This is a genomic window from Paraburkholderia sp. BR13444, assembly GCF_040948755.1.
Lineage (GTDB): Bacteria > Pseudomonadota > Gammaproteobacteria > Burkholderiales > Burkholderiaceae > Paraburkholderia > Paraburkholderia youngii.
In genome coordinates this window covers 1-445,844 of the sequence record NZ_JBFPKM010000006.1, presented here as the reverse complement: position 1 = coordinate 445,844, position 445,844 = coordinate 1, and the positions used below count along the sequence as shown (strand labels likewise).

Genomic DNA, 445,844 nt, shown 5'->3' with positions numbered 1-445,844 from the left:
CCTTGCCCGCGTGCAGCGCGTCGATCAGCTGCTCGCGCGACACGCCGAGCGTTTCGGCGGCGCTATACAGATAGAGCCCGTGGCCGGCCTCGTCCTGCACCTTGGCGATCAGGATCGCCTTGCGCTTCAGACTCGGCGCGCGGGTGATCCAGTTGCCCTCGGGCAGCATGCCGACGATCTCCGAGTGCGCGTGCTGCGAGATCTGGCGCACCAGCGTCTTGCGGTACGCGTCGGGCATCCAGTCCTGCGGCTCGATCTTGCCGTCGGCGGCCATGACCGCGTCGAAGCGCGCCTGTTCGGGCGAATTCGCGTCCGCGTCCAGCGGGGCGACGTGGCCGGGAATATCGAGGGATTGGGTGTACATCTGCACCATCCGGAATAAGTGGCAATGTGACGCAGTATAAATTAACCGACCGGTCGGTCAATTGAATTTTACTTTCGGTCGATAAGTGGAATAGGATCGGGGATACCCTCGGGCCATCTTTGTGCACGCGGGCGAGATTGCTCTACCGTCAATCCATCCAGGAGGTAGTGATGTCACGGACTGTCAGGTTTACCGAGGCCGGTGCGCCCGAAGTGCTTCGATTCGTCGAAGAATCGGTCCGCGGCCCAGGCCGCGGTGAAGTTCGGATCAATGTGAAGGCAATTGGTCTCAATCGCGCGGAAGCGATGTGGCGCACCGACCGGTACATCGAACCGGTGCGCTTTCCGGCCGGGCTCGGGTACGAGGCGGCCGGCATCGTCGATGCGGTGGGCGAGGGCGTCGTCGATTTCGCGCCCGGAGACGAGGTCAGTGTGATCCCGTCGTTCTCGATGAATCAGTACTTCACCTACGGCGAAGTCATCATCGTGCCGGACCATGCGGTTGTCAGGCATCCGAAGTCGCTTTCCTTCGCCGAGGCCGCTTCGGTGTGGATGATGTTCGTCACCGCTTATGGCGCGCTGATCGAAGATGCGAGGGTAGGCGCCGGCGACCATGTCGTCGTACCGGCCGCTTCGAGCAGCGTTGGACTGGCGGCGATCCAGCTGGCGAATTACGCGGGCGCGACGTCGATCGCGGTCACGCGCCATGCCGGCAAGAGACAGCAGTTGCTCGACGCGGGTGCCGCCCGCGTGATAGTGACGGACGAGTCGGACCTTTTCGAAGAGATCATGCGGATCACGGACGGGAAGGGGGCTCGCGTCGCATTCGATCCGGTCGGCGGCCCGAACTTCGCGAAACTGATCGAGGCGCTGTCGTTCCAGGGAATCGCGTATCTGTACGGCGCGCTCGACGAGCGTGCTACGACGCTGCCTGTGCTGCAGATGATCGCCAGGATGAATTCCGTGAAGGCGCACAACATCTGGCTAACGAGTGGCGATCCGACGCGCCGGAAGGCAGCGGTGGAGTACGTGCTCAAGGGCCTCGAAAGCGGCGCGCTGAAGCCGGTCATCGATCGCACCTTTGCGTTCGACGAGATCGTCGACGCGCACCGCTACCTCGAAACCAACGGGCAGTTCGGCAAGATCGTGGTAACGGTGTAGCCCAAAGCCTGGCATTGCCCTGAGCAGACTTTCCGTGCGTGTCAGGACACCACATCGGCGAGCGGCCGCCTCGGCGCATGACGGACGCGCGGGCCGCGCCCGACGCGAAGCAGAAGCTGCGGAAATGCGTCCGTGCGCAGCAGCGTCCGGAGCCGCTCGCGCAGCGCGTCCACTTCGATCGGCTGGTTCAGGTACGAAGCGGTCAATCCCGCCGATGCCGCGACCAGCAACATGCGTTCGAGCGCCTGTCCCGCCGCGAGCCATGCCTCGCGGTCGTCGCGCATCGTCGCGATGCCCACCATCAGCGGCGAGCCATCCACGAGGTGCTGGTGCGTGGCCGGCTGGCCCGCGCCAGCATCGAACACCCGGACGGCCAGGCTGACGAGCGGCGCCGCGAAATCGAGCAGCGCGCCGACAGCCGTACCGTAAGCGGGCATGCCATCGTCGCGTCGCCGCGGGTGAATCCAGCTGGCGAGCTCGCGCCTGAAACGCGGGTCAGCGAACTGCGCTCGATCCGCATCGGCGATCAGCTGGGCGAGCGCCTCGCGCGCGGCTTTCTGCTCCACGCAGCAGGCAAGCGCGCCCTCGTCGTCGCAGGCGTCGCTGAGCTTGCGTTGCAGGGCGGCGGGAACGGGGTTGTCGGCGAATGGCGCACGTGTCGTGACGCGCGCCGTCAACGCGTCGAAAAGATCATGCAGGTGCGGGTCGCGAGGCCCGTCGCGCGACACGCGTACGAGCGCCACGATGTCGGGATCCGCTTCCGCAGGAAACAGCGTGATCGCATAAGCGAGACCGAGGCGGGACAGCGCCACGCGAAGATTGAACAAAGCGGCACCGCAGCTCATCAGAAGTTCGCGATCGAAAGGATCGACCACGGGAAGCGCGCGCATGCGGTCGGCGCAGATCTGTACGGTCTCGCCGTCGACGATGAAGCGCCACGGTTGCGTGTTGTGATTCGACGGCGCGAGTACCGCGTAGTGCAGCGCAAAGCGCAATTGCTGTTCCACTGGCGTGGAGGCGGGGAAGTGCGGTTCGCCGATTTCCCAGGCATCATGTTGCGCGGCATCGCTCATCTCGAAGTCTCCTGTCGGATCAGGGCCGCAAGCACGCGGTTCGTGTCGTTATCGTGTCACCGGGCGCCGTGGCAGGGAAGCACTACAAATCGTTCTCGTCGTCGAACAGCTTATGGCGGATCGCATAGCGAACAAGCCCGTTCTCGTTCGGCATCTGCATTTTTTCGAGGATGCGCGTCTTGTGGGTGCTGATCGTTTTCACGCTGACGCAAAGTTCATGGGCGATCCCAGTGATGCTCTGGCCTTCGACGAGGCGCCGGAACACGTCGAATTCGCGGTCGGACAAGCGCTGGTGCGGCAGCGTGTCGGCCGGCTCGTTCAGATTCTGCGCGAAGCGTTCGGCCATCGCGAGGCTCACATAGACGCCCCCCGACGCGACTTTCGTCACCGCGCCGACCAGTTCCGCGCTCGCGCTTTCCTTGGTCAGATAGCCCGATGCACCCGCCTTGAATGCGCGCACCGCGTATTGCTGCTCGGCGTGCATCGTCAGCACCAGAATGCGCAGATCGGGTTTTTCCTCCTTGATCTGCTTGATCAGTTCAATGCCGTTGCGCCCCGGCATCGACAGGTCGAGCACGAGCACGTGGGCCTGAGTCGCGCGGATCAGCGCGATCGTCGTCGCGCTGTCGCACGCTTCGCCGGCTACCTCGAAGCCGTGCGCTTGCTGCAGGATATGGCGCAGCCCGTCGCGCACGAGCGTGTGGTCGTCGGCCAGCAACACCTTGATCATCGGGTGATCTCTTCCGGTTGCATCCATTGGCAGGAAAACCTGAAGCAATCGCGAAGTCGCGCTTTGCGCTGTGTCGATGCGCATGGAATCGCCTGGCATCGACGCGTGTTCGCGCAAATCGATTTTAGTCGGCTTTTCGTGACCTTTGGCTCCAGGGGTTTCGCGATCGGCGGCTCGTTCACGATCCGCGATCCACTGACCGCTTGCCCGGCTAACGAGCGGTATCCGTAACACGCGAGGTAGCCGCGACGGTCTGCATACCCGGCTGCATCAAGTCGATCACCGCTCGCCAGAACGCGGGCGAGTCGAACGCTGCCATCGGTACCGCGGTGTCGAACGACAAGGTCAGCGCCTGTTCCGTCGGCGTCAGTGCGTCGGCGCTCGCGAGTTGACGCGCGAGCGTGGCGGTGTCCGCGTCGGAGAGATCGCGCGGACCACGCCGGCGCGCTTCGATGCGTTGCGCGAGCACGGCTGGGTCGGCACGAAAGTCGAGAATGCGGGCCGGGACGCCAAGCCGTTCGGCGAGCGCGAAAAACGTGCCGCGCTGACTCGATTCGAGAAAGGTCGCGTCGACGATCACGCTGTGGCCGCTTTGCAGCACGCCGTGCGCGAGTCCAAGCAGGTGATCGTAGATCGCGTGACGCGCAGCTTGCGTGTAGTGTTCGGCGCCGAGCGTGATTTGCGCGTTGGACACCGGCCGCATGCGCTTGCGTTCCGCATCGCTCGACACGCGCACCGCGCCGCACAGGTCCGCGAGAGCCCGGCTCGCGACCGATTTTCCCGAACCGGAAAAGCCATGACACAGCAGCAGAACGGGTCGCGGTTTCTCTGTTTGCGCCCGCGCGACCTCGAGGTAGCGCAGGGCCGGTTGCGGGACCGCGACGTTGCGGCTGGCCACGTGCCCCGCTTTCAGACACGCGACCCACGCCCGCACCAGCGCCCGATAGGCGATGTACAAAGGCATCAGAGACAGCGCCGCATAGTCGCCCGACGTTTCCAGCCAACGATTCAACAGGCGATTGGCGAGACGCGGTTCCGCTCGCGCACACAGGTCCATCACGAGAAACGCGACATCCGCCGCGACGTCGATCCAGCGTAGCGCATCGTCGAAGTCGATACAGTCGAACATCGCGATGGCGCCGCGCCAGCGCACCACGTTGTCGAGATGCAGATCGCCGTGGCAGCCGCGCACGAAACCCTCGGCGCGGCGCCGCTCGATCAGCGGCGCGAGTTCGCCGAGCTGTCGCGCGCACCACGCGGCAATGCCGGGCAGCGCGGGATGGCTGCAATTGGCCAGCAGCGGTGCGTTGATCGTTTCGATCTGGGTTCGCACCAGCGTCGCGCTGCCGTAGCGCAACGAGGGCGCGTTGCGGGGTGCGCTCAGGTGATAGTCGGCGAGCCGCTTCGCCGCGCCGTCGATGTCGTGCGGCGTCAGTGCTCCGTGCGCCGCGAGACTCGAAAAGAGCATCGCCTCGTCGAAGCGGCGCATCTTGACCACGTGCTCGACGGCGACGCCGCCGGCGCCGAGCGCCAGCACGCCGGCACGGCGCGCAATCGGTATCACGGCGGCGTAGATACCTCGCGCGAGTGGCCGGTTCAGACGGAGCTGGGCTTCGCAGCAGCGCTGGCGTGTCGAGGCGGAGGTAAAGTCCGCGAAGCCTGGTGCGACGGGTTTGATGATCTTGTACGCGAAGCGCCCGGCGAGATACACGACGGATATATGCGTTTCGATTCTGACGATCCCGCCCGCCGGATGACGGTAGGTGCCCGGCCTGCGCAGCGTCGCGTCGAGTCCGCGCAGGCTGCGACGCGCGGCGCGCAATCGGTTGGCGACATGAAGGATGCCGTGAAGTGTGGCATCGGCTCGGCGCGCGGAAGGCTTGCGGCTCGGCGGCGCACTCATGCCAGGCTCCATGTCGTGACGAGCGGCGTGCCGGGCCGCGCGTGATCGAGAAAAACGAGCGTCTGATTCGACACGGTTGACCTCCACGTAGTGGGACGGCCGGCGCCCGCCTTGCGCGCGAGCCAAAATCGTCTACTCATTCAAGTCATCGGGTATGGTAACCGGCTTGATCTGAATCGACGAGGCGGTCAAGCGGACGATACCGGCGTACGCTTCCATATGAAGTGGAGCGGGGGCACCGTTTGACCCCGGTCGAACCGCGTGCGATCGTGGCAGCGACGCGCGGGCGGAGCAGCGGATGAAACGATTCGATATTTTCAATGGCGATGCGGACGGCATTTGCGCGCTGCATCAGTTGCGGCTCGCCGAGCCTGCCGACACCATCCTGATCACCGGGGCCAAGCGCGAGGTCACGCTGCTGCACCGCGCGAACGCGCAGCCGGGCGACAGCGTGACCGTGCTGGATATTTCGCTCGATGCGAACCGCGATCCACTCCTCGCGTTGCTGGCTCTTGGGGTAAAGATCGACTATTTCGATCATCATTTCTCGGGACCGATACCCGCAAACGCGTTGCTGACGACGCATATCGATACGTCACCAGATACGTGCACGGCGCTGCTCGTGGACCGCCATCTGCAAGGCCGGTACAGGCGCTGGGCGGTGGTCGCGGCCTACGGCGACAACCTGCATCCGGCAGCGCACCGGGCCGCCACCGCGTGCGCGATGAACTCGTCCGACGAGCGCAAGCTGCGTGAACTTGGCGAAGCGATCAACTACAACGCGTACGGGGATAGCGTCGCCGATCTTGCCGTCGATCCCGTCGACATGTATCGCGCAATCCAACCCTATTCGGACCCGCTCGAGTTCATTGCGTCGACCAGCTTGCTGCCCGAACTGCAGGCGCGGCGCACGGAAGACCTCGAACTGGCCTTGGGACTCGTGGAAGTCCGGCGGCTCGCCAATGGAACCCTGCACATTCTTCCCGACGCGGCGTGGGCGCGGCGCGTGCGCGGCGATTTCGCGAATCTGGTTGCGCGGCGCGACCCGGCGCGTGCGCACGCGGTGCTGACAGCCGGCGCCGATGGCCGATACACGGGCAGCGTGCGGGCTCCGCTCGATTGCCCGCGAGGCGCCGACGTACTTTGCAGAAAGTTCGGCGGAAACGGCAGGGTCGCTGCCGCCGGTATCGACGGGCTCGATCGCGCGCGGCTCGACGAATTCGCGGCAGCGTTCAGCATCGCGTTTTGCGGCGAATCTCGGGGGGTGGATGGCCGGTAATCGATTGCTGCATCGTCGCTGCGTCAGCGGGGACGGGCTTGATGCAAGTCAAAGATCGCCGGCCGCTGCGCATCGATCATTGGGCTGTACTGGAACCGGGGGCCGATCATCAGTGGCCGGTTCTTTGTGATAGGCGCACGGCGGAATCGACGCGTTGCAACGACTGGTCGAAACGCCGGGCGAGGGATTCGAAATGGGTGCCGAAGGGAACACGGCGACGCGTCCTTCAGCGCCTGTCCATTGCGTCGCCTCGTGCCTGCCTGCATCGATGTGCGGCAGCGCAGGGCACTCGATACGGAGGTCACTATGCAAGCCTCGGACATCATGACGACCCAGGTCGTGTCGATCGCACCGGACAGCTCGGTCTACGACGCGGCACAGCTGCTCGCCGACCGCAAGATCAGCGGCATGCCCGTTCTCGACGACAAAGGCAGCGTGATTGGCATCGTCAGCGAGGGCGATCTGCTCCGGCGCGTCGAAACCGGCACCGAAACGCCGCGGCGCTCGTGGCTCGCCCAGTTCATCGCGCCTACGCGTCAACTCGCGGTAGAGTATCTGAAGGAGCGTTCGATTCGGGTGCGTGACGTGATGAGCGCCCCCGCCGTCACCGTCGACGAATCCGCGCCGCTGACGGCGGTCGCCGAACTGCTCGGGCGCAAGCACATCAAGCGTCTACCTGTCTTGCGCGACGGCAAGCTCGTCGGCATCGTCAGCAGGGCTAATCTGGTGCGGGCTCTCGCGAGTTGCGCGCCCGCGCAGCTCGATTCGCAACCGTCGGACGAGCAGATTCGCGCTGCAATCATGAAGGAACTCGAAGGACAGCGTTGGGCGCTGGACGCCGACGACCTGATCGTCACGGATGGCGTCGCTCATTGCTGGGGACCGATACGCTCCGAGGAAGAGCGCCAGGCGATCATCGCCGCCGCCGCGCGCGCGCCAGGCGTAAAAGAAGTAAAGGATCATCTGGAATACCCGGTCCCGTTCACGCCGATGTGAACAGGGGTGCTTCTTCGGTCCCGTCACTGGGCTTCGCTGTCTAGCAGCGCATTGAGCTTGTGAAGGCGCATCTCCCAGATCAGGCTCAATACGTGAAAGGAGTCTTCCAGTCCCTGCAGGCACTGTCGCGCGATGGAATGATCGACTCCGCCAACAGCAAGTCGACACACGAGCGCCTGTTGCCGCAGCAGACGTTGATGGGATATGGCAACCCGAGCCCGCGTGGCGGCTTCGTAACGGATCGCCGCGGACAGTTGCGCCGAATCCGTGTCTTTACGCGCAGTCGCGTCCGCGGCGCAGGCGAATGCATGAACCCGGAGTTCGGTAACCTCTCCATTCATGACGACATCCATTGTCTCTATTGCGGATCATGTCGCTGTCTCGAACGCCTGGGCGGCGCTCCCGCCGCCGTCCACCGCGACCGGAATGTTGGAAAACACGTCGGCCTCCGCGTCTCGCGTGTTGTCGGTATTCATGATCGGCCGCCGGTTCGGACCAACTACTGACCTACGTCAATCGAACTGCGCTTAGATTGCGCTGCGTCGAGGAACGCTTGATGCTAACGATAGATGGCATAGTGACCGAGTCAGCGCTCGAGCGTTGCGGGGGAGGAAAAGTGATGGGCAACCGGTTTCGCGACCGCGCCGACGCAGGCAGACAGTTAGCACACGCGCTGCGCGACTATCAGGGGCGCGGCGATCTGGTCGTGCTGGCCCTGCCGCGCGGCGGCGTTCCTGTCGCGTTCGAAGTCGCGCGGGAGTTGCGCGCGAAGCTGGATGTTCTGGTCGTCAGAAAGCTGGGCGCGCCTCAAGACGAGGAACTGGCGATGGGCGCCATCGCTTCCGGGGGCGCCCTCCATCTGGAGAGGTCGGTACTTCGCGAACTGCAGATCAGTGACACCCAATTGACCGATGTGATCGCCCGCGAAAGGGCGGAACTCGCGCGCAGGGAAGTGGCGTACCGTGGGGACAGCCCCCCGGCGGCAGTGCAGGGCAAGACGGTGATCGTGGTCGACGACGGCATCGCGACGGGGGCGTCGATGCATGCGGCGATCGACGCACTCCGTGACAGGCATCCTGCCCGGATCGTGGTGGCGGTCCCGGTGTCGCAATCCGATGCGGCGATGTCATTCGAAGGAATCGCGGACGCGTTCGTCAGCGTGTTGCAGCCGGACTTGCTGATGGGGATCGGCGGGTTCTATGTGAATTTCGACCAGACGAGCGATGAAGAAGTCCGCGCGTGTCTCGCTGCGGCGCGCGGTTGGGAGCCCGAGCAGAGCTCGGACTCGGTCGGGTGACGGCGCAGCGAACGGATACACGGCGGCAGGCCGTGTCGAACGTGAGGCATGTATCGTGAATGCAGGAACCATCTGTACGCGGGACGTCACCATCTGCCGACGGCAAGCGACGATTCTCGAGGCCGCGCAGCTGATGCGCGAACAGCATGTCGGCGACCTCGTGGTGGTTGAGACGATCGGCGGGCACAGCGTGCCTGTCGGGATGCTGACCGATCGCGACATCGTGTTGGCCATCGTGGCCAAACAGGCCAACCCCGAGAAGATTTTCGTGAACGACGTGATGTCGTCGCCGCCAGCGCTCGTCGCCGAGGGGGACGATCTCTGGCTTGCCGCCTCGCGAATGCGTCTGAACGGCGTGCGGCGCCTGCCGGTCGTCGACACCGCAGGCGCGCTCACCGGCATCGTGACGCTCGACGATCTGCTCGAGGCGGTGGCTGGGCTTCTGTCGGAGCTATCGCTGGTGACGGATCGCCAGCCCCACATCGAAGAGAAGAACCGCGCGTGAGGCCGACCCGGTGCATGCATTGACCCGGATCAACATCCGCGCCGCGAGGCGCCGTAGGCTTGTAAGGGAACGCCGGTCAAACAGCGGCCAGCAAGACGACGCGATTGACCGGATGCAATTCGACTGTCTTGATCGAAGGCACCGCAAATCATGGAAGACGCTCTCGAAAGGCGCGCGCTGCTGCTTCATCTGGGGCGCGTGATGCAATTGATCGTTCGGCTCGACGATATGGCGCCGAGCGCGGCAACCATTGGCGAGCTGATCGCGCGATACCCGATTCTCGGTGACGAGCCACTGCTCGCGCAGCTGCGCCCCGATATGCCCGTGGACGCGTTCAGAACCCGTGCGCTTCACGCGTTCTGCCGGTGGCCGCAACGGTTGCTCGACGACCCGCTCGACAGGGACGCGCTGGCCGCATCCGTGCGCGCGTCTCTGTTCAGTGACCATCCGCGAGGCTGGCGTGCCTATGTTGTCGGCTTGCGCCGCGACGTCGCGTGGTTCGATGCGAAGGCGACGAAGCGGCGCTCGTCGCGTCGCGTCGCGGACGTGGCGCCGCCGCTTCCGGACGACGGCCCGCCGGCACTCGACGCGCCGGCCGGCCGAGGCATCGCGACGGACATCGAGCGCGGCTTCGGCGCCGCGGGTCATCCGATCGAAAGCGTGGAAGGGGCGAGACGGCTAGATGACGGCCGCGCCGACGAGCAACGGGTCGCGCAGTGAGACTAGCGCTCAGGCGTCGTTGACTGTCGGGAGATGACGTGTCGATGGCTCATGTTCCGAGCGACACGTACAAGAGCACGATCGGTGCCTTCGAACCATTCGGCGTCGCCGAGCGTAATGGCGCGCCGTAGGTGCAGCGAAAATCCACGAATCTCGACCATTGAAAGCGCACGCCCGCGCCGACACCCGCGAGCAGACCGGGGTTGTTCTCCGCTGGCTGATCGATCGTGGTCCATACGCGGCCGGCATCGAAAAACACAAAAGGTTGCACGACTGCGTTGCTCGCGCCGAGAGCGATCGCAGGCGTGCGCACCTCGGTCTGGATGTTCCAGCCGCGATCGCCGAGCGTCACGTATGGCTCGTAGCCTCGCACACTGGACTCCCCGCCGAGCCCCATCTCCTCACTCGGCAATAACGTGTTCGGCGTCCACTGAAACGTTCCGTTCGTGATCAGTGTGAAGCCCGCCCCAAGCGCGGTGGCGCGCGAAGCAGTCAACTGCATATAGACGTAGCGGGCCGTCGCGCCCTGCCGCGCGGCGTTGAATGCCGCGTCCTGATTGCTGCCATCCCATCCACCCGGACTGGCGACGAGTGTCGCCGCGGCATGCGCCGTGCCCGCGTCGGTCGGTTTGCTGATGCTGTAAGCCAACACGAACTGATGGATGTGTGTATTCGAGTTGAAAACCTGGGAGCCGCCGAATTCCAGATCGTTATTGCTCCGCTTGAAGTCGTATCCGATCTGGACGAGCTGGGTCGTGTCCGTGATGGTCGGCAGTCGCAAGTCATAACGGAAGCTAAGCTGCGCGGAAATGCCCGTTTGCCCATACGTGTCGGGCAGGCGTGGCGTGCTCTGCGCGTAGACGCCGAACAACTCGATCGTGTCGAGCCAGGGCAGCGGCGCCGTGTAGTTCAGCGCGTGCGCGGTGAAGCGGGCGCGGTTCGGCCGGCCTTCGATATCCGGATTGCCGCTGAAAAAATCGTTGCTGGCCGTGAATTGATAGGCGATCTGCTGATCGAGCCCAAACAGGTTGCCGTAGCCGATGCCCGCAAAGAACCGGTCACGGCCGAGGTCCGGCACGCCTTCATTGTCGTAACCCGCGCTGACCCGAAGCGGCAGGCGGTCTTCGGTTTGCAGCACGACGTCGGTCGTGTCCGCTGCTTCACCGGGTGCAAACACAGCATCGACCCGTCGATAAGGATTCGCGTTGAGCACGGCGAGTCCCTTCGAGACCGTCGCTTGCGGGATTGGTGCGCCGGGCTCGAGCGGCATTTCACGTTCGAGAAGGCTGCTCGAAAAGTAGCTGTTGCCGCTGGCATGAACCCGCCCGAGCTTGAACTCGGCAATGGCGATACGCACGACGCCCGAGCTGACGTCCTGTTCCGGCACGTAGACGTCGACGAGCGGCTTTCCCGCTGCCCGATACCGCGCGACCACGGCGCGGCGAATCTCGGCGAGGCGGCCGAAAGTCAGCGGCTTGTCCAGGTCCGTGGCGAAGCTCTGCAGGAACGCGTCGTCGAGTACGGGCAGTCCTTGCGCGACGATGCGTTGTTGCTGCATTGGTGATGCCGTCGCGGGCGCGGCGGCCGGTTCGAAGACGAGCCCGGCAAGCCGCTCGACTGCGATCCGTGCAGAGTCCGCCTGCGTCTCCGGGGAGGAGGGCGGCGGCGCGCTTCGCGGCGCCTGCGGGGCGGGTTGAGGCGCGACATCGCGCCATGCCTGTGCGGCTACGGGTGAGGTCTGCATGAGTCCCGCGATGCACGACGCGGTCATCAGGACGGCAGTGCAGTCGGCGGATCGCGGTTTCATCGATCGCTTTCATGCAAAGCGCTGAGCCTACCGGCAGCAGGCTGCGGCGACCAGACGCGCGCGTCGCGCTGCAAGCGATGCCGTCGCGCATGTAATACGAGCCTGCCGTTGTTCATCGCGATACCTGATGACGGGTGTAGTGCATCGAGTGCGGAGCCGCGCGTCGACATCATTCTAGTCGAACCGTCTCGCGCGAAAATCCAAAAGAAGCTCGAACCCTCTAAACGCCTCCGGTCACTTCCTGCCGTGTCCGGGGTGTGTAGGAAAGATTCAGTCAGGGTATCCACCATGTGTACTGCCGCGAATCTTGTCTTTACTCTTCCAGACTTGTCATACAACTGTTGCAATTTGTCCGGAGGAGACCCGATGTCCAGGCTGTCGTGCGATCTTGATAAAAATGCGCCCGCAACGGGCGACACCTTGCGCATTTCGCGCCGTGGCTTCATTGGGCTGGGAGGCGCGTTGGCGGGCAGCGCGCTCCTGCAGGCGTGCGGCGGCGGCGGCGGCGTTTCCGCTGCCGCGGGGGGAGGCGGCAGTTCGACGCCAGCGGCCGGAAGCACGCCGTCAACGGCCGCGGCCGATCCGATCTGGGGCCCCGACGGCTCGGCGACGAACATCATCAATGCGCTGCAGAAAATCACCCAGAGCGCTTTCCCGGCCGTCGATTTCCCGGTTGAACAGTACGGTGCGCAACCGTGCGCGGTCATCGCGCAGGCCAGCCCTTATACGGGCAGTTCATCGCCGGTGAGTACCGGTGCTGGCGCGACCAACGCACCGGGATCGTTCGATTCACGTCCGGCTTTCCTCGCGGCAATCGCGGCGTGCAGTGCAGCCGGTGGCGGCCGGGTCGTGGTGCCGGCCGGCACGTGGTATTGCGCGGGTCCGATCGTGCTGCAGAGCAACGTCAACTTCCATCTGAGCGCGAACTGCACGATCTACTTCAGCCCGAATCCCGCCGACTACGCGAAAGACGGCCCCGTCAACTGCGGCGCCAACGGCAACCTGTACTACAGCCGCTGGCAGGCAAACGACTGCCTGAACTTCGGCTCGCCCGTGTATGCGCGCAACGCGAACAATATCGCGCTGACCGGCGAAGGTCCGACATCGGTGCTGAACGGTCAGGCGATGACGCCGTTCGCCGGAAGCGGAAACACCAGCACTTGCTGGTGGACCTACAAGGGTACCAGTGGCGCATACGGTTGCGCCGGGTCGTCCACGCCGTCGCAGGCTTATACCAACCCGAACAACGTCGATCTGATGGTGGCCGTCCCCACCATTTCCGCCTCGCTGTACGCGCAGTTGACCAATCCGGCTACGCCCTGGCAGCAGGACCAGAACTACCTGCCAGCGCTCTCCGAAGCGGGCGTGCCAGTCGCGCAGCGAATCTTCGGTCTCGGCCACTATCTGCGGCCGTGCATGGTCGAATTCCTCGGTTGCACGAACGTGCTGATGGAAAACTACCGGACCAACAACACGCCGTTCTGGCAGCATCATCCGACGGACTGCACGAACGTCGTGATCCGCGGCGTGACAGCCGACAGCATCGGACCGAACAACGACGGCTTCGATCCCGACGCCTGCAACACGGTTCTGTGCGACAGCGTCACGTTCAACACGGGCGACGACTGCATCGCGATCAAGTCAGGCAAGGATCTCGACACGGAGTACGGACCGGCGCAGAACCATGTGATCCAGAACTGCATGATGAATAGCGGTCACGGCGGCATTACGCTCGGCAGCGAGATGGGTGGCGGCGTGCAGAACATCTACGCACGCAATCTGACCATGCTCAACCAGTTCTGGGCAACCAATTCGCTGAACATTGCGATCCGTATCAAGACGAACATGAACCGCGGAGGCTACGTCAAGAACTTCTATGTGAACGGCGTCACGCTCCCGCACGGGGTGAGCCTCACCGGCGGCGGCTACGGCAGCAAGATGCTGACAGGCAGTCCGATCAACGGCACGGTGCCCATCGGTGTGGCCACCGCAACCGCCGCTAATCCGTCCGCGTCGCAAGGCGGCCTGATCACGTTCGATTGCGATTACCAGCCTGCTGCCGATGCCATCCGCACCCGCCCCGCGCTCGTTGACAACGTCAACATCACGAACGTCAATGCCGCGAACGTGACGTTGGGCAGCACAACCGGCTCGTGTTTCCAGGCCATCGTTGCACAAGGTCCAGTCGCGTTCGACTACAACGGTCCGGCGCCTGCGCCGAGCGTCCCGGCAATTACCGGAGTGACGATTTCCAACTGTGATTTCGGCACGCCTGCGGCCGCGGGCCCTGCTAGCGCCAGCACGCCGGGACCGATCTACCTCTACAACGTGCACGACATCACGTTGCAGAACGTGATCATCGCTGGGCAGACGCTCAATCAGACGCTGTCGGATCCGCGTTAAAGGCGCCGGGCCAAAGAGCGGCGAGGCGCCGCTCTTTGGCGTCGCAAGGCCGAAGTGAAGTCGTCGCGCGCGGGGCTGTCACGACGAGGCATTTTGCAACTCGTGCAACTCGCCGAGCAGACTCGCCGCGTAGGCCGGAATATTCGCCGCTTGCTGTGGCGCGGCGAAGTAATATCCCTGAACGATCTCGCAGCCGGCCTCGGCAAGAAAAGCCAATTGCTCCGCTCGTTCGACGCCTTCCGCGACGACTTCGAAACGCAGGTTGCGGGCAAGTGCGATGATCGCCCCGATGATCGTCTCATCCGCACGACTGCTGCCTATGCCGCGGATGAACGACATGTCGATCTTCAGACGGTCAGCGTGAAAGCTGCGCAGATAAGCCAGGCTCGAGTAACCGGCGCCAAAGTCGTCGATCGCTATGGAAACACCGATGTCGTGCAGCGCGCGCAGCGTGGGCAGCGCGCCCGGGGCAACCAGGCCTCCTTCGGTAATCTCCAGTTCCAGCCGGTCCGCGGCCAATTGCGACGCGGCAAGAGCACGGCGCACGACGGCGCCGAAATCACTCGACGTAAGCTGGCTCGGCGACACGTTGACCGACATGCGCAGCCCCGGCAGCACTTCTTCCCAGCGCTTTGCCTGTGCACAGGCAGTTTGCAGCACCCATTCTCCGATTGGCGCAATCAAACCAATGTCTTCGGCCAAGGGTATGAACGTCGTCGGGCTGACCGTGCCGAAGTGCGGGTCGTGCCATCGGATCAGCGCCTCGACCCCGCTCAGCCGGTAACTGCGTATGTCCACTTGCGGCTGGTACACCAGCTCGAAGCCGCTCTGCTCGACGGCGTTGCGCAGCTTGTGCGATAGCGCGATGCGCTGAGCCGCTTCATGTGCGAGCGAAGGCGCAAATCGCTCGACGCCGTTGCGCCCGCCTGCCTTGACCCGATACATCGCAAGGTCGGCGTGTTTCAGCAGAGTTTCGCAGTCCGTGCCGTCCTGCGGATAGCAGCTGACCCCAACGCTCATCCGGACCCGCAGTTGCATGTCGTCGATTTGCACCGGCTCGTCCAGCGTTTGCGTCACGCGCGCCAACAGCGCCCAGAGTTCGGCATCGCCGGTTGAACCCGTCAACATCGTCACGAACTCGTCGCCGCCATAACGGGTGACCACGCCATCCGATCCGACCGATGCCGACAGCCGCCGCGCGACTTCCTGCAACAGGCGATCGCCGGCGCCGTGGCCCAGGCTGTCGTTGATGTCCTTGAAATGATCGAGGTCGATGAACAGCAGCGTGAACTCGCGACCCTCGAAGATCGCCGTGTCGACCAGTTCGCGCAGCGTCACGCGGTTGGGCAAGTCCGTCAGCGCATCGCGGCGCGCCTGCCTGACCAGCAGATCGCGCGACTCGATGAGCTCCGTCAGGTCGCTCACCACGCTGATGTGATGCGTAACCTTTTCCGACTCGTCGCTTACTTGTGCAACGTATAGCTGATACCAGAACTCTGTTCCGTTCGCGCGCCGGCTTTTCGTCAGCGTGGTGGCCTCGCGTTTCTCGGCAATCGCCGCACCGATCTGTTGCCACAATCCGGGTGTTTCCGGCCGCGCGGAGTGATCGCCTGAATTCTGCGGGCGCTCATAGCCGGTTATTTTCTCGAATGCCGGGTTCGCGTATTCGACCACGTCGCCGTTCGGATCGGGTCGAGTGATGAGCACGCCGTTGCCAATCGCGTCGAGGGCACGGCTTCGCAGCAATAGCGCGAGCTCGGCGTTCTTTCGCTCCGTGACGTCAACAGCTGTGATGAAGCACGCTCGATGACGGCCATAGGTGAGGAAGTGGTACGACAGTTCGACGTAGACGGGCGTGCCGTCGCTGTGTCGATGCCGGCAGACACCGGCCGAGCCGCTTGTGGTGGCCGCGGCCAGCAGCGCATGCAGATCGCGCAGAAACGACGGCAAGTCGGCTTGCGCATACAGGGCGGCCATCTCGAGCGAACATAGCTGGCGGCGCGTGCGTCCGTATTGCGATGCGGCAGCTCGGTTCGCAGCGAGGATCGATAGCGTCTCGACGTCGAAAATCAACATCGGCAGTGGATGATGATCAAAGTACTGACGGAACCGGCGCTCGCTTTCTGTTGCGATGACGCGCGCGCGTTGCCGCGCGAGACGGGCGCGATAGTGAGCGATCAGCGCATAGCAAAGAAGCAAACACGCCGCCAGCGCCGTGGTTGCAAGCACGGTCCGTTCTATCACCAGATGGCGCGTCGCGCTGTCGGCTGCAGCCCTCAGGGAAGCGGTCTGCGCGTCGCGGAGGGTCACCAACTGGGTGACGATGTTCGCCAGCATGCGGTTCGCTGCGAGCAGCTCAGGGCTGTCGACCGAGGCACGGCCATCCGCGACGTGCGCACGTACCGCGATGTCGGCCAGAAGCCATGCCCAGCCGGCAGTCTCACCGCGCAGACGCCGTACCACCAGTTCGCTTCGCGGGTCGCTTGCGTAACTTTGTTCCAACCGGTCGAAGCAGGTGGCGGCCAACACTACACGCTGCACCGGCCACGCGAAAGATGCGACCCGTGCACTGTCGAGCCCCTGCAGGAAGTCGGCGTTCGCCTGAATGTGCACGGCTTGCAGCGTCTCGATGTCATCGCGCGCACGCAGGGCGTGAATGCGCTCTGCAACGGACCGCTCGTGCCATATCAGCGTGTAACCGATGCCGACCGCAAAAATGACGAGACCGGTCAACACCAGTGCGACGGTGATGATCAGTTGCCGGTCGACGCCATGTCGCCGCCTCCACCGGCCAATGACGCCAGCGATGCCTAAGCTCGGAATATATTGCATCGATTCAGAATCAGCGCGCGTGAGTGCAGAACATTGATACTCGACGGCGGCATGGCGGTGCGTCAGCATCTTTTACCCGTTATTGCGCGCAGTAACCGGGCTATTGTCTCCTCAGTGAAGGTATCGGCAGCAATACGAAGAACTTGAGAATCAATCTGCATCGACCGCAGTCTGGCGGACCGATGGTTCGACGGAGAACGTTCAAAATGCGAGCCGCCGTCGGCTTAATAGTTCGCTCGGAGTTTGCGCGTAGAATCCATTCACGAATCCAATACGCCAGTGTCCGGCCAGCGCTTGTGCCTGGCGTTCGTCGAAGGTCGCACATCGGAGACGCCACAGTGAAAAGCTCTGCCACTAGCTACGGTTCGATTGCCCAATTCCTTCACTGGTGCACGGCAATTCTCGTGCTCGTGACGTTCATTTATGGTCCAGGTGGATCCGAGCAGCGCGTCTATTCTCCGGTCCACGAGTTCGACCGGCGACTTCACGAGACTTTGGGTTTGTGCGTATTTGCGCTCACGCTCATCCGCCTGTCGTGGCGGCTAGTCGACACGCGTCCCGAGACACCGCCAATTTCTCGCTGGATGGTTGTTATGTCAGCAACCGTTCAATGGATGCTGTATCTGCTTCTCCTTGCATTACCGCTGACCGCCATCTCTGGCGCGTGGCTCGAAGGGCATCCGCTGACGCTGATCGGCGCTCGCGATATCCCGCCGTTGCTCGGTACTTCACATGGAGCAGGCTCAGCCATCGCATCGCTGCACACGTGGCTCGGCGACGCCATTATGTGGCTTGCGGGGTTTCACGCGTTCGCGGCTATTTTTCATCATGTCTTTCTTAAAGACGACGTCCTGGTCGGCATGCTTCCGCGCTGGTTTCCGACTGGGCGGGCGCGTACTGGCCGATAAACCCGAATGGCAAGACCGCACGCCTAGTGATTCACAGCGGGACTGGCCGCCGCCTCTGTCTCTGCGGGAAACGCCTCCATGAAGGCAGCAACGGCTCGGATGTCCCGATCCGACATATTGTCGGAGATAGTCTTCATCACTTCGCCACGGGGGCGTAGCCCGGCACTCCGGAACACCAGTAGCTGTTTTTCAACGTAGTCCGCGTACTGCCCGGCGAGGCGAGGAAATCCTCCTGTCCCTTCCCCACGCTGACCGTGACAGGCACTGCACGCCGGTACACCTTTGTCCGGAATGCCCAACAAAAAAATCGTCCTGCCCGAATCGATGAGCCGATGATCGGCTGGCGCTCGCGGTACCGGAGGCGGCTGGCTGGAGAAGTACGCGGCGAGTTGCTCGATTTGCGTTTCACTCAAATGCGTGAAGCCCCACATGAATCTTCTGGCGTTCGGGTCGCTTCGCGCATGAGCCTTGAAGTCCGTTAGCTGATTGACAAGGTATTCCCGTGGCTGACCCGCGAGTTTCGGAAACGTGGGAGATACCGAAACGCCATTCACGCTATGGCAATTCGAACATACCTGCAATGCGATCGTCTTTCCGGCGACGGCGGGATTGTCGATTTGCCTGGACTGCTCCAGGTTGTGGCAGCCGGTTGCGCCGAGCGATAGGGCGACGAGGATCAATCGCGCTCGTGGGAAGCGGCACGTTGAATCCTCAATGGAATTCGCTGGATATTTCATCGATGAGCCTTTGAAGAACGTGAGCCGATACCGTCACCAGTACGCGGCCCATAGGTATAGAAATAGCGTGTCGTTGTCGCTCGCATTGCGTCCATGGCCGTCGTAATTCGACCGGGCGCCGAGGTATTTGGTGAAATGCGTGTATTGAAGACCGACGCGAATGTTCGGAACCGGAATCCAGAAGATCTCGGGCATCCACCCTTGCGTGGCCGGCGACGAGTTCGCGCTGCCGGCGTACGCAACACTATCGGCGGTCCCAGTCACGTTGAAGAACGAAAGACTCACGCCATATTTGGCCTGATAGATGTACGAGGCTTTCAGGCGTAAGGAATTCAGATTCGCTGACTGGCTGTTGCCAAACACGAAGTTATTCGGATCGCTGATGTTTTCATGGATGTAGCGCGCCTGTGCGGTGACGGTGTTCGGCTCGAGGATGTACTGGTACTGCGCATCCACACCGATGTCGCGATAGCGGGTGACACCCTGGGTGAAGATCGGCATCGAGTTCGCGTCGTTCGGATAGACGTTCGCATTGATGCCAAAGGTCCCCACCATGATGTTGTGCGGCCCCCACTCATGAGTCAGGGCCAGACGCCAGTATGGATTTTGACCCTTCAGATAGATCTGCGGATGGTTGGGGTCGCCGGCCTTCTTGCCCTTGCTCATGAACGACCAGATGCCATCGGCGGTGCTATACAGCGACACCTCCGCATAGACCGTCCGGTTCCAGTAGAGGTAGCCGCCCGCACCCACGACCTGCTGCGCGAGTGTGCCTTCGAGGATTGGCAGAAACTGGGGCGAGCCGACCGTGCTGATCGAAGAGGAAATGTACGGATAACTCCATGCCGGAGAACTGTTCCACACATCCTGCACGGTCGGATTGTTGTGCAGGGTGGTGCCGAGAATCAGGTCGCTGGCGTCCCCTATGATCCTGTCCACATAACGGAAATCCATGTTGTCCGATGCCCAGTGGCCGATCCAGTGTCCGTCGCTGTCCTGATGATCGTAGTTCGAGTAGGTGAATTGCGTGAACGCACCGATCCTGTCGGTGATCTTGCCGGCGAGGAAGATGCTGGCTGAATCGAAGATCGGCAGACCGTCTTTGGGCGAGACGATATTGCCGCTGGCATCATGGTTGAGCCTCGTCCTGGTCATGTCGAGCATCGCCATCACGGCAATCGGGACCGTACGTTCGCCGAAGGTATATCCATTGAGCTTGAACATTCGACCGTACGGCGTCAGTTCAGGGAACTGTCCGCCCGCGTGACACGCGACGCAGCTTTGCCCCGTTTGACGGGCGAATATAGGCAGTGCGCGAACGACTGGAGCAACCAGCAGGCAAAGCACGGCGAGCGCCAGCATCCAGGTGCGCCCCGTCAGCCGATGGGCGGCGTCATCGCCTGCAAATGCCTTTGACATGTCCGTCTCCCCGACGGCCAGTTCCGCGTTCGGTCATGCGCAGCGCGCACGAACCCCTGCCCACTGCGGAAACTGGGCGACAGCATCGCACTTCGCGCTCGGCATGACCGGCGTCGCATTTACATCGGCGTAGTGGGGCAAGCTGATGCCGCGTTCGGGTTGATGCTTGCCTGCGCGAAGCGCTTTCTCCAGACTCCAGAACGAGCGCGCACGCCGATTTATTCCCGCGCATGCGCTTGAACGCGCAAGGCGGGAGATCGAAAGGGGCCTTGTTGAGTTGCCGCGGCTTTGGTTATTCGGGGTCGCGCTAGATCTTCATGCGCTGTAGAACGCGGTCGCCGGAGACGAACTGATGAAACATTGCCGCAGCGATATGCAGGCAGATGACACCGAACAGCACCCACGCGAGAACGCCGTGCACATCGCCCATTGCATGCCCGAACGACGAGCCCGGTGCCGACAGTGAGGGTAACGAAACAAGTCCGCCGAGGCGTACCGTCCACGTGCGCGACGAAGCGTTGATCCAGCCGAGCAGCGGCACCAGCACGAGCAGCGCGTACAGCGTCAGGTGGGTGACTTTGGAAGCGACCCGAAACAGCGGCGGCAGATTGTCCGGCGGCGACGGGTGAGTCACGCGCCACAGCACCCGCAACACCATCGCCGCGAGCAGTGCGGTGCCGACGCCAAGGTGCCAGGCGATTTCGCCGTCCGGCACGGTATCGCGGTGCACGTCCGGCATCGTCCAGCCGATCACGAACTGCGCGGCAACCAGCCCGACCACGAGCCAATGGAGCAAACGGGCGACGATGTCATAGCGGTGTTCAGTCGAGACTTGCATAGGGGCGCCTGTGAGTTGGTTTCTGTCGAAACGGAATCGTACACGGCGGCACCTTAAGGTCAGGTTAAGAACCGGTCGCCAAGGCCGCCTGTCTGCGCCGTTCGAATAACTCGAAGATGGCCATTCCCGCGATCATCGCCGCCACGAATACCCACGCTTTGGCCGACCCGAGCCCGAGCGCGACGAGCGCGGGGCCGGGACAGAACCCTGCAATTCCCCAGCCGACGCCGAACGCGCCACTGCCCAGCACCAGCCTTGCGGTGACGTGCGTCGACGCGGGAATTTGCATCGGCAATCCGAGCAGCGACTTGTCGCGGCGTTTCGCGATCGCGAAGCCGATTGCCGCGACGGCCACCGCGCCCATCATCACGAAAGCGAGCGACGGGTTCCAGCCTCCGGCGAGATCGAGGAAGCCCTGCACTTTCGCGGGGTTCGCCATGCCCGACAACAGCAGGCCGAAGCCGAACAGCAGCCCGCATACGAATGAAACAGCTGTTGCCATCTTAGGCTCCGAGAAGATGTCGAATGATATAGACGGTGACGAAGCCGGCCGCCATGAAGGTCGCCGTCGCGACCAGCGAGCGCGTGGCGCCGCGTGAAATGCCGCACACGCCGTGTCCGCTCGTGCAGCCGCTGCCGTAGCGGGTGCCGATGCCGACCAGCAAGCCGGCCGCGATCACGGCGGGCCAAGACGCGTCGACGGTGATCGCGACGGGCGCATCGACCGCACGCGCGATCAGCGCGGCAACGATCAGCCCGGCGACGAAGGCGACGCGCCATGCGCCGTCGCGCTTCGTCCAGCGCAGCAGGCCGCCGACTATCCCGCTGATTCCGGCGATGCGGCCCAGCAAAAGCACCATCGCCGCAGCCGCGACGCCGATCAGCAGGCCTCCGCACAGGGAGGCGATCGGGGTGAAATGGTCGAAATCGATCATCGTTCGCTCTATTTGATTGTTGGGTGGGTTGCGGCAGCGCTTACACCAGCGCCGCTTTGACCAGCAGGCCGAGCGCCACACACACGAGGATGCTCGCAAAGCCGAACTGCACGTGATGGGCGGCGATGTGATGCGACGCGAGCCGTCCGCTGAGCATGCCGGCGGCGGTGGCGCTAGTGAACCACAACGCGACTTCGAGTGGAAGTGTCGCGCCGTGCGTGGCCGTCGCGAGAACGCCGCCACTGCCGACGAGCGCGATCACCATCAGCGAGGTCGCGACGATGCCGTGCATTGACACGTCGGTCAGCTTGCGCATCATCGGCACGATGATGAAGCCGCCGCCGACGCCGAGCATACCCGTCATCAATCCGGTCAGCGAACCGGTGGCCGCGAGTGCGGCTGCGGTCGGCCAGGTCCAGCGAAAGCGGCCAGTCGCCGGGTCGACATGCGCGACGCACATCGACGATTGCGGCTCGCCCGACCCGCGGCGCGCGAGCGTCTGACGCAATAGCCGGAACGCGACGACCAGCATCACCGCGGCGAACAGCGCGAGCAACACGCGTTGCGGCAACGCATGCGCGAGGCGCGCGCCGGCGGCGGTCGCGGGCACACCCGCGGCGGCCATCAGCAGCGCGGCGCGATAGCGGACGAGCCGCTTGCGGAACGCCTCGAGCGCGCCCACCGCTGCGCTGCCGGCCACCGCGACGAGCGCGACCGGCGTGGCTTGCTGTAGCGGCCAGCCCATGCCGAACACGAGCGCGGGCACGGCAAGAATGCCGCCGCCCGCGCCGGTCAGCCCGAGAGTCGCGCCCACCAGTGCGCCGAGAACAAGAGACAGCAGCATCGAAGACCCCGTGAGCAGTGCGTGCGAGCGCTCAGTCCGCCAGTTGCGGATTAGCGAGCCATTCGCGTCCCTTCAGCATGCCGCGCCAGTAGAGCGGCGGCAGGATTCGCTCTTTCAGCAGCCACGCGAGCCGCGATGGCTTTCTGCCGTCGATGAGCCACGCCGGAAACGTCGGCGCGACCTTGCCGCCATACAGAAACTCGGCGAGCACGATCTTCCCGCGCTCGACGGTGAGCGGGCAGGAGCCGTAGCCGTCGTAGGTCGCGAGGCCGCGCGCCGCACCCAGCGCGGCGAGCACGTTGTGCGCGACGACCGGCGCCTGCTTGCGCGCGGCGGCGGCGGTCTTCGCGTTGGACGTGCTGGTTGCATCGCCGAGGCCGAAGATGTTCTCGTGGCGCTTGTGCCGCAACGTGGCCTGATCGACATCGAGCCAGCCGGCCGCATCGGCGAGCGCGCTGTCGCGGATGAAGTCGGGCGCCTTTTGCGGCGGCACGGCGTGCAGCATGTCGAAGCCGGTCTCGAAGCTTTCCTTGCTGCCGTCGGCAAACGTGTGCGTGAATCTCGCCATCTTCGCGTCGCCATCGACCGCACTCAGCGTGGAGCCGAAGTTCAGCGCGATGCCGTAACGCTCGACGTATTGCATCAACGCAGGCACGTAGTCGGCGACGCCGAACAGCGCCGCGCCGGCGTTGCGGAACTCGACGCCGATATGTTGCAGCCGCCCGTTGCGGCGCCAGTGATCGCACGCGAGATACATCGCTTTCTGCGGCGCGCCGGCGCATTTGATCGGCATCGGCGGCTGCGTGAAAATGGCTCGACCCGTTTCGAGCTGCTGCGTCAGCTTCCACGTGTACGGCGCGAGGTCGTAGCGGTAATTGGACGTGACGCCGTTGCGCCCGAGCGTGTCGACGAGGCCGTCGATCGCGTTCCAGTCGAGTTTGAGGCCGGGGCACACCACCAGCTGGCGGTATTCGACGGCGCGCGAGTCGTCGAGAATCACCAGGTTTTGCGCCGGCTCGAAGCGCGTGACGGCGGCGTTGATCCGCTTCAGGTTCGCGGGCAGCACGCTGTCCATCGAACGTGCCGTCGTTTCCGGGTGGAATACGCCGGCGCCTACCATGGTCCAGCCCGGCTGGTAATAGTGCGTGTCGGCGGGATCGATGACCGCGATGTCGAGATCGGCACAGCGCGCGAGCAGGCTCGATGCCGTCGCGATACCTGCCGCGCCGGCGCCGACGATCACCACGTCGTGCCGGTGCGTCGGCCGCATCCGTTGCGAGGCGGCGGCGAGCGTGTCGGCCGCTGGATTCGAAGGGGCCGTGAGTTTCGTGTTCCGCATGTAGGGTCCTCCTGTTTGTAATACGCCGTCGCGCTTACAGCGCATCGACCGGTACCTTGATGTACGACACGCCATCGCTTTCGGGCGGTGGCAGGTGGCCCGCTCGCATGTTGACCTGCACCGAAGGCAGGATCAGCACAGGCATTGCGAGCGTCGCGTCGCGGGCCGTGCGCATCGCGATGAACGACGCTTCGTCGATACCATCGTGGACATGGATGTTCTGTTCGCGCTGCTCGGCCACCGTGGTCTCGAACAGCAGCGGCCGGCCGCCCGGCTGGTAGTCGTGGCACAGATACAGGCGGGTTTGCGGCGCGAGACCGAGGATGCGCTGGATCGAGCGGTACAGCGCCGCCGCATCGCCGCCTGGGAAATCGCAGCGCGCGGTGCCGTAGTCGGGTGTGAAAAGCGTGTCGCCGATGAACGCGGCTTCTTCGCTGCCGTCGCTCGCGACATAGGTTACGCAGGCGGGCGTGTGGCCTGGCGTGTGCATCACGCGCACGGACAGGTCGCCGACGTTGAACGTCTCGTCGTTGTCGAACAGGCGGTCGAACTGCGAGCCGTCGGCGCAAAACTCAGGCCCCGCGTTGAACAGCTTGCCGAACACGGCTTGCACGCGCGTAACCTGCGCGCCGATCGCGATCTGACCGCCGAGCCGTGCTTTCAGATAGGGCGCGGCCGACAGGTGATCGGCGTGCACGTGGGTTTCGAGTATCCATTGCACACGGGCGCCGAGCGACTCCACGCGCGCGGCGAGACGATCCGCGCTTGCGGTGCAGGTGCGTCCCGACTTCGGGTCGTAGTCGAGCACGGTGTCGATCAATGCGCAATTCCTCGTGCCTGCATCCATCAGCAGATAGCTGACGGTCGATGTTGCAGGATCGAAGAAGCCCTCGACGGCGAGCTTGCCGGTTGCCATTTCGGTGGGTTCCTCACGATAGCGGACTAAGCCAGTCCGAGGCGCCCACTACTGCAGGAGTCGTGCCATCGAGCCGCAGCGTCGCGATCCTCGTTTCTAACGCACTGATTTTTAAAGACTTGTCGCGCGAGATATGGCGGATTGACGATGCACCTGCCGGACCGTCGGCATCACCCGTGGCATAAAGTCACTGCCATTTGGCAGTCGTGGCAGAAATGGCAGTTCCGGCGTATAGTGCGGCAGCCAAGGAGTAATCACGATGATCCCGCCCGACATTCCGCCGCTCCCTTCGACCGAGCTTCCGTCGCAATCGTTTGGCGCGCCTGACGGCGTGGCCGCAGTGGTACCCGACGTGAGCACGTTGGTGTCGTATCTGGAGCACGATCCGCAACCGGCGATCGTGCTCGATCCGCACTATCAGATTCTGGCCGCGAACCGCGCGTATCAACGCCAGTTCGGCGTCGAAGGCCAGGCGCACATCGGGCGCCGCTGCTATCAGGTTTCCCATCACTACGACGTGCCGTGCGATCAGGCGGGCGAGCACTGCCCGATGAAACGCGCGACGGAAAATCGCAGTGCGGATCGCGTGCTGCATATCCATCACACGCCGAGAGGCCCGGAGCACGTGGACGTCGAATTGCGGCCGATCTTCGACCGGCAAGCACGCATCGTCGCCTATGTCGAACGTCTCGCCACGGTCAGGAGCGCGTCCGCGCGGCCAAGCTCCGAAGGTCTGGTCGGGCGCGCGCCCGCGTTCAACGAGGCGATTTCCGCTTTGCAGCGCGTCGCGCCTTCGATGCTGCCCGTGCTGCTGCTCGGCGAATCGGGCACCGGCAAGGAGCTGTTCGCGCATGCGCTGCACGAAGCGAGCAGCCGCGGCCAGGGGCCGTTCGTCGTGGTGGATTGCTCGGGCATCACCGAGACGCTGTTCGAAAGCGAGTTGTTCGGCTTCGAGAAAGGCGCGTTCACCGGCGCGACGAGCCGTAAGCAGGGCCTCGTCGAAACCGCGCAGGGCGGCACGCTGTTTCTCGATGAAATTGGCGACGTGCCGCTTTCCATTCAGGTGAAGCTGCTGCGGCTGATCGAAACGGGCACCTTCAGGCGCGTGGGCAGCACTGATATGCTGCGTGCCGACTTCCGGCTCGTCGCGGCCACGCACAAGCCGCTAGAGCGGATGGTCGCGGACGGGCAATTTCGCGCTGACCTCTATTTCCGCATCAGTGCGTTTCCGATTCATTTGCCCGCGGTGCGCGAGCGTGTCGACGACATCGCGCTGCTCGCGGATTCGATCCTGACGCGCATTGCGTCGACGCGAACGGGGGCGTCGCATAAGGCGTCGATTTCGGCCGAGGCGTTGGCGCTGTTGCGTGCCTATGCGTGGCCCGGCAACATCCGCGAATTGCGCAACGTGCTCGAGCGCGCCAATCTGCTCGCCGACGGCGGCGTGATCCGCCCGGAACACTTGCCCGAGGCGGTCCGCGAAAAGGCTTCCGGCGCGGCGAAGGAATCGCTGGTGGTGGGTCTGGGCTTGCCGCGCAAGCTCACCGATGCGGAACTCGCGAGCGCAGCGGCGCAATTCCGCGGGAAGCGCAGTGAGCTTGCCGCGCAGCTGGGTTTGAGCGAGCGCACGCTTTATCGCCGGCTTAAAGCGATCGCGGGTGGTGAGGGTGCCTAACGTTTTAGGCGTCGTGGCGAAAACCCGCGCGCGTGCGCATCCGATTCAGCGTCGCAATAGTTCTGAAACCCGGACCCATTGGCTGCGAGGCGTGCCGGCCAGCCGGGAAAGCAAGGGAGCCTCGGGTACCAGGCACACGACCGGAAAGCAGCGTGCCCCGGTCGAAGTGAGCCAGAGCATGCGGTCGATGCCATCGGCCACACACACATACGGCTGGGTCGTCGTTTGAACAAAGGACGATGCGTTGGTCGATCGAGCAATAGATTGCGGACGCACCCGGCATCGAACTTCAGCCAGCGGTATAGGGGCGATCCTGCCCAGCATGAAAGCTTCGTCGGCGAACGCAAGCTTTCTTCTCAGCGGGGTCGATGGTGCACGAGACGAGCAGACGAGTTCGTTTTCAGTTGTGGTCCAGTTCCGCCATAGCCCCAGCAAAGCATCGCGCCGGACTTCAACGATTGCGCGCTCTTCGTTCTTGTCTTGATCCGAGTCCACGCTCATGATGATGTGACCGCGATCGGTAGCAACCTTAAACAGAGCCGCTTTGCTAGCAACTGCGGATTCAGATGGTCCAATGTAAGTTTGCACGGTGATCCCGATCTGCAGAAAACTAGTCGAGCGGCCCGCGGCCGGCTCAGCGTCCAGCCAAACTGCTCCACTGTTTCAAGAATGCTCCATTCAGTGCCAGGCCCGCTCTGGCATTCGCGGGTCGGAGGCTGCGGGGGCATCGTCATTTGAATACATGCGTCGGCCCGGCGCTAGAAGAATTGCGACGTTTCGCTGGAACAGTACGCTCGCTATTACGTGCGGTACTGACCAGCGTCTACACCGCTAGTCACCCGCCAGATAGAGCGTGCCGGTATCTCGAGATGATGAGATCCATGGCGCAGGCCCGCATCGCCTTGCGAACCCGAAATCTTGCGTTTTCACGGATGCACCATCGAATACGTGGCTGAGGCGATGTCCCAGGCAACGGATTCGAGCGCCCTGTCGTGCGCGCTCACGAAGGCGTCGTACCTCCTACCTCGAACATTTCCAGATACGACAGAGCGTCCGTCCGTAATCGTCTATTCGATCGGCTTCTTGACGAAGAAAAATGGCACGGGCCGCGCGCGCTAGGAAAAGGTCGCAAACGATCTGCCGGATGAACTGGCGGTCGGACCCGCTCATGCGATCAAAGGGGGTGTCTCCTGGCGCTTGTGAGGCAAGGCTTGCCGGCAGATCCGTCGAACTCTTCGAACCTCGCCGCTCGCCTCTCAATGCACGATGCCGAAGAACAGGATTGCACCTTCGGCTGGCGTCAGGCCCGCCTTGAAGTAGCCTTCGAGCCGGTCGGTTGTCGCCTCATCGAGTGTGAAGGGCGGGTGGATGTAGCCCACGGCGAATACATAGTCGTACCAGTCGCTGAGCCACGCGCGCAGTTGGATCACGTCCTGCGGGCCGATGAGTTTTTCGACCTGAGAACGCAACGATATATTGCCCGCCATGATTTCCCCCCTCGATGCACGATGCGTCGATGCTATGGCGATCGGCGAGTGCGTCCAATCGGCACCGGCGGAATGTCGTCTCAGGAAGGGCTGGTTTTAGCCGTCAGGATTTGCTCCATCGGAATCGGCATGGCCTCAGGATTTCCTGATACGCGAATCAGGATGTGTCACCCTCGTTTTCCAGCTTGCACTGAATGCGACACGACTTCTGCTCATAGATGATGAGGTATCGAAATGCAATGTCGAATTGATGGATCATGATGGGCTATCTGTCGGAGCGGGAGAACGTCGTCGAGCAGATCGACTCGATATGTCTACGACTGTTTGACACCTGGTGCGAGGCGCGCAGTGTGAAATCGCTCGCATATTTGATGCACTGCTGGCCGCTGATCGACAGCACGCCCAACGCGCTCAAACGGCTGGGTGAAACGATGCGCGAATTGCGTCGCAATCACGCGGAGCAGATCAGCGAGTATGACTTTCGCGCGCTGTGCGAAGTAGCCGACCTGATCGACGAACTGACCGAGCCTCGCGCAGTCCGGCTGCTGGCCGTGGCGGGCGGGCTGGCGCAATAACGAGCCGCAACGCAGCAAAAACGCAGAAGAGCGGAGCAAAGCGTGCGAGCGGCGGGAGGCGAGCAGCGTGCGGCGGCAGTGAGGCCGCGGCGCGGCTGTTTCATCGGACGTTTCAAAACCGTCGAGCGTGCGATAGACCAGGCTCTGACATCGAGTGCAGAATAGGACAGCCTGCAACTCGTTGAGCGGTCTCTGAAAGGGAACACCGCATCATGAGCCATTTCGCCACCCCGGTCGCGCAGACCGGCACTATTCTGATAGTCGACGATACGCCGGGCAATCTCGGCGTAGTTGTGGACAGTCTCGAAGCGCGAGGCATACGCGTGCTGGTGGCGCTCGACGGTATCGAAGCGTTGGAGCGCGCGGTCTTCTCGCAGCCCGATGTGATCCTGCTCGACGTGAAGATGCCGGGCATCGACGGCTTCGAGACCTGTCGACGCCTCAAGCTCGATGAGCGCACGCGTGATATTCCCGTCCTGTTCATGACCTCGCTGACGGGCAACGAGGACCGCGTCGAAGGTTTTCTTGCAGGTGGCGTCGACTATGTGACCAAGCCGTTGCGCGTCGACGAGATGGTCGCGCGCGTCGGCGTGCATCTCGAGCTGCGGGTGATGCACAAGCGGGTTCTCGCGCAAAACCGGCAACTGCTGGCGGAAGTGGCCATGCGCAAGGAAACGGAGGCTGCGTTATCGCAAGCGCGCGACGATCTCGAGCGGCGTGTCGCGTTGCGTACGGAAGAACTGGCGCGCGCGAACGCGTGCTTGCAGGCAAGCGAGGCCCGCTTTCGCGCGATTGTCGAAACGAGCCCGGTGCCGCTGTGCATCACGTCGATGCCTGACGGGCACATCCTGTACACGAATCAGCCGCTGCGCGAACTCTTCGGCATGGACGAACGCATGTCCGCCAACATCGCGGATTTCTACGCCGACCGCGGGGAGCGCGAGCGTCTGATCGAGCATCTGCGCATGGAGGGCAGCTTGCGCGATAGGGAGATACAGTTCCGGCGTGCGGACGGTACACGGCTCTGGGCGATGGCGACGGCGCGCGTCGCGACTTATGACGATGCTCCCGCGATCTATGTCGGCCTGAACGACATTACGGGTCGCAAGCAGATGGAACAGGAACTCGTCGAATCACGCGAGCAGCAGCGCGAACTGTCCGCGTATATGGAGGCGATCCGCGAGGAAGAGAGAAAGCGCATTGCGATGGAGATTCACGACGAACTGGGCCAATTGCTGACTGCGCTCAAGATGGACGTGTCGTTGCTCAAGATGCGCATAGCGCACGACGCGGAAGCGTCGAAGAAAGCCGATGATATGCGTCAACTGGTCGAAGGCACGATCTCGATGGTGCGCAATGTCGCGAGCCATTTGCGGCCTGCCGCGCTCAACTTCGGAATCGTGTCTGCGCTCGAATGGCTTGTCGAGGAATTCAACCGCCGCCATGCGATTGCGTGTGAATTGCGCATCGAAGGCGGCGACCCCGCGTTGTCCGACGCCCATGCGACGGCCCTGTTTCGCATCGCACAGGCGTCGCTGACGAACGTCGCGCGGCACGCCGACGCCACCCATGTCGAGGTGACGCTTGTTTCGACAGCGGCGAAGCTCCTGCTGCAGGTGCGTGACGACGGCCGAGGCTTCGATCAGCAAGTCGTGAGGCGCGACTATTCATATGGCCTGCTCGGCATGAACGAGCGCGCGCGGCTGATCGGCGGATCGCTTTCAATCGACAGCGCGCCCGGCGCGGGCACCATGGTTTCGATTCACATTCCGCTCGATGCTGTTGGAAGGTAAGGCCCAGCGATTCACGTTCCGCGGCGCAAAGCATCGGATTTATCTTCCTTTCAGATATTGCTCGACGAAATTGAGAATCGACTTGGACCGGTAAGCCTTCGCCAACCTGCTGAGGTGGTCCGCGAAGGGTCGATAGCGCTCGTCGAGCTCGGTCAAGTGTTGCGCGTGTTGCGCAATGGCACGCATATCGCCGAGCCGCGCGAGGTAATGCAGCGCTTGAATTTCCTCCGGCGGGGGCGCCTTCAAGTCGTCGGGAAGAGGCGCGACGGCGGGTACAGCAGATGGTCCCGCTTCAGCGACTTGCGCCTCTGAAGCTGCATCGATCCACTCGACATTCAGGAGCGCCGCGACGACGGACAATAGCTGGCCGAAGTCGATCGGTTTGGCCAGAAAGGCATTTGCGCCGGCCTCCAGACTTTGCGCCGCATCGGTTCTCGACGCGCGTGCGGAGACTGCGACGATCGGGAGGTCCCGGAATTCGGCCATCTGGCGCAAGCGACGCGTGGCTTCGAGGCCGTCCGTCCCGGGCATGACCACGTCCATCAGGACGAGCGCAGGACGCAGGGATTCGATTTTCTCCATTGCTTCAGAACCATTACCCGCCTGCGCCATGTCGAATCCGAGCGGACCGAGCATATCGACAATCACGGCACGGTTCTCCGCCACGTCATCCACAACGAGGATAGTCTTGCGCGGCCCTCTGTAGCCGCTCACGATCCGTTCGGGCGTGGCGACAGCCGCGCAAGGCGCTACCACCTCGACGTCCAGCTCGATCGAAAAGGCGCTGCCTATATCGCGGCGACTTTCGACATGGATCTCGCCTCCCATCAGGCGCACGAGTTGCCGGCTAATGGCTAGCCCGAGGCCCGTACCGCCAAAGCGATGATGGTCCTCGCTGACCTGCTCGAAAGGACTGAAGATTTCCTCCAGACGCCCTTGATCTATGCCGATGCCGGTGTCGCGGACTTCAAAACATAGTCGCGTCGGCGGTGTGAAAGCGACGCGCAGACGCACGCTTCCCTGCTCGGTAAATCTGATCGCGTTCGAGAGCAGGTTGAGCAGCGCCTGGCGTAACCGTATTTCGTCCGCCCGCACACACGCGGGCAGATCCGGCGGCATCTCGCAAACGAAGGCCAGGCCTTTTTCCGTGGCCTTCACCCGTATCGTCTCGGCGATAAAAGAGACGAACTGTTCGAGCGGGACGTCGGACAGATTGAGTTCCATTCTCCCGGCCTCGATTTTGGCGATATCCAGGATGTCGTCGATGAGCGTAAGCAGGTGTTCGCCGCTGCGCTGGATCACCGCAAGTCCGTCGAGCTGGTGCTGATCGAGGGTCGTGTCGCGCTTGAGGATTTGCGCGTACCCAAGAATTCCGTTGAGCGGCGTGCGCAGTTCGTGGCTCATGTGTGCCAGAAACTGACTCTTCGCCTGATTGGCCGCATCGGCACGCTCCTTGGCAACGGCTAGTTCCGCTGTCCGCTCGCGAATCATGTCTTCGAGGTGCTCGCGATAGCGCCGCAACTCCGCTTCGGCATGCCTTTGCTCCGTGATATCACGCGAGATGCCGAGCAGGAACCGGGGCTCGCCGCGCACATCGACGATCGGAATCTTCATCGTGTGCACGAGGCGAAGTCCATGGCGCGTATGAACCGGCTCCTCCGGTATGTCGATCATTTGCCGCGACTCCAGCACCTCGCGATCCTTCAGCGCGAAGAAATTGGCCTCGTCGACGGGAAACAGGTCATGGACGGAGCGGCCGAGGAGCTCCTCGCGCCGGTAGCCGAGAAGTTGCTCCGTCGCCTTGTTCAAGCGCACGAAATGGAAGCTCTCGGCCTCCTTGACGAAGACCATGTCCGGGATGTTTTCGATGATGCTGTTAAGAAAGTTCTCGCTTTCCCGAAGCGCATCTTCGGCGTGCTGACGTTCGGCGATTTCGGCGGCCTGACCCGCGAGCGCCGTACTGAGTTCCGCCGTGCGCTGGGCGACGCGTGCCTCGAGTCCGGCGTTGAGCTCTTTCAGCGCCTGCTCGGCCTGGCGGCGTTGGCGTCGGTCTTCGAGGAACTGCTCGACAGCACGCGCCATATCGGCGATCTCGTCGCCGCCGTGCACGGGGACGCCAGCTTGCGGGTTGCCGGCATCGCCATGTCGCAGAAAATGGCTGACGCGGCGCAGGCGCGCCACCACATGGCGCCCGAGGAATTCGCGGGCGATTAGCCAGGTGAGCAACAGGCTGACAGCGAGTCCGCCTGCCACCCATTTACGAGTGCGATCTGCGCGAGCGGCCAGATCCTGGACCGCTTCACGGTATTCGCTCGTCAAATCATCCGACTGCCGGTGCGCCGCGGCGGCGAGCGCGTCGGCCGCGCCGCGCAGATCCGCGTCGAGGCTGGCCAGCGACACGCCTGCCGGTTGCCCCGACGCCGAGGCCCCCCGGCGGGCGAGCGCGGTCTCGCGCACCTGCGCCTCGATGTTGACGATGTTGCGAAAGCGTTGGCTCGACCGATAAAGTGTCAGCGGGTCGACACCTGGGTCTTCGCTCGTGGTCGCCGAGGCCAGCCGGCTGACCAGGCCGTCGAAGGATGCCAACTGTTCGAGCACCTGCCGATGCGTCTCGCGCACGGCTTCAACCGTATCGTCGCTAGACAGCTGCAAGGCGAGGCGTTCGATCGTCAGCGTGTGCTGCACGAGATCCTGCGCATCCACGAGGCGGGCGAGCCGCTCTTCGGCCAGCTGACGGATCGAGTAGGCCGAAGTGGCCAACGAGTAGATCGACGTGGCGCCGATCACGACCACCAGCGCGGCCAGGCACGAGGCGACGAGCGCAAACTGAGCGTTCAGCGATTGTGGGAATGGCAGTTTCACGGGCGTTGCCAGATCCGACGATAAATGTCGCGATAGCCGTTGTCAGGATCGTAGAGCAGGTGATCGCCGCCGTCAGCGGCGATGTTGTCCGCCGTGACGAGATGCACGGGGCTCACGTAACCCGTTACGCCTTCTCCGGCGAAAAGCCGGTTAAGTTCGTCGACCAGCTGCCAGCCGTGCAGATTCAGGGGTTCGGCGACGGTCCCCGTCTGGAACGTACCCGTGCGGATGCGCAGGAAGGCGGACTCGCTGCCGTCGCCGGCCGACAGCATGATCATTGCGGCGTTTGGTATTCCCGCCTGCGTCAATACCGGCACGGCGTAGTCGAAGTAGATGTCGTTGATCCCCAGCGCACAGGTCCAGCGCGGGCCGTAGCTCGCGAGCAGGGCGCGTGTCGCCTCTGGCACCAGCTTCTCGCTGCGCGAGATCGCCACGTCGCGCACTTCAAGCAGGGTACAGCCACTGCACTTGCGAACGAGAGCAGCCATTGCGTCCGCCTTTTCCTGTGCGATCCGGAAACCGGTATCGGTGAAGATGACGACGCCCGCATGTCCGGCAGATTGCACGATGGCCGCGAGCGCGGTCACCCGTGCAACCTCGAGCGGATCCGTCGAGACATTCATCGCGACGGGCGTGCCGGGCACGGGTCCGGCCCGCGCCGCCACGTGCCAGCCGACGATCGGGATGTTGCTGTCGGCAAACTGCCGCAGTGCGGGGAGCAGCGCATGTGCGTCGCCCCCGGCGAGGATCAGACCGTCGGGGTGGCCTGCCAGCGCATTCGCGAGCATCTTCAGACGGAGCTCGGCCGTACCGCCGGAATCGAAGATCCTGACGCGCCAGCCTATGACCTTGGCCGCCTCCAGCACACCACCGACCACCCCGAGGATGCCGCCGTTGCGCAAATCCTCGGCGACCACGGCGATATGCTTTCCGGATTGCGCGCGCGGGCCAATGCGCGGCCCGCTCCAGGGCGCAGCGGGTCGCGAAGCGGCGTCGACCACTCGCTTCGCCATGGCCAGAAAGTCCGTCGCGGCGACCGGCGCTGAAGTCGAAGGGGCAGGTAATAAATCCTGCGCCGTGGCCGCCGACAGCTCACACGCGCATGCCAATGCCAATGCCAGAAGGAAGCCTCTCATGCTGTCCCTCCACGGGGCTCCGTCGAGATCGATTGGTGTCGCCCGAGCTGCTCGCGGAGCATTTGCTGGTTAGCATATTACAACCGGATTCCCGCGTGGCCTTGCGCCTCGCGCGACGGCTGGCCCGCCTTCAGCAAAAGGGCGCACGCCGGCTCGAGCCATCAAACGTCGTGGCGCGTGGCGGGCTGCGCGACCGCGTCGCGCAGTCCGCGCCTTTGAGAAGGCGTCGACAGGATCGAATCGATATAGGTGTGCGCCCGATTTTCTCCATACCTGAACGCCTCCCGCTCAGTCAGAAAATCGAACTGTTCCGGGAAACTGACCACCTCCTGGTGCGGATTGCCGGGCAACGTCACGGTCCATGACACGCGATAACGGCGATATTTCCCGCCGAGCCAATGCGTCTTCGATAGCGTGACGTTTACCTCGATATTGCAGCCGCGATACGGCGCATATTCCTGAATGGACATCGCTTTTCTCCCGCCACTGAACGGGTCGCGCCGTTCGGCCGCGAAAAGCGCGCAGCCCATGGCTGTCTCCGTTATGCGTTTCCTATTGATGATGCACGTATAGCAACGCGCGTTCCCGGCGAACCGCCGCGGCCGTAATCGCGAGGCGGGCAGCAGCATGCGGAATGCGGAATGCTCGCGGATCGGTACGGCCCGTCACGATGGATCACAAAGACCGAACACGAGAACACGCGCATACCGAAGCGCTGTGGTTAGGAGCAGAGATGAGCGCGCAGTTGAATTGGACAAAGCACGCCGTTTGCCACGGCAATATCGTGATCATTGGACTAGGAAGCATCGCGAGTTCGCTGCTACCGATACTTTTCAGGCACATCGATGTTTGCCCGGAACACGTGACCGTGTTTTGCCCGCCCGGCAACGATACGGCGATCGCTCGCGAATGCGGGCTGAGCGTCGTCGAGCAGGCGCTGTCGGAGAACAACTTCGAGGTGCTGCTCGCTGGCTACGTCAAAAGAGGCGACCTCGTGCTGAATCTGTCAGTGAACGTGTCGAGCGAATCGCTCGTGCGTTTCTGCTGGTCTCGTGGCGCGCTGTATCTCGACACATCCATCGAGCCATGGGAAGGAGAGTCGACCGATCCCGATCGTTCCCCCTCCAGGCGCAGCAACTATGCGCTTCGCGAAGCTTTGCTGGCCTTTCGCCTCGACAAGCGCGACGGTCCGACCGCCATTCTCACGCAAGGCGCGAACCCCGGACTGGTTTCGGCGTTCGTAAAACAGGCGCTGCTCGATATGGCCTCCAACAGCGGCATCGAGGCAACAGCGCTGCGCAGCTACGAGGACTGGGCTGCGCTCGCACACCGGCTGAACATCAAGGCGATTCACATAGCGGAGCGGGACTTCCAGGTCGCCAAATGCCGCAAGGCGCGAAACGAGTTCGTCAATACGTGGTCCGTCGACGCTTTCGTGGAAGAGGGCATGCAGCCGGCGGAACTTGGATGGGGTACGCATGAACGGCATTGGCCTGCGGACGCGCGTCGGCACGGATTCGGCAGTGATGCGGCGATCTACCTGCAACGCCCGGGACTCGCGACCCGCGTACGCAGTTGGACGCCGCTCGCCGGTAGTTATCATGGGTTCCTCATTACGCACGGAGAGTCGATCTCCATCGCCGACCATCTGACACTTCGCAAGGATGGCGAAGTGATCTACCGTCCGACGGTGCACTATGCCTACCGGCCTTGCGACGATGCGTTTCTTTCGATCGACGAGTTCGCCGGACGAGGCTGGCGTCTGCAGGACCATAAGCGGATCATGCGCGATGAGATCGTCGATGGCGCCGACGAACTCGGCGTGCTGTTGATGGGAAACGACAACGGAGTCTACTGGTACGGCTCCCGTCTGACCACGCCGCAAGCCCGTCGACTCGCGCCGCATAACGACGCAACGAGCCTGCAGGTGGTGGCGGGCATCCTGGCCGGCATCGTATGGGTGCTCGGGAATCCGGACGCCGGCGTAGTCGAGCCGGACGACATCGACTATCAAACCGTGATGCGGGTCGCGCGACCCTATCTGGGCGAGATGATTGGCGTCTATGATTCATGGACGCCGCTCGCGCAACGCTCGCTCCTTTACGATTCGCCGTGCGACGACGATCCCTGGCAATTTCTCAACATACGCGTTCCATAGCGGGCAGACCTTCGGAGACCGGCTTATGTCGTCACTGTTGAACAAGGAACAGGGCGTTGTCGAGGACTCGTATTACGAGGCGAGCGTCACCCGTGCGCAGCCTCGTCCTCCATTGCAGGAGAAACTCAACGCGGACGTGTGCGTGATCGGCGGTGGCTATGCCGGGCTTTCGTGCGCGCTGGAGCTAGCCGAGCGTGGCTTCGACGTGGCATTGCTGGAGGCGCAGCGCATCGGCTGGGGGGCGTCGGGGCGTAACGGTGGACACGCGATTGTCGGCTTCGGCGACGAGGGTGAAGATGCAATCGAGCACCAATGTTCCCGCGAGGTCGCGCGAAGGGCGTGGGATGTGTCGCTGGAGGGTATGCGACTGTTGGAAGATCGGCTTGTGCGCTTCGGCATCGATTGCCATTATCGGCGCGGATATCTGACGCTTGCGGTCAGCGATCGGAAGGCGGAACAACTGATGAACTGGGTGCGGCGCACGCGCGACAGGTACGACTACCCGCTCGAATGGCTGGGCCGCACGGCGCTTGACGCTCATATAGCGTCGCAGCGGTTCGCCGCGGGCGTGTACGACGCCGGGTCTGGCCATCTTCATCCGCTTCTCTATTGCCTTGGTCTGGGCGAGGCGGCGCGTCGCGCGGGCGTCCGGATTTTCGAGAATTCCGCTGTGTCGCGGCTCGATCGGGGCGCTCGGCCTGTGGTGAAGACAGCCGAGGGAGAGGTGTCGTGTGACCGTGTGGTAATGGCTGGAAACGTTTATCTGGGAGAGTTCGGCGATCATCCCGCACCGGAGATCGAAGCCCGCATCATGCCCGTGGGCACCTACATGATCGCGACGGAACCGCTTACCAGTGCGCGGGCCGACGCGCTGATGCCGGGCCGCGCCGCGGCGTCCGACAACAATCTGATACTCGATTACTTCCGGCTCAGCGCGGATCACCGTTTACTGTTCGGTGCAGGCGAATCGTATGACGCCACCACCCCGAGCAATCTGATCGACCGCATGCGCAGACGCATGACGGGCGTTTTTCCGCAACTCGCCGACGTGAACATCGAATATGCATGGGGCGGCTATGTCGACATCACGATGAACCGCGCGCCGGATCTCGGTCGTATCGGCGACAACCTCTACTATGTGCAAGGCTTCTCCGGACATGGGCTGGTGTTCGCGGGAATGGCCGGCAAGATTCTGGCGGACGCGATCGGCGGCGATGCGTCCCGCTTCGACGTATTCAGCCGCATCAGGCATCGACGGTTCCCGGGCGGCAAGAGGCTACGCACACAGGCTTTGGTTCTGGGCATGTGGTATTACAAGCTCCGTGAACTCATCTGACCGACGCTGGTGATGGGGCGGTGCCCGCTGATGATGTTCGCGGGCAGCCGCCTCCGCTTATGTCCTCATACGTCCATCGGACCAAGCGGTAAGTCTCCGGTGTCAGGCGCCGACCAGTATGGTCGCCGGTTGTAGTACTTATGCAACTCGGTTCCCCATGCTGGATCCGCCATGGACGGCCAGTGATCCTTGTCGAAGCCTGGGTCGTCCTTGATCCGTTGCGCGGTGATGTCGACACGGAAGCATTTTTCCGCCGTGTCGAGAGTGAGTGCATTCCACGGAATCGCGTGCAGCGTGTCGCCCATGCCGAGGAAACCTCCTTCCGACAGGACGGCGTAGGCGACGCGACCACCCCGGACGTCGAGCATGATGTCGGAAATCTTGCCGACATGTTCGCCGTCGGTGGTGATTACCTTGTTGCCGTCCAGTGTGTCGGCGGACATCACATCCGGCCCCGGTCCTTCTCCTACGCCACCGCCAACTATCCGCGCGCCCGCTTCGCCGGTCGTTCGATGTGGATCAAGCCTCGTCATGATGTCCTCCCTCGTTTCTGCTGGTATCAGCCGGGTCGCAACCGCCATGCCCGCCCGAACGAGCTAGGCGGCAGGTGAGTCGCAGCGGACCGTCGTGGCGTTGGTTCTTTCTACCGTCAGATTGATCGAGCGTTCCGTGGCAGGACGGGTACGGTGGCGCATGCCGGCCGGAACCGTGAGCATTTGGCCTCGCCGCAACTCGACCTGGCCGTCGTCGAAGTCAATGATCAATGTTCCGTCGATGGCGATGAACGTTTCGTCGGAGTCGGGATGGATATGCCAAAAATATGGCGCATTCATCACGCTAATATGGACGTCGTGATCATTGACGGTCGTGAGGACTTCATTTCGGTAGCCGTCGCAAGCGGTATCGATCCTGGTGAGAAATTCAACTGGTTCGATCATCCATCTCTCCCTACTGGATCGGCGGTACGACGCCGAGCTTTTCGGCCAGCATTCTTTCATAGACGCCGAAGTGCAGATCGACCTCTTCCTGCGTAACCACCGTCACGAAGATATTGATCTGGTCCAGCTGCAAGCCCAACACCGTGGCGATCGCCGCTTCCAGCTGCGGCGCGCAAAGCCGATCGTCCGCGAAAGTGGTGCCGACAGAGATTTCGAAAGCCGACTCCTGCCGGAATACCACTTCGACCAGCCGCGCGCGGGCGCTCATATTGTTGTCGATCGCCAATCGGATGACTTCGGCCGCCGAGCGCATCGTCTCGGTTGGAAAACCTTTCGTTGAGCGCAACCGGATTCGGTGCCGCCCAAGGGTGAGCCAGTCATGTTCGAATTCCATGAAGACCTCGCATGGTTCGTCGGAGTGTCGTAAAAATAGTGCTCAGCGAGCCGATTTCAAGAACAAAATTTTGCGTCACCCACCTTGAAATTTTCTCCGTCCATACTATTCTAATTTCCGCTCAGGCAGTCGCGCCGGCCATGCGGCGCGCTGCGTGTTTCGATTTGTTTGCCGCAGCCCGGCAGACGGACTGGAGCGCGTAGGCCGGTTCGTTTCCGTGCTGCATCCAAGGAGGAAACGATCATGAGTGACCTTTACTTCGGGACCGACCTTTTCAGTGAGTTCGACCGTCTGCAACGGCAGATGGCGAGCCTCTTCGGCGGCTTTCCTTCCAGTATCCGTTCAGGCCGCGCTGGCGCCTTCCCGCAGATCAACATCGGTTCGACCGACGACTCGATCGAGATCGTCGCGTTCGCGCCCGGGGTCGATCCGGCCAAGCTCGACGTATCGCTAGACAAGGGGTTGCTGACCATCAGCGGCGAGCGCGCGAGCTCGCAACCGGAAACCCGCGGCGACGATGCGCGCACCTATGCACAGGAGCGATTCGCCGGCGCGTTCCGGCGCGTGGTCGAACTCCCGCAAAACGCGGACCCTGGCAAGGTCAGCGCGCGGTACACCAATGGATGCCTGATGGTGAGCATCGGCAAAAGCGAGGCGTCAAAGCCGCGGGCGATCACCGTTCAGTGAGCGGCTGGCAGAACTACGGAGGACATCATGAACGACACGACTGAACTCGCCAGAAAGGACCAAACAGCGGTGGCCCAGCGCGACGGTGATGCGTCGCAACGCCGGATCACGTTGACGCCGCCGGTAGACATCTTCGAGGACAGCCACGGCATCACGCTATGGGCGGATCTGCCGGGCGTGACCAGGGAGCGGCTGGACGTCAAGGTCCACGATGGCAACTTGTACATCGAAGCAGAAGCGGTGGTGCCGACACCGGCGGAACTGCGTCTGCAGCATGCGGAGATTCGTGAGCCTCACTTCGCGCGGGCGTTCTCGATGAGCGCCGACTTCGACGCGTCGAAAATCGAAGCCAATCTGAAGGACGGCGTATTGAAGCTGACGATACCGCGCCGCGACGAGGCGCGACCGCGCCGCATCGAGGTGCGTACCGACTGAAAGAACCATCCACATCGGCTAGCACCGACGCCAGGATTACCCGGCAGAGGGTGACGATCTGGCTGGCCGGGCCGTTAGCTCAATTGGTAGAGCAGCGGACTTTTAATCCGTTGGTTACTGGTTCGAATCCGGTACGGCCCATACGCGTTCCTGCTATATGGCGCAGACGACAGGCAATTCGCGCCTGCTTCCGAGTGCGAACTTCGTCGCGATGAAATGTCTTGCGCTCCCGGGCATCGTCCATGCTGAGTGATGTTCACGCGCGGCATCACGCGCCGCGTGACATTGCAAGGAGCAAATCATGACGACCCAGCAACAGCAGCCGAAAACGCCGAAACCTGCTGACGCCGACACGGGCAACGAAGGCACGTTCGAAACGGACATTTCCGAATCCGGCGATGACGGCACGAGCGTGCGGCAAGCAGAAGTCAAAGAAGAAGACCTGTCCGAAGTGAAGCCATCGCAGGAAAAGGGCGGCCAATAATGATGCGCACAGCGTCTCGCGTGTAGAACTGTCCGTCGCGCAGGTTTACGGACACTCCGCGCTGCGCGCGCGTTTCCTATACTGCCCTCGTCCTCCGCTTGGACTCCAGGGGACAGCGTTCTCAGACGTGCTTGTGGCGACCATGCCGGTTGAAGGCTGGTCGCACTTTTTACGCGAACGTTGCCGCGCATCACGCGATCTCGGCCTTCACGAACGTCGCCATGAAGGTGCGGGTCGTGCCATCGGGAAACAGCACCGCGACCTGTTCGTCGGTTGAAAACACCACATGGCCCGAGCCGTATTTACGCACGCGGACCGGATCGCCTCGGCCGAAGCGCGCTTTCCTGCTGGCGTGGCGCGGCGGCCGTTTATCGTCGGGGGCGGTTCGTTGCGCTTCTAGCGTCGCCGCCAGCGGGTTCAGGCAGTTGTCGCAAGTGCCGCAGCGCTCGAATCCCTGCGCATCGCCGAAATATTCGAGCATCACCCGCCATCGGCAGCCGCCGGTTTGCGCGTAGTCGATGATCTGTTGAAGTGCGTCGCGATCGCGCATCGCGAGTTGCGCATAGCGTTCGACCGCAGCCTCGATCGCGCTGTCCTCGGCGTTATCGCGGCCATGCTCGGAGCCACGCTCGCGTAGCCGATACCGCTGCAGCCGGCCGCGCGATACGTGCCCCGAGTCGGTCAGCATCTTCAGCGCCACGGCGAGCTTGTTGCGGCCCACGTCCGGCACCTCGTCGAGCAGCTCGCGCGCCGTCACGCCAGGACCGGGCGCTTTCGCGCGCTGCGCGAGCGCGTCGCAGATCCGCCGCAGCAGCGCAGCGTCGGGATAGCGGCCCAGCGCGAGAAACTGCTGCACGCGCCGATCGTTCAGGTCGAACAGCAGCTCGCAGCGCGCGACCTTGCCGTCGCGTCCCGCGCGTCCGCTTTCCTGGTAATACGCATCGATGCTGCCGGGAATCTGGTAATGGACGACGAAGCGGATGTCGGGAATATCGACGCCCATCCCGAACGCGTTGGTTGCGATCATCACGCGCACGTCGCCCGACACGAAACGCTCCTGCGCATCGTGCCGCTCGCGCCCCGGCATCCGGCCGTGATAGCAGGCGGCGGCAACTTCCCAGCTGCGCACCGTCGCCGCGAGTTGTTCGGCTTCGCGCACGGTCGCCGTGTAGACGATGCCCCGGCCGGATTCGCTCGCGAGCAGCGTGCGCAACGCGGCCGTCTTCGCCTCTCTCGCGCGCGTCGATGCACGCTGTCGTCCGCCGCCCACCGACACCTGCGTCACTCGATAGTGAAGGTTGTCGCGATACACGCCGGTGTTCACGATGCGCGGCTCGTGAAGGCCGAGCGAACGCACGATGTCCTCGCGGATGTCCGGCGTCGCCGTCGCGGTCAGCGCGAGGATCGGCGGCTTGCCGAGCGCCTTGACCGCATCGACGATGCGCAGGAACGCCGGCCGAAAATCGTGGCCCCACTGCGATACGCAGTGCGCCTCATCGACGACCACGAGTTTGATGCGCTGGCGCGAGCCCGCCTGCAAGGCGTCGATCAGCTCGGGCCGGGTCAGCTGCTCGGGCGTGACGAACACGATGCCGCGGCGCATGCCGCGCAACGCTTCGTAAGCCTCGCGCAGTTCGGCAGCCGGCACCGCGCTATTGATCCGCCAGGCGTCGATGCCGGCCTCGCACAGCTTGTCGAACTGGTCTTTCATCAGCGCGATCAGCGGCGACACGACGAGCGTCCAACCGTCGAGGTGCAACGCCGGCAACTGGTAGCACAGCGATTTGCCGGCCCCCGTGGGCATCACGGCGAGCGTGTCGCGCTGTTCGAGCACGCTGCGGACGATGTCCCGTTGGCCCGGGCGCAGCCGGCTGATACCGAACACCTCGCGCAGCGTCCTGCGCATCGCGTTCAGACGGGCAGACGTGTCGCGCGTGGTGTCGGTGTCAGTCATGAAGATCGGGTTCGCCGGTTGGGCTGGGGTGCAGCTAGTCCGCCAGCGATGTAGCAACCACCGTACCTCGACGGGGCGACGTGGGCGGGATCGCCCAGGTGTTGAATATCCGCGGCGCCTGGGGCAACAATGCGCAGCCCGTCACCGCCAACGACGTCGCGACGTTGCGCAGCGAATTGCACAAATAGCCGGAAGCCGCGCGCGGATCATTCATTAACCGACGCGCTGATATGCGCGATCAACGGATAGTGATCCGACGCGATTCGCGAAAGCGCCGTGCGATGCACGACGACACGCAACAGCCGTTCGCCCGGATGCACCCAGATGCGGTCCAGCGCGAACAGCGGAAAGCGCGTAGGAAACGTACGCAGCGCAGTCGCGCGATGGAAGTGTGTGACGAGCCGCCTGAGCGTGCGGCCGTAGACGAACCACTCATTCAGATCGCCGAGCAGGATGACGGGCAGCGCGGGCGTGTCGAAGCTCTGCAATACCTGCTCCACTTGCGCGCGCCGTTCGCTGGAGGCAAGGCCCAGATGCGTCGCTACGACGCGCCACAGCTCGCCGTTGCAATCGATATCGGCATCCAGCGCGCCGCGCGGCTCGCGGCTCCTGAAAGACAGGTCTAGCGTGCGCACCGCGCGCACCGGATAGCGCGTCAGCACGGCGTTGCCATAGCGCCGCGCGGGCGTGTCGAAGGTTGGTCCGGAGACGGCGTAGAGGCCCGTCATGCGTTGCAGCACGGCAAGCACATCGGGCGAACTCGCGCCGCCCAATGGCACTTCCTGCAGCGCGAGAATATCCGCATCGATTTCAGCGAGCACATCGCCAATGCGTTCCGGCGCGAACTTGCCGTCGATCCCCACCGCGCCATGCAGGTTGTAAGTCCCGATGCGCAGTTCGCGTTCGCGCGCAAGCGTCATGCGCGGCCGTTCGATGCCAGGGTCGTGCATCAGTGTCATGGGCTGGCCTCGTCCTGACATCGTGATGACGTTTTGCCCGATGTATCGCGAGGCATGCAGCTGTGGTCGCGCAAACGCTGCGCGCGTTCGGCTTCATCGCTGGCGCGCGGCTTGTCCGCATCGCTCGGGGCGCCTTCGTGCGCATCGCTCCCGCCCGATCTGCCGAGAAAACGCTGCAACAGCACCGACAATCCGATCAGCACCGCGCCAATGCCGATCAGCACGGCGAACGAGCCGGCCGTCGGGCGCCGCAACGAAGCGACCAGCTGATGCGCGAATGCAACCGTCAGGAAGATGCCAGGACCCATGCCGAGCATCGTGCCGATGATAAAGTCGCGCATGCGCACGTGTGATGCACCTGCAACGAGATTGACGATGGCGAACGGTGCGACCGGCAGGAGCCGCAACACGACGACCGCGACGATTCCGCGCTTAGCCACACGCTCCGACAGCCGGTTCACACGTGCGCCCGCGAGTTTGCGGACCGCATCGCGCCCGAGCCGGTGGCCTATCCAGAACGACGTCGCGGCGGCCACGGTGGTGCCGATGAACGCATACAAGCCGCCCCACGCCGCGCCGAACACGACTCCCATCGTCGCGATCAGCAAGGTCACGGGCGCGGCGACGACAGCCGCGGCGACATAGGCGAGCACGATCCACAGCGGCGCAAGCGGCAGCGCCTCGATCTGCCGCGTCGCATTCGCGAACGATTTCAGGTTGAGGTAGCTGGCGAGCGGCGACCAGTGCCACGCCGCCGCGAGCCCGACGACGAGCAATGCGAGCACGCCGAGCAACGCATATCGTCCAATCAGCGGCCGCGCCTTCTCGGCGGGCACGAACTGATCGATGAGCTCGTTCGCGGCGATGGGTGTTTCGGGATCGATGAGCGCATCGGGCGGAATGAGTCGATCGAGCTCGGCTGAGACCTGCGGATCGAGATCGACGAGCGTTCGATGCTTCGCGCGATCGCGCTGCAACGCATGAATCGCCGCTGTCACGCTGCCGCGCGCATCGCGCTCGCGCACGAAGTCCGCGACTTCGCAGCCGAGATGCTCGGCGAGCAAGGTATCGCGCATCTTCGCGATCGCACGGCGGATACGTGCATCGGCACCCGCATCGATCGACACATTGCACTCGCTGTCGAGCACCATCGAGCGATTGTTCAGGTTCGCGGAACCGACGATCAGCAATTCGTCGTCGACGATCATCAGCTTGCTGTGCACGTTGACGATGGATTCGCCCAGGCCGGGCACGTCGGGACTCAGCAGGCGATAACGGCCGTACTGGTCCGCATCCTTGAGAATGCCGTGCAGGCGCGCACGCAGCACGCCCATCGTCACTTTCTGCAGCCAGCCGGTCTGATTGCGAGGCACGACGATCGTCAGCTCCGGACCATCCTCCCGCGCGAGCGATTCGCTCAGCGCCGCGCCAATCGATGCCGACGTGAAGTACTGGTTCTCGATATAAATGCTGCGGCGCGCACGCGCGATGGCATCGAGATACTGGGTGCGGATTTGCTGCTTACTTTCGCGGCCCAGGTATGCGGGCTCGGTGAGCGAGATGGCAATGTCGACATTTTCCAAATCGACGCTGCGCGACGGCGGCCACGGGTCCTGCGTCGGCGGCACGGGTTGCGCGTGGATTGCGTGCTTTCTCTTGCACGCGCGTGCCCACCGCTCGCGCGCGAGCATGCCGATTTCGCGTGCGGCCTCGCCATCGAACATCGAATGGACATCGTGAGACGGCTGATACGGCGCGCCGTTTGCATCACGGCGCAGAGGATTATCGGCCTGATGCTGTTGCGTGTCCCAGCGCGACCGCGTGAGATCGAGACCGCCGACGAACGCGAGACAATCATCAATTACGACGATTTTCTGGTGGTGCGAGCCGCCCAGCGGATGCTTGCCGTCCATCTGAAACGCGATGCGCCGGTGCGTGCGCCAACCCATCCTGAACACCGGTAGCCATTCGCGTTCGAACGCGTAGAGCATCGCGAAGTCCCACGCGAGAATGTAGACGCGCAGCAGGCGCTTTTGCGCGGAGACTGCGTGCAGAAAATCGCCGAGCGCTTCAGGAAAGCCATCGTTCGAACCTTCGGGCGTCAGCTTCATGCGGCTGTCGATATCCCAGCCGAGGATGAACACCGTGCGCTCTGCACGCGTGATCGCCTCGCGCAGCACGCGGAAATAATCGGCTCCGTCGATCAGCAGGGTGAAGCGATTCGCATGACGCACGCTCGCGCAGTTGCGTCCCGGCTCGAAGAACGATTCATTCATGGCAAGTTCGCGGTCACATTGCGGGAACGATGCGCAAGATGCGTGCCGCGGCGTCCATCAGCCGCGCTTTCGATGCCTGAAAGTATCGAGTCTCGCCCGGGAAACGGGAGACATCGTGCGGAAGGGGTGTATCGACATGGCAGGTCGAGAACATACCGAGCTTCGCCAGTTCTGCATCCACGCGCAACCGGCCCCCGCGGACAGGCTTGCCCAGCCTGGTAGCGAAAGCAGACGACGAACGCCGCGAACGGCAACGCTTTGTGCTTGAGCTATTTGGTCGCATTGATGCCCGGAGGGCGGTGCCCGGTCTAGCGACCGTGATTCACCAGAATGCACACGGGACTTTTGCGCTTGGCGATCGCGGCGGCATAGTCCTCGGAGAACGCCCGCTGCGCGAAGCAAGGCGCCGAGCTCGCGAGCAGGGCATCGACCTGCGCATATTGTTTGTTGAACACCCATGGCCGGCGTGCGAGCGTGCGGTCGTCGAGCCAGTAGGGACTCCAGTCTCGGGTCGTCTCGATGACCTCGCGCGCGAATTCCGGCCCGTACTCTAGCGCGCCCTCGATAACAACGTCGATATACGACTCGACGAGCGGGAATTTCGCGTCAGGCAGCGGAAGCCCTTCTCCCGGCGCTTTGCCCTGGTCCTTAGGCACGTAGACCCAGACAGTTCCCTGCGTCGGCAGCGGCTGCCACGACACCGCCTCGATAAGCGCCCGCGGCACCTCGACGCGCACGTATCCCTTCTCGCGCTCGTCGAACGCGGACATGTCGTTGCCGGCAACGGGATAGATCACTCCATTGATCGTCATCGGCGTCTCGCCCTCGAACGGACGCCGCAGGCCGAGCGCGGTGAACCCGGAGGATGCGCGGTCGCTCCAGCTGCGCACATAGCCGAACGCCGCCGAGACGCGCACCGGAATCGCCGCAACCGGCTTGCCGGCCGTGGCGGCGCGCGATGGCGTGTTGATGAGCGATCCGTAGCCGAAAATGAACTGCGTCGGCTGATCGGGAAGACGCGTTCCCCAGAAGTCGGTGGTCTGCGCGTGCGCTGCCGAGCCAAGCAGCACGAGTGATACAACGAATCCTCGAATCTTTGCCATCGCCGACATCGTCATGTCTCCGTCCAATGCGTTACCGCAGATGATCGTTTCAGCCAGGGCGGCCCCGGCAAACGCGCGCGCCTCGCCTCAGGGTCGTCCAACCGGATTTCCGAGCCAACTGAAATCGAAACTGGCGGCAGGACCGACGCACGGAGCGATTCTAAGTCGAAAGCGTCCTGTGCGAGCCGGCACGTACAATCCGATAGATCCGGACAGGTGACGCGCAACGGAAGATCTTTCGACAATGACAGGAAAGGACAGACCCGATGCCGAATTCTGAGCGCACGCGGCTGACTGCGCTGATCGACTCTGTCTGGCGCATCGCGTTTCGCCTCGGATTTCCGCTCGCCCGCGCGTGGTGGCACTTGCGGCGGCCTCGCCATGAGGGCGCGCTAGTCGCTATCTACGTCGGCCAGTCGCTGTTGCTGCTGAAGTCATCGTACCGTGCCGAATGGGGGTTCCCGGGCGGCAGCGTCCGGGCCGGTGAGACACCTGCTGCCGCGGCGCTGCGCGAGATGGCCGAGGAGATCGGGCTCGCGTTTCACCCGTTACTCCCGGCAGGCAGCGCAGCCGGCGAGTGGGATGGGCGAAGGGACCGGGTGCATTTCTTCGAAATGCGCGTCGATCACTTACCCGAACTGCGGCTGGATCATCGCGAGATCGTCGCCGTGCATCTGGCGACGCCGCAGGAATTGCCCGGCTTCGCGGTGACAGGCGCGGTCGCTGCGTATCTCCGCAGGGATGTGCGCCGCTAGCCGAGCCGCCCGGCGCGCGGTCGGTGTGACGCCGGACCCCGCGCGATGCGCGTTGCGCGACCATCGTGGGGGCCATGGCCAGTAACGCGTCATCCGATATGCGCGAGCACGATCAGCGTCAGCGTGACGACGATAGCGCCGCCGATTCGCGTGGCGATCTGCGCGAAGGGCATCAGTTGCATCCGGTTCGCCGCGGTCAGGATCGCGACGTCGCCTGTGCCGCCCTGGCCGCTATGGCATGCATTCACGATCGCCGTGTCGATCGGGTAGAGCTTGAGCCGGCGCGCAACCAGAAAGCCGGTGCCCATCAGTGTCGCCACGGTCGCGACGATCGTCACGATGTTGGCCAACGTGAACGCGGCGATCAACTTGTCCCATGGGGTCATGGCGACGCCGATCGCGAACAGCAGCGGATATGTCACCGCGGTCGAAAAGAACTTGTAGACGACGAATGCGCCTTCCTGCAGCTGCGGCGAGACCGCACGCGCCAGCTTGACCAGCACCGCGAGGAACAGCATGGCAACCGGTGCGGGCAGACCGAACAGGTTGCGGCACATCAAGCCAAGCAGGTACAGCGTGATCGCCGTGATGCCAGCCGCCGCGATATGCGTCACGTCGATATGACCGCGAATCTCCTCCTCTTCCGGGTCCATTTCGTCTGTCTCTCCGGGCTGCAGACGCCCCTCGCCGGTGAGATGGGGAAAGCGCTTGCCGAGCATGTCCAGCGCGCCAGCGAGCACGATGGCGGTGAGGCTGCCGAGCATCACCGGCGGCAACACTTGTGCAAACAGCTCGCCCTGCGGCAGATGCATGATTTCCGAATAGCCCACCGACAGCGGAATGGCGCCTTCACCGACACCCCCCGCCATGATCGGCACGACGATATACAGCAGCGTATGACGCACGCCGAGTCCGAATGCCGAGCCGACCGCGATACCGACGATGCATGCGGCCAGCGAACCCAGCGCGAGCGGCACGAAGATCTTGAGAAAGCCCTTGATCAGCACGCGCCGGTCCATGCTGAGAATACTGCCGACGATGATCGACGCGATGAACAGATAAAGGAAATTGCTCTGCTTCGTGAACTCGGTCGTGAGGCCGAGAATTGGCTTGGGCAACAGGTGATAGTAAGTCAGTGCGGAAGGCACGAACGTCGCGCAGATCGCGGCCGCGCCGATATTGCGCAGAAGCGGCAGGCGCTTGCCAAGTTCCGCGCAGGTGAAGCCGAAGAACGCCAGCACGGCGATCGCCATTGAAATCTCACCCGGGATCTTGCCCGTCACCGCGAACCCGGTAATTAGCGCGAGCAGAATGAAATAGACCGGCAGCGGGATGATGCCGATTCTGTATTCCATCAGCTTCCACCAGCCTTCGGGCCAGAATCGAGTGACGTTGTCGGACCGCTGCGCGGCCGCCGCCGGTGAGTGCTTCGGCGTATGTGAGGTGGTGGACAAAATACGACTCCTTGATTTGATGCCGGGAATGTATGCCGGCGTCGCGTTTCGATACGGTCGAAGTGGTATCCGATGAGTGAACGGGAACCGGAATGACAAAAAGCCCCAGGCTGAAAGGCGCCCGCGCGCTTACCCAGGCAATACGCCATGCCGGATCGAACAACGGATCAACTCGGAATTAATTGCAATGCAGAGCTTCTGCATCGTCCGCGTCTTGGGTTTGCTGATGTCTTCGCGGTGAGAAGACTGCCGAAGCTTGCTCCCGGGCGGTCGCGTCATCAACGCTGAGCCACACCTGTCCGTCGCACCGCGCGCAAATGGCCAGCTTTCTCGCATGCGACGCGTCCGGACGAACTACGCTCCCGCGGTATCCGCATGCTGCGCATGCGTAGGTGTAACGTACTCCAGTGAGTGTCTCCATCAGCCTTCTCCTGCCGGTCGCATCAGCCGCTTGACTCTGTAGCAACGGTAGCGGCGGTTGGAACCGGCAACTCATTCATCCGATCCTTTGCCTTGCTTCCAGTTGTCTGCCGCTCAGCTTGCGGATCTCGTCCGGGCTTGTCGTCCAGCGCGCGGCAGATATCGACCATCAGGTCGTTGTCGCTGGCGAAGCGCATCACGAAATCAAATCCGTCCGGACAGATACGTCGCAATTCGTTCGAGATACGTAGGCATTTGATGTCCTGCTCCACGACCGGCATCGCAAGCCGTGTGCTGGCTATAGGGTTGCCTGCGCAGCGTTCGCCTACGAACAGTGCAACGACTCCCGCGAGGCGCTCGGCCCAGTCGCCTGGCCGGAAGAGCTTGCGCTGCGACGTCACGCCGCGGATCAGGTGGTGTTCGATGCCATCGTTAGTCATGTTGCGGCTATCGCGGCATGCGCGTCGTCAGGGAGCAGGTGTAAGCATTGTGATTGCGTGGGCTCGTCCAGCATCGCGTTCCGGCGCTGAAAGCACGATGGGGTCCCCGCAATCGATGACGCAATTCTAGGAGCGCGGAACCTTCTGAACGCTTTCAGCCACTGCACGTTCCGATGGGGGTTTTCCATGAGCAAATCCGCAGGCCATTTCATGGAAATCCCCTAAATGCAGGTCCTGACCGTGAAAGCCGGGAGAAGGGTTGACGCTCCGACAATCCCGCCACCGACGCAATCGAAGTTAAGTTTGTCTCGTCATTGCGGTGGCTTCCAGCCTGTTGTTCAGCCTTGCCTCGCAGCACGCGGCAGCCGCGGAGAGCGGCAGATCACGATCATGGTGGGCAGTATCACGAAGCTCGCCTGGAGTCGGGCAGAACGTATACGAACGAGTTTGTGAGCTCGAAACAGGTCGATGGCGTCCTCGCCTCATCACAAGAGGAATCCGAATGATCGATGCAAGCGTCGTCGTGTATATCAGTGGAGCCACTGTGTTGCATAAATGACACGGGAAAGGAACGTGAAGGGTTTGGATGACTAGCATGGCCAACATTCGCATACCGAACCGGCTGCAGGGACCTTGAGACGCACGCAGCCGTGTGCAGGGAAAACACAATTTCAACGCAGTAGTCTGAGGAGACATCTTGAAGACGAAATATCTTTCGCTGGCCGTCGCGGTCAGCGCACTCGGGGCAAGCGGCGCGCACGCACAGTCGAGCGTGCAGCTTTATGGGCTGATGGATCTGAGCGTGCCGACTTACCAGTCCCACGCGGATGCCAACGGGAATCACGTCATCGGCATGGGCATTGGGGGAGAGCCGTGGTTTAGCGGCAGCCGCTGGGGCCTGAGGGGCGCCGAAGACATTGGCGGCGGTTCGAAGATCATCTTCCGACTGGAGAGCGAATTCGTTGTCGCCAATGGCCAGATGGAAGATCCGGGTCAGATCTTTGACCGCGATGCGTGGGTCGGTATCGAGAACGACACGTTCGGCAAAATTACGGCAGGCTTTCAGAACACCATTGCGCGCGATGCTTCGGCGATCTATGGCGATCCGTATGGCAATGCGCGGCTGACGACGGAAGAGGGCGGCTGGACGAACGCCAACAACTTCAAACAGATGATTTTCTACGCGGCCAGTGCGACCGGCACGCGTTATGAAAACGGCGTCGCGTGGAAGAAGCTGTTCAGCAACGGCATCTTCGCGAGTGCGGGTTACGCGTTCGGCAACCAGACGAGTTTCGGCACCAACGCGAATTATCAGGTTGCGCTGGGCTATAACGGCGGCCCGTTCAATGTGTCGGGCTTCTATAGCCACGTGAACCGCGAGGGCAACACGAACCAGTCGTTCTCGGTCGGCGGCAACTATACGTTCGGTATTCTGCGCGCCAACGCCGGCTACTTCCGTTACCTCGGCAATCAGGGCGCGCTGGGTCAGCGTCAGGATAATGCGTGGACCGTGTCGCTCAAGCTGTCGCCGAAGGGGCCGCTCGATTACCAGCTCGGCTATCAGCAGATGCGGGTGAAGAATGCCGCGTACAACGCCGACGGCAACATTCCGAACGCGAATATCGGCGCCTTCGATCCGACCTCGGGCTTGCACAACGGTTACAAGGAAACCTTGTACTGGTCGGCGTTCTATCACCTGTCCAAGCGCACTGAAGTCTATCTGGCCGGCGACTATATGAGGCTGCATGGCGGCTATACGGTCGGCAGCACGTTCGGCGCGACCAACCAGCTCGAACTGACCACGGGTGTGCGTACCCGATTCTGATCGGGAACACAGCCTCGCAGCGCATCCGTTTCAACGATGTTCTCCAGCGTGCGGTCGCGGACTTTTCCGCGGCCGCTTTTTCGTTTCAGCAGGCGAGGGAGAGGCATGTTCAGCAATACGTCTATCAGAACCGCGCTTACCGTGACCATCGCCGGCTACACAGCCGCGTTGATGTTCGTGATCGCGATATCCGTCGCCGGTTTGAAGACCACGAACGAGGCGCTCGAGAAGATGTACACCGAACAGACCGTTGCGATGCGCCACCTCGCCGCGAGCGGCGAGGCGCTTCTGAACGTGCGCGTCGAGCTCGGCGCCTACGAAACGCTCGTGGCACAGGGAAAGCCCACTGATGCGGTGCTCGCTCGCGTCCATGCCGGGCTTGCGGACAGCGATCGCGAACTGGCGGCCTATTTCGCGCAGCCTGCGTCGGACGACGACGAGAAGGCGCTGACCGACACGCTGCGCGCAAAGCGCGAGCAGTTGCTGAAACAGGTGCTTCTACCTGAAGTCACGGCGCTCGACCAGAACGATTTCATCACCTTCCGGAGCACGGAACGGCAGGCGCCCGATGCGGTGTTCAGCGATTATAAGCATGCCGAATCTGCGCTCGAAAACTTCCAGATGAGGCACGAGGAAGCACGCTTTACCTCGGCCCAACAGCACTTTCGTCTACTGTGCTGGGTGTTCGCCGCAATCGGGCTGGTCGCGCTGGTGCTTGGCCTTTGCACGCGCTTCATGGTGAAAGCAGCGATTCTTCGACCTATCGACGCGGTAATCGAGCACTTCGAACGAATCGCGGCCGGCGACCTCACGGGACAGATCGGCGGCGTGCGCGCCAACGAAATGGGGCGCCTGATGGCCGCGCTGGCCCGCATGCAGCAGAGTCTCGTTGCCGCGGTCAGTCAGGTTCGTTTCGGCACGGCGGCAATCGCACAGGGTGTGCGAGAGATCGCGAGCGGCAATGCCGATCTGTCGGCGCGCACCGAACAGCAGGCGGCGACGCTGGAGGAGACGGCCGCGAGCATGGAGGAATTGACGGCGACGGTCAGGCAGAACGCCGACAACGCGCGCGAGGCCAATACGCTCGCTGAAAACGCGTCGCGAACCGCGGCACGTGGCGGCGAAGTGGTCGATCAGGTGATCGACCTGATCGCCGACATGTCGTCGGGCTCGAACCGGATCGTCGACATTATCGGCGCGATCGAAGGTATCGCCTTTCAGACCAACATACTTGCACTAAATGCCGCCGTGGAAGCCGCGCGAGCCGGCGACGAAGGACGAGGATTCGCCGTGGTGGCGGGTGAAGTGCGTGCGTTGGCGCAGCGCTCGGCGGCCGCCGCGAAAGAGATCAGGGAACTGATCGTCAGTTCGGTGGCGAAGGTCGAGAATGGGTCCGAACTGGCGATACGCGCCGGCGCGACCATGTCGGAGATCGTCGGTGCTGCGCGCAACGTGACCCGTATCGTGAGCGAAATCAGCGTGGCTTCGGAAGAACAGTCACGGGGCATCGAGCAGATCAGCCGCGCGGTCACGCACATGGACAAGGCGACTCAGCAGAATGCCGCGCTCGTCGAACAGGCTGCGGCTGCTGCGGCATCGCTCGAGGAGCAGGCGGCCGCGCTCGACGGCGCGGTCGCGGTGTTCCGGTTGAGCGAGCCGCTCGCGTCTTCCGGAGAGCCAAGCGGGAAGCGGCCGGAGCGGGTTGCCGCACTCTCGCCCGCGTGCGCATGACGATGCGCACGCCATCGCAGCGCAACCTGTGCGGTAATTGAAGATTCAACTGCACTACAGTGACGTGCGTGGAGGTGCAACATGGACACTCGAGCGATGCTGCGCCGCATTGCGACCGGTTTGCTTGCCGGCATGGTTCTCTTTGGCTTAAGTGGTTGCAATGCGTTGAGCGGGCCGCCCGCGCCAGAATGGCCGGGTCCTCACGCACCGTATCCGTTCCCCGGCGATGTCCCGCATCGAACGCAGTGATGACGAGCACTGCCAACCTCGGCGCTTGCCTGTCAATGCCCGAGGCCGGGAAACGCAATCCAGTACTGCGGCAGTGTGTCGATGTGCGACGAGCCCGCTTTCAGCCCACAGCGGCCATGCGTGAATTGCTTCAGAATACAAGCCGACGAAGCAACTCCACGCTTTGTACAACCACATTTCACTGAGGCTACCAATGGTTGATTGGTCTGCTATCGCGATCGTCTTTTCCGTGTATGCGGCGGCTGTCGTCATACCCGGGCCGAACTTCGTCGCAGTCACTCACAAGGCGGTCGCCGGCAGACGCTCCGATGCGCTCGCGCTTGTCGCCGGGATCGTGACGGTGAATCTGTTGTGGGCGACTTGTGCCATCCTTGGTATCGGAATGGTGTTCGCTATTTTCCCGTGGCTCGCTGTCGGCGTTAGGCTTGCTGGCGCGGCCTATCTGATCTGGTTCGGGCTGCGGCTCGTTGTGTCGGCACGTGCAACCCCCTCGGGAGCACGTCACCCAACGAAGGCGCCTCTGTTTCGTGCCGCGTTCCTGCAAGGTATCGCGACAAATATCGCGAACCCGAAGTCCATCGCCTTTTATGCGGCGGTCTTTTCCTCAGCGGTGCCCACCCACGTTTCCATGCCGACGTTCTTCGCGATGCTTGCTACTGTCGGTACATCAGCGACGTGCTGGTACGGAGCAGTCGCGCTCGTTCTATCGCACACGGTGATCGCGACGGCGTATCGTCGCGCGAAAGCATGGATCGACCTCACCTGTGGAGGGCTCATGATTGCGCTGGGAATACGGCAGGCATTGCGTTAACAAAGTGCCCGGCGCAGCCCATCTGAACAGCCGCTTTGCGTGTGGGCGACCGTCCCTGCTATGCGGCTCGCTGCGCTTCGAGCAATTGCGGATAATTGCCCGCGACCTCGCGGAAGATGTCGCTGATTGACTGCCCGCCTGGACCAAGACGGCCGTCGGCTTCCCATGCATCGAACGCGTCGAAGATCTTGTGCTTCAGGAAGTGCCGCCACACGACCGGCACACCGGCCAGGATTTCCGTCAACACCGCGTAGCGCTCGCGCGTCCAGCGCGCTTCATAGGCGGTGCGCGCCGCGCCGTAATCGAAGTGCGCGGCCGGCGTGCGCGGCGCGTTCGCCTGGAGTTCGGTGCGCCGCGCAGCGGTCGCTTCCATATCTACTTCGCCCGCGCGCAGTACGACGCCGTACAGCGCCAGCGCATCCGCTTCGCTCAGATAGCCGCGCGTCACGTCGGTCGCGACCATCCGCGGATCGCGCTCGTACGGGTTGCCATAACCGCCGCCGCCGCAGCCTTCGAGGCGGATCACGTCGCCTGGGTCGCACACGACCAGATCGGTCACGCCAAGGTTCTCTTCCTGCACGGTGCCCGGGTTGCGCGTGAAGCGCGACGTCGATCCCGCCTTGCCGCCGAGCACGCCCCACGACGCGAAGCGTGAGCGGTCGCGATTGCGCGCGGTCACCAGCGTGCCCGGCGAGAACACGCGGAACTCCATCACGGTGCCGAGTCCGCCGCGATAGCGTCCCGCGCCCGCGCTGCCCGGCACCATGCCGTACTTCAGGATGCGGATCGGCACCTCTGCTTCGTTGATCTCGACCGGCGTGTTGCGCAGGAACGCGACGTTGGCGCCTGACGCGTCCGAGCCATCGCCGTTGATCATGCCGCCCGCGCCGCCGCCGACCGGACCGATTGCCGCGATCACGGTGCGTCCGTCGCTATCGACGGTGCGCACGTTCAGAATCGACATGCCGCCGGCCGGGCACGCGGGCAGCCGGTCCGGACAGACCATCGAGAACGCGCCGAACGTGACGTTCTGCGCGACCTTGCAGGTCAGACTGCGCATGCCGACCGCCGCGGGCGGCAGGCAGTTCATGATCGTGCCTTCCGGCAGCACACAGCGCGCGACCTTCAGCATGCCCGCATTGAGCAGCAGATCCGGGTGCAGCGAATACAGCACGTAATTGAGCCCGACGAGCGCGAGCACGTGCCGCTCCTTGCCACCGGTCGGCATGTTCAGCGACGAATTGAGCTGCGGGTCGCTGCCGGTGAAATCGAGCACCAGCGATTCCCCTTGCACTTTCAGATTCAGCGCGACGCGCAGCGGCTTGCCGTTGACCGCATCCTCGTCGGCGTACTCGGCGAAAAAATATTCGCCATCCGGCATGCCGGCGACGATCGCCCGCGCCTGCTCTTCCGAGTAGTCGATCATCGCGTGCATGCCGGCCTTGAAATCGTCGATGCCGAAGCGTTCGATGATTTCCAGCACACGCCGCTCGCCGGTCATCAGCATCGCGATTTGCGCCTTCAGGTCGCCGCGATTCTGCTCGGCGGCGCGGACGTTGATCGCCATATGGTCGAGCAGCGTCTCGTCGAGCACGCCCGCGCGCACGATCCTGGTCGGCGCCCAGCGAATGCCTTCCTGATAGATCTCGGTCAGCGTGCGCGACAGCGACGCGGGCACCGCGCCACCCATGTCGGTGTTGTGGATGTGCCCGCCCACGTAGCAGACGATCTCGCCGTTGTAGAACACCGGCTTCCACATCATCACGTCGGGGGTGTGCGTGGCGACGTAACCGCTGTACGCGTCGTTGGTCATGCCGATGTCGCCCGGCTCGTAGTGATCGATCGCCTCGATCACCGAGCCGAAGTCGAGGCCCGGATACCAGGTCGCGCCGAGCGTTTTAGGCGATGCGAACGTGAGCCCTGCGGGCGTCATGATCGTGCAGGAGAAATCTTCGGTTTCCTTGACGAACGCCGAGTGCGCGGTGCGCATCAGCGTGTGGGCCATGCTTTCCGCGGCCGCGACGCAGTAATTGGCGAAGATCTGTAGAACGGATCGATTGAATGTCATGGTCTAGTCCTTCGGATATCACTGGCGCTTCACTGAGCCGACAGCAGCAGGTTGCCGTATTCGTCGACGACGGCTTCGAAGCCCGGCAGCACGCAGGTCGTCGTGTCGTCCTGCGCGATGATCGCGGGACCGTGAAAGCGATGACCGGCGACCAGCACCGAGCGGTGGTACAGCGGCACCTTGCGCCAGGCGCCGTCCAGATACACGTCGATCAGCGCCTCGACGCGCGGCGCGCCTTCGCCGAGCGCGATCTTCGGCATCTCTGGCTTCGGTGTCGGCAGGCTGATCACGAGGCGCAACGCCACGACCTGCACGGGCGAACTCGCGTCGCTGTGGCCATACAGCCGATGATGCTCGCGGTGGAACGCGGAGCCGATCGTCGCGATGTCGACGTTGCGAATGGCTTGCGGATCGAGCGGTGTGTCGACTTCGAACGACTGGCCGCGGTAGCGCATCTCGGCCGAGACGAGCATTTCCGCGCCTGCATCGGAGCCGGTTTCGTTGATGATCCAATCGCGCGCCTGCGCTTCGAGCGTCGCGAGGTCGCCGGCGAGTTTGTCGAGCGAAGCGGCGTCGAGCGGGTAGTAGGTGGTGCGCACGAAGTCGTTCTTCGTATCGGCGATCAGGCCGCCCAGCGCGCTCAGCACGCCCGGCGTGGTCGGCACGATCAGATGGCGCATGTTCAGCGCGCGCGCAAGGAAGCCGCCGAGCATCGGGCCCGCGCCGCCGAACGGCATCAGCGAGAATGCGCGCGGATCGATGCCGAAGCGCGACACGATACGGCTCACGCCGCCGTACATGCCGGACACCGCGACGTCGATGATCGCGGCCGCCGTTCGATGCACGTCGAGGCCGAGCCGTTGCGCGAGCGGTTCGATCGCGCGGCGGCTCGCTTCAACGTTGACCTGCACCGCGTTATAGCCGAGCGACGCACGGCCCAGCACGCCGATCACCGCGAACGCGTCGGTGATGGTCGGGCGTGTGCCGCCGCGGCCATAGCAGACCGGACCCGGGTTCGAGCCGGCGCTTTCCGGACCGACCTTCAATACGCCGAAATCGTCGACCCATGCGATCGAGCCGCCGCCATCGCCGATCGACGAAACCGACACCGACGGGATATGAATCTGGAAGTCGCCGATGTACTCGCCGGTCGCGTACTGCGGTTTGCCATCGACGATCAGCGCGACGTCGGCCGTCGTGCCGCCGATGTCGAGGCTCATGCAGTCCTTGATCTTGCACATGCCGGCCAGATACGACGCGCCGATCACGCCCGCGGCGGTGCCCGACAGGATCATCTGCACGCAATTGCGCTTGCCGTGCTCGGCGCTCATCACGCCGCCATTCGACTTCGTCACTTTCAGGTCCGCGCCGACGCCGCTTTCGGCAAGTGCGGCCTGCAAGTGTGTCAGGTATTGCGACACGCGCGGCTGCACGTAGCCGCCGATCGTCGCGGTGACCGTGCGTTCGTATTCGCGGATGATCGGCCACACTTCGTGCGAACACGATACGAAAAACCCGGGCGCCGCTTTCTCGATGATCGCTTTGACCTGCTGCTCATGCGCGGGATTGCGATAAGAATGCAGCAGCGAAATCACGACGCCTTCGCAATGCGCCGCCTGCAGCGCTTCGAGCGCGGCGAGCACGCTCGCTTCGTCGATGGGCGCTTCCTCGGTGCCGTCGGGGCGCATGCGGCCATCGACGCCAAATACGCGATCGCGCGTGATGAGCGGTTCGGGGCGCCGCGACATCAGGTTGTACATGTCGGGGATCTTCAGGCGCGCGATATCCAGCACGTCCTCGAAATGGCGCGTCGTGATCAGCGCGAGGCGCAAGCCCTTGCGTTGCACGACCGAGTTCACGCCGACCGTCGTGCCGTGCGTGAAGTACACGACTTCGTGCGGATCGATGCCGAAGCGTGTTTTCAGGCCTTGCATGCCGTCGATCACTTCGCTGCCCGGCGAATCCGGCCGCGAGAACACTTTCAACGTGCGCGTGGTGCGCGTCTCGTCGTCCAGCACGGCGAAGTCCGTAAACGATCCGCCGATATCCACTCCAATTCTCAAGCCCATTGCCGTCCCTTTAGGTAAGCCTCGCAGACCATTCGCGTCTGCGTCGCGTCAACGACTCTGATTCCCACAGCGATTTGGTGAATGAAAAAGCAGCCTTTGCAGCGCAGCGCGGGTCGTCACATCATCTCGGGACTCGCCAGCCGGGTTCCATCGCTAAAGCGCGTCAACCGGTACGGCTGAATATCGATCCCGGTTGCGTCATTGGTCACGATGCGGCTAACCAGCATGCCGGCTCCCGGTCCCAACCCGAAGCCATGACCGCTGAAGCCGGACGCGATCACGAGGCCGGGCGTGCTGTCCACACGCGAGATCACCGGCACCAGATCGGGCGTCGTGTCGATCGCGCCGGCCCAGGCATGCGCGACACGCAATCCCGACAGCTCGGGAAACACCGTCGCGACGTTTTCCAGCGCACGGGTCGGCCACTCGGCATCGGGCACAGGATTCAGAACCCGCGTTAGCTCGAACGGCGAGATGTCGTCGTTACGCCAGTCGGCGCTCCCTTCGGGGCCGCCGAAGAACGGTTGCGCGATCCGGAACTTGAGCTTCTTGTTGAGTTTGCTGCGGAACATCTTGCGAAATTTGACCGCGTGCCGCAGGTTCTGCGGCGCGATTTCCATGCGTCCGTAGCCGGGGACCGCGATCGTATAGCCGCCGTCGAGCCGCCGCCTCATCGCGAAGTTCGGGCCGGAGAAGCACCCGTCTATCACGGCCGGCGCTTCGGCCGTGCGCAGCGCGGTGCCGATCACGTTGACCGCCGGCAGACCGATGCCATGACGCCGGCAGAAGAGGGCACTCCACGCGCCGCCGGCCAGCACGACGCTGCTCGCGCCGATCAGGCCGCGCTCGGTCCATACACCGGAGACATGGCCCGCGCTGATATCGAGTCCCCGAACCGCGCAGGTCTGATGCACGCGCGCGCCGAGCCGTTGCGCGCCTCTTGCAATGGCGGGCGCCGCTTTCGACGGCTCCGCGCGTCCATCGGAATGCGACCACACGCCGCCTGCCCACTTCGCCTGACCATTGGGAACGCGCGCCGCCAGCTCGCGAGCCGACAGCAACTGACTATCGAAGCCGAGCGCACGGGCCTTGCCGAGCCATGTTTCCCATTGCGCGACGTCTGCGGACTGCTCGCTTCCGTACAGGATGCCGGCTCGCCTGAAGCCGATGTCTTCGCCGAGTTCGTCGCTCAACTCGCTCCAGCGCGCGAGGCTTTGCATCGCGAGCGGCAACTCGTGCAGATCGCGGTTCTGCTGACGCACCCAACCCCAGTTGCGTCCCGATTGTTCAGCGCCAATGATGCCCTTCTCGAGCAGCACGACCGATACGCCGCGCCGCGCAAGCTCGTAAGCGGTGCTGACGCCGATAATGCCGCCGCCGATCACCGCGACGTCACAGCGAGCGGGGAATCCGTCGCTATTCGAAACTTCGTCGATTCTTAGCATGTTCGAGCAACCATGATGGATGAGAGCGGCGAATACCGGGTACGTGTGGCTGCAGTCAAAAGATCACGTAGATCTTGCGCAGCGTTTCGTCGATGTTCCAAAGCCCTTCGGTGTTGGCTTCGAAGAACAGCGTGTCGCCGGCGGCGAAGCGGATCGTGTCTTCTCCGTCGGGTGTGAAGGTGCCGCTGCCCTTGATGAAATGCATGACCTCCGCCTGCTTGACCGAGCGCCTGTAGGTGCCGGGCGAGCACTCGAACAGCCCGGTGTCGACCGCGTCATGACCCGGAATCACGTACTGGCGTCCCGCTACGCGTGACGGCTCAGTGCCGGGCAGGCCGGCGGTTCCCCAATCCTCGAGGGCGGTGACTTCCGCCGCTTGCCTGATCTGCTGGACTTTCATGTGGTTTGTTCCTGTTGGCGTGAGCGCATGTCAATACGGCGTTCGATCCGGCCTAGCCGGACCACGGTGACGCCGGCGCGCAACTGGCGCAGCGACGGCATCACGAGCATGCAATCGTCGTACGGCGTCGCGACCGGCTGGCCATCGGACCAGGCGATCACGGTGCCGGCGTGCTCGAACGTTTCGAGCCCGGTGTAGGGCCCCGCGAAGCGGAAGTCCATGCTCTTTGCAACGACCGGTTCGGTCACGCGGACGATGCGCATTTCGTCGGGCAGCGGCCTGATCCAGCCGGACGGCAGATCCGCCGCGTCGACGATGCCCGAGAGCAACAGAAAACGCGCGGTGCTGTCGCGCGCGACCGTCACCGCGCTGGCTTCCCAATGCTGACCGCATTCGATCAGCAGCGCGTTCTTCGCGCTCGCGTCGTCGCCGAAGCCTTCGTAGTCGCGCATCCGGCGGCCTTCGGGGTGGCCTTCGTCCTGGATCACGGTGGCGGGCGCGCCGAGCCGCTCGGCCAGTTCCGCGCCTTTGCGCAGCGGGCCCGCGACAATCAGCGGCGCGCTTTTTTCATGCATCGAATGCAGATCGAGCAGCAGGTCGACCGTGTCGATCACCGGCCGCATCGCGCGCGCACGATCGAGTTCGGACGAGCGCGCTGCAACGTCGTCGAGTTTCGCGGCGGTCCATACGCGATTGAAGTCCTGATCGACGAAGCGGGCCTTGTCGGGCATTGCCGGATCGAAGCGCGCGTAGGCGGCGACGTTCGCGAACGACAGCGTGAGCTTGCCGCAGCGCGGCCGCAGCCCGCCGCGCAACAACGCGTCGACGGTGATCGCGCCGCACACTTCGTTGCCGTGCGTGAGCGCGTTGATCATCACGTGCGGCCCGGGTTGGCCGGAGTCGAACGTGTGCACGTATGCGATGCCGGTATTGCCGTCGGCGTGCGCCGAGATGTCCGGGAATTCGACTTCGATCGGATAGGCTTGCATGTTTACTCCAGTCCTCCCTGACACAGATACTTGATCGACAGATAGTCATCCAGTCCGTACTTCGATCCTTCGCGACCATAGCCGGATTCCTTCACGCCGCCGAACGGCGCCGCCTCCGAGGCGAGCGCGCCTTCGTTGATGCCGACGATACCCGCTTCCAGCGCGCGCGACACGCGCTCGATACGGCGCATGCTCTCGCTATAGAAATACGACGCGAGTCCGAACGGCGTGTCGTTCGCGGCCTGCACCGCTTCCTGCTCGCTGTCGAACGGGAACAGCGGCACGACCGGGCCGAAGGTTTCCTCGCCGCACAACGCCATCGAGGCCGTGGCGTTGCCGAGCACCGTGGGCGCGTAGTAGTGCGGTCCCAGCTCGGTGAGCCGCCGTCCGCCGGTCAGCACGAGCGCGCCATTCGCGAGCGCGTCGTCGACATGACGCGCGATCTTGTCCACGGCCCGTTCGTTGATCATCGGGCCGATCTGCGAAGCGGGATCGCTCGCGGGGCCGACCCGCAGCTCGGCCACCTTCGCGCACAGCAGCGCGGAGAAATGCTCGTAGACGCCGCGTTGCACGTACACGCGGTTCGGGCACACGCAGGTCTGCCCGCCATTGCGGAACTTCGCGGCGAGCAGGCCATTGGCCGCGGCATCGAGGTCGGCGTCGTCGAATACGATGAAGGGCGCATTGCCGCCGAGTTCCAGAGAAAGCTTCTTCAGCGTGCCAGCCGATTCACGCGCGAGGTGCTTGCCGACGGGCGTCGATCCGGTGAACGTGATCTTGCGCACGCGGCTGTCGGCGAGCCATTCGCCGACCGTCTCCGGCGCGCCGGCGCGCGAGGCCGAGATCAGGTTGAGCACGCCGGCTGGCACGCCCGCCTCGTGCGCCAGCATCACCAGCGCGATGGCGGTGAGCGGCGTGTCTTCAGCGGGCTTCGCGACGACCGTGCAGCCTGCCGCAAGCGCCGGCGCGATCTTGCGCGCGATCATCGCGAGCGGAAAATTCCACGGCGTGATCGCGGCGACGATGCCGATCGGTTCCTTGATCGCACTCATGCGTTTGCCACGCTGCTGCTGTGGAATCAGATCGCCGTAGATCCGGGTGGCTTCGTCGGCGAACCACGCGACGTACGACGCGCCATAGCTGACCTCGCCACGCCCTTCGGCGAGCGGCTTGCCTTGTTCGAGAGAAATCAGCGCGCCGAGCGCGTCGCGATTCGCGACGATCAGCGCGTGCCAGCGGTGCAGCACGGCCGCGCGTTCGCTCGCGAGCCTTGCACGCCATGCGGGCAGCGCTTTGGCGGCGGCGTCGGTGGCGGCGCGCGCGTCGCTGGGACCGCTGTCGGCCACCTCGGCGATCAGCTTGCCGGTTGCCGGATCGGTGACCGCGAAGCGGCGGCCGCTCGCGGCCGCGACCCACTCGCCGTTGATGAAGTTGTCCGTGCGGATCAGCGCGCGGGCCTGTTGTTCGAGATTCGTGCTCATATGAGGTCTCCAGTGCGGTTGGCGTGCGACGGCGGAGCGCCCGACACGCGCCGGGCAGTCAGGCCGTCTGCGCTGTCCGTGATCGGTGCCTATCGACGGCTCGCGCTGGCGACGTGCGCCGCGATCGCCGCGCCGACTTCCTTGGTCGATGCGCTGCCGCCCAGGTCGCCCGTGCGCGGGCCGTCCTTCAGCACCTGCGTGATCGCGGCGACGATCGAGTCATGCGCATCGCGCTCGACGCCCGCGCCGTTGCCGAGAAAGTCGAGCATCATCGCGGCCGACCAGATCATCGCGACCGGATTGGCGATGCCCTTGCCGGCGATGTCGGGCGCCGAACCGTGGACCGGCTCGAACAGCGACGGAAAGCGCCGGTCGGGATTCAGGTTGCCTGACGGCGCAATGCCGATCGTTCCGGTGCACGCCGGACCGAGGTCGGAGAGGATGTCGCCGAACAAATTCGACGCGACCACCACGTCGAAACGGTCGGGGTTCAGCACGAAGCGCGCGCACAGAATGTCGATGTGTTGACGGTCCATTTTCACGTCGGGGTAGCGCGCGGCCATTTCATCGGCGCGCGCATCCCACCACGGCATGCTGATCGCGATACCGTTGCTCTTCGTCGCAACCGTGATCTTCTTCGCGCGGCGCCGCGCCAGCTCGAACGCGAACTTCATCACGCGCTCGGTGCCGTGGCGCGTGAAGATCGACTGCTGCATCACGACTTCGCGCTCGGTGCCCTCGAACATCGTGCCGCCCACCGACGAATACTCGCCTTCGGTGTTCTCGCGCACGATCATGAAGTCGATATCGCCGGGCTTGCGGTTGGCGAGCGGGCTGGGCACGCCGTCGAACAGACGAGCGGGGCGCAGGTTCACGTACTGGTCGAATTCGCGGCGGAACTTCAGCAGCGACCCCCACAGCGAAATATGGTCGGGCACCTTGTCGGGCCAGCCGACCGCGCCGAACAGAATCGCATCGCAGTCCTGCAACTGCTGCTTCCAGTCCTCGGGCATCATCTGGCCATATTGCGCGTAGTAGTCGCACGACGCCCATTCGATTTGTCGGTAGTCGATGCCGATGTCGAAGCGCTGGCAGGCGGCGTCCAGCACGCGCAGGCCTTCGGGCATCACTTCGGTGCCGATGCCGTCGCCGGGAATGACGGCAATGCGGTATTTGCGGGTCATACGTGTCTCTCCTTGCGTTGATCACGCGCTGTCTGCCGGCACCGCGCGGATCGTCAATTGGGGGTGCGTTCTCGTGTCGGGCCGTGCATCGGTATCAGTAGCCGCGAGTCCGGTCGATCAGGCCGTTCATGCGCTCACCGGCGCGATGCAGACGCAGGTTTTCCAGCACCGCATCGACAGCCGATTCGGGCCGCGTCGCGCTCGCGATATGCGGCGTGATGCGCACGCGCGGCTGGGTCCACAGCGGATGGTCCGTGGGCAGCGGCTCGGGGTCGGTGACGTCGAGCACCGCGCTATGAATCTGCCCGCTTTGCAGCGCGTCGAGCAGATCGCCGCTGACGAGTTGCGCTCCGCGCCCAACGTGCACCAGCGACGCGCCTCGTGGCAGCCTGTCGAATACCCGGCGGCACAGCAGCCCGCGCGTCGCGTCCGTCAGCGGCAGCAGGCAGATCAGCACGTCGGTGCGGGCCAGCATCGCATCGAGCCCGGCCTCGCCCGCATAGCAGGCGACACCTTCGATGTCGTGCTGCGAGCGGCTCCAGCCCGCGCAGGCAAAGCCGAACAGCCGCAAACGCTCGAGTACCGCGGTGCCGAGCATGCCGAGGCCGAGCACACCGATGCGGCGCGACGCGGCGGCGCAGAGCGGCAACGGCTGCCAGGCGCGCGCCTGCTGTTGCAACGCGTAGTCGAACAGATCGCGGTGAATCGCCAGCACCGCCTCGGTCACATACTCGACCATGCCTTCGACGATGCCCGGTTCGAGCATGCGCACCACCGGCAGATGCGCTGGAATCTGCGACAGGTCCAACTGATCGACGCCCGCGCCGACCGAGAACACGACTTCGAGATTCGGCAGCGTGAGCGCGAGGTCGCCCGGCTGCCACGCGACCAGATAGCGCACGGCCGCGCGATCGCCGAGGTCCGGCCAGACGCGGAACCGGATCTCGGGCGCGAGCTGCGCGAAGCGCTCGGCCCATAGCGCGCCACGCACCGGATCGGCCTTGTAGAGAACGGTCATCGCCGTTTATGCCATCGCCTGATTGATGATGCCGTACGCGCTCCATGTCGGGTCGGGGGCCGCCTCGCGCGCGTCGGCAGAAGCGTTGCGCACCATCTTTTCGACCGAATCGACGCGCGTCAGGCCGAGGCTCGTCAGCCAGTCGTTGATGCCGGCGTCACCCGGCACGTCGATCCGCACGAAATCGCCGGCATGCTGCGCGAGCCAGTACGAGATCAGTGAGCGGGCGCGCAGATCGTCGGCGGAGCGTTGCGCGACGACCGGCCCGATCGAGTAGCCGCGTCCGAACGGGCGGAACAGCGAGAAGCCGAGCACTTCGCCGTCGCGTTCGAGCACCACGGCTTGCGAGAATTCGAGCAGCGACGGGATCGTCGCGCTGCGCTCGAGGCCGCTCGCACGCGACGCGATTTCGATCAGGCGGGGCGTGTCCGCGGGCGTCGCCGCGCGCAGATGCTCGCCGGGCGGCGGCGCGACCGCGCTCACGCTGCCGAGCGTTCCCTGATGCTGGGTCAGTCCGCCGCAGGCGACGAAGCCCAGCTTTTCGTAGAGCGGCTTGCCGGCGACCGTTGCATGCAGGAAGGTCACGCGGTTGCCGAGTTCTTCGAGCACCAGTTCCATCAGCTTGCGGCCGATGCCGCGTCCCTGTTCGTCCGGCGACACGATCACGAGGCCCAGCGTGCCCCGGTCGGCGCCGAATTTCCAGCACAGCGCGGTGCCGATCACGGTGCCGTTGTCTTCGGCGACGAAGCCGCATCCGGCGTCGTACATGAAGCGCCAGTCCTCGGCGCGGTGCGGCCAACGCACCGCAACTGAGAGGCGATGCGCGGCCGCGATGTCATCGGAGGTGAAACGGCGGTAGCCTGGCGATTTCTTCACTATTTTGGACACTGCAAACTCCTGCTGGCGGCGTGGTCAGCCTAGACTTTCGCATTCCCAGCGCCCGCTTCATAGGACGATCTTTTTGTTATTGGGGCGCGCGCGTGGTCGGGCTCGACTCGCGTCGGCCAGTCACGCGCAACGCAACCGCGCAGGTATTTTGTCGTTCACTCCGATGGTGCTATATTCAATATAATGATAGAAATTGCACGACCGTTCGGTGTGGTGAAGGCGGCTGAAGCCTCTTCGCATGCCACGGCGCGTGTCCGGCACAACAACCGCAACGTCATCGACAGGAAACCCATGCAGCGAACACTGATCAGCAGGAAGCGCGAGGCCGACCCGGGTCACGGCGACGTCGGCACTCGTCTGCGCGCGCTGCGCGTCGCGCAGGGGCTGTCGATCAACGAGCTGGCGATGCGCGCGGGCGTATCGGTAGGCACGGTCAGCCAGGTCGAGCGCAACAAGGCGAATCCGTCGGTGCGGATTCTCGAACGCCTGCGCCAGGCGTTGGAGGTTCCGCTCACCGCGCTGCTCGAAGAAGACGACGCGGTCTCGGACCCGGTCACCGGCGATTTCGTGCGCAAGGCGGCCGAGCGGCCGCTGTTCGAAGTCGGCACGAACGGCATGCAGAAAGAATTGTTGTCGCCGCACGGCGATCACGATTTGCAGATGATGATCATCATGCTGCCGGCCGGTTCCGGTTCGGAGGAAGTGCTGGTCGGCATCGGCGAGAAGGCGGGGCTGGTGCTGGAAGGCACTGTCGTGCTGAACGTCGGCGACCGGCGCTCCGAACTGCGCGCGGGCGACAGCTTCCAGTTCAAGAGCACGGTGCCGCACAGTGTGCGCAACGAAAGCAAGAAGACCGCGCGTTTGCTATGGATCATGAATACGCAGCCGCCCGTGATTCATCTTTGATCCGTCCGTAGTTCGAGCCGCGTGCCGTGTGGCGCGCGGCTCTGTCCTTCCTCTGTTTACTCCGATCGTTCCGATGCGTCGCGTCCGGTTCACCTGGACCTCGGCTGACGTCGACGCCTTTCCTTCCCTGTTGTCCTTTTCGGTTTTGCGTTGCACGAACGGGTGGACGTGACGCATGGCCTTGCTCGCCCGCCGCGCTCGCGCCGGCCTGTCGCTCGTGTGCGCCGGTGCCGCAGCGCCTTCTGCGCGGCAGGCAACCTATCGCAGCGCACAACGAACTTTTCACAAAGTTTATTTTTGACCACTAGTATTTCATTTGATGTTCATTAAAATGAACTTCATCCGATGTTCGTTCATTCGGTGGTCGCGATGGCGAACAGCAGTGCCGGGTGGTGCCGGGAATCATCAGTGCGTTGACGCAAGCCGCACCACACACTTGAACCTACTGATCAGGCCAGGCATGTCCACTCCGTCACTCGATTTCGATCCTTCAGCCGTTCCGTTGCCGCAGGGGCATTTCATTGGCGGTGCGTACTATTCGGCGGACGAGGCGCAGATCGCCGTTCACCGGCCCTCGGATGGCGCTCTGCTCGGCCATGTGCCGGATGCGTCGGACGCGACCGTCGATTACGCAGTGAGCAATGCGCTTGCTGCATGGAAGACGAGCGGCTGGGGCACGCGTTCTCCGCGTGAACGCGCGAAGGTGCTGAGCCGCTGGGCCGAGCTGATCGATCGCGATGCGGTGAGCCTCGCCCAACTAGAGACGGTCAGCTCGACGCGCCCGGTGGCGGAAAGCTACGCGTCCGACGTGCCGTTCACCGCCGAAGCGATCCGCTTTTTCGCGGAGCTGGCCGACAAGCTCGGTGGCGATATCGCGGCGACGCGCCGCGACAGTCTCGGCTTCATTGCATCGGAGCCGTACGGCGTGATCGGTGCGATCACGCCTTGGAATTTCCCGCTGTCGATGTGTTCATGGAAGTGCGGCCCCGCGCTCGCGGCGGGCAACGCGGTCGTGATGAAACCGTCGGAAATGACGCCTTATTCGACCCTGCGAATTGCGGAACTCGCGATCGAAGCCGGCGTGCCGCCCGGCATCTTCAACGTAGTGAACGGCCGTGGCGCGACGGCGGGCGCCGCGCTGACGCGTCACCCGGGCATCTCGAAGATGAGCTTCACGGGTTCGACCCGCACGGGCGCCGCGATCATGAGCGACGCCGCGATGCACGGCACCAAGCCCGTCACGCTGGAACTCGGCGGCAAGAGCCCGCAACTGGTGTTCGAGCACGTGCGGGATCTCGAACATACGGCGCGCTGCGTCGCCCGCGGCTTTACGGCCAACGGCGGCCAGGCCTGCGTGGCCGGTACGCGGCTGATCGTGCACGAGCGCATCGCCGAGCCGCTGATCGCCGCGATTGAACGGCAACTGCAGCCGATCAAGCCTGGTCCGCTGTGGGACAGCCGCACCGCTTATTCGCCGATCATCAGCGCTGCCCAGGCGCGGCGCATCGAAGCGCTGGTCGAGCAGAGCCGCGAGGGCGGCGCAGAAGTGATCTTTGGCGGCGGCTTTTTCGAAGGCACCGCAGAAGGCTATTTCCACCGCCCCACACTGATCGCCAATGTGACTGCGGAGACACCCGCCGTGCGCGAGGAGCTGTTCGGCCCGGTGTTGACGGTACAGACATTCAAAGACGAGGAAGAGGGCATCGCGCTCGCCGCGCATCCGATCTACGGTCTCGCGGCGGGTGTCCATAGCAGCGACATCGGCCAGGCGCTGCGGGCGATGCGCCGCATCGCGGCGGGCACGATCTGGATCAACCGCTACGGCCGCAGCGGCGACATGATCATTCCGACCGGCGGCTTCGGCCAATCCGGTATCGGCAAGGATCTCGGCCGCGAGGCAATGGTGGCCAGCATGCGGCACAAGAGTGTGCTGATCGATTTCGAAACGTTGTGAACAATCGCGCTACACCGGCTTTACGCAAGCAGCAACCGCATTGATTCAACCCGCAACTGAACCCCGAGCCTGCGAACAGGTTCGCCACGACGACAGGATGTTGACCATGATCGATTTCGAACCGAAGTACATCACTTTCGACTGCTATGGCACGCTGACCAACTTCCAGATGGGCCAGACCGCGCGGCAGCTTTACGGCGACAAGCTGGACAAGGCGAAGATGGACGAGTTCGTCGAATTCTTCCGTGGCTACCGCCTCGACGAAGTATTGGGCGCATGGAAACCCTACCGCGACGTGGTCGTGAACTCGGTTCGCCGCACCTGCGAACGCACCGGCGTGCCGTTCGACGAAGCGACCGCGCAGAAAATCTACGAAGCCGTGCCGACTTGGGGCCCGCACGCGGACGTGCCCGAAGGGCTGTCGCGACTGGCCAAAAAGTACAAGCTGGTGATCCTTTCGAATGCGTCGAACGACCAGATCCAAAGCAACGTCGACAAGCTCGGTGCGCCGTTCCACAAGGTCTACACCGCGCAGCAGGCGCAGGCGTACAAGCCGCTGCAGAAAGCCTTCGAGTACATGTTCTCGCAACTGGACTGCAATCCCGAAGACGTGCTGCACGTGTCGTCGAGCTTCCGCTATGACCTGATGACCGCGTACGACATGGGCATCAAGCACAAGGCGTTCGTCAACCGTAATCACGAGCCGCTGAATCCGTACTACGGCGTCAACGAAGTGTCGGGGATTCCGCAACTGGCTTCGCTGCTCGGTCTCTGATCCACTGCTTCGGCCCTTTGGTGATATCGCTTCCCGTGCGCCAGTGAGCGGCGCACCCAACCGACAGGAATGCATCACGATGAAGCTCGACTCCTACTGGCTCGACACCGCGCCACGGTTTACCGGAGGCGCCCAGAGTCCACTGCCGCAGCGGGTGGACGTGGCCGTGGTCGGCGGCGGCTTCACCGGACTGTCGGCGGCGTTGGAGCTTGCCAAACGCGGCAAGTCGGTGGTCGTGTTCGAAGCGGGCCGGCTCGCGGCGCAGGCGTCCGGCCGTAACGGCGGCCATTGCAATACGGGCGTAGCGCAGGACTACGCCGCGTTGTCCGCGCGCATCGGCAGCGAGCGCGCGGCGGAGTTCTATCGCGCGTATGCGGGCGCCGTCGACACGGTGAAATCGATCATTGCGGAAGAGAGAATCGACTGCGATTTGCGCCACTCCGGGAAGATCAAGCTCGCGGCGAAGCCGCAGCATTTCGCGTCGCTCGCGAAGTCCTACGAGGTGTTGCGGCGCGAGGTCGATCCCGATGTCGAACTGGTGCCGCCCGAGCAGATCCGCAAGGAGATCGCGTCTGACAGCTTTTTCGGCGGTCTCGTGCAGCGCAACGGCATGCAGATGCACATGGGCAAATTCGGCGTCGGTCTTGGCACGGCGGCGGCACGCCGCGGCGCGCAGATCTACGAGAACGCGCCGGTGACGGACCTGAAGCCGCTCGGCGGCAACGCGTTCGACGTGCAGTGTCCGCTCGGCACGGTCCGCGCCGGGCGCGTGCTGATCGCCACGGGCGCGTCGCAGGTCGGTCCGCTGCAATGGTTCCGGCGCCGCATCGCACCGGTCGGCAGCTTCATCGTCGCGACCGAGCCGCTCGGCAAGGACCGCCTCGATGCGTTGTTGCCGACGCGCCGCTCGTATGTGACGACGCTGAACATCGGCAACTATTTTCGGGCCACGCCCGACGAGCGTTTGCTGTTCGGCGGCCGCGCGCGCTTTGCGATGTCGAACCCGCGTTCGGACGAAAAGAGCGGGCGGATTCTGCGTGACGGGCTCGCCCGCTATTTCCCGCAACTGGCCGATGTGCGCATCGATTACTGCTGGGGCGGCCTCGTCGATATGACGGCCGACCGCCTGCCGCGCGCGGGGCAGCATGAAGGACTGTTTTATTCAATGGGCTACAGCGGCCACGGTGTGCAGATGTCCGTGCACATGGGTCGACTGATGGCCGACGTGATGTTCGGCGCCGCCGCGCGCAATCCGTGGCGAACGCTCGAATGGCCCGCGATTCCAGGACACTTCGGACGCGCGTGGTTTCTGCCGCTGGTCGGCGCGTATTACAGGTTGCAGGATGTACTGCATTGAACGGATCGACTGATCGCGACTGTCAGATGCCAGGGCAGCGCGCAGATTGAAAAACACTATTCCCAAAGGAAATCCCCATGTTGCGTTTCATGTTCCAGCCTGCTTCCGCCGTCCGTTTCAACACCGTGCAGCGCTTTGCCGCTGGCGCGGGCCTCGCGATGACGATGATGTTCGGCGCCGCCCACGCCGCCCACGCGGCCGAAGGGGCGACGCTGACGGCAGGCTCGCCGCCGTCGAGCGCGCCGACTACGTTCATGAACGTGAAGACCCAGAAGATCGAAGGTCTGATGCCGGACGTCGTGAAGGAGATCGGCAAGCGCGAGGGCTTTAGCGTGTCGTACGACGCGGTGCCGTTCTCGGCGCTGATCCAGTCGGTGGTATCGGGCAAGATCGACATCATCGTGGCCGGCATGACGCCGACGCCGAAGCGCGCCGAAGTGGTCGATTTCTCGCAGCCGGTTACGGCGTTCGGCGAAGGCATCATCGTGAAGGAGAGCAACAAGGCCGTCTATCGCTCGGTGCAGGACATGAAGGGCATGACGGTTGGTGCGCCGACCGGCACCGACTATGGCGATCAGTTGAAGAAGCTCGGTATCTTCACCGAAGTGAAGATGTACGACAGCCCAGCCGACATGACGCGTGACGTCGCGCTTGGCCGCATCGTCGCGGGCTTTAACGACTATCCGATCCTGAAGGCCCAGGAGGCGGCGGGCGCGATGGCGGGAACGCGGGTCGAAGATGCCTATGTGCCGATGGAAAAGTTCGACATCGCGATCGCGGTGAAGAAGGGCAACAGCGCGCTGATGGCGAAGATCAACGACGCGCTGACGAAGATGAAGGCCGACGGCACGCTCGACACGATCCTCAAGAAGTGGCACCTCACGAGCTGATTCGCTTCTCGTGACAAGAGGCGGGCCCGCCACGACGCGGGACCCGCCCTGCGAAGTTCGCCCCCCCGGCGGAGCGGCGGACTGAACGAATGCAAACAGCAATGGAAGGCACGACATGCGCTGGCAAGATATAGCCGACTTTGTACCGATTCTGCTGCAAGGCGCGATGATGAGCATCATCATCACGCTGGGTTGTCTGCTGTTGAGCACCGTGCTCGGCCTGACCTGGGCGCTGTTGAAGATGTCGCGCTATCCGCACGTGGTACGCGGTGTGAGCGCGATGATCAACGTCGTGCGCGGTCTGCCGATGATCGTGCTGCTGTTCTACATCTACTTCGTGCTGCCGGATATCCACATCCAGGTGTCGGCGTTGCAGGCCAGCATCATCGGGCTGGGTTTCGGTTACTCGACTTACGTCGCGGAGATCTTCCGAGCGGGTATCGAGGCGGTCGATCCGGGCCAGTACGAAGCCGCGCAGTCGATCGGCATGGGTCGCGTGAAGACGATGGTACGGGTGATCCTGCCGCAGGCGATCAAGGTCGCGCTGCCACCGTACAGCAACACGCTCGTGATGATGCTGAAGGACTCATCGCTTGCATCGACGATCACGGTCGCCGAAATGACTCGCGAAGGCCAGTTGATCGCGTCGTCGACGTTTCAGAATCTGACGGTGTACACACTCGTCGCGCTCGGCTACCTGGCGATGAGCCTGCCGCTGATGAGCATGACCCGCAATCTGGAACGACGATTCGGTCGGCACAGGGCCAGGTAAGTGCGAAGTGAGGATGCGATGATCGAAATCACGAATGTGCACAAGAGTTTTGGCTCCGTACCTGTTCTCAAGGGCATTTCGCTCAACGTGAACCAGGGCGAAGTGGTCTGCCTGATCGGTGCGTCGGGCTCGGGAAAATCAACCCTGCTGCGCTGCATTAACGCGCTGGAGTCCTACGACGAAGGCGAAATCCGCCTGCTCGGCGAGCGCGTCGAGCAGCGCGCGCGCAACATCAACCAGTTGCGCACCCAGGTCGGCATGGTGTTTCAGCGCTTCAATCTGTTTCCGCACCGCACCGCGCTCGAGAACGTGATGGAAGGGCCCGTGCACGTCAAACGCCTTGCGCGTGCGCAAGCGCAACGCGAAGCGTCCGAACTGCTCGACAAGGTCGGGCTCGGCCACAAGCTGCACGCCTATCCTCATCAGCTTTCGGGAGGGCAGCAGCAACGGGTGGCGATTGCCCGTTCGCTCGCGATGAAGCCGAAGGCGATCCTGTTCGACGAGCCGACCTCGGCGCTCGATCCCGAACTGGTCGGCGAAGTACTGGGCGTGATGCGCACCCTTGCGCGCGAAGGCATGACGATGCTGGTCGTCACGCATGAAATGGGCTTTGCGCGTGAGGTGGCAGACAGGGTGTGCTTTCTGCACGCGGGACTCATCATCGAGGAGGGCACCGCGCAGCAGGTGCTGGGTTCGCCGCGCGAGGCGCGTACCCGCGAATTCCTGCGCCACGTGCTGAGCAATCGCAGCGACGCTCACGTGTCGCCGGACGGCATGGCGGGAGCCGCGGCATGAACGGCAGATTCGTACGCTTGGGCGAGACGGCTCGAGCCAAAATCGAGCTGACGATCGACGGTGAGACCGTCGAAGCGCTGGCCGGCGACACGTTGCTCACCGCGATGCTGTGCTCGGTGCGGCATGTGCGGCAGTCCGAATTCGGTGCTGAAAAGCGCGCCGGCTTTTGCCTGATGGGCGCGTGCCAGGATTGCTGGGTATGGACCGCGGACGGCGAGAGGCTGCGCGCCTGCACCACCGTGGTCGAAGCAGGCATGCGCGTCGTCACGACGCAACCGGAGGGCCAATGGGCGAACCTCGCATCGTAATCGTCGGCGCAGGACCCGCAGGGGTGCGCTGCGCGGAAACATTGCTGGCGGCCGGCATCCGCCCGATCGTCGTCGATGAAGGACGGCGCGATGGCGGGCAGATCTACCGGCGCCAGCCCGACGGCTTCACGCGGCCGTACGCGAAGCTGTACGGCACCGAAGCCGCGCGCGCGGGGGACCTGCATCGCAGCTTCGAGCGACTGCGCCCGCAGATCGATTACCGTCCTCAGACGCTCGCGTGGAACGTGGCGCAAGGCAAGCTGCATATCGTGCATGAAGGACACGCGAGCGCGCTAGGCTACGACGCGCTGATCCTGTGCCCCGGCGCGACCGACCGGCTGATGCCGGTCAAAGGCTGGCACTTCGCCGGGACCTACAGCCTCGGCGCCGCGCAGATCGCACTGAAGTCGCAGGCCTGCGCGATTGGCCGCCAGGTCGTATTCATCGGGACCGGCCCACTGCTGTATCTGGTCGCGAACCAGTATGTGCAGGCGGGCGCCAAGGTAGCGGCAGTACTCGACACGTCGACGACCGGTGCGCGGCTGCGTGCGCTGCCCAAATTGCTGGCGCGCGTCGACGTTCTGCGCAAGGGCCGCGCGCTCGTGGCGGCGTTGAAGCGCTCGGGCGTGCGGGTCGAAAACGGCGTCGAGCCGCTCGAAATTCTCGGCACGCCGGACGACGGCGTGCTTGGCGTCCGCTTTCGCGATGCGCGCGGCAAGGTCGCGCAGATCGATTGCGACGCGGTGGGTCTCGGCTATCACCTGCGCCCGGAAACTCAGCTGGCCGACCTCGCGCGCTGCGCGTTCCGTTTCGATGCGCCGACGCGGCAATGGGTGCCGCAAATCGATGAACTCGGCCGCGCGACCGAAAAGGGCGTCTATATCGCCGGTGACGGTGCGCGCGTGCTCGGCGCGGATGGCGCGGAGATCGCCGGACGGCTCGCGGCCTACGCTGCGTTGAGCGATCTCGGGCGTGCGGTGCCGGCCGCGACGCTCGCCACGTTGACGAGCGAACAGCGCAAAATGGAGCGCTTCCGGCTCGGTCTCGCTGAAGCGTTTGCGTGGCCTGCCGGGCAGGCGGCCCGGCTGTCCGACGATACGATCGTTTGCCGGTGCGAAGGCATCACCGCGGGCGAACTGCGCCGCGTGGTGCGCGACGAAGGCGCGCAGGAAGCGAACCGCGCCAAAGCGTTCAGCCGCGTCGGCATGGGGCGCTGCCAGGGACGCTACTGCGGCCATGCGGGCGCCGAGGTGATCGCGGCGGCCGCGCACGTGCCGCTCGAGCAGGTTGGCAGGCTTCGCGGGCAGGCACCCGTGAAGCCGCTGGCCATCGCAACCGTGGAGGATACCGAATGAACCGCGCACAGGCCGATGTGCTGATCGTGGGCGGCGGGTTTATGGGTGCTTCCGCCGCATTTTTTCTGAGGCAACGGGGCCGCTCGGTGATCCTGCTCGAGCGCCAGCTCGTTGGTCAGCAGGCGAGCGGTACCAACTTCGGCAACGTACGCCGGCAAGGGCGCTTTCTGCCGCAACTGCCGCTTGCGAACCGTTCGCGCGAAATCTGGGGGCGTCTGCCCGAACTGATCCAGCACGACGCCGAGTTTTTGATGTCCGGCCATGTGCGCGTCTGTTATCGCGAAGAGCAGGCCGACCAGTTCGAAACCTATGCGAAGGAGGCCGCGCACTACGGTCTCAAGCTCGATCTGCTGCGCGGCGACGCGCTGCGCGCACGGTTTCCGTTTCTCGGTGCCGAGGTGCTGGCGGGCTCGTACTCGCAAATGGACGGGCACGCGAATCCGCGGCTCGCGGCGCCCGCGTTTGCTCGCGCGGCGGCGCGGCTCGGCGCGCAGATCGTCGAAAACTGCGATGTCGTGACAGTGGAAAAAGAGGGCGCCGAGTTTCGCGCGACGAGCGCCGACGGCCGTACCTTCCATGCCCCGGTGCTGCTGATCACCGCGGGTGCGTGGGGTAATCTGCTCTCGGAGCAGTTTGGCGAAGCGGTGCCGATCGCCGTCAACGGCCCGCAAATGGCTGTGACCGAACCCGTGCCGTATGCGATCCAGCCGGTGGTCGGCGTGTCGTCGCCGCAGATCGAGGAGGTCGTGTACTTCCGCCAGGTCGCGCGCGGCAATATCGTGATCGGCGGTTGCGCGCGTGCGCCGGCGTATCTCGACGAACGCCGTGCGAAGGTCCTGCCGCAAAGCACGTTGCTGCAGTTCAGGCAATTGCAGCGCGTCGCGCCGATGCTGCGCAGGCTGAACATCATCCGGGTATGGAGCGGCGTCGAAGGCTATATGCCCGACGACCGGCCGATCATGGGCGCGAGCGGCACGACGAGCGGCCTGTTCTATGCGTTCGGTTTTTGCGGCGCCGGGTTCCAGCTGGGCCCGGGCGTCGGAGATACGATGGCCGAACTGATCGACACGGGCGCGACCAGCACGCCGCTCGAGCCGTTCGACATCCGCCGCTTCGCGGCCAGCCGGGGTGCTTCGCCGGCGGCTCCTGTCACTTCGCGCGTTGCGTGAGCGGAGCGTCGATGCTGAGCCCGAGCCGAACCTCGTCGTCATCATCCGCGCCCGATCTCGCGGGCGCGAACCGTCATGCGCGACGTGTGCCGGATCGAGTGAGCCGCGCCGTCGAGCGCGCGGTCAACTTCATCGATGCATGTTTCGCCGAGCCGATCAGCCTGTCCGAACTGGCCGCCGTCGCGGAGCTGAGCATTTCGAGGTTTGCAGTGCGCTTCAGCGCGGAGATTGGCGTGTCGCCGCAGCAATACGTGAGGCTGGTGCGGGTACGGCATGCGCAACGCCTGCTGCGGCGAGGCATGCCGCCGTCGATCGTGGCGGCCGAGGTGGGCTTCTTCGATCAGAGCCATCTATGCCGGCATTTCAAGCGCGTGCTTGGCAGAACGCCGGGGGAGTGGCTGAGCACCAACGGCTGATTGCGACCTGAAGGCTTACCGGGCCCGCGACCGCTTCATTGATGCCGTTGCGAGAACAGTGTTTCCAGCGGGTATTCGGATTTCACGAATGGCGTCTTGATGATCACGTAGCTGAAATACTTCTCGATGCCGATGTCGCGCTCCAACAGTCCTTCGATCACACTCTGATAGTGATTGACGCTGCGCGTGACGAACTTCAGCAGATAATCGTATCCGCCGCTCGCCAGATGGCATTCGATGATCTCCTCCACGGGGCGGATCGCCGCCTCGAACTTGGCGAAGTCCTCGCGGCGATGGTCGGCAAGTGTGACCTCGGTGAACACGATCTGCACGTCGCCGAGTTTCTGCAGCTGGATGTGTGCGCCGTAGCCGACGATATAGCCGGCCTTTTCGAGCCGTTTCACGCGGATCAGACAGGGGCTCGGCGAGAGCCCCACGGCGTCAGCAAGCTCGACGTTCGTGATGCGGCCTTTTTTCTGCAGTTGCGAAAGAATACGCAGGTCGATCCGGTCCAGCTTCGTGTCGCCGCTTGTCGTCATGTATCGGTCTGCCCGTCGAAGGTTCTGCTTTTCGCTGCATGGCGCAACGCCAGAGTCAAGCGACGCGCAGGCCGATGTTATCACGCGCTCAGGCGGCTGCGCGGCTTGCGCCGCGCAACGCGGCACGCACCTCCGCATGGTCGAGCACTTCGTCGAGCGTGCGCCGCAAACGGCCGAACAGCTGGTCGAATTCCGCCTCGCCGAAGCAAAGCGCGGGCGCGAAACCGAGGATGCTGTCGCCGAATGCGCGGAACACGAGCCGGTTGCGGTAGGCCGCTTCGGCGATTCGGTCCGGCAGTTTCAGCGACGCATCGAAGCGTGCGCGCGAATCCTTGTCGGCGACGAGTTCGAGCGCGCCGAGCAGGCCTCGATGACGCGAGTCGCCGACCAACGGATGATCGAGCAGCGCGTCGAGTCCGGCGGCAAAACGCGGCGCCTGCGCAATACCGTTAGCGAGCAGACCACCCTCCTGATAGAGACGCAGCACTTCGAGGCCGATCGCGGCGCTGACCGGATGCGCGGAGTAGGTCTGGCCGTGACCGACCACCGCGGTATCGCGCGCATCTCCCGCGATGCCCTGGTAGATTTCGTCGGACATCAGCACCGCGCCCATCGGCGCATAGCCCGAGGTCAACCCCTTTGCCACCGTCATCAGATCCGGCTCGACCTGTTCCGCCTCGCATGCGAACAGCGGACCGGTACGACCGAAGCCCGTGATGACTTCGTCGGCGACGAACAGGATGTCGAGACGGCGGCACGCGTCGCGCATCGCCTTCAGCCAGCCGACCGGCGGCACGATCACGCCGCCCGACCCCTGGATCGGCTCGCAGAAGAACGCGGCGACATTCTCCGCGCCGAGTGCGGCCACCTTCGCTTCGAGCGCGGCGACCGACGCGGCGATCAGCGCCTGCGCGTTGTCGCCGTGCGGCTGACGGTATGCATAGGGCGACGGCAGGTGGTGCTGGTGCGGCAGCGGCAGATCGAAGTTGCGGTGAAACGCGGGCAGCGCGGTGAGCCCCGCGCCGACGCTCGACGATCCGTGATAACCGCGTTCGAGCGCGATCATCTGCTTTTTCGCCGGACGCCCCGTCGCGTTGAAGTAATGCGTGATGAAGCGTACCGCTGAGTCGATCGCATCGGAGCCGCCGAGCGTGAAGTAGACGTGCTGCAGCGAAGCGGGGGAGAGCGCAACCAGCTTTTCGGCCAGTTCGATGGCAGGTTCCGACGAGAAGTGGAAGTAGGTGGTCGCGTAGGGGAGCTTCGTCATCTGCCGCGTCGCCGCTTCGACGATGCTCTGCTGGCCGTAGCCGACGTTCACGCACCACAGGCCCGCGAACGCGTCGAGCAGTTCGTTGCCGTCGATGTCGCGCAGATACGCGCCGTGTCCGGATTCGAGTACGGTGGTGCCCCGCGCTTCGTGCGCGCGGTAGTTGATGACCGGGTGAATCAGATGCTTGCGGTCGGCGTCGATGAGCGATGTTCTTGACATGGTGGTATTTCCCGCAGGTTGCGATCAGGTGAGCGTCACCCCTTGATAGTAGCGAGAGCCGCATGCGAGCCGTTCCGCCAAAAAAATGCTCAAAGAGCGCAGGCGCAGCGTTTTCTACCCCACAGACAGCATTTTCTGCCGCGCGTGCTTAATAGCGGCGCGAACGGGAGTTCAGCCCGAGCGTTCGTGGCCGCGTCAGGTCAACGACTGCGCGATCACCGCGTACTGATGCAGCGAGCCGTCGGCGCGCGTCGGCTCGGAACGGGTTTGCGCGGATGCGATCCGCCGCATCCTGACGACCGTCTCCGTGGGTGCGAGGCCGAGGCCGGTTAGCCACGTTCGCAGGCCTTGCCCGTGCGGCACGTCGATGCGCACCAGCGCGCCTTCGTTCAGGGCGAGCCAATGACGGATCAGCGCTTTGGCGTGCACGGCGTCCGGGCTCGCGACGGCGACCACGGGGCCGATCAGGAAACCGCGTCCGAAGCGGCGGAACAACGAGAAGCCGAGGAGTTCGCCGTCGCGATCGAGCGCGATACCGTCGGCCAGATCGAGCAGCGGTGGCAGCACGTGGCTGCGGTCGAGACCGCTCGCGCGCGATGCGAGCTCGACGAGTTGCACGGCGTCGCTCGCGCCGAGCGGGCGCAGCCGCTCGTTGGCGGCCAGCGCGACGAGCGGCGGACGGAACGCCGCGCCCTGCATCTGGTCGAGTGCGCCGCAGGCCTCGAAGCCGAGCGCCTCACACATGGGCTGGGCAGCGTCGGTCGCATAGAGCGTGATGTCGCGCTTGCCGATCTCGTCGAGCGCGCAAGCGAGCAGCGTGCGGCCGATACCCAGGCCGCGATGCTCCGGCGCGACGAGCAGCATCCCGAGCGTCGCCTGATCCGCGCCGAACTTCCAGCACACCACGGTGCCGACCAATGCGCCTGCCGTCTCGGCGACGAAACCGATTCCCGTGTGCGCGGAGAACCCCCAGTCTTCACGGCGGTGCGGCCAGCCGATCGCGGCGGACAGGCGTTGTGCGGCGGGCAGGTCGTTGGCGCTCAGGCGTCGGTAGGTGAAAAGTGCGTGCTTGGTTGAATCGGGCACGGGGTGCTCCGTGATTTGTCGGCCGTGCCGCGACTGTTGCACGTTGCTTGCGCGTTGACTAGTACGAACTTCTCATCGTGGTGCGTGCCGCGCCCGGCGAGGCGCCGCTGCGCCCATGCCGGGCATGCCACGCGAAATGTGTGGTTCGGTCGTGCAGATTGCGTGCGGTGTGCTGAAATGGCCAATTTTGTCGGTGCAATCCGCGGTGCGCTCGCCGCTACGATGATGTGCATGCACCGACGCCTCGCTTCGAAGATCGCACACGGCGCCGGGCTCGCGCGTCAGGGTCAATGCCAGGGGCGGCAAATCATGCTGTTTGGACCACTCAAAACCATGTTTTCGAATGGTCGAATCCAGCGATACGCGATCAAAGCCATTTTTGGCAGTGCTTAAATCGATTCATGCAGTGCCGCCGCGCCGCGACCAGCACGCGGAGCGCCGTCGAACACCAATGCTGGATATCCCGCGTTCAATCACCAGTAAGGAGCAGTTCCCATGTACGACGACGAAATCAAAACGGGCGGTTTCAGCCGCCGCGACATGATGCGTTTGCTGGCTGCCGGCGGCATGCTCGCCACCGGCGCGGGAGGCTTGCTGGCGGGCGCTCGCCCCGCGCTTGCGGCGACTGCGCCGAAGAAAGGCGGCAAGATCCGGGTCGCCTACGACTCATCGTCGACCGCGGATACGCTCGACCCGGCCAAGGGATCGGCAGGCGCCGACTACATCCGCTTCTTCATGTTTTACAGCGGCCTGACGCAACTCGACAGTTCGCTGACGCCGCGGATGAATCTCGCCGAAGCGGTGGACACGAGCGATGCGAAGGTGTGGGTGATCAAGCTGCGCAAGAGCGCGACCTTCCACGATGGCAAGCCGCTTGCGCCCGCCGATGTCGTCTACTCGCTGATGCGTCACAAGAATCCGGCCACTGCTTCGAAGGTGAAGACGCTGGCCGATCAGTTCGTGGAAGCGAAGCAGACCGGCCCCAACGAAGTCACACTGACGCTCGCGTCGCCCAACGCGGACTTGCCGGTGATTCTCGCCACGCCGCAATTCGTGATCATCAAGGACGGCACGACGGACTTCACGACGGCCGTCGGTACCGGCCCGTACAAGGTGAAGACGTTCAAGCCCGGCGTCTCGACAGTCGGCGTGCGCAATGACAACTTCTGGAAGACGGGCGGCGGCCCCTACCTCGACCAGATCGAGCTGATCGGTATCGGCGACGACGCGGCGCGCATCAATGCGCTGCTGTCCGGCGATGTCCACCTGATCAACGCGGTCGATCCGCGCTCGACGCAGCGCATTGCCGCGACGCCGGGCTATGAGGTGCGCGAGACCAAGTCGGGTCTCTATACCGATCTGATCATGCGACGCGACAATCCGCTGACCGGCAACCCCGATTTCGTGCAGGGCATGAAGTATCTGTTCGATCGTGACCAGGTCCGCACGGCGGTGTTCCGCGGCTATGCGGTGGTCGGCAACGATCAGCCGATTCCGCCCAGCCACCGTTACTTCAATGCGTCGCTGCCGCAGCGGCCGCACGATCCGGACAAGGCGAAGTTCTACTTCCAGAAAGCCGGAGCGATCGGGACGGCGTTGCCGCCGATCTATGCGACGACCGACGCGAACGGCTCGATCGAAATGGGCGTGCTGCTGCAGCAGTCCGCCGCGAAGATCGGCGTGAACCTGAACATCAACCGCGTGCCGGCCGACGGTTACTGGTCGAACCACTGGATGAAGCATCCGCTCGGGTTCGGCAGCGTCAATCCCCGCTCGAGCGCCGACGTGCTGTTCACGCAGTTCTTCAAGTCGGACGCGCCGTGGAACGAGTCGGGCTGGAACAACCCGAAGTTCGACCAGCTGCTGGTCGCCGCGCGCTCGGAAACCGACGATGCGAAGCGCAAGCAGATGTACGGCGACATGCAGGTGCTGGTAGCGGAGCAGGGCAGCATCGGCATTCCGACCTTCCTGAGCCTGCTCGATGCGAACGATAAGCGCCTGCAAGGGCTTCAACCCATACCTACCGGCGCGATGATGGGCTTCAGCTTCGCCGAGTACGTGTGGTGGAACGCGTAATACGCGCAAGCGCGCGCACGCGCCGGGCGTCGCCCCCGCGCGTGCCCCAAAGCCTCAACCGAGGAGGTCATGCCTATGAACGGGAATATCGCCCAGTTGATCGGCCGGCGCATCGCCGTCACTGCGCTGACGCTGGTGATCGTCTCGATCATCATCTTCGTGATCACCAATCTGTTGCCCGGCGATGCCGCGCAGGCCGCACTCGGCCAGTCGGCGACGGCCGAAACGGTCGCGGCGCTGCGCCAGCAGTTCGGTCTCGACCAGCCGGCTTACCTGCGGTACTTCCATTGGCTCGTCGGTCTGCTGCACGCGAACTTCGGCGTGTCGCTATCGAATAATCTGCCGGTCTCCGAGCTGATCGAAGGGCGCTTGCCGAAGTCGCTGACCCTCGCGGCGATCACCACCGCGGTGTCGGTGCCGATCGCGGTGTCGGCGGGCATCCTGGCGGCGGTCAAGCGCGACTCGCTGATCGACCGCATCGTGAGCCTCGGTACGCTGTCGCTGGTCGCCACGCCCGAGTTCCTGATCGCGACGCTCGCGGTGCTGGTGCTGGCCGTCAAGCTGCACTGGCTGTCCGCGCTGTCGTACAGCGGCGACATTGAGAGCCTGCACGACTTTCTGCGCGCGTATGCAATGCCGGTCGTAACCCTCTGCGCAGTCGTGATTGCGCAGATGGCCCGCATGACCCGCGCCGCGGTGATCGAGCAGCTCAGTTCGTCGTACGTGGAAATGGCGATGCTGAAGGGCGCGAGCCCCGCGCGCGTGGTACTGCGCCACGCACTGCCGAATGCGATCGGCCCGATTGCCAACGCGATCGCGCTGAGCCTGTCTTATCTGCTTGGCGGCGTGATCGTCGTCGAGACCATCTTCAACTATCCGGGCCTCGCGAGCCTGATGGTCGACGCGGTGAGCAACCGCGACTTCCCGCTCGTGCAGGCCTGCACGCTGCTGTTCTGCCTCGGCTATCTGATGCTCGTGCTGCTAGCCGACCTGTGCGCCATCATCTCGAACCCGAGGCTGCGGACATGACGACTCTTCGACCTTCTTCCGATTCGTCTCACCAACTCGGCGCGCTCGAGCCGGTGCAGCGCAGCAGCATGCTGCCGCAGGGCGCGGAGCCACCACGGTCCTGGCGTGGCGGCGGCGCTCCGGCGCCGCGGCCGGTGCGCCGTCGCAGCGTCGCGCAGCGCATGAATCTGTCGACCGGCGGCTGGATCGGTCTCGCGATGGTGAGTTGCGCGCTGTTCGTCGCGGCGTTCGCGCCGTGGATCGCGCCGCACGCGGTGGGCGCGATCATCACGCCCGACGTCTTCGCTGGCTTCAGCGCGAAGCTGCCGCTCGGCTCCGACTACCTGGGCCGCGACATGCTGACCCGCATCATCTACGGCATGCGGCTGACGGTCGTGCTGGCGCTCGCCGCGGCGCTGCTCGCGGCGCTCACCGGGACGATGCTGGGCTTGCTCGCGGCCGTCGCCGGCCGCCATATCGACGAAACCATGAGCCGGCTGCTCGATGCGGTCACCTCGATTCCGTCGAAGATGTTCGCGCTGATGATCGTCGCCGCGTTCGGCTCGTCGCTGCCGTTGCTGATCGCGACAGCGGCCATCAGCTACATGCCGGGCTCGTACCGGATCGCCCGCTCGCTGGCGGTCAATATCGGCACGCTCGAATATGTGCAGGTCGCCCGGGCGCGCGGAGAAAGCGCGCTTTACATCGCGTGTTTCGAGATGCTGCCGAACATGATCCACCCGATGCTCGCCGACACCGGGCTGCGTTTCACGTTCGTCGTGCTGCTGCTGAGCAGCCTGAGCTTTCTCGGCCTGGGCGTGCAGCCGCCGTATGCCGATCTCGGTTCGCTGGTGCGCGAGAACATCGCCGGTCTCGGTGAAGGCGTGCCCGTGGTGATCCTGCCCGCGATCGCAATCGCGGTGCTGACGGTCGGCGTGAACCTGCTGATCGACGGACTGCCGCATCGTGGGCGCCGCAAGAACATGCCCGATGCCGATGGAGGTCATTGATGAAGGGACACCTGTTCAGACGTGCTCACGCGGACTTTACGGCCGCCTCGCAGACCGCGTCGTCACCGTCGTCCAATCTGGTCGAAGTGCGGGGCCTGCGCGTGGTGGGAAGCCGCCCCGGCGAGCCTGATACGACGATCGTGCACGACATCGACTTCGAGATTGCGCGCGGCGAGGTGCTCGCCTTGATCGGCGAATCGGGCTCGGGCAAGACCACGATCGCGCTGTCGCTGATGGGCCATGCTCGCAGCGGCTGCCGCATCGCGGGCGGCTCGATCCGGGTCGGCGACACCGACGTGCTCGGACTCTCGCCGAAACAGCTCGAGGGATTGCGTGGCCGCAAGGTTGCCTATATCGCGCAAAGCGCGGCGGCCGCGTTCAACCCGGCGCGCTCGATCATGGACCAGGTGATCGAAAGCGCGCTGATTCACGGCACGCTCAGCAAGCGCGCTGCGCAGGCCAAAGCGGTCGAACTGTTCCGCGCGCTCGCGCTGCCGGACCCGCGGACGATCGGCCAGCGTTACCCGCACCAGGTGTCGGGCGGCCAGTTGCAGCGGCTGATGGCGGCGATGGCGCTGATCACCGACCCCGCCCTCGTGATCCTCGACGAGCCGACCACGGCGCTCGACGTCACGACGCAGATCGACGTGCTGCAAGCGTTTCGCGGCGTGATCCGGCAATGCGGAATGACCGCCGTCTATGTGTCGCACGATCTGGCGGTGGTCGCGCAGATGGCCGATCGGATCGTCGTGCTCAGCAACGGTGAGGTTCGCGAAACGGGCCGCACCGAGCAGATTCTGCATGCGCCGGCCCATCCATATACGCAGAGCCTGATTGCCGCGGTGACGCCCGTTGCACCCGCTGCTGCCGCGCTGGACGCGTCGCAACGCAACGCGGCGCCGCTGCTCGAACTGCGCGGGCTGACGGCCGGCTACGGCGGCACCGACGCGCACGGCTGGCCGCACAAGCTCATTCTGCGCGACGTCGACCTCGCAATCGGCCGTGGCCAGACGGTGGGCGTGATCGGCGAGTCGGGTTCGGGCAAGACGACGCTCGCGAAGGTGATCGCGGGGCTCGTGCCGATGGCGCGCGGCAAGCTGCTGCTCGATGGTGAGCCGCTTGCCGCCAACCTGAACCGTCGCAGCCGCGAACAGTTTCGCTGTATCCAGATCGTGTTCCAGAACGCCGACACCGCGCTCAACCCGACGCATACCGTCGAGCGCACGCTGGCGCGCCCGTTGAAGTTCTATCACGGCATGAAGGGCGAGGCCGCGCGGCGCCGCGTCGCCGAACTGCTTGGCCTGGTTCGCCTGCCAGCCGAACTGGCGCAGCGTCGCACCGGGGAGTTGTCGGGCGGGCAAAAACAGCGCGTGAATCTCGCGCGGGCGCTGGCCGCCGAACCCAAGCTGATCCTTTGCGACGAAGTCACCTCCGCGCTCGATACGGTGGTCGGCGCAGCCATTCTCGAACTGCTGCGCGATCTGCAGAAAAAGCTCGGCGTGTCGTATCTGTTCATCACGCACGACATCGCCAAGGTGCGCGCGATCAGCGACGACATCGTCGTGCTGTACGCGGGGCACCGCGTCGAGGCGGGTAACCGCGACGCGTTGTCGGCGCCGCCGTACCACCCGTATTCGCATCTGCTAGTGTCGTCCGCGCCGGAGCTTCGCGCCGGCTGGCTCGAAGAAGCGGGCGAGCGCTGTCATCAGACGCTGCCGCCGATCGGCGAGCCGGCCGATGAGCCGCAGCTATGCACGTTTCTCGCGCGCTGCCCGCTGCGCATCGATGGGGTCTGCAACCGCACGCCGCCGGCCGCGCGCACGCTCGCGAGCGGCGCTCAGGTGCTGTGCCATCGCAGCGAAGCGGAACTGGAGCAATACCAGAACGGACCGCCGGACGGCGCTACTGCGGCTGGTGGGCTCGCGCAGTCTGTCACGCTGCGCGTCTGATGGAAACTCGCGCTGCGCGATGACGGCATCGGCCTTGCCGAATCGGTGTCGTCCGAGCGGCGCGCATGATTTTGTGGCCCGAAGGAATACGACATGACTGGAATCTTCGACTACACCGCCAGCGGCACGACCGTGGTGATGTCGCGTGCGATCAGGCGGGCCGTGGCCTTTATCGACAGCTCGTTCGCGCAGCCGGTCAGTCTTGCGACGCTCGCGGCGACGGCGGGCTTGAGTGTGTCGCGTTTTGCGACGCTGTTCCGCAAAGAAGTTGGAATCTCGCCGCATCGTTATGTGTGTTTGGTGCGGATCCAGCACGCCAAGCGGCTATTGCGCGACGGCGTCCCGCCGTCTGAGGTCGCGACCGAGGTCGGGTTTTTCGATCAGAGTCACCTTGGTCGACATTTCCGGCGCGCGGTCGGCGTGACGCCCGGGCATTTCGTCGCTTCGCCGGAGGCGGTCAGCGCATGCCGATAAAGCGATCGCGCAACGGCAATGCTGTCGATCAATGGAATCGCGGGCGGTCTCGAACTCGCGCAACCTACGACGTCTCAAGGCAGAGCCGACCCAGATAGACCGGTTGAGCATCGGCGTCTCAGGGGCGCGAGAAATCTGCCGGCGTCAGGGCATTGTGATAGCGGAAGGCTCGATGCGCGCTTCAGCAAGGCGCTCTGTAGCGAATGCTAACGTGCAGCGCACTCCTGGTGCCTAGTGCGGCACCAGCAGACGTCCTGTCAGGCTGGGGGATAGCGGGAGTCGTCGATCACATCACAAGCGCGTTCCAACAACCGCCAGAGTGTTCGCAATGCCGTCGCGATCCGGATATGCCGGCGCCCCGTCGCCATTCACCCGGCAACGGACTTTACACGTTGTTACCGTCGCGCAGCGGACGTTTGGGCGGGCTTTCCTTATACTGCCGCGCAACCGCCTTCCTCTTTATGCTCGCCGTGCCCGGCGCGGCAGAAATGCCAACCATACCTTGATGCCCATGCTCTCTACCAAGTTCGCCCTGAACTCTGCGCTTGTCGTTGCAGCAAGTCTTTCGTTGTCGGCGTGCGTTGCCCCGGGCTACGCGCCGTACGGCTCGCAGCAAGGCTACCAGGCCCAGTATGCAGCGCCCGCGTATAGCCAGCCCGTCTACGCGCAACAGGGCACCGTGCAGCAACCCGCCTACGCGCCGCAGCCTGCGCCGCAACAGCCGTATGACACACAAAACGGCGGCCAGTACGGGTCGCAGTACAACTCGCAATACGGCAACCAATACGGCACGCAGTACGGCACGATCTCAAGCATCCGGCCCTTGAGTAGCGCCACGGGTACTTCGGGTATCGCGGGAACCGTCGTCGGCGCGCTGGTTGGCGGCGTTCTTGGTAATCAGATCGGGGGCGGGCACGGTCGCGACGCAGCGACCGTCATCGGCGCGCTCGGTGGAGCCTACGCGGGCAACCAGATCGGCCAGCAGATGGGTCGGCCAGCCGGCTACCAGATCGACGTGCAGCTGAGCGACGGCTCAACGCGCGCGTTCGACGTGCCGACGCCCGGCGACCTGCGTCCGGGCGAGCGGGTGCAGGTCAACGGCAGCCAGCTTTCCCGCTACTGATGACGGGGACTGTCGCTTGGCGTCACGACCGCGGAGCGGCTAGGCGAGAGACCACGCCAACGCGGGCGCTCTGCGCCAGAGCTGGCCATCTCGTCGCGACAAAACCCGCTTTGCTGTTGCGCCAGCTTAGCTGGCGTTGCGGGATTCCCCCGGATTACTGTCCGAGTGGTGCGCCACCAGCTCCAGCAGCGCATCAAGCTGAGGCGAGTGGTTGCCGGCGCGCCATGCCATCAACAGTTCGATCTCGGGCACCGGTCCCACGAGCGGCCTCGTGCAGATCGCTGGATTCGTCAGCGATGCGGTATAGGCGGGCAGCAGTCCGTAACCGAGTCCCATGCCGATCAGGTTCAGGTTGAGCAGGATATTGGTCGCCACCTGAATGACCTTGGGTTGCAGCCCATGTTGTTTGAAGTAGCCGTCCACGACGTCATACACATCGCCCGAATAAAGCGGATGCGTGCTGATGAACGCTTCGCCGTCCAGCTGCGCCGGCTTGATCCGCTTGTATCGCGCGAGCGGATGAGCGACCGGCAGTACGACCAGAATAGGTTCTCGGAGCACGACTTCAGAGAGGATGTCGGGCGAGCGAATCGGCTTGCGCATGAAGGCGACGTCGATTTCGTTGTCGAGCAGCATCTGCTCCTGCTCGGACGTCGGAATGCTGCGCAGATCGACGTTCAGTTCGGGAAAGCGTAGCCGCAGCCGCGGCAGTATGCCCGGGAAAATCCGCACTTCGGCGGCCGGCACGAAGCCGATGGTGACAGTCGAGCTGCTTTTGCGCCCTATGTGACGCGCCCGCGTCACTGCGCGTTCGGCCTGCGCCAGCGTCAGACGCGCTTCGATCAGAAAGACTTTGCCGGCTTCGGTCAACTCCACCTTGCGGCGCGTGCGCTCGAACAGCGGCGTGCCGACCTGCTGTTCGAGATCGCGAATCTGCTGGCTCAGCGAGGGCTGAGCCGTGCGAAGCCGCTCGGCCGCACGTGTGAAGCTCAGCTCCTCCGCCACGGCGATGAAGTAGCGCAAGTGTCGAAGTTCCATGGCGAGGGGGCTCCCAGTTATCGTTCAAATGTCTTAAACCAAACAAACAAAATATTTTACAGCGTGACTGGCGCCGTCGATCATTTGGCCCATCCCCAAAAACCTCCACTGGAGGAGACGCCAAATGTCTCAGAAAGAGATCGACTTCGACGCGCTGGTCGATGCCCGCAATGGCCGCGTTGCATCCTCGATTTACTCGGACCCCGACCTGTACGAGCTTGAACTCGAACGCATCTTCGGCCGCTGCTGGCTGTTCCTCGCGCACGTCAGCCAGATTCCGAAAGCCGGCGATTACTTCAACACCTACATGGGCGAGGACCCGATCATCGTGGTCCGCCAGAAAGACGGCTCCGTCAAGGCATTCCTGAACCAGTGCCGGCATCGCTCGATGCGCGTGAGTTACGCCGATTGCGGCAATACCCGCTCGTTTACGTGCCCATATCACGGCTGGTCCTATGGGACCGACGGCGCGCTCGTCGACGTGCCGCTGGAGCAGCGCGCGTACCCGCATGGCCTGTGCAAGGAGAAGCTCGGCTTGCAGGAAGTGACGCGCGTCGCCGAATACAAGGGCCTCATATTCGGTAACTGGGACGCGAGCGCGCCCGACCTCAAGGCGTACATGGGCGATATCGCGTGGTATCTGGACGGCGTGCTAGACCGCCGTCCCGGCGGCACCGAAATCATCGGCGGCGTACATAAGTGGGTGATCGACTGCAACTGGAAGTTTCCGGCAGAACAGTTCGCGAGCGATCAGTATCACGCGCTGTATTCGCATGCGTCGGCCGTGCAGGTACTGGGCGCGAAGGCAGGCGAGGACGACAAGGCGCTCGGCGCGGGACAGACCGCGCGCCCGGTGTGGGAGACCGCGAAAGATGCGCTGCAATACGGCCAGGCCGGCCACGGCAGCGGCTTTTTCTTCACAGAGAATCCGGACGCGAACGTGTGGGTGGACGGCGTCGTGTCGCAATACTTTCGCGATACGTATTCCGAAGTCGAGGCGCGTCTCGGCAAGGTGCGCGCACTGCGGCTCGCCGGCCACAACAATATGTTCCCGACGATGTCGTGGTTGAACGGCACCGCCACGTTGCGCGTATGGCACCCACGCGGCCCGAACCAGGTCGAGGTGTGGGCCTTCTGCATTGCGGACAAGGATGCCTCCGACGAAGTCAAACAGGCCTTCGAACGCAGCGCGACACGCGCATTCGGACCGGCGGGTTTTCTGGAGCAGGACGACTCGGAGAACTGGGTGGAGATCCAGAAAGTGCTGCGCGGCAAGCGCGCGCGGCAGACGAAGCTCGTCGTCGAAATGGGACTTGGCAACGAGAAGGTCCGCGAGGACGGCATTCCGGGCATGACCAACTACATCTTCTCGGAGACGGCCGCGCGCGGCATGTATCGCCGTTGGGCCGATCTGCTCGCCTGCGATAGCTGGGACGAAGTACTGGAGCGCACGCGCGCCTATGAACAGGAGGTGCTCGAACATGACTGAAACCACGCTGAACCGTCCGGCGACCGTGCCGCTGGCTTTGCATCACGAGATCGAACAGTTTCTCTATCACGAGGCCGAACTGCTCGATGACTGGCGCTTTCGCGACTGGCTCGCGCTGATGTCGCAGGACGTGCATTACTCGATGCGCACGACCGTCAATGCACAGACGCGCGATCGCCGCCGTAGCGTCCAGCCGCCGACCACCTGGATCTTCAACGATAACTATGCCCAGCTGGAACGCCGCATCGCGCGCCTCGAAACGGGCATGGCCTGGGCGGAAGAGCCGCCTTCGCGAACGCGACACCTGGTGAGCAACGTCGTGGTGACGGCCACCCAGGATCCCGGCGAATTCGATGTGCGGCTCAACTACCTGTTGTATCGCTCGCAGAAGGAGCGCGACGAATCGATCTACGCCGGCAAACGCTTGGACCGCGTGCGCCGCGCGGATACGTCCGCGGCCTGGCAGATTTGCCGCCGCGAGATCACGCTCGATCAGGCGACCCTGAACTCTCATAACCTCAGCGTACTTTTCTGAAGCGAATATCATGGCACGCATTCTTGTTTGTGAAGACACCGCCTTATCCGACGGCGAGGCTATCAAGGTGGACGCCCCCGGCGAGGCCGTCGCGGTGTTCCGTTCGAATGGCGAGGTCTATGCGCTCGCCGACCGTTGCAGTCATGGCAATGCTTCGATGTCCGACGGATACGTGGAAGACGACGGCACTGTCGAATGTCCACTGCATGCGGCGCGCTTTTGCCTGAAGACGGGCGCGGCGCTGTGCCAGCCCGCGACCGAACCGCTCAGAACGTTTCCGATCGCTGTGGTCGAGGGGAAGATCTACGTCGACATGCCGGAGGTTGCATGAGCGCGGCGAAGATCGAGGGTAGCGGTTGGCTGCGCGACCAGGTCGCGCTGATTACAGGCGGCGGCTCGGGACTTGGGCTGGCGCTTGTCGAACGGTTTCTGGGTGAAGGTTGCCGGGTTGGCGTGCTGGAGCGGTCGGCGGAAAAAGTGGCCGCGCTTCACGAGCGCTTTGGCGAGCAGGTCGTGGCCGTGCAGGGCGACGTCCGCTCGCACGAGGACAATGCGCGCGCCGTCGCGGCCACGCTGGAGCGGTTCGGCTCACTCGACACGTTCATCGGCAACGCGGCGATCTGGGATCATGCGTCGGGCCTGCTCGATCTGAGCCCCGAACAACTGGACCACGGATTCGACGAACTGTTCGCGATCAACGTGAAGGGTTATCTGCTCGGCGCGAAGGCCTCGGCGCCCGCGTTGATCGCAAGCGAAGGCAGCATGATCTTCACGCTGTCGAATTCGTCGTTCTATCCGGGCGGCGGCGGCCCGCTCTACACCGCCAGCAAGCATGCGGCCGTCGGCCTGATCCGCGAGCTTGCTTACGAACTCGCGCCGAAGGTGCGCGTCAACGGCGTCGGCCCGTGCGGGATGGCGAGCGATTTGCGCGGTCCGACCGCACTCGGCCAGGAGGACAAACGCATCATGGATTCGCGCTCTCCCGAGGCGATCGCCAGCATCCTGCCGCTGCAGTTCTTCCCCGAGCCCGCCGATTTCACCGGCCCTTACGTGATGCTGGCTTCGCGCGCGAACAACCGCGTACTGAGCGGCGTGATGATTAATGCTGATGCCGGTCTCGGCATTCGCGGCATTCGTCACGTCGCGGGTGGTCTTCATCTTTGATTCGCGAGAAGGGATTCATGAATCGTCCCGTTTATGTGATCGTCGGCGCAGGGCAGGCTGGCGCAAATGCAGCCGCCGAACTGCGCCGGCAAGGTTTCGAGGGGCGTGTCTTGCTGGTGGGTGACGAAGCGCATCCGCCTTACGAGCGTCCGCCGCTTTCGAAGGACGTGCTGTTGTGTCCCGAGCAAACACGCTGTGCCGTGCATGCGGATGATTTCTACGCCCAGCACGATATCGAATTGCAGATCGGCGTGGCTGTCAGCGCGCTCGATCGTCAAACGCGCAAGCTGACACTGGCGAACGGCACATCGATCGCATATGACAAGCTGCTGCTCGCGACCGGTGCGCAGGCGCGCCGGTTGCCGCTACTCGATGCTTTAGGCGAGAACGTGCATACGCTGCGCACACTCGACGACGCGCGCAAGCTCGCGAGCGAATTGCGCCCCGGCAGGCGCATTCTGCTGGTCGGCGCGGGCGTGATCGGGCTCGAACTCGCGTCGAGTGCGGCTGATCTCAGCGCGCAAGTCACCGTGATCGAAGCTGCGCCATTGGCCATGGGGAGATGTGCGCCTGTGCTGCTCAGTCAGTTCCTGTGCGATGTTCATCGCCGGCGAGGGGTGACGTTCCACTTTGGCGCGACGCTCGCGAACGCCACGCGCGAAAACGGCGAGATCGTTTTGAACCTTCAGAACGGCACGCGAATTGCCGGCGACGCGGTGATCTACGGTGTCGGCGCGCAACCCGACATTGCACTGGCGCGGTCCGCTGGGCTCGCGATCGATAACGGCATCGTAATCGATGCGGCGTGCCGTACTTCTGACGTGCATATCTACGCGGCGGGCGATGTCGCGAGCCGGCACGACGCGAGCAGCGGGACTTATCGACGCCACGAAACCTGGGACAACGCGCAAAAGCAGGGCATTGCGGCAGCGCGCGCCATGCTCGGCCTCGCGCCCGACGCGCAAACCGCGCCGTGGTTCTGGACCGATCAGTGCGGCCTGAACGTGCAGTTCGTCGGCGACATGTCCGCGCCGGACTGGATCGTGCGCGGGCAACTCAACGAGCCACCTTGCATGTTGTTCGGGCTTGACGAAGCGGGCGCGCTGGTTGGCGCGATCACCGTGAACTTCGGCCGTGAAATGCGCAGCGTGCGGCAGTTGGTGGAGCGTCGCGTGAAGCTGGCGCGCGAGGTACTGCTCGAGCCAGGGCGGACGATGCGCGAGATCGCCAAAGAAGTTGTTTGAAGGGGATCTGTCGAAGTAGGTCTGCTACGCTCAAAGGCTCACCCGGAGGCCTTTTAGTCGGGGAAAAGGCAGCGATCGATGATGATGAAGGTCCGATGGGAATTGCTCGACGAAAAAGCGGCCAACAGGCGCAAGCACGTCGTTTAACTCCGAAGGAAATCCTGACAGGCAGGCCAGCCATTTCCGACGGCATAATCGGCCAGCACCGATGGAAGTCGGATTTACGGTTGCCTACGATGTTTTCGACCGAGCTGCGGAGGCAATGGCGCAACCCCCGAGGGCGAGATATAACTCCGTGGTTGCATCGGCCGTTGGCATGACCATGCCGCGGCAGAGGGACTGGTGCGTCGCACCCGATTCGGAAAAAGGATGTCGATGATGCGATCAATATTTGACGGGACGGAGTGGGAGCCCGCAGCAAAGAAGACGATTGAATGATATGTCCGCATCCATACCACTGAGCGACGCGGACTGGGCCCGTATCGCCAGTCTTTTCCGGTTCGACGAAGCAAGGCGGTATGGAAAGACACCCAGGCATCCGCGCGAAATATTGAACGCGATATTATGGGTCTCGACGCACCAAAAGGCATGGACCTATTTGCCGCCGGACATGCCGCCTGCACGGACCTGCTACATAAAGTGCCTGCAATGGCGACGCGATGGGACCTTGAGACAGGTGGAAGCCCTCCTCGGACTGCGCATCGATTTCCGCTAACGCTTGCCAATTCATATCTTTCTCTGCTTATACTCATAGTCGCCTGAACGGCTCACGCCCAGGTCCCACGCTGCACGCCGACAAGAAACCACGACATCGGTCGACAACACGGCACGCGATCCACGTTTTGGAACCGCAGTTCTTACATATCGGGTGGGACCTCTTATGCGAAATCGTGCTTTTGGTGCTGCAATTTCATCGTTGCTGCTGGCAGGCGCAGCAGCTTTACCGGCCATCGCGCATGCCGACGACGGCTTCGCGCAGGACGACGGCGCATCGCATGGCCGTCCGGTCAAGGTGATGATCATTTCGATGTTCGGTCCGGAAGGCCAGGTGTGGCTCGATCATCTCGGACCGTGGCAGGACACCCCCGTGGCGGGCCTGTCTCCTGACTATCCCGCAGTGCACTGCAATCGCCAGGAGGTGTGCGTGATGACGACGGGCATGGGGCACGCGAATGCCGCCGCGTCGATCATGGCGCTGACGTTCTCGCCGCGTTTCGACTTGCGTCATACGTACTTCATGGTGGCAGGCATCGCGGGTATCGATCCGCTGCAGGGGACCGTCGGTTCCGCTGCGTGGGCCAACTGGCTCGTCGACTTCGGGATTCAATGGGAGATCGACGGACGCGAAATTCCGCCGGGCTGGAACACCGGCTATCTCGGCATCAACACGACGGGCCCGACGCAGAAGCCGCCGCTCGACTATCGCAGCGAAGTGTTCCAGCTCAATCCGGCGCTTTCGAACGCGGCATTCGCGCTGTCGCGCAACGTGACGCTCACCGACGACGCACAGGCGCAGGCTGCCCGCGCCAAATACAACTATGCGCCCGCGAACCGTCCGCCCACAGTGATCCAATGCGACACGCTGGCGGGCGACACCTGGTGGTCGGGCACCGATCTCGGCGAGCGCGCGGCAATGGACGAAAATCCTGACCGACGGCAAGGGCACCTATTGCACGACGCAGCAGGAAGACAACGCCACTTTCGAGGCGTTGACGCGCGCGGCGACCGCGCATCGTGTTGACCTGGACCGTGTAGCGGTGCTGCGCGCCGGCTCGGACTTCGACCGGCCTTACGCGGGCCAGTCGAGCGCGGACAATCTGCTCAACTACGCGTCACAGGGCGGCTTCACGATCGCGATCAACAATCTGTTCCTGACGGGCAATTCGCTCGTGCAGGATATCGTCACGCATTGGGGCGAGTGGCGCGACGGCGTACCGCGGCGGTAGCGGGTTTGCGGCTTGGTGAAGCACAGCGCGTGTCGGTCTGCACAGCGATTCTGTCTGTCGTTGTCGTGGGCGGCCGAGTAGAGAACGGTGGCCACGACAACGCAACGGGCGGTACGCTCGGCGCACCGCCGCCTGCAGTCTTAGTCAGTCATGCAACGTGCAGCGTCGTGTCGATGCGCGTGCCGCGCCTGACGAACAGCGTGACCGGCGTCTTTTCGCAGATGTCGGCAAGGCGGGCGCGTTGTGCCTCTTCAAGCGGTCCGTCGACGGCAATGTCGCGGCGGATGTACTGGGTGCCGTCGAGGTCCGCATTGCGTCGGCCATCCCGGAACTCGCATATCAAGGTGGACAGATGGATTCCGAGCTTTAATCACGTGGCGCTTAATTGCCGCTAATAAAATCAGGTCATCTGAAAACGTCGGGTGTACGTTTGAAGGCGGATTACAAGAATGAGTTAAGCGTCGCGGGAATCGCTCGAACCGCTGTTGCCAGACACTTTCGTATTGAAGATCTCTACACGCCACTGTGTCCGTTCAGATAACAGAGCGAGAAGCGATTGCTGATCCTTTGGCAATTGCGCGCAACGCAGCGTAGTCCAGAATTGAGATCTGATGACGGCCCCGTTTTGCGAGCACGCCGCGTCGCGTAAGTGACGCAAGAACTCGGGAGACTGTCTCGCGGCTCACATTTGCCATTGCTCCAAGCGATGCGTGACTCGGAAGTTCAATTGTCTGCTGCTCACTGCTAGCTGCGCCGATGAGGGTCGAAACAATCCAGGCGGACACCCTCGCGGTAGCGCCCAGAACACCTTGGTCCGTTTGGCGCTTCGCGAGGTCCCGAACCAATTGAGCCAGACATCCGTTCAATGCGCTCGCAACCCCTGGCTCGCGAAAAATCCGACGCGCGTCGGAACGACTGATCAGAGCGACGCTGCTGTCACGGGTGGCGACAATATTGCCAGGCAACGGCATGTCATTGATGGCCGACACAGCGCCGACCATTTCGCCGGCACTGGCCGTACCAATGGGGATCTCATGTCCGTCTTCCGATAATGCACTCACTCGCAGGTGGCCGGCTAACAGCATAACTAAAGGCGAATCAGTATCGCCCTGAAAACATACATAATCATCCGCTTTGAATTCGCTAATGCGCGCCACCTGCCTTGCAAGGCTGAGTACTTGCTCATCAGATGTTTTGAATAGCGTTTGTTCCCTGAGTCTTTCCATCGTTGCCTTGCAGTACCAGTAAATCTCTTGCAGAAAGAGGCATTTTAGGTGCGACTTTTAAGCATTGTTAAATCCTTTTTTCGATTGGACGAAATTAAATGAAAAGTTTCGAGGAAAAACTGGTGCGCAAACGTTGTACTCGAATTCTCAGAAAAAAATGCCGTCGTTTTTGTGCAACAAACTTTGTTTCCACGGGCGCTCCGCTGTCGTCGACGACGATCGCGGAGTCGAGGCTAGCCTGGACGGACGCCTGAGAACATCCAACGCTGCTCGGGCCGGAAGAGATTTGGATAGCTCGGGCGTCGGTCGGCAGTCGTGCGTCCGCCCAGGCCACAAAGGCCGCGGCCTCGCAATAGCTGATGTGCATGACGGGTGCATCGAGATGAGGTTTGAGGCCATTCACTTGCATAGAGCCGGTACGTCATGGCGGGTGCCGCGCTGGTCCAGAGGTATGAGCGACCACGCCGGCCGAGACCCAGAAACTGGCCCGGTGGCCAAATGCGGGATGCGTGTATCCACGGGTGCTCCCGCTGTGAATCCCAGGGGCAGTCGGGCAGGCAGTATGGGTCATGGCCGTCTCCACCGGTATCAGAGCTTCGAGCCGCCATCGACACGTAGCGTGTCACCCGTCACCCAGCGTGCCGCATCGGATGCGAGGAACAGGGCTGCGCCTGCGATGTCGTCGGGTTGCGCCACGCGCTTGAGGGCCTGCATGCCGAGGGTGAAGTCCCGCCCGGCATCGGTTTTGGCGAAGTTCGACATGTCAGTTTCAACAACGCCCGGCGCGATTGCGTTCACGCGGATGCCGCGCTCGCCAAGCGCTGCGGCGAAATGCTTGACCAGTGTGTCGATTGCTCCCTTGCTCGCGGCGTAGGCTGACAGATTGCCAACCGAAGCGCGGGCTGCAAGTGAGGACAGCAGGACCACGCTACTGCCCTCGCCCAGCACGGGCAGCAGTTGCTGGACGAGGAAGTATGGGGCGCGCACATTGACGGCGAACAACCGGTCGAAATCCTCTACTGTCGTTTCCGCGATCGACGAGGCCTTCGAGATGCCGGCATTCGCAACGAGAATGTTAAGACGCTCGCCAATCAGCCCGCGTACCTGACGGGCCAGTTCGTGAGGGCCGTTCGCCGCGCTCAGGTCTGCGGCGACCTTGTCGGCAGAACCACCCGAAGCACGGATCGCCTCGACGACGGAATTCGCAGCCTTCTCGTCGCTGCCGAAGTGCACGAGTACGCGCGCGCCTGCTGCTGCCAGAGCCAGTGCGGTTGCGCGGCCGATGCCGCGGGAAGCGCCCGTGACGAGTGCAGTTTTGCCGTGAAGATTAGTAGACACAATTAATTCTCCTTGGATTATGTCTCGAAAATTCGGATGTAGCGATCAACGACTCAGGAAAGGAACCTGGAAACGTCTTCCACGAAACGCTCGGGGTATTGATAGAGCGAGCCGTGATTGGCGTCCGGATAGATGACCAGTTGGGCATTCGGGATGTGCTGGCGCAGAATCAGCGAATTGACCGTGTAGATGATCACGTCGTTGTCACCATTGACGACCAGAGTTGGCTGGCTGAGTGCAGACAGGTAGGCATACGGGTTGTCTTGCGGCGCGCCCCATTTCGCGAGTGCCGCGAGCTGAGCCGGTGCCACGGCTTCGTTGGCCGCAGGATCGCGGTTCTCCGTGCGAAGGCGGAAGCGTTCGAGGAACGCACGCCCGGCCGTCTGGCTGGTTCCGGTCGGCGAGAAATGGACGCGCAGCCAGAGATGGTCCGGTTCGGCATAGCTCGCGCCGAAGATTTCCTGCGCTTCGGGCGTCAGCGAGGCCATGCCTTCTCCGCTGCGCGGGCCCGTGCCGACGAGGATCAGGCGGCGAACCAGCGTGGGCTCCGCAATGGCGAGCGTCTGTGCAATCAGGCCGCCCATCGAGAATCCCAGTACATCGACCTGTTCGAGACCGAGCGCACGGATGAATGCGGCAGCGTTGGCCGTCATTTCCTCGATCGATTCGGGAACGCTGCCCGAACTACTCGAAATGCCGGCATTGTTGAACAGGATGACCTCACGTCCGGCGGCGAGGCCGTCGGTTACGGCGGGGTCCCAGTGATCCATGGTGCCGGTGAAGTGGATGTTCATCACAAGCGGCACGCCGATGGGATTCCCAAAGCGACGATAGGCGAACCGGATGCCGTTTGCTTCGACGTACTGGGTCGGTGCGGTCTGGTGCGTATGGCGGGTCATGATTGCGATCCTTTCAGAGGTAAGTTCAGCAGATGTTCTTTTCCGGTATGTCTGAAATGCATGTGCTGCTTTTGCAATCCAGTCACCCGCCTGGAAATCTCGTGGGGCGGTGCCTGTTGATGGGTACTGTATGCGCTGGCTGGCAACAGGAAAAAGACTTTGTAGGCAAGCGGCCATGCCTGACGGGTATGGGGCATGCATGGCTGCGCGTTGCTTGCGCGAATCAGGACGGAAAACGTTCGCCGAACATGGGCAGGCCGCTGACGGACTGCGCCGCACTGGCCTCGTCCTGGAGCACGTCCCAGTGTTCGGCCAGCTTGCCGTCCTCGAAGCGGACGATATCGGCGGCAATCCATGCGGTTGGCCTGCCATTCCCGGAAAACCGGCCATGAGCAATCACGTAATCACCTTCTGCCACCACGAGCTGATTCTCGTAACGCAAGGTGTCGGGCAGGGTTCGGATCAGGCCGAACAGTCCTTCACGTCCGGGCGCAATGTGGGCGCTGTGCTGGATATAGGAATCCGACCAGAAGCGCTCGGCGGCAGCGTAGTCGCGCTGGTTGAAGAGCGTATCGAAGGCTTCGAGGAGCAGTGCCTTGTTCTGTGCGGGGGTGGTCGTGGTCATGTTGCTCTCCAATGAGTATCAGAGCACTTCAAATACGCTGTACACGGGGCCGTACGCGAAGCGGTGGCCGAGGCCGACGGCCAGAATGCCGTTAAGCCATTCGTAGCGTCCGGTCGGCGCTTCGAACACTGGGTTGATTCGGAAGTAGTAGCTTGCGGGGTCGACGACTTCCCCATGTTCCAGGCGTTGGATTACGTCGGTCGGACCATGCCGGACGCCGTGGTAGGACATCAGGAGGCTGACGCCGTCGTCGGTGCGCAGCATGAGGCGCACGTCGTGCGTCGTGCCGGTATCACCGCGTACGGTCTGCCAGTCATTACTGCCGTCCAGCACGGTACCGGTGAGCCGGTCGCCCTGGAATGTGCCGGACTCAACGATGCCGACGCGGCGCAAGGCGCCCGGTGTCTGACCGACCGTCACGATTGGCTTGACGCCTAGACGGACCACGAACAGCGGTCGCGTCCGGACTTCCTTCATGACCGCGGGTAGGTCGTCAAATTGGGGCGTATGGCTTGTGGACATGGTGTTTTCCTCTCATCCGACGGATTCAGGCGGTCCTGCCGCCGTTGACGCGCAGGATTTCGCCGGTCATGTAGCTGGACTTGCCCGATCCGACGAAGACGATAGCCTCGGAGATTTCCTCGGGCGTTCCGGCGCGTTTGAATGGGACGCTCGACAGCATGGCGGCCTTGCGCTCGGCGGATCCGGTTAGCCGGGTGAGCATCTCCGTGTCGATGGGGCCGGGCGCGACGGCATTCACGCGCACGCCCGACGCGGCCGCTTCCAGTGCCGCAGACTTTGTGAGGCCTTCGACGGCATGCTTGCTGGCCGTGTAAATGGACATGCCAGCGGCGCCGCGCAAGCCCATCGTCGACGACACGTTGACGATGCTGCCGCACTGCTGGGCCGTCATCACGCGCAGCTCGTGCTTCATCGCGAGCAGGGTGCCGAGCACGTTGGCGTCGAAGACGGCGGCGTAGCGCTCGGGCGTCTGCTCCGTGACCGGGCCCGATTCTCCCTCGACGCCGGCCGCGTTGACGGCGATGTCGAGTTGGCCAAAGCGTGCGACGGTGCCTTTGACTAGCGCTTCGTCCTGCTCTTCATGGCGAACGTCTGCCTCGATGAATTCGGCTTCGATGCTGGTTGAGCGCAGTTCTTGCGCGAGCTTCTCGCCGACTTCAGCCCTGCGGCCGCCAAGCACGACGCGAGCTTTGTCGCGTGCGAAGGCGAAGGCCGTGGCGCGGCCAATACCGGACAGTGCGCCGGTGATCAGTACAACGGGTGCGTTATTCATGCTGCTGCTCCGGCCGGGTAGAGTTCTCTGCAGGAAACGGAAGCCCGCTGGAATAGTTCAGGTGGTCGCGGGCTCGCCAATCCTGCGAGGATGCCCGCCGGTCAGCGCGAGCGTCAGGATCGAAACCACGGCGAGTCCGGCACCGAAGTACATTGCATTGAAGAGACCGAACCCGTCGACGATCCGGCCGCCGACGAACGAACCCAATGCAATCGAGATCTGGAAGTTGGCGACGAACAGTGCCATGCCACCTTCGCGGACTTCGCGGGTTGCCTGCGCCATCCACATCTGCAGTGCGACGGGCATGGCGCCGTACGCGGTTCCCCACGCGGCCAGCGCGACCAGCACCGACGGCCGACTGGTGCTGAGTGCGGGAAGCATGGCGAGCGGCAATGCGATAAACAGGATGCTCGCGATGAGCGTGGTCCTGACGTTCCGTTGCGCTGATGAACCACCGATGAAATTGCCGAGCAGACCGATGAACGTGTAGCCGAGCAGCAGCAACGAGATGACCTTGCCGCCAAATCCCGACACCGTTGCGAGGAACGGAGTGATATACGTATAGGTCGCAAACTGTCCGCACAGGGCCAGCGTCATCGCGATCAGCCCGATGCGTGCCGGTCGCGTACCGAAGATGCCGAGCAGATCGCGTGTGCTTACCCGATGCTCTACGTGTAGCGACGGCAACGAAACCCACTGGGCCAGCAGCGCGGCAACGGACAGCGCGAGCGCTGCGCCAAATGCGGTACGCCAACCAGCCAGGTCCCCGATCAGTGCCCCGGCCGGGCCGCCGATCAGCATGCCAAGCGAGACGCCCGCGAAAATCAGCGATGTGGCCCGACCGACATGCTTCTCCGGCACGAGTCGGGCGCCGAGCCCCACACTGATTGCCCAGAATCCGCCGATTCCGAATCCGAACAGCGCACGAGCCGCGACGAGAATCGTGAAGTTCCGCGCCAGCATGGCCGTCAGATTCGAGATTACGAGCAGCAGGCCCAAGCCGAGTAGCGCGCGCCGACGGTCGAAACGTCCGACCGCTACCGTAAGAAACGGCGCGGCGATGGCGGCCAGCAGCCCGGGCGCCGTGACCATGATGCCGGCGGTTCCTTCGCTGACGCCCAGTCCCTGGCTGATGTATCGCAGTAGCCCGACGGGAAGGAATTCTGTGGTGCAGAACACGGTCGCGCTGAGTGCGACCGAAACAACCGCGAGCCAGTTTCGCGTGCGCTGGGGCTGTATTGAGGTAGTTTGCGACATTGATATATCCCGGTGCGTGAATCGAGTTGGATTGCCGAAATGGCGGCGTCGCGGTCGACTCGCTCAGAGCTTCGAGCCGCCGTCCACATTGAGCGTCGCGCCGGTTGTCCATCTGGCCTGGTCGGAGGCGAGAAAGGTGATCGCAGCGGCGATATCATCGGGTTCGGCGAGCCGTTTGATGGCCTGAAGGCTGAGTGTCATGTCGCGGCCTTCGTCGGTGCGGGTGAAGCTCGACATGTCGGTTTGCACCACGCCGGGTGCGACTGCGTTCACACGGATGCCGCGCGGTCCGAGGTCATCCGCGAATTGGCGCACAAGGGTGTCCACGGCGCCTTTCGTGGCCGAGTAGGCCGATAGTTCGCCGACGGCCGCATGGGCCGCGAGCGACGAAAGCAGCGTGACGCTGCTGCCCTTGCACATGATCGGCAGCAATTGCTGAACGAGAAAATACGGAGCGCGGACGTTGACTGCGAACAGTTCGTCGAAATCTTCGACGCTTGTTTCCTCGAGCGTGGCTGCCTTCGCGATGCCAGCGTTGGAAACGAGGATGTCGAGCCGTTCACCGACGATTGCCCGGACATGGCGCGCGAGCCTGCGCGGCCCGTCGGATTCGGCCAGATCTGCCTGGATGGCATGGGCACGGCTGCCCGCCGCAGTGATTTCGGCGACGACGGCCTTGGCCTCACGCGCAGCGCTGCCATAGTGCACGATGATCTGAGCGCCTGCCTGCGCGAGCGCAAGCGCAGTGGCGCGCCCGATGCCACGGGAAGCGCCGGTGACGAGCGCGGTCTTTCCTGTCAGGGTGTTCATGATCGTCCTTCCAGCAGATGACTGACGTTGAGGCGAGGGAGGGTTTCGTCCGGCTGATGTGATCGAACGATAGTCGCCACTTGTCCGCGCGAAAAAGACTTTGTAAGCTGATCCCCATACCTGTCAGGCATGACTAAAAGGAACGCGTGTATGGAACTGCGTCATCTTCGTTATTTCGTCGCCGTGGCCGAAGAGGGCAGCCTGACCGTCGCGGCGGAACGTCGGCTGTACACGTCCCAGCCGTCTCTGAGCCGGCAGATCAGAGACCTTGAATACGAAGTAGGTGCGCAACTGTTCGTGCGCAGCGCGCGTGGCATCGAACTGACCGACGCCGGCAAGGCATTTCTGGACCATGCTCGACTCGCCCTTGCGCAAGTCGATGCGGCGTGCGAGGCGGCGCGGCGGGCGGCGCGACCGTCCAAGCCGACGTTTGCTGTTGGCTTCCTGAGCGGGCAGGAAGTGACTTGGCTCGGGGAAGCGACTCGCGTGCTCGCGAGCGATCTGCAGAGCATCGAAATGACGGTATCGAGCGAGCACTCCCCTGAACTCGCAGAGGGATTGTCGACGGGACGGCTGGACGTCGCCTTCATGCGTGCCGAAGCCAACCAACCCGACCTCGAGTACGTGACGGTCGCACGCGAGCCTTTCGTCGTGCTGATGCCAAGCGACCATCGCCTTACGGCCTTCGATGAGATCGACGTGCACGAACTGGCGGGTGAATTATTCATAGGCGGCTCAGACGTAGCCGGTCCCATGCGCGGCGCGATCGAAAACTATCTGTCGACAAACGACGTCGCCATCGAGCCCGCGCATCGCGTGCACAACCTGACGATGGCGATGTCGCTGATCGCCTCGACGAGAGGCGTTGCATTGCTGCCCTCTTATGCCGAGAAATTGCTGCCCTGGTCGGTGACAAGCCGACCGCTCAAGGGCGAACCGCCACGTATCGAGCTTGTGGTCGGCTATAACCGGAACAACCGCTCAGCGATCCTGTCGACGTTTCTGTCGCGCATCGACCAGATCAAGCAGTAAGTTGCACAACGGCAGGTTGCACGCCAAAAGCTGTGGCCTGCGCGGGATAGCTGGTCACAAGTAGACCAGGCTTTATGTCAGACTAAACCGCTCGAGTGGCTGTCGGTGGAAGGCGTTCAGATAGACGTGCGGCAGATGAAGCAGTCTGCGGATGCGGGTGACATTCGCGCGGCAGGCCCGACGCTTACCGGCCGCGAGGCGAATCACAGAAGCCGGCCACGGAGATACTGAGCGCACGACATCGGTCGCGGCAGGCTACCTTGCGGGCCGTCATGCCTTCGACGACGGACGTGCGTTGACTTTGTCGTACCACGCTTGTAGTGCGTCGAAACCCGCGGGAATGCTCAGCCTCATGCCGCCCGCCGCGAAGTCGATCGCAACCAGCGTAGTAATGTCAGCCACCGAGAATGCGTCGCCCGCGACGAATGGCACTGTCTTGAGGCGGTCATTGAAATCGGCAAAGAAGTGCGCGACGCGCTGCTTGCTGCGCTCGACGATTTCGGGGATCTGCTCGTACGCATGCGGGCCCGACAGCGCCCGACCTTTCAGCCCGGCAACGGCGTTTCTGACGCCCTCCATCACTGCTGAGAATCCGTCCAGCTCGGCACGTCGTTCCCACATCGTGACGAGCGCCTTCGTAGTTGGCGTCGTGCCCAGCAATGCCGGCCTGTCGGGGTAAGCCTCCTCGATGTAACGCCAGATTGCCGGGACTTCGCCAATCGCTGTGCCGTCTCGCAGCACGAGCGTGGGGACCTGGCGGCGAGGGTTGATCGCAACGTAGGCATCGGAGAATTGCTCTTTGGCGCTGAGGTCCAGCGCTTTGGTAGGAAATTCGATGCCCTTCTCGGCAAGAAAGATGCGAACCCGGCGAGAGTTCGGGGAAGCCTTCGATTCGAAAAAGGTGAGATCGGTGTTCATTGATGGTTCCATCCAGAAGTGTCGCTTATGTAGGGCTTCGCCGGTTCAGCAGGAAGCCCAAATCCGCGTTGAAAGCTCAACCCGCTGTCTTGCCGCCATCGACGGTGAGGATCTGCCCTGTGACAAACGCAGCACCGTCATTCGCCAGGTAGAGCACCGCCGCGGCGATGTCGTCAGGCCGACCGATTCGTGCGAGCGGAACCGTTGCCGCGAGCGAGGCCTTGTTCTCCGGCGTGCCGGTGAAACGGTCCAACATGCCTGTGTCAGTGGGGCCAGGAGCAACGGCGTTGACGCGAACTCGCGCCGAAGCGGCCTCGAGCGCAGCCGATTTCGTGATCCCTTCTACAGCATGCTTGCTGCCCGCATACACCGAAGCGAAGGCCGCACCCTCATGACCATAAGTCGAGGAGATGTTGATGATGCTGCCCGCTTGCTGTGCGGTCATCACGCGCAGTTCGTGCTTGAGACTCAGCAACGTGCCGAGCACGTTGGTGTCGAAGGTATCAGCGTAGCTCTCGGCAGTCTGATCGACCACAGGTCCCGGTTTGCCTTCCGTGCCAGCATTGTTGACTGCAACGTCGAGCCGGCCGAAGCGAGCAACGGTTTCGTCGACGAGGTGACGGACGTCTTCGTCGCGGCGTACGTCAGCCTGCACGAAGAAAGCTTGTGCGCCTGCTTCGCGCAATTCGGCTTCAAGCGCCGAACCTTCCGCGGCGCGGCGGCCCGACACGACGAGGCGTGCGCCCACGCGGGCGAATGCAAAAGCGGTTGCGCGGCCGATGCCCGTGAGGGCGCCGGTGATCAGGACGACGGGTTGGTTCATTTTGCGGCTCCAGTTAGGTAAGTTCATGTCAAACGCAACGTAGAGAGAGCTTCGATTCCAGGGAAGCACGCAATATCTATTGCTCAATATGCAGCTCCCGTCACTGGACGCGAGTTACGCGGCGGCGACGGTGACGCCGTCCGGCTCGTGTGAAATGCTCTAACTCGTGCATGCAGAGTAGCGTTTCAGCTCGCAACGGAAAAAGACTTTCCAGGCTCACCCGCATGCCTGCGAAGCATGGCTCCGGAGCCGGGGATAGTGGGAAAGCATGACTACCGATCTACGCTTAGCGCGTTGCGGTCCCGAAGCAGCGAACCTCTCGATGGAGATGCAGTGGAGGCCGCCGAAGGCGACACGCTGCTGGTCGCGCTCCTGACGGCGCGAGACGCGTTACGCGATTCCGAGTTTGGCGACGGCCGGCGCGCAGGCTTCTGCCTGATGGGCGCTTGCCAGGACTGCTGGGTCTGGATTGCCCAAGGCGAGCGCGTGATGATCGGCATGCCGGGCATTCACGGTGATCGATGAAGGGCGCCGCGATGGTGGCCAGATCTATCGGCGCCAGCCCGAAGGCTTCTTGCGCTCGGGATGGCGGAGCGGGCGAAGATGTGGACGCCTACCTTAAATTCGAGAGCCTGCCGGGGAGCGGCTCTGCAATCAAGTTGCGTGTTCTGGAAACTGATGGTCATGCAGACGATTTGATCATCCCTGCGCTGAGATGATCGGACGCGCCGGTTCCTCGCGCACCCTTCCGCTTCGCGGCCGACTTATGCGAACCCGCACCCCGCGTGCGACGTCAATCGACGCTGACGGTCCACCCGGACGGCTAGTGAAAATCTTCCCTCGCGAGCAGCGGTACGACCCTGGCGAAAAGTGCGTGCGGGGCATTACCGCGAATCCGGCACGGATATTACGCTCTCGACGATGCCGGCGAAGGTCTGGACAGCGGGACGGATGGCTTCGATATCGAGCGCACCGAATCCCAGCAGAAAGCCGTCACGAAATCCCGGATCTCCTTGATTGAACGTGTGCAGCCTGCGAAGGTAAATTCCCTGTTCAAGCGATCGCGATACAGTCGTATCGAAGTCAAGCAGATCCCGGATCCTGATTGTCATATGCAGACCCGCCGCGTTCCGTGATGTTTCAAGTGCATCGCCAAAGCACTGGTCCAGACATCGGAGCAATTCCGATTGTCTTGCCCCGTAGATATCGCGCATCCGCCGGATGTGCTTCGAGAAATGCCCGTCCGCAATAAAGTCCGCCATTGCTGCCTGCAAGGAAAGGTGCCCTGGTCTGTACAAGCGCAACGAAGCGGCTGCGAAGGAATCGACCAGGTCGGGCGGAACAACTATGTAGCTGAGCCTCATGCCGGGATACATGACCTTGCTTAACGTTCCCATCAGAATGACACGGCCGTTTTCATCGACGCCCTGAAGAGACGGAAGCGGACGCTGGTCATATCGGAACTCACTGTCATAGTCGTCTTCCAGAACGAATGCATCCCACTGCTCAGCTGCCGCACGCAGACCGGCACGCCGTTCGTCCGACAACGTCACCCCCATCGGAAACTGATGCGATGGGGTCGTCACTATGAGGCGAGCCCGGCGCGAACAGCGTTCGAGCTTCATACCGTTATTGTCGACAGCAATAGCCTCCACTTCCAGCCCGTTGGCGCGCAACAGGATTGGCGTTGCCCAGTGGCAAGGGTTTTCAACGTAGGCCAGTTCGCCCACGTCGGCCAGAATGCGTGAGCAAAGGTCAATCGACTGATTGCTCCCCATCGTCACGATGATTTGTTCCGGGGAGGCCCGAACCGCGCGCGATACGCGCAAATATTCCGACAGCGCGCGACGCAACGGCAGATATCCGCCCGGATTGGAGTAGCCCATGAGTTCCGCATGCTGCTCGCCGAGATAGCGATTCTGGATACGCCTCCATATCTGATACGGAAAACAATCCGTGTCGCAAACCCCCGGAACGAACGGCCCCTTGCGTTCCTGGATGCCCGCAGGAGCGCTTATCAGTCGCTGCCCGCGCTCGGACAGGGTTCGTGCGGTCGATTCCCTAGGCGCTGACTTCATTGATTGCGGCAGCTTGTCGGAGACACGCGTACCACTCGTGGAATCGGTATGGAGATAGCCGTCGGCCGACAGCCTGTCATAAGCCGTTACAACGGTTATCCGGGAGACTTTTAGTGCAGCCGCGAGCGTTCGGGAAGACGGCAAACGTGTGGAAGCCTTCAGAGTGCCGTCCGATACTGCGTCCCGGATCCCGTTCGCAATCTGGATCTGTAGTGGTACGGACCCATCCCGGCGGAGGTGGCCGATCAGGAGGTCAGCAAGCAACGAGTCAGCCATTGGACCTATCCAGCTTTTTGAATTGGACTCATAGGTTCGCAGTGGGTACGCGTACTGTCAAGGCTCGTCATCGATCAGGGCCTTTTCAGTTATTGGGGATCCTATGCATGTATCTCTACGTGAGCGTATTCGTCAGTTACATCGCGTGATAGGCCTGAGCATCGGTCTGTTCGTCGTCATGGTGGCGATTACCGGCGCGGGCATGCTGTTTCGGGAGCCACTCGAACCCGTCATCTACCACGGTCTGCTCAAGGTCGAATCGTGCAAAGAGCGCCTGCCGCTCGATACGTTGATTGCCAATGCCAGCGCTTCCAATCCAGCCGCAGGCCGGCCAAAGCAGGTGCGCATATACGCCGACGCGGATTCCAGCACACGTGTTCTCCTCAGCGACGACCGGTGGTACTACGTCAATCCATGCACTGGCGAAGTGCTTGGAAGCGAGCATCGTTACGGCGGCCTGTTCGGTACGATGGCCAGCCTGCACAGTTTTCAGTTTCTGAAGAATGGAAGCGTCGTCGCTGGAACGCTTGCGCTGACATTCGCGATTGTGCTGGTCGGTGGCGGCCTGGCTGTGTGGATTCCCGAGGCGTTGCGCAAACGCAGGCGAGTCGTCACGATCAAGCCCAACCTCACCGGTCGCGCGCGCTGGCTCAGTCTGCACAAAACCCTTGGCGCGTATGTCAGCCTCATCGTACTTGCGTGCGCACTCACCGGCGCGCTGCAATCGTTTCAATTCTTGAGAGATGCGCTCTACACACTGACGGCATCGAAGCCCCCCGCACCTTCCCCAAGATCGGTCGTGCAGGTCGCGACGCAACACCTGCCAGTCGAGGCCCTCTGGCAACGCGCACGGGCACTGGTGCCGCAACCAGAATATGCCCGCATTCGCTACCCTGGCAAGCCGGGCGATGCTTTCAACTTCGATCTTGTCGCACGCGACGCGCCGCATATAAATGCGTTCTCCTACGTTAGTGTCGATTCGAACACAGGCAAAGTGTTGCGCTTTACTTCATATGCGGAGAACAGCCTGGGTCATCGAATTTACCTGACGGCGCTTGCGCTGCATTACGGTTGGCTGAGCGGCGGAGTTCTGCAAGTGCTGCAACTGATTGGCGTGCTCTCTGTACCGGTATTGGCTTACGCCGGCATCGGCAGTTATCTGCGCGGCAGACGGCTTCGGCCGGTTCCCGTGTCGCCCCGGACGACTCTCGCGTTGAAAGTAGCCAGAAAAACGGCGGAAACGGAGAACATCCAATCTTTTGAACTTGTCGACCCTGCCGGAAAAGCGCTGCCGCCGTTTGCGGCCGGCTCCCACCTCGATGTTCACGTACCCGGCGGAAAGATTCGACAATACTCGCTGTGCAATCCTCCTGGGGAAAGACATCGCTATCTGATTGCCGTCATGCGGGCGGAACCAACGCGCGGTGGGTCGAGGGCCATGCATGAGCAGGTCAAGGAAGGCGACCTGATCGAAGTCAGCGCTCCGAAAAATCACTTCCCGCTCGTGGAGTCCGCGAAGCATTCCCTGCTCATCGCGGGTGGTATCGGTATTACGCCGATTCTTTGCATGGCGGAACACCTGGCTGGTATCGGAGCCGATTTCGAAATGCATTACTTCGCGCGCTCGCCGGCGCGCGCGGCCTTTGTCGAGCGTATCAAGCGCTCGACATTCGCCGACCACGCTTTCTTCCACTTCACGGAAGAAGAGAAACAGCAACGGCTGGATCTGGCCGTGCTTCTCCAGACGCACGATGCCGGAATGCACTTGTACGTATGCGGCGGCGAGGCATTCATGAATGCCGTCATCGACACCGCATTGCAGAAAGGCTGGCGCAAAGACCGCGTGCACAGGGAATATTTCAGCGTTGAGAAGAGGGAATCCGACAGCAATGTCGAATTCGACGTCACGATCGCAAGCACAGGCAGGACTATTCGTATCCCGGCAGACAAGACGGTACTGACTGCTTTGGCCGATTACGGAATCCATATTACGGCGTCCTGCGAGCAGGGCGTCTGCGGCACCTGTGTGACGCGCGTGCTGGAAGGCGAACCGCAGCATCGCGACGTGTTTCTCTCCGACGACGAGAAGAATAGAAACGATCGATTCACTCCCTGCTGTTCGCGTGCCAATAGCCGGACGCTGGTACTCGATCTGTAGATGGAAAGAGCGGAACTGTTTCAACCACTGGAAGGAGACACAAATGGGGATCACCGGAAAACTCGCTGTCGTGGCAAGCCTGATTGCAGGCATGGGCATCGCCAGCCTGGCGCACTCGCATGGCATCTATTTCGCGCAGCGCTCGAACCAATTGGCGCTGATCTACGGCGAGGGCAGCGACGACCTGGATGTCATCAAGCGCCAGCACAAGGTGAAGAGCGTCACTGCCTACGACGAACAGGGCAAGGAGGTCGCCACGCATCTCACGCCCAACGGACCGCTGCTCGTGGTGGATACCGACACGCAGCCGGCAATCGTTGCCGGGATGATGGACTACGGCCTGTGGAGCAAGACCGCGAACGGCGAGTGGCAAAACAAGGGCAAGGACGAGGTGCCCGGCGCCACGTTCAGCGAGCACACGTTCAAGTACGCGGTGCATCTGCGCCGGCCCCTGAATGGGGCGATGCCCGTACTGCCCGGGCAGAAGCTGCAGATCGTACCGGTTGGCAAACAGATGCCGGATCAGTTGGGCCAGCCGCTCACGGTGCGGGTGCTCTACGACGGCAAGCCCGCGCCCGGCGCCGAGGTGCAACCCGATTTCGTCAATGACCCTGATTCCAAACCAATGAAGACCGATGCAGATGGCACTGTGACGATCAAGGTGCGCAACCAGGGCCTGAACGTGGTCGTAGCAACACTCGATACGCCGCCGTCGGAACCAGCGAAGGCGAACCAGGACGAGCATAAGGCCACACTGTCGTTCGTGCTGCCGCACCTGCCCGAGTGATCAACGGTTTTCTGCTGGAGATCCTCCCCAATGAAACGAATTTCCGGCCTGCTGCACTTGCTGCAGCCGCCTTTGGCGTGAAGCTTGTCGCGGACGACAAGGCGATCGCTCTCGCGACGATTGAAGACGAGTCGACGAACAGCGCGCGCTTTGTCATCAAGTAAGGAAGGCGTCCCTCGACGCCGGCAACTCTGATTGCCGGCGTTTTCGTCGTTCCCCGATGCGCTGCGCCGCAACCGGCTACATCCATCTCGACGCAACGAATCGGGAGAAGTTTTATCCACCACATCGCATTCGCCGGGTAGTCGGGTGACGACGCTTGACGAGTGTCGTTCGATTTATTTCATTTTCTTATTCAACCACAAGACCTTCTTATGAAAAAGTCTTTGATTGCCGCGGCGCTCGTAGCTTCGTTCACATGTACGGCACACGCTCAGAATAGCGTGACTCTCTACGGTATGCTCGACGTCGGCATGAACTATGTGAACAATGTTGGTGGCCACAAGCAGTATTCGATGGTTGCCGGAAATCTGAGTGGCAACCGTTGGGGATTGCGAGGCGCTGAGGATCTCGGCGGCGGACTTCAAACACTTTTCGTGCTAGAAAACGGCTTCAGTGTCGCGAACGGGAAGCTCGGCCAAGGGGGCGACGAGTTCGGGCGTCAAGCCTATCTCGGCTTTTCATCATCGAACATAGGTACCGTTACGTTCGGGCGTCAATATGATTTGATCAACGACTTGACCTACATGTTCGTGGCGGCACAGATGTGGGGTGGATTCGCCAGCGCCCATCCTGGTGATTTAGATAACACAGATGGTAGCAACCACGTCAACAACGCGATCAAGTTTCGCAGTGCGTCGTACGCTGGATTGTCGTTCGCGGGCCTCTACAGCTTTGGCGGTGTCGCTGGGAAATTCAACCAGAACCAGATCTGGTCGGTCGGGGCGAACTACAAGTTGGGACCACTCACGCTTGGCACCGCCTTCGTTGACGCGCGAGATCCTAACTTTTCTTATTTTGGCAATACCGCGGCCTCAAGCACGACGGGGTCCAACATGTCTGGAAGCCGCGTGTATTCGGGCTATGCGTCCGCGAAAAGCCAGCAGATTTTCGTCGCAGGCGCTTCTTATGTCGTAGGTGCCGCTACGTTCGGCGTTGTCTACAGCAATACGCAGTTCAAGGATATCGGGTCGCTAGCGGGTCTCCCGGCGACCGGCGCAGGCGGCGATGCCAAATTCCACGACGTTGAAGTCAATCTCGGCTATCAACTCACGCCAGCCCTCCACCTCGGCGTCGCCTATAACTACCTGAAAGGATATGGCGTGAACGGTGCAACTTACAATCAAGGCACGATCGGGGCTAACTACTTGCTATCCAAGCGGACTGACCTTTACACAGTCGCGGTTTACCAGCATGCGTCGGGCACCGATTCGACCGGTGGGAAGGCGGTCGCAAACCTCAACGGCCTAACCGCCTCCACAACTCAGAGCCAGGTACAAGTAGTTGTTGGCATCCGGCATCGCTTCTAGCAGAGCTTGAAGTAGGTTTCGGATTGACGAGATGGGCTGGCATCCAATGCAAAGTGAACTGACGACTATTAAAGCCCTTCAGAGTGGTTCGTTGTTTTTTTGAAAGGAGAACATTCCGGCGCATCTTCGTGTTGGATCAATCGCAGCAAAGGGCCGATGGCCTGATTTAGCAGAGGCTGACGGTGGCGTACCCAAATCTGCATCGGCTCCGGCCGGCAGCCAATGCGCGCTTTAGGTGCGAGCGCTGTCCTGCCGAAAGAGACACGTCGGCAACGGAAATCAATTGCCTGCGTCAGTGACGCATGCAGCAGGCGCAGATATAGCGGCACACCATTGGCGGCTGTTTCGCGATCGAAGCCGATGTGCCAGACGACCGCGGTCTCAGCATCCTTGAGCGTAACAACGAAGCCGTAAATTTGGCTTCCCTTGACTGCGACGTGGAACGCGATGGATGCAGCGGCAGCTAGCGCTAACGCCGACCAGTATTCCTGTTCCAACATAAACGGGCGCAATTTGGCATTAGTGTGGGTCTGCAGATAGAGATCCTGCAAACGTGCAGAAAACGGCGTCACCTGTTCAAGACGCTCGATCCGGAATCCAGCCGCCTCGAATGGCTTGTAGATCTGGGACTTGACGGCATTGCGATACTTGGAAGCGAGACTCGCAAGATAGTCATCGTGGGTATGGATACCTTCAGGTAGCGTCAGCACCATGTTCGGCTCGGTTTCGACGGCGGAATAGCTGAGTTCCCCGAGGCAGGCACTGGGCATCTTGTCGGCCTCCAGAATGTCCTTGACCAAAATCACGTTGGTCTGGCCATCCAGCTTTTCGCTTCGGCGGGTCCGATACAGTGCCTCCGCCACGGCGGGCCACAGTTCCGCAGGGGTGCTGCCGGGCGCGAAACAAACGCCGTGCTGCCCGTAGCTGAGCAGGTTGCCACAGATAAGCACGCGCTCTTTAAATGGAACCTTCAGTTTGTGGTTGCGTTGTTCGCCTAGGTGGTCGAGGCTCACCTGGACGATTTGCATGCAGACAGTGGCGCGCGGTCCGTCGTCATCCGAGATCAAGGCGTAGCGCGGCTCTAGATTGGCTGGACCTGCCGCTTCAATCATTTGCAGGTATTCCGGCGAAAAATAAAAGCTCTGCCCAGCAGTTACCGAGCGCCAATCCTCCACATTGAGCTGGCGGAGGCGATGAGCAATGGCGATTTGAAACCCGCTCGCGCGACGCAGTTTCTTGCGTAGTTGCAGGCGGGTGTTCAGTCGTGGTGGAAGTAGTTTCATCGCAAACGGGCCGAGGACCAGCGGCAAACTCAAAACGACTGCACATCCTGCTTTCTTATCTTAGGCGAAGCCTCGTCGACATTGTTGCCGCCGGTGTTAGTGGCTGGAGAACAGGACGTCCGCAATGATGCCAGTCGCGATAGCCGCGAGCACGTAATCCCCGTTCACCCCGACCCAGTGATAGCCGTGCGGCGGCGGTCGGAGGCCGTGGCCGCGCCAGTCGTCGACGACGTAGTTGTGATTGCGGTATTCGGACGGAAGTCGATCGCCCTGACGCCAGTCGGCGTGCGGCATCGGGCCGCCCGGCCGCCCGCGATAGGCCTCCTGCGGCATGGGGCCATGACCGTGAACGGGCGGCGGACGCATGTCATGTTGTGTGGGACCGTGCGCCGACCAGTCACTGTGATGCTGATTGTCGTGAGGCTGGGCGAAAGCGGGGATCGACGCACCGAGTAGGGCTGCAATCATGAGTTGCGCGAGCAATTTTGATTTCATGGCTGCCTCGAGAGGAGAATTGATCGATATGAAACAGTGGCGTTTGACGGCGATGATGTTTCCCTAGCCGTTCAGCGGAGATGGTCAGTGCGCAGGCTCTCTGCGCACTTCCATGGAAAGACGGTCGGACGAAGAGCGGTCCGGCAGTCAGCCGGTTAGTGACCGAAGTAGACGGAACCCGGGCCGGTGCGGGCTGCTTCGCTCGTGTAGGCATGGCCGCCCGCTGCGGACGCACCGCTTATGACGCCACCCACTCCGGACGTGTCCCCGTGTTGCGCAGCAACCTTGGCTTCAGCAGCCTGGATGTCCGCTGGATATTCGCGCGGGTTCGCACGGGCTGGGTTGTAGCCCGCTGCTTCTATTTCGACCAGTTGCTCACGGACTTCAGCGCGGGTTAGTGGATGGTTTGCTGCCGCGTTCGCTGCGGCGAAAACCGTAATCGGAGCAGCCAAGGCGATGGCAGCGACAAAGGCGGCGAGTTTAACGAGGGGCTTCATGGTTACTACCTCCTTGGTTGTTGGTTGGACGTTACAAGCTTCTGCTTGTTTTCAACCGTCAAGAGAAGTGTAAGGAAATAGTAAACAAGGGTAAACACCTACTTCGCAAGAGACTATTGCATTCAATGCAATAAACATAGGCTATTTCGGCACCATGGCAGATATATAGTGCAAATTAGATGGCAATCCACATGCGGGCAGGGACGAGGAGGGGATGTCGTCGCTCGCGCTGTACTAGCCAGCAGACATGACGAGACGATCCTCTCAACCGCGGCCTATAGCATTCATCGAGGCTTCGTCGGCAAGGTCAACGGATGGTGGGCGATCGGATCTTTGACCCCTGGTTGGCGATACTCGAAGGCGGCGACTGACGCCGATGGGATAGCACTGTTCTCGTAGGCGTCAGCAAGTGTCGTCGCGACACGCGATCGGCCAATTGACGGCAACCGGCCAGCAAGCAGCCCGCTGACAGCGAGCCTGCTGTGCCTCGCTCTGGCGGCCTTCATGCAGTGACGATTCTTTCCTATGATTTAAACAACGAGGAGGCCGACGGAACCGCCATCGCCGCGTCATTGGGTCGAGGGTCGCGTTCGTGCGCCGCGCCATCGAATCACCACTGGCCGTTCGTGCGTCATTCGATAGTTGGCAAGCTACCCAGGCGTTCAGGATGGTAACGCTGGGACTACCGAATAGCATACGGAGCATGGCGATGAAGCGATCTGGATCACCCCAGCCGGTTACGATGTTCGAAGCACTGATTCCGATCGCTGGCCTCGTCTTTCTCGTCGGTCTGTCCTTTTACCTGTTCGGCGATGGCGGGGCGGACGGGCCGAACCAGGTGGCGCTCGTCGTGGCGACCATGCTTGCCGTATTTGTCGGCTGGCGTCGTGGTCACTCGCTCACGTCGCTGGGCGAGGCCGCGAATGCAAGCGTCAGTTCCGGTATCGGCGCGATTCTGATCCTGCTGGCGGTCGGCGCGCTGATCGGCACGTGGGCGCTCTGCGGCACGATCGTCGCCATGGTCTATTACGGGTTGAAACTGCTGAGCCCGGACTTTTTTTACGTCACGGCGGCTGGAATCTGCGCGTTGATTTCATTTGCGATCGGGACATCGTGGACCGTCGCGGGAACCATCGGAATCGGCCTGATGGGTATTGCGCATAGCATGGGTCTGAGCCCAGCCATTACCGCCGGTGCAGTGATTTCCGGCGCTTATTTTGGCGACAAGTCTTCGCCGCTCTCGGACACTGCGAATCTTGCGGCCGCTGCCGCGGGTGTCGATCTGTATCAACATGTACGCGAGACACTGCTGACATCGCTCGTCGCGATTGTCATCACGCTGGCCGTGTTTTATCTTCTTGGCCGCCCGGGCGACTTCGATGCGAGCGCCGAGGTTGCTGCAATGCGAAGCGCATTCTATATATCGCCAGTGTTGTTCTTGCCGCTCATTGTTGTCGTCATACTGACGCTGTTCCGGCTTCCACCATTTACCACCATATTTCTTGGCGCACTGGCGGGCGGCGTGGTTGCCGTTTTCGTCGAGCCACAGCGAGTCCTCGAATTTGCCGCTGCGCGAGAGGGCGTGCCGATTCCCATTGCGATGCTCAAGGGCGTGTGGCTCGCGCTTGGGAGCGGCTACACGTCGACCACTGGAAATCCGGAGCTTGATACGCTCCTGACCCGCGGCGGTATGGACAGCATGTTGAATACGATCTGGCTGATCATCACGGCGCTGGCATTCGGAGGGGTGGTAGAAAAGTGCGGTGCGATAGAGCGCCTCATTACCCCGGTAGTCGGCTGGGCCAGGAGCGGTGGGACGCTGGTCGGTTGCCTGGTCCTGGCGACCATCGCAACGAACATCGTTACGGCAGACCAGTTCATCGCGGCCGTGCTGCCGGCCCGGATGTTCAGGAGTGCATTCGCGGCACGCGGCTACGCGCCCGTCGTGCTATCGCGTTCCGTTGGCGATTCGGCTACGACCACGGGCGCGCTGATTCCCTGGAATAGTTGCGGGGCGTTTATGGCAGTGACCCTTGGGGTGCCGGTGCTCAGCTACGCACCGTTTGCTGTATTTTGCGTGGTGAGTCCGTTGCTGACGGTGGCAATCGCCTATGCGGGTATTCGCATGCCGCGCATCCCCGCTGCGCAAATCGAGGCCGCAACGGCAGGCGGGTCCACGACTCCAGTCCATGGGGACACCAAGCAAAACTAATGGTTCTGTTCACTCGAATCGTGAGCGAACAGAGACCGATGCTCCATCCACACCAAACGGGGCAGTTTGTCTGTACTTTTTGCTCAGCTTTTGTGTGCAGCGCAAAATTTTGTGTCGGTCGGTTCAGCGGAAAGCCGGTTGTATACGTTCTGACTCGCTTCGCGGATGACGGCAGCGAAGATCTGTTCGCGCACTTCCCCGAAGTGCAAACGGCGGGTTTCAGGTCGCTCCGGGAGAATCAGAAGCACGATGCAAAGCAAATCACTTTTACTTGTTTTTCGAGCCGTTCGAAGCGCCTTAGTATCCATGACTCTTACAATAAAACAGGTCGACTATGAGCATGCGAAACAGGTGGTACGGATACGCTTTCGGGGTGTTGATCAGCTCGACGACGATGTGCGCCGGCATGCTTGCCGCGCAGGCCGAGCCCAACCATGGTGGCACGCTGACATGGCTCGTCACCCCGGAGCCGGCGTCGATCGTCCCCTTGACGACCACTGCCGGCGGCAACGCGGAGATCGGTCCCAAGGTGGTTGAGGGGCTGCTGACCTACGATAAGAATCTGAATCCGCAACCGCTGCTGGCGACCGCATGGTCGGTCAATAAGGACGGGCTCGAGTACCGCTTCACGCTGCGCCGGGGCGTGAAGTGGCACGACGGTAAGCCCTTCACGTCCGCCGACGTCGCGTTCTCGATTCTCACGCTCAAGCAGGTGCATCCGCGGGGCCGAAGCACGTTCGCGAACGTGACCGACGTAAAGACCCCGGACCCCTACACCGCGGTGATTGAATTGTCGAAGCCGGCGCCGTTCCTGCTGACCGCGCTAGCGGGCACCGAATCGCCGATCATCCCGAAACATCTGTACGAAGGCACGGACATCGTTTCGAGCCCATACAACAGCGCACCGGTCGGCACGGGCCCGTTCATCTACAAGTCGTTCGTGCATGGCAGTTATATTCTTCTCGAGCGCAATCCGAACTACTGGGATAAGCCGAAGCCGTACATCGACAAGATCCTCGTGCGCTTCCTGCCCGATGCTGCTGCCCGCGCGGCGGCGCTCGAATCCGGTGCGGCCAATCTCGGCGACCAGGCGATTCCACTGTCGGATGTGAAACGCTTCACGACGCTGCCGAACTTCACCGTGGATACGACCAACTGGCCGTACGTCAGCAACCACCAGCAGCTGATCTTCAATCTGGACACGCCGGTCCTCAAGGACAGGGCGGTACGCAAGGCGATTTCGCAGGCGGTCGACGTCAATGCATTGAACCGGGTCGTCTGGTATGGCTATGGCGAGGTGTCCGCCGCGGCAATTGGCGCGGCGAATACGAAGTACCACGACGCCGATATTCACTACTTCCCCTACGATGTGGCCCAGGCCAATGCGGCGCTCGACGCCGCCGGACTGAAACGTGGTGCTGACGGCAAGCGCTTCAAGCTGCGACTGCTCTTCAACCCGTTCCAGGACCCGCGTGCCGCCGATTTCGTGCGGCAATCCCTCGCGCGAATCGGCATTGACGGCGAGGTCGAAAGCTACGATTTCGCGACCTACGTGAAGAAGGCCTACACCGATCGTGCCTTCGACATCACGCTCGAAGCACTGTCGAATGCATTCGACCCGACGGTTGGCGTGCAGCGGGTGTTCTGGTCGAAGAACTTCAAGGTCGGGCTGCCGTTCTCGAATGCCGCGCATTACTCCAGTCCGGAAGTCGATCGTCTTCTGGAAGCAGCATCGGTGGAAACGGACGATGCAAAGCGCCGGCAGCTATTCATACAGTTTCAGCAACTCGTTCATGACGACATCCCATCGATCGAGTTCGGCGCGAATCCCAACATCACGATCGTTGCGAAGAATGTGAAGGAGTACGCGCCGACGGGTGAGGGGATTCGCGGCAGCTTCGCCGATCTGTATATTCAGCCGTAAAGCGGACCTTCATCCTCACGTCACCCGTCGACGCTCGGGTGACATCTCTTTGGCAGCCGTCCGCGATGCGACAAGCGGGCGTGACGGCTTTGCGCCGCGCATGGAGGTCGCCGCATGGTCATTGCAGACAGGCGAATAACGTAAGCGCAAATCAGTTGTTATCCGCACCGATACGCGTCCCTATACTGGCAAGCTGTCCTGTCGATGAAGTCCGACGCCCGGCGCAAGCATGCCGGTCTGCCTGTCCAGTACGAGGAACGACGAATGGCTGAATCCGATCAACATAACACCGCTGCGCACGAGCGCCTAAGAACCGCGCTGGCGTCACTACCTGCGCTCGCGCACGCGCTTGCGCAAGACGCCGCGTCACGGGAAGCGCGCCGCGAATTGCCGTTCGACGGTTTCGCATTGTTCCGCCGCTCCGGGCTCGCACGCCTGCGCCTGCCGCTCGAATGGGGCGGACTCGGCGGTTCGCTTGAAGACGAGTTCGAAGTTATCGCGACGCTTGCGGCCGCGGACAGCAATCTCGCGCACGCACTGCGCATCCACTTCGATCAGGTCGAAGCGTTGCTGTTGTCGCCACGCACGCCGTTCAACGAGATCCAGATTCAGCGCATCGCCGATGGCGCGATTTTCGGCGGCGCTTCCACTGAACTGGGCACCGCGCGCCCCGGCGAAATCACGACTCAGCTGCGCCGCGACGGTGTGCACTACCGCCTAAGCGGCCGCAAGTACTACGCGACCGGCACGGCGTTCTCCGACTTCGCGCGCCTGAACCTGCAGGACGAGAACGGCGACCCGGTGCTCGCGATCGTGCCGGTGAAGCGCGAAGGCTTGCGTGTCCTCGACGATTGGGACGGCATGGGGCAACGCATGACGGCAAGCGGCAGCCTCGAATTCGACAACCTGCTGGTTCGCGACGACGAAGTGACGCCGCGCGTGCAGACGACGCTTGTTGGGCGTCACGGCGGCGCGCTGCGGCAACTGCATCTGGTTGCGGTGGCGGCAGGCATCGTGCGCAACGTCGTCGCGGATGCGAAGCACTATGTATTGCGGCATGGCCGTCCCGCGTTGCACAGCCCCGCGCCTTCCGCGCGCGAGGATGCCTTCATCCAGCAGGTGATCGGCGATCTGGGTGCGCATAGCCATACGATCGATGCGCTAGTTCGTGATAACGCACGCGTGCTCGACCGCTCGGCGCGGGCGATCCGCGAGGGCACCGCCGATGCGCCGGCGCTGGTGCTGGATGGCGCGCTCGCGACTGCACGCACTCAGCTGGTCGTCAGCAAGCTCGCGCTTTACGCGGCGGAGCGCATGTTCGAGGCGGGCGGTGCGTCGGCGACGTCGCGCGCGCACAACTTCGACCGGCACTGGCGCAATCTGCGCACGATCTTCAACCACAACCCGCTGTTGCATAAGGCTCGCGTGATCGGCGATTACGAGCTGAACGGCGTGACGACGCATCTGACGGAAGGACGCGTGTTCTAACCAACGCCGAGTGGGGCATATCAATCCGCGATTCTCCTGGCGGCGAGATAGCGCCGCCAGCCTGCCAACCAGTCCGGTAGCACATTTTTGAGGAAACCTGCGCAATGAGCCGAGACCTTCTGATCCTGCTGGAAGCGGGATTCACCGACCCGCATCATCCCGGCGAACGCTTTATCTGTCCGCATGGCGCGCCGATCGAAGGGCTGCTTGCGAGCGACCCCGCGCGGGTCGGACGGCTCGACGTGCTGCGCGTGCCGTTCGAGCGGCCTCGCAAGGCCGTGATCGAAGTGCTCGATGAAGCGCATCAGGGGCTGCCCGCGCTCGTGTTCGGCGACGATCAGCCCGCGCCCGCCGATGCGGATTCGCTCGGGGAGCGACGCTTCGTCACCGATCCGCGCCGCATTCTCGACCTGCTCGCCGAGCGGCACGGTTTTCCGAAAGTCCACTGATCCAACGCGAGGACATCGCCGATGAGTCGTCTTCCGGCACGCGCCGCGCGGCGCCGCCTGCATCTGAACGTCAACATTCTGCACTCAGGTTTCGTGCCCTCGGCATGGCGGCTTGACGAGGCCGAGCCACGCGCGTTCGTCGATGTGGATCACTACGTTCGCGTCGCGCGGATCGCCGAGGCGGGCAAGCTCGACGCGGTATTCCTCGCCGACAATGCAGCGATCGTCGACCAGATCGACTTCCGCCCGATCACCGCGCTTGAACCGACGGTACTGCTCGCCAGCATCGCGGCGGCGACGACGCACATCGGAGTGATCGGCACTGCGTCGACCAGCTACAACGAGCCGTACAACATCGCCCGGCGCTTTGCGACACTCGATCACGTCAGCAACGGCCGCGCCGGCTGGAACGTCGTGACCACCGCCGACCTGCCATCGGCGCGCAATTTCGGCCGCGACGCGGTACCGAACCACGCGCAACGCTACGAGCGGGCCGCCGAATTCACCGAAGTGGTCAAGGCGCTATGGGATAGCTGGGAGGACGACGCGTTCGTCGGCGACAAAGCCGGCGGTCGTTTCGTCGACGTTGCAAAAGTGCATGCGATCGCGCATCGCGGCCGCTACTTCGACGTACAAGGGCCGCTGAACCTCCCGCGCTCCCCGCAAGGGCATCCTGTGGTGGTGCAGGCGGGGGCGTCGGCAGATGGCCGGGAGCTCGCAGCCCGTCAGGCAGAAGCGGTCTTTTCCGCGTCGCAATCATTCGAGGAATCGGCGGCTTACCGGCGGGATCTGAACGAGCGGGCAGCCGCCTATGGCCGCCCGCCCGTCAAGGTGCTCGCCGGTCTGACGACGATCATCGGCGCGACTCACAGCGAAGCACTGCGCCGGCGCGATGAACTCGTCGAGCAGATTCCGTGGCGCTACAGCCTGAACCGCCTCGCGGGTACGCTGGGCATCGACGTAGAGCGTCTGACGCTCGACGCGCCGTTGCCCGACGATCTCGCGCTGCCCGGCGGCGGCAACGGAAACCACACGTTCTTTCACGCGACGCTCGCCGAGGCGCGCCGTCATGGCCACACCGTACGAGAGCTGATCCGTGCGCTGGCGGGCGGCACCGGTCACCGGGTGATCGTCGGCACGCCAGAGCAGATCGCGGACGACATCGAGCGCTGGTTCGACGGCGGCGCGGCCGATGGCTTCAACCTGATGCCCGATGCGCTGCCCGGCGGATTACGAGATTTCGTCGATGGCGTCGTGCCTATCCTGCAGCAGCGCGGCATCTTTCGTAGCGAATACGAGGGCACGACGCTGCGCGAGCATCTCGGACTGGACCGTCCACCGAACCCGCAACGCTGGCGCGACAGCGCATAGGTTGCGCCACCTTACCGCCAGATCAACGACTCGCACAGATCATGAGCCAACGCAAAGGACATCTGCGCCTCGGCGCGTTTCTCTATCCGACCGGACATCACATCGCCGCGTGGCGTCATCCTGACGCGCGCGCGGATGCCGGCCGCGACCTTCGCCACTACGTGCAGCTTGCCCAGGCAGCGGAAGCCGCGAAGTTCGATCTGATTTTTCTCGCCGACGGCTCGGGCACGCGCGGCGACAATGTCGATTTCCTGAGTCGCACCGCGCATAGCTATGTGGCCCAGTTCGAGCCGATCACGCTGCTCTCGGCACTGGCCGGGTTGACCGAACGTATCGGCCTCGTCGGCACCGCTTCGACGACCTTCAACGAGCCGTATCACATCGCGCGCAAGTTTGCGTCGCTCGATCACATCAGCGCGGGGCGCGCAGGATGGAATCTGGTCACGTCGTCGAGCGCGCACGAGGCGAAGAACTTCGGCTTCGACGAACATCTCGCGCATGCGCGGCGCTACGAGCGAGCCGTCGAATTCGCGGAAGTGGTGGACGGACTGTGGGACAGTTGGGACGACGACGCGTTCGTACGCGACAAGGCAGCGGGACGCTACTTCGATCCCGCGAAACGCCATGTGCTCGATCATCGCGGCGAGTTCTTCAACGTGCGCGGACCGCTGAACGTCGAACGCTCGCCGCAGGGTCGGCCCGTCGTCGTGCAGGCCGGGTCGTCGGAAGCGGGCAAGGCGCTCGCAGCGCGCACCGCGGAAGTCATATTTACCGCGCAACAGACGCTCGAAGACGCGGTCGCGTTCTACGCGGACGTCAAGGGCCGTCTCGCGCAATACGGTCGCGAGCCCGACGACCTGAAGATCATGCCGGGCGTGATGCCAATCGTCGGCGAGACCGAGCGCGAGGCGCGCGAAAAGTTCGATGCGCTGCAGGCACTGATCGACCCCGTGGTTGGTCTTGCGCTGGTGTCCACGCTGAGCGGCGGCTTCGATCTGTCGGGCTATCCGCTCGACGGGCCGATCCCCGAACTACCCGAAACCAACGCGAGCAAGAGCCGCCAGTCGCTGACCCTCGAACTGGCGCGGCGCGAGAATCTGACGATCCGCGAGCTTTATCTGCGCGTGGCTGGGGCACGCGGGCACTGGCAACTGGTCGGCACGCCGCAGCAGATAGCTGATGCGCTCGAGGAGCGTTTCGTCAACTACGGCGCCGACGGCTACAACGTGATGCCGGCGTTGCTTCCCAACAGTCTCGACGACTTCATCCGGCTCGTGCTGCCGGAATTGCGGCGCAGAGGCCTGTTTCGCCACGAATACGAAGGCCGCACGTTGCGCGAGCATCTCGGCTTGCGACCGCCGGTGTCGCGCTACCAGCGTGAAGCCGTGACGGATTGAAGGGGCGGGGCGCGTGCGAAGCGATTGCGGCCTGCCCCCTCAAAGCAACGCGCCACGCATCGATGGCCGCGCTGCGCGGCGCGTTGCGCCGACGCCTCGCGGCGCCAGCAGGCTTAAACAGTTCGACTAGAAGTCGAAGCCGGGACCGCCCGCACCCGGCCCCGCTGGCGATACAGCCGTTGCCGCATCCTTCGGCGCTTCATGGACGGTGGCGTCGGTCGTCAACAACAGGCTCGCCACGGAGGCTGCGTTCTGCAAGGCCGTACGCGTGACTTTCGTCGGATCGACCACGCCGGTTTCGACGAGGTCGCCGTATTCGCCCGTGGCCGCGTTGTAGCCATAATTGCCGCTGCCTTCGGCCACCCTGGCGACGATCACGCTCGGTTCCTCGCCCGCATTGGCGACGATCTGACGCAACGGTTCTTCGAGCGCGCGACGCACGATGTTGATGCCGGCGTTCTGATCCGCGTTCGCGCCCTGAAGTGCGGCGATCGCCTGCTTCACACGAATCAGCGCGACACCGCCGCCCGGCACGATGCCTTCTTCGACAGCGGCGCGTGTCGCGTGCAACGCATCATCGACGCGGTCTTTCTTCTCCTTCACCTCGATTTCCGTCGCGCCGCCCACCTTGATGACGGCGACGCCGCCCGCGAGCTTTGCTACGCGTTCCTGCAGCTTTTCACGGTCGTAATCCGAGGTTGCTTCCGCGATCTGCGCGCGAATCTGCTTGACGCGAGCCTCGATGCTGGCCTTCTCTCCGGCGCCGTCGATAACCGTGGTGTTTTCTTTGTCGACCTCGATGCGCGCGGCCTCGCCGAGTTCGGCGAGCGTCGCTTTCTCGAGCGTCAAACCGGTTTCCTCAGCGATGACCTGGCCACCGGTGAGGATCGCGATGTCTTCGAGCAGCGCCTTGCGCCGATCGCCGAAGCCTGGCGCCTTCACCGCGACCGTCTTCAGAATGCCGCGAATATTGTTCACGACGAGCGTCGCGAGTGCTTCGCCTTCGACGTCTTCCGCGATGATCAGAAGCGGCCGGCCGGACTTTGCGACCTGTTCCAGTATCGGCAGAAGATCGCGAATGTTCGCGATCTTCTTGTCGTGCAGAAGCACGAATGGTTGTTCGAGTGCGGCGAGCTGCCGGTCCTGGTTGTTGATGAAGTAGGGCGACAGATACCCTCGGTCGAACTGCAGGCCTTCCACAACGTCGAGTTCGTCCGCGAGCGACTTGCCGTCTTCGACGGTGATCACGCCTTCCTTGCCGACCCGGTCGATCGCTTCGGCGATGCGCTGGCCGATCGATTCTTCACCGTTCGCCGAGATCGTCGCAACCTGGGCGATCTCCTTGCTGGTGGTCGTGGGCTTGCTGATCTTCTTCAGTTCGTCGACGGCCGCGGCGACGGCCTTGTCGATGCCGCGCTTCAGATCGAGAGGATTGAGGCCCGCTGCGACGTACTTCTGGCCTTCGCGCACGATCGCCTGTGCGAGCACGGTCGCGGTGGTCGTGCCGTCGCCCGCGGCGTCGCTGGTCTTGGACGCGACTTCCTTGACGAGCTGCGCGCCGATGTTTTGCACCTTGTCGGCCAGCTCGATTTCCTTCGCGACGGACACACCGTCCTTCGTCACGACCGGGCTGCCGAAACTGCGTTCGAGCACGACGTTGCGGCCCTTCGGCCCGAGCGTCACTTTCACCGCATTGGCGAGCAGGTTGACGCCTTCAACCAGTTTGGAACGCGCGTTGTCGCTGAAAGCGACTTCTTTGGCTGCCATGTTTGTTTTCCCCTCAAATTTGAACGACTGCGACGATATCTTCCTCGCGCAGCACCAGCAGTTCGTCGCCGTCGACCTTTACCGCCTGGCCCGCGTATTTGCCAAACAGCACGCGATCGCCGACCTGCAGGTCCGGTTCGACACGCTTGCCATCGTCACCGCGGCGGCCGGGACCGACAGCGAGGATCTCGCCCTGGTCGGGCTTTTCCGCGGCGCTGTCGGGGATCACGATGCCAGACGCGGTGCGGGTCTCCTGACCGAGACGCTTGACGATCACTCGATCATATAAAGGACGTAGGCTCATCTGTTATTTCCTTCCTGATAGGTAGCTGTTGACAATGCGCTCCACGGCGCCAGATTCAGGACGGTAAGTCGGCGCCAGCGCAAATCCAACCAATGTTTGCGCATATGAAAAGCACTCGAGGAAGGAAATCGATTCGTCCGTGCGCTGCGCGTCAGGCATAAAGCGCCTGCATACGGCGGACTTTGAACGTCGCTGCTGTCGGTCTGCAAATTGAAATCGAGTTGCCGCCAGGCAGCGTCAGCGCGGCCGCATTACACTGGCGCGACCCTGTTCTCGATTGAGGTCGATTCATGTCACGTCAGCTTCGACTCGGCGCCTTCATGCGCCCCACGACGATCCACACCGGTGCATGGCGCTACCCTGGCGCCTATCCTGATGCCAACTTCAATTTTGGGCATCTGAAGCGTTTTGCGCAGACGCTCGAGCGCGGCCGCTTCGATGCGTTTTTCATGGCCGACCACCTCGCGGTGCTCAACATGCCGCTCGACGCCCTCAGGCACAGCCACACGGTCACCTCGTTCGAGCCGCTCACGCTGCAGCCCGCGCTCGCGGCGGTCACCGAGCGGCTGGGTCTCGTCGCGACCGCGTCCACGACCTTCGACGCGCCGTATCACGTCGCAAGGCGGTTCGCCTCGCTCGACCATATCAGCGGTGGCCGCGCTGGATGGAATCTCGTGACGACATCGAATCCAGACGCGGCGCTCAATTTCGGCCTCGACGAGCACGTCGAACACGACGAGCGCTACCGGCGCGCCCGCGAGTTTTTCGACGTGGTCACAGGTCTGTGGGATAGCTGGGCCGACGACGCTTTTATCCGCGATACGGCGAGCGGAACATTCTTCGACCCGCAAAAGCTGCACGTGCTGAACTACAAAAGCGCGAACTTCTCGGTGCGCGGTCCGTTGAATATTGCCCGGCCGATTCAGGGCTGGCCCGTGATCGTGCAGGCGGGCTCATCGGAGGCGGGACGGCAGATTGCCGCGGAAACGGCCGAAGTCGTGTTCACCGCGCAAACCACGCTGGCCGATGGGAAGCGTTTCTACGCCGACGTAAAAAGCCGCATGGAGAAACTCGGCCGCTCGCGCGATCACATGAAGATTTTGCCGGCGGCTTTCGTCGTGGTGGGCGATACGCTCGAAGAGGCGCGCGAAACGCGTGAGCGGCTCGATACATTCGTCCACTACGAGAGCGGCATCGCTTCGTTGTCGATCGCGTTGGGGCATGATGTATCTGGTCTCGATCCGGACGGCCCGTTGCCGGAAATTCCTGAGACCAACGCAAGCCGTACCGCGCGGCAACGAGTCGTGGAATGGGCGCAGCGCGATGGATTGACAATCCGTCAGCTCGCGCAGCGCATCGGCGGATACTCCGGGCTGGAGATGATCGGCACCGCCCGGATGATTGCAGATCAGATGGAGCAGTGGTTGCTGGAAGAGGGCTCGGACGGGTTCAACGTGATGTTCTCACATCTTCCGGCCGGCCTCGACGACTTCGTCGGCAAAGTCATTCCCGAGTTGCAGAAGCGGGGGCTCTTCCGGCGCGAGTACGAAGGCAAGACGCTGCGCGAGAATCTTGGACTGCCACGACCTGAGAACCGGTTCTTTTCCGCATAAGGCGAATCGCGCGCGGCCGCATCGGCAGGCGGCCCGCGCGAATGTGCCTGCCGCTACCTGGCCGCCAGTGCGGGCTTGCTGCCAAGCAGCGCCCACTGCCCATTCTCGACGACGAGATTGACGCTTTTCACACCGATCACGCGTCGAGTCGCTGGATCGAACGTCGCCTTGCCGAAGACGACGCTCGGCACGTCATGCAGCTTCGGCAGCGCATCGCGCACGCCACGTCGATCGAGTCCGCCCGTGCGCAACGCATACGCGGCAATGATCGTGGCGTCGTAGGCGAACGCGTTGAACGCGTCGGGCTCGTGATGATATTTCGCTTCGAAGTCGCGAACGAAGCGCTGGACTTCGGGGCTCCGGTCGCCGGGGAAAAAGCTCGTGTTGGTGGTCACGCCGTTTACGGCGTCGCCGCCGAGTTCCATGAATTTCGGCGAGTACACCGAACTCGCTGCGACGATCGGCAGCGTGATGCCGCCCGTGCGGGCCTGACGCACGATCTGCGCGCCGTCCGAGTAGTACGAAATCAGCACGAGCGCGTCGGGCTTGGTATCGCGCACACGCAGCAGCGTTGCGCGAAAGTCCTTGTCGGTGGGCTGATAACCTTCGGTCGCGATCACCTGCGCCCCCCGCGCGGCGGCTGCCTTTACGAACACGTCCTTGCTCGCACGGCCCCAGTCGGTGTTCTGGAACAGCACGGCGACTCGCCTGAAGCCCTGCTTGACGGCCAGATCCGCGAGCAGCGGTTGCGCATCCGCCTGGCTGACCGACGGACTCCAGATGAAGTCGCCGCCTTTCGTGAAGTCCGGGTGCGAGTTGGTAAAGCCCAACTGGACGAGGCCCGCGCGTTGATAGATCGGCGAGGCCGCCATCGAAGCGGGGCTCGAAAAGTCGCCGAGTTCGATCAGGATGCGCTTGTCGTCGACGAACTTCTGCGCGATCGCGACCGCCTGGCGCGGATCGCTCTGGCTGTCTTCGAACACGTACTGCAGCGGATGGCCGTTAATGCCGCCGGCGCGGTTGATTTCATCGAGCGCGAGGTCGAAGCCGGCTTTCCACTGTGCCCCGTATTGCGCGTTCGGACCCGTCAGCGGTCCGCTGACACCGAAGAAAACCGGCTCGCCGCTGGCAGGCGCCGCAGAAGAAACGGCGGAAAGAGAGAAGGCAATTACCGCGCCGGCGAGCGTGAAAAGTCGCCGGTGCAGCGCGGAGAAACGCGAGGCGTACATGATGGATTCTCTCGGAGTGAGTGGGACTGCAAGTCTCTAACGCATCGCATCGTGCGGCAACGAAGCGATTGTCATATCCATTCGCTGGGCACCGCACTACTGCGAAGTCGATGCGGCGGCGCCCCCGGTCAGGCCGGAAACACCGGTTCGCCCAGCGTCAGCATCAAACGGTTGGCCCAGGCAAAGATCGCAATCGCGTGGCTAAGATCCAGAATCTGTGCATCGTCGAGCCCCGCGCGGTGAAGCGCATCGAGCGATTCCGGCGCGAGCGCCTGCGGCTGCAACGTGAGATCGATCGCGTATCGAACGATCGCGCGCTCCCGTTCGGTCGTACCCGCCGTTTCAGGAGCGGCGAAGATCTGCTGGATGACGTCCTCGCGCTTCGCGAGTTGCTGGAAACGCTGCGCATGCACCGACGCGCAATACACGCATCCGTTGACACGCGAGACCACCGTGCTCGCGAGCTCGCGCTCCGCTCGCGACAATCCGCCCGGCGCATACATGATGCTATTGAACGCGCCTGATCGTTGCCGCAGGATTTCCGCTTCGTGGACCAGCAACAGGTAGTAATCGGAAGTCTTCGCTTGCGGGTGGCTCGCTTCGAGTACCGCAGTCTGCTCGGGCGATGCCTGTTCGAGCGCGACCGTATCGAGCCATGCGGACCAGCCGAGGGTTTGCGTCGTAAAGCCGTGATCCGAACTCATGCTCGTGCCTCCAATGCGCGCAACGCGGCGACGACCCGCACCTGGTACGTGACGAACGCGACGAGCTGCGATAGCGCGACGATGGCGCGCGTCGTGAGGCCGGCAGCCTGCAGTGTTCCGAGCGCCGGCTTGCCGGTCGCGGCGGGACGCAGCGTCAAGGCTTGCGTGTGACGCAGGATCGCGGCGAGCCGCTGGTCCGTCGTCGCCATCGACGCGACAGGAACCGCGCGCTGCGCGGCGATCGCCTCGAGAAGCGACCTCGTGGTTTCAGTTTGCGCGTCAGCCGCGCTCGCCAGTGTCAGCAGACGCTCGCGATACGCGAGCGCCGTCTGCTCCGCATTTGACAACAGCGCCGCATACCACGCCGCAAAGAGACGTTCGCGAAGCGTCAGATCGGCGACATCGGTCGAGAACAGCGCGTCGTGGCTGCCTTGCGTATAACGCGTCGCGTCGCCGCGAAACGCGCGCAGAGCCGCGGTCGCGCCGTCGGGCGCCAATCCCGCGAGTTGCGCGACGAAGTCATCGGCCACGGGAGCCGATCGGGAATCAGCGGATGAAGACATCAGATGTGGGTCCATTAGAGGGCAGCGTTGTCGGCGGGCATCGTGCCGGCGGTGGCATCGGCGTCGTCCCATTCGTCTCCTGCGAGTTCGGCGGTGTCGAAGGCTTGCAGCGCCGCGTAGTGCGTATCGCGGTCGGCGTCGAACAGCATTGCGGCGATCGCGCGCGCGAGCCGCTGCGCGCCGTCGCTGATCGCGGGGATGTCGCCGGCGACCTTGCCGTGCGTCAGACTGGCTGCGTGATTGAAGCAGTGAATGCGCGCGAGCGCCGGGCAGGCCCCGGGAACGCGTTCCTGGAAGGCGAAGTTGCGGTCGAGGTCCGGCGAGCTGGCGAGTTCTTCGTTCGGCAATTCCGCCGCCGGTGTAAAGCGGTCGCGCCAGCGGCGCACGTGCGGCGCGATGGACGCAAATTCGTCGCGCGTGTCGATTTCCGAGTGAAAGCCGGTCGCGAAGATCAGGTAGTCGAGGGTGTATTGCCCTCGGGGCGTGCCGACGAAGATCGTGTCGCCTTCGTGGCGCAAACCCGTCAGCGGACTCGCCAGGTGCAGGTGAGCCTGCGCGTGAGCGGCGACCCGCAGCACGCTGTCGCGCGGCGGTGGGGCCTGCGTTTGCGCCGAATAGTGCAGGAAGCGCCACTTCCAGGCGTCGGGCAGATTCGTGAACCCGTGAACGAGGCCGGGGCTACCGATGCCGGTCAGTTTGTTGATACGGGGCAGCGCGGCACGCCGCACGAATAGATCGACTCGCCCGGCCCCCGCTTCAAGAGCGCTCGCGGCGTTGTCGAACGCGGATGCGCTCGCGCCGACCACACCGACACGTTTGCCGCGCAGCGCGGCAAAGTCGATCGGGTCCGATGAGTGCGCGCGCAAGTGCCGCGGAATGTCGCGGGCCACGTCGGGAACGTAGGGGCCGCCAAGTCCTTCACGGCCGGTCGCGAGCACGACATGACGAGCAAGCACGGTTTCGCGCCGCGCATCTTTGCGGTCGTTGACCGCTCCGCGCAACAGCACAAGCTCTATCAGACCGTCGCCGCGCGTCTGCAGTTTCTCAACGCGCGTGTCATTGGAGACCGGCAGATCGAGCACGCGCCGATACCAGCGCAGGTAGTCCATCCATTGCACGCGTGGAATCTTATAGAGCGCGCGCCATTGTTCGCGGCCGAACTGGGCCTCGTACCACGCGCGAAACGTCAACGCGGGCAGGCGCAGTGCGGGCCCCGTCAGTTGCTTGGGCGAGCGTAGCGTCTGCATCCGCGCGTAGGTGATCCAAGGTCCTTCCTGACCGGCCGGCGCCTGATCGAAGAGCCGCTGATTGTCGATGCCGAGCAGGCGCAATTCGGCGCTCGCGGTCAGCCCGGCCATGCCGGCGCCGATGATGGCGACATCGAGCACATGTTGGCCGGCGGATGTCCGCGCGGGCACCCACGAAGGCGCGGGAAGCTCCAGCCAGGCAAGATCCTCGCGAAGCCGCGCTTCGAGCGCGGTCAGTCCGGCAGCGGCGTGGAAAGGAGTCGTGGCGCTCATGCAGTGGTCCCGATGTCGCGGAGAGTGAAAGTGGGCGATTGGGCGGCGGTTTCCGCTCCATCCGCCTGGTCGTGGGCAACCAGCGCGCCATGCCGTGACGCCGCGTGACGCATGGCCCCGGGCAGCAGCCCGTGCGATACCTCCGCGAGCGTATCGATCATTGCGTTGACGGCGTCGCTGCGGGGACGGCCGGAAAGCGTGACGACGCCATACAGAAACGGAATGGGCACATCGAGCGCTTTGACCTCGACGTCTGCGACGCGCATGCCGAACGCGGTCACCGGATCGACGATGGCGACGCCGAGCTGCTGTTGCGCGGCCATCATCGCATTGAGCGACGCATTCGTTTCGAGTGCAATGTGAAGCGCGACGCCGGCCTCGTCGAATGCGCGATCAATGCGACTGCGCAGACGATAACGGTTGGCCAGCGTGGCGACCGGCTTGCCCGCGAGCCGCGCGAGTCGCAGCACGGCATCGCGCGCGAGCGGATCGTTTCGGTGCAGCACCGCGACGCAGGGCGCCTCGATAATGTAGTGCACGTCAAGCGCCGCATGATCCAGCGGCAATGTCGCGATGCCGATGTCGGCGGAACGTGACAGCAACGCCTCGACGACCTGCTCGGCGGACGCACTGCGCAATTGCGTGTCGACGCGTGCGCTTGCCTGCGCGAGCTTCGAGATTGCGCGTGGCACCAATGTCGCGGCGAGCGCGGGTGTCGCAACGACGCGCAATGGCATGGCCTCGTCGCGGCCGATCGCCCGCGCGCTGGCCTCGATAGCGGCCAAGCCGATCAGCGAGCGCTCGACTTCGCCATAAAGACGGAACGCGCGGCTCGTCGGCGTGACGCGAGGTCCTTTACGGTCGAACAACGCGTAGCCGATCTCCTGTTCGAGATCCTGGATCGTTCTCGTGATGCCGGGTTGCGAGCGGCCAAGCATACGAGCGGCCCCGGTCATGCTGCCCGTCGACATGACCGCCGAGAACGCTTCGAGTTGATGCAACTCCATGCAATGCCTCATCCATGTGATGGGTGCATTTTAGGAGCGCTTGAATGCGCAGTTCTTATAATAAATTCCGCTATGTAATTGACGAAAACGACGGATCGCCGATGCCTATGTGTTCCGTCGCGGTTGGTTCACTACGAACATAGATCGTGGAAATGCGCTTGAAACAAGGCGTTTTCGTGATCCGATGCTGTGCCGAGTGCGCTTCTAAAGTGCTTCGGCATTCGTCGTCAAAAGCTTTGCGGATGCAACGGAATAAGCTTCGTCGCGTATCTTCGTTGGCCCGCGTCCGCGCGACATGGTTACATGGCCTCATTCAATTCGAAGGCGTGAGACCTGTATGTCGATTCTGTGGAACAACAAGCGTGGTGCGACCCGCACACTGCTTCACCTGGCCGGCGCGCTGGCGCTTGCAACCTGCGGCGTGATGCCCCTGGCGCACGCGGCCGATCCTTACTGGGTCGGCGTGACCGGACCGCTGAGCGGCCAGGATGCGCAGTACGGCGAGCAATGGAAGCGCGGCTTCGATCTCGCGCTCGATCAGATCAACGGCAACGGCGGGATCAACGGCCATCCGCTCAGCTATGAGTTCGAGGACAGCCGCAGCGATCCGCGTCAGGCCGTAGCCATCGCACAGAAGTTCGCCGACGACAAGCGCATCCTGCTGGAACTGGGGGATCTGTCGAGCGGTGCGTCGATGGCCGCGTCGCCGGTGTATCAGCGCGCGGGTCTCGTGCAGTTCGGTTTCACGAATTCCCATCCCGACTTCACGAAGGGCGGCGACTATATGTGGAGTACTGCGATCAGCCAGGCCGAGGAACAGCCGCTGCTCGCGCACTATGTGACCAAAGGACTCGGCTTCAGGAAAATCGCCGTGCTCTATCTGAACACGGACTGGGGCCGCACCAGCAAGGACATCTTCGCGAAGGCCGCGACCGCGGACGGCGCGCAGGTCGTCGCGGCGGAAGCGTATCAACCGAACGAAAAGGATTTTCGCGCGACGCTCACGCGCGTGCGAAGCGAACAGCCGGATTCGATCGTGCTGATCTCCTACTATTCCGACGGTGCCCAGATCGTTCGCCAGGCGCGAGCGGGCGGTGTGAGCACGCCAATCGCGGCGGTCGGCTCGGTGTATTCACCGAAGTTTCTCGATCTTGGCGGCCCTGCGGTGAACGGCGTCTACACCGAATCGAACTTCTTCCCCGGCGATCCGCGTCCTGAAGTACAAAGCTTCGTGCAGCGCTACCGCGCCAGATACGGTGCCGATCCGGACACCTTCGCCGCGCGCGCATACGACGCGATGATTCTTTCGGGCGAAGTGATTCGCCGCTACGGTGCCGATCGCGCGGCCGTGCACGACGGCTTTGCGAAGATCAGCGAAGTACCGAGCGTGATCTTCGGCAAGTTCAGGTTCGATCCGCAGACCCGCCGCGTGGCTGGCGCGAAGAATCTCGAGCTCGTCGTGAAGGACGGCAAATTCGCTCTGTGGGATGGGGCGAGCGCCGTGCATACGCCATGACCGCCTGGTTCGACTACACGATCAACGGCCTGATCGTCGGCAATATCTATGCGCTGCTCGCGGTCGGCCTCGCGCTGATCTTTGGCGTATCGCATCTGATCAATTTCGCGCACGGCTCCGTGTATATGGTGGGCGGCTTCATCGGCTGGCTGTGTCTGACGCGGCTCGGCTTGCCGCTGCCCGTGGCGCTGCTCGCGACGGTCGCGGGCTGCGCGCTGCTCGGCATCCTGATCGAGCGGCTCGGCCTGAGGCCGCTGCAAGGCGCGGCCCGTATTGCGCCGCTGCTCGCCACCATCGGTATCAGCTTCGTACTCGACCAGCTCGCGCAGATCGTGTTCGGGCCCGATCCACGTCCTGTGCCGAGTTCGCTGCCCGACTGGACGCTGTCGCTCGGCGGGGCCGCCATCGGCTCGCTCGATCTGCTGATTGCAGCAATCGGCATCGGCGCGGCGGGCGTGCTGTACATGTTCCTGCGCTTCACGCGGCTCGGCTGGGCGGTACGCGCGACCGCGCAGGATCGCGATGCCGCGCAGCAGATGGGTGTCAATGTGAATGCCGTGAATCAGGCCGTGTTTGCGATCGCCTGCGGGCTCGGCGGCCTGAGCGGCTTGCTCGTCGGCATGTACTACAACAGCATCGATCCGGCGATGGGCTTTCAGGCGACGTTGAAAGGCGTCGTCGCCTTGCTGATCGGCGGCTTGGGGAACGTGCCCGGCGCGATCGCCGGCAGCTTGCTGCTCGGTCTGGTCGAGAGTTACGGGGTCGCGTTGTTCGGCACCAGCTATCGCGACCTCTTCGCGTTCGTGCTGCTGCTGGTGTTTCTCGTGTGGCGGCCAAATGGTCTCTTCAGCGCGAGCCGCCGGTTGCCGCCCGAGCCGCTGACCGGCACGTTTCTGTCGAACCGCCGCGCGCTGCACGTTCCGCTTCGCACGATCGTGGCACTAGTGGCGCTCGCATTCGTGCTGCCGCTCGTCGTGCCGTCGTCGTACGTGCTGCAGACGCTGACCAACGGCTGGATCTATGGGCTGTTGGCGCTCAGTCTGACGCTCGTCGCGGGCACGGTCGGGCAGATTTCATTAGGGCATGCGGCGCTGCTGCTGATCGGCGCTTATGCGTCGGCGCTGCTGTCCGTCAATCTGGGCTGGTCGCCGGCTTTGACGATTCCGCTCGCCGGCGTCATCACCGCGGCGATTGGCACGGTGCTGATTTACCCGTCGTTCAGGCTACGCGGCCACTATGTGTCGATTGCGACGCTTGGCATCGGTGAAATCATCGGTCTCGTGGTGCTCAACTGGGACAGCCTCACGCGCGGTCCGGTCGGCATCACCGGCATTGCCCCGCTGTCGCTGTTCGGGTGGCAGTTGACGGGCGTGCGCGCCGTCTACTGGTTCACACTCGCGGTGCTCGTGCTGCTCGCACTGCTGCAGGCGCGGCTCCTGAACTCGCACCTGGGCCGCACGTGGCGCGCGATCCGCGAGGACGACGTGGCGGCGCGCGCGTATGGCATCCGCCCCAATCGCTACAAGGCGATCGCGTTCGCCTGCGGCGGTCTCGCGGCTGGCATCGGCGGCGGGATCGCCGCGCATCTGTACAGCTATATCAACTATCAGACCTTCGACTCGCAAGTGTCGATCCTTGCGCTGACGATGGTCATTCTCGGCGGTCTCGGCAGCGTGATCGGCGCGGTGGCTGGTGCGGTGGCGCTGATCAGCTTGCCCGAACTGTTCCGTTTTGCCGCCGACTACCGGATGCTGATTTACGGCGTGATCTTGCTGCTGCTTGTGCGCTTCCGGCCGCAAGGGCTGTTCGGTTCGGTATGACGGAGGCGACCATGACATCTTCTTTGCCACGCGGCACGGATATCCTGTTCGACGTGCGGCGCGTCACACGCCGTTTCGGCGGTCTCGTGGCTGTCGACGAGGTGAGCCTGTCGGTTGCGCGCGGCGAATGCGTGAGCGTGATCGGTCCGAACGGCGCCGGAAAATCCACGCTGTTCAATCTGCTGACCGGCATCGACGCGCCGGACGCCGGCGAGGTGAGATTCGCCGGCGAAGACGTGACCGGCATGGCGCCCGAGCAGCTTGCCGCGCGCGGCGTCGCCCGCACGTTCCAGCATGGACGGGTATTCGGCAATCTGAGTGTGCTCGATAACGTGCTGATCGGCGCGCATGCGAGGCTTGCGATGACGCGCTGTGGCTGGCCGGTCGTGGGAGCATTCGCGGAAGCGTTGCGCGCGCTGGTCGGGCCTGCATCGGTACGTCGCGAAAGCGCCGCGCTGCGCGAAGAAGTGACGGCGCTGTTGGCGCGCTTCGGTACGCGCCTGTCGCCGCGTCTCGATCAGCCGGCGCATAGCCTGTCGTATGCGAACCGCCGGCGTGTCGAGATTGCGCGCGCGCTGGCGTTGCGGCCGCGCATCCTTCTGCTCGACGAACCGACCGCTGGCATGAACGAGTCCGAAACCGCCGAAATGCTCGAACTGATACTCGAACTCAAGCGCGACGGGCTCACCATCCTGCTTATCGAACACAAGCTGGACCTGGTGATGCAGCTTTCCGATCGCGTGCTGGTGCTCGAAGACGGCCGCAAGATCGCTTCCGGGCTGCCGGCCGAGGTGCGCGACGACCCCGCCGTGATCGAGGCCTACCTTGGACACCGTCAGGTCGGCGCGGCTGCCGGTCGTAACGAAACGGCGGCTGCGTGAAAACATCAAATCTGCATCTGGTTGCGCCGAACCCATTCGTCTCCACACAAGCCGCCATGACCGAGCCGTTGCTGAAACTCGAACAGATCGACACGTTCTACGGACAGATCCAGGTGCACTTCGGCGTGAATCTCACCATCGGGCGCGGCGAGATCGTCAGCCTGCTGGGCGGCAATGCGAGCGGCAAATCGACGGCGATGAAGGTGATTCTTGGACTGCACAAACCGCGAGCCGGCACCATCAGCTTCGACGGTAAGCCGTTGAACGGTCTGCCGACTTCGCAGATCGTGCGGCGAGGGATCGCTTCGGTGCCGGAGGCCCGGCGGCTTTTCGGCGACATGACCGTGCGCGAAAACTTGCTGATGGGCGCGTTCACGCGCAACGACCGCGCGGGCATCGGCGAGGACTACGAACGCATGCTCGAACTTTTTCCGCGCGTGAAAGAGCGGCTGACCCAACGGGCCGGCACGCTTTCAGGCGGTGAGCAGCAGATGCTGGCGATGGCGCGCGCGTTGATGAGCCGTCCCGCGCTAGTCTGCATGGACGAGCCGACGATGGGCCTGTCGCCGCTATACGTCGACAAGGTGCTCGAACTGATCCAGACCATCAACCAGCAGGGCATCACCTTCTTCATGGTCGAGCAGAACGCGAGCCTCGCGCTGCAGATCGCGCATCGCGGCTACGTGCTGCAGACGGGGCGCGTGGTGTTGTCCGGCACCGCGAGCGAATTGCTCGGCGACCAGCGTATCCGCGACGCTTATCTCGGCGGATCGCTGGCGGCGCAGACGGCGTCGTGAGCGGCGCCGGGTCGCCTGGTGTTTCGCTCGCGCGCGACGCTATCGATCGCGTCGGATCGACGGGTTTGCTACCAGTTCGATGATGGCGCCATGGGCGAGCGTACGCTCGAGGCGCCGCGCGGCGCCATCGACGTACGTCTCCAGGGCGACCGCGAAAACCCCTTCGCCGCGCGAGGCGAGGTGGTGCCGAAGGTCAGCGGCAAGACCTTCGGCTGGCGGACGGGTTTCGCGGGCCGGGCTTGCAAGCGTGAGCGTCGTCGCGCCAAGCGACAGGATCCCCAATGCGACGTCGTAACCGGGCAGCGGCGCGCGCTGCACGTCGGGTTCTCCGAGCAGCGCGCGATATCGTGCGAGGCTCGCATCCAGGTCGTGCACCGCGAGCGTAATGTTCGCGACGCCGTGCGCCCCGTTCGCATGATGGCGAACGTCGCCTTCGGCCACGCGCAGGTGGCGCGGCGTCACGTCGCCGCACAGGAACGGCAGATCCGCGCTCGACGGCTTGCCGATCTGCCATTCGAGGCGCTCGCCATCGGGACGCTGACGTCCGCCGGCAAGGGGGCCGTCGTAAGAGAGACCTCGTTCACGTGCCGCGGCGATGGCGCTGGCAACCGATTGCGGCAGCAGCGCGTAGTCGACGAAACCATCTCCTATGCGACGGCTAGCGTCCCACCAGCGATGCTCGGGTGCGTCGCGCAGAAAGGCGATGAGTTCGATGTAGCTGCCATCGGCGAAACCGATCAGCGCGTTATGTGTGGCGCCGTCGGCGTGCGTGCCGCCGCGTTGCACGGTGAAGCCAAGCGTAGTGAAATCGGCGATGGTCTGCTCGAGATCCTGCACGCGGATCACGATGTGGTCGATTGAAAGAGACATGACGAGAGGGCTCCGCAGTGGGGTCGTCAGCGAGTATGCGAAGCCTGCCGCCGAAACGCCAGTAATGGATTGTCGATTGCATAGCGCGGCAGCTGGATTAGGCTCCGTCCCGCAAGGTGCGATCGGACAGCTCGATGAGGAATCCGTCTTTCTTCGGCGGCGTGCTTTGCATATGTCGAACGATTGGTTCTTTTACCGCGACTGCGGCTTTATCGTAAGCGCTGCACGAGCGGCAAGCCGCTCGGTACTTTGACGCGGCCAACATGACTCGGCCGAAACACCAGGATGCGAATTAAATGGCACGGCTGAATCGACGCGACTTTCTGATTTCCTCGGGCGCTGCTCTCGCGGCCGCCGGCATGCCGGCACGCGTGTTCGCACAAGGCAGTGCAGCATCGGTGCCGAAGCGGGGCGGCACGCTGAATATGCTGATCAATCCGGAACCGCCGGTGCTGGTGTCGATCTTTCAGACCACCGGGCCCGCTCTGGTCGCGAGCTCCAAGGTGCTCGAAGGCTTGCTCGCATACGACTTCGATCTGCGTCCACGGCCGCAATTGGCAACCGCGTGGGCAGTCAGTCCTGACGGGCTGAAGTACAGCTTCACACTGCGCGAGAACGTCAAATGGCATGACGGGCAGCCATTCACGTCGACGGACGTGGCGTTCTCGATCGAATTGTTGAAGACGGTGCATCCGCGCGGACGCAGCACTTTCGCCAATGTCACGCGCGTATCGACGCCGGACGCCCGGACCGCGGTAATCGAATTGTCGAAGCCGGCGCCCTATCTGTTGAAGGCACTCTCGGCCGGTGAATCCCCAATCGTTCCAAAGCATCTTTATGCGTCGGGCGATCCGCTGTCCAATCCGCACAATAACGCGCCAATCGGCACCGGGCCGTTTCGCTTCAAGTCGTGGGCGCGCGGTGCCAACATCGTTTATGAACGCAATCCGGACTACTGGGATGCCGGCAAACCCTACATCGACAGTCTCGTACTGAAGGTGATTCCCGACGCTGCCGCGCGATCCGCCGCGTTCGAGACGGGCGCGCTCGATCTGGGCGGCGAAAATCCTGTACCGCTCACCGATTTGCCGCGCCTCACTCAATTACCGCAGCTGGTTGTCGAAACGCGCGGCTATCGGTTCCTCGAACCGCTGTCCGAGATCGACTTCAATCTGCAACATCCGATCCTTAGCGACCTGCGGGTGCGCCAGGCGATCGCGCATGCGATCAATCCGCAAGTGGTGCTGCGCACGGTCGCGTATGGCTACGCCGACTTGTCGCCGACACCGATCACGCCGGGCTCGCCCTATCACGACGGCAAACTCGCACCGTACCCGTTCGATACCGCCGCCGCCGAAAAACTGCTCGACGCGGCCGGTTATCCGCGCAAGTCGGGCGGCGTGCGCTTTGGTCTCACGCATGATTTCCTGCCGTACGGCGACATGTACCGCCGCCAGGCGGAGTACGTGAAATCGGCACTCTCTCGCGTGGGGATCGACGTGACGGTGCGCTCTCAGGACCTACCCGCGTTTCTGAAGCGCGTGTATGCCGACCGCCAGTTCGATTTCACCAGCATCGGCGTGAATACGCTATTCGATCCGAGCGTCGGCGTGCAGCGTCTCTACTGGTCGCAGAACATTCGGCCGGGCGTGCCGTTCTCGAACGCGCCGCACTACAGCAATGCCGAGGTCGATCAGCTGCTCGAGAGCGCCGCGATCGAAACCGACGAAAGCAAGCGCGTCGCGCTTTATCAACAATTCCAGCAGATCGTCTATCGCGACCTGCCGATTCTCAACCTCGTCGCACCTCGCATGGTCACGCTCGCGAACCGGCGCGTTCACAACCACACCGTGTCCGCGCAAGGCCTCGAAGGCAATCTGGCGGACGTCTATCTGAGCGCGTGACAGGAGCGACACGATGAGCAGGAGTTTGCGTTTTGCCGCGATCGCGCGGCGTACCGCGTGGCAGGCGCTTCCGACGGTGATCGGTATCGTGATCCTGAACTTTTTCCTGCTGAAGCTGATGCCGGGCGACGCCGCGGATGTGCTGGCCGGCGAAGCCGGCTCGGCGACGGTGGAAACGATGCAGGTATTGCGCGCGAAGTTCGGCCTCGATCAACCGGTGCTGCACCAGTTGTGGTCGTACCTCGCTCATCTGTCGCACTTCAGCCTCGGCTATTCGCCGCGCTACGACATGCCGGTGATGCAACTGATCCTCTCGCGCCTGCCCAATACGCTGCTGCTGATGGGCGTCGCGCTATCGGTCGCGATCGTCGTCGGCGTAGTGCTCGGCGCGGTGATGGCGCATTGGGCTGGCAGGTGGCCGGACCGCGTGCTGTCCGTCGTGGCTATGCTGTTCTACTCGACACCCGGCTTCTGGATCGGTCTGCTCGCGATCGTGCTGTTCTCGGTGCATCTGGGCTGGTTGCCGAGCGGCGGTAATATCACGCTCGGCGCGCAGCTTCACGGCGCCGCCTACGTGATCGATGCACTGAAGCACGTGCTGCTGCCTGCCGCGACGCTGGCGACGTTCTTCATCGCGATCTACGCACGGCTTACGCGCGCGGCGATGCTCGAAGTGCAGCGCCAGGACTTCGTGCGTACCGCGCAGTCTAAGGGCTTGCATCCGTGGCGTGTGACGGTGCGGCATGTGCTGCGCAACGCGCTGATGCCGCTCACGACGATGGTCGGCATTCACTTTGGCACCTTGCTGGGTGGCGCCGCGGTGACCGAAACGGTGTTCAGTTGGCCAGGACTGGGCCGCCTCGCGCTCGATGCGGTGATGGCGCGTGATTTCAGCGTGCTGCTCGGCGTGCTGCTGCTGTCGTCGATGCTCGTGATCCTGGCGAATGTGCTGGTCGATCTTTTGCAGGCGTGGCTCGATCCGCGCGTCGCGTGATCGCACGCCTCGGCGATTTCTCCCCAGAGGCACACATGGCTTCCGACTCTTCCAATCTGGTTTCCACGCCGCCCGAACCCCGTGCTTCCACATGGCGGCGTCAGCTTGGCGGCGCGCTCTTCGGTTTCCGGCGCGACGGCGCGGCGACTGCCACGAACCACGCTCCGCACGGTGCGGCAGGGCTCGGCGTGTGGCGCGCGCTGCTGCGCAATCGCTCGGCGCTCGGGGGTTTCGCGCTGCTCGCGGCGTTCATCGCGCTTGCACTGGGCGCGGGACATCTGTTTCCGGGCGATCCGCTCGACATGGTGGCGGCGCCGTTCGTATGGCCGGGCACCGATCCGCAATACTGGCTCGGCACGGATTCGCTCGGACGCGACGTGGCCGCCGGCATTGCGCACGGCGCGCGCGTATCGCTGCTGATCGGCGCAAGCGCGGCCAGCATCGGGCTCGTGATCGGCACGCTGGTTGGTGCGACGGGAGGCTTCTTCGGCGGGGTGATCGACGATGTGCTGGTGCGCATCACCGAACTCTTTCAAACCATACCGTCTTTTCTGCTGGTGATCGTGATCGTTGCTATTGGGCATCCCAGCGTGACGGTCATCGCGCTGGCAATCGGCATTGCGTCATGGCCCACCGTTGCGCGGATCGTGCGGGCGGAATTTCGCAGCCTGCGCCGTTCGGATTTCGTGCTTGCTGCGCGAAGCCAGGGCTTCAGCAACGCACGCATCATTTTCGGCGAGATTCTGCCGAACGCGTTGCCACCGGTGATCGTGACCGCGTCCGTGATGGTGGCGAGTGCGATCCTGATCGAGTCGTCGCTGTCGTTTCTCGGCATGGGAGACCCGAACGTGGTGAGCTGGGGCGGCATGATCGGCGCGGGCCGTGACTCGTTGCGTACCGCCTGGTATCTGACGGCCGTGCCCGGTGCCGCCATAGTGCTTGTGGTGCTCGCGCTGAACCTGCTCGGCGACGGTCTGAACGACGCGCTCAATCCGCGCCTGCGGGAACGAGCTTGAAGAGCCCGCGGCTCACGCGGCTCACAATGTAATCGAGGACGCTCTGTGGCAAACCTGCTTGAAGTACGCGATCTGCGCGTCAGTTTCGGCACGCACGAAGCGGTGCGCGGCCTGAGTTTCGACATCGCGCACGGGGAGACGCTGGCGCTCGTCGGCGAATCCGGTTGCGGCAAATCGGCAACGGCGCTGTCGCTGATGCGCCTCGTGCCCGCGCCGGGACGCGTGACGGGGAGCTTGCGCTTCGATGGCCACGAACTGCTCGACCTGTCTCCCCGCGAAATCCGCCAGGTCCGCGGTCAGCAGATTTCGATGATTTTCCAGGAGCCGATGACGTCGCTCAATCCGGTGCTGTCGATTGGCGCGCAGATCGTCGAGACTTTGCGTCAGCATGAGGATCTGTCGAAAGCGGCCGCGTTAAAGCGCGCCGTCGAACTGCTCGAACTCGTGCAGATCCCCGAGCCGCAACGCCGGGTGTTCGATTATCCCCACGAGTTGTCCGGCGGGCAGCGGCAGCGGGTGATGATCGCGATGGCGGTGGCCTGCCGCCCGCGTCTGCTGATCGCGGATGAGCCGACCACGGCGCTCGACGTCACGATTCAGGCGCACATTCTCGAGCTGCTCGACGGTTTGCGTCGTGAGCTGTCGATGTCCTTGCTGCTGATTACCCACGACCTCGGCGTCGTCGCGAAGCATGCGGATCGCGTGGCCGTGATGCTGGCGGGGGAGAAGGTCGAAGAAGCGCCGGTCGCCCGGCTCTTCACGCAGCCGCAGCATCCTTACACGCGGGGTCTGCTGGGCGCGTCGCTGAATCTCGCGGACGATCTGCACTATCGCGGCTGGAAGCTGCCGGAAATCCGTCATGGCATCGCCGAAGACGGCGAGCCTTCCTTTACGGTGCTGCCGCGCTCGCCGCGCGCCGGGCTCCATGTGGCGGGTGTCCAGGCGGACGCGCACGGCAATGCGTCATCGGAAGGCAACGCAGTGAGCGCCACGCCGTTGCTCGAATTGCAGGACCTGCGCGTCGACTATCCGCAGCGGCGCGGCCAACCCGCATTGCACGCGGTCGATGACGTGTCGCTGACGATCGCGCGCGGCGAGACGGTCGGACTGGTGGGCGAATCCGGCTGCGGGAAATCGACGCTGTCTAAAGCGATCCTGCGGCTCGTGCCGGCTGCCGCGGGCGCGATCCGCTTGCGAGGCACCGATCTCGCGCCGCTCGGCGAACGCGAATTGCGGCCGTTGAGGCGCCATGTGCAAATGGTGTTTCAGGACCCGTATTCGTCGATCAATCCGCGCCGCACCGTGGCCGAGATTCTCGACACCGTGCTCGTGGTGAATCGGATCGGTAACGCCCGGCAGCGCCGCACACGCATCGCCGCGATGCTGGACCGCGTCGGCTTGCCCAGCTCGGCGCTCGGCCGCTATCCGCACGAATTCTCCGGCGGGCAGCGGCAGCGCATCGGCATTGCGCGGGCACTGGTCCTCGAACCGGATCTGCTGATCTGCGATGAACCGGTTTCCGCACTCGACGTGTCGATTCAGGCGCAGATTCTCAATCTGCTGGTCGATCTGAAGCGCGACCTCGGGCTCGCGTATCTGTTCATTTCGCATGACCTGTCCGTGGTGCGCTACATCGCCGACCGGGTGCATGTGATGCAGGCGGGCCGGATCGTCGAAAGCGGAGACCACCGCGATATCTGGCGTGCGCCGCAGCACCCCTACACCCGTACGCTGCTCGACGCGATTCCGGGCAAGACCTTCGACGACGCGCAGGCGGCTTGACTCGCGCGCAGCGTGTGTCGGAACGCAGGGCTATCGCAGGTGAAGCGGCGTCTGGTCCGGTTGAGCCTCGCCATGACGCACGAGGCGCCCAAAGAATGGATGGCCTGGATCGTTGAAACCCGGCGTGGACGGATGTCCGCTCGTCACGAGCGAATCGACGAACGCTTCGTCTTCAGCGTTCAGGCGGTACGCGAGCGCGGGCAGATAGTCCTGCCACTGCGCTTCGGTGCGAGGTCCGGCGATCGTGGAACTGATGTAACGGCTATTGAGCACCCACGCGAGCGCAAATTGACCGGCAGAAAGACCGCGGGCCTGCGCATGCTCACGCACGCGCCGCGCCAGTTCGAGAGATTCGGGACGCCACTCGGTCTGCTGCAAGCGCCGGTCGCTACGCCCCGCGCGGGTGTCGGCGCCGGGCGTGGTGCCCGGTTCGTATTTTCCCGTCAGCACCCCACGCGCGAGCGGGCTGTATGAAATGACGCCGAGCCCGTAACGATGTGCCGCCGTCAATTGTTCGGCTTCGGCCTGGCGGTTCGCGATGTTGTAGAGAGGCTGGCTTGCGACAGGCGCGTCGAGTCCGAGCGCCTGGGCGGTATGGCTGAACTCGGCGATCTTCCACGCGCGATGATTGGACAGTCCGTAGTAGCGCAGCTTGCCAGCGCGGATTAGCTCGTCGAGCGCGCGCACGGTTTCTTCGACCGGCGTCTGATGATCTTCGCGATGGATGTACAGCAGGTCGATGTAGTCGGTGCCGAGCCGCTGTAGGCTCGCATTGACGGCGCGCGCGATATGTTTGCGCGACGCACCTCGCGCATTGACGTCGCGCTCATCGAGCGGATTGGCGAATTTGGTCGCCAGCACCAAGCGCTCGCGTTGCGCGGAAATCGCGCGGCCGACCACGCGTTCCGATTCGCCTTTGACGTAGACGTCGGCGGTGTCGATCGAATTGACACCCTGTTCCAGCGCCTGTTCGATGATACGTGCAGCGGTGGCCTCGTCGGTGGGGCCGCCGAACATCATCGTGCCCAGAGTCAGTGTCGAGACCTTGATACCGCTGCGACCGAGTTGTCTGTATTCCATGAGAGTCGAATTCCGTGAGAGTTTGAGTCAAATGCGTTTTAGCGTTGCAGCCAGACGTCGGCGAAACTCGCCGACACGCCGTCCGGGCCCGTCGTATGGTTGTGGACAGCGCGCGAGTACACGGTCAGGTATTGCGGCGACACCAGGTTGATGTCCGGAAGATCGTGTTCGAGAATGCGCTGAATCTGCGAGAAGAGCTGCTTGCGTCTGCCTTCATCGGTTTCCTCGGCGACCTGCGCGAACAGCAGGTCGATCTCTGGGTTGCTATAGTGCGAACCGTTCGTGAACGGCACGCCGCGCCGGAAGTTGTTGCTCGTATAGAGCCGCGCTACGCCGACCACCGGATCGAACAGGTTGCTCATGCCGTTGATCGAAAAGTCGAAGTCGCGGTCGGTATAGATACGTTTCAGATACGCGGGCAAATCCTGGCTGCGCACGGTGACCGCAATGCCGACCCGCGCCAGCGCAGATTTCACATAAGCGGCGGTGCGCGTGGGCAGATCGCCGATCGGCAGCGGGTCGACGGTCAGCGCGAAACGCGTACCGTCCGCCTTGCGCGGATAGCCGGCTTCGTCGAGCAGCGCGTTGGCGCGCTCTACGTTGAACGGATAGGGCGTAGGTGCCGGGTCGTAGTAGGGGCTCGTCGGAATGATCGGACTGGCGAGCGGCGTCGCATAGCCGTAGAAGATTACCTTGCGGATCACGTCGCGATCGAGCGCCGACGCAATCGCCTGACGCACTGCAAGGTTCTTTAGTACCGGGTTGTCGAGATTGAACTCGATGCGCGTCACACCAGCCTGGAATTCATAGCCGTGCGGGTCGAGCGCGAGCTTCGGATTGCTTTTGAGCCGCTCGATGTCGGAAAGCGGCACGGGCGTGTCGCCGCTCAGATCGACGGAGCCGTCTTCGAACGCGACCGTGCGCGCGGCCGGATCGGTAATAACCTTGACGACGATCTTGTCGAGCAGGGGCTTGCCCTTGTTCCAGTAGTCGTCGTTGCGTGCATATTCGACGTAGCTGCCGCGCACCCATTTGACGAAGCGGAAGGGGCCGGTGCCGATCGGCGCGTTATTGGCCGGGTTGGTCAGCGGGTCGGTGCCTTCGTAAATGTGTTTAGGCACGATTGGCGTTTCCGACGACGAGAACGCCTTGATCAGATACGGCGCGGACTTCGACAGGGTGATGACGACTGTGTAAGGGTCCGGCGTTGTCACAGCGGTGACGTTCGCGAAGGTGGTTTTGGCGCGCGGGTGGACTTGCCTGAGCGTCTGGATCGAATAAGCGACATCGGCGGACGTGAAGGGCTGACCGTCATGCCATTTCACGTCGTGACGCAAATGAAAAACGTATTTGCGGCTGTCGTCGCTGACTTCCCACGACGTAGCGAGCGAAGCTTTCGGTTGCAACCTGAAGTCGTATTCGAGCAGACCTTCGACGACTTTTGGGCTGACCTTCAGCACATTGGTCGCAGTAGTCGCGAGATCGACGAGAGCGGTGGGCTCCGGCGTGACGACGAAATTGAGTGTGCCGCCGCGCGTTTGGGCGTGAGCGTGAGAAACAGAGAGAGCGACGACGAGCGCGGCCGCGAATCCGAGCGCGCCATTGACAAGGCGCGCGCCGCGCCGGCGCGGCGCCGCCTGCGATGTGACGTATGCCATCGTATGGTTGTGCGAGAAGAGAGAAGGGAAGAAAGCCGCAACGGGCTCAGACCGTGGCGCGCATAGTCGCGTCACGGCGCGCGAGTGCGGCACGCAGCGGCGCGGGGTCGACCCATGCGTCGAAATCGAAGTCCGTCGGAATGAACCCCCACTTGAACAGGAACTGCTTGAAGTCGGCGAGCGCCGCCAACGCTTGCGGATCGAGTCCGATGCACAGTTGTCGATGTAGCCCGCCCGGATAGGCTCGCTCGACCCAATGTTCCGCGCTGCGCGTTTCGCGCGCCACGTAGTGCGCGATGTCGCCGGCATGGCATTGCGCCCAGTCGCCGGTGTCGAGCGTGCGGGCCAGCACCCGCTCGACCAGATCGGGGCGCTCGCGCAGCAGTTGTGCGTCGACGGTCAACGGCCGCGGCGTACCATTGTTCGCGTGCAACAGCCGATTCGGCTGGGCGCTGATATCGATCAGGATCTTCGCGTTCAGCAGGTTTGCGATATCGAGCCCGGTCGCGCCTTTGACGAACACGACGTCGGCCTCGCCGCGCAGCAGTGCTTCGGCTTCGCGGGCGAATTCGTGAGAGCGCTGCGCGTCCAGCCAGTCGGCGAGCGGGGCGTCGGCAGCAGGTTTGGCGTCTTCGAGGCCGCGCGGCGTATGCGGGAGGTCGACCAGATCGACGTTTTCGAGTTGCACGCCAAGCGCGCCGAGCAATGACGTGAAGCCACGCAAGGCAGTCGCGCGATGGAAATCGACCACGCTTGCGCGTGTATTGAGCGGAAAGCCGAAGCGGCGTCCTGCCAGCGCTTGCGCGCTGGCATCGAGTTGCCGGTCGAGCGTGATCAGCGCCTGGAATTCATCCACCCAGCTTAGGCCGATCAGTCGTGTATCGCTGCCTTGCGAACGCGCCCATAGCGCGGGAATGTTGCCACCCTGGCGAAACGACCATGGCTGCGTGTGCGTGAAATGCGAGCGGCGAATGTTGACGTCGTCGGCGTCCTGGAGCGCTTTCACGTCGATGCCGTCGGTCGCGAATTCCTGTTCAAGCCAGCCTTTCTGTACGGTAATACCGAACGGAGTGGGGGCAGGGCAGCGGGTGTACCAGAGTCGGCTCATTCAATCACCTTTGAATTCGGAGATGGCGGGGCGGTCAGAGGCGCAGGCCCGCTTCACGTAGCAGCGGGAGCACGCGCGCGCCAAAGAATTCGAGGTCCGGCTGGAAGTCGAAGAAGCTCAACTGCACGCCGTCGATACCCGCGCGATGCAGGCGCACGATGTATTCGGCAATCTGCTGCGTCGAGCCGACGATCGAGATGTTGCCGCCGACTGCCCGGGCGGCCGCCTGGTTTCGCTGCTCGGCGTTGCCCCGCCATGCGTGGGCGTCACTTTCGAAGCGATGGAAGCTCCCTTCGTCGCCGTGCGCGACGATTGCGTCGCGATAGGCGAGCGCTTCGGCTTCGGTCTGGCGGCAAATCACCATCGGGTTAATCAGAGTGCGGACTTTGCGTCCGTACTTCGCGGCCGTTGCCTTCACGCGTGCCGTGTGGGCCGGCAACGTCGCCAGCGCGGCTTCGATTTCAGAGCCAGCGGGGCTGGTGATGAACACGACGTCCGAGTAACGCGCGGCGAAGTCGATCCCTGCATCCGATCCCGTCGCATTCACGAGCAGCGGGCGCCCGTATTGCGGCTTTGGCGTGACGAACGCCTTGTCGAGCTTCCACGTCGACAGCTCGGGCACGAAGCTGAAGTTCTCCGGTTGTGACCATAGCTGTTGCACCGCGTCGAGAAATTCGCCCGCCAGTTCATAGCGGCGGTCATGTTCGATGCGCTGCCAACCGAACATTTCGTGCTCGACCGCGCGATGGCCGGTCACGACATTGATGCCCCAGCGCCCCTTTGAAATGTGATCGAGGGTCGCGGAGAACTTCGCGAAATGCAACGGATGCCACGGGCCATAAAGCACGTGGCTGGTCGCGACGAGAATGATGCGTTCGGTGCGCGCGGTCATCGCCGCGAGCGACATGAACGAGTCGAGGGCCTGACCGTTGAACACGCCACCATAGCCGCCCTTCGGCAGCCACTGGGACAGCGCGAACACCAGATCGAAGCCGAGGCTCTCGGCCTTTTGCACGAGCGCCAGGTTGTAGTCGAAGTTCCAGTCGGTGGTGCGAGGCAAGGTCGAGGCGCTCCAGCCACCCGCCTGGATCGGCAGGAATAGCCCGAGCAGCAACGGCTGCTCGAGCGCGCGGGCAACCGGACTATCGGCGAATTCGACGGGCGAGCGCACCTGTACGAAGGGGGTGGCGTCGCGCGTGGTGTCCGGCGATTGCGCTGACGCTTGCGGCTGAGCGGCGAAAATGGATTGGGTCACAGGTATTGTCCGTGCCGTTTGACGTAAAAGGCGCTTGTTCTTTTCAAGCGCTCGGCCATCTTGCGTGATGGTTGGCGCCAGGCGTCCCTATCAAACCTCAGTGCAGACCGATGGGACTCGCGTCAACGCAGTAGATCACGCGATGTTGGCAACGCAAAACAACGAATTCTTCTTTTCATTTGAGGCTTGCCGCGGCGTGGGCTTCAGGTCTGACCGGTGGGCGAAGGGCGCACACCGTTCAGATAGAAGTTGCCGACCGCCGCGTATTTCCAGCGCACCGGATGATGCACGGTGTGAACCCGCGCGTTGCGCCAGTGCCGGTCGAGATTGAACGACGGATGCGTCGAGCGGGTGCCCGCAAGTTCGAACAGCTTGCTGCCCGCTTCGATCGCGATTTCGGTCGTCAATGCCTTGGCTTGCGCGACGGCGATCGACGCGGCCGCAATCGAGTTCGGGCCGGTATCGGCGAGACAGCGATCGATCTCGCGACCGGCGCGGTCCATCATCGCTTCGGCCGCGTGCAGACGCGTGGTCAATTCGCCAAGCTCGTGGATCACATACGGATCGGCGCCGAGTGGCGGGATGGCGCTCGGCGACGAAGCCGCGTCGCGTTCGCGAATAAAGGCGATCGTCGCATCGATCGCGGCGCGCGCAATGCCCGCGTCGATGCCGACATGGCTGATCTGCGTGACTGCGTTTTGCGGCCAGAGCGTGTAGCTTTGATGGATCGGTAACACGTTGAGCGGGGGCACCCAGACGTCCTCGAAAATCACGGTTCCGCTTGCGGTGGTTTTCTGGCCGAAGCTCTGCCAGTCGTCGATGATCTTCATGCCCGGGTGACCGGCCGGCACCACGGCCACAGTGCGGCGCCCTTCCTGGTCCTGGCCGATGGTCGACACATAGTCGGCGAAAAGCGCTCCGGTCGAATAAAGTTTGGTGCCGGATAAACGGAAGCCGCCGCGCTCCGGTGTGATGGTCATCGCGGAGCCGCTGGGCAGCCGTCCGCCCACGTCGACGTTCGCATTGCCAAAGCGCGCGCCGCCGAGAATCTCGCCGAGAAAGAACGACCGTTGTTGCGCGTTGCCGGTTTTCCAGATCCAGAACACCGCGCTATTATGGTTCTGCTGGATTTGCGCGATCGACGGATCGGCTTCAGCGAGGATGGCGAATACACGAGCCACGGTTGCGTAGGAGACTTGTGCTCCGCCGTATTCGCGTGGCACAGTCCTGCACCGGAGCAGGCGTCGAGTTCCGCGAAAGGCAGGATGCGTTCGCTATCGCGGCGCGCCGCATCGAGCGCGAAACGCTCGGCGAGCGATTGCGCGGTGCGCAGCGCTTCATCGTCGGACTTGAGAATGTGCGCCGGTGAATACACGCGTGGGGTCACTCGGGCGGTCTCTTCGAACGCGATGTCTGAAGCGTGAGCGGTCATCAACGACTCCTGGGCAGTCCATTCCGGACCGGGACTAAGGTTGAACGAGGGATTCTTTTCAACATGCAATTGCTTTCACATACGAAGTTCGTCATTGAGCAGCAGTTTCCCGCGGCTGCGTTGAGCCAAAAAAAGTACCGGCAAATAGACCCAATGGACAACGAACAATAATTTCTATCCTTATATGCGCGTTGAGCGGGACCCAGCGCAACTGACACATAGGTTTAAGCAAAGCAGAATCGCTTCGTTCGTGGATCCACGGTAGCCGGCTATGCTGTGCGCCGAATCCTCACTCGCAGTTTCGACGACCGACCGAACCATTCATTCATGACGACGCTAAACGAGTACCTTCAGCAGAAACGCATTGCATGGCTCGCCAAACGCGAAGCGGCGCGCAACGACCCGAATCTCAAGGCTAACCAGCTGAAAGCCAATGTGCGAGCCTTGGGACGCAGCGGCGTACGCGAAATCCGTATCCGCGACTTTCAGGTCATCAGCGACAGTCCCACCGATTTCGCCGGCTACAACCTCGGACCAGCATCGCCTGAATTACAGCTCGGGGTGCTGGGGAGTTGCCTGACGCATATCACGCTGATCCAGGCTGCCGAGCGGCAATTGCGGATAGATTCAATCGATGTGGAGGTGACCGGTGACCAGCATCCGCTCGCACAGCAACCGGGCTTCGAGCATGTACCGATCTTTCCGCACAACATCCGCTATACGCTCGATATCGTGTCGCCGGAACCACCCGATGCGATTCGCGCGCTGCATGAAGCGGTAGAGGCGGTTTGCCCGATCTACAACCTGCTGAAGAATCCGCAGACGATCGTCGGTGAATTGCGGCACGTTAGCGCGGCGTAACAACCGTTCGGTGTGGCGTAACGTGAAAACGTGGCGGTCGCAGCGATGCGACGAGGGGCGCATTTTCATTGCATCTGCGCGAATAACCTAAGTCGGTAGTTGTCGGCGCGCAGGCTGTCCCTATACTGACTCGCCGACACATGCGTGCATCGTGCGCAAAGTTCATGCTAACGATGGCGAATGAACGACATCCATACATTGCACGCCGCCACATCGCCGATCAACCCCCAAACACGTCGCGCGGCAAGCGCCGCGACCAAGGAGAGCAACGATGAGTGCAGCCCCCGTTACCGACGAAGCCGAACTGCGGATCAGTCCGCTGTCCGCGCATATCGGCGCGGAAATCAGCGGAGTCGATCTGACCCGGCCGCTCGACCAGAAGCAGATTCAAGCGATCCGCGCTGCGTTGCTGAAGTGGCGTGTCGTGTTCTTTCGCGAGCAGTTTCTGAGCCACGAGCAGCACGTCGCTTTTTCCGCGCAGTTCGGCGAGCTGACGGTCGGGCATCCGGTGTTCGGCCACGTCGAAGGCCACCCGCAGATCTACTCAATTTCGAAATTCCGCAGGGCGACGCGCTTCGAAGGGCTGCCGCTGCTGCGGCCGTGGACCGGCTGGCATACCGATGTGACCGCGGCCGTCAATCCGCCGTTCGCGTCGATCCTGCGCGGCGTCACGATTCCACCATACGGCGGCGACACGCAATGGACCAACCTCGTGATCGCCTATGAAAAGCTGTCCGAGCCACTGCGCAAGTTCGTCGACGGTCTGCGCGGCGTGCATCGCTTTGCGCCGCCGCAAGGCGCGAAAGGCACCGAAGCGTTTGCGGCGGCGGTCGAGCAGCATACGCTCGTCAGCGAGCATCCGCTTGTGCGCGTGCATCCGGAGACCGGCGAGCGCGCGCTCTACGTGAGCCCCGGATTTCTGAAGCAGATCGTCGGCGTCACGCCGCGCGAAAGCCAGGTGCTGCTCGAACTGCTGTGGGAACACGTGACGCGGCCGGAATTCACGGTCCGCTTCAGATGGGAAGCGGGCTCCGTGGCGTTCTGGGACAACCGCACGACCGCGCATCTCGCGCCGACCGACATTTTCGATCTCGACTTTGATCGCCAGTTGTATCGCACGACGCTCGTCGGCGATGTGCCGGTCGGACCGGACGGGCGCGCGTCGGTATCGCTCGAAGGTTCGCCCGTCGGGGCGGCCGCCGCGATTGCGCTGAACTGAACGGGGGCCGCCCTTTTTGGGCGGTCTGGTTCGATTTCCCTGCGCTGTCAGAACGCGAAGCGGCCTTCCGCAACGAACGTCGCCTGCGGATTGCGCGGACTCGGTGTTTCACGCGATTGCAAAGCCTCGGGCAACGAAGCCTTGTCGCCGGCGCGGCCAATAGCAACGGCCGCTTCGATCGCATAGTCGTCGGGGATCGCGAGCTCCGAACGGATATGCTCGCGCTCGATGCCGGCAAGGCCGTGCGCCTTCCACCCTGACAGGCTCGCCTGCAGCGCGAAATAGCCCCACGCGGTGCCGGTATCGAACGAATGCGACGCGAGCGGCACTTCCGCCGCTGCGCCCGGCGGCGTGAACGTGCGTTTCGACAGCACGATCAGGATCGCCGCAGCATGCTGTGCCCAGCCCCGGTTGAACTCGTTCAGAAAGCCCAGAAAGCGCGTCCAGTGCTCGGTGCCGCGACGCGCATAGACGAAACGCCACGGTTGCGAGTTATACGAAGAGGGTGCCCAGCGGGCCGCTTCGAGAAAGGTCAGCAATGTCGATTCGGGAATCGTGTCCTGCGTGAACGCGCGCGGCGACCAGCGCTCGAGAAATTGTCTGTCGATCGGATGCTCGGCGGTACGGAAGTTCGAAGTGGTCATGTCTGTGCCATTGAGAAGAGAACGGGGTGGGACGCTTTTGAGCGTACGCGTGCCAGAATCAGGACGTTAAGTCGAGGCGAACGCAAATCCAACCAATGTTTATGCATATGAAAAGCACTCGACGGGAGAATGCGTTTCATCGGCACCGCCGGGCCGACATTGCATTCGCAGCGCAATGGATTGCACAAATGCTTGTTTGCGCAAGCGCGCGCCGCTGACCAAATTGAATAAATGCCATCAGCAGGAGGGCGCATGATGTCAATGAACCTTGCATCGTTCTATCGGCGGGCCGTGTTCCACCCTTTCGAAACCGTGCTGCAGCGGGTCCACCGCGACCGTCGTCACGCGGGTGACGCGCACGACGATCCCGAGCGCCTCGAGCGGATTGCGACCTACGCGCGCGCGGGCTATTTCAACATGGGCTACACGCTCGAATCGTTTCACGTGATCGGCGAAATCCCGCCGGATTGACGGCCGCATCTGACCGCGGCACGCGGACTGAACTCGAACTATCACTACAACGGCATTCAGCAGTGGCGCATCGAAGCGGATGGGAGCGTGAAAAATGCATGAGCCTGTCCTGTTCGTTGCGCCGGGATTCAGATTGTTGCGCGGCCTGCTGGCGGTGGTCGTTGCTGGCAGTCTGCTCGCTGGCTGCTCCTCTTCGTTCGACGCAACGCGCGACGCCCAGTCCACGGCCGCGCAAGCGCGCTGGCACTTATCCGTCGACGCGATCGGCAAGCCCATCACCGAAACCTATCTGAGTGCCTGGAAGATCGACGTCGCGCCGGACGGCCCCGGCCTGCCCAATGGCAGCGGCGACGTCGCTACGGGTAGGCGGATTTTCGCGGCGAAATGCGCGGCCTGTCACGGCGCGAAAGGTGAGGGACTGATTGGCGATCAGTTGATCGGCGGCGCGGGTACGCTTGCGAGCGCGACTCCGAAACGCACAGTGGGCAGCTACTGGCCCTATGCGACGACGCTTTTCGACTATATCCGCCGGGCCATGCCGTATAACGCGCCGCAGTCGCTTAGCGCCGACGAAGTGTATGCGCTCAGCGCGTGGATATTGGACCGCAACGGCATAGTGCCGGACGATGCGCATCTCGACGCGCATTCGCTGGCGGCCATCCGCATGCCCAATCGGGATGGCTTCGTGCCGGACCCGCGACCGGGCACGCTTTGACAGCCGGTTGCCGGCGGGCGCGGGCTTGGCACCTCGCTCGCCGGCGCGCCTTCTTCAGGAAGCGGCCGCCGCGAGTTCGCCGCGCTCCGGAGCCTTCTGCGCGTGGCGATTGACCGGACGCGGCAGCCCCAGATGCTCGCGGAGCGTGCGGCCCGCGTACTCGGTGCGAAAGAGTCCACGGCGCTGCAATTCCGGCACGACGGTATCGACGAATTCGCTGAGCCCGCCAGGCAGCCACGGCGACATGATGTTGAAGCCGTCCGCGCCTTCCTCTTCGAACCATTGCTGCAACTGGTCCGCGATGCTCTGCGGCGTGCCGATCACCTGCTGATGTCCGCGCGCGCCCGCGATGCGCAGATACAGATCGCGGATCGTCAGATTGTCGCGCCGCGCGAGGTCGAGCAATAGCCGTTGCCGGCTCTTGCCACCATTGGTTTCGGGCAGATCCGGCACGGGGCCGTCGAGCGGGTACTGCGACAGGTCGATGCCACCCGACATCTTCGACAGCAACGCGAGGCCAACCGTTGGATCGATCAGCTCCTGCAACGCGTCGAACTTGTCGCGCGCTTCCTGCTGCGTTTTGCCGATCACCGGGAAGATGCCCGGCATGATCTTTAGATGCTCCGGCGCGCGTCCATAGCGCGCGAGTCGTCCTTTGACGTCGCGGTAGAACTGCTGCGCTTCGTCGAGCGTTTGATGCGCGACGAAAATCACCTCGGCCGTTTGCGCGGCCAGCTCGCGCCCGGCTTCCGACGCGCCCGCCTGCACGACGACCGGCCAGCCCTGCGGCGAGCGCGCGACGTTCAAGGGACCGCGCACGCTGAAGTGCTTGCCGCGATGGCCGAGCACGTGTAGCTTGTCGGCGTCGAAATAGATGCCGCTCGCCTTGTCGCGCACGAACGCATCGTCTTCCCAGCTATCCCACAGACCCGCAACCACGTCGTAGAACTCTTTGGCGCGCTCGTAGCGCACCGCGTGATCGAGGTGCCTTTCGAGGCTGAAATTGTGCGCCTCCGTTTCCGTGCTGGACGTGACGAGGTTCCAGCCCGAGCGGCCGCCGCTCAGATGATCGAGCGACGCGAATTTGCGCGCGACGTTGTACGGCTCGTTGAAGCTGGTCGACACGGTTGCGATCAGCCCGATACGGTCCGTTACGACCGACAGCGCGGAGAGCAGCGTCAACGGCTCGAAGTGATCGGCGCGCGCGGTGCGCGAGAGCGACGGCAGATGCGTGTCGCGCACGCTGACGCTGTCCGCGAAAAAGATCGCGTCGAATTTGGCCCGCTCGGCGATGCGCGCGAGTTGCGCGTAGTGCGTGAAATCGAGGCCGCCCGCCGCATGCGTGTCGGGATGACGCCACGCGGCGATGTGATGGCCCGTCTCCATCAGGAACGCACCGAGGCTCATCTGTCGTTTGTGTTGTGATGCTGCACTCACTGCTGGCTCCTTGTGAGGGACGTTGAGGGAAGGCGGTTGCTATCGCGGGCGGAGTCACCCCGCGTTCTCGGCAAGCTCGGAGAAATCCGCGAGGATCTGCTCGCGCAACCGCACGAAGCGCGGGTCGCTGCGCTCGCGCGGCCGCGGCAAGCCGACATGCGTAATCCGCTTGATGCGACCCGGGCGCGGCGCCATCGTCACCACGCGATCGCCGAGATGAATCGCTTCGTCGACGTCGTGCGTGACGAGGATCATCGTGATGCGTTCGCTTTCCCAGATCCGTTGCAGCTCGTTTTGCAGACGCGCGCGGGTGAGGGCATCGAGCGCGCCGAACGGTTCGTCGAGCAACAGCACTCGCGGGCGATTCACGAGCCCGCGCGCGATCGCCACGCGCTGCGCCATGCCGCCCGACAGCTGATGCGGATACGCATGCTCGAAGCCTTGCAGGCCGACGAGCCCGATGTGCTCGGCCACCGCGTCGCGCTTCTGTTGCGGCGAGAGCGGCGCGTTGCGCAGCGCGGCGAGGATGTTCTGCGACGCCGTCAGCCAGGGAAACAGCCGGTGATCCTGGAACACGATGCCACGTTCGAGTGACGTATCGCGCACGCGCTCGCCGTCGACGCTGATATCACCGCGATAGTCGGTGTCGAGACCGGCGACGAGGCGCAGCAGCGTGGACTTGCCGCAGCCACTTGCACCGAGAACGCTGATGAATTCGCCCGCCGGGATGTCGAGTGAGATGTCGTCGAGCACGAGCAGGTCGTCATCCGCATCGCGTTGGCGCGCATAGCGCTTGCTGACGCCGCGAATGCGGATGCCTTTGGAAACCGTGGTGGTCATGAGATCGCCTCCTGTTGATGAGCCGCTTGACTGACGATCCACCTCAAGCGACGGCGCGTTCGCGCGGCGCACCGCTGCGGCGCGCTATCACGCGTCGCTCGACACCTCGGGCGAGCGCATTGAGCGCCCAGCCCGTCAGTCCGACGACGATGATGCCGAACAGCACGAGGTCCATCCTGAACTGCTCGCTGCCGTCGATCAGAGTGTTGCCGATGCCGCTGCCCGCGACCAGCAGATACTCGGCGCCGAGCGTCGCGAGCCACGAATAGATGAGCCCTAGGTAGAGGCCCGTGAAGATCGTCGGCAACGCGGCGGGCAGGATCACGTAGCGGATCAACTGGATGCGTGAGTAGCGCAACGCACGCGCGACCTCGATGTAGGAGCGCGGCACCGCGTGGATGCCGTCGCAGGTATGTGCCGCGACGGGGAGCAACGCCGCGAGCGACAGGAAAACGACTTTCGCCATATCGCCGAGGCCGAACCAGACGGAGATTAGCGGGATCCACGCGAACAGCGAGATCTGCTTGAACGTGTCGAAGCTCGGGCCGATCAACCGAGTCGCGATGCGCGAGAGTCCTAGCACCGAGCCGAGCAGCAGGCCGCCCACCGTACCGATGATAAAACCGCTCGCCTCGCGCGCCAGCGACGCCGACAGCGCGCGCAGCAACGCGCCGCTTTCGATCTGCTGCCACGCGGTATGCGCGACATCGGCTGGGCTCACGAGCAGGCCGCTCTTGACGAGACGTAACGCCGACACGAGCCACCATAGCGCGAACAACACGAGCGGCAGCACGAGCCCGCGCCAGTTGACGGCGGCTAGACGGGTCCTGAGCGCTGCCACGCGAGTCGGCCTGGCGGGCGCTTCGCAACTGCATGGTGGCGGAGCGCTTCTGAGTGGCTCGAAGAAGCGGCGCAGCGCATCGGAAGCAGGAGGGCGTGCCATGTCGGAGTCCCGAAACGAGGCGCCTACTCGCGAAACGCCGAAGGTTGGCCGCGCCGCAGCCGCGCTTCGAGCGCATCGAGCAGACAGTTGATCGCAAAGCCGATCGCGCCGACGATCACGACGGACGCCATGACCAGATCGAGTTGAAAGAGTTGTCGCCCATAGACGATCAGATAGCCGAGCCCTTCTGACGAGGCCACCAGTTCGACGACGACCAGCGCGAGCCACGCTTTCGTGAACGCGAGCCGCACGCCGGTGGCGAGCGTCGGCACGGCGGCCGGCAGCACCACGTAGGCGATGCGCTGCCAGCGGCCATAGCCGAACACGCGCGCGGCTTCATCGAGCGCGGCGGGGGTCTGGCGAAAACCCTGCATCGTGCTCAACGTGACGGGCACGAGCGCGGCATGCGCGATCAGGATGTACTTGAGCGGCTCCCCGACGCCGACGAGCAGCAGCAGAAACGGCAGCCAGCCGAGCACGGGAATCTGCACGAGCGCATTAAAACCCGGCAAGACATACGCTTCGACGGTGCGCGACAGGCCGAGCGCCGCGCCGATCATGAACCCCGCCAGGGTGCCCGCGCCGAAGCCGAGCAGCACGCGCTGCAGACTGACGAGCGTGTGGTGCGCGAGGTCGCCGTTGCGCGCGAGATCGTACAGCGTGTCGAACACCATCTGCGGCGGCGGAAGGATTTGCGGCGCGATCCAGCCGCGCTCGCAGCCGATGCTCCAGAGCGCGAACAGCGTGGCGGGCAGCAGCCAGGGCGCGAGATGCCAGCCGACGGCGCGCGCGCGTCGTCGCAGGTTGGCGTTTGCTTGCGCCTTCGCTTCGCTTGCCACCTGCGCTGCGGCTTGCGCCGCGGCGGGGGACCATTCGCCAAGCGCCTTGCTCATCGTCGATCTCCGGTCAGCCGAGGGGTTTGCCTTGCGCGTCGTAGCGCGTCCAATAGTGATCGAGCGACTGGCTGTGCAACGCGTTGTCGAGATAGCGCGGCTCGAACCAGCCGTCGACGTCGACGGGCTGACGGATCATCTTGAGCTTCAGCGCATCGCCGGCCACGGCCTTGTAGCGCGCGACGATGAACGGATCGATGAGCGGCGAGTTGCGCGACTTCAGTGGCTGGTTCGCGAACTCGGCCTGCCACGAGGCGTAGCTGACGCCGCTCTTCGCCCAGAGCTTGAACAGCGCGTCGCGGTTCGCTTCATCGGACGACCATTGCGCGCCTTTGACGAACACGTTGACGACGCGTTGCACGATGTCGGGATGCGCGCGGTCGAAATCATCGAGCACGAGCAGGTGCGATTGCCGCGTGAACTGCGGACCGGCCGTCTGCGATTCGTAGACGATCTTCGCGAGACCCTGGTCGCGCAGCTTGTAGACGTGATAGTCGTTGACGGACGCGTCGATACCTTTGGACGACAGCGCCGCGAGCGAGCTGGCCGAATCCAGATTGATCACGCGCAGATCGCGCTCGTCGAGCTGGTTGGCGGCGAGCACGTTGTCGGCGACGAGCTGCAAGTTGGTGCCGCGAAAAATCGACACACGGCGGCCCTTCAGATCCTTGATGTTCTGCACGGGCGAGTCCGGCGGCACGGCGAACTTCACGCCGACACGCACACCCGATTCGAGCAGGATGCGCGTCTTTAATCCGTTCGCGCGGCCGAGCACGGACGGCAGATCGCCCTGAAACGCGAAGTCGAGCGACTTGTCGGCGATCGCTTCGTTGACGGCGGGGCCCGCGCCCTTGAAGAACAGCCATTCGACCTTGATGCCGTCGGCGGCGAATTCTTTTTCGAGCAGTTGAAGCTGCTGCACGGTGGCGGCGGGCGAGCCGCCGAAGGTCGGTGGGTCGCCTGCGCCCTGCTGCGCGACGCCAATGCGGATCACAGCAGGTTTGTCTGCGTGCGCCTGGGATACCGTGAATGCCAGTGCGGCGGCGAGCAATGCGGATTTCACCAGGGATAGCGTTCGCAGAAAGTTTCGTGGGATTCGATTAGCCATGGATCGGGACGATGCGCAGCGCGGCGTGGTCGTGGAGTGCTAATTCTTGTCGACGCCTCCCCTAAGAACAAGGAAGCATTGCAGCTATGGATATGCGCTGCCGTGCTTTTCTGTTTCCACGAGATGGCGCTGGACCGGACGGATGCGTGTCGCAGAGCGGCTTGAGGACGTTCCATAGCGAGGATGATCGCTGGGCGGATGTTGTTTCGGCTTGCGCGCCGGAGCGCTGATCAAGTGGCTGAAACTCGGGCCAGCGCGCTGCTGACGAAAGTTGGCATCGCACACAAGGCCGATGCGTGGCCCGCCACGCTGTCGGGTGGACAGCAGCAGCGCGTGGCGATTGCCTGGGCGCTGGCGCCGTCGCCCGAGGCCGATGTTCAGATACGGCCCGAAAAACGGGGGGCCATAGAAGTATTTGATATATCCATAGATTGCACTTGGCGCAGGACTGCACGCGAATGCGGAAACGCTAGCGATCTGATCTGAGCAGTGCTCGCGCCAGAAGCCGGGCGATGCCGTCGAGCGCGAAGCCGAGCGCACCAATCACGAGAATGACCGCGGTTAGCTCGGAATAGGCGAGCCGGTCCCGCGTATCGAGGATCAGGTAGCCGAGTCCGGCGCTGACGCCAAGCATCTCGGCCGGCACGAGGACGATCCATAGAATGCCAATCGCGAGCCGGATGCCATTGAGAAGTGGACCGGCGATCGCGGGCAGGATGATGTGCAGCAGCAGTTCGCGGCGCGTCGCGGTCAGACTTTCGCCGAGCCGCAGCCACCGCCGGTCGATCTGCGCGACGCCAGCGGCCGTGCTCATCAGAACCGGCCACAAGGCGGCGAAACCCAGCAGGAAATAGATCGCGCGGTCTCCGATACCGAATGACATCACCGCGAGCGGCATCCATGACAGCGGCGACACCATGCGCAAAAACTGGAAAGTCGGCGACAGCGTATGCTCGAGCGATTGCACGCGGCCGATCAGAATCCCGAGCGGGACGCCTACCAACAGGGCCAGCCCGAGTCCAGTGCCGACGCGCCGCAGACTGACGAGCGCGTGCTCGGCCAGATGGTCCTCCGAGAACAGCGACGGCAGGCTCGCAAACGCACTATCCGGCGCAAACTGTCGGCCAAGCGAGCCGGGCGCGGTCATCGCGTGAGTCGCGACCCACCAGATGACGAGCGTCGCGGCGAGGCCTGCGGCACCGAGCCAGACTGCGCGAGAAGTCACGGCACGACCCGTGTCGCGCCTGGGTGCCGTTCCGCGTGCGGGGGCGCTGCGATCGATGCCGGAAATCGCGTCAGACAATGATGGTCTCCTCGCGGTTGAATGCATCCTGGAGCCCGAATGCGGAGAGGCCACCGGCCAGCTCGATGCTTCTGCGCACGAACCGGTCGTCGACAAGATCGTTCGCCGCGAACGTGGGGTCGAGCGACGAAAGGAACCTGCTGTCACCGTCGACGACCGTGTTCTTCAGGCGACGAACGAGCGCCTCGGTGTAGCTTGGAAACGGATACGGCTGGAAGTCGATCCGTTTCTCATGCCAGTCGACATGGCGGATTGCGCCACTTGCCCGATAGGTGTCATCGAGCGTCGTCGACGGGACCAACACGCGGTCCAGTGCCGCAAGCGTATGCGGCGTGTAACGGTGCGTACCGTCCTTCGCGAGCAATTGCGCGGTTTCCTGCGGACGCGTGCGTGCCCACAATTGCGCCTTCACGATCGCGTTGACGACCTTCTGCGACCAGCCCGGGCGTTGCGTCAGGTCGGCTTCATGCATGAACACGACGCAGCACGCGTGGTTCTTCCAGACATCGCCCGTAAAGCGAAGTATCTTGCCAATTTTCAGCAGTTCCGCCGTCGCGTTGAACGGCTCGGCGACGATGTATCCGGCGATCTGACGCGACGCGAGCGCGGGCGGCATGTCGGACGGCGCCATGACCACGAGATTGACCTCGTTCGCAGCGGGCGCGCCGCTGCGCTTGAGAACCGGCGTGAGACCCTGCTGACGCAGCATGTCCTGCAGCACGACGTTGTGAATGGAGTACCAGAAGGGGATCGCAACGGTCTTGCCACCGAGATCGTGCAGCGAATTGACCTCGGGCGCGACCGTCAACCCCGAACCGTTGACATGGTTCCACGCGACGACCTTCGCCGGCGCACGGCTGCCGTATCGCGCCCATACGGTCATCGGTGCGAGCAGATGCACGACGTTGACCTGGCCGGAGAGGAATGCCTCGACCAGTTGCGCCCAACTGCGCAAGAGCTTCGGCTGCTCGACCGCAAGGCCCTCGGACTCGAAGTAACCGTTATTGTGCGCGACCAGCAGTGGCGCGGCGTCGGTGATCGGCAGATAGCCGATGCGAACGGGCGCGTCAGGCTCCGTCGCGGCTTGCGCGCTCAGACTGGAGAGCAGGGGCGCTGCGCCCGTGGCGGTGAATAGCGCCGCAAGCTTCAGCCATTCGCGGCGGGACATGGGTATTTGGCACATGGGTCGGCAGTCAGGTCAGGGGATAGCTGTTGGATGCGTGGGGGCGCATCATGTCGGCGCGCAGAGATTTCAGTATGTCGATGCGCATCGCGCCGAGTTCACCGACAAATTCGTCGCGCGGATGCGGGAGATCGACGTGCCATGTACCGACAAAGCGGCCGTGCGATCCGAGCAGCAGAATGCGATCGGCCACGAGCAGCGCCTCGTCGATATCGTGGGTCACAAGCGCGGTCGCGCATCGGATCGTCGAGACGAGCCGCACCAGCAACTGTTGCATCGCCGCACGCGTCACCTCATCGAGCGCGGAGAAGGGCTCGTCGAGCAGCAGGACGCGAGGCTGACGCGCAAGCGCACGCGCGAGTGCGACGCGCTGCGCCATGCCACCGGAGAGTTGCGACGGTCGGAGCGCCGCGGCGTCTTCCAGGCCGACCGCGTGCAGCGCGGAGCGGACGCGCTCCGCGCGTTCGAGTCGCGTCAGGCGATCCTGGTGCGCGAACGTGAGCCCGAAACCGACATTCTTCCCGGCCGAAAGCCACGGCAGCAGACAGGGGTCCTGAAACGCGAGCGCGACCTTGGGATGCGGACCATTGAGCAACGCGCCCTCGACCGACACCGAGCCCGACGATGGGCGCACGAGGCCTGCGAGCGCCCTTAACAGCGTCGACTTGCCTGAGCCGCTCGGCCCGAGAAGCGCGACCACATCCCCCGTCTCGATAGAGAGCGAAACGCCGGCCAGCACCTCCGTCCGACCCGGCGGCTGGCCATAGCCGAGCGTTAGCGCCTGCGCGTGAAGCGTCGGGCGCGTCACGCTGCGATACTCCGTGCCTGCCTGGCAAGCTGAGCCTTCAACTGGACCACGCTCGGCGTGACGATCGGAATAAACGCCGCTTCGCGCCACCGGCGATCAAAGCCGAGTCCGGCATCGCGCAAATATCCGCGCCCGCCGCTCGCCTCCAGTTCGAGGTTCACCGCGTTTGCGACCAACGCGGCAATCTCGATGCGCAGCTCGAACAGCCGGTTCGGTCGCGCCCGAAGACTTCCATCAGCGATGCCAGACGAGAGAAGGCTACATGCGGTTATCAGCCCCTCTACGCACGCTTGCACCTCTGGTCCGAGAATGCTGCGTGTCGTTTCCGCTGCGCGCCGCGCCTCGGCAAGCGAGCGCCGCGCGAGTCCGATCGAGAGACCGCACTGCAATCCAAGGAATGCGGCACGAACCGCTGGCAGGAATTCCTGTGCGTCCGGGTGGATCAGCCAGTCGGCACTGCTCGGCACATTCTCGAGGAGCAACGCAGCCGTGTTGCTGCCACGCAGCGCAATAAGGTCGAGATCCGCACTGCGCGTGAAGCCGGGCGCGTCGTTCGGGATGGCAAAAATCGCGGAAGGACGACCATCGCGATACGACACGGCTGCGGCCACGACGAACTGCTCGGCCCGCAGGTTTGTCACCCAGGCCATCTTGCCCGTTAGCTGCCAGTTCCCGGCGGTATGGGTGTCCTGCGCCGCTTCGATCTGAAGCGATTCAATCCCGGACAGGTACTTCATCGCGTTCGACAGGCCGCTCGCACCTGCAAGCGTGCCGTCGAGCAGCGGCGGTAACAAACGCTTGCGCAGGTCGGCATTGGGGCTTTGCAGCAGATACTCGATGAAACTCCGCTGCCCCCAGAAGACGAACGCAGCGGTCAACGAGTGCTCTGCCACTGCGGCGATGCTTGCGATGGCGTCCATCGTCGTTCCACCCGAACCACCGAGCGTAGCCGGCACGCCGATCCGGAACAGTCCGGCGGACGCGAGGCGCGGCACGACATCAGCGTTCAGGTCAGTGCCCGTGTCGAGTCGCGTGGCATGCGAGTCGAGCCAGTCGACGAGCGATGCGTCGAGGGCTGGCGCTATTAAGCGGCCTGTGTCTGAGGTTCCCATCTGTAAGCCGCCAGTTCGGGGTTGAGTTCATTGCGTGCGAGATTGTTCGCGAAATTGCACAGCGTCGCGAGACTCACTCCGAGCACGACCTCGAGGGCATTCGCTTCGGTGAAGCCGGCTGCGAGGAATGCTGAAAGCGCGTCATCAGAAACAGCACCGCGCGTGGCGATCACTGCGCGCGTTAAACCGGCCACGGCGGCCAGCCGTGCATCCGTGATCGGCTTGCCGTCGCGCAGCGCGTCGACGTCGGCGCGATCGACGTTGGCTTTTTTCAGCGCCGCGGCGGTGTGCCCGGCCACGCAGAAGCTGCAACCATGAATGGCGGCTGCGATGATCTGGACTGCTTCGCGTTCGGCGAATGTTAGACCCGAACGGCTGTTGATTTCGGAGACGGTCAGATAGGTTTCGAGGGCGACCGGCGCATTCGCGAGCGAGCGAACCAGGTTTGGCAGGAAGCCATTCGCGCGCAGCGACTTTTCGAGGAATGGCTGACTTGCACCGGGGGCACTTTCAACGGTTTGCAGGGGAAGACGGCTCACAGGTTTCTCCAGGAGAAGCAGTGAGATCATTGTCGAGGCTGCCCCGGTCACGGACAATGCGCGAGCGTTCGCGATTCCTGTGCGTTTGTCCCGAGAAACGGGGCGTTTGAGTTCCGCTAGTGCAGGCGAGCCGCCGACTGCGACAAGCCGTCGCGCTGCCGACGCCATGCGCCGGGCTGCGTGCCCATCGTGCGTTTGAAGGCGTGGGCAAACGCTGATTCGGACTGGTAGCCAACCATTTCGCCGGCGCGCGAGATCGGCAAGCCCTGCTGCAACAGATCTGCCGCGAGACGCATGCGAATCAGCGTGACGAACTGCATCGGCGGATGCCCCGACGCTTCGCTAAAGTGCTTGTAGAAGGCCGTGCGCGACATATTGGCGAACGCAGCCATTGAGTCTGTCGTCCAGGCGTCGCCGGGAGATTCGATAATCGTGGCAACGAGCGTGTTGAAGCCTGTCCGCTGCATGAGGGCCGCGAGTCCACTAGTGACGGTGTCGTGATGCGCGGCGTCGCGCACCGCGTAGAACAGCAGCAGTTCGACGAGCCGGTCGATCAGCGGCGAGGGCTCGTCGATGCCGCGCTGACCTTCGACGCGAATGAGATCGAACAGGACGTGGATACCCCGATAGGCGTCGTCGCCGTGCCGCACGATCAGAATTTCCGGGAAAAGCGAGACTATGGCGCGCGAGACTATTGACTGGAATTCGACGAAGCCGCAGGCCAGCCCGACGCTACCGCTTATTGATTCGTCGAGCGGCTGCATTGTCCCGCGGCGCTCGATCGGCTGATCGCCTGCGGCGGTCCCGACCTTCGGATTGATCGGGTCGGGCGAGAGCCAGTGCGGTACATCGCGCAGCAGAAAGACCGCTTCACCTTCGGATACCGGAATGCTCTCGCGACCATCAGCGAAGTGAAGCCACATCGAACCGTGCAGGACGATATGAAAGCTGGCCTTCGCACGACCGGCGGTCGACGCTTGCCAGTCGCCACAATACTGCCCGACATGAAAGAGTTCGCTTCTAGGTTCCAGGCTCGATAGCAGCCAGTGAACGACCTTGTCTGTTTGCGCGGACATTCCGATGCCATGATGGTAAGTTCGACCTAAGCATGCTAAGGGCATGCACCACGCCGCTCAAAAGAACAATTCGTAGAAAGCATATTCCCGTGCTGCCGCCAGGGTCGCATGCCAGCACTTCCGGGGTGTGCGCCGAGCCGTGGTTATTGGGTCACGTGCTGGGAGACCGTGATGGATCAGATCCACGATGGAGATGTACACGATTTGACTTTGTGCAGACTTCGCCTGTATGGCTGGAAACTAACTGAAATCGTCCCAAAGCGATCGTAACTGGAGCGTCACTGGCAACCCGATATACGTAGACTGTTCCTCTCCAACTGTCGGGGATGGGTGATCTTGACGGGCGCTGGGAACCGATAAGAGAAGCCATCCTTTTAGCGCGGAATTCAAGCAATGCAAACATTCGATCGGTATTGGCTCGTAGATGTGCCCCGTTATCCGGATCATGGCTATGCGCTGCTGGCCGAGCGCATCAAACGCTTGCTGAAGACGTCTGCCGACGTCATGTTCGTTCAGGCCGAGGCGGTGCTCGCGCTCGAAGCCGTTGCCGCAAGTATCGCGAGGCAGGGGATCGTAGCCGTCAATGTCGTGACGAGTCCCTACGGCAGGTGGTTTGGCGGCTGGTTGCGGCGGGGCGGGGCGATCGTTCACGATGTGGTGGCGACAATGGGACAACCGGTCGAGTCATCCGCCGTCGCGAACTGCCTTGAGACGCTGGAGCATGTCGATATCGTAGCGGCTGTTCACGCGGAGTCGTCCAGCGGCGCATTGAATCCGCTCGCGCAATTGGCTGCGCTCGCAAAATCGCGTCATGCTCTTTTCGCCGTCGATGCCGTCGCGTCAATCGGTGGGCATGTCATCGACGTGGATGGACTCGGAATCGATATCGCGGTAATCGGCCCGCAAAAGGCGCTAGCAGGTCCAGCCGGTGTGTCGGCTGTCGTACTCGGTCAACGCGCCCTGGACCACGTCGCAAAGATGCCCGACTTTGCGCCTTCGAGTCTACCCTTGGCGGCGCTCAAGCGAGACTGGCTGGACCGTGGACGGCCCGGGTTGCCGGGGACACCGTCGGCGCTGGAATTCTGGGCCCTGGAAGCGGCGCTCGACCGTATCGAAGCCGAGGGCATTGAGCGCGTGATCGAACGTCATCAGCAGGCCTCGCGCGCGACTCGGTCGGCGCTGCGGGCGCTCGGCGTATCGCCGTGGATCGCGCGCGACGACGCCGCTTCAGCGCTTGTCACGTCGGCCCCGGTGCCGCGTGGCGTCGACGGTCAGGAACTGATCGCACAAGCTTTGCGTTACGGTGGAGAACTCGCGCCCGGGGTCGGCGACGTCGCTGGGCACATCGTGCGTCTCAATCACACCGGTCTGAACGCGAACGCGGATTCGGTCCGCTCGAACGTCGTGGCGTTTGGGCGGGCGCTCGAGCAATTGCGTTTTGCCGTGGATCTTGACGCTGCCCTGCGAGCGGTTGCGCATGCGTATGAGCCTGCGCCGCTTGAGCGTGGTTGACCGAAGATCTGTGAAACTGTCGAGACTGCGGGCGGCGCGCACGCGGAACGGAACGAAACGCCCTGGGAAGGGCATGGGGTCATCGTCTATTCTTCCTGTGTGGTAGGGGTGTGTTATCAGGTGCGGAGTTGGGAGGGAAGCCATGCGCGTCTGTAACGGTTTTGTCGGGTGCGTCGGTGGCACGCCGCTCATCAAGCTCGCGCGGCTCAGCGAGGAGACCGGCTGCGAGATTCTCGGCAAGGCGGAGTTCATGAATCCCGGCGGTTCGGTCAAGGACCGCGCGGCGCTCTCCATCATCGAGGACGCCGAGCAGCGGGGCGAACTCGGGCCAGGAGGCACCGTTGTCGAGGGCACGGCTGGCAATACCGGCATCGGCCTTGCCCATATCTGCGCGGCGCGCGGCTATCGCTGCGTGATCGTCATTCCGGACACGCAGTCACCCGCGAAAATGGAGCTCTTGCGGGTGCTGGGCGCCGAGGTTCGCGCGGTGCCGGCTGCCCCGTACAAAGATCCGAACAATTACCAGAAGATCGCCGGGAGGCTCGCTGAAGAACTCGACGGCGCGATCTGGGCGAATCAGTTCGATAACCTCGCCAACCGCAAGGCGCACTACGAGACGACGGGGCCTGAAGTATGGCGGGATACCGCCGGCACGGTCGATGCGTTCGTCTGTGCCACAGGCACGGGCGGTACGCTCGCCGGAGTGGCACGCTTCCTCAAGGAAAAGAACCCTGCCGTGCGGATCGTTCTGGCGGACCCGCACGGCAGCGGCTTGTACAGCTTCGTGAAGACGGGCGAAATCCAGGTGGAAGGCAGTTCGATTACCGAGGGAATCGGCTCCAGCCGCGTCACTGCAAATCTCGAGGGCACGCCGATCGATGATGCCTGCCGGATCGATGACCAGTCATGCGTCACGATGGTCTACCGGTTGCTGCGGGAAGAAGGCCTCTACGTGGGCGGCTCGACGGGTATCAACGTGGCGGCCGCCGTCATGCTTGCCCGCGAAATGGGCCCGGGCCATACGATCGTCACACTGCTGTGCGACCGCGGTGAGCTTTACCGTGCCCGTCTTTTCAATCCCGAGTGGCTCAAGGAACGGGGGCTGGTTGCGGCCTGACCCGGCGGTTGTCGAATTTTCGGCGCAATCGCTGTCGGGTTATTCGCGTGGTCTTTCCCATCGCGAATTCCATGTCCTACTAAACATTGCAGAATTTCTTCTATAGCGTGAACGGCTCCGGGGTGAAATCAGCCGAGACGGTCAGTACGACAAGGGTTTCGCCGTGAGGACCCTTGTAAAAGAGTTTGGCCTCGCAGTGCGGGATCTGCGCGCGGCGCGTGCACGGTCCCAGGAGCAGCTCGCAGAATTGGCGGGGTTGAGTCGCTCATACGTCAGCGAAGTCGAACGGGGCACCGTTGTCGCATCGCTTGATACGATAGACAAGCTGGCGCGTGCGTTTGGCTTGGCGGCAGCGGAACTGCTCGCGCAGCAGGATGCGAGGTTACAAAAACCGCTGGCTCCGCCCGACGAATCCGCGCTGCCCAACTGAGGCGCTTCGCTAGAACGTCCGTCCTTCGACAAGGTGCGTTTTGACGCCGTTCAGCACATAGTCGCCAATCACCTTCGCCTTGTGGCTGAGCGGATTGTGGCTGAAGATCGTGCGCAGATTGCGCCAGTGCCGGTCGAAATTGTATTTGCGCGAGGTGGCCGAAGCGCCGCCTGCATCGAAGAGTCGCTCTCCCGCCTGGAGTGCGAGTCGCCCGACCACGATCTGGGTACGCGCGGTTGCGAGCGCGCTTTCCAGAACGAGTTCGTCCGCAGCCGGATCGGCGTGCAGGATCGCATCGGATGACCGCCCGAGCGTGCGCGCGTTGTCGCGAACGAGCGCGTCGATGCTGTGGCTCAGTGCGGATAGTTCGCCCACCACCTGCTGGATGAATACGTCCTCGCGAGCACTGGGCGCAGTCGTGTGCAAGACCGGGCGACCATGCGCCGTCACGTATGCACGGGCATCGGCGACAATATTGCGGACGATCCCCGCCGCCACCGCCACGAGATGCAGCTGACGATAAGCGCCGCCATGCCGGCCGATCAGCGACGGATAGCCCTTCTCGACGACTTCGGCCGGCTCGACCCGCACGTCTTCGAACACCACGCTGCCGCTCGCCGTCATGCGCTGACCCATGCCATCCCAGTCGTCGAGCACGGCCAATCCTTCGGAGCGCACCGGGATGATCGCGGTGACGCCGTTGCCGTGCTCGTCCACAAGATTGGTCCGTACGAAGTCGGCGTAGGCAGTGCCGGTCGTGTAGTACTTTTTGCCCGACACGCGGAAGTGATCGCCCTCGCGGCGCAGGACGGTCTCGATCTGGCCCGCGCGCGCGGTGCCCTGTTCGCCCGACGCGCCGCCATACAGCGCACCTTCGACGATCCGGCGGATCTGGCGGTCGTGGAACGGCGTGCGTGGTGCGAGCCGCATCGACTCGACCACGTCGAAATGCACGCGCAGCGCATGCGCGACGTTCGATTCTGCGGCGGCCAGTGTCGTGACCACGTGGATTGCGTCTTCGAGCGAGCCGCCGAGCCCGCCGCGCTCCGCGGGAATGCGCAGGGCGCCGAGGCCGGAGCGACGGAATGCATCGAAGGCCGCGAACGGGAGCTCACGGCGGACTTCGCGTTGAGCCGCGTCGACGCCGATTTCCTCGGCCAGCGCGGGTAGCGCAGCGAGTGCGTCGCGCAGACGGCTGGTGGAGGCAGATGCGTGCAGGGTGGTGCTACTCATGGTCAGCGTTCCTGAAGGGAGTACGGCGCACGGCGGAAGGCGGCGCCTGGGTGTCGGTCGTTGAGCCGGCTGCTGTCGCCGCCGAGCTTTTCGCGCAGCGTGCCGGGCTCGTAGCGCGTCTTGTAGCGTCCGCGCTCCTGCAGCTCGGGCACGATGAGATCTGCGAAGTCTTCGTACGCCTCGGGCGTGACGGCATAGCTCAGGTTGAAGCCGTCGATGCCGGTTTCGTCCACCCATTCTTCGAGCGCATCGGCCACTTCGCCAGGTGCGCCGATGAAGACAGGCCCGCGCCCGCCGATCGCGTTGTGCAACGCAAGCTCGCGCACGGTCCAGACGCGTTCCGGATCGAGGCGCGTGAAACCCTCGAGCGCCGAGGACGTGCCCGCATCGAGCTGCATGTAGCGGATCGGCTCGTCCGGGTCCCAGCTCGAGAAGTCGATGCCGGTCCAGCCCGAAAACATCGCGAGCGCTGCTTCGGGTGTCACGTAGCGACGGTAGTCCTCGTACTTGTCGCGTGCCTCGCGCGAGGTACGGCCCGTGATGATGGTCGCCATCGTGTAGAACCTGATGTCGTGTGCCGTGCGTCCTGCCTTCACGGCCTCGGCGCGCGTGGCGCTTACGACGGGTGTCAGTACTTTCTTGCTTGGCCCGCTGAGATAAATGCCCTCGGCGTGCCGCCCGGCAAAGCGCTGACCGCGCGCCGACGACCCCGCCTGGAACAGCACCGGCGTTCGCTGTGGCGAAGGCTCGGTCATATGGATGCCGTGAACCTTGAAATAGCGCCCCTCATGATCGACGAGATGGACCTTGGACGGATCGACAAAAACGCCTGTGGCCGTGTCGCGCACCGGCGCGCCGTCTTCCCAGCTACTTTCCCAGAGCTTGTAGACGACGTCCATGTATTCGTCGGCGATGTCGTAGCGTTCGTCGCGCGAGGCGATCCCGTTCTTGCCGAGCACCTTCACGCTGCTTTGCGCGAAACCGGTGACGATGTTCCAGCCGATCCGTCCGCGCGTCAGATGATCGAGCGTCGACATGCGTCGCGCGAAAACATAAGGCGGCTCGTGATTGGCGTTGCTGGTGACGCACAGACCGAGATCGCGCGTGACGTAAGCCATCGCCGAAAGCGACATGACCGGGTCCTGCTTGGGCACCTGCGCGCCGTGCCGCAGAGCCGTGTCGACGCTGCCGCCATATACGTCGTTCACGCCGATGCTGTCGGCCATGAAAAGCGAATCGACGAGGCCGCGTTCCAATGTCTTTGCGAGGTCGACCCAGTAGTCGAGTGTGTTGTAGTGCAGCGAGCGGTCGCGCGGATGCCGCCACATGCCCGGCGAATGATGCACGGGGCTGTGCAGCGCGAATGCGTTGACGCGTATCTGCTTCTTGTGGTGATGGTCTGCGCAACTCATAGGTAGGGCTTGTCTCCGCTGATCGTCACGCGGTATCCGGAGCGCACATCGGGGTAGTAGTCCCACACGGCCAGATGCTGGCACGCGCGGTTGTCCCAGAAGGCGATCGAATGCGGTTCCCAGCGCCAGCGCACCTGATATTCGGGCGCGGCGAAGCGCTCGAAGAGCAGGCGCAGGATGCCTTCGCCTTCGGCGGCCGGCACGTTGTCGATATGCGTCGTGAAGTTCGCGTTGACGAAAACTCCTTTTCGGCCGGTCTCGGGATGCGTGCGCACGACCGGATGCGAAGCCTTCGGGAAGCGTCGGCCGGTATCGTCGATGCCGCGCAGACGGTTGCGCTCCCGGTAGGTCGGCTCGCCGTCGTGCGTGGCGCTCAGGCCTTCCAGATAGCGCCGAAATCCCGGCGAAAGCGATTCGTACACCGCATAGGCGCTCGAAAAGAGCGTGTCGCCCCCGTGTGACGGAAGCGTGTGCAGATGGAGGATGCTGCCCATCGGCGGTTCCACGTCGCACGACACGTCCGAATGCCAGCGGTCGCCAGCTATGCGGCGCGTATTCTCGTCCGCGTGAATCTGGAGAATCTCCGGATAGCCCTCGGGGCCGGGACTGTTCGGGTGAACGTGCAGGGAGCCGAAATGGCGGCCGAGCGCGAGATGCTGATCGAGACTGATCGGCTGATTGCGAAAAAAGATGACCTTGTGGGCAAGCAGCGCCCGGCGCAGTTCGGCCACTTGCGTCGCGCCAAGCGGACGGGTCAGGTCGATGCCGTCGATCAGCGCACCGATATGGCGCGTGAGCGGCTGCACGGCGATGGACGGTTGGTCGGTTTCAGACATGGAGTGCGGTCTCGATTTGCGGGCCCGCCTGGGCGTCGCGTGAATGGGCTGCGCGATGAAGCGCTGCGGGATGCGGAGGCGCGATGAGCGCGGCGCCGTAAAGTTTTTCGCGCAGGGTGCCGGGCCGGTACGCCTCCTTATAGACGCCACGCCGGCGCAGTTCCGGCACCACGAGATCGACGAAATCCTCATGCGTGCCGGGCAGCAACGCATGGCTCAGATTGAAGCCGTCCACGCCCGTTTGCGCTTTCCAGTTTTCGAGCGCGTCTGCCACCTCTGCCGGCGAGCCGATGAACACGGGCCCCTTGCCGCCAATCGCGTTGAAGATCGCCAACTCGCGAATGGTCCAGACGCGCTCCGGATCGGCCACCGTGAAAGCCTCGATGGCCGACTGCATGCCTTCGCTCTTGACGTAACGCAGTGGATCGTCCGGGCTGTATTTCGAAAGATCGATGCCACTCCAGCGTGAGAACAGCGCAAGCGCGCCTTCCAGACTCACATGACGCTTGATGTCGTCCCACTTGGCGTGGGCCTGCGCGGAGGTCGGCGCGACGATAACCGTGGCGAGCGAGAAGAACAGGACCGAGGCTGGATCGCGTCCGAGCGCGGCGGCGCGCTGGCGCACATCGGCGACGTCGCGCGCGACCACGTGGGCCGTGGGCGAGGAGACGAACACGCATTCGGCGTGCTGAGCGGCGAACGCCTTGCCGCGATTGGACGTGCCAGCCTGGTAGAGCAGCGGGGTGCGCTGCGGCGAGGGCTCGGCGTAATGCGTGCCCTGCATCGAGAAGTAGCGGCCTTCGTGGCGGATCTCATGCACGCGTTGCGGATCCGCGAACGTCACAGTCTCGCGCTGGCGCTCCGCCGCGCCATGCTCCCAGCTTTCTTCCCACAGGCGATAGACGAGTTCCATGTACTCGTCAGCGAGGTCATAGCGCTCGTCATGCGGTCGCGCGCCTTGCTGGCCGACCGCGCGCGCGCCGCTCTCGCCAAAGCTCGTGACGATATTCCAGCCAATGCGTCCGCGCGTCAGATGATCGAGCGTCGACATGCGGCGCGCGAACAGGAACGGCGCCTCATAGCTCACACTGCTCGTGACCGCGAAGCCCAGATGCTCGGTCACCATCGCCATTGCTGAAATCAGCAGCAGCGGATCGAGGCGAGGAAACTGCAGGCCGAGCCGCACGCCGGTCGCGTTGGAGCCGCCATAGACGTCGTACTGGCTGATGCCGTCGGCGAAGAAGAGCGCGTCGTAGCCGCCGCGCTCGGCGGTGCGAGCAAGATCGGTCCAGACCGACAAGCTGTTGTAGTCGAGCGAACGGTCGCGCGGGTGCGCCCACAGACCGGGCGAGAGGTGCGTCGGCGCGAAAGCCAGAAACGCGTTGATGCGGATTTCCTTGGACATGCGAAGCGTCCTCTAGGCCGGAAGGATGGGAAGGTGCGACGCAACCGGAAAGTGGCAGGTCACGCGATGCGTCGCGGAGAGTTGATGCACAGGCGGCGCCTGCACGCGGCACACTTCGCGCGCAACCGGGCAGCGCGTGTGAAAAACGCAGCCGGACGGCGGCGAGAGTGGCGAAGGCATGTCGCCGCCGACGGCCTGAACGTGCAGCGCGTCCGGTTCGGAGGCAGCGATCAGCGCGTGCGTGTACGGATGCGCCGCGCGCTCGACGATGTCATCACGCGTGCCTTGCTCCACGAGGCGCCCGAGGTAGAGCACGCCGATGTGGCTGCTCATGTACGCGACGACGGCGAGATCGTGCGAGATCAGCAAAAAGCTGAGGCCAAGCGTCTCCTGCAGGTCTTTCAGCAGATTGAGCACCTGCGCCTGGATCGAAACGTCAAGCGCCGAGACCGGCTCGTCCAGCACCAGAATCTCCGGCTCGGGAGCGAGCGCGCGCGCGATGGCGACGCGCTGGCGCTGCCCGCCGCTCAGTTCGGCGGGCCGTCGGTGCTTGAACCCGGCAGGCAGACCCGCCTGGGCGAGCAGTGTGTCGAGGCGGCCTTCGAGCGCGGCGCGCGCGAAACCACTGCGCTGGATACGCAACGGTTCGAGCACGATATCCGCGACCGTCATCTGCGGATCGAGCGATGCCGACGGGTCCTGGAGTACGGCCTGCACCGAACGTTGCCGCCAGCGCAGATCTTCGGCGCTTGCACCCTTGCCGAACATCCTTTCGCCGACGCGGACTTCGCCGCAGCTCGCGGTCTCGGCGCCGAGAACGATTTTCGCGAGCGTCGACTTGCCGGAACCGGACTCGCCGACTAGCCCGAATGTCCCGCCCTTGGGCAGTACGAAAGAGACGTCCACGACGGCCTGCAAGTCTCTCGTGCGTGAGAGCAGACCGCTTCGAACGGCGAATGCGCGTCCGAGCCCGGTCACCTCGATGGCCGCCACGGGCGATGCCTGCGTATTCATGATGCTGTAGCGAGAGGGAACTGTTCGAGAGGGATCGAAGCCGCGTTCGACGCCGCGGCCGACGCAAATGCAGGCTCGGGATGCCAGCAGGCCACGCCGCGTCCCGGTAGCGTCTCGACCGTTGCGGGATAGTGCGCCGTGCAATCAGCGTCGGCTCGCGGGCAGCGCGGTGCGAAGTGGCATCCCTGCGCGATGCTGCCCGGCAGCGGCGGCTGCCCCGGAATGACGGTGAGCCGCCGCTGCGGCTGCCTCAGTCGCGGCACGGCGCCGAGCAGCCCGATCGTATAAGGATGGCGCGGCTGCGCGAAGACCGCCTCGACCGGTCCCTGCTCGACAATGCGTCCGGTGTACATGACGGCTACGTCGTCGCAATAGCGGCGCACGAGATGCAGGTCGTGCGTGACAAGCACGATCGCGGTGCCGCGCTCGGCCTGCAGTTCGCGCAGCAGGTCGAGGACCTGGAGCCGCACGGTAATGTCGAGAGCCGTGGTCGGTTCGTCGGCGATCAGCAGGCCGGGGTTGCACGCGAGATTCATGGCGATGGCCACGCGCTGGCGCATGCCGCCGCTGAACTGGTGCGGATAGCTCCTCAAGCGGCTCTCCGGCGCCGGAATGCGCACGCGCCGCAGCAGATCGACCGCGCGCGCCTCGCATTCGGCATGGCTTTTGACGTTCGCGCGGTAGCGGAACATCTCGGTGAGCTGCCGACCTATAGTCAGGAGTGGATTGAGCGAGGTCATCGGGTCCTGAAGGATCATGCCGATCTCGCGGCCGCGCAGCGCCTGAAGCTCGGCAGGCGTCTTGTCCCGAAGGTCGCTGCCGCGCAGCAGGATGCGTCCACCCGCCACGCGCACGCCGGCGGGCGGCAGGCCCAGCACCGACAGACAGGTCACGCTTTTCCCGGAGCCGGATTCGCCGACCAAGGCCAGCGTGCGGCCCGCGTGCACGGAAAAGCTCACACCGTCGACGAGCCGCACCGGCGCTTGCGGCGAATCGGTTTGCGCGATCAGGGCTTCAACCGCGAGCACCGGCGCCGCCTCGGTCCTGCCGTTCATTTCCAGCCCCCCTGGCTACGCTCGCCGCGCTGCAACGCATCGCCGATCCGGTTGCTACACAGCACGGTGGCGATGAGCGCGAGCCCCGGCAGCGCGGTCAGCCACCAGGCGGTATCGAGGTAATTGCGGCCTTCGGCGAGCATGCCGCCCCATGACGGGTCGGGCGGCTGCACGCCAAGGCCCACGAAGCTCAACGCCGCCTCCATGAAGATCACGAGACCGATGTCGAGCGTGAGCAGCACCACGAACGTGTTGCGCACGTTGGGCAGCAGGTGGCGCAGCGCCACGTAGAGCGGCGAGGCGCCGGCGAGCCTCGCGAGCAGCACGAAGTCGCGCTCGCGCAGGCTGAGAGCCTCGGCGCGAATGATGCGCGCGAAGCGCCCCCAGTTCGCGAGCGTCACGACGATGATGATGTTCACCACGTTGGGCCCGCATATGCCGACGATCAGCATGGCGAGGAAAACGGGTGGCAACGCGTACTGCGCGTCGACGAGGCGCATCAGCACGGTGTCGAAACGTCCGCCAATGTACGCCGACAGCAGCCCGGCCAGCGCACCCGCGAAGCCCGCGAGCAGCACGGCGCAAAACGCGATGAGAAGCGAAAGGCGCCCGCCGTAGAGCGTGCGCACGAAGACGTCCCGGCCCATCTGGTCGGTGCCGAACCAGTGCGCGGCGCTGGGCGCCTGGAAAGTAGCGGACAGGTCGATCGCGTTCGGATCGATGCGCGTGAGCCACGGCGCCAGCGCCGATGCACCCACAAGCAACACGAAGACCGCCGCGTAGGCGAGGACGCCGCGCTGCCGCCATAGGTCGCGGCCGAGTTCTTCGCGTATGCCGGCAAAGAGGAGTCGCGCACTCATGCCTGATGTCGGATGCGTGGATCGACGAGCGCACACAGCACATCGACGAAGAGATGGATGAGGGCGAACAGCAGCACTGAAACGACCACCGCGGCCTGCACGACCGTGAAATCGAGCGTGCTGATGGCTTCCACCATGAGACTGCCGAAGCCGGGCCACGAGAACACCGTTTCGATCGATACGGCACCGCCGATCAAGACGCCGAACTGCGATGCGGTGTACGCGACGATCGGCAACCCGGCATTTCTCAGTGCGTGCGTACCGATCACTACGTGCTCGGGCAACCCTTTGATCCGGGCCATGCGAATGAAGTCCGACTCGAGCACGCTCAACATGTTGGCCCGCGTGAGGCGCGCGATGCCGGCAGCCGAATACCACGCGAGCGAGACGACAGGCAGCACGAGCTGTTTCCAGCTGCCGTGGCCGCCCGTGGGCAGCCAGCCCAACTGCACGGAAAAGAGCCGGATCAGTAGCAGCGCGACGAAGAACGGCGGACCGGCCTGGCCGAGCACGGCGAATAGCGTCGAGAATCGATCCACCCACGAGCCCCGTGCGACAGCCGCGCCGATGCCGAATGCGAGCCCCACGAAGAGCGCCAGCGCGAGCGAAATGCCGACGAGCTCGAGGCTCGCGCCAAGGCGACCGAGCGCCATACTGAGCGCCGGTACGCCGAAGTGAAACGAATTGCCCATGTCACCGCGCACAATGCCAGCCAGAAAGTGAGCGTATTGCACGGGGAGCGGATCGGCGAGACCAAGCTGCTGGCGAAAGAGCTGGCGGTCCGCCTCGGTGGCTTCGGGCGGCATCAGCAGATAGGCGGGATCACCCACCATCCGCACCAGCACGAAGATCACGACAGACATCAGCCACACGGTGGCGAGCGCGGAGCCGAGGCGGCGCAGAACATAGGCGAGCACGGGTCAGTTCCCGGCCACCGTCTGGGGCGCCCACGCGATCGTGCGGAAATTCAGGAAACCGCCGCCTTGCTGCGGCTGCCACTCAAGCGTCTTTTTCTTCGCGTAGACGTAAGTGAACTCGGAAATGAAGATGGCCGCCGCGTCGTCGTGCAGTTCGCGCCCAATTTTCTCAAACACCTCCCCGCGTTGGGTCGGCTCGCTGACCTTCGAGACGTCGACGAGCAACGCGTCTACTTTGGGATTCGAATAGTCCGACCAGCTGCCGTTTGACGCGAACGCACCGGCGACCGGATGGACGGGGTCGTAGAGCGCATTGGTGAACTGGCTAAGCGCAAGCGGCCCCGAAGCGTGCGTGTTGTTCAGGCGCTGGAACGTTGCGTAGGTCAGGCGATCGAGCTTGACCTTCACGCCAACCTGCCCCCAGTAGGCTGCGATTGCCTCGGCCACGCCTTGCGGCATGTCCCCCTGGATGTTGAGCGTAGTTTCGAAGCCCTTCGGATAACCGGCCTCGGCGAGGAGCGCGCGCGCTTTGGCCGGATCATACGGATAAGGCTTGATCGAATGATCCGCGCCATAGGGATAGTAGTTCGAAATCATCGTGCCGAGTGGCTCGCCCACGCCGTAAAGCACGCTTTTGATGATGGCGTTCGTGTCCAGCGCATAGCTAAGCGCCTGGCGGACCTTCACGTTGGCGAGCGGCGAATCCTTTTGATTGGTGTAGACGCGGACATATATCGGCGAGGCCACACGGCTCTGGATCACGTCGAGTCCGCTTTCTTTCTTGAGGCGCGCGTAGTCGGAGAACGGGAGCGCGACCGAAAGATCCACCTCGCCGCGCAGCACCGCGTTGACACGGCTCGAAGGGTCGGTGATTGCGCGGAAGACGAGCGTTTTCACGCGCGGCTTTTCACCCCAGTAGTCGTCGAAGCGTTCCAGCACGAGTTCATTGCCGCCCGGAGACAGCGACTTGAACTTGTATGGGCCGAGTGAGATAGGCTTTTGTGCGAATGCATCCGGATTCGGCAAGCTCGCGAGGTAATCGGCCGGCACGATATACAGATAGCCAGCGACCTTGTTGGCGAACGCGCCGTCCGGAGCCTTCAACTTGAATACGACAGTGAGCGGGTCAGGCGTTTCCACCGATTCGACCACCGGCGCGAAGAACGGGCGGCGCGTGCTCTTGCTGCGTGGGTCGAGGATGTGATCGAGCGACGCCTTCACGTCGCGCGACGTGAGGGTCGCGCCATTGTGAAATTTGACGTTGGGACGGAGTTTGTACGTGAAGACGCGAGCGTCGCTAGAGACTGTCAGGCTCGTCGCAAGACGCGGGACGAGATTGCCCTTGGTATCGAAACCGTAGAGCGTGTCGTAAATCTGCCATCCGTAGCGCAGCGAATCGCCGCTCACGGCTACGAGTCCGTCGAGGTTGTAGAACTCCTTTTCAACACCGATCACGACCGTATCGCGATCGACTGCCGGTGCGGCGCCCGTTGCGTGGGACGGCGCGACAACCGCGCAGCAGAGGGCGGCCGCCAGTGCGAGTCCGCGAAAGAAGGTCGAAATCTTATGCATGATTGGACGGTGACGATAGTGCAGAGATAGCGTTGACGCTGTGACAGGCACCCGATTGGGAACGGTCGATGATCGCGTGTCTGACACCGATTCGGCAACGACGAAAATGAGATATCGATATCAATGCGCGCTTCAGGTGTTTTTCAGTGAACGTCATGTGGATTGTTTGTGAGGGTGGAGACGGCTCATGGAACCCAGCCTGGTTCATCCAACGACGAACAGATCGGCATTTGCTTTTGCAAAATGATTATTTCTCTTGTCTCGGCAAGCCAGATAACGTTCAACGACATCTTCAGTTGGTTCTCAAACGCTCAAGGAAAGTTATGTCTCTCACCAATACCCAGGTTAAGCCGTTCGAGTCGACCGCGTACCACCGCGGTGAATTCGTGCCCGTCAGCGAAGAAAATTTCAAGGGGAAATGGTCCGTCGTGGTCTTCTATCCCGCTGATTTCACGTTCGTGTGCCCAACGGAGCTGGGCGACCTCGCTGATCACTATGCCGAGTTCCAGAAGCTTGGCGTCGAAATTTACGGCGTGTCGACGGACACGCATTTCACGCATAAGGCCTGGCACGATACGTCGGATACGATCAGCAAGGTGCAATACCCTCTGGTTGGCGATCCGACGGCGACGCTCGCCCGCAACTTCGACGTGCTGATCGAGGAGGAGGGGCTTGCCTTGCGCGGCACGTTTGTGATCAACCCCGAAGGTCAGATCAAACTCTACGAAGTGCATGACAACGGTATTGGCCGGGACGCCAAGGAACTGTTGCGCAAGGTGCAGGCCGCGCAATATGTCGCGTCGCATCCAGGCGAAGTCTGCCCGGCCAAATGGACGCCCGGCGCCGAAACGCTGACGCCGTCGCTTGATCTGGTGGGCAAGATCTGACTGCCGATCTGGGTTGGCAGGCAAGGAGAGCCACCCGTCGAATCAGTCTCGTCGCAAACCGCGCTGAACGCGGAAGTCTCAACCGCGTCGTTGATTTCCAAACCGTCATGGCGACCCTATGAGCAAGGATCCGTTGATCGAAAGTCTGCTGCTGAAAATGCGCTATAACCGCGTCTACACCGCTGCCACCTTCGCCCGGCTGTTCGGTGAATCGGAGAAAGCCGTGGAAGCCGCGCTCGCTACGCTGGTTGATGAGGGTAAGGTGCGCGCCTGCACTAGCGCGCGGCGCGATGTGGGCTACTGTCTGGCCGGCGCTGCCCCGTTGCCCAGGTCGACGGCACTCTCCGAGGTGACGACGGTAGCCACGCCGTCTTTGACGCGCCGGATAGATGGCGTGCTGATGGGCTACGACCGCGAACTCGACGCTCATCGTTCGCTTGCGATGCTCGTGCGCCGCTGAGGTGGCGTAAAGGCAAGCGTCCGATATCTTTTACAGGCCGATTTAACCACTTGGCTTTCACGTCTAGCTCGTTCCCGCGAATCGCGAGCTTTTTATGGCCTGGGCCCGATCGTCCAGGCCATTTTTTTGGTTTTGGTTTGTTCGTGTTTTTGCCGGCAGCCTATTCCGTCAAGTGCCGCATCGGCGCCGCGATGATCTGGGATGCGAAATCACGCGGTCTGCTCGGTCCCGGCAAGTAAATCATCGAACCCACCCGATGTTCTGGATCTCTCGCTCGTCGATGTCATCGAACAGGTCACCGATGAAGAGTCGATCCTGTACGCACAACGTCTTGCCCGAGAAGAGGGCATACTTTCAGGAATTTCATTGGGCGCGGCCGTCGCCGTGGCCGTGCGGCTCGCAAAGCGCCCGGAAAACGCAGGAAAGACGCTTGTCGTCATTCTGCCCGACTCAGGCGAGCGATATCTGGGCACCGTTCTGTATGAAGGCCTTTTCGCGCCCAAGGAATCGGTTCGTAACCAGCATACTTTCGCAGGAGAGGGCAATGGCGACATATGCAATAGAAAGACAATCTCTGGAGCAGGTCGCCCACTTCCTCGCGGGACGATTCGATCGGGACGTTCACATCGTCGAACATGAATCGCGCGAAGGGACGCTCACCGGGCTAATGGTCAATAACCCACGCGGGCCCGATACACCCGCTATCCGGCTTCTTTTCGAGCAGGACGTGCTCGCCAGATACGAAGGACTGACGCTCGCCGCCCAGGCAGATTTCAGATCACGATGCAATTCGAAGCTGGTCGGTGCATTGCTCATCTACGATCGTATTCGTGCAGCCGGTGAACTCAGATCTCCGCAAGCCTACGTGATCGAATTTGGCGAAGAACTTCTCTAAGCCGCCGAATCCGCAGCCGGATCCACGCGCTGAGCCTGTCAAGAGTGGCCAGACGCGCGGCCGATCCGGCCAGCACGCGTGGTCTGCTAAACATCGAAGAATTTGTTGGTTCAACGCACTTCACGGATGACGTATGGTTCGACGTGCGACACGGCGATTAAGCGACGTGATGCAAGCTGGACCCGGCAGCAACGGAGCGCATCGCGCGCGAAACGCCTACGCCGCGGTCCAGCCCATAGACCCGCTGGGAATCTTCATGGCAACTGGCACCGTAAAGTGGTTCAACGATGCAAAGGGTTATGGCTTCATCAAGCCGGATGACGGCAGTGAAGATTTGTTCGCGCACTTTTCCGAGGTACAAACGGCGGGTTTCAAGTCGCTCCAGAAAGATCAGAAGGTGAGTTTCGAAGTCAAGCAGGGACCCAAAGGCAGGCAGGCGGCCGAGATCAGGCCGCTGTAGCCTGCGGCCCGGGATCGGGCGCCATCAAAGCCCAAGTCTCTTTGGCGGCCGCAAGTCATTGGGTCGCGAACCTCATGTCCGTGTGAAGCCTCACCCGATCGCGGATCGTCATAAGCAATTCCGGATTCGATAGTAGGCGTGGCGCGCGAGTACTGATCCAATACGTGATTGGTCTGCTCCGTGCCAGAGCGTGACGTTCGCTCCTTCGATTTCGAAGCAGCGTCGCAGGCAGATGAGCCTCACTTTTGCGTTCGAGCCAACATGTCTACATCCGAATCCAATTCCGCGGCGCGGTTGCCGCGCCGTCCCGATCCGGTGCGCGTCAAGCGTATCGCGGGAGATACCGAAGCTCTCGAAGCCGCGCGCACCCTCGCGGCAGACTTCGCAGCGGTCGCTGCGGAGCGCGACCGCCAGCGCATCCTGCCGTGGGCAGAACTCGACCGCTGGTCCGAAAGCGGACTTGGTGCGATCACCGTGCCGGCCGAATACGGCGGCGCCGACCTTTCGTTCGCGACGCTTGCAGAAGTGTTCGTGATTCTTTGCGCAGCCGATCCCGCATTGGGTCAGATTCCGCAGAATCATTTCGGCGTGCTGGGCGTACTGCGCGAGATCGGCACGCCGGCTCAGAAGGCGCGTTTCTACGGCGAAGTGCTGGCTGGCCTGCGGCTCGGCAATGCGGGCCCTGAGCGCCGCTCCGCATCGAGCGCGACTATCGTGCAAGGCACGACGCGCTTGCGCGCGACGCAGGACGGCCTGCGGCTCGACGGCACACGCTTCTACTCCACGGGCGCGCTGTTCGCGCACCGCGTGCCGGCGCGCGCGATCGACGATGAGGGAAGAGCCGTACAGGTCTGGGTGCCGCGCGATGCCGTTGGACTGAGTGTCATCGACGATTGGAATTCTTTCGGGCAACGCACGACCGCGAGCGGAACCGTGATTTTCGATCAGGTCTTGGTCGACCCTGACGACGTGTTGCCCATCTGGCAACTGGGCGACCGTCCGGGGCTCTTCGGGCCGACTTCGCAATTGATCCAGGCGGCAATCGACCAGGGAATCGCCGAGGCGGCAGTGGCCGATGCAATCGATTTCGTGCGAGCACGCGCGCGGCCGTGGATCGATTCAGGGCTTGAGCGCGCCGTCGAGGATCCTTACATCATCGCCGACGTCGGGCGTTTGCAAATCGAACTGCATGCCGGACGCGAGGTGCTTCTGGAGGCAGGCCGCACGCTCGATGTCATCGCCGCGCAGCCAGTCGACGCCGAGGCAAGCGCGCGTGCGTCTGTCGCCGTGGCTCACGCGAAGGTGCTCACCACGCGCATCGCGCTCGAAGCGAGCGAGAAGCTTTTCGAACTGGCCGGGTCCGCATCGACGCGTGCGGCGCACAACCTCGACCGCCACTGGCGCAATGCGCGTACCCATACGCTGCATGATCCCGTGCGCTGGAAGCTGCACCTGGTTGGCAACTACCTCCTGAATCATGTGCTGCCTGCGCGGCATTCGTGGAACTGAAAGATGGCAACAGAACTTGATGATGGCACGCTCGATCGCCCCGTACTGGGAGACTCGACGTGCGTAAGGCCCGAACAGATCGCGGATGACGCACAGGCTTTGCAAGCCGCTCAACGCCTTGCCGAAGTCTTCGCAGCCGAAGCGGCGGCGCGTGATCGCGAGCGCCGGCTGCCGTGGGCCGAGCTCGACGCGTTCGTGGCAAGCGGTCTGTGGGGTATCACCGTGCCACGGCAATATGGCGGCGCAGGCGTCGGCAGCAGGACGCTCGCGGAAGTGACGGCGATCATTGCCGCGGCCGATGGCTCATTGGGCCAGATTCCGCAAAATCATTTCTATGCACTCGAAGTGCTGCGTGTCGGCGGGAGACCGGACCAGCAGCGCTTTTTCTACGAACGCGTACTGGCGGGAGACCGATTCGGCAACGCGCTCGCGGAGATCGGGCATAAAGACTTCAAGCGCCGCACGCGGCTCACGCGTAGCGCGACCGGCTGGCAAATCGATGGCCGCAAGTTCTATTGCACAGGCGCGCTATTCGCGCACTGGATTCCGACGCTAGTGGTCAGCGAAGAAGAGGGGCGTGATGTCACGTATCTGGTGTTCGTGCCGCGTGACGCGCCAGGTGTCGAAGTGATCGATGACTGGGACGGGTTCGGGCAACGCGTCACGGGTAGTGGTTCGGTGCAGTTCAGTCAGGTGCGCGTCGAGCCGGAGTGGATCGTGCCGTTTCAGGCATCGTTCGAACGCCCCACTACAATCGGGCCATTCGCGCAGATCATCCATGCAGCGATTGATCTGGGGCAGGCGCGCGGGGCACTTCAGGCGGCCTTGCAGTTCGTGCGGGAGCGTTCGCGGCCGTGGATCGACGCGAAGGTGGAACACGCGTCGCAGGATCCGCTGACCATCACCCAATTCGGTGATCTCGCCGTTCGGTTGAGCGCAGCGGAAGCGCTGGTGCGCCGTGCCGGGCGCTTCGTCGATGCGGCCCAGGCCGAGCCCACCGAGCGTTCGGTAGCGCAGGCATCGGTCGCAGTGGCCGAAGCGCGCGCGCTCACCACGACGGTCTCGCTGGACGCGGGCTCGCGCCTTTTCGAACTCGCCGGCACCGCCGCGACGCTCGACGATCTCGGCCTCGACCGGTTCTGGCGCAATGCGCGCACGCACACGCTGCATGATCCCGTGCGATGGAAATATCACGCCGTCGGCAATTTCTATCTCAACGACAAACTGCCGCCGAGGCACGGAGCCTTGTGATGGCAAAAAAGCAGATCCTGCTCAACGCGTTCAACATGAATTGCGTGGGCCATATCAACCATGGATTGTGGACCCATCCGCGCGACCGCTCTCTCGACTACCGAACGCTTCCATACTGGACCGACCTCGCGCGCATGCTCGAGCGCGGACTGTTCGACGGACTTTTTCTGGCCGACATCGTGGGCGTCTACGACGTCTATCAACACAACGTCGACGTGACGCTGCGCGAGTCCATACAGCTTCCCGTCAACGATCCCACGCTTCTCATTTCGGCGATGGCCGCCGTCACCGAGCATCTCGGCTTCGGCGTAACGATCAACCTGACTTACGAGCAGCCGTATCTGCTGGCGCGACGTTTCTCGACGCTCGATCATCTGACGCAAGGAAGAATCGGCTGGAATATCGTGACCGGCTATCTCGACAGCGCGGCGCGGGCGATGGGACTCGAAAAGCAGTTGCCGCACGACGAGCGTTACGATCGCGCGGACGAATATCTCGACGTGTTGTACAAACTCTGGGAAGGAAGCTGGGAACCCGACGCAGTGCTGCGCGACAAGTCCGGGCGGGTGTACGCCGATCCCGCGAAGGTTCACAAGGTTCGACATGCCGGGCGCTACTACAACGTTGACGGTTATCATCTCGCGGAGCCGTCGCCGCAACGCACTCCGGTTCTTTTCCAGGCCGGTAGTTCAGGACGCGGCCAGCGTTTCGCCGCCCGTCACGCGGAATGCGTATTTATCTCACCGCCGAATCGGGCCGTTGCGCGCGAAACCGTCAGGACGCTGCGCGAGCAACTCGTGGAAGCGGGACGACGCCCCGACGACGTCAAGGTCTTTGCTGGCGCAGCTGTCGTAACGGGCGCAACCGAGCGCGAAGCACGCGAGAAATACGCGGACTATTTGCGTTATGCGAACCGCGAAGCAGGGCTTGCGCATTTTGCCGCCAGTACGGGCATCGACTACGCCCAATACGATCTCGACGCGCCTGTCGACTATGCGCCCACCAATGCAATCGAGTCCGCCACGCGCACCGCGAAGCAGCACGGCTGGACGCGCCGTAAGCTGCTCGAGATGTTCGAACTGGGGGGGCGGTATCCGGCCATCGTGGGCAGCGCTGCGCAGGTCGCGGATGAACTGCAGGGCTGGGTCGAAGAAACCGGTATTGACGGCTTCAATCTGAGCCGCACGGTTGTACCGGAGAGCTACGAGGACTTCATCGATCATATCGTGCCCGAGCTTCAGAATCGAGGTCTGTACAAGACCGCTTATGCCGATGGAACGCTGCGACGAAAGTTGTTTGGCCATGACGATCAATTGCCCGAACAGCACACGGCCTCGAGCTTTCGGAAATTTGGTGGGCAATAAATCCAGACGCAGCGTTGCCATCGCGCTCAACGTTGTGCCTGACGATTCGTTTTTGGCGGGCCGCGATCTGCATTGACACGGCATTGACGACATATCGAAGCGCACGCGAAATCCAAATCGTGAATCGATATTGGCGCGAACGCGGCCATCCTGCCAATAATGAGTCTGCACTCCAACGACGCTACGGGTTTCATCCGCCAAAACCCGATGCTTCGCACGACGTTGTTGGCTAGTCGTGGCTCGGCGTGCTCGGAAAAGCGGGCACGCCTGCGTGAGTTTCCGTAACACAGGAGGTGACATGCTGTTTTACCACCACGGGATAGCCGTCCAGCCGTCGGTCGTGAGAAGCGGAAGTCTGTTCGTGGCTCGCGTATCGATTCTGGAAGAGGACGGCGAAGCGACCACGCTGGGTGAACTCGGACACTTCGCGAATGGGCAGTCGGCGCTCGCTTTTGCAGTGCGATGCGGGACCGCATTCGCCGACCATCAGCCGTTGCCGAAGCCGCCTTGCGAGATCATCCGACTCCCCGAGGCAATGACGGCCGCGTAGTGCCTTTCAGGCAACGCTGTATCGACGTCGTTGACCACGCGAAATCGACGCAGGTGCAAATCCACCATCGATTGCGCATATCGAAAGCACGGAACGGACGAAGGCGCCGCGTCGCGGATTGCCACACGGGCATCGTTCGATCCCGCGCTTTGCATATATTCAATCGTCGTTTGGAAAACGACAGGCGCGTCGCTAGCATGCAGAAACTTTTGACACGTGTTGAACAGCCATCATGTCTACCGTCGCTATTCCATCCACTCCGCTTGACGCGTCCGCGCAGCCGGAGATTTCCCGTCCCGCTGTGATCCGTTCGCCGCAGGATGTCGCGCGCATCGTCAACGCGGGTGCTGCCAAGGGCAGCAATGCACGCATCGTGATCGCGATCGCGCTCGGCGGCGTCTTTCTCGACGCCTACGATCTGACCTCGCTTGCCTATGGCATCAAGGACATCGCGAAGCAGTTCGCGCTGACGCCGGTGCAAGTGGGATTCGTATCGTCGGCGATCACGTTCGGCGCGATCCTCGGTGCACTGTTCGGCGGCTATCTGACCGACCGCATCGGGCGCTATCGCGTGTTCATGGCCGACATGCTGTTCTTTGTGGTCGCGGCAATTGCCGCCGGTCTCGCCCCCAACGCGTGGGTGCTCGGTGGCGCGCGCTTTCTGATGGGCTTTGGCGTCGGTCTCGATTTGCCCGTCGCGATGGCGTTTCTCGCGGAGTTTTCGCGAGTGGCGGGCCGCGGCAACAAGGCCGCGAGCGTGGCCGCCTGGTGCCCCGCGTGGTACGCGGCGACCAGCACCTGCTATCTGCTGATTCTTGGCCTTTACGCAATGCTGCCGCAGGAACACCTCGGCTGGCTGTGGCGCCTCACACTCGCATTCGGCGCAGTGCCCGCCATCGCCATCATTCTTGTGCGCAGCCGTTACATCAGCGAATCGCCCATCTGGGCGGCGAATCACGGCGACCTCGAAGGCGCGGCTCGTATCCTGAAGCGCTCTTACGGGATTGATGCCGTCGTCGAACATACGGGTAAGTCCGTTGCGCGGCCTCGCTCCGCATCCTGGCGCAACTACGGCGTGCTGTTCAATGCCACTTACCGCAGGCGCACGATACTTGCCGCCGTGATCGGCAGTGCGTCGTCGTTTGGCTATAACGCGATCGTTTTTGGTCTGCCCGTGATCATCACGAGCTTCTTCGCGCAAGGTCCCCTCACGACAATCATCGCGTCGCTCTCGCTGAACCTGCTGTTCGCGTTCGTCGGCGGGTTGATCGGTGTGCGCGCCGCGCCAACGGTCGGCGCGTGGAAGCTGACCGTGCTCGGGCATTCGCTGCAATTCGCCTCGCTGATCGGACTCGCGCTAATCGGGCGACCCAGCGGCGGCGCGCTGGTGGTCGTGGCGATCCTGCTGCTGGGTGGCTATCTGTTCGGGCAGGGCTTCGGCCCCGGTTCGCATTCGATGACCTATGCGTCGCTCAGCTATCCGACTTCGCTGCGCGGGATCGGCGTCGGCTTCAATCAGACGCTGGTGCGCACGGCGTCCACCATTTCGCTGTTTCTGTTTCCCGTGCTGGCCGCCGCGCTCGGCACGAAGGTATTCTGGGTGATCGCGGTTGCGCCACTGACTTCGCTGTTGGTGCTGCTCGCGATCCGGTGGGAGCCTTCAGGTTACGACATCGACGCTGAAGACTATCAGGGTCTGCAACCGGCGGTGCCTCGCTCGCCGGCGCTCTGAAGCCAGGGTGCGTTGGCGCAGGTGCCGTCGAGTGGCCGTGCGCATGCGCCGCGCGAGCCTTAATGCCTTTTCGTGAGTTCTTTATCGATAGAAATTGGAAAGCGGCTGGCGCGGGCAAGGTTAGCATGGACGTTTTCTGTCTGGGGTTTACCGCCTATCAAAACGATGTCAGCCAAACTTCCCCGCTTCGGCGTCTGGGCTCTCGTGCACGGCAGCCGTGCCGCATTGCACGATCCAGCGGAACCCTACGACGCCTCGTGGGCCCGCAACAGGGCCCTCGTCATCGAGGCCGAGCGTCTCGGATTCGACTCAGTACTCGTCGCCCAGCACACGATCAATCCGCATGACCCTTCGCTCGATCAACTCGAGGCATGGACCGCATCGGCGGCATTGGCGGCACTCACGTCGCGCATTGAGATCATCACTGCGATCAAGCCTTATCTGTATCACCCCGTCGTGCTTGCGAAGATGGCTCAGCAGATCGAGCACATCAGCAAAGGGCGCTTTGCGATCAACCTGGTGAACGCGTGGAATCGTCCAGAGCTCGAACGAGCCGGCATTGGATTTCCTGAACACGACGAGCGCTATGCATACGGCCGCGAATGGATCGAAGTCGTTGCCGCACTGCTGAGAGGCGAAGTCGTGAATCATCACGGCGACAACTTCCGCATCGACGGATATCAATTGCATCCCGCCGATCCGTTTCGTGCGCGTCCGCGCATCTATGTCGGCGGCGAATCGGAGCCGGCGCGCGAACTGGTGGCGGCACACGGCGACGTATGGTTCATCAATGGTCAGCCGCACGACGACGTTGCGCGACTCATCGCCGATGTCTCCGCTCGCGCGCGTCCTGCCGGGCAGCACGCGTTGCGTTTCGGTTTGTCGGCGTTTGTGATCGCGCGCGAAGCGCGGGCGCAGGCAGAGGCTCATCTCGCGCATTTGTTCGCGTTGGCCGAGCTTGACAAGCCCCTGCGCGAGCGACAGAAGGCCAATACCGATCCGAAAGCGGTGATGCACCAGACTTTTGCGCAATCGCCGCGCGTGGGATCGAATGGCGGCACGGCAGCGGGGCTCGTCGGCGACTACGACACCGTGGCGCAGCGCATCGCCGCCTTCCACCGGGCGGGCATCGAACTCTTCATGCTGCAGTTCCAGCCGTTCGAAGCCGATATGCGCAGCTTTGCTGAAGAGGTCGTGCCGCGCGTTCGCCGGCTCCTTGCGGATTGAGCGATTCTGGTCACGAATCGCGCGTCACGCGCGTTCGCGATCAGAAGTACGCGCCGGTGGGTGGAAGCTGTCCGGTCAGCAGGTTCTGCCCGAGCAGCCGTTCCTTGTACAAGCGCGGATTGTGCGAAGCAATCACCTTGATGTTGCGCCAATGCCGGTCCAGCGCGCCCACTCGAGACACGACCGAGCCCGAGCCAAGGTCGATCAGCCAACTGGCGATCTGTGGCGCGAGATCGTCGATCACGACTTTGGCTTCGGCTGCGGAGAGCGTCGCGGCCAGTGTGGTTTCATATTCGTTGGCCGTTCCATAGTCATCCCACGCAAGCTGCAACGCTGCCACAGCGCGGTCGGCCGTTGCCTCGACGCTGGCTGCGTAGGCGCGAATTCGACCAAGCAGCGTTTGCAGCACAGGTTCGCCGGCAGGATGCGCAGCATCGCCGTGATAGAAGTTACGCCCGCGTGAGCGCAAGACGTCGACGGCGTCCAACGCAATACGCCTCACGATGCCTGCGATGCAGTTGGTCAGATAGACCTGATGAAACGTGTATCCCCAAGGCGCTGCTTCGTCGGTTCGTGGCGGATCTGTCGGGTAGACATGAGCTGCGGGCACCGTCACCGCGTGAAACTTTGCCGTGCCTGAAGCCGTCAGGCGCTGACCGAATCCTTGCCAGTCGTCATCGGTGCTGACGCCTTGCTTCCGGTCGAGCACGTATTGAACGGTCCTGCCCTTGCGGCTTTCCACCGCAACGCCAACGAATGCGTCGTTATAAAGGTTGCCGGTAGCGTAGACCTTCTCGCCTGAGCCGATATAGGCGAGCCGCGCTTCGTCCCACTCGAGCCGGCTCAGCACCCGGCTCGGGCGCGCGCCAGCCGCGATGGCGTCGCTTTCGGTGAAACTGAGACCGATGGTTTTCTTGTCCCTCGTCAGATCGAGAACGTGCGCATGGAACGGGTGATCCCGTCGTCTGAGCGCAGCCTCGACCTCCCAAAGATGATTGCGAAAAGCATGAGCGATGTTCGAATCCGCCGCCGAGACGTCGCGAGCCACGACGAAAAGCTCGCTCAGCGACAGTCCACGCCCACCCGCATCGGCCGGCAGGCGCAGCGCGCCGAAGCCGAGATTCTTGAGTACGGCGACTTCCTCGTGCGGCCGATGATGATTGCGTTCCCGCTCTGCCGAGGTCGATGCGATATTCGCGATGATCCCGGCAAAGCCAAGTTTTGCGGACAAGGGTGAGACTAGTGGAATTCCCATTGGGGCTCTCGTTAAACCTTGACGCTGTAATCCGCGACCTTGATTCGCGAATTGATGATCTTGCGCTCCGCGAGCCAATCGGCGGCGCGTTGGAACTGCGCGATGAACGCAGTGTCGTCGGGTTCGTGGAACTGGTTGACGCGTTTGAGGTTCGTCAGATAGTCGCGCACCTGATCCGGATATCTGGCTTCCTGCTGCATGAGCTGTTCGGATTCGCCGGGATGCGCCGACTGCCACGCACCTTCGACGTAGTACGCATCGATGACCGCGCGAATCAGCTCCGAATTCTCTTCGGTAAATTTCCGGCGCGTCACGAGGGAACTGTAATCGATCAGGAAATCGAGGTCGCGTCCTTCGTTGAAAATGTCCTTGGCATCGTTGGTATAGCGTGCGATGTCCACGCCAGGGGACCACATCGACCAGGCGTCCACCACGCCTTGCGCAAATGCCGGTGCGGCATCGGGCGGATTCAGGTAGACGAACTCGACCTTGCTGCGCTCGACATGATGCTTTTCGAGCGCTGCGATCAGCAGGAACTCACCCAACCCCGACCGGTTGATCGCGACCTTGCGGCCCGCGAGATCGGCCACCGAATTGATACCGCTCGATTTCTTCACGATGATCGCCGTCGAGCGCGGCGAATAGATGTCGAAAGCGTTGAATACGAGCGGGGAGCCGGCCAGCATCGCGGCGAGCGCCGGCGTCGTCGATCCCCAGAAGCCGAAATCCGCGCTGCCACCGACGACTGCCTGGATCGACGGAGCATGATTCGGGAACGGTCCGACCCATTCCACCTTGATGCCCTTTGCAGCGAGGGTCTTCGCAAACACCCCGCGCTGTCTGGCAATGTCCGGCAGGCTGCCGTATCCCCAGCCGATACGAACCGTATCGGTGTTGCGTGTCAGCTTGCGCGGCTCGGCGGCGCGAGCGGGAAGCAGACTACCGACGGCGGCACCGGCCAGCAGGCCGCCCGCCGCGCGCAATAGTTTGCGGCGGTTCAGCGAAGAATCGTTCATTCTTGTCAGGTCCTTGAGGTCATGCGGAAAAGCGTTCAGTGAGACTGAACGCCGAGCTCTTCGAGCAGGATCGACCGCAGTGCTTGCGGCGTATGGTTTTTGGGTTGGAAGGACACAGCGATGCGCCCTGAGCGCATCACCAGAATCCGGTCGGCGAGCGCGAGCGCCTCATCGACGTCATGCGTCACGAGCAGAATGCCGGGATGATGACGTGCGACCAGTTCCTTGACGAGTCCGTGCATCTTGATCCGCGTGAGCGCGTCGAGCGCCGCAAACGGTTCATCGAGCAGCAGCAATGCAGGATCGCGAACGAGGCCGCGCGCCAACGCCACGCGTTGCGCCTGTCCCCCGGACAGGTTGCGCGGCCAGTCGTCTTCCCGACCGGCAAGCCCGACTTCGGCTAACGCACGCGCCGCCCCGGCACGACCGACCAACGTTTCATGACCGAGCGCGACGTTCTCCCACAGCGTCGCCCAAGGCAGTAGCCTGTGCTCCTGAAAAACGACGGAAGGGCGTTCGGGCGCGCTGATCTGGCCGGCGTCGGGCCGATCGAGCCCGGCCAGCGCACGCAGCAGGGTGGTCTTTCCACATCCGCTTTCGCCGAGCAGCGCGACGAATTCACCTGCGCGGATCTCGAGATCCAGAGCGTCTATCACGACCCGGCTGCCATAGTGGCGCCGCAGACCGCGCACCGATACTGCGAGAGACGACGGGTTCACTCGCTCAGCGGTGAGCGTCGCGATATCTGTCTCGCGGGACAACGCGAAATCAACGGACATGTAGGCTCCTTTTGGCGTAATTCGCGTGCCATGAGAGGAAGCGCGTTTCAAGCAGCCGCACTGACGCGTCTGCCGCGACGCCGATGATCGCGTAGATGATCATGGTCAATACGATGACGTTGGTTTGCAGGAATTCGCGCGCATCCATGGCCAGGAAGCCGATGCCCTTCGTCGTCGCCAACGTTTCGGCGATGACGAGTGCGAGCCACGCATGAGCCAGCGCATAACGCACGCCAGTCAGGATCGATGGCATCGCGCCAGGCAGAATGATCCGTCGCACAATCGCGACTCGATCCAGCCCGATGACCTTCGCGAGCTCCATCAGTTTCGGGTCGATCTGTCGAATGCCAAGCATGGCGTTGATATAGATGGGGAACAGCACCGCGAGCGCGACCAGGAAGATTTTCGCCACCTCGCCGACACCGAACCAGACGATGACGAGCGGCAGCATCGCGAGAAAGGGAATCGCGCGCACCATCTGGATCGAACGATCGAGCAGTGCCTGCGCGAGCGGCGAGAAGCCGACCAGGATACCCAGCGCAAGTCCGATCGTTCCGCCGATTGCGAAGCCTGTCGCGGCACGCAACAGCGAAACACCGAGGTGAACCAAGAGATCGCCGTTGCGAGCCAGATCGAATGCGGTTGCCGCGACGCTGCTCGGGGCTGGAAGAACCTGAGGCGAGATGAGTCCAATGAGCGCCGCAACTTGCCAGAGCACCAGCACCAGTGCTGGAACGATCCACGAAATCCACTTGTAGAGCGTGCCCTTCGAGACGGCCGCGGACAACCGGGTCGAAGTGACATGGCTGTTGCGAGAATCAGTAATGTCAGCCATTTTGTTCCACATAAACATTCAAAAAGATTGCTCCAGAATGGAGCCAGTACGGGGCAACCCACTTTACGGCGATTTCATTTCGCGTTGCGATTCGTATAAGGAACATTTACTGAAAAAAGGGGATAGCTCTCGTAGGTCGAGCTTGCAATTAGAGGCCGACTGCCAGTGCAATGACAAACAGTTTTTTATTCTTTCCTTTCCATCTCCGGCGCATTGCTCGAAGTTGCCGACACGTGGCGCCCGTGAGGTCGCGGCGCACTCCATCGGGCGCGCAGTACGGTGCGACGCCGCTCGCGCCGTCCGTCCATCCGCCCTCCGACGTGAACGCCGTGCGGCGCGATTTCCCGATCCTGCACGAGCGGGTCAACGGCAGGCAGCCGATCTGGTTCGACAATGCGGCGACCCTTGCCTGACATCGACGAAAATGAGGAGCGCTGACAATGCCTTGGCCTGTCAGACGTGAAAGGGATGCCGGCAGCGGCTGGAGCGTGCCAGGCGGCGACGCCGTGCGAGCGCGCCGCCGAACCCTTGTCGCCGTCCTGATCGTCGCGCTTGCTCTTGCGTGCCTGGAAAGAGAGTTGTCCGGCAAGCATGACGGTTCGCTTCGTTCAGCGCTCGCGCCGTATATCGACAAATTCACGGGCGCACGGGCGAAATAAGGCGAACTGAGTGAAGGGGCCGGTTTCGTTCCGGTCATTCGGCAACACGGACTGTCCTCGCGAGCCGCGCATTGCATAATGCATCCTTCCTCTGGCTTCGCTATTGTGGGCGAGGCTGGGAAGGACGACGAGATACCGAGGTTAACAAACTATGAGCAAGTACGACATCGCAACGGTCCAGTCGGTTCATCACTGGACCGATACCCTGTTCAGCTTTACGTGCTCACGCGATCCGGGTCTGCGTTTCAATAACGGCGAATTCACGATGGTCGGCCTCGAAGTCGATGGCAAGCCGCTCGCGCGCGCCTACAGCATCGTGAGCCCGAACTACGAGGAGCATCTCGAGTTCTTCAGCATCAAGGTGCAGAATGGGCCGCTCACGTCCCGTCTGCAGCATCTGAACGTCGGTGACAGCGTCCTGATTGGCAAGAAGCCCACGGGAACGTTGGTCGCGGATAACCTGCTGCCCGGCAAAACTCTCTGGATGCTCTCGACAGGCACGGGTCTCGCGCCGTTCATGTCGATCATCCGCGATCCGGTCATCTACGACCGTTTCGAGCGAGTGATCCTTACGCACACCTGTCGCCTGAAAGGCGAGCTGGCCTATATGGATTACATCAAACACGATCTGCCGGGCCATGAGTACCTCGGCGACGTGATCAAGGAAAAGCTCGTCTACTATCCCACGCTGACGCGTGAAGAGTTCGAGAACGAAGGGCGCATCACCGACCTGATTGCGGCGGGCAAGCTGTTTTCCGACCTGGATGTCGCGCCGTTTTCGCCTCAAAGCGACCGGGTGATGCTGTGTGGCAGCACGGCCATGCTTGCCGATACGACCGAATTGCTGAAACGGGCGGGGCTCGTGGAGGGCAAGAGCAATGCGCCGGGACACTATGTGATCGAGCGCGCGTTCGTGGACTAGGCACCTGGCTCGTCGGGTCGTCCATTGCATTCATATTGCTTGAATTGCCGTCAGCAGGGCGGGGTCGGCATTGCCGCGGATCAGGCTGTTTGGTAGCCATGGGTGCCGCCAGACCATCAGGTTTTCCACAGCGCATTCTCAACATTCAGTTTGGCGGGAATCAATTTCAGTGCGCTGAATGTGTCGGCAATCTGCTGCTGATAGGCCAGTATCGCGTCCGTGATTGGCTGAATGCCGTAGCCAGTGCGCTTGAGCGCAACTTCGAGCGTGGCCGGGTCGGGCCCGACCAGCGGTGACAGAAGCGCGGCCACTTCAGGGATGTTGTCGCTCCCCCAGCGATCGACGTTGTTGACCTCGTCCAGCACCGCATGCAGCACCTGCGGATGCGCCGCCGCGAATTTGCGGGAGGCGACGTAGTACTGCGTGTTGTGCACGAGGCCGTCGCCGTTTGCGATGGTGCGTGCGTTGGCCTGATGCTCGATGGCCGCCAGATACGGATCCCAGATGACCCATGCATCGACGCTGCCTTGCACGAAGGCCGCGCGCGCATCGGCGGGTGCCAGATAGACCGGCCGGATGTCGGTGTAGGCGAACCCCGCCTGCTGAAGTGCCTTCACGAGCAAGAAGTGAACATTCGAGCCCTTGTTCAGCGCTACCTTCTTGCCGCGCAGCTGCGCGACCGTTCCTCGAGTCATCGTGCTGGCGCTGCGGACTTGATGCGCCTTACTACATGAACGTTCAACTCCTCGACGTGCGATTTCGCTGCGCGCGTTGCTTGGCGGGTCACGGTGGACTCACGTGGAGACCAGACACCATGGTGCGTATGAAACCGAAGCATCGGACGGGCGTTCACGCGTCGGTCGTCTCCCGTATTGGCTCACCACCCCGGGTCTTGTGCACGAGCGCCTGCGTGCGATCCCGCACGCAGGGGTGGCCCCTTGCCACGAAGTGTGCGGCAACCTATTTCCTTCGGCTGTGAACAATTGGCTTATTTCCCGACGATGAGCTGGACGCCTTTAAGTTGACACTTCTCGTGGCGCGAGCGGGACAAAATTCCTTCGTGCTAGTACCGGCGCATGCAAAGGTCTTGAGGGATACCACCTCGTTCATCCGTGCACTATCCTGATCATTAAAGCTGCTCTGCTTGTGGAGGTGCCGAAGAGTGGAGCGTCTCGGCACGCAGCAAGAGTGGGCATAAATTATCCATGAGAACCGCTATCAATACCCACCGCACTTGCGGGAGTACGGCGTCACCAGCGGATTCGAGTCTGCTGGAAACACCGCGCAATGACTCACGGAGGTCTGTGAACTGCAATTTTCGTTCGCCCGCGATACAACCGCGTTATCGCTTTCATTGTCCTGGATACGATGAACAACACCGACAATCGCTTCTGGCCTTACACGCCGCACGCAAGCCTCAAACTCGCTGCGCTGCTGTTCGTCGTCCTGTTCTTGTTCACCAGCATACTCAGGGCGACGTTGAACTGGCCGAGTGCCCAGTCCGAAACGGTAGTCTTTATCGGCTTGCTTTTGGTGGGATTCTCGCCTGTTCTTCTCGCAGTGCTGGATATGGTAATCGAGCGCGGCGCGGTGGTCGAATACGCCGGTGTAAGGCTCGATTTTTCCCGCAATCGCACACAAGGCGTGGTGGAAGTGACCGTCCCGCCGAACATCGGGGTTCCCGGCGTGGCGGTAACGGACAGCGGCACCTCGGCGATCATCGGCGCACTAACAGATGCGACGAGGAGTGATGTCATCGTGATCGATCTGGAAGAAGGCCAGGCCTGGTGGGAAACGCGTTTGCTGGTCTTGCTCGAGGGTGCGACGAGACTTGGCCGGCCCGGTGAGGTGGTATTCGTCGCGACAGTCGATCGGACCAAGCGCCGGTATCAGGGATGGGGCCGCCCTGCCGAATTGTTACTGGCCCTCGAAAGAACGAATCCGATCTACGAGACCACCGTGCAGACGGCTCGCGCGGCTAGCGCGCAGTGGGATCAGATTGAGCCGCATCCGGGCGCCGTCGCCGGGTATCCGCCGCAGCCGCTGCCGGCAGGTCCACTCGCGGTCAAATATGCATGGATGGCCACGGACGCCCGAAACCTACGCAATCCATTATTAACCGAACAGATCCTTCAGAGCGAACTGGGAATGAGCGTCGAACAGCCGCCGCCAGGATCGCCGATCGTCGACATGCTACGTTGCCGGCAACTGTTCGGGGCCGTCCTGTACAACGCGCAAATTGATTTGGACTGGCCCGCACAACAGCAACTCCACGCGCTGCTTAGCGAAGAAGCGCCTTTCCTCGCCATAACGCGCAACGGCGTCTATACGGAGTTAGTTTCGAAACCGACACTACAAAACGAAGTGCTCAAATCGCTGGTCGGGACGCGCGGCGATGAACGGCATGCCGACTGAGCGTTACCCTGCCAAAGCCGGCACTAACATGACACGAACGCACGTTCCGCTTCGTAGAGGAATTTCCTGTCCCCTGCTATTGCAAACAGCTAGTTTCCGGCAATCCCCATACGGCTCTGCGCAGTGATCCATTCGACGGATCATTGCACCAGTCGCCACCAGCAGGCATTCACTACCCCGTGCGAGAGAGCTCCTGCAAGTCACAGTTCATTGGAATTGATACTCCAGATAGATAAACACATCGAGCAACTGTTTTGCGTCAATCGCCGACGTATCTCCCGGAGGTGGCGCTGTCTGCGCAAGGCTTCCGCCGGCGGTGACGACCAGAACGTGATTCGAATACAGGTTGGCAGTGAAAGCGCCCGGCAACGGGCTCATCGGCAAGTTCCCCAGAGTCGGGTCCAGAACGGGGGCCGCCAACGCTGTACCATCCACGGTCATGGCGAAACCGACGGGCGCCACTCCCGAGGCGGTGCGCAGAACGAGCGCCGCGCGGGTGATCGTCAGTGTCCGCCCCTTGGCGAACAGAGGCATGTTGCGGTCGCTGAGGGCGATGCTGATCTGGGTGTTGGCGGGGCTGCGTAGCAGCTTGGCAAACACGCTGGAAAAATCCTGCCGCAAGGTGAGGAGCCGGCGCGCTGGGTTGTTGATGAAGTAGCCGTGGGTCGCACCCAACTGTCGAGCAAGGTGAGCGTGGCACTGACATTGACGTAAGGCCCCGTGATGCAGGCACGCGCTTGCGTGCCGGAGCGACGCGCGTCAGCGATGTGTGCTGACGTCCGAAAGCGGCAGCTTCATCCGCGCCCGCTATGCGCCGATCTCAGCGCGTGCCGCGCCATTCTCGAGCCACGCTCGCCAGCCGCCGAATCCGGAAATGTCGGTGGCCGACTGGAATCCATACGGCTCGCACAAGAACCCGGTCACCCACGTACCATCGACGAGTTCGACCTTGCCGAGCACGAGCGGGGAGGGAACCGTCGCGGTGAACGACCCGAACTCCGCGCTCGGCATCTCCCACACTTCGACCGCGATTGCCGAGCCGCAGTCGTCGGTGACGCGCGACAAGCCGGGTCGCCGGACGCCGTCCGCGAACGCGTCCAGCAACGACAACCTGTACCGCTGCGAAGTGCAGGTCTCGTGCACGAGCGTCGCGCGTCGAGCGAGCAGCTCGCGATTGAGCGGCAAACCCCGCATATGGGCGCCGCATACCGCTATTCTCATGCGGTCGTGGCTCGCCGTCTGTCGTTCGGCGGGCACCGCTGGCTCGATGCCGGCGCCTCCGACGCGCTGCACACCGCTCGTGCGTTGCAAAAGGTCGGCGATGCCGAGCAGATACTGGTCGGTGAAGGCGCGACCGAACACAGTCACGCCCCATGGCAAACCGTTCTTCATGAAACCGGTCGGCGTCGCGACCGCGGCATAGTCCAGCAGATTCATGAAGTTCGTGTAGTAGCCGAGCAACGAGTTTGGAGCGATCGGATCGCGTTCGAGTTCTTCAAGCGTGACAGCGCGCGGATAAGTCGGTGTGAGAACGAAGTCGAGCGAACTGATCGATGCGTCGCATAGAACCTTCAATTCCTGAAGGCGATACTGCGCGCGAAACAGCTCGACTGCGGTGGCCGCTGGCGCCTTCGCCAATACTTCGCGAATCACCGGCAGCACCGCGGCAGGCGTCTTTGTCATCAGGTCGCCCGCTACGTGGTAGCGCTCGGCCACCCACGGACCCTGGTAAAGCAGCTGCGCCGCTTCGACAAACGGCGCGAAGTCGATTTCTACGGCCTCGCCTCCCGCCGCTTCGAGCAGCGCGCGCGCTTTGGCAAAAAGCGCCGGGCTGTCGGCGCAGCCGGCGAATTCAAGCTGTGCCGGTACGCCGAAGCGGAATTTCGACGGCCTGCCGAATGCGCGCGCGGTGTTCCATTGCGGATTCGGACGGCTGTACGCGTCGCTAGCATCCGGTTGCGCCGTCAACGCAAGAAGCTCGCTGGCTTCTTCCGCCGTCGCCGTAAAAAAGGTCACGCAATCGAGCGTGCGGCATGCAGGCACCACACCCGACGTGGACAATAACCCTTTCGTCGGTTTCAGTCCGACAAGGTTGTTCAGCGCCGCGGGTACGCGACCGGAGCCTGCGGTGTCGGTGCCGAGCGCGAAACTGGCGACACCGAGCGCGACCGCGAGCGACGAGCCCGCGCTCGAACCTCCAGCCGGATAATCCGGGTGCACGCTGTTACGGCATTTGCCGTATGGTGAGCGAGTGCCGTTCAGACCGGTGGCGAACTGATCGAGATTGGTTTTGCCCAGCGGTATTGCGCCCAGCTCGATCAGGCGCGCAACGACGCTGGCCGACCGCGACGGGGTGTACGCGAAGGCGGGACAGGCGGCCGTCGTCTGGATGCCGGCGAGATCGATGTTGTCCTTGATCGCGAATGGCACACCGTAAAGCGGCAAGCTGTCGATGGGCTGCGTTTCGAGCCGTTCGAGGTAGGGCGCGACTTCGTCTTCGGTCAGCAGATGGATGAACAGGTTGAACGACGGATTCAACTCCGCGGCTTTGGCGCGCAGCTCATCGACGAGCGCGCGCGGCGTCAGTGTGCCGGCGCGGTATGCGCGGCGCAGTGTGGGAAGACGCAGATCGAATGACGACATGATAAATTTCTCCGGCCTCTAGCGGGGTTGGATGACGGCAACGCGCTGTCCGGCGCGCACCGACGAGCCTGGCGCGACATGCACTGCGGCGATGGTTCCCGAATAGGGCGCATACAACGGAACTTCCATCTTCATCGACTCGATGATGACCAGCTCGTCGCCGGCTTTGACCTGATCGCCGGCCTTCACCTTGACCTGCCACAGACTGCCGGCGATCTCGCTGTCCACGGAAATCTCGCCGTTCTTCAGAGCCGCCGCCTGCGCGTCTTCGACGACCGGCGTCTCGATCACGTCTTCCGAGGTGCCCGCTTCGCGCCACCGCTCGCGCTCTGCCTGGAATGCGGCCTGTTGCTTCGCGCGGAACTTTTCGATGCTGGCCGTTTCGCGCGCGAGGAACGCCTGATAGTCCGACAGAGAAAGTTCGGAATCGCTGATTCTCAGCGGATATCGCCCGAGCGGAAAGTCGGCGCGGATGCGCAACAATTCGTCGGCAGATACTTCGTAGAAGCGGATCTGATCGAAGAACCGCAGCAAATAGTGCTGGCCGGCGAAGTCCGCGACGTCACGATATCGATTCCACATCTGCAACGTGCGGCCGACGAACTGATAGCCGCCCGGGCCTTCCATGCCGTACACACACAGGTATGCGCCGCCGATGCCGACCGAGTTTTCCGCCGTCCACGTGCGGGCCGGGTTGTATTTGGTCGTGACCAGCCGGTGACGCGGGTCGAGCGGGGTCGCGACTGGCGCGCCGAGATACACGTCGCCGAGACCCATCACGAGATAGCTCGCGTCGAAAACGATCTGCCTGACCGCGTCGATGGAGTCGAGTCCGTTGATGCGGCGGATGAACTCGAGGTTGCTCGGGCACCACGGCGCGTCGTTGCGCACGGTGGTCATGTACTTGTCGATTGCCAGCCGACACGCGGGGTCGTCCCACGACAGCGGCAGATGGACGATCCGCGACGGCACGCGCAGATCCTTGTGCAACAGCACCTCCGCCCACGCACGCGCGACGATGTCGAGCAGCGCGCTAAGCGGCAGCTCTTCGGGCCGATAGTGGATTTGCAGCGAACGGATGCCAGGCGTGAGATCGATGACGCCAGGCAGCCGCTGGACTTCGAGCGCCTGCATCAGCGCGTGTCCGCGGAAGCGCGCCACCAGATCCAGTTCCGCGGGCCCGATTTCGAGCAGCAGATGCGTGTCGCCGGACACGCGTGCGACGAGTCGTTCCCGATCCGCACCGGTATCGAGCACGACCGGTGAAGTGAGCGACGTGCGTGCCTGGACCGGCGCGCTGCGCGTGATCTCGAGGCTCTCCAGTTCGCGACGACGCTCGCGCACGGCGTCGCGCGCTTCGTCCAGTTCGACCGCAACGAAGCGGACCTTGTCGCCCGCCTTGAGCTGGCCGACCTGCCAAAGGTCGGCCTCGATGACCGTCACCGGACACACGAAGCCGCCGAGACTCGGGCCGTCGGGTCCGAGGATCACGGGCATGTCGCCGGTGAAGTCGACCGCGCCGACCGCGTACGGATTATCGTGAATGTTCGACGGATGCAGGCCGGCCTCGCCGCCGTCCTCGCGCGCCCACTCCGGCTTCGGTCCGATCAGGCGCACGCCGGTGCGGCTGGAATTGAAGTGCACCTCCCAATCGGTGTCGAGCAGCTGCGCGATATAGCCGGCGCTGAAATACTCCGGCGCACCGTGCGGTCCATAGATCACGCGCAGCGTGCGCACGCCGTCCAGCGCGGGCGCGTCGGCGAGCGCGGCGCCGGCTTGCGCATCGTCGAGCGGATGCAGGTGCAGCACGTCGCCTGCGCGCAGTGCGCGGCCGCCGTGTCCGCCGAACTGGCCGAGCGTGAAGGTGCTGCGGCTGCCCAGATACTCGGCAACGTCGAGGCCACCGCGCACGCACAGGTACGCGCGCGCGCCCGCGCCGCGGATCGCGCCCAGCGCGAGCGTCGAGTCCGCTGGCACGTAGATGCTCGTGTTTAGCGGCTGCGCGACGTCGTCGAGCATCACGGGAAGCGGCGCGCCGGTGACGGCGACCACCGCGTCGGTGTGAAAGCGCAGCGTCGGGCCGCTCATCGTGACTTCGAGGGCTGCCGCGTCGGCTGCATTGCCGAGCAGGCGATTGCCGAGCCGCATCGCGCGGTCGTCCATCGGCCCCGATGGCGGGATGCCGACCGCCCAGTAGCCGAGCCGGCCCGGATAATCCTGCACCGTCGTTTGCGTGCCGCCGTGGATCACCTCGACGGTGCTCGCGCGGTATCCGAGCCCTTCCAGACATCGGGTCCACGGTTCGCCGGATGCGAACGGCCGGTCCCGCAGGATCTGGCGCAGATAGTCGCGATTGGTTTGGACGCCGTATAGCCGGATGCTGCGCAATGCATCGTCGAGCGCATCGCGGGCCTCTTCGCGAGTCGGCGACCAGGCGATCACTTTCGCGAGCATCGGGTCGAAGTAGGGCGGCACCTCGCAGCCCGCCTCGATCCACGTATCGATGCGCAGCGCGCGGCCGTCCGCGGGCGGGAACCCGACATCGGTCAGCAGGCCGGGACTCGGCTTGAAGTCGCGCCCCGGGTCTTCCGCGTAGAGGCGCGCCTGGATCGCGTGCCCGCGCGGCGACAGCGCCGCCGCGAGCTCGTGCAGCGGCGCGAGCGTGCCGGCCGCGAGTTCGATCATCCAGCGCACGAGGTCGATGCCCCATACCTGTTCGGTCACGCCGTGCTCAACCTGCAAACGCGTGTTGACTTCGAGGAAGTAGAAGCGTTCGGCGGCGGTGTCGTACACGAACTCGACGGTGCCGGCGGAGCGATAGTCGACGGCTTTCGCGAGCCTCACCGCCGCCTCGCACAGCGCGGCCGGAATACCGTCCGGCAGGCACGGCGCGGGGGTTTCCTCGATGACCTTCTGGTTGCGTCGCTGCACCGAACAGTCGCGCACGCCGAGCGCTATCGCGTCGCCCTTGCCGTCGCCGAAGATCTGCACCTCCAGGTGCCGCGCTCGCTCGATGTACTTCTCCAGAAACACACCGGCATCGCTGAAGTTGTTTTCGCCGAGCCGCTTCACCGCGTCGAAATGTGCGCCGAGCTCGTCGGCATTCCAGCAGACCCGCATGCCGATGCCGCCGCCGCCCGCGGTGCTCTTGAGCATCACCGGGTAGCCGATGGCTTGTGCAGCTTGGAGCGCCGCGGGCAGGTCCGCAAGCAGACCCGTGCCTTCGAGCATCGGCACGCGTTCTCTCGCCGCGATCTCGCGGGCCGTATGCTTCAGGCCGAACGCGCGCAGCTGCGCCGGGGTCGGTCCGATGAACGCGATGCCCGCCGCTTCGCAGGCTTCGCCGAACGCCGCATTCTCCGACAGGAAGCCGTAGCCGGGGTGAATCGCCTGCACGCCTTCGCGACGCGCGATCGCGAGGATTTTCTGCACGTCCAGATACGTTTGCGCGGTAGGCCCGTCGCCCAGCGTGTGCGCGATGGGCGCGTCGCTGACATGGCGACTCGCCCTGTCGGCTTCCGCATAGATCGCGACGCCCGTGACGTCGAGCTCGCGCAAGGTTCTCAGAACGCGGCACGCAATCGCGCCGCGGTTAGCGATGAGTATCTTCTCGAACATGAGGGTGTGTCGATTCGGGGGCGGGCCGTCCCGCCGTGGGAATGGCTGGCCGTGGTCGTCCACGGCCGCAATCGGGTCAGCGATAGCTCCGCGCAAGCTGCTCGCGCGTGCACGTGAAGTAGCGACCCGAGCGGACCAGCATCACGAAGAAAAGCCAGTCGCGGATTCGCTTCAGTTCCATATCAGCAGCTCCGCGGGCGTCGGGTTGTACGCGTTGCACGGATTGTTCAGCTGCGGGCAGTTGGAGATCAGCACGATGACGTCCATCTCGGCGCGCAATTCGACGTACTTGCCCCGCGCCGAAATGCCGTCTTCGAAGCTGAGCCCGCCGTCGGGCGTCACCGGCACGTTCATGAAGAAGTTCACGTTGGCGCCGATGTCCTGCTTCGACAGGCGGCCGTCATGCGCGCACGCGCGCAGGAAGTTGTCGCGGCAGCTATGCATATAGCGCTTGCCCAGCGCGTAGCGCACCGTATTGCTTTCCTGTGCGCAGGCGCCGCCGAGCGTGTCGTGGCGTCCACAGGTGTCGGCGACGATCGTCAGCATCGGATTGCCGAGGTTCGAGTACAGCACGGAGCCCGTCGTCAGGTACAGGCTGCGTTGGCGGCGCAACGTGCGCTGCGGATCGAAGCGCTCGCGCCGATCGGCGAGGCTGTAAAAAAGCGTATCGACTGCCTGGTTGCCTTCGAGGTCGACGATGCGCAGCGTTTGCCCGGCCTTCACGTGATGAAGCCACGGCTCCCCCGCGGCGAGTGTCTCGCGATAGACCGCGGTTTCCGGACGTTTGTCGCTGGCGGTAAGCGTGCTAGTCATAAGCGTGGCCCTCGCTCAAAGAAAGAAGCGTTCAGTGTTGATGAACCCGCGTTCGTTTTCTGCGCACGCGGTACGGCAGACTTCGACGACCTCGGCACCCGCGGCACTCAGTTCGAGCTTCACGGGCTTCGGCGCGTACTCGGGGTTCGGGTCGAGCGGATGCTGGATCGCGGTGAGCACGACGAGCGTGTTCATCGGCGCGTACAGCTCGACGTAATCGTTGGCCGCCGAGTTGCCGGCGACGAAGTTCAGCGAGCCGTCGTCACTGACGTCGACGCGGCTGAACAGGTTGAGCGTCATCAGCAGGTCGGCCATGCCCAGCCCCCACTTGCCCATTTCCACCAGCAGGTTGTCGGTGCCGTTGCGGTAGAACGCATTGCGCAGTTCCTGATATCGGCCGGCGCCGTATCGTTCGCGAACCTCGTCGGCGTTCGACACGCCACCGATGCTGTCGTGCCAGCCGCACGTATCCGCGACGATCGCGGCCAGCACGCGGCCCATGTCGGAGTAAAGGCAGTGGCCAACGGTCAGTTTCGCCGTGTGCTGGCACTTCAGCGAATCGGGCAGGTTCAGCCGTTCGCTTTTCTCGGTGGCGTTGAACATCAGCATGCTGACGTTCGCGCCGCCGCGCAGGTCGGTCACGCGCAGCAATTGACCGCGCTTGACGATCAGCGACGTGTGTCCGCCTCCCGGGACGGTTTCTTCGAGCAACAAGTTCTTAGCTGAATTCATATCTGGGTTTCCCTCAGTCGGAGACCAGCTCGACGGACGATCCGCGTTGCACGGCCGCCTGCGCGAGATGCACAGCGGACGCGCAGGCGCGGCTGTGGTCGAGCGGAATGTCGTAGGTGATTCGCGCGCCGTATGCGCCAGGCGCCTGCGGGTCGACGCGCACCTTGTCGAAAACGAGCACGCGGCTGCCGAGCGTGAAGCCTTCCTTAAGGTCGTGCGTGACCATGAAGATCGTCAGCTTCGATTCGCGCCACAGGTCGCGAAGCAGCTCGTGCATGTCCTTGCGGATGCCGGGGTCGAGCGCGCCGAACGGTTCGTCGAGCAGCAGCACGCGAGGCTTCATCATCAGCGCCTGCGCGATGGCGAGGCGTTGTTGCATGCCGCCGGACAGTTGCTGCGGATACTTGTGCAAGGCCGCGGCGAGCCCCACGCGCTCGAGCATCGCCGCCGCCTCGTCGCGCGCCGCCCGCCGCCGCGCACCGAAGAGCCGCCCAGTGTATCGGGCCCGTGGCAGCTCGAGCGCGAGCAGCACGTTGTCGAGCGCGCTCAGATGATCGAACACCGAGTAGCGCTGAAACACCACGCCGCGGTGTCTGTCGGGTTCGTCGGGCAACGGGTCGCCGTCGAGCAGGATCTCGCCGCGCGTCGCGCGCTCCTGGCCGAGCAGCAGACGCAGAAACGTCGATTTGCCGCAGCCCGACGCGCCGACCATTGAACAGAACTCGCCTTCCTTGACGCTCAGGTTCAAGCGTTCGAGCACGACCTGGTCGCCATACTCTTTCCAGACGTTGCGGACTTCGATCATTGCGCGCCTCCGTACCACGGAAAGCAGCAGCGCGTGATCCGGCGCAGCAGCTCGTCGGTGAGCCACGCGAGCAGGGTGATCCATGCGACGTACGGCAGTATCAGATCCATCGACAGATAGCGGCGCACGAGAAAGATGCGATAGCCGAGTCCATCGGTCGACGCGATCGCCTCGGCCGCGATCAGGAACAGCCACGCCGAGCCCAGAGACAGACGCGTGGCGACCAGCAGGCGCGGCAGCAGTTGCGGCAGCACCAGACGCACGATCACGGTCCAGCTGGTCGCGCCGAGCGTCTGCGCCTTCACCCATAGCTCGACCGGAATCTCGCGGGCGCGGGCGTGCAGATCGCGAATCATCACCGGCGCGATACCGACGACGATCAGCACGACCTTCGACAACTCGTCCAGCCCGAACACGATGAACAGGATCGGCAGCACCGCCAGCGGCGGCACCATCGAGATCACGGTGATGAACGGCGTCAGCGTTGCGCTGACGAGCGGAAACGAACCGGTCGCGATGGCGGCCACCAGAGCGATCACGGCGCTGACCAGCAGGCCGATGCCGAGCCGGCGCAAGCTCGCCGCGGTGTCGGCCCACAGCAGATGCTCGCCGGTGCGCTTGTCTTCGGTGAACGCGGCCTGCTTCACCGCATCGGTCATTTGCGCCGCGCTGGGCAGCAGCTTGTCGTCGGGGTTCTGCGAAAGCCGCATCGCCGACCCGGTGAAGTACACCGCGAACAGCACGATGAAGGGCAGCAGGAGCAGCATCAAGCCGCCGGTCCGGCTCGGATGTCGATTGATGAGTCGCATGTTGGGCGCCTGGTTGAAAAGCTGGAATGCGGGCGCGGTACGCCAGCGCGCGATCCGCGCTGGCACCGACGGCGCGTCAGGCCCTGTTCAGAGCTTGCCGGCGGCCGCCATCGCGACGTAGGACGGATCGAAGCGCAGCTTCACGTTATTCCGGTTGCCGATCACGACGCCTTTGTCGAACGCCATGCCGACGGCGTCCGCGCTTTTCGCGTCCTGACCGAGCAGTCCGTGGTCGAACGAGAACTTCGCGACACGCGCCATGATCTTCGGCATGTCGGGGCTCGTCACGAAGTCGAGCGCGGCCTGGGGCGAATAGAAGAGGGCGGTGGTTGCCAGTTGGCCGTTGAAGTTCGCCAGATCGGTGCCCGAGGCCTTGGCCATCGCGGTGAGCGCGTCCGTGCTCGCGGCGGAGTTGCCGTGCATCAGCGCGACCATCTCGAACCATGCGCCTGTCAGCGCTTTGCCCAGAGCGGGGTTTTCCTGCAAGGTCTTGGTGTTGACGACCATCATGTCCATGATTTCGCCGGGGATCTTGCTCGAGTCGAACACTTCGGTGACGTTCGGGTGTGCCTTCAGGTCGGCGAGCATCGGATTCCACGTGACTGCGTTCTGGACCGCGGGCGTGGCGAACGCACCGGAGATGTCGGCATCCGACGTATTGACGACCTTGAGATCGCGCTCGCTCATATGCGCGCTTTCGAGTGCGCGTGCGAGCAGGTAGTGCGAGACGGAGAACTGCACGAGGTTGACCTGCTGACCTTTCAGGTCGACGATCCGCTTGCCGTTGCCCTTGATCAGCACGCCGTCGTTGCCGTTCGAATAGTCGCTGACGATGAGCGCCGTCGAATCGACACCGCCGGAAGCGGGGATCGTCAGCGCATCCATGTTGGTCATCGCGCAGCCATCGAATTTGCCCGCGGTGTACTGATTGATGGACTCGACGTAGTCGTTCAACTGCACGACATCGACATGGATGCCGTATTTCTTCGCCCACTTGGACACGATGCCCTGGGTTTTCGCCTGACCCCAGGGCATCCAGCCGGCGTAAATGGTCCAGCACACCTTGAAGTCGGTACGGCCGGCGGCAAACGCGGGACTGGTGGCGAGGGTGGCGAGGGAGATGGCAGCGATACAAAGACAGCGAACGAGCTTGAGCATGGATTGACCTCGAAGGGACGGTTAGCGACGGCAGGGAGCAGCGCAAACATCGCGTTCTCTCCCGGGCTTTTGTCCCGCCGTGTAACCTCGCCTGAGGTCGACAGCTCTCGGACCAGCACCTTGCGTGAAGCAGGTCGGAACCCTAGCCGTCCATTTCCAGATTTTGTCGAACCGGGTTGCGCCGGCTCCATGCGCCCGGATTTAAGCGAGAAACGTGCCAACGGGATTTTGTCGAGATGGAGTGGCGCGTGCCGCGCGTCGAGCCGGACTTTTCGCCCCGCGACGGGGAGGCGATGCACCGAGGCAACCGGGCGCGCGCACCCGATCTGTGCAAAACCGGCGCGTGCGGCGCACCGCGCCGCTGGTTCAGTGCGTGTGGGTGCGAAGCCCATTCAGCGTACGCGAGTTCGTTGGCTGCGTCGTCAGTGCGGGCCGAAGCACAGTCCGGACGAGCGCCCGTATATTGAGCGATTTTTCGGAACGATCGCCAGCAAGCTCTCCTCGCGCTTGCCGGGCTACACTGGCTCTCATCCTCGCGATCTGCGGCGCGCGCTGGCCGAGAGCTTGTCCCCTTCGGATGTTCTCTGGCGAGCAGCAGGCGTGGTAAGAGGGTAGTCGCCAGATGCATCAGGCCTTGCTGCCCGGAAATAGTCGCTAACCCGTTGAAATCAAGAAGCTTCGAAAAAATCCAGTTCTGGCTTGCAACGCCGCCGTGCAACTTTTCCCGAGTTCTGAAGCGAGCCCATCAATGCCGGAGCGATCCTTCCCAGGCCCGGCGAACGATGCGCGTTGCTGTGAGAATCGCATGGAGCACGCGGTTCGACTGGCGTGTCAGCGTGATAGCGAGCATGCGCGCCGGCTCGGATCGTTCGTCCAGCGCCTTCAGCTGCAACGTTGCCTCGAGTCCCGGCAACTGCCGTGAATCGAGCGCCGGGTCTACCGCGAACCGGTCGCCGCGCTGGTAGAGGATGGGATTCAATTGCCGCGCCAGCTCGAGGTGGATGCGATTGAAAGGTGCGGTTTCTTCCTCGGTGGCGAGGGTCTCGCCTCGAGCACGAAATCGGGAATACTCGGCCGAGAATTCACTTACGGCATCGATCAGCCGTTCGATCCGTCCGCCGCGGCCTTCATGCCGAAATTGCGCAAGGTTCAGTAATAAATCGTGCGCCGTCACGCCGAAATCGAACGGAATGACAGCCGCATCCGCAATGCGCCACAACGCCTGTGCGTGGATTGTCAGGTCATCAGCCAGCTCTTCGTAGCCCACCTTGTCCGCCGTTTCCTCGCTCGAATGCCACCACCACGCGCCGCCAGAGCCGCTGATGCGGGCATTGCGATCCACGTGGCTCAAGGGAAGCATGCTGGCGATCTGCAGCGAACTCAGGCCAATGCCGAAGAACGACTGATCGGACGACCGTGTAGGCCTGCTAATGTCGATACCCGGCTCGTTGCGGCGCCACTGCTGCTCGAGCCACTGCCGCTCCGGCTCCTCGATCGGCGCTGCGAGTTCATCCAGCAGTCGTGCGCTAAACCCTGATATCTCTCCCGTCTGGTTTCGCGCTACCTTGATGTTAGCGCCGCGGGACCCGTTGCCGTCGACGTTTATGTAGAGAATGGCATTATCGTGCAAGTCCTGCCAGAACTGGTCGGCATACCACGCCGACCCTGCATAGCGGCCTTGTGTATGTCCCGGCCACCAAGCAAAACGCACACCATAGCGCAGCGGTCGTCCATGCTCCGCCAGCTGGCGGGCAAGGGCCAGCAATAGTACGTTGGACGCCACATTGTCTGTGGAACCGTCGAACCATGAGCAATAGTGGGCGCCTACCAGCACGAACTCCGGCTCACGGCCGGCCACCTCGCACACGGGCATGCGGACCGTCCGCCACCCTTCCTCGTGCCGCGCCACGAGATGCACACGCACGGACGATTCGGCGAGTTTCGCCTTGAGGCGTTCGCCGTCCGCCTCATCGATCGAGACGATGGGGATTCGTGCCATTCGCGCGAGTTCCTCTGCGCTCGCGGGCGAACCCCAGACCGGTGAGATTGCCATCTTCGGGCGTTGCCGGTTGCGCGAGGCGAACACCATGCCGACCGCGCCGTGCTCCAGTGCGATCACGGCAGGGTCGTAGTCGGGGATGCCGTCGACCAACACGATCTTCACGCGTGCGTCCACGCCGTTATAGTCTGCCTCCCTCCCACGCCCGACATGGACGAGCACGGCCTCCATACCCTCTGACGCCGTCTGCGCGCCGAACGCCACGCCCACCGCTGGCAGCGAATGGTGTCCGTCACCGAGCAGCGTGAGTGCTGTCTCGGTCGGGAAGCCGATATAGGCGTCAAACTTGTGCACCCGCGCTTCGAGACCGAACGCCTCAAGACACGACACGATGTAATCGCAAGCCTGTTGCTCGGCCTCTGTGCCTGAAATCTTTTCGCCGACCAGGCACAAACGCTCTACAGCCTCTTTCATGAAGGCGATGTCGCGTGCGCGCGCGGCGCCGGATGACTGTGGCACGTTGTGATTGGATTGAGAGGGGAGGTTACTCATGCTTCGCTACCTGATTGAAGTTCATGTGGGGGCTCCTTTCGTGTTACCGGGGATTCCCGTTCCATACTGCGTTGCCATTGACCATGATGTCTGCAGCCAAGTCCGCTGCGCGGCGAAACTGTACGCCGCCATCACGCATACGGTCCAGCAGGCGCTGCAGCATTGCCAGACGCGCGTGGCGACCCACACCGATGTCACCACGGGGATGCAGCGTCAGGCAGGCATATCCCTCTACTTCGATGAGCGCGTCGAATTCTTCCTGCATGGCCAGTTCGGCACGCCGCTGGGTGAAGCGCCGGCGAAAGTGCGTAGCGTCACAAAGGCCTTCGCTGTATGGCAGCTCAACCATACCTTCGCCGCCATCGTCTGCCAGCGAGTACGGCGCGTCGTCGTCGAAAGAGCTGCTGTCGTAGGCGTACCCCAAGGCTCGCAGGCAGCGGATCGTGTTGAAGGTCAGTGTGCCGGTCGGTGCCCGAAAGCCCCGCGGCGCAGTACCAGTCAACGCGGTCAATCGTTCGTGCATGCGGCCCAGCACTTCCGTCTCTCTTTCGCCCAACAGCAGGTGGTCTTCAAAGGCATTGCCATGCGCCGCAATTTCGTGACCATCCGCGAGACACCTGTCGAACAACGTCCCGCAGCGCTCGACCTCGCAGATAGGCCAGAAGAACGTCGCCGCAATGCCGTTGTCTTGCAACGTATCGAGCAGCCGTGCAAGCCCGAGGTAATATGTGTAGCGTCCATGGCCGAAGCGGCCGAAGAGATCATCGCCCGCTACTGCGGCGGCCTCAGGGCCCACGCCGTGAACGTTGACGGTCACGATCACCGTGCGCATCGAGTCACTCATTTCTCGCTCCGCCACTGGTCGGGATGCTTCAGGCAATGACCGGCCAGGTCGCGCAAGGTCATGAAGCGAACGCCCCGGTGTCGAGCCATGTACTCGATGAATCGCTCCACTGTCCGGGCCCGCGCCGGAGTGCCAGACCCGCCTCCTGCCTTGGGGTGGATCGTCAATTGCAGATAGCCCTCGTGCTGATGGATCGCCTCGAACTCTTCGATCCAGTTTTCGAGCACCTCGGGCGCAAGTGCCTGCCCTGTCGTGTACAGCGGAAAATCGTCCAGAGAGGTCGTGTTGTTCGGCAGAACCATGAATCCCGGGCGGACGTCAGTCGCTTCGGCGCCGTCTAGCAGATACGGCAGGTCGAAATCCTTTTCGCTCGCGTCATACCAGTACCCGAGTCTACGCAGCACGGGGATGGTCAAGCGGCTCTTTCTGCCCGACGGGGAGCACCAGCCCACGGGTGGATCTCCAATGAGATCTGTGATGATCCGGTGCGTCTTCTCCAGCAGTGCCGGTTCGCACTCGCCTGGCGCCCAGGCCTCATGCTGATAACCATGTGCGGCGATCTCGTGGCCGGCTCGATGGATGGCCGTGAAGACATGCGGATAGTGTTCTACGTCGTGCCCGCAGGAAAAGAAAGTCGCTGGCACGCCCAGCCGTTCCAACATCTCAAGATAGCGCCACACGCCCGCCCGCATCGCATACCGCCCGCGGCTGTGCGTGCCGAGTGGCGGCACCCCCTCTCCAGCTTGAATGGCGGGACCATCCACGTGGACCGTCACCGCCACCACTGTGGTGGCGTTGCCGGGCCAGCGCGTCATTACACGGGTGTCGCAATTCATGGTTATCAGCCTTCATCGACGAACTACTTGACGTGCAAGTCAATATCGCCAAAGTACTTGCGCTGCAATCGATCGAATGTGCCATCGCGATTGATCTGCGCGATAGCCGCGTCAAGCACCTTCTTCAGATCTTCGTCTCCCTGACGGATACCATAGGCCGTCCCCCTGCTGAAGATCTTCTCGTCGTCCACGTAAGACCCGACGAAGCCGAAGCCTTTGCCCTGCGGAGTCGAGAGAAACCCGCGCTGCATTGCGACGGACATGGCAAACATTGCATCTAGCCGCCCGGTTGCCAGGTCGGAATAGATTTCATTCTGGTCCGCGTACGGAACGACGTTGACGCCCGCATTCGCCCAATGTGCACGCGCATACGCCTCCTGGATAGTGCCCTGCTGCACGCCGACGCGCTTGCCAGCAAGTGAAGCCGCCGTCGGCAAGAGGCCACTCTCGGAGCGAGCGACGAGACGCGTGGGGACATGGTAGACGTAGTCGCTGAAGTCGATCGCAGCGCGTCGTGCCGGCGTTACGCCGAGGACCGCGATCGCATCGAACTTACGTGCGCGCAACGCGGGAATCATGCCGTCAAAGCTGTTCTCCACCCACACGCAGCGCACGCGCGCCGCCGCACACACGGCTTGAGTCACCTCGACGTCGAAGCCTTGCGGCTGACCGTCCACACCCTTCATCTGAAAAGGTGGGTTGGTCATGTCAACGCCGAAGCGAATTTCAGTCAAGGTTCCGGCATGCGTCGCCGCAGAGGCGAGCATCCCCGCCAGAATAAGCGCGGTAAAGAATCGGAATTTCATAACAGCCTCTACTATTTTTTAGCAACTCGGACTGAGGAAAGTGAATCGTTGTATTTGCCAACTGGCGCGGTCTCAAGCTCCGGCACTGGGGTTTTCGGTTCAGAACTTGTGACGAATACCCGCTACTGCCACAACCTGTGATTGATTGCTCGAGGCTGCCGTAGCGGAAGTGATGAAGGCCACGACACCAGAAGCGCGCTGATAGATTCCGTTCAGATACACGTCTGTGCTCTTGGAGAGGAAGTACTGCACACCGGCGTTTGTTTGCCAATAGTGCGAGCTGCGCGGTGCTGAAGCCGTCGAGCCCACCAGCGTGTATGTCTCTTCCACAGTCGCGGTCACAGCAGGGGTCACCTGATACCGCAAGCCGCCATCAATATTCTGGAAGCGCTCCGTACCCCCGGTCAGGCTGAACACGGTGTTGGTGTAGAGGAGGCCTACCGTGGCGTTACCAATCGTGTACGTCGTGCCCGCACCCCAGATTTGTTGACGGATCACGTTATGTATAAACGAACTTGGGTAGTAGTTGTCTGAAGCCACGGCGCCGGCTGTATCGCTACCCGGATGGTCGAGCATGACATAGGCGGCCGCAGCGGAGAGCGGACCATGGGCGTATTTGGCGCCCACGCTCCAGCTCCGGTTCCCTGCAAAATCTGTAGAGTTGCTAAACGCATAGGTGGTGGTGACCTGCAGTCCGGCCACGGTCGGCGATACGTACTTCGCCATGTTATTGGTTCTGAACGTGCTGTTCAGCGCGTCGGTGTCGTACGGATGCAGCGAGTAGGCAGTGAGCGAGTAGCCAATCTGAATTGGCGCCAGATAATCCTGCTCGGCGTTGTATTGGCGGCCGAGCGTCACGGTGCCCAGATCTTTGTTGGACATCCCGACATAGGCCTGGCGCCCGAATTCGCGACCACCCTGCGCGAGCTTTCCTGAAAACAGGTTAAAGCCGTTCTCCAAGCGGAAAATAGCCTTCGAGCCGCCTCCCAGATCCTCGCTGCCCAGCATACCCCAGCGCGAACCCGACTCGTTGCCGCTAACCGTTTCCCACGCGGAATGCCCTTTCTGGTTGCTCGTATAGACAATACTGGCATCGACCACGCCGTAAAGCGTCACGCTGCTCTGAGCAAAAGCCGATGTCGCACACGACGACAGCAGAGCAAGGGAGAGAATATGTTTTTTCATTGACGAATCTTCCAACCTATTAACGTTATAAAATTTTCACTGCTTATATTCGTATTTACTGAGGCATGTATTGTTGGGATCCGGCGCTTTCACGCGCCCAGCAATACGCCGGTGCGAATTTGACGTGTCCCGGTCACTCGCCCGAGCGGCGCACCGGCCGTGACGAAACGAATCGCGCGCCTCATATAGAAAATGCCTTCGGTATGGCTGTACACGGTATGCGTCTCGTCGGTAAGCGGATCGACGATATCGAAGAGCGGGTCACTGGGCCGGATCAAGTCGCCCGGCGTCGCGCGGTGCACGAGGATTCCGCTTCTCGGCGCATAGAACTGCTCGCTGCCGGCGAGTGGCGTCGGTTCTCGTATGAGCGGCGGCAGCGTCCGCGGGGCGCCTCGTATCGCGCCGCGCGCGCGCAGGAAATCGATAATGGCTTCGGCGTCGCGCGCCGCAGTTTCATACGTCACGTCGCGCTGTCCGCGACATTCAATCGTCGCGGCAATCGTACCGGGAGGTAGCAGGGTCGCGTCACTAAGCTGCTGTTGCAGCGTCCACCATGACAGGCTATGTGCTTCATCGAAGGACTGCCCACCCGAATCCGTTGCGATCAGCGACGCCTCTGCCCCAAGATAGCGGGCCAACGGCTCAAACTGCGGCCACGCTTCGTCGCTCGTGTAGAGGTGCAGCGTGGCTTCGAGCGAGCAGTGAAGGTCGATCACCACGTCGGCGTCGAGAGACAGTTCGAGCAACGCATGCTGAAGCGACTCGAACTCGGTGCGCGGCTTCTGCTGGGCAAGCGTCTCGCGCATCAGCTTTCGCACGTCGGCGATATTGTCCTGTGCGTTCGGCCCGAGCACGCCGTCGCGCGCGGTTGCGCCGCCAGCCAATGCCGGAAAGCTGCGGTTGAAGTTGCGTCCGCTCGCCAGATCGAAACGGCCAATGAACTGGCCGAGCACGTGTTGCGCGAGGCCGACGGGATTGGCCACCGGCACGAGGACGATCTGCGCATCGACGTCGCCTGCGTCATCGAGTTCCATAAGGCGGCGCCGGAGCATCACGCCGACGAGCATTGCCGGCGTCTCGTCGGCGTGCAGGGCCGCCTGGATGTAAATCTTCTGCTGGCCGGCCGCGGCATCGCGGGGGCCGAAGTGAAGGCTCGCGAGTTCGCGCCGCGTCCCGATCGCAGGCGAGATCAATGGAATCGATTGCGTATGCATTGCGTGATGAAAGCGAAATTGGAAGCGTCAGCGCGGTCCCGGACGGGCTCAGTTGGCGTACGGATCGAACGAGAAGTAGCGATGGGCGATGCGGGCATACGTCCCGTCGGCCAGCATCGACGCGATTGCGGCGTCGATCGATGCCTTGAGTTGCAGGTCGTCCTTGCGCATGCCGATGCCCACACCGTGGTCGCCCATCGACAGCGGCTGACCGACGAACTGGAAGCCCTTGCCCTGCGGCGTGCGCAGGAAACCCTGATCGGCCTCGACCGTGCCCAGCAGCGCCCCGTCGATGCGGCCCGTGACGAGATCCTCAAAGACTTCTTGCTGGCTCTTGTACTGCACGATGCTCACGCCGTGCGGAGCCCAGTTTGCGAGCGCGTAGCCTTCGAACTGCGTACCCGACTGCACGCCGATATGCTTGCCGGAGAGCGATGCAGCATCGGTGCCGAATCCTGAACCGGTGCGCGCCACGAGACGCGACTTGAACCGATAGAGCTTCGACGAGAAGGCGATCTGCTGCGCGCGTTTTTCGGTGATCGCCATCGACGACAGGATCGCGTCGATCTTGCGCGCGGCGAGCGCCGGGATCATCCCCGAGAATTCCAGCTCGACCCACTTGCACTGCGCATGCATGCGCCGGCAGATTTCGTTGCCGAGATCGACGTCGAAGCCCTGAACGCTACCGTCCGGCGCCTTGGCGTCCATCGGGGGATAGGTCGGGTCGATACCGAAGCGAACGACGCCCGTATCGGCCGCTTGCGCAAGACCAGCCGCGGCGAAGAGGCTCATTGCCATCAGGCCGCCGGGTATGGCTCGAAGAAATTTCGTCATGGTCACGGGGTTCTCCAAAAGACACCGCGATCCTATGGCGCTCAAAATGCCCCGCAAAGTGCGGAAATGACTATCATGATCGTTTCTCCCGATCACCGACTCATGTCCCTAACTCTTGCGCAATTGCGCATCTTTTCAACAGTTGCCGAGCAGGGCAGTCTGCGCGGTGCCGCCCGCGCGCTGAATCTCGCCCAAAGCAGCATTACGCAGCAATTGCAGAACCTGGAGCTCGAACTCGGCGCACCGCTGCTCACACGTACGAACCGCGGCATCGGGCTGACCGTTTTCGGGGAGCGACTGCTCGCGCGCGCCAGTGCGATTCTCGGAGAATGTGATCGTACCGAGAACGAGATGCGGCAGCTGCGCGGCGAATTCACTGGCAGTGTGACCTTCGGCATGACCACGGAGCCGATGATCCACACGCTTGCGCCTGTGCTGACGCAGTATTGCGCCCGCTTTCCGCGCGTCTCCATACACCTTGTCAACGGCACTTCGCGCAAGATGATCTCGTGGTTGCGCGACGGCACGCTCGACTTCGCCGTCGCGCTCGTTGGCCACAAAACCGACGCGCAGGACCTGGCGGTCACACCGCTCTTTCCGTCGGACCCTGTAGTTGTCTGCCGACGTGAGCACCCGCTGCGGCACGCCAAAACGCTCGCCGAACTGGCACGTTGCGACTGGATTGCGACGCGCCAGCCCGGTGCGGCCACCGCGCCGCCCGTCAACCGCCTAACGGACCTGTTTGTCGAACGCGGCCTGACGCCGCCCCGCATCGTTGCCACCACCGAGGCACTGTTCGACACGCTGCATCTGATCGTCGAAACCGACTGGTTGTCGCTGGAGCCATCAGTCGTCACTCGGCATAGGCTGTTCGGCGGAGAACTCACGTCGATTGCCATCGCCGAAACACCGGCCGAATCCACCGTTAGCCTCCTTCAGCGCGCAAGCGTTCCACTAACGCCCGCTGCTCAAGAAATGGCAGCAATGATCGCATCGTACGCGCGCATGACGAGGTCATGAGGAGGGTGGAATTTCGCAGGTTGCGCTGCCGTGTTCGGAAAATACAGCGACGCGGTCCGCGTCACGTGGCGGGTCCGTGAGTGCGGCGCGGCCGCCGTTGTCGAACACTTCGACCGAGCCGCGATCGACCACGGATTTATGTTGACGATCATCACCCACTTGATGCGCCGGGGATCGCCGTCGAGCGCCAGCGGCACGAGGTCCGGCATTTCTCACAGCGCGCCGTCGTGCGGGATGTCCGGCAGCGCGAAATCGCTCAGGAACGTCCAGTGGATCAGATCGCCGGACCGGTACAGCTTCACCACGTGCGCGTCGGCGACGACGGTCGTCATCAGCCAGTACCCGCCCGGCGCGTACCACGACACTTTCGGGTCGCGGAACTGCTTCGATTCGGGATCGAGCATGAGTACGGGATTGTGCGCGCAGGGCCGCCAGGTCGCGCCGTGATCGAGGCTGTAGGCGAGCGACTGCGCCTGGGTGCCCGGTGCATACCCCGAGCCACCGTTGAAGACGCTCGTGTACAGCGCAACGAGCGGTGTGTTGCCCGGCGCGCCGATCGCGCATCGATCATTCAATTTCCTTTAAAGATGATGTTACAAAGCGCGGTTCGCGGGGGAGGGCGCAGTGGCTCGCTCTCCGTTTGGTCCGAAGCTCACCACTTATGCCTCATGCCGATCACCGCGGAAACCTGCGTCTTGGTGGTGGACGGCGACAGCGTGTAGATCTGCGCGTGTTGTGCGTCTCCGGCCGCCTTCTGGTAAATGCCGACAAGGAACAAATCGGTCCTCTTGCTTAGCAGGTGGTCGACACCGACGTTCACCTGATGCCACTTCGGACTATTGTCCTGCGGATGATATTGTCCAGTCGTGAAGATGTACGCGGCGCCGAGCATCAGATCGGGACGCACGTAATCGGTCAATGAAATCTGAGCGTTCTGAAGCGTGAGGCGGGAGGCATCGAGATATTCGAATCGCACATTGGTGTAGAGCAGCGAAAGGTTCGCTGATCCAAACGCCCATGCGCCGCCCGCACCGAACATCCGTTGCTTGCTTACGCCGGCAGCGGTAGCCGGATTCGTGACGAACGGTGATGAGAACCCGTAATCGCCGACCACCGCGCCATTGGGATTGTTGGGGTCATTCGGCATGTCGACCTGAAGGTACGCCACCCCAAGCGACAGCGGTCCGTTCTTATACTGCGCGGCCGCGCTGTACGCGCTGTTGTCCGAGAAGCCGCCCGCCTTGTTCGAGAAACCATACAGCCCTTCGAACTGGAGGCCACGGTATTCGACGCTCTTGTACTGCACTGCGTTGTTGATGCGGAAGGTGTCGAACACGTTGTCGCTGTCGCCGATAGGCGCGCCGTAAGCAGCAAACTGGCAGGCCGATGAGAACACACATAGCGTGACGGCTTCGTCATATTGGCGGCCGAATGTCACCGTGCCAAACGCTTTCGACGATAAACCGACGAAAGCCTGCCGCCCGAATAGCCGGCCGCCCTGCGACAGAGTGCCGTTGCCCAGGTTGTAGCCGCCTTCCAGCGTGAAGACCGCCTTCAGGCCGCCGCCGAGATCTTCCACGCCCTTCATGCCCCAGCGAGGCGTCTGCATCGGCCCGCTTGCAAACTGCCACGTGGCGTGCCCCTGCTTGTCGGTTCCTTTCTGATTGTTCGCATAGACGATGCCGGTAGAGATCAGGCCATACAGCGTCACGCTGCTTTGGGCGGATGCGACCTGGCAGGCAAGTGCGGCTACGGCGGCAACAAAGACACGTCGATTCATGATTCCCCTGGGTGCTTGCGTGCACGTGAAAATTGGTATGCGAACCACTTATAAAATGAGGACGACGAAGTGAGTGGCTGTCTGATAGACGCTTCTGCGAACTTCATCCTGCTCCGCGGCACGCCTGAGTCACTGCGGCTTGAATGTGAACGAGGCTTGCAACTCTGCGGGCAGAAATCAGCGCTTCCACCGTCTTCGAGCAGATTCTTGCGGAACAAAATTCGCGCCGCCTAGCACTGAATTTGACTCCGGGTGAACTGATTTTTCGCGCGTCCGTGCGCCGAAGGTGCACGAATCGCGCACGGTCTCGCGCCTATCGCACAAACTCCGCGTCGGACTGCCGCTCTAATTTTGGCATCGCTGGGCGTCAAAATTGATGCTTGCGGGGACACTTTTGGCTGCTGAGAATGGGTTCAACCGCAACACCGCGGACAAAAAGGCCAGATTCTTGAACCCGTGAAGGACCATCGGAGGTAAAGATGTCAGTAGTCGAGAATGCCGCTCGCCGGCGTTTGCTGTGTATGACACTTGCGGCGGGCGGCATGGCTGCAACGGGCGCACTTCTTTCGGTGCGTGCGTTTGCCGGCGACAGGACAACAGTCAACATGCAGCTCGGCTGGGTGCCGGGCGGCAACCAGGTTGGCGAAGTAGTGGCAAAGCGGCTCGGCTATTTCGAGCAGGAGCGGATCGATTTCCATATCCAGCCGGGCGGACCGAACATCGATGGGGTGGCGATGGTTGCCTCGGGTCGTTTCGAAGCCGGCGAGATCTCATCAAGCCCGTCGATCATGCTGGCGGTCTCCGAGGGCCTGCCGATCAAGTGCATCGCGGTCGGGCTTCAGCAGCATCCTTACACCTTCTTTTCGCTCGCAAAGAATCCGATACATACGCCGCAGGACATGATCGGCAAGCGTATCGGCATCCAGTCCACTGGCATGGTGCTCCTAAAGGCGCTGCTGGCGAAGAACAGGATTCAGGAAAGCCAGGTCAACATCGTGCCGATCGGCGCCGACATGATCCCGCTGCTGAGCGGTCAGGTGGATGCGGTGACAGGCTGGCAAACCAACACCACGGCGCTCAAGCCGCTCGGAGCGGAACGTGTCGACTTGCGGCTGTGGGATACGGGTGTGCGCCTCTATGCGCTGCCGTACTACGCGAGAACCGATACCCTCAAGGATCATCCCGACACTGTCGCGCGCTTTCTGCGGGCAACGGCGCGCGGCTGGAACTACGCCAATGCGCACCGCGACCAGGCCGTCGATCTGCTCATCCAGGAATACCCGAATCTGAACCGTGCCGACGAACGGGTCGCCATTGATTCGCTGATGAGCTACGCGTTCAACCAGACCACCAAGACCCAGGGGTGGGGCACGATGGATACGAGGGTCTGGGAGGAACAGATCACGATGTTTGGGCAACTAGGACAATTCCGCGCTCATCAGCCGAAGGTCGAGGACGTGATGACGATGGACGTGCTCAAGGCCACCCAATCTTCTCGCCTCACGGTGTAATCCATGCATGCTGCCACTATGAATCCGCCGCGCGCGGAGCAGACCGGTTCGCCCTTCGGCGTGTCGCCAGAGGCGGGACTGTCGATCAGTTGCCGCAACATCAACGTGCGCTTCTTCACCGAGCGGCGCAGCGTGACAGCGATCGAAGGGTTGAGCCTCGACGTCGCCACGGGCGAATTCCTTACCTTGCTGGGTCCTTCGGGCTGCGGGAAGTCGACGTTCCTGCGGGTGGTCGCCGACCTCATCAAGCCGAGCCGTGGCGAGATCAGTGTGCTCGGCGCCGCGCCGCAAATGGCACGCGAGCGTCGCGACATCGGTTTTGTGTTTCAGGATGCTGCGCTGTTGCCGTGGCGCACGGCCATCCAGAACGTGCAATTGCCGCTTGAAGTTGCGGGCGGCAAGGCTCGTTCGGGCCGCGCCACGCCGCGCGAACTGCTCGAACTCGTTGGTCTCAAGGGTCGCGAGGACGCTTACCCGCATGAGATGTCGGGTGGCATGCGACAGCGCGTTGCGATTGCGCGCGCGCTCGTGAGCGATCCGAAAGTGCTGCTGATGGACGAGCCGTTCGGCGCGCTCGACGAAATCACGCGCGACCGGCTGAACGAAGAACTGCGTCGGGTGTGGAAGGACATGGGCCTCACCACGCTCTTCGTCACGCACAGCATTTATGAAGCGGCGTTTCTCGGTCAGCGCGTGCTGATGCTGGCGGCCAACCCCGGCCGCGTGAAGGAGATCGTGCCGGTGACGCTGCCTGAAGACCGCACGCTCGATATTCGCGAGAGCCGCGAATTCGTCGATCTCGCCGCCTATCTGCGGCGCGTACTGGAGACCTGCTGATGGCCACGTCCGAAATGCAATTGAACCTGTCCTCCCAGACGGCCGATCCTGAAGCGCAGGCCTGGCTCGCGCGCCGTCGTCAGCAAGTGTGGCGCGCCCGCGTCCTGCCGGCGATCGGTGTCGCGGGGTTGCTGTTCGCGTGGTGGGCAATCGTGGCGGGCTTTCATGTCAAGCCGTTTATCGCACCCTCACCGCTGCTCGTGCTGCAAACGCTTTTCAGTAAGAGCGACGTGCTGCTTCAGAACCTGGTGCCGACCGCCATCGAGGCGGCCGGGGGCTTCCTGATCGGCAATTTCGCAGCGATCCTGCTTGCTACCGTCTTCGTGCACAACAAGACATTGCAGGACATCTTCTACCCGGTCGCGGTGATGATCAACTCGATCCCAGTGGTCGCAAAAGCTCCGATCCTCGTGCTGATCATGGGCAACGGTCTGGAGCCGAAGATCACGATTGCGGCAATTGTCTGCTTCTTTCCGACGCTCGTGAACATGGTCCGCGGACTACAGGCGGTGAATCCGCAGGCGATGGAACTGATGCAGATCCTGTCGGCAAGCAAGCGGGAGATCTTCTTCAAGCTGCGCTTGTACGCCTCATTGCCTTATCTGTTCTCCGCGCTGCGTATCGCCGCATCCATGTCAGTAATCGGTGCGGTGGTCGGCGAATGGATCGGCGCGACGCAAGGTATCGGCGCGATGATCATTCAGGCAACTTACAGCTTCGATTCGGCCTTGTTGTACACGGCGATCATCATGAGCGCCGTCCTGTCTGGCCTCTTTTTCCTCGTAATCGCCGTGCTCGAGCGCTGGTTAATCCGGTGGCAGCCCGACGGCGCCCTTTGACAACGAGCGACACACCCCATTCCGATAGGAGACGAAATGAATATGATCAGCGAGTGGATTCAGGAACCCGCGCGCGATGTGCGCGTGGCGGCAAAAGCAAACGTCGTCGTGGTCGGCGGCGGCCCCGCGGGCCTATCGGCGGCGATCGGCGCGGCGCGCAATGGCGCGCAGGTGACCCTGCTGGAGCGCTACAACCACCTCGGCGGTCTTGCTTCGGGCGGCATGGTGTTGGTGCTCGACGACATGTGGGACAACCACCTTCAGGAAATTTCGGTGCGCGGCATCTGCATGACCTTCATTGAGCGCATGGCGGCGCGCAAGCTCGCCATGTTCCCGCGTTCGCACGAATGGGGCGAGGATCCCGCCGCGTATCGCCAGTGGGGCCGTTGGGGCACGTTCGATTTTCACAGCCAGAAGACGCCGCATCCCGTGTGCTTCGCGGCTGCGTTCGATCCCGATGCAATGAAGCGCGTCGCGCTTGAGATGGTGGAATCGCTTGGCATTCAGTTGCGTTTGCACTCGTGGTTCTCGCGCACGCTAGTCGAGGATGGCCAGGTGAAGGGTGTCATCTGCGATACGAAAAGCGGCCGCGAAGCCATCCTCGCGGATATCGTGATCGACGCGACCGGCGACCTCGATGTCGCGGCGTCGGCCGGCGTACCGCATGTGGGTGGCACTTATATCACGACAACGGTGTTCCGTCTCGGCGGCGTGGACACCGAGGCGGCCGAGCGCTTTGAAGCCGAGGAGCCGGAAGCGTTTGCGGCGCTTGATCGCCAGATCAAGCGCATTCTCGGCGGCTCGTGGGGTTACTGGTGGCTCAAGACGCCGCTGCCGGGCGTCGTGTGGTGCAACTGCCCGCACATGGCCGGTCTCGACGGCCTCAAGCCCGAGGACTTGACGCGTGCCGAAGTGCAAGGCCGCAAGCATATTCACGCGGTCGTCGATTTCGTGCGTGAGAAGCTGCCCGGCTTCGAGCAGGCTTACGTGATCGACGTCGCGCCGCAGACGGGCGTGCGCCAGACCCGCCTGCTCGAAGGCGAATATGTGATGACCAAGGAAGATCTCGCGCAGCGCACCCGTTTCGATGACAGCATTGCACGCGGACGCGACTATTACATGCCGTATCGTGTGCTGTTGCCGAAGCAGATCGACAATTTGCTGGTCGCGGGCCGGCACTACTCGGCAACGTCGCAGGCACAAAAAATGTCGCGCGAGATTCCGCCGTGCATGGCCATGGGTGAAGCCGCCGGCGTCGCCGCCGCGCTTGCGCTCGGCGCGGGCGTATCAGTGCGCAACGTCGATGTGCGCGCGCTGCAGAAAACACTGCGCACGCAGGGCGCGGATCCCGGTGACCAGACCGGCCGCAACGCCGACGTCCCGCCGCTTGCCGTTCACGTCGATGCGAGGGAGGCAGCATGAGCGACGCGCATAACACGAACAAGACCCACGACTTGCCGCTCTCCGGCGTGCGCGTCATCGATCTGACGCAAGTCATGATGGGCCCGGTCTGCACCCAGATGCTCGCGGACTACGGCGCGGATGTGATCAAGATCGAGAGAAAGGGCGCGGGCGACTTGAGCCGCTCGACGTTCGAGCCGGTGGCCGGTGCGGACAACCCCATCTTCTGCAGTCTGAACCGCAACAAGCGCAGCGTGGAGCTCGATCTACGCGACGCTGGGCCGATGGCGGCGCTCAAGACCATGATTGCAGAGGCCGATGTGGTCGTCAGCAATTTTCGCCCAGGCGTCATGGACCGCATGGGTCTCGGCTATGAAGATTGCCGCCGCCTCAACTCGCGGATCATCTACGCGGCGGGCTCGGGCTTTGGAGAAACCGGCCCGTATGCGCACAAGGGTGGGCAGGACGTGCTCGCGCAGGCGATGAGCGGCGTGATGGCGCGTCGCGCCGACGACTCGCTGCCCATCTCCGTGTACCCGACTGCGCTCGCCGACTATTCGGCCGGCATGCACATGGTGCAAGGCATTCTGTTCGCGTTGCTGCATCGCGAGCGCACCGGCGAAGGGCAAAAGGTCAACGTCTCGCTTTACAACTCGATGCTCGCGATGCAGATGCAGGAAGCCGCGATGATCATGATGGCCGACTCCGAAGTGAACTGGGCCGCGATGCCGCTCTCTGGCGTATTCGATACGCAGGACGGTGCGCTCGTTCTGGTCGGCGCCTTCAAGGCGAATCCGTTGCGCGACATCTGCGCGGCGCTGCAAATCGACGACCTGTCCACCGATCCGCGCTTTTGCAGCCTCGAGCAGCAGTTCGTCCACAAGGCGGTGCTGCAAGGCATCTTCCGCGAGCGCTTCGCGAGCAACACGCGCGCCTTCTGGCTGGCGCGGCTCGAAGAGCAGGATCTGCTGTGCGCGCCGGTACGCGATCTGCGCGAAGCGCTCGTCGATCCGCAAACGCTGCATAACCAGTTGATCATCGAAGGCGAAGGCGAAGGGCAGCCCGTGCGTTTCATCGGCAGTCCGATCGAGATGTCGCTCGCGCCGGTTGGCTTGCTGCGCGCCCCGCCGAAGCTCGGACAGCACACCGAGGAAGTGCTTCGGCAATTGCGCGGCGGCGTCGCCACGGAGGCGGCATGAGCGTCCGTCTGGTGATCGATCAGCATGTTGCCACCGTGACGCTCGCGCGGCCCGATGCGCTCAACGCCGTCGACCTTGCGACCGAAGCCGAACTGCAACGCATCTGGACCGAGCTGGAGCATAGCCACGACGTGCGCGTCGTGGTTCTGACCGGCGAGGGTGAGCGGGCGTTCTGTGTCGGCGCGGACCTGAAGAATCCGTCGACGAGCGGCCTTGAATACTGGGCCGCGCCGCGTCCCGGCGGGTTCGGTGGCATCGCGCTGCGCGAGACCCTGAACGTGCCGGTGATCGCGCGTGTCAACGGCTATGCGCTCGGCGGCGGCTTCGAAATGGTGCTGGGGTGCGATCTCGTGATTGCGTGCGACGAGGCGAGTTTCGGCTTGCCCGAGGCGCTTGTCGGCCGTATGCCGCTCGACGGCGGCATGACACTGCTGCAACGTCAGATTCCATACCGTCAGGCGATGGCGATGCTTTTGACCGGCCGGAGGGTCTCCGCACGCGAGGGGCTCGACATGGGCCTCGTCAACGAGGTCGTGCCGCGCGCCGAACTCGATGCCGCTGTCCAGCGTTGGGTCGACGCCGTGCTTGCATGCGCGCCGCTGTCGTTGCAGGCAATCAAGCAGGTGGTCAGGCGCACCTCCACGCTGTCAGCGTCGGAAGCGCAGGCGCTGCGGCTGCCCGCGCTGGTTGCCGCGCTTCAATCGGAGGACGCACACGAAGGCGTGCGCGCCTTCCGGGAAAAACGCAAGCCTTGCTGGAGCGGAAGCTGATGGCCTACGTCATCACCTCGCCTTGCATCGACGTGAAAGACGGCGCATGCGTGAAATGCTGCCCGGTCGACTGCATCTACGAAGGCGAGCGTACGCTCTACATTCATCCCGAAGAATGTATCAATTGCGGGGTGTGCGTGTCGGTGTGCCCAACCGAGGCCATTTACCACGACGAAGAACTCCCGCCCGCGGAGGCAGCATTCGCCGCCGTAAACCGCGAGTTCTTCGGCGCCGGGGTGAGTGCCCTCGGTTCACCGGGTGGCGCGTGCGACGTCGGTAAGGTAGCCTGCGATCATCCCGAGGTCGCGGCGTGGCCGGTGCGGGTCACGAATTGAGGCAACACGATGCATGCGAACGTCCTGAAATATTTTGTCGAAGTGGCGCGGTGCAGTTCGATCCGCAAGGCGGCACAGAACCTTTACGTCGCGTCCAGCGCGGTGAACCGCCAGATCCTGAAGCTCGAAGCCGAGATGGGCACCGAACTGTTCGACCGGCTGCCGAACGGCATTCGCCTTAACGCGGCCGGCGAACGCGTGCTGCAGCACATTCGCGCGACGCTGAACGATTTCCATCTGATGCGCAGCGAACTCGACGATCTGAAGGGCGAACGCAAGGGACACGTGTCGGTCGCTGCGATGGACTCGCTGTTCGTGGACTTTCTGCCAGCCACGGTCGAGGAATTCTCGGACGTCTATCCGGCCGTGACCTATTCGATCGTTGCGGTGCCTCCGCACGATGTGCCGTCGAGGCTCGTGAGCGGCGAGTACGACATCGGCATTTCGTACATCACAAAGCTGCCCGCGGGCCTCGATGTGGTGGCGGAAGTGCCGCTACCGCCGGGCGTGGTGATGGCGTCTTCGCATCCGCTCGCGAAGAAGGAGCGAATCAGCTTCGACGAGTGCCGCAGCCATGCGTTTTTACGACTCGAAGGCCGCTCGCCGATCCAGGGCGTTGTCACGACCGACTTCGCCGAGTACTGGGAAACGTTGCAACCCAGCGTGACCTGCAACTCGACGACACTCCTCAAGCGGCTGATCGCGTCCGGCCGCGGCATTTCGTTTTTTTCCAAACTGGCTTTCCTCGACGAACTGTCGCGCGGCGACGTGGTTTGGCGTCCGCTCGACGATGCAAACGCGAACGCGCTCACTGTCGGCATCATCGTCCCGAATCAGCGTGCTTTGCCGCACGTGACGTTGGAGTTCGTCGAGCGAATTACACGGCGCCTCAAGCATGTCGAACTGACTCTACGCGAGACTTGATCCATCAGGCAAAGGGCGACGAATGATGGACCTAGGCATGCTTCGCCTTGATTGCCCTTACGGGCTCCGGAAACGGCGTAGCGCGCCCGTCGCGGGCGGCGCATGAGCGCGTAAGTGGATCAATTCGCCTTTTTCGGCAGACCGATCGCGATGGGGACTTTCTATGCCCAATCACGAAGCGAAATGCGTTGCAGCACCACACGCCAATCAGTTCCGGTCCGACCAGCGAAAGGCCTCTCAGCTGCCGTCGATCGGCAGTTGATCACAAACGATTCTGCCCAATGCGGCTGCGGTGGCAGCCGAAAGAGTCCAGCCGAGATGACCGTGGCCAGTGTTGTAGAACGACACGCGCGCCGAGGTGGCCGACCAGGTCAAGTCCCTGGGTGGCGAATTCGTCAAGGTGGACTAGGAAGAGGAAGGCTCGGGGGGCGGCGGCTATGCCAAGGTCATGAGCGAGGGCTTCCAGCAGGCGCAGCGCGCGATGTACGCGCAGCAGGCGAAGGACGCGGACATCATCATCACGACCGCGCTGATTCCCGGCAAGCCGGCGCCGAAGCTCATCACGGCCGAGATGGTGCTGTCGATGAAGCCGGGCAGCGTGATCGTGGACATGGCAGCGGAGCAGGGCGGTAACTGCGAACTGACCGTGCCCGGCGAGGCGGTGGTGCGCCACTGCGTGACCATCGTCGGCTATACGGAACCCGCCTCGCGCCTCGCCCGGCTGTCGTCCACGCTTAATGCATCCAACCTGCTGCGCGTGGTCGAGGAGCTGTGCAAGACCAAGGACGGCAAGATCAATGTCGACTTCGACGACGATGCCATCCGCGGCCTCACGGTCATCAAGGAAGGCAACGTCACCTGGCCGCCGCCCCCGATCAAGCAGGCGGCCGCCGCACCGAAGCCTCAGACGCCGCCGCCAGCGGTGGCCACGCCGAAAGGCCATGGCCGCGGCGCCGGCGAGCCGATGTCGGCCAGGACCCTTGCCGTCGTCTTCGCTCTCGGCGCACTGGCTTTCCTGCTGGTCGGCCAGTTTGCGCCGGCCGCGTTCCTGTCGCACTTCACGGTGTTCGTGCTGGCCTGCTTCGTCGGCTACATGGTGATCTGGAACGTCACGCCGGCGCTGCACATGCCGCTGATGAGCGTGACCAATGCGATTTCGTCGATCATGGCCTCGGGCTATGCCGGCGTAGACAACCCGCTCTTCTACAAGGACAACAATCGCATGCTGTTCGGCGACGCGAAGACGATGTTGGGTGAGATCTTCGGGGTGTTGAAAGCCTGAACTCAGCCACCTTGGCTTCAGCGGCGTGGACGTCGTCCAGATAGTGCAGATCCGCGCCGCGGGTCGAGTTGCTGCCGGCCCTTTCGAGTTGAATGAGCTTTACATGCAACTGCGCATGGGTGATCCGCTGAGTCGATAGCGCGAACGCAGCAACGGCAGCGGCAACTCGCGATATCGGTGACCCTTACTTCACGTTCGCGGCATTTTGCGGATTGCCAGCGGCCGCCGATGCGCCGATCGGCGGCAGAGCATCGGTGATCGGCGACAGGGCCTGTGGCTGGCCTGGCGCCGCAGCCATAGTAGTAGCGGCAGCCGGACGCGCAGCCGCAGCCGGGGTCGTGGCGACGGCAGGGTCAGGTTGGACCGCGTCCACTTTCAGGTAATGTTGAACGAGCGCGAAGTAACGTTGATAGAAGACCCCTGCTGGAATCGTCTCACTCGCGACCTTCACCATCGAGTCATCACTCGAACCGATCGGAAGCGACAAGGATCCGAACACGCTCAGGCCGACGCTCGCCGACGTATTGCTCTTTTTCAGCGCATAGCGATCCTGCACTGCATTCACATATGCGGTGCTGTGGCTGCTCTTCGGATCGTCAGCGGTGCAGACGACGTGGACTTCTATCACCGCATGCGAATCGTTGCTGGGCTGGAAATTCTTCGATCCGTCGACCGAATCCGACTTCGATGGACTGGCGATATACCCTTGGCTTAGTAACGCGCGGCGGGCGGCTTCGCAGGTGGAATCCGCCGTTGCTTCGAACTTGTGCATATAGGGGCTGTCGGCCGAGTCGAACTGCTCCTGCTGGTAAAGCGGTTTCGGCGTCGAGCACGCAGACATTGCGCCCGCAAGTGCAAGAACGGCAGCCGCGGGGAGAAGGCGAAACTGGGTATGCATGTTGAACGAGTCGACCAGCGCGAGAAGAGATAGGTCGGACAAATAATCAGGACACCGATTCTCTCGCGTAGCATGAGGGACACATCATGCCACCGGTCCGAAAGTGAATAGACCGCGCCATTATAGTTGTCTTTCCCTACAGGAACCTTCGACCTCATCGCCGGCCGTACCGACGTACCTGATCCGTGACGTCTGCTGCGCGTCGCGAGGCAACCGGCCGAAACGCGGCGAGGAAACGCCGATCGACCGGTACTTCAGGGTTGCGACGTCACTCCAGAGGCAGATGATGCTTGCAGACGAAGCGGCTATCTACTACACGGTCACAAAGAACGTCGGATTCCTGGTTGGTACTGGCTGATGGATCGGCTGCAGGCCGTCGGCTTCATCGGGCACCTGGCCAACACCACTGCGATCGAGAAATGCGATGGCCTCAAGCACAGCGGCGACGAGACAGATGCCCGCTACCTGGCCAATCTGCTGCGCCCAGGGATACTGCCCACAGGCACGTGATTCTCCCGGCCGAGGCGCGGAGCGCAATAGCACACCATCGCCCGCGCGCGCGCAGAACTCAGGACTTCCACGGCCACGTGGGATAGATACGTTGGCTGGTTTCAACGCTTACGTGCTCTTTCGCGACCGGTTCGACATTACGCGCCGCTTCGCTGTCGACGACGACTTCTTTCGCGACCACGCGGTCCGGGAACACTGCCGTCGACGAGGAACGCGCGTCCTCGCTTTCTCTCAACAACCGCAAGCCGACGCCAAACCACGGAACCTCGGCCCTTAACCCGGCGACGTACGCGCCCCATCCCTCCGCGTTGCCCTCAAACAGGTTGCGCTGGACCGTGGAAGCGAGGCGCTTGCGGTTCAACTCAGGCTCCAGCAGTTCGCGCGGCCATTCGACAAACGCGCTTGTAGCACGCCGCGCAAACTCCATCGACGTCATGTGCGCCGACACGTTTCGCAGCAACGGAAAGCGCGTGAGCGGTTCATTCGTTGCCGCAAGTTCGTGCACCGTCTTGTCGTTCACATCGTGATTAATGGCCCAATTCACTGCCTCCAATACTTCTGCCAGGTGCAGCAACAGGGCGCGCCGTTCGAACGCATCTTTCATCTGCATATTTCTCTGCTGTGGTGAGACCACGATTGTAACTTCCTGTCGAGCAGGAAGCAGTCCTCACGGCGTTGAGCGGTCGAAGCCCGTCGATATGATGTAAATCTCCAGATCCACGCAGCCGTTCGTCTACGACCACATACGGGAAATAACGCGTTTCGCCGGGAAGCGAATGGCCGTGCTGCGGCCATCCGCCGGATGGGTTCGCTGTACCTCCGGCGTTCCAATGCGCCCGACTAGCTTGTCGACAACACCAACTGTTGGTGTCCGTTAATTCTGCTAGCGATGTCCGCAGTAGTTGCTAATGGGAGAGGAGCCGCAGGGCCCGCCAGGTATGGCGACCAGGCAAGATTGCCAGTTCGTCACCCGTTGCGTTTAGGCAACGAGTGAACGGCAAGATGTTCGCTAATTCTGCTTGCGCGTTCGCCATGTCCTCTAATTCGGCTAATGTGGCTGTCGGTCGACGCGACAGGCGCGCGAGCCAATGGCGGCGGCAAGCGAGATTGCGGAAGGTAAAGTATTTCGATGCTGGGGCAGTGCCGATCTATTGAGGCGAACGAAAACGTCATACAGGGTGGGTCTTTGCTGAGTTGCGTTGAAATCCTTATCAAAACCAGTTTGGGCGTCGACGACCGAAGTGTCGTATGGTGCCAAGTAGCCGTTCCGCGCAGAGTGTTCGCGTTCCGATCAAAAAAGCCGCGCTAGTAGATTAATGGACACGATTAGCGCTCTAACGGACACCATTAGCAGAATCTACGAACTCCAACATCAGTTTCCCGAAAATAAAGCCAACTAATGTTGGCGTCCACAAGGCGCCTCGCGTTCGGCAAGGTTACGGTGCAGAGCGCATGACTCCATCGAGATCGCGGCCTCCGATGCCAGCAGCTTGACAACCGCCAGTCGGGCGGGAGGCGGGTATAGGGCGCGCCTCCGGGCGTCTTGTCTCGCGCGAAGGCGCAATTAAGGGGCGCGCCTCCGGGCGTCTTGTCTCGCGCGAAGGCGCAATTAAGGCAATCGATCAGGACGGCCGCGTCCAATGGCTTGTGATAGCAGCGAACGCCCAGACTCAACATGCGTTGGCGGACGCTATCTTGGGGATAGGCTGTGATCAGGATCGTCGGGATGGCATGCCCCGTCGCGATTAGATGCTCGTAAAGCTCGGCACCCGTCATGGCTGGCATATGAATGTCAGCGACGAGACAGGCGGTGGCGTGCAGTTGCGCGGAAGCAAGGAATTCTGTCGCAGACTGGAACACCGCGACGGTTAGCCGTGCAACTCGAGCCGTCTTCGCAAGGCGTCGCGAAAGTACTGGTCGTCATCGACGACGGAGATCAGTGATGACTTGGGCACAGCAGGCTCCGATATTTAGTTTGCAGCTCGATACGTGCCTGGAGGCACGAACGAGTACCGCTCTGTTCCCAAGTGTACTGCCGCAGCGCCGGCGCATCTCTAACTAAAGATGCGGGTCGGGCATGCAGGGTAAGCGGCCGGCAAACCCGTCTTGACGAATTGAACTAGCGGATAGGATCCGCGGGCTGCCAGCGATGAGGCAGCAATGTTGAGATATCGCTGGCCTTGTGGGTTGGCAGTCGCGTCAGGACGTCCTTCAGATAGGCATGTGGTTCGTGCCCATTCAGTTGCGCTGAACGTAGCAGACTCATGATGGCCGCGGCTCGCTGCCCGGCTCGAAGCGAACCGACGAACAGCCAGTTCGACCTGCCGATGGCCCAAGGTCGTATCTGGTTTTCGACCCAGTTGTTGTGTATAGGCACGTGACCGTCATCGAGATAGCGGGTCAGCGCATCCCATCGTTTAAGACTGTAATCCAGCGCTTTGGCAATCGCCGAATCTTCCGACACCAGCTTGCGCTGCGCCTTCATCCATTCGTGAAGTGCGTCGCAGACCGGCTTGGCCCGACTCTGTCGAAGCTTGTGGCGTTCCTCGGCTTGTAGCACTGCAGCGTCGCGCTCGATGTCGTAAAGCGCAGCGAAGAACGGCAGCGCCTGCGCAGCGATCTGACTGCTGTGATTGGCGTGCAGATCGAAGAACTTGCGTCTCGCGTGCGCAGCACATCCAATTTCAGTGATGCCCTGCTGGAATCCAGCCTTGTATCCACTGTAGTCGTCGCATACCAGTTTGCCCTGCCAGCCAGCGAGGAACGCGCGGGCATGTTCGCCTGCACGGCTGTCGGCGAAGTCGTAGACCACGGCGCGCAGCTCACTGTAGTGCGTCGGCGTATACGTCCATAGATACGCGCGATGTGTCTTGCCTTTGCCGGGACTGAGCATCTGTACCGGCGTCTCATCCGCGTGCAGCACACCCTGCTGCAGGATTTCCTCATGCAGCGCGTCGAGCAGCGGTTGTAGTTGCACGCCGCACGTACCGACCCATGCGCCCAATGTCGAGCGCGGTATCGCGACGCCCGCCCGCGCAAAGATCTGCTCCTGACGATACAGGGGAAGGTGGTCAGCGTATTTGGCAACGAGCACTGAGGCCAGCAGTCCCGCAGTCGGAATGCCCTTGTCGATGACGTGCGCAGGCACCGCGGCCTGAATCCGTGTTTCGCAGTTTCTGCACACCCACTTGCCACGGACATGCCGCTCCACGGTGAACACGCCCGGTGTGTAGTCGAGCTTCTCGCTGATGTCCTGATGTCCTCGCCGATGCGCGTGCGCTCGCAGCCACACTGGCATACGGTGCTCTGCGGCTCGTGGCGAATCTCTGTGCGCGGCAATTGCGCCGGCAGCGCTGCACGCTTCGGTTGCTGGGGTAGCGGCTCGGCTGCGGCTTGCGGCTGAAGTTGCTCGAGCTCAGCTTCAATGGCGGCGAGATCCGCGTCAATCGCCTCATCCAGCAGATTCATCTGATCGCTGCTGAGCTGCTCGCTGCGCCTGCCGAACTGATGGCGCCTGAGAATCGAGATCTCGTGGGTCAACTGGTCGATGCGGGTCTGCCGGTAGCGCAGCTCCCGATCCTTCTCGCCGACCTCCCGGGTCTTCTCCTCAATCTCCCTGTCCCGGTCCTCGACACGCGCAATCAGTTGTGTGGCGAGCGCACGCAACTGTTCCGGGCTAAGAGCGTTGAGGTCGGCTGGCAAGTTCATGCAGACGAGTCTGCCAGAACCCCGGAGAGCGCGAAAGCGCGACCGTATACGTACCGAACGTCCTCAAACGACACGGATCACACCGTCCGCGCCGATGCGCTGCCATGGCAAACCCACCACCAGAGCGGCCAGTTGTTCCTGTGTGAGCGCGCGTTGCTTTGGCTCGCTACCAGCGTGCGGCCAGGTGAACTGCCCCTGATTCAGCCGTCGCGCTGCCAGCCAGATGCCAATCCCATCGTGTACCAGCACCTTCAGACGGTTGGCCCGCCGGTTGGCGAACAGGTACGCATGGTGCGGATGCGCGGCGCCGAACACGGAGATTACCCGACCCAGTGCCGTATCAAAGCCGGCCCGCATGTCCAGCGGGTCAACTGCCAGCCACACCTGGTCAATGCGGATCATGCGAGCCACTCGCGTAGCCACGCGGCGCATTGCGCTGCCTCCGAGGTTGGCCAGCTAACCGTGATCGACTGGTCCGCGCGACGCACCTCGACGCGAATCTCAGTTGTACGCGTGTTTCGCGTCTCAAGTGGCAGCGGTACAAATTCCGGTGCTGGCGCCGCTGCCAATGGCGCTGCCAGGTCGCTACGCGCCACGAGCACGCAATCGTTCGTTTCGGCCTGCTCGACCCAACGTCGAAGCAGATTGGCGTTCAGCTTGTGGTGCAACGCGATCGCCGCGAGCGACACCCCGGGCCTCTGGCAAGCTGCCACAACCTGAGCCTTGAACTCGACGCTGTAGCGCCGGCGACGACGACGGCCTGGTGCCGCTGCTTCGTCAATAGTGTTCACGGTCCACCTATTTAAGTGGACACGATGCTCCCAAGACTCTCAACGCAACTCAAGATGGGATAAGCGGGCGCTTACCGATGGGCGTGTCAGCGCTCAGGCGTAGCCGGACGTCGCCGCATTCTACCTCCTAGGAGCCGGCGCTGTTCGACGAGGGGCACGCCGGCACCAGTTGAGTGCAGGCGCCTCTGGCAACGGCACGTCGGGCACGCCGAAATCGCCGGCAAGATAATGACGACGCCATTTGAACAGCAGATTGGCGTTGATGTCGTGCTCGCGAGCGATGAGCGCAGCCGACGCGCCAGGCTTGAGCGTCGCCTCGACGATCTGTCGCTTGAACTCGACCGAAAAATTGGGTCGCTTGGACCGTTTGGATTGAGGAGAGCTGTCCACTGTTGCGTCCACCATTCATTTGGTGGGCACCAAAGTAGCCAAACTCAACGACGAAATCTACACGGACCAGATCGAACGGCCGGAATCTCGCAGCTTCCGCTCTGTGGGTATCAGAATGCGGCGCTCATACAGCCAGCAATGGGCGTGCTGAAGCGTAAGCACCCGGGGAAGGCATCTTGACTGGGGCGATCGCTCAAACGATCAAACGATCAAGCAGCGGTCGGCGTCCAGCGATGAGGAAGCAGTTGCGCTATGTCGGCGGCACGGTGTGTCGGCAAGCGCGTCAACACGTCCTTCAGGTAAGCCAACGGATCGTGTCCGTTCAGTTGTGCAGAGCGGATCAATGTCATGATCGCGGCCGCGCGTTTTCCAGCACGCAGAGATCCTGCGAACAACCAGTTCGACCTCCCCAGGGCCCACGGCCGTATTTGATTCTCGACCCAGTTGTTATCGGCTGGCACATGTCCATCGTCCAGATAGCGCGTAAGCGCCTCCCAACGTTTGAGGCTGTAGTCGAGTGCCGCGGCGATCCCGGATCCGTCCGGCACACGCTGCCGTTGCGTGAGCAGCCATGCATGGAGTTCGTCGGCGATGGGGCGAGCCCGCTCCTGACGCACAAGACGTCTTCTATCGGGCTCGAGTTGTGCGGCGTCGCGTTCTACTTCGTACAACGCACCGAAGTATCGCAGCGCGGGCTCGGCCAGCTCGCTCTGGTGCTTGACGTGTAAGTCAAAGAATTTACGGCGCGCGTGGGCCAGGCACCCGATCTCTGTGACCCCACTCCTGAAGCTGGACTTGTAGCCCCCGTAATCGTCGCACGCCAGCTTGCCGCGCCACTCGCCCAGGAATGCGCGTGCATGTTCGCCGGCGCGGCTATCGGCGAAGTCATAGATCACCGCCTTCAGATCGGCGAACTGCGTGGTGCTGTACGCCCACAGATAGGCTCGATGGGTCTTGCCCTTTCCCGGGGCAAGCATCTGTACCGGCGTCTCGTCGGCATGCAGTACCGCGTGCTGCAATACCTCTTCGCGAAGTGCATCGACCAGGGGCTGCAGGCGCACGCCACACGCGCCAACCCAGCCGCCGAGCGTCGATTGCGCGATCGCCAGACCCGCCCGCGCAAAGATGCGCTCCTGTCGATACAACGGCAGGTGATCGCTGTACTTGGCGACCAGCACCTGAGCGAGCAGACCGGTGGTCGGGATGCCCTTGTCGATCACGTGCGGCGGCACCGCAGCCTGCACCAGCGTCTCGCATGCCTTGCACGTCCATTTACCCCGGATGTGCCGCTCAACCGTGAACACGCCGGGCGTGTAATCCAGCTTCTCGCTGATGTCCTCGCCGATGCGAACGCGCTCGCAGCCGCACGTACAGATCGTACTGTCCGGCTCGTAATGAATGTCGGTACGTGGCAGTTCGGGAGGAAGCGGTTCACGCTTTGGCTGTTGCCGTGGTGTCCCTGCCTGCTCGCCGGACTTCAGCCCCTGCAGCTCGAGCCCGATTGCCGCCAGATCCGCGTCGAGCGCTTCCTCGAGCAGGCTCAGTTGCCCCTTGTTGAGCTGCTCACTGCGCCTGCCGAACTGCTGCCGCTTGATGACCGAGAGTTCGTGCGTAAGCTGGTCGATACGTGTTTGCCGGTACTGCAACTCTCTTTCTTTCTCGGCGATCTCGGCCATCAGCTTCACGTTCAGTTCGCGTATCTGTTCGGTACTGAGGGCGTCGAGATCGGCGGGTATGTCCATGGCGACCAGTCTGCCAGAGCGGCGCGCGATGCAGCAAGGGAAACAGTTTACGTACTTACGGGGCTCAAACCACCGTGATCGCGTGATCCGGCGCGAGAGTGCGCCACGGCAGTCCCATCACCAGAGCCTGAAGCTGTTCAGGGCTCAGCCCCACGCTCACCGCCTGCTCGCCGTTCGTCCAGACGAAGCGCCCCTTGTTCAGCCGCCGTGCGGCAAGCCATATGCCCAGGCCATCGTAGACCAGCACCTTCATTCGAGTCGAGTGCCGATTGGCAAACAGGTAGGCATGATGGGGCCTCACTGACCCGAACACCTTGACCACGCGTGCGAGCAGCGTATCGACACCGGCGCGCATGTCGACCGGCTCCGTCGCGAGCCAGATGGCATCGATGCGAATCAACGCAACCACCCCTGCAGCCACGTTGCGCAGTCGCTCGCGGCCGACAGTGGCCAGCGCACCGTGATCGCCGTCGCGCCCCTGCGTACCTCGATCTCGATGTGCGTCGCCGCTGCAACACCATTCTGCATCTGCAGCGGCACAAATTCCGGCGACGAGACATTCAATTCCTGTCGGGCCGCTTCAGCGGCATCGCGTTCCTCCCGCGCCGCAACCCAGCTACGCAGCAGGTTGGCGTTCAACCGGTAATGCAGTGCCACGGCCGCAATCGACACATTCGGCTGCATTGCCGCCCGAATGACCGTCTCCTTGAATTCCTTGCTATGCCGCCGGCGCCGTGTCGGCTGCACCACATCCTGGACAACCTCGACTTCGTCCGTCATGTACACCTGTCCATTTAAAATTTGAATGGACATGATCGTCGGGCGGCACGACTTGCCGATCAAGATGACTTCGCCGGGTGCTTACCATGCAGGTCTTCATTACCGGCGCGATTCGCTCGCCGTGCCGTGCGAATGACGCCGGCGCGACTGCATCGCGGAGCTGGGGCGCTCTCCGGTTTTTGATCGCGCACTGAGTCACAGTGGCCGGGCCCTAAAAGCCAGGAGGGGGCGGCAACGGCGGGCCCGGCGGGGGAGGCAGCGATGGCCCCCTTGGTCCCATTGGCGGGGACGACAGCGGCGAAGGCGACGGCGGCGACGGAGGTGACGGCAGCGACGGACGGGGCGGAGGTGAGGGCAGCGACGGACGCGGCGGCAGTGCCGGAGGGGACGGCAGCTTTGGCAAGCCACCTGCGGATGGCTTGAGCAGATCGATAGCGGATTTGAGTTTCTGGGCGATCGCATCGGCGACCGCCTTCTTCGCCTGGGCCGCGAGCGCCTCGCAGACGGCGCGGATGATGTCGGGCGGCGTGGCGCCGTTGGTGGTCGCGCCGATATTGGCCAAATAGAGCGGAGGCAGCGGTACCGTCAGCGCGCCTCCCGGCAGGTGAAGGTCGAGTGAAAGCGCCGCGCCCACGACCGTGAGATTGCGGATGATGAGCTTGCGCTTGTCGCTGCCGGCCTGAGCGGCGGCCGGGGTGGCGGAATACGCTTGCGCGTTGTTCCTGATGGTTTCCAGGTTGCTGGTGGCAGTGGGACTTTGCGCCTCGTAGGTAATCTGCGGTGCGATGACTGTGGCGGAATCGACGATGACAGGTCCGTTGCCGACAAGCGAGCCGCGGTCCACATGCAAAGCGATCCGGCCCACCACGACGGAGTACGGTGAAGAAAAACCAGCGGGGTTGCCCACGCTGAGCCCATCAAGCGTGACCACGCCGGTTAAAGGCGAAAATTCAACGCTACCGACGAGCACTTGCGTCTGGGTCGCGAGCGCGCCTTCCGTCTCGATGGTGGACTTGATGGATGGCCCGAACCGGGCGGCGAGGGTCCACAGCGCAATCGCGGCGACGGCGAGCAGAGCGGCAATGGCAAGTCCGAGGGTTTTTTTCATCGTGTTGAGTGATCCATGAAACGCAGTGGCCAGTCCAAACTCGCGGCCGTGTTGATCAGCAGTTCCCGGTTTTCACTATGAAAAGATTTGAAATAGAAAATGGGAAAGTGGTCTGAACGCCAATGCCGTTTGCTATTTCGGGCGATTTCCCCATTCCAGTTACAGCATGGAACGGCGGGAGTTTCATAGGTGAGTGAAACAGCGGCTCGGCGGTAACGAGAACCTGTATGCCAGATCGTGCGCGCAGTTTATCCCGTTGCTGCCGGCTTACAAGTCCCGTGGCGCCAACTCATAGTTCCCGTATTTGCAACGTTGCAGGACTGGCTTCCGACAGAAGCAACGACGCTGTCGGTTTTATTCAGGCAGGCAGGCCCGAAGGGCTTCCCGAGTGGGCGGGCTGAAAATCGCTTTCAGCGCGAGTGCGCAGCGATCGCGCAAATAGCTCGCTGGTCGTCGTCGTACTGTTGCGCCAGCTCTGACGCGGCTTTTCACCGATCACGTTAATAGCGCCGGCTTTTCTTTTACGCCGGCTGTGCGATCGGCGCGCATGAGAAGCTCCGATTACTACCGCAATCCGGCGGTAGATCATCAACCTGGAGCTAGTGATGAACGAAAGAAATAGCGCGTCCAATAACGGCCTTACATCCCTTTCACTGATCGGCGACGCCGCCGAAGTCGGCATTTCGCCGTCCGTGCAGGAGGCCCGCCTGCCATTCACAGTGCGGGTCGTGGCCGATGACGAGGCGCTTGCCAGAGCCTTGGCAGTACGTCAGAAGGCTTATATGCGGCACGTGCCGGATTTCGCGAGCACGATGCACATACCGGAGAAATATGATCGCGAGGAAGGCGGGCTCGTGCTGCTTGCAGAGGCGAAGCTGACCGGCAGCCCGGTCGGCACGATGCGCATCCAGACCAACCGCTTCCGGCCACTGGCGATCGAGCAGTCGATCGATCTGCCTTCGTGGCTCTCGGGACGCATGGTCGGTGCGACTCGACTGGCGGTGGAGGCCGGCGGTCCGGGCCGGATGGTCAAGGCCGCGCTCTTCAAAGCCTTCTATCTGTACTGCGTCAATCAGGGAATCGAGTGGATGGTCATCGCTGCCCGCACTCCTCTGGACCGCCAATATGCCGCTTTACTCTTCCGCGACGTTTTTGGCGTAGGAGAATTCATTCCGCTGGCCCACGCCGCCAATATTCCACATCGAATCATGGCTTTCGAGGTCGGCACCGCCGAGCGGCGCTGGCGAGAAGCAGGTCACCCGCTTCACGAGTTCATGGTGGCGACACACCATCCTGATATCGATCTGAGAGCGGCTCCGTCGCTGGCGTGGCCCGGCACGAGTGTCGACTTACAGATTCCGGCTGATCCTGCCGATATAAACTCGGGGGCTGGCAATGCGGCGCGCCGCCAGCCAGCTTGCACCTTATAAGGCGTATCGCGGAAAATCTGGCTTGCGTCAAGACAAGCTGAAACGCGGTTGACACAGAAATCGCCGGGGCGTTCTCTACAACAGGTCGCGAATGCCTTCGGCGATACCGCGATATACGCGCATCGGATGGGTAACCACCTTCCGCGCACACCAACAGGCACGAAGAATGAATGGGACCGTATGGAATCCACGCCGCACCGAAAATCGCTCCTCAGCCTGGATCGATCCGTTCACGTTCCTCTTTTCCTACTATGCAGTGCCGCTCGCCATCGCTGCTGTGTCGATTCTGGTACTCCTATTTCCCGTCGATGCACCGCACGATGAATCCGCCGTCGCATTGCCGGTTCGGGTCATCAGCGACCCCGACGCGCGACTGGACGTCATCCGGGCCATTGCAGCCCTGCGCAGCCAGATATTGCAAATGCGTTACGACACGCACCGGCGTGAGACGCCGATCTGGTTTTCTGTCGCTGCACAGCCGGTCGGATCGCGCAATCAGTCGGTAGCCGGCGCCGCAGCGCCGAACGCAATTCTTTTGCCGTCGAAACACGTTCAGCAGTTGCAGTGTTTCGACAGTTCCAGCCTTGAATTCATTGGCAGTCTATTGCGGGATCTGAAGTCGTCGGGTGGTCTGGAGCGTGTCGGCAGTGGCGTCGCGATACATCCCGAAGCAAGGACGGAAGTGGTTTGCAGGGCGATCTTCAGTGGTCCGGCCACGCTGTCGGCAGCGCTGGTGCGATCAGCCGAGCTGGACGTAATCGACGATACATTTCACCGGCGCGCTGGACTGCTCGAAGGCGGCCTCGCCACACTTGCCGCGTTCGTACTGATTACTGCCCTCATCAATCGGGACTGGGTGTATGTACTGTTTGCGGCCTGGCTGTTCGGCAACATGCGGCTCGGCGCAATCTCGATGGGTTGGGACGAGCAGTGGCTCGGCTCGCTGCTTCCGCTGCAGTCGATTTCGCTGATCCGCAAGATCACCGTACCGGTCTATTACATCCTCACGTACACGCTGTTCGTCACGCTATTCAAGAACGATCTGGCGCGGGTGGGTTATCGCCCGCTTCTTCGCACCATCCAACTACTTGGTCCGCTCCTGCTCATAGCGTCGATCCCGTTGCCCGTGCCGGCCTATCTCCCCGTCATGTGGGGGATCGTCAGCGTCGGCATAGCAGTCGTGATATTCCTGCTGGTGCGCATCCTGATGCTCGCACCGTCCCGAACCGCGCTGTGGTATAGCTGCGCCCTTGCGGTGGCGCTGGTGTCGACTTTTTCGGAAGTCGCCTCGGCCGCGTTCCATATACGATTTTTCATTCCCGCCTTCAATAGCGTGACGGCCGCGCTGGTATCGAGTCTCATGGCCGCACTCGCGATTGCGGAACAAATCCGCGCCGAACGGGCAGAGCGTCTGCGTGCGCAAGCCGAGCTGCGCCGTGCATACGACGTCACACCAGTGGGACTGTTTTCGCTCGCGGCCGATGGCACCTTCGTTCAGTCGAATCCCGCACTCGAATCGATGCTCGGAATAGAGAACGCTAAACCTCGCGTCTATTGGGACGATTACTTGCCCGCCGGGCGTTGGATGCTGCTGTATCAACAGGCGATGACCGCTGGTGAAGTTGAAATCGAGTTGTCCTGCGACAGCGCAATTGCCGAGGTTCAGACCAGAAGCGACGGTGAAACGCCGGGTGATGACATTATTGCAAGCCTGAAGGTCGACACGCCCCGGCGTCGTCATTTCCTGCTGCGTGCGGCGTATGACGGCTCACGACTTGAATGTTCGCTTCAGGACGTAACGGAGCGTTATGAGGCGACCCAGACTCTGCGCTTCCTGTCCGAACACGACCCGTTGACGGGTGCGCTGAACCGGCGAGGCCTCGACAAGTATATTGAACAAGCGCGGGAGGCCAAAGGTCATCTGACTCACCCGCTGGTGATCGCCTACCTGGACCTCGACCGTTTCAAGCTGATCAACGATCTGTTCGGTCATCATATCGGCGACGCGGTACTCAGGCGGGTCTACTTGCGCATTGAAGCCGAGCTGGAATCGCATAATCGCGTGTGCCGCGTAGGCGGAGACGAATTCGTTATTCTGTTCGGGGACACGCCACTTGAGAAGGCGGCCAGCCTTTCACAAGCGATTGTCGATGCAATCGGCGAGCGGCCTTACGAGATCGATCATCGCGCTTTCCATGTACGCGCGTCGCTCGGATTGATCGAGTCGCCCGCCAATCTCAGTCCACGTGAGGCCATCTCAGCTGCCGACAGCGCATGCCGTGAAGCCAAAATTCAAGGTAAAGGGCGTATTGTCGTGTACGGCCACGGTGCAAATATGTTCGACGAACGGGCCCGGCAGATCAGTCTGTTGGAGCAATTCAGCGGCGATCAACCTCCGCCGGGCCTGTTTCTCGAGATGCAGCCGATCATGTCGCTTGCCACACCGCACGAGGCATTGGACTTTGAAGTTCTGCTTCGCATGCGCGGACCTGACGGCCTTGCCATTCCGCCGGCGAAAGCGATATCGGCGGCGGAGGCCAATGGCACCATTTCCGCGCTGGATAAATGGGTGATGGAAACGACGCTCAAGTGGATCGACTGCAATCGCAGCAGGCTGACGCGAACGCGATTCGTTTCCGTCAATGTCAGTGCAGCGTCACTGAATGACGAACGTTTTGTCCGCGAGATTGGGATTCTGTTTGAACGATATCAGAATGTCGTGCCGATGCTGTGCGTTGAAATCACGGAAGGTGTTGCGCTACACGACCTTGCCAATACACGTCGTCTGATTAACAGCGTGCAACGGCTCGGTGCAAAGGTGGCTCTGGACGACTTCGGCGCGGGCTACACGTCGTTCCCGTATCTGCGGGATTTGCCGGCTGACGCGTTGAAAATCGATGGAGAATTCGTCAAGAACATCAATCGCTCACCAGCTAATGCCGCGATCGTGGAGGCGATTATCGGTCTCGCAAGAAATCTTGGCATGCAGAGCATTGCGGAATGGGTTGAAGACGCGCCCACGCTCGAATTTCTCCAGAGCATGGGGGTAGACCATGTGCAAGGTTTCGCCATCGCTCGCCCTCAGTCTCCAGACCAGATACTGGCAGCGACGTCAGCGGCGGACTTCATCACGGACCCAGACATCCTTGCAGTGATCGACGCAAGGGGCGCCCTCTATGCAACGGATGACGACGCGTTCCGATCAATGCACTAGCTAAGCCTTGGTTCAGAGATGAGCGGGCGACTGCCGGGAGAAACGTAATCTGAAAGTCTCGACGACTACGAGCGCGCAGCGCTCGCGGTGATGGTGCGTGTCTCAAAGCCTTGGTTTAGGTGTGGGCTTGCGGACACCGGGAGAAGCGTCGCCCCAAAGTCCTGGCAACTACGAGTGGTCAGCTTTCTTCCGCAGCAGGTTGAGTTTGGCCGCCATTCGGCAGAGTTCCGGGAGCGAGGCGGCTTCTGTTGGTGTCCGTTAATTCTGCTGGCGATGTCCGCAGTAGTTGCTAATGGGAGAGGAGCCGCAGGGCCCGCCAGGTATGGCGACCAGGCAAGATTGCCAGTTCGTCACCCGTTGCGTTTAGGCAACGAGTGAACGGCAAGATGCTCGCTAATTCTGCTAGCGCGTTCGCCATGCCCTCTAATTCGGCTAATGTGGCTGTCGGTCGACGCGACAGGCGCGCGAGCCAATGGCGGCGGCAAGCGAGATTGCGGAAGGTAAAGTATTTCGATGCTCGGGCAGTGCCGATCTATTGAGGCGAACGAAAACGTCATACAGGGTGGGTCTTTGCTGAGTTGCGTTGAAATCCTTATCAAAACCAGTTTGGGCGTCGACGACCGAAGTGTCGTATGGTGCCAAGTAGCCGTTCCGCGCAGAGTGTTCGCGTTCCGATCAAAAAAGCCGCGCTAGTAGAATTAATGGACACGATTAGCGCTCTAACGGACACCATTAGCAGAATCTACGAACTCCAACAATTGGCACCATCACCGCCGGGGTCACCCAGGGCGATACCGTGCAGCTGGTCGGGTTCGGGTCATTTTCGACGGGCGCGCGTGCCGCGCGGGTCGGCCGCAACCCGGCGACCGGCGCCGAGATCCAGATCGCGGCGGCGAAGACGGTCAAGTTCACCGCGGGCAAGGCGTTCAAGGATGCCGTGAACGACGCCTGACAGCCGGGTCATGATGTCCCCGCGCGGAAAACGGCGCCGCCGGATGGTTCGTCGTCGTCTCATGCGCTGCTTCATGGGCATTGTCGGTGATAGATGAGCCCGCTACCCGCGGAGGTGGCCTGGACCGGTCGCCTGCCACTTGGTAGGATCGTTGACAGGGATGCCGTGTCGCCTGGTGCGGCACGACAACTGTCTCGACCTGCTATCTACTCGCTATGCAACAGGAACGGTCACGAATACGCCCGGAAGCGCCGCCGATCGGCGAGCTGCTGCGCAATCAGGCGCGCATCGTCCGGGTCGTTGCCGAAGCGCGAGGTCAGCGCGCCATGATCGAATCACTCGATACGACGGGACGGACGTATATCGGCACCGTCAGCAGCCTGAGAGGTTTGAGTTGAGAAGTTGCCTGCGGCAGCTCGACATGCTTTCGTTTAATAGAGTTCATCGCGCTGAGTAGCGCTTATTTCTCTCGCGGTCCTCTGTCTCGCGATAGCTCGTTAAGTTAAGTGCTGGAGTCACCGTGAAAGATGACTTCAGCACTGCTCAACCCGGGCCCGATCATTGAACCGTGCGCCGCTCAACCAGACTTGCCCTTCCTCTGGTCGCAGGGACGTTGGGCGGTCGATGTCGAAGATTACGTTGAGTGTTCTCCCGACCTTTGCGTCTTCGATCGGAAGCTCCCACGTCAAGAGGATCTGGGTGAAGTCCTGGTCCCGCGCGAAGTCGGCCGCAGAGAAACTGTCGCAGCCGCGCTGGACGACGGCATGGGGCTGGCCCGTATCGAAAATCACGGCTGTTCCCCGCTTAAGGGTAATGCGTTGGTCCGTAGAGGGAAAGCGCAAGTCCAGGCCCTTGTCGTCACTCAGGAACAGATTGCAAAACGCGGCACTGCCATATTGCTCACCATCATGGTGATATCTCGCGCCACGACAGGCCATCACCCACCTACAGCTAAGGGGGTGAACCGCGCGCGACTGACCGCGATGGTAGTCGGAGCGAGCCGTTCCGACGGCCAACTTGCGATCAATATGCGCCAAAAATTTTTGCGACGCGCCCAAACGTCTATAGGGATCAACCACGCCTGGCCAGTGGAACAACACCGCAGCGGGCCCCCGATAGGTACGCTCCTTGCGAAAGCCTGGGAGGGCTTATCAACATGTCGCGTCATGCCTACCGTACTGCTCGTCGACGATGATCTTGAGAACCGATGGGCGCTGCAACTGGCGCTGGAGAGTCGCGGACACCGTGTCGTTCTCGCCGAGAACGGGTGCAACGCGCTGCAGAAGGCCCGCGCAGTTCTTCCCCAACTGATCATCACGGATCTACAGATGCCGGAAATGAATGGCGGCGAACTTTGCCGGCACCTGAAGTGCGGGGCCGCATTTTCCGGCGTCCCAGTGCTGCTGTTGTCGGCCATGCCGGAGCCCACAGCAGGGATTCGCTGCTGGACAGCATATTTGCGAAAGCCTGTCTCAATGGAGGAATTGCTTGATACCGTCGACATGTTCATTGCGGCGCGCCTGACCTATGGGCGGGCACTAGGGGACTCGGAGCCCCCACCGCAGCCCGCTGGCGAGCCATCGACTCGCGATGTTGGCCCTGAGCGCACGCTGATCGAGCGCTGCTGCACCGGATCTACACTTGGCCTGGCGGTGTTCGCCGCACGGCTGGTCCGTATTCCGGACGGCACCAAGATGGGAAATGGCTACAACCAAGACCGAGCCACTCATCCGGTTTTCAGGTCTGATCGAACAATGGAGTGGTGTGGGCCCGTCGCAACTGTTAGAGCGGCGGCGAGCGATTGTCGCCACGGCGATCGGATAGCCGATTACTGGATGAATCTGACGCATCAATGCAACCGACAACCAGCGTAAGCAGCTGTTCGCGGCCGATCCCCGTCCGAGGTCGACCTTGCGAAGTAGGCCGGCCTTGATCAGTGCCCCGTCCAGCAGAACAGGACCCGTTTCTGACGTTCGTCACGATGGTGCCTCGACGGCACCTTTCGCGGTGCATCGGTCAATGCCGGCAGCCTTAATGCTGGCCAAGAAACATGGCGAAGGCCCCCGCCCCGACCGTGGAACGCGCTCACGCTCGATACCGACGCAAAATGTTTCCGCGTCAGCATTGACGCCCAACGCATCAAGAACGACCCGGGCTTCGACAAGGACCACTGGCCTTCAATGGCTGATGCGACATGGGGAACGACGCTTCAACGGTACTACGACCGCGCCCCGTACTGGTCCTCGTCGCGCGGCCTCCAGGGCGTGCCCCGGGGTGATATCTGAGAAATGCCCGTGCCCGATGCAACGACTGTGCTGTGGAGAGCGTCGTTTCTGTGAGCGGCCCGCCGAATGTAGCCGGAGGGCGCTCGCGCCAGGGCTCGTTTGTTTGGCTCCGCTCGCACGACACGCGACGGCCGCGCGCCGGGGCATGAGCCGCAACGGCGACCAGACAGTGCGCCCGGTCTCCAGGCCTGAGTAGCGCCTACGCCCGAAGGAGTTGATGGACCGTTCGGCAAAAGTCGACGACCTGCGCTTCCGCTCGCCGTGGCAGGAGATGCCCGGCAATACGGCGTCCCGCAAGCGGTCAATTCGCGCCCAACTGGGTTCGCCTACGAGGCTCCGTCGAGCGGCGCGGTGGCTAGTGCGGTCGCTGCCGTATCAACGGGCGCGGTTCATCTCACCGGTAGTCCATCCATCGGCATCGGCGTTGGCATCGTATGTGCCGGCCGCCGCCGACGGACCTGTCAAGCGCGTGATGGAGTCACTGCAGGGCAACGTGCAGGCTGGTGACCTTCCACGTTATTCAGCGATCCCGGCGAGTTCCTCGATGTCGTTTTCAATACGTCCTCGGGCTTCGCCCGCCGCTTCCTGCGTGGTTTTTGCGATCAGAGGGAAAACCAGTCCATTCCCTTTGAATGCGCCGGCGAAATGGACCCAGGCCGCGTAGGAACATACGCCCGATTCCAGCTGGTGAATGTTCAGAACCACATCGTAGGTACGTTGCAGTCCCTGTCGGCGCGTGTATCGGAATTTGTACACCTCGGTCTCAGGCATGGTGACCTCCCATGCACGGACCTGCGCAACGCGCGTTCCCGCTCGCACAGGCGCACAAGGGTTGGATCTGTTTGCGGGCGTGCTGGCCCACGACCTGCGGTCGCCGCTGGGCGCAATACTGAACTCAGCTGAAGCGCTGCTGCATGACGAGGACTTTTCTTCGCGCAGCGTGAGGGCGGTCGCATTCGTGCAGCGCGGCGCCATGCGCATGAAACAGATGATTGACGACCTGCTCGTTTTCACCCGCACCCGGCTGGGCGACGCGATGCCAGTCAGCTTCACGCGGCAGGATATTTGGGCCCTCCGTTCCTCAAGTGGAAGTGTCGAAACTCCACTCTGGCAGATTGATGCCGCTCGGTTCTGGAGGGCCTCCGCTTTCCTGCCGGACCCTGCGTCCCCGAAGGGAGGGCGGGGTCCATTCCATCTCGGCCGACTGCTGCCCAATGCGTACCGGATAAATCGATATCTCAGTCTTGATCGTTGGCACATTTATTTCCCATGCGGGAACTCCACGCCGCACAAGTCTTTGCGCGTTGCGGATGGGCGAGGACGCGAATTGACACATTTATCGTCGCAACGTTGACAGATTCAATGCGGTCTACGGCTCACACCCGGGCAAGCACTCGTGGTATCTCGTCTACGAGCGCGTCGATCGCGACGCGTACCTTCGAGGGCAGATGTCGCGATTGCGGGCGGATGACGTGAACCTCGGCGCCCTGCACGCTGTTGCTATCCATCACGAGCGACAGCCGGCCGTCGCGCAGATAGGGCGCCATGAGCCAGCATGGTAACCAGGCGAGGCCTGCGCCCGAAGCCGCTGCGTCGGCGATGGCCTGGAGGTCGTCATAACGCAGGCGCGCGGACAGTCGGCACTCCTGCACCTCGCCGTCTTCGCCGAGCACTCGCCATGGTGTGCTCTGTCCACCGCGGCCGTAAGCGATGCTGACGTGCGAGCCGAGTTCGGCGAGGCCCGACGGCCGCCCGTGTCGATCGAGCCAGGCCGGAGACGCGCAAATGCCCATCCGCTGAACGCCGAGCCGGCGCCCGACAAGGGTTGCATGGTCCGGCAGCGGTCCAATCCGCACCGCGATATCGAAGCCGTCCTCGACCAGGTCCGAAACACGATCGCTGAACGACATCTCGACGTCGAGCAACGGATGGCGCTCGACCAGCTTCAGCATCACGGGTGCGACGCACTGCCTGCCGAATAGCACCGGCGCGGTGATGCGTAGCCGCCCGGACGGATCGCGGCGGCCCGCCTCCAGCGTCGCCTCGACCGCGCCCAGTTCGGCCATCACGCGTCGGCACTGCTCATAGTACGCATGCCCTTCGTCGGTTAGGCTCAGATGGCGGGTGGTTCGCTGCAGCAGTCTCACTCCGAGACGCTGCTCGAGCCTCGCGACAATCTTCGCGATCGCCGAGCGCGTGACACCAAGGCGTTCGCCCGCTGCGGCGAAGGTGCCGGCATCCACGACATCCACAAATTCCGCAATGCCTCTTAGCCGATCGTCCATCGTGCGAGCTCCCGATACCGCGGTTTATGTTTCCTGCCAGGCGACGATAAGTCGTCAAAATCTCGTCAATGCGTCCTTTCCCGCAACACTAACATAGGTGCTTCTACCCGATGAGGAGTTGCTATGAACGCATGGACACTGAAACCGGGCGCCGGTATCTCCGGTCTGAAGCGCAGCGACGCGGCCAGGCGATCGCCGGGGCCGACCGAGGTCGTTGTCAAGGTTCACGCGGCGTCGCTGAACTATCGCGACTTGATGTTCGCCCGCGGTGACTATCTCGGCATCGGCGATGCGCCGCTGATCCCGCTGTGCGATGGCGCGGGCGAAGTCGTCGAGACCGGCCGCGACGTGAGCCGCTTCAAATCGGGCGATCGCGTGGTCAACACATATTTCCCGCGTTGGATCGACGGCGCTCCGGCACCGTGGAAAGTCGACAGTTCGCCAGGCGCCAAAGTCGACGGCGTGCTGGCCGAGCGGTTCCTGGTCGACGAAACGGCTCTTGCGGTGATCCCGGCGCACCTGGGTTATGAAGAAGCCTCCACGTTGTCGTGCGTCGGCGTCACCGCATGGAACGCGCTATTCGTGGACGGCGACGCGAAACCCGGTTCCACGGTGGTGCTGCTCGGCACAGGCGGGGTGTCGATCTTCGCGCTGCAGCTGGCGCGCGCGGCGGGTCTGCGCACGATCATCACGTCGTCGAGCGATGAAAAACTGGAACGCGCGCGGAAACTCGGCGCCGATGAGACGATCAACTACCGCGCCAAGCCGGAATGGCAGAACGAGGTTCTCCGGCTGACCGATGGGGTAGGCGCGGATATCGTGCTGGAGATCGGTGGACGGGACACACTGCCGCGCTCGGTGGCCGCAACGAAAATGGGCGGCCTCGTGTCGATCATCGGCGGTGTGAGCGGCTTTAGTGAACCGGAGCTTGGACTGCTGCCGGTGATCGGGGGCGTCAAGCGGTTGCATGGAATCATGGTGGGCAGCCGCTCGATGCTCGACGAGGTTGTCAGGCTCGTGTCCGCGCATCAAATCCGGCCGGTGGTCGATCACGTCTTTGGCTTTGACGACGCGCCCGCCGCGTACAGGCATCTTGAGTCCGGACAGCACTTCGGTAAGGTGGTGGTCCGGATAGACGCCTGAACCCTGTACTGATGAGGGTTCGGCGATGTCTGGATACGCGGGCATGAGGCTTGGGGATATTGTCGAACCGCGTGGGCGGCAGTGATCGACTCTGAATGGCCGGTGTGTGGAGCGCTTCGAAAGGCCCAGTACGGCCCACGAACCGCCGTTCACCTGCGTTTTCGATCGGACATTCGTGCGTCGGCTCCGCCCCGTAACCGGCCATCCGATTCTCCATGAGCCTTAACCTAGTCACCCGCGTCTTCAGTCGCTAGGGCAAGCTCCTGCACAGTCAACCGTTTGGCCACTCACTTGATCTTCACGACGACCTTGCCCTTCGCGCGTCCCTGAGCCAAGTATTCAAGCGCTTCCTTCGCTTGCTCGAACGAAAAAAACCTGTCGATTACCGGACGAATGTGTTCCGACTCGAGAAGTCCTCCAATTTCGGCGAGTTGGGCGCCGTCGGGACGGACGAATAGAAATGAGTAGGTGACGTCCCGTTTTCTTGCAAGGCGCATGATTTTTCGGCTCATCAAGCCGAACACGAACGTTAGAAAGAAATTCAGGCGTCGTGCGCGTGCGAACGCTGCGTCCAACGGACCGATGAGCGAGACACCCTTGCTCCCTGGTTTGAGAATGCCGATTGCTTTCTCGATCGCATCGCCCCGCAGTGTACCGAGCACCACGTCGTAGCCCCGCAGCACTTTTTCGAAGTTCTCCTTCTTATAATCAACCACCTCGTCTGCGCCCAGCGTGGTGACCAGTGGAACATTACCCGTGCTGGTGGTCGTTCCTACCTTGGCACCGAGGTACTTTGCTAGCTGGATCGCGAAGGTACCGATACCGCCCGACCCCGCAGGGATGAACACCTTCTGGCCAGATCGAACATTGGCACGCTCCTTCAATGCTTGCCACGAGGTGAGGCCAACCATCGGAACGGAAGCGGCCTGCACAAAGTCGAGCTTGGCCGGCTTCGGTGCGGCAACGCTTTCCGGCACCGCCGCGAATTCGGCTATCGACCCTCTGCCAAGATCGAAGAGACTGGCAAAAACGGCATCGCCCGGCTTGAAACGCGTCACGCGACTGCCAACCTCAACCACCACGCCGGCAATATCGCTGCCTAGCGTGGCTGGTAATTCGAACTTCAGGACGGGCTTGAACGTGCCCGCCGGAATCATGTTGTCGATTGGGTTCAATCCGGCCGCGTGGACCTGCACCAGCAACTCATCCGCCTTTAACGTGGGGCGTGGAACGTCGGCGAACTCGATTTCAGGTGATCTGCCATAGCGTTTGAATGTGAGTGCTTGCATGTTGCTTTAACCAAGGTAGGGTGCTGCCAGGAACGCCAGCGCCTTCGACACGAAGTCAGCGTGATATTGAAAGATGCCGCCGTGCCCAGCGTCTTCGTAGATGACCAACTGCGCATGGGGAATGCGGCGAGCCATGTCGAGACTCAGTGAGGTGGGCACCATGATGTCGTTGTCGCCATTGGCGATCAGGACCGGCATGCGCAGGCCGGCGAGCTCCTGCGGCACCTGCTGGCCCCAAGCCTTGATCGCCTTGAGCTGGCGCGAGAACGCGCGAGGTGTCGGTCCCCTGTCGCGATCGGCGCGGCGCTCCTTCAGTCTTTTCAGGAAGGCGCTTGCTGCCTTCCGGCCGATGGCCGTAGCGGTGAAGAAGAGATAGGTCTTGGGGTCGCGTAGCGTCAGGAGGCCCTTGAGTATCAGCGGCCACGACACCGCACCGACACGATCGATGCCCTGACCGCCCGCGGGGCCCGTGCCGGTAAGGATGAGCTTGCGCACAAGGGCAGGCGCCTTCAGGGCCGCGTCCTGCGCCACGAAACCGCCAAGCGAAAAGCCGAGCAGATTTACTTGATCGAAACCCATCGCGCGGATCACCGCGATAGTGTCGCGCGCCATCTCGTCGACGGTCACCGGCGCGGTGCCGCCGGACAAACCGATTCCGCGATAGTCGATGGCAATAACGTGATGCTCACGAGCCAGGCCATCTACGATGCGCGGGTCGAAGTTGTCCAGCACGGCGCCCCAGTGGTTGAGCAGGACTAGCGGGGTACCGCCATGCTGTCCCAGTTCCCGATAAGCGAACGTGGTTCCGCCCGCCTCTACGAGCTTGGTCTGAGCGTGGGCATAAGACGCCTGCAGCGCTTTGAAGTTCATGGTCGATTCTCGTCGGGGTGCCGCCCCGGTCATTGTGGCGGTCAGGCTTCGGGCCGATAGCGTTCGGCCGCCTGGGCTTGTCGAATGTCCGATATGAGCCCCTGACGCGCGCCATCCAATGCGTCCCAGCGCGCCGCCACGTGCAGCGGCGGGATAGTCACTAGTTCGCGGCGATCGAATCCGACCAGTGCCGCATCAACCAGTTCGCCGACTTCCATCACCTCGGGAAGCGTATTGACGTCGATGCCGGCGCGTCCCCAGATCTCCGTGCGGGTCGCCGCCGGAAGCACCGCCTGTACGTAGACGCCCTTAGGCGACAACTCCAGGTTCAGTCCCTGCGACAGGAACAGCACGAACGCCTTGGTGGCGCCGTAGATCGACATGCCAAATTCGGGCGCGAAACCCACCACCGAGCCAATGTTGACGATCGCGCCAGTACCAGACTGCACAAAGCGCGGAGCGACCGCGGCTGCGAGCCGCGTCAGCGCCGTCGTGTTGAGCGTGATCAGGCGTTCAATGGCCTCAGGTGCCTGCTGGACGAAGCCGCCTGATTGAGCCATCCCGGCGTTGTTGATCAGGACGCCTATGCGATTGTCGTCGCGCAGGCGAGCCTCGACCACGGCCAGATCCGCAGGCTGCGTCAGGTCGGCCTCCAGTACTTCGACGGCCACACCGCTTTCTTCGCCCAGGCGCGCGGCCAGCGTATCGAGGCGCGCCTTGTCGCGTGCAACCAGCACGAGGTCGTGGCCGCGGCGGGCGAAGCGGTCGGCGTAGGTCGCGCCGATCCCGGAGGAGGCGCCGGTGACGAGCACCGTCGGAAGCGTGGTCATGATTTATTTCCTTCGCAAGAGAGGTTCGACACGGACGCTGGCAGCGCGCGTCAAGCGGTGATTGAGGGGTAGTCGATATAGCCCGCAGCGCCGCCACCATAAAGCGTGGCGAAGTCCGGCTGCGCGAGCTGCGCGCCGGTCTTCATGCGTTCGACCAGATCAGGGTTGCTGATAAAGGCGCGGCCGAAGGCGAACAGGTCTGCCTTGCCCTCGTTGAGTCTGGCGGTAGCGAGTTCCAGGTCGTAGCCGTTATTGGCCAGATAGGTTTGCCTGAACCGGCGACGCATCGCGTCGTAGTCGAACGGTGCGACATCACGCGGGCCTCCCGTCGCACCCTCGACCACGTGCAGATAGACGATACCCAGCGCGCTGAGCTGCCCGGCGATGTAGTCGTACTGCGGCTGAGGATCGCTGCAGGAAATGCCGTTTGCCGGCGACACGGGCGAGATGCGCACCCCGGTGCGGTCGGCGCCGATTTCCTCGACCACGGCAGCGACGACTTCCAGCAACAGACGCGCGCGATTCTCGATCGAGCCGCCGTACGCGTCAGTGCGCTGGTTGGCCCCGTCCTTGATGAACTGCTCCAGCAGATAGCCGTTGGCGCCGTGGATCTCCACGCCGTCGAAGCCGGCTGCAATGGCGTTCGCCGCAGCCTGGCGGAAGTCGTTCACGATGCCCGGCAGTTCGGCGAGTTCCAGAGCGCGCGGTTCGGAGACGTCGGCAAATCCGTTGTTCACGAAGGTCTTGGTCGCTGCACGAATGGCTGACGGTGCGACCGGCGCAGCGCCGCCCGGCTGCAGATCGATGTGCGCAACACGGCCGACGTGCCAGAGTTGCGCGAAGATGCGCCCGCCCCTCGTATGCACAGCCCCGGTGACCGTGCGCCAACCGGCGATCTGCTCGCGTGTGTACAAGCCGGGGGTGTCCTGATAGCCCTGCGCCTGTGCCGACACCTGAGTGGCCTCCGTGATGATCAGACCGGCCGAGGCGCGCTGCGCGTAATAGGTCGCAGCCAGCTCGCTGGGCACCAGCCCCGCGCCGGCGCGGTTGCGGGTCAGCGGCGCCATGACAAAGCGATTGGCGAGGGTAAGACGGCCCAGGGTGTAAGGCTCGAAAAGCGTCTTGTCGGTCATGTTTGCGTCAGGTTCGAGGTTGGGAACAGGACCAATGATGACGATCATAATCAAAACTGTCAAGGTTTTGATGACGATCGACATCAATGTATAATGGAGCCTTCACACATAAACCCATAGTGGCCAGACCATGAAGATCACCAAGGCACAGGCACAGGCCAACCGTGAGCACGTTGTCGAGACGGCGTCGCAGCTGTTTCGGGAGCGCGGCTACGATGGGGTCGGCATTGCCGATCTGATGGCCGCCGCCGGCTTTACCCACGGCGGCTTTTACAAGCAGTTCGGCGCCAAGGCAGATCTGATGGCGGAATCGGCGGCGTGCGGAATCGCGCAGACCGTGGCGCTGAGCGTGGGTGTGGACGCGCCTGAGTTTGTGCGGTACTACCTTTCTCGCGAGCACCGGGACACCCGCGCGACCGGTTGCACGATGGCCGCACTGGGCGGGGATGCCGCGCGTCAGCCGGAAGCAGTTCGCGGCACCTTCGCGGCCGGCATTGAGAGCCTGCTGACGGTGCTGAATCCCGAGAGTAGTGCGTTGAACGGTGAGGACACACGCCTGGCGAGAGCCAGGTCCCTCGACATACTGGCGCACGCGGTCGGTGCCATTGTCATGTCGCGCGCCTGCCCGGACGATTCGCCGCTGGCCGACGAAATTCTTGCGGTTTGCCGCGACCAGATTCTGGCGTCAATGGGCCCGTCGGCGACCGCAGGCGAACCAACGCGCAATCACGGCAGCGGCACGTCGGCAAGGCCCGAGTAACTCCGTTACCGGCGGCAGACCGGATGTCCGGAAGGCGCCTGCGAAACAACGCACAGCAGGCGGGAGCACAAGATCGCGAGCAGCGGCGATCCATGTCAACGGGATCAGAAAGCTGGCGAACGGGTTGCCGCCGCCGCCGCCGAACCTGTCCGTCAGCAAGCGGGCCCAGCTGATCACCGAAGCACTGGCACTGGACGTCGCGACCGACACGATCGCCCGAACGGCCGTTGTACCTTGGAAGCCGTCGGCATTGAAGTCGACGATGCCCTCGAGATGGCAGAACAGACCAAGGTCTGACGGCAACATGGCCGGCGAGCGGACGCTTGCCGGCCCACAAGCTGCCGCTCGGGCAATGCACAAAGCCGACATTCCAATGGCCGGTTGCAATTCGGAATCCGCCAGCTGCGCGAGCTATCAGGACAGAGATGGTGCAGCCATTAATCAATGGTTAATCGCAGTGGACGGACTATCCCTTCCGCGGTCGTAACAAGCACGCAGTGAACAATGAGCCTCCGATATCGATGTAGCGTGTTTCGCCGGACAGTAGCTTGCCCCACAGTTAGGATCCAGTGAGTTCGGCGCGGCGTGTCATGCCGACGAGAGCCTTCGTCAAAGAGACGATTTTTTTTCACCGAGAAGGCCTGCGCAAAAATCGCCAAATCCGGCGGGGTCCGCAACGTTGGTGACCGCGAGAGGTTGCCAGTACAGCTCGCGGAACGGAGAAGGCCGCGCGTCCGGACGCCGCGCTGCGGGCGACGCGGAGCGGGATTCCTGGGGAGCAGTGACCACACGTTCAGGGCGCGGGATGTAGTGCCCGCAGCTGCCGCTTCGCGCGGCCGCGTCTGCCGAAGCCGTTGCCTATCGAAGTTCGGACCAGCGATTTTTTCTCACCGTAGGTCGAGATAAAGTCGTTTGTTGAAGAGCGGCGCGTCCGCTACTCTAAATGCACGCACCGATCTGACCGGCGCGTCAAATCAAAGGCGCACCAAAACCGCTCCTTCGACCCATCGCGTCGCGGAAAGGCAGGTAATCATATAAAGCGCAAAGTCCTTGGCGGACGATTATTCAAATCGTTGGAGACAAATATGGGATTCAATCGTAGAAACTTTCTCATCACCGGAACCGGAGCCGCCTTTATCGCTGCGACAGGCCTCCTGGATGGTCCGTGGGTTCGACGCGCCAACGCGGCAGAATTCTCGTATAAGGTCGGCACGAACCTGCCGGCAAATCATCCGCTGAATGTTCGTATTCAAGAGGCAGCGGATGCGATCAAAAAGGAGACCGACGGTCGAGTCGACCTTCGGGTGTTTCCAAATAATCAGCTCGGTGGCGACCCAGACATGTTCTCGCAGTTGCGGGCTGGCGCACTGGAGTTTTATACGGTCTCGGGCGCTAATACCCTTTCGACTCTGGTTCCGAAGGCATCCATCTCGGGAGTCGGCTTTGCATATAAAGACTATGACCAGGTATTCGCAGCATTCGATGGCGACCTTGGCGCCCATATTCGCGGGCTGATTGGAAAGGCAAATCTGGTTGTTCAGGACAAGATCTGGAACAACGGGTTCCGCCAGATCACGACCAGTACGAAGCCCATCAAGACTCCAGCCGACCTTCAGGGCATGAAAATCCGCGTGCCGGGTGGTCGTCTCTGGATTTCGCTGTTCAAGTCGCTGTCCGCCGCTCCGGCGTCGATCAGCTTCAACGAAGTCTATTCTTCGTTGCAGACAAAGGTCGTCGACGGGCAGGAGAACGCGCTGGCTGTAGTAGACGCCGCGAAGCTTTATGAAGTTCAGAAATACTGCTCGATGACGAACCACATGTGGGACGGCTACTGGTTGTTGGGTAACAAGACAGCGTGGGAAAAAATGCCGCCCACCGTCCGTGACATCGTCTCAAAGCACCTCAATGCGGGGGCACTGAAGCAACGACAAGACGTGATCCAGTTGAACGCCTCCCTGCAAAAGACGCTTGCGGGCAGAGGGCTTGCGTTTAACACCGCTGACGCGAACGCGTTCCGCCAAACCCTGAAATCCGCGAACTTCTACACGGAGCAGAAGCAATACTTCGGCGACGAAGAATGGAGTCTCATGGAGAAATACACGGGGAAGCTGGCATGAGAACGCAAATGCTGAAAGACGTGGATGACGCGCTCGAACAACAGACCAGCGCAACCGTCCACCACACGATGAAGACGGTGCCCCACTGGCTGTCCCGTGTGGACTTCGCACTCGGCGTAATCGTCTCTGTGCCGGCGGCACTGCTGGTGCTAGCAGAAATTATCCTGCTTTTCAGCGGCGTTGTGGCCCGTTATGTCCTGCACCACCCGTTAATCTGGAGTGACGAACTCGCTGCCATTCTGTTTCTCTGGCTCGCCATGACGGGTGCAGCTACCGCGTTGCATCGAGGAAGCCACATGCGCATGACGGCACTGGTCAACCGCATGGGCGAGCACTGGCATCCGTTATGGGACACCATTTCGATGGTGGCGAGCATGCTCTTTCTCGGACTCGTACTTGTTCCGTCGATCGCTTACATCAAGCAGCAGTGGGACATTCTGACCCCGACTATGGAGATCAATGACGGCCTACGCGTCGCGGCTATCATCTTCGGCATTGTGTCGATGCTGCTGATCTGCGTGGTCAAGCTGTTAGCAATCGGCTGGAAGACTGCTATCACTGGGATTGCGGTGTCGCTGGTGACTGTGTTTGCGCTGGAACATGCCGGACCGGTTTTGCAATCGCTTGGAAACCTGAACTTGGTGATTTTCTTCGTTGGTGTGGTCGGTTTCACCGTCCTGAGCGGAATGCCTATCGCTTTCTCCTTCGGTCTTTCCGTGTTTGCTTATCTTTCGATGTCAACCGCCATGCCGTTGGAGATTGTCGTCAGCCGCATGGACGAAGGAATGTCTCAAATCCTTCTGTTGGCTGTGCCGATGTTTATTTTCCTCGGGCTTCTCATTGAGATGACAGGGATGGCACGGGCGATGATCAACTTCCTGGCATCGTTGCTGGGTCACGTTCGGGGTGGCCTCTCATATGTTCTGGTTGGCGCGATGTATCTGATTTCCGGGATTTCCGGTTCAAAGGCGGCCGATATGGCGGCCGTTGCTCCAATTCTGTTCCCTGAGATGAAGAAGCGTGGCGAGAATCCCGGCGAGCTCGTCGCACTGCTATCGGCAACCGGCGCACAGACCGAAACGGTTCCGCCAAGCATCGTGCTCATCACGATCGGATCGGTTACTGGCGTATCAATCTCTGCGCTTTTTACCGGCGGTCTGTTGCCGGGGCTCGTCCTGGCATTCATGTTGTGCATGCTTGTCTGGTGGCGGGCCCGAAAATTCGAGCCCACATCCTCCACGAGGGTCGCGTGGTCGTTGGTCGGAAAGGCTTTTGTGGTATCGATCCCGGCTCTGGCCCTTCCGGTTGTGATCCGCGTGGCTGTGGTGGAAGGCGTAGCCACGGCAACGGAAGTTTCGACAGTCGGCATCGCTTATTCTGTTGTCGCCGGGCTCCTGGTGTATCGGTGCTTTGATTGGAAGCGTGTTGGCCCCATGCTCGTTGAGACGGCCGCTCTTTCCGGTGCGATCCTCATCATCATCGGTACGGCTACAGCGATGGCGTGGGCGCTCACACAGTCCGGCTTCTCTCACGGACTGGCGGAGTTCATGCAGCATCTGCCAGGGGGCGCGTTCACCTTCATGGTTGTGTCGATCTTCATGTTCATCATCCTGGGCAGCGTCCTCGAGGGAATACCAGCCATCGTGCTCTTCGGGCCGTTACTTTTCCCCATTGCCCGGGCTGTCGGTATCCATGAAGTTCAATACGCGATGGTTGTCATTCTTTCGATGGGTTTGGGGCTGTTCTCGCCGCCGTTCGGGGTGGGGTATTACGGCGCGTGCGCGGTCAGCAAGATCTCGCCGAACCTGGGCATCCGTCCGATCATGGGTTATATGGCCGCACTGTTCATTGGCATCGTGGTCATCGCAGCGGTACCGTGGATTTCGACCGGCTTTCTGAAAATCTGAGAGGCGCCTAACGCAGAAATCAAAAGGACTGGACGCACGTTCAGTCTTTTTTGTTTGGAAGTCGCTTCGGGGCATCAGGCGATCGTGAGGATGTTGATAAGTTGATAAAGCCATGAGAGGGCGGGAAGCAACTATCGCCAGCGCGGATTGGACACGGCGTCAGTGCGCTCCCGCCGGTATCAAGTTGCGGAACAGGAGAACAGAACGGTGCTTGCAACAAGCTCGCCTGTGCCGGCCGATACGATACGCTGGATGGAAGATCAGCACCTCGTAGTTTTATCGGCGCTTCTGGATTGTTCATGCTGCAGCAAGGCTTCCCCGGATCGGACTACCAACATGCCAAGGAGCTGTTCCAACTTAGCCTGACATCGTGTGAAAAGTCCCGCAGATATGCCGCCAAGCTGGACGTCATAGATACATACGATCTTCTCAAGTATAGAGCTAGCGTTCTCACTGAGCATCCACGGCCCGCCGCCTGCGCGAACAGCCGCTATGGCCTCTATCTCGCGTTCAGCGTCGCAGTAAAGCTGATAGGCACCGGCGCCCAGCCCCTCTTTCCACATCAGATATGACAGATATGTCGTTCGGATGAGTTGATAAAGCAGATGCTGGCTGCCGTGGCCCGATTGAAACGAAGCAAGGGCGAGGTGCGAGACTAAAGACAGGTCTTTGACAAGCGGCAAGGGAAGCGGAAGAAGCATCTGCTTTGACAGCGCCGGTCCGCGTCGTGGTTTTTTGAGGTTCTGTGCTTTCGTTACCATGGCGGATACCAGCGCCTTGCCGAAACTCATGGGGGCCCGCACGGCGCACCCCCATGCCCTGACGTATGAATGAAAGATCAAGAAGGGTAGACGATTCTCAGAAGGTTACTGATGCCGGGCGTGCCAAACGGGACACCTGCTGCGATCAGCAATGGTTTGCGGCGGTCGACCCCGATCCGATGCGCTGCTGCGGTGGCCTTCATGACCATATCTTCAACGTTCTGCGCATCGTCGACATGCAAAGGACAGGCACCCCAGGTCAACGTAAGCTGACGCGCAACGGCTTCATCAGGAGTGAGCGACAGGATGCGGGAGGCTGGCCGCTCGCGAGCAATCCGCACAGCAGTCGCGCCGGAAGAGGTGTAGGCGACGATTGCTGCGATCGGCAACATCGATGTGATGGTAAATATCGCTGCGCTGATCGCCTCCGGCGCGGCAGCAGATGCGGGCGGCCTGACTGCTTTAAGCAGTTGACGATACGAGGGCGCATTCTCTGTGCGCTCGATGATCCTATTCATCATCGAAACCGCTTGGACTGGGAAGGCGCCTGACGCGGACTCCGCGGACAGCATAACGGCATCGGCGCCGTCAAAAACGGCCGTCGCCACGTCGGACGTCTCCGCTCGCGTGGGCACGGCAGATTTCACCATCGACTCCAGCATCTGCGTTGCCACAACGACAGGCTTTCCGGCCTCTCGGCATAAACCCACGATTCGCTTCTGGATGACCGGGGACTTCCTCGGGTGGTAACTCAACACCCATATCGCCACGCGCAATCATGATTCCGTCAGAAGCCTCGATGATCTCCTCGATCGAATCAACAGCGGATGGCTTCTCGATCTTGGCGATAATCTTAGCCCGGCCTTTGATCAGATTGCGCGCGTCGCGCACATCGTCTGCCCGCTGCACAAAAGACAGTGCGATCCACTCTACGCCTTGTCCCAGGCCAAATCGCAGGTCTTTCCTGTCCTTATCGGTCAGCGCTGGAATGTGGAGGACCACGCTCGGGACGTTGACGCCTTTTCGGTCCGAAAGGATGCCGCCGATGACAACTTCGGTCGTCATGCGGGTAAGCGATGTATCGACGATCTTGAACTTCAGCAGGCCGTCGTTGGCGAGCAAAGTATCGCCGATCGCGGCCACTGCGAAGATTTCCGGGTGGGGGAGACAGACCCTCGACTCATCACCGTGTGCGCTATCAAGGTCAAAGCTGAAAGTCTGTCCTGGCCGCAGATCGACCTTGCCATCCTTGAACTGTGCGACTCGTAGCTTCGGTCCTTGCAGATCAAGCAGCGCGCCGATCGGACGACCATGTCGGGCCCCGATACTGCGAATTGCTTGCAGTCGCTGAGCCTGTTCCGCGTGGCTGCCATGGCTCATGTTCAACCTGAAAACGTCGGCGCCGGAGACATACAGGCTTTCAATCAGGCTCTCGGCGGAACTTGACGGTCCGAGCGTCGCAACGATTTTTGTGGAGCGGTTTCTGTTCATCGATGAAGAATTTGAGGTTGCGGAAGACTTCGTGCGAAAGAGACGAGGAATCGAAGCGGGCCGGAGATGACGCCGCCTGGGTAAGCGAGCAATTCCCCCCTTCGGATGTGACGACATTGCACTCGGTCCCGATCCGTACAGGGAACTTATGCGATAGGGACTTGCTCCGTGTGACTCCGTGTCCACGGCCCTCCTGGTCGCAATCGCCGAACCGTCGGGCCGGTGTCCGGCGTGTTTGATTGACCAAACGGGAACGCGCTTTAGGGCGCGGATCCCGTCAGCATCTACTTTGCGGCGTGAAGAAAGTGTCGCTGCGCCGCGGGACGCGGCGATTATGTTGTGGTGCCATCCCGGGCGATGACAAAGAAGTTCTCGTCGCCCATCTGGCCGCCTTTCAGGGCAAGCTGCAGGTCTTGCAAATGAGGCTTATCGGAAAGCACCCGGCACAGCGGCGCGCCCGCAGCGAGGCGGCCGTCAATCTCAAGTGCATCGGGCCCAAGAACCTGTGTGACTTGACTCGACGTATCGCCGCCTGAGAGAACCAGGCGGCGCAAATGAGTGGCCTCGAGGACAGCATTCGCGACTGCGCCAAGCCGTTGGCCCAGCAATCGCCCGCCTTGATGCCGAGCGTCGTCCTCGGTCAGTCCGTCGGCGGTAAAGCACTCAAGCATTGCGGCGATGCGCGTATCGCGCGGGCCACGCGCAGTATGCGTGATGACACTGCGCCCTTCGCTGACCAGCGCAATCGTGCGTCCGACGATATCTGCAGCTGTTTGCTGCCAAGAGTCTTCCCGCACAAGCGCTTTTGCGTCGATGGCAATCTCGGCGAAGCCTGCCGCGATCGCCGTGTCAATCTGTTCGGCAGACAGCGGTGAGGCACTCCCAGACATCGCAAGAATTTGACTCGTGGGCGCGATACGGTCGTAAGATCGCCGCGTATCGGGAAGATTGCCGAGCTCCCGCCACCATTGCGTCATCGCATATTCGACGCCAGACGAGCCAATGGTAAAGATAGGGCCGACGGTCGTAGCGTACCTGTCAAGAAGGCGACCGACTTCGGTCAGATGACGTGGAGTCACTGTATCGAGCAAGATTCCCACGTCGCCGGTTGAAGTTGCTTCCGACCACGCCCGGTCTATTTCTTCGCGGGCGCCTTCCAGACTGGGCAGGAAAATCCCGGAGAGAGGCAGGTCTGTCTGCAGCGCCAGATGACGCAGAAGATCTCCTTCCATCATCGGTGTGACAGGATGGACACTCATAATCGGATGGCGATCGATTCGATAAGTCTTGTTATCGGTACCGGATCGGGCAAACAGGTTGCCAAAGGCGCAGTAGCGTTTTAATGCTGGAGTGCCGGCAACAATCGGAACTGGCGTACTCGTGATTCCAGCGCGGGCTATCTCCAACGCTTTTCCGATGCTTCCTATCGTCGGGCCGCTATCGAAGGTTGAACACACTTTGTAGTGAAGAATCGGGGCATTCAGGTCGCGTAGAGCACCGAATACGGACGGAAGAGACTCGTCCATTTCGGACGGACTCATCCCTCGACTGTCACCTGCGACACCGATAGCGTCAAATCCGCCGAGTTGCGATAGTTTTTCGGACGAAGGCGCTTTCAAGAAAAGGGCGCACCGCAGCCCCGCGAACGCCAGGACTTCCAGAGCGTCAGTCGACCCGGTAAAGTCGTCGCCGTAGAAAGCCAGCCGCAATGCCGCGTCGGATTGTTCAGCTTTTGCACTCATCCTGGATTACGCCGATTGGAAGTGAGACAGCGCAGCACGCAGCGCAGGTCGGGACTCCGCGAAGGTTTTCAGATCTACTCCTTCGACCGCTGCTTCCCACCCTTCTCGCATACTGGCAACACCCGCGGCGATTCCATGCGGATGTCCGATAATTCCGCCGCCGGCCAGATGCATCAGGTCCACGGAGCCCAGCTGGGCATACAGGTCAGGGGCTTGAGACGCCCACTGGCCCGATGAAAAAACTGGCATCAACGGCTGCACACCCGCGAACGGTGCCAGGCAGGCACGGGCCGAATCGATGACGGATGTATCTGACTCCCAGAATTTGCTGCGAATGCCGTTGACGTGCAGATGATCTACTCCGGCAAGTCGCCACAACTTCTGAAACGCCTGAAAGGAGAACCCGAGTTCCGGACAGCGTGTGAGCGCACCCCAGCCGTTGCGGTGGCCGTGGATAGGTAATTGGGCATGCGTTCGAAGATGCTCGACGCCAGCAAAGCCTACCCAGTTAATGGACACCATCACGCACGTACCGCCGGCCCGCAGAACCGCATCGTGTCGGTGGAGCATCTCGTCGATTGTGCCGGAGATATTGATCGCGTACATCGGCATGCGACCCATGCGGTCGGCGTGTCGATGCAAGACCGGCATGACGGCTGCGAGGCGTTGATCGAAGCTGGCGTACGTGGGGTCAGCGAGAAGTTCGTCATCCTTGATGAAGTCGATCTCTGCGGCGCAAAGACTATCGACGATTTCAGCCGTCTGTTCCGGAAGCAAGCCAATGCTTGGCTTGACGATCGTTCCGATCATTGGTCTGTCGTAGACCTTCGCGAACTCACGGGTTCCGCCAATACCGAATTGAGGGCCGGGGAACTGTGCTGCGTACATCGCTGGCAGATCGACGTCAAGCAGCCGCAGCCCTGTCACTTCCCCTAACTCAAACAGGTTGCCAGCGACCGTGGATAAAAGGGTGGGCAGATTGGCGCCCACGTTGTTCACCGGAAAGGCGATCTCTATTTCGCCTCGATAATAGACACTCGAAGCCCCCTTCCGTTCGACGTGAGCACTGCGCAGCGACGGCTCGAGAACGGGGGGGTGCGAATCCACCTTCACTACGCGAGCACGCGCGCGATTCTTCAGGGCATCAGTCTCTCCCGGGAGCGAAAGAAACGTTCCGCTAGACTGTTCGCCCGCAATGACTTCTGCGGCTTTTGCAATCGGCACTGCGCTTTCGACGAAATAACGCGCGGTAAATTCCGCTCTTTGATGGGAGATTTCGACCATGTTTGACTCTTCGTCCTGGGTATTCGAGCTAAGTTGAGGCGCATGGATTTACTGGGGAGGCCTGCGCTTAAGCCGGGGATGAGACGAATATAGTTTTGACGACTTGCGACATCAAACGATATGATTTCTCGACGCCGAGCGAAAAACTCACAATAGGCCACTTTCATAAGCAGTGGGCCGCGGGCCCATAGGAGCTCATGTGCCTCGCCTCTCATTGAATGCGTTGCGCGCCTTTGAAGCCACAGCCCGCCTGAGAAGCTTCGGTGCCGCCGCCGAAGAACTCTCCGTGACTCATGGTGCGGTCAGCAGACATATCCGTGCACTTGAAGATCAGCTGGGTGTCCTACTGCTGTCGCGCAATGCGCACTTGACCGAGCCGACGCCCGAAGGGGCGCAGATGGCCGAAGGCCTGAGCGTGGCGTTCAACCTTATACAAAAGACCGTCGATCAGCTCAAGCCGGGGCCGCTGACGCTCTCATGCTCGGCGTCGATCATGATGTACTGGCTGCTGCCGCGCCTCTCGAAGCTGAAAAATGCGATCCCATCGCTCGAGCTGAGTTTCAACACAGGTCACGGCGAAATCGACTTTACCCGAGACAAGATAACGGTGGCGATACGGCTTTCCTCCATCCCGGTACCGAAAGGCGTCAGCCCGGTTCCGGTGATTGAGGAATGGATCGGCGCAGTGTGCTCGCCCGAGTACATGCGCACAAACCGGATCAAAAAACCGAGCGACCTGCAGCGTGTGCGGCTTCTAGCAACCAATACGCGACCGTCCGCGTGGGCCGACTGGTACAAGGCGAGCTCGACTGTGCTGGAAAACCCGCCTGAGATCGCTGAATCGTTCGATCATTTCTATCTTCAGATTCAGGCCGCCAAGTGCGGTTTGGGAGTCGCAGCAGTGCCGAGAATGCTCGTCCGGGACGAACTGGATTCGGCTGGTCTCGTCGCGCCGTTCGGCTTTGTGCCAGGCCCTGTGAGCCTCGTGCTGTGGGTTGCTCCTCATGCTGAGAATCAGCCGAAGACCGTCGCCTTGGTGGAATGGCTGAGGAACGAGTTGCGTGAAACGGAGACATGAAGCATGCATCGGCTTGCTTGCCGGCATGCGAAATCAGTTTCTGCGGTGTGTGACTTTTTCTCACAGTCGCCAGCTTTATTATCCTTTGACCTTGCCAGTTAAGGCTCCAATAATTTGCACACGAGATGGCGCGCGGCGCCGTAATTTGATCCGCTCCAAGGCATCGCACGCGAAGCCGCGCAGCGGTCTTACACTGAAGGAGACAACGTGGAGCAGACGAAGCAGAACGGCACAAGTCGCGTAGCCGTGGTCACGGGCGGCGCGATGGGCATCGGTGCAGATTCGGCAGAACAGCTTGCAAGACGAGGCTATCACGTCGTTCTTGCCGATATCAACAAGAGCGCGGCAGAAGAAACAGCGTCAGGCCTCTACCGCGCGGGCCTGTCAGTTTCGGCTACTGAGATAGACGTTTCAAGCGCCGAATCGATTGCTGCTGCATTCGATGTGATCGACAAGACGCATGGGCGTTGCGACGTTTTGGTGAACGGCGCCGGCATTGCCAAGCTGGTGCCATTCATGGACTATCCGCTCGACGCATTTCTCAAAACGATGCAGGTCAATGTAACTGGCGCGTTTTTATGCTCCCAACATGCCGCGCGTCTGATGGTTAAGAACCGCTGGGGCCGCATAATCAACATCGCTTCGGTGGCAGGCATGCGAGCGGTCGGTAAAGGACGCACGGCCTACGGCACGTCGAAAGGGGCTGTCATCGCTTTAACGCGGCAGATGGCGGTGGAACTCTGTGACTACGGCATCACTGCTAACGCAATCGCGCCGGGTCCAGTTGATACGCCGATGACCAAGGCGCTCCATAGCGAAGAGTTCCGCGCTGAATACTCAAATGCGATTCCGATGAAGCGCTACGGCACCACATCGGAAATCGCCGCGGCCGTCTGCTATTTGGCGTCTGAGGAAGCGGGATATACCAACGGGATCGTGCTTCCGGTGGACGGTGGCTTTCTCGCATGGGGAGCAGGCGCGGTTTAAACGGCATTGGTAGGCCACCCTACAGCAACCGCGGCAAGTAACAGATAGCGACGCCGATTGCGTGCTAAACAAGTGCGCGATCGGTATGCATAGACCTGGTTACCTTCGGTCAGTTTCTGATGCATTTATCAGGGCCCAGCTTCCTGACTGCATCGGCATAGGAGGTCTCGGCAGTACAGATTCGCAGACATGCGCTGCTTCAAGCCATTGCCCCGTGGTTGCTCGCGCGATGAGTTGAGCAACCACTAGATACGCTAGCAGTTCAGTTCGCGCTTCATCGTCCAGATTGTAGTGCTGAATCCGCATTTCCATTGCGCCGTTTTCTGTCGCGTCACCTCGATGAAGCCTTCGACAGCCGGGCGGAGTTATCAAACTGATAATTTACCCGCCTTTTCCCTGAACAACGGGAGACCTGCGACCGTCCCTAACCAGTACCCAACCGAACGACTGCCTCCCTTTGCGTGCAGCCATTGCCGCCGCGAGGCATCAGAAGTCCGCTCAGGGCCGGGTACGGCCGACCGCACGGGCGGCGGTCGGGCCACGAGCAACCTCTCACAATCCGTTCACGAAGGTCCGCTGATGAGGTATGAGCCGCCCTACCATGCGGGAACGATAGTCAGCAATTTGCCGGGCGAGCTATCAAGCCCTCATGCCACTCCGTCGCCGAGATGATCCGACAGATACGCTGCCCGTGTTGGGGGACGGCCGGGCGGCGCCCCGGCCGGATTCAATTACTGCCCCCCTCCTTCAGCACGGATCGTCAATGCGTTCTTCACCGATTTCACGCCTGATACGCCTTGAGCCGCCTGCGCGGCCAGAGCGATCTGGTCTCCATCGGGCACCGAACCTTCTAGCGTCACGGCGCCGTTGCGTGCCCGCACGATGATGTTCTCGACAGTCAGACCCTGCGTTTTCGATAGGGCACGACGCACATTCTTCTCCAGCGCGTGATTGGATACTGGCTGTCCGTTGGCGCTTGGCGAGGCCATAGCGCCCTGTGCTCCGGTCGCGTCGCTGCTTTGCGCATATGTATTGAAGGACACCAGAACAACGAGCGCGCTGCTAATGACCTTGGTTATCTGGAGTGTTTTCATTCGAACTTCCCCTGTTATCATAGTTTGCGGCGATCCCGGACTCAGCCGCGTGCCGGGGGGCGGGGACCCCGCTTTCTTTGCGGCTTCGCACAGCTCAGCCCCGACGTCTGGTCTTGCAGCGTAGCTCCGGTGAGGGGCCGTCACTATAGGACTTTGGTCCAATTGTTTTGCTTTGGGGCGCTTGTTCTCCATTTGTCGATCGTTTGCAAACTCGCTCGCCGGGAGATATTTCTCTAGCACCGACGCCTGCATCTGGCTGATCTGATCACCCACGCGAGTCAGCAGATTAACCTGATTCCTGGTCTGTCCTTGCCGATCTTCGACGGAGTTCGCCTCAACGCTCTCGGCGGCGCGCGCCGCGAGCAATATACTGATCGCCCAGTACAACCAGGTGGCACTCGATTGCCGTCTACCGATTTTGGCTAGGGAGCCTTGTGATCGAGCGACGGTCGAGATCACCGACGGGATAAAGGGTGGGTCACCGTACCAATGTCCGTTATTGCAACCATTGCCGACGTGCGCACCTTCGATTGGATTGGCGGCAACGGGTCGGCAAGGTAAGCTCGTTCGTCCGTGCGATCAGCGGCGGCCTCTGCCTTTGCGAACTTGCGGGACCGCCCCCCGGAACGGTCGCTGGCACCACTCCGGCCGCTTGCGGAGCCGTGATCAGTCGGTCACCACGAGATCTCGCTTGTTTCCGACCTGCTAGTCGCTAGATAGTCAATCGCTCTTCGCCAGGTCCCATGCGCTTGCCGAGGGAGCATCAACGCTTGAAGAGTAGATCCCCAGCATCTAACGTGCTCTGTACGTCTTCAGGAGACTGCCATGGCCAAAATTGAAGCAAAGTTGGCGGAGATGGGATTGGTGTTACCGCAGCCACTACAGATGCCAGCTGATGCACGCATGTCACTGCCGTTCGCATGGGTGCGTGCGAGTGGAAAACGCGTGTTTGTCTCGGGACATGTACCACTGAACGCGGATGGAACCATAGCGCAACCCATTGGCAAAGTGGGCGCCGAAGTGTCCCCGGCCGAAGGGTATGCGGCAGCACGCCTCGTGGCTCTTGCCCAGTTGGCGAGTCTCCAGAGGGCGCTCGGCGATTTGGACCGCATTACAGCCTGGCTGCGCGTTCTCGCGATGATCAATGTCGCGCCGGCTTTCGATCAGACTCCGCGTATCGCGAATGGCTTCTCGGACCTCATCCTTGACCTATTCGGTCCAGACGTCGGGACACACGCTCGCTCGGCAGTCGGCATGGTGTTGCCTTTGAATGTGCCCGTCGAATGCGAGGCGGAGGTCGAGATCGACGGACCGTGACGATCGTCTCACTATGTCGTTAGGTTCTTTGCCATGGCCTCTCCAGCCAGCGCGGACGAGCCCTCGCGACCATTGGAGCTGGTAAGCATCGACTGCCGCATGTCGTAACGTTGGGTGCTCGGTATGATTGACCGGTACAGGTCCGGTACGAGCCGATGGCCTGCCGGGTCCGTACGGCTCACACGGGGTCGAGTTCGACGGTCATTTACGAGCCTCAACGCATAAGAAGGGCGTTATCAAGTTCGGACAGGAAGTGACGCCGGTGGGCGTCGCACTGATCGATGGTGCTGCCCGAAACCGCGCGTCGGCCGTTTGCATTCAACGTCTTGCCCGTCCATACTCTGTGAATGTCGCATTCTCGAAGGGGATCCAGGTGAGTCACGACCCCGTACATGACCCTTCGCGGCATCACGCGACTCAACACCCTCAGGCGCATGAAGGACATGAGGGCAGCGCACTGCCCGACATGGATCTGCGTGTGCGTGCGCTCGAATCGCTTCTGATCGAGAAGGGCTACGTCGATCCGCAAGCGCTCGACGTACTGATCGAAACTTACGAAACGAAAGTGGGTCCGCGCAATGGCGCTCGCGTCATCGCAAAGGCGTGGAGCGATCCGGAATTTCGACACTGGCTGCTCGATGATGCGACAGCCGCCATCGCGTCACTTGGCTTCGCGGGGCGTCAGGGCGAGCACATGGTTGCGCTGGAGAACACGCCGAGCGTACACAACATGGTCGTCTGCACGCTGTGCTCGTGCTACCCGTGGCCCGTGCTCGGCTTGCCACCCGTCTGGTACAAGTCGGCCCCGTACCGCTCGCGCGCAGTGATCGACCCCCGTGGCGCGCTGGAGGAGTTTGGCGTAGCGTTGCCGGACGACATCAAGATCCGCGTTTGGGATTCGACGGCCGAGGTACGCTATCTGGTGGTGCCAATGCGTCCGCCCGGCACCGACGCGCTGAACGAAGACGAACTCGCCGATCTCGTCACGCGCGACTCGATGATCGGCACAGGCTTACCGCTCCCTGCGCAGCAGGCGACAATCCCCAACGTAGGTTCATCGTGAACGGCGCGCAGGATCTGGGCGGGATGCAGTCGTTCGGGCCGGTCGTGCCCGAGGCCGACGAACCCTACTTCCACGCCGACTGGGAGCGCCATGTGCTCGCGCTGACGATCGCGATGGGTGCGACGGGCACATGGAATCTCGATATGTCGCGCGCTGCGCGCGAGAGCCTGCCGCCGGCGCAGTATCTGTCTAGCAGCTATTACGAGATCTGGTTTGCAGGCTTGTGCAAGCTTCTGATCAACTCGGGCCTCGCCACGCCCGACGAGATCGACTCCGGCGTATCACAGCATCCCGCCGCGCCGGTGCCACGCGTGCTGGCTCATGACCAGGTCAACCAGGCGCTCTTTAGCGGGAGCCCCGTGACGCGCACGCCGCCGCATCCGGCCCGTTTTGCCATCGGCGACGAGGTACGTACGCGACTGCTCAACCCGCAAACGCACACCCGCTTGCCGCGTTACTGCCGTGGCAAGCGCGGCCGGGTCGTCGCAGTGCACGGCGCGCATGTGTTTCCTGATTCGAACGCGGTGGGCCGCGGCGACGATCCACAGTGGCTGTACACGGTGAGGTTCGATGCCGTCGAATTGTGGGGCCGGGATACCACGGCCGCTTCCGTTTGCGCCGATTGCTGGGAGCCGTATCTGGACAGGTGCTGAACGACTTGCGCGTTCGCTCATCGAGGAAGACTTTCATGACTGCGCCCCCGGTGTCACCCGATGCACTGCCCGGCTTGCCACGCGACGATGCCGGCCCCGTCTTCTCCGCGCCCTGGGAGGCGGCGGCCTTTGCGATGGCGCTCTCGCTTCATGAGCGCGGCGTGTTCACCTGGGCCGAATGGGCGGCTCAACTCGCCGATGCTATCCGCGACGCGCAGGCGCAAGGCGATCCGGACCACGGCGACACCTACTATGTTCATTGGCTGACCGCGCTCGAACAAATCGCGACCGCGAAGGGCTGCCTGACGCGCGATGCACTGGTAGAGCGGAAAAACGCATGGGACGTAGCGGCGCGCCGCACCCCCCACGGGCGGCCGATCGAACTCGACTGAGCGGCAAACGGCCATCCTGACGCGGCGATGGGTGCGGAGAGAGATATGGCCAGAATCGAAGCGAAGTTAGCGAAAATGGGATTGGCGTTACCACAGCCGCTACAAATTCCGGCGAAGGTACGTATGCGTTGCCATTTGAATGGGTGCGTGTTAGAGGAAAAAAAGCATTTGTCTCGGGTCACGTGCCGCTGAACCCGGACGGGACCATTGCGCAACCGGTCGGCAAGGTTGGCGCAGAGGTTTCGCCGGACGAAGGCTTACCGAGCACGAGACCGACCCGAGCCAACGGCCTCATTTCCATAACGCGCAGCGAGACTCAGCTTTGCTGCCGAACGCCTGTTCACCAGGAATCGTTTCGATGATCTTGCAGTAGTCCCACGGCTGCTCCGATTCGTCCGGCGTCTTCACCTCCATCAGATACATATTGTGAATCATGCTGCCATCTTCACGGATATATCCTTGCGCATACACGTCGTCGATCTTTTGTTTCTTTAGCTGCGACATGACCGCGGCTGGTTCGGTCGAGCCGACAGCCCGCACTGCCTTCAGATAGGTCATCGTTGCGGAATAGTCGGCGGCCTGCAGGCTCGACGGCATCTTGTTCATTTTCGCGAAATAGCGCTGCGACCACTTGCGTGTTTGTGCATTCTTGTTCCAATACCAACTACCCGTCAGCACGAGATGTTGCGCCGTCGCGAGACCCAGACTGTTGATATCGTTGATGAAGATAAGCAGCGCGGCCAGCGTCATCGTTTTCGTTACGCCGAACTGGTTCGCGGCCTTGATTGCATTGACGGCGTCGCCGCCAGCGTTCGCGAGTCCAAGGACCTGTGCTTTCGATTGTTGTGCCTGAAGAAGGAACGAAGAAAAGTCCGACGCGGAGAGCGGATGATGAACAGATCCCAGCACTTGGCCGCCATTCGCCTTCACGACATCAGAGGCGTTCTTCTCAAGCGCCTTGCCGTGTCGTACGCATAGTGGACCGTATAAGGCGTGCATTGCTCATTGGTCAGCGTATCTGAGCCGGCTCCTACGTTGATGTAGGGAATCTTCTTTTCTCCGGCAATCTGATTGGTGGAAAGCGCGGTTGCAGAATTCGTCCCGCCGATAATCACATTGACACTCTCGCGGTCGATCCATTCCCGCGCGACCGATGCTGCTATATCGGCCTTGTTCTGATGGTCCGCATAGAGCACCTTGATCGGCTTGCCGTTGACCTGGCCTCCGAAATCCGCAATGATCATTCGAATTGCCTCGAGGCCGCCCTGCCCATCACCTTCGGAATACAGTCCGGAAAAATCCGTGATGATTGCGATGGTCACTGTATCGCCAGTTGCGCGCGCGTCGCTGTACATCACCATTGCGCTGACAGTCGTCGCGACCCCCAGCAGGCGAAGCATAGGTGATCTCATGTACATCGCTACGAGTTCCATGTTGCGTTCGCATCCTCGACGAGCTTGTTCTGGGCAAGCGCGGTATTTCAACATATCCCAGGCAACTGACCGAACCGCCGCTGTGGACGAGATATTTGAGTTTACGATGTTTCCGGAAGGCCTTTTTGTGAGGCTGGAACAACGTCACTGACTGGCCTCAGGCAAACAGCGTTGATCCGGGACAGCGAACTCAACCTCACGACGCCAGATCTTGCAGGTCGGGTCCGCTCCGACCAGTGATTCATTGTCGCGAACTGAACGATCAGTACCCCGCTCGACGTCCCTGACCCCCGGAATGAAGTGGAAGGTGAGATTATCCAGGCATCGAAATCGAACCGCACGTCGATCCGGCGAACGTCGGTGCTTCCACTGCTGATTTCAGTCTCGCTTATGTCGCGGTTTCCACGTTCCAGGCTTCTGAGCGCCGGCAGCTCGCCAACAATCAAAAGAAAAGGGGCCGAGTTCGGTTGACTTTTATCGGTCATCACCGACCAAGTATCCAGGAGTAGGATGTGATCTGTGAGAAACGGCCGTCTAAGGAAATGAAGGGCGCGGAGCTGTCGGAATGAAAAAAATCGCATTTTTATGGACGGTGGTCAGGGACGATTTGCGCGTGCTCTTATATGCGCTGCGGCATCCCGACCGTCCAAGATGGCTGATGCCCGCGACCGCTCTGGTGGCTCTGTACGCGGTCGATCCTTTCAATGTTGCCGTTCCATTCGTCGGGATTGTGGACGACGGTGTGCTAGTTCCGCTGGCATTGCATTTGATGGTCCGTTGTCTGCCACTCCAGTTGCGACGGCTACGCCGCCTATGATGAAACCAACATGATGCAGCGTTCACGTCACGCCGCATGAATCAAGGCGCAGGACCCGAGTTGATTACACAGGACCGCACTGTAAAGGTGAGTGACGGCTATTAGGGAAACTGAGGGTCTCTTGTCGGTCGGGTCCGGCCGACCCCGTCGGGCGGCAGTCGGCGACAGAAGTACACGGCAATGTCGGTGGCAATGGTGAACCGCTTGTGGTTTGCCATCTCTGTTCCCCGGTCCCCAGGTAAGCGATTTATACAGTTCCTGCGGCAGCTTGCCAGCATGTCTGATGAGCGCATTGACCACCGTTTCGCTGTCCTTGCTGGCGATCTTCACCAGCATCACATAGCGCGTTTGACGCTCTACAAGCGTTGCAATCTGGCTACCGCCACTGCCACACAGGAGATCGCCTTCCCAGTGTCCCGGCACCGCGCGGTCCTCCACAGTGGCGGGTCGCTCACTGATTGATACCGCGTCGCGGATCCTGCCGTGGTCGTCCGTTTTCTGCGTGTGATGGCGTGAGCGACGCATGACCCGGGTGCGCCGTAAATGCTCCAGCAGCTCTTTCTTCAGGGCACCGCGTGCCTGAATGAAAAGACTGCGGTAGATGGTCTCGTGCGACACGTGATAGTCCTCGGTGCCCGCCAGGCGCGTTTGAGCCATCCAGTTTGCAGACCTTCGGGCGCAGCGCCCGATCCCATGCAAGCTGGTCGGCATGGCCGGCCCGATAGCCGTGCTCCCCACTGTTGCGCTTGATCTCGCGACAGATCGTGGACAGTGACCGCGACAGTCCTCGGGCGATCGACTGGATCGAATCGCCCGCGACGAGACCTCGCGAAATCTCCTCGCGCTCGGCAAGCGTGAGCGCCAGCCTCGATCGTCGGCGTGGCGCAGGCTGGATTCCTCCAGTTTGCGCCAGAATTCCCTGTACCGACGAAGATTGCGATCAAATAGCTGGGCGATGTGCTGCAACGACTCGCCTGCACGCCAGCGCGCCCACATCAACGCCTTCTGGCTCTCGCTGTAATAGATCCGGGTTCTGTACTTCATCTGCAACACTCCCGCTGCTCGTGCAGCTTCGATTGTGTTGCATCGACCGGTTGAATCCACCGGCCAGCATGAGACGATCGCGGGCGATACTACGACTTACCGCAGGACGGCCTTCCGAACCTCCGCGCGTGGGCGCTAGTCGCTCTTGACGGATGCGATGGAGCACCTGCGGGCACTCAGCAGCCTGTAGTGAGGGTTGCGATGACGGGGTGCCGGCTCATCAGATACGCATCCTTACGGTGCCGGACTTGTGCGCTTCGATGCGCCCATTGATCTACGTCAAGTCGCTTTGCTATATGCCACGGATACTGGCAGCAATCCAACGCCACAGGAGAACCTCATGGCTCAGTCGATGAAGGCGGCCGTCGTGCATGCCTTTGGGGAACCGCTTCATATCGAAGAAGTGCCCGTACCCACGCCAGGGCCTGGACAGATTCTGGTTAGCATCAAGGCGTCCGGCGTGTGTCACACGGACCTGCACGCTGCCGACGGCGACTGGCCCGTCAAGCCGACGCTGCCATTCATCCCCGGCCACGAAGGTGTAGGTTTCGTCGCGGCGGCGGGCAGCGGCGTCACGAACGTCAAGGAAGGCGACCGGGTTGGCGTGCCGTGGCTGTATACCGCGTGCGGTTACTGCGAACATTGCCAGAGCGGCTGGGAAACGCTCTGCCATGACCAACAGAACACCGGCTATTCCGTGAACGGCGCGTACGCCGAATATGTGCTCGCCGATCCCAACTACGTCGGGCACCTGCCGCAGCAGATCGCCTTCGACGAAATCGCGCCGATCCTCTGCGCCGGCGTCACGGTCTACAAAGGTATCCGCGTGACAGATACCCGCCCAGGGCAATGGCTGGCGATCTCAGGCATCGGCGGTCTCGGCCACGTGGCCGTGCAATATGCGATCGCGATGGGACTTCACGTGGTCGCGGTCGACGTGAGCGAGGACAAGCTCGCGCTCGCGCGCGAACTCGGCGCGCATCTCGCGATCGACACATCCAGGACCGATCCCGCCGCCGTCATCCAGAAGGAACTCGGCGGCGTGCACGGCGTGCTCGTCACCGCGGTCTCTCGCAGCGCCTTCGCGCAGGCCCTCGGCATGGTGCGCCGCGGCGGCACGGTTGCGCTTAACGGCCTGCCGCCGGGCGATTTTCCACTGCCTATTTTCTCGACGGTACTGAACGGCATCACTGTGCGCGGCTCGATCGTGGGAACGCGACGCGATCTGCAAGAGTCGCTAGACTTCGCCGCGGAGGGCAAGGTCCGCGCCCATATCCAACGCGAGCGGCTCGACAACATCAACACGGTCTTGACCGACCTGCGGAACGGAAATGTCAGCGGCAGGATGGTATTGACGTTCGATTGACCTGTTAACAGCCCGCTTTCCGATGCCCCGCGATTTCGCGGGGCATCGCATCATTCCTCGCGGTTTTTCTGTCAGCCGGTGAGCTCTGGTCATCGTTGATGAGGCCCACAAGCTGTCGGCGACCTGGTATGGGACGGCAGTCAGCGAGACCCGCCGGTTCGAGCCGGGAAAGCTCTGGGCGAAATCTCGCGGCTCGTCTTGTTGATGATGGCAACACCGCACGACGACAAAGAAGAGGATTTTCAACTGTTCTTGTCGTTTCTTGACTAAGACTGACTTTCGCGACGCCCCCCGATAGTTTTCCCAGGCGGTTTTCCCACCCTGCGGCGTCACGACGCAACCCGCTGAACTCGACCGGTCATCGATCGGGAATATAATGATAATAATGTCATACATGACGCAACGATCAAATGAAGGATTGTCTTTGCTTGGTGCCGCCCATAATCCAGACGGCATCCAGGGTTCTCTGCGTAACCAGGCAACGGAATGTGCAGTCCTGCCAGGTTAAGTCGCTTCGCTTAAAGGAGATTCATGAGATGGATCAGGTTACACAGCCGCCACGCAATCAGGAGATCGCATTGAAAATCCTGCGCCTGTTGCACAATCGCCTGGAAGAGGCCCGGCAACGGTTCGGACAGAGGACGAGCGACGCAATCAAGGGGGGCGATGGCACGTCCGCGCTCACCATTCCCAATCTGGCGCAGTTCACACCATGGGGTGCCTGGCACTATACGGCCGATTTCGCGCAGCGCTCCGTCTTGTTCTGGGATACCTTGCGACAACGCGGCAACGAGTTCATAGAGCGCAACAAGGCCGGGATCAAGCCGGCGTTGCATTTCGACTATGACGTAGTGCTCGACGCGAGGCACTTTGAGCGGCCTGTCAACTACGCTCTGCTGTCGATACGGCCGCCGGAGGGTGTCGCGGTCGACGTGAAGAAGCGTCCGTATCTGATCATCGATCCGCGCGCCGGGCACGGTCCCGGCATCGGGGGCTTCAAGGACGATTCGCAGGTCGGTGTTGCCCTCCGCGCTGGTCATCCCGTCTATTTCGTCGTGTTCTTCCAGGAGCCGGAGCCCGGCCAGACCCTGCTCGACGTGTGCGCGGCCGAGCAGCAGTTCGTACGGAAGGTGCGCGAACTGCATTCAGACAGCCCAAAGCCCGCGATCGTCGGAAATTGCCAGGGCGGTTGGGCCGCGATGATGCTTGCCAGTTCGTCGCCGGAAGACACCGGTCCCATCCTGGTCAACGGCGCGCCCATGTCTTACTGGAGCGGGGCGTGGAGCGAGGGTGAGGCGCCCAATCCGATGCGTTATGCCGGAGGCATTCTGGGCGGCACGTGGCTCTCGTCCCTGTCCGCCGATCTTGGCAACGGCAAGTTCGACGGCGCGCATCTCGTGAACAACTTCGAGTATCTGAACCCCGCCAACACGTTCTGGGACAAGTACTACAACGTGTTCGCCAACATCGATACGGAACCGGCGCGCTTTATCGAGTTCGAGCGGTGGTGGGGCAGCTACTACCTGATGAACCGGGAAGAGATCGAGTGGATCACCCGTAACCTCTTTATCGGCAACAAGCTGTGGTCCGGCGAAGTGTCCGGCCCGTCGGGCCAATCCTTCGATCTGCGCGCCATCCGCTCGCCCATCATCCTTTTCGCATCGATGGGCGACAACATCACGCCGCCGCAACAGGCGTTCAACTGGGTCGCTGACATGTACAGCAGCACCGAGGAGATCAAGGCGCGCGGCCAGGTCATCGTCGCCCTGATGCACGAGGACGTCGGCCATCTCGGCATCTTTGTTTCCGGGAAGGTGGCGAAGAAGGAATACACGCAGATCTTCAACGTGCTGGAGACAATCGAGACGCTCGCGCCGGGCCTCTACGGCATGTCGATCAAGGAGGTTAAGGGCGCAGACGGCAAAACCGAATACGAGGTCTCGCTCACCGAACACCGGCTGGAAGAAGCCGTCGAGCATTTCAATGAGTTGCGGCGCGAGGACGAAAAGCCGTTCAAGGCCGTGGCGGCGGTGTCGGAGTTCAACCAGCGAGCCTACGAGCTGTTCGTTCAACCCTTTGTGCAGCATGCGTCGAACGAGACGACCGCGCAGTTGCTGCGCGACTTCCATCCGTTGCGTCTCCAGCGCTGGGCATTCTCGGACCTGAATCCGTGGCTGGCCGCGCTGCGTCCGATGGCCGATGCTGTCAGAGCCAGCCGGCAGCCCTCGAGCGACCTCGAACCCTGGCGCAAGGTGGAGCAGCGCGGCTCAGAACTGATCAGCGCCTCGCTCGACCAGTTCCGGGCGGTACGAGACGCCAGCATCGAAGCACTGTTCTTCTCCATCTACGCGACTCTTTTCGCAATGCACGACCCGGACAGCCTCGGCGAGCATGGGGCCGGCACGTCCGCCGCCGCCGATCCTCGCAACCTGCCGTTCGTCCAGGCGGCGCTCGCCTCGCTGAGGCAGGGCGGCTACAACGAGGCGGTCGCGCGCACCGCGTTCCTCCTCGCGCCGAAGGGCGAGCCGCTGCCGCTATCGCGCATCGAGACAGTCAAGCAACTGGTCGATGAATATGCCGACTACCTGCCGCAATTGCCTCCTGCCGACTGGCGGCGCATTCGCGGGGAGCAGGAACTCATCGCGACTTTTGAGCCGCCACAGGCTATCCAGACGTTGCCCGATCTGCTCGCCAGCCCGGAAGACCGAAACCGGCTCCTGACCTTGCTCGACAAGCTGCTGGCCGACCGGCGGGTGCTGCGCATCCCGCCGACACCCGCGCAGGAAGAGGCGCTGCGCGCCATCCGGTCAGTGCTCGGCGCGACAACCGCGCTCGAGTCGCAGCCCCAAAAGGCCCGCGCACCGCGCGTTCGGACCACGGCATCGTGAGTGCCGCCAACCCGTCAGTGAGGGAACCCGCCATGGAATCCAGACACGTCAAGTATCACGAGCTCATTGCGCAATGCCGTAACCTCGCGCCCATGCCTCTGGCCGTCGTTCACCCCTGCGACAGGAGTTCCTTGCAGGGGGCGGTCGAGGCGGCGCAGCAAGGGCTGATCGCGCCCACGCTCGTCGGTCCGCGCGAGCGCATCGTCTCCGTCGCTTCGGAATGCGGTCTTTCGATCGCCGATTACCCGATCGTCGACACACCGTTCAGCGAAGCTTCGGCGGCCGCGGCCGTCCAGCTCGTGCGCGAAGGCAAGGCCGAAGCGCTCATGAAGGGCAGTCTTCACACCGACGAACTGATGGCCGAGGTGGTCCGCCGCGATTCGGGACTGCGCACAGGGCGGCGCATCAGCCACTGCTTCGTGATGGATGTGCCGGGACACGCCGATCCGCTAATCGTGACCGACGCGGCGATCAACATCGCTCCGACGCTTGAGGAAAAGGTCGACATCCTGCAGAACGCGATCGATCTTGCCCACGCCTTGCGGTTTCCGGAAGTGCGGGTGGCGATTCTTTCGGCTATGGAGACAGTGAACCCGAAAGTGCCGTCCACAATCGAGGCTGCCGCGCTATGCAAGATGATGGACCGCGGGCAGGTAACCGCGGCACTCGTCGACGGTCCGCTTGCGCTCGACAACGCCATCGACGCCGAGGCGGCACGCATCAAGCACATCGAGTCGCCGGTGGCGGGGCGCGCCAATGTGCTCATGGTGCCCGACCTCGAAGCGGGCAACATGCTGGCCAAAAGCCTGTCTTTCCTCGCGGGCGCGGACGCGGCCGGTATCGTGCTGGGCGCGCGCGTGCCCATCATCCTGACGAGCCGGGCCGATTCGCTCATTACCCGCCTCGCCTCGTGCGCGGTGGCCGCGCTCGTTGCCCTCGCGCGGTGCGAGGCGGCGATGATCGAGGGATGATGCCATGGCACACGTGATTCTCGTCCTCAACGCTGGCTCGTCGAGTATCAAGTTCTCGGCGTTCGAAGAGCAGGGCAGTGCGCTCGAGCTGGTCGTGCATGGCCAGGTCGATGGACTCTATACGTCGCACGCAAGATTCGAAGCATTGGACCGTCACGGCGAGCACCACGCGAAGGAGTGGATCGCCGGTACGGAGCTGGACCATCGGCACGGGCTCGACCACATCGGTGTGTTTCTTGAGGAGCACCGCGAAGGACACACGCTGGTGGCCGTCGGCCATCGTGTGGTACACGGCGGGCAGCGCTTCAGCGGGCCGGTTCGCTTGACCCCTGCCGTGGTCGACGAACTGGACAAGCTGACGCCGCTGGCGCCACTGCATCAACCGCATAACCTGAAGGCGATACGTCTTTTCGACCAGATGCAGCGCGACGTGCCGCAGGTGGCGTGCTTCGATACGGCGTTCCACCACACGCAGCCCGACGTGGCCCAGGCGTTCGCGCTCCCGGCGGCGGTCACGGACCTCGGCGTGCGGCGCTACGGCTTTCACGGGTTGTCGTACGAGTACATCGCCAGCGTGCTGCCACACGTCGCACCCGGGGCGGCCTCGGGGCGCACTGTGATTGCGCACCTCGGCAACGGCGCGAGCATGTGCGCCCTCGTGGGGGGCGCGAGCGTGGCCAGCACGATGGGCTTTACTGCCCTTGATGGCCTCCCGATGGGCACCCGCTGCGGCAATCTCGACCCCGGCGTGGTGCTTTACCTGATGGAAGAGCGTGGCATGGATGCGCGTGCTCTGGAGGATCTTCTGTATCGCCGGTCCGGATTGCTCGGCGTATCGGGCGTCTCCGCGGACATGCGCACGCTGCTCGAAAGCGATGATCCTCGGGCCCGCTTCGCGATCGATCTTTTCGTCTATCGCATCTCGCGTGAACTGGGCTCGCTTGCCGCCGCCATGGATGGCATCGACGCGCTCGTTTTTACCGGCGGCATAGGTGAACATGCGGCGGCGGTCCGCGAGGCTGTCGTGCGGCGAGCGAAGTGGCTCGGTGTCGAACTGGACGTCGCTGGGAATCTTAAGAGCGGACCGCTCGTGACCACCGCTTCAAGCCGCATACCGGTGTGGGTCATTCCGACCAACGAAGAACTGATGATTGCGCGCCATACGCGCGCTGTCGTGGAGTGAGCTATGTCAACGGAAAACAGCGGACAGGCCGGCCCACTGCTCAAAGGCATGAAGGCGCTCGTCACGGGCATAGCCAACGAACACTCGATTGCATACGGGTGCGCGAAGGCGTTCCGCGAACTCGGCGCTGACCTTGCGATTACGTATGCCACGGAAAAGACGAAAGCCTGGGTCGAGCCAATCGCGCAGCAATTGGAGGCTGACATGCTGCTGCCGCTCGACGTCGCGGATGCGAACCAGCTCAACGCGGTGTTTGGCGAAATAGGCCAGCGTTGGGGACGCCTCGACATCGTGCTGCACTCGATTGCGTGGGCACCGAAGGATGACCTTCAGGGCGGCCTGTTGCACTGCTCGAGCGAGGGCTTCGCGCAGGCGATGGACATTTCGTGCCATTCCTTCGTGCGTATGGCCGCGCTTGCCGCGCCCCTCATGGATAAAGGTGGCACGCTGCTCACCATGAGCTATCACGGCGCTAGCAAGGTCGTGCCGAACTATAACGTCATGGGACCGGTGAAGGCCGCGCTCGAAGCGTGCGCGCGTTACCTCGCCCATGAACTAGGTCCGCAGGGCATCCGCGTTCACGCCATCTCACCGGGTCCGCTCATGACGCGCGCCGCTTCCGGACTCAAGGACTTTGGTCTGCTGCTCAACGAAGCAGCCCACCGTGCGCCGCTCGGCGAACTCGTCGACATCATGGACGTCGGCTACACCTGCGCTTTCCTCTCCACGCCGTACGCACGGAGAGTGTCCGGGGAAACGCTGTATGTCGATGGCGGCGTCAACATCATGGCGTGACACTGCACAGGAGAAGGACATCGTGACTATGCTATTGCTGCAAACCGTCGAAGACACTGTTTCCGACGAAGACATCCGGGGGTTTTTGAGCCGCTATGGCTTCCCGCCGTTTGTTTCCATTGAGCGCATGGCAGGTACCGGAATCCGGCCTGCTGTGCTGCTTGCGTTCCATGATCTGCAGCCGGAAGCGCTGCGACTGCTTCAGGCCAGGATTCATCACGTGTTCTGGAACGACCACGGGATCGAAGCGATCATTGTGCCGGGCCCGACAGAATGACCGGCAGGGGTGGCGCCGCACAAAATGGGCCGCTTTCAGCAAACTCAATGCGTGAATTTCCGACTATAGGGGTGCCTTTCCATGAGCAGTCCTTTGTCAAGTGGTTCTGGCGATCCTTGATAATTGATCGATGTGCGAATCCTCCCTCCAGAATTAACGGGCGGTCGCGGTGGCTGCGATTCTTTTCTATGTAGCCCGGTCAACGAAATCTGAAGAGCATGCCGTTTCCGGCTTGGCGCGCGATGTTTGGCGCGTGCTTGCCGGCTTGCCGCGCAAACGGCACGAAAATCCCGGAGACCCTTTTAGTGAAAAGCAATCAACGCGACCAGCCGACTAATTCACGGCGACATCCTTTGCGCCCGTTTGGGGATGGACGGTCCAGGTAAATGTCATTCCGGGTTTGATACTGAGTCGGAGCGTGACCACCGTCTTTCTGATGATCGACGCGTCATGTGCGGATGGCTCTTGTCGGTACCGGAGCGGCCGTTTGCAAAGTTTCCCCCACTGGCTGGTTGTGGCCGAACTCTGGCCGACGCGATTGCCCGGAACCGACCCACAAGCGTCCCCCGACCCAGTGACGCATCGACGGCAATTTCTTGGCCACAACGGCCATTCGGTCACACGTCGGCCGACGTGAGCGCAGTCAAAACGGACGGTCAGCTGTCGCCGTTAGGAAGGCAGCTTCGGCTGGCTTTTCTGGCATCCGGACAGCTGCAATAGCGATGTCAGGGTTCAACGCCAGCGTGCGCAAGCACGCAGACAGGAGCGATCTGCGCTCCCTGTCATGGCGTCTCCCGCTTGAGCGCAAACCCAGCGACGACCCAGCCGATGGAGGCGAAAATGGCGCCACCGACAATCGCAAAGATCGAGTAGGCAGCCACTGATCCCCAATCTCGAACACGAATATTCGTCGGTCGGTTTACGAAGAACGCCTTGAGAACGTTTTCGCTCTGGTCATTTGTGCCAAGCCACTTGTCAAGGTCAGTCTCAGTTGCCCCGTTGAGCACGCTGACTTTTCGCGCCTCGGCGTCTTTCTCGAGGCTTCGCCCAGTTACTTGCTCGTATACTGCTTGCTTTTCCTGAAAGGTCATGTCGCGGGAGCTACCAATCGCTTCAAACACAGCGGCTCCGCCGAAGAAAAAGAGCCAAACGAGACCGATGGCTTTCAGAAGAACGCCAATACGTCTGATCCCCTCTATATCTCATCCCCCGAAATTAAGTGACCATGCTCTCAGCCGCCGTATGAGTAACGGAGGTCGCGGTGAGCAAACGATCGAATGTAGATAAGCCGACTGACCGGTTAGATCGAGCGCGCAGCTCATTCATTAGCTACTTGGAAGCGACCGTAAAGCCACTTCTCAAAATCGACCGGAGCTGAGCAGAGGCTACTGCTTGCACGAATTCGGCGATCAGGCAGCAGCTAAAGCAGTCGGCGGCGGTGTGCCCACGCCTCGCCCGTTCCTTCGTCGGGGCGCTTTCTTTCGCCGGAGTCGCCGCACTGCAGCTATAGCGGTACTCAATTCCGGGAAAATACTGAGACACAAATCGAGAAAGTAGCCCGTATGAAGGGCTGATCCCATTGCATGGAGAAACAACCATTGTTACGCTAAGGCCCAGCTTAAGACGGTGCAGTAACGCTCAGCGTCGTGTGCCGTCTTAAGCGGTTCTCTAAACCCGGAAAACTAGAATTTAAATGGCAAAGAAGACCGCAGACTCCTCAGCGAAGAAAGCTGAAGCGAAAACCGCAGTGAAGAAAGAAGCATCGCCAAAGAAGACAACTGCCGCAAGCGCGACACCCAAACCCCTGAAAGAGCAATTCACCAAGGCGTCGCTTGCGAGCCATGTTGCCACGCAGGCCGGTGTTGAACCGAAGCAGGCAAAGGCGGTGCTCGCCGCACTCGAAAGCACCATCCTCGGCGCCGTCCATAAGAAAGGGCCAGGCGAGTTCACGCTATCGGGCCTGCTCAAGATTGGGGTACAGCAGGTTCCGGAAAAGAAGAAGCGTTTCGGCAAAGACCCGTTCACAGGCGAGGAGCGCTGGTTTGATGCCAAGCCGGCAACCGTCCGTCTGAAGGTACGTCCGCTGAAGAAACTTAAGGATGCTGCAGCAGCCTGAGGAGAATGCTCAGACGCAATGAAGCCCGCTTTCAGCGGGCTTTCTTTGATTTTTTGGTCGCTGGTATCGAAGCCGACCGCATCTTCAGCGTAATGAAACGATTGACCCAGGAGACACTGACGTACATGGCGCTTGGGGGAGAACTCCTTCGTTTCGAGTAATGCGTTATTTGAGCATTCGCTGAATTCGGAACTCATTCGCACTCGCAATTCGAATACGCCCAGATTCTCGTCAGCCAGGGGAACAACGTCTGAGCCGCATTTGCTTGCGAACAGGCGTATTGTGAATTGTTGTATTCGCTGGGCAATATGGCATAGTGTGAATCCTTATCCAAAGGAATAAACCATGGCTACGCTGGAATCAGTTCAGGCAAAAATCGCAAAGCTTAAGGCGCAGGCATCAACATTGGCGGCAAGAGATTCCTCCAGGGTGATCGGGAAGATTCGGAGTCTGATGGAACAGCATGCCCTGACCATCGCGGATATCGAGGCATCTATCAGCAAACGTCGGGGTCGCAAAACCGGCGCAACCATACCGGCGAAGGCATCGGCTGCAAGGTACGCTGACCCGAAGACGGGAGCGACCTGGACCGGGCACGGTCGAGCGCCGGTTTGGATAGCTAATGCCAAGGACCGCAGCGGGTTCCTGATTACGGGAAATACGGCGAAGTCATCGGCGACCGCGCAGAAACTTCCAAAAGCCGGGAATTACGTCCGAGGCCCGCAGCCTCCGATGTATCAGGACCCCAAAACGGGAGCGACGTGGAGCGGCCGTGGTCGGGCACCCGCGTGGATTGCCAGCGCAAAGGACCGGACGAAGTTCCTGATCGCTGCAGCCTAGAAGCGCTCGGCTACTTCGAAGGCGAGCGCCGATAAATCAACGCTTTCGTGCAAAACAGCTGCGAAAAAGTCCCACGCAGGAAGGCGACAGCGGCGAAGCCTACGGCTAAAAATGCGTCTGCGCGAGGCGTTGCCTAAAGAATCCTGAGGTTACGGATCTTTCCAATTGTCGGCGATCGCTCGGCGATCAGATTGGCTACTCAGGTAACAAGGCGCGCGGAACGTTGGCTGAAACATCGCTCACGAGTTGTGAAGGGACCTGAACAATAAACTCGTTCGGGGACGACGCAAGGCTGTGTTCGTAGCTGACGCGCATTTCCATAATTTGTCGTTAGAGCGACGTGTTGAACGACGCCTTCGATGTCTGCAGGGGCTGGATGTCGATTGCTTCGAAGCCAGTGTAACGGGGTATGCGGGTAGCAAACTCCATCACCTGTAGCGGATCCAATGGTTGTGTGCGTTGCCCCGCATTGCCACGAAACATCGAGGTTCGACTGTCGCTCCTCTCATCCACATCCGTGTTTGCGCGGCGAACGTAAGACGAAAGATTACGGTGCAATTTGGAGATGCTTAGCGGCGGCGCGTGCCTGCTGCACTGCCCGATGAACAAGCCTGTCCAGGTGGTCGCTCGCGCGCACTACAACGTCCATACGGGTGACGCAGAACTGGCGGTCGTACTCGTTGATCACGGTAATGAGGTCATCGGTCAACTCTTCGGGAAAATTCCACGTCGAGTATATTGATCAGGTGCGCGGGAAACCTCGCCGTTCACGGTGGGGAAGGATAGCCCGGGCGCCGAAGGCGTACGCATGGCTTAACCCGGATGCAACGGACCTGGCGGTCCTTCAAAGGCGCTAGTGCGGCGTCCGTTGCTGTTTTATGTACTGGCGCACAATTTCGATGGGCGCCCCGGCGCGGCTCCCCGCGAATTGGGACGGCGACCATAGCGCGCCACCCCACAGCTTTCGCTGCACGCTCGGATAGTTCTTCTTGTGGATCATGCGGCCGGAGACGCCTTTGAGACTGTTCACCATCGCCGACAACGCGACCTTCGGTGGGTAGTTCACCAGCAAGTGTACGTGGTCGTCCTCGCCTTCGAACGCCACGAGTTGCGCTTCGAAGTGGGCGCACACCTTCGCGAAGATTGCTCGCAAGTCATCGATCACTTCCTGTGTGAAAACCGTACTGAGCCGGACGATCTGACATCGTCTGTCCGATCAAGTCCAGAGTTTCACAGTCGAGTTTTCGTCGGTATCCGGCTGACCTTGCGCGTCGCGTGTGCCCGTGTGAATCTGGCTTTCTCAGTGGCCCGCAATCGGCGTCTGCAACATAGGGCCGCCTCGCGCGGGCTTTTCTTCGTCTGCCGCGTTGGCGCGGCCGGGCCGGACATCGCGCCGCCGTGCCGCTGGCGCATGTTGTCGCGCTGCGTCGTGCAGTCCAGGATGCGCGAGGCCGCGGCAGGCTCGCAACTCAGTCGAGTTACCCGTGGAGAGCCGCGCCGGCTTGAGCCGCAAAACGTTGGGAAAAGTCGACGAAATCGTGGGTACAAAGAAATGATAGAAATCCAGCAAATCCTTACTGGTATTGGGTTTGAGCGATAGATACATCAAAGAGCCGCTTGCTTGCTGCCGCAGTAGTACCTAACACCTGGCATCGTGATATACCCGCCCAGAGGATACGTGCGCGCAGTTGTGATTTGCAAAGGAGATGGCAAAGCTTTACATAGCGACCCGTACCAGTCCTCGCGGACGTGTCACCGCGTCAGCTTCGCAAGGCGAGGGAGCAGTTCGAGTGCACTGTCGCGGTTGATCGCCGCGTGCTGTTCTGAGGATAGCCCGTCGTAGGCATCAAACATCTCGGTGAACGACGCGCCCACCGACGCCGGCGCATATGGATAGTCGCTGCCATACAGGATGTGTCCAGGTTTCGCGAACGCCGTGAGGCTCGGCAGCGCCGCCGGACTCGAAGACAACGCCATGTCGAAATAGAAGCGCTGAAAGAGCACAAGGAGGTCATCCGTCAACGGCACGTCGGCACGCACGCCGGGCGCCAGTTCGGCGCAGCGGTATGCCACATACGGCAGAAACCCGCCCGCGTGGGACAGGATCACGCGCACGTTCGGATAACGGCCAATCACACCGTTGAGCACGAGCTGGACGGCGGTGCGCGTCGTGTCGAATGGATAGTCGAGCATCGGTCCGGGCATGCCCCTTACTGTCTCGATGCCCGGCTTGGCCGGGTGAACGAACACGACAGCATGGCGCCGGTCGAGCGCGGCCCACATGGGTTCGAATGCGGGATCGCCAAGATACTGGCCACCATAGTTGCTGAGCAGGACGACGCCGTCGGCGTTCAGAGCGTCGAACGCATGATCGATCTCGAGCAGCGCGCCGGTCATGTCCGGTAGCGGGATGGTGACGAAATGGCCGAAGCGCGCCGGATATCGGGCGACGATGTCGGCCGTGTATTCGTTGACTCGGCGCGCGATGTCACGCTTCTCATGGGCGGCCCATCCCTGCACGCCAGGTGCGGTCAGCGACAAGACGCCGGTGGCGGTCTGCAGCTTGTCCATGAACGCGATAGCGCTGTCAGGACTCCACGTAGGCATGTGCCAGCCGGATGGATCGCCACCGTGCGACGGCAGCGCGTCGGCCCAGAACGGCGGGACGATATGTTGGTGGACATCAATACGGTTTTTCGCGGTCATGGCCGGCTCCTGTACGAATGACACTGGGGGTAGCGTCCTGAGGTCAGGATGCGCCGACTTGCGTTTTCATTCCAATAGATTAAAGTTAGAAATTAGTCACTTTCAGTAATCAATCGATCCGCATGGACCTCCGTCATCTGCGCTACTTTCTCGCCGTCGCCGAAGCGGGGCATTTCGGGCGGGCGGCTGAGAGGCTGCACATCGTGCAGCCCGGGCTGAGCGTCCAGATCCGCGCGCTAGAGGAAGAACTGGGCGCCACGCTGTTCGTGCGAAGCACGCGCAAGGTGGCGCTGACAGACGCCGGCAAGCTGTTCCTGGTCGAGGCACGGCGGACGATTGAGCAAGCTGAGCGGGCCAAGCGCCTGGTCCAGCGCGCAGCGCGCGGGGACACTGGTGTGGTACGGATCGGCTTCGTCGGCAATGCGGTCGCAGCAGGGACCTTGTCCGATGACTTGCTCGCGTTTCATCGCGCATGGCCTAACGTCGCGCTCGAACTGCACGAGATGGCACCCGCTGCCCAGCAGGAAGCGATTCTCGCGGATCGCCTCGACATCGGCTACTGCCCGGCGTTCGGCGTCGAATTCGATCCGAAGCTCGCGGTGCGCCTGGTCGGAAGTTGGACATGGGAGGTCGTGATGAACAGCAGTCATCCTTTCGCGAACCGACGCTCCCTGTCCTCCGCCACGCTCGCTGACGAGCCGTTCATTCTCTATGCAGCCGATGGGGACGACGATGGTCAGCTCACGATCCTGCGTCAGGTGCTGGGAAAGGAACCTCGCATCGCACATAAGGTAAGCAGCACGCTGTCCGTCCTGGCACTGACGGGTGCGGGACTCGGCCTGGCTCTCGCGCCCGCGCCGCTGAGCAAGATCGCAGCGCCGAATGTGGTCTACCGGAAACTTGCTGGGCGTGGCCCGAAGGCGGAACTGGTCGCGATCAGCCGGATCGGTGGAGAATGGGGAGCCGTTCAGCGCTACCTTGAGATGCTGGGCAATCGTGCCGCATGAACAACCTCGCTGCGCTGATTGTCGTCACTAGCGAGCGATCGTCGTCGACGTGAAGATAAAGGCTGGTGATGCTGAGCCGACGCATGCCCGAGGATGGCGCGCACTTTCGAATGCTGCGCAGGGTTCGCACAGTCGGGCGGCCGCGCCGACGAAGACATCCTTCCTTGACGATCGTGTGCAGCGCGGCCCGCGTCAGCGGCCGATACGGGGCCTTAGGGTCTTTGCCGCTCCTATCCTTTGTCCCGGGGCTGTGCCGTTGCCATTCCTGCAGTCTGTCCCGCCGTAGTGCGCGCTGTCGGCGGGGTGTCCTGCGGCATTGGCGCGACGTAATCGTTGACCTGCTGCCAAAGGCCGGGCTCGAGATAGCGGGTGATTGCGGTATGGTCTTGCGGGGGGCACTGGGTACCCGTTCAATGCGGCGCTGGTGCGGCACGGCGCGGCCATCCAGTGTGTAATGCATCGAAGCCGCGTGACGATTTCCTCAAACTCGAACGGCCAAACGCGTCGTGCCTGCTAAGAAAGCTTTCGTTCCGGCATGGAGCAAGGCCTTGGCAACGAACTCGCGTCCGCGCCGCGCGAGGCTCGTCAATCGCTCGATCTGGCCGCTGCGGCTTTCGCCATACAGACACCACGCGCAAAAGTGCTCGCAGTTGTTGGTCATCAGCCGATAGCGGTCTTCGCCGAGACGCTGATTGGCGCGGCGAACGGCATCCGCGCCGCCATAGCGCGCATCGGGCGTGCGCTCGACCCATATCGCGTGACCGCCGGCGAACTCGTCGCACGACACTTCTTCGACGGGCGCGCGCCGCAGCGAACGCGAAAGGCCCGCATAGTGAATCACCTTGCCATTGCCCGCATAGATGCCGTGATGCGTATACCAGCGGCGTTGCGTGACGACGTGAGCACCGATGACGAGGCCGGTATCATCAGCCTGATCGAGTGTTTTCGTGGAGTCCGTCATCGCGTTCACCGCAGCCATAGCCAGTTGGCGCGATGCTCTGCATAGGCAGTGCCAATAGGCGCCAATCAAGCGTGAGCGCCCGATGCCGGCGATTCTGCTGATCTATTTGCCGGGGCCACATGGCAGCCGGTTTGATCAATTGATCAAGCGGCGTGCGCGGTTCATGAGAACGTGAACGCGAGCCCGGCTTGTGAGCGAGAGGCGCGCCCGTTTTGACGAAATCGTTGAATCGATTGGGGCGCTTTGATCAAATGGTTAAACGCGTCTAAGTGTAAACACTGAGCAGACCGTGCAGGGACGTTGAAGAAGTCAGGCGTGCCCGCGCGAACGCAGTGCGGCACAGACCTTGCCTACAATAGGCGTAAAAACGATTACTCGATCCAATAAGGAGACGTCGTGGGAGACAGCACCGCCCGATTTTCGGCGAGCATGCGCGAAGGTCTCGACAACCTGTCGCGTCGCCTAAAGTTCGTCATGCAGGAGGGGCATATCTGGCTCGACGAGAACCGTATGATCCTGCTTCATACGGCCGCGCTCGGCGCGTTGCGCAAGGAACTCGTCGATACACTCGGACTCGAGCGCACGCGCGGCCTGTTCGCGCGAATGGGATTTCAGTCCGGTGCGCGCGACGCCGAACTCGCGCGCAAGCTACGTCCGACGGCGAGCGACTTCGGCTTGCTCGAAATCGGTCCATGTCTTCACGTGCTCGAAGGCAATGTGCGCGTGACGCCAATAGATGTTCATATCGACATCGAGAAAGGCGAGTACTACGGCGACCATCTGTGGGAAGACTCGTTCGAAGCCGAAGTACACCGGCATCTGTTCGGTGTCGGCGACGAGCCCGTGTGCTGGATGCAAGTCGGCTACGCGAGCGGTTATACGTCGTCGCTGATGGGGCGCACGATTCTCTACAAGGAAACGGAGTGCGTCGGTTGCGGCGACCGCAATTGCCGTATCGTCGGCAAGCCGGTCGAGGACTGGCCCGACGGCGAAGAGATGCTCAAGCTCTATCAACCCGACCCCGTGTTCGATACGCTGCTTCAGTTGCAAAGCGAAGTCGAGAGCCTGCGCTCGATGCAGGACGACACGGGGCAACCCGAAGATCTCGTCGGCATCTCCGATGGTTTTATCGAAGCGTGGCGGCTCGCGCAGCGCGCCGCGCCGAGCGACGTGACGGTGCTGCTGCTCGGCGAAACGGGCGTCGGCAAGGAACGCTTCGCGCGCGGTTTGCATCACGTGAGCCGCAGACGCGACAAACCATTCATCGCGATCAATTGCGCGGCGATGGCGGAAGAACTTATCGAAGCAGAACTGTTCGGCGTGGAGCGCGGCGCGTTTACGGGTGCGCATCAGAGCCGCCCTGGACGCTTCGAGCGCGCCGATGGCGGCACGCTCTTTCTCGATGAAGTAGGCGAGCTTTCGGCGAATGCGCAGGCCAAGTTGCTGCGCGTGTTGCAGGAAGGCGAGTTCGAACGCGTCGGTGATACGCATGTGCGGCGCGTCGATGTGCGCGTGATGGCCGCGACCAACGTCGATTTGAACGATGCCGTGCGGCGCGGGACATTCCGCAAGGACCTGCTGTACCGGCTCAACGTGTATCCCGTCACGATTCCGCCGTTGCGCGAGCGCTGCGACGATATCCCGTTGCTCGTCGAGCGCTTTATCGCGAAGTACACTGCGCGGCATGGCAAGCGCGTACTCGGGCTGACCGATCGCGCGATAACGACATTGCGCGCTTATACGTGGCCCGGCAATGTGCGCGAACTGGAGAACGTAGTCGAGCGCGGTGTGATTCTCGCCGCGCCTGGCTCGCGCATTACCGAGTGCGATCTGTTCGCTTCTCCGCCCGCGGAAGTGGAGTCCGATACGGCTTCGCTCGATGCGAGCGGTCGTCCTTTGCGCCAGAACGCCAGTGCCACCGATGCGCTCTTCGATCATATGGCGCGTGAGGGCATTCCGCTCGATCGCATTGAGAACATGCTGATCGAAACTGCCGTCGAGCGCGCCGCAGGGAATCTGAGCCAGGCGGCACGGATGCTGGGGATCACGAGGCCGCAGTTGGCGTATCGGTGGCGCAATCGCGATAAGGCATCGGCTTCGGCCGAGGAGTGACCGCTTATTTCGCTTGATCCCGTCATTCAGGCCGGTCCACGGGAGCCGGCTAATATTTCTTCAAGTGCTCGGGCACGCGTCTTTGCCACGCAGTGACAACGAGCATGTCATCCCTCGCAGACATATAGCTCGATCGGCGCGTTTGATCTTTTCATCAAGCGTATCGCTCCGCTTCTCTCCCCGCATCTTCATCTCACCACGCGCTAAACGGGCGTTGCGCCGCTCTAGATGCGCGGCAATCGAATCCAATTGATCAAACGATGAAACACGCCTCTCGCGCTTGATGATTTGATCAATCAAAAAAGCAAAAAGCCTCGAAATACAGCGCTATTAAAGATGCCAACCCCCTGTCATGCCGATAAGACGTGCATGGCATACCTCCTGCATTAAAGGCTGTGACAGGAGATCACGATGAATCATCCCCAACCGCTGTTCTGGAGTACTCGACGCTACGTGCGTATCACAAGCCGGCGCGACGACGGGTATGTCGAGTTCGACTTCTCTGTCGGCGATTCGGATCTCACCGTCGAACTCATTATGAACGACACGATGTTCGAGCACTTCTGCCGCATCAACGAAGTACAGACACTCGATGCCGACGAGAGCGGAATTGAACGTTCGAGAGAACGCTGGCGCTTCGAAGGCTGAGGCGAAAGACAAAAGACAAGCACCGCATATCAAGCGGATTCATTCGATATAGCACTGACAACACGGAGACAGTTTCATGCAGATCGAAATCAGGACGCTCAAGGTTCAGCCGTTGCGTCAAACCTATGGCCACGTCGCGCGCCGCTTCGGCGACAAGCCTGCGTCGCGCTATCAGGAAGCCACCTACGACATCCAGCCGACCGCGAACTTCCACTATCGCCCGACGTGGGCGCCCGAGTTTCAGTTGTACGACACGGCCCGCACGCAGATCGTGATGAGCGACTGGTACGCGCTCAAGGACCCACGGCAGTACTACTACGGCGCTTATGTCACGGCGCGCGCGCGTCAGCAGGAAGCGGCTGAGACAGCATTCGATCTGGCCGAGCGACGCGGCCTGCTGACTGGCCTCGCACTCGAATGGCAAGAGCGGCTGATTACGGGGTTGCTGCCGCTGCGTCATGTCGAGTGGGGCGCCAACATGAACAACATGCTGTGCGCGGATTACGGCTACGGCACCGCGATCACGCAAGCCTGCACGTATTGCGCGATGGACCGCCTCGGCATTGCGCAGTACATCTCTCGCATCGGCCTCGCGCTCGACGGCAACACGGGCGTAGCGCTAGAACGTGCGCGCGTCGCATGGCTCGAAAGCGAAGCGTGGCAACCGATGCGCAAGCTGGTCGAGGACATCTTCGTCGTCGCGGACTGGTTCGAAAATTTCGTCGCGCAGAACCTCGTAATGGACGGCCTTGTTTATCCCCTCGTCTATCAGCACTTCGATGCGCGCGCTGCACGTGAAATCGGCGCGAATCTCGCGATGCTCACCGAGTTCGAGCAGCAATGGCAGAACGACCACGTGAAGTGGATCGATTCGGTGATCCGCACGGTGACAGCAGAATCGCCCGCCAATCAGCAACGTATTGCGGATTGGGCCGCGCATTACCAGGCGCGCACGATCGAAGCGCTGCGCCCTCTCGCGGCGATGCTGCTCGATGACGACGCCGGGCGTGCGCTCGAAGAAGTCCGCACCCAATTCACCACCCGTCTCGCGAAACTCGGCGCTGCGCCGGTTAGTGCCTAACCGATTCGAGGCTGTCATGCAGAACGTCTACATCGCATTGCAGAACACCGACGAAACGCGCGCCATCGTCGCCGCCATTATTTCGCAAAACCCTCAGGCCGCCGTTACCGAGTACCCGGCGATGGTGAAGATCGACGCGCCAGGCAAGCTCGTGATCTCGCGCGAACACGTATCCGAAGAGATGGGCCGCGACTGGAACATCCAGGAACTGCAACTGAACCTCATCTCGCTGTCGGGAAACATCGACGAAACCGACGACGCCTTCACGCTGCACTGGCACGTCTGAGAACACCAGGAGACACACGATGGACGTACGCAAGAAACTCAATCTGAAAGAGAAGTACGCGCTGATGACGCGCGGCCTCGGCTGGCAAACCACGTATCAGCCAATGGACGAAGTATTTCCTTATGACAAGTACGAAGGCATCGTGATTCACGACTGGGACAAGTGGGAAGACCCGTTCCGCATGACGATGGACGCGTACTGGAAGTACCAGGCAGAAAAAGAACGCAAGCTGTACGCGATCATCGATTCGTTCGCGCAGAACAACGGGCACATGAACGTATCGGATGCGCGCTATATCAACACACTTAAGCTCTTCCTGACGGCTGTCACGCCGCTGGAGTATTCGGCGCATCGCAATTACGCGCATCTTGGCCGGCATTTTCGCGGTGTCGGCGCGCGCGTCGCGTGCCAGATGCAATCGATCGACGAATTGCGGCACTCCCAGACACAGGTGCATACACTGTCGCTCTACAACAAGTACTTCAACGGCTTTTCCGAGTGGCCACACATGCACGACCGGGTGTGGTATCTGTCGGTGCCAAAGTCGTACTTCGAAGATGCGGCAACGGCCGGCCCGTTCGAGTTCATCACGGCCATCTCGTTCTCTTTCGAGTATGTGCTGACCAATCTGCTCTTCATGCCGTTCATGTCGGGCGCGGCTTATAACGGCGACATGGCGACCGTCACGTTCGGCTTCTCGGCGCAGTCCGACGAATCGCGCCATATGACGCTGGGTCTCGAAGTGATCAAGTTCCTGTGCGAACAGGACCCTGTGAACGTGCCCATCGTCCAGCGCTGGCTCGACAAGTGGTTCTGGCGCGGCTTCCGGCTGCTGACACTTGTCGGCATGATGATGGACTACATGCTGCCCAAGCGCGTGATGTCGTGGTCCGAGGCATGGAAGATCTATTTCGAGGATGCGGGTGGCGCGCTCTTTCAGGATCTTGAACGCTACGGCCTGCGTATGCCGAAGTATCACGAGATCGCGACGCAAACCAAGGACCGCATCACCCACGAAGCCTGGGGCACGTTCTACAACTACGCAGGCGCAGCGGATTTTCATACGTGGGTGCCGTCGGATGAAGAACTCGACTGGCTCTCCGCAAAGTACCCCGAGCATTTCGAGCGGCTCTACCGGCCGCGTCTCGAGTACTGGCGCGAACAGCAGCAGGCTGGCAAGCGCTTCTACAACACGAATCTGCCGATGCTGTGCCAGACCTGCCAGATTCCATTGACCTTCAGCGAGCCCGATGATCCGACGAAGATCGCGTACCGTGAATCGACATATCACGGCATGAAGTTCCACTTCTGCTCTGACGGCTGCAAAGACATCTTCGATGGCGAGCCCGAGAAATATGTGCAGGCGTGGCTCCCTGTGCATCAGATCTATCAGGGCAATTGCGGCGGCGCGACGCTCGACGACGTGCTCGAGTATTACCACATCCGCAATGGTCATGAAAACCTCGATTTTGCGGGCTCACCCGATGAACGGAACTGGAATGCATGGAAGGGCGCGGGGCAAGAACAGGTCGAAAGCTGAAGCACTCAATGCAAGGCATCAAGCACGATATCCAATGAAGGAGACATGACATGGCGACGATCGCCCTCAAACCCTATGAATTCGAGCCCGCCGACGCCGAAGCGAGGTTTCACGGGAACCGGCTGCTCTATATCGGCTGGGAAGACCACCTGATGTTTGCATCGCCGTTCTGCATTCCTGTTTCGCCGGACATGACGTTCGGAGCACTCGTCTCCGATGTGCTGCCCGGTCTGTACGGCGTGCACCCGGACTTCGCGAAGATCGACTGGGACGACGCGCAGTGGCTGCGTTCGGGGCAACCGTGGCAACCGGATGCAGCGTTGTCGCTCACCGATAACGGTCTGGTGCATAAGGATGTGATCCGTCTGCGCACGCCAGGGCTCACGGGCGTCAACGGTTCATACAGCTAGCAGGAGGCAGCCATGGACTACACCGTTCGTATCGAACCGCTCGGCCAGACTATCGACATCGCAGCGGGGCAGACGCTGCTCGATGCGTGCCTGCGTCAGGGCGTATGGCTGCCGCATGCATGCTGTCACGGCTTGTGCGCGACGTGCAAGGTGCAGGTAGTGGGTGGCGAAATCGATCAGGGCAGTGCGTCGGATTTCGCATTGATGGACTTCGAGCGTGAGGAGGGCAAGTGTCTTGCCTGTTGCGCCACGCCGATGTCGGACCTCGTGATCGAAGCGGACCTCGAAGAAGATCCCGATGCGCAGAATCTGCCCTTGCAGGACTTCAAAGGCACCGTCACCGCAATCGACGACGTGACGCCGACCATTCGCGTGATCCGCATGGCCATGCATGAAGCGCAACCTGTCCGGTTCCAGGCGGGCCAGTACCTGAACCTGAAGGTGCCTGGCTGCGACGACGCACGCGCGTTTTCGATTGCCAATGCGCCGCATGACGGGGAAATCGAACTGCATGTCCGGCGCGTGCCTGGCGGCGCGGCGACGGGCTGGCTGCATGACGAGTTGCAGCACGGCGCGCAACTCGCATTCTCGGCGCCGTTCGGACGCTTTTTCGTGCGCAAGCAGGCACAGGTGAAGACCATTTTTCTCGCGGGCGGATCAGGCCTGTCGAGTCCGAAGTCGATGATCGTCGATCTGCTGCATGAAGGATCCACGCTGCCGATCACGCTGATTCAGGGCGCGCGCAATCGCGAAGAGCTGTACTTTGTGGACTTCTTCGAAGCGCTCGCGCGACGGCACCCGAATTTCCGCTACCTGCCGGCGTTATCGGATGAACCGCAAGACAGCGAATGGTCCGGCGCACGCGGCTATGTCCACGAAGTACTGAAGCAGCAATTCACCGATGCAGCCGGCGTCACGGATTTCCGTGGACATAAAGCCTATTTGTGCGGACCGCCGCCGATGATCGAAGCGTGCATCAAGACGCTGATGCAAGGGCGCCTGTTCGAAAAGGACATCTATACGGAGAAGTTCCTGTCGGCGGCCGATGCAGGCGAAGCAGCGAAGAGCCCGCTGTTTCGCATCTGACGTCGTCGCGCCCCATTGAACGGAGCGAACGACATGACCTATCGGATCGAAGTCGAAAACACGGGCGATGCATTCGGCTGCGACGCGGATGCGACGGTGCTCAAGGCAATGGCGGCAGCGGGCGGGCGCGGCATTCCCGTCGGCTGTCGAGGCGGCGGATGCGGCGTGTGCAAGGTGAAGGTGCTCAGCGGCCGATATCACGCCTGCAAGATGAGCCGCGCGTACGTGAGCGCCGACGACGAGGAACAGGGCACGGTGCTCGCCTGCCGTATCACGCCGTTGTCGGATCTGTCGCTGCGTGTAGTCGGAACGATGGCCCGCTGTATCGGGAAAGCCCGCGCGAATGCACACATGCAAGCGCAAGCCCAGGCGCAGTAGACGGATCACAAACACCAGGAGACACATCATGGCATTACAAGGCGTGCTGAGACCCGGCCATATCGCGCTGCGGGTTCTCGAACTCGAACCAGCCGTGCGTCACTACACGGAAGTGCTCGGGCTGCGTGAAACGGGACGCGATGCAAATGGCCGCGTCTATCTGAAAGCTTGGGACGAGCACGATCACCACAGTGTCGTGCTGCGCGAAGCCGATGAGCCCGGCATGGATTACGTCGGCTTTCGTGTCGACGGCCCAGCGACACTCGACAGGCTCGCAATCGCGGTGAAGGATTCGGGGCTCGTCAGCGATTGCAAATGGATCGAGGCGGGTGAGCATTTACAGACGGGCATGCGCTTCCGCTTCACGGTATCGACGGGCCACGCGATCGAGCTCTTCGCGCACAAGGAGAAGATCGGCACGGCAACCGGTGATGTTAATCCCGACCCGTGGCCCGATGGATTGCGCGGCATGTCGCCGAGCCGCTTCGATCATTGCCTGCTGTATGGCGACGGATTCGACGATACCGTGAAGCTGTTCCGCGAAGTACTCGGCTTCTCGCTCACGGAACAGGTGGTTACGCCCGAGGGCTTGCAGATTGCCGCGTTCCTCACATGCTCGAACAAGGCGCACGACATCGCATTCATCCGGCACGGCGAAAAGAACAAGTTTCACCACGCATCGTTCGTGCTCGATTCGTGGGGCGACGTGCTAAGGGCAGCCGATTTGATTTCGAAGCACGACGTCGCGCTCGATATCGGACCGACGCGTCACGGCATCACGCGCGGCGCGACGATCTATTTCTTCGATCCATCGGGCAATCGTAACGAGGTATTTGCGGGCGGCTACATCCATTACCCGGACAAGCCTGTCATCACGTGGCACGAAAAGGATCTGGGGCGCGCGATTTTCTATCACGACCGCAAGCTCAACGATGCGTTCCTCACGGTGTTGACCTGATCTGCCGCCTCCTTGCGCATTTGACAGTGGTGCATCCATGACTGAATTCAAGAACTTCATTGACGGCGAATGGGTCGCGACGGGCCGCACATTCGAGGACCGCAGTCCCGTCGACAACAGCGTGATCGGCCTTGTTCACGAAGCGGGACAGGCAGAAGTCGACGCCGCCGTGCGTGGCGCGCAAGCGGCGCTGCATGGTCCGTGGGGCGGTTTCACGGTGCAGCAGCGCGTCGATCTGCTGTATGGCATAGCCGACGAAATCAATCGCCGGGTCGACGATTTCCTCGCCGCGGAGATTGCCGACACGGGCAAACCGCATGCGCTCGCAAGCCATGTCGACATTCCGCGCGGCGCGGCCAATTTCAAGGTATTCGCCGACATGATCAGGAACGTGCCGACGGAAAGCTTTTCGATGGCGACGCCCGACGGCGAACACGCGCTGAACTACGGCGTGCGCACGCCGCGCGGTGTGATCGCGGTGGTGTGTCCATGGAATCTGCCGCTGCTTCTGATGACGTGGAAGGTCGGGCCTGCCCTTGCGTGCGGCAATACTGTGATTGTGAAGCCTTCCGAGGAAACGCCTGCGACGGCCACGCTGCTCGGCGAAGTGATGAACAAGGTCGGCGTGCCCAAAGGCGTCTACAACGTCGTACATGGCTTCGGACCTGACTCGGCGGGCGCGTTCCTCACCACGCATCCCGGCGTGAATGCGATCACGTTCACCGGCGAGACGCGAACGGGCGAAGCGATCATGAAAGCGGCCGCCAACGGCGTGCGCCCAGTGTCGTTAGAACTCGGCGGCAAGAACGCGGGCATCGTGTTCGCGGACTGCGATTTCGATGCGGCCGTCGCTGGCATCGCGCGCTCCACGTTCGAAAACACGGGACAGGTGTGTCTCGGCACAGAACGAGTCTATGTGCAGCGGCCGCTCTACGAGCGCTTCGTCGATGCGCTGGCGGTGCGTGCCCGTTCGCTACGCCCCGGACGTCCACTCGATGAAGGCACGACGTTCGGCCCGCTGATTTCACAGGAGCATCGAAGCAAGGTGCTCTCGTACTACGAGAAAGCGCGTGCGGAAGGCGCAGTCGTTGTGACGGGCGGCGGCGTGCCGGACATGCCTGCCGGTCTGCAAGCGGGCGCGTGGGTCGAGCCGACGATCTGGACAGGCTTGCCGGAAACGTCGCCCGTGATACGCGAAGAAATCTTCGGACCGTGCTGCCATATCGCGCCATTCGACACGGAAGCCGAAGTGGTCGCCAAAGCGAACGACACACCATACGGACTCGCCGCCACCATATGGACGCGCGATGCAGGTGTCGCGCATCGGATGGGCCGGGCGCTCGACGTGGGCATCTGCTGGATCAACGCATGGTTCCTGCGCGATTTGCGCACTGCATTCGGCGGCGCGAAACAATCGGGCATCGGTCGAGAAGGCGGCGTGCATTCGCTCGAGTTCTACACCGAACTGCGCAATGTCTGCATAAAGCTGTGAGGAATGCGATGACGATACAACTGAAATCAACGCTGACGCCCGCCGCCATCGAGCGTTACGGCGACGAGCTCTATCGCGCGCTGCGTGAAGCGCAACCCGTCGAGCCGCTGTCGGCGCGCGAGCCCGCAATCACCATCGACGACGCGTACGGCATCCAGCTTCGCATGATCGAGCGGCGCACGACGCTGGACGGCGAGCGCGTGATTGGCAAGAAGATCGGTGTGACGAGCCAGGCGGTGTTGGACATGCTCGATGTCCGGCAACCGGACTTCGGCCATCTGACTTCGGCGATGGTGTTCAATGACGGCGCATCGATCGGTCTTTCTTCGCTGATCGCGCCGAAAGCAGAGGGCGAAATCGCGTTCGTTCTGAAGCACGATCTCGCTGGCCCTGGCGTGACGAATGCCGACGTGCTGCGCGCGACGCAAGCCGTGTTGCCTTGCTTCGAGATCGTCGACTCGCGCATCCGCGACTGGAAGATCCGCATTCAGGATACCGTCGCTGACAACGCTTCGTCGGGCGTGTTCGTGCTCGGCGACAACGCGGTCGATCCGCGTGAACTCGATCTCGCGCTCGTCGGCATGACGCTCGAAAAGAATGGCGAGATTGCCGCGACGGGTGCGGGCGCGGCGGCGCTCGGTCATCCCGCGAATGCCGTTGCGTGGCTCGCGAATACGCTCGGCCGCCTCGGCATGACGCTCAAGGCGGGCGAGGTGATTCTGTCGGGCTCGCTCGCCGCGATGGTTTCCGTGCAGGCGGGCGACGTGTTGAGGATGAGCCTGGGTGGCATCGGCGGCGTGTCGGTGCGCTTTGTCGAAGGAGAACAGTGATGACGCTGAGTGACGCAACGATTGAACGCCTTGCAGCGCGGCTCGATGATGCCGAATTGCATCGCAACGCCATCGTCAAGATCACCGACGAGCATCCTGAACTCGACTGGGCCGATGCGTACGCGATTCAGGATGCGTTGCGTGAGCGCAAGGCGGCGCGCGGCATGAAAGTGGCCGGGCTGAAGATGGGACTGACATCGCACGCGAAGATGCGGCAGATGGGCGTGACCGACCCCGTCTACGGATTTCTCACTGACTACGGTGCGTGCATGGACGGTGCCGCGATCGACACGTCCTCGCTGATTCATCCGAAAGTCGAAGCGGAAATCGCCTTCGTGACGTCGCGCGAACTGACGGGCCCGGGTTGTCATATCGGCGCCGTACTGGCCGCGACAGATTTCGTCTTGCCCGCCGTCGAAGTGATCGACTCGCGCTACGAGAACTTCCGCTTCGACCTGAAGAGCGTGATCGCCGACAACACGTCGGCGGCGCGCTATGTGATCGGCGGGCGGCATCGAAGCGCACAAGGCATCGACCTGAAAAACCTCGGCGTCGTGATGGAGAAGAACGGCGAAATTGTCGCGACGGCGTCGGGCGCGGCCGTGCTCGGCCATCCCGCAGCGAGCGTCGCGATGCTCGCGAACCTGCTGGGCGCGCGCGGCCAGTCGATTCCGGCGCGCACGCTGATTCTGACGGGTGGCGTCACCGAGGCCATCGCTGTCAATGCAGGCGACGCAGTGACGGTGCGCTTTCAGCATCTGGGAAGCGTATCGATGCGCTTCATCTAGACACGGAGACGAACATGCCCATCATGAACGTTCATCTGCTCGAAGGCCGCACAGACGAACAGAAGGCACGCCTGATCGAAGCGCTGACAGAGGCCGCGATGAACGCCATCGATGCCCCGCGCGAATCGATCCGTGTCCTGCTGATCGAAATACCGAAGACCGACTTCGGCATTGGCGGCAGAACCGCACAAGCGCTCGGGCGCTGACTGGCGACGCATATCGACCTCGAAAAGGAAACATACATGACAACCTTGTCAAACGATAACGGGCCGCTAAAGGCGGCCATCATCGGCTCCGGCAACATCGGCACTGACCTGATGATCAAGATCTTGCGCCACGGGCGGCACGTCGCGATGGGCGCGGTCGTCGGCATCGATCCGCAATCGGATGGCCTTGCACGCGCGCAACGGCTCGGCGTGGCGACGACGGCGGGCGGTATCGACGGTTTACTGGCGTTGCCGGGCTTCAGCGACATTCGCATTGCTTTCGATGCGACATCTGCGGGCGCGCACGGGCGGCATAACGAAGTGTTGCAGGCGCACGCCCTCAAGGTGGTCGACCTGACGCCCGCAGCAATCGGCCCTTATGTGATTCCTGCCATCAACCTCGACGCCGAGCTCGACGCACCGAACATCAACATGGTCACGTGCGGCGGACAGGCAACCATTCCGATGGTGAAGGCGGTATCGAATGTCGCAAAGGTGCACTACGCGGAGATCGTCGCATCGATTTCGAGCCGCTCGGCAGGACCCGGCACGCGCGCGAACATCGACGAGTTCACGGAGACGACCTCGAAAGCAATAGAAGTGCTGGGCGGCGCGACGCGCGGCAAGGCGATCATCATCCTGAACCCCGCTGAACCGCCGCTGATGATGCGCGACACCGTCTTCACGCTATCCGATCCCGCCGATCGCGATGCAATCGAAGCGAGCGTTAATGAAATGGCCGCGCGCGTGCAGCGTTACGTGCCTGGCTACCGGCTCAAGCAGCGCGTGCAGTTCGATGTGTTCGACGAGCGCAATCCGCTCAAGGTGCCGGGGCTTGGCTGGATGACGGGCCTGAAGACGTCGATCTTTCTCGAAGTGGAAGGCGCGGCGCACTACCTGCCTGCGTACGCTGGCAATCTGGACATCATGACGTCGGCGGCTCTTGCGTGCGCCGAACGTATCGCTGAGACGCGGCTCGCGCCGCTCGCCGTGTGAGAGGCACGAGATGAACGATCGCAACCTCTATATCTCCGATGTGACGCTACGCGATGGCAGCCATGCTATCCGTCATCAGTACAGCATCGCGAATGTGAAAACGATTGCGAAGGCACTCGACGATGCGCACGTCGATTCGATTGAAGTCGCGCACGGCGACGGTCTGTCGGGTTCGAGCTTCAACTACGGGTTCGGCGCGCATAGCGATATCGAATGGATTGCCGCCGCGGCGGAAACCGTAGCGCACGCGAAGATCGCGACGCTGCTGCTGCCCGGCGTTGGCACCGTGCACGATCTGCGCAATGCCTACGATGCAGGCGCGCGCGTCGTTCGTGTTGCGACGCATTGCACGGAAGCCGACGTGTCGAAGCAGCACATCGAATACGCGCGCGAACTCGGCATGGACACCGTCGGCTTTCTGATGATGAGCCACATGACGACGCCACAGGCGCTCGCGCAGCAGGCAAAGCTGATGGAGGGATTTGGCGCGACGTGTGTGTATGTGGTCGATTCGGGCGGCGCGTTGTCGATGGAGGCCGTGCGTGAACGCTTCCGCGCATTCAAGGATGTGCTGGATGCGAACACGCAAACGGGCATTCACGCGCACCACAATCTGTCATTGGGCGTCGCGAATTCGATCGTTGCCGTCGAGGAAGGTTGTGACCGCATCGACGCGAGCCTCGCTGGGATGGGCGCGGGCGCGGGCAATGCGCCGCTCGAAGTGTTCATCGCGGCTGCCGACCGGCTCGGCTGGAATCACGGCTGCGATGTGTACGGCCTGCTCGATGCCGCCGACGATATCGTGCGGCCGCTTCAGGACCGCCCTGTGCGCGTCGATCGCGAAACGCTTGCGCTCGGTTACGCAGGCGTCTATTCGAGCTTTCTGCGTCACGCCGAAGCGGCCGCTGCGAAATACGGCCTGAAGACGGTCGACATTCTCGTCGAACTTGGACGCCGCCGCATGGTTGGCGGACAGGAGGACATGATCGTCGACGTCGCGCTCGACCTCGTGAAGTGATGCGCTAAAGCGCTGTATTTCTCATCAGAACAAATACCCGGAGACGTCAATGAAATTTCGAATCGCCGTCAGGCGAGGGACGCTGCTTGCCTGCGCGTGCGCAACCGCGATGTTCTGCGCGAGCGCGCGGGCCACGGAAGGCGGCAGCGACACGATCGGAGAAGGTGCAGAAGGCTTCTTTGCGGGCGCACTGCCGCCCGCAGGGTTCTACGGCCTGCTGTACTACACGCACTATCACGCGAGTCAGTTCAACGATTCGCACGGCAACAGTTCGATACCCGGATTCAAGCTCGACGCCGATGTGCTGATTCCGCGTCTGATCTATATGTCGAACCTGTCGGTGCTCGGCGGCCGGTATGGCGCGTACGCATTGCTGCCGATGGAGCGTCTCTCGCTGGATGCAGGCGGTTCGTCTTTCGACCGGACCAATCTCGGCGACCTGATCGCAAGCCCCGCGATGATTGCATGGGGCAGTGGATGGTTGCGCACAGTAGCCGCGCTCGAATTCGTTTTTCCTACGGGACAGTACGACAGGAATTCGCCGTTGAATACGGGCAAGAACTACTACACGATTCGGCCTGTTTTCGGCGTGAGCTGGTTTCCGTATCCGGGGTTCGAAATGTCGGCGAAGTTCACGTATAGCTTCAACACGACGAACACAGCCACCAATTATCACTCGGGACAACTGTTTCACTTCGACTATGGCGCGAGCTATGCGGTGACGACGTCGGCGCGTATCGGCGTTGCAGGCTATTTCGTCAAGCAGACCACTAACGACGTGCAGAACGGACAGCCCGTGAATGGCGATGGATTTCGCGGGCAGGTCTTTGCGATCGGTCCTGGCTTTCGCTATGAATTCGAGAAGGGCAGCATCGACGTTCGCGTCGTGAAAGAACTGTTGGTGCGCAATCGCCCTTCGGGTGAAGCGGTCTGGGCGCGCGCGGTGATTCCTTTCTGATGTCGAGAAGTGGCCGTCGCTCGTGCGCGGCTGAGATGGAGCCTATTGACATGACACAGCAGAACGATTCGGAACTTGGCCAGCGCATTCAGGCAGCAGGCCTCGATACGAACTATCATGACCTCGGCAGTGGCAGCCCTGTGCTGCTCATACACGGTTCAGGGCCGGGCGTCACAGCATGGGCGAACTGGCGCCTTACAATGCCCGCGCTCGCGCGCACTCGGCGTGTCATCGCGCCCGACATGGCGGGCTTCGGCTATACGGAGCGGCGCGCGGGCGTGCGCTACGACATGGACTTCTGGATTGCGCATCTGATTGGCTTGCTGGACGCGCTGGAGATCGAACAAACCGATCTGATCGGCAATTCATTTGGCGGCGCATTAGGGCTTGCGATGGCGGTGCGCCATCCACACCGTGTGCGCAAACTGGTGCTGATGGGGGCGGCGGGCGTGAAGTTCGAATTGACTCATGGGCTCGATGCGGTATGGGGCTATGAGCCTTCCGTCGAGAACATGCGCAGCATCATGGATATCTTTGCCTTCGACCGTTCGCGTATTACGCCCGAGCTTGTCGAATCGCGGTATCGCGCGAGTGTGCGGCCCGGGTATCAGGCGTCGTTCGCGTCGATGTTTCCTGCGCCGCGCCAGCGCTGGATCGATGCGCTTGCATGCGACGAAGACGCGCTGCGCCGCATTCGGCATCCAACGCTGATCGTGCATGGACGCGAGGACCATGTCATTCCGCTAGAGAACTCGCTGCGGCTCAATCAGCTAATCGGGCCTTCGCAATTGCACGTATTCGGACAGTGCGGGCATTGGACACAAATAGAACATGGCGACGCGTTCAATCGCCTCGTCGATGATTTTCTTTGATGCTCGATAGAGGGATTTGGTGCAAATAGGTGGCGCGCGCAAGATGCATCTTGTAGATATGGATACGTTATCGATGTAAACCCATGTACCTCGGACCTTCAGATACGTCTCGTTAACCCGCCACGACCGTCCCGCAGGCGTGGCGAAACGGTTCCAGCGCTTGACGAACTCGGGCGTATAGCGTCGCACCCAACGCAGGATCGTCGTGTGAGCAAGCAACAGCCCTCGCTCGGCCATCATCTCGACGAGATCGCGCAGGCTGAGTTTGTACCGCAGATACCAGCGCACACAAAGAATACTCACGTCGCGGTCGAAGTGACGACCCGCAAACAGGCTGTCCAGATTCTTCCGTTTGCTCATCGCGGGCTGTCAAATTGGTCAACCCGCCACTCTAACCGATTCGTTGATCGCTATTTGCACCACAGCCCATATGAGTTGAATTAGGAGCGTTGAGAAATTGTTACTGAAAGCGAAGGCATTGCTTCGTTAGCAGAATCGGTCCCAGCGGTAGGGCATCGTATTGACTCTGGGTGTCTTCCCGCCAACCAAGTCGGAAATGACACGTGCAGAACCGAAGGACATCGTCCATCCCATCGCCCCATGGCCGCAGTTGAGCCAGAGATTCTCGTGATTGCTACTGCCGAGAAACGGAAGGTTGTCGGGCGTCATAGGACGTTGGCCTACCCATTCGAGCGGTTGGTAGTTCGCAACTTCGGGCATGATGTCTGACGCAAACCGCTTCAGGTCAGCAAATCTCTTAGAAACCCGTTTCGGATTCGGGATGCCGATGTCAGCGAAGCCAGTGAATCTGACGCGGTCACCGTTGAATGAAGTCCAGGCAATTTTGTGCGGAATTGAAACCGCGCCCACCCGAGGAAGGCGCTCGAACTTTCCCGCGTAAGTGACGGAGTATCCAGAGACCGCGTGGATGGGGAGGCGGTAGCCGATAGGCCGGAGCAACGTGCTGGACGCGAGTCCCGCGGAGACGACCACACCGTCGACCTCGTAGCGCTGTTTTTCGGTGACCACCGCCTTGATGCGTTTTCCCGATACTTCAAAATTTTCGACGCTCTCGGAGAAATGGACCTTGGCGCCGAGTGCAATTGCCTCTTGAAGTGCAGCTGCAGCAAACTGCGCCGCGTCACCAGTTCCATCGTTCGGGCTAAACGCTGCTTTTGGGAACTGCAAGCGGGACTGTTTCAGGACTGGCTCACACGCGAGCACTTCATCCGCGTTGAGGGAACGGAAGGGTTCACTGGCTTCGTTCAGCAATTCTGCGTCATGTGAGCCGGGAGCCGTACCGGCTCCGTAGAGGTACAGGATGCCGTCATGTCGCCCCCCGTAGGTAGCAAGAGGGATGTTGACTTGAGCGAAAAGTTCGTCCCGCGAATACGCCGAAAGGGCCAGCGCAGCTCGAGAATTGGCGAACCAGCGTCCTCGCGTGCTTTGTCGGCTGAACAAGTAACTCCATTTAAGGAGTGATGGGCTCAACGGCTGGCAGATGCCAATGCCGTCGCCGGCGCCGAGCGCTGCTCTAACCGCTATCCCCACGACGCCTGGTTCGGCCCAGCTAAAGCAATGTCCGGGCGAAATCAGTCCAGCGTTGGCGTGACTGGCACCTGTTGATGCACCTCCTGCGCTCTCGAGCAGGAGAATGTCATGTCCTTCCCGGCTTAGAACCAGAGCAGTTACGGCGCCCGCAATACCCGCGCCAACAACCACAATTCGCATGGTGAATGGACTCCCGATAAAACGTATACTTGCGTCAACGAAATTAGCAGCTCCAGGTGGCATTCGCGGACAAGATAGCATATTTTGCGTATTCGCAAATTCGCAAAGCATGTTTTCTTCGGAAGAAACTTCCGTCTGAACGACGGGACGAAAGGCGGGCTTCGTTATGAGGGTTTTCTGTGGCAACAGCGTTGAATAGCAAATCCGAAGGGCACGGAGGGCTGGCGCCCGATGAACTGGGCAAGCGGTTGCGGACGGCGCGCAAAAGGCTTGGCTGGACCCTGCAGCAACTGGGGGAAAAAAGCGGGGTGTCCATCACGACAATTTCGCGGGCCGAGCGAGGTCAGTTAGCGCTCGGCTATGAGAATCTAGCGGCGCTAGGGCTGGCCCTCGATGTTGACTTGAGCGCGCTCGTTTCGAAGGACCAAGATGAGACCGGTCGCGCGACGGGGCCGGTGGTCACTCGAAGCGGAGAGGGTTTAGCGTACAAAGGGCTCTCATTCACCTACGAATTTCTGGCGGCGGGTGTTACCGGCAAGCCCTTCGAGCCGGTGTTGGGAACAATCCACGCCAGGGAGTTCAACGGGGAGCCAGACTATGCGCGCCACATCGGTCATGAATTCGTGTATGTCGTGACCGGCGAAATTGAGGTCTATTTCGAGACGGGCGAAAAGGTGCGCCTAAACAAGGGCGACAGCCTTTATTTCAACAGCCGAATCGGTCACGCTTACGTCACCGTCAGCAAGCAATTGGCGAAAGTCGTCGGGGCAATTACCAACGAAAGTGACCAAATCGCGTTCGCGCGGCAGGGGCATCCGAGGGTAGCCCTGGACTGACCCGCTCTCACGCGCTGCAGCGACGACGCCCATCCTGCCCGCCATCGGTACAGAACTAGAATTTGCGCATCCGCAACACGCTGATATCGCTCCTGACATCGGGGATTACACTAACTTTGCGTATGCGCAAAATGTTCGTCGAATGCAGCCGGTCTTACGGCTTTGCGCAGCGTTGCCCAGTACAAGTTAGAAGGAGTCCTTGAGAACGTGCCACGCAGGTTTCCAGTAAACGCCAGTGGCTGTCATGGTCACATGCGAACAGCCATGCGTAGCGAGCCAGTCCGACAGCGCTAGCAGTCCCTTCGTGGAACTGCAGAAGCTCTGCACTTCATGACACTCTGGCGCAGACACACAACGGACGCATGCGACGATGACGTCCTTATGTATGTCCAGTCCGGCACAGCGCGGATAGAGTACCCGCGTGCTGCCCTCCTGAAAGAATGTCAGCGTCGACAACCCTCGTTACCGGATTCCGGTAAGCGTGCTCCGGCAGGGCGATACGAGCACTCGGGCACAATTCGGGATATTCGCAGGGTTGCGGGTCCAACTCTCAAACGGGCTCAGTGCACCAGAAATGGGTCGACGTCGGCGACCGCTGCTTCGTGATCGCATTCCTTGCCAGGTCCACCTGAAGCGGTCGTGCGCTTAATCCCTTCGGGGTCGGGCAAAACCCCGATCAATCACTCTCAAGAGTTGGAGTCTCCACAAATCCCGGGGCGGTTCAGTTCAGCGGGCTTGGCGCGACGAGACCCGCTCGAATCTGGTAGCACTCGAGCGCCTGAGGATTCTTTTCAACGTTGAACGTTCGCGCCCTGGTGGACTTTCGTCCGAGTCGCCGCCGACACCAGCAGACGCCATGAAGCGCCACCCCTGACGAACGCGATGGAAGCAGAGATTTACAAGGGTTACGCAATCTACGGGCACTCTATCCATGAGGGTGGGGTTTTTGCTGCCAGGGGGACTGTGCTGCGTACAGGGCGACTTGCTGGCACCAGCGGCGTGCTTCAGCTTTTTCATACGGAAGCAGATGCGACGGCCGCCGGCATTTCATGGGCTCGGGAATGGGTCGACGCCAATCCGTGAAAAGAAGTAGCGCTCGCGCCGGAAATGCTCACGGCCCATTCCTGTCGCTGAAGACAGGCTCCCAACTTGGAAAGGTGCAACAGAGATACGCGAAAGCCGACTCCGCCGTTAATGCCACGGCCTGCGCCTCCTCTCGTGTTGCCGGTTCGATGCCTCGATACCGGCACTCGCCAAAGACAATGCAGGGCGTAAGAATTGTCCAGACCATGCTTGCCGCTTGTTTACGCGAGTGGGGGCGACCTCGTCACACGCCCGGCTGCGCGCCGCATAAACCTAGCATCCGGGTAGGCGCTTTGTCGCTGCTGCCTGTAGAGCGTCAAGCATGAAGTCCGGCCGAACGACAATTATCTTGTCCGGTCAGCGGGGGTAATTGTCGGTGTTCAAGAGGTCATAGTTGTCGCTCCTTGTGGCTCGGGATCCGGTAGTTGACGCCGCCGTGCAGCCTTGTTGTCGGTGGCGTTCCGACGCCGATAGCTCTCGACGTTCAGTTCGAAGATCGTCGAGTGATGGACCAGGCGATCGATGGCGGCCACTGTCATGGCCGGGTCGGGGAAGACATCATTCCAGCCGGAGAACGGCTGGTTGGCTGTGATCAGAAGGCTGCGTCGCTCATATCTCTCGGCGATCAGTTCGAACAGCACGCTGGTTTCGGCCTGATCCTTACGGACGTATGAGAGGTCGTCGAGGATGATCAGATCGAAATGGTCGAGCTTCGCGAGCATCGACGGCAACTGCAGGCTCTGGCGTGCAACCTGTAGCTTCTGCACGAATTCGCTGGTGCGGGTGAACAGCACCCGGTAACCGGCGTCGATCAGAGCGTGGCCGATGGCCGAACCCAGATGTGTCTTGCCGCCGCCGGGCGGCCCGAACAACAGGATCGTGGCCCCTTTCTCCAGCCACGAATCGCCGCTGGCCAGCGCCATGACGTGCGCCTTCGAGACCATCGGCACCATGCTGAAGTTGAAGGTATCGAGCGTCTTGGTCGGATCCAGATGCGATTCGATGCGGTGCCGCTCAATGCGCCGTTTCACGCGCTCGGCGAGTTCGTGTTCGAGCAGTGCACCAAGTAGCCGCGTGGCCTGCCAGCCTTCCTTGTCGGAACGCTGGGCAAATTCAGGCCACAGCCGGCCGATGGTCGGCAGCCGCAGCTCATTGAGCATCAACCCCAGACGGGCGGCATCGTAGGTAGCAGCGGTGTTCATACCGGTACCTCGTCATCGAGCAGCGTGTCGTAGAGTGCCGCCGATGGCGTCTCAACCACCACTTCAGGACACTGGGGCTGGCGCGGTGCGAATTCGTGACGCAGTTGCTCCAGATCGGGCAACTTGCCTGCAGCGAGCAATGCATCGAGCCGTTCGGCCAGGATTGCCTCGACGCCGTGATGCGCGGCCAGCTCAAGTAGCCGACCATGAGCTTGCAGGCTTCGCGTTGTGCCAGTCTCGCCTCAAGCTGCTCCCAGGCGCGGCGATACGCTTCGCGCGGAAACAGGTCGTCGCGAAACGCCAGGCCCCTGAAGGCCTGAGGCTTACGTTTGAGTGCATCGATGAAGTGTCGGTAGTCGAGGGCGCGGCCGCGGCCGTAGGGCACACGCGAGCCCCGTTGGGTGCTGTGCACCAGTGGGCCGGACAGATAGCAGTCGAGTCGGTCGTTATAGAGCCGTACCCGCAGGCGGTGGCCGATCAGGCGCGATGGTGCGCTGTAGAGGATTCCGCGCACGGTAAAGGTGCCACAGCGGGTAACGCGCGCTTCTTCCTCGACGAAGTCGGTCGTGCGACGCTCGGGCAGATCGTGCAGATGCTCGCGCTCAACGTTGAATCCAGCAGCATTGCGCCGGTTGCGGCGCATGACGACTTCGCGAACGAACCCGTCATAGGCAGCACGCTCGGCAAAGTCGCGATGACCGCGCAGCATCAACGCCTGATCGATTGCCTCCTTCAGGTGACGATGCGATGACTCCACGCTGCCGTTCTCGTGGCCCCGGCCGCGGTTGTTGCGCGTGCCGACCATGCCGTAATGCTCGAGCAGCGCGGTATAGCGGACCGTGAAGTCGTCCTGTTCCTGCAGATTCTTGAACGCCGCCGACAGACTGTCGGTGCGGTGTTCCCGTGGGCATCCGCCGGCCTGCCACAACGCATTCTGCAAGCCTTGGGAGAGCGCTTCAAAGCTCTCGCCCCCATCGACGACACAGGCGTATTCCCAGTGCGAGAACGCGAGCACAAAGTGGTACAGCCGGTGGGCGAACGGCACGCCGGTGATCGTGATGCCGAGGCCGCCCATATCGGTGAAGTCCGAAAGCCCCTGTGCGCCAGGCAGATGCTCTTGGGGAAAGAAGACTTCCTTGCCTGGTCCCTCAAGGGCACGCCACTGGCTAACGCGTCGCTCCAGCGTACGCCGCATGCTGTCAGGAAACTCGCCCGGATGCGTCTCCTGCAGTTTGCCCAGCAGCGTGATGGCCCTCAGCCCGGGGGCGCTGCGCAGCAGAGGCAGCACTTCACTCTCCCAGACCTCGGCAAATGGATCGGGGCGAGTGCGCCAATCGCGATGCGGCTTCTGCGACGGTAACCGGCCATCGCGTTCGATTCGCCGTGCCGTGCGCGAACTCATGCCCGACTTGGCAGCAGCGACTTCCTGAGTGTGATGTTTGCGCTTGCTCATATAGAGGCGGACCCTGCTGGGCCGTGATTCGGGTTCCGGACATGGCTGTTCGCTTCTTCTTGAACGCGATCAGCCATCCTATGACCCCATCATCCCGGCGCCGCCGGTGGTGCGTCGTCTCCGGCGGCTACGCCGCCTCCGACTCCGCACCACCGGCCAACACAATCGTCAATCGACCGGACAAGATAATTGTCGGCGCCCAGCCTGCGCCTCCTCTCGTGTTGCCGGTTCGATGTCTCGATACCGGCACTCGCCAAAGACAATGCAGGACGTAAGAATTGTCCAGACCATGCTTGCCGCTTGTTTACGCGAGTCGGGGCGACCTCGTCACACGGCCGGCTGCGCGCCGCATAAACCTAGCATCCGGGTAGGCGCTTTGTCGCTGCTGCCAACGATTGTCGAGTGGACCAGTACGCTGCCCAAGGGTCCTGCGACGGGAAGCTGAGAGAAAGTTTCCTCCAAAGGAAGGCGTTAGCGCGTACGTTTATTGGAGGCTGTACGTTAAAAGCGGACAACGCAGATAAGCGTACAGAAGCGCCAAGCGGCCAATTCCTTCGAGGGGACGATGCAATCCGGGTTCGCGGAGTGGATTTGCGTCTATGCCCACCGCGTGCGCAGGCGCAAGTTACCGCTGCCAATGCAATTAGCATCATCGTCCCATCGTGGCTCCAAGATCTCACTGCCAGTCGTTGCCTTCGTGCTCAGGGTCACCGTCCTTTCGCGCTTCGTGGGAATATCGACCCGCAGCGTCACCGGCGTCGCCTCGGCGAGGATACCGCTGGCAATTTTCTCGTCACACGGATGCTTCGTTCCTCTTGGTGAATTGGTGCATTGCAGCAATTTGTGTTACATTGTCAGCTTGGTTGTCATTGCGCCCAGTCTTGCGCTTCCCAAGCGCCCGCACGTATCGGCGGGCCGCGTTCATTGCCCGTTGCGATCCCACAATTCGTGCCGTCTTTAGCCGTGGAATATGCATGGCTTGCCCACTGTGGCCTCGGCGCCTTGGCCTCGCGCTCGTTGGCAAACCCGTCCAGGAGAATGTATGGCAAACGTTGATCGCAGCAATTCACGTCCGGACATAGCTGCATCCGCACCGACCGCGTCGGCCCGGCGCGCATCGAGGGGCAAGGCTGTCACAAACCTGCTGCCGGTGGATACAGTGTCGCGGGACGATGAGCAGCAGCGCCAGATGCGGGCACTCATCCAGCTCGGCAAGGAGCGCGGCTACCTGACCCATGCCGAAATCAACGATCATCTGCCGGACAACTTCGCGCAGACCGCTGCCATTGAAACCATTGTCAGCACCTTCAATGACATGGGCGTAGCAGTCTACGAGCAGGCACCTTCAGCGGAGGCGCTGCTTTTGAACGACGCGGCGCCGGCAGCCATGTCGGATGACCAGGCCGACGAGGAGGCCGAGGTCGCGCTTTCTACCGTTGATTCGGAATTCGGGCGCACGACCGATCCCGTCCGGATGTACATGCGTGAAATGGGCGCAACCGGATTGTTGACTCGCGCGGGCGAGGTTGAGATTGCGAAGCGCATTGAAGACGGCCTCCACGAAATGGTCCAGGCGATTGCGGCCTGCCCGGCGACCATCTCCGCGATCCTTCTGAGCGCGAAGCAGGTTGAAGCCGGTGAGCTGCGCATCGACGAACTGGTTGATGGCATCAATGAGGAAACCGAATCGGTCGAACTGTCCTCGTCGGACCGGGCTGAAACGCCGGACATCGAGCAGACCATCGCTGATGGTGACGACGCCGGGAGCGACGAGGGCGATGAGGACAGCGAGTTCGAAGAGCGGGACACGGCGAGGGCGAACGAAGCGCGTCTGAAACAGCTCACGAGCGACAGCCTCGCTATTTTTGCACGAGTGCGCGAACTGTTCGAGCAGATTTCTGGTTCCTGTGCTGCGCAGGGTAAGGGGCGCGTGACCCACGCTCACCTGTGCGAAGCTATCCAGCGCGAGCTGGCGCCCATTCGCTTTACGGCGCGAACCATCGACCGGCTATGTACCGACGTGCAACAGCAGGTCGCACAGGTGCGTGCGGTCGAGCGGCATATCCTGCAAATTGCCGTTGACCGGTGCGGCATGCCGCGCGAGAAATTCGTCGCGTCGTTTCCTGGACAAGAAACTGATCTCACGTGGACTGAAAACACGGCGGCGTCGTCGCGCGCGTACGGCGACGCGCTCGAACGTAGTCTGCCGGCAATTCAGGCCGAACAGCAGAAGCTTCTCGATATCGAAGCGAAGGTCGGACTGTCGTTGCAGCAGCTGAAGAAAATCAACCGGCAGATGATGGCGGCTGAGTCAAAGATGCGGCAGGCAAAGCGCGAGATGATCGAGGCCAACCTGCGGCTCGTGATCTCCATTGCGAAAAAATACCTGAACCGGGGCATGCACTTTCTGGATCTCATCCAGGAAGGAAATATCGGCCTGATGAAAGCCGTCGACAAATTCGAATATCGACGCGGCTGGAAGTTTTCAACCTACGCAACATGGTGGGTGCGTCAGGCAGTGACGCGTTCACTTGCGGATCAGGCCCGCACGATCCGGGTGCCGGTGCACATGATCGAGTCGATCAACAAGCTGAACCGGATTTCCCGCGAGATCCTGCAGCAAACCGGACGCGAGGCTCATCCTGCCGCGTTGGCGCAGCGCATGGAACTGCCGGAAGAGAAGGTTCGCGGCATGTTGAAGGTCGCGAGGCAACCCGTATCGCTCGAGACGCCAGTGGGTGAGGATGCCGACGCGACACTTGGCGATATGATCGAAGATCCGATGGCGGCATCGCCCGCAGATGCGGCCGTGCAGGCGAACCTGCGCGTCGCAATCGATGAGGCGCTCGATGCATTGTCGCCGCGTGAAGCGAAGGTGTTGCGGATGCGTTTCGGGATCGATACATCGACTGACCATACGCTCGAGGAGCTGGGCAAACAGTTCGACCTGACGCGCGAACGCATCCGGCAGATCGAAAGCAAGGCAATGCGAAAACTGATGGACCCGAGTCGCGCCGCCAGGCTTCGGCCATTTCTCGACCATTAACGCGTAGACTCGTGCATAAGCGGGTTGCGCTGTTTCAGGGACGGCAGGCGCTCCCGATCGTCGACCGCATAGGCCGTTGTGGAGCGCACCGGGCCCGGACGGCTCAATGCGCTTCACGCCTCATCGGACAGCGGATCGTCGCACGCTACCGCCGACTCACAGCAGGACTGCCTGCTGCAGAAGTTCCAGAGCCTTCAATTCGTCCAGTCGACCCGTGCGTGCCTTACCTGCCAGCGTCTTGATCAACGCTTCCGCGATTGGCGCGATACCGACAAGGTTGTCCAGGCTGGTGATGGAAGCGGGGAGCGACACGGGGTTTGGCTGCGGGATTGCAGCGGCTGGAAGCAATTCTGCGGTGGGCGGTGTGACCGCCGGCAGCTTGCCATCACTGCCTTCAGAGGAGCGACCGGCGGCCTCGGCTGAGGCACCGCTTATGTGATCTTGCTGGCTGACGACGATTGCCTCTGTCGCTTCTCCGACATCCGCTGAAGCAGGCGAGGCGCTTTCTGGCTCGACCGGCACGCCCGTCCGCGCGCGCCGCGTGTGCACCTTCGAATTTACGGGTCTTCCTGACGCATCGTCGTTCGCGGTGGCCGCAATCGGCTCGTGTTGATCCGCGGACGCACGTCCGCGCGAAGCAGGAGTGAGCAGCCGTGACACCGACTCGGGAATCTCCGCTTCCGAGCGCGGCGAGTCCAACCAGCCAGTCGGCAAACCAAGTCGCTCCGTGAAACGGTTCGCCTCGACATCGTCCATGCGCTTCTTGCCATATAGCCGATGTGCCATGTTTGACTTGGTCATGGATAGAACGACACCAAGTCGCGCTTTGGATCCGTTGCGACCCGTAAGGACGTGGAGGTTCTGCCGTCGAATGTTTTCGACCGTAGCGCTGTCGTCTAGCGCCAGCGGGTGCTGCCGGGTCGCTTCCGAAGAGGCTCTGGACTTCGAAGATGAAGCTTTTCCTGGCGCATGGGCGCCAGTCGTTCTGGGCATCTGGCTTCGACTCTTTTTGACGGTCACCGGCGACCCGCCCGTTGCTTTCTTTGGCATTTCCGTTTCCTCGGACCGGTTATCTTCCAGCATGGGTTGTTGGCCGCCCTTCGGGGCGGAAGCCGGTACGGGCGTTTCAGACGCAACCTCGGGCTCGTCGTCTGATTTGACCAAGTCGAGCGGTGACTTCAGGCGGGCGATGGTCTCGGGGGCGAGCGCAGGATGGGGCTGGTCAAAGAAACCGTGGGGCAGCCCCAGTGTGGTTTCCATATGAAAGGCGGTCTCGGGCGTGAATCTTTCGCCCTTCATCAGTTCGGCCACTCGCGTCATGTTCGAGTCGAGTCCGAGCGCGATATTCTCTGCGCCCACGGCATCGACGAGAAACTGAAATGATCGTGTTTTGAAAATCGACGCAGTCTGAGTGGAGTCTCGAGGCGGTGCCTTCACGTACGGTTGTCCCTGCCTGTTGGGCGGTGACTTTTTCACGTGACGAGGTTGGCGCTGGCCGCTGTCCCGAGGTCCCGCATGTCGTCCGCGGGGTTGACTCATAAAATTGGGCTCCGTGCGATCATTGATGTTCTGGCTCGTGAATTATAGACGAGGGTAAATTTCGAACATCCGATGCGTTAGCCTGTCCATCTAGCGAGAAATACCCCCACGCGGCGCACGAATGATGAAGAGCCCGAATCTATCATTGGCCGCGGCTTGTCATGCGACGCCAATATTGCGTTCGCGGATGTGACTGATGCCGGCTACCCCTCGTTTCTGCTCGACGCACGCCAGCACATTTTCGTGCGAAACAGCTCGAGCACCGGTCGGCGGGAACGGTCTTTGCGGCGGGCTAGGCTGCATCATTTTCGCGCCGGTCCTTTGCGACCGGTACCTGCAGATCGTCCCAATCGAGGAGACAGTTATGGCGAGCGAAACGCTTCTGGTACTTCCGGGTAATGGAGGCGAGACCGAACGGGCTGCGGTGGGCAGTGCCGAGGGTCGCGCGGCAGTTAATCTTTTTGTCGATATGGCGGAAAGGTTGTTCGAATTGAACCGCACGGCAGTAAAGACTTCTATTGACGAACAATTTGCGGTCACATCGAAGGCGCTTGAAGAAAGGTCGCCGCTGGGCGCGTGGCGGCTGCAGGCGAGCTATGTCCTTGCCGGGTCGGCGAAAGCGGCTGCCTACTGGCGCCATGCGAGCGAAATCCTGCTGGACTCGTTTGCGGATGTCGTGAATGACGCCGAGCAACGCGTGAACCGGGGCTTCCTCGTGATGACAGGTGTGCTCGAAGATGCGACCGTTGGGTTCGGGTCCTCGATTCTCATGGGAGACCAGGGGCCCGCCACACACAGCATGCAGGAAACGGCGCAGATTATCTCGCAACCCGAGGACGAAACTCCTGCGCGGCGGCGCGGTAGGGCAGATGGATAGGGCGCGTCAAAGTAGTGCGGGCCCGACGCGGAGCAGTACGCGCGGCCACCCTCGCTTGGCCGGGGAAGTCGGATCAGACGAAAGAGCGGCGCGGGCGCGCGCCGCGGCCGGCGTGCGCGAATCATTTGTGCCTTTACGTGTGCATCGGTACGTCGCGTCGAGAACCGAACGCATCTGCCGCTCTAACGGAAACCTAGACGATGAACCTGAAACCTGTCGAGCAGAAACCATCGTGATCAGCGGTGCGACTGCCTTCAACACCGCGAATAAATCCTTTAGCCCCGCCGACAGGAAGCGCCAGACCAATCGCCAGTTGGAGGGTAATGGTCGCAAGATTGGTTGGCAGGCCCGTTCGGGAAAGGAACATGGCAACCAGCGCCTCCGTTCCATGCCTTCCCAGGAGCGGTTGTTCCGATGCACGGCAAGTCACCGCCATATAGATGACGTAGACGCCAACCAGTGCGAGGCTAAACAACGCCCGGACGTACCAAATTGGTGTAGCACAAACATGGCGGCGCTTCTCGGCCGCGATGATGGCGGCCACCATCATCACGGACGACAGCTCCGTCACCGGCAGATACACTTTCCAGTGGGATTCAGGTTGACGGAGACCCGCGTTAGCTTCACCGAACTCACATTTTCGGACCGTCATCGGCCCTTGGGAATTGCCCGAAGCGGTCGTTCAGCATAGCGGCTGCATGTCGGTTGCGTCGGCAAACTCTGTCTGCCCCTTACCCCGCGTTTTCGCCCGGTACATTGCGCTATCCGCGGCACGCATCAATGTTTGGGCGTCGAGAGAACTGCCTCCGGTGCCTTCCGTCAGCAGCATGCACACTCCAATGCTGGCCGAAACGGCAGTCGGATGTCCGCCAGCGGTTCGCACGTTGCTCAGGATGACGTGAATACTATCGGCAATTCTGAGCGCGCCTTCCTGGTCGTATACGTGGTGTGCAAGGACTACGAATTCATCTCCGCCCAATCGTGCGAGCGTGTCACCGCGGCGCATCCGGCTTACCAGGGCCATGGCAAAACTCCGCAGCAATTCGTCACCTACCGCATGTCCGTGTGCGTCGTTCACTTCTTTGAAACCGTCCAGGTCTATCAGGAACAAGGCAGTCTGACCGACTTCGGTACCGCGACCGGTCAGCGTTCGCCCAATCACCTGCTCAAGTCGGAGGCGATTGCTTAGCCCCGTCAGGGGGTCAGTCGCAGCCCGCTTTTCGAGTCGATACACCAGCACCGCCAGGTAGAGGGATATTGCTGCAACGCTAAACGTCAAACCCAGTCCGGCCTCGATGTTTGTCCGCCACCACGGTTGCCAATACATCAGGCTTACGAATCCAGCGAGCGCCACCGCACATGACAGCGCCAGCATTCGTCGGCCGTAACGGCAGCCGGCACCCACCAGTAACCAAAAAACCACCCAGAGCAGCGGAAGCGCGGCCCTGCCGCCAATTGCCAGAGCTGTCGTCACCGTTGCCTGGTCGACAACCGTGGTGAGAGTTAACCTGAGGTGTGAGCGCGCTGGTCCGACCTTCGTGGCGACGTACGTCACGATACCGAACACCACGTAAATCGCGACCGTCACCATCGTTGAGTAGGCGACTGTCGAATGACAAAACAAGGTGAAAGCCAGGTACGCGAGCAGAACCACAGTTCCAAAAACCATGCGCAATATCGCTTGTTCCTTCTCGGGGTTCTTCGGAAACACACGCAACATCGCTTGCTCGCGCCACGAATGAAGATCCGCCTCGGCCATCCCAACCACCCCGCTAGAGTCCAATAACTGCCGTCTCGGCAAAACTTCGTATTTGTTCACTTGGGGTCTCCACGACTGAGACCCGCCGTTGGAATCTATCTTAAGATAATTTATGCAGTCGCCGTGAAGCTTCTACATACGAAATATTTGTGGCTGTAGGAGTGTGCTGACAAGAAAAGATCCACCAAACGGTTTGCTTGTCATTGAACTGGACCTTTCCAGCTCACCTCAATCGTTTGCGAAAGAAGGTGATGCCGCTACCTTCGAGAGGTGAATGCACGACAAGTTGCGTGGAAGTTGTGCATTGCCGTTTGACAGGCGGCCTGTCCTTCCCGTCAGTCTTACGGTGAGCCTGCGTGCGAAGTGTCGGGGTGTTGCGAGCATCTCGCCGCAGTCGCAGTCCCTCAATGTCTCCCGCTTAAGTGCAACTAACGGTCAAAGTCGTCCATCACCATGTAGCACTCGTCGCCTACGTCGGTACGGCACCCGAAGCATTCTGGGCAGGCCGTACGACAGTGACCAACATACCGGGCTTCATCGGCTATCTGATGATTCTGCTGCTCACGGCTACGTCGTTCGCGACGCCGGCGCGCCTTATCGGCCCGGAAAACTGGAAAAAGCTGCATCTGCTGGGCGTGTGGATACTCGCCATCATTTTTGCGGGCTCTTTCTTTACCCGTGTCCATCTCCATGCCAGCTATCTCGCCCCGGGCATGGCCATGGTTGCGGCCATGCTGTTACGTGTGGCTGCGCGGTTCGGCACGTGAGGCTGGCTGTTCGTCGCGCCTTGGTGATGCGCCGCATGGACTAGGCGTGTCGAAACTCCCACAGGGGTCAACGCCGGTTCTCCCTTTTGTGCCTTGCGCGCCAGCCGCCAGGCTCATCGTCAACTGGAGTTCGCATGACAGACAAGCTTATCCCTCAATCGACATCCCGCCGGCAATTCGTGAGCCTCGCCGCGGCAGCCGTAGCCGCGCAATCTCTGAGCCCACTTGTATCTGCGCACACGAACCGCGGTATTACCGATGTCCAACCGCAGACGGGCAGCGGCACGGACGCAATTCGCCGCCTTCGCGTGCAGGTTCCCGTGTCGCTGCTCGTAGATCTGAGAAGACGCATCAGGGCCACCCGATGGCCGGAGCGCGAAACCGTCGATGACGACTCGCAAGGCGTGCCACTCGCGACGCTTCAGGGCCTCGCGCACCATTGGGCGACCGACTACGACTGGCGCAAGTGCGAAGCGACCCTGAACGCTCTGCCGCAGTTCGTCACTGAGATCGACGGGCTCGACATTCATTTCATGCACGTGCGCTCGAAGCATGAGAATGCATTGCCGCTGATCGTATCGCACGGGTGGCCCGGTTCGATCATCGAGCAGATCAAGATCATCGATCCGCTCGTCAATCCCACCGCCTATGGCGCGAGCCCATCCGACGCCTTCCATCTGGTCGTTCCGTCGTTGCCGGGCTATGGTTTCTCAGGCAAGCCTACGACGACCGGCTGGGGGCCGGAGCGTACCGCGCGCGCATGGGTCACGCTCATGCAGCGTCTTGGCTATACGAAATTTGCGTCACAGGGCGGTGATCTGGGAGGTATCGTGTCGAATGTGACGGCCAAACAGGCGCCGCCTGGATTGCTGGGCATCCATGTCAATTTCCCGGCGGCAGTTCCGCCGGATATCCTCACGGCGATCCAGGGCGGGAACCCGTCACCGGCAGGGCTATCGTCCGACGAAAGGCTCGCGTATGAGCAATTGAGCGTCAATTTCAAGAAGCGCCGCGCCTACGCGTTCGAGATGGCGACTCGTCCGCAAAGCCTCTATGGACTGGCCGATTCTCCGATTGCGCTGGCAGTCTCGCTGCTCGATCACGGCGATGCTTATGGCCAGCCGGCGGCACCGATCACCTCGGCCGTGCTAGGGCGCACGGTCAACGGGCATTCAGCCGGTGCCATCACACGCGACGACGTCCTCGACAACATCGCGCTTTACTGGCTGACCAACACGGGCGTGTCGGCGGCCCGATTCTATTGGGAAACGGCCCACTTCAACTACCTCGTTGCAGCGAATGTTTCCGTGCCGGCTGCCGTCAGCGCGTTTCCCGGGGAGAACTATCAGGCGCCGCTCAGTTGGACAGAGCAGGCTTACCACGACCTCATCTATTACAACCGGCCTGAACGGGGCGGCCATTTCGCCGCCTGGGAGGAGCCCCTGCTACTCGCGCAGGAAGTTCGGGCGGGTCTGCGGCCGCTGCGCAGCTAATGGGCAGGCAGTGCGACCGGCTTCGAAGTCGCTAGCGGCGAGGCCCCCGGGCCACTCTCGGATTCTCCGCGCAAGACTATCCTTCGGATAGGGATAGCACCATCAAGGTCGAACATCACCACAGAAGGGGCGTTCGAAGAGCCAATATCAGCGAATAAAACGTTTCAGGAGTAACGCATGAAATCAGAGACTCTGTATCTGGAAGATCTCGCCGTGGGTGCGGTGTACAAAAGCGCGGAGCATAAACTCGATGTCGACCAGATACACGCCTTCGCGCGACAGTTCGATCCCCAACCTTTCCATCTGGACGAGGAAGCGGCTCAACGCTCCTTCTTTGCGGGGCTTGCAGCGAGCGGCTGGCACACGGCAGCGATCAGCATGAAACTTCTCGTTCAGAGCCTGCCGATTGCGGGTGGCATTATTGGTGCGAGCGGCGAAATCGCGTGGCCAAGACCCACTCGCCCGAACGATGTCCTGCACGTCGTCAGCACCGTCCTGGAGATCGCGCCGTCGCGTTCCAAACCCGACCGCGGCATCGCGACAGTCCGCAGCGACACGATGAACCAGCAAGGTGAGCTTTGTCAGCGAGTGGAAATGCGCCTTCTGGTTTTTAAACGGCCCTGAAGCTTAATCGCGGATGGCCACTTGTTTCGCCGCGCCACCTTGCAGTTTGGGTTCAATCAGGGCTGGCCCATTCAAGACAATCCAGACAGACGCCGGCGTGGGCACACCCCTGACGGCACCGAGTTTATCGAGCAGCCGGTAATACGCGTTCGACAGACCAAGCGCATAAGTCCGGCGGAATGTCTGTGCGAGGGTAGTGTGCGTTGTCGAACGATGACAGGGTTTCGCCGACTCGTTGCCGCCGGACGGATGCGATACCTGAAGGTCAGGTATGGTCGAGCACTTGCCGGTCAGCTTGCTCGGCATATGGCTGCTGTACTCAGAGACCTGACGGAGGAGCTACGCACAGAATTCGGCCTTATGTAAAGCTTCACATAAGGCCGAACTCTGCTCCTTCAAACCCGGGGTTGGATGACCGTAACGTCTCGGGTAGCCGCCCTTGAAGCTGCACAGCTGATCCATAGACATCACGTCGGAGGGGAGGGCGCCTGCAGATCGGCGATGCGTCAAACTATCGCAATCGGGCGCCCACCTGTGCCGCCAGGAGGCCATGCTCGGATATCGGGGCGCGCTGTGTCTGTGTCAGACGCCGGAGACATCGCGTATTGGGTCGTCTGCGCGGCAGCAGGATGATGCCGACGCAGCATTGCTGCCCAGCATGGTTCGGCGGCATCCCGATGCGCCGCAATGACAGATGTACTGGGCACGGATTTCATCGGTGACCGCACCGTCGACAGACAGACCATAGTCGATGAAGAGCTCGTCGCCGGGTGCGATGGCGGCGAGCGCATGAATGAACACCCGCTCGCCCGTCTCGATTGCTTCGCAGTTAGGGGCGCAGGCGTGGTTCAGAAAGCGCGCGCTGTTGCCACCCCGGCTGCGGTCGATCACACGGCCATCAGACAAACCGAACACGAACGTGTGGCCAGCCTCGGAGCGTTGGCGCGCGGCGGCACGCCGCCAGCTGGTCAATTCGCCCTTATATTCGATGACCCGTTCGCCCGGCGCAATCGGCTGTAGCGCGAACAGTCCCATGCCATGTACGGGAGAACGTCGTGCGGTGATGCGTCGTAATCGCATGGTGTTGCTTCCTTCGGGTGCGTCGGTCGTTGTGTGTGAGGTGTTGGGGCGTTGCGAGCATATCGCCACGGTCACTGCCGTTCAACGTCTTCGTTTCAGAAGCGCAACTAACAGTCAGAGTCATCGGCACTCGCACTCGGGCTTCGCCCCAAAACCAGCTGACAAAAGGTGACTAGGCCGGGTTGCCGTCGCGGCGGAATCCACGTGATTAGCGTCGACTAGTACGGGTCCATCAAGGCGCCTTCACCTGCGAGCCTTGAACATGTCACTCAATCGACTGCGGCCTGGTTGCACGCGCGCTGTCGGAGTCGGTTCTGCAATGTGAGCTGAAGGATGCACCACAGACAAAAACTGGCGTCTCAGTGGCGCGAGAAATCTGCCTGCGTCAGCTCGAGTCGTGCCGCGGGATGGGCGAGCAGCTTCCGTTCGGCTATCGCCCGAATGCGGCCGTAGCCATCGCGAAAGGTCTTGAGGATGCGCTCGTCGCCTGCGCGTGGGTCGAGCCAGAAATACGCTTCCAGCGCCGTGATCGTGATCATGCATTCGACCGGGCGGTTCTGGAAGACGAGAGAAAATGCCACGCCCACGCGATTGGCGAGCACCTGTGGGGCAAGTTCGACGGTTTCAGCAGTTTCCATGGGCGGCAAGGACGGCGCTTCGGATCAGGTCACGATGATTTTTGCACAGGTTATGCATTTCGGGTGCGGGCACAGTGGGCGGGTTGCAGGTCTTGGCGAGCCGCTTCGGACTGCGTGGAAGCCAGTGGTTCTCAACGCCGGATGCGCCCTGACTACCGGCGTCTGTCATTAGAAAAAGCATCCCCGATCTGTCGTGCGCGCTTCACCTCATCGCTATGCAGGTAGATCGACGTCGTCGACACGGAAGCGTGCCGCAGATTGTCCCGCACGGTGGTCAGTTCTGCGCCACGCCCGAGCGCATGGGTCGCGTGGGTGTGACGCATCCAGTGCGGAGACGCGCGACGAAGCTTCTCTGCCAGTGGCGGATGATCAGCTTCTATAGTCTCAGCGGCGAGCAGGAAGAAGCGCCTGAGCACACTCCAGAGCCGCACGCTGCTGATGGACGCCTTGCTGTCCGCCTCGAGGCTGCCGATGACCGGCGTTTCCGGCCGCCAGCGAACCGGCAGGATCGGCAATTCGCGTTCGGCGAGATAACGTACGAGGGCGTCCCACGCCAGCGGCGGCAGCGCGACGCGCGCGAGCTTCTTTCCTTTACCCGTCACGCGCAACCAGTGGTCGTCTCGTGCATCGGTCTCAATGTGTCCGAGCGAGGCGTCGACCAGTTCGCTCGCACGCAGCCCCGTCGCGTAGCCGAAGTCGAGCAGGAAGCGCAGCCGCTGGGCGGCCGGGGCGGACCAGCCATGCGACCATTCGAGTCCATCGGCGATCGTGCGCACGAGCGCCCATTCGCCTTCGCTGAACGCATGTGATGTATCGAGCACGTTCGCGCCGCTGGCCTCGCGCACCTTCACGCCCGCGAACGGATTGGCGAGCACGTAACGTTGCTCGATCAGCCAGCGGAACAGCGCGCCCAGGATCGACAGCGCATGCGCGACCGAGCGGGCCGACAGGCTGCCGTTGAACGGCCGCCAGTCCGTCGAGGTGCGCGGGCGGACCGGTCCGACCCAGCGGGCGCGCGGCGACGGGTGGCGCAGGAACGCGCGATACGCAATCGCGTCTTCCGTCGTGAGTGAGGACAGCGCGCGGCCGCGCTCGACAATCGCCCACAGGATCAGGCGCTCGGCTTCCTTGCGGTAGGTGCGCTGGGTGGCCGGGGATTCGTGCAGGGCAAGCCAGGTCTGCACCGCTTCGTAGTCGTTGGACGCGTCGAGCGCGCAGGTGGCCTTCGGTGCGCGGAAGGTCCCCTCGGAGCCATCGACTTCATGCGGGACCTGCAGCGATTCCCACGGCACGAGTTCGCCCTGGCGGCTCGCGATGATCAGCGCCCGTGCCTTTTCGGTGAGGGCCGGCCATTCCGCGAAGAACTGCTCGATGGCGCGGGCGCCGGCTGCGCCGAGGCCGGGTACCGCTTTCCACCACTGGCGGCGGCGCGGCACGCGCACGGTCAGATCCGCGAGCGTGCGGATGTTGTGGGCATGCAGTACGCGCACCGAGCGCGCAGCGAACCATTGCGTGACGTCATCGGTGATCTGAGGTTCGGGCGCCCGCGCGGTGCGCAGCAATTCGATGGCGTGCGCGACCGCCTTTGCGTGCCGTGCGCGATCGTCCGCGGGATGATCGAGGAGGGCAGCCAGATCGTCACGATGCGCGGTGCGCGCGATGGCCTGCAGCCGGCGCCGGAGGCGCCCGAGCACGCCCCGGGCCGACCTGCCGTCGCCCAGCGCGGCGGGCTGGTAGCGCTCGACCGCCTCGCGCACGGACAGTCCCGCATACCACGCACGCAGCACGGCAAGTTCATCGGCATCGGGGAAACCGGGCGGGTCAGCGGAGGCCGGGGCGGCGGTCCGGGTGAGGTGGATTGTCATAACGCCTAGTTTAGCGTAAAAACAGACACCTTCTGATAAGAAGGATTATCTTGATGGCGACGTTGAATGTCGAATTTTTGCGAAAAACTGGCGCTCAACTCATTTTGTAATCAACCTTGTGCGACCACAGCATATCGCGATGGAGTACCGGTCGCGGCATGGACTGAGCGCGGGGCGCAAGACGACAAGCTGGTCGGGTGACCGGCGCACCCGCATCCGCGCGCCGCCGCTGCTTTCGTTCGCGCGCGATCCGAAGTCAAGCCGTACCATGTCCACTGCAACACTGTCATTGCCAGCCTCATCGACCTCGCGCAAACCCAGCCCGCTCGTCGAACGCCACCTCACCGGCTCGAGCCGCGCGGTCATGCTGAGCACGGGCCTCATCGGCATCAACGTTGGCGGCGCGGCATTCATGCATTACGTCGTGAATGCTACAGGCGCGTCGCTCAGGCTCGTCGTCTCGCTGGGGGCGCTTACGACCGTGATCTCCGGCACGCCGCTCATTGTCTTTTTGAGCCTGGTCTGGTTCACGCGCTATCGGGAGTTCCAAAACAGCCTGAAAGGCAGCGCGCTTTCGGCGTATCTGCAACACTTCTGGTCGCAGCGCCTCATCTACGCCCTGGAGGATGGCGGCGCCTTGCAGGCGTCTCCGCCTGCGCCGCGCCCGCTGCAGCGCAATGGCAGCGCATGGCCGACGAGCGCCTCGACATCTGCGAACGCCTGTTCGCTCGCATCCATCACGAACAATATGGCCTGGTGCCGTTTGTGCCCGCCGTGTTTATCCTGCACGTGGTTGTCTATGCTGCGGCGGGGCTCGTCGGCACGAGCTTTTTCGATGGGCGACCGTGTGCCGCGAGCGAGACAGCCGGCTGCATCTACGGCATCAGCCAGCGCGTGCTGATGGCGTCGTTCGCGGGTTCGTTCATGTTCGTCGTGAGCGATTCCGTGCTCTCCATCCGCCGCAAGTCACTCAATGTCGCCGACGTCTACTGGTACGCGCTGCGCATTTTTCTCGCGATCCCACTCGCGCTGATCATCAACAACGTTACGCAATCCGATGGCGCGCGAGCCGCAATGGCCTTCGCGCTGGGTACCTTTCCGGTCGATGCGTTGCTCAAGCTGGTACGCCGCTTCGGCTTTCCACAGATCACCGAAACGGAGAAGAAGGAGAACGCGCCCGACAAGCTGCTCACACTCGAAGGCGTGACGTTGCCGATCGTAGCGACATTTGAGGCCGAGGGCCTGAACTCGGTCGAACAGGTGGCCGCAGTTGATCCGGTGTTGCTCTCAATCCGTACGGGGATGCCGATCCGCTACATGCTGCGCCTCGGCTCGCAGGCGATCGTGCGGCGCCATTTCGGCGATGCGGCGACGAAGCTGATTCCCATCGGCCTCGCGGATGTCGTGCCCGTCTATCTGCTTGTGAAGGCGCTGGATTCGACGGCGTCGAACGATCTGCCGTGCGTCGCGCGTCCAGACATCGTGCTGAAGGATGCCGCGCAACGGCTCTTTCCGGATATCGTCGACGAGCAGCGGATGGCGGTAATCGACATGAAATTCCGGCAGATTGCCGCGGAGGAATATTCGCTGATGCTCGCCCGCATCACGCCACTGGATCCATCGCTTTGATCGCATCTATCACACGGTATGTGCCGTGACATGCGCAGCGTACGGTTCGTCGCGTGAAGAAAGTATTCAATAACGTCGTATTTCAAAATAACGTTGCGTGCGAGAAAAGCTCGCCATTTGATTCGTAAACCAGCACGTCCGCACTGTTAAAAATGTCGATTCGTCAATCGTTAACGTAAGGACGATCAGGTATTTTCCATCGTCTTCAACATCGTATTCCTAAATAATATGGAAATACAGACGTTGAGTACTTCTGCAGTCTAATACCGTCAATCTGCCACGCGCAGCGTGACTCATTGCAACATAGGAAAATTGGAGGTAGAGATGAGTTCATTTTCTGATCGTTGGTCCCAGTGCATGCAAGGCAGTGGATATCCTGTTCCAGCCGTCGAGGACGCAAACGAGGCACTTGAGGTTTTGCACAAACTTCATGATGCCTGGGAAAATTCTGGCGGTGAGGCAGAACTGACCATCGGTGCGTTATTGGCTGCTGGTGCAGTCACAGGGGTCGACGAAGGGGTTCTGGCAACGCTCGGTGAGGTGGCGGCGGTCGCGGTTGGAGTCTACGTCAGCGCGTGCATTGCCTGCCTGGGTTCGGTAGCATTCGACGATCTAAAGGGACTTTTCGCCAGCAACGCGGTTCCGGATTTCGTGGCAGCTCAACTAAACAGTCAAGGTGTCGATCTCGGAGGGACGGTCAACGCTTAAGTTGCTGTTTCAGAAAGCGTCGACCGTACGCTGAAGCACTCGTTAGAAATTAAAGCTGCAATCAGGTTAAAGAGTGCTTCGCGAATGCCGACACGACGTTCGTAGCGCGAGCGAACCGCCACATCGCGCAAGTCGCCGATTGGACGGCCACCGTGCAAACATTGTTTCGAGGATCAGTCATGGCGAGCACAATTCACTTTAGTCTGCGTAACAACCAGATGACGGATGTTACCGTCAACGCGTGGGACGATCGGACGGGCCAACAAGTGGCCAATAACGCGCCAATCAACATAGACGAGAGCATCGGTATTGAAATCGCGGCGGATTCGGACGCTACTGGCTCGTCACACTGGGTGTTCGCTAGCAGCGACGGCAGCGTCAACAGCAACAAGCAGCAGAGCGATATTCACGATGGCGATGAGTGCACGCTCGGGTGAGTGTCAAAGGGTCTTTCAAACCGGAAGTCAACTCGTGTACCGGGGATAGAAGCAATACTGGCCCACGGGTTTGCGGGAAGAACTACGTCGGCGCGATCCCAATCTGAATGGGACCACGTTGCGTAGAAGGTTATTTTTACACGGAGTGACACGCTGAAAGATTGCAACGATATTTGAAGTGTGATGGCAACGGAGCACCGATTCGCATGCCAGATGCGAGACTACGACGTTCGCGAATGCGGTGGGCGTCAGCGGATTTTTTCGCGGTGCGGCTGGGAAGGTGAAATGAAGTCCCGAGCTACAGCCGATTCTTTAAGTCGACACACTGAAAACGATTGCAATCGGGAGGCGTTCATATGGATGCGATGTCTGATTCATCTTCTAACGTCTGTGGTGTTCGTACGGTTCAGTCTCCGGACGGGTTCGATGTGCCGGTGCCAAGCGGGGCGGTTGGTCTGAATACCGGCGAGACCGTGACGATCCACGACGATGCTGAGGTGCAGGTGTCTTCAAAGCTTGATAACGGATTTTATGTGGTGGTAAACAACGCTGACCCTTCCAACGATGAAGCATCGCACCTGTTCGGCGAGCTTGCCACGGAGGTAGGTCTGAAATCGATCGAGGGACTAGCGGTGGCTGCGTTCGGAGCCGCAGTATCAGCGCCGGTTGCTATCGGGGTGTTTCTCATTGGTCAGTTGGTATCGCTGCTAACTCCGTCAAACCTGACACGCGAAATCTTTATCCGCGGGCAACTCAACGACGGCACTCCGGTGACCTACTGCCTCTTGATCTAGGCTCTGTTCACATTTCACGAGTTGCATAAGATCTCACACGCATTACACGGAGCAGGTCGCTATGACGGGCGGCTCTGTTCGTCTTGTTGAGATGTGATGAGGACACTCAACAATTCATAGAGTCTGGCAGGGGGAAGTGGTTTATGGATTTGTTGATAGCCACTTTCATTCACTTCTCTCAGACTGTCGGGCGCTGTCTCACCGGTGATCAGAACAGCAGGTATATCACTTCCGAACCGTGCCTGCAGGTTCTGGATGACACTAATTCCTGACACACCCTCGCGCAGTCGATAGTCGACGAGGAAAGCGTCTGGCCGTCGAGAATGGCGACTGAGCCGTTGCGTAGCTTCCTCGAGTGTTGCCGCACAGACAGTTTCGCAACCCCACTGCGACAACAGGGTATACGTGGCGTCGAGTATTTCCGGTTCGTCATCTACGACAGCGATCAGGCTTCCCTTCACGGCGTCAGTCGAAAAATCGCCTTGAGGAATGCTGTGTTTTGGGACGGATGGTGGAGTGTAGCCGATCGGTATGTCGAAGCTGAAGACGGAACCCCGTCCCGGCTTCGAAGCCAGTTGCACGTCGAATCCCAACAGCTTGGCCGTGCGTTTCACAATCGCGAGGCCCAGGCCCAGACCTTTCCTGCGGTCACGTTCCGGGTTGCTGAGCTGATAAAACTCTTCGAAGATTTTTTCAGTCTGGTGTGCCGGAATTCCGATCCCCGTATCCCAGACCTGCACGCGAAGCTTTTGCGCGCGGCGTCGGCAACCTACAAGTACGCGTCCGCCGCTCGGGGTGTAGCGAATTGCATTCGCTATCAGGTTGCTGAGAATTTGCTCAAGAAGGATTGAGTCGCTGAAGACCTGCGCCTTGCTTGTCATGATCTTCAGGGACAGTCCTTTTTCGATTGCCATCGGCTCATACTCAACGCGCAATTTGGAAAACAACGCGTCGATCGGAAAGTAGCTCGAAACTGGCTGGACAACCCCCGCATCAAGCTTCGATATATCCAATAGCTCGTTGAACAGTTCTTCCAGTGATTCGGTGCAGTCATTGATCTTGGCGACGATCCCAAGCACGGATGGCTCCCGGACGACAGAGGTGAGTCCCGCAGCAAACAGGCCGAGTGCGTGCAGCGGTTGGCGCAAGTCGTGACTGGCTGCTGCGAGAAACTGTGATTTGGCCCGGTTCGCGGTCTCCGCTTCCCGCCTGGCCTCGACGTGTTGTTTGATCTCCTCCTCCAGCGCTTCCGTTACGTGCTGCAACGCTCTGAGGGGAAGCACGCGCAGGACGAAGAATACGGCCGCGCCCATCAATAAGCCGAGCAGTGCGACGATGATCGTATCGCGAACCACGGTGCGCATCGAGCGAGTCACTTCAAGATAGCCCGTGACCTTGCCTGCATCGTAGAGTTCGACTGTATGCTCGATTCGTGGCCATGGGGGAGGTTTCCCTATGCTTGCCACGGTTTCATGCTTCAAGTTCAGGATCTGGTTGAATTGTTCCGGCCGCAGCGGCGGGTCGCGAGAAAGCGCTTCGTGCAGACTGTGCTCATAAAACGTCCACAACTCCGGGTTCGCGCCGATGAACTGACTCAAAAGTCCAGCGCGTATCTCGGCTTCCGTTTCGGTTTGACTCTCAAGCGCGCCGTACGCGACCCGGAAATAGCCCCACGGGAGAGCCACCGTCAAAATGAGGGCAACGATGGTAGCAATCCTGGTTACGGTGACGGCGACCTCGTTTCGGACCATGTTCAATGACTACTGCTTTGGCCTGTCGACCACGGTATGCCCGGTTTCCGCAAGAATCTCCCGGCCGTCTTTCGATTTGACGAATGCGATGAACGTCTGCGCTGCGGAGGAAGACCTGGAGCCGGTGATAAGGAAAACAGACTTGTAATATGGATAGCGGCCATCTGCAACGGATTGCGGCGAAGGCTCGACGCCGTTGATTGCCAGCGGCCTGATCCTGCGATGTTCCGTCACGATGAGGCTCAGGGTCGAGGTGCCAAACGCGCCGGGGATCTCCTCGATCGCTCCCGCGTTCTCCTGAGCAGTCGACTTGACAATCATGCCGGGTCGCGTCTCTAGCGCCGTCATCGCCTGGTCGATTTCGGGGGAGATCTTCTTGATGATCGCATTGTCCGATTCATTGCTCGGCCGCATGATGATTCGAATTCGAGGAAGAGGCCCGTCATGCTGGAGAAGATTTCGATCTACGTAGCTTGACCAATCAGGGTCCTTGTTCTGGAAAGTATCCCAATAGATATCCTGCAGCTGACGGGTACTCAATCCACTGACGGGTGTGCTCATGCCGACCACAAAGACGAACGGTGTACGAGCGACTTCCGTTTCCATCGCTCCCTTGTTGTGCTCGGTTTCGGTCAACGGTACGCTGCTTACACCGATGTCAATCGCGCCCTCGGTTGCAGCCCGGATTCCGCCGGCAGAACCTAAGCTCGCGGCCAGCACCGTTATTTTCGGCTCGTCGTGCGTCTGGTTGTAGCGTTCAGCGAGCAGACGCATGGTTCCCATGGCGGGGCCCGCGCCGCCGATCTTGATCTCTTCCGCTGCGGCAAGCGAGGAGGCGAGCAGAGCGCATGTGACTCCTGTCCGAACAAGCAGGCTGCGCCCGCGCATTTTCATATTCCGCTTTTCCCGCATTTCCTTTCTCCCTGTTTCGACGTCTTCATGCGTTCCGGCCGTTCCATAACGAATTGCCAACGTTCCAGTCCCCGGTTCGTTTTGTAGTCTAGTTGCGCATTTGAAAATGGAAAATAAGCCTTCCGGACTAGGACGACGTGCGGGGTGGACAATTTCGCTTTCGTTGACTACAGCGTGGTTTGTCCAGCGAAATGAAGTGCGCGGAACGCATCTCGTGTGCTTACCTCGGCGATCGCGGCTGAAAGAAAGTGGAGCGGCCCCACGTATCTTGGGGCACGATGACTCTCCAAAATGGCGAGCAGTCTTTTGGCTATCACCAAACCTGATTAATAGGTCTAACATCCAGATTCTGAGCGCGCCGGAGCACCGTCGCCGATGCACAGCACAACAGGATCGCCACGCGGGCGACCGGGATCGCTCTTTCCCCGAGGCCTCGGTCGTGGCAGTTATGGTTCGATCAATGTTCGCAATTCGTGTTCAATGACCGGCGTTTTCATCCTTGGGATTCCGTTGTTCAGGTGCCCTGGGTTAACAGGTTGCTGAGAAGGCAAATATCCCCGGGGTTTTTGAACTGGCCTCTTAACCTGGCGATATCCGGGTGTCCTGAGCTACAGGGACAACTCCTGAAAGTCTGACGCTACTGCCGCGTGAATAAATAATCGGTATCTCAGTTGACTTGCGAATTCGAGTTTCTACAATATTTGTCAACTATTAGTTATCGATAAGCGGCTGAAAGCAAGTCCGGGGGGACTCATTTTCCTGATTGACGCCTCGGAGGAAAAGCCGTGATCAACTTTGGACAGGTCAATATTAAGCATTTAAGGGATTTTGTCGCCAATGTTCGTGTAGCGGAAGGTCCAGGTTTCCAACGCATGCCGATCGCGTGGGCGAACATGAGCGATCCGTCTCCGACCGTAGAAGTCCTGTCGATCGCGCCCGGCAAGCAAACTCTTCCCCATTACTACACCGATCAGGTCGAACTCGTGATTTGCTGGCGCGGCCGCGGGACGGTTTCCGTCGCGTTGCAGCGGGCGGACGGACCGGGCTGGGATCCTTGCATAGTCGACGCAGCGGATTCGAACGGCATTCATATCGAGCCGGGTGACACTTTGGTTCTGCCAAAGTATGCGTTGCGCAGTTTCACGGCTCTCGACGAAGAACGGAAGAGCGTTCAGCATCCGTTTCCGAGAGCGGGGCAAAGTCCGCAAGTGTGGCCAGTGGAAAAACTTGTTCTTCTGCTGGTTCGCATTTCGGATAACCACGGCGTTCCGCACAGCGGTAAATCATACGGGGAAGGCGAAGCATTTCCGCAAGGCTATCCCCAGGTGTTGAGCAGCGATACGCTGACGTCGTACAAACGAAAGATCCTCGACTATCTCGGCTTTGAACTCGATCCCAAACTGATATGCGTCAGGTCGAAGATCTGGGGCAAGGAGGGACTCGTCGCGGGTGGAGCAACGGATTTTGCCAAGCCCGCCTTCCATTTCACGGCCTATACGTTCGTGCCTGGGCAGGAGAATCCTGAGCACTTTCATCCGAAGAGCGTTGAACTCGTTCTATGCTGGCAAGGGTGCGCCAACATGACAGTCAGGCCATCGCTCAACCCTGTCGAGGCCGGATTTGCCAAGTGGAACGACGCCCTCGAGGAAAATGAACTGATGGAAGGCGATCTCGTGCTCGTTCCGAAAGGTGCACTACATTGGTACGGGGTTTCAGGTAACGAAGATCTCGTCATACTTGCGCTGCAGACGCCGCATCCGATTCTGCACGTTCTGGAAGATGATTCCCCTGGTAGCAGCCTGGATGCACCCAAAGGAAAGTAAGTTTTCGCACCGTGTCGTTTCGACGCAAGAATTCCTGCCCTTTCATTGAGGAGACTTCAGTGATAGACGAAAAAGCGGACGCGGGCACGAAGGTTACCTACGAGATCCATCCGTCAATCGGGATCGCCCGGCTGGGAAATTCGGAGCGGTACTTCGTTGGACCGGAACCGGAGCCGAGGCCAGAACCGGAGCCGAGGCCAGAACCGGAACCGGAGCCCGACCGGGTGGGACCGGATGGCTTGTGGGTGACGCGATCATCTTTTGAATACGATACAACAGTCGAGCCTTCTCAGCCCTTCATGTATCGTGACGACCAGGGAATGCTCAAACGCCAGGCTGCGCGCTTCAGGATATACAAATGCTTGCGCGACAGTAAAGGCGTGCTAAAGCAGGCTGAAGAAGTCCGCTGTGGCGCACAGGTACAGGAAATCAAATGGACCGTGCGACTGAGAAACCGCAAAGGAGCCGCCGCCCGGTTTGAACGTGAAAACACGGACAAATCGTCCTCGAAAGAGATGCTTCGCAATCCGGATTGGGATCGCGACAAACTGATCATCGCTCCTCCTCCTTGCAGCCTGAACGTCGGACCCGGCAAGGCCGAGCCCCTCGATGCGTCATTCGATCCCGGGACGTTTCAGGACAGATTGGTGATGCTTGGTGAAATCCACACGGATTCCGACGGCCGGCTGTTGGTAGTGGGTGGTAAAGGCGAGTCGTTTTTTGCATTATCACCGCCCGCGTTGCTCAATAACGCTGCGGACAACGATGGCTGGTGCGACGATACGTCGGATGGGCCGGTGACCGCGGCAATCCGCGTGAATGACGGCGATGCGTGGATCGACGCCGAGCCGTCCTGGGTCATCGTCGCGCCGCCTGACTATGCTCCGGACATCAGCAGCTTTGTCACGCTGTATGACATCTGTTATCAGGCGTGGACGGACAAGAGCGGGCTGGCGCTACCGAAACCAGGCGAAACCAACTTTTATCGCGACGTGTTGCCTATTCTCAGGCGCGCAAGAGGGTATCGGTGGGTATTTGCGGGCGTGATGCGTTCCGAAGTGCCGGACAAGCACGGCTCGTGGAGCGATGAAACCTCGAGTCTGTTTGCCGCGCTCGCCAAGCCTTCCAATGATGCGCCCGCGCCGGGCAGTGTGTTGGAAAAGGCGATTCGATACCGGCAAATGCTTTTTGCTCACTTGCGAGGTCCTGACAGTAGCGTGCCGCCACGTGAGGTCGCGATGCCGAGGCTGCACGACGACGACAATAAGCTCGCGAAGTCGAACGATGCGTCGGAAGTACTTGCTCTCACTCCGATTCAGTATCGGCACATGCGCAACTGGGCCAATGGAACATTTACCGGCCATCGCGAGAAGGTTGAGGAGTTCGAATGTGAAGCGCTCGACCGGATTGCGCTGCAAGCGTGCTCGGGTGGCCCGTTTTTCCCGGGAATGGAAGCGTCGCGCATCATGAAGGACAAACGTCTCTATATGGGGCTATGCCGAATCGATCCCGATTCGGAATTATGGTGCGCAGATTCCGCACAGGAGAAGCAGCCGGCTGACGACATGGGAGCAGGCCGGATCACCGAGGGACTCGCGGTGCCATGGCAGGCTGACTTCTACGCGTGTCGGATGGGCGGGGACGCAACCTGGTGGCCTGCCACCCATCCTGACAAAGTGCTGGTGCTGCGTCGCGGCGACCAGAATCTGGATCGACCGGCAGACGTGTTATCGGAAGAAATGGAACTGTGGCATTTCGGTATCAACGACAGTCAGGACATGCTAAACAAGTGGTCGAGTCTGGGTATCGTGAAGGCGATGCGGCTGACAAAAGCGGACGGTTGGACAATCCCGGCCACGGCAGAAGATATTGAAAAGGACGATAAGGGCGAAATCACCGGCGGCACGATCTATGTCGAGCAGGAGCGAGTCGAACGACGCGAGATGAGCGCACGAGACGACCCGAACCAACGGAAAGACGAGCCAGCAGATGGCAAAAGCCTGCTTGACCGGCCTCAATCGCTGCGCACCAAACGCGCCGAGAACAAACGCGACGATACGATCGTTTCCCGTTCGCCATGAAAGCGACTCACGTTGCGTCTCGTGAATGTCCTGTGCCGCGCACACTGGACGTCGTCGTCATGGGGGGCGGCCCAGCGGGATGCGCTACGGCAATTGCATTGGCGCGACGCGGTCTGACCGTTATGGTGCTCGAACGGTCCTGCTACGACACGCCCCGTATTGGCGAAACATTGCCGCCAGAAGGCCGTGTTCCTCTCGCCGCGCTGGATTCGCTGCAACGCTTCGAGAACGACACCCATTTGCCCAGCAGCGGAATAGCCTCTGTATGGGGAGAGGAAGGTCTTTACCAGAACGATTTCATCTTCAATCCATACGGCCACGGTTGGCATCTGGATCGCTGTCGCTTCGATGCCATGTTGGCGCGTCGCGCCGCGGACGCGGGGGTACACGTGTTGCTGGCCAGTACCGCGCGACATTGCAGAGCAGACGCCAGCGGTGTCGAGATCGAGGCGCAGCGCGTGGGTGACAGGCCCATCACTCTGCGGAGTCGTTTCGTCGTCGACGCCACGGGGCGGGGCGCTTCGCCGTTGCCGGGACGGCAGCGCCGCATTGTTTATGACAAGCTTGTTGGACTGGTCGGCTTCGTCATCCCGCCGTGCGGGCAAAGCAATGCGCGCACCCTCCTGGAAGCGGTTTGCGAGGGCTGGTGGTATACCGCCCTGTTGCCGGGAAACCGACGAGTCGTCACCTATATGACGGACGGCGATCAATTGAAGCGTCATTGTCACGATCTCTTGCGCTTTTTTGTCGCCCGGCTGAACGAGGCGCCTCATACGTGCGGGCAGGTCGGAATACCCTCCGATGTGGAAAGTCTTCACCTCCTGGCGGCGAGCACCTATCGCCACACGTCGATTCACGGCGAGCGATGGCTGAGGGTAGGCGATTCGGCTTGTGCCTACGACCCACTTTCGTCGTCGGGCGTATTGAAGGCGTTGCAGTCCGGCCTCGACGCCGCAGCAGCGATAGAATCCAGCCTCGGTGGGGACGCCGGTGCGCTCGCTCACTACGCTGCGCGGGTGGAACAGCGTTTTTCAGCATATCTCGGGATGCGCGCATACTATTATGGTCGCGAAATGCGCTGGCCAGCGTCACTTTTCTGGCAGCGCCGGCATTGAGGAGAATGGCAAGGATGTCTTGGTGGCGCGAACCGATAAATGGCTACAGGTTTCGCGTCCCAAACAGGAATAAGCGAAGGAACGGCAATGAAGATTATGCTGGTCGACGATCACGCGCTGTTCCGGGAGGGCCTGCGGCTCGTCTTGATGCAACTTGATGCGGGTACCGAAGTCGTCGAAGCTGAAGACTGCGAACAGGCGTTCAGGCTTGCGCGGCAGAGAACCGATCTGGACATGGTTCTGCTCGATTTGTCGCTACCGGACGTATCGGGCATGGAGGCATTACGTCAGTTCCGCGCCGAATATGCAGGCCTGCCCGTCGTTGTCCTGTCGGGTCGTGACGATCGGGCTACGATCATCGAGGCATTGGACGCAGGGGCGATGGGTTTCATACCCAAGTCATCTACAAGCCGTGTGATGATGAGCGCGTTGCGGCTCGTCCTTGCCAACGGTGTCTACATTCCGCCCGCGGCACTCGCGGCCCCCGGCGCGAGACCACCACCTGCAAGAGGAGACAACGGCGAACCCGATGCGGCATCCCCTGCGCTTCGTTTGCCGGATAAGGCCCTTACCGAACGACAGATGCAAGTGCTCGAATTGCTCGTCCAAGGCAAGCCGACCAAGCTGATTTGCCGGGAATTGGGCTTGGCGGAAGGAACGGCGAAGGTGCATATCGCTTCCGTGCTTCGCGCACTTCATGTCGCGAATAGAACGCAGGCTGTGGTCGCGGTGAGTCAGCTTGGCATCACCTTCAGGTCGAGCCGGGCTGGCTGACTCGTCCGCTGCATGACGGGGCGAAGCCAGTCGACCCGAGGCGCTTTCGTGTTCACTCATGCTGCACGACGCTCTACATTGAACTGCGGCCTGTCCGGTAGCACGGGAAAGACTCTCCAGCAGCCGTCGTCATGTCGAAAGAAGAAGAGCACATGCGAGTTCATCGGATGACTGGATTCGACACACACATAGCGCCTTCTGTCCGCACGCGTTCGGCTGAAGCGGACGACATGCACGCTTCGCGTCGTCGTCGGCGCGAGCCATTTGTCGACCTGATAGCGCAGGGACTGCTCTTCAACGGTTTTCATCCGAAGCCTCGTTTTCGGTATGGTGGGCCGCGAGAGGCCCGTTACACGCTCCCAAACGCCGCGCACATCCAGTTGCGGCGACGTTGCGTGTCACTCGTGCGCATCGAGTGCAAGCAGATTCAGGACGATCAGAATGACGGGCCGGTTCTCGGAAACGATCTCGATGCCTAACGTATCTCTCATCCAGCTGCCGATTTTTGTATTGGCGAAGTCATCGGGACTCGCCGACTTCTTCATCGTCACGCCGAGCTTTCGCGCGTGATAGTGATAGGACGGCAGGCGATACTGATCCGCGATGGCCTTGAGCCCCCCTTTGACGCCGCAATATGCCCCCAGGCTGGCCACAAGAATGAGTCGGTCCGCTTGATCTAGTGAGAAGAAGAATGCGCGAGCTGCCTGCCGCGTTCGCGATTCATTGAGTCCGTACTCCGCAAGAACTGATTCGACCGGATCGGCGAGCGATAGCGCATGGGTATCGAGTTCGGCGGAAACGCCTTCGATCTCGATCGAGATGTTGCGCCGGTGTCTCGCACTGCGTAGACAGTCAATCAGGTAACGCCGGAAATAAGCGCAGATCGCGTAGGCGTTGAAGGGGGCGCTCATCGTAGGCTCATACGGTACGTCCTGATCGGCATCCAGTCTCAGCACGCGCGAAAAGATGAACTGGGCGATGAGTTCGTCTTTGTCTTCGGGGAGCGCCCGCAATTCGGACGGGTGATATCCACGCAACGCACGCCGTATGAGGGTGTAGATGCAGCCCATCTCCATGCCGGAAAGGCTGGTGCGCCGATGCCAGAGATCGGTAAGTGTCGCGGCGTCATCATCGATCCCGGCGCCGTCCGGGTAGCTCAATGTGGCCATGGCGTTCTCCGGCAAGCAAGATCGCGTTGACGGGTGCAACGCCTGTCGGCAAACAACTGGGTGATACGGAACTGTGTAAGGAAGGTCATGACGTTGCCCTGTTTGAGTCGATCCATTTGTGTTCAGCCTGCATATCGGTTGCGGACCGATGGCAAGCCGTACGTTCCGACACGGAGGCACGATAGAGTCAGCGCACCGTTCGAGACGCTTGCAGAGTAGAACTCCGGAAAACGCGCGCCAATCGGCCGGACGAACTACATCCGATATCGCTGAGGGCTGATCGTGGTGTAGAAGAGGGGGCGCCTGAACCCATCGAGCGCGAATTGGCTGAGCGAATTACACCGGGCGGCCTAAGCCGCTCATGCATGACCGCGCAATGGCGCGCCATGAAGTGCGTGGGCGAAAATTCCGCCGTCCGTCCGGGACTAGTTCCAACGTGGTAGGCCGCACCGGTATGCGGGCGGCTGGACAGTCTGACCGGTGCACGTTCGATGGCGCGCACAAGCGAGCCCGTGCCAGTGCCCGTGTGGCTGGGCATCGCACCCGTGAAGAATCCTGAGCCTCTCGTGCTTCCCGGCATACTTGAACGACAATCCGGGGGCAGACGCTGATGCACCGATCCGCTAAAACAGCCGACTGACTAAAAAAAGCAGGCCTCTCTTTCGTTTTTATGGCTGTACGCTCCACGTGTGCACTCCGTTTCTCACGAGGGTGACCGTGACTGTTTCCCAGTCGCGAACCAGCGAAGACGGTGTGGGCCGTTCACGAAAAGACCGCGGTCACGCGGGTTTGAGGCAATTGAATCTCGGCAGTGGAGGTTCGTATGAGCTCTGCGTCTTCAGTGGAAGGAAAGATCGGCGACGCGCCAGACGGCGAGACGCCTGGCTCGAATTTGAAGAATGACATCGCCCGCTGCGAGATGTGCATCTCGCTCGCAGCGCGCACTGGCGTGCGAATTCCTGAATTCATGCTCCGCGCCGTCAAGACCGCGCGTGCGGAACTGGAAGCCGCCAAGGTTAGCCCGGGAACAGAAGCTGCCTTCTACAACGCGATGGCGCATATCGTGGCGCACGCGCCTTATCCGAACGCGAGAGTCGCGGATGATCTGAGGCATTGTGCGGATGTCGTGTCGCACGCGGGACTCACCGGAAAGCCGATCTCAAGGCCCGATATTGAGGCGCTGTCCGTCGCACGCCAGGCACAGAAAGACTTCACCTGGTCCGCCACGGTCGAGGTACCGTTCTACGATGCGATGAGCCGGATTACGCATGCGGTCGCGCCCGTCGTCGGGGAGACTGTAGGCGCGCAAGCGCGCAAAGGCGCGCGCAGAGCAACCAGAAACTACTCGATCTCCGCGGCGGCGCTCACGCTCTTCGTACTGGTTTTATCTTGCCTGCTGTTCGCCATCAGGCAGATATCGGACGACATTCAGGATGGGATCCAGAAGAACGATCCGATCGCCCTTATGATGCACAACCAGTTGCAGGCGTACGCCGCCGCACTCACGAAGGCGAATGAGCATCCGTCCGGGGACGTGCTGGCGCAGATGCAGAATTCACCGGAAGCCGTTGCAATCAAAGATACGCTGCAGAAGTTCGCGACCAACAACCGTCAGCTCTATTCCGACATCGAACGAACGAAAACCATCAGCGGGCTTTTCTTCTGGATGCCAAATTCGATAGGGAAACGAATCTTTGAATTATTTGGAAAGCAATGGGGCGTCAACTGGGGCATTGTGCCAAGCCAATATGCGAAGGATTGCGACAAGGCGGAGATCGCCGACGTGCCCGATGAAGGATTCACCTTCTCCAACGGCGTGAAGTACGGATTCCGTCTGATCTGGCCTGATCCGCCTCCCGCCGCCGATTGGGAATGCACGACCGACTCCATACGTCACGCGCTGGAAATCGATTTGCCGCTGTTCGACATTGGCATTGCGCCGGATAAAAAGAACCGGATGATTCCCGACGATACGGTGAAACAGGGCTTTCAAAAAATCGCCATCTATCAGCAGATTCGCGCGACGGCGAACTATGCTCGCGACAACATTCTCACGTTCGTCGGAATGACGACGGGGTTCATCCTGCCGATTCTGTATGCATGGCTCGGCGCCACCGCGGCCATTCTCCGCAAGTTGCGCGACGACACCGCGGCATGCCTCTTTCACCCCGAATATTCAAAGGTCGCCAACCGGTCACATGTGACGACGGCCGTTATCGTCGGCATCTCCATCGGATTGTTCAGCGAACTGGTGTACGGCGGAAGGGAAATGTCTCCATTGGCGATCGCGTTCGTGGCCGGATATGCTTCCGACAGGTTTTTCCAGTTCGTCGACCGCTTGGTGCAGGCGTTGTTTCCTTCGGACATCAGCCAGAAACTACATCCGGCCGCGCAACAGCGTGAGGATCCGGCGCAGCCGGGAGGCGCTCCGCAACCCGCGCGGTCTTGAGAGAGATTCCCCGTCTACTAGCCGCAAGCAGCGCGGCCGATTTCGATGCGCACTGGGGCAATACCAGATGGACAAGCGGGATCCCTTTATTCAGCGCGTACGCCAGCTACTGGAAGGCGGACAAGGTGATCAATGCAAGGCGACCACGCGTGCGAACGGTACTACGGCGCGGAAGAAATCAACACTCACGACGTTTCACTGGGGCGGGCACATGGTGCGCGGCGGCGGCCAGTAAGAGGCGTCACCGTGGCGGGATGGCATCGACAACGCCGGACGTCGTCTTTTCAGGAGGCGGGACAAATGCGAGAGTCTGATCAGGAAACAAGTCACAGCGCGTGTGCTCGGGAAACCAGCAAGCCGAAAAGGACGAGCGAGCCGTCCGCAGACACGGCGTCGGCGCGAGCTGGTCGCGAGCGTCGGGCCACCGCTGCGCTGAGCGGCGCAATGGCTAACGTCGGAACCGGCAAGGACGGTATGTCCTTCGAATCCGTCGTCGTCTCGCCGAATGCGGTCCTGGGAATGCAGCGGACGCTCGGTAATCGCTTCGGAAGGCTCAGATCAACTATGCGCGGCTTAAAGCTCAGGTGAATCATCTGACCGTATCCAACGTTGTTTCGCGCGACGCAACAGCCGGACAGGTCGGTGAACAGATCGTCCAGGCTTCTGGCTTCGCCGATACCGACGCAGCGCAGGACGCGATGAAAAAACTGGAGCGGGCTACGGGTTTTCTCGGCGTTCACAATCAAGCACAGGATGCACATACGGAGATGGTGAGATCAGGGCAGGCAGTTGGCAGCACGCAGAGCAAAGTGAGTCAGGCGGCATACGGGTACAACGCCGCTCTTAATACATTCGAGGGCGGTATTCCTTCCGTCGAAGACAACCCTGAGCAGGCGAAAGCCTTGAGCGATTTGAAGGGCAAAATCGAGAAGATAAAGAAATACGTGGGCAAGGGACTCGAATACGCCGGTAAGGGCCTCGAGAAGCTGGGTGTCGAAGGAGCCGAAAAGGTCGGCGGATCGGCTGGCCCCGTCGTCGACTGGATCACGGACCAGGTGTACGATGCCGAACTCAATGGGCTGCAAAGCCAGATCGCGACGTACAACCAGGCATACACGGAGCACAAGGTCAGTGGAGAACTGAATGAGATCCGGAAGGCGTCCCGCGCGTTCACTGAGGCCATCGCGAATTTCAATGATGCTGTCAGTCAATATGGCGAGAATCAACGGATTTTCAGAGACAAACTGAGCAAGCTGGCGGGCGCAGCGACAGGCAAGGGAGCGGGCGGCGGACGCTTCGCGATGATCGCAACCGTGTTGCCCGAAGTCGATAGCTACGAAGATCAGCTCGACACTACGCTACGACTCGGCTATCAGGAACAGGCTGCCGCAGCCGAGGCTGCGGCTTCGCGGCGATCCCTCGAAGGAGGGCCGAAAGAAAGTGGCGGCCGCGATGCAGGCCTGCCGTACTACGAACCGTACATGTTCCATCACAATAACGGCGGTTGGAACTATGAGTGCCAGCGCAATGATTTGCGCATTGCGTCCTTGGGCACATCGCGGGGTTCTGCGGCCGGCGTCGCGAATATCGGCGTGAACGAGACCATCGAGGAAGCGATCCGGACTCTCCAGACCTTACGTGCCGAAGTCGATCCAATGCGCAAGGCACTGGCGAAGGCAATGGATATTCGCATGGATACAGGAATGCCGACTTCAGCCGGTGGCGTGGCCCCAACATCGCGGAGTGCAAACACTGGCTTATAGGAGAACGCGGATAAATCTCCGGCGCGCGCTATCCTGGCCGAACGCCGCTCGAACGTGACATTGCCCGTGCGCCCCTTCCATCATTCCCCGAAAGCCCGGCGAGCGCGTGAAGACTGATCGGCGTGATGCGATCGAGCTAGTGCGCGGCGGGGACACCGGCTATGCATAAGCTGCATGCGGCAGGATCGGGATTCAGGAATTCCTGCATGCTGGCGCCGCGGTCGTCTGCCAGTCTGTTCCAACCGCAACCTGATCAGTGGAGTATTCACCACGGAGTGGCTCGCGCGCAATCTCATCAGAGACACTTATACCTAGGGCAAGCAGCGCTTGGACTCTCGTTTTCCCCGTTCAGGTGGGCTATTTTGATCAGCGCTTCGCATCTGAATCTGGAAGCACTAACGCTAGATCGGGAAACTGTCCACACGGGCATCGAGGAAGAAGCGCAGATAGATCTGCCGTGACCATGACAGCACCATCACGAAGGCCATCAATGGCCGGCGTGCCCGGCCGATCTGCAGGTGACCGAAGCTGGCCCAGTCGACCTGCGCCTGTTCACCGGCAAGTGTGCGCAGACGCAGGTAAGCCTCAGGTATCGGGCGTGGCCGGTGCAGTGAGATCAGATGCCGGAAGTGGTGATGACTGCCCCGGTAACCCATCGCATACGGGCGACTAGCCGTGAGCGAGGGAAACTTCTTCAGCGTCTCGTGGATGAACGGCAGGTAAGCATCGATCTGCGAGGCTCGATGCACCGCGCCAATCCTGGGAAGGCCGGCTTGGGCGAGCGCGCGCTGGACGGGCACTGGCCCGATGCGGACGAGGCCCGAACAGATGCGGCGACAGAAGTGGCAAGGTGTCGATCCGGGCACGGCGACAGTGGATATCGATGCTGTGGCCGTCGTCGAAGTCAGTGGCAGTAGAGCATCGGCGACCGGTGTCGGGGAACGCTGATGCGTCACTTTATTGAGTCGCTGGCGATAGCGACGCATCCGTTCGGCATACGCAAAGCGGCCGCGATGACTGAGCTGATAGCGTTGGCCCGCCTCGCGCAGGCGGGCGCGGCGCGCGGCCTGTGAGCAGTCGCCACCGCAGTAAACCTGGCCGCGATCGCAACGGCGGCACACGACGACCTGCGCCCGGCAGCGGGCGCACAGAAAGAGGCGGCCAGCGGCCGGCATCGGTAGTCCCCGTCAATGCCGAAGCGGTATCGACGAGGCGGATCAGCCGTGCCATACTGGGCCCGGCACCCGTACCCCGTTGTGCGCGTGTGGGGCTCGACACTGGAATGAACTTGGCGGTTAGGACCGGTGTCGGGCCTGCTTCTTCGGCGGTCAGTTGTAGTCGTTCTTCTACCGCATCCCGATTCCCGCGTCATCCCCCTGGCGAACTGCACATCCCCGGTACGTCTGCGCTCGCCCTACGGGCTCCCTCCGACGCACCCGAAACTGAGCCTCACGAAACGTCCCAGAGTCGCCAGGTTGAACAGCAATCGCGTCGCGTGGCTGCTCGACGCCGCCATTTACTGTCGGATTTCGATCGCCATTCACACCGAATGCATTCGGCGGCACTTTTGCTTTTCAAGCCATTGCAGCGACTCGCCCTGCGGTTATTGCGCCAGCCGGCGTAAGCCCAAGCCCCCGGCATCTCGGCGAGAGGATTGAACTTCCACGTCAGGTAATCGAGCGTCGCTGCACCGGTGCGCGACCGGATGAAACATCCGTTGGTCTGGAGGTGGCGCCTGGCCGGTAAAGACCCGGGAGGATGCGCGCAGTGCCGCGCGGCGGGATAAAGTCATGTCTAACAGCAGGACTCGATGCATGCCCGGGCTGGGTCGGCCGATCAAGATGGGGCGGAGCCGTGACTATCCAAAAGCTGAGGATTCGCACACTCGCGTTCTGGGTAGTGCTCGCGTTACTGGGCTGCGGTGCGGCATCGGCAGGCGAAGTCAAGGTAATGATTTCGGGCTGGTTTGGGCCAGCGTATCGCGAACTGGGCGCGCAATTCGAGGAGACGACCGGCGATACACTGATCACCGTCTGGGGGCCCGCGGTGGGCACGGCCGTGAATGCCATCCCCGTGCGGCTAGCGCGTGGCGAGTCGGCCGACGTGCTAATCGTGGTCGGCTATGCGCTCGACGAGCAGATTAACTCCGGCACGGTGGTGCCTGGCAGCAGGGTGGACTTCGCACGCTCGCCGATCGGCATGGTGGTTCGTGAGGGTGCACCAAAACCGGACATCAGCTCTGTCGAAGCATTGCGCCGCACGCTGCTTGCAGCGAAGTCGATCGCCTATCCGGACAGCGCGACCGGAGTCTATATCGGCAGCGAACTGTTTTCGCGTCTTGGCATTGAGGAGCGAGTAAAAAGCAAGAGCCGCATGGTTCCGGACGAGCGGGTCGCCATTGTCGTCGCGAACGGCGAAGCTGAGTTTGGTCTTCAGCAGGTCGTGGAACTGTTACCGGTGAAGGGCGTGACGGTGATCGGCAGTTTGCCCGCGGAAGTACAAAGGTACGAAGTGTTCAATGGAGGCATCGCCACTACGGCGAAGAATCCAGCCGGCGCGGAGGCGTTGATTCGTTTTCTGTCGTCGCCCGAGGCGGCACCGGCAATTTCGAGGACCGGGCTCGAACCGCTCACGGCAGCACCTGCGAACTGAGCGAAGCTGCAGCGCTGCCGATTGGCCAGCACTGAAGGGGCTGCCGCCATAGGATGGCGGGTGCTGCATGATGCGGATGGCGCAACCCGACCCAGCTTGTGTGGAAACCGGTTTTTCACGGCTAGGCGAGCGATTGCCGATCAGGTCAATCTCGTTCGGCCCGGACAGCTTGCACCGATCGACCGTCGCGTGCGCAACAAGGCCTCTCAGGGCTTTAGCTTTCGACCATCTTCATAGCCTTCAATGTTCCCTGAACGCCGAATATGTTCATGACCCGCTTGACGTTGTAAGCCAACACCTGAAGGCTCATCTCCGTACTCACCCGCCTGAGCGTCCTGGTCAGGAAGTGTGCGGGGCCCATCCAGTGCTTGAGCGTGCCGAAGACATGCTCAACGGTACTTCTGCGGATGGTCATGGCGTCAGGTTTCCGGTCGAGCCGACGCTGCATCACTTCAAGCGCATTCTCGTACTCCCATCGCCGAATTCGACGATAGTCAGACGGTGAACATCGTTCCTTGAGGTGGCAACGTGGGCAGGCGCTGGGCCAGTAGACTCGCAGATTCAGGTCATGCTCGACAGTCGTGAATCGATGGATCGCCCGCTCGCCAGCAGGGCATCGATACGTGTCGCTTTTCGCTACGTAGATATAGTCGGCCTTCGTAAACAGACCTTTTTTCCGGGATGCCGACGTGAGCGGCTTGGGAACATACACGCTGATGCCATTCAGATCGCATGCCCTTATCTCCGGCCCGCTGAAGTAACCGCGGTCCGCAACAACCTTCAGCTTCGATCTGCCCATCGCGCGCTTCGCGAATATCGCCATTTAGCTGAGTGTCCATGATCGTTGCCGACATTGGTTACTTAGTGTTCAACGATCAGATGATGTTTCGTATCAACTGCTGCCTGGACGTTGTAGCCCACTATGCCGGAGCCTCATCCACTCGTTGCCATCGAGCGTGCGTCTGGATCCGTCAGCGACAACTGCTTGTCCGGCTGCTCTTCCAGTTGCATGCCGATCTGCTTGAGCTCACGCATCTGCTGGCGCAGCACGGCGATCATCTCGTAGAGCCTTTTCAATCAGATCGAGATATCGCTGCACGCTTTCCTCGATCTGCTTCTGGCGCTTGTCGATCTTGCTTGCCGTGTAGTTCCTGTCGCGGGTGTTTGATGCCTTGAACTTGCTACCGTCGATAGCCACCATGTCACTGGATGGCAGCTCGAGCCCGCGACACGGTTCGACGAAACGCCGGCATACGTTGCGGATCGCCGCGCCGCTGTCACGGCGGAAGTCCGCGATCGACTTGAAGTCCGGAGCGAGCCGTCCTGTCAGCCACATCAGCTCAACATTGCGTTGGCATTCGCGCTCAAGTCTCCGGCTCGACGGTATCCGGTTCAGATAGCCGTAGATATAGATCTTCAGCATCACGCCAGGATGGATTATTGCACGAAGACTGATTAATCTTGTCGTCCGGTTTTCACTCGATGGCGGACACCAACGTCGATGTCCCGGTGGACCGTAGAGGGTGTACTCGCTGACGTGCCGGTTCAGCAACGGAATCAGTCGGCCGCTTCGGATATGACTGTTGCGCTGAAGCTACCCAATTGCCCGATGCCGAAACCAGATAGCACCGCCTGAGTTTCTATTTCCGGGTCGTTTACGCAGATGGCGGCGGGCACGTGGACCACGCTGATTCGCGAAGGCGAAGAGCCCGTGGATCGCGATCAATCACGTAATTCAGCCGCCGGGCTGGCTGCCGGACGGCGGAGGCGAAACGATGGAAGAACTGCGCCGCAAAAGCAAACAACCCGGTACGACGGGGGCCCTTCCGGGGTAGGGCATCGCCAGGCGCAAATCGAGGGCACTTCAGTTCAGCGGACGCAGGACCCTTACGCGTGTTGAAAACAGCTTTGCCGCGGGGAACGCGCTCGGAAACTGAGCTGCGACATGGTCTCAAGCAATCGAAGATGTCGTTTCCGTTTTTGAGCTCTTGGCTTGACCAATTCCCTGCAAACCACGCTAACCCAAGCTGTCAGGCAGTCGACGGTCGGGATCAGCCCCTCGCGAAAACGAGTGAGCCGGTCGCGGGCACCTCGAGCCATGCGGATGCCACGAAACCATCCAATGGCGGCCCAGATGCGTCGACACTGCCACCATTGCCAACCGGTGAGGGATTCGGATAGCCGTCGTAGACGTCGCTATTGAACACTTCGCGCCACGTCCCTGCCGTCGGCAGTCCGATCTGATATGCATGCTTGGGGAGTTCGTCGAAGCTCACCACGACGATCACGTCGCTGCCGACACCTTCGATCCAGCGATGCATGACCAGCACGCGGTCGAAATCGTTCGCGCGGGATACGCGCACGCTTGTGGAGCATAGTGCCTGCAACGCGAGCCGCAAGTGTACGAGATCCGTCGAGCAACGCAGAAAATCGCGCATCGACGGGTCCGCCGCCGTCAGTCCCGCCCAGTAGATCAGTCCGTTAGTGCTGCGGTCGTCGCTCCAGTTCTTGTCTTCCAGGCACTCCTGGCCCATGAACAACAGTGGAATGCCCGGCGCGCAAAGCAGTAGCGTCGTGGCCGCGCGTACGCGGCTACGTGCATACCACGAGCGACGGTCGCTCGAATCCGCGAGAAACGGCAGCCGCGCTGCGCCGACATGGCCGGCGTAGGTCAGATCGTGATTTTCGAGGCACGTGTTGAGCTTCCATGCCTCGACGGGTGTCGCCATCGAGGCGTCTGCGACTGCGGACAGGTCGAGGCTCGCCGACAAACCGTAACTGCTCTGTTTGAGCAGTGCACGCACACTGTCTCGCATGCCGTCCGCGAGTTCGACGTCGAAGCCCAAGCCGCCAGGAGGCGGCTCGACCGCGCGTGGCCGATCGCCGTTCCAGTACTCCGCAATCTGCACCACCGAGCGTCGCGTCGCGCGCACGGTTTCGCTCAGGTGTTGCGCGAACGTTTCACCGCCATGATTCACAATCGCACTGACTTCGTCATAACGAAGGCCGTCGACGTGATACTCGGTCAGATAGAACCGCGCATTGTCGATCAGGAACTGACAGACCCCGTCTTGCCAATAGGCGAAGATCGGTCCTATCCATGTCTGGTCAGTAAAGTAGAGACTTCGATTGGGATCAGGACCTTGCTGGCAGTCGTAGAACCAGATACTTCTGGGGTCGAACATGCCCCGGCTATCGTGGCCGAACGCGTGGTTATACACCTGGTCGAGAATCACAGCGATGCCCTCCAAATGGCACAGATCGATGAGGCATTTGAGCTGGTTGATTCCCGGTGTCAGGTCCGTTTGCGTCAGCGCTGGCTGACCTTTACCGGCGAGCATCGCGTTGATTTCGGCAAGCCGCCAGCGCAGGTCGTCGGGTGAAACACAATAGGGAATTTCGGGGGAATACGGGTCCGTGCCGTTGTACCCTAGGCTATAACCCGTTTCGAACTCCTGGATCGGTAGTAGCTGGATGGCGTTGATGCCGAGGGCGATCAGGTAGTCGAGGTTCGCCACAACATCGAGGAACGTACCGCTGCGTACGGCGCGCACGTCATTGCCTTGCTCGTCTTCCGCCCACCATGTGCCGACATGCAACTGGTAGACGATCAACTCGCGCAAGGAGGGAGGTTGCCACGCGCTGTCATGCCACGGATAAGTCGCCGGATCGCGCACGAGGCACCAGGAAGCCGGATAGGCTGGAGCAAAGCTGAGTTCGCGCGCGAAGGGATCGCGTTTCCATCCGCTGCCGCCCACACCTTCGACGTAGAACAGGTAAGGGTCACCTTCCTTGATCGACAGCAGCAAGCCGCCCCACGTTCCATCGCCGAGCGGCTCCATTGCGTCATCCGACGCGGGCTGCCAGCCTGCTTGCGCGAGCGTCGGTTCGAGCGCCGCACCCGCCACGACGAACACGGCCGTTGCGTTGGGCGCCCATGTGCGAAAGCCGGTGCCATCCGTCATAAGCGATGCGCCCATCGGACTCGTGCGCCCGACACGACCTTTCATCACGCTCATGTTCGCTCCAAGGTAGGGGGCCAGTCGATGCAGTATAGGAAATCGGCTGGCGTCCGCGCAGATTTGTCAGCATCCTGATCGATGAAACTGGGGCCGCCCGTCGGCTAATTGCCGTTCGTCATCCGCATGCCCCTTCAGTGTGCGCGGTCCACTGCTTGCACTTGGCGAACGCGTCGTTTCTCGCCACCGCTTGCACAAGTTGTCGTGTGCGATGCGGTGCATCGACTACGCTGACAGCCATGGCTTCCATGCAAGGGAAGCCTGCACCAAGAAACGAGGAGGCCCGTGATGAAGAACGAAAACGCACGAGCCAAGGTAGTTCGTCTGGCTATCGCCGCATGCTGCATTCTGGCGCCGCTGATTGCGTGCTGGACAACCGCCGCGCAAGCCCAGTCACTCAAGGCGTATGACGTCAAGCTGGATGAGACCACGGTCTCCGGGATTTCATCCGGCGCCAATATGGCAGTGCAATTTGCCGTTTCGTATTCGTCAATTGTCAAGGGCGTTGGGGCCACGGCGGGCGGCCCATACTTCTGCGCGGGAACATTCCTGAACCGCGATCTAACGATTAGGAGAGTGATCGCTCATTGCATGCAGGGCGATCCGGGCTATCCTGTGATTCCGATCACATCCGCTGATGCCGCCGGTTTCATACGTCATGTGCAAACGCTTTCTACGAGAGGCGAGATCGATCCCGTCGAGAATCTCGCGCGTCAGAGAGTCTGGATTTTCCATGGTTACAACGACGGTGTCGTGAAGAAACCCGTGACCGATGCTCTCTATGATTTTTATGCTCACTATGCTGGCACGCAGGTGTTCTACAAAGACAATCTGCGTTCGGGGCATGCTCAGATCATCGGTTCCTGTCCGACCGGTACGGGTGGGCCTCCGCCGCTGCAAAACTGCGATTGCAGTGTCACCGGCAATGAATACATCAAGAACTGTGGTTACGATGCAGCCGGTGTCCTATTGCAGCATCTTCTTGGCAACCTGCACAGCAGGACCGCAACGCCGCACGGAGAACTGCTGACGTTCACGCAGGATGAGTTCGCGCTCGACAGCCTCGGGCGCCAGGATGCCGCCGCAATTTCGATGGGCGCGACCGGCTATGTATATGTGCCGGCTACCTGCGCGGCGATGCAGCCTTGCCGGGTGCACGTCGCGCTGCACGGATGCAGCCAGAACGCCGACACGATCGGCGGTCGCTTTGCGCAATATGCGGGATATAACGAGTGGGCGGATGCAAACCACCTTATCGTGCTCTATCCGCAGACGGCATCAAGTCCTTCGTTTGACGACCCCTTCGTGAACAATTCCCCAGGCTGCTGGGACTGGTGGGGATATAACGAGCAGACCGATACGGAGGGCGTGTATGCAACCAAAGCCGGCTTGCAGATCGCAGCGATCAAAAGGATGCTCGACCGGTTGTCAGGCGGATATAGCGGCTGGCAGACACAACAGACAGGAGGCGCGCTCGCGCTAACGGATTTCACTGACAGGCGGGTTGCACTCAGGTGGGGAAACATAGCGAATGCCGTCGCCACCAATGTTTACCGGGGCAGGTCGGCGGACGGTCCGTTCGTGAAGGTAAATAGCGCGGGCCCTGTGGCGGGCGGGGTCTTTGTGGACACCACGACCGCGGCCGATACTACCTACTTCTATGTGATCAGGAGTGTCGACACCACCGGGCGCGAGTCGCAACAGTCAGCCCCTGTGATGGTGATGACCGCGTCCCCGCCGCCAAAGTGCGATCCGTACTTCAGCATTCTCGCGGCTCATGCGGTGACGAAGGCTGGCATTCCTACTGATCAGACTTGCCCTTAGAGCGTGGGAAGATTGGAATCCCCTGGAATGGAACGGAACCGAACGGAACTGCAACGCCCGTTTTCCTTTTGTTCGGATCAGACTACTGCTGATCGGCTTTACCCGATCTGAGAGCGTCGTGCGATCGACCGCCATATGATTTGACATAATGTAATTTATCAACATCAATTCTGTAGGTCCCAAATAGAAATGTCGGGTTTCCGCTAAATAGAAATGTCGTGTTCTGGGTAATTTGACTGCCGGACATCCGCTCAGGGAGCCGGCGATGAACGCGACCGGGACGATCACGATGACGATGCGTGAGATCGATCGGCTGAAGGTTATTCGGGCCGTGACCGAGGCCCGGCTCAAGCCGGGCCAGGCCGCCGAACGCCTGGGGTTGAGCGTGCGCCAGATCGAACGGCTGGTGCTGCGTTACGACGCGGCCGGCGTGGCCGGGCTGGTGTCAGGCAAGCGTGGGCGTGCAGGCAACCACCAGCTGCCTGCTGGCAAGGCGCAGCGGGCGCTGGCGCTGATCCGCGAACGCTATGCGGATTTCGGGCCGACCTTGGCGCGCGAGAAGCTGCGGGAATGTCATGGCATCGAACTGGCGGTCGAAACGGTGCGCACGCTGATGATTGCCGCGGGACTGTGGGTGCCGCGCAAGGATCGCCCGCCGAAGGTGTACCAGCCGCGTAACCGCCGCGCGTGCCTCGGTCAACTGATCCAGATCGACGGCAGCGATCACCGCTGGTTCGAGGACCGGGCGCCCGCCTGCACGCTGCTGGTCTTCATCGACGACGCGACCGGACGGCTGATGACGCTGCACTTCACGGCGACGGAGTCGACCTTCAGCTATTTCGAGGCACTGTCGAAGTATCTGGGCGCGCACGGCAAGCCGGTGGCGTTCTACAGCGACAAGGCCAGCGTCTTCTACGATCATTCCTGGATGGCTGCACCTTTTAGTGGCTTGGTGACGCAGGTCACCACTTATCAGCTCGTGAACAACTTGGCGGACATGAATGCGGTGAGCAACAATCTCGCCGGCAACTATGCGATAGGCAACCGGGCAATCGATTTTCTGGATCCGGTGAACTTCGATACCGGACTATTCTGCGTGATCGGCACGCCACGCGGCCGAGGTCCGATGCACGTCACTGACTCAACGCTGCGACGGTCGCCGAATCGGGCTCCCCGGTTTGCGGAAGACCTACTGATTTCTGGAAATACTTCAATGCCCGGCGTGTGCGACTGCCCATGTGCCCATCGGGAGTGCCAACCGGAAAGCCCAACGCATTTAGCTTCGCCTGCATTTGTGCCACAGTCATGGCAGATGTCTCGAGGGGAGCGGGCGGCATAGCGTTGGCCTGCGGTGCTGACGCGCCGGGTATCTGGTTCCCCTTGGCGTACATGCATTGCATGTAGGCATTGTTGTATTGGTCTTGAATCGACACCTGCGCAATTTGCGAGCTGGTCGCACCGGCACCCGTGCCAGCCACCCCGCCTACGGCTGCGCCGACCCCTGCCCCCTGGCTGTCGCCCGCTGCCGCTCCAAGCGCTGTACCTAAAGCAACCCCGAGAAGTGCAGAGCCCACCGCAGCCCTATTCGCTGATTCCGCTTGACCGGCGACCTCGGATTGCGCGTACTGCTTGCATTCCTCCTGGTTCTGCTGGAACGCCCGGAACGGTACGGCGGAACCCGGCATGACTTGAACCGTCGGTCCCAGCGGCGTGCTTGCGCAAGCACTAAGTACGACCAGCGTGACCGCCGCCGCGGCGATCGAGTAGGTTCTGGTTGCTCCGTGCGCGCCTACAGTCGCCCCGACGACGGGCGCGACCGCATGCGTAATCCGGCTCGTCGCATCGTAGAACGGTACCTCGATCGTGGCGGACCGCGTGAAATTATTCTCCGCTTGGCGTGCGACGGACAGCGCCTCGATATCGCACCTTGAGGTCGGCTTTCCGGTAAGTCCCGCATGCGACACAACATCCGCACGATGCCCCAGCTCATCCGCCATTTTCGCGTTCGGATAAGGCGTATGCGTCATCGCGTTATAGAAGGCAGATGCTGTTCTCGGTCTGGCCTTGGCGGCTTCGAGTCCTGCGCGCGCGGGCCAGACGGCGCGGAGCATGAATTGAGGAATTTGCAAACCAGTGCGCGCTGCGAGCGAGATGCCCATCTCGCAGCGGGCGACGTCGTTCTTTAAATTCGAGTTCGGAATCTCGCCGTCTGGCGCGTCGCCGTTCTTTCCTTCCACTGAAGACGCGGAACTCATAGGAACCTCCACTGCCAGGATTCAATTGCCTCAGATCCGTGTGACCGCGGCCCTTTCGTGAACTGCAGCGTCTTCACCGGTTCGCCACCGGTAAATAATCACGATCACCCTCGTTAGAAAGGGGGGCACACGTGGAACGTACAGCCAGAAAATCGAAAGAGCGGCCTGCTTTTTTTAGTTCCGTCGTCTGTCTGACCGGATCGACAACGAGATTCCCCTTACGCGCTTCAGGATGCGCCGTTCCGCGGACACGCATGAGCGGCTTAGGCCGCCCGGTGCAATTCCCTCGACCAATTCGCGTTCAATGGGATTGGACGCCCCTCATCTCCACCCCGGTCGGCCCTCTACGACCTCGGATGTAGTTCGTTTGGTCGATTGGCGCGCGATGTCCGGACTTCTACTCTGTGAGCGTCTCGAACGGTGCGCTCACTCTATCGTGCGTCCGTGTCGGAACACATGGCTTGCCAGGGGTGCGCAATGGATCGGCAAGCTGAACGCAAATGGATCGACTCGAACAGGGCCACGCCATGACCTTCCTTACGCAGTTCCAAGCCGCCCAGTTGTTTGCCGACAGGCGCTTCGCTGATATTTGCCGGAGAACGTCATGGCCGCGGTGAGCTACCCCGAAGGCGCCGGGATCGATGACGATGCCGCGACCCTAATTGATCTGTGGCATCGGCGCACCAGTCTTTCCGGCATAGAGATGGGCTGCATCTACACCCTCATACGGCGTGCGTTGCGTGGATACCACCCGTCCGAATTGCGGGCGCTCTCCGAAGACAAAGACGAACTCATCGCCCAGTTCATCTTTTCGCGCGTGCTGAGACTGGATGCCGATCAGGACGTACCGTATGAGCCTACGATGAGCGCCCCCTTCAACGCCTACGCGATCTGCGCTTATTTCCGGCGTTACCTGATTGACTGTCTACGCAGTGCGAGACACCGGCGCAACATCTCGATCGAGATCGAAGGCGTTTCCGCCGAACTCGATACCCATGCGCTATCGCTCGCCGATCCGGTCGAATCAGTTCTTGCGGAGTACGGACTCAATGAATCGCGAACGCGGCAGGCAGCTCGCGCATTCTTCTTCTCACTAGATCAAGCGGACCGACTCATTCTTGTGGCCAGCCTGGGGGCATATTGCGGCGTCAAAGGGGGGCTCAAGGCCATCGCGGATCAGCATCGCCTGCCGTCCTATCACTATCACGCGCGAAAGCTCGGCGTGACGATGAAGAAGTCGGCGAGTCCCGATGACTTCGCCAATACAAAAATCGGCAGTTGGATGAGAGATACGTTAGGCATCGAGATCGTTTCCGAGAACCGGCCCGTCATTCTGATCGTCCTGAATCTGCTTGCACTCGATGCGCACGAGTGACACGCAACGTCGCCGCAACTGGATGTGCGCGGCGTTTGGGAGCGTGTAACGGGCCTCTCGCGGCCCACCATACCGAAAACGAGGCTTCGGATGAAAACCGTTGAAGAGCAGTCCCTGCGCTATCAGGTCGACAAATGGCTCGCACCGACTACGACACGAAGCGTGCACGTCGTTCGCTTCAGCCGGACTTCTTCGGACAGAAGGCGCTATGTGTGTGTCGAAACCAGTCATCCGATGAACTCGCATGCGCTGTTCTTCTTTCGACATGACGACGGCTGCTGGAGAGTCTTCCACGCGCTACCGGACAGGCCACAGTTCAATGCAGAGCGCCGTGCAGCGTGAGTGAGCACGAAAGTCCTTCGGGTTGACTGGTTTCGCACCGTCACGCAGCGGACAAGTCAGCACCCATTCCGCCAAACCCAATTCCCGGCAGGCCTCCCTGTCAAATATGCGACATGGTCCCATTCAGATTGGAATCACGCCGACGCAGCTCTTTCCGGAAACCCGCGGGCCGGCATTGCTTCTGTCACCTGTACACGGGTTTCATTCCAGTTTGATAGACCGTTTCGCACTCACCCGAGCATACACACATCGCCATCGTGAATATCGCTCTGTTGCTTGTTGCTGTTGACGCTGCCGTCACTGCTGGCGAACACCCAGTGTGACGAGCCGGTAGCGTCTGAATCCGCGGCGATATCAATACCGAAACTCTCGTCGATGTTAATCGGCACATTACTGGCCACTTGCAGGCCTGTGCGATCGTCCCACGCGTTCACGGTGACATCCGTCATCTGGTTGTTAAGCAGACTAAAGTGAATTGTGCTGGCCATGACTGATCCTTGACACGATGTTCGGATGGAGACCCGTCCGAACGGCGACTTGCGGAATGCGGCGGTTCGCACGTGCCGAACGTTGTATCGGCATTGCTGAAGCACTCTTTAAACCCGACTGACGCTTACATTTCTGGCGAGTGCTTCAGCGCATGATCAACTGCCTCTGAAAACAGCCAGTTAAGCGGTGACCGTCCCTCCGAGATCGACGCCTTGACTATTCAGTTGAGCTACCACGAAATCAGGAACCGCATTGCTCGCAAAAAGTCCCTTTAGATCGTCGAATGCTACCGAGCCCATGCAGGCAACACACGCGCCGATGTAGACCCCAACCGCGACCGTCGCTACCTCGCCGAGCGTTGCCAGAGCCGCCTCATCGACCCCGGTGACTGCACCCGCGGCCAATAGCGCGCCGATGGTCACATCCGCACCACCAGAATTTTCCAAGGCATTGTGAAGTTTGTCCAAGAATTCTAGTGCCTCGTTTGCGTCCTGGACGGTTGGAACAGGGAATCCACTGCCTTGCATGCACTGGGCCCAACGATCAGAAAATGCACTCATATCAACCTCCAATTTTCCTATGTTGCAATGAGTCACGCTGCACATGGCAGATTGACCGGATTAAACCGCACAAGCACTCGCATCCGTAATTTGCTTGTATTTTGGAATGCGATTATTTTTGACGATAGAGAAACCATCTAATCGTCATTACGTTAACGAGTTACGAATCGACATTTTGCATAGTGCGGACTCAATCTTGTTTCCGAACTTAAAGATGAGCTTTCCACACACGCAACGTTATTTCGGAATACGACGCGATCAAGTACTTTTTAGCTATGGCGTGGCACGACACATACAACGATAGTTGCAATCAAAGCGATGGATCCAGTGGCGTGATTCGGGCGAGCATTAGCGTATATTCCTCCGCGGCAATCTGCCGGAACTTCATGTCGATCACAGCCATGCGCTGTTCGTCGACGATATCCGGAAAGAGCCGTTGCGCCGCATCCTTCAGCACGATGTCTGGACGCGCGACACATGGCGGATCGTTCGATGCCGTCGAATCCAGCGCCTTCACCAGCAGATAGACCGGCACGACATCCGCGAGGCCGATCGGAATCAGCTTCGTCGCAGCATCGCCGAAATGGCGTCGCACTATAGCCTGCGAACCGAGGCGCAGCATGTAGCGGAACGGCATCCCCGTACGGATTGAGAGCAACACCGGATCAACTGCGGCCACCTGTTCGACCGAATTCAGGCCCTCGGCCTCAAATGTCGCTACGATCGGCAACGTCACGCCTTCGAGTGTGAGCAGCTTGTCGGGCGCGTTATCCTTCTTCTCCGTTTCGGTGATCTGTGGAAAGCCGAAGCGGCGTACCAGCTTTAGCAACGCATCGACCGGAAAGGTACCCAGCGCGAAGGCCATTGCGGCTCGCGCGCCATCGGATTGCGTAACGTTGTTGATGATCAGCGCGAGTGGGATCGCGAGAAAAATGCGCAGCGCGTACCAGTAGACGTCGGCGACATTGAGTGACTTGCGGCGGATGGAGAGCACGGAATCGCTCACGACGAACATGAACGAACCCGCGAACGACGCCATCAGCACGCGCTGGCTGATGCCGTAGATGCAGCCGGCGGTCTCGCTCGCGGCACACGGTCGCCCATCGAAAAAGCTCGTGCCGACGAGCCCCGCCGCAGCATAGACGACCACGTGAAGAATGAATACGGGGGGCACGAACGGCGCCAACCCATATTGTTCGTGATAGATGCGAGCGAACAGGCGTTCGCAGATGTCGAGGCGCTCGTCGGCCATGCGCTGCCATTGCGCTGCAGCCGGGCGCGGCGCAGGCGGAGACGCCTGCAAGGCGCCGCCATCCTCCAGGGCGTAGATGAGGCGCTGCGACCAAAAGCGTTGCAGATACGCCGAAAGCGCGCTGCCTTTCAGGCTGTTTTGGAACTCCCGATAGCGCGTGAACCAGACCAGGCTCAGAAAGACAATGAGCGGCGTGCCGGAGATCACGGTCGTAAGCGCCCCGAGCGAGACGACGAGCCTGAGCGACGCGCCTGTAGCATTCACGACGTAATGCATGAATGCCGCGCCGCCAACGTTGATGCCGATGAGGCCCGTGCTCAGCATGACCGCGCGGCTCGAGCCGGTGAGATGGCGTTCGACGAGCGGGCTGGGTTTGCGCGCGGTCGATGAGGTTGGCAATGAGAGTGTTGCGGTAGACATGGCACGGCTCCTGACACTGCGAAAGCGAGGCCATCACCATTGGATGCACGGCCGATCATTCGCCCGACAAACTGATTTCCGTGTTGCCTTTGCAGTTTGAGCCGCGAGCGCTGCGCGCACGCCCTGTCGACCTTCGTCGGGCCGCTGATCGCACCCGCATCCGCTCCCCTACGCGACGCGTGGGCAATGCGGCAGGACAGACCGTCCATCGCATCGCGCGCGATGGACGCATTCGCCGACAACGAGTTGTCACCACTCATTGCGCGTGCTTCATTGCGCCTCGCGATGACTGCAAACTGCGCCTTATTGATCGATTCTCGGTCTATCATTTTGAATTCTTCTACAACGATTCATCTTCATTCATGAAGTCAACGTGTCGAATATGACATTTGACTCCGCGCTCGTGTGGGCACCGGAGAATTCCGGATATATCTCTATGCGATGGCTGCCTCCCGCGAGGATTTGTCGGTAATGCAAACGATCTACGCATTACACCAGCACCTCGCCAAATCTCGCTCTTCAGTGGCCTCATGGCAAAGCCTCTTCAATCTAAGCGGTCCTGCCTCGTTCACTCGTATGCACGTTGTTCGTGCAGTGAATTACGATCCCAACTTAACGAAATGGAGTCCTTCATGGACAAGATCACATTCATGGCTGCGACAAGCAGTTCCGAAGCTGGCGCCGACCTCTGGCTCGACGCGGTGCAAGCCGCGATGGAGCGTTTCGAGATCAACACGCCCGCGCGCCAGGCTGCGTTTCTCGCGCAAGTCGCGTACGAAAGCGGCCGGTTCCCGTCGCTGCCCGTGTCGGAGAATTTCAATTATTCGGTAGAAGGCCTGCAGGCAACTTTCCGCTCGCTCACGCCCGGGCAATGTGCGAGCCTCGGGCGTCAGCCGGGCGAGACACACGTGCCGCCAGAGCGCCAGCAGCAGATCGCCAACGTCGTCTACGGCGAGCGCTATGGCAACGGCCCCGCCGCGACGAACGACGGCTGGAACTATCGCGGCTCGGGACTCATCCAGTTGACGTTCAAGGAGAACTTTGCGCGGGCGGGTGAGGCGATCGGCGTCGATCTCGTCGGCAATCCGGACATGGTGCGCAGTGACGCCGCCACTGCCGCGCTAGTGTCCGCGTGGTACTGGCAATCGCACGGCTGCAACGAACTCGCCGACGCGAACAATTTTTCCGCCATCACAGCGCAAATCAATCCGGCGCATGCGGGCGAGACGGGCCGTCAGGAAGCGTTCCAGCTTGCGAGCAACGCCCTCAACGCGATCCCAGGCACCGAGCAGAGCGGTATGGCCGTCGTATGACTCCCTGGAGGCGGCGACGGACTTCATGACCATGCCTATGTCAACGCATGAGTGAACGCACCGTCGCCGACGAGCTTGCCCATCTTCTGATACTCCCGCTGCGTCGCTGAAATCAGATGACTCATGCGGATCATGTCGCCATCGTCTGCGGCGAGAAATGCGGCGGCCAGCGCGACGTTGCGGATGTTGCCGCCGCTGAGGTTGTAGCGGCGCGCCATCAGCGCGAGATCCAGGTCCGGATCGCGCGGCGTGTGCTCCGGCAATATCGCAATCCACATGCGATGCCGATCGCTCTCGGTCGGCAGCGGAAAGTCCACGGTGAATTGCAGGCGGCGCACGAACGCCTCGTCCATGTTGCGCCGAAAATTGGACGCGAGAATCGCGATGCCCTGGTATTCTTCGATCCGCTGCAGAAGGTAGCCGACTTCGATGTTCGCGTAACGGTCGTGCGAATCCTTCACGTCGCTGCGCTTGCCGAACAGCGAATCGGCTTCGTCGAAGAAAAGGATCGCGTTGGCGGTCTCGGCTTCGTCGAAGATGCGAGCGAGATTTTTCTCCGTCTCGCCGATGAATTTGCTGATGACGAGCGACAGGTCGATCTTGTACAGATCGAGCCCCAGCTCATTCGCAATGATGCCGGCCGCCATCGTCTTGCCCGTTCCCGATGGCCCTGCGAACAGGAACGTCAGCCCCTTGCTCGATGCGAGCTTCTGCTCGAAGCCCCATTCGTTGAACACGCGATTGTGGTATTTGACGTGATTGCAGATTTCACGCAACTGCGCGATGCGATCAGCGGGCAGCACGATGTCCTTCCAGGTGAAACGCGGCGTGATCTTTTGCGCAAGCGCCGCGAGCGCGCGGTTCGAATTGAGTCGGCACGCGTCGTAGAGATCCTTCGACGTGATGTTTCCGCTCCCGCGGTCTGCGCCCTTCACATCTTTCGTGCGCCATGTCGCGAGACTCATCGCCGAGCGCCATGAATCGTCGATCTGTCCTGGCGTGAAGCGGAACTTCGTCGCGACGCCCTCGAGATCGAGCGCATCAAGTGTGGCCCCGTGCGCCTGCGCCGTCTTGCGCCACAGATGCGCGCGCTCCGCAATGTCCGGCCGTGCTAGCGGGACGGCGAAGAAGCGCACGCGGCGCAATGCACTGCCCGGTAGCCACGAGGCCTCGCCCGCGAGGAACGACAACGCGACCTCTTCGACTGCTGCGAGGCACGCGCGCAAGGCGGGGTGCTGTTCATGCGCGAGCAGCGCATCGAAGCCGTCGATGTAGAGCACCGCGTCCGCGAGGCGCGCTTCACGCGCGATCAGCGCGAACTGCGTATTGAGGTTGACGTCCGCATCGGCGAGCAGCAGGCTCGCATCGACACACAGGAACGGCACGCCGCGTTCGCGGCAAACCGCGCGAGCGACCGTGAGCTTGCCCGCGCCCGCCGGGCCTTGCAGATGCACAGCGATGGCCACGTCATGAGTCTTCTGATGCGCCAGCGTCTTGAGGCCGTGTAGTGTCGACGCCGGAAGCACGAGTTCGTCCAGCCCGTGTCGTGGCGCTTCGCTTCGCAGATAAGGCGCGATGCGTGCATCCGGTGCATTCGACCCCAGCAAATACGACACGATGCGCTCATCGGTACGCAGCAGCTTGCCGATGAACGGCGGCAACGGCCGTGACGCATCTTCGAACACTTCGATCAGCCGCGCGCGGCGCAACGGCGCATCGGCGAGGAAATGTTGCCGCGCGACGATCCGCTGCAACGGGTCAGGAACCAGAAGCGCAAGCACCAGATCGATGCTCGGACGCGTGCGGGTGACGTCGTCCTGCAGATACGCATAGAGCTTTTCGTACCGCGTGTCGAGCTCCGCCGCGAGGCAGACCAGCAAGATATCGATATCGAGTGGATCGAGCGAGAAGATCGTCGCAAGCCTGGCAAGGCGCAGTTCGGTGCCAGCTTCGATCGTCGCGCTTTCATGCTCGGCGATATGGCGCGTGACGGCTGTGTGATGCTCAGCATTGGGCGATGGGTCCAGCAGCCAAGCGGGCATTGCGAGCGGCGCGGCAAGCAGCGCGTCGACCTGCTGTTCCGAAACATAGAGGCCGCGGAATTGCTCGTCTTCCCGCTGCATGGACCGAAAACGCGCCACTTGCGCGCGGATCTTGAGGTCGATCTGCTCTAGTCGCGCAAGCACATGCTCTAGCGAAGACTCGTAGCAAGACACGGCCATCACCCCGCGACAGCAGCGACATGCAACAGCGACGGATCACATGTCACTTCGATTGCCACGAGCGAGACTCTCACATACGCTTCGCTGCGAATCTCGATCGACAACGTCGACGTTTCCAGGTGCAAGTCGCCTTCCTTGACGTGCCAGGTCTCGTCATAAGGGCCGCTCCTGATCTCCTCTTTGAGGAGGCTCTTCGCAATGTGCTTGCGCGCATTTGCATCCCATCCGCCGAGAAACAGTTCGACCGACAGGCGCGCATCGTTGATTTCGCCGGCAACGCGCAAGCGCAGCACGCGCGTGACGCCTGGCGCGAGCGATATCGCCATCGTGCCGGCTGCACCTTTGGTGTTGGGCTTCTCATCGATCTCGCGATGCGCCCGCGCCTCGGTCGGACCGACGCGAAATGGCGGCGGTGCCCCTTCCTGGTCTGCCGGCAGGGGCGTCGGGCGAAACGGCATCCGCAGCCAGCCGCGCTTGAGATGCGTATCGAGGGACTCGGCGGTGACGGAGCCGGGCGCGAGCAGCGTTTTCATGTGCCGACGATTGGTTGGCTTGATAGCGTGCGCGCTCACATGGCTCTTGTCGTCGAGCTCGATGGTCGCGAGGATCACCGCCGCCTCCACCGCACCCGGCTCTACCGTCACCACCCCATAGCACTTGCGCGTGTTGCGTTCGCCGTCGTCATCACTGGCTGGAACAACGTCGTCTTCCTCATAGTGAAGGCTCACGACGAGAACCGCGTTCGCTTCATTCGACGGCAACTGAAGCTTCTCCTCGTGCCTCAGGTCAATTTCATGCCCGAGTTGGTCCACGGCGAAGCCCGGTGATACGACGATCTCATTGCCGCCCGCATGCCTGACTTCCAGCCCATGAACTATGCCCCAGCCGTGCAAATTGAGGTTGTGGCGATAGCGCGCGTTCGCGTGGTAGCGCTGCTCGTCGCGAAAGTCTTCCTCGTTCAGTAGTTGCCCCCGGTAGTACGCCGGTTTCTTGTGGATGAACTGTTTCTTGTGCATTTGATGTACCTCTCAGCCTGCCATCGGTTCCCGCCGACCGCGGGTCAGCACCAACTCGTATTCCGTATGCGCGGGTCGCGCAAATTCGACCACCGCGCGCACGCGCTCTTCCAGATCATGCGGCGCGCCATGCGCCCGGGCTAAATCGCGCTCGTGAAGGCGGAACTCGACGCGAAACCGGTACGGCTCACTCACCGCGAGCTCCGTATCCACGCCGAGATGCGAACGCCCGATGACGAAACCATGCACCGGGTTCTCGTCGATCGACGACTCGCCGATCTCGCCGAAGCACAGAGCAAGGAGCTTCTCCATGTAATCGCGCGTGCCACGTCTGCCGTAAAGCGGCACAATGCCGGCCACGATACGCCGCAGCTCATCTGCCGAGAAATAGCGATACGGCGTGAACGCGACCCACTGCGCGAGCCACGGCATGAAGCGATCCGGCGCGGGCGGCCGCGCTTCATTCTGGATGCTGGCGGGCCCGTTGATGGTTTGCCGGGACGCGCTCGGCCTCACGCCGAGCGGTGCGAAAAGACGCGGAATCGCGTCGATCTCGTCGGCGATGGCGGGGGCGTCCGCGTTGCCGCTCGCGAGCAGCATGCGCTCGAACGCGCTGAGCAGCATGCGCAACTGGTCGCCGCCGGTGGCGCGATAGATCGCGGGGAGCGCGGCCAGCAAGCGCCCAGCGGTGTCATTCATGACCGCCTCCCCGATGACGCATCCGGCGCGCGTGATCGTTCACGCCGGCATCGATGAGCGTAACGTGTGCGCGTGACACCGTCAGCCGCAGTTGCTCCCAAGGCTTGAGCAGCACCGAAGCGAGCATGCCGCCGCTATCGCGTAGGAAGCGCCCGAACGCGTCATCGGATAGATGCGCGGGGCCGCCGAGCACGGTGTCGACGCCGATCGTCGCCACTGCGCCTATCTGCACGCCGACGCCGCGCGCCTGCAGTTCAGGGTCGCTCGTCGCATCGAGCACGGTGACGCCCTCGACATAGTCGATCCCGGGCGCGGCATCGATTGTCCTCGCGATCGACGCGAGCGGGAGCGTGCCGCCCAGGCTCACCGCCTTCGCGTTGCCAAAGCGTCCCGCGAGTATGTCGTCGATGGTCGCCAGCGCCTCTTCAAGCGATATGCCTGGCAACGGCGCCACCGCGAAGGCGATCGACACATGCAGTACCGCGGGCGCGACGACCGAAAGTCGCGTCGTCAACAGGCAGCGCGACGCGAGATCGCGGCTCACTTTTTCGCGCACGTGGCTGGCGACGTCGTCGGGCACATCGGGAGGCAGCGCCAGCACGACGCTCACGTGTCCGCGTGCCTGCCTGGTGGCGTCGGTTCCACGCACGCGCGCACCGCCCAGATTGACGTTCGCCATGCAGCACGCGCCGATCGCACGACCCGGCAACTCAAGCGCCGCCGCCGCGCGGGCGAAGCGCTCGAAGTCTGCGGGTGTGATCGCGCATTCCATCTGCGAGAGCGCGCTCACCGCGTCGCCGGTGGCACGCGAAAGTTCGAGGGCGAGATCGACCACACCGTCGGGCTGTGTGACGAGCGGCACGATATCGTGAGACGGCGCGCCCTTCAGCAGCCGCAGGAATTGCAGCTTCGCGGCGGGCGTGACGCGGCCGACGCGATACAGCAGCGCATCGGTGAAGTAAGCGAGCAGTTCGATCAGCGTGACGCCCGGATCGGACGGATTGTGGTCGGTCCACTCGGGCGCGTGCACCGGCACGAGTGCCATGCCTTCACGCACGAGCGTGTCGTAATCGCGCTCGACGACAATAGGCGTTTTCGGCGCGTTGAAACCGGTATCGACTGCGGGCGTGGACATGATCAGCGGCTCGCGTGGATGAAATGACTGCCCGCGCAGATCACGAAATCACTGCGCGCTCGCACGCCGGGTGCGGGCTCGATGAAGCGCAGGCGCAGCGCGCGCACTGCCTCGATGCCTTCGATCGCATCGAGACAGGCCAGCAGATCGGAGGCATGCGGCTCGACGCCAAAGCGCCAGCCGTGGCCCGCGTCGCCGCCCGTCAACGGATGCAGATACGCATCGAAGCGCGCCGCGCAAGCCACGCGCACGCGCTCCGGCGAGGCGTCATCGGCGACAGCCAGTTCGGCATCGACGCAGACTTGCACGTAAAGCGGCCCCGCCAGAACCAGTTCGATGCCCGCCGGCGCGCGCGCTTCGAGATAGCGCTTTACCGCCGCGAGGAGCGCGAGCGTCGGCTGCGGCGCGCGATCCGTGCCGCGCGGCACGACGATTACGCTTACGACGCCGAGCGCCGCCTGTCCGCGCACGTCGCCGGTCGACACGTCGCGCCCGCCGAGGCACTCCGCGCGCGCGACTTCAGGCGACGCGCGCAGCGCGAGATCCGCGTAGTCGTCGCGGCAGACCGCACGGCCGCGATGACGCAGGCGCGCGAGCGACGCGCGGCGCATCACGTGATCGTCGGGAGCGTCCTGTCCGCCGCTCGCCCAATCGCAATTCGCCGCCGAAGCGACACACGGCACCGTCGTGCGCAATTGCGTGACGGCGAGCGGCGGCTGATTGCCCTGCGCGCCGCCTCCCGCGCTGTAGCTGATGCGCACGTTGTTACCGCCGGCGGGGGGCATCCGACCGCGCCGGCCATCGCCGAAGCGCACGGTGCCCGTCATCCCGTCCAGTACGAAGTCGCGCGCGTCGTGCCCGCTTGCCGTGAAATCGTCGACGCGGTTCCAGCGCACCCAGTCGCGCGCCGAGCCGGTATCGGATTCGCGCACTTCGACGCGCACCTCGCCGCCGACCACGGGGGCCCGCGCGGTTCTAAACGTCTGCGACGGGCGCTGCGTCGCCGAGCCGAGCAGCTCGTGTTCGAAGCGCAGCGCCTGTACGGCGGGTACCGCGTTGAGCACGATCTGGCGGATCGGCGGCGCATCCTCGTCGGCTGCGTCGAGCAGCACGCGCAGCCACAGCAGCGCCTGATCGGCGTCGAGCAGTGTGTCGTGCCATGGCGCGATGCCGCCGTGCGCGAGGGTCACCTGGACATAGCCCGGATGCCGCAAGCCCCCCGTCGTGTCGATGGAGTCGCAGTCGCGCCAGCCATCTCCGTTCGATACTTGCCAGCGCGGCTTGTCCGGGCCGTGGCCGGAAGCTTCATTGTCGCGATAGATCGCGCGCGCGCCATGCTGCGCCATACCGACATACAGGCTCAGATTGCGGCCAGCAAGCTGTTCAGGTAGCGCACGCAGTCCGACGTACAACGCGCGCGCGGTCTGATCGAGCGATCGAAACGGCTGGAACGCGGCTCGCTCGCCGGTCTCGCCCAAAGCCGGGCGCGCCCACGTCAGCCCGTTCTCGACGATGATCTCTCGTGGCGCCACCGGCCCCACGTGCAGTGACATCGCAAGGCCGATGCGCGCGATAGAAGGCGGCGCGTCCATCGGTACAGCGAAGTTTTCCGCCGATGCCGTGCCCACGCGATAGTTTCCCGACGCGAGCCGGACGCGAAGCCAGCCTCCGGCGGCGCCGTTGATGGTTGCCGGAACCGCGTCGGCCGGCACCGAGAAGCTCACCGTACCGCTCCTCGTGAAGGCCTGCGTGGCATCGTCGACGGACACCGGGCGCCAGCCGTTTGCAGTGTGAGCTTCCCAACTCACGCGCGGCGCGCCGTCACGGCTCACGGGCGGAATCGGCGAGGCGCCGGGCGCGGCATCGGCTGGATTCGTCAGCGCGATTGTCAGCACGACGCGCGCGCCCGCCACGGCGAACGCCTTCGACGCCAGATAAAGCACGTCGTTAAAGCGCGGCCGCTCGCCAAACGGATAAAAGTCGCGCGTCAGATCGACTGGCACGCGGTTTGAGAGTGCGGTATCGAGGGTGGCTGTCGTCAGCGCGCGATCCGCGGAAATCGCGAGGTCGGTGATCGTGGGGCCGCAGGTGCCGGGCCCGTTCGCATTGGCGCGCAAGCGGCACGTGAGCCAGCCGTTCTCGACGCCGTGCAGCTTGCTCGCTTGCCACGTCGGCGGCGCGCTGAAGACGACCGCACCGCTCTTCGTGAAGCCGTGCGTCGTATCGCTCGACGGATCGAACTGAACGAATCCATCTGGTCCGCACATGCCCCATTGCAGCGAAAGCGGTTCTGTCGGAGCCTGAGCGTTCGCGATCCGCACATCAAGCGAGAAGCCGGCGAGATCGGGCTGGCAGAAGAACGCCCGATGCCCGATGTGCATCGCCCGCACGATGGGCTGCGCATGGGTGCCAAGCGATTCGCCATCGCGTAGTCCTTGCGACGAAACGGCCGCGCTCGCATCAGCGAGTGTGCCCGCGTTTGCATCGACCCAGATGGCGCACGCGGCCTCCGCTCGCAGCACCTCGAGATCCGCAGTGGTCTGGAACACGACCGGCTGCGCCTGCGCGCCCGAGCCCGGCGCAGCGACTTCGGTGAACTTCGGCACCACGGGCACGGGCGCGCCCTCTCCCGCCTGCGCCGCCTTGAACGCGAGCGGCGCATACGCGGGCGTGGCTGGTTCACGCCCGTTTTGTCCGCTGTCGAGCATCTCGACGAACGCGGCCAGATGCGCGACGGGCGCCGCGTTCAGCCGCTCGGTCAACACCGCGCAGTAGTGCGCGAAGACGCGTGTGAGCGCATGCCGCAGTGGATCGGCGGCGCTCGCATCGTCCCCGGTGTCGCGAAGCTCGAGCGCGTCCGAGACCACGGCGTCGATCGCGGCCGCAGTGCGTTCCTGCGTGACGAAAGGTGCATGGGCGAGCATCACGTGAGCGGCCTGTCGAGGTAGAACGGATAGACGAGATTGAAGCGGTTGTCCGTGAGCCGCACGCGGTAGTCGATTTCGATCAGCAACTGCTCGCCGTAACCGCCCGCGCCCGATGCCTGCACCTGCATCACGTCGATGCGCGGCTCCCACTTCTCGAGCGCCTCGCGCACATGAAACTCCGCCATGCCCTGGGTGGACGGTCCATTCACGCTGAACACCAGGTCGTGCAGGCAGCAGCCGAAGTCCGGGCGCATCACGCGCTCGCCCTTCGCTGTCGAAAGGATGAGGAAGATCGATTGCCGTACGCAATCCTCGTAGCGCGCGACTCCGATGCGCTCGTCCTTCAGCGCGACGGGGAACTCCCAACCGACTCCTAGCACCTGCGCGGGCATGTCCTTCGCCTCCTTAGCTATTGATATTCACCAGCGCGCCGGAAATGCTCATCGGCCCGGTGGATGCCATGTCGAGCGTGGACATCGCGCTGATCTTGACGTCCGCCTTCGAATCGATCTCGATGCCGATGCCCTGGAGCGTGAGTTTGCCCGCCGTCGAGCGGATCGAAATATCGCCCTGCGCCTCGATCGCGATGGTGTTACCCGATGCGCTGATCGTGATCCTGTTGTTGCCGGTCTTGTCGATGATCTCGATCTTCTCGTCGCCAGCCGCATCGGACAGGCGCACGATGTGTCCGCTTCTCGACTTGAAGCCGCGGTTGTCGTTCTTGCCGTTGGTGTTCGATTCGTGTGCGACGTCCCTGCCGTTCCATAGGGAGCCGATCACGAATGGATGTTCGACGCTGCCATGCTCGAACGCGACCAGCACTTCGTCGTCTACTTCGGGCAGAAAATACGCACCGCGCCCGTTGCCGGCCATCATCGTGGCGACTCGCGCCCAGTTGCTCTCGTCGTCCTGATTGAGCCACGGAAAGCGCACCTTGACGCGATGCATGCCGTCCGGATCCTGATTGTTCGTCACGACGCCGACCACCACGCCGTAGTAACGCCCTTCGCTGTCGGCGTGGGCAAGCAGGCTGTGCAGGAGCTGGTCGTGCATCATGTCGCGTTCCTCCGCGCGGCGAAGCGCACGCGATAGCCTTTCTTGAGCGAAAAGCGCTGCTCGGTGCTCGTCACGTAATAGAGCCCGCTGAAGCGATCGCCGAGCCCTTCGATTTTGACGACGATGCCCGCCCGCATCCGCGGATCGCCAATGCACACGCCATCGCCACGGATATAACCGAGCGCCATTTCGCCGAAGCGCTGCTTCGCCATCAGATCGGCATCGGCCTGGTTCTGGACAGGCGCGCACACGCTCGCGCCGCCCGATTTGCCGAAGATGCTTGCCACGCTCGACGGTCCCGACTTTTTGCCCGCCATCAGTCCGGCTTCGTCTCCCGCGCCCGAGCGGCCGACGATCTCCTTCTTGCTCTTCGGGTCCCAGCCTTTGACAAGCACTTCCTGCACCTGTCCCATCGTCGACATGCGCGGCCGGAATTCGAGCAGCTCGATCTCGGGCCGCAGCGTGAGCGTCTCGCTCGCGTCGATCTTGCGCGGGCGATAGATCAGCGAACGGTCGTCGACGACCACTTCGTAATGGATGCGTTTCGCGCGTGCGAGCAGGAATTCGAGGTCCGTCTGGTTGTGCTGGAACACGTAGGGCAAGGTGACCTTCGAGTCCTCGACTTGCGGTTTCAATCCCGCGCCGCCCGCCAGTTGACTGGCGATGTCGCTGTCCTTCACATTGGTGTACGAGCGCGTCTTGCGTTCGCGCATCAACCGATGACGCCGGTCGTAGCCGCGCACGGTAAGCGTCGGCGGCGCGTTTTCGAGAAAGGCCGGCTCGAGTCCGGTGATCTCGCCGCTGAAGATCACCTGCCGGTGGTCGCGATAGCCGATCTCGATCTCGACGGGATTGCCCTCGCGAAAGATCGCTTCGTCGACCCACTTCACTTTCATCTGCGCGGTGTCGCGGCAGGTCAGCGAAAACGTGAACATGCTCATGGCATCGACATCCTCGAGCACGCACACGTCGATCAGGTCGGCCGTCGCAGCTTCCGGCAGCGGCGAGCCATTGATCTTCAGCCCGAACTCGGGCGCGAGCGTATCGAAGCCGGTGCGCGCGTTCACAGGATGTCCTCCGCCCTCATGACGCGGGAGGCGCTCGGGCGCACCGGCGGCAGCAGGATCGTGGAGCCTGGCGCAAGCGTGAGCGGATCGTCGATGCCGTTGGCCGCCGCGATGTCGCGCCAGCGATTCGCATCGGCATATTCCTGCGCGGCGATGCTGGCGAGCGTCTGCCCGCGCCTGACCGTCAAGACCTTGGCGACGTCAGCGGACATGAGATTCTGCTTCTTGCGATCGTCGATGTTCGAGCGCCATTGCTTGAACGAGCATTTGAGCGTGGCGCGAACGGGCGTGCCGAGTTCGGTGAACATCGTATAGTTCTGATCGATCTGCGTGAGCACGCCCTGGAAGAAAACCGCTTGCGTGCCCCATTGCAGCCGGCACACCGGCGGACGATGTTTGTCGCCCGCCACAGCTGCGAGCGCGAGCAGCTTCTTCGTTTCGGCGAACACGCTGTCCTTCTGGTCCATGGGCTTGTCCGAGTCGTAGGTGTCGAAGAACAGATCGACCGAGAGCGTGGCCGGGTCCCCGCTCGTGTAATGCAGCTCGGGGGTGTCGCGCTTGGCCGCGTTCTGACTTTGCCAGCTCACGGAGCGCGATACCGACAGCGTCTTCGGGTTGAACTTCACCTCGATGTTGGTTTCGCTGTGCTCGTCGAAGTGCACGTCCTTCTCACCGCTGCCGACCTCGACCTGAATGACCATCTTCGCTAGGCCCATGATGTATACCCCCGGCGTTCCTGTTCGATGGCGAGCTTGTCGAGGATCAACTGCCACGCTTGTTCGGCGAGTTCGCTGGCGTCTGCGCCCGTGTTCGCGGCTGAGCCTGCGGCTGCCGTTGCGCGTGTGCCGGCGCCGGCGCTGGCGCTCACGGTCGGGGGCGTGCTGGCCGTCGCTGGGGCGCCGACGTCGCGCGTAACGTGCGTGAGCGGGGAAATCACGCCGTACTGCTCTGCGGCGCGGTCGATGAGCGCGGGTTCACTCGCCGAGCTTGGCGGTGCGGACCCGCGCTCGGTCCATGCCGCGATCGGTACTCCATCGCAGCATGTTTCGCGTGGGTCACGCGGCTCTCTCGCGAGACGCAGCGGTAATCGGGCAGTTTGGCGCACGGCGGCTTGCGGCTTGACAGTGACGCTCGTCGCCGGTGTGCGTTGCACGACGTTCGTCGCGGGCTTGCGCGGTGATGCGCCGGCGACTGGCTCCGTGTGGATCGCGCGCGATGCGATTCCGGGCAATGACGGGGTGTATCGGGGTGGCTGCCGTTCGTGGTCGATCGCGCTCGCGTCCGTTGCCGTGGCGTGCGCGGGCGGAGGGTGCGTTTCCCGGCTGGTGGCGTTCGCATCCGTTGCCGTGGCGTGCATGAGCGGCAGTTGCATTTGGCCGTCGATCGCACTTGCCTCATGAACTGTCCAGTGCGTGGGCGGCCGTTGTGTTTGGCCGTCGACGGCGCCCGTCGGCATTGCCGTGCCTTGGGAGGGCCGCGGGCGTGACTCGCGGTCAATATCTACGAACCGGTCAATTGCGCTCGACGGCCTCCACGTGGTGTCACGAGCAGGCGTCGATGAATACGGTTGGCGGCTTACGTCGGCGGCAACGCGAATTGCGCTGGAAAGCGGTGTCTCCTTCATGATGTTCGATGCGGCCGCCGGGGATTCGATCGATTGCGATCGATGTAAGACGACGGCATCTCGCACCGGGAACGCCTTCGGTTCGGGGCGTGCTATCGCTTCGCCTTGCGGCGCTTCGATGCGATCGGAGCGTGCGAATGCGCGTGCGAGGGGCGGCGGCACCGCCGCGGTGCGAGCGGCGCTTGCGATCGACATACGCGACAGTGTTGCTTCTGATGCACGGGATCGGGCCGAAGTCCCGCTTGACGCGTTCGACGTTCCCGATACGCCCGGCGTGTTCGACGCAGCGGTCGTTCGCGACGCCTCCTCCGCCCTCGATACGTGAGCCACGCTTGACGCGCCGTCCGTACTCTTCGCGTTAGATGCGCTCGACATATCAGGCATGCTCGTCGCCGTGACGACCGCGCGTCGCATAGCCCATGCCCCATGTTCGGGCATCGGGGGCTCGGCGGCGCTGGGGGGCGCGTGCATCGTTGTCGGTTTTTGGACGTGGCTCGAAGGCGCGCGTGCATCCGTCGTCAGCGTCTTCGACGCAGTGCGATCAGCGATGTGATTCGTCGCCGCAACGAGTTGGTGCGCGCGATCCACCCGATCCACGCAGGCAGACGGCGCCGATAACGAAGACAGCGATTGCTTCGAAACCATTGGTACTGGCGAAAGCGGACCCGCCGCATTGAGCTGCCCGGAACCGGACGCGGACGGCACCGCACGCGCGAGCGGATGAGCCGCGAAGGGGAGCGCGGCATGCTCGATCGAAGCACCCAATCGCCGAGCCGATCGCGCAGCGCCTTCAACCGGAGCCTCACCCGCAGATGCACGCGGCAATTCGCCACCGGTTTCCGGCAAGATCGCGTGACTTGCGGCATCAGGTATGAGCGAAGCAACCGGTCGTTCGTGCGTGACCGTCATAGCCACTTGCCGCACGAGTTGCGCGTCCGGCAGACGATCCGTCGCTCCGCCCGGCATCGACGGGCCGCATTGCATCTGCCCATCTATGAAACTATCTGCTGCAACAGACACCGCGTCGTGACGAACCTGCGTATCCGGCGCTATTTCGACACGCGCATGCTCGGGCGCACATGGGCGCTCGGACAAATCATGCGCGGCGTGCAGCATGATAGGTGACCCGATCCGAGCTACGGGCGCGGGCGCGAGCGCAAGCGCGCCAGCAAGCGGCGTCCGCGACGTTCGCTTGATAGAGTGCGTCTCAGGTGCTGAACGCATGACCATGCCGGCAGACGGCATCGATCCGGATGAGGAAACCGGGACGCGCGGCACGAGCGATCCCGACATGGCACGAGCGCTCGTTGGGCCCGCATGGCCAGATGCATACCTGTCTGATACTTCCGCGCCGCGCGCCGTCACTTCATGCAAAGGCGCAGGGGCCGAACCAGGCGCGGCATCGCCGCCCGATTCCCGCGCACGTCTCGACACGACGTCACCCGCATCAACCGGATGCTTCGAGACCGCACGCTCGCCCTTCGCTGATCGGCTGTCCTGCCGTGCGGCTGCCGAGCCTTGATGCAGCAACGGCACGGCTACATCCGAAGCGGCACTCGTGGCGAGTTCCCCGGCCCCATCCGCGACTTCAGACGCGCTCGCGTCATCCCCACCGCAGCCGGAGGCCGAATCCGTTCGCCTCGCCACCACGAATGTGCGCTGTACGCCCGCGCGCTGCCCACGCTCGCCCACGCGCCGCATCAGCAGCTGTGAAAATTGCATATGACGCGCATGAAGCGCCTCGCCGAACGATGCCCGCGCGCCGTCGCGCGCCTGCGCCGACAGCGCCGTCGTCGTGTGCCGCCGCCACAGCGACGCGCCGAAGTTTTTATCGCCGCTCATAGCATCAATCCCTGATGTACGAGTTCGACCGTCTCGAACGCGATCGCCGAAGTCGCCGCACGCAGTTCGGGGCCTGTCCACTTCACCGGGCAAGCCCTGCGGAATACCCAATGCGGAGCGTTGTCGTCTCCGTGCGCGCCGTTGATGCAGTTGATCGTGAGGGTCACGTCGCGGCGCTGGATGGTCCCCTTCATCACACCGAGATACCAGTTCCACAGATACGGAATGTCGCCAAAGCCGCGCTTGAGCACAATACGCGAGCTGTATTTCGTCGGCCCGGCGAGTTGATGCTCGCCGTTGTTCGATCCGCCCTCGCGATAAGTCTCGACTTCCGTTTCCATCGCGAGTCCCGACACTTCAGCGAATCCGGCAATGGCTTTCTGATCGATCATTACCGAATACGCGAAGGCCAGATAGAAGTCATCAGGTGTGGTATTGCTGGTCAGCACGACGCTACTCCCATGGATCGCGCTCGCGGCGTTCTGCCTCGTCGTTGATCCGCTTGTTAATTTTCGCGACCTCGCTCACCCAACGCCGGCGCTCGAGATGATCGAGCGTCATCAGTTGCGCATGGGGCCAATGAACGTGATAGGCCAGGTAGGCTACCTCCTCGTACAACTGCTCCGGGCGGTAGCCTATCGCTCCCCCGTGGGGTCGACCTCCACCTCGAATCTCTTCTCGCAGCCAGGGCACACCACGGTCAGCCTGTCATGGCCATTCGTGTTGATGCGCCGATACAGATCTTCCAGATGCGCGAAATCAGCGGCGAACAGTTCCTCGATCACGCGCGGATTGACCTGAGGCAAGTCGCCCAGACGCTTCACCACGCGCGAGAGCAGAATTACCGCGAGATAGCCGGGATTGCTCTGCACGCGAGGATCTTTCATTGGTGCGATTTCGTCGCTGGCGGTCGCGAGGCGCATCACGCCCTCGCGATGCACGACGCCGTCGGCATCCACGAAGCCGTGCGGCAGCGTGAAGCTGAATTCGGTCTGCATGCTCATTTGGTTCGATCCAGTCCTTCGTGCGTGAGCTCGATGGTGTCGATGGCTACTTCGTTCGCGGTGGCGTTGAAGCCCGGCCCGGTCCATTTGGTCGGCCATGCAGCGACGAAGTCCCATTGCGCGACGTCGTTGCCTTCATCGTCCATCAGGATGATCGAGCCGTTCTGGCGTGCTTCCTTGATCTTGCCGTCCATCACCTGCTTGCGCCATTTCCACAAGTCGAGATCGTTGGTGATGCCGCGCTTCAACGTAATATTGGCGAACTTCTTGAGGCCCGGCAGCTTGTGTATCGTGAGCGTCTTGTCATCCCCTTCGCGATAGTCGATCGAGTCCGTGGCCGCATCGAGCCCGGACACTTCCCTGAAGCCTGCCCGCTGAATGCCGCCGATCTGCACGCGAAACTTGAAGCCGCGAAACGGGTCTCTACGTTCTCCGGTTGCCATGTTCCTCTCTCCTTCACACCGCCTGCGTTGATTGAAAATCCATCCGACTCACACCTGCAACTCCGGTCCCGCCACGCTCACGCCATCGGCGCTCTGCGTGATGCGCACGACGACGAACTCCGCGGGCGCCGCGGCCGCGAGCCCCGCCAGCGCGCTCACGCGACCCGCCAGGCGCTCCTCGGGCGGATTGGTTTCCGCGTCGCACTTGACGAAGTACGCCTCGGCCTGATCGCCGCCCTTGAGCGCGCCCGCGCGAAACAGATCGCTGAAGTAGCCTTCGAGCCTCTCGGAAACGGCTTTCCACAGCGTGGGGCTGTTCGGCTCGAACATCAGATCGCGCAGGTGATATTCGAGCTCGCGCCTGATCGCCAGCAGAAGCCGCGTGACGTTCACGTAGCGCAACTCGGGCCGGTTAGAAAGCGTGCGCGCGCCCCACACGCGCAGACCCCAACCCGGCCGCTCGCGCAGGCAATTGATGCCCGCCTGATTGAGCGCGGCCTGATCGGTGTCCGCCAGATCGAATTCAAGATCGAGCGCGCCTTCGAGCACTTCGTTGGCTGGCGGCCTGAAGACGCCCTCGCGCCGGTCGCAGCGCGCATAGACGCCCGCGATGTGCCCGCACGGCGGAACGCGCACGGTCGGCTGCCAATCCTGTTTCGCTGCAAACGTCACGATCGGCTTCGTGTCGATCCACGGGAAATACAGCGCGCCGTGCTGCGCGGGCAGCGTCTGCCATTGCTTGATGACGGCATCGAGCGAGGCGCGCTTGCGTTCGTCTACGGCGATGTCGCCCGTCTCTTCGTCCGAAGGCATCGCATCGAGCACCGCGAAGCGATTGCCCATGCGCGCGCAGTGCTCCATGGCACTCGTCTGCACCGCGAGGATCGCATCGCGCGAGTTGGGCGAATCACCTGGCAGCAGTGACATCGCATCCGGCACGCAGACGAGATCGATCTCCTCGACGCCCTCGAGAAAGCCGCCGTTGTCGAGCGGCGCTGCGAGCAGGCGCGCGGCATCGTCGCCGCGCGCCGCCTGTAGGGGCACGACGAGACAGCGTTCGCCGCCGTTCTCGAAAAAACCGCGCACCGCGTGCATCAGGAACATGCCCGCGCCGACATCGGCGTTGAAGATGCGCGCGAAGCGTTCCCAGCGGTCGAACCAGAGCGCGCGCGGCGCATCTGCCGGAAATGCACCCGGTGCGACAAAGCCGATGAACACCGGTACGCCGCCGCTCAGTCCGTGCCGCCCCGCGAGCCCCTGCGAGCGCCACTCGATGTACAGGCCAGGCGTGCGCAGCGACTGCGTGCCCTGCTCGGCCAACGATTCAAGCTTCATGATCGGTCCCACCGTTGATCGCTACGCGTTGTCGTCGCCCGGGCTCACGACTGCCCGGTTCCGGTCGACTGCGTGATGCGGAAGATCACGAATTCCGCCGGCCGCACGATGGCCACGCCGATCTCCGTGATCACCTGCCCCACGTCGCGTACTTCGGGCGGATTCAGCTCGGCATCGCATTTGACGTAGAAGGCCTGGTCGGGCGTCGTGCCGAACAGCGCGCCGGTACGCCATACATTGGTGAGGAACGCGGTGATGTTGAGGCGGATCTTGCCCCACAGCGCCTCGTCGTTCGGCTCGAAGACGATCCACTGTGTGCCCAGCTCAATCGACTTCTGCAGGAACAGGAACAGGCGCCGCACGGGCACGTACTTCCATTCGCCGTTGGCGTCGCCGCCGATGGTCCGCGCGCCCCACACCGTCACCGCGTTGTTCATGATTCGCAGCGCATTGACGCCTTGCGGATTGAGCTCTGCTTGAATCGGCTTGCTGATGTAGTACTTGACCTCCAGCGCCCCACGCACCACGCAGTTGGCCGGCGCCTTGTGCACGCCGCGCTCCTCGTCGGTGCGCGCATAGATACCGGCAATATGCCCGCTCGGCGCGACATACGTGCGTCCGCGGTATTTCGGGCCGACCTTGCGCTGCGAATCGGAGTCCTGCAACTGTTTGGCAGGATCGACCACCTCGATGTGCGGAAAGTAGAACGCGGCGTTTTTGCTCGGGCGCGGCAAAAGCGAATCGATACTCGAGTACGAGAGATTCTGCAGATAGAGGTCCTCGTCGTTGCCGTCGTTGACGACGTCCGGCGCATCGAGAATCGCGAAGCAGTTCTCCCGGTTCTCGGCGTGCGACATCAGCGCTTCCCAGGTGTCGGAATTGCGCGGCAGCCCCGGCGCGGCGATGATCGCGAGATCGTCGATCGACCTGAACTTCTCCAGAACCTTCTCCAGGTCCGCGGCATCCTCGATGCGCGCGACATACGCCTTCGTTCCGCCATTCTTGAAGAACCCGTTGACGGCGTGCGTCAGTGCGTGGTGCCCCGGAAAATACGGGCTGAAAATCCACTTGTCCGGATTCGAGTAAGGCTGGTCGGGCTCGCCCTTGTACGCGGAGAACGTGCCGAAGCGCTGCGTATATTCAGTGAAGTTGGTGCAGAACTTGGTTTCAAATGGATCGACCTTGATTTCGAATTCCTGAAGAATGTAGGGCCTCAGAAACGAAGGCGCGATCATCGCAGCATCGACGTCGCGATTCTCGAACGCTTCGTCGTCCAGGGGCGCTTCGATCGGCTCATCCGCCGTCGCGCCCGGTTTCGATTGACCGTCAGGCGCGGGCGCGGGAGCCGGTGCCGGCGCGGGCGGCGGCGCGGACGCCGCTTCGAACGCGGCGCGCGCCTCGTTCAGCGCCTTGGTCATATTGTCGACGGACTTGCTTAGTTCGTCAGCCTTGTCGAGCGCTTTTTGATGCGCATCCTGTGCTCCACTACGCGCGCGATTGGCGTCGGTCGACGCCTGCTTCGCCTCCCGCTTGTCCTCGTCGGTTGCGTTGTCGAGTGCCGTTTTTTTCTGTTCCGCCTCTGTGTTGGCGGTGTCGAGCGCAGTTTTGGTCGCGGTGACCTCTGCCTCTGCCTCGGCCAGTTTGCGCTTCTCTTCCGCCAACTCGGCATCCTTGGCGTCGAGCGCTGTCTTCATAGCCTGCGTCGCCATATCTTGCTTTGGCTGGATCTGCTCCTCCGTCTTCGCATCGAGCTTGCCCGCCTTCTGCAACTGCGCGCGTCGCTCGGCGAGCGCCGCGATCGCGTGCGCGGCACGCGCGACCACCGGGTCGTAGTCTGGGTTTGGCACCGGGATATAGATCTTCCTCGGCATCACGCCGATGAAGCCGACCACGTTGGTTCCAACGCCGGCGATCGGTTGCTGCGCGGATGCCACTTCCTCGACGTATACGCCCGGTGTTTGATAGGTAGAGCTTGACATGGAGCAGTCCTCTTTCAGTCAATAGTGCAATCGACACTCGCCGATAACGGGAAGAGCCTGAGATGAAGCGGATCGAAAGCTGTCCGCCGGAGTTCAGGGCGCGGGCGGCGACTCGCCGCGCATGCGGGGGTCGTAGTAGAACACCGGCTCCTTGACGAGCGGGATCTTCTTGACCTTGCCCACATCGACTAACAACGTAACGGTGTAGTTGATCGCGGCCTTCGGCTTGCCGCCCATCGCCTGCCAGAACTCGCCCAGACTTTGCAGGCGTCCCGGCTGCAAAGCGCTGACGGGCAGCGGCATGTCGCTGTCCTTGAGGCTGCCGTGCAGCACTTCCTCCGGAAGCACGCGATGCCGCAACAGCACGCGCATGACTTCGCCAAGCAGGCGATGCTCGTCCTCCGCCGGACTCGCGAGACCTTCACGCGGCCACGCGGTAATCAGATAGGAAGCGTCGACGCGCAGGGGCGCCATGGCGCGCAGCACGCTGCCGTCCTCGCGTCGATCGAATTCAAATTCGTGACTGCGCAACTCGGTGTTCTCTCGCACGTCGTAAAGGAACAGGTCGATGGCGGGCGTCGTGACCGATTGCGGCGGGAACTGATCGTCGGGTGCCTCGAAGCTCACCTGGATCTGATGCGCGAGGCCGGGCGACAGTTCGCTCTTCAGCAATGCGGCGAGCGTCTCGTCGAGATCGTCTAGCATGCTTGCCTCTCGCTTGAGATTCGGCCGGCACCACACGTCGCCATGACGTGCGGCACGGTTTCGTAACTTTGTGTTCAACGCCAACCGGTGACGGACCACTACAGAGATAGATGACGCACCTTCGGATGAGGATCGACGTATCGATGTCGGAAACGTCTATCCGATGTCCTCTATCTCTACTTGCAGGTCATGTTGGCAACCCGGCGCCTCACGACAGGGAGCGCCCTGTGTGCAAATCGCAGTCAGAAGGCCGAAATTGAAAAACTCGCCCCCCAACATCGATCAGCATTGGCAAGGTTCAACTCGGAAATGGCAAGGGGACACGTGAAAACTGAGTGCGCTTTCGCGGTTTCACACAGTCTCGATCCAGTTGGAACGCAGCATGAAGAGCTCGCGGCGAATGTTTAGCTAACCCAGGTACCTCAAACATCGCACGACCTCATGCGGATGCGGCCGTCCCGGCGAACCCAGGCACAGACAGACGCGAAGGCGTTGGCCTTGCGCGCCCGACTCATCCGCACCCCGGCCACGAGCGGAGGCATCGTGTCACATCGACTTTTCAAATCGGCATTGCGCATGCTGTGCTCGGGCGCTTCCGGTCTCGCTGTTAGCCTCGTGACCGCCACCGCGTGCGCCGAGCCTCTGCAAGCCGTCGCGGTCAGCCAGCCGGAACCGGGCAACGTCACGGTGACGGTGCGCGCGCCGGGCGCGGCGCCCTCAGCCGACGCCTTCACCCTGCAATTGCCGGGTGCGGACATGGGGCCGACCCAGGTTCCGGCGCAGTCCGTCGAAGCGGCCAATGAGCTGTCGCCCGATCTCGTCACAGCAGTGCTGCTGTGCGTGGACCGCAGCGGCTCGATGCATTCGGCGATGCCGGCGATCAAGGCCGCGCTGAAGGACGTACTGGCCCGGCCGCGCCCGGACCTGCGCATCGCATTGATGTCGTTCGGCTCCGATACGCCCGCCCCGACGCCTTTTTACAGCGAGTCCACGCCCGTCATCGAAGCCGTCGACGCAATCCGCGCCGACAATGGACGCGACGGCAAGACACGCCTTTATGACGCGCTCAACATTGCCATGTCGACGCTCGCCAACGTGCCGCTGCGAGGGCCGAAGCGTCTTATCGTCATCACCGACGGCAAGGACGAAGGCAGCCAGACGCGCTTCGATGTGCTCTCAGTGCTCTTGCAGGGGCGCGGCCAGCGGATGGATGCGATCGCGTTCGGGCAATCGGCGCAGAAGACATCATCGGGTCTCGCGACGCTCGCAAACAAGAGCAGCGGTGCGTTCGTGCTCGCGACGAGTCCATCGAGTCTCGTCGAAGCGCTGCGCGACGATCTCGGCACCGCGCCTGCACCTGCCTACGACGTCAGATTTCACTACCATGCGGCGCCGGGCATAGCGCCGCTGCAATCGGCCGAACTCGTCTACGCGGCGGGCGCGGGCGCGCCGCCCGTGCTGATGTCGATTCGCACCCCGCTTGCCGCACCTGCTCCGGCCGCCGACCAACCGTCGCCGTCGCCGTCGCGATTGCCGTCGACGTCGCCGTTGCCCTTGCCCTTGCCCTCGCGCTTGCCGTCGCCGTCGACGTCGCCATCGCCCTTGCCCTCGCGCTTGCCGTCGCCATCGCCCTCGCCATCGCGCTCGCCATCGCCGTCTCCGTCGCCGGCCGTTGCGTCGGCCGAGCAAGCCGCGCCCGAGAGCGTCCGCCAGGCAGCGTCGAAGCCGGAATCCGTGAACCCGACATCCTCCGCGCACGGGAGCGCCATCACGATCGGCTCCATCAAGATCGACGTGAAGTCCAGCCTCGGCGTGCTGGTCGGGCTGGCGACGATGCTCTCCATACTCGCCTACGCGCTGCGCAGGAAGCCCGTGCGCGTGCCGCTGCCCGACGTAACGCGCCCGCCCCAGCCCGGGCCGAAGCAGCAATGCCAGGCCACCCGCATCGGCGTGATGTTCCCGCCGCCCTCGCCTAACCGTCCCGCCGCGCTGCTCGTCAACGCAGGGTCGCGGGGCGCGACCAGTACGTATGCGATCGAAAAGCCCAATGTGCGAATCGGCGCGGACGAAGCGAATGATCTCATCGTGCGTGACGACTACGTCTCGCGCAAGCACGCCACCATACGCTTCGAGTCAGGGACACTCTATCTCAATGATCTCGGTTCGAGCAACGGCACCTTTCTCAACGGTGCGCGCGTGAAGCAGGTGATGACGCTCTCACCCGGCGACCAGATTCGCTTCGGCCACACGACATGGGAGCTGCGCCGCGCAGGTGCGGCTAGCGTGGCCAGTCGCCCGGAAGAGCGCTTCGAGCGGCCGGTGCCATGAACCGCGTTCGGGAGAGAGCCGTGCACGAAGCGAGCGGCATCGAGGGCGCACTCGCCGTCGACGGTCCGCGCGCGCAGTCCGGCGCAACGCATGCCAATGCGCGCCTATGGTCGGTCGGACAACGCTCGGAGACGGGCTACGTGCGCAGCGAGAACCAGGATCGCATGAGCTGGATTCGCGCGAGCGCGGCGGACATCTTCGTCGTCTCCGACGGCATGGGCGGCCACGCGGGCGGCGCGACGGCGGCGAGCCTCACGGTGCAAGTGATGCAGGGCGAACTGCAAGGCCTGGGTTCACTGCAGAGCGCGCGCGCGGCGCTCGAGCACGCGCTGCAGGCGGCCAACGCCGCGGTGTACGCGCGTGGCCAGATGCCCAATCCTCTGACGGCGGGTATGGGCGCAACCGTCGTCGCGCTGCTTGCGGCAGGCGAGCGGATCATGCTCGCGCACGTCGGCGACAGCCGCGCGTATCTGCTGGACCGGCGCGGCGTGCTGCGTCGGCTGACAAAGGATCACAGCGTCGTGCAGCGGATGATCGACGCGGGCGTGCTCACCGAGAGCGAAGCCGCGAATCATCCGGATGCGAGCGTGCTGGAGCGCGCGCTCGGCCTGAAGCCGCACGTGCCGGTCGACGTGAGCGGTTGGCTCACGCTGCAGCAAGGCGAGCTTTGCATGCTGTGCTCGGACGGCTTGTGTGGATATGTCGCCGACGAGGCGATCGCCGCCGCGATGCGCGAAGGCGGCGCGCCGCAGGCGATCGCGGACCGTCTGGTGCGGATCGCGCTCGAGCGCAGCGGAGAGGACAACGTGACGGTGCAGGTGCTTCGCTGCGGCGAATCTCGCGAATCCGCCCTGCGGCGCTGGGTCATCCGCGGTGCGCTCGCGCTGGCAACGCTCTGCGCGGCCGCGGCGGCGATGGTGTGGGCGGGATGGATCGGCGTGCATGTGGGTGAGCGTCCGGCTACCGAAGCCGCCGCGAAGGCATCGACGATGCTGTCGAAGGCTTCGGAGGCAGTCGCACCGGCTGCGGTAAGCGCGGTGATCGTGCCCGTTCCCGTCGCGACGGCGCTCGCGTCGCTGGAGAAGGAAATCGCCCGGCTCGAACGCGAGCGGGAGCAAGACATTGACGACCACGAGCGCAAGCTCGACGCGCTTTATAGGAAGCGCGATGCGATGCTCGCCGCGTTGCCGACGATCGCGTCCGTCGCATCTGTCACGCCGGCCGTGCCAGATGACCCGCGCGAGGCCAGCACCGGGAGAGTAGCGAGCGCAATAGCCGCGGCGAGCGGCGGCAGACCGGTGGCGGCAACGAGCATGGTTCGAAAGACCGCTCCCGTCGACACGCCGAAGCGGCCGGCAAAGCGCGTGCAGCACACCGCGGCGCAAGCCCCGCCGAACGCCCAGCGTACGGAAGAACCGGCCGCGGTGTCAGAGGTAAGCGCCGCTGGGCCGCCGCCCGGCGTCCGCGACGATGCCGGTCAAACCGATATCTACCCGTCAGACCGTTAGACGGCCCGTGCGTCAGCCAGCGGAGATCAGGCAATGAGCAACAAACCATTCAGGAATATTTTCGGCCAGATCTGGGGAGGCAGCTTGTCCTCCAGTTCCGGCGGTTCGGAAACGGTGTGCCCGAACGGGCATCCGATGGATCCGAGCTGGACGAGCTGTCCGCGCTGCGACGCCGAAAGCCGCGCGAACGAGCGCACGAGCGAAGCCTCTTCCTCCTACACCTTCGACGGTTCTGATACCAGGAGCTCGACCATGTCATCGCACAAGCACACCGTCATCTCCGGTGACACAACGTCGTCCGACGCTGGCGCCACGCGTGAGGAAAACAGCTACGAAAGCTCGATGTCCAGTCCGTCGCCGAGTCCGCGCCGATCCTCGCGTCGCAAGATCACGGGCGTGCTCGTGACCTTCACGTGGGAGCGCCAGGGCGATCTCTTCGTGCTTTATGAAGGCCGCAACGTCATTGGCAAGGGCACCGTGGAAAGTGAAGGCGGACGGCCGTGCGACGTGCTGCTCTCGATTGACGCCACGATGTCCAACGAGCACGCGCTGATTCTCTGCCGCGCGGGGCGTTACGAGCTGTTCGACAACCGCAGCACCAACGGCACCTACGCGGACGACCAGTTCGTCGAAAGCGCGGGTGTGATGCTAAGAGACGGTGCGCGCATCAAGACCGGCAACACGGTATGGCTGTTCCGCCAGATCGATTCCGGGGACGCGCCCGCGCGTATCCGCGAGGAGCGTCGTGAGGAGCCGCAGCGGCGAGAACCGCCGTCGCGCCGCGAGGCCTCCCAATGGAACGAGGCGCGCGAACCGCATCGCCCGTCGCGTGACGATTCACGAATCGAATAGCTACGGCCATGAGCTTTCGTCAGGGACAGCGCGTAGGACCTTACGTGATCGAGCGCAAGCTGGGCGCGGGCGGCATGGCGAGCGTGTGGCTCGCCTGGGACGAGAGGCGCCGGCAGAACGTCGCGGTCAAGGTGATGGCCGATGCGATCGAGTCCGAAAGTCAGATCGCCGCGCGCTTTCTCGATGAGATCCGGCATCACGCGGTATTGCGACATCCGGGTATCGTCGCGGTGCGCGACGTGTTCAACGCCGGCGGCCAGCCTTGCCTTGTAATGGATCTCGCGCCGGGAGGCTCGCTCGCCACTCTGCTCGACGAACGCCCGGGGCGGCGCCTGCCCGCGGCCGTTGCGCTGCCGCTCATCGGCGAAGTACTGGACGCGCTCGACTATGCGCATCGCCAAGGCATGGTGCATCGGGATGTGAAGCCGTCGAACGTTCTGCTCGATGTCTCGCGACAGCACGCGCTGCTGTCCGATTTCGGCATCGCGCTCGCAACGGGCGAGCGTCGGCGCACACGCGCGGGGCAGTCAGTCGGGACGACCGCGTACATGAGCCCGGAGCAGATCCGCGCGACCGGCACGATCGACTATCGCTCCGATGTCTATAGCGTCGGCTGCGTGCTCTACGAACTGCTCACCGGCAGACCGCCCTTCGTGGTCGAAGGCGGCCGGGACGCCAAAGGCGACGACGACGCGACTGCCCGGGCCACCGTGCTGGGCATGCACCTGAACAAGAAACCGGTGGCGCCGCGAGAGCGCGTGCGTGAGATCCCGCGGCACGTGAGCGATCTCGTCATGCGCGCGCTCGAGAAGGACCCGGCGCGGCGCGTGCCCGGCTGTGCGGAATTCAGGCGACTGCTGTTCGCGCCGCCCGGCTGGCGCGGCCACGTGCGGCAGTGGCTGCGTTCACCGGTCGCGATCGCGGCGGTCTTCGTGCTCGCCATGGCGGCGGTGCTGGGCGCGATGGCCATGAAGAGTGGCTAGGCGAGACACCCAACGGAGAAGCATCACCAGCATTCGTCGATCCGCGTGGTTACGCGAATTTATTCACCTTGAGGTCGGAGTCGTACATCAGGCAGTCAGGCTTAACTGGTAGGGGAAAATCATGATCAGATCGTGCAGCATCGTTTTAATGGGCGCCCTCGTCGCGGGCTGCGCCACACCCGAACAGAATGCAGCGCTCGAATGCGGCGCCGGCGGCGCGGGCGGCGCGTTTCTGATCTGCAAGCTCGCGGGCGGCAGCGACGCGGCCTGCGCGGCTGTGGGCGGGGGCGTCGGCGCGGTCGGCGCCGCGGGCTGCTATGCATGGTCGTCGCATCTGAAGAAGGAGCGCGCGGCACTCGCCGGACACGAGAACGATCTCGACGCGCGACTCTCGTACGCGAGGAGCGTGAACGACACCATGTCGAAGTACAACGATTCGCTACGCCAGAAAGTCGCGGAACTCTCGCAGCATTCTGCCGCCACCGCGCGTCAGATCAGCGTGCAGACCAATGACCAGACGCAACTCACCAGTCAGCGCAAGAAAATCGACGAAGCGCTGAAGGAGGCAAACGCCTCGATCGACGAGCAAAAGCAGACGCTCGCCGACATGCGCAACTTCCAGGCGCAGCACGCGAGCCACTCGGAGAGCCTCGCCGCGGAAATCCGCCGTGAGGAAGCAAACCTGCAAGACACGCAGCGTCAAGCCAGCGCACTTGCGAACCTGAAGCAGAACGTCTGAGCCGCGAACTTTCTCGGTTTCCCGGGACCATGGTCATGAACAGTCCAATCATTACGCGCGGTGCCCACGCTGTGCTGTTCTTCGCTTTCCTGTGCGCGGCGGGCGGCTGCACCATCGCCGACCAGTACGCGGACATCAAGGCGACCGATGGCCGGATCGCGTACAAAACGGATCAGCTCCAGCAGGAAGTGGGCGAGCAGACGCTGCTCCAGACGCAGATGAAGCAGCTAAGCGACGATCTCACCGATAAGAAGCTGACGAGCGATCAGCTCGACGCTCGCCTCGCGCAATTGCAGCGGCAGAACCGGCATCTCGCGAGCGACAACGCGAAAAAGCGCGCGCAGCGCGACGCGCTCGCGGCGGAGCTAGCGCAGGATCGCGCGCAAGTGGCGGCGATCAAGGCGAGTAGCGCGACCGACGAGGCGGCCACGCAAGCGCAGAAACGGCAACTGGATCAGTTGAAGCAACAGATCCATAACCGTCTGCTCGCGCTCGCGCAGGCTGGCTGACGAAGCGATGAACATGACCACGCGCTTCGCCCTGCCGCTCACGTTGCCGATCGCCCTGCTGCTGGTCGGCGCGTGCGAACCTGCACGAAACTCGCCGGACGCGAGCCCGGCATCGGCCGCGCCCGCGCACGACCGCCTGACGAAGGCCTCGCGACTCTATGCCGACGCGCTCGACGCGATCACTGCGCGCTATCTATTCGCGACGAACGATCCGGAACGCGTGACACGCGACGCGCTCGACGCGTATCTCGCTTCGCACGACGCCTATTCGGGTCACCTTACGCGCGACGAATATGCACGCTACCGCGAACTGAACGAAAGCGGCTTCGGCGGCATCGGCATGGGGCTAGAGCGGCTGCGCGACGGCGGTACGATCTGCTATCCCGCTGCGCGCGGCCCCGCCGAACGCGCTGGGATCCGTGACGGTGAGCAGCTCGTCTCGATCGATGGCGCCAGCGTTCGCGGCAAGCCGCTCGCGCTCGTGGCTGCGCTCGCGACCGGGCGCGAGGGCACGCCAGTGGAACTCGTCGTCAGCGGCGCGGACGGCTCGCAGCGGCAGGTGCGCGTGGTGCGAGCGCATCTGGACGAGCCGAGCGTCACGGAATACGACGAAGGCGTGCTGCACGTGCTCAAGATACCGAGCTTCACGAATAGCACGAAGAGTCTTGTCGCGGCGGCGCTCGCTGGCTGGGACAAGGACAAGCCGATCGTCATCGATCTTCGCGGCAGCGGCGGCGGCAGCTTTTTCGGCGCGCTGGATACCGCAATGCTGTTTCTTGGGCAGGGCGCACCGATCGTCACCGTGACCGATCGCACGGGTGCCCACACCTACATGAGCAGACGCGTCGCCGACTTCACGCCACGCCCATTCTTTCTGTGGCAGGACGGGCACACTGCGAGCGCCGCCGAGGTCCTGATCGCCGCGCTCGTCGACAACGGGCTCGCGCTATCGATCGGCGAGCCGAGCGCAGGAAAGGGCACGCGGCAGGACGTCGTCGAGTTGTCCGACGGTTCGGCGCTGATTCTCACCACCGGTTATCTGCGAACGCCGCGCGGCCTCGCGTTCGACCACCGCGGTCTCGCGCCGATGCGCGCGCTCCCGCCCTCGTCCGACACGGCCGCGTACGCGCGCGCCACGCTTGCGAGTCAATGACATGCTAGACACACGGAACAGCCGCGATACGACCGACGCGAGCCTCATCGGCAAGACGATTCGCGACCGCTATGTCATCGTCAGACGGCTCGGCGAAGGCGGCATGGGGCGTGTCTATCTCGCCGAGCTTCAGGGCATGCGCGCCCGACGGTTCGCCGTGAAGCTGCTGCGCCCTGAGCTCACGAACAACGTCCAGTTTCAGCAGCGCTTTCAGGACGAGGCGAAGCATCAGGCGCAGCTCGATCACGAGAACATCGTCGAGATGGTCGATTACTTCGAGCTCGACGGCGACTATTTTCTCGTGCTCGATTTCGTCGACGGCCAGCCTCTTTCCGATCTGCTCGACAGCCAGCCGGGAAAGAAGCTGTCCGAGAAGCAGGCGCTCTCGATCATCACGGGCGTTCTGGCCGGGCTCGACTGCGCGCACCAGAAGGGCATCGTTCATCGCGACGTGAAGCCGTCAAACGTGCTCGTCGATGCGCGAGGCCGCGTGCGCATCACCGATTTCGGGATCGCGTCCGATGCGGCCTGCCTCGCTCGCACCGGCGCGGGCCAGGTGATCGGCACACCGGAATACATGAGCCCCGAGCAACTGAGCGGCAGCGCGACCATCGATCATCGCTCGGATGTGTATTCGGCAGGCGTCGTGCTCTATCAGATGCTGACCGGCCAGTTGCCGTTTCAGGGCGACTCGTTCCAGTCGATCCAGGCGCAGCAGCTCGCGAATGCCGTGCCGAACGCGCGCACGGCCAACCCGAAGATCCCGAAGCGGCTCGCGGAGATCGTGCGCCGCGCGATGCAGAAGAGCCCCGCCGACCGCTATCAGGGCGGGCTGCACTTCATCGCGGCGATCGAAGCCTATCGCCGGCGCAGCGCATGGAAGTACGTGATGCTGTCGGCGTCGTGCGTGCTGGTCGCAGCGGGCATCTACGTCGCGCAGTCGAGGATCGTGAACATGCAGGTGGTGCGCGAGGCCGTGCGCACGGCGGCGCACGACTACGACAACCTGTGCCGCGAGCAGAGATACAAGCAGAAGAATCAGGACGGTCTTGGTACCTCGGAGAAGGCAGGCGACTCCGATCTGATCGAGATGTTCAGGAACAACCTCGTGAAGAACGACGAGAACATGCAGTTAAGCGCGCGCGAATACGGCGACGTGTTCCAGCGCATGACGAAGCTCGAGCAGCGGACGGTGCGCCGCGCGCTTAACGAGGAAGACGCAGATTCCAGCATGGCGGCCGTCCGTCGCGTAGTAGCGGCGGACTATGACGCGTACACCGCACACGGCGCGCTTCCCACCGTTCAGTCGATGGTGCCGCGCTGCGCCACGCTCGGCTACAAGTACGAGCCGACGAATGTGCCGCAGTGACGTTTTCGTTATCGCGATTTCCAGAGGAGCTCGATCATGCCGCAGCAAGTAACGATGGGCGCGATGCTTCAATGCACGTTCGGGGTCACGCCCGCATCGCTGACCGTACTGCCCGAGAACCGCGTGATGGCCGAAGGGCCGCCCGCCGCGACCATTCAGGATCACGTGCCGCTCGTGAACATCGGCACGTTCGGCATGTGCTCGTCGCCGGCGAACCCCGTCGTCATTTCCGCGACGGCGGCCAAGCTGGGCGTGTTCACGCCGATGCCCTGCATCCCCGCGACGGTAACGCCCTGGGTCGCGGGCGCGCCGACGGTGCTCATCGGCGGTATTCCGGCGCTCGACAATGTTTCGCAGTGTATGTGCATATGGGGTGGCGTCGTGACGGTGATCGATCCGGCGACGGTGAAAACCAATGTGCCGTGAGACGCGCGTGGCGTCAGACGATGGCTTGAGCGTTGGCTCGGATATCTGCAAGGAGGCACATCATGGCCCTGAGTACCTTCGATCGGCTTAGGAACCTCCTTGCCGCGTCGTCAGGCTGGCGGTGCGCCAAACATGCGTTCGTCGCTGCGTCACTGCTGACGCTCGCGATGCTCTGCGACGCGGCGCTGCAGGACGCGCGTGCCGCGTGTTCGCCGAATCCGATGCATTGCCAGCAACCTGCGGTGATGCAGCAACATTCGATCATGCAGCAGCCGCAACCGGTGGTGCCGCCGCAGCCGCATCCGATCATGCAGCAGCAGCCGCAACCGGTGATGCCGCCGCAGCCGCGTCCGATCATGCAGCAGCAGCCGCACCCGGTGGTGCCGCCGCAGCCGCGTCCGATCATGCAGCAGCAGCCGTATCCGGTGATGCAGCCGCAGCCGCGTCCGATCATGCAGCAGCAGCCGCACCCGGTGGTGCCGCCGCAGCCGCGTCCGATCATGCAGCAGCCGGTGACGGCAGTTCAGCCGCCCTCGATACCGACCGCTCGTGCGCAGAATCACTCTCCGTCTTTGGCACCTGCGCAACCGCAAGCCGGCGTGCCAGTCGGACACGCGCACCAGTCGCCCAACGTGGCCATCGAGGGCGAATCGGGAATGCCGCTCGGCGCGGCCGCGCGCGAGGCTCCGATGGCGCATACCTTCATGCATTCCGGCGCGGCGCAGATCGCGACGGTGCTCGTGCCAAGTCTGCGAGGGATGAGCATTAAGGCGGCCCAACAACTGCTCGAGGGTCAGCACCTGTCGCTGGCTGTGATGGGTCATCCGGGCGACGGCTTCACGGACGAGATCATCGATCAGAAGCCACCTGCCAATACGCGCGTCGAGCCCGGCACGCGCGTGTCTGTGTACCTGCGGCCTTTTGAGATGCGAGCGCTTGACAAGCCGGAGGTCGCGATCGCACCTGGACAACAGGCGCACGGCATGGAGCGGCTCGATCGGCGGCCCCACAACCTGTCGCCAGGCATCGCGGCGGGCAGCGTCGGCGCGGCGGACCGCACGATGCGGACGCTGGAATACGACAATCCGGGGAGCACGTCGGCTCGGACGGGGTCGGTGTCGTCCTTCCTCGGCGCAGGGAAACCGGCACCGCGGAGCACGAACGGCGGCAGCGTGACGATCGACATCGGCCCGAAGAGCGTAGTCCCGCCGGCCGTTATCGGGATTCAGCCGGCACCCGCGATGCCCGCGCCCGCCGTTGGGGCGCCAATGCCTGTCACGCCGTCCGCGCCGCCTGGGTCACCCGCGGCACTTGCACCCGTCGCGCCGTCCCCGCCAATGGCACCGCCCGCGGCGCTTGCCCCCGTCACGCCGCCCGCACCGCCGGCCTGGGCCGCGTCGCCCGCGACACCGGCCGCGGCAGGCGGCGCGCGGGCTTCGCCCCAAGCCGATGTACCTTCCGGCGCCGATACCCAAAACGAAACGATCATGGCTACCGGCCCGGGACCCGCGGAAGGCGAAGAGTCGAATATTTCGGAACAAGCCGCCGAAGCGCCGCCGCTTGCCAACGCTCAGCCGCCCCTGCAAGGCGAAGCGCCAGGACCGCTGGCGGCCGTGGCGCCGTCGATCACGGCGGCCGTGGCGGCTGCGCCGCCACGGCCCGCGATCGCGCCGTCGACCGCCGCGCCATCCACTTCCCCGCAGAACACCGGAGCGGCCAACGACACCTCGACAGCGACTCGGAGCGAACTCGCCGCGAATAGCGCCGCAAATACGCCCGCGCCATCCGCGGGACCGGGCGAACCCGTCCCACCGCCGTCCGACGATCCCACGCAGGCGGCGTTCGCGTCGGTCGACCGCGCGCTGGAGTCGATGCCACTTGCGACGGCCGTGTTCAACGTGCCGACCGACATTGACGTGGACGAGGATTGCCCCTGCCGCATCGACTTCGTCCTCGACGCGCGACAGAGCGCCGATGCGATCGCGGCGCTCATCAAGCGTCACAATCCCGCGGCGGCAAACTTCCAGCATGACCGCGTGCGCATCTACTACAAAATGGAAGCGAGCCTGACGGCGCAGCCGGACGATTTCAGCATCGATCCCGGCCCGGAGAAGCCATACCGGCAAGCGGTCAGCGAAACCAAGCCCACCACATGGACGTGGTACGTGACGCCGAAGAGGTGGGGCGTGCATCGCATGCGACTCGCGCTCTATGCCCTGATTCCGATCGAAGGTAAGCAGAGTCCCGTGCTCGTCCAGACGTTCGACAAGAACATGACCGTCACGGTGACGCCGTGGAGTCTCGTGCGACGCTTCGTCCTCGAGAACTGGAAATGGCTGTTGGTCACGCTGCTGATTCCGCTTGGGCAGGTCGCCTGGAAAAATCGTAGGCGTCTGCAACCGAGCGTGAACACGGCGTCGGTCCGGCCGCCCAGACACCATCATCGGCATCATGCGCCGATGCATCGGCACGGCGGCAGGAAGTGAGTTTTGCGGTGCGCCGGGGCCAAGGTTGGGCTCACCGTCCGGACAGCATCGAAGCTCGGTGGGCACGCGCGCAACATGCGCCAAGACTGCAGTTATGCTCGCCTCGACTTGTCCGCCTGGAGCCGGCTCGCGATCAACTGGATCAGATAAATAGCGAACTCGGGCTCCTGATAGTAGAACCGGATAGCGTCTGGTGCAGAGACCGTCCTCATCTCGCAGTCGGTCTTGCATATGGCCGTGGACGTGCGACGATGCTGGGGCGAAAAGAGCCCGATCTCACCAAGCACCGTGCCCGCACCGATGTCGATGCCAAGCTCGCTCAATCTGATGGTGCCCTTCTCGACGTAGAAGAGCTCGGTGCTGGTGTCGCCCTGGCGAAACAGGACCTGCCCCGAGCGAAAGTGCTGGCTCTTCATGGTGGCGAGCAGTCTGCCCACCGCAAGGTGGCCATTGATCGCCTTGTCGACCTGCGCGTCGCGGATCCTTTCCATGCGCGCCGCAACGATGCTCGCTTCACCACGGCTAGAAACGTTCAGCGCTTTGAAAATGGTCGTGAGGTGCGTTTTGACGGTCGCCTCCGAGACATCGAGTTGTCGCGCGATCACCTTGTTGGAGCGCCCTCGCGCGAGCAGCGCCAGCACTTCGATTTGTCGCGGCGTAAGGTGCAGATGCGGATCGGGGTAAGGTAGGCCTCGCGGAGCGCCGGCGTCGGCCTCGCGAGCCGCGAGCGGCTCGTGCAAGCTTGCAGCAACCAACGAGCGGGGAAGATAAACACCACCTGCGAAGGCGAGGCGCAACGCGCTGAAGAGGAGTTCGGACGAGGCCGATTTCTCCACGCAACCTGAAACGCCCGCCGCGATCAATTCGTCAACTTGCTGGCGTTGCGCGTTGCTCAAGAGGACAATTACCGGCGTGGTTCGAGAATGACGCCGCGCGGCTTCCAACTCATCGCTCGCCAGGCGCAGACAGTCGCCGTCCATGACGACACAGTCCGGCTTGCGATCGTTTGGCCAACTCGTAGTCAGGCAATTCGAGGCGAGCACTTCGCCATCCTGAGCGAATCCGCGCAGCAGCACCTCGACGCCTTCCCGAAAGAGTCCCGACGGTCCGGTGAGCAAGATATACATGCTGTTTCGTCTCGCAATTATTCCGCCGCGCCCCCGCTCGCGGCGGGTCTTGCCAGGCAATGGCGATTGACCGAAGCGATTTCGGGGAAGCGTGTGTCGCGCGCGCTTGCCCGGCGGACGTGGGAGCCGCAAGGACAGGCGCTGCCCTCTGGGTCTTCGCCCATCAAAAGGTCGTTGTCGGGCCGCCTCGGTGGCTATGATAGGAGGAAAAAACTGTGTTCTGCAAATGCCTAATCTAGTTGCAATCAGCCTGCGACCTGGGTTGTCGGCAGTGTGGGAGCGATGTTTCGGACAATCGCCCTCAAGTCATTCGACTTAATCTGCAAACGCTCACGCGCTTGTCCAAAGTCTCGCGCGCACCGCTCGTCTTCATCTCCACCAAGGAGAAGCTTCTTCGCCAGTGGGCGAAATCGACGAGCAGGGAGAGATGGAGTCGACCGCGCAGGCTAACGGAACCGCGCGGCGGGATCGAAGCCAGTTGTCGATCGGTTCCACTCGAAGCGAAAAGCTCGACGATGTCGACCTTCTTGTCGCCGGATGATCGATGAAATTCCTTTCTGCAGCGCGGAGCGCCTGCATTTTCTGTCTCAACGAGAGCGCCAATTCGATGAGTGCATAACATCTCTCGCGTAGACAATTCCCTGGGTCGAGAGATTGACAGTGGATTACGAATCGACGATTGGACTGGCTATTTCAAAATGCGCGCGCACTTACCCATGGCCCGACCGTCGCGTCCGTACCCGGATTAGGAACGGTTCTTTCGCAAGGGGTCGTGACCAGAGCGCGAAGATTTCGCTGTCTTCAAAATTTTCGTCGGTCAGAGCGGCAACGACTGGGGGTCCGTACGGCTCGCCACCTTGTCCTATGCGCCACATAGACCTGTCATAAATGACGGCCTGTTCCGGGGCGATGTCGGGATGCCGGGCGTAGCGGACTTCCCGCCCGGGTTGCAGCTCTCGAACCACCCATTCCGCGACGGCCCCGGTGCCTCCCTCTGCAATCAATCGATCCAGCAATTCGAAAATCTCGTTTGTCGATCCAAGATCAAGGTGCCGATTGCTTGAGCCGTCGGTGGAGTCAAAGTCCTTGGGATCCATGAAAAGTATCTCCGTAATCCAATTTTCGTTTGCCTCAGGCCCGGCTCCAATGACACATTCATTAGGCTTTGAAGCCATCTTCGCTCAATTTCCGATGCATGATGGCATCTGCGTCCTGATCGGCACGCTTCTCGAGGTCGTTACGAACGCTTTGATCGCCCTCCAAACCGTCCAATTGCGAAGTTTCGCCGCGTTGAAATTGCACCGCATGCGCGATCTCGTGCTGGAGAGTGTGCTGCCCTTGAGGAGTATCGAGGTCGACCGCCGAATGAACGAAGATGTCGCTTCCTCCGTTTTCGCTGGGCGTGCAGAACGCCGCAGCGTTCATCGCGTCGCAATACGCATTGCTCTGTTGCCCCTGTATCAGAGAAACGGAGTTTAGACCCTCGGCGTGATACGTCTGCGCAGCTGCCAGCGTCTCTCGGGGTAGCGGGCGCGCGCCTGTACGCAGGAACGTCGGTGTTTCGCCAGCTGCCATTCTCAACAAGCCGTTCGCCCTGCCACCGGTACTGCTCCCGGCCGCAACCTCCTGCTCGATCCACCCTTTTCGCTGAGCTGGAGGTGTGACGGAGGGATTGGCTATACCCGCCGATCGATAGTACTGTATAGAACCGGAAGCCACCGTCCCCGTTTGGGGTCCGTTGACCAGCAGGTCCGTCGTGGCCGCAAAGCCCCACTTGAAGGGATTGATATAATCGGACCCACTGAAGTCGGCTACTCCATTTACCGTTGCCTCTACGATCAGTGGCGCCTGGAACCTGTCGTAAGCGTTGGTCATAGTGGTCGTTGACGTCCCGACGGTCGTCGTGGCTGTCGTCGCTTGTTCTGTCGTAGTGGTCGAAGTTCCCGCTTCTGTACCGACAGACACTTCGCCACCTTCCTTCGCATCACCTGATTTGCCACCTGTAGTTACCTTGGCCGAATCCGTCGTCGACGTAGAAGTTTGTTCGGTTGTCGTAGCGGATCCTCCAGACTGCCGGGCCGACGTTCCGGTTCCGCCGCCTCCCAGCAGATCTTCCTTGCCCATACGGTAGGCAAGGTCCAACGCATATTCAAACCTGTCGTTTCGGTAAATTCTATATGTTGACTGCGCGGGTTAAGGTTAGCTCCGACGGATTTATCGATTGCCTGTCCGACGTGGGTGCGGAAGTCTGCGTTGTTGGCGTTACCGCCAGCGGACTGATAAGCCAGGTTTTGAATCAAACCGATGATCGATTCGATATTGGGCCCGTCGACATTTTCGATAACCAGCGTACCTGGAATTGGCTTTGCAGGTGTTCCACTCCGGGCACTGCTATCCGCAGTCTGGCGCAATACGCCTGCTTTGGATCCGCTCTTAGGGGAAAGCTCTGACGACGGCTTAGCCAAGACGCTGTCATGCCCGGGTCTTTTCAGCGAACCTGTAACTTTTGGCGAAGATGGAGAGGCAAGGAACCGCTGTACGTATTGATTGCCGTATCGTTTCTGCAGAAAGAGCAAGAAGCGGTGCCCTTCGGATAAGGTACGGGAAGCGATGCCATGCGGGTCCTGCGCGCCCGTTCGGCCTGCGGTAGCGGCGGATCTCGTCAGCATGGCTGGCGTACTTTCCGGCGCCGCGTGTGCTTTATCAAAGTGTCGCTGTGCGTCTGTCGCGGTGCGCGACGTGAGAGTCCTTTCTGCTTCATCGTGTGTCATTGCGACTTCTCCTGTACCATGCGTCGCGACGTCTTTCGCGGTGTTTGCCTTGTTCATCGAGTGATGAATCTCGACGGTCTTGATCATCTCAAGGCGCAGACATTCGACACCTCTAGCCAGTCAAATCGATGACCGGACAATTGCAGATAACCGGTTGTCAGCATCTACGATTCGCGTTATCGCCTCCGAACAGCGGAAATGCAATATATACTACATAAATGACGTCAGTCCTCTGTCCGCGCCGTCGTCAATGCGATGCATGGAAACACTTCATAAATGGCGGGACACCCGATCATTCTCCTTTACGCCTCCATGCATGCGCCTTGACGGTCCATTAAGTAAATCGAACGAAATGGCCGGTTTTAAATTCCCGCGTGTGTCGACTTCCCTCCCGTGGCCGCGCTCCGCATCTCGCGCCTACGCTTCGCTTTTGCCAACGACGTGGCCTATTTGCCGCTTCTGCGGCGAGCCTTTCTCCTCTTTTTGCGCTTCTTCATCAGATGCGGCATCACCTTCTCCAAGTACTGTCTCGCATCGCCGCGCGTGGAAACTCGACTGACGCGCTGGTTTTGCCGTCCAGACGATCCCACACGCGAGTACGCACAAACCTCGGCCACCACGTTTAAAAATTTCGCTCGGCTCTGCGTTCTACCGTTAAGCATTCGGCTTCGAGACTCCCCCGTCACGCCTCGACTCATCGAGTTCGCTTTGGGAGCCACTAGCACGAAGCGAGTGTCGCCTCTTACTGCAGACTCAAGGGGATATCAATTTTTCCGCGATGTCTTCGCAAGCTTTGCAACAATGCGCGACGTCAGCCCGTGAAAGTCCTTTATTCATGTGCTAATCCAATGTCGATCCACCTTTATCCAAAGCGACCGCGGCGCTCGAGTCGAGACGATGCGAAAAGACCGGGCAGATTCGCGCCCGACACGGCTTTTTGTGCCAGCCAAAACGGATGAACAGGAGGCACTTATGTTGGCAACGAAAATCGGGCTCGTCGACATGACGGGCACAGTCAATACTCAAACGATGGCCGCGGTGGCCGCGGCACTAAATGTACAGGTCACGCGGGACTTGCCGAAATACTGGCCGGTCAGTGCCTCGGTCTCATATCTGGCCGATCCAAAAAAGATCCCCCAGGGCGTATGGCCCGTCCAGCTCGTCAAGAGCCTGCCTGCGGGCGAAGGGGGCTTTCATATGACTCGCCATAACCAGCCCTACGCGAAAGTGATCGTCACACCGGGCAGCGAAGAATGGGCAGTCGATGCAAGTCACGAAACCATCGAAATGCTTGTCGATCCGAATGGTAACCGGCTACAGACCTCCAACTCCATAGAGATCGCAAACGACCGGATCCAGGATGGCACGGGTCGATTCGAATATCTAGTTGAGGCCTGCGACCCATGTGAAGCCGACGCTTACACCTACATGATCGACGGAATCGCGGTATCCGACTTCATTACGCCGCACTTTTATGACCCCACTGTCACCCCGGACGCCCGGTACAGTTTCACGGGAGCAGTCAAGCATCCGAGACAGGTTTTGCCGGGTGGCTACATCAGCTGGATAGATCCGACAACCAACGAGATGCAGCAGATTCTCTGGGTTGATCCGAATCAACCACCCGTCCTGCGCAATCTCGGACCGGCAACAGGAGGAAGCTTGCGTCTTTTCATTGAGTGCCAGACGTACCACAAGAGCCGAGAGAAACGCGAGGCATTGAAGCCGGAGGTCAAAGCAAGAAGAGCAGCCTATCGGGAAGCGCTATCCACTGCGGCCACGGCGCGCGCGACTCACTATAAGTAAGGCACCGTGAGGGAGCTCCGAATGGTCGGGCAGCGCCTGTCCCGCAGGGGCGGCCCCACATCATGCTGCTGTCCGGCATCGACGTCACGAGGGTGAACTCCTTGGCGCGGTGCCGGACAGATCTCTGTTCTGCAGCAAGTCGCGGACAATTGAGACAGGTCCGTCTCGAGCGCGCATGGCCAGGCGCCCAACAGGCGAAAAGTAATTTGGCAGGCCACCGCTGCCTGTTTCGCTGGCGCGTCGTTCGGTTTTGCGTCAGTGGCAAACACTGCAGACAGGAGTGACGCCAGGTCCTTTCCGACCCCACCTGGCGCGTGCGACTGCCACGTGCATATCATCGGCCCGCAAAGCCGCGATCCGATGTTGACTGATCGCGACTACACCCCTCCCGAAGCGAGTGTGACCGCGGTGCGCGTACACCCTCGCTCAGCTTGGACTGTCGCGCGTCGTTCTGATCCAGCCGAGCTTCTACGGCGCGGACAATGCATGCCTCGTCGATGCGCTGCAGGTACTCGGCGACATGGCGCGAGGGACTGCGGTGATCGATCCATCGGCGCCCGATGAAATGCTCGACGCGCTGGCATCCAACAGGGTCAAAGGGGCGCGCGTCAATCTGGCTCGATCGATCAACAGGACCCCGCTGCGGCCCGCGGGTTGCTGACTTCGCTCGCACGCCGCATCGGGCCGCTTGGATGGCACTTAGAGATTTACGCAGCGTCACAGGTGATCGCGGCATCAGAACCGGTACTTGATCCGGACCTGGCCGCCATTCTCGACCTCGTGTGCGGCAACCGTGCCGTCATACTCCAGACGCACATCGAGACGTTTAGTCGTATAGACCTCTACCCCAGCGGAAAACTTGCCTGCAACGTGCGCATTGGTGAGCGTATTGGTGAAGCTGCCGAAACCCGGAGCAGCGGCGAACGAGGCGTTGGTCGTGTAGCTATTGCCTGCAATGAAGCTCACCCCGGCGCCGACATAAGCGTCGACTGTCGCTGAGCCTATCTGCGCGCGCGTCCCGATCCGCAGATTCGGCGTGCCGGTCGCAATGACGCTGTTCGCACCATTCACCTTCAGGTTGAGCGCGCCCGCACCGCTCTCCGTGTAGCCCGGGAGATTGATGTAGTTCAGGTCGCCGTCGAGCGCCGGCTCCAGGTAGAAACGGCCGAACGGAATCTGATAGGCCGCGCGCATGTGCATTCCGAGATTGAACGAATTGGGCGAGGCGGTCGCCACCGCATTGGCGCTCGGGATCACGCGCGAGCTGTTCAACCAGCCGTAGCTGGCGTCCACCGCACCGCTGAAAGTCCACGGCCCGACCTCGTGCTTGAGCGCGACGACGCCAAGAAGCGCATTGCCGTTGGCGCTCGTCAGATTGTCGTTGCCTGTGAAGCGGTCGGTCTCGTAGCCGATGGCGCCACCGAGGAACCAGCCGGGCTGCAGCTGGACCTGCCCGCCGACCTTCATCGTCGTACCTTGCCAGCCGAAACCCGGGAACGAAGCGTCGGCGCTGCGGTTTTCCCACATCCCCGTGGCGCGGAACCACATGCAGGAGCCCTGCTTTCTGACGGTGGTGTCGTCGTCGCCGAACTCTGGACAACTGAAGACGGAGCGCGAGAATGCCTGGCTGGACTGGTAGCGCGCAGCGGCAACGCCGAGCAACTCCTGGCCGGAAACGGCGGTCAGCGTCTGGGCATAGCCCGCCGTGCTACCGGCGCTACCGAAGGCTCCGAAGATGGGTGCAAAGGTAGGATCGGCACTGTTCCACAACCGGTCCAGGTTGGCTGCGACACTCTGCTGAGTGGCCGAAGCCCCCTTGCTCGCATCGACGAAGTCCGCATCGGTCTTGATCGCGACGGTGTTGCCCTGCACCAGCGGCGTGAAGCGGTAGACCGGCGTGGAAGAACCCGCGAGCGCCGTATCCGGCCGAATTCCGCCGGCCGCCGACAGTACGGTGCTCGTGCTCTTCAGATAGCTCACCGGATCGGCCTGCACCTTGCCGGCAAGCGCGGCGGTACCCGTGATGTTGAGCAGATCGGACCGCTTGTTGGCCGGATCGATCTGTACGTTCAGCGTGCCCGTCGAACTCTGCACGAGATTGCCGGTGAGAACCGTATTGCCGATCGACTTCGCGCCGCCGACTTTCAGCGTACCGGCGTTGTTCACCGTGCCGCCTCCGACGTTCAGCGTGGCCGGTGTGTCGATAACGCCACCGGGCAGATTGTTGACAACGCTCTTGTTGGTGCCACCAGGGACGTCGATGTCACCGATGATAGTGCCGGAGTTGTTGACCGTGGTGGTAGCGGACCCCTCGCCCCACAGCATGGGGTCCACCAGGATCGCGTATTTGCCTAAGGTCTGGATGGTCCCCTGGTTGGTGATGACGTTGTTATTGCCGCCAAATAGACGGACGGCGGCAGCGTCGCGGAACTCCGGGTCCTCCGCCCACTTCAGGCCCGTCGCGAAATTGGGATCGGTCGTGCCGCCTATGACTTTCGACCCGGGCGCCAGGTGGATTGAGATTTCCCCGCCTTTCTGGCCGTCGCTCTGCGCGAGGATGCCAGCGGACCCGACGCCTGTGGCCATGACCGTGTCGTTATTCCTGACGTTGACGGCGACCATGCCGCCCACGCCGGCGCCACCCGCGCTGCCACGTATCACATCATGCACCGGGCCGACGATGCTTGAGGGGTTGTTTGAGGCCACCAGACCACCGCCACCGCCGATCGATTGCGCGAAGATCGCCGGCGCGTACCGGCCGGTCGTCACGACCTTCCCGCCGTTTGCCAGGATGACGTTGACGGTGCCCCCATTGCCGCTGTTGGCAAATACCGTGCCGCTTGCAATGACATCGTAGTAGTTCGGGGCGGACGGGTCGCCGGCAAAGCCCCCGCCACCGCCGATCGATTGTGCGACGATCCCATACGCACCGTCGCCGGTGGTAGAGACAGTGTTGTTGGTGTCCACGACAAGAACGTTGCCACCATTGCCGCTCGCGCCCCCGGCGCCAACGAGCGTGCTCGTGTTGATCTGTCCGCCCACTACGAACCCGCCCCCGCCGCCGATCGACTGCGCGACGATACCGTGCGCGTCAAGTCCGCTCGTCGTCACGTTGCCTTGCGTGTTGACAGTGACGCCGCCGCCATTCCCCGAACTGCCGTTCTGACCGCCGAAGCTCAGTGTCACACCGTAGATGTCGGCGATCCGTCCCTGCGGATTCTGGACGGCTTTGGAAGGATCGAATGTCTCATCGCTGCTCGCGGTCGTCACGACACCGCCGCCGCCTCCGATACTTTGCGCGAGGATGCCGACGCTGTGCTTGCCAAGTGTCGTGACCGTGCCGCCGTTGTCGACGTTCACGTCGCCGCCATTCCCGGCGCCTCCGCCATTGCCGCCCACGGCGATCGACAGGCTTTTCAGCGAACCGCTGACCGCCCCCGACATCGCGCCGTTGCCGCCCCCGCCGCCTACGCTCTGCGCGTACACGCCGAACGCTTCCACCCCCTGCGTCTCGACTGCGCCATTTGCCTTCTGCACGACACTCACCGCCCCGCCCGAGCCCGCCGCGCCACCGCTGCCGCCCACGGCGACCGCGGCCTGCACCTTCGAATCATTGTTCGACTTGCCGACCGAACTCGCCGCACCGCCGCTGCCGCCGCCGCCGCCAACGCTCTGCGCGAAGATGCCGTGGGATTGCGCGCCATAGGTGCCGATCGCGCCGGTGTTGCTGGCGTTCACCGCGCCGCCCAGGCCACCCGCGCCGCCGCTGCCGCCGACCGCCACGCCGACGCTGATCTGGTTCACGGTGCCCAGAACTTTCGATACCCCATCCGGCTGAGTGAGGAGCTTTTCCAGATCACCATAAGTCGCTTTGATTTTTTCGCCGAGCACTCCGACCTGCAGGATGTTGTTGCCCAGGTTCTGCACATTCTGGTTGAGGCCGAGGCCCTGACCCAGAATGCCAAACAGCGTCTGGGCGTTGGAGATCGTGTCGAGGCCGCCGCTGCCGCCCGCGGCCGCCGCGCCCTTGCCGCCTTTGCCCCCGCCGCCGCCGACGCTTTGCGCGAAGATGCCGGTCGAGGCCGCGCCGCGGGTGACGATGTTGCCGTTGTTGATCGTCGTCACCGTGTTGCCGTCGCCGCCGACGCCACCCTTGCCGCCAACACCCACGGCGATAGCATCCTTGCCGCCGCTGGCCGCAGCGGTACCACCGCCGCCTGCGCCGCCGCCGCCGCCCACGCTCTGGGCGAACACGGCATCGGCGCCGTCGCCGCGCGTCGCGATCGAACCGTCGTTGGTCAGGCCGACCGTGCCGCCCGTCCCCCCGGTTCCACCCGTTCCGCCCACCGCGATTGACGCGCTGAAGCTGGCTTTGGCGTTAGCCGCCGTTGCCGAGGCATCTCCCGTTCCGCCATTGCCGCCGCCACCGCCAATTGACTGTGCGAACACGCCGTGGGCGTCCTGGCCCAGGGTTGCGATGAGCCCTGAGTTTTCGAGGTTGACGGCGCCGCCCGTGCCGCCGCTGCCGCCGCTGCCTCCGAGAGCCACGGAGACCGACAGGGACGACCCCTTGGCAGGCGACGCGGAGTAGGACGCGGCGGTTGCGTCGCCGCCCGTACCACCGCCGCCACCGACGGACTGCGCGAAAACGCCGGTCGCGCTGTCGCCCGCAGTGGTGATCAGGCCGGAATTATCAAGCGTGACATTGCCGCCGGTGTTGCCGGTCCCGCCGGCGCCGCCGATAGCGGCGCTGACACTGATCGAAGGAATATTTGGGCTGGCCGATGCGGCAACGGCACGCGCCGTGGCGCTGCCGCCGGAGCCGCCGCCGCCGCCGATGCTTTGCAGCACGACACCTTCGGCGTCCGAACCATACGTAACGACCTGCCCCGTGTTGGTCAGCGACACCGCGCCGGCCGCGCCGCCTCCGCCGCCTTGTCCGCCGATGGCAACCGAGCTCGACAGCGGGCCGCCGACGGTGAACGCTGTAGCGTTGCCGCCATTGCCGCCACCGCCGCCGATCGACTGAGCCTTGATACCGGCTGCGTGGTCGCCGTAGGTCGTGACGAGTGCGGCGTTGTCAACGGTGACCTGGCCGCCCGCGCCGCCACCGTGGGCATCACCGCCGATCACCATGGTGATCAGCCCCCCGCCGCTCGACGTCGCGCTGCCGGCATTGCCGCCGGAGCCGCCAATGCTTTGCGCAAGGATGCCGGCTCCACCGCTCTGGTCGAGGCTGCCAAACACGCTGTTCTGGCCCAGCGCGAGTTTCACCGCGCCGCCATTGCCGCCCTGGCCGCCGTTGCCGCCGATCTCGAAGCCCGCGCCAGCGGTGAGGCCGCTGGCGTCGCCGCCGCTTCCGCCGCCACCGCCGATGCTTTGCGCGATCAGCGGGATGCTGCCTACGCCTGATTGACTGCCGACCGTGACAAAGGCGTGGTTCGAGTTCACCGTGACCACGCCGCCATCGCCGCCCGCGGCACCGGCACCGCCCGTGCCGGCCAGCGCGAAGCTGACACTACCTCCATTGCCCCCGCCGCCTCCGACACTTTGCACCAACGCGCCATGTGTATATGGGCCGTTCGTTTTAATTGTCGCCGTGTTGGTCGCGTCTCCAAGGGTCAGCGAAGCGCTCCCGCCAGCGCCTGCCTTACCACCATCACCGCCTTCACCCACGACAGTGCTCTGGGCGCCGTCACCGATGCCGCCGGCGCCTCCATTGGCCTGCACCAGCACCCCCTCACCCCCGATCAACCCGGCAGCAGACTGCCCGGCCGGAACATTCGCGGTGTAGTCGATGGAACCAAGGACGGTGGCGCTGGCGCTACCGGCAATTCCGCCGTTGCCGCCCACACCACCCTCATTGCGGAATGAGCCGTCGATGGCAGTGCCACCGCCCCCGCCCGCTCCGCCATTCGCCTTGGCGGTTACGCCGCTGCCCGGCTGATACCGACTGTTCGCCGGTTGCATCTGATCGGAGAACACGATCTGGCCACCGCTGCCGAGTTCCGCGCTCGCTGTGCCGCCGTTACCTCCGTTGCCGCCGGTCCCGCCAAAACTGCCACTTCCACCGTACGCGCCACCAGCGCTGCCGCCCGTGCCGCCATCGGCGTCGGCCTGCATCGGAAAGATCTGGCCTGCCGGGGTGCTGACGGTCAGACTGCCGTTCTGAAAGGCGAGCGTCGCGGTACCGCCGGCGCCGCCGTTGCCGCCCTTGCCTCCATGGCCTTCTACAACCAAATCGCCCGGAGTGGGCGAGTTGCCACCTACCCCGCCGGTCCCGCCCAGCGCGGACGCTCGCAGGCCGACACCATAGAACTGAATGCTGCCGGAGGCATTAAGCGCTGCCTGACCACCCCGCCCCCCTGCTCCGCCGTAGAGCGGCTCCGTACCTTGGGCATTGGACACGGCACCCACTCCGCCGGTACCGCCATTGGCTTCCACGTCGAGCGCAACTTCCGGAAGGACACCTTTCGGGTCGGGACCAACCGTGCCGCTAAACTGCACGGAGACCGCGCCGCCATTGCCTGCCGCCCCGCCGTTTCCCGTGTGGGCGGAGCCATTGGCGTCATAACCGCCCTGTCCGCCGGCACCACCATCACCACCGTCGACGGACCATCCCGCTCCCATCGTGGGGCTGATGAAGGTCGGCGCGAATCCCCCCTTCACCGTAATTCCGCTGTTGACACTGTTAAAGGAACCACCCGACTGACCAGCGAAGCCATCCTGGCCCACTCCGTTCCAAGAGCCGTCGTCGGCGCCTTTGCATCCCGCCTGCCCCGCGGCGTTCAGGTAGTACTGGGGAAGCGGCGCTGCGCCAAACGACTGATTGGAAAAGTTGGTCTGTGCCGGCGCCACAGGCAGCGCCGGGTCGGCGCTGCTGTTGCACTGGGCTCGTACAGCGACCGGAACAAACAGCGCGGCAAGCGACGTTACGGCAGACGCCAACGCAACCACCGTCCGACGCTTGCGGCCGCAGCAATCCTCAAAGCAAAGCGCCGACGTCAATGTCCGCGCAGACTCACAATGCGATGAATGCTTGAATATGTACACGATCTTCCTCATTCGGTTCTGTCGCAATAACAGGTGCAACTGGTTGCAGTCTTTTGAAAAAGACATCGAATCTGTCTGCGAGTCGCACAGAGACTGGTTTTACTGGCGACCCGGCTCGATCGGACAAAATCCGATTTCTGGACACGACGAATGACCGCAAGCCCGCACTGGCAAGTGATGCCTACGAAATTGAGCGCTGCCCAGGAGATTGATTAATTTCTAACTTTCGCCGGAATATTTCGGCGGAGGTTTTCCAACTTGATTAAGGCCGGCAAAATGGGCTGATCCGTTCATCCTCAAGCGCCTTTTTCGAAGCCCACTCGGATTCATCGTCGGCGGCTGCAAATGCAACACCACCTGGTCCCACGCGGATCTGATCAGACATGGGGCAATTAGCGGAAGCCGCTCCGCCATAAGCCTTGCATGGTCACATAATCATGAAACTTAAAAGCGACTTAATATGGTTAAATGTTTTCATAATAAATCTCACGATCCAGCGTGACGAGGCACCCAATACGCGTTTAAAAAGACCCCAATCCGTTGCGCTTAGGTTGCATAGTGCGCGTGATAACTTAGATAACCATTAGTAGGAGGGAACATCAGGTGCCGCTAGCCGGGCTTTGTTCAATGGAACAAAAATGCGAATATCGAGGAGCTGAAGAGCGCGGCGCGAATTTCGAGCCTGAGACTGCGCTTCCACGACGGGCGTTGCGCTATGGCAAGCCGGTTGGTGTTCTACGGTGACCGGGCGAACGTGTTCTGCTGAACATCGGCCGGCAAGACCGGCAACGGCGTAATGTTTACGAAAGTATGGATTAGCACGATTCGATATGTGAATAGCTGCTTGCTGAGCGACGCAGAACTATGCTTTTCTTCGGGGGTCTCCGATCATCACAAGTGCTCCGAAGAAGAATATTTGGAGATTGCTTTATTTCCGCCAACAAGAGCCCGGAAAATTGACATCGCCGTCGTACGGGAACGTAGCCGAAACGCGCGGTCACCCCTCGGGCGATTCGCCGAGCGTCACAGTCCAGCCGAGGCCGCGCACGTTGCGAATCACAGACTGCCCGAACTTCTTGCGTACACCGTGGATCAGCACGTCGACCGCGTTGCTCTCGACTTCCTTGCCCCAACCATAAAGCTTCCCCTCGAGCTGATCTCGCGAAAGGATAGTGCCGGGGCGCTCAAGGAACGCGAACATCAATGCGAATTCGCGCGCCGACAGAACGGATGACACCCCGTTGCAGCATAGAGTTCGTTTGTCGAGATCGAGGTTCAACGTGTCATTGCCTAGACGCGACGACGCAAAGCCTGCCCTGCGACGCAACACAGCACGAATCCGCGCGAGCAGTTCGGGCAGGTGGAAGGGCTTGAGAACGTAGTCGTCAGCGCCGAAATCGAGCCCTTGGACCCGGGCGTCAAGGTCGTCACGTGCGGTCAGGATCAGTATGGGTACCTTGCTCCCCTTCTCACGCGCCGCCTTCAGCAATTCGATGCCGCCCATGCCGGGCAAACCAAGATCGAGCAAGACCAGCGTATATTCAACGGCAGCGATGGCCGCGCTGCCGGCATTGCCGTCGCGGACCCAGTCGACGCTGTACTCCGCATCCTGAAGCGCGCGCAGCAAACTTTGACCGATCTGCAGGTCGTCTTCGACTATGAGCACTCGCATAGTGCAATCTCCACGGCAATGGAGCGTTGTCGTTGGGCGCAAGGCAAGGAACATACTTCCGCAGGCGCGTTTCTCGCCTGAGCAATTTGCGATTCATGCGTAATGCGCCGGTTTTTCTCAACAGTTCGGAAGCTTCGCATCAGGCGAATTAGCTCTCCGCGGGAAGAACTTTCTGAACCACTCAAGAATGCCGGAACTGATGAAGCTGTATCGCCCCGGATTTCCACAGGTGGCTGAACACTCACTATCCTCGGAATCGACGGGCAGTAAATACACATTAAGCATGTTGTCCCTCTCGCGTAGGCGACGATCTTGCGCTAGGGATTCCCTCGCAATAACTCCCGGAAACCACTCTGCACCGGCGCTTTCAGCCCGCCAATCCGCAATCTTCGTCTCAGGAAATATTTTAGGTCCTAAGAATGAGATTGGAATGAGAACCGACGGAAGGGCCTTTCCTCGGGCCTATTAAATGGGGTCGGTCGCGATGCACGGCTGCGGATGAAGTCAGGCGTATTCGATCCATTTCCATTGGATCGACAGATGTACTGTAAAGGGTTGCGATAATCCTTAGAACATCTCCAAAGCGCTTGCCGCAAGTCGCTACTGCGATCGCACTGATCGCAGGCATCACCAAAAGAGCTGCAAGCAACTCGCTGCTCAGAGAAGGCTACCTGACAGGAACGTAGTCACAATGCCAGTATGTACGGTGCCTATTTGATGAGAATTAGCGTTACGCCGCTTCCCGACCGAAACCCGTGACCGGGTGCCATTCAGGGCCCACTCTCCTACATAGTGCCGCGCGCCGGGAGAACGATTGTAGCGATCAGACCACTGTGTCCATCGCTGCGGTTTGCAAGCGAAATAGAACCCCGGTACTTCGCCACGACCGATTTGACGATCGAAAGCCCGAGACCACTACCTTCCGAATCCTCCGCACGCAGACGGAAGAAGCGATCAAACACCCGGTCCAGGGACGCTTCCGGAATGCCCGGTCCGTTGTCGGTCACGCGCACCACCAAGTCGTCGGCGCTTCGGAACAGATCGATGTCGACGGTTCCGCCGGCAGGCGTATAGCGCAGTGCGTTCTCAAGCAGATTGCGCACGGCCATACGCAATTCTCCTTCACGCGCTTCAACTTGCGCGCTCTCGAACCTCCCTACACCAAGATCGATCGAGCGTGCGTCTGCAACCGGCAGAAAATCCGCGACGAGCTTCTGAACCAACTGGGACAGATCCACTGTCTCGATTGCTGTCAGATCGAGCTGTGCATCAGCTCGCGCTAGCGAGAGAAGCTGTCGGATCATCGTCGACGCTCGAGCGATGGCCTCGCGCAATTCGCGCAGACGCTCGGAGCGTGCCGCCTCGTCGGGAGCGTTGACGAGGTTGTCGACGCGGAGCTGCATCGCAGCGATAGGCGTGCGCAACTCGTGCGCGGCATCGGCGACAAATCGTTTCTCAGCGTCGATACCAACCTGAAGCCGGGCAATCATCCGATTGACCGAAGCCGCGAACGGTCGTACCTCGTCCGGCACGCCCGATATATCGAGAGGCTCGAGATGCCGAATGCCGACTAACTCCGACTGCGCCGCTGCACGCGACAGCGACGCGAACGCCGCGTTGACGACAAAGGGAATAGCGAGCCAGACGAGTGGAATCAGGATCAGCGTGGGTATCAGGCTTTCGAGCGCGGCATGCCTTGCTGTTTCTTCGCGGAACGCCACCGGCTGTCCGACCTGGTACGTGTACTGGCCGTCGGCCTTTCTTAACGTGTAAATGCGATAGGCATGCCCGCCGATACTCTCGATCGAATATCCGTCCGGCGCATTGCGATCGAATAGCAGCTCCGGATCGGTATTATCCGTTGGCGCCGCGTCGCCGCTCCTCCAGATTTGCCCGACAAAGCCGTCGACGGAGTGCTGCGGCGGACCGTGTGAGCCTATCGCGCCGACGTTGCCGGCGGACAGCCAGATAGCGGCGCCCTGTAAGTGCACGTCGAGCAGTTCGCCGATGTGCTTGCGCGACAGCCAATACGACGTATATGCATCGATGAGACCGACTGCCGTGACCAGTACGATCAACGTTACAGTAATCTGGTTTTTCAACGAGCTCATGCGGTCGAGTTCAGCGTATATCAGCGGTTACCCGTGCGGCCACACAATCTTCCAGACATTGTCCGTATCGACGACGGGGTAGTCGCCGCCCTCAAATCGGCCCGCGACCACTCCATCGACGAAACGCCGGAAAATGACGCTCGTGTCGATGATCACGCTCGCCGCGACGTTTCCGTACCGACGGGATGCATCGGCCATCCAGCCGATCACACGGACGCGCGGATGGCGGGCGGCCGCGACGATCACCGACTCATTTGCATCGGCAACGAGTACGTCGGCGCCGGCGTCGATCTGCTGCACGGTCAACTGCTGCGTGCGTCGGCGGTCATCCCAGTTGCCGACCCAATCTACCAGAACCGTTGCGTCGGGCGCCTTGGCAAATACGGCCTGCCTGAAGCTTTGCGCCTCCGTACCGTCGACAGACTCTACGCCGCCGACGAAGCCGACGGTCTTCGTCTTCGACACGCTCGCGGCAACATCACCAGCAAGCGCGCCACCGAGGCTCTTGCAATCGAGACAATAGTTGACGACGTTGGGGCCACTCGCAGTACCCGACAAGGTCGCGAAATAGGCTTGCGGGTATTGTGCTGCGGCCGTTGCGGTGACTGCGCTCAGCTCAGCGCCTGCCAGAATGAAACCGCGTACACCTGCCGTGTAGTGGCGGCCGATAACCGTGAGAATTCGCGCGGCACCCAGACTGTCGGCATCGCGCACGACGGTCATCCGGTAGCCGTTGTGGCGGACCTGGAGGTAGCCGCGATATGCGGCTTCGCTGAATCCGAGATCGCTTCCGGCGTAGGGAATGAACAGCAACACGGGCCATCTGCTAACCGTGCCTGCAACGGATGCATGCGTCGCGCCTCGGAGTGCGGTCGGGGCGAACGCAGACAGTGCGAGCAGCGAACAGGCAACGCGACGTCGCTCGTTGACGGGGGCCGGTTTCATTCGGGCAGGATTTCTATGCGCTTCCTCAGATAGTCGAATGTTCTGAAGAACTGACCTGAACACGTCCAAAGTCTATGCAGGCGCGGAAGATAACGTCAAGACCGATTTGTCGCACCAACAGCTGGTTGTGGGTTTTTGCCGGCTTTGTCAGGTTAAGCGAATGGGATACTGCTTTCCACTCAGATAAGGTCACCAACCATCGACAACTAAGTATTCGAGATTTTTAGACCCGGGCTGCGGCTATTCCACACCAAGCTGAAGGTACAGCGCTCGGGAGGTGCTGCGGAACGAATACTCCCCATTGAGAATTAGGCTGGAATTAGATGCGTGAGACGGCGCCCCCGCCACGATCTCGCGAGAACGCGATCAAGTGGCTTGGTGATCCAGCGCACGGCTTCCTTTGTACGCAGGTTGCAACCACCTCCGCGTGCGTGGTGCAGGCAACCAACCGGCTCGCAAAGCGCCGAATTACGGGCTCCGTCCAGTCTTTTTCGAAGCTTCGCTTCGCCGAATTGCGGCCTAAGCTTTGGCTCAATTTTCTGCACTAAAAGAAGGTAAGAACAGCGATGTCTACACGACGTCACCGGGCGTCTCGCGCGATCGGCTTTGCCCTTGCCGCCGCGACGTTCGTCGTGTCTGGCACGGCGGTGGCCAGACATCCCACCCGACTCTCGTCGCTTTCCGCCGACGATCAGATTTTCATCAAGTTGCGTGACGCCGCCCGCGACAACGATCCCGCGCGTGCCGCGCAGCTGGCGAGCCTAATCCGAAATTATCCAGCGCCGGCTTATCTCAGCTATTTTCAGATCAAGCCGCGTCTGTTCAACGGCGCGGGGCATGCGAATCTCGATGCGCCGGACGTACCGGTGCTATCGTTTCTGCAACGCTACGACGGACAGGCGATTGCCGACCGTCTGCGCAACGACTACCTGCGCGTGCTGGGCGCGCGCCACGACTGGAAGGATTTCGATTCCCAATATTCCCTGTTCGTCCTGAACGACGACACGCAGGTGAAATGCTATGCGCTCGAGTCGCGCGCCGCGCGGGGTGAAAACGTTGTCGACGCGGCGCACGCGCTGCTCGTCGAGCCGAAGTGGTACGGCGACGGCTGCGTCGATCTGATCACCGCGCTCGACGGTAGTCACCAGTTCACTTCGGAGGATGTCTGGCAGCGGATTCGCGAGGCCTACGAACAGGGCGCGACGACGACCGGCAGCAAACTGGTCGATGCGCTGGGCGCGGCGCGCCCGGATCCGCTGCGGCTCGATCAGGCGAGGAACCAGCCGCGCGCGCTGCTGGCGAAAGGCATCCAGATGGACTCGGCGTCACATCAACTCGCGCTGCTCGCCATCACGCAGGTGGCGGCCAGCGATCCGGCAGCGGCCGCAGCCATCTTCACCGCGATCGCACCGGCGCTCACCCTGGCGGAACGCGCTATCGGCTGGGGCACGATTGCGTATCAGGCAGCGACCCGGCAGCTGCCAGGCGCAGTGGACTGGTACCGGCTGTCGGCGAACGCGCCCCTGTCGAGCCAGGCCTATGAGTGGCGCACGCGTAGCGCGCTGCTGGCAGGAGACTGGATGATGGTGCGCTGGTCGATCGAGCAGATGCCGGCCGCGCTGCGCGCACATCCACCGTGGGTCTACTGGTACGCACGCGCGTTGAAACAGGCCGGCGAGGTGACAGCGGCGAACCAGGAATTCGGGAAGATCGCGGGAACTTACACCTTCTATGGCCAACTGGCCTCCGAGGCGCTCGGCCAGCAGATCGTGATTCCGCCACAGATCAAAGTGATCGACGAAGAAGTTAAGAAGGCCGGCCAGACATCGGGCTTTGAACTGGCAAAACGCTTTTATGCGCTGAACCTGCGCACGGAAGGCAACCGGGAGTGGAACTGGCAGTTGCGCGGCATGACCGACCGGCAACTGCTCGCAGTCGCCGAGTACGCACGCCGCATCGAGCTCTACGACCGGACGGTGAGCACCGCCGACAGGACGCAGACCGAGCATGATTTTTCGCTGCGCTATCTGGCGCCGTTCCGCACGATTGTCGAGCGGGATGCGCAGTCCACCGGGTCCGATGTCGAATGGGCGTATGGCCTCATTCGCCAGGAGTCGCGCTTCATCATCAGTGCGCGCTCGGAGGTTGGCGCAGGCGGCCTGATGCAGGTGATGCCGGAAACCGCGGAGATGGTCGCGAGGAAGATCGGGCTCGGTCCGATCTCGCGGGCGAGGATGAATGAGATCGACACGAACATCCTGCTCGGCACGTATTATCTGTCGATGATATACAACCAGCTTGACCGTTCGGCCGTGCTCGCGACCGCAGGCTACAATGCCGGCCCTGGACGCTCGCGCAAGTGGCAGGCCAACCTGCCGCGTCCGGTGGAAGGCGCGATTTTCGCGGAGACCATTCCGTTCGACGAAACCCGCGACTACGTCAAGAATGTGTTGTCGAACACGGTCTACTACGCGGCACTGTTTGATGGCCGCCCGCAATCGCTGATGGTGCTGCTTGGTCATGTCGAGCCCCGATGACATAGCAACGCTTCCGCGCTGACCGCACGGATAAAAACCAAGAGCCATCCTGGGAGCGCCGCTACCGGCAGTCCTACTTAAGTTGAGGATCAGGCCGAGGATGACGCGCTTCCAATGAGCGGAAGAAGATCTGCACTCCATGTGTCTGCGTGAACACGTGGCTGCCTTCATGAAACGGGTCTGCTGGTGCTACGCCCGAGCAGGCAACTGCAGGTCGCAGTCCGGTTTTGTCGCGGTAAGGCCGACCGGACGACAGAGTCCGGTATGGTAAGGAATGGTTATGCCGCCAGTGAATAAAACTGCTGTGCGGGAGTTTGATCGATCCCGCCGTCATACATCTGCCCCTTGACGATCATGTGCATTATTTCAATACCACCCAACAGGTTGCAGGCGCAGCGGAATTTCTTGAACCCCAGCATCGGGCGGGTTCGGCGCTTGATCGCCCGCTGAACTTGTTCGATGATGTTGTTCAGGTATTTGGACTGACGGATCCTGATCGGTGTCTCGCGCCCGGCGTTGATGGCCTCAAGCGCTGCGAGATTTGCTCCGCTCTTGTCGATGGTCACTACCTCGGGCTCGCCGTTATGCTCGATCGACTGGACGCTTGCGGACCCGGAATACCTTTTCCAGAGCGGCAGCAGCTTGATGGCCCATCGATGCACGGTTGAATGGTCGACATCGCAATCGATTCGCCGCGCTGGACGCAAGGCAAGTGCTGATGATCCTTGACCGACGGGGTGCGGATATCAAACACGCTGCCCGCTTAATTCCAGTCTCACCAGCGCGCGGGCGTGATCTCACAGCCGGTAAAATGAGCGGGCTGTTTCTCCAAAGATCGCCGCCCGGTCTTCCTTGGCGAGACTGGAGGACAGTCGTTCGACGCATGCGTGCCACGACGCGTAATCGCCGTTCAGATTCAGGACCGGCCAGTCGCTCCCCCACATCAGGCGCTGAGCGCCAAATCGCGAGAGCAGAAAAGCGAAATATGGCGAGAACGCATCGTCGGCATAACCCGGCGCTGCCTCTGTCACCATGCCGGAGAGCTTGCACACCACGTTGTTCATCTCGGCGAATTCGCCCATCCAGCGAGTCCACTCAACCCAGTCTTCCCCTACATGTACGCCCGTGGTTGTTCGCACACTTCCCTGACCGTCGGGCAGACGAGGCTTGGCGACGTGATCGATCACAATCCGCAACTCGGCATGTCGTGCTGCAAACCTGGCGAGATATGGTAGATGACGCACGTAAACCAGCGCATCGAACGCCAGGTCGTGCCTGACTATCGCGGCAACAGCCGGATCTAATTCAGAATTTGCAATCCAGTCGTCGTCGGGCAGATCCTGCAGCATGGGTCTGACACCCTTGAACTTGGGCTCACGAGCCAGCCTCTCGATGAGGGTCGGTGCGTCGGGGTCAAGCATTGGAACCCAGCCCACGACACCTCCAACGAGTGGATCGTCCGCGACCAGCTCCAGCAGATACAGCGTTTCATTCATCGTCGGTGCGGCCTGCACGACAATGGTCTTGTCAACGCCCGCCGCCTGCGCAAGTGGCGCAAGGTCCGATGGCAAAAAGTCTCGCCATAGTGGAGCGAGATCAGGGGTGAGCCAACCGTAGTCGCTTCGCGCAGTCGTCCAGAAGTGCTGATGTGCATCAACCTTCATGACCGGTCCTATTCCCAATTAGTGCATCGATTGTGTGGAGAGTTAATGACGAGGTTGTCCATTTGACATCCAAAGCGTCCCGATATCGCATGTGTAATGCGCTGATCAAAGTCAGCCGTCAGTTTTGAATGGAGTGCAGGCGTGAATGTGTATGCCAGTCAGCGCGCAGCCGTCGGAACATCGATGTTTTCTTCCGTTCCTGCTATATCCGTCTTCTTCACGCGCGACTTTTTGTCGGAACTGTTGCGTGCCGTCACGCTTGCATTCCGGCCGGCTCGCTGGCTTTCCGTCTTGCCGCCCGCCGCCGGACTGCTGCACGATTGACGCACGATCAGTTCCGGCGGAAAGACCATATGCCGAGGGCTTCGCTCGTCCCCCCTGATGCGCTCGAGCAGCATGTTGAGCGCCGCTTCGGCCATCGCGTCAACCGGCTGCCGCACTGTGGTCAGTGCGGGAGAGAAAGCGTTCGCCCATGGAAAATCGTCGATCGCGGTGACTGATACGTCCGCGGGACACGCGAGATGCTTTTCCGCCAATGCCCGCATCGTGCCAATCAGCATCTGGTTATTGGCCACGAAGATGGCTGACGGCGGCTCCGGGAGATCCATTAGCTCAAGCGCCGCGGTATAGGCGTCGTGCTCGCCGAATGCGCCCTGTCTCACGTAGTCGGGATTGACCGGCAGATTCGCGGCTGCGATCGCCTCGGCGAAGCCGCGCAGGCGATCACGACCAGGCAGCAGGTTCTGCGGACCGGAGATGATTGCGACGCGCCGATGGCCGAATTCCAGGATGTGCTGTACTGCAAGGCGTGCTGCGGCAACGTTATCGAGAGCAACCGAATCCCATTCGTTGGGGCAGACCACGTGGTCGACCGCTACAACAGGCATGATGCCGATCTCCGAACGAACCTTGTCGTAGGCTTCTTCCGGTGCCGATGCACAGAGGATCGTGCCGACGGCCAGATGGGCGCGGAGCATGCGGAGATAGGCATGCTCCTGTTCAAGATTCCGATCGCTGTCGAACAACAGAACACAGTAGCCTTGGACGTGAGCGCGTTTCTGAATGGAATGCACGAACTCGGTGAAGAATGGGTTCGTGATGTCCGGGACGACCAGGCCCAATAGCTTGGTGGTGCCCTTTTTCAGACTGCTCGCGACTGTGTTCGGCGCGTAACCCAACGCCTTGACAGCGACGCGCACGCGCTCCGTGAGGTCTGGACTCACGTAGGTGGATCCCGACAGGACCGCCGAGACGGTCGCCAGACTTACTTCCGCTAGACGTGCGACATCCTTCATTGTTGCCATGATTTTTCCCGCCATGCAGTTGTGCCCCGAGCTTCCTGTTCGTTCAGTTCCACCATCCCGCATGCTCGCGCTTCGGCTGCCGCAAGATGCCGTCCGGCGTACGGGACGGCTCAATTTCGAGCAGGAACCGCTGCGCAGGTGACATCCGCTCGTACAGTCCCGGGGTGAGATGGTCGATCTGGACGAGCTGCTGCGGGAGGTCACGCCGAGTATACGTGAGATGCAGTACCCGGCGGTTTGCGTCGTTCTTTTTGAGCGTGCCGCTGTGCCAGCCCGACGCGTTCATGATGAAGACGGTGCCAGCCCGACCAGTCAGATAGACCTCACCCGGATACGGTGCGTCCAGATCGGCGGGAATCCGTTTGCGATCTTCTTCGGAAATGGGGCCGGGCTCCCAGTCGCCCTGGTTAACAACAGGCACGTTAATCGGTGCCCATTTGTGCGACCCGGGTACAACCCGGGTGGGGCCGTTTTCCAGCGTCATGTCGTCAAACAGGATGACGGCATTGACCACCCACCAGTCATCTTCGAAGTGCTTCGGCACGTCGGCGTGCAATTGCTGGTGACCGAATCCCTTCACCGGATCGCGGAGATTGGCGCCATGCACCTTGATCTCCCCCAGCAGCTTGTGGGCTGTGGCCAACACCGGCTGCAGTTCCAGGCACTTGTCGAACACTGACGTTTTGTTAAAGATGTTCGACACGCGCCGCGCACCGGGCTCGACGTGAACTTCATGTCCACCCGTGAGGCGCTCGGCTTCATGGAGCCGCTCAAACTCGCGGGCCATCGAGCGGCACTCGTCCGGGCTCAGCACGTCTTCGACGACGAAAAATCCTTTTTCGTCGAGTTCCTTCAGCTGCTCGCTGGTCAACTTGTCGTTGATGTCCAGTTCATGCATCGCCTGTCTCGTGTACATGAGTCGTGTCTCCGTCAATTTCGTTAGCCGGCGAAACGTTTAGCGAAACGTTTCGTTGAGCGGATTTATAGCAAGCAGGGATCGATAGATACATCCGGGTTTCCACTATGCAAGTCCGACCTAGAGGGAAAAAGTGACAGCTATAGAGCCTGTGCATGTTTACCCGAGGTTGGTTGACTTTGCGCAAAAACAGGTTTTAGATTCAACGAAACGTTTCGCTAAACGTTTCGGCATGAAGCCGGCACGACTGATTTTTGAAACCCGGAAAGAGACAGGAGACAGACATGAACAGCTTGACGAAGCCGCTGTGCGCAACACGACCCGTGCGTAAATGCCGTCGTGTGATCAGTGCGGTCATGGGCGCGCTTATGCTCTCGGCGCTAGCCGCACCTCCGGCGCATGCGGACAAGGATCACCCCGTTGTGGCCCTGTTGCCCGGGGTGGTCGATCCCTTCTATTTCACGATGTACCACGGTGCCCAGAAGGCGGCGGCGGAGGACAACACCCAGCTGCTTTTCCAGCTTCCGAAAAGCTGGAACACGACGGAGCAGGTGCCGATCCTGAAGGCGTTCATTGCCAAGCGTCCCGACGCGATCCTGGTTTCTCCCGTGGACGCACAGCAACTGATCGAGCCGCTGACGGAAGCAAAGAATGCGGGAATCAAGGTCATCACTGTGGACACCTACATCGGCACCGGCCGGTATCAGACGGGCAGCGGAAACGCGGACTTTCCGCTTTCGTTCGTAGCGTCTGACAATAAGGAAGGCGGCCGCATTGCAGCGCGAACGCTGGCGAAGGCACTCGGTGAAAAGGGCATCGTCTTCTGCGAAAGCCTCAAACCGGGCGTCTCCAGCACCGATGCGCGGGTGCAGGGCTTCCAGGAGGAAATGAAAAAGTATCCGAACATCAAGGTGCTGCCGACGTTGTATAGCGAAGACGACGCGAACAAGGCGGTTTCGGATGTATCGGGTGTGATGGCGCGTGAGCCTGGTCTATCCGGCGTATTCGGCACGAATACGTTTTCCGGCAAAGGTGTGGCGCAGGCGATCCACATGGCCGGAAAGAGCGGCAAGGTTAAGCTGATCGTTTTCGACGCCGTACCGGGCATCGACAAAGATATCAAGAGCGGCCTCGTCGACTACGCAATCGCCCAGCGCCCAGCCGACATGGGCTACTACGGCGTCAAGTATGCAGTCGACGCAATCCGGGGCAAGCCGGTCCCGAAGGAGAAAAGCACCGGTTTCGTCGTCATGGACAAGTCGAACATCGACAACGCTGACGTCAAGCAATACATCTACTCCAACTGATTTGTGCCGGCGGCGGCTCGAAACCGCCGTCGGTGATTGGTAAGGGCTATCTGGAGACACTGCAATGCAAAAAGCCACCTCACTTTCCGGTCGGCCACGAGCGACTGGCACATCGCCGGCTCCAAGGACGATCGACTACAAGGCGCTGGTTGGCCGTTTCTGGCCCTGGCTATTTCTGGCGGTGCTCTGCCTCTTCTTTGAAATCTGGTCGCAGGTAATCCAGCAAAGGTCCTTCGTTTTCAATACCTACAACCTGCAGTCGATAGCACTTGCGGCAAGCGCACCGATGCTTCTCGCGATTGGTCAGACGTTCGTGATCATCACTGCCGGCATCGATCTGTCTGTCGGATTCGTCATGGGCCTTGCCGCGGTGTGCGCTGCCCAGTTCACTTTGCTCGGAGGCTCATCGCCGTGGGCGCTCGGCCTCTCTGTGCCGCTGACCATTGCTGTATCAGTCATTCCAGGCGCTATTAACGGCACGCTCGTTGCGCGATATCGTGTTCCAGCATTCATCGGGACGCTCGGGATGTACGGTATTGCCCGCGGTGCCGGTTTTCTCGCTGCAGGCAGTGGCATGACTGTATCGGTGGACAACGCGGGACTGCAATGGCTGGGCTCCGGGTGGAATCCGGTCATCGTCACGGTGATCCTGCTGGCCGTCATGCACTTCATCCTTTCTCGGACCCGCTTCGGTCAATATACCTATGCGGTTGGTGGCAACGAGCAGTCTGCCGCCCGAGCAGGGATTAACGTACGTCGGCACAAGATCGTGATCTATATGCTCGCAGCAGCGTTCGCGGCAGTAGGCGGCATCGTCTATACGGCTCGATTCTCTGCCGGATCGGCCACGGCTGGCGAACCGATGCTGCTCAACTCCATCGCCGCGGTCGTCATCGGAGGCGCAAGCCTCTTTGGCGGTACCGGCAACCTGATCGGCACGTTGATCGGCGCCCTGATTATCGCTGTGATCGAGTTTGGTCTGGTATTCATTAACGTCGATGCATTCTGGCAGTTCATCGCGGTTGGCGTTGTCATCATCGTGTCGGTGCTGATCGACCAGTACAAGGAACGTCTCGGAGTCTAAAATCATGAACCAACCGCTACTTGAAGTGCGCAACGTATCAATCCGCTTCGGAGGCGTCGAGGCGCTCAAGAAAGTGTCGATGAAGGTCTACCCCGGCGAGGTCGTCGCATTGTGCGGTGACAACGGTGCAGGTAAGTCGACGTTGATCAAGATCATATCGGGCGTTTATCAACCGAGTGAAGGCGAGGTGCTGTTCGACGGTCAACCTCTCGACATGCGCGACCCTCACGACGCTCGCGCGAGAGGCATTGAAACGATCTATCAGGATCTTGCGCTTGCTGACAACCTCGATGTGGGCAGCAACATCTTTCTAGGACGTGAGCCGGTGACCCGTCGCTTCGGCGTGAGCACCATCGACCGCCCGCGCATGGCTGGCGTCGCGCGCGAGGTGCTGGATCAGCTCGACATCGTCATTCCGGAGAAGAAGATCCACGGTCCGGTCAAGATGCTCTCTGGCGGCCAGCGTCAGGCTATCGCAATCGGACGCGCAATTTACTGGAATGCGCGGGTGCTGATCATGGACGAGCCCACGGCTGCTTTGGGTGTGCCAGAGCAGCGAAAGGTGATGGAACTGATTCTTGGGCTGAAGAAAAAAGGCGTCTCGGTCATTCTGATCTCGCACAATCTGCTCGACATTTTCAGTGTGTCGGATCGCATCTTCGTTCTTCGACGTGGCGAGGCCGTGGGAGAAAAGCGGGTAAGCGAAACCGACGGCGAATCGGTAGTCAAGATGATGGTTGGCGACGAATACGCCGCTACGAAGGCCGCAGCCTGAGCACGACCAAAATTCCCACCGGACAGATACCTCTCGCGTAGCACATGGCACCTCGTCGAGATGTTCGTCGTGCTGCGTGGCGAACCGCACCTGCTGTCGCGTGCGGTCGACGAGCATGGCGCAGAACTCGACTCTTGCTACAAAAGCGGCGCGACAAAGCCGCGGCCAAACGTTTCTTCAAGCGTGTGCTGCGCTCGAGGCCGGTAGCGCGCAAGATCGTCACCGATCAGTTGAGCAGCTATGCGGCGGCAAAAGCAAGCACGTGTTCGCCAAGACGGCCGCCCGACTGAACAACCGCGCAGAGAACAGCCACCAACCAACGCGCGAACGAGAGCCGCCGCATGCGCGGCTTTCGCGACCCGAAACGCACACAGAAATTTCTCTCGTGCTTCGGGCCGATCAGGCAACACTTCACGCTCAAGCGACATCTGCTGCGCGCTTCACTCTTTCGCAAACAGCTCGCGGCGCGATTCGTCGCCTGGTCAGAACTCACCAAAGTCACCCAAATTCCGTCGTACGAGTTCTGAGGGACGTTTCTTCCTGCCGTCTTTCCGCCTCAGTCTCGATAAGTTGGCAGAGCCCTCCCGATAGCTTGCAAACGACGTTGTCCCGCAACGCCATCTGGCGCATCTGAGATCGCCACGGTTCAAGCTCCGGTTCCTTAACATTGGGTTTGCCTATATGGTCTAGAGCAAATTGGAAGCGTGGACATGCGTCGACTAACCGGATCGCACTCTCCATTTGAAAGTGTCTGATACAAATGTCGAAAGTCCACCCAAAGCGCACAAGTTCACGCACCCCGGCGATAAACTGCCGGCGCGCACAGGTCCAAATACTGACAATTCCCTCCAGGTGCGCTGGTACGCCAGCCCCTTGCTCAACCGGGCGTGTGCGACAAGTTTGAAAAGTTGCCTTGAAATTGAATTCGGCGAAGGAGCCGCCCAGAGAAGGTTTCCGAGCGGCTAGTCAGCATGAGCACGTTATGTGATCACGCTGATCTGCCAAGGCACGAACTCCTGCTGCCCATAGCCGTGTATTTCGCTGCGCGACGCCTTGCCGGACGCGGTTTCCAGCATCATTTGGAACACCTGCGCACCGAGTTCGGTAATCGATGCTCCGCTCAGCACCTCGCCACAATTAAAGTCCATATCGTCGGACTGACGTTCCCAAAGCGCCGTATTGGTCGCAAGCTTGATCGAAGGCGACGGTGCGCAACCATAGGCCGAACCCCGTCCGGTCGTGAAGCAGATCAGGTTGGCGCCGCCGGCCACCTGGCCCGTCGCAGAGACTGGGTCGTAGCCCGGCGTGTCCATGAACACCAATCCGTGAGCGTCTACGTGCTGCGCGTATTCGTACACGTCGACGAGGTTCGTCGACCCAGCTTTCGCGATGCCGCCCAGCGACTTCTCAAGCACCGTCGTGAGGCCACCCGACTTGTTGCCGGCCGACGGGTTGTTGTTCATCGCAGCGCCGCTGCGAGCGCAATGCGCCTCCCACCAGCGAATGCGCTCGACGAGCTTTTGCCCGATCTCAACGGTTTCCGCACGTCGAGTCAACAGGTGCTCGGCGCCGTAAATTTCAGGCGTCTCCGACAGAATTGCGGTGCCCCCGTGCGCCACCAACATGTCGACAGCAACACCCAGCACCGGATTGGCCGAGATGCCGGAATACCCATCCGATCCGCCGCATTGCAGACCGACCAGCAGATGACTCGCCGGCACGCTTTCGCGGTGCACAGCATTCGCCGCTGGCAACATTTCGCGAATTAGCTCGATGCCGCGCGCGATGGTTTGCGTCGTGCCACCTGTGTCCTGAATCGTGAAACTGCGCAGCCGGCCATTGTCCTTTAGGCCCTGACTCTTAAGTAGCGTCGAAATCTGGTTGGTCTCGCAGCCAAGCCCGATCACAAGTACACCAGCAAAGTTCGGATGACACGCGTAACCGCCCAGCGTACGTTGCAGGATCTTGAGGCCCTCCCCTTCTGAATCGACGGCACAGCCCGAGCTGTGGGTGAGTGCGACAACGCCATCAACATTCGGGAAATCAGCGAGCGCTTCAGGATGAACGTCCCGCCGGAAGTGATCTGCGATCGCGCGGGCGACCGTAGCCGAACAGTTTACCGAGGTTAATACACCGATGTAGTTGCGGGTGGCGACCCGGCCATCGTCGCGCACAATGCCCTGAAAGTACGCGGGCTCGGTCGCGCGGACCGTGGGCCGTGCATCGTGAGCATAAGCATAGTCGCGCGTGAAGTCGCCCATCGTCAGGTTGTGACTGTGAACATGCTGGCCGGGCTTGATCGGCTGGCTTGCGAATCCGATGATCTGTCCGTAGCGTCGCACAGGCTGGCCGGTCTCGATCGGGCGGGTCGCCATCTTGTGCCCGGGCGGGATCAGACCCGATGCGGTCACACCTTCACTCGTAATTGCCGTACCGGATACCAGTTGGTCGATGGCAATCACTACATCGTCGAGCGCGTTGAGCCGGATGACGCGCGGTGACGTATGCGAACCCGCGCGTTCGAGCGTATCAAATGTCGTCGTGTTCATATTAGCCGCGTCCGTTGCGCTTGCTCATAAAGGAGTCAAAAGCCAAAGCAAAAAGCAGCACCAAACCCTTGATGACTAACTGAATGAACGACGAAATGTTGAGGATGCTCATGCCATTGTCGATGGTCGCCAGGAGGATGGCGCCGACAATCGCGCCGGGGATGGTGCCAATACCACCCTTGAGCGCGGTACCGCCGATTACGGCGCCCGCGATCGCGTCGAGTTCCATATACATGCCAGTGGTCGGTGTCGAGGCGCCGATACGGGCGGTCATCAGAACGCCGGCGATTCCATACAGGCCACCCATCAGCATGAAGCCGACATAGAGCTGGCGTGCCAGTGGAATCCCCGCCAGAACCGCAGCTTCACGATTTGAACCGGTCAAGTATGCATTGCGACCGAATACGGTACGCGTCATCACCACCCAGAGGACGATACCGATTACGGCGACCCAGATAAGTGCGGTAGGAATCCCACGGAAGCCGGCACACACCCAGATCAGGAGGCCAACGGTCACGGTCAGAGCCCCAAGTTTGCTCGCGAGCCGCAGCGTATTAGTCTCGCCCTCGTGTGACCGGCTGACGCGGTGCCTCCGCAGGATGTAAGCCGCCGCCGCGAGATAGGCGATCACAAGCGCCACTATCGAGGCGATCACGGGGACGAAGCCCTCGCTGAGGGCCGAGAACGCCATCGACACCGGAGCAAGAGTCGCCGCATCGGTCGCATAGTAGCCGATGCCGCGGAACGCGAGCAGCCCCGCCAAGGTGACGATAAACGATGGCACCCCTACCGTAACCACCCAAAGCCCCTGCCATAGGCCCATCAATATGCCCACGCCGATGGTTAACATAATGGTCGGCACGACGCCGAGGCCGTGCGTGATCTGCAAGCTTGCCGCGACCACCCCGCACAGGTAGACCGAACTGCCAATCGACAGGTCGATCTCACCCATGATCATCAGGATCGATACGCCAGCCGCCACCAGCGCCACGATTGAGGCCTGTCGCAGAAGCAGCGACAGATTGCGTGGCGTGAGAAAGATATCGCCCGAGGCAACGTTGAAAACAATCGCGAGGAGAACGAACACTACGACCATCGTCAGCGTTCGAGGGTTGATAAGCTGACGCGCGCGGCGCCCAGCGCTGCCCGCTGACACAGCGGCTGCCGGCGGCCGCACAGTGCCCGGCAAAGTCTGGTTCTTCATTTAATGGATCTCCCCTGTCGCGGCTGCCATCAACTCGTGACGGCTAGCCTTTCTGTCAAACGATTGCGTAACGCGCCCTTTGTACATGACCAGTACACGGTCGCTTTCATCGAGAATCTCGGTCATGTCGCTCGAAATCATAAGTACCGCGGTCCCTTCGGCAGCGAGCTCGTGTAGCAAACGGTAGATCTCCTGACGCGCCCCGATGTCGACCCCGTAGGTCGGTTCGTCAACGATCAGGATGCGCGGTCGGATCGCAATCCACCGCGCGAGCAGCACCTTCTGCTGGTTGCCGCCGCTGAACCATTCGACCTTGGCGTCCAGCCGCGGCGGCCGCAGGTCGAGCTTGCGAATCAGTTCGCGATTGCGATCAACCTCGTCGCGTTCGCGAATGAACGGGCCACTGGAGACAGATCGAATACTCGCCGCGCTGATGTTGTGCAGCACGCTATGCCCCTCAATCAGGCCGGTCTGCTTTCGGTCTTCCGTCAACATGCCGATACCTAGAGAAATCGCTTCAGCGGGCGAACGCGGATGTACCCGTTCACCGTCGATACGGATTTCGCCTTCGCACGTTCCTTGCCATGCGCCGAAGATTGCTTTGGCGAGTTCAGTGCGACCGGCGCCGACTAGCCCGAACAGACCCAACACTTCACCGCGGCGCAGTTCAAGGCTTACGTTGTCCACCCGGCAGCGCTTCGAGCCAAAGCCTTCATGCACCGAAAGGTTCGATACAGTCAGCACGGCTGCGGCGCGTTCATTAAGCACGCGCGGCGTGCTTGGCTCGGGATCGTGGCCGATCATGGCGCGGACCATATCGGAGATCTTGTCCTGAGCAGACGCAAAATGCTCGACCACCCGGCCATTGCGCATCACGACCACTCGGTCGGCGACCTGGGCGATCTCGTCGAGCCGGTGGGTAATGTAGATACAGCCGACATTCTGCGCCTTGATCTGTGCAATCCGCTCGAACAGATGCACAGCTTCGCCCTGTGTGAGCGAAGCTGTCGGTTCGTCCAGAATCAGCACTCGGGTGGCCGCTTTCGACAGCGCCGATGCGATAGTGACGAGCCGCTGAGCCGATGGGCTGAGTTCTCCAACGGAAGCGTTCGGATTGGCCTGCACACCGAAGAACGCCAAGCGCTCCATCGCGAGGGTGAATAGCTTCGCCTCGTCGACAAAACCGCGCCGCGATGGCAGCATCCCCATGAACATGTTTTCGGCGATGCTCAGATTCGGCGCGATATACAGTTCTTGCGGCACCAGCACGATGCCGGCCGCCTCCGCGTCGCGCACTGTGCGAAAACGAGCAGGCCGGCCGTCGAGCAACAGTTCGCCCTGGTAGCTGTCGGTCGGATAGACGCCCGAAATGATCTTCATCAGCGTCGACTTGCCCGCGCCGTTTTCACCGATGACGGCGACGACTTCACCTGGCCGCACGTTGAAATTCACATCGCTGAGTGCAGGAATGCCGCCGAACGATTTGCTGACCTCGCGCAGCTCGAGCACATAGCCGTCGGCACGTGACGCGTCGACGGCATTGCCCTCTGCGTGAGGCTGCGAGACATCAAGCGTTGCAGGATCACGCCACATAAGTTTGCTCACTTGCATTGTGATTTACCAGCGCCATACACCTCGTCCGCCGTGACCCATCCCTTAGGCGCGCCCGTTGTGATGAACTTACACAGGTTGGCTTGCGTCACCGCGTAGACATTCACGAGATGAGTCGGTACGGCGCCAGCGCCAAGGTTCACATCGGTCGTGCTAATTGCCGGCTTTTCCTTCCTCGCCAGCGCGACCGCAGCCTTGACTGCCGAAGTGCCGTGGTCGTTGAGGTCGGTCCATACCGACATCGTCTGTACGCCCTGAGCAATCAGTTGCAGCGAGGACGGGTCGGCGTCGAGCCCGGACAAGTAGACCTTGCCGGCCAGGTTGCGCGCCTTCAGCGCCTGCGCCACGCCTAGCGCCATGCCGTCGTTGGAGGTGACGAAGCCATCTATCTTGTCGTTCTGTGCGCTCAACACATTTTCCGCATTCGACAGCGCGAGCTTTGGATCCCATCCGCGAACAAACTGGTCGAATACGACTTTCACGTCCTTGTCCTGAACCAGCACCTTGTCATACTGCTTGCTGATGGTCTGCGCAACATCATTGCCGGGATCGCCCTTCATCAACGCGAAAGTCCCGTGGGGCGACTTTTCCAACGCGCCCTTTGCCTGCAGTTCTCCGACAAGCGCATTGTTGCGCATCACGAAGTAGTCAAGCTTCGCGGTCGTCACGCCGATGTCGTATCCGACTACCGGCACGCCTGCCTGGTGTGCAGAATTGACGATTCGTCCGGCCGCCTGGCTGTCGACGGGTACCAGAATCAAGGCGTCGGGCTGCTGGCTCAACAGGTTCTCCACCTGCGACGCCTGCAGGACCGGATTGTCGTTGGCCCACTGCACGATTAGCTTGGCGCCAAGCGCCGCGGCCTCTCGCTGCATAGCGGCGATGTCAAAGGCCCAGCGGCGCTGTACCTGTGTTTTCATCGCGACAGCAATCACGGGATTCTTTGCATCGGCATGGGCCAGGCTGCTCGATAGCGTCGCTGCCATCAGCATGGCCGCGGAGAGGAACTTCAGCAGAGGGGTGGTGTGACGCACGGTTGTCTCCTTACAGCATCGGTTTTATCTACTCGAACCACACGCGTACAGCCTTGCCAAGTTGTTTCAATGATTCCTTGGTCTCTGCCGTGCGCACGCAAATTGGTGCAGAATCGAAAACTTCGTAGGACTGCAACCAACTCAGGCCATGGGCTCGCTCATGGCTTGAAAAACACATTCTCGAGGCGAGCCCACCATTCGCCCTGCCGGCGGGTTTCGAGCGGGACCTGCATCGGCTCGCAGATCTGCCACCAATCCTGCATGCGTGGCTCCTTGGCAAGCTTTGCCTGGTCCGCAGCGAAATCCGTGCCGTGGTATTCCCAGTAGGCGAACAACAAGTTCTCGGGCTCCTTCAGAAAAATCGAATAGTTGCGGATATTTGCAGCCGAAATAATCTCAATGACCTCCGGCCAGGTCTCGCGATGAAGCCGTTTGTACTCCGGCAGCGCTTCGGGCTTGATACCGAGTACGAAAGCCATCCTTTCCATCGTGTTTGTCCTCACAGCGCTTGTTGCACGAGCGTTTTTGTCAGTAACGGCCAGTCGTTTCTGCTTGAGCGGCCTTCCAGAGCCGCGCGTCTTTCGGTAAAGCAAGCGGATCGTCTACCTTCGGCTCTGCACCCTCGATATCGAGCAGGAAGCGCTCGGCCGGGGCAGCACGCTTGTAGAGCGCGAGCGTCAGATGTTCGCGCTCGTTGAGCTGTTGCGGGATATCGCGGCGGCCGATTGCCATATGCAGTACGCGGCGCGTTATTCCAGTCTTGTTTGCGGTGCCGCCGTGCCAGATTCGCCCGTTGATTACAGCGATCGAGCCAGCTTTCCCCGTGATGTGAACTTCGCGCGGGTGGGTTGCCACAGGATCGGCAGGCATGATTGCCTTTTCTTCGGGCGTGACTTCCATGCGCTCTGCGTTGACCAGATTAATGTCTGGCACGTTGATCGGCACGAGCTTGTGCGAACCCGGTACAACACGCGTCGGGCCGTTATCCTCGGTCATGTCGTCGAGCATGACCATAGTGTTGATCATGCGCCAGTCGGAGTCGTGGGCGCGCCAAACGTCGCTATGCAGAGGCTGTTGACCTTCACCTTTTGCAGGGTTGCGGGCGTTGAGCGAATACACACGAATTTCGCCCATTAGACGGTGCGCAATCGCAAGGGTGGGACCGCAACGAAGGCAGCGGTCAAACGCTTCTGACTTGTTGAACAGGTTGGACAGGCGCATTGCGCCCGGCTCGATGTGGACTTCATGACCGCCGTAAGCGCCTTCTATTTTCTGAAGCCGGTCGACTTCGGCCCTCATCTCGTCGATCTCTGCCGGGGAAAAAACATTCGGGAAAATGCAATAGCCATACCTATCGAAGGCGTCGATCTGTTCTTGCGTGAGGATCGATTCCGAAATGCCCAATTGCGCCAGTGCTTCAGCGGTGTTCATCTGCGTCTCCCGGAGAAAGTTGATGATTTATCGCGATGCCTATCGTGTTGCTAATAGTGGTGTTCTGATTACCAGCTTCGCGGCCGGTTATCTTCCCGTTACGCGCTTGTCTAGACCTGCATGTTCTCGACGACGGGCGCATCGGGGCGTAGCAAACCTTCGGTGCGCAGATCGCTCCACAGTTGCGCGGGAATCGGCGTTTGCATGGATTCGACGTTGCCTTGTAACTCGGCGGGCGTGATCGCCCCGGGAATCACACTGACGACAGCGGGGTGCATCAGCGGAAATTGCAAGGCGGCATCCCTCAGCGCTACTTGATGGGCGCGGCATACTGCTTCAATTGCCGCCACCCGCTTGAGTATGTCGGGCGAGGCCGGTCCATAGTTAAAGTAGGCCCCAGGCTTCGGCCCCGTCGCGAGAATGCCCGAGTTGAACGGGCCGCCGATGATTACACCCATATCCTTCTTCATACACAGCGGCAGGAAGGAATCGAGCGATTCTTGCTCGAGCAGTGTGTACCGTCCCGCCAGCAGGAATAAGTCGACGTCGGTATTGCGCGCAACTGTTTCGCTGACCTGCCATTCATTTACACCGATGCCGATCGCTGCAACCACGCCCTGGCTGCGCAAATCGCTGAGTGCTCGCACACCGCCGTCAAGAAATTCACGCGTGCGTTGTGCGCTTGCTTCCGCACTTCCATGCGTGAAGATATCGATGTCATGACACAACACAATGTCGATCCGGTCGGCTCCCAGACGCTCGAACGAAGCCTCGAGACTGCGCATCACGCCGTCGTATGAATAGTCGTAGATGACTTCGCGAGACGGTACCTCAAAGAACTTCCCGATGCCGTCGCGCTGCTCGGGTGCGCAGCGTTTCAACAGCCGCCCTACCTTGGTAGATAAGAGATAGTCGTCACGCTGTTGTTCACGAAGGAACGATCCCACGCGTGTCTCCGCCAATCCATATCCATACAGCGGCGCCGTATCGTAGTAACGCACTCCATGCTGCCAAGCTGCTTCGAGCGTCAGCCGCGCCTGCTCGTTATTCAAGGCGCGGTAAAGATTTCCTAGGGGAGCGCTACCGAAGCCTAGAGAAGTGAATTGCAACGACCGGCCGGAACGGCTCTCAAAGTGGCGCCGACTGGGCAGACGAGTAATAGCGTGCGACACGGCTGGATCCTTTCTAGTGAGTGCGTTGGTGGAGTAAAAAGGTGCGCGTGCTCGATCGGACCCATTCTCTGGTCGTTTCGAATCCGCATCGTCTTAAATCGTGCGCTGGTGACACGCAGGCGCCGTTCGTAGGATGGCCTGCCATACGTGTTCGCAGTTCGCGTCATCGGTCACGGGCGGCGAGCCGCTCCGGCTTCCACGCCCCTCGAATCGAAACGTTTAGCGAAACGTTTCGTCACAATCTAGACAGGACACTTGCCGATGTCAATGGCGGGTAAACGTGGACGTTCGGTCACGGGTGCACTGATGGTTGCGTCGACGGTGACTAAGATTCTTGCCGGTGTAACCCCTCATTGTGATCTGGCAGTCAGGTTGCTATAACTTGCCATCATAACGTTTCGCTAAACGTTTCGTTACGGGCCGCGGCAATGCTAGCCAAAGTTGCCGGTGGTTGTTTTCGTGGCCGGCTGCGCCATCTGGCGCCCCTGCCATTCGCAAGGAGATCGCAATATGGTTGCGATTGTCTGCAGCGGAACGCGCTATGGCTGCGGTTCAATTGATGACTTGCCCCCACTGCGGGAGCCCGGCGCAACCAGTCGCGTTTCGCCTATTTCAACGATGAAGGAGAATCAGTGAAAGTCAGTCATTTGCGTTGGGGCGTGATGGGCGCTGCCGATATTGCGCGCACTCAGGTAATCCCTGCTATTCAAACGTCCGTCAACGGGTCCGTTGTGGCACTCGCGAGCCGCGACCCCGCAAAAGCCCGCGACTACGCACGGGCCTTGGGCATACCGCGAGTAGTGGAGAGCTACGAGGCATTGCTGGCCGATGTCGGCGTTGATGCGATCTATATCCCGCTTCCCAACAGCATGCATGCCGAATGGGCAATGCGTGCGGCCGAGGCAGGGAAAGCGGTTCTGTGTGAGAAACCGCTCGCGACGACCGCGAAGATGGCAGAAATGATTTCCGACGCCTTCTCGCGTCACGGCGTGGCACTGATGGAAGGCTTCATGTATCGGTTTCATCCGCAACACCGACGCGTGCACGAGCTTATTGCGCAAGGTGCGATAGGCCAGGTCCGCGAGGTTCGCGCACATCTGTCCGTAAATCTGATGAATCCGCCCGACCCCGCAAACGTTCGGTTGCAGCCTGCGCTCGGAGGCGGCGCCCTGCTGGATATGGGGTGCTATGCGGTCAACATCGCGCGGATGATATTTGCATGCGAGCCCACGCATGCGAGCGCGATCTGGATCGTCGACTCGCATTTCGATGTGGACATTGCAACGACGGGCATTCTCGAATTCCCGAATGGTTGCTCTGCTTCGGTCAGTTGCTCGTTCATGGCAGGTGGTCAGGGAACTTACACCGTGATCGGCACCGAGGGTTCGATTGAAGTGCCGCGTGCAATTCTCCCTGGAATGGGTACCCGCGTCCCTCAGGCCTTGATCGTTCTGGTCGACGCGGACGGAAATCGACGGGAAGAGGTATTTCCTCCAGTCAATCAGTACTGCCTGATGATTGAGGCGTTTGCATCTGCGGTATTGAATAAGCGGACAATGCCATTCACGACGGATGACGCGGTCGCCAACGCCAGAGTGCTTGATGCGCTGGCATCGGCTGCCCGAACGCATCAACGCGTCAAAGTATCGTGATGGCGTGCAACCGTCCCGCGAAGTGAAGCACCAGCGCAGCTTGTCAACGCGGGATATCAGCACACGTCGGGTGGCCTTTCCGTTTCGGAGTGTGCGTGTATGCCCTTTCATATATGGAACCAGTCCAGAACGGTCACTTTGATTTCCGTGCAGTTTCCGGTTAGGGGCGCCTAAACCTGGTTGGGGTCTGCCTTGTGGCCCTGCATGAATGGTCTTTGCAATCAAGCACCTGCTGACTACCCGATTGCGGGGTGCCAGCTATGAGGCCCATTGAAGTGTATTGAAGGACGCTAGCGTGACCGTACCGGTCGGGGAAGATGCACCGCCTGAACAATGAACTGTCTCAACATGCGATCGAGCGGTATCACGATTCGGTGCTCGTAGAACCATCGCTTGAGGTCGCTCATCAGTTGGCTCCGCTCCGGGCGGCCTGTGAGCTGCTCCTTGAGCCACCGGATGACGTAACGACGCTGATGCTCTGCGATCGACCGGAAATTGACGATGGTCTGAGCGAAGATCTGGTGGTCGGACAGCGTTTTCAGGTTGCCATCGTAGATCGAGCGAAGCGTCCCGACGTCGGGCGACTGCACACCAAGCTGCGCAATGGCTCCATCTTCATCGCGCACAGCCTTTCGTTCCGTAGCCAGACGCACATGCTGATCCCAGCCGAAGAATGGCCGATAAAGCGAAACAACCTGTACGGGCACCTCGGCCTGCCGCAGGACCCTCACGTGTTTCTGAGCCCTATCCTCGAACAACTCGATCAGCGCCTCGAATTGCTAGGGCAGGCAGTAGATGAAGGCAAGGTGCGGATCGACACAGCGGTATATCTCGATCCATTGGATGCCCAGCCGGGAGACGCAGAGGCCGATCGTCTGAGGCGGGCAATCTTCGAAGCCCATCCGCCTGGTCAGTTACCCGAGATCATCCTCGAAATTGACAGCGCGACGCGTTTCAGCTGGATCCTGCTGGGACGCGAGCCGCGATCACGGATCGAATTATTGATGGTGTATTCGGCAGTACTGGCACACGGAACCTCGCTATCGGCAGCGGACATTTCCCGGATGGTCCCCGAAGTTTCGTCAGCCGCTATCCGTCAGATGATGAGCATGCGCAGAAACTGGGCGGAGCCGTCGAATCGATCCTGCAACGGTTAGGCTTTGATCTCGCCTCTGTGCCTGACGCACATCTGTGCTGCGGCTCGGCGGGCACCTATTCCATTACCCAGCCTGACTTGGCGGAAAGGTTGCGCAACAACCGACTGGATGCGCTGCAGGGCGGTAAGCCGAAGTTGATTGTCACGGCCAACATCGGATGCCAAGTGCATTTGGACGGAGCGGGCCGCACACCAGTGCGTCATTGGATTGAGCTGATAGATGCGTCCTTACCTTGAAGTCCTATCGGTTGCGCAACTCTGCGACAATGAAGTGTCCGTTTCGGAGGATGCCGCGGAAGCGGACACTTCGTCCTCTGCGTCAGAAGAAAGGTCTTCGGGAAAGCTGAGCACCTGGACGTTGGATTCAGTCCAGTTTTTTCGCCTCGCCAGGTAAAGTTGGGCAGATATCCGAGAATCCGTTTCGCTTTCTGGATGCTGAGAAGCGAAACGTGTTCACCGAGGTCACCGCGAACCGAAACGTTCGGAAAATGCTCCTTCATGAGATCCACCGTCGACCGACTCATGACAGTGTCAGGGCATGCTCGAAGCCACAATGATCGCAGCGCATGGAGCCCCTCGCTTGCCCGGCCGATTCGGCAATCAATTACACGCCTGTCTCGGCTCCGAAGCAAGGCGAAGCCTGCGAATCCATTGCGCTGCTCCTTGAGCCAACCCGCCCGTCGACAACGGATACGGGGCGAGACTTTCGCTCCCGAAGTTGCCCCGAAAATGCCTCTTTCGACCGTGGCTACGCGCCGATGAATTTCAGGCGTCGTCACCTAACCGGTTTCGATGCGTGGACCATGCGACCTAATCAATCAGGCCCCATTCGACTGCTGAAACTCAATGTTGATGAAAACGCGTTGATCATGATTTAGATGATGACTATCATCTAAACAACGCGTCACGGAGTGCCCCCTCATGAGGAGATCGAAACTTGAAACTGCTGAGACCCGCCGTCGAATCGTCGATGTTGCGGCTCGCGCGTTCAGGGCGAATGGCATCCAGACGACAGGTTTGGCGGATCTGATGGCTGACGCGGGACTCTCACACGGTGGTTTTTATCGGCATTTCGAGTCCAAAGACCAATTAATCGCACAAGCGTGCGAAGCCGCGCTAACCGATATCATCGGCAAGCTCGAAGCCGCCGCGGGCGAGCGCACCGGCGCTAAAGCTTTCAAGGCCATCGTCGAGGCTTACGTGTCGACGTCCCACCGCGACGCACCGGCAGACGGTTGCCCGCTCGCGGGCATGGGCAGCGAGCTCGCGCGCGCCGACGGACAAACGCGGGCAGTTGCCGCGCGCGGGTTCGACGGTCTCGTCGACATTCTGGCAAGTCGGTCCGGGCGTCGGCACCATGCAGCAGCAAGGTCCGAAGCGATCTTTGCGCTCTCGGCGATGATCGGCGCCCTCACCATGGCGCGTATCGTTGAAGACCCTGACGAGTCCGCGGCAATTCTTCAGACGGTCCAAGAACGCCTCATCAAGATGTAGGTGGTATGCAAGCCTGAAACTGAGTGCATTGCGCGCGCACCTAGATGTGCATATGCACTTTATGGTTTCGAAGCGATTTTTCGATCGCGGCGAGATCTGGTAGCCCCGCACTCGCGACGAGTGCTCACATCGTTAATCTGGAGAGTTCATCATGCAGCAACGTAAATATCTGATCACTGGCGCCACAGGCAAGACAGGCGTCCACACCATTCGTCATCTGTTGAACGACGGGCATGCTGTCCGAGCCTTAGTACACCAGGAAGACGAACGCAGTGCAGCGCTTCGTGCCCAGGGCGCCGAAGTCGTCGTCGGCGATCTGCTCGAGCATGACGATGTGCTCCGCGCAATGGACGGCGTGACTGGCGCATACCTGTGCTATCCGGTGCGGCCGGGCTTCATCGAGGCGACAGCGTATTTCGCGGACGCGGCACGGCGTGCGGAGGTGGAAGTCCTCGCAGAAATGTCGCAAATCTCCGCGCGGGAAGACTCGAAAAGTCACGCGGCGCGCAATCATTGGATCGCAGAACGGGTTCTCGACTGGTCGGGCCTGCCAACGGTTCACATCCGACCGACGTTCTTCTCGGAATGGCTGATCTTCCCATGGGTGCTCGATACCATCGTCAACGACGGGCGAATCACTCTTCCTTACGGAAACGGACGCCATGCACCGATTGCCGCGGAAGACCAGGCGCGTTTCATCGCTACCGTACTGACGAATCCTTCCGGCCATATTGGCAAGACCTACGAACTCTGCGGTCCGATCGAACTCGACCATCAACGCATCGCGGATGAAATCGGCAAGGTTCTCGACCGGGAAATTGTTTATAACCCAGCGACGCTCGACGAATATCGCGAGCACCTGCAAAAGTACGGTCTTCCAGAGTTTATGATCCAGCACTTCATTGAGGTTGCCATCGACTACCAGAACGGTGTCTTCGCGGGCAAAGACGGCATCATCGAGCAAGTCACCGGACAGGCGCCGCAAACCGTTGAAGAGTTTGTCCGCGCCAACCGGCAGCTTTTCGAAGGCTGATGGGCGGCGGCCGGCTCGCTTCCGATGCTTTGCCACCGCTTCATATCGGCAAGTCACCTGCGCCCCCTGATTGCCTGCGGCAGAGGTACGATAAACAGCATCGTCCCGTTGGGGAATGCCTGATTGAAGGAGAGACGACATGAGACGTCTTTATTTCCTCGTACCTGACACGACGACGGCGAAGGCGATCGTAGGGTCGCGCAGCATTTTCCGAAAGCCGATCTCGAAGGCGCGGAGCCCACGACACCGACCTTCCCCTGAGAAGCAGTCGAGACGAGGCGATCGCTGGCTGTGCCGCGCTCCAGGCACGTATCTGATAAGGATGACTACGTTATCGAAGACGAGTAGCCTACATTCGCCAACTTGACACCACCTGCGGTGATCGAGGCATGACGGTGCGCGACGGTGCTATCCGGCTCACATCGAGGCCGCTTGCATGGTTGGGCGCCGGTGTAGCTAGCGGCGACAGCGCTCGCATGGCACCGTCAATCCTGGCGTGCTTGGCGACTCGCGCGTGCGCATTGGAAGGAGGATTCCATGGAAGGCCGTTCAGATCACCGCATTGCCCAAACGTTCCGCCAGCACGAGCCGAACGGCGACGATTCCGAGCGCGACAATACGGTGTCCAGTCAGGTCAATGTGCTCGAAAACCGCCTGTTGAGCGAGCGACGCGTGCTCGTGTTCGGCACGATTGACGACAAGCTCGCGCGTGATGTTTGCGCGCGGCTATTGACGCTCGCAAGCGAATCATCCGACCCGATCGACGTGTTCATCAACTCGCCGGGAGGTCATGTCGAAAGCGGGGACACCATTCACGACATGGTCAAATTCATCGACTCGACCGCCCCCGTGCGCATGGTCGGCACCGGCTGGGTGGCGAGTGCGGGAGCGACAATCTATCTCGGCGCACGCAAAGAGCACCGCTACGCGCTGCCGAACACCCGCTTCATGCTGCATCAGCCGCTCGGAGGCGCGCAGGGGCAAGCCACCGATATCGCGATCGAGGCGCGCGAAATCGTGAAGATTCGTGAGCGGATCAATCGTCTGATCGCGGAAGCGACCGGGCAGCCGTATGAAAGAGTCGCCGAAGACACCGACCGCAACTACTGGATGTCTGCGGCCGAGGCGATCGAGTACGGTGTCGTCGGGCAACTGATTCAGTCACTCGCCGACCTGCGGCCGTGACGCACTTGTCGTCGTCAGATAGAGACTGCTGCCTCCCGGCCCGTTGAACCCGCGCTCCACCTGAGTGCGCCTGAGGCGTGCCGCTCGTATTGGACCTGGCACGCCAAGCAGCGCGCCGCATACGGAGCGGCGGCGAGCCGCGCGTGGTCGATCGGGTTGCCGCAGTCGATGCACACGCGCGTACCTCATTGCTGCTGCCGAGTCCCGACGCCCTCGTCGCTGTGGGATTGGAGCTCGCGCGTTCCGGGCGGACGCGCGCCAGCCAGATCGCCGTACTCGGTGGCGTTTTTCGATCTCAAGCAGCTCAGGCCGCTCATAGGCCAGCTTACCCCAGTCGGGCAGACGAGCAACCGGAAGAATGTGCAGCCGCGCCCCTTCCTTTTCAGCGAGATTTTTTTGCGAAGCGGACTGCCGCCTGTGCGGAAACCGAGCCATCGCAACCCGCGAGAATGTCGTGCATGATTGCCTCCAAACACGCATCCGGATCTCTTGCAATCATTCCGGAACACCCAGCAATGGTCGCATCCTGGGCCGAGTGCGCGCGAACTACAGGTATGGCCAACATCAGGAAACCCTAGGGTAGCTGCGGTCGCTCATCGCACTCGGCACCGAACTTCACCCAAATCAGTTCGCGCCGACCTGGCGCATTTCGTCGCCTCGAGCCCGATCCGTCGATCTGCGCTACAGGGCGTCGATGAACTCGTTCCACGGCGTCGCCTGTAGGGTCTCGGTGGCGGCGTGTCCATAGCCGCGGATGATCAAAGCCGCCAGCTCGAGCTGCTTCAGATCGTTCGACTCGACAATGTCCAGCACGTCGAAGCGCCCGAGAGTCAGATAGCTGTCCTTCCAGGTGACGTCTGGGCATTCGGCCCTGATCTTTTCGGCCACTGTGGCGGCGAGCTGCTTCAGTTCGCCAGGATTCGTGAATGCGTCAGGAGCGAGACGGCTCAGGATGACGTAGGTAGCCATGGCATACCTCCGAGCAAAGAATTGGCCTGCTATCGGGCACGACAGTCCGAAGGAAACAGGCGGCCGCGCGTCAAGCAGAAGCGTTGCGGTGCGTCTTGAAGCGCAGGTGTAGAAGTGCAACCAGCCCCGGCGGGTTGGACCGGGGCTCCCTGCCACGTCAGTGCAGTTGTCGCTTCAGGTCGGAAAGTTCAGAATGCATTGAACTGACGGTATCCACGATTCCGTCGGCCAGACCACTGGCCTGTTGGCAAGCGCGTTCCGCACGATCACCGATCCGTTCGAGATCATCTATGCACTGTCGGATGCGATCCTCATCCTTGGACGACATGATCTTCTTCGCCGATTTGCATTCCTTTTCGAGCTCATCCATCCAGTTCATCAAGTGCTTAGGAATTGTCGCGTCGGCGTGCAAGGTACGTGATGCCTCGCTGACGGTTTGCTGAAGATGAGTAAAACGCTTTTGGATTTCACTGGCTTGCAACATGATGCCCCCCTTTCTTGAACATCAGATCCAGAGGAATTCAGGCAGCAGATAACGGTGTGTTGCCCGTGCCATCGCCATTCGCCTGATGCAGTCGGCGGCCAGCGATGTTGCATTGCGTCACGGCGGCACCTGGGCACGCGAAAGACGCATTTCCAGTGTAGGTCACAACCGGTCGCGTGCAGCGGTCCGCACAGTGCCCGACTAAATCAGCAACCTGTAGGGGATCCGACACGCATCGGCGTGCGTGTCTTTGCTGCTACCAGGATAATCTGAGCCGGTCAATGTCAATTATCGCCATTGATGTATGAGTTTTGCCGACCCTTCACGGCCGTTGGGGCCGCAGCGGTTGAACAGTCGCACTGGCACCAGGCAACGGACGTTCGCAACCGCCGACGGGAAGCGAACCGCCACTGTACCTGTAGGTGGCAGGTTCGCGCTCAACAGTGTTGGCATGATCCGCAGGCTGTCGACGCTCGACATGGCATCATCCCGATGCCAGAGGAAATCGTCTCGGATGAACTGGCCAGCGGGAGGCTGCGCCGCCGTAATGCGGGCATGGCATGGCATGGCACGGCACGGCACCGCACGCCGATGCCCGTCTATGCCATCACCGAAACCCGGTTGCTGCCCGCGAAAACGCAGCGCTTCATTGAGTTCCTGCAGGAACGATTAGAGCGGTAGCCCGCGCGGATGGCAGGCTATTTCCCTCTATGCTGATGTGATGGTCGACTCCCGCTACACCGCGACCAACGACTGACGTGCCTCAAGGCTCTCTTGCACGTACAGTTCATCACGCCACGTCGTCGCCAGAACGAGGATCATCCGTCGTGGTGGCGATAGCCATGCGGCACTATCAGTCTCGCGAGCTGAAGGATAAGCGCGAATACGATGGCAAGGGCAAAATGCACCACAAGAGACAGGGATGGTCGGCCAGACGAGACGAAAGAAAAGCCAAGCCGGAAGATCGGCCAGCGCCCGAACGGAGCCCGCCGTATCGGTGCGAGTACCTGCCGAACCGGCTGATCGTCCTGAAGCGGCTCGCCGTCTCTGAAGGCAATGCCTGCGAGCAACAGCTTGATCTTTTCGGGGCCGTCGATGCGGCGCCACGTTTTTCACGCATTTGCGCGTGCGCGTGGTTCGATGACGCACGATCGCGAACACAAGGAAATGCGGCGCCAGGTTTTCTTGGGTTCCTCGATCAGCTTGAATGCAAGCAGGACCTGACGAGCCGGCTGCCTCTAGGCGTGTTCATCTTCCCGGACGCGCCGGCGCCGCCCGGCACTCGGATGCTCGTCGTCACGGTGCTCGATGCCGAGACCGATGCGAGCGGAACGGTGACATTGCAAGCCGCGTGGACGCTGCAATCGGGGCAGCCCGCCCGCGCTACCCTCACGCAACAGGCGACGCTCAAGGCGGCGCTAGAGAACCGCGGCGCGGCGGCGCAAGCCGCTGCGCTGAGCCGCATTCTCGGGGCGTTGACCGACCGGATCGCCGCGTCGGTCGTCGCGCGCTGACAAGCTGGGAATGCCGATACATCCCGTCATTCGACGAGGGGCAGCGTCTCAAACGTGTGATACTTACGAAGGCAGCGCGGGCAGCGCGGCACGCGCATTGCGCGTCGCGAATGGCTGCATGACGCGGGACTTTCGATCATGTACGCATACTTCAGGCGGTCGTACGGGCCTGGCCCTTTCGACGACGAGGGAGGTGTGCCGAGCCGCGAGTGGCGCATCAAGCGCAACTGCTCCCTCACGCCGCGGCAGTCGCTCGCCGCGACCGTGTTCCTCATGGCGCTCGACCTCGCGAGCGGCGTGGCAGCGGCATTCGCATTCGGCGCGTGGCTCACGCTGCCCTTCTCGATGCTTTGCGCCGCGGCCGTCGGCATCGCCTTTATCGCCTACTCCAGGCACGCGACGGACGGCGAGGTGCTGAGGTTCGCGCCCCCGTTCGTGATCGTCGAAGTACACGAGCGCGGACGCCGCACGATGCATCGGATGAATGCGGCCCGCTTGGCCGTGTCTCTCGGCGACATCGATGGCGCCGTCTACCTTTGCGACGGCTGGCAGCGTATTCCCGTCGGCCGGCAACTGCCTGCCGCCGCCCGCGCGGAGTTCGTGCGTCAATTGCGCCGCTTTATCGTGGCCGACTGTTGACATGCCGGCCGATGATCGCCCGGCATGTCTGATTGGCCTCACAGCAACACGCCGAGCGCCCCGACGATGCCGATGCCACACGCGATGCTTACGCCAATGTTTCGGCGCCACGCGAAATGCGCCGCGCACTCGCTCAGCAGCGGGCAACACAGGGCCGCTCGCCAGCGCGAGCAGCTATCGTGCAACCAACGGCAGCAGCAAAGCGTTGAGCACCTAGGCGGCGATGTTGAGCGACAGAGGGTCCGGAACGCGCGCGACGAACACCGCACTGCGACCACCGTTGACCCCGTAGAACCATCGGACCTCGAACGGATGCAAGGCCAGTGAACGGCGCTAGCCCGCGATTTCACCGACGCCCCGCGTGAGGGCGAGGGACGACACGAGCGCCGTGGCGCCGAGCGCGCCCATACAAAGACCGCCCCGCTGAGTAGAGCATAAAGCGCGTCGGCGATCTGTCCGACGTCATGCAGCGGCACACGCCCGGCGTTCTTCGCTCCGCCATCGTGACCAGCACGGCTGCGGTCAGCAACCGGGTCAGCACGGCACCGAACGCGGTATTGTGACGCTCGGCATCGCGGTCTGCGGCCGACAGGCCCCTTTCGACGACCGCCGACGGTGATAGGGGGCGCTTCAGAAAACGGAAAGTAAAGCACGTTAGCGACAGGCGATCGTCGCAAAACGTTTAGGTCTGTTCGATGCCTGCCCTCGAGCACAGGCTCGTGAACGAACGCCAACGCCTCCGGGCAGACGTCGAATAAACCTAAACGGTGAACGAACAACCCTAAACGAACAGGGTCCGATGACGAGGGACGGGAGCCGGACCCATTCCCGCCGGTCGAGTGGCCGAACATCCAACGGCAGCTAACAAGGAGGTCCGGCCATCTGCGCCGGCTTCCAGTTGGCCGAGCTCGTCGCGTCACGATGCGCGGCCTTGCTCGACGAAATTGCTCCATATCATGGAAACCTTGCCTCTTTGCTCGGAGAGTTTCGCTCGCGCACGACTGAGTGGCTGATGCCGCGGGCATTGCGAACGGCCAAAGCCATAGAAAACAATGACTTACAAGACGATTTGTGGTAGCACTCCGCTTCTGAACGGCGCGCGCCACCGGGAGAGCAGATTTATCGGGGTTTATACCCGAGTCCACAATACGGAATTCTTTGTTTTCGACGCCGTTGAAAACAAATGTGGCGGCTCTATAGTGGAACTCACGTAAGAACGTGACCGACCAAGCCGACACACCGTTACATTCCCCGCCCCGATCTCAAGGTTGCGGTTAGAAATTGCCCAATCAAATCAAACTCCCTTGTAATGAGGATTCCAAATGAGTAACCAGGATCAAAACGTGGTTCTGATCACCGGCGCCGGAATCGGGATCGGACGAGCCACCGCGAAGGCATTCGGTGCGTTGAACTACAGGCTGATCGTCACCGCCGTTCTACAGGCAGAAGGAGAAGCGGTGACGGCGGAGATTCGGTTAGCCGGGGGACAGGCTGAATTCTATACGCTTAACGTTCGCGACACTGCTGCCTGTGACGAAATCGGCGCGACCGTGGAGAAGAAATATGGCGCAATCGATTCGGTGATCGCAAACGCAGGTATCGCGCATAAAGTCCCTCTCGATGAATTGACGGACGAGAAGTGGGATCTCTCGATGGATATTGACCTGAAAGGCGTCTTCCGCATCATTCGCGCAGCGCTGCCGGGCATGAAGAAGAAATCAGGGAGCATCGTTGCTGTGTCGTCCATTATGGGCATCGCCTACGGATGGGATGAACATGCACACTACTCGGCGGCAAAAGCGGGTGTAGTCGGTCCGGTGCGTGGCGGCTTGGCCATCCAAAGCCATTAATCAATTCAACCGCTCATAATCACGTTTGGAGGAAATCATGGGCAGCCTAACTGGTAAGACGGCTTTGGTCACAGGCGCTGCGCGCGGGATCGGGCAAGCCATCGCCCTTGCCTTCGCGAAGGAAGGCGCAGACGTCGCCGTACTTGATCGCCTAAAGGAAGACGCAGAGTACACCGCAGCACGTATTCGCGACCTCGGGGTGAGAGGCGTTGCTGTCTCTGCCGATGTTGGCGAAGAGTCGCAGGTGAACGCTGCGGTCGATACCGCAATCGCCGCGCTCGGCCGCATTGACATTCTGGTCAACAACGCGGGTATCGAGTCCGCATCGCTCGTCGCCGATATGCCCACGGATATGTGGGACAGAATGATGCTGATTAACCTGCGCAGTGTCTTCCTATGTACGCGAGCTGTCCTTCCTGGTATGCGCCAGCGCGAGCACGGCCGAATCATCAACATCAGCTCTCAGCTTGCACATAAAGGTGCGAAGGAACTTGCCCACTATGCCGCAGCGAAGGCTGGCGTAATTGGCTTTACCCGCTCGCTCGCGTATGAGGTGGCTGACCAGGGAATCACCGCGAACGCGATCTGTCCTGGACCGGTCGACACGGAACTGTTCCGCAGTCTTCCCGAAACGTTCCGACGCGCCAAGCTCGCGGAATTGCCGATCGGACGAGCAGCTTCCGTCGACGAAATCGCGCCTGCTGCCGTATTGCTTGCTTCCGAAGCCGGATCCTACTTCCTCGGCGCCACCATCAATCCAAATGGCGGCGACTACATGATCTGACCGCTGGCCGTAGCTCAGGCGCTATCTGCGCTCAAGCTAAGCCCACTCACCAATCCAAATGAATGACCAAACATGTTATTCAGTTATCCTTCTTTAAACTGAATACAGGATTATTTATGCCGTGAGGCTAAGGATTAGTTCAAAATGGCCAAGTTCAAAAGCCCAAATGACTTTCGGGTCGATTCGATACTGCCGAGTGATGTAAAGCGAGCCACCGTCGTCGCTTTCTTCGCGTGGGTGTTCGCAGTCTATGATTTCATCCTGTTTGGCACGCTCCTTCCAGAAATTGGAGCCCACTACAAGTGGGACGCTGCGGAGCAAGCCGAAATAGCAACCTTGGTTGCCGCGGGAACCGCGCTGATCGCGTTTGTAATCGGACCGATTCTCGATAAGGCGGGACGCAAGAACAGCCTCCTGTTCACCGTCGCCGGCGCTGCAGTCTGCTCCGGGCTCACTGTGGTTGGCGGATCTCTCGGGCGCTGGCCCCTGATTCTTATTCGCTCGCTCTCTGGTCTCGGGTATGCGGAAGAGACGGTCAATGCGACGTATTTGAACGAACTTTACACTGCGGCCAACGACGCGCGACTGAACAAGCGCAAGGGCTTCATCTATAGCCTGGTACAGGGTGGATGGCCGATCGGAGCGCTCGTCGCCGCTGGCCTCACGGCTTTGCTGTTGCCGAGGGTAGGCTGGCAAGGCTGCTTCGTCTTCGCGACTTTCCCTGCAATAGTCATTTTCTTCATGACGCGACGTTTGAAGGAGAGCCCGCAGTTCCTGGTGCACAAGCATGTGAAGCATCTTCGTGACTGTGGTGAGGAAGAAGCTGCCCGCAAGATCGCAGCGCGTCACGGAATTGACTACGAGCAACATTCCTCGGCTGGTATCTGGGCGGCCTTCCGCGGCGAGTCGCTCCGTCCAACGCTGGTTCTCGGCGGCGGCCTTCTCTTGAACTGGTCCGCGATCCAGGTCTTCGGCGTACTCGGAACGACGGTTTTGACGCAAGTCCACAACGTTTCGTTCGAGAACTCGCTGCTGATTCTCGTCCTGTCGAACGTGGTCGGGTACATCGGTTACCTTTCGCACGGCTTCATTGGCGACAAGATTGGCCGGCGAAACACTCTGGCGCTGGGATGGATGCTTGGCGGCTTCGCGTTCGCGGGGATGCTGTATGGCCCGCACGACCTCTACGTCGTGGTCGGTCTCTACAGCCTCGGCCTGTTCTTCCTGAACGGCCCGTACGCCGCTGCCCTGTTCTTCATCGGCGAAAGCTATCCGACCGCAATTCGTGGCACTGGCAGCGCAATTGTCCATGCGATGGGGCCGATTGGCGCAATTTTGGCCGGCCTTGGTATTACGGCGGCGCTTAGCTCGGGAAGCGACTGGCTTCACGCAGGCCTGTTCTTCGGGGCGGTTCCGTGCTTCCTCTCCGGTTTGCTGATCTTCGCGACGCGTCACGTTGATCCGGAAGAGCATACCTGGAGCGAGGCAGTGCCCGAACCGAGCCTGGTGGAGGCGCAGGAAAGCGGCCGCTATGGCGTTGTAATCGAATAAACCAGACGATCTCAACGGCAGGCGCGCGCGACCTAACAACCGTGCGCCTGCATTTGCCCCCCGCTACAAGACTCCGCCGCCCGTGACGAGTCACCCAGCCGATACAACTCCCATCTGCCACATCCCCACATTGTCCGGAACTGATGGCGATGGTCTCACCGGGTCGAGCGCTTCAGGCCAGCCAGACCACCTACCTGGACCAAACGTCCAAATTAGACGCGTCCGCGCAAATCCGTGGTGTCGAGGTGAGCCTGGTGCACGAGGTTCTGGATGACGCGCGACTCAGTGCGGAGAAGTGAAACGAGTTCTTGCTGCCGGGCCTGCGACAAGCTGCCTGCAAGTGCGGTTACGCTAAGCGCGGCGAGTGGAGCGCCACCGCTGTCCCGAATCACGGTGCCCACTCCGCTGAGACCGGGGATCAGACTGCTGTCGTGCGTTGCGTACCCGACGTCCTGACAATGCTTCACGATCTTGAGCAATGATGGCACCGACAACCCGCCATAAGTGAAGAGTCGCTTTGCGTTTGCATGGCAAATACGGGAAATCTCGTCATCTGGGAGAAGCATTAGCAGCGCGAGACTGCCTGCGCCGACCCCCAGCGGTCGATGCACGCCGATCTGTATGGCAGGTACAGTCACGGGTCCGCCGCCCTCAACTCTCGCGATCGAAATGGCGTCCGAGCCGCTACGAATGGTCAAGAACGCGACGTCCCCGGTCGACTGGGCGAGCCGCTTCAACGACGGCTCACAGATCGCCTGCAATTTGAACTGCGTTGCAGCAGTCAGGCCGAGTTCGTACAAGCCGTGACCGAGCAAATACCGGCGCGTTTGCGGGTGCTGCATGACCAGCCCTTCTCTCACCAGACAACTCAAGATCCGGTGGATCGTCGGGCGCTCCAGCTTCAGTTGAGTGGCCAGGTCCGATAAGCGCAACCCGTGCACGCTGAATGATGCGATCTCTCGCAAGATCCGAGCTGCGCGTTCGATGCTCTGTGTTCCCGAACCTTTGCTCGTCGCTGATGTTTGGCTCTCGGTTTCAATATCCATGTCGTAACGTGCCCATCAAAGTGATTATCCTACACCCTAGTAGTCCGCATGGCGGACTCATTTTTGCGGGCGCCCCGTTGTTCCAGGAGATTTGGGAGGTTATGGTTGTATCGAAGGGACAGCATTGATTAAGCAGAGATTTGAGGGCATGCCAGAGAGCGCTACCCAATGCGTGACGACCGCGAGACGGGTGGTTATCTTTAGCCGTTGTCCGTATTGCGGATTTGTCGTGCAGCAGGTGCTCACCGCTATGCCTACCACCCGGTTCACTTCGAGAAACAGATATTAAGGAGACTTACCATGCCGCAACGAATCGTAGACCTGACGTTGACCCTGGCGGACAACATGCCCGCACACAAGCTCTTTCAGCGGCCCATCATTGCGCCTCACCTCACTCATGAGAAGTCGCTCTCGTTGGGCCTGGGCGTGCCGGAGGACCCGATGACCTTCGCAACGACCTTCATCAGCACCTTGGATCACATCGCAACGCACGTCGACGCTTTTTATCACACGAACCCGAAGGGCCAACCAGTCGACGAGATGCCTCTGTCGATGTTCATGGGGAAAGCGGTCTGCCTGGACATGACGCACATCCCTGACCTTGGTGACATCGACGTCAGAGATCTTGAGGAAGGTGAGGAGAAGGCAGGGGTGAAGATTGACGGCCACATTGTGCTTATGAATACCGGTCTTCATAAGCGACACTATCCAGACCTGAAGGTCGTATGGAGCAACCCAGGTCTTACCGCTGAAGCAACCCATTGGCTTGCGGATCGCGGCTCCAGGTTGCATGGAGTGGAGGGGCCGTCCACGGACAAACCGTCGCATAACCTGTTTCCAAGCCATCGCGTATGTCGCGACCGGGGAATTACTCATTACGAATGGCTGGTCAATCTCGAGGAACTGGTCGGTAAAGGTGAGTTCATGTTCTACGGGCCGCCGCTGAAGATCCAAAACGGAAGCGGCTCGCCTGTCCGCGCCTGGGCTGTCCTCAACGACTGACCTTGTCATCTGGTGTGCCCAGCAACCAGGCGGGAATCGGATACGGGTTCCCGGCCGCACCTCCACGCAATCGAGCAGGCCCCACCATGAACGCCTCCGCTGACAACGATCAACGCATCCCCATCACGCTTCTTACAGGTTTTCTCGGCGCAGGAAAAACCACCTTGGTGAACCGCATCCTGTCGAACCCCGACTCCAAAAAAATCGCGGTCATCGTGAACGAGTTTGGGGAAATCGGCATCGACGGCGACCTGATCAGCCGCACCTCAGAGGACATGTTGGAGCTGAGTAACGGATGCATTTGTTGTTCCAGCAAGGATGACCTCATGGAGTCGCTGTACAAGCTATATATGCGAAAAGCGGGACTTGCTGAACCCAAAATTCAGTTCGATCGCGTGCTTATCGAGACCACAGGGGTTGCAAATCCTCTGCCGCTTGCGCAAGCTTTCTACACGGATATGTCGCTGAATCTTACATACCGCCTGGACGCCATCGTGACGCTGGTCGATCTAAGGCATGTGGAAGGTCAGCTGGAGAACGCGCCAGAGGCTGAGCGGCAAATTGCACTTGCAGACAAGATCATATTCAATAAGCGTGATCTGGTTGATAGCGACCAATACCACTCCGCAGTCTCGCTGGTACAGGCACTGAATCCGATCGCAGCAAAGACTACTGTCGTTTTCGGCGACGTGCCTGCCGCCGAATTGCTCGATCTCGGCTTATTTGATCCGAGCACACGGGAACAATCAGTCACGGACTGGATCGGTATGGGGAGTGAATCGGAAGGCACGTCCGAGAGCGAGCCCTGTACCTTGTGCGCTTCTGGGAAACATCACCACTGCCACGAGGAACCACATCCCCATGCGGATGTGTCGTCCGTAAGCTTTCGTGAGCCTGATGCAGTTGATCACGAAAAGTTTCTCGCATTTTTGACGCAACTGACACAGACCTACGGTACGAATCTTTATCGAGTCAAGGGGTTGATCAAGTTCTCTGGCGCGGACCGTCCCATCATCTTGCAGGGTGTTCAGAATGTCTTCAGCCCCCTTACGTACGCGGAAGCGTGGCCTCGAGGCCTATCAGAGACTCGCCTCGTCGTAATCGGAAAGCACCTCGAACGGGATGGGATCATTGCAGGTTTTAGGGCCTGCATCGCAAATAACCCCGACGTCGTGAAGCACGGCGTGGTCATGGTCTAGGCAAGAAGGTTTTTGAGAATGTACTCATTCGATTTCACCACCGCGCTCGACATGCGCGATGCAATCGCGAACAAGCGGATCTCGCCTGTCGAGCTGTTGAAGGAAGTTTACGAGCGCATCGACGCGCTTGAGCCACGGTTAAACTGCTTCACAACGTTGACGCCGGAACTTGCCTTCGAAAGCGCTCGACGCGCTGAACAGGCCGTCATGAGAGGTGAGTCGCTCAGGCCGCTGCACGGACTTCCGGTCTCGGTGAAGGATCTAATCGCTGTCGGCGAGGTTTGTCAAACCTTTGGTTCGAGGGTAATGGCAGAGAATGTCGCCGGCGGCGACGCTCCTTCAGTTGAGCGGATGAAGGCGGCTGGAGCCTGTATCGTTGGCAAGACGACAACCAGCGAGTTCGGGTGCAAAGCCGTTGGGGACTCGCCCCTCACGGGGATTACCCGAAACCCATGGGATCTGACCAGGACTCCCGGAGGCTCCAGTTGTGGCGCCGCATCGAGCGTCGCTGCCGGCATTACTCCGTTTGCCTTGGGTACGGACGGCGGCGGCTCGATTCGCACCCCCGCTTCATTTTGCGGAGTTTTCGGAATCAAGCCTCAGTTTGCGCGTGTACCGGTGTTTCCTGTGTCGGCGACGCCCACATTAGGCCATGTCGGCCCCCTTGCCAGAACCGTTCGGGACGCAGCGTTGCTGCTGTCTGTCATTGCCGGCGGAGACCGCCGCGATCCGTTTTCGCAGCAGGGTGCAGTTCCGGATTTCCTGGGCGCGTGCCAACAACCCGTGGAAGGTATGCGCATCGCGTGGAGTCCAACTCTTGGCTACGCAAGGGCCGACGCCGAGGTAGAGAAAATTGCCGAAACCGCGGTCCGCACGTTCGAGGATATGGGTTGTGAAGTAGTCCTTCTAGAGACTGGAATCGGAGAAGACCCGGCTGACATATGGACGGCAGAATTCTATGCCGGGGTAGGAACGCGTTTGCATGGCACGCTCCTTGAATCCCGAGAACTGCTGGGCAAAGCAGTAGCCGGTATGCTCGACAACGCTCTTGAACAGAGCCTGTTGCAGTATTACGGACGTGTTTTCGAGCGCTACGAATTCCGCGAAAGGGTTCGAACCGTATTTGAACCTTTCGACCTTCTGCTGTCACCTACTGTTCCCATACCGGCGTGCGACATTGGCATTGACGTCCCCGGACAGTCGCAGGGACGGAACCTTTGCACGTGGCAGTACTACACCTATCCGTTCAACCTGACCGGTCAGCCCGCTGCATCAATCCCAGTCGGCTTTACAGCCAGTGGCCTTCCCGTAGGGCTGCAAATGGTCGCCAAAACCGGCTGTGAGACGGAGATATTCCGCGCGGCCGCTGCGTTCGAGAGCGCTCGCCCCTGGCTTCACAAAACACCGCCAATAACCGGGGGAACGGACCGGGAATATACAAGAACAGGATCGTGTCAGCGACTTTGAGGAGATAGAGCTCGGATCGGATTGAAGTGCAGCTCTTGGGCCTGCGATCTGAACGACGGTACGCTCGCGCTCTATCCGCGACTCGGCTTTGGGTCTTACCGACCCTGAGCCGCCGTTCGAGACACCGATCGGTAGTCGGCAGTTTTCATTTTCGAACAGCCATTCGAGCAGCTGGCCTGGCCGGGAAGTTCTCGACCTCGCTGCCGTTGGGATTGCTGAACCGACCAAGAACGGATCGAGCCGGGGCCTACGGCCGCCGTCGCGCGGTCGAGTTGACCATGCAAGGCTTTGCGATAGACTGCCTTAATCCTGGAGGGGTTTGTCGTGGCTGATATTAAAACTATGCTGGTCCGTTCGAGCGCCGCTTGCGCCCTGGTTTGCATGTCGCTGCTGGCGCACGCCGGGATGTCGGCAGACTCAGCCGCTGTTCCCAATGCGACTGAGCCTGAAATCTCTGCTTCTGCAGATGTCCTGTCGACTCGGCCTTTCGTCGGCGACGACCCGGTTGCTATCAGGGACGCTTTGGCGGGCCAGAGCTTCAATGCCAACTCGCCTTCGTTGAGCGATCGCATCAGGAACCTGATCCACGTCCCTGGCCATAGGGCGCCAAGCGGGCTCGACTCGCCGAAAGCCAGTCTCGAGCGCGACCTGGCTTTCGTCGTAGCTGCGCCCTACGGAATACGATATCAGTCAAAGACGCATCTATTGACGGTAGACGTAGATCTATCTGATGACGAAAATCCGGGAGCGATCCTACTCAAGAAAACCATAACCGGACAACGCGGTCGAGGGCTTGTGGTGGCGCCAGAGGCGAAGGCCAAGGGGTACATCCAACATATCGATCTGATTGAGCTCAAGTCGGGCGAACGGAGCAAAACCAGGGTTCACGGACGCGTGACACTCTCCCAGACGGCGTTCCACGAAGCGAATGGAGACTTCGCCATTGTGCTGATGTGTAGCATGGCGCCACCTTACCTGACCGACCGACGCGAACATAGCGATCCCAGCAACGACGAGCCCACAGACATCACAAAAAGAACCTCGACGCTTTACGCTAACATTCACGCCATCTGGCTGGTGAGCCCGCAGCGGGGTATCGTGCTATCGAAGAAGCTGCATCTGTCGAAGTAAAGAAGTAAAGAACCATGGATTGTCTTTCGACACAACTTCTCTCAAGGTGCCGGTTTCGAATCAGACAGAGGAAGCCGCGGCTTCTGAGTGTCACCAAGCGGATAAGTGGGGGCTGTGCTCAACGATGCAGCCCCATCAGGACTGCATCCTGTGTCATCGGGGGCTGCCCTGCGCGCGCAAGGTGGACTGCGTCCTCCAGGAACTGCTTACGATGGGGCCTGCCGTCGTTAATGACGGAGGCAAGAAGCAGCGAGAAACACTCGCCGCTTTTTTTATTGCAGGTTGCCCCAGCGTGCGACCTCCGGCTCGGCCGTCGCCCACTTCCAGCCCTTGTCCTGCTGGCACGCGCTCGCCGTGAACCACCTCTCGGGCGCGTTCGGGCCGTCGCCGTCCTGCACCGAGAACACGAAGTCTTTGCACAGCGCGAG

The 445,844-nt window shown here is 61.9% G+C and carries 381 protein-coding genes, 1 tRNA gene, 37 pseudogenes and 1 riboswitch; of the genes and pseudogenes, 206 read left to right on the top strand and 213 right to left on the bottom strand.

Features of this window, described 5'->3' with window-relative positions; translation table 11 throughout:
* Positions 1–364 (bottom strand): Phenylacetic acid catabolic protein (locus AB3X95_RS20380; RefSeq protein WP_368622368.1); only part of this gene is annotated, 364 nt, incomplete at its 3' end.
* Between the two features lie 170 nt (positions 365–534).
* Between AB3X95_RS20380 and AB3X95_RS20375 the strand changes: the two genes are divergently transcribed.
* Complete coding sequence (locus tag AB3X95_RS20375) at positions 535–1,524, top strand: zinc-dependent alcohol dehydrogenase family protein (protein ID WP_368622367.1); 990 nt, start codon at positions 535–537, stop codon at positions 1,522–1,524.
* A gap of 41 nt (positions 1,525–1,565) precedes the next feature.
* Here AB3X95_RS20375 and AB3X95_RS20370 read toward each other — a convergent pair whose 3' ends face one another.
* The 4 genes from AB3X95_RS20370 to AB3X95_RS20355 form a co-directional block, all read right to left on the bottom strand.
* Positions 1,566–2,597 carry a nitroreductase family protein gene (locus tag AB3X95_RS20370; protein WP_368622366.1) on the bottom strand — a complete coding sequence of 344 codons (1,032 nt, stop codon included), beginning with the start codon at positions 2,595–2,597 and terminating at the stop codon, positions 1,566–1,568.
* Positions 2,598–2,679: 82 nt separating this feature from the next.
* The gene (locus AB3X95_RS20365; RefSeq protein WP_176123014.1) at positions 2,680–3,327 is read right to left on the bottom strand and encodes a response regulator transcription factor; all 648 of its coding nucleotides are present in this window, start codon (positions 3,325–3,327) and stop codon (positions 2,680–2,682) included.
* Between the two features lie 211 nt (positions 3,328–3,538).
* Positions 3,539–5,230, bottom strand: a complete 1,692-nt coding sequence (locus AB3X95_RS20360) for an AAA family ATPase (protein WP_368622365.1) — start codon at positions 5,228–5,230, stop codon at positions 3,539–3,541.
* Positions 5,227–5,370 carry a hypothetical protein gene (locus AB3X95_RS20355; RefSeq protein WP_176122839.1) on the bottom strand — a complete coding sequence of 48 codons (144 nt, stop codon included), beginning with the start codon at positions 5,368–5,370 and terminating at the stop codon, positions 5,227–5,229. Before AB3X95_RS20355 ends, AB3X95_RS20360 begins: the two co-directional genes overlap by 4 nt.
* A gap of 158 nt (positions 5,371–5,528) precedes the next feature.
* Here AB3X95_RS20355 and AB3X95_RS20350 point away from each other — a divergent pair, with 158 nt between their 5' ends.
* Together AB3X95_RS20350 and AB3X95_RS20345 are read left to right on the top strand one after the other, a co-directional pair.
* Entirely contained in the window at positions 5,529–6,509 is a 981-nt protein-coding gene (locus AB3X95_RS20350; protein WP_368622364.1) for an acetyltransferase, read from the top strand.
* A 306-nt stretch (positions 6,510–6,815) separates the two neighbouring features.
* Positions 6,816–7,505 carry a CBS domain-containing protein gene (locus AB3X95_RS20345; RefSeq protein WP_368622363.1) on the top strand — a complete coding sequence of 230 codons (690 nt, stop codon included), beginning with the start codon at positions 6,816–6,818 and terminating at the stop codon, positions 7,503–7,505.
* A gap of 23 nt (positions 7,506–7,528) precedes the next feature.
* On the opposite strand, the gene AB3X95_RS20340 is transcribed toward AB3X95_RS20345, so the two are convergent.
* The gene (locus tag AB3X95_RS20340; RefSeq protein WP_368622362.1) at positions 7,529–7,858 is read right to left on the bottom strand and encodes a hypothetical protein; all 330 of its coding nucleotides are present in this window, start codon (positions 7,856–7,858) and stop codon (positions 7,529–7,531) included.
* A 266-nt stretch (positions 7,859–8,124) separates the two neighbouring features.
* On the opposite strand from AB3X95_RS20340, the gene AB3X95_RS20335 reads away from it, so the two are divergent.
* The 3 genes from AB3X95_RS20335 (at position 8,125) to AB3X95_RS20325 (ending at position 10,027) form a co-directional block, all read left to right on the top strand.
* The gene (locus AB3X95_RS20335) at positions 8,125–8,802 is read left to right on the top strand and encodes a phosphoribosyltransferase (protein ID WP_184228930.1); all 678 of its coding nucleotides are present in this window, start codon (positions 8,125–8,127) and stop codon (positions 8,800–8,802) included.
* A gap of 55 nt (positions 8,803–8,857) precedes the next feature.
* On the top strand, positions 8,858–9,307 hold the full coding sequence (locus tag AB3X95_RS20330) for a CBS domain-containing protein (RefSeq protein WP_368622361.1): 450 nt from the start codon (positions 8,858–8,860) through the stop codon (positions 9,305–9,307).
* Positions 9,308–9,457: 150 nt separating this feature from the next.
* Positions 9,458–10,027 (top strand): hypothetical protein, encoded by a 570-nt coding sequence (locus tag AB3X95_RS20325; protein ID WP_368622360.1) that lies wholly within the window; start codon positions 9,458–9,460, stop codon positions 10,025–10,027.
* A gap of 49 nt (positions 10,028–10,076) precedes the next feature.
* On the opposite strand, the gene AB3X95_RS20320 is transcribed toward AB3X95_RS20325, so the two are convergent.
* Positions 10,077–11,798, bottom strand: a complete 1,722-nt coding sequence (locus AB3X95_RS20320; RefSeq protein ID WP_368622387.1) for a ShlB/FhaC/HecB family hemolysin secretion/activation protein — start codon at positions 11,796–11,798, stop codon at positions 10,077–10,079.
* Positions 11,799–12,200: 402 nt separating this feature from the next.
* On the opposite strand from AB3X95_RS20320, the gene AB3X95_RS20315 reads away from it, so the two are divergent.
* Positions 12,201–14,237 (top strand): glycoside hydrolase family 28 protein, encoded by a 2,037-nt coding sequence (locus AB3X95_RS20315; RefSeq protein WP_368622359.1) that lies wholly within the window; start codon positions 12,201–12,203, stop codon positions 14,235–14,237.
* Between the two features lie 78 nt (positions 14,238–14,315).
* On the opposite strand, the gene AB3X95_RS20310 is transcribed toward AB3X95_RS20315, so the two are convergent.
* Complete coding sequence (locus tag AB3X95_RS20310; protein WP_368622358.1) at positions 14,316–17,069, bottom strand: putative bifunctional diguanylate cyclase/phosphodiesterase; 2,754 nt, start codon at positions 17,067–17,069, stop codon at positions 14,316–14,318.
* Positions 17,070–17,407: 338 nt separating this feature from the next.
* Between AB3X95_RS20310 and AB3X95_RS20305 the strand changes: the two genes are divergently transcribed.
* Positions 17,408–17,977 carry a cytochrome b/b6 domain-containing protein gene (locus AB3X95_RS20305; protein WP_176122847.1) on the top strand — a complete coding sequence of 190 codons (570 nt, stop codon included), beginning with the start codon at positions 17,408–17,410 and terminating at the stop codon, positions 17,975–17,977.
* 23 nt (positions 17,978–18,000) lie between these two features.
* Here the strand turns inward: AB3X95_RS20305 and AB3X95_RS20300 are convergent, their stop codons facing one another.
* The 8 genes from AB3X95_RS20300 to AB3X95_RS20265 all read right to left on the bottom strand — a co-directional run bounded on the left by AB3X95_RS20300 (position 18,001) and on the right by AB3X95_RS20265 (position 25,005).
* Entirely contained in the window at positions 18,001–18,657 is a 657-nt protein-coding gene (locus tag AB3X95_RS20300; protein WP_254905917.1) for a cytochrome c, read from the bottom strand.
* 90 nt (positions 18,658–18,747) lie between these two features.
* Positions 18,748–20,133 carry a cytochrome C gene (locus tag AB3X95_RS20295; protein WP_368622357.1) on the bottom strand — a complete coding sequence of 462 codons (1,386 nt, stop codon included), beginning with the start codon at positions 20,131–20,133 and terminating at the stop codon, positions 18,748–18,750.
* A 307-nt stretch (positions 20,134–20,440) separates the two neighbouring features.
* Positions 20,441–20,971: a cytochrome b gene (locus AB3X95_RS20290; RefSeq protein WP_176122850.1), complete on the bottom strand. Its 531-nt coding sequence runs from the start codon at positions 20,969–20,971 to the stop codon at positions 20,441–20,443.
* Positions 20,972–21,035: 64 nt separating this feature from the next.
* Positions 21,036–21,473 carry a DUF6691 family protein gene (locus AB3X95_RS20285; RefSeq protein WP_368622356.1) on the bottom strand — a complete coding sequence of 146 codons (438 nt, stop codon included), beginning with the start codon at positions 21,471–21,473 and terminating at the stop codon, positions 21,036–21,038.
* 1 nt (position 21,474) lies between these two features.
* Positions 21,475–21,906 (bottom strand): YeeE/YedE family protein, encoded by a 432-nt coding sequence (locus tag AB3X95_RS20280; protein WP_176122852.1) that lies wholly within the window; start codon positions 21,904–21,906, stop codon positions 21,475–21,477.
* Positions 21,907–21,946: 40 nt separating this feature from the next.
* The gene (locus AB3X95_RS20275) at positions 21,947–22,750 is read right to left on the bottom strand and encodes a sulfite exporter TauE/SafE family protein (protein WP_368622355.1); all 804 of its coding nucleotides are present in this window, start codon (positions 22,748–22,750) and stop codon (positions 21,947–21,949) included.
* A gap of 31 nt (positions 22,751–22,781) precedes the next feature.
* Complete coding sequence (locus AB3X95_RS20270; protein ID WP_368622354.1) at positions 22,782–24,089, bottom strand: FAD/NAD(P)-binding oxidoreductase; 1,308 nt, start codon at positions 24,087–24,089, stop codon at positions 22,782–22,784.
* A gap of 34 nt (positions 24,090–24,123) precedes the next feature.
* The gene (locus AB3X95_RS20265; RefSeq protein ID WP_368622353.1) at positions 24,124–25,005 is read right to left on the bottom strand and encodes an MBL fold metallo-hydrolase; all 882 of its coding nucleotides are present in this window, start codon (positions 25,003–25,005) and stop codon (positions 24,124–24,126) included.
* Between the two features lie 259 nt (positions 25,006–25,264).
* Between AB3X95_RS20265 and AB3X95_RS20260 the strand changes: the two genes are divergently transcribed.
* The gene (locus AB3X95_RS20260) at positions 25,265–26,680 is read left to right on the top strand and encodes a sigma-54-dependent Fis family transcriptional regulator (RefSeq protein ID WP_255215367.1); all 1,416 of its coding nucleotides are present in this window, start codon (positions 25,265–25,267) and stop codon (positions 26,678–26,680) included.
* Positions 26,681–26,725: 45 nt separating this feature from the next.
* On the opposite strand, the gene AB3X95_RS20255 is transcribed toward AB3X95_RS20260, so the two are convergent.
* Together AB3X95_RS20255 and AB3X95_RS20250 are read right to left on the bottom strand one after the other, a co-directional pair.
* Positions 26,726–27,268, bottom strand: a complete 543-nt coding sequence (locus AB3X95_RS20255) for a hypothetical protein (RefSeq protein ID WP_176110713.1) — start codon at positions 27,266–27,268, stop codon at positions 26,726–26,728.
* 668 nt (positions 27,269–27,936) lie between these two features.
* Positions 27,937–28,167 carry a hypothetical protein gene (locus tag AB3X95_RS20250; protein ID WP_176122858.1) on the bottom strand — a complete coding sequence of 77 codons (231 nt, stop codon included), beginning with the start codon at positions 28,165–28,167 and terminating at the stop codon, positions 27,937–27,939.
* Positions 28,168–28,424: 257 nt separating this feature from the next.
* Here AB3X95_RS20250 and AB3X95_RS20245 point away from each other — a divergent pair, with 257 nt between their 5' ends.
* Positions 28,425–28,742, top strand: a complete 318-nt coding sequence (locus tag AB3X95_RS20245; protein ID WP_176122859.1) for a hypothetical protein — start codon at positions 28,425–28,427, stop codon at positions 28,740–28,742.
* Positions 28,743–28,954: 212 nt separating this feature from the next.
* The gene (locus tag AB3X95_RS20240; RefSeq protein WP_368622352.1) at positions 28,955–30,535 is read left to right on the top strand and encodes a response regulator; all 1,581 of its coding nucleotides are present in this window, start codon (positions 28,955–28,957) and stop codon (positions 30,533–30,535) included.
* A 39-nt stretch (positions 30,536–30,574) separates the two neighbouring features.
* On the opposite strand, the gene AB3X95_RS20235 is transcribed toward AB3X95_RS20240, so the two are convergent.
* The 3 genes from AB3X95_RS20235 to AB3X95_RS20225 all read right to left on the bottom strand — a co-directional run bounded on the left by AB3X95_RS20235 (position 30,575) and on the right by AB3X95_RS20225 (position 35,162).
* Positions 30,575–33,397, bottom strand: a complete 2,823-nt coding sequence (locus AB3X95_RS20235; protein WP_368622351.1) for an ATP-binding protein — start codon at positions 33,395–33,397, stop codon at positions 30,575–30,577.
* Positions 33,394–34,533 (bottom strand): substrate-binding domain-containing protein, encoded by a 1,140-nt coding sequence (locus tag AB3X95_RS20230; protein ID WP_184228945.1) that lies wholly within the window; start codon positions 34,531–34,533, stop codon positions 33,394–33,396. Before AB3X95_RS20230 ends, AB3X95_RS20235 begins: the two co-directional genes overlap by 4 nt.
* A 161-nt stretch (positions 34,534–34,694) precedes the next feature.
* Positions 34,695–35,162 (bottom strand): hypothetical protein, encoded by a 468-nt coding sequence (locus AB3X95_RS20225; RefSeq protein ID WP_260332500.1) that lies wholly within the window; start codon positions 35,160–35,162, stop codon positions 34,695–34,697.
* Between the two features lie 104 nt (positions 35,163–35,266).
* On the opposite strand from AB3X95_RS20225, the gene AB3X95_RS20220 reads away from it, so the two are divergent.
* Both AB3X95_RS20220 and AB3X95_RS20215 read left to right on the top strand, forming a co-directional pair.
* Positions 35,267–36,691 carry a homospermidine synthase gene (locus AB3X95_RS20220; RefSeq protein ID WP_368622350.1) on the top strand — a complete coding sequence of 475 codons (1,425 nt, stop codon included), beginning with the start codon at positions 35,267–35,269 and terminating at the stop codon, positions 36,689–36,691.
* A 25-nt stretch (positions 36,692–36,716) separates the two neighbouring features.
* Positions 36,717–38,027, top strand: coding sequence for an FAD-binding oxidoreductase (locus AB3X95_RS20215; RefSeq protein ID WP_176369889.1), 1,311 nt, complete (start codon positions 36,717–36,719; stop codon positions 38,025–38,027).
* A 65-nt stretch (positions 38,028–38,092) separates the two neighbouring features.
* On the opposite strand, the gene AB3X95_RS20210 is transcribed toward AB3X95_RS20215, so the two are convergent.
* From AB3X95_RS20210 to AB3X95_RS20200, 3 genes are all read right to left on the bottom strand, one after another.
* The gene (locus AB3X95_RS20210) at positions 38,093–38,560 is read right to left on the bottom strand and encodes a PRC-barrel domain-containing protein (protein ID WP_176122865.1); all 468 of its coding nucleotides are present in this window, start codon (positions 38,558–38,560) and stop codon (positions 38,093–38,095) included.
* 63 nt (positions 38,561–38,623) lie between these two features.
* Complete coding sequence (locus AB3X95_RS20205; RefSeq protein WP_176122866.1) at positions 38,624–38,965, bottom strand: cupin domain-containing protein; 342 nt, start codon at positions 38,963–38,965, stop codon at positions 38,624–38,626.
* Positions 38,966–38,975: 10 nt separating this feature from the next.
* Positions 38,976–39,359 carry a hypothetical protein gene (locus AB3X95_RS20200; RefSeq protein WP_176122867.1) on the bottom strand — a complete coding sequence of 128 codons (384 nt, stop codon included), beginning with the start codon at positions 39,357–39,359 and terminating at the stop codon, positions 38,976–38,978.
* 243 nt (positions 39,360–39,602) lie between these two features.
* Here AB3X95_RS20200 and AB3X95_RS20195 point away from each other — a divergent pair, with 243 nt between their 5' ends.
* The 4 genes from AB3X95_RS20195 to AB3X95_RS20180 all read left to right on the top strand — a co-directional run bounded on the left by AB3X95_RS20195 (position 39,603) and on the right by AB3X95_RS20180 (position 40,965).
* Entirely contained in the window at positions 39,603–40,046 is a 444-nt protein-coding gene (locus AB3X95_RS20195; protein WP_368599536.1) for an Hsp20/alpha crystallin family protein, read from the top strand.
* A 27-nt stretch (positions 40,047–40,073) separates the two neighbouring features.
* The gene (locus AB3X95_RS20190) at positions 40,074–40,481 is read left to right on the top strand and encodes an Hsp20/alpha crystallin family protein (protein WP_184229017.1); all 408 of its coding nucleotides are present in this window, start codon (positions 40,074–40,076) and stop codon (positions 40,479–40,481) included.
* Positions 40,482–40,549: 68 nt separating this feature from the next.
* Positions 40,550–40,622, top strand: a tRNA-Lys gene (locus AB3X95_RS20185).
* Between the two features lie 160 nt (positions 40,623–40,782).
* The gene (locus AB3X95_RS20180) at positions 40,783–40,965 is read left to right on the top strand and encodes a hypothetical protein (RefSeq protein WP_176122870.1); all 183 of its coding nucleotides are present in this window, start codon (positions 40,783–40,785) and stop codon (positions 40,963–40,965) included.
* 190 nt (positions 40,966–41,155) lie between these two features.
* Here AB3X95_RS20180 and AB3X95_RS20175 read toward each other — a convergent pair whose 3' ends face one another.
* The 4 genes from AB3X95_RS20175 to AB3X95_RS20160 form a co-directional block, all read right to left on the bottom strand.
* A complete protein-coding gene (locus AB3X95_RS20175) occupies positions 41,156–42,919 on the bottom strand; it encodes an ATP-dependent DNA helicase RecQ (protein ID WP_368622349.1) in 1,764 nt (587 codons plus the stop codon).
* 206 nt (positions 42,920–43,125) lie between these two features.
* Positions 43,126–43,878, bottom strand: coding sequence for an endonuclease/exonuclease/phosphatase family protein (locus tag AB3X95_RS20170; protein WP_368622348.1), 753 nt, complete (start codon positions 43,876–43,878; stop codon positions 43,126–43,128).
* Positions 43,875–46,154 (bottom strand): VTT domain-containing protein, encoded by a 2,280-nt coding sequence (locus tag AB3X95_RS20165; RefSeq protein ID WP_368622347.1) that lies wholly within the window; start codon positions 46,152–46,154, stop codon positions 43,875–43,877. Before AB3X95_RS20165 ends, AB3X95_RS20170 begins: the two co-directional genes overlap by 4 nt.
* Before the next feature lie 308 nt (positions 46,155–46,462).
* Positions 46,463–47,266 (bottom strand): gamma-glutamylcyclotransferase family protein, encoded by an 804-nt coding sequence (locus AB3X95_RS20160; protein ID WP_368622346.1) that lies wholly within the window; start codon positions 47,264–47,266, stop codon positions 46,463–46,465.
* A gap of 257 nt (positions 47,267–47,523) precedes the next feature.
* On the opposite strand from AB3X95_RS20160, the gene AB3X95_RS20155 reads away from it, so the two are divergent.
* Positions 47,524–48,012, top strand: a complete 489-nt coding sequence (locus tag AB3X95_RS20155) for an NUDIX domain-containing protein (protein ID WP_176122883.1) — start codon at positions 47,524–47,526, stop codon at positions 48,010–48,012.
* 89 nt (positions 48,013–48,101) lie between these two features.
* Here AB3X95_RS20155 and AB3X95_RS20150 read toward each other — a convergent pair whose 3' ends face one another.
* Both AB3X95_RS20150 and AB3X95_RS20145 read right to left on the bottom strand, forming a co-directional pair.
* Complete coding sequence (locus tag AB3X95_RS20150) at positions 48,102–49,466, bottom strand: 2-hydroxycarboxylate transporter family protein (RefSeq protein ID WP_368622345.1); 1,365 nt, start codon at positions 49,464–49,466, stop codon at positions 48,102–48,104.
* 578 nt (positions 49,467–50,044) lie between these two features.
* Positions 50,045–50,326: pseudogene (locus tag AB3X95_RS20145) on the bottom strand (DUF3579 domain-containing protein); the annotation flags it as partial.
* Positions 50,327–51,023: 697 nt separating this feature from the next.
* Here AB3X95_RS20145 and AB3X95_RS20140 point away from each other — a divergent pair.
* The 3 genes from AB3X95_RS20140 to AB3X95_RS20130 all read left to right on the top strand — a co-directional run bounded on the left by AB3X95_RS20140 (position 51,024) and on the right by AB3X95_RS20130 (position 54,942).
* A complete protein-coding gene (locus AB3X95_RS20140; protein ID WP_184229025.1) occupies positions 51,024–52,151 on the top strand; it encodes a porin in 1,128 nt (375 codons plus the stop codon).
* 105 nt (positions 52,152–52,256) lie between these two features.
* Positions 52,257–53,882 (top strand): methyl-accepting chemotaxis protein, encoded by a 1,626-nt coding sequence (locus AB3X95_RS20135; RefSeq protein WP_368622344.1) that lies wholly within the window; start codon positions 52,257–52,259, stop codon positions 53,880–53,882.
* Positions 53,883–54,324: 442 nt separating this feature from the next.
* Positions 54,325–54,942, top strand: coding sequence for a LysE family translocator (locus AB3X95_RS20130; RefSeq protein ID WP_368622343.1), 618 nt, complete (start codon positions 54,325–54,327; stop codon positions 54,940–54,942).
* A 58-nt stretch (positions 54,943–55,000) separates the two neighbouring features.
* Here the strand turns inward: AB3X95_RS20130 and AB3X95_RS20125 are convergent, their stop codons facing one another.
* The 9 genes from AB3X95_RS20125 to AB3X95_RS20085 all read right to left on the bottom strand — a co-directional run bounded on the left by AB3X95_RS20125 (position 55,001) and on the right by AB3X95_RS20085 (position 66,484).
* On the bottom strand, positions 55,001–57,010 hold the full coding sequence (locus tag AB3X95_RS20125; RefSeq protein ID WP_184229027.1) for a hydantoinase B/oxoprolinase family protein: 2,010 nt from the start codon (positions 57,008–57,010) through the stop codon (positions 55,001–55,003).
* Positions 57,011–57,039: 29 nt separating this feature from the next.
* The gene (locus AB3X95_RS20120) at positions 57,040–59,079 is read right to left on the bottom strand and encodes a hydantoinase/oxoprolinase family protein (protein WP_368622342.1); all 2,040 of its coding nucleotides are present in this window, start codon (positions 59,077–59,079) and stop codon (positions 57,040–57,042) included.
* A 116-nt stretch (positions 59,080–59,195) separates the two neighbouring features.
* On the bottom strand, positions 59,196–60,524 hold the full coding sequence (locus AB3X95_RS20115) for an NAD(P)/FAD-dependent oxidoreductase (RefSeq protein ID WP_368622341.1): 1,329 nt from the start codon (positions 60,522–60,524) through the stop codon (positions 59,196–59,198).
* 55 nt (positions 60,525–60,579) lie between these two features.
* Positions 60,580–60,924: a cupin domain-containing protein gene (locus tag AB3X95_RS20110; protein ID WP_018435672.1), complete on the bottom strand. Its 345-nt coding sequence runs from the start codon at positions 60,922–60,924 to the stop codon at positions 60,580–60,582.
* Complete coding sequence (locus AB3X95_RS20105) at positions 60,921–61,913, bottom strand: M14 family metallopeptidase (protein WP_368622340.1); 993 nt, start codon at positions 61,911–61,913, stop codon at positions 60,921–60,923. Before AB3X95_RS20105 ends, AB3X95_RS20110 begins: the two co-directional genes overlap by 4 nt.
* A gap of 2 nt (positions 61,914–61,915) precedes the next feature.
* Positions 61,916–63,394: an NAD-dependent succinate-semialdehyde dehydrogenase gene (locus AB3X95_RS20100; protein WP_368622339.1), complete on the bottom strand. Its 1,479-nt coding sequence runs from the start codon at positions 63,392–63,394 to the stop codon at positions 61,916–61,918.
* An 89-nt stretch (positions 63,395–63,483) separates the two neighbouring features.
* Positions 63,484–64,578, bottom strand: a complete 1,095-nt coding sequence (locus AB3X95_RS20095) for a tartrate dehydrogenase (protein WP_368622338.1) — start codon at positions 64,576–64,578, stop codon at positions 63,484–63,486.
* Between the two features lie 94 nt (positions 64,579–64,672).
* On the bottom strand, positions 64,673–65,596 hold the full coding sequence (locus AB3X95_RS20090) for a 2-hydroxyacid dehydrogenase (RefSeq protein ID WP_368622337.1): 924 nt from the start codon (positions 65,594–65,596) through the stop codon (positions 64,673–64,675).
* A gap of 6 nt (positions 65,597–65,602) precedes the next feature.
* Positions 65,603–66,484 (bottom strand): GNAT family N-acetyltransferase, encoded by an 882-nt coding sequence (locus AB3X95_RS20085; RefSeq protein ID WP_368622336.1) that lies wholly within the window; start codon positions 66,482–66,484, stop codon positions 65,603–65,605.
* 291 nt (positions 66,485–66,775) lie between these two features.
* Between AB3X95_RS20085 and AB3X95_RS20080 the strand changes: the two genes are divergently transcribed.
* The 11 genes from AB3X95_RS20080 (at position 66,776) to AB3X95_RS20030 (ending at position 77,181) form a co-directional block, all read left to right on the top strand.
* A complete protein-coding gene (locus AB3X95_RS20080; protein ID WP_368622335.1) occupies positions 66,776–67,390 on the top strand; it encodes a cupin domain-containing protein in 615 nt (204 codons plus the stop codon).
* Positions 67,391–67,850: 460 nt separating this feature from the next.
* A complete protein-coding gene (locus AB3X95_RS20075; RefSeq protein ID WP_368622334.1) occupies positions 67,851–69,344 on the top strand; it encodes an aldehyde dehydrogenase in 1,494 nt (497 codons plus the stop codon).
* Between the two features lie 106 nt (positions 69,345–69,450).
* A complete protein-coding gene (locus tag AB3X95_RS20070; protein ID WP_026228738.1) occupies positions 69,451–70,119 on the top strand; it encodes a haloacid dehalogenase type II in 669 nt (222 codons plus the stop codon).
* Positions 70,120–70,198: 79 nt separating this feature from the next.
* Positions 70,199–71,476, top strand: coding sequence for an NAD(P)/FAD-dependent oxidoreductase (locus AB3X95_RS20065; RefSeq protein WP_368622333.1), 1,278 nt, complete (start codon positions 70,199–70,201; stop codon positions 71,474–71,476).
* Between the two features lie 77 nt (positions 71,477–71,553).
* Complete coding sequence (locus tag AB3X95_RS20060; RefSeq protein ID WP_368622332.1) at positions 71,554–72,366, top strand: substrate-binding periplasmic protein; 813 nt, start codon at positions 71,554–71,556, stop codon at positions 72,364–72,366.
* A 115-nt stretch (positions 72,367–72,481) separates the two neighbouring features.
* The gene (locus tag AB3X95_RS20055; RefSeq protein ID WP_129958560.1) at positions 72,482–73,138 is read left to right on the top strand and encodes an amino acid ABC transporter permease; all 657 of its coding nucleotides are present in this window, start codon (positions 72,482–72,484) and stop codon (positions 73,136–73,138) included.
* Between the two features lie 18 nt (positions 73,139–73,156).
* Positions 73,157–73,933 (top strand): amino acid ABC transporter ATP-binding protein, encoded by a 777-nt coding sequence (locus AB3X95_RS20050; protein ID WP_018435684.1) that lies wholly within the window; start codon positions 73,157–73,159, stop codon positions 73,931–73,933.
* Entirely contained in the window at positions 73,930–74,241 is a 312-nt protein-coding gene (locus AB3X95_RS20045) for a (2Fe-2S)-binding protein (protein WP_368622331.1), read from the top strand. The genes AB3X95_RS20050 and AB3X95_RS20045 overlap by 4 nt, the downstream gene beginning before the upstream one ends.
* Complete coding sequence (locus AB3X95_RS20040; protein ID WP_368622330.1) at positions 74,220–75,596, top strand: FAD-dependent oxidoreductase; 1,377 nt, start codon at positions 74,220–74,222, stop codon at positions 75,594–75,596. Before AB3X95_RS20045 ends, AB3X95_RS20040 begins: the two co-directional genes overlap by 22 nt.
* Positions 75,593–76,765, top strand: coding sequence for an FAD-binding oxidoreductase (locus tag AB3X95_RS20035; protein WP_176122900.1), 1,173 nt, complete (start codon positions 75,593–75,595; stop codon positions 76,763–76,765). Before AB3X95_RS20040 ends, AB3X95_RS20035 begins: the two co-directional genes overlap by 4 nt.
* Before the next feature lie 11 nt (positions 76,766–76,776).
* Positions 76,777–77,181, top strand: a complete 405-nt coding sequence (locus AB3X95_RS20030; RefSeq protein WP_035491270.1) for a helix-turn-helix domain-containing protein — start codon at positions 76,777–76,779, stop codon at positions 77,179–77,181.
* 35 nt (positions 77,182–77,216) lie between these two features.
* Here AB3X95_RS20030 and AB3X95_RS20025 read toward each other — a convergent pair whose 3' ends face one another.
* From AB3X95_RS20025 to AB3X95_RS20015, 3 genes are all read right to left on the bottom strand, one after another.
* Entirely contained in the window at positions 77,217–77,720 is a 504-nt protein-coding gene (locus tag AB3X95_RS20025) for an Lrp/AsnC family transcriptional regulator (RefSeq protein ID WP_176110758.1), read from the bottom strand.
* An 88-nt stretch (positions 77,721–77,808) separates the two neighbouring features.
* Positions 77,809–79,209, bottom strand: a complete 1,401-nt coding sequence (locus AB3X95_RS20020; RefSeq protein ID WP_368622329.1) for an aspartate aminotransferase family protein — start codon at positions 79,207–79,209, stop codon at positions 77,809–77,811.
* Positions 79,210–79,404: 195 nt separating this feature from the next.
* Entirely contained in the window at positions 79,405–80,295 is an 891-nt protein-coding gene (locus AB3X95_RS20015) for a GNAT family N-acetyltransferase (RefSeq protein ID WP_368612846.1), read from the bottom strand.
* A 177-nt stretch (positions 80,296–80,472) separates the two neighbouring features.
* Here AB3X95_RS20015 and AB3X95_RS20010 point away from each other — a divergent pair, with 177 nt between their 5' ends.
* From AB3X95_RS20010 to AB3X95_RS19980, 7 genes are all read left to right on the top strand, one after another.
* On the top strand, positions 80,473–80,688 hold the full coding sequence (locus AB3X95_RS20010) for a hypothetical protein (RefSeq protein ID WP_368622328.1): 216 nt from the start codon (positions 80,473–80,475) through the stop codon (positions 80,686–80,688).
* A gap of 102 nt (positions 80,689–80,790) precedes the next feature.
* Entirely contained in the window at positions 80,791–82,371 is a 1,581-nt protein-coding gene (locus AB3X95_RS20005; protein ID WP_018435693.1) for an ABC transporter substrate-binding protein, read from the top strand.
* Positions 82,372–82,446: 75 nt separating this feature from the next.
* A complete protein-coding gene (locus AB3X95_RS20000; RefSeq protein ID WP_176110762.1) occupies positions 82,447–83,400 on the top strand; it encodes an ABC transporter permease in 954 nt (317 codons plus the stop codon).
* Complete coding sequence (locus tag AB3X95_RS19995) at positions 83,397–84,389, top strand: ABC transporter permease (protein WP_018435695.1); 993 nt, start codon at positions 83,397–83,399, stop codon at positions 84,387–84,389. Before AB3X95_RS20000 ends, AB3X95_RS19995 begins: the two co-directional genes overlap by 4 nt.
* Positions 84,389–86,338: an ABC transporter ATP-binding protein gene (locus tag AB3X95_RS19990; RefSeq protein ID WP_368622327.1), complete on the top strand. Its 1,950-nt coding sequence runs from the start codon at positions 84,389–84,391 to the stop codon at positions 86,336–86,338. The genes AB3X95_RS19995 and AB3X95_RS19990 overlap by 1 nt, the downstream gene beginning before the upstream one ends.
* Before the next feature lie 93 nt (positions 86,339–86,431).
* Positions 86,432–86,812, top strand: a complete 381-nt coding sequence (locus tag AB3X95_RS19985; RefSeq protein ID WP_018435697.1) for a helix-turn-helix transcriptional regulator — start codon at positions 86,432–86,434, stop codon at positions 86,810–86,812.
* 502 nt (positions 86,813–87,314) lie between these two features.
* Positions 87,315–87,935, top strand: coding sequence for a glycine zipper 2TM domain-containing protein (locus tag AB3X95_RS19980; RefSeq protein WP_368622326.1), 621 nt, complete (start codon positions 87,315–87,317; stop codon positions 87,933–87,935).
* 126 nt (positions 87,936–88,061) lie between these two features.
* Here the strand turns inward: AB3X95_RS19980 and hcaR are convergent, their stop codons facing one another.
* Positions 88,062–88,973: a DNA-binding transcriptional regulator HcaR gene (gene hcaR, locus AB3X95_RS19975; RefSeq protein ID WP_368622325.1), complete on the bottom strand. Its 912-nt coding sequence runs from the start codon at positions 88,971–88,973 to the stop codon at positions 88,062–88,064.
* A gap of 124 nt (positions 88,974–89,097) precedes the next feature.
* Between hcaR and hcaE the strand changes: the two genes are divergently transcribed.
* The 7 genes and pseudogenes from hcaE (at position 89,098) to AB3X95_RS19940 (ending at position 95,351) form a co-directional block, all read left to right on the top strand.
* Positions 89,098–90,462, top strand: coding sequence for a 3-phenylpropionate/cinnamic acid dioxygenase subunit alpha (gene hcaE / locus AB3X95_RS19970; protein ID WP_368622324.1), 1,365 nt, complete (start codon positions 89,098–89,100; stop codon positions 90,460–90,462).
* Complete coding sequence (gene hcaF, locus AB3X95_RS19965; RefSeq protein ID WP_368622323.1) at positions 90,455–90,997, top strand: 3-phenylpropionate/cinnamic acid dioxygenase subunit beta; 543 nt, start codon at positions 90,455–90,457, stop codon at positions 90,995–90,997. The genes hcaE and hcaF overlap by 8 nt, the downstream gene beginning before the upstream one ends.
* Before the next feature lie 10 nt (positions 90,998–91,007).
* A complete protein-coding gene (gene hcaC, locus AB3X95_RS19960; RefSeq protein WP_176110767.1) occupies positions 91,008–91,328 on the top strand; it encodes a 3-phenylpropionate/cinnamic acid dioxygenase ferredoxin subunit in 321 nt (106 codons plus the stop codon).
* The gene (gene hcaB, locus AB3X95_RS19955; RefSeq protein ID WP_176381884.1) at positions 91,325–92,161 is read left to right on the top strand and encodes a 3-phenylpropionate-dihydrodiol/cinnamic acid-dihydrodiol dehydrogenase; all 837 of its coding nucleotides are present in this window, start codon (positions 91,325–91,327) and stop codon (positions 92,159–92,161) included. The genes hcaC and hcaB overlap by 4 nt, the downstream gene beginning before the upstream one ends.
* A 17-nt stretch (positions 92,162–92,178) precedes the next feature.
* Positions 92,179–93,405, top strand: coding sequence for a 3-phenylpropionate/cinnamic acid dioxygenase ferredoxin--NAD(+) reductase subunit (gene hcaD / locus AB3X95_RS19950; protein ID WP_368622322.1), 1,227 nt, complete (start codon positions 92,179–92,181; stop codon positions 93,403–93,405).
* A 439-nt stretch (positions 93,406–93,844) separates the two neighbouring features.
* A complete protein-coding gene (locus AB3X95_RS19945) occupies positions 93,845–94,120 on the top strand; it encodes a transposase (protein WP_176110770.1) in 276 nt (91 codons plus the stop codon).
* A 165-nt stretch (positions 94,121–94,285) separates the two neighbouring features.
* Positions 94,286–95,351 (top strand): annotated as a pseudogene (locus AB3X95_RS19940) (purine nucleoside permease).
* Between the two features lie 148 nt (positions 95,352–95,499).
* Here AB3X95_RS19940 and AB3X95_RS19935 read toward each other — a convergent pair.
* The 10 genes and pseudogenes from AB3X95_RS19935 to AB3X95_RS19890 all read right to left on the bottom strand — a co-directional run.
* Positions 95,500–95,664 (bottom strand): annotated as a pseudogene (locus AB3X95_RS19935) (OsmC family protein); the annotation flags it as partial.
* 220 nt (positions 95,665–95,884) lie between these two features.
* Positions 95,885–96,577 carry a Crp/Fnr family transcriptional regulator gene (locus AB3X95_RS19930; protein ID WP_176366223.1) on the bottom strand — a complete coding sequence of 231 codons (693 nt, stop codon included), beginning with the start codon at positions 96,575–96,577 and terminating at the stop codon, positions 95,885–95,887.
* A gap of 94 nt (positions 96,578–96,671) precedes the next feature.
* Positions 96,672–96,986, bottom strand: coding sequence for an SUMF1/EgtB/PvdO family nonheme iron enzyme (locus AB3X95_RS19925; protein ID WP_368622321.1), 315 nt, complete (start codon positions 96,984–96,986; stop codon positions 96,672–96,674).
* A 179-nt stretch (positions 96,987–97,165) separates the two neighbouring features.
* Positions 97,166–97,915, bottom strand: a complete 750-nt coding sequence (locus tag AB3X95_RS19920) for an SDR family oxidoreductase (protein WP_176366222.1) — start codon at positions 97,913–97,915, stop codon at positions 97,166–97,168.
* Between the two features lie 53 nt (positions 97,916–97,968).
* Positions 97,969–98,814, bottom strand: a complete 846-nt coding sequence (locus AB3X95_RS19915) for an alpha/beta fold hydrolase (RefSeq protein WP_368622386.1) — start codon at positions 98,812–98,814, stop codon at positions 97,969–97,971.
* A gap of 223 nt (positions 98,815–99,037) precedes the next feature.
* On the bottom strand, positions 99,038–99,439 hold the full coding sequence (locus AB3X95_RS19910; protein WP_176110776.1) for a nuclear transport factor 2 family protein: 402 nt from the start codon (positions 99,437–99,439) through the stop codon (positions 99,038–99,040).
* A gap of 18 nt (positions 99,440–99,457) precedes the next feature.
* Positions 99,458–99,961: a DUF3237 domain-containing protein gene (locus tag AB3X95_RS19905; protein WP_176366221.1), complete on the bottom strand. Its 504-nt coding sequence runs from the start codon at positions 99,959–99,961 to the stop codon at positions 99,458–99,460.
* Positions 99,962–99,986: 25 nt separating this feature from the next.
* A complete protein-coding gene (locus AB3X95_RS19900; protein WP_368622320.1) occupies positions 99,987–100,733 on the bottom strand; it encodes an SDR family NAD(P)-dependent oxidoreductase in 747 nt (248 codons plus the stop codon).
* A 57-nt stretch (positions 100,734–100,790) separates the two neighbouring features.
* Positions 100,791–101,990, bottom strand: coding sequence for an MFS transporter (locus AB3X95_RS19895; protein WP_368622319.1), 1,200 nt, complete (start codon positions 101,988–101,990; stop codon positions 100,791–100,793).
* Positions 101,991–102,053: 63 nt separating this feature from the next.
* Entirely contained in the window at positions 102,054–102,800 is a 747-nt protein-coding gene (locus AB3X95_RS19890) for an SDR family NAD(P)-dependent oxidoreductase (protein WP_368622318.1), read from the bottom strand.
* Between the two features lie 150 nt (positions 102,801–102,950).
* Here AB3X95_RS19890 and AB3X95_RS19885 point away from each other — a divergent pair, with 150 nt between their 5' ends.
* A complete protein-coding gene (locus tag AB3X95_RS19885) occupies positions 102,951–103,832 on the top strand; it encodes a LysR family transcriptional regulator (protein ID WP_368622317.1) in 882 nt (293 codons plus the stop codon).
* Between the two features lie 270 nt (positions 103,833–104,102).
* Here the strand turns inward: AB3X95_RS19885 and AB3X95_RS19880 are convergent, their stop codons facing one another.
* Positions 104,103–104,750, bottom strand: a complete 648-nt coding sequence (locus tag AB3X95_RS19880; protein ID WP_368622316.1) for a glutathione S-transferase family protein — start codon at positions 104,748–104,750, stop codon at positions 104,103–104,105.
* A 76-nt stretch (positions 104,751–104,826) separates the two neighbouring features.
* Positions 104,827–105,573, bottom strand: a complete 747-nt coding sequence (locus AB3X95_RS19875) for an SDR family NAD(P)-dependent oxidoreductase (protein ID WP_176122920.1) — start codon at positions 105,571–105,573, stop codon at positions 104,827–104,829.
* Positions 105,574–105,867: 294 nt separating this feature from the next.
* Here AB3X95_RS19875 and AB3X95_RS19870 point away from each other — a divergent pair.
* Positions 105,868–106,062 (top strand): annotated as a pseudogene (locus AB3X95_RS19870) (2Fe-2S iron-sulfur cluster-binding protein); the annotation flags it as partial.
* Between the two features lie 395 nt (positions 106,063–106,457).
* Here the strand turns inward: AB3X95_RS19870 and AB3X95_RS19865 are convergent.
* Positions 106,458–107,927: a PLP-dependent aminotransferase family protein gene (locus AB3X95_RS19865; RefSeq protein ID WP_368622315.1), complete on the bottom strand. Its 1,470-nt coding sequence runs from the start codon at positions 107,925–107,927 to the stop codon at positions 106,458–106,460.
* Positions 107,928–108,030: 103 nt separating this feature from the next.
* Here AB3X95_RS19865 and AB3X95_RS19860 point away from each other — a divergent pair, with 103 nt between their 5' ends.
* From AB3X95_RS19860 to AB3X95_RS19845, 4 genes are all read left to right on the top strand, one after another.
* A complete protein-coding gene (locus tag AB3X95_RS19860; RefSeq protein ID WP_368622314.1) occupies positions 108,031–110,085 on the top strand; it encodes a PepSY domain-containing protein in 2,055 nt (684 codons plus the stop codon).
* 43 nt (positions 110,086–110,128) lie between these two features.
* Entirely contained in the window at positions 110,129–110,872 is a 744-nt protein-coding gene (locus AB3X95_RS19855; protein ID WP_368622313.1) for a DUF4198 domain-containing protein, read from the top strand.
* Positions 110,869–111,036, top strand: coding sequence for a hypothetical protein (locus tag AB3X95_RS19850; protein ID WP_368622312.1), 168 nt, complete (start codon positions 110,869–110,871; stop codon positions 111,034–111,036). The genes AB3X95_RS19855 and AB3X95_RS19850 overlap by 4 nt, the downstream gene beginning before the upstream one ends.
* A gap of 210 nt (positions 111,037–111,246) precedes the next feature.
* Positions 111,247–112,401, top strand: a complete 1,155-nt coding sequence (locus AB3X95_RS19845) for a porin (RefSeq protein ID WP_368622311.1) — start codon at positions 111,247–111,249, stop codon at positions 112,399–112,401.
* A 68-nt stretch (positions 112,402–112,469) separates the two neighbouring features.
* Here AB3X95_RS19845 and AB3X95_RS19840 read toward each other — a convergent pair whose 3' ends face one another.
* The 3 genes from AB3X95_RS19840 to AB3X95_RS19830 form a co-directional block, all read right to left on the bottom strand.
* Positions 112,470–113,717, bottom strand: coding sequence for a GNAT family N-acetyltransferase (locus AB3X95_RS19840; protein ID WP_368622310.1), 1,248 nt, complete (start codon positions 113,715–113,717; stop codon positions 112,470–112,472).
* Between the two features lie 63 nt (positions 113,718–113,780).
* Complete coding sequence (locus AB3X95_RS19835) at positions 113,781–114,179, bottom strand: RcnB family protein (RefSeq protein WP_176381909.1); 399 nt, start codon at positions 114,177–114,179, stop codon at positions 113,781–113,783.
* Positions 114,180–114,334: 155 nt separating this feature from the next.
* A complete protein-coding gene (locus AB3X95_RS19830) occupies positions 114,335–114,676 on the bottom strand; it encodes a DUF4148 domain-containing protein (RefSeq protein ID WP_368622309.1) in 342 nt (113 codons plus the stop codon).
* 742 nt (positions 114,677–115,418) lie between these two features.
* Between AB3X95_RS19830 and AB3X95_RS19825 the strand changes: the two genes are divergently transcribed.
* The 7 genes and pseudogenes from AB3X95_RS19825 (at position 115,419) to AB3X95_RS19795 (ending at position 123,517) form a co-directional block, all read left to right on the top strand.
* Positions 115,419–116,888 carry a Na+/H+ antiporter NhaC family protein gene (locus AB3X95_RS19825; protein WP_368622308.1) on the top strand — a complete coding sequence of 490 codons (1,470 nt, stop codon included), beginning with the start codon at positions 115,419–115,421 and terminating at the stop codon, positions 116,886–116,888.
* A 164-nt stretch (positions 116,889–117,052) separates the two neighbouring features.
* Positions 117,053–117,133, top strand: a pseudogene (locus AB3X95_RS19820) (cold shock domain-containing protein); the annotation flags it as partial.
* An 89-nt stretch (positions 117,134–117,222) separates the two neighbouring features.
* Entirely contained in the window at positions 117,223–118,812 is a 1,590-nt protein-coding gene (locus AB3X95_RS19815) for an ABC transporter substrate-binding protein (RefSeq protein ID WP_368622307.1), read from the top strand.
* A gap of 264 nt (positions 118,813–119,076) precedes the next feature.
* Positions 119,077–120,300 carry an acyl-CoA dehydrogenase family protein gene (locus AB3X95_RS19810; protein WP_368622306.1) on the top strand — a complete coding sequence of 408 codons (1,224 nt, stop codon included), beginning with the start codon at positions 119,077–119,079 and terminating at the stop codon, positions 120,298–120,300.
* Positions 120,301–120,404: 104 nt separating this feature from the next.
* Positions 120,405–120,749 carry a DUF3088 domain-containing protein gene (locus AB3X95_RS19805; RefSeq protein WP_176122928.1) on the top strand — a complete coding sequence of 115 codons (345 nt, stop codon included), beginning with the start codon at positions 120,405–120,407 and terminating at the stop codon, positions 120,747–120,749.
* A 21-nt stretch (positions 120,750–120,770) separates the two neighbouring features.
* A complete protein-coding gene (locus AB3X95_RS19800; protein ID WP_368622305.1) occupies positions 120,771–122,120 on the top strand; it encodes an LLM class flavin-dependent oxidoreductase in 1,350 nt (449 codons plus the stop codon).
* 41 nt (positions 122,121–122,161) lie between these two features.
* Positions 122,162–123,517 (top strand): LLM class flavin-dependent oxidoreductase, encoded by a 1,356-nt coding sequence (locus AB3X95_RS19795; protein ID WP_176122930.1) that lies wholly within the window; start codon positions 122,162–122,164, stop codon positions 123,515–123,517.
* A 126-nt stretch (positions 123,518–123,643) separates the two neighbouring features.
* Here AB3X95_RS19795 and groL read toward each other — a convergent pair whose 3' ends face one another.
* Both groL and AB3X95_RS19785 read right to left on the bottom strand, forming a co-directional pair.
* Positions 123,644–125,284, bottom strand: coding sequence for a chaperonin GroEL (groL, locus tag AB3X95_RS19790; protein ID WP_368622304.1), 1,641 nt, complete (start codon positions 125,282–125,284; stop codon positions 123,644–123,646).
* Positions 125,285–125,297: 13 nt separating this feature from the next.
* A complete protein-coding gene (locus AB3X95_RS19785) occupies positions 125,298–125,588 on the bottom strand; it encodes a co-chaperone GroES (protein WP_368622303.1) in 291 nt (96 codons plus the stop codon).
* A 290-nt stretch (positions 125,589–125,878) separates the two neighbouring features.
* Between AB3X95_RS19785 and AB3X95_RS19780 the strand changes: the two genes are divergently transcribed.
* Positions 125,879–127,201, top strand: a complete 1,323-nt coding sequence (locus AB3X95_RS19780; RefSeq protein WP_368622302.1) for an LLM class flavin-dependent oxidoreductase — start codon at positions 125,879–125,881, stop codon at positions 127,199–127,201.
* A 53-nt stretch (positions 127,202–127,254) separates the two neighbouring features.
* On the opposite strand, the gene AB3X95_RS19775 is transcribed toward AB3X95_RS19780, so the two are convergent.
* From AB3X95_RS19775 to AB3X95_RS19755, 5 genes are all read right to left on the bottom strand, one after another.
* Entirely contained in the window at positions 127,255–128,430 is a 1,176-nt protein-coding gene (locus tag AB3X95_RS19775; RefSeq protein WP_368622301.1) for an ABC transporter substrate-binding protein, read from the bottom strand.
* Between the two features lie 128 nt (positions 128,431–128,558).
* A complete protein-coding gene (locus tag AB3X95_RS19770; protein ID WP_184228432.1) occupies positions 128,559–129,134 on the bottom strand; it encodes a peroxidase-related enzyme in 576 nt (191 codons plus the stop codon).
* On the bottom strand, positions 129,131–129,697 hold the full coding sequence (locus tag AB3X95_RS19765) for a CMD domain-containing protein (RefSeq protein WP_184228433.1): 567 nt from the start codon (positions 129,695–129,697) through the stop codon (positions 129,131–129,133). Before AB3X95_RS19765 ends, AB3X95_RS19770 begins: the two co-directional genes overlap by 4 nt.
* 14 nt (positions 129,698–129,711) lie before the next feature.
* Positions 129,712–131,217 (bottom strand): NAD(P)-binding domain-containing protein, encoded by a 1,506-nt coding sequence (locus tag AB3X95_RS19760; RefSeq protein ID WP_368622300.1) that lies wholly within the window; start codon positions 131,215–131,217, stop codon positions 129,712–129,714.
* Entirely contained in the window at positions 131,214–132,224 is a 1,011-nt protein-coding gene (locus tag AB3X95_RS19755; RefSeq protein ID WP_184228435.1) for a LysR family transcriptional regulator, read from the bottom strand. Before AB3X95_RS19755 ends, AB3X95_RS19760 begins: the two co-directional genes overlap by 4 nt.
* A gap of 337 nt (positions 132,225–132,561) precedes the next feature.
* On the opposite strand from AB3X95_RS19755, the gene AB3X95_RS19750 reads away from it, so the two are divergent.
* The 4 genes from AB3X95_RS19750 to AB3X95_RS19735 are packed head-to-tail and all read left to right on the top strand — an operon-like array spanning position 132,562 to position 137,238.
* A complete protein-coding gene (locus tag AB3X95_RS19750) occupies positions 132,562–133,740 on the top strand; it encodes an ABC transporter substrate-binding protein (RefSeq protein WP_368622299.1) in 1,179 nt (392 codons plus the stop codon).
* Entirely contained in the window at positions 133,737–135,560 is a 1,824-nt protein-coding gene (locus AB3X95_RS19745; protein WP_368622298.1) for an ABC transporter permease, read from the top strand. Before AB3X95_RS19750 ends, AB3X95_RS19745 begins: the two co-directional genes overlap by 4 nt.
* Positions 135,561–135,571: 11 nt before the next feature.
* A complete protein-coding gene (locus AB3X95_RS19740) occupies positions 135,572–136,441 on the top strand; it encodes an ABC transporter ATP-binding protein (RefSeq protein WP_368622297.1) in 870 nt (289 codons plus the stop codon).
* A 56-nt stretch (positions 136,442–136,497) separates the two neighbouring features.
* Entirely contained in the window at positions 136,498–137,238 is a 741-nt protein-coding gene (locus tag AB3X95_RS19735; protein WP_368622385.1) for an ABC transporter ATP-binding protein, read from the top strand.
* Positions 137,239–137,277: 39 nt separating this feature from the next.
* Here the strand turns inward: AB3X95_RS19735 and AB3X95_RS19730 are convergent, their stop codons facing one another.
* The gene (locus AB3X95_RS19730; protein WP_368622296.1) at positions 137,278–138,108 is read right to left on the bottom strand and encodes a VOC family protein; all 831 of its coding nucleotides are present in this window, start codon (positions 138,106–138,108) and stop codon (positions 137,278–137,280) included.
* A 296-nt stretch (positions 138,109–138,404) separates the two neighbouring features.
* On the opposite strand from AB3X95_RS19730, the gene AB3X95_RS19725 reads away from it, so the two are divergent.
* Genes AB3X95_RS19725 through AB3X95_RS19710 form a run of 4 tightly spaced genes read left to right on the top strand, consistent with a single transcriptional unit; the run spans position 138,405 to position 143,804 of the window.
* Positions 138,405–140,012 carry an ABC transporter substrate-binding protein gene (locus tag AB3X95_RS19725; protein ID WP_368622295.1) on the top strand — a complete coding sequence of 536 codons (1,608 nt, stop codon included), beginning with the start codon at positions 138,405–138,407 and terminating at the stop codon, positions 140,010–140,012.
* A 13-nt stretch (positions 140,013–140,025) separates the two neighbouring features.
* Positions 140,026–141,006, top strand: a complete 981-nt coding sequence (locus AB3X95_RS19720) for an ABC transporter permease (protein WP_368622294.1) — start codon at positions 140,026–140,028, stop codon at positions 141,004–141,006.
* A 35-nt stretch (positions 141,007–141,041) separates the two neighbouring features.
* Positions 141,042–142,022 (top strand): ABC transporter permease, encoded by a 981-nt coding sequence (locus AB3X95_RS19715; RefSeq protein WP_368622293.1) that lies wholly within the window; start codon positions 141,042–141,044, stop codon positions 142,020–142,022.
* Between the two features lie 45 nt (positions 142,023–142,067).
* Positions 142,068–143,804 carry an ABC transporter ATP-binding protein gene (locus AB3X95_RS19710; RefSeq protein WP_368622292.1) on the top strand — a complete coding sequence of 579 codons (1,737 nt, stop codon included), beginning with the start codon at positions 142,068–142,070 and terminating at the stop codon, positions 143,802–143,804.
* A gap of 30 nt (positions 143,805–143,834) precedes the next feature.
* Here the strand turns inward: AB3X95_RS19710 and AB3X95_RS19705 are convergent, their stop codons facing one another.
* From AB3X95_RS19705 to AB3X95_RS19685, 5 genes are all read right to left on the bottom strand, one after another.
* The gene (locus AB3X95_RS19705; RefSeq protein WP_184228444.1) at positions 143,835–144,884 is read right to left on the bottom strand and encodes an aldo/keto reductase; all 1,050 of its coding nucleotides are present in this window, start codon (positions 144,882–144,884) and stop codon (positions 143,835–143,837) included.
* A gap of 38 nt (positions 144,885–144,922) precedes the next feature.
* Entirely contained in the window at positions 144,923–146,542 is a 1,620-nt protein-coding gene (locus tag AB3X95_RS19700) for an ABC transporter substrate-binding protein (protein WP_368622291.1), read from the bottom strand.
* 46 nt (positions 146,543–146,588) lie between these two features.
* Positions 146,589–147,650 (bottom strand): ABC transporter substrate-binding protein, encoded by a 1,062-nt coding sequence (locus tag AB3X95_RS19695; RefSeq protein ID WP_368622290.1) that lies wholly within the window; start codon positions 147,648–147,650, stop codon positions 146,589–146,591.
* Positions 147,651–147,684: 34 nt separating this feature from the next.
* Entirely contained in the window at positions 147,685–148,893 is a 1,209-nt protein-coding gene (locus AB3X95_RS19690) for an LLM class flavin-dependent oxidoreductase (RefSeq protein ID WP_368622384.1), read from the bottom strand.
* A 215-nt stretch (positions 148,894–149,108) separates the two neighbouring features.
* Entirely contained in the window at positions 149,109–150,086 is a 978-nt protein-coding gene (locus tag AB3X95_RS19685; protein WP_368622289.1) for an SfnB family sulfur acquisition oxidoreductase, read from the bottom strand.
* A 17-nt stretch (positions 150,087–150,103) separates the two neighbouring features.
* Between AB3X95_RS19685 and AB3X95_RS19680 the strand changes: the two genes are divergently transcribed.
* The 3 genes from AB3X95_RS19680 to AB3X95_RS19670 all read left to right on the top strand — a co-directional run bounded on the left by AB3X95_RS19680 (position 150,104) and on the right by AB3X95_RS19670 (position 152,417).
* Entirely contained in the window at positions 150,104–150,274 is a 171-nt protein-coding gene (locus AB3X95_RS19680; RefSeq protein ID WP_368622288.1) for a hypothetical protein, read from the top strand.
* A 390-nt stretch (positions 150,275–150,664) separates the two neighbouring features.
* Positions 150,665–151,198: an OsmC family protein gene (locus AB3X95_RS19675; RefSeq protein WP_176122950.1), complete on the top strand. Its 534-nt coding sequence runs from the start codon at positions 150,665–150,667 to the stop codon at positions 151,196–151,198.
* 271 nt (positions 151,199–151,469) lie between these two features.
* Entirely contained in the window at positions 151,470–152,417 is a 948-nt protein-coding gene (locus AB3X95_RS19670; protein WP_184228448.1) for a TauD/TfdA family dioxygenase, read from the top strand.
* A 47-nt stretch (positions 152,418–152,464) separates the two neighbouring features.
* Here the strand turns inward: AB3X95_RS19670 and AB3X95_RS19665 are convergent, their stop codons facing one another.
* Positions 152,465–153,061: a nitroreductase family protein gene (locus AB3X95_RS19665; RefSeq protein WP_176122952.1), complete on the bottom strand. Its 597-nt coding sequence runs from the start codon at positions 153,059–153,061 to the stop codon at positions 152,465–152,467.
* Between the two features lie 255 nt (positions 153,062–153,316).
* Between AB3X95_RS19665 and AB3X95_RS19660 the strand changes: the two genes are divergently transcribed.
* Both AB3X95_RS19660 and AB3X95_RS19655 read left to right on the top strand, forming a co-directional pair.
* The gene (locus tag AB3X95_RS19660; protein WP_176123025.1) at positions 153,317–153,532 is read left to right on the top strand and encodes a hypothetical protein; all 216 of its coding nucleotides are present in this window, start codon (positions 153,317–153,319) and stop codon (positions 153,530–153,532) included.
* Positions 153,533–153,626: 94 nt separating this feature from the next.
* Positions 153,627–154,247 (top strand): c-type cytochrome, encoded by a 621-nt coding sequence (locus AB3X95_RS19655; RefSeq protein WP_368622287.1) that lies wholly within the window; start codon positions 153,627–153,629, stop codon positions 154,245–154,247.
* A gap of 54 nt (positions 154,248–154,301) precedes the next feature.
* Here AB3X95_RS19655 and AB3X95_RS19650 read toward each other — a convergent pair whose 3' ends face one another.
* From AB3X95_RS19650 to AB3X95_RS19630, 5 genes are all read right to left on the bottom strand, one after another.
* A complete protein-coding gene (locus AB3X95_RS19650) occupies positions 154,302–155,654 on the bottom strand; it encodes an LLM class flavin-dependent oxidoreductase (protein WP_368622383.1) in 1,353 nt (450 codons plus the stop codon).
* A gap of 84 nt (positions 155,655–155,738) precedes the next feature.
* Entirely contained in the window at positions 155,739–156,524 is a 786-nt protein-coding gene (locus tag AB3X95_RS19645; RefSeq protein ID WP_176122954.1) for an ABC transporter ATP-binding protein, read from the bottom strand.
* Positions 156,525–156,567: 43 nt separating this feature from the next.
* On the bottom strand, positions 156,568–157,467 hold the full coding sequence (locus AB3X95_RS19640; RefSeq protein WP_176366206.1) for an ABC transporter permease: 900 nt from the start codon (positions 157,465–157,467) through the stop codon (positions 156,568–156,570).
* A 23-nt stretch (positions 157,468–157,490) separates the two neighbouring features.
* Complete coding sequence (locus tag AB3X95_RS19635; protein WP_008920258.1) at positions 157,491–158,360, bottom strand: ABC transporter permease; 870 nt, start codon at positions 158,358–158,360, stop codon at positions 157,491–157,493.
* Positions 158,361–158,373: 13 nt separating this feature from the next.
* A complete protein-coding gene (locus AB3X95_RS19630) occupies positions 158,374–159,441 on the bottom strand; it encodes an ABC transporter substrate-binding protein (RefSeq protein ID WP_176366260.1) in 1,068 nt (355 codons plus the stop codon).
* A 273-nt stretch (positions 159,442–159,714) separates the two neighbouring features.
* Between AB3X95_RS19630 and AB3X95_RS19625 the strand changes: the two are divergent.
* A pseudogene (locus AB3X95_RS19625) lies at positions 159,715–159,837 on the top strand (ATP-binding cassette domain-containing protein); the annotation flags it as partial.
* Positions 159,838–159,937: 100 nt separating this feature from the next.
* Here AB3X95_RS19625 and AB3X95_RS19620 read toward each other — a convergent pair.
* The 6 genes from AB3X95_RS19620 to AB3X95_RS19595 form a co-directional block, all read right to left on the bottom strand.
* Positions 159,938–160,615: an ABC transporter permease gene (locus tag AB3X95_RS19620; protein WP_255215008.1), complete on the bottom strand. Its 678-nt coding sequence runs from the start codon at positions 160,613–160,615 to the stop codon at positions 159,938–159,940.
* Positions 160,616–160,763: 148 nt separating this feature from the next.
* Positions 160,764–161,954 (bottom strand): ABC transporter substrate-binding protein, encoded by a 1,191-nt coding sequence (locus tag AB3X95_RS19615; protein ID WP_176122957.1) that lies wholly within the window; start codon positions 161,952–161,954, stop codon positions 160,764–160,766.
* 10 nt (positions 161,955–161,964) lie between these two features.
* Positions 161,965–162,762 carry an ABC transporter ATP-binding protein gene (locus AB3X95_RS19610; protein ID WP_368622286.1) on the bottom strand — a complete coding sequence of 266 codons (798 nt, stop codon included), beginning with the start codon at positions 162,760–162,762 and terminating at the stop codon, positions 161,965–161,967.
* The gene (locus AB3X95_RS19605) at positions 162,759–163,874 is read right to left on the bottom strand and encodes an acyl-CoA dehydrogenase family protein (RefSeq protein WP_368622285.1); all 1,116 of its coding nucleotides are present in this window, start codon (positions 163,872–163,874) and stop codon (positions 162,759–162,761) included. The genes AB3X95_RS19610 and AB3X95_RS19605 overlap by 4 nt, the downstream gene beginning before the upstream one ends.
* Entirely contained in the window at positions 163,847–164,413 is a 567-nt protein-coding gene (locus tag AB3X95_RS19600; RefSeq protein ID WP_176123029.1) for a carboxymuconolactone decarboxylase family protein, read from the bottom strand. Before AB3X95_RS19600 ends, AB3X95_RS19605 begins: the two co-directional genes overlap by 28 nt.
* Before the next feature lie 116 nt (positions 164,414–164,529).
* Positions 164,530–165,489 carry an AraC family transcriptional regulator gene (locus tag AB3X95_RS19595; RefSeq protein WP_176122960.1) on the bottom strand — a complete coding sequence of 320 codons (960 nt, stop codon included), beginning with the start codon at positions 165,487–165,489 and terminating at the stop codon, positions 164,530–164,532.
* Between the two features lie 393 nt (positions 165,490–165,882).
* Between AB3X95_RS19595 and AB3X95_RS19590 the strand changes: the two genes are divergently transcribed.
* The 3 genes from AB3X95_RS19590 (at position 165,883) to AB3X95_RS19580 (ending at position 168,548) form a co-directional block, all read left to right on the top strand.
* Positions 165,883–167,001 (top strand): alanine--glyoxylate aminotransferase family protein, encoded by a 1,119-nt coding sequence (locus AB3X95_RS19590; protein WP_368622284.1) that lies wholly within the window; start codon positions 165,883–165,885, stop codon positions 166,999–167,001.
* 142 nt (positions 167,002–167,143) lie between these two features.
* Positions 167,144–168,118 carry a cysteine synthase A gene (locus AB3X95_RS19585; RefSeq protein WP_176122962.1) on the top strand — a complete coding sequence of 325 codons (975 nt, stop codon included), beginning with the start codon at positions 167,144–167,146 and terminating at the stop codon, positions 168,116–168,118.
* 163 nt (positions 168,119–168,281) lie between these two features.
* Complete coding sequence (locus AB3X95_RS19580; RefSeq protein WP_184228457.1) at positions 168,282–168,548, top strand: helix-turn-helix domain-containing protein; 267 nt, start codon at positions 168,282–168,284, stop codon at positions 168,546–168,548.
* Between the two features lie 9 nt (positions 168,549–168,557).
* On the opposite strand, the gene AB3X95_RS19575 is transcribed toward AB3X95_RS19580, so the two are convergent.
* Genes AB3X95_RS19575 through AB3X95_RS19535 form a run of 9 tightly spaced genes read right to left on the bottom strand, consistent with a single transcriptional unit; the run spans position 168,558 to position 178,852 of the window.
* Entirely contained in the window at positions 168,558–169,781 is a 1,224-nt protein-coding gene (locus tag AB3X95_RS19575) for an acyl-CoA dehydrogenase family protein (RefSeq protein WP_368622283.1), read from the bottom strand.
* Positions 169,782–169,783: 2 nt separating this feature from the next.
* Positions 169,784–171,193 (bottom strand): LLM class flavin-dependent oxidoreductase, encoded by a 1,410-nt coding sequence (locus AB3X95_RS19570; protein ID WP_368622282.1) that lies wholly within the window; start codon positions 171,191–171,193, stop codon positions 169,784–169,786.
* Complete coding sequence (locus AB3X95_RS19565) at positions 171,190–172,029, bottom strand: TauD/TfdA dioxygenase family protein (RefSeq protein WP_368622281.1); 840 nt, start codon at positions 172,027–172,029, stop codon at positions 171,190–171,192. Before AB3X95_RS19565 ends, AB3X95_RS19570 begins: the two co-directional genes overlap by 4 nt.
* On the bottom strand, positions 172,022–173,434 hold the full coding sequence (locus AB3X95_RS19560; protein WP_368622280.1) for an LLM class flavin-dependent oxidoreductase: 1,413 nt from the start codon (positions 173,432–173,434) through the stop codon (positions 172,022–172,024). Before AB3X95_RS19560 ends, AB3X95_RS19565 begins: the two co-directional genes overlap by 8 nt.
* A 12-nt stretch (positions 173,435–173,446) precedes the next feature.
* Positions 173,447–174,448: an oligopeptide/dipeptide ABC transporter ATP-binding protein gene (locus AB3X95_RS19555; protein ID WP_368622279.1), complete on the bottom strand. Its 1,002-nt coding sequence runs from the start codon at positions 174,446–174,448 to the stop codon at positions 173,447–173,449.
* Positions 174,445–175,503 carry an ABC transporter ATP-binding protein gene (locus AB3X95_RS19550; RefSeq protein WP_368622278.1) on the bottom strand — a complete coding sequence of 353 codons (1,059 nt, stop codon included), beginning with the start codon at positions 175,501–175,503 and terminating at the stop codon, positions 174,445–174,447. The genes AB3X95_RS19555 and AB3X95_RS19550 overlap by 4 nt, the downstream gene beginning before the upstream one ends.
* Positions 175,500–176,363 carry an ABC transporter permease gene (locus AB3X95_RS19545; protein WP_368622277.1) on the bottom strand — a complete coding sequence of 288 codons (864 nt, stop codon included), beginning with the start codon at positions 176,361–176,363 and terminating at the stop codon, positions 175,500–175,502. The genes AB3X95_RS19550 and AB3X95_RS19545 overlap by 4 nt, the downstream gene beginning before the upstream one ends.
* Positions 176,360–177,280, bottom strand: coding sequence for an ABC transporter permease (locus AB3X95_RS19540; RefSeq protein WP_368622276.1), 921 nt, complete (start codon positions 177,278–177,280; stop codon positions 176,360–176,362). Before AB3X95_RS19540 ends, AB3X95_RS19545 begins: the two co-directional genes overlap by 4 nt.
* A gap of 3 nt (positions 177,281–177,283) precedes the next feature.
* Entirely contained in the window at positions 177,284–178,852 is a 1,569-nt protein-coding gene (locus AB3X95_RS19535; protein WP_368622275.1) for an ABC transporter substrate-binding protein, read from the bottom strand.
* A 323-nt stretch (positions 178,853–179,175) separates the two neighbouring features.
* Between AB3X95_RS19535 and ahpC the strand changes: the two genes are divergently transcribed.
* The 11 genes and pseudogenes from ahpC (at position 179,176) to AB3X95_RS19480 (ending at position 189,187) form a co-directional block, all read left to right on the top strand.
* Positions 179,176–179,739, top strand: a complete 564-nt coding sequence (gene ahpC / locus AB3X95_RS19530) for an alkyl hydroperoxide reductase subunit C (protein WP_368622382.1) — start codon at positions 179,176–179,178, stop codon at positions 179,737–179,739.
* A gap of 118 nt (positions 179,740–179,857) precedes the next feature.
* Positions 179,858–180,199 (top strand): hypothetical protein, encoded by a 342-nt coding sequence (locus tag AB3X95_RS19525; protein WP_176380222.1) that lies wholly within the window; start codon positions 179,858–179,860, stop codon positions 180,197–180,199.
* A 252-nt stretch (positions 180,200–180,451) separates the two neighbouring features.
* Positions 180,452–180,694, top strand: a pseudogene (locus AB3X95_RS19520) (cysteine synthase A); the annotation flags it as partial.
* 49 nt (positions 180,695–180,743) lie between these two features.
* Entirely contained in the window at positions 180,744–181,094 is a 351-nt protein-coding gene (locus AB3X95_RS19515) for a hypothetical protein (RefSeq protein WP_368622274.1), read from the top strand.
* Positions 181,095–181,350: 256 nt separating this feature from the next.
* Positions 181,351–181,554 (top strand): cold-shock protein, encoded by a 204-nt coding sequence (locus AB3X95_RS19510; protein WP_368622273.1) that lies wholly within the window; start codon positions 181,351–181,353, stop codon positions 181,552–181,554.
* A 261-nt stretch (positions 181,555–181,815) separates the two neighbouring features.
* Positions 181,816–183,063: an SfnB family sulfur acquisition oxidoreductase gene (locus AB3X95_RS19505; protein ID WP_368622272.1), complete on the top strand. Its 1,248-nt coding sequence runs from the start codon at positions 181,816–181,818 to the stop codon at positions 183,061–183,063.
* A gap of 3 nt (positions 183,064–183,066) precedes the next feature.
* Entirely contained in the window at positions 183,067–184,314 is a 1,248-nt protein-coding gene (locus tag AB3X95_RS19500; RefSeq protein ID WP_368622271.1) for an SfnB family sulfur acquisition oxidoreductase, read from the top strand.
* Positions 184,314–185,678, top strand: coding sequence for an LLM class flavin-dependent oxidoreductase (locus AB3X95_RS19495; protein WP_368622270.1), 1,365 nt, complete (start codon positions 184,314–184,316; stop codon positions 185,676–185,678). Before AB3X95_RS19500 ends, AB3X95_RS19495 begins: the two co-directional genes overlap by 1 nt.
* Before the next feature lie 298 nt (positions 185,679–185,976).
* A complete protein-coding gene (locus tag AB3X95_RS19490; protein ID WP_176380225.1) occupies positions 185,977–186,228 on the top strand; it encodes a hypothetical protein in 252 nt (83 codons plus the stop codon).
* Positions 186,229–186,460: 232 nt separating this feature from the next.
* On the top strand, positions 186,461–187,960 hold the full coding sequence (locus AB3X95_RS19485) for an MFS transporter (protein ID WP_368622269.1): 1,500 nt from the start codon (positions 186,461–186,463) through the stop codon (positions 187,958–187,960).
* 165 nt (positions 187,961–188,125) lie between these two features.
* Complete coding sequence (locus AB3X95_RS19480; RefSeq protein WP_368622268.1) at positions 188,126–189,187, top strand: LLM class flavin-dependent oxidoreductase; 1,062 nt, start codon at positions 188,126–188,128, stop codon at positions 189,185–189,187.
* Positions 189,188–189,227: 40 nt separating this feature from the next.
* Here AB3X95_RS19480 and AB3X95_RS19475 read toward each other — a convergent pair whose 3' ends face one another.
* From AB3X95_RS19475 to AB3X95_RS19460, 4 genes are read right to left on the bottom strand one after another with little or no spacing between them, the layout of a single operon-like run.
* Positions 189,228–190,442, bottom strand: a complete 1,215-nt coding sequence (locus tag AB3X95_RS19475) for an acyl-CoA dehydrogenase family protein (protein ID WP_368622267.1) — start codon at positions 190,440–190,442, stop codon at positions 189,228–189,230.
* An 11-nt stretch (positions 190,443–190,453) separates the two neighbouring features.
* A complete protein-coding gene (locus tag AB3X95_RS19470; RefSeq protein ID WP_368622266.1) occupies positions 190,454–191,458 on the bottom strand; it encodes an NrtA/SsuA/CpmA family ABC transporter substrate-binding protein in 1,005 nt (334 codons plus the stop codon).
* 35 nt (positions 191,459–191,493) lie between these two features.
* Positions 191,494–192,237, bottom strand: coding sequence for an ABC transporter ATP-binding protein (locus AB3X95_RS19465; protein ID WP_368622265.1), 744 nt, complete (start codon positions 192,235–192,237; stop codon positions 191,494–191,496).
* Positions 192,227–193,072: an ABC transporter permease subunit gene (locus AB3X95_RS19460; RefSeq protein ID WP_368622264.1), complete on the bottom strand. Its 846-nt coding sequence runs from the start codon at positions 193,070–193,072 to the stop codon at positions 192,227–192,229. The genes AB3X95_RS19465 and AB3X95_RS19460 overlap by 11 nt, the downstream gene beginning before the upstream one ends.
* A 233-nt stretch (positions 193,073–193,305) precedes the next feature.
* Between AB3X95_RS19460 and AB3X95_RS19455 the strand changes: the two genes are divergently transcribed.
* Both AB3X95_RS19455 and AB3X95_RS19450 read left to right on the top strand, forming a co-directional pair.
* Positions 193,306–193,485 (top strand): hypothetical protein, encoded by a 180-nt coding sequence (locus tag AB3X95_RS19455; RefSeq protein ID WP_368622389.1) that lies wholly within the window; start codon positions 193,306–193,308, stop codon positions 193,483–193,485.
* Positions 193,486–193,882: 397 nt separating this feature from the next.
* Positions 193,883–194,653 (top strand): ferredoxin--NADP reductase, encoded by a 771-nt coding sequence (locus AB3X95_RS19450; protein WP_368622263.1) that lies wholly within the window; start codon positions 193,883–193,885, stop codon positions 194,651–194,653.
* Positions 194,654–194,769: 116 nt separating this feature from the next.
* On the opposite strand, the pseudogene AB3X95_RS19445 reads toward AB3X95_RS19450, so the two are convergent.
* Positions 194,770–195,336 (bottom strand): annotated as a pseudogene (locus AB3X95_RS19445) (ABC transporter substrate-binding protein); the annotation flags it as partial.
* 685 nt (positions 195,337–196,021) lie between these two features.
* Between AB3X95_RS19445 and AB3X95_RS19440 the strand changes: the two are divergent.
* On the top strand, positions 196,022–197,068 hold the full coding sequence (locus AB3X95_RS19440) for a hypothetical protein (RefSeq protein ID WP_368622262.1): 1,047 nt from the start codon (positions 196,022–196,024) through the stop codon (positions 197,066–197,068).
* Between the two features lie 207 nt (positions 197,069–197,275).
* Here AB3X95_RS19440 and AB3X95_RS19435 read toward each other — a convergent pair whose 3' ends face one another.
* The 8 genes from AB3X95_RS19435 to AB3X95_RS19400 all read right to left on the bottom strand — a co-directional run bounded on the left by AB3X95_RS19435 (position 197,276) and on the right by AB3X95_RS19400 (position 207,646).
* Positions 197,276–197,743, bottom strand: a complete 468-nt coding sequence (locus tag AB3X95_RS19435) for a hypothetical protein (protein WP_368622261.1) — start codon at positions 197,741–197,743, stop codon at positions 197,276–197,278.
* A gap of 132 nt (positions 197,744–197,875) precedes the next feature.
* Positions 197,876–199,711 (bottom strand): allophanate hydrolase, encoded by a 1,836-nt coding sequence (gene atzF, locus AB3X95_RS19430; RefSeq protein WP_368622260.1) that lies wholly within the window; start codon positions 199,709–199,711, stop codon positions 197,876–197,878.
* Positions 199,712–199,729: 18 nt separating this feature from the next.
* Positions 199,730–203,329, bottom strand: a complete 3,600-nt coding sequence (gene uca, locus AB3X95_RS19425) for an urea carboxylase (protein ID WP_368622259.1) — start codon at positions 203,327–203,329, stop codon at positions 199,730–199,732.
* 171 nt (positions 203,330–203,500) lie between these two features.
* Positions 203,501–204,142, bottom strand: coding sequence for an urea amidolyase associated protein UAAP2 (locus AB3X95_RS19420; protein ID WP_176366165.1), 642 nt, complete (start codon positions 204,140–204,142; stop codon positions 203,501–203,503).
* A gap of 15 nt (positions 204,143–204,157) precedes the next feature.
* Positions 204,158–204,874: an urea amidolyase associated protein UAAP1 gene (locus tag AB3X95_RS19415; protein ID WP_368622258.1), complete on the bottom strand. Its 717-nt coding sequence runs from the start codon at positions 204,872–204,874 to the stop codon at positions 204,158–204,160.
* Between the two features lie 13 nt (positions 204,875–204,887).
* Positions 204,888–205,679 carry an ABC transporter ATP-binding protein gene (locus tag AB3X95_RS19410; RefSeq protein ID WP_176122989.1) on the bottom strand — a complete coding sequence of 264 codons (792 nt, stop codon included), beginning with the start codon at positions 205,677–205,679 and terminating at the stop codon, positions 204,888–204,890.
* Positions 205,676–206,488 carry an ABC transporter permease gene (locus AB3X95_RS19405; protein WP_176122990.1) on the bottom strand — a complete coding sequence of 271 codons (813 nt, stop codon included), beginning with the start codon at positions 206,486–206,488 and terminating at the stop codon, positions 205,676–205,678. The genes AB3X95_RS19410 and AB3X95_RS19405 overlap by 4 nt, the downstream gene beginning before the upstream one ends.
* A gap of 87 nt (positions 206,489–206,575) precedes the next feature.
* Positions 206,576–207,646 carry a putative urea ABC transporter substrate-binding protein gene (locus AB3X95_RS19400; RefSeq protein WP_368622257.1) on the bottom strand — a complete coding sequence of 357 codons (1,071 nt, stop codon included), beginning with the start codon at positions 207,644–207,646 and terminating at the stop codon, positions 206,576–206,578.
* Between the two features lie 56 nt (positions 207,647–207,702).
* Positions 207,703–207,803: riboswitch (guanidine-I (ykkC/yxkD leader) on the bottom strand.
* Between the two features lie 237 nt (positions 207,804–208,040).
* Here AB3X95_RS19400 and AB3X95_RS19395 point away from each other — a divergent pair.
* Positions 208,041–208,207, top strand: a pseudogene (locus tag AB3X95_RS19395) (integrase); the annotation flags it as partial.
* Positions 208,208–208,391: 184 nt separating this feature from the next.
* On the opposite strand, the gene AB3X95_RS19390 reads toward AB3X95_RS19395, so the two are convergent.
* The 7 genes from AB3X95_RS19390 to AB3X95_RS19360 all read right to left on the bottom strand — a co-directional run bounded on the left by AB3X95_RS19390 (position 208,392) and on the right by AB3X95_RS19360 (position 215,874).
* Positions 208,392–210,197: a M28 family peptidase gene (locus AB3X95_RS19390; protein WP_368622256.1), complete on the bottom strand. Its 1,806-nt coding sequence runs from the start codon at positions 210,195–210,197 to the stop codon at positions 208,392–208,394.
* Positions 210,198–210,240: 43 nt separating this feature from the next.
* The gene (locus tag AB3X95_RS19385) at positions 210,241–211,041 is read right to left on the bottom strand and encodes a polysaccharide deacetylase family protein (RefSeq protein ID WP_176122993.1); all 801 of its coding nucleotides are present in this window, start codon (positions 211,039–211,041) and stop codon (positions 210,241–210,243) included.
* The gene (locus tag AB3X95_RS19380; RefSeq protein ID WP_176366160.1) at positions 211,038–211,877 is read right to left on the bottom strand and encodes a polysaccharide deacetylase family protein; all 840 of its coding nucleotides are present in this window, start codon (positions 211,875–211,877) and stop codon (positions 211,038–211,040) included. Before AB3X95_RS19380 ends, AB3X95_RS19385 begins: the two co-directional genes overlap by 4 nt.
* A 23-nt stretch (positions 211,878–211,900) precedes the next feature.
* Positions 211,901–212,683 (bottom strand): transporter substrate-binding domain-containing protein, encoded by a 783-nt coding sequence (locus AB3X95_RS19375; protein ID WP_176122995.1) that lies wholly within the window; start codon positions 212,681–212,683, stop codon positions 211,901–211,903.
* A 99-nt stretch (positions 212,684–212,782) separates the two neighbouring features.
* Positions 212,783–213,868 (bottom strand): porin, encoded by a 1,086-nt coding sequence (locus AB3X95_RS19370; protein WP_176366159.1) that lies wholly within the window; start codon positions 213,866–213,868, stop codon positions 212,783–212,785.
* Between the two features lie 89 nt (positions 213,869–213,957).
* A complete protein-coding gene (locus AB3X95_RS19365) occupies positions 213,958–215,082 on the bottom strand; it encodes a succinylglutamate desuccinylase/aspartoacylase family protein (RefSeq protein ID WP_368622255.1) in 1,125 nt (374 codons plus the stop codon).
* Between the two features lie 48 nt (positions 215,083–215,130).
* Complete coding sequence (locus AB3X95_RS19360) at positions 215,131–215,874, bottom strand: transporter substrate-binding domain-containing protein (RefSeq protein WP_368622254.1); 744 nt, start codon at positions 215,872–215,874, stop codon at positions 215,131–215,133.
* Between the two features lie 144 nt (positions 215,875–216,018).
* Between AB3X95_RS19360 and AB3X95_RS19355 the strand changes: the two genes are divergently transcribed.
* A complete protein-coding gene (locus AB3X95_RS19355; RefSeq protein WP_176123032.1) occupies positions 216,019–216,936 on the top strand; it encodes a LysR family transcriptional regulator in 918 nt (305 codons plus the stop codon).
* Here AB3X95_RS19355 and AB3X95_RS19350 read toward each other — a convergent pair.
* From AB3X95_RS19350 to AB3X95_RS19340, 3 genes and pseudogenes are all read right to left on the bottom strand, one after another.
* A complete protein-coding gene (locus AB3X95_RS19350) occupies positions 216,931–217,044 on the bottom strand; it encodes a hypothetical protein (RefSeq protein ID WP_368622381.1) in 114 nt (37 codons plus the stop codon). The genes AB3X95_RS19355 and AB3X95_RS19350 overlap by 6 nt on opposite strands.
* 11 nt (positions 217,045–217,055) lie before the next feature.
* A pseudogene (locus AB3X95_RS19345) lies at positions 217,056–217,493 on the bottom strand (glycoside hydrolase family 32 protein); the annotation flags it as partial.
* Positions 217,494–217,588: 95 nt separating this feature from the next.
* The gene (locus AB3X95_RS19340; RefSeq protein ID WP_368622253.1) at positions 217,589–218,716 is read right to left on the bottom strand and encodes a porin; all 1,128 of its coding nucleotides are present in this window, start codon (positions 218,714–218,716) and stop codon (positions 217,589–217,591) included.
* A gap of 479 nt (positions 218,717–219,195) precedes the next feature.
* On the opposite strand from AB3X95_RS19340, the gene AB3X95_RS19335 reads away from it, so the two are divergent.
* From AB3X95_RS19335 to AB3X95_RS19295, 9 genes and pseudogenes are all read left to right on the top strand, one after another.
* Positions 219,196–220,227 carry an ABC transporter substrate-binding protein gene (locus AB3X95_RS19335; RefSeq protein WP_368622252.1) on the top strand — a complete coding sequence of 344 codons (1,032 nt, stop codon included), beginning with the start codon at positions 219,196–219,198 and terminating at the stop codon, positions 220,225–220,227.
* Positions 220,228–220,230: 3 nt separating this feature from the next.
* Positions 220,231–221,064 carry an ABC transporter ATP-binding protein gene (locus tag AB3X95_RS19330; protein WP_368622251.1) on the top strand — a complete coding sequence of 278 codons (834 nt, stop codon included), beginning with the start codon at positions 220,231–220,233 and terminating at the stop codon, positions 221,062–221,064.
* Positions 221,064–221,903 carry an ABC transporter permease gene (locus tag AB3X95_RS19325; protein ID WP_368622250.1) on the top strand — a complete coding sequence of 280 codons (840 nt, stop codon included), beginning with the start codon at positions 221,064–221,066 and terminating at the stop codon, positions 221,901–221,903. Before AB3X95_RS19330 ends, AB3X95_RS19325 begins: the two co-directional genes overlap by 1 nt.
* A 36-nt stretch (positions 221,904–221,939) precedes the next feature.
* Positions 221,940–223,325 carry an FAD-dependent oxidoreductase gene (locus AB3X95_RS19320; RefSeq protein WP_368622249.1) on the top strand — a complete coding sequence of 462 codons (1,386 nt, stop codon included), beginning with the start codon at positions 221,940–221,942 and terminating at the stop codon, positions 223,323–223,325.
* Complete coding sequence (locus AB3X95_RS19315; protein ID WP_176123005.1) at positions 223,322–224,503, top strand: CaiB/BaiF CoA-transferase family protein; 1,182 nt, start codon at positions 223,322–223,324, stop codon at positions 224,501–224,503. Before AB3X95_RS19320 ends, AB3X95_RS19315 begins: the two co-directional genes overlap by 4 nt.
* The gene (locus AB3X95_RS19310; protein WP_368622248.1) at positions 224,500–225,273 is read left to right on the top strand and encodes an enoyl-CoA hydratase-related protein; all 774 of its coding nucleotides are present in this window, start codon (positions 224,500–224,502) and stop codon (positions 225,271–225,273) included. The genes AB3X95_RS19315 and AB3X95_RS19310 overlap by 4 nt, the downstream gene beginning before the upstream one ends.
* On the top strand, positions 225,273–225,608 hold the full coding sequence (gene fdxA, locus AB3X95_RS19305) for a ferredoxin (protein ID WP_176123007.1): 336 nt from the start codon (positions 225,273–225,275) through the stop codon (positions 225,606–225,608). Before AB3X95_RS19310 ends, fdxA begins: the two co-directional genes overlap by 1 nt.
* A gap of 9 nt (positions 225,609–225,617) precedes the next feature.
* Positions 225,618–226,532, top strand: coding sequence for a LysR family transcriptional regulator (locus tag AB3X95_RS19300; protein WP_176366148.1), 915 nt, complete (start codon positions 225,618–225,620; stop codon positions 226,530–226,532).
* Positions 226,533–226,872: 340 nt separating this feature from the next.
* Positions 226,873–227,814: pseudogene (locus AB3X95_RS19295) on the top strand (Re/Si-specific NAD(P)(+) transhydrogenase subunit alpha); the annotation flags it as partial.
* Positions 227,815–228,007: 193 nt separating this feature from the next.
* Here the strand turns inward: AB3X95_RS19295 and AB3X95_RS19290 are convergent.
* Positions 228,008–228,712, bottom strand: a pseudogene (locus tag AB3X95_RS19290) (DUF2242 domain-containing protein); the annotation flags it as partial.
* Positions 228,713–229,069: 357 nt separating this feature from the next.
* Between AB3X95_RS19290 and AB3X95_RS19285 the strand changes: the two are divergent.
* Positions 229,070–229,222 carry a hypothetical protein gene (locus AB3X95_RS19285; protein ID WP_368622247.1) on the top strand — a complete coding sequence of 51 codons (153 nt, stop codon included), beginning with the start codon at positions 229,070–229,072 and terminating at the stop codon, positions 229,220–229,222.
* 58 nt (positions 229,223–229,280) lie between these two features.
* Here AB3X95_RS19285 and AB3X95_RS19280 read toward each other — a convergent pair whose 3' ends face one another.
* The 10 genes and pseudogenes from AB3X95_RS19280 to AB3X95_RS19235 form a co-directional block, all read right to left on the bottom strand.
* Positions 229,281–229,832, bottom strand: a complete 552-nt coding sequence (locus tag AB3X95_RS19280; RefSeq protein ID WP_368622246.1) for a hypothetical protein — start codon at positions 229,830–229,832, stop codon at positions 229,281–229,283.
* A 737-nt stretch (positions 229,833–230,569) separates the two neighbouring features.
* Positions 230,570–231,121 (bottom strand): annotated as a pseudogene (locus AB3X95_RS19275) (response regulator); the annotation flags it as partial.
* 220 nt (positions 231,122–231,341) lie between these two features.
* Positions 231,342–232,930: pseudogene (locus AB3X95_RS19270) on the bottom strand (IS66 family transposase).
* 63 nt (positions 232,931–232,993) lie between these two features.
* On the bottom strand, positions 232,994–233,287 hold the full coding sequence (gene tnpB / locus AB3X95_RS19265; protein ID WP_368622380.1) for an IS66 family insertion sequence element accessory protein TnpB: 294 nt from the start codon (positions 233,285–233,287) through the stop codon (positions 232,994–232,996).
* Positions 233,288–233,328: 41 nt separating this feature from the next.
* A complete protein-coding gene (locus tag AB3X95_RS19260; protein ID WP_368622379.1) occupies positions 233,329–233,643 on the bottom strand; it encodes an IS66 family insertion sequence element accessory protein TnpB in 315 nt (104 codons plus the stop codon).
* A gap of 198 nt (positions 233,644–233,841) precedes the next feature.
* A complete protein-coding gene (locus tag AB3X95_RS19255; RefSeq protein WP_368594414.1) occupies positions 233,842–234,111 on the bottom strand; it encodes a transposase in 270 nt (89 codons plus the stop codon).
* Between the two features lie 209 nt (positions 234,112–234,320).
* Complete coding sequence (locus AB3X95_RS19250; RefSeq protein WP_368593449.1) at positions 234,321–235,853, bottom strand: IS66 family transposase; 1,533 nt, start codon at positions 235,851–235,853, stop codon at positions 234,321–234,323.
* 64 nt (positions 235,854–235,917) lie between these two features.
* A complete protein-coding gene (tnpB, locus tag AB3X95_RS19245; protein WP_136624689.1) occupies positions 235,918–236,253 on the bottom strand; it encodes an IS66 family insertion sequence element accessory protein TnpB in 336 nt (111 codons plus the stop codon).
* Complete coding sequence (locus AB3X95_RS19240) at positions 236,250–236,696, bottom strand: transposase (protein ID WP_246392486.1); 447 nt, start codon at positions 236,694–236,696, stop codon at positions 236,250–236,252. Before AB3X95_RS19240 ends, tnpB (AB3X95_RS19245) begins: the two co-directional genes overlap by 4 nt.
* Before the next feature lie 148 nt (positions 236,697–236,844).
* Positions 236,845–237,741, bottom strand: a complete 897-nt coding sequence (locus tag AB3X95_RS19235) for a hypothetical protein (RefSeq protein ID WP_368622245.1) — start codon at positions 237,739–237,741, stop codon at positions 236,845–236,847.
* A gap of 605 nt (positions 237,742–238,346) precedes the next feature.
* Between AB3X95_RS19235 and AB3X95_RS19230 the strand changes: the two genes are divergently transcribed.
* The 3 genes and pseudogenes from AB3X95_RS19230 to AB3X95_RS19220 all read left to right on the top strand — a co-directional run.
* Complete coding sequence (locus AB3X95_RS19230; protein WP_368622244.1) at positions 238,347–239,171, top strand: hypothetical protein; 825 nt, start codon at positions 238,347–238,349, stop codon at positions 239,169–239,171.
* Positions 239,172–239,337: 166 nt separating this feature from the next.
* Positions 239,338–242,385, top strand: a complete 3,048-nt coding sequence (locus tag AB3X95_RS19225) for a putative bifunctional diguanylate cyclase/phosphodiesterase (protein ID WP_368622243.1) — start codon at positions 239,338–239,340, stop codon at positions 242,383–242,385.
* Between the two features lie 787 nt (positions 242,386–243,172).
* Positions 243,173–243,337 (top strand): annotated as a pseudogene (locus tag AB3X95_RS19220) (HU family DNA-binding protein); the annotation flags it as partial.
* A gap of 533 nt (positions 243,338–243,870) precedes the next feature.
* Here AB3X95_RS19220 and AB3X95_RS19215 read toward each other — a convergent pair.
* Positions 243,871–244,278, bottom strand: a pseudogene (locus tag AB3X95_RS19215) (hypothetical protein); the annotation flags it as partial.
* Here AB3X95_RS19215 and AB3X95_RS19210 point away from each other — a divergent pair.
* Both AB3X95_RS19210 and AB3X95_RS19205 read left to right on the top strand, forming a co-directional pair.
* Positions 244,246–245,211 carry a PleD family two-component system response regulator gene (locus AB3X95_RS19210; protein ID WP_368622242.1) on the top strand — a complete coding sequence of 322 codons (966 nt, stop codon included), beginning with the start codon at positions 244,246–244,248 and terminating at the stop codon, positions 245,209–245,211. The pseudogene AB3X95_RS19215 and the gene AB3X95_RS19210 overlap by 33 nt on opposite strands.
* A 198-nt stretch (positions 245,212–245,409) precedes the next feature.
* Positions 245,410–245,622: pseudogene (locus tag AB3X95_RS19205) on the top strand (PRC-barrel domain containing protein); the annotation flags it as partial.
* 516 nt (positions 245,623–246,138) lie between these two features.
* Here the strand turns inward: AB3X95_RS19205 and AB3X95_RS19200 are convergent.
* Positions 246,139–246,393 (bottom strand): hypothetical protein, encoded by a 255-nt coding sequence (locus tag AB3X95_RS19200; RefSeq protein WP_368622241.1) that lies wholly within the window; start codon positions 246,391–246,393, stop codon positions 246,139–246,141.
* 61 nt (positions 246,394–246,454) lie between these two features.
* Between AB3X95_RS19200 and AB3X95_RS19195 the strand changes: the two genes are divergently transcribed.
* Positions 246,455–246,976: a histidine kinase dimerization/phospho-acceptor domain-containing protein gene (locus AB3X95_RS19195; protein ID WP_368622240.1), complete on the top strand. Its 522-nt coding sequence runs from the start codon at positions 246,455–246,457 to the stop codon at positions 246,974–246,976.
* Positions 246,977–246,998: 22 nt separating this feature from the next.
* Here the strand turns inward: AB3X95_RS19195 and AB3X95_RS19190 are convergent, their stop codons facing one another.
* A complete protein-coding gene (locus AB3X95_RS19190; protein ID WP_368622239.1) occupies positions 246,999–247,907 on the bottom strand; it encodes a LysR substrate-binding domain-containing protein in 909 nt (302 codons plus the stop codon).
* Between the two features lie 123 nt (positions 247,908–248,030).
* Between AB3X95_RS19190 and AB3X95_RS19185 the strand changes: the two genes are divergently transcribed.
* Positions 248,031–249,050, top strand: a complete 1,020-nt coding sequence (locus tag AB3X95_RS19185; RefSeq protein WP_368622238.1) for an NAD(P)-dependent alcohol dehydrogenase — start codon at positions 248,031–248,033, stop codon at positions 249,048–249,050.
* A 287-nt stretch (positions 249,051–249,337) separates the two neighbouring features.
* Here the strand turns inward: AB3X95_RS19185 and AB3X95_RS19180 are convergent, their stop codons facing one another.
* The 4 genes from AB3X95_RS19180 to AB3X95_RS19165 are packed head-to-tail and all read right to left on the bottom strand — an operon-like array spanning position 249,338 to position 253,172.
* A complete protein-coding gene (locus tag AB3X95_RS19180; protein ID WP_368622237.1) occupies positions 249,338–250,339 on the bottom strand; it encodes an NADP-dependent oxidoreductase in 1,002 nt (333 codons plus the stop codon).
* Positions 250,340–250,345: 6 nt separating this feature from the next.
* Positions 250,346–251,209 (bottom strand): alpha/beta fold hydrolase, encoded by an 864-nt coding sequence (locus tag AB3X95_RS19175; RefSeq protein ID WP_368622236.1) that lies wholly within the window; start codon positions 251,207–251,209, stop codon positions 250,346–250,348.
* Positions 251,210–251,250: 41 nt separating this feature from the next.
* The gene (locus AB3X95_RS19170) at positions 251,251–252,039 is read right to left on the bottom strand and encodes an SDR family NAD(P)-dependent oxidoreductase (protein ID WP_368622235.1); all 789 of its coding nucleotides are present in this window, start codon (positions 252,037–252,039) and stop codon (positions 251,251–251,253) included.
* A 50-nt stretch (positions 252,040–252,089) separates the two neighbouring features.
* Positions 252,090–253,172 carry an alkene reductase gene (locus AB3X95_RS19165; protein ID WP_368622378.1) on the bottom strand — a complete coding sequence of 361 codons (1,083 nt, stop codon included), beginning with the start codon at positions 253,170–253,172 and terminating at the stop codon, positions 252,090–252,092.
* Positions 253,173–253,302: 130 nt separating this feature from the next.
* On the opposite strand from AB3X95_RS19165, the gene AB3X95_RS19160 reads away from it, so the two are divergent.
* From AB3X95_RS19160 to AB3X95_RS19150, 3 genes are all read left to right on the top strand, one after another.
* The gene (locus AB3X95_RS19160) at positions 253,303–253,932 is read left to right on the top strand and encodes a TetR/AcrR family transcriptional regulator (RefSeq protein ID WP_368622234.1); all 630 of its coding nucleotides are present in this window, start codon (positions 253,303–253,305) and stop codon (positions 253,930–253,932) included.
* Between the two features lie 1,085 nt (positions 253,933–255,017).
* A complete protein-coding gene (locus AB3X95_RS19155) occupies positions 255,018–256,049 on the top strand; it encodes a TRAP transporter substrate-binding protein (RefSeq protein ID WP_368622233.1) in 1,032 nt (343 codons plus the stop codon).
* Positions 256,050–256,117: 68 nt separating this feature from the next.
* Positions 256,118–257,956 carry a TRAP transporter large permease subunit gene (locus AB3X95_RS19150; protein WP_368622377.1) on the top strand — a complete coding sequence of 613 codons (1,839 nt, stop codon included), beginning with the start codon at positions 256,118–256,120 and terminating at the stop codon, positions 257,954–257,956.
* A 260-nt stretch (positions 257,957–258,216) separates the two neighbouring features.
* Here AB3X95_RS19150 and AB3X95_RS19145 read toward each other — a convergent pair whose 3' ends face one another.
* The 4 genes and pseudogenes from AB3X95_RS19145 to AB3X95_RS19130 form a co-directional block, all read right to left on the bottom strand.
* Complete coding sequence (locus tag AB3X95_RS19145) at positions 258,217–258,747, bottom strand: hypothetical protein (RefSeq protein WP_368622232.1); 531 nt, start codon at positions 258,745–258,747, stop codon at positions 258,217–258,219.
* A gap of 47 nt (positions 258,748–258,794) precedes the next feature.
* Positions 258,795–260,208, bottom strand: a pseudogene (gene pyk / locus AB3X95_RS19140) (pyruvate kinase).
* Positions 260,209–260,540: 332 nt separating this feature from the next.
* Positions 260,541–261,950 carry a four-carbon acid sugar kinase family protein gene (locus tag AB3X95_RS19135; protein WP_368622231.1) on the bottom strand — a complete coding sequence of 470 codons (1,410 nt, stop codon included), beginning with the start codon at positions 261,948–261,950 and terminating at the stop codon, positions 260,541–260,543.
* 6 nt (positions 261,951–261,956) lie between these two features.
* Positions 261,957–263,234 (bottom strand): ribulose-bisphosphate carboxylase large subunit family protein, encoded by a 1,278-nt coding sequence (locus AB3X95_RS19130; RefSeq protein WP_176126259.1) that lies wholly within the window; start codon positions 263,232–263,234, stop codon positions 261,957–261,959.
* A 199-nt stretch (positions 263,235–263,433) separates the two neighbouring features.
* On the opposite strand from AB3X95_RS19130, the gene AB3X95_RS19125 reads away from it, so the two are divergent.
* The gene (locus AB3X95_RS19125) at positions 263,434–264,312 is read left to right on the top strand and encodes a LysR substrate-binding domain-containing protein (protein ID WP_368622230.1); all 879 of its coding nucleotides are present in this window, start codon (positions 263,434–263,436) and stop codon (positions 264,310–264,312) included.
* Positions 264,313–264,519: 207 nt separating this feature from the next.
* Entirely contained in the window at positions 264,520–265,299 is a 780-nt protein-coding gene (locus AB3X95_RS19120) for an SDR family NAD(P)-dependent oxidoreductase (RefSeq protein WP_176126257.1), read from the top strand.
* 731 nt (positions 265,300–266,030) lie between these two features.
* On the opposite strand, the gene AB3X95_RS19115 is transcribed toward AB3X95_RS19120, so the two are convergent.
* The gene (locus AB3X95_RS19115) at positions 266,031–266,393 is read right to left on the bottom strand and encodes a BON domain-containing protein (protein ID WP_368622229.1); all 363 of its coding nucleotides are present in this window, start codon (positions 266,391–266,393) and stop codon (positions 266,031–266,033) included.
* Positions 266,394–267,218: 825 nt separating this feature from the next.
* Here AB3X95_RS19115 and AB3X95_RS19110 point away from each other — a divergent pair.
* The 4 genes from AB3X95_RS19110 to AB3X95_RS19095 all read left to right on the top strand — a co-directional run bounded on the left by AB3X95_RS19110 (position 267,219) and on the right by AB3X95_RS19095 (position 269,818).
* Complete coding sequence (locus AB3X95_RS19110) at positions 267,219–267,710, top strand: RidA family protein (protein WP_368622228.1); 492 nt, start codon at positions 267,219–267,221, stop codon at positions 267,708–267,710.
* A gap of 373 nt (positions 267,711–268,083) precedes the next feature.
* Positions 268,084–268,773, top strand: a complete 690-nt coding sequence (gene nthA / locus AB3X95_RS19105) for a nitrile hydratase subunit alpha (RefSeq protein WP_368622227.1) — start codon at positions 268,084–268,086, stop codon at positions 268,771–268,773.
* Positions 268,770–269,426, top strand: a complete 657-nt coding sequence (nthB, locus tag AB3X95_RS19100; RefSeq protein WP_368622226.1) for a nitrile hydratase subunit beta — start codon at positions 268,770–268,772, stop codon at positions 269,424–269,426. The genes nthA and nthB overlap by 4 nt, the downstream gene beginning before the upstream one ends.
* A gap of 35 nt (positions 269,427–269,461) precedes the next feature.
* A complete protein-coding gene (locus AB3X95_RS19095) occupies positions 269,462–269,818 on the top strand; it encodes a nitrile hydratase accessory protein (RefSeq protein ID WP_176122977.1) in 357 nt (118 codons plus the stop codon).
* A gap of 291 nt (positions 269,819–270,109) precedes the next feature.
* Here AB3X95_RS19095 and AB3X95_RS19090 read toward each other — a convergent pair.
* Positions 270,110–271,179 (bottom strand): annotated as a pseudogene (locus AB3X95_RS19090) (ABC transporter substrate-binding protein).
* 637 nt (positions 271,180–271,816) lie between these two features.
* Here AB3X95_RS19090 and AB3X95_RS19085 point away from each other — a divergent pair.
* Positions 271,817–272,068 (top strand): hypothetical protein, encoded by a 252-nt coding sequence (locus AB3X95_RS19085; RefSeq protein WP_368622225.1) that lies wholly within the window; start codon positions 271,817–271,819, stop codon positions 272,066–272,068.
* Positions 272,069–272,232: 164 nt separating this feature from the next.
* On the opposite strand, the pseudogene AB3X95_RS19080 reads toward AB3X95_RS19085, so the two are convergent.
* Positions 272,233–273,112 (bottom strand): annotated as a pseudogene (locus AB3X95_RS19080) (IS30 family transposase); the annotation flags it as partial.
* Positions 273,113–273,452: 340 nt separating this feature from the next.
* Between AB3X95_RS19080 and adhP the strand changes: the two are divergent.
* The 6 genes from adhP to AB3X95_RS19050 all read left to right on the top strand — a co-directional run bounded on the left by adhP (position 273,453) and on the right by AB3X95_RS19050 (position 280,592).
* The gene (gene adhP / locus AB3X95_RS19075; protein ID WP_368622376.1) at positions 273,453–274,478 is read left to right on the top strand and encodes an alcohol dehydrogenase AdhP; all 1,026 of its coding nucleotides are present in this window, start codon (positions 273,453–273,455) and stop codon (positions 274,476–274,478) included.
* Positions 274,479–275,014: 536 nt separating this feature from the next.
* Positions 275,015–277,366: a DUF3141 domain-containing protein gene (locus AB3X95_RS19070; RefSeq protein ID WP_368622224.1), complete on the top strand. Its 2,352-nt coding sequence runs from the start codon at positions 275,015–275,017 to the stop codon at positions 277,364–277,366.
* Positions 277,363–278,337, top strand: coding sequence for a phosphate acetyltransferase (locus AB3X95_RS19065; protein ID WP_368622223.1), 975 nt, complete (start codon positions 277,363–277,365; stop codon positions 278,335–278,337). The genes AB3X95_RS19070 and AB3X95_RS19065 overlap by 4 nt, the downstream gene beginning before the upstream one ends.
* A gap of 4 nt (positions 278,338–278,341) precedes the next feature.
* Positions 278,342–279,520 carry an acetate/propionate family kinase gene (locus AB3X95_RS19060; RefSeq protein WP_368622222.1) on the top strand — a complete coding sequence of 393 codons (1,179 nt, stop codon included), beginning with the start codon at positions 278,342–278,344 and terminating at the stop codon, positions 279,518–279,520.
* Positions 279,521–279,523: 3 nt separating this feature from the next.
* On the top strand, positions 279,524–280,315 hold the full coding sequence (gene fabI, locus AB3X95_RS19055) for an enoyl-ACP reductase FabI (protein WP_368622221.1): 792 nt from the start codon (positions 279,524–279,526) through the stop codon (positions 280,313–280,315).
* A 28-nt stretch (positions 280,316–280,343) separates the two neighbouring features.
* Complete coding sequence (locus tag AB3X95_RS19050; protein WP_008922258.1) at positions 280,344–280,592, top strand: hypothetical protein; 249 nt, start codon at positions 280,344–280,346, stop codon at positions 280,590–280,592.
* Between the two features lie 782 nt (positions 280,593–281,374).
* Here AB3X95_RS19050 and AB3X95_RS19045 read toward each other — a convergent pair.
* Positions 281,375–281,713, bottom strand: coding sequence for a hypothetical protein (locus tag AB3X95_RS19045; RefSeq protein WP_368622220.1), 339 nt, complete (start codon positions 281,711–281,713; stop codon positions 281,375–281,377).
* Positions 281,714–282,285: 572 nt separating this feature from the next.
* Between AB3X95_RS19045 and AB3X95_RS19040 the strand changes: the two genes are divergently transcribed.
* A complete protein-coding gene (locus tag AB3X95_RS19040) occupies positions 282,286–282,708 on the top strand; it encodes an HU family DNA-binding protein (protein WP_368622219.1) in 423 nt (140 codons plus the stop codon).
* A 345-nt stretch (positions 282,709–283,053) separates the two neighbouring features.
* Positions 283,054–283,548 (top strand): H-NS family nucleoid-associated regulatory protein, encoded by a 495-nt coding sequence (locus AB3X95_RS19035; RefSeq protein ID WP_368622218.1) that lies wholly within the window; start codon positions 283,054–283,056, stop codon positions 283,546–283,548.
* Positions 283,549–283,681: 133 nt separating this feature from the next.
* On the opposite strand, the pseudogene AB3X95_RS19030 reads toward AB3X95_RS19035, so the two are convergent.
* From AB3X95_RS19030 to AB3X95_RS19015, 4 genes and pseudogenes are all read right to left on the bottom strand, one after another.
* Positions 283,682–283,869: pseudogene (locus AB3X95_RS19030) on the bottom strand (hypothetical protein).
* A gap of 532 nt (positions 283,870–284,401) precedes the next feature.
* Positions 284,402–284,728: pseudogene (gene tnpA, locus AB3X95_RS19025) on the bottom strand (IS200/IS605 family transposase); the annotation flags it as partial.
* Positions 284,729–284,848: 120 nt separating this feature from the next.
* Positions 284,849–285,154 (bottom strand): hypothetical protein, encoded by a 306-nt coding sequence (locus tag AB3X95_RS19020; protein ID WP_368622217.1) that lies wholly within the window; start codon positions 285,152–285,154, stop codon positions 284,849–284,851.
* A gap of 146 nt (positions 285,155–285,300) precedes the next feature.
* Positions 285,301–286,254, bottom strand: a complete 954-nt coding sequence (locus tag AB3X95_RS19015; RefSeq protein ID WP_368622216.1) for an amidohydrolase family protein — start codon at positions 286,252–286,254, stop codon at positions 285,301–285,303.
* Between the two features lie 122 nt (positions 286,255–286,376).
* On the opposite strand from AB3X95_RS19015, the gene AB3X95_RS19010 reads away from it, so the two are divergent.
* A complete protein-coding gene (locus AB3X95_RS19010) occupies positions 286,377–287,261 on the top strand; it encodes a LysR substrate-binding domain-containing protein (protein WP_368622215.1) in 885 nt (294 codons plus the stop codon).
* A 481-nt stretch (positions 287,262–287,742) separates the two neighbouring features.
* On the opposite strand, the gene AB3X95_RS19005 is transcribed toward AB3X95_RS19010, so the two are convergent.
* Positions 287,743–288,222: a lecithin retinol acyltransferase family protein gene (locus tag AB3X95_RS19005; protein ID WP_368622214.1), complete on the bottom strand. Its 480-nt coding sequence runs from the start codon at positions 288,220–288,222 to the stop codon at positions 287,743–287,745.
* 396 nt (positions 288,223–288,618) lie between these two features.
* Here AB3X95_RS19005 and AB3X95_RS19000 point away from each other — a divergent pair, with 396 nt between their 5' ends.
* The 17 genes from AB3X95_RS19000 (at position 288,619) to AB3X95_RS18920 (ending at position 303,881) form a co-directional block, all read left to right on the top strand.
* Entirely contained in the window at positions 288,619–290,334 is a 1,716-nt protein-coding gene (locus tag AB3X95_RS19000) for a sigma 54-interacting transcriptional regulator (RefSeq protein WP_368622213.1), read from the top strand.
* 411 nt (positions 290,335–290,745) lie between these two features.
* On the top strand, positions 290,746–290,982 hold the full coding sequence (locus AB3X95_RS18995; protein WP_368622212.1) for a phenol hydroxylase subunit: 237 nt from the start codon (positions 290,746–290,748) through the stop codon (positions 290,980–290,982).
* 76 nt (positions 290,983–291,058) lie between these two features.
* Positions 291,059–292,063 carry an aromatic/alkene monooxygenase hydroxylase subunit beta gene (locus AB3X95_RS18990; RefSeq protein WP_368622211.1) on the top strand — a complete coding sequence of 335 codons (1,005 nt, stop codon included), beginning with the start codon at positions 291,059–291,061 and terminating at the stop codon, positions 292,061–292,063.
* A 16-nt stretch (positions 292,064–292,079) separates the two neighbouring features.
* A complete protein-coding gene (locus AB3X95_RS18985; RefSeq protein WP_368622210.1) occupies positions 292,080–292,349 on the top strand; it encodes an MmoB/DmpM family protein in 270 nt (89 codons plus the stop codon).
* 19 nt (positions 292,350–292,368) lie between these two features.
* Complete coding sequence (locus AB3X95_RS18980) at positions 292,369–293,889, top strand: aromatic/alkene/methane monooxygenase hydroxylase/oxygenase subunit alpha (protein ID WP_368622209.1); 1,521 nt, start codon at positions 292,369–292,371, stop codon at positions 293,887–293,889.
* A gap of 50 nt (positions 293,890–293,939) precedes the next feature.
* Positions 293,940–294,299: a phenol hydroxylase subunit P4 gene (locus tag AB3X95_RS18975; protein ID WP_368622208.1), complete on the top strand. Its 360-nt coding sequence runs from the start codon at positions 293,940–293,942 to the stop codon at positions 294,297–294,299.
* Positions 294,300–294,311: 12 nt separating this feature from the next.
* Positions 294,312–295,385 carry an NADH:ubiquinone reductase (Na(+)-transporting) subunit F gene (locus tag AB3X95_RS18970; RefSeq protein WP_368622207.1) on the top strand — a complete coding sequence of 358 codons (1,074 nt, stop codon included), beginning with the start codon at positions 294,312–294,314 and terminating at the stop codon, positions 295,383–295,385.
* A gap of 33 nt (positions 295,386–295,418) precedes the next feature.
* A complete protein-coding gene (locus AB3X95_RS18965; RefSeq protein WP_368622206.1) occupies positions 295,419–295,763 on the top strand; it encodes a 2Fe-2S iron-sulfur cluster-binding protein in 345 nt (114 codons plus the stop codon).
* A gap of 28 nt (positions 295,764–295,791) precedes the next feature.
* Positions 295,792–296,721 carry a catechol 2,3-dioxygenase gene (locus AB3X95_RS18960; protein ID WP_368622205.1) on the top strand — a complete coding sequence of 310 codons (930 nt, stop codon included), beginning with the start codon at positions 295,792–295,794 and terminating at the stop codon, positions 296,719–296,721.
* A 37-nt stretch (positions 296,722–296,758) separates the two neighbouring features.
* Positions 296,759–298,213 carry a 2-hydroxymuconic semialdehyde dehydrogenase gene (locus AB3X95_RS18955; RefSeq protein WP_368622204.1) on the top strand — a complete coding sequence of 485 codons (1,455 nt, stop codon included), beginning with the start codon at positions 296,759–296,761 and terminating at the stop codon, positions 298,211–298,213.
* A gap of 8 nt (positions 298,214–298,221) precedes the next feature.
* Positions 298,222–299,043 (top strand): 2-oxopent-4-enoate hydratase, encoded by an 822-nt coding sequence (gene dmpE / locus AB3X95_RS18950; RefSeq protein WP_368622203.1) that lies wholly within the window; start codon positions 298,222–298,224, stop codon positions 299,041–299,043.
* The gene (gene dmpH, locus AB3X95_RS18945; RefSeq protein ID WP_368622202.1) at positions 299,043–299,831 is read left to right on the top strand and encodes a 2-oxo-3-hexenedioate decarboxylase; all 789 of its coding nucleotides are present in this window, start codon (positions 299,043–299,045) and stop codon (positions 299,829–299,831) included. Before dmpE ends, dmpH begins: the two co-directional genes overlap by 1 nt.
* A 14-nt stretch (positions 299,832–299,845) precedes the next feature.
* Positions 299,846–300,037 (top strand): 2-hydroxymuconate tautomerase, encoded by a 192-nt coding sequence (locus tag AB3X95_RS18940; RefSeq protein WP_087737106.1) that lies wholly within the window; start codon positions 299,846–299,848, stop codon positions 300,035–300,037.
* A gap of 36 nt (positions 300,038–300,073) precedes the next feature.
* Positions 300,074–301,033: an acetaldehyde dehydrogenase (acetylating) gene (locus tag AB3X95_RS18935; protein WP_368622201.1), complete on the top strand. Its 960-nt coding sequence runs from the start codon at positions 300,074–300,076 to the stop codon at positions 301,031–301,033.
* 10 nt (positions 301,034–301,043) lie between these two features.
* Positions 301,044–302,051 carry a 4-hydroxy-2-oxovalerate aldolase gene (gene dmpG, locus AB3X95_RS18930; RefSeq protein ID WP_368622200.1) on the top strand — a complete coding sequence of 336 codons (1,008 nt, stop codon included), beginning with the start codon at positions 301,044–301,046 and terminating at the stop codon, positions 302,049–302,051.
* Between the two features lie 49 nt (positions 302,052–302,100).
* On the top strand, positions 302,101–303,009 hold the full coding sequence (locus AB3X95_RS18925; protein ID WP_368622199.1) for a transporter: 909 nt from the start codon (positions 302,101–302,103) through the stop codon (positions 303,007–303,009).
* A 50-nt stretch (positions 303,010–303,059) separates the two neighbouring features.
* Complete coding sequence (locus AB3X95_RS18920; protein WP_368622198.1) at positions 303,060–303,881, top strand: alpha/beta fold hydrolase; 822 nt, start codon at positions 303,060–303,062, stop codon at positions 303,879–303,881.
* Between the two features lie 75 nt (positions 303,882–303,956).
* Here AB3X95_RS18920 and AB3X95_RS18915 read toward each other — a convergent pair.
* A pseudogene (locus tag AB3X95_RS18915) lies at positions 303,957–304,184 on the bottom strand (IS6 family transposase); the annotation flags it as partial.
* Between AB3X95_RS18915 and AB3X95_RS18910 the strand changes: the two are divergent.
* The gene (locus AB3X95_RS18910) at positions 304,089–304,325 is read left to right on the top strand and encodes a hypothetical protein (RefSeq protein WP_368622388.1); all 237 of its coding nucleotides are present in this window, start codon (positions 304,089–304,091) and stop codon (positions 304,323–304,325) included. The pseudogene AB3X95_RS18915 and the gene AB3X95_RS18910 sit on opposite strands and share 96 nt — an antisense overlap.
* A 42-nt stretch (positions 304,326–304,367) precedes the next feature.
* On the opposite strand, the gene AB3X95_RS18905 is transcribed toward AB3X95_RS18910, so the two are convergent.
* Positions 304,368–305,612: an FAD-dependent oxidoreductase gene (locus AB3X95_RS18905; protein ID WP_368622197.1), complete on the bottom strand. Its 1,245-nt coding sequence runs from the start codon at positions 305,610–305,612 to the stop codon at positions 304,368–304,370.
* Positions 305,613–305,803: 191 nt separating this feature from the next.
* Here AB3X95_RS18905 and AB3X95_RS18900 point away from each other — a divergent pair, with 191 nt between their 5' ends.
* Complete coding sequence (locus AB3X95_RS18900; protein ID WP_368622196.1) at positions 305,804–306,448, top strand: helix-turn-helix domain-containing protein; 645 nt, start codon at positions 305,804–305,806, stop codon at positions 306,446–306,448.
* A 186-nt stretch (positions 306,449–306,634) separates the two neighbouring features.
* Here AB3X95_RS18900 and AB3X95_RS18895 read toward each other — a convergent pair whose 3' ends face one another.
* From AB3X95_RS18895 to istA, 3 genes and pseudogenes are all read right to left on the bottom strand, one after another.
* Positions 306,635–306,904, bottom strand: a complete 270-nt coding sequence (locus AB3X95_RS18895; RefSeq protein ID WP_368622195.1) for a transposase — start codon at positions 306,902–306,904, stop codon at positions 306,635–306,637.
* 1,007 nt (positions 306,905–307,911) lie between these two features.
* On the bottom strand, positions 307,912–308,733 hold the full coding sequence (istB, locus tag AB3X95_RS18890) for an IS21-like element helper ATPase IstB (protein WP_018437600.1): 822 nt from the start codon (positions 308,731–308,733) through the stop codon (positions 307,912–307,914).
* Positions 308,730–310,229 (bottom strand): annotated as a pseudogene (gene istA / locus AB3X95_RS18885) (IS21 family transposase). The gene istB and the pseudogene istA overlap by 4 nt, the downstream one beginning before the upstream one ends.
* A 999-nt stretch (positions 310,230–311,228) precedes the next feature.
* On the opposite strand from istA, the gene rpoD reads away from it, so the two are divergent.
* Positions 311,229–313,232, top strand: a complete 2,004-nt coding sequence (rpoD, locus tag AB3X95_RS18880) for an RNA polymerase sigma factor RpoD (RefSeq protein WP_368622194.1) — start codon at positions 311,229–311,231, stop codon at positions 313,230–313,232.
* Positions 313,233–313,388: 156 nt separating this feature from the next.
* On the opposite strand, the gene AB3X95_RS18875 is transcribed toward rpoD, so the two are convergent.
* The gene (locus AB3X95_RS18875; protein ID WP_368622193.1) at positions 313,389–314,771 is read right to left on the bottom strand and encodes a hypothetical protein; all 1,383 of its coding nucleotides are present in this window, start codon (positions 314,769–314,771) and stop codon (positions 313,389–313,391) included.
* A gap of 364 nt (positions 314,772–315,135) precedes the next feature.
* Between AB3X95_RS18875 and phaP the strand changes: the two genes are divergently transcribed.
* Positions 315,136–315,648 (top strand): TIGR01841 family phasin, encoded by a 513-nt coding sequence (phaP, locus tag AB3X95_RS18870; protein WP_176122967.1) that lies wholly within the window; start codon positions 315,136–315,138, stop codon positions 315,646–315,648.
* Positions 315,649–315,841: 193 nt separating this feature from the next.
* Here the strand turns inward: phaP and AB3X95_RS18865 are convergent, their stop codons facing one another.
* Together AB3X95_RS18865 and AB3X95_RS18860 are read right to left on the bottom strand one after the other, a co-directional pair.
* Complete coding sequence (locus AB3X95_RS18865; RefSeq protein WP_176366146.1) at positions 315,842–316,300, bottom strand: hypothetical protein; 459 nt, start codon at positions 316,298–316,300, stop codon at positions 315,842–315,844.
* A gap of 30 nt (positions 316,301–316,330) precedes the next feature.
* Positions 316,331–317,467: a diguanylate cyclase gene (locus tag AB3X95_RS18860; RefSeq protein ID WP_368622192.1), complete on the bottom strand. Its 1,137-nt coding sequence runs from the start codon at positions 317,465–317,467 to the stop codon at positions 316,331–316,333.
* 455 nt (positions 317,468–317,922) lie between these two features.
* Between AB3X95_RS18860 and AB3X95_RS18855 the strand changes: the two genes are divergently transcribed.
* The 3 genes from AB3X95_RS18855 to AB3X95_RS18845 all read left to right on the top strand — a co-directional run bounded on the left by AB3X95_RS18855 (position 317,923) and on the right by AB3X95_RS18845 (position 320,291).
* Entirely contained in the window at positions 317,923–318,174 is a 252-nt protein-coding gene (locus AB3X95_RS18855; RefSeq protein WP_368622191.1) for a hypothetical protein, read from the top strand.
* Positions 318,175–318,308: 134 nt separating this feature from the next.
* Positions 318,309–319,667 (top strand): epoxide hydrolase family protein, encoded by a 1,359-nt coding sequence (locus AB3X95_RS18850; RefSeq protein WP_368622190.1) that lies wholly within the window; start codon positions 318,309–318,311, stop codon positions 319,665–319,667.
* Between the two features lie 177 nt (positions 319,668–319,844).
* Positions 319,845–320,291 carry a MaoC family dehydratase gene (locus AB3X95_RS18845; RefSeq protein WP_368622189.1) on the top strand — a complete coding sequence of 149 codons (447 nt, stop codon included), beginning with the start codon at positions 319,845–319,847 and terminating at the stop codon, positions 320,289–320,291.
* 3 nt (positions 320,292–320,294) lie between these two features.
* Here the strand turns inward: AB3X95_RS18845 and AB3X95_RS18840 are convergent, their stop codons facing one another.
* The 4 genes from AB3X95_RS18840 to AB3X95_RS18825 all read right to left on the bottom strand — a co-directional run bounded on the left by AB3X95_RS18840 (position 320,295) and on the right by AB3X95_RS18825 (position 323,874).
* Complete coding sequence (locus AB3X95_RS18840) at positions 320,295–320,597, bottom strand: hypothetical protein (protein ID WP_368622188.1); 303 nt, start codon at positions 320,595–320,597, stop codon at positions 320,295–320,297.
* 276 nt (positions 320,598–320,873) lie between these two features.
* Positions 320,874–321,371, bottom strand: a complete 498-nt coding sequence (locus tag AB3X95_RS18835) for an SET domain-containing protein (RefSeq protein ID WP_368622375.1) — start codon at positions 321,369–321,371, stop codon at positions 320,874–320,876.
* 359 nt (positions 321,372–321,730) lie between these two features.
* Entirely contained in the window at positions 321,731–322,009 is a 279-nt protein-coding gene (locus AB3X95_RS18830; RefSeq protein ID WP_368622187.1) for a DUF1488 family protein, read from the bottom strand.
* A gap of 152 nt (positions 322,010–322,161) precedes the next feature.
* Entirely contained in the window at positions 322,162–323,874 is a 1,713-nt protein-coding gene (locus AB3X95_RS18825) for a phage integrase family protein (RefSeq protein ID WP_368622186.1), read from the bottom strand.
* A 765-nt stretch (positions 323,875–324,639) separates the two neighbouring features.
* Between AB3X95_RS18825 and AB3X95_RS18820 the strand changes: the two genes are divergently transcribed.
* The 4 genes from AB3X95_RS18820 (at position 324,640) to AB3X95_RS18805 (ending at position 327,442) form a co-directional block, all read left to right on the top strand.
* The gene (locus AB3X95_RS18820) at positions 324,640–325,503 is read left to right on the top strand and encodes a hypothetical protein (protein WP_368622185.1); all 864 of its coding nucleotides are present in this window, start codon (positions 324,640–324,642) and stop codon (positions 325,501–325,503) included.
* 324 nt (positions 325,504–325,827) lie between these two features.
* Positions 325,828–326,211, top strand: a complete 384-nt coding sequence (locus tag AB3X95_RS18815; RefSeq protein WP_368622184.1) for a hypothetical protein — start codon at positions 325,828–325,830, stop codon at positions 326,209–326,211.
* A 179-nt stretch (positions 326,212–326,390) separates the two neighbouring features.
* Complete coding sequence (locus tag AB3X95_RS18810; RefSeq protein ID WP_368622183.1) at positions 326,391–326,648, top strand: hypothetical protein; 258 nt, start codon at positions 326,391–326,393, stop codon at positions 326,646–326,648.
* A 356-nt stretch (positions 326,649–327,004) separates the two neighbouring features.
* A complete protein-coding gene (locus AB3X95_RS18805) occupies positions 327,005–327,442 on the top strand; it encodes a hypothetical protein (protein ID WP_368622182.1) in 438 nt (145 codons plus the stop codon).
* 59 nt (positions 327,443–327,501) lie between these two features.
* Here AB3X95_RS18805 and AB3X95_RS18800 read toward each other — a convergent pair whose 3' ends face one another.
* Complete coding sequence (locus AB3X95_RS18800; RefSeq protein ID WP_368622374.1) at positions 327,502–329,193, bottom strand: hybrid sensor histidine kinase/response regulator; 1,692 nt, start codon at positions 329,191–329,193, stop codon at positions 327,502–327,504.
* Positions 329,194–329,202: 9 nt separating this feature from the next.
* Complete coding sequence (locus AB3X95_RS18795; protein WP_368622181.1) at positions 329,203–330,165, bottom strand: substrate-binding domain-containing protein; 963 nt, start codon at positions 330,163–330,165, stop codon at positions 329,203–329,205.
* A gap of 725 nt (positions 330,166–330,890) precedes the next feature.
* Here AB3X95_RS18795 and AB3X95_RS18790 point away from each other — a divergent pair.
* The 4 genes from AB3X95_RS18790 to AB3X95_RS18775 all read left to right on the top strand — a co-directional run bounded on the left by AB3X95_RS18790 (position 330,891) and on the right by AB3X95_RS18775 (position 335,898).
* On the top strand, positions 330,891–331,928 hold the full coding sequence (locus AB3X95_RS18790; RefSeq protein WP_368622180.1) for a cupin domain-containing protein: 1,038 nt from the start codon (positions 330,891–330,893) through the stop codon (positions 331,926–331,928).
* Between the two features lie 59 nt (positions 331,929–331,987).
* Positions 331,988–334,009, top strand: a complete 2,022-nt coding sequence (locus tag AB3X95_RS18785; RefSeq protein WP_368622179.1) for a LodA/GoxA family CTQ-dependent oxidase — start codon at positions 331,988–331,990, stop codon at positions 334,007–334,009.
* Positions 334,006–335,124: an FAD-dependent oxidoreductase gene (locus tag AB3X95_RS18780; protein WP_368622178.1), complete on the top strand. Its 1,119-nt coding sequence runs from the start codon at positions 334,006–334,008 to the stop codon at positions 335,122–335,124. Before AB3X95_RS18785 ends, AB3X95_RS18780 begins: the two co-directional genes overlap by 4 nt.
* An 87-nt stretch (positions 335,125–335,211) precedes the next feature.
* Positions 335,212–335,898 carry a response regulator gene (locus tag AB3X95_RS18775; protein ID WP_368622177.1) on the top strand — a complete coding sequence of 229 codons (687 nt, stop codon included), beginning with the start codon at positions 335,212–335,214 and terminating at the stop codon, positions 335,896–335,898.
* 56 nt (positions 335,899–335,954) lie between these two features.
* Here AB3X95_RS18775 and AB3X95_RS18770 read toward each other — a convergent pair whose 3' ends face one another.
* On the bottom strand, positions 335,955–336,206 hold the full coding sequence (locus AB3X95_RS18770) for a hypothetical protein (protein ID WP_368622176.1): 252 nt from the start codon (positions 336,204–336,206) through the stop codon (positions 335,955–335,957).
* Between the two features lie 90 nt (positions 336,207–336,296).
* Positions 336,297–337,067, bottom strand: a complete 771-nt coding sequence (locus AB3X95_RS18765; RefSeq protein WP_368622175.1) for a hypothetical protein — start codon at positions 337,065–337,067, stop codon at positions 336,297–336,299.
* A gap of 823 nt (positions 337,068–337,890) precedes the next feature.
* Between AB3X95_RS18765 and AB3X95_RS18760 the strand changes: the two genes are divergently transcribed.
* Positions 337,891–339,516, top strand: coding sequence for a hypothetical protein (locus tag AB3X95_RS18760; RefSeq protein WP_368622174.1), 1,626 nt, complete (start codon positions 337,891–337,893; stop codon positions 339,514–339,516).
* A 584-nt stretch (positions 339,517–340,100) separates the two neighbouring features.
* Entirely contained in the window at positions 340,101–341,279 is a 1,179-nt protein-coding gene (locus AB3X95_RS18755; RefSeq protein ID WP_368622173.1) for a hypothetical protein, read from the top strand.
* Between the two features lie 410 nt (positions 341,280–341,689).
* On the opposite strand, the pseudogene AB3X95_RS18750 reads toward AB3X95_RS18755, so the two are convergent.
* Positions 341,690–342,067: pseudogene (locus AB3X95_RS18750) on the bottom strand (IS21 family transposase); the annotation flags it as partial.
* Positions 342,068–343,037: 970 nt separating this feature from the next.
* Here AB3X95_RS18750 and AB3X95_RS18745 point away from each other — a divergent pair.
* Positions 343,038–343,931 (top strand): molybdate ABC transporter substrate-binding protein, encoded by an 894-nt coding sequence (locus tag AB3X95_RS18745; RefSeq protein WP_368622172.1) that lies wholly within the window; start codon positions 343,038–343,040, stop codon positions 343,929–343,931.
* A gap of 214 nt (positions 343,932–344,145) precedes the next feature.
* Here the strand turns inward: AB3X95_RS18745 and AB3X95_RS18740 are convergent.
* Positions 344,146–345,366 (bottom strand): annotated as a pseudogene (locus tag AB3X95_RS18740) (IS1182 family transposase); the annotation flags it as partial.
* A gap of 90 nt (positions 345,367–345,456) precedes the next feature.
* A pseudogene (locus AB3X95_RS18735) lies at positions 345,457–345,608 on the bottom strand (LysR family transcriptional regulator); the annotation flags it as partial.
* Between the two features lie 23 nt (positions 345,609–345,631).
* Between AB3X95_RS18735 and AB3X95_RS18730 the strand changes: the two are divergent.
* Positions 345,632–345,766, top strand: a pseudogene (locus AB3X95_RS18730) (sterol desaturase family protein); the annotation flags it as partial.
* A gap of 216 nt (positions 345,767–345,982) precedes the next feature.
* Here AB3X95_RS18730 and AB3X95_RS18725 read toward each other — a convergent pair.
* Complete coding sequence (locus tag AB3X95_RS18725; protein WP_368622171.1) at positions 345,983–347,950, bottom strand: alpha-amylase family glycosyl hydrolase; 1,968 nt, start codon at positions 347,948–347,950, stop codon at positions 345,983–345,985.
* 288 nt (positions 347,951–348,238) lie between these two features.
* Between AB3X95_RS18725 and AB3X95_RS18720 the strand changes: the two genes are divergently transcribed.
* Complete coding sequence (locus tag AB3X95_RS18720) at positions 348,239–349,774, top strand: PHB depolymerase family esterase (RefSeq protein WP_368622170.1); 1,536 nt, start codon at positions 348,239–348,241, stop codon at positions 349,772–349,774.
* A 265-nt stretch (positions 349,775–350,039) separates the two neighbouring features.
* Positions 350,040–350,690: pseudogene (locus tag AB3X95_RS18715) on the top strand (ISNCY family transposase); the annotation flags it as partial.
* A gap of 217 nt (positions 350,691–350,907) precedes the next feature.
* Here AB3X95_RS18715 and AB3X95_RS18710 read toward each other — a convergent pair.
* Entirely contained in the window at positions 350,908–351,066 is a 159-nt protein-coding gene (locus AB3X95_RS18710) for a peptidoglycan-binding protein (protein WP_368622373.1), read from the bottom strand.
* Positions 351,067–352,633: 1,567 nt separating this feature from the next.
* Between AB3X95_RS18710 and AB3X95_RS18705 the strand changes: the two genes are divergently transcribed.
* A complete protein-coding gene (locus tag AB3X95_RS18705; protein ID WP_368622169.1) occupies positions 352,634–353,404 on the top strand; it encodes a hypothetical protein in 771 nt (256 codons plus the stop codon).
* 90 nt (positions 353,405–353,494) lie between these two features.
* Entirely contained in the window at positions 353,495–353,746 is a 252-nt protein-coding gene (locus AB3X95_RS18700; protein WP_368622168.1) for a hypothetical protein, read from the top strand.
* Positions 353,747–353,976: 230 nt separating this feature from the next.
* On the opposite strand, the gene AB3X95_RS18695 is transcribed toward AB3X95_RS18700, so the two are convergent.
* The 3 genes from AB3X95_RS18695 to AB3X95_RS18685 all read right to left on the bottom strand — a co-directional run bounded on the left by AB3X95_RS18695 (position 353,977) and on the right by AB3X95_RS18685 (position 356,467).
* Complete coding sequence (locus AB3X95_RS18695; protein WP_368622167.1) at positions 353,977–354,234, bottom strand: hypothetical protein; 258 nt, start codon at positions 354,232–354,234, stop codon at positions 353,977–353,979.
* A gap of 180 nt (positions 354,235–354,414) precedes the next feature.
* Positions 354,415–354,795: a hypothetical protein gene (locus AB3X95_RS18690; protein WP_368622166.1), complete on the bottom strand. Its 381-nt coding sequence runs from the start codon at positions 354,793–354,795 to the stop codon at positions 354,415–354,417.
* A gap of 310 nt (positions 354,796–355,105) precedes the next feature.
* Positions 355,106–356,467: a hypothetical protein gene (locus tag AB3X95_RS18685; protein ID WP_368622165.1), complete on the bottom strand. Its 1,362-nt coding sequence runs from the start codon at positions 356,465–356,467 to the stop codon at positions 355,106–355,108.
* A 632-nt stretch (positions 356,468–357,099) separates the two neighbouring features.
* Here AB3X95_RS18685 and AB3X95_RS18680 point away from each other — a divergent pair.
* Entirely contained in the window at positions 357,100–357,780 is a 681-nt protein-coding gene (locus tag AB3X95_RS18680; RefSeq protein WP_368622164.1) for a glycoside hydrolase family 19 protein, read from the top strand.
* Between the two features lie 35 nt (positions 357,781–357,815).
* On the opposite strand, the gene AB3X95_RS18675 is transcribed toward AB3X95_RS18680, so the two are convergent.
* From AB3X95_RS18675 to AB3X95_RS18635, 9 genes are all read right to left on the bottom strand, one after another.
* Positions 357,816–359,966 (bottom strand): AAA family ATPase, encoded by a 2,151-nt coding sequence (locus AB3X95_RS18675; RefSeq protein ID WP_368622163.1) that lies wholly within the window; start codon positions 359,964–359,966, stop codon positions 357,816–357,818.
* A gap of 35 nt (positions 359,967–360,001) precedes the next feature.
* A complete protein-coding gene (locus AB3X95_RS18670) occupies positions 360,002–360,895 on the bottom strand; it encodes a hypothetical protein (RefSeq protein ID WP_368622162.1) in 894 nt (297 codons plus the stop codon).
* Positions 360,896–361,030: 135 nt separating this feature from the next.
* The gene (locus AB3X95_RS18665) at positions 361,031–361,717 is read right to left on the bottom strand and encodes a phage tail protein (RefSeq protein WP_368622161.1); all 687 of its coding nucleotides are present in this window, start codon (positions 361,715–361,717) and stop codon (positions 361,031–361,033) included.
* Entirely contained in the window at positions 361,710–362,852 is a 1,143-nt protein-coding gene (locus AB3X95_RS18660) for a hypothetical protein (RefSeq protein WP_368622160.1), read from the bottom strand. The genes AB3X95_RS18665 and AB3X95_RS18660 overlap by 8 nt, the downstream gene beginning before the upstream one ends.
* 2 nt (positions 362,853–362,854) lie before the next feature.
* Positions 362,855–365,776, bottom strand: a complete 2,922-nt coding sequence (locus tag AB3X95_RS18655) for a putative baseplate assembly protein (protein WP_368622372.1) — start codon at positions 365,774–365,776, stop codon at positions 362,855–362,857.
* A complete protein-coding gene (locus AB3X95_RS18650; RefSeq protein WP_368622159.1) occupies positions 365,776–366,171 on the bottom strand; it encodes a GPW/gp25 family protein in 396 nt (131 codons plus the stop codon). The genes AB3X95_RS18655 and AB3X95_RS18650 overlap by 1 nt, the downstream gene beginning before the upstream one ends.
* 13 nt (positions 366,172–366,184) lie before the next feature.
* On the bottom strand, positions 366,185–366,835 hold the full coding sequence (locus tag AB3X95_RS18645; protein ID WP_368622158.1) for a phage baseplate assembly protein V: 651 nt from the start codon (positions 366,833–366,835) through the stop codon (positions 366,185–366,187).
* Positions 366,832–367,902, bottom strand: coding sequence for a phage late control D family protein (locus tag AB3X95_RS18640; RefSeq protein WP_368622157.1), 1,071 nt, complete (start codon positions 367,900–367,902; stop codon positions 366,832–366,834). The genes AB3X95_RS18645 and AB3X95_RS18640 overlap by 4 nt, the downstream gene beginning before the upstream one ends.
* Positions 367,899–368,618: a LysM peptidoglycan-binding domain-containing protein gene (locus AB3X95_RS18635; RefSeq protein WP_368622156.1), complete on the bottom strand. Its 720-nt coding sequence runs from the start codon at positions 368,616–368,618 to the stop codon at positions 367,899–367,901. Before AB3X95_RS18635 ends, AB3X95_RS18640 begins: the two co-directional genes overlap by 4 nt.
* A 906-nt stretch (positions 368,619–369,524) precedes the next feature.
* Between AB3X95_RS18635 and AB3X95_RS18630 the strand changes: the two genes are divergently transcribed.
* Entirely contained in the window at positions 369,525–369,851 is a 327-nt protein-coding gene (locus AB3X95_RS18630; protein WP_368622155.1) for a hypothetical protein, read from the top strand.
* A 395-nt stretch (positions 369,852–370,246) separates the two neighbouring features.
* Positions 370,247–370,651, top strand: coding sequence for a hypothetical protein (locus AB3X95_RS18625; RefSeq protein ID WP_368622154.1), 405 nt, complete (start codon positions 370,247–370,249; stop codon positions 370,649–370,651).
* 713 nt (positions 370,652–371,364) lie between these two features.
* Here the strand turns inward: AB3X95_RS18625 and AB3X95_RS18620 are convergent.
* The 7 genes from AB3X95_RS18620 to AB3X95_RS18590 all read right to left on the bottom strand — a co-directional run bounded on the left by AB3X95_RS18620 (position 371,365) and on the right by AB3X95_RS18590 (position 376,834).
* A complete protein-coding gene (locus tag AB3X95_RS18620; RefSeq protein WP_368622153.1) occupies positions 371,365–371,817 on the bottom strand; it encodes a phage tail protein in 453 nt (150 codons plus the stop codon).
* A 4-nt stretch (positions 371,818–371,821) separates the two neighbouring features.
* On the bottom strand, positions 371,822–372,007 hold the full coding sequence (locus tag AB3X95_RS18615; protein WP_368622371.1) for a DUF6760 family protein: 186 nt from the start codon (positions 372,005–372,007) through the stop codon (positions 371,822–371,824).
* Positions 372,004–372,372, bottom strand: coding sequence for a phage tail assembly protein (locus AB3X95_RS18610; RefSeq protein ID WP_368622152.1), 369 nt, complete (start codon positions 372,370–372,372; stop codon positions 372,004–372,006). The genes AB3X95_RS18615 and AB3X95_RS18610 overlap by 4 nt, the downstream gene beginning before the upstream one ends.
* Positions 372,369–372,815 (bottom strand): phage tail protein, encoded by a 447-nt coding sequence (locus tag AB3X95_RS18605; protein ID WP_008923366.1) that lies wholly within the window; start codon positions 372,813–372,815, stop codon positions 372,369–372,371. Before AB3X95_RS18605 ends, AB3X95_RS18610 begins: the two co-directional genes overlap by 4 nt.
* Positions 372,816–372,863: 48 nt before the next feature.
* Positions 372,864–374,150, bottom strand: coding sequence for a phage tail sheath family protein (locus AB3X95_RS18600; protein ID WP_368622151.1), 1,287 nt, complete (start codon positions 374,148–374,150; stop codon positions 372,864–372,866).
* A 44-nt stretch (positions 374,151–374,194) separates the two neighbouring features.
* Positions 374,195–376,129: a phage tail sheath C-terminal domain-containing protein gene (locus AB3X95_RS18595; RefSeq protein WP_368622150.1), complete on the bottom strand. Its 1,935-nt coding sequence runs from the start codon at positions 376,127–376,129 to the stop codon at positions 374,195–374,197.
* Positions 376,130–376,222: 93 nt separating this feature from the next.
* Positions 376,223–376,834 (bottom strand): DUF4255 domain-containing protein, encoded by a 612-nt coding sequence (locus AB3X95_RS18590; protein ID WP_368622149.1) that lies wholly within the window; start codon positions 376,832–376,834, stop codon positions 376,223–376,225.
* A gap of 543 nt (positions 376,835–377,377) precedes the next feature.
* Between AB3X95_RS18590 and AB3X95_RS18585 the strand changes: the two genes are divergently transcribed.
* The 10 genes from AB3X95_RS18585 (at position 377,378) to AB3X95_RS18540 (ending at position 389,187) form a co-directional block, all read left to right on the top strand.
* Positions 377,378–379,162: an FHA domain-containing protein gene (locus tag AB3X95_RS18585; RefSeq protein ID WP_368622148.1), complete on the top strand. Its 1,785-nt coding sequence runs from the start codon at positions 377,378–377,380 to the stop codon at positions 379,160–379,162.
* Positions 379,159–380,670 (top strand): PP2C family serine/threonine-protein phosphatase, encoded by a 1,512-nt coding sequence (locus AB3X95_RS18580; protein WP_368622147.1) that lies wholly within the window; start codon positions 379,159–379,161, stop codon positions 380,668–380,670. Before AB3X95_RS18585 ends, AB3X95_RS18580 begins: the two co-directional genes overlap by 4 nt.
* 33 nt (positions 380,671–380,703) lie before the next feature.
* Complete coding sequence (locus AB3X95_RS18575) at positions 380,704–381,522, top strand: FHA domain-containing protein (RefSeq protein WP_368622146.1); 819 nt, start codon at positions 380,704–380,706, stop codon at positions 381,520–381,522.
* Between the two features lie 8 nt (positions 381,523–381,530).
* Entirely contained in the window at positions 381,531–382,505 is a 975-nt protein-coding gene (locus tag AB3X95_RS18570; protein WP_368622145.1) for a serine/threonine-protein kinase, read from the top strand.
* Positions 382,506–382,626: 121 nt separating this feature from the next.
* Positions 382,627–383,244 (top strand): hypothetical protein, encoded by a 618-nt coding sequence (locus AB3X95_RS18565; protein ID WP_368622144.1) that lies wholly within the window; start codon positions 382,627–382,629, stop codon positions 383,242–383,244.
* Positions 383,245–383,279: 35 nt separating this feature from the next.
* On the top strand, positions 383,280–383,753 hold the full coding sequence (locus AB3X95_RS18560; RefSeq protein WP_368622143.1) for a hypothetical protein: 474 nt from the start codon (positions 383,280–383,282) through the stop codon (positions 383,751–383,753).
* A gap of 13 nt (positions 383,754–383,766) precedes the next feature.
* The gene (locus AB3X95_RS18555) at positions 383,767–384,906 is read left to right on the top strand and encodes a S41 family peptidase (RefSeq protein ID WP_368622142.1); all 1,140 of its coding nucleotides are present in this window, start codon (positions 383,767–383,769) and stop codon (positions 384,904–384,906) included.
* A 1-nt stretch (position 384,907) separates the two neighbouring features.
* Positions 384,908–386,275: a serine/threonine-protein kinase gene (locus AB3X95_RS18550; RefSeq protein WP_368622141.1), complete on the top strand. Its 1,368-nt coding sequence runs from the start codon at positions 384,908–384,910 to the stop codon at positions 386,273–386,275.
* A 36-nt stretch (positions 386,276–386,311) separates the two neighbouring features.
* Positions 386,312–386,701 carry a DUF4280 domain-containing protein gene (locus AB3X95_RS18545; protein ID WP_368622140.1) on the top strand — a complete coding sequence of 130 codons (390 nt, stop codon included), beginning with the start codon at positions 386,312–386,314 and terminating at the stop codon, positions 386,699–386,701.
* A 62-nt stretch (positions 386,702–386,763) separates the two neighbouring features.
* Positions 386,764–389,187 carry a PASTA domain-containing protein gene (locus tag AB3X95_RS18540; RefSeq protein ID WP_368622139.1) on the top strand — a complete coding sequence of 808 codons (2,424 nt, stop codon included), beginning with the start codon at positions 386,764–386,766 and terminating at the stop codon, positions 389,185–389,187.
* 92 nt (positions 389,188–389,279) lie between these two features.
* Here the strand turns inward: AB3X95_RS18540 and AB3X95_RS18535 are convergent, their stop codons facing one another.
* Positions 389,280–390,314, bottom strand: a complete 1,035-nt coding sequence (locus AB3X95_RS18535; protein ID WP_368622138.1) for a LuxR C-terminal-related transcriptional regulator — start codon at positions 390,312–390,314, stop codon at positions 389,280–389,282.
* 400 nt (positions 390,315–390,714) lie between these two features.
* Between AB3X95_RS18535 and AB3X95_RS18530 the strand changes: the two genes are divergently transcribed.
* Complete coding sequence (locus AB3X95_RS18530) at positions 390,715–390,855, top strand: hypothetical protein (RefSeq protein ID WP_368622137.1); 141 nt, start codon at positions 390,715–390,717, stop codon at positions 390,853–390,855.
* A 169-nt stretch (positions 390,856–391,024) separates the two neighbouring features.
* On the opposite strand, the gene AB3X95_RS18525 is transcribed toward AB3X95_RS18530, so the two are convergent.
* The 3 genes from AB3X95_RS18525 to AB3X95_RS18515 form a co-directional block, all read right to left on the bottom strand.
* Complete coding sequence (locus AB3X95_RS18525) at positions 391,025–391,411, bottom strand: hypothetical protein (RefSeq protein ID WP_368622136.1); 387 nt, start codon at positions 391,409–391,411, stop codon at positions 391,025–391,027.
* A 61-nt stretch (positions 391,412–391,472) separates the two neighbouring features.
* Positions 391,473–392,189: a DUF4157 domain-containing protein gene (locus AB3X95_RS18520; RefSeq protein ID WP_368622135.1), complete on the bottom strand. Its 717-nt coding sequence runs from the start codon at positions 392,187–392,189 to the stop codon at positions 391,473–391,475.
* Positions 392,190–392,320: 131 nt separating this feature from the next.
* On the bottom strand, positions 392,321–393,172 hold the full coding sequence (locus AB3X95_RS18515; protein ID WP_368622134.1) for a hypothetical protein: 852 nt from the start codon (positions 393,170–393,172) through the stop codon (positions 392,321–392,323).
* A gap of 885 nt (positions 393,173–394,057) precedes the next feature.
* On the opposite strand from AB3X95_RS18515, the gene AB3X95_RS18510 reads away from it, so the two are divergent.
* Positions 394,058–394,891, top strand: coding sequence for a hypothetical protein (locus AB3X95_RS18510; RefSeq protein WP_368622133.1), 834 nt, complete (start codon positions 394,058–394,060; stop codon positions 394,889–394,891).
* A gap of 427 nt (positions 394,892–395,318) precedes the next feature.
* Positions 395,319–395,552: pseudogene (locus AB3X95_RS18505) on the top strand (amidohydrolase family protein); the annotation flags it as partial.
* Positions 395,553–395,626: 74 nt separating this feature from the next.
* Here AB3X95_RS18505 and AB3X95_RS18500 read toward each other — a convergent pair.
* The 4 genes from AB3X95_RS18500 to AB3X95_RS18485 form a co-directional block, all read right to left on the bottom strand.
* Entirely contained in the window at positions 395,627–402,010 is a 6,384-nt protein-coding gene (locus AB3X95_RS18500; RefSeq protein WP_368622132.1) for an autotransporter outer membrane beta-barrel domain-containing protein, read from the bottom strand.
* Between the two features lie 931 nt (positions 402,011–402,941).
* A complete protein-coding gene (locus tag AB3X95_RS18495) occupies positions 402,942–403,616 on the bottom strand; it encodes a response regulator transcription factor (protein ID WP_176122228.1) in 675 nt (224 codons plus the stop codon).
* A gap of 785 nt (positions 403,617–404,401) precedes the next feature.
* On the bottom strand, positions 404,402–405,727 hold the full coding sequence (locus AB3X95_RS18490; RefSeq protein ID WP_018437516.1) for an ATP-binding protein: 1,326 nt from the start codon (positions 405,725–405,727) through the stop codon (positions 404,402–404,404).
* Positions 405,728–405,754: 27 nt separating this feature from the next.
* Positions 405,755–406,543 carry a BMP family ABC transporter substrate-binding protein gene (locus AB3X95_RS18485; protein WP_309235174.1) on the bottom strand — a complete coding sequence of 263 codons (789 nt, stop codon included), beginning with the start codon at positions 406,541–406,543 and terminating at the stop codon, positions 405,755–405,757.
* Positions 406,544–407,238: 695 nt separating this feature from the next.
* Between AB3X95_RS18485 and AB3X95_RS18480 the strand changes: the two genes are divergently transcribed.
* Positions 407,239–409,209 (top strand): transglycosylase SLT domain-containing protein, encoded by a 1,971-nt coding sequence (locus AB3X95_RS18480; protein WP_368622131.1) that lies wholly within the window; start codon positions 407,239–407,241, stop codon positions 409,207–409,209.
* A 278-nt stretch (positions 409,210–409,487) separates the two neighbouring features.
* On the opposite strand, the pseudogene AB3X95_RS18475 reads toward AB3X95_RS18480, so the two are convergent.
* The 4 genes and pseudogenes from AB3X95_RS18475 to AB3X95_RS18460 all read right to left on the bottom strand — a co-directional run.
* A pseudogene (locus tag AB3X95_RS18475) lies at positions 409,488–409,886 on the bottom strand (DDE-type integrase/transposase/recombinase); the annotation flags it as partial.
* Positions 409,887–410,006: 120 nt separating this feature from the next.
* Positions 410,007–410,873, bottom strand: coding sequence for an amidohydrolase (locus tag AB3X95_RS18470; RefSeq protein WP_176122189.1), 867 nt, complete (start codon positions 410,871–410,873; stop codon positions 410,007–410,009).
* A gap of 158 nt (positions 410,874–411,031) precedes the next feature.
* Positions 411,032–412,177, bottom strand: a complete 1,146-nt coding sequence (locus AB3X95_RS18465; protein ID WP_176122188.1) for a LacI family DNA-binding transcriptional regulator — start codon at positions 412,175–412,177, stop codon at positions 411,032–411,034.
* Between the two features lie 43 nt (positions 412,178–412,220).
* Positions 412,221–413,093, bottom strand: coding sequence for a phytanoyl-CoA dioxygenase family protein (locus AB3X95_RS18460; protein WP_184228804.1), 873 nt, complete (start codon positions 413,091–413,093; stop codon positions 412,221–412,223).
* A gap of 284 nt (positions 413,094–413,377) precedes the next feature.
* Here AB3X95_RS18460 and AB3X95_RS18455 point away from each other — a divergent pair, with 284 nt between their 5' ends.
* From AB3X95_RS18455 to AB3X95_RS18440, 4 genes and pseudogenes are all read left to right on the top strand, one after another.
* The gene (locus AB3X95_RS18455; protein WP_176122186.1) at positions 413,378–414,400 is read left to right on the top strand and encodes an ABC transporter substrate-binding protein; all 1,023 of its coding nucleotides are present in this window, start codon (positions 413,378–413,380) and stop codon (positions 414,398–414,400) included.
* 64 nt (positions 414,401–414,464) lie between these two features.
* Positions 414,465–415,484, top strand: a complete 1,020-nt coding sequence (locus AB3X95_RS18450) for a ribose ABC transporter (RefSeq protein ID WP_176369282.1) — start codon at positions 414,465–414,467, stop codon at positions 415,482–415,484.
* Positions 415,485–415,488: 4 nt separating this feature from the next.
* Entirely contained in the window at positions 415,489–416,259 is a 771-nt protein-coding gene (locus tag AB3X95_RS18445) for an ATP-binding cassette domain-containing protein (protein ID WP_176110809.1), read from the top strand.
* 42 nt (positions 416,260–416,301) lie between these two features.
* A pseudogene (locus AB3X95_RS18440) lies at positions 416,302–416,786 on the top strand (DDE-type integrase/transposase/recombinase); the annotation flags it as partial.
* Here AB3X95_RS18440 and AB3X95_RS18435 read toward each other — a convergent pair.
* The 8 genes from AB3X95_RS18435 to AB3X95_RS18400 form a co-directional block, all read right to left on the bottom strand.
* Positions 416,758–417,057, bottom strand: coding sequence for an amidohydrolase family protein (locus AB3X95_RS18435; protein ID WP_176369283.1), 300 nt, complete (start codon positions 417,055–417,057; stop codon positions 416,758–416,760). The pseudogene AB3X95_RS18440 and the gene AB3X95_RS18435 overlap by 29 nt on opposite strands.
* Positions 417,058–417,239: 182 nt before the next feature.
* Positions 417,240–418,808 (bottom strand): UxaA family hydrolase, encoded by a 1,569-nt coding sequence (locus AB3X95_RS18430; RefSeq protein WP_176369284.1) that lies wholly within the window; start codon positions 418,806–418,808, stop codon positions 417,240–417,242.
* A gap of 1 nt (position 418,809) precedes the next feature.
* A complete protein-coding gene (locus tag AB3X95_RS18425) occupies positions 418,810–420,012 on the bottom strand; it encodes a sugar ABC transporter permease (protein WP_176122182.1) in 1,203 nt (400 codons plus the stop codon).
* Complete coding sequence (locus AB3X95_RS18420) at positions 420,013–421,623, bottom strand: sugar ABC transporter ATP-binding protein (protein ID WP_176369285.1); 1,611 nt, start codon at positions 421,621–421,623, stop codon at positions 420,013–420,015.
* Positions 421,614–422,657 carry a substrate-binding domain-containing protein gene (locus AB3X95_RS18415; protein ID WP_176122180.1) on the bottom strand — a complete coding sequence of 348 codons (1,044 nt, stop codon included), beginning with the start codon at positions 422,655–422,657 and terminating at the stop codon, positions 421,614–421,616. The genes AB3X95_RS18420 and AB3X95_RS18415 overlap by 10 nt, the downstream gene beginning before the upstream one ends.
* 158 nt (positions 422,658–422,815) lie before the next feature.
* Complete coding sequence (locus AB3X95_RS18410; protein ID WP_368622130.1) at positions 422,816–423,136, bottom strand: L-rhamnose mutarotase; 321 nt, start codon at positions 423,134–423,136, stop codon at positions 422,816–422,818.
* Between the two features lie 49 nt (positions 423,137–423,185).
* Positions 423,186–424,088: a phytanoyl-CoA dioxygenase family protein gene (locus AB3X95_RS18405; protein WP_368622129.1), complete on the bottom strand. Its 903-nt coding sequence runs from the start codon at positions 424,086–424,088 to the stop codon at positions 423,186–423,188.
* A 110-nt stretch (positions 424,089–424,198) separates the two neighbouring features.
* Entirely contained in the window at positions 424,199–425,248 is a 1,050-nt protein-coding gene (locus tag AB3X95_RS18400; protein WP_368622370.1) for an aldo/keto reductase, read from the bottom strand.
* A 644-nt stretch (positions 425,249–425,892) separates the two neighbouring features.
* On the opposite strand from AB3X95_RS18400, the gene AB3X95_RS18395 reads away from it, so the two are divergent.
* Complete coding sequence (locus AB3X95_RS18395) at positions 425,893–426,912, top strand: Gfo/Idh/MocA family protein (RefSeq protein ID WP_368622128.1); 1,020 nt, start codon at positions 425,893–425,895, stop codon at positions 426,910–426,912.
* Positions 426,913–427,232: 320 nt separating this feature from the next.
* Here AB3X95_RS18395 and AB3X95_RS18390 read toward each other — a convergent pair.
* Positions 427,233–427,511: pseudogene (locus AB3X95_RS18390) on the bottom strand (hypothetical protein); the annotation flags it as partial.
* Here AB3X95_RS18390 and AB3X95_RS18385 point away from each other — a divergent pair.
* From AB3X95_RS18385 to AB3X95_RS18365, 5 genes and pseudogenes are all read left to right on the top strand, one after another.
* Positions 427,509–428,030 (top strand): annotated as a pseudogene (locus AB3X95_RS18385) (Tn3 family transposase); the annotation flags it as partial. The pseudogenes AB3X95_RS18390 and AB3X95_RS18385 sit on opposite strands and share 3 nt — an antisense overlap.
* Positions 428,018–428,305: pseudogene (locus AB3X95_RS18380) on the top strand (heterodisulfide reductase-related iron-sulfur binding cluster); the annotation flags it as partial. The pseudogenes AB3X95_RS18385 and AB3X95_RS18380, both read left to right, overlap by 13 nt.
* 684 nt (positions 428,306–428,989) lie before the next feature.
* Positions 428,990–429,562: a TetR/AcrR family transcriptional regulator gene (locus AB3X95_RS18375; RefSeq protein WP_368622127.1), complete on the top strand. Its 573-nt coding sequence runs from the start codon at positions 428,990–428,992 to the stop codon at positions 429,560–429,562.
* Positions 429,563–429,713: 151 nt separating this feature from the next.
* Positions 429,714–430,595 carry an NAD(P)H-binding protein gene (locus AB3X95_RS18370; protein ID WP_368622126.1) on the top strand — a complete coding sequence of 294 codons (882 nt, stop codon included), beginning with the start codon at positions 429,714–429,716 and terminating at the stop codon, positions 430,593–430,595.
* A gap of 537 nt (positions 430,596–431,132) precedes the next feature.
* A complete protein-coding gene (locus tag AB3X95_RS18365) occupies positions 431,133–431,780 on the top strand; it encodes an ATP-dependent Clp protease proteolytic subunit (protein ID WP_176369290.1) in 648 nt (215 codons plus the stop codon).
* 14 nt (positions 431,781–431,794) lie between these two features.
* Here the strand turns inward: AB3X95_RS18365 and AB3X95_RS18360 are convergent, their stop codons facing one another.
* From AB3X95_RS18360 to AB3X95_RS18350, 3 genes are all read right to left on the bottom strand, one after another.
* The gene (locus tag AB3X95_RS18360) at positions 431,795–431,956 is read right to left on the bottom strand and encodes a TraR/DksA C4-type zinc finger protein (protein ID WP_368622125.1); all 162 of its coding nucleotides are present in this window, start codon (positions 431,954–431,956) and stop codon (positions 431,795–431,797) included.
* A gap of 505 nt (positions 431,957–432,461) precedes the next feature.
* A complete protein-coding gene (locus AB3X95_RS18355; RefSeq protein ID WP_176369291.1) occupies positions 432,462–432,749 on the bottom strand; it encodes a GYD domain-containing protein in 288 nt (95 codons plus the stop codon).
* 157 nt (positions 432,750–432,906) lie between these two features.
* A complete protein-coding gene (locus AB3X95_RS18350; RefSeq protein ID WP_368622124.1) occupies positions 432,907–433,233 on the bottom strand; it encodes a hypothetical protein in 327 nt (108 codons plus the stop codon).
* A gap of 394 nt (positions 433,234–433,627) precedes the next feature.
* Here AB3X95_RS18350 and AB3X95_RS18345 point away from each other — a divergent pair.
* A pseudogene (locus AB3X95_RS18345) lies at positions 433,628–433,914 on the top strand (LysR substrate-binding domain-containing protein); the annotation flags it as partial.
* Positions 433,915–434,231: 317 nt separating this feature from the next.
* On the opposite strand, the pseudogene AB3X95_RS18340 reads toward AB3X95_RS18345, so the two are convergent.
* Positions 434,232–434,391, bottom strand: a pseudogene (locus tag AB3X95_RS18340) (IS256 family transposase); the annotation flags it as partial.
* Here AB3X95_RS18340 and AB3X95_RS18335 point away from each other — a divergent pair.
* From AB3X95_RS18335 to AB3X95_RS18315, 5 genes are all read left to right on the top strand, one after another.
* Positions 434,352–434,747, top strand: a complete 396-nt coding sequence (locus tag AB3X95_RS18335; protein ID WP_368622369.1) for an ABC-type transport auxiliary lipoprotein family protein — start codon at positions 434,352–434,354, stop codon at positions 434,745–434,747. The pseudogene AB3X95_RS18340 and the gene AB3X95_RS18335 sit on opposite strands and share 40 nt — an antisense overlap.
* Positions 434,748–434,885: 138 nt before the next feature.
* Positions 434,886–435,386, top strand: coding sequence for a DUF2244 domain-containing protein (locus tag AB3X95_RS18330; RefSeq protein ID WP_368622123.1), 501 nt, complete (start codon positions 434,886–434,888; stop codon positions 435,384–435,386).
* 1,322 nt (positions 435,387–436,708) lie between these two features.
* Entirely contained in the window at positions 436,709–437,236 is a 528-nt protein-coding gene (locus AB3X95_RS18325; protein ID WP_368622122.1) for an SDR family NAD(P)-dependent oxidoreductase, read from the top strand.
* Between the two features lie 37 nt (positions 437,237–437,273).
* The gene (locus AB3X95_RS18320; protein WP_176369293.1) at positions 437,274–438,020 is read left to right on the top strand and encodes an SDR family NAD(P)-dependent oxidoreductase; all 747 of its coding nucleotides are present in this window, start codon (positions 437,274–437,276) and stop codon (positions 438,018–438,020) included.
* Positions 438,021–438,164: 144 nt separating this feature from the next.
* Positions 438,165–439,571: an MFS transporter gene (locus AB3X95_RS18315; protein WP_176369294.1), complete on the top strand. Its 1,407-nt coding sequence runs from the start codon at positions 438,165–438,167 to the stop codon at positions 439,569–439,571.
* 212 nt (positions 439,572–439,783) lie between these two features.
* Here AB3X95_RS18315 and AB3X95_RS18310 read toward each other — a convergent pair whose 3' ends face one another.
* On the bottom strand, positions 439,784–440,617 hold the full coding sequence (locus tag AB3X95_RS18310; protein ID WP_176122169.1) for an IclR family transcriptional regulator: 834 nt from the start codon (positions 440,615–440,617) through the stop codon (positions 439,784–439,786).
* A gap of 300 nt (positions 440,618–440,917) precedes the next feature.
* On the opposite strand from AB3X95_RS18310, the gene AB3X95_RS18305 reads away from it, so the two are divergent.
* The 4 genes from AB3X95_RS18305 to AB3X95_RS18290 all read left to right on the top strand — a co-directional run bounded on the left by AB3X95_RS18305 (position 440,918) and on the right by AB3X95_RS18290 (position 445,416).
* Entirely contained in the window at positions 440,918–441,619 is a 702-nt protein-coding gene (locus AB3X95_RS18305; protein WP_176106871.1) for a cyclase family protein, read from the top strand.
* An 86-nt stretch (positions 441,620–441,705) separates the two neighbouring features.
* On the top strand, positions 441,706–442,818 hold the full coding sequence (locus AB3X95_RS18300; RefSeq protein WP_368622121.1) for a GTP-binding protein: 1,113 nt from the start codon (positions 441,706–441,708) through the stop codon (positions 442,816–442,818).
* 18 nt (positions 442,819–442,836) lie between these two features.
* Entirely contained in the window at positions 442,837–444,285 is a 1,449-nt protein-coding gene (locus AB3X95_RS18295) for an amidase (RefSeq protein ID WP_368622120.1), read from the top strand.
* Between the two features lie 324 nt (positions 444,286–444,609).
* Complete coding sequence (locus tag AB3X95_RS18290; protein WP_368622119.1) at positions 444,610–445,416, top strand: hypothetical protein; 807 nt, start codon at positions 444,610–444,612, stop codon at positions 445,414–445,416.
* Positions 445,417–445,844 lie beyond the last annotated feature (428 nt).

Excerpts from the sequence above, each read along its gene's own strand:
- AB3X95_RS20375 (WP_368622367.1), top strand. The coding sequence starts at position 535 with ATGTCACGGACTGTCAGGTTTACCGAGGCCGGTGCGCCCGAAGTGCTT.
- AB3X95_RS20370 (WP_368622366.1), bottom strand. The coding sequence starts at position 2,597 with ATGAGCGATGCCGCGCAACATGATGCCTGGGAAATCGGCGAACCGCAC.
- AB3X95_RS20365 (WP_176123014.1), bottom strand. The coding sequence starts at position 3,327 with ATGATCAAGGTGTTGCTGGCCGACGACCACACGCTCGTGCGCGACGGG.
- AB3X95_RS20360 (WP_368622365.1), bottom strand. The coding sequence starts at position 5,230 with ATGAGTGCGCCGCCGAGCCGCAAGCCTTCCGCGCGCCGAGCCGATGCC.
- AB3X95_RS20355 (WP_176122839.1), bottom strand. The coding sequence starts at position 5,370 with ATGAGTAGACGATTTTGGCTCGCGCGCAAGGCGGGCGCCGGCCGTCCC.
- AB3X95_RS20350 (WP_368622364.1), top strand. The coding sequence starts at position 5,529 with ATGAAACGATTCGATATTTTCAATGGCGATGCGGACGGCATTTGCGCG.
- AB3X95_RS20345 (WP_368622363.1), top strand. The coding sequence starts at position 6,816 with ATGCAAGCCTCGGACATCATGACGACCCAGGTCGTGTCGATCGCACCG.
- AB3X95_RS20340 (WP_368622362.1), bottom strand. The coding sequence starts at position 7,858 with ATGGATGTCGTCATGAATGGAGAGGTTACCGAACTCCGGGTTCATGCA.
- AB3X95_RS20335 (WP_184228930.1), top strand. The coding sequence starts at position 8,125 with ATGGGCAACCGGTTTCGCGACCGCGCCGACGCAGGCAGACAGTTAGCA.
- AB3X95_RS20325 (WP_368622360.1), top strand. The coding sequence starts at position 9,458 with ATGGAAGACGCTCTCGAAAGGCGCGCGCTGCTGCTTCATCTGGGGCGC.
- AB3X95_RS20320 (WP_368622387.1), bottom strand. The coding sequence starts at position 11,798 with ATGACCGCGTCGTGCATCGCGGGACTCATGCAGACCTCACCCGTAGCC.
- AB3X95_RS20315 (WP_368622359.1), top strand. The coding sequence starts at position 12,201 with ATGTCCAGGCTGTCGTGCGATCTTGATAAAAATGCGCCCGCAACGGGC.
- AB3X95_RS20310 (WP_368622358.1), bottom strand. The coding sequence starts at position 17,069 with ATGCAATATATTCCGAGCTTAGGCATCGCTGGCGTCATTGGCCGGTGG.
- AB3X95_RS20295 (WP_368622357.1), bottom strand. The coding sequence starts at position 20,133 with ATGTCAAAGGCATTTGCAGGCGATGACGCCGCCCATCGGCTGACGGGG.
- AB3X95_RS20290 (WP_176122850.1), bottom strand. The coding sequence starts at position 20,971 with ATGCAAGTCTCGACTGAACACCGCTATGACATCGTCGCCCGTTTGCTC.
- AB3X95_RS20285 (WP_368622356.1), bottom strand. The coding sequence starts at position 21,473 with ATGGCAACAGCTGTTTCATTCGTATGCGGGCTGCTGTTCGGCTTCGGC.
- AB3X95_RS20280 (WP_176122852.1), bottom strand. The coding sequence starts at position 21,906 with ATGATCGATTTCGACCATTTCACCCCGATCGCCTCCCTGTGCGGAGGC.
- AB3X95_RS20275 (WP_368622355.1), bottom strand. The coding sequence starts at position 22,750 with ATGCTGCTGTCTCTTGTTCTCGGCGCACTGGTGGGCGCGACTCTCGGG.
- AB3X95_RS20270 (WP_368622354.1), bottom strand. The coding sequence starts at position 24,089 with ATGCGGAACACGAAACTCACGGCCCCTTCGAATCCAGCGGCCGACACG.
- AB3X95_RS20265 (WP_368622353.1), bottom strand. The coding sequence starts at position 25,005 with ATGGCAACCGGCAAGCTCGCCGTCGAGGGCTTCTTCGATCCTGCAACA.
- AB3X95_RS20260 (WP_255215367.1), top strand. The coding sequence starts at position 25,265 with ATGATCCCGCCCGACATTCCGCCGCTCCCTTCGACCGAGCTTCCGTCG.
- AB3X95_RS20250 (WP_176122858.1), bottom strand. The coding sequence starts at position 28,167 with ATGGCGGGCAATATATCGTTGCGTTCTCAGGTCGAAAAACTCATCGGC.
- AB3X95_RS20245 (WP_176122859.1), top strand. The coding sequence starts at position 28,425 with ATGATGGGCTATCTGTCGGAGCGGGAGAACGTCGTCGAGCAGATCGAC.
- AB3X95_RS20240 (WP_368622352.1), top strand. The coding sequence starts at position 28,955 with ATGAGCCATTTCGCCACCCCGGTCGCGCAGACCGGCACTATTCTGATA.
- AB3X95_RS20230 (WP_184228945.1), bottom strand. The coding sequence starts at position 34,533 with ATGAGAGGCTTCCTTCTGGCATTGGCATTGGCATGCGCGTGTGAGCTG.
- AB3X95_RS20225 (WP_260332500.1), bottom strand. The coding sequence starts at position 35,162 with ATGCTGCTGCCCGCCTCGCGATTACGGCCGCGGCGGTTCGCCGGGAAC.
- AB3X95_RS20220 (WP_368622350.1), top strand. The coding sequence starts at position 35,267 with ATGAGCGCGCAGTTGAATTGGACAAAGCACGCCGTTTGCCACGGCAAT.
- AB3X95_RS20215 (WP_176369889.1), top strand. The coding sequence starts at position 36,717 with ATGTCGTCACTGTTGAACAAGGAACAGGGCGTTGTCGAGGACTCGTAT.
- AB3X95_RS20210 (WP_176122865.1), bottom strand. The coding sequence starts at position 38,560 with ATGACGAGGCTTGATCCACATCGAACGACCGGCGAAGCGGGCGCGCGG.
- AB3X95_RS20205 (WP_176122866.1), bottom strand. The coding sequence starts at position 38,965 with ATGATCGAACCAGTTGAATTTCTCACCAGGATCGATACCGCTTGCGAC.
- AB3X95_RS20200 (WP_176122867.1), bottom strand. The coding sequence starts at position 39,359 with ATGGAATTCGAACATGACTGGCTCACCCTTGGGCGGCACCGAATCCGG.
- AB3X95_RS20195 (WP_368599536.1), top strand. The coding sequence starts at position 39,603 with ATGAGTGACCTTTACTTCGGGACCGACCTTTTCAGTGAGTTCGACCGT.
- AB3X95_RS20190 (WP_184229017.1), top strand. The coding sequence starts at position 40,074 with ATGAACGACACGACTGAACTCGCCAGAAAGGACCAAACAGCGGTGGCC.
- AB3X95_RS20180 (WP_176122870.1), top strand. The coding sequence starts at position 40,783 with ATGACGACCCAGCAACAGCAGCCGAAAACGCCGAAACCTGCTGACGCC.
- AB3X95_RS20175 (WP_368622349.1), bottom strand. The coding sequence starts at position 42,919 with ATGACTGACACCGACACCACGCGCGACACGTCTGCCCGTCTGAACGCG.
- AB3X95_RS20170 (WP_368622348.1), bottom strand. The coding sequence starts at position 43,878 with ATGACACTGATGCACGACCCTGGCATCGAACGGCCGCGCATGACGCTT.
- AB3X95_RS20165 (WP_368622347.1), bottom strand. The coding sequence starts at position 46,154 with ATGAATGAATCGTTCTTCGAGCCGGGACGCAACTGCGCGAGCGTGCGT.
- AB3X95_RS20160 (WP_368622346.1), bottom strand. The coding sequence starts at position 47,266 with ATGTCGGCGATGGCAAAGATTCGAGGATTCGTTGTATCACTCGTGCTG.
- AB3X95_RS20155 (WP_176122883.1), top strand. The coding sequence starts at position 47,524 with ATGCCGAATTCTGAGCGCACGCGGCTGACTGCGCTGATCGACTCTGTC.
- AB3X95_RS20135 (WP_368622344.1), top strand. The coding sequence starts at position 52,257 with ATGTTCAGCAATACGTCTATCAGAACCGCGCTTACCGTGACCATCGCC.
- AB3X95_RS20130 (WP_368622343.1), top strand. The coding sequence starts at position 54,325 with ATGGTTGATTGGTCTGCTATCGCGATCGTCTTTTCCGTGTATGCGGCG.
- AB3X95_RS20125 (WP_184229027.1), bottom strand. The coding sequence starts at position 57,010 with ATGACATTCAATCGATCCGTTCTACAGATCTTCGCCAATTACTGCGTC.
- AB3X95_RS20120 (WP_368622342.1), bottom strand. The coding sequence starts at position 59,079 with ATGGGCTTGAGAATTGGAGTGGATATCGGCGGATCGTTTACGGACTTC.
- AB3X95_RS20115 (WP_368622341.1), bottom strand. The coding sequence starts at position 60,524 with ATGCTAAGAATCGACGAAGTTTCGAATAGCGACGGATTCCCCGCTCGC.
- AB3X95_RS20110 (WP_018435672.1), bottom strand. The coding sequence starts at position 60,924 with ATGAAAGTCCAGCAGATCAGGCAAGCGGCGGAAGTCACCGCCCTCGAG.
- AB3X95_RS20105 (WP_368622340.1), bottom strand. The coding sequence starts at position 61,913 with ATGCAAGCCTATCCGATCGAAGTCGAATTCCCGGACATCTCGGCGCAC.
- AB3X95_RS20100 (WP_368622339.1), bottom strand. The coding sequence starts at position 63,394 with ATGAGCACGAATCTCGAACAACAGGCCCGCGCGCTGATCCGCACGGAC.
- AB3X95_RS20095 (WP_368622338.1), bottom strand. The coding sequence starts at position 64,578 with ATGACCCGCAAATACCGCATTGCCGTCATTCCCGGCGACGGCATCGGC.
- AB3X95_RS20090 (WP_368622337.1), bottom strand. The coding sequence starts at position 65,596 with ATGACCGTTCTCTACAAGGCCGATCCGGTGCGTGGCGCGCTATGGGCC.
- AB3X95_RS20080 (WP_368622335.1), top strand. The coding sequence starts at position 66,776 with ATGCAGCGAACACTGATCAGCAGGAAGCGCGAGGCCGACCCGGGTCAC.
- AB3X95_RS20075 (WP_368622334.1), top strand. The coding sequence starts at position 67,851 with ATGTCCACTCCGTCACTCGATTTCGATCCTTCAGCCGTTCCGTTGCCG.
- AB3X95_RS20070 (WP_026228738.1), top strand. The coding sequence starts at position 69,451 with ATGATCGATTTCGAACCGAAGTACATCACTTTCGACTGCTATGGCACG.
- AB3X95_RS20065 (WP_368622333.1), top strand. The coding sequence starts at position 70,199 with ATGAAGCTCGACTCCTACTGGCTCGACACCGCGCCACGGTTTACCGGA.
- AB3X95_RS20060 (WP_368622332.1), top strand. The coding sequence starts at position 71,554 with ATGTTGCGTTTCATGTTCCAGCCTGCTTCCGCCGTCCGTTTCAACACC.
- AB3X95_RS20055 (WP_129958560.1), top strand. The coding sequence starts at position 72,482 with ATGCGCTGGCAAGATATAGCCGACTTTGTACCGATTCTGCTGCAAGGC.
- AB3X95_RS20050 (WP_018435684.1), top strand. The coding sequence starts at position 73,157 with ATGATCGAAATCACGAATGTGCACAAGAGTTTTGGCTCCGTACCTGTT.
- AB3X95_RS20045 (WP_368622331.1), top strand. The coding sequence starts at position 73,930 with ATGAACGGCAGATTCGTACGCTTGGGCGAGACGGCTCGAGCCAAAATC.
- AB3X95_RS20040 (WP_368622330.1), top strand. The coding sequence starts at position 74,220 with ATGGGCGAACCTCGCATCGTAATCGTCGGCGCAGGACCCGCAGGGGTG.
- AB3X95_RS20035 (WP_176122900.1), top strand. The coding sequence starts at position 75,593 with ATGAACCGCGCACAGGCCGATGTGCTGATCGTGGGCGGCGGGTTTATG.
- AB3X95_RS20030 (WP_035491270.1), top strand. The coding sequence starts at position 76,777 with ATGCTGAGCCCGAGCCGAACCTCGTCGTCATCATCCGCGCCCGATCTC.
- AB3X95_RS20025 (WP_176110758.1), bottom strand. The coding sequence starts at position 77,720 with ATGACGACAAGCGGCGACACGAAGCTGGACCGGATCGACCTGCGTATT.
- AB3X95_RS20020 (WP_368622329.1), bottom strand. The coding sequence starts at position 79,209 with ATGTCAAGAACATCGCTCATCGACGCCGACCGCAAGCATCTGATTCAC.
- AB3X95_RS20010 (WP_368622328.1), top strand. The coding sequence starts at position 80,473 with ATGGCCAATTTTGTCGGTGCAATCCGCGGTGCGCTCGCCGCTACGATG.
- AB3X95_RS20005 (WP_018435693.1), top strand. The coding sequence starts at position 80,791 with ATGTACGACGACGAAATCAAAACGGGCGGTTTCAGCCGCCGCGACATG.
- AB3X95_RS20000 (WP_176110762.1), top strand. The coding sequence starts at position 82,447 with ATGAACGGGAATATCGCCCAGTTGATCGGCCGGCGCATCGCCGTCACT.
- AB3X95_RS19995 (WP_018435695.1), top strand. The coding sequence starts at position 83,397 with ATGACGACTCTTCGACCTTCTTCCGATTCGTCTCACCAACTCGGCGCG.
- AB3X95_RS19990 (WP_368622327.1), top strand. The coding sequence starts at position 84,389 with ATGAAGGGACACCTGTTCAGACGTGCTCACGCGGACTTTACGGCCGCC.
- AB3X95_RS19985 (WP_018435697.1), top strand. The coding sequence starts at position 86,432 with ATGACTGGAATCTTCGACTACACCGCCAGCGGCACGACCGTGGTGATG.
- hcaR (WP_368622325.1), bottom strand. The coding sequence starts at position 88,973 with ATGGAACTTCGACACTTGCGCTACTTCATCGCCGTGGCGGAGGAGCTG.
- hcaE (WP_368622324.1), top strand. The coding sequence starts at position 89,098 with ATGTCTCAGAAAGAGATCGACTTCGACGCGCTGGTCGATGCCCGCAAT.
- hcaF (WP_368622323.1), top strand. The coding sequence starts at position 90,455 with ATGACTGAAACCACGCTGAACCGTCCGGCGACCGTGCCGCTGGCTTTG.
- hcaC (WP_176110767.1), top strand. The coding sequence starts at position 91,008 with ATGGCACGCATTCTTGTTTGTGAAGACACCGCCTTATCCGACGGCGAG.
- hcaB (WP_176381884.1), top strand. The coding sequence starts at position 91,325 with ATGAGCGCGGCGAAGATCGAGGGTAGCGGTTGGCTGCGCGACCAGGTC.
- hcaD (WP_368622322.1), top strand. The coding sequence starts at position 92,179 with ATGAATCGTCCCGTTTATGTGATCGTCGGCGCAGGGCAGGCTGGCGCA.
- AB3X95_RS19945 (WP_176110770.1), top strand. The coding sequence starts at position 93,845 with ATGTCCGCATCCATACCACTGAGCGACGCGGACTGGGCCCGTATCGCC.
- AB3X95_RS19930 (WP_176366223.1), bottom strand. The coding sequence starts at position 96,577 with ATGGAAAGACTCAGGGAACAAACGCTATTCAAAACATCTGATGAGCAA.
- AB3X95_RS19925 (WP_368622321.1), bottom strand. The coding sequence starts at position 96,986 with ATGCAAGTGAATGGCCTCAAACCTCATCTCGATGCACCCGTCATGCAC.
- AB3X95_RS19915 (WP_368622386.1), bottom strand. The coding sequence starts at position 98,814 with ATGACCCGCCATACGCACCAGACCGCACCGACCCAGTACGTCGAAGCA.
- AB3X95_RS19910 (WP_176110776.1), bottom strand. The coding sequence starts at position 99,439 with ATGACCACGACCACCCCCGCACAGAACAAGGCACTGCTCCTCGAAGCC.
- AB3X95_RS19905 (WP_176366221.1), bottom strand. The coding sequence starts at position 99,961 with ATGTCCACAAGCCATACGCCCCAATTTGACGACCTACCCGCGGTCATG.
- AB3X95_RS19900 (WP_368622320.1), bottom strand. The coding sequence starts at position 100,733 with ATGAATAACGCACCCGTTGTACTGATCACCGGCGCACTGTCCGGTATT.
- AB3X95_RS19895 (WP_368622319.1), bottom strand. The coding sequence starts at position 101,990 with ATGTCGCAAACTACCTCAATACAGCCCCAGCGCACGCGAAACTGGCTC.
- AB3X95_RS19890 (WP_368622318.1), bottom strand. The coding sequence starts at position 102,800 with ATGAACACCCTGACAGGAAAGACCGCGCTCGTCACCGGCGCTTCCCGT.
- AB3X95_RS19885 (WP_368622317.1), top strand. The coding sequence starts at position 102,951 with ATGGAACTGCGTCATCTTCGTTATTTCGTCGCCGTGGCCGAAGAGGGC.
- AB3X95_RS19880 (WP_368622316.1), bottom strand. The coding sequence starts at position 104,750 with ATGAACACCGATCTCACCTTTTTCGAATCGAAGGCTTCCCCGAACTCT.
- AB3X95_RS19875 (WP_176122920.1), bottom strand. The coding sequence starts at position 105,573 with ATGAACCAACCCGTCGTCCTGATCACCGGCGCCCTCACGGGCATCGGC.
- AB3X95_RS19865 (WP_368622315.1), bottom strand. The coding sequence starts at position 107,927 with ATGGCTGACTCGTTGCTTGCTGACCTCCTGATCGGCCACCTCCGCCGG.
- AB3X95_RS19860 (WP_368622314.1), top strand. The coding sequence starts at position 108,031 with ATGCATGTATCTCTACGTGAGCGTATTCGTCAGTTACATCGCGTGATA.
- AB3X95_RS19855 (WP_368622313.1), top strand. The coding sequence starts at position 110,129 with ATGGGGATCACCGGAAAACTCGCTGTCGTGGCAAGCCTGATTGCAGGC.
- AB3X95_RS19845 (WP_368622311.1), top strand. The coding sequence starts at position 111,247 with ATGAAAAAGTCTTTGATTGCCGCGGCGCTCGTAGCTTCGTTCACATGT.
- AB3X95_RS19835 (WP_176381909.1), bottom strand. The coding sequence starts at position 114,179 with ATGAAATCAAAATTGCTCGCGCAACTCATGATTGCAGCCCTACTCGGT.
- AB3X95_RS19830 (WP_368622309.1), bottom strand. The coding sequence starts at position 114,676 with ATGAAGCCCCTCGTTAAACTCGCCGCCTTTGTCGCTGCCATCGCCTTG.
- AB3X95_RS19825 (WP_368622308.1), top strand. The coding sequence starts at position 115,419 with ATGTTCGAAGCACTGATTCCGATCGCTGGCCTCGTCTTTCTCGTCGGT.
- AB3X95_RS19815 (WP_368622307.1), top strand. The coding sequence starts at position 117,223 with ATGAGCATGCGAAACAGGTGGTACGGATACGCTTTCGGGGTGTTGATC.
- AB3X95_RS19810 (WP_368622306.1), top strand. The coding sequence starts at position 119,077 with ATGGCTGAATCCGATCAACATAACACCGCTGCGCACGAGCGCCTAAGA.
- AB3X95_RS19805 (WP_176122928.1), top strand. The coding sequence starts at position 120,405 with ATGAGCCGAGACCTTCTGATCCTGCTGGAAGCGGGATTCACCGACCCG.
- AB3X95_RS19800 (WP_368622305.1), top strand. The coding sequence starts at position 120,771 with ATGAGTCGTCTTCCGGCACGCGCCGCGCGGCGCCGCCTGCATCTGAAC.
- AB3X95_RS19795 (WP_176122930.1), top strand. The coding sequence starts at position 122,162 with ATGAGCCAACGCAAAGGACATCTGCGCCTCGGCGCGTTTCTCTATCCG.
- groL (WP_368622304.1), bottom strand. The coding sequence starts at position 125,284 with ATGGCAGCCAAAGAAGTCGCTTTCAGCGACAACGCGCGTTCCAAACTG.
- AB3X95_RS19785 (WP_368622303.1), bottom strand. The coding sequence starts at position 125,588 with ATGAGCCTACGTCCTTTATATGATCGAGTGATCGTCAAGCGTCTCGGT.
- AB3X95_RS19780 (WP_368622302.1), top strand. The coding sequence starts at position 125,879 with ATGTCACGTCAGCTTCGACTCGGCGCCTTCATGCGCCCCACGACGATC.
- AB3X95_RS19775 (WP_368622301.1), bottom strand. The coding sequence starts at position 128,430 with ATGTACGCCTCGCGTTTCTCCGCGCTGCACCGGCGACTTTTCACGCTC.
- AB3X95_RS19770 (WP_184228432.1), bottom strand. The coding sequence starts at position 129,134 with ATGAGTTCGGATCACGGCTTTACGACGCAAACCCTCGGCTGGTCCGCA.
- AB3X95_RS19765 (WP_184228433.1), bottom strand. The coding sequence starts at position 129,697 with ATGTCTTCATCCGCTGATTCCCGATCGGCTCCCGTGGCCGATGACTTC.
- AB3X95_RS19760 (WP_368622300.1), bottom strand. The coding sequence starts at position 131,217 with ATGAGCGCCACGACTCCTTTCCACGCCGCTGCCGGACTGACCGCGCTC.
- AB3X95_RS19755 (WP_184228435.1), bottom strand. The coding sequence starts at position 132,224 with ATGGAGTTGCATCAACTCGAAGCGTTCTCGGCGGTCATGTCGACGGGC.
- AB3X95_RS19750 (WP_368622299.1), top strand. The coding sequence starts at position 132,562 with ATGTCGATTCTGTGGAACAACAAGCGTGGTGCGACCCGCACACTGCTT.
- AB3X95_RS19745 (WP_368622298.1), top strand. The coding sequence starts at position 133,737 with ATGACCGCCTGGTTCGACTACACGATCAACGGCCTGATCGTCGGCAAT.
- AB3X95_RS19740 (WP_368622297.1), top strand. The coding sequence starts at position 135,572 with ATGACATCTTCTTTGCCACGCGGCACGGATATCCTGTTCGACGTGCGG.
- AB3X95_RS19735 (WP_368622385.1), top strand. The coding sequence starts at position 136,498 with ATGACCGAGCCGTTGCTGAAACTCGAACAGATCGACACGTTCTACGGA.
- AB3X95_RS19730 (WP_368622296.1), bottom strand. The coding sequence starts at position 138,108 with ATGTCTCTTTCAATCGACCACATCGTGATCCGCGTGCAGGATCTCGAG.
- AB3X95_RS19725 (WP_368622295.1), top strand. The coding sequence starts at position 138,405 with ATGGCACGGCTGAATCGACGCGACTTTCTGATTTCCTCGGGCGCTGCT.
- AB3X95_RS19720 (WP_368622294.1), top strand. The coding sequence starts at position 140,026 with ATGAGCAGGAGTTTGCGTTTTGCCGCGATCGCGCGGCGTACCGCGTGG.
- AB3X95_RS19715 (WP_368622293.1), top strand. The coding sequence starts at position 141,042 with ATGGCTTCCGACTCTTCCAATCTGGTTTCCACGCCGCCCGAACCCCGT.
- AB3X95_RS19705 (WP_184228444.1), bottom strand. The coding sequence starts at position 144,884 with ATGGAATACAGACAACTCGGTCGCAGCGGTATCAAGGTCTCGACACTG.
- AB3X95_RS19700 (WP_368622291.1), bottom strand. The coding sequence starts at position 146,542 with ATGGCATACGTCACATCGCAGGCGGCGCCGCGCCGGCGCGGCGCGCGC.
- AB3X95_RS19695 (WP_368622290.1), bottom strand. The coding sequence starts at position 147,650 with ATGAGCCGACTCTGGTACACCCGCTGCCCTGCCCCCACTCCGTTCGGT.
- AB3X95_RS19675 (WP_176122950.1), top strand. The coding sequence starts at position 150,665 with ATGACGACGCTAAACGAGTACCTTCAGCAGAAACGCATTGCATGGCTC.
- AB3X95_RS19670 (WP_184228448.1), top strand. The coding sequence starts at position 151,470 with ATGAGTGCAGCCCCCGTTACCGACGAAGCCGAACTGCGGATCAGTCCG.
- AB3X95_RS19665 (WP_176122952.1), bottom strand. The coding sequence starts at position 153,061 with ATGACCACTTCGAACTTCCGTACCGCCGAGCATCCGATCGACAGACAA.
- AB3X95_RS19660 (WP_176123025.1), top strand. The coding sequence starts at position 153,317 with ATGTCAATGAACCTTGCATCGTTCTATCGGCGGGCCGTGTTCCACCCT.
- AB3X95_RS19655 (WP_368622287.1), top strand. The coding sequence starts at position 153,627 with ATGCATGAGCCTGTCCTGTTCGTTGCGCCGGGATTCAGATTGTTGCGC.
- AB3X95_RS19650 (WP_368622383.1), bottom strand. The coding sequence starts at position 155,654 with ATGAGCCTCGGTGCGTTCCTGATGGAGACGGGCCATCACATCGCCGCG.
- AB3X95_RS19645 (WP_176122954.1), bottom strand. The coding sequence starts at position 156,524 with ATGACCACCACGGTTTCCAAAGGCATCCGCATTCGCGGCGTCAGCAAG.
- AB3X95_RS19640 (WP_176366206.1), bottom strand. The coding sequence starts at position 157,467 with ATGGCACGCCCTCCTGCTTCCGATGCGCTGCGCCGCTTCTTCGAGCCA.
- AB3X95_RS19635 (WP_008920258.1), bottom strand. The coding sequence starts at position 158,360 with ATGAGCAAGGCGCTTGGCGAATGGTCCCCCGCCGCGGCGCAAGCCGCA.
- AB3X95_RS19620 (WP_255215008.1), bottom strand. The coding sequence starts at position 160,615 with ATGACCGCGCCCGGCTCGCTTGGCCGACAGTTTGCGCCGGATAGTGCG.
- AB3X95_RS19615 (WP_176122957.1), bottom strand. The coding sequence starts at position 161,954 with ATGTGCCAAATACCCATGTCCCGCCGCGAATGGCTGAAGCTTGCGGCG.
- AB3X95_RS19605 (WP_368622285.1), bottom strand. The coding sequence starts at position 163,874 with ATGGGAACCTCAGACACAGGCCGCTTAATAGCGCCAGCCCTCGACGCA.
- AB3X95_RS19595 (WP_176122960.1), bottom strand. The coding sequence starts at position 165,489 with ATGTCCGCGCAAACAGACAAGGTCGTTCACTGGCTGCTATCGAGCCTG.
- AB3X95_RS19590 (WP_368622284.1), top strand. The coding sequence starts at position 165,883 with ATGCAAACATTCGATCGGTATTGGCTCGTAGATGTGCCCCGTTATCCG.
- AB3X95_RS19585 (WP_176122962.1), top strand. The coding sequence starts at position 167,144 with ATGCGCGTCTGTAACGGTTTTGTCGGGTGCGTCGGTGGCACGCCGCTC.
- AB3X95_RS19575 (WP_368622283.1), bottom strand. The coding sequence starts at position 169,781 with ATGAGTAGCACCACCCTGCACGCATCTGCCTCCACCAGCCGTCTGCGC.
- AB3X95_RS19570 (WP_368622282.1), bottom strand. The coding sequence starts at position 171,193 with ATGAGTTGCGCAGACCATCACCACAAGAAGCAGATACGCGTCAACGCA.
- AB3X95_RS19565 (WP_368622281.1), bottom strand. The coding sequence starts at position 172,029 with ATGTCTGAAACCGACCAACCGTCCATCGCCGTGCAGCCGCTCACGCGC.
- AB3X95_RS19560 (WP_368622280.1), bottom strand. The coding sequence starts at position 173,434 with ATGTCCAAGGAAATCCGCATCAACGCGTTTCTGGCTTTCGCGCCGACG.
- AB3X95_RS19555 (WP_368622279.1), bottom strand. The coding sequence starts at position 174,448 with ATGAATACGCAGGCATCGCCCGTGGCGGCCATCGAGGTGACCGGGCTC.
- AB3X95_RS19550 (WP_368622278.1), bottom strand. The coding sequence starts at position 175,503 with ATGAACGGCAGGACCGAGGCGGCGCCGGTGCTCGCGGTTGAAGCCCTG.
- AB3X95_RS19545 (WP_368622277.1), bottom strand. The coding sequence starts at position 176,363 with ATGAGTGCGCGACTCCTCTTTGCCGGCATACGCGAAGAACTCGGCCGC.
- AB3X95_RS19535 (WP_368622275.1), bottom strand. The coding sequence starts at position 178,852 with ATGCATAAGATTTCGACCTTCTTTCGCGGACTCGCACTGGCGGCCGCC.
- ahpC (WP_368622382.1), top strand. The coding sequence starts at position 179,176 with ATGTCTCTCACCAATACCCAGGTTAAGCCGTTCGAGTCGACCGCGTAC.
- AB3X95_RS19525 (WP_176380222.1), top strand. The coding sequence starts at position 179,858 with ATGAGCAAGGATCCGTTGATCGAAAGTCTGCTGCTGAAAATGCGCTAT.
- AB3X95_RS19515 (WP_368622274.1), top strand. The coding sequence starts at position 180,744 with ATGGCGACATATGCAATAGAAAGACAATCTCTGGAGCAGGTCGCCCAC.
- AB3X95_RS19510 (WP_368622273.1), top strand. The coding sequence starts at position 181,351 with ATGGCAACTGGCACCGTAAAGTGGTTCAACGATGCAAAGGGTTATGGC.
- AB3X95_RS19505 (WP_368622272.1), top strand. The coding sequence starts at position 181,816 with ATGTCTACATCCGAATCCAATTCCGCGGCGCGGTTGCCGCGCCGTCCC.
- AB3X95_RS19500 (WP_368622271.1), top strand. The coding sequence starts at position 183,067 with ATGGCAACAGAACTTGATGATGGCACGCTCGATCGCCCCGTACTGGGA.
- AB3X95_RS19495 (WP_368622270.1), top strand. The coding sequence starts at position 184,314 with ATGGCAAAAAAGCAGATCCTGCTCAACGCGTTCAACATGAATTGCGTG.
- AB3X95_RS19490 (WP_176380225.1), top strand. The coding sequence starts at position 185,977 with ATGCTGTTTTACCACCACGGGATAGCCGTCCAGCCGTCGGTCGTGAGA.
- AB3X95_RS19485 (WP_368622269.1), top strand. The coding sequence starts at position 186,461 with ATGTCTACCGTCGCTATTCCATCCACTCCGCTTGACGCGTCCGCGCAG.
- AB3X95_RS19480 (WP_368622268.1), top strand. The coding sequence starts at position 188,126 with ATGTCAGCCAAACTTCCCCGCTTCGGCGTCTGGGCTCTCGTGCACGGC.
- AB3X95_RS19475 (WP_368622267.1), bottom strand. The coding sequence starts at position 190,442 with ATGGGAATTCCACTAGTCTCACCCTTGTCCGCAAAACTTGGCTTTGCC.
- AB3X95_RS19470 (WP_368622266.1), bottom strand. The coding sequence starts at position 191,458 with ATGAACGATTCTTCGCTGAACCGCCGCAAACTATTGCGCGCGGCGGGC.
- AB3X95_RS19465 (WP_368622265.1), bottom strand. The coding sequence starts at position 192,237 with ATGTCCGTTGATTTCGCGTTGTCCCGCGAGACAGATATCGCGACGCTC.
- AB3X95_RS19460 (WP_368622264.1), bottom strand. The coding sequence starts at position 193,072 with ATGGCTGACATTACTGATTCTCGCAACAGCCATGTCACTTCGACCCGG.
- AB3X95_RS19450 (WP_368622263.1), top strand. The coding sequence starts at position 193,883 with ATGAGCAAGTACGACATCGCAACGGTCCAGTCGGTTCATCACTGGACC.
- AB3X95_RS19440 (WP_368622262.1), top strand. The coding sequence starts at position 196,022 with ATGAACAACACCGACAATCGCTTCTGGCCTTACACGCCGCACGCAAGC.
- atzF (WP_368622260.1), bottom strand. The coding sequence starts at position 199,711 with ATGTCGTCATTCGATCTGCGTCTTCCCACACTGCGCCGCGCATACCGC.
- uca (WP_368622259.1), bottom strand. The coding sequence starts at position 203,329 with ATGTTCGAGAAGATACTCATCGCTAACCGCGGCGCGATTGCGTGCCGC.
- AB3X95_RS19420 (WP_176366165.1), bottom strand. The coding sequence starts at position 204,142 with ATGACTAGCACGCTTACCGCCAGCGACAAACGTCCGGAAACCGCGGTC.
- AB3X95_RS19415 (WP_368622258.1), bottom strand. The coding sequence starts at position 204,874 with ATGAATTCAGCTAAGAACTTGTTGCTCGAAGAAACCGTCCCGGGAGGC.
- AB3X95_RS19410 (WP_176122989.1), bottom strand. The coding sequence starts at position 205,679 with ATGATCGAAGTCCGCAACGTCTGGAAAGAGTATGGCGACCAGGTCGTG.
- AB3X95_RS19405 (WP_176122990.1), bottom strand. The coding sequence starts at position 206,488 with ATGCGACTCATCAATCGACATCCGAGCCGGACCGGCGGCTTGATGCTG.
- AB3X95_RS19400 (WP_368622257.1), bottom strand. The coding sequence starts at position 207,646 with ATGCTCAAGCTCGTTCGCTGTCTTTGTATCGCTGCCATCTCCCTCGCC.
- AB3X95_RS19390 (WP_368622256.1), bottom strand. The coding sequence starts at position 210,197 with ATGAGTAACCTCCCCTCTCAATCCAATCACAACGTGCCACAGTCATCC.
- AB3X95_RS19385 (WP_176122993.1), bottom strand. The coding sequence starts at position 211,041 with ATGAGTGACTCGATGCGCACGGTGATCGTGACCGTCAACGTTCACGGC.
- AB3X95_RS19380 (WP_176366160.1), bottom strand. The coding sequence starts at position 211,877 with ATGAATTGCGACACCCGTGTAATGACGCGCTGGCCCGGCAACGCCACC.
- AB3X95_RS19375 (WP_176122995.1), bottom strand. The coding sequence starts at position 212,683 with ATGAAATTCCGATTCTTTACCGCGCTTATTCTGGCGGGGATGCTCGCC.
- AB3X95_RS19370 (WP_176366159.1), bottom strand. The coding sequence starts at position 213,868 with ATGAAAAAACATATTCTCTCCCTTGCTCTGCTGTCGTCGTGTGCGACA.
- AB3X95_RS19365 (WP_368622255.1), bottom strand. The coding sequence starts at position 215,082 with ATGCATACGCAATCGATTCCATTGATCTCGCCTGCGATCGGGACGCGG.
- AB3X95_RS19360 (WP_368622254.1), bottom strand. The coding sequence starts at position 215,874 with ATGAGCCTCTTCGCCGCGGCTGGTCTTGCGCAAGCGGCCGATACGGGC.
- AB3X95_RS19355 (WP_176123032.1), top strand. The coding sequence starts at position 216,019 with ATGTCCCTAACTCTTGCGCAATTGCGCATCTTTTCAACAGTTGCCGAG.
- AB3X95_RS19340 (WP_368622253.1), bottom strand. The coding sequence starts at position 218,716 with ATGAATCGACGTGTCTTTGTTGCCGCCGTAGCCGCACTTGCCTGCCAG.
- AB3X95_RS19335 (WP_368622252.1), top strand. The coding sequence starts at position 219,196 with ATGTCAGTAGTCGAGAATGCCGCTCGCCGGCGTTTGCTGTGTATGACA.
- AB3X95_RS19330 (WP_368622251.1), top strand. The coding sequence starts at position 220,231 with ATGCATGCTGCCACTATGAATCCGCCGCGCGCGGAGCAGACCGGTTCG.
- AB3X95_RS19325 (WP_368622250.1), top strand. The coding sequence starts at position 221,064 with ATGGCCACGTCCGAAATGCAATTGAACCTGTCCTCCCAGACGGCCGAT.
- AB3X95_RS19320 (WP_368622249.1), top strand. The coding sequence starts at position 221,940 with ATGAATATGATCAGCGAGTGGATTCAGGAACCCGCGCGCGATGTGCGC.
- AB3X95_RS19315 (WP_176123005.1), top strand. The coding sequence starts at position 223,322 with ATGAGCGACGCGCATAACACGAACAAGACCCACGACTTGCCGCTCTCC.
- AB3X95_RS19310 (WP_368622248.1), top strand. The coding sequence starts at position 224,500 with ATGAGCGTCCGTCTGGTGATCGATCAGCATGTTGCCACCGTGACGCTC.
- fdxA (WP_176123007.1), top strand. The coding sequence starts at position 225,273 with ATGGCCTACGTCATCACCTCGCCTTGCATCGACGTGAAAGACGGCGCA.
- AB3X95_RS19300 (WP_176366148.1), top strand. The coding sequence starts at position 225,618 with ATGCATGCGAACGTCCTGAAATATTTTGTCGAAGTGGCGCGGTGCAGT.
- AB3X95_RS19285 (WP_368622247.1), top strand. The coding sequence starts at position 229,070 with ATGGATCGGCTGCAGGCCGTCGGCTTCATCGGGCACCTGGCCAACACC.
- AB3X95_RS19280 (WP_368622246.1), bottom strand. The coding sequence starts at position 229,832 with ATGCAGATGAAAGATGCGTTCGAACGGCGCGCCCTGTTGCTGCACCTG.
- tnpB (WP_368622380.1), bottom strand. The coding sequence starts at position 233,287 with ATGCGGGCCGGCTTTGATACGGCACTGGGTCGGGTAATCTCCGTGTTC.
- AB3X95_RS19250 (WP_368593449.1), bottom strand. The coding sequence starts at position 235,853 with ATGGACATACCCGCCGATCTCGACGCCCTCAGTACCGAACAGATACGC.
- AB3X95_RS19235 (WP_368622245.1), bottom strand. The coding sequence starts at position 237,741 with ATGAAAAAAACCCTCGGACTTGCCATTGCCGCTCTGCTCGCCGTCGCC.
- AB3X95_RS19230 (WP_368622244.1), top strand. The coding sequence starts at position 238,347 with ATGAACGAAAGAAATAGCGCGTCCAATAACGGCCTTACATCCCTTTCA.
- AB3X95_RS19225 (WP_368622243.1), top strand. The coding sequence starts at position 239,338 with ATGAATGGGACCGTATGGAATCCACGCCGCACCGAAAATCGCTCCTCA.
- AB3X95_RS19210 (WP_368622242.1), top strand. The coding sequence starts at position 244,246 with ATGGTGATATCTCGCGCCACGACAGGCCATCACCCACCTACAGCTAAG.
- AB3X95_RS19200 (WP_368622241.1), bottom strand. The coding sequence starts at position 246,393 with ATGCCTGAGACCGAGGTGTACAAATTCCGATACACGCGCCGACAGGGA.
- AB3X95_RS19190 (WP_368622239.1), bottom strand. The coding sequence starts at position 247,907 with ATGGACGATCGGCTAAGAGGCATTGCGGAATTTGTGGATGTCGTGGAT.
- AB3X95_RS19185 (WP_368622238.1), top strand. The coding sequence starts at position 248,031 with ATGAACGCATGGACACTGAAACCGGGCGCCGGTATCTCCGGTCTGAAG.
- AB3X95_RS19180 (WP_368622237.1), bottom strand. The coding sequence starts at position 250,339 with ATGCAAGCACTCACATTCAAACGCTATGGCAGATCACCTGAAATCGAG.
- AB3X95_RS19175 (WP_368622236.1), bottom strand. The coding sequence starts at position 251,209 with ATGAACTTCAAAGCGCTGCAGGCGTCTTATGCCCACGCTCAGACCAAG.
- AB3X95_RS19170 (WP_368622235.1), bottom strand. The coding sequence starts at position 252,039 with ATGACCACGCTTCCGACGGTGCTCGTCACCGGCGCCTCCTCCGGGATC.
- AB3X95_RS19165 (WP_368622378.1), bottom strand. The coding sequence starts at position 253,172 with ATGACCGACAAGACGCTTTTCGAGCCTTACACCCTGGGCCGTCTTACC.
- AB3X95_RS19160 (WP_368622234.1), top strand. The coding sequence starts at position 253,303 with ATGAAGATCACCAAGGCACAGGCACAGGCCAACCGTGAGCACGTTGTC.
- AB3X95_RS19155 (WP_368622233.1), top strand. The coding sequence starts at position 255,018 with ATGGGATTCAATCGTAGAAACTTTCTCATCACCGGAACCGGAGCCGCC.
- AB3X95_RS19150 (WP_368622377.1), top strand. The coding sequence starts at position 256,118 with ATGAAGACGGTGCCCCACTGGCTGTCCCGTGTGGACTTCGCACTCGGC.
- AB3X95_RS19145 (WP_368622232.1), bottom strand. The coding sequence starts at position 258,747 with ATGAGTTTCGGCAAGGCGCTGGTATCCGCCATGGTAACGAAAGCACAG.
- AB3X95_RS19135 (WP_368622231.1), bottom strand. The coding sequence starts at position 261,950 with ATGAGTGCAAAAGCTGAACAATCCGACGCGGCATTGCGGCTGGCTTTC.
- AB3X95_RS19130 (WP_176126259.1), bottom strand. The coding sequence starts at position 263,234 with ATGGTCGAAATCTCCCATCAAAGAGCGGAATTTACCGCGCGTTATTTC.
- AB3X95_RS19115 (WP_368622229.1), bottom strand. The coding sequence starts at position 266,393 with ATGAAAACACTCCAGATAACCAAGGTCATTAGCAGCGCGCTCGTTGTT.
- AB3X95_RS19110 (WP_368622228.1), top strand. The coding sequence starts at position 267,219 with ATGGCCAAAATTGAAGCAAAGTTGGCGGAGATGGGATTGGTGTTACCG.
- AB3X95_RS19095 (WP_176122977.1), top strand. The coding sequence starts at position 269,462 with ATGACTGCGCCCCCGGTGTCACCCGATGCACTGCCCGGCTTGCCACGC.
- AB3X95_RS19085 (WP_368622225.1), top strand. The coding sequence starts at position 271,817 with ATGAAAAAAATCGCATTTTTATGGACGGTGGTCAGGGACGATTTGCGC.
- adhP (WP_368622376.1), top strand. The coding sequence starts at position 273,453 with ATGGCTCAGTCGATGAAGGCGGCCGTCGTGCATGCCTTTGGGGAACCG.
- AB3X95_RS19070 (WP_368622224.1), top strand. The coding sequence starts at position 275,015 with ATGGATCAGGTTACACAGCCGCCACGCAATCAGGAGATCGCATTGAAA.
- AB3X95_RS19060 (WP_368622222.1), top strand. The coding sequence starts at position 278,342 with ATGGCACACGTGATTCTCGTCCTCAACGCTGGCTCGTCGAGTATCAAG.
- fabI (WP_368622221.1), top strand. The coding sequence starts at position 279,524 with ATGTCAACGGAAAACAGCGGACAGGCCGGCCCACTGCTCAAAGGCATG.
- AB3X95_RS19050 (WP_008922258.1), top strand. The coding sequence starts at position 280,344 with ATGCTATTGCTGCAAACCGTCGAAGACACTGTTTCCGACGAAGACATC.
- AB3X95_RS19040 (WP_368622219.1), top strand. The coding sequence starts at position 282,286 with ATGGCAAAGAAGACCGCAGACTCCTCAGCGAAGAAAGCTGAAGCGAAA.
- AB3X95_RS19035 (WP_368622218.1), top strand. The coding sequence starts at position 283,054 with ATGGCTACGCTGGAATCAGTTCAGGCAAAAATCGCAAAGCTTAAGGCG.
- AB3X95_RS19020 (WP_368622217.1), bottom strand. The coding sequence starts at position 285,154 with ATGTATCTATCGCTCAAACCCAATACCAGTAAGGATTTGCTGGATTTC.
- AB3X95_RS19015 (WP_368622216.1), bottom strand. The coding sequence starts at position 286,254 with ATGACCGCGAAAAACCGTATTGATGTCCACCAACATATCGTCCCGCCG.
- AB3X95_RS19010 (WP_368622215.1), top strand. The coding sequence starts at position 286,377 with ATGGACCTCCGTCATCTGCGCTACTTTCTCGCCGTCGCCGAAGCGGGG.
- AB3X95_RS19005 (WP_368622214.1), bottom strand. The coding sequence starts at position 288,222 with ATGACGGACTCCACGAAAACACTCGATCAGGCTGATGATACCGGCCTC.
- AB3X95_RS18995 (WP_368622212.1), top strand. The coding sequence starts at position 290,746 with ATGAATCATCCCCAACCGCTGTTCTGGAGTACTCGACGCTACGTGCGT.
- AB3X95_RS18990 (WP_368622211.1), top strand. The coding sequence starts at position 291,059 with ATGCAGATCGAAATCAGGACGCTCAAGGTTCAGCCGTTGCGTCAAACC.
- AB3X95_RS18985 (WP_368622210.1), top strand. The coding sequence starts at position 292,080 with ATGCAGAACGTCTACATCGCATTGCAGAACACCGACGAAACGCGCGCC.
- AB3X95_RS18980 (WP_368622209.1), top strand. The coding sequence starts at position 292,369 with ATGGACGTACGCAAGAAACTCAATCTGAAAGAGAAGTACGCGCTGATG.
- AB3X95_RS18975 (WP_368622208.1), top strand. The coding sequence starts at position 293,940 with ATGGCGACGATCGCCCTCAAACCCTATGAATTCGAGCCCGCCGACGCC.
- AB3X95_RS18970 (WP_368622207.1), top strand. The coding sequence starts at position 294,312 with ATGGACTACACCGTTCGTATCGAACCGCTCGGCCAGACTATCGACATC.
- AB3X95_RS18965 (WP_368622206.1), top strand. The coding sequence starts at position 295,419 with ATGACCTATCGGATCGAAGTCGAAAACACGGGCGATGCATTCGGCTGC.
- AB3X95_RS18960 (WP_368622205.1), top strand. The coding sequence starts at position 295,792 with ATGGCATTACAAGGCGTGCTGAGACCCGGCCATATCGCGCTGCGGGTT.
- AB3X95_RS18955 (WP_368622204.1), top strand. The coding sequence starts at position 296,759 with ATGACTGAATTCAAGAACTTCATTGACGGCGAATGGGTCGCGACGGGC.
- dmpE (WP_368622203.1), top strand. The coding sequence starts at position 298,222 with ATGACGATACAACTGAAATCAACGCTGACGCCCGCCGCCATCGAGCGT.
- dmpH (WP_368622202.1), top strand. The coding sequence starts at position 299,043 with ATGACGCTGAGTGACGCAACGATTGAACGCCTTGCAGCGCGGCTCGAT.
- AB3X95_RS18940 (WP_087737106.1), top strand. The coding sequence starts at position 299,846 with ATGCCCATCATGAACGTTCATCTGCTCGAAGGCCGCACAGACGAACAG.
- AB3X95_RS18935 (WP_368622201.1), top strand. The coding sequence starts at position 300,074 with ATGACAACCTTGTCAAACGATAACGGGCCGCTAAAGGCGGCCATCATC.
- dmpG (WP_368622200.1), top strand. The coding sequence starts at position 301,044 with ATGAACGATCGCAACCTCTATATCTCCGATGTGACGCTACGCGATGGC.
- AB3X95_RS18925 (WP_368622199.1), top strand. The coding sequence starts at position 302,101 with ATGAAATTTCGAATCGCCGTCAGGCGAGGGACGCTGCTTGCCTGCGCG.
- AB3X95_RS18920 (WP_368622198.1), top strand. The coding sequence starts at position 303,060 with ATGACACAGCAGAACGATTCGGAACTTGGCCAGCGCATTCAGGCAGCA.
- AB3X95_RS18905 (WP_368622197.1), bottom strand. The coding sequence starts at position 305,612 with ATGCGAATTGTGGTTGTTGGCGCGGGTATTGCGGGCGCCGTAACTGCT.
- istB (WP_018437600.1), bottom strand. The coding sequence starts at position 308,733 with ATGAACACCGCTGCTACCTACGATGCCGCCCGTCTGGGGTTGATGCTC.
- rpoD (WP_368622194.1), top strand. The coding sequence starts at position 311,229 with ATGGCAAACGTTGATCGCAGCAATTCACGTCCGGACATAGCTGCATCC.
- AB3X95_RS18875 (WP_368622193.1), bottom strand. The coding sequence starts at position 314,771 with ATGAGTCAACCCCGCGGACGACATGCGGGACCTCGGGACAGCGGCCAG.
- phaP (WP_176122967.1), top strand. The coding sequence starts at position 315,136 with ATGGCGAGCGAAACGCTTCTGGTACTTCCGGGTAATGGAGGCGAGACC.
- AB3X95_RS18865 (WP_176366146.1), bottom strand. The coding sequence starts at position 316,300 with ATGACGGTCCGAAAATGTGAGTTCGGTGAAGCTAACGCGGGTCTCCGT.
- AB3X95_RS18850 (WP_368622190.1), top strand. The coding sequence starts at position 318,309 with ATGACAGACAAGCTTATCCCTCAATCGACATCCCGCCGGCAATTCGTG.
- AB3X95_RS18845 (WP_368622189.1), top strand. The coding sequence starts at position 319,845 with ATGAAATCAGAGACTCTGTATCTGGAAGATCTCGCCGTGGGTGCGGTG.
- AB3X95_RS18840 (WP_368622188.1), bottom strand. The coding sequence starts at position 320,597 with ATGCCGAGCAAGCTGACCGGCAAGTGCTCGACCATACCTGACCTTCAG.
- AB3X95_RS18835 (WP_368622375.1), bottom strand. The coding sequence starts at position 321,371 with ATGCGATTACGACGCATCACCGCACGACGTTCTCCCGTACATGGCATG.
- AB3X95_RS18830 (WP_368622187.1), bottom strand. The coding sequence starts at position 322,009 with ATGGAAACTGCTGAAACCGTCGAACTTGCCCCACAGGTGCTCGCCAAT.
- AB3X95_RS18825 (WP_368622186.1), bottom strand. The coding sequence starts at position 323,874 with ATGACAATCCACCTCACCCGGACCGCCGCCCCGGCCTCCGCTGACCCG.
- AB3X95_RS18815 (WP_368622184.1), top strand. The coding sequence starts at position 325,828 with ATGAGTTCATTTTCTGATCGTTGGTCCCAGTGCATGCAAGGCAGTGGA.
- AB3X95_RS18810 (WP_368622183.1), top strand. The coding sequence starts at position 326,391 with ATGGCGAGCACAATTCACTTTAGTCTGCGTAACAACCAGATGACGGAT.
- AB3X95_RS18805 (WP_368622182.1), top strand. The coding sequence starts at position 327,005 with ATGGATGCGATGTCTGATTCATCTTCTAACGTCTGTGGTGTTCGTACG.
- AB3X95_RS18800 (WP_368622374.1), bottom strand. The coding sequence starts at position 329,193 with ATGGTCCGAAACGAGGTCGCCGTCACCGTAACCAGGATTGCTACCATC.
- AB3X95_RS18780 (WP_368622178.1), top strand. The coding sequence starts at position 334,006 with ATGAAAGCGACTCACGTTGCGTCTCGTGAATGTCCTGTGCCGCGCACA.
- AB3X95_RS18775 (WP_368622177.1), top strand. The coding sequence starts at position 335,212 with ATGAAGATTATGCTGGTCGACGATCACGCGCTGTTCCGGGAGGGCCTG.
- AB3X95_RS18770 (WP_368622176.1), bottom strand. The coding sequence starts at position 336,206 with ATGAAAACCGTTGAAGAGCAGTCCCTGCGCTATCAGGTCGACAAATGG.
- AB3X95_RS18765 (WP_368622175.1), bottom strand. The coding sequence starts at position 337,067 with ATGGCCACATTGAGCTACCCGGACGGCGCCGGGATCGATGATGACGCC.
- AB3X95_RS18760 (WP_368622174.1), top strand. The coding sequence starts at position 337,891 with ATGAGCTCTGCGTCTTCAGTGGAAGGAAAGATCGGCGACGCGCCAGAC.
- AB3X95_RS18745 (WP_368622172.1), top strand. The coding sequence starts at position 343,038 with ATGCGCGCAGTGCCGCGCGGCGGGATAAAGTCATGTCTAACAGCAGGA.
- AB3X95_RS18725 (WP_368622171.1), bottom strand. The coding sequence starts at position 347,950 with ATGAGCGTGATGAAAGGTCGTGTCGGGCGCACGAGTCCGATGGGCGCA.
- AB3X95_RS18720 (WP_368622170.1), top strand. The coding sequence starts at position 348,239 with ATGAAGAACGAAAACGCACGAGCCAAGGTAGTTCGTCTGGCTATCGCC.
- AB3X95_RS18710 (WP_368622373.1), bottom strand. The coding sequence starts at position 351,066 with ATGCAGGCGAAGCTAAATGCGTTGGGCTTTCCGGTTGGCACTCCCGAT.
- AB3X95_RS18705 (WP_368622169.1), top strand. The coding sequence starts at position 352,634 with ATGGCCGCGGTGAGCTACCCCGAAGGCGCCGGGATCGATGACGATGCC.
- AB3X95_RS18700 (WP_368622168.1), top strand. The coding sequence starts at position 353,495 with ATGAAAACCGTTGAAGAGCAGTCCCTGCGCTATCAGGTCGACAAATGG.
- AB3X95_RS18695 (WP_368622167.1), bottom strand. The coding sequence starts at position 354,234 with ATGGCCAGCACAATTCACTTTAGTCTGCTTAACAACCAGATGACGGAT.
- AB3X95_RS18690 (WP_368622166.1), bottom strand. The coding sequence starts at position 354,795 with ATGAGTGCATTTTCTGATCGTTGGGCCCAGTGCATGCAAGGCAGTGGA.
- AB3X95_RS18685 (WP_368622165.1), bottom strand. The coding sequence starts at position 356,467 with ATGTCTACCGCAACACTCTCATTGCCAACCTCATCGACCGCGCGCAAA.
- AB3X95_RS18680 (WP_368622164.1), top strand. The coding sequence starts at position 357,100 with ATGGACAAGATCACATTCATGGCTGCGACAAGCAGTTCCGAAGCTGGC.
- AB3X95_RS18665 (WP_368622161.1), bottom strand. The coding sequence starts at position 361,717 with ATGAATGACACCGCTGGGCGCTTGCTGGCCGCGCTCCCCGCGATCTAT.
- AB3X95_RS18660 (WP_368622160.1), bottom strand. The coding sequence starts at position 362,852 with ATGTCCACGCCCGCAGTCGATACCGGTTTCAACGCGCCGAAAACGCCT.
- AB3X95_RS18655 (WP_368622372.1), bottom strand. The coding sequence starts at position 365,776 with ATGCTCGCCCATGCACCTTTCGTCACGCAGGAACGCACTGCGGCCGCG.
- AB3X95_RS18650 (WP_368622159.1), bottom strand. The coding sequence starts at position 366,171 with ATGCCCGCGCAGGTGCTAGGAGTCGGTTGGGAGTTCCCCGTCGCGCTG.
- AB3X95_RS18645 (WP_368622158.1), bottom strand. The coding sequence starts at position 366,835 with ATGATGCACGACCAGCTCCTGCACAGCCTGCTTGCCCACGCCGACAGC.
- AB3X95_RS18635 (WP_368622156.1), bottom strand. The coding sequence starts at position 368,618 with ATGGGCCTAGCGAAGATGGTCATTCAGGTCGAGGTCGGCAGCGGTGAG.
- AB3X95_RS18630 (WP_368622155.1), top strand. The coding sequence starts at position 369,525 with ATGATGTTCGATGCGGCCGCCGGGGATTCGATCGATTGCGATCGATGT.
- AB3X95_RS18625 (WP_368622154.1), top strand. The coding sequence starts at position 370,247 with ATGAGCCGCGAAGGGGAGCGCGGCATGCTCGATCGAAGCACCCAATCG.
- AB3X95_RS18610 (WP_368622152.1), bottom strand. The coding sequence starts at position 372,372 with ATGAGCATGCAGACCGAATTCAGCTTCACGCTGCCGCACGGCTTCGTG.
- AB3X95_RS18605 (WP_008923366.1), bottom strand. The coding sequence starts at position 372,815 with ATGGCAACCGGAGAACGTAGAGACCCGTTTCGCGGCTTCAAGTTTCGC.
- AB3X95_RS18600 (WP_368622151.1), bottom strand. The coding sequence starts at position 374,150 with ATGAAGCTTGAATCGTTGGCCGAGCAGGGCACGCAGTCGCTGCGCACG.
- AB3X95_RS18595 (WP_368622150.1), bottom strand. The coding sequence starts at position 376,129 with ATGTCAAGCTCTACCTATCAAACACCGGGCGTATACGTCGAGGAAGTG.
- AB3X95_RS18590 (WP_368622149.1), bottom strand. The coding sequence starts at position 376,834 with ATGCTAGACGATCTCGACGAGACGCTCGCCGCATTGCTGAAGAGCGAA.
- AB3X95_RS18580 (WP_368622147.1), top strand. The coding sequence starts at position 379,159 with ATGAACCGCGTTCGGGAGAGAGCCGTGCACGAAGCGAGCGGCATCGAG.
- AB3X95_RS18575 (WP_368622146.1), top strand. The coding sequence starts at position 380,704 with ATGAGCAACAAACCATTCAGGAATATTTTCGGCCAGATCTGGGGAGGC.
- AB3X95_RS18570 (WP_368622145.1), top strand. The coding sequence starts at position 381,531 with ATGAGCTTTCGTCAGGGACAGCGCGTAGGACCTTACGTGATCGAGCGC.
- AB3X95_RS18565 (WP_368622144.1), top strand. The coding sequence starts at position 382,627 with ATGATCAGATCGTGCAGCATCGTTTTAATGGGCGCCCTCGTCGCGGGC.
- AB3X95_RS18560 (WP_368622143.1), top strand. The coding sequence starts at position 383,280 with ATGAACAGTCCAATCATTACGCGCGGTGCCCACGCTGTGCTGTTCTTC.
- AB3X95_RS18555 (WP_368622142.1), top strand. The coding sequence starts at position 383,767 with ATGACCACGCGCTTCGCCCTGCCGCTCACGTTGCCGATCGCCCTGCTG.
- AB3X95_RS18550 (WP_368622141.1), top strand. The coding sequence starts at position 384,908 with ATGCTAGACACACGGAACAGCCGCGATACGACCGACGCGAGCCTCATC.
- AB3X95_RS18545 (WP_368622140.1), top strand. The coding sequence starts at position 386,312 with ATGCCGCAGCAAGTAACGATGGGCGCGATGCTTCAATGCACGTTCGGG.
- AB3X95_RS18540 (WP_368622139.1), top strand. The coding sequence starts at position 386,764 with ATGGCCCTGAGTACCTTCGATCGGCTTAGGAACCTCCTTGCCGCGTCG.
- AB3X95_RS18535 (WP_368622138.1), bottom strand. The coding sequence starts at position 390,314 with ATGTATATCTTGCTCACCGGACCGTCGGGACTCTTTCGGGAAGGCGTC.
- AB3X95_RS18525 (WP_368622136.1), bottom strand. The coding sequence starts at position 391,411 with ATGGATCCCAAGGACTTTGACTCCACCGACGGCTCAAGCAATCGGCAC.
- AB3X95_RS18520 (WP_368622135.1), bottom strand. The coding sequence starts at position 392,189 with ATGACCAACGCTTACGACAGGTTCCAGGCGCCACTGATCGTAGAGGCA.
- AB3X95_RS18515 (WP_368622134.1), bottom strand. The coding sequence starts at position 393,172 with ATGATCAAGACCGTCGAGATTCATCACTCGATGAACAAGGCAAACACC.
- AB3X95_RS18510 (WP_368622133.1), top strand. The coding sequence starts at position 394,058 with ATGTTGGCAACGAAAATCGGGCTCGTCGACATGACGGGCACAGTCAAT.
- AB3X95_RS18500 (WP_368622132.1), bottom strand. The coding sequence starts at position 402,010 with ATGTCTTTTTCAAAAGACTGCAACCAGTTGCACCTGTTATTGCGACAG.
- AB3X95_RS18495 (WP_176122228.1), bottom strand. The coding sequence starts at position 403,616 with ATGCGAGTGCTCATAGTCGAAGACGACCTGCAGATCGGTCAAAGTTTG.
- AB3X95_RS18490 (WP_018437516.1), bottom strand. The coding sequence starts at position 405,727 with ATGAGCTCGTTGAAAAACCAGATTACTGTAACGTTGATCGTACTGGTC.
- AB3X95_RS18480 (WP_368622131.1), top strand. The coding sequence starts at position 407,239 with ATGTCTACACGACGTCACCGGGCGTCTCGCGCGATCGGCTTTGCCCTT.
- AB3X95_RS18470 (WP_176122189.1), bottom strand. The coding sequence starts at position 410,873 with ATGAAGGTTGATGCACATCAGCACTTCTGGACGACTGCGCGAAGCGAC.
- AB3X95_RS18465 (WP_176122188.1), bottom strand. The coding sequence starts at position 412,177 with ATGGCAACAATGAAGGATGTCGCACGTCTAGCGGAAGTAAGTCTGGCG.
- AB3X95_RS18460 (WP_184228804.1), bottom strand. The coding sequence starts at position 413,093 with ATGTACACGAGACAGGCGATGCATGAACTGGACATCAACGACAAGTTG.
- AB3X95_RS18455 (WP_176122186.1), top strand. The coding sequence starts at position 413,378 with ATGAACAGCTTGACGAAGCCGCTGTGCGCAACACGACCCGTGCGTAAA.
- AB3X95_RS18450 (WP_176369282.1), top strand. The coding sequence starts at position 414,465 with ATGCAAAAAGCCACCTCACTTTCCGGTCGGCCACGAGCGACTGGCACA.
- AB3X95_RS18445 (WP_176110809.1), top strand. The coding sequence starts at position 415,489 with ATGAACCAACCGCTACTTGAAGTGCGCAACGTATCAATCCGCTTCGGA.
- AB3X95_RS18430 (WP_176369284.1), bottom strand. The coding sequence starts at position 418,808 with ATGAACACGACGACATTTGATACGCTCGAACGCGCGGGTTCGCATACG.
- AB3X95_RS18425 (WP_176122182.1), bottom strand. The coding sequence starts at position 420,012 with ATGAAGAACCAGACTTTGCCGGGCACTGTGCGGCCGCCGGCAGCCGCT.
- AB3X95_RS18420 (WP_176369285.1), bottom strand. The coding sequence starts at position 421,623 with ATGCAAGTGAGCAAACTTATGTGGCGTGATCCTGCAACGCTTGATGTC.
- AB3X95_RS18410 (WP_368622130.1), bottom strand. The coding sequence starts at position 423,136 with ATGGCTTTCGTACTCGGTATCAAGCCCGAAGCGCTGCCGGAGTACAAA.
- AB3X95_RS18405 (WP_368622129.1), bottom strand. The coding sequence starts at position 424,088 with ATGAACACCGCTGAAGCACTGGCGCAATTGGGCATTTCGGAATCGATC.
- AB3X95_RS18375 (WP_368622127.1), top strand. The coding sequence starts at position 428,990 with ATGAGGAGATCGAAACTTGAAACTGCTGAGACCCGCCGTCGAATCGTC.
- AB3X95_RS18370 (WP_368622126.1), top strand. The coding sequence starts at position 429,714 with ATGCAGCAACGTAAATATCTGATCACTGGCGCCACAGGCAAGACAGGC.
- AB3X95_RS18365 (WP_176369290.1), top strand. The coding sequence starts at position 431,133 with ATGGAAGGCCGTTCAGATCACCGCATTGCCCAAACGTTCCGCCAGCAC.
- AB3X95_RS18355 (WP_176369291.1), bottom strand. The coding sequence starts at position 432,749 with ATGGCTACCTACGTCATCCTGAGCCGTCTCGCTCCTGACGCATTCACG.
- AB3X95_RS18350 (WP_368622124.1), bottom strand. The coding sequence starts at position 433,233 with ATGTTGCAAGCCAGTGAAATCCAAAAGCGTTTTACTCATCTTCAGCAA.
- AB3X95_RS18330 (WP_368622123.1), top strand. The coding sequence starts at position 434,886 with ATGTACGCATACTTCAGGCGGTCGTACGGGCCTGGCCCTTTCGACGAC.
- AB3X95_RS18325 (WP_368622122.1), top strand. The coding sequence starts at position 436,709 with ATGAGTAACCAGGATCAAAACGTGGTTCTGATCACCGGCGCCGGAATC.
- AB3X95_RS18320 (WP_176369293.1), top strand. The coding sequence starts at position 437,274 with ATGGGCAGCCTAACTGGTAAGACGGCTTTGGTCACAGGCGCTGCGCGC.
- AB3X95_RS18315 (WP_176369294.1), top strand. The coding sequence starts at position 438,165 with ATGGCCAAGTTCAAAAGCCCAAATGACTTTCGGGTCGATTCGATACTG.
- AB3X95_RS18310 (WP_176122169.1), bottom strand. The coding sequence starts at position 440,617 with ATGGATATTGAAACCGAGAGCCAAACATCAGCGACGAGCAAAGGTTCG.
- AB3X95_RS18305 (WP_176106871.1), top strand. The coding sequence starts at position 440,918 with ATGCCGCAACGAATCGTAGACCTGACGTTGACCCTGGCGGACAACATG.
- AB3X95_RS18300 (WP_368622121.1), top strand. The coding sequence starts at position 441,706 with ATGAACGCCTCCGCTGACAACGATCAACGCATCCCCATCACGCTTCTT.
- AB3X95_RS18295 (WP_368622120.1), top strand. The coding sequence starts at position 442,837 with ATGTACTCATTCGATTTCACCACCGCGCTCGACATGCGCGATGCAATC.